We start from the raw sequence: 448341 nt of genomic DNA, 5'->3' as shown, positions 1-448341 counted from the left end.
CGCGACCCCGCTGCTAGCATGTGGTTCCGGTCCCCGCCCCGGCGCCCACGCCCATGTGCCTGTCGCCCTGCCCCATCGCCATCCGCTCCTACGGCGCCGACAGCACCGTCGACCGTCACGACTTCGCGCAACTCGTGCTGCCGCTGACGGGCGAACTGGCGATGGACATCGCCGGCCGCGAAGCGCGACTCGACCGCCACGTCGCTGCCTTCGTCGAAACCGGCGCGCGCCATGACCAGATGAGCCGCGTCGAGAACCGCTCGATCATTCTCGATCTGCACACCGGTGCGCTCGACGACGACGCGATGGAACGGTTGGCGCGCCGTCCCTACATCGCGATGTCGCCCGATGCGATCAGCCTGGTCTGCTACATGGGCCTGCAAGCGGCGCGCGGCGCGGTGCCCGAACACCGGACGCGGCTGTGGATGCCGCTGCTGGTCGATGCACTACTCGGCGACGCCGCCGGGCCGGTCTCGCGGCTCGCGCGCCTGCGGGCCATCGTCGAGGCGGAACCCGGTCAGGCCTGGACGGTGGCGTCGATGGCCGGCCGGATCGGCGTCAGCGCGAGCCGGCTGCACACGCTGTTCCAGCAGGAACTCGGACAGACGCCGCGGGCCTGGCTCGCCGATGTGCGTCTTGCACGCGCGCGTCATCTGCTCGCGCAGACCGCACTGCCGATCGCCGAACTCGCCGGCCTGTGCGGCTACGCCGACCAGAGCGCGCTGACCCGGGCGATGCGCCGTGCCAGCGGCACGACGCCGGCGCTGTGGCGGCGCCAGGCAAGAGCCAGGGCCTGAAACACGCGAGTCCCGGTCAAGACGGCGAACGGCGCGAGGCCTACGCTGCACCGGCATCGCGGAGGCCGGCATGTCGGGCACACACAACAACACCCTCGTTGGAATCGCCTGCGGCATCGGTGCGGGCGCGCTGTGGGGACTGGTGTTTCTCGCGCCGGAACTGGCACGCGATTTCGCACCGCTGCAGCTGGCGATCGGGCGCTACCTGTTCTACGGCCTGTTCTCGGCGCTGCTGCTCGCGCCGATCTGGCGCGGCCTGCGCATGCGACTCACACGCCGCGACGGATGGGTGCTGGTCTGGCTCGCGCTGAGCGGCAACGTCGTCTACTACGTGCTGCTGGCGAGCGCGGTGCAGTTGGGCGGCATCGCGATGACCTCGCTGGTGATCGGCTTCCTGCCGGTGGCGGTGACGATCATCGGCAGCCGCGACCGGGGCGCCGTGCCCTTGCGCCGGCTTGCACCCTCGTTGCTGCTGTGCGCCGCGGGCGCGCTGTGCATCGGCTGGCAGGCGATGTCGATGCCGGCCGATGGCGATGTCGGCCGGCATCTGCTCGGCCTGCTGTGCGGCATCGGCGCGCTCGCCTCGTGGACCTGCTTCGCCGTGACCAACAGCCGCTGGCTCGCGCGCCTGCCGCAGGTGTCGGTGCACGAGTGGAACCTGCTCACCGGCATCGTCACCTGCGCGCTGACGCTGCTGCTGGTGCCGCTCGCGCTGCTCTTGCATCGCGACGCGCACGCGCCGTCGGCATGGCTGTTGCTGCTCGGTGTTTCGGCCGGTGTTGCGCTGTTCGCATCGATGCTCGGCAACGCGCTGTGGAACCGCATGAGCCGGCTGCTGCCGCTGACCCTGGTCGGCCAGATGATCCTGTTCGAAACCCTGTTCGCGCTGGTTTACGCTTTTTTGTGGGAGCAACGCCTGCCGACGCTGCTGGAAACGATCGCCTTCGCGCTCGTCGTCGCCAGCGTTGCCAGCTGCCTTGCCGCCCACCGCAACCGGCCTGCGCCGATCGCCATCGGGAGCGTCTGAGCGCACGCGACGACATCGGATTCACTGCCGCGCTGGCATTGATCCGGTTCGGTCCGCATCCGCGGACACCGGATGGATATTCCCGATGGCACTGATCCACTCGATTCTGATGGGCGCCGTGGCCGGCATGCGCGCGATGACGCCGCTGGCCACGGTCGCCAACGCGGCCTGCAACGGCACCCTGCCCCGCGGCAATGGCGCACCGCGTCTGCTGTCGAACCGGCTCGCCTCGACCGGCGCCAAACTGCTCGCCGCCGGCGAACTCGCAGGCGACAAGATGGAAGACGCGCCGGACCGCATCGTGCCCGCCGGCATGCTGGCGCGCATCGTCACCGGCGCGATCGCCGGCATGGCGCTGGCGCCGCGCGAACAACGCCCGCTCGCGGCAGTGCTCGGCGCCGGCGCCGCGGTCGGCATGGCCTACGTCACGTTCAATCTGCGCGTCCGCGCGATGCGCCGGTTCGGGCAGAAAACAACCGGTGCGGTCGAAGACGCGATCACCGTCGGCAGCGCCACGCTGATCGCGCGCAGCGCGGCGCCGAAGCGCCGGGGTCTGCTGCGCCGCTGATCCACGCGAAGCGCGCCCCGACGCGCTTCCAGGTCACCACGTGTGCTTTGAAGCATCGCGGGATGCACTGTCAGCGCCTGCGCGTGCGCATGGGAATCCGCACTGCGCAAGTCTCAACATCCGCGAACGGGCGCCCCTACAATGCGCGCCCCCCGGTCGTGGTCGTCCCGCATGCACATCGTCGTTCTCGAAGAACTCAAGGCCTACATCGATCCGTTGACCACCGACGAGTACGAGGCGCTCGAGCGCAGTCTGCTCGCCGAAGGCTGTCGCGATGCGCTGGTGCTGTGGGGCGACGTGCTCGTCGACGGCCACAACCGCTATGGCATCTGCCAGAAGCACGACATCCCGTTCAACACCATCCAGAACACGCGCTTCCAGTCGATGGAGGACGTGCATCTGTGGATGATCGAGCAGCATCTCGGCCGCCGCAGCGTGTCCGACTACCAGCGCGGCGTGCTGGCCCTGCGCAAGCGCGACATCGTCGCCGCGCGGCAGCAGGCCCAGCGCATCGCTGCACTGGAGACCGTGCCGGCCACCGACGCCTCGGTCGAGGACACCGAGGATCGCCCGCCGTGGGACGACGCGCCCTCGCAGGTCAGCCGCGCCGAACTCGCGCGCGAAGCCAAGCTCAGCAGCAACCAGGTGGCGATGATCGAACGCATCCACGCCCAGGCCACGCCCGAGCTGGTCGAAGCGCTCAAGTCCGGCGCCATCTCGATGAGCGCGGCTGCGGCGGTCGCCAGCCTGCCCGAAGACGAGCAGCGCAGCGCCGCCCAGGCCGGAAAGGCCGAACTCAAGCAGGCCGCCAAGCGCGCCCGCGATGCGAAGAAGCGGCCGAAGCCCGGTAGCGATGGCGAGACGGCTGACGACGGCGGCTCGCCCGCACCCGATGCGAAGGCACTGCAACGCCGCGTCACCGAACTGGAACGCGAGAACGAAGACCTGCGCGGCCAGATCGAAACGCTGCAGAACCAGATCGTGCGACTGCGCGGCTGACGCGCCCTCGCCTTTCGACGGCCCACAGCACATTGCGCGGAGGGCCGTTCCCTATCCTGAATGGAGAAACTGGATGCGACCGCCTCCCGGATGAGACACTAGGCCGCTCAATCCAAGGGAGTTTCCGTGGCCAAGCCCAACTATTCGTTCGAAAAGCGTCAGCGCGAACTCGCCAAGAAGAAGAAGCAGGACGAGAAGGACGCGAAGAAGCGTGCCGAACGCGACGCTGCCAAGGGCACCGCAGAGCCGGAACCCGAGTCCGGTTCCGAGTCGGCCTGATCGCAGCGCCGGGCGGCACGCGCCGCCCGGTACGGCCTGCAGGCCGATACAACCGCGTTTGAGCGGCGGCGCACTCGCCCGCGCGCAGGTTTCCATCGACAATGCGCGGCGAATCGCCGGGACCGCACCGGCCGACGGACCGTTTCGACACGCATGCGAACTTTCGTACTCCGGGCACGCGCCGCGCCCACCGACAGCCAGGCATTGCTGGCCGCCGTCGGCCAGGACGCGCACACCGAGATCCTCGCGCACACGCTGATGAACGCCATGTTCGTCGCGCAGTCGCACAGGCCCGATGTCACGGTCTATCTGGTGCTGGAAAGCACCCGGGACTTCTCGCGCACGATCCGTTTTGAAGTCAACGCCATGCACGACATCGGCGGCTTCGACGAGCGCGCGTTGCTGGGCAAGATCGCCAACGCGCTGGATGCCTCGCGCGGCATGGGAAAGGACGAGACGCGCCCGGTGGAATCGGGTGTCGAAGTCCGCACCACGAGCTTCGAACGGCTGGTGCAGAAGCTTTCCGAAGACCATCAGCTGTTCCTGATGGACCGCAAGGGCACACCGATCCGTGAGCAGGCGTTCGCGGATAATCCGTGCTTCCTGCTGACCGACCACATCCCGATGCCGAAAAAGACGATTCCCGGCCTCGAACGCATGGGCGCGCAGAAGATTACGCTCGGCCCGAAGATGCTGTTCGCCTCGCAGTGCGTGGTGCTGATCCATTACGAGCTGGATCAGGGCTGAGGCAGGATTCGTCTTGTCCCGCTCTCCGGGCCACAGCGGGTGCCTGAGAGTGAATGAGAGTGCCTATTGGGCCGTTTCAGCAGAGCCCCGCCCTCACCCGACGCGTAAAACGCGTCGACCCCGGATCGAGTCCGGGGCAGGCTCTCTCCCGAAGGGAGAGGTGCTTGCTTCCTGCATAAAGAGAAACGTGCTCGTTTTCTCCAGATTGGCGGCATGACACGAGTCGGGTCTCACGAGACACGTGGTTCCGGGTCAGAGACCGCCGAATCAGCCGCCGCGCACCCGCATCGTCAGGCCCTTGAGGAAATTGCGCAGCAGCTGGTCGCCGCAGGGGCGGAAGTTGCGGTGTCCGGCCTGGCGGAACAGCGCCGACATCTCCGGCTTCGAAATCGGGAAGCCCGCGTCGGCGAAGATCTGGTGCATGTCGACGTCGGTCAGCTCGAATGCGACCCGCAGCTTCTTCAGCACGACGTTGTTGCTGATGCGCGATTCGACCGGCCGCGCGGCCTGGCGCTCGTCGCGGCCACGGCGGTGCACGATCAGGCCGTCGAGCACGTGCGCGAGCACGCTGTCGCTGCAGGCCACGTAGCCGGGTTCGTCTTCCTTCAACAGCAACGGACGCACGTCGTCCTTGTCGAGGGCGAAGTCGGGATCCACCAGCTTGGCGAGATCGACGACCTTCTGGTCGCTCAGGTCGAGCATGTAACGGATGCTGCGCAGGACATCGTTGGTGATCATCGATCCAACAGGGCGGTTCGGAAGAGGCGCAATTCTACCGCTGTCGGTCGGCGCGCCCCCGAACGCGGTGCACGCGCGCTCGCAATCGTCCGCACAGACGTTCAGGACGCAGCGGCTGCCGTACGTGCAGCAGCCGTTGTAACGCGGTCATTCAACGCACGCGATCGAACCGGAACGTGCGCATCACCGCCTTGCCATCGGCGCCGAAATGCACCGCCGTCTCGATCAGCTGGTCGCCATCCGGCGTGACCGCATAGATCCGCGTCGAGGCCGGCACACCCTGCTTCGCCAGTGCCATCGTCAGCACGTCGCCGGTGGGGCGCTTGACCGCGATCGCATCGGCTTCCAGCGTGTCGCCCTCGATCGGCACCGTGCTGCCATCGAGCGGCACGGTCGCCGTGGAGATACGCGCTGCGCCTTCGGCCGGCACGATCTCGACCCGTATCGTCAACGCGCCCGCCGCAGCCTCGTCGAGCGCCACCGTCACCCGCTGCGGCCGCGCCTCGGGCGGCATCGGCAACTGCGTCACGTCCACCGACCACAGGCCGAGCAGTCGCGCACCGTCGTCTGCCTGCGCCCATCCCGGCATTGCCAGCGCGATCACCGCCGCCATCCACACACCCGCCATCGTCTGTCGCATCGCCTGGCACTCCGGTCCGCAAAGGTTCGGGAATGACGCGGACCACATGGCCCGTCCGTCTTCGCCGCATCATCCACGCAATCGGCACGCTTGAGGCGCTGCGTCCGAAGAACGCGCCGACCGGCGACGCTCGCTACACTGCCCGCCCCGATTCCCGGCGCTACACGATGTCCGCCCCCGTCCGACTGGCCAAACGCGTCTCCGAACTCGCCCGCTGCTCGCGCAGCGAAGCCGAGCAGTACATCGAGGGCGGCTGGGTGTCGGTCGACGGTCGCGTCGTGGACATGCCGCAGCACATGGTGACCGACGAGGCCGTCGAACTCGACGCGGCCGCGCGGCTCGCCGTCGCCGAGCCGGCAACGATCCTGTTCCACAAGCCGGCAGGTCTGGATGCGTTCGCCACGTCCGATGCCGCTTTGGCCTACGTCGACGCGAGCACGCGCTGGAGCGAAGACCCGACCGAGGTGCGCCTGCTGCAGCGGCACTTCCATCGGCTGACACCGCTCGCGCCGTTGGAAGCCGAAGCCAGTGGCTTGATGGTGCTGAGCCAGGATGGTCGCGTGTGGCGGCGCCTGACCGAGGACCTCGATGGCATCGAGCAGGAGTTCGTCGTCGAGGTGACCGGCGAGATGCCGTTCTACGGCATGCAGCGGCTCAAGCACGGCCTGCAGTACGACGGCCACACGCTGCCGCCATGCAAGGTCAGCTGGCAGAACGAAGTGCGCCTGCGTTTCGCGATCAAGGGCGTGCGGCCGGGTCAGCTGCGTGACATGTGCGCGCAGGTCGGGCTGGGCGTGGTGTGGATCCGGCGCCTGCGCATCGGGCGCGTGTCGCTGGCGAAGATGCCGGTCGGCGCGTGGCGTTACCTGCCGGTCGAAGACCGCTTCTGAGCACAACGCGTTGCCGTGCGGTTGGCGGCCAGACCCGCACCGAAATCGGGTTTTCTGGTCGCCTGGCGCGGCACGACGTCCGCTTCCGGATGCGACCGCACGCACGCTTGCGACATGCGCCTGAATGCAGGCGCAGTCCGGCCCGCGACGCTTCACCCGCGCGCCCCCGGCTGCCGGTATCGTCACTCCTCCACGTCGATAGAAGCGCCGCCATGTCCAACCAGCACAAGAGTTCTCTGCGGCAGGCCAACGCGGCCATCGCGCGCGGCGACATCGACGGATTTCTGGCGTACTGCACCGACGACATCCAGTGGACGACCGTTGGCGAATCGACGCTCGACGGCAAGGATGCTGTGCGCGAGTGGATGACGGACGCCTATGTCGAGCCGCCGGTGTTCACCGTCGACCACCTCATCGCCGAAGAAGACTTCGTGATCGCGCTGGGCAGCATCACCGTCAAGGCGGCAGACGGCACCGAGACGCGCTATGCCTACTCGGATGCGTGGCGGTTCCACGACGGCAAGATGGCGGAACTGCGAGCCTTCGTGATCTGACGGCCCGGGATGTCCGCGACGCGTTCGCGGATGCAATCGATGTACAGAACGCCGCCGGTGATGGAGAGATCACCGGCGGCGTTTTCACGTGCGTCGAAATCTAAAGTCAGTCGTCGACCGTGCAGCCCAGCGACACGCGTGCATGCGGATAGCCGGTGTCCGGATCGACCCACACCTCCAGCACCGTGATGTCCTGGTCGGAGCGGCCCCAGCTGCGGTAGCACTGGTCGTCCGCGTCGCGCCAGGCGTTGTCGATCGCCTCTTCGCTGCTGCGGCCGTAGGACTCGCCGATCACATCGAAATGATGGCGCGCTGCGAATGCGGTCGTGCTGGCAGCCACTGTGGTCAACAACAACACGCCGGACAAGGCCCACTTCTTCATCGGAAACTCCACGCGTCTGGAAGGAACCCCGACCTTTCCACTGCGATGCGACCGTGGTGTTAAGCATCGGTAAGACGTGCGCGTTCAATCGCGGTGCGATGTCCGTTCCGTGACCGGGATTGCTTTGTGACCTGCCGGTGTCACCGTCGCATTGCGACTCAGCCTGCTGCAGGCACCTTCGTCGGCGTCTTTCGCCGCGCTGCCGGCTTCTTCGGCGTGGGCGTGTCGTTCGCGTCGGCTTCCACGTCGCCGTCCTCATCCTTCGCCGCCGCCATGGCCTCGGGTTCGAGTTCCTCGACGCTGCGGTTGAGTCGCAGGAACACGCCCCAACCGACCAGCAGCAGGGCCGCGGTCGCGCCGATCGCCGCGGCATAAGGCAACTGTTCCGGCGCTTCGTGCAGCAATCGGAACACCGCGACCAGAGTTTCGATCGACAGCGCCACCACCAGCACCACCATGAAGCGCGACAGGAACCGGCGCACGCGCGTCGGCCCGCTGATCTTGACCTCTCGCCGCACCTCTTCCTCGAACACCGTCTGCGCCAGTTCGAACGCAACCAGCGCGATGGTCACGATGCCGATCGCGTCGAGCACCGAGTCGAACCGTCCGCGCAGATCCAGTGATTCCGAGGGCACCAGCGCCTGCCACATCTCGATCGCCGCCAGCCCGATCAGCGCGGCACCGGCGAACAGGAACAGGGCGATTACGGCGAGATAGCCGGCGGCGAAAAGGCGTTCGATGAGGCGCGTCATGGGCGGCGACTCTCGCTGTTCGAGACCCGGGGCCGCGTGAAGATCATCCGCGACGTTCCGGACGATGTCGGCGCACCGCCGAGGTGGCGATGCCGGTCAACCGGAAGGCGTCGCATCCTGCGAGCGCTGCGGTGTGTCGACGAGCTTGTCGACCGGGTAATCCATCGCGCGCGCCTGGTCGATGAGCCGGCTGCGGATCTCCGGGTCGAGCTGCGGCTCGCGCGACAGGATCCACAGGTAGTCCTTGCCGGGCGAACCCACCATCGCCCAGCGGTACTCCGCTTCGTCGAGCGCGATCACCCAGTAATCGCCCCAGACCATCGGCAGCCACGACAGCCATTGCGGCGCGAACCGCACTTCCAGTGTCGAGGTCTTCCCGTCGACCACGCGCGCGATGCCGCGTGCCTCGTTGAAGCTGCCGTCCTTCGTGCGGCAGCGGTTCAACACACCGACCGTGCCATCCGGATTGACGCTGTACTGGGCGGTGGTGTCGGCGATGCATTTGCGCTGGAAGAACATCGGCAGATGCGCCTGCTCGTACCAGGTGCCGGCATAGCGTTCGAGATCGACGGCGGCGACCGGTTCGTTCGGCACGGGCGGCTGGCGCGCCGCGTTGGCAGTGGCGGGCGTGGACAGACCCGCGGCAATCAGCAGGGGAACAATCGGCAGACGCATGGGCCGCTCCGGGTGCAAAACGCGATTCTCCGGCGTCGTGGCGTGCGGGCGACGTGAGACGGCCCGATGCGGCGCGGCATTGCCTGAACAGCGCACGTGTACATCCGCAACTGTTTCGAAATGACATCCATTCGCATCTAATGCTCGCGCAGTTTCAGTCACGCCCGCGGAATGGGCGCGGTTCCGGACTCCAGGCGCGCCACGGCGCTGCCGCCGACGTCCGCATCCGACAACTCCGGTCGGACTTCGCCGGACTGCCCGTCCGGACCGTGTGCCGCGCCCCTGTCAGGGGCTGCCGGGTCCGTCTTGATTCATACGTTTTCGAAGGTCCAGATTTCCATGCTCCGTTCGCATGTCGTCGTATCGCGCTCCCTGTCTGTCCGCAAAACCTCCCCGCTCGCCATCGGCGTCGCGCTCGCGCTGTGCACCACCGCCGCGTTCGCCGAGCCGCAGAGCGCCGCGAATGCCTCCGATGCGAGCGCGACCGATCTCGACGCGATTCTCGTCGTCGCCCAGCGCGCGGGTCGCGTCAGCAACGGCGCGACCAACCTCGATCTCGACATCAAGGACACGCCGCAGTCGATCAGCGTCGTCAGCAGCGAGCAGATGCAGAAGTTCGGCGCCGACAGCCTCAACGAGGCGTTGCGTCTGGCGACCGGCATCCAGGTCGAGGAATGGGAAACCAACCGCAGCAACTACACCGCGCGCGGTTTTGACATCGCCAACACCCAGATCGACGGCGTCGGCCTGCCCAACGGCTGGGGCATCGTCACCGGCGCGATGGACACCTTCGGCTACGAGAAGCTGGAGGTGATCCGCGGTGCCAACGGTCTGCTGACCGGCGTGGGCAACGCCGCCGGCACGATCAACTACGTGCGCAAGCGCCCGACCAACCAGGCCGAAGGCTCGGCCGGTATCAGCTACGGGTCCTGGGGCACGACGCGCGGTGAGGTGGACTACTCCACGCCGTTCACCGAAGACGGGACCTGGGCCGGACGCATCGTCGCCGCGCACGAGGAAGGCGATTCCTGGCTGCGCGGCAAGGACGACCGCCGCGACTTCGTCTACGGCGTCGTCGACGGCCAGATCGGCGAGAACGGCACGCTGACGCTCGGCTATTCGTGGCAGGACGCGCGCACCAACGGCAACATGTGGGGCGCACTCGGCTTCATGTACAGCGACGGCACCCAGGCGCGCTGGGACCGCGGCGCCTCGACCACGCAGGACTGGACCTACTGGGACACCACCAGCCAGACCGCGTTCGCAGAGTACGTGCACCAGCTCGGCGCCGACTGGCAGCTCAAGCTGGCCTACAACCACCGCGACGTGCGCAACGACGACCGTCTGTTCTACGCGACCGATTTCAACGGCACCGGCCTCGAGCCGGGCACCAATCTGGGCCTGTACGGCTATCCGTGGGGCGGCGAGGACGAACTGAAAGCCGATCTGGTCTCGGCCACGCTCAACGGCCATTTCCAGATGTGGGGCCGTGACCAGGAAGTCATGCTCGGCGTGGGCTGGTCGAAGAGCGAGAACATCAATTCGGAATTCGCAGGTGCGCTGTGCAGCGGTGCGCCGTGCGGCTACGTGCCGATGCCCGGCTTCCCCTGGGCGGGCAACGTGGTGCCCGAACCGCTGTGGGGTGAGAGTTCGGTCTACAGCACGCTCGACGAACGCCTCAAGCGCGCTTACGGCGCCACGCGACTGTCGTTCACCGATCGTCTCAAGGCCGTCGTCGGATTCAACTACGCCGAATACCACCGCGACGGCACGAACTACGGCGTCGCGTTCGACCAGACCGAGAGCGAGACCAGCCCCTACGCCGGCCTGACCTACGATTTCAGCCCGAACGTGCTGGGTTACGTCAGCTACTCCGACATCTACCAGCCGCAGAGCCAGTCGGATGCCGACGGCCGCTATCTCGATCCGACCAAGGGCGCGAACTACGAGGTGGGCGTCAAGGCCGACTGGCTCGACAAGCGCCTGCTGACCACGCTGGCGGTGTTCCGCGCCGAGCAGAGTGGCCTGGCCACCGGCGCCGGCTACAACGATCGCGGCCAGTTCTATTACGAAGGCGTAGATGTCGAATCGAAAGGCGTGGAACTCGAAGCCACCGGCCGTCTGAGCGAACACGTGGATCTGGTCGTGGGCTACACCGCGCTCAAGCTCACCGGCGACGACGGCGACGACACCTACCGCTGGGTGCCGCGCCGCACCGCCAATCTCGTGCTCAGCGCGCGCGTGCCGAGCTACACCGCGCTGTCATTCGGCATCGGCGGGCGCTGGCAGAGCGACATTTCCAATGTCGAGAGCAACGGCTTCACCGTGCGCCAGGACAGCTACGCGGTGTTCAACGGCTTCGTCGGCTGGGACTTCCAGCCCAACGCCATGTTGCGCCTCAACGTCAACAACGTCGGCGACGAAACCTACATCAACACGCTGCGCTACAGCGGGTACTACGGCGCGCCGCGCAACTACACGCTGAGCCTGAATTACCGCTTCTGATCAGGATGTCCTGATCCGCCTGTCCCGCCTTTATCGACACCGCAGCCGCCATGTCCAACACCGCCATGTTTTCGTCCCCTGCCCCGCGCCTGCGGCTCGCCGCGCGCATCGGCGCCGCCGTGTTCGGCGGCTACGCGTTCACGTGGGGCTTCATCGCCGCCGGTGCCGCGCTGATGTTCAAGGCCGGCATGGATTTCCACGATGCCGAGTTCCTGTCGAGCGCGCTCGGCCTGCTGGTGTTCCTGACGGCATTCCTGTGGACGTTCGCCACGCGCCGGCTCGTGCTGGCGTGGGCGATGCTGGCCGGTGGTGGCGCGCTGCTGGCGGGCGTCGCCTCGCTGGTCCAGGCGAGCATCGTCTGATGGCGGCCCAGGGCATGGTGACGCAGAGCTTCCGCCAGGCGATGGCGTGGCTGCACACGTGGTTCGGGCTGGTGCTCGGCTTCGTGCTGATGGCCGCGTTCTTCTTCGGCGCGCTGTCGGTCTTCGATCGCGAGATCGACCGCTGGGCGATTCCGTCCACGCGCTTCGAGCCGCAGCCGATGCCGTCCTACGAGCAGATCCTGCGGCCGGCGTTCGAGCGCATGCAGCCCACGCAGCAGGCCATCGATGCGATGCGCCCGCGCGTCGACGGGCCGATGCCCGACCACTTCGACACCGTCGCCAACTGGAGCGCCTACACCACACACCGCGATCCGGTGCTGGCGCTGTTCGCCGGCTTCCAGGTGCCGGGCGCCAAGGATCCCGACGAAGCGATCTTCGCGCTCGGCACCATCGATCCGCGCGATGGCACCGCGCTGCCGGACGATCGTCTCAAGATCGGCAGCGGCTTCTTCTATCCGATGCATTACAGCCTGACGCTGGACTGGAAGAATCTCGGTTTCTGGATCGTCGGTTTCTCGGCGCTGGTGATGCTGGCCGCGCTGGTCAGCGGCGTGGTGATGCACCGCAAGTTCTTCCGCGAACTCTTCACCTTCCGCCCCGGCAAGGGCGGTCTGCGCAGCGTGCTGGATCTGCACAACCTCACCGGCGTGGTCGCATTGCCGTTCCACTTCTTCTTCGCGTTCACCGGTCTGGTGATCTTCTCGGCGACGTATTTCTTCCCGGTCGGCCACACCCAGCTGCACGACCTGCACGATCTGCATGCCGCGACCGAAGCAAACGAACTCGGCCTGCCGCACCAGCGCGCCGGTGTGCCCGCGGGCCTGGCGAACGTGGACGCAATGGTCGCCGAGGCGCAGCGCCGCTGGGCGGCGCGCGACATGGCCGGCGATGTGGGTTTTCTCGTGCTGCAACACGTCGGCGACGCCAACGGCTACGTCAGCGTGTACCGCGCGGGCACCGATCGCATCGCGCTGGTCGGCCAGGGCATCCACTTCAAAGCGTCCACCGGCGAACTGATCCGAGAGGATCCCGTGGCCACGCCGGTGGGCAAGGTCGCCGAATTCCTGACCGGTCTGCATCTGCAGCATTTCCGCCACTGGCTGCTGCGTTGGCTGTACGTGCTGGGCGGTCTGCTGGGCGCGGTGTGCATCGCCACCGGCTTCGTGTTCTTCGTCGAGAAGCGCAAGCGCCAGCATGCGAAACAGGGCAGCCAGGGCGCGCGCATCGTCGACGCACTGGCAGTGACGATGATCACCGGCATGGTCGCGGCCACGCTCGGCATTCTCGTCGCCAACCGCCTGCTGCCGGACGATCTGCCGGCGCGCGGCGACTGGGAGCGCTACGCGTTCTGGGGCACCTGGGTGCTGGCGCTGCTGCATGCGGGCCTGCGCAGCGCGCCGGTCGCGCGTGGTCTGGCGAACCCGGCCTGGCGCGAGCAGTGCGGTGCGATCGTCGTGCTGGCGATCGCTGCCGTCGCGCTGAACTGGATCACCACCGGCGACCATCTGTTGCGCACGCTCGGTACCGGTTACTGGCCGGTGGCGGGCCTCGATCTCGCGCTGCTGGCGACCGCGGCTGTTGCAGGCGCGACCGGCCTGCACCTGCGCCGTCGCGCGGCTGCAACCGCGGCCGTCGAGCACCCGCGCCGGGAGGCCGCCCATGCATGAGGCGTCGCACGCAGCCTGGCTGCTGACCGCGGCCCTGCTCGCCAGCATCGTCGGCATGGCATGGCTGGCACTGGCGATGCCGGCGCACGGCCAGCAGGTCTGGGGCGCGCCGGTCTCGCCTGCGCACGCGCGCGCGCTACGGGTGCTGGGCGCGGTTGCGCTCGCCGTGTCGCTGGCCCTGTGTCTGGCGAGCGATCACGCCTCGATGGCCGCACTGGTCTGGGTGATGTCCCTGGCCGGCGGCGCATTCGCGACAGCGATGGCGCTCGCCTGGCGTGCGCGCTGGCTGGCGCTGCTGGCGCCGTGGATCGGCGCCGCGGACACCGCCGCGACGCGCTGAGCCCGCGCACGCCGGCTTAACCGGTCCGGTGGCCTGCTGGATGCACCGTCCACGAGGGTCCCGGCCATGATTCCGAAGAACACGATCTGCCTGTGGTTCGACGGCACCGCGCTCGACGCGGCGACGTTCTACGCGGAGACGTTTCCCGACAGCGCGGTCCAGGCCGTGCACCACGCGCCGGGCGATTACCCCGACGGCAAGGCCGACGTCCCGATCACGGTCGAGTTCACCGTGTTCGGCATCCCCTGCCTCGGGCTCAACGGCGGCCCGCATTTCCCGCAGACCGAAGCGTTTTCGTTCCAGATCGCCACCGACGACCAGGCGGAAACCGATCGCCTGTGGAACGCGATCGTCGACAACGGCGGCGCCGAAAGCGAGTGCGGCTGGTGCAAAGATCGGTGGGGCGTGAACTGGCAGATCACCCCGCGCGTGCTCACCGAGGCCTACACGAGTCCCGATCGCGCAGCGGCGAGTCGCGCCTTCGACGCGATGATGACGATGAAGAAGATCGACGTCGCCGCGATCGAAGCTGCGGTCCGCGGCTGACCCGGCATTCCAACTCGATCGGCGCTCGCTGCGCTTTCCACGCAACGCGCGCCGATCGACGACTCAGGGCGTCGTCGCCTGCGCCCAGCCCCACGCGAACGCGTCGGCGAGTTCCGCCACCTGGCTGTCCTGCGACGAGCCGATGCCGTGGCCCTGTGTGGTGTCGACGCGCAGCAGAATCTCGCGCCGGTCGCCGAATTTCGCGCTGGCGCGCGCGGCGAACTTCGCGGCCATCCATGGCGCCACGCGACTGTCGTTCATGCCGACGGTGATCAGCGTATCGGGCAGATCGCGCGCGTCCTCGAGCATCACGTAGGCGTCCTGCGCGAGCAGCGCTTCGAATCCGGCCTGCGTGCGCGGGTCGCCCATCTCGGCGAACTGGTTCGGCCCGTTCGGAGCGGCTTCGAGGCGGCTCGCATTGAGCACGGCGACGCGCGGCATCAGGCCGGCGAACAGTTCGGGGTGTTTCATCGTGGTCGCCGGTGCCAGCAGACCGCCGGCACTGGTGCCCATGACCAGCGTGGTCGCCGGCGACGCGATGCCCATGGTCTGCGCCTGCTGTGCACACGCGGCAAGATCGTCATGTGCGTTCGGCTTGTTCGCTTCGCGTCCGGCTTCGTGCCAGGCGCGGCCGCGTTCGCCACCGCCACGCGTACCGCAGAACACGAAGGCGCCGTCGCGCTCGATCCAGGGCGACAGCAGCGGCGAACTCAGCGGCGATGTGGTCAGCACGCCGTAGCTGCCGTAGCCCTCGACGAACGTCGGCACCGGCGCATCCGCAGCGCCCGGCTTGCGCACCACGACCATCGGCACGCGCGTGCCGTCGCGACTCAAGGCTTCCGCGCGCGTCGCGACGAAGGCCTGCGTCGGCGCCCAGGTCGCAGAATCCAGACCGAGTGCTTCGATGCGTGCGCCGGTCGCGCGGAATGCGCGTGTAGTCGTGGTCCAGCCGCGCAGGCCGAACACCATTGATCCACCGTCGCCATCGGCCGCGGCATCCTGCAGTTCGCTTTCGAACGGCAACGCGATTGCCTGCGGCGCGCCTTTGCCACCGGCGAGATACAGCACCTGCGAGACGCCATCGCGCGTGCCCATCACATAGAGGCCGTCACGCGTGGCGACCAGGTCCGACAGGATCAGATCGCCTGCGGGCATCACGGTCTCGATCGCGCCGATCGCATCGGCGCCCAGCGTGCGCCGGTACAGCGCACCGTTCGATGCCTCGCGGGTGCTGACGAAGTAGTAGTCCGACTCGCCGACCAGTGCATCGGTGGAGAGCTGGTCGCTGTAGTCCGCCAGCGACCGCCACGCGGGCGTGCCCGCGCGCAGTGCGGCCAGCGAGGTCACCAGCGCACGCGCATCGGCGCGCGCACCGAGCCCGTAGCCGAACACCAGATCGCCATGGCCCGGCCCGATGATCGCCGGGAACTCTTCCGGAGCGAAGGTCGGTCCGCCTTCGAGGCGATTGCCCAGGCCGACGCGTTCTACCGGGCCCTGCGGCGTCAGCGCGACCACCATCGCCTGCGTGTCCAGCAGCGGATCGACACCGCTGTCGGGTGCATGCGTCATGCGCGTGTAGGCGACCAGATCCGGGGCGAGCCAGGACAGTTCGAAGTCGCCGAAGGTCATGCCGTCGAGACGGTAGCGCTCGCGTCCATCGGCGACATCGAGAATCGCGAAGCGCCCGAGTTCACCGCCGCCCTCGCCCACCATCACCGCCACCAGTGCGCCGTCGGGCGACGGCGCGAAACTGGCGATCGCCTGCGTCGCGCCTTCGCGGGTCGCGGTATCGAGCAGCACGCGCTCGCCAGCGTCATCGCGCACGACCAGTTTGGATACGGCCGCGCCCGGATCGCGCTGCCGGAAGAACAGGCGTCCGCCGGCGGATTTCGCCTCGTTGTAGGACACGCCCGCACGGGTCGCGGCCCGCAGCGTGGTCTCGAACGCCGCGCGCTCGGGCAGCGCATCGAGCCGCGCGCGTGTCGCCGCGCCGGCTTCGGTCATCCACGCCTGCAGCTTCGCCGCCTGCGCCGGGTCTTCCATCCAGCGATACGGATCGTCGATGTCATGCCCGAAGCGGTCTTCGACGAACGCTTCGGTCGGTGCCGGCGGCAGGGGCGCGGCGTGGGCAACAGCGGCGCCCAGCAGCAGCGGTAGGATCGAGTAGGCAACATTCACGCGTTGGACTCCTGCAGCGCCGCGATGGCGTGCTCGATTGGAGACAAACGTGGATTGCGGGCCGAGGCGGACATGGACCCGTCCGCGGCACTGACGGTTCCAGCGCCGACCGCGTGATGCGCGAGGCGCGCGTCCATGTGGCAGGTTCGGCGCGGTTTCTCCGTTATGGAGGAAGGCGTGTACCCCGCGCGCACGTCCTCACTACCGGAGCAACGCGTGTATCCACCCGATCGTCTGACCGCGTCCACCATCTCCGGCGCCGCGGCGCTGCCGCGCCACCGCACCGTGTTCTTCCCGGCGATGGCGCTGCTGCTGCTCGCCACCGTGCTCGCAGGCTTCTGGAATACGTTCTTCTTCCGCGACGCGGCCGAAGGACCGCTTGCCCTGCATCTGCACCTCCACGGTTTCGCAGTGACAGCCTGGTTCGTGCTGTTCGCGACGCAGAGCCTGCTGGTCGCCAACGGTCGCATCGCGCTGCACCGCCGGCTCGGTGTGCTGGGTGCAGTGATCGCGCTCTGCGTCGTCGTGACATCTTTGGTGACGCTCGCGCAGCTCGTGCACAGCTGGCGCGCGCAGGGTGTCGATGTCGACGCGCAACGCCCGCTGCTCAGCCTGATCATCTGGGGCGATTCCGGTGCGCTGACCGCCTACGTCGTGTTCCTCGTCCGTGGTCTGTTGCTGCGCCGGCGCGCCGACGCGCACCGGCGGCTGATGCTGCTGGCCTCGCTGGCGATCATCTCCCCCGCCCTGATCCGTCTCGCCGACCTGCCGGTATTCGGCGGTGTCGACGGCGTCCTGATCACGATCGGCGGCCTGCTGGCGCTGGCCATCGTGCTGGTGGTCTACGACCTCACGACCCTGCGCCGCATCCACCGCGAGACGCTGTGGGGCGCACCGTTCTTCCTCGTCGTGCACCTGGCGCCGGCGTTCTTGATGCCGGGCACCGCAGCGGATACATGGTTGATGGCGCTGCTCTGGTAGGCACTCCGCCGCTGGCTCGGCGCCGCGCAACGCATGACGACCAGCACTACCAACACCTTACGGTCGCGACGCTATGATCCGCCGACATGGCGGGCACTGTGCCCGGCCACGAACTGAAGGGAATTGCCATGGGTCTCGTACAGGCGGTGTCGGGTGCAGTCAGCGGCGTGCTGGCCGACCAGTGGAAGGACTTCCTGACGGTGCCGACCGGCCTGCCGTCGACGGCGGCGCTGTTCGCAGCAGTGCCGCAGGGCACGAACGCCGGACGCGGATCCAACACGCGCAGCTCGTCGAACATCATCAGCAACGGCTCGAAGATCGTCGTGCCCGAAGGCTACGGCCTGTTGCTGTTCCAGGACGGTGCGATCACCGGCTTCGTCGCCGAGCCGGGCGGGTACGAGTGGCGCTCGGACGACATCAACTCGCAGTCGATCTTCGCCGGCGACGGCATCGTCAGCCCGCTCATCAAGCAGAGCTGGGAGCGCTTCAAGTTCGGCGGCCAGCCGGGCGGCCAGCAGGCGGCGTTTTTTGTGTCGCTGAAGGAGCTGCCGGACAACCGCTTCGGCACGCAGTCGGAGATCTACTGGGACGATGGCTTCCTCGGCACGCAGGTCGGCGCGCTGACGCGCGGGTCCTACACGCTGAAGATCGTCGACCCGATCCTGTTCGTGAAGAACTTCGTGCCGGCGAGCTATCTCGCGCCGGGCCAGGTCTTCGACTTCACCGACATCGACAATGCGGCGGCCAGCCAGCTGTTCAACGAAGTCGTGAGCTCGCTCGCGCCGGCTTTCAGCCTGTACACGAACGATCCCGGCAAGGGCAATCGCATCACCAAGCTGCAGCAGGATTCGCTGGGGTTCGCGCAGAGCCTGTCGGCAGCCGTCGAACAGGGTTACCAGTGGAAGTCCGACCGTGGCCTCGCCATCGTCAAGACCGCTATCGTCTCGATCGAGTACGACGCGAATACCCGCGAACTGCTGAAGACCGTGCAGCGCGCCGACGCCCTCGCCGGCTCACGCGGCAATTCCAATCTGCAGGCGAGCGTCGCCCAAGGCATGCAGTCGGCCGGCGAACACAGCGGCGCGGCGGGTCTCGTGGGTCTGGGCATGGCGTCGGGCATGGCCGGTGGCATCGGCAGCCTGCAGCAGCCAGCCACGCCTGCCGCACCAGCCGCGCCTGCGGCGGACGATCCGGTGACGAAGCTCAAGAAGGCCAAGGAGATGCTCGACCTGGGCCTGATCACCCAGGACGACTACGACGCGCTCAAGGCCAAAGCGCTCGGCCTGTAAGCCGCCCGACGCACCGCGCCCATGTCCGATACCAAGTTGCCGCCGCCGTTGCCGGTTCGCCCCGTCGACGGCCCGGGTTCGCCGCGCGACGTGCCGCCGTTGCCGGGCACGTTGCCGGTCGATCCGGCCACGCTGCCCGGCCCGATCCGCGACGAGCTTGAAGCGCCCGATCCGCTGGCGATCGACACGTCCGCCGGCGAACTGAAGGACGGTCTCAACCGCTGTCCGAAATGCGGCGCGACCGACATCCGCCAGCGCGCAGGCACCGACATCCTCGTGTGCATGTACTGCCGCAACGAATGGCATGGCGAGCGCGTCGAGGAAGCCTTCGGCTTCGGCGAGGGCATCGCCGATCTGCGCGGCACCGTCATCGCGTCCGGCGCGCGCGACATCGAGGCCGATGCCGCGAGTCTGATGACCTTCAAGTGCGCCGGCTGCGGCGCGGAAGTGACGGTCAACACCGAAAGCACGATGACGGCGCGCTGCCACTGGTGCCGCCACGTGTTCGGCGTCAACGAGCAGATTGCCAACGGCGCGGTGCCCGATGCGGTGCTGCCGTTCTACATCCGCAAGGACGACGCGGTCGCGCGCATCCGCCAGTTCGTCGACAAGCGGCGGATGTTCGCGCTCAAAGCATTCAAGGACGAGTTCACGCCGGAGAATGTGGTCGGCGTCTACCTGCCCTACATGATCGTCGACGGCAGCGCGAGCGCGTCGGTGGCCGGCAAGGGCGAGATCAAGACACGCCAGTACACGCGTGGCACGAACAACAACAAGAAGACCTACTACGACGCCGACGTCTACCAGATCGAACGCCATGTCGAGTTCACCGTCGACGACCTGCCGCTGGAATCGTCCACCGAGCGCGGCAACCTGGACGTCAACGTCAACACCAACAACATCATCAATACGATCCTGCCGTTCGACACCAAGAACGCGGTGAAGTGGAACGCGTCCTACCTGTCGGGTTTCACCTCCGAGAAGCGCAACAGCAACGTGCAGCAGCTGCAGCCGCGCCTGGAAGACCAGCTGCTGTCGATCGCGCGTGCGCAGGTGGATGGCTCAACGCGTCGCTACGACCGCGGTGTGCGCTGGGAACAGGAACAACTCGATGTGCACGGCACGCGCTGGGCCTCGATGTACCTGCCGGTCTGGCTGTACTCCTATCACCAGCCCGGCAAGAACGGCGGCTTGCTGCACTACATCGCGGTCAACGGCCGCACGGGCGAAACCATGGGCAGCGTGCCCGTGCAGCAGTGGAAACTGCTGCTGGCCGCGCTGACTGTCGGCACCTTCCTCGAGGGCATCGCGATCATGATTCTGGTGGGCATGTCATGAGCGACGACAGTGGACTCTGGCTGCTGCTCGCCGGTCCAGCCGGCGCCACCGCGCTGTACTGGGCGCTATACCGGTTCTACCGCAACACCGACAAGTCGCACGCCTTCGAGCGCGAGACCAGCATCGACGCCAAGCCGGTAACCGGCAGCGATGCGAAGGTCGGCAACATCACTGGCACGCAGGCGACGCGCATCCAGGGCGACAATGTGGGTGCGTACCGCGCGCGCGTGCAGCGTGTGGCGAGCGAAGCCGGACGCGACGTGGACGACGGCGCGCCTGGCGGATAGCGCTCTGACTGTCCCGTGCGCGCACGCCACGGGCAGTGGATCTCCAGACCGGACGGCGGGAGCGTGGCATGGCGTATCGCATCAGACGCAAGGATTCGAAAGCACAGGCGTCGCTGCGCCGCATCACGCGCGAACAGGTGCAGGCGGCGATCCGCAGTCTCGACACGGCCGCGCTCGATACCGCGAGCGCCATCCATGACGTGCGCAAACGCCTCAAGAAGATCCGCGGTTTGCTGCGACTCGTGCGTCCGTTGTTCGACGTATACCGGCACGAGAACGCGGCCTTCCAGGCGATCGCGGCGCCGCTTGGGCCGAAGCGCGATGCCGATGTGCTGATCGAGACCTTCGATCGCGTGGTCGCGCATGCCGGGCCGGCAGACGCCGACACATTCGCGACTGTGCGACAGCAGCTCGTACAGCACGGCAAGGCGGTCGAAACCGCGCACGATCCCGATGCCCTGCTCCGCACGGCGCGATCGGCACTGCAGGAAGCGTTGCTGCGCATCGCGACCTGGCGGCTTGCCGATGACGGATTCGATGCGTTCGACACCGGATTGAAGTCCAGCTACCGGCGTGCCCGCAAGGCGATGCGCGCGGCCGGCGAGACCGGCGATGACGAGGCTTTCCACGACTGGCGCAAGCGCACCAAGGACCACGCCTTCCATCTGCGCCTGCTGCAACCGGTGTGGCCCGGCCCGATGCGCGCGATCCACGTCTGCGCTGCGGAACTGGGCGATACGCTCGGCCTGCATCACGATCTGGCTGTGCTGTCCGAATACCTGCACGCGATGACCGACGTGGATGCCGGCGTCGTCGTTGCGATGGAGACGCCCATCCGAACGCAACAGCGCGCGCTCGAGCGTCGTGCGCACGCGCTCGGCGCGCGGCTCTATGCGGAGTCGCCCAAGGCGCTGACGGACAGCTGGCGTCGGCGATACGTCGCCTGGCACAGCGGGTCATGAAATCGTCCGCGCCCGATGCGGGGTTTGGGGCCGACCGCATGCGTGCCCAAACGGCATGTTCACCGACGCGTCTTACGCTACCTAGGTTCGCGCGCCGGTAAGGCGCGGCGTATCGCAACCGGATTCCGGATCACTGTTACCCCGAGGAGATGTCCATGAAGCACGCGTATATCGTCGCCCTCGCCGGCTGTCTGCTGGCCATCAGCCCGCAGGCATTCGCTGAAGTCGTCAACCTGACCAACAGCGCCGATGGCGCTAATCGCGACGCCGGCATCGCCGCGGTCAAGCAGAAGCTCCAGGACGCCTGCACCGATCGCAAGGGCACGCCGGATACCGATTCGTTCGAGGTCGTGTTCGAGCGCACCAGTGAGAATCCCGACGTTCCGAAGCCCTACTACGTGGACGGGAAGATGAAGTGCGAGTTGCCTGCGGGCTGAGGCATCACACGCATCGGAGCATCAAAAAAAGCCCCGCAGTGCGGGGCTTTTCTTGTGCGGGTCGCGGTGGATCAACGTCGAGCCGCGAAGAAGTCCAGCAGATTGCGGAATGCACTCGCGAAGTACAGTTCGTAGCTCTTCTGCTCGACGTAGCCCAGGTGCGGGGTCGCGATCAAGGCGTCGTTGTGCAGCAGCGGCGAGGTGGCCGGCAGAGGCTCCTGCTCGAACACGTCCAGCGCCCAGAGTCCCGGTCGGCCGGCCTGCAGCGCGCGCTCGACTGCGCCGGCTTCGATGAGTTCCGCGCGGCTCGTATTGACCAGCAATGCGGTCGGTTTCATGCGCGCGAGGTCGTCGCCGGTGACGATGCCGCGGGTCGCATCGTCGAGACGCAGATGCAGCGACAGCACATCGGCCTGTTCGAAGAACGCCTCGCGCGATTCGGCCACGGTGCAGCCGTCAGCGACGGCCCGCTCCTGGCTGCCCGCCCGGCCCCACACCAGCACCTGCATGCCGAAAGCTTTGCCGTAGCCGGCGACACGTCGCCCGATCTTGCCGTAGCCCCAGATCCCGAGCACATCGCCGTGCAGCGTGCGGCCGATGCGCTCGTGTCCGGGCTGCGTCGTACTCGATTGCCACACGCCAGTCTGCAGCTGCGCGACGTACTGCGGCACGCGGCGATAGGCCGCCATCACCAGCGCCCATGTCAGTTCGGCCGGTGCGGTCGGATCGCCCTCGCCTTCGAGCACGGTGATGCCACGCGCCGCGGCCGCGGCGAGATCGATGTGCCGACCAGCCTTTCCGGTCTGCGAAATGACTTTCAGTGCGGGTAATCGCGCCAGCAGTGCAGCGGCGATGTGCGTGCGCTCGCGGATCAGCACCAGTGCGTCGAAGCCAGCCAGCGCGTCCGCCAGCGCATCGCCATCCAGCGTCTGGTTGAACACGGTGACGTCGTGGCCATCGAGCAGTTGGAAGCAGTCGAGCCGGCGCACGGCATCCTGGTAGTCGTCGAGGATCGCGACTCTCATCCGCGCGGCCCTGTGATCGGCACAGACATCGCAGATCTGCAGATCACGCGTACAGCGCCGCATAACCGGCGCGATCGACCTGGCTCAGCCCCAGCCGGTCGAACTGTTCCCACATGCCGTGCCAGCGTGCGGCATCGCGCTGCATCGGACCGACGAGACGCGGACATGTATCGGCGATGATCGCGTCCATCAGCGCGGTGGCTTCGGTCCCGCTGTAGGCGTACCAGAGCGCAGCGGCCTGCGCGGGATCGTCGCGGCACAGCGTCGCGCCCTGCCCGATCAGGCGTGTCACTGTCGCCACCACGTCGGCATGTTCGGCCAGGAACGCCTGTGCGGTGAAGAGTTCCAGCGCCGAGAAGTTGTGCAGGCCCACGTCATGCGTGGCGATGAAATGCGTGTCGAGACCTTCGAGCCGCGCTTCGACACCTTCGAAGTTGGCGAAGCACAGCCACGCACCATCGAAGCCTGCACGCAGGTTGGCGAGATGTTCGAAGCCCGCGCTCTCGATCACGATCTGCGACGCATCGAACGCCGCGCCCTGCTGCACACACCAGCGCGACAGGATCTCGACGGCGATCGCATCGGTGACGCCGCCGGCGACCGGCGACGCCAGCCGCACCGTGCCGCCTTCGAGCAGGCGCTGGCCTGCATCTCGTTGCAGCAGGATGCCGCCATCGGTTTCGAAGAAGCAGCCGAGCGCCTTCAGGCCCGGCCGGTCCGCATCGATCATGTGCAGCGGTTCGTTGCACGCGAACGCGACATTGCCGCTGACCGTCGCCGCCAGTCCGTCGTAATGGTCATCGGGCACCAGCAGTTCGAGTTCGAGGCCCGCCTCGCGATACCAGCCCAGCTGGATGCCCGCGATCAGCGGCAGGTGATCGGGGTTGAGGAACCACTCGAGGGACAGCTGGAGCTTCATCGTGACGACCCGGTTGGATGCAGGGCGCACAGACTAGTCGACGACGCGCGCACTGGCACCACGACGACGCGCGCTTAGTCGTCCTTCGCGAATCGAATCACCAGGCCCGCGCGATCGTCGGTCGCCCAGATCGCGCCATCGCTGGCGATTGCGAGTCCAACGGGTGAGCCCTGCGGGCGCACGCCGCGCTTCAGACCCCAGCCTGGCGTCAGGACCACCGGCGTGGCCGCAGGGCCGGCGCCGTAGGCGCGCATGCCCTGGCCGTAGACCGGAAACCGCGGGTTGGCATCAGCCGTCGGCACGCCGCGTGCGTCGACCGCGAAGCTCGCAATACGGCCGCCAACGGAACGATGCCCGTGCCAGGTCATCAACAGGCGCCCCTGCAGCGCGGGAAACATCGCGCCTTGGTACCAGAGCATGTCCAGCGGCGCGGCGTGCGGCGGCAACAACAGTGCGGGCGCGGTATGTGCGTCGGAGCGGCACCAGTCGGCCTTGTCGCGCCACGCGGGCGTGGCCTGCGCGGTGTCGGCGCAATAGGGCCAGCCGTAATGGCCACCGGCCTCGATGATGTTGAGCTCTTCGAACGGCGACCAGCGACTGTCGAAGTCGTAGCTGTTCTCGCCTTGCAGCACAGTGCCCGATGCGTGCACTGCCAGCGCCAGTGCATTGCGCAGTCCACGAGCGAAGACGGTGTAGTCGGGAGACCAGCGGCCGTCACCCTCGTAGCGATACCGGCGCAGGCTCGCGGCATCCTCGGCGCCTTCGCTCTGCGCGCACAGGCCAGCGCTGCTGCGTGCCTCGGCGCCGGCGCACTGGTCACTCGGCGCGCCGACATTGACCAGCAGATCGCCGCCCGGAAGAAACACGAACTTCGACAACGGATGGCGGTGATCGTGCAGACGGTTGTCGGGCAAGCCGCCGATCACGTTCTCGACCGTGTCAGCCGGCGTCTGCGCATCGGGATCGAAGCGGAAGATGCGGCTCATCTCGCCGACATACGCGCGGCCATCCGGGCCGCGCGCGATCGCGTGCGGCAGATGCAGGCCATCGAGCACAGGCTGCACCTCGACCGCGCCGTCCGCGCCGGTGCGCAACCGCCACACCATGCCGCGCGTGCCATCCCATGCGCCCAGATCGGTGACCAGCCAGGTGTCGGCGTCGAGCTGCAACAGCGAGCGCGGCAGGCGCAGCGTGCGCGACGGATCCGCCGTGGTCGGCCCGACCACCAGCCCCGCGCACATGCCGCGCATCGTCTCGATGGCGAGGCGCGGATAACCACCACATGCGTCACCTTCGACTGCATGGCGCTCGCGTGCAGCGCACGCCAGCACGGGCAACCCGCACAGCAACAGCAGCACGCAGACACGCAGGTTTCGCATGACATCGACTCTCGGCATCGTGGAGCCGAGCATTGTGGCCCACGCGATCGATGCCCGGCGCCCGGGGTCGACGCGCCGTCGCGCAGCACCGCCAGCAATCCATGTCGACGACGGGGCGCTCGCAGACCGTGTCTGGCTCAATCCGGGCCGAGGTTCCGGAACATCCCCTGTCGCCGCACAAGCATCAGCGCCATCCACAGCAATCCAACCAACAGCGCCAGCAGCATCAGCTCGAACACGCCCAAGGTATGGGGAACGATCCAGCGACGGTCGATCAACGCCAGCGCGTAGGCCGGATGCACCGGATCGATCCATGCCACTACGGGTGTTCCGTCCAGCCCGGCAACACGCGCATCCAGCCGTGCGCCGGTCGGGAAGAACCGGAAGTCCAGCGATTCGGCCTGCCCGGTGAAGACGACGCCGCCGGCCTGGTACCGCACGTGGCACTCGATCTGGCGGTGTCCTTTCACTGCGCCGACGCGGACGTGTGCGCAGTCCGCGAGCTGCGCCGGATGCGCGACGAGATCGGAGAATCCAAGCATCGACAGCTCGGTCCGCATCCGGCTCGACACGCCATAGACACACAGCAGCGCGGCAGCGAGCAACGCAGCCGACCACAGCACGAATCGTCTCACCGAGCCACGACGGTGTCTGATCGCGTTGATCGGCATGAGACGGTCGGTCCCCGGGTCCCGCACGTAATCGCGTCGACGATGCACCTTGTCGCGAGGCAGGCTGTAGACCGCGCAACCCACCAGCACACCCGCGCCTGTCAGCAGGAACACCCACAGGCCCGGCACGGCCAGCCAACGCGTATCGATGACCGTGGCGTCCAATGGGAAGCCCGGTGACACCAGGATCTCGCGCGTCGGTCGCGCACGCTGCCATGCCAGTTCGCGATGCAAAGACGCAGGTGTGGCGAACGGACTCGCGGTCGACCAGACATCCAATGCAATGCGATGCGAGTCGCCTTGCGCGTCGTACTGCACTGCGCACCGCACGGCATGTTGGCGATTCACGCCATCACGCACCAGTTCGCATGACTCGACCAACGCCACGACGCGATCCGGCTTGTCGAACACGACCTGCATCATCGAAAACGCGCGTGGCGAGAGCGTGCACACGACGATGAGCAGAAGCGCGGCGCCCGGGATGACGAAGTAGACGAGATTGGCCGCGAGCCTTCTAGCGAATCGCACGACGGACCACCGAGCGGACGCCGTCGTCATCGTGCGGTCCGGACAGCGCCGGGGCGGCGTCGTGCGGCGACCCATTCAATCCAACCACGATCTGGACCGTGCCCGGCATGGGACCGGTGCACGCACACGCCACATGCTGCCCTTGCAGCTGCCATGACCCGCTAGCGCTCCAGAATCTGCGCGAGCGCGCCGTCCTTGTCCTGCCAGACCGCGTTGATCCATTGCTGGAACCGGGCGCGTTTGGCGCGATCCTCACTGTCCCCGCTGCGCAGGATGTCGTAGGGCATCGGGCGCTTTCGCACCGCGACGTGGATCGCGGGAACGCGGCCGGCCAGCAGGTCGAGCAGCGTCGGGCGGCCGCCGGGATAGGCGATCGTGACGTCGATGATGCCGTGCAGCGCGTCGCCCATCGCATCGAGCACGTAGGCCACGCCGCCCGCCTTGGGCTTGAGCAGATGCCGGTAGGGCGAATCCTGGCGCGCGTGCTTCTCGGGCGTGAAGCGCGTGCCTTCGACGAAGTTCATCACCGAGACCGGAATGTCGCGGAACTTCTCGCAGGCCCGGCGCGTGGCCTGCATGTCGCGGCGGCCCAGTTCCGGGTTACGCGCGATCTGCGCCCGCGTGTGGCGGCCCATGAACGGAAAATCGAGCGCCCACCACGCCAGACCCAGCAGCGGCACCCAGAACAGCTGCCGCTTCAGGAAGAACCGCATCAGCGGAATGCGCCGGTTGAACACCTTCTGCAGCACGACGATGTCGACCCAGCTCTGGTGATTGGCCAGCACCAGATAGTGCCCATCGACCTGCAGCCCCTCCAGGCCGGTGATCTCGAAGTGCGTCCCGCTGTAGCGGTCCACCAGCCACGTGTTGACCGCGATCCAGCGTTCGGTCAGCCCGGTGAGGGCCGAATTGCATGCCAGACGCAGGCGCGCGGACGGCAGAGCCGCCTTGACCAGCGCGGCCGCGAGCAGCAACGGCACATGCACGACGGTGTTGGCCACGACGGCCAGGGAGATCAACGCAACGCGGAGCGATGTCATCGGGTGAGAGAGTTCGAATGAGAGGGGCAAAAATGCGGAAGGGCGGGAGACGTCGCGCGCGACCGCGATCGCGCTTCGAAACACCCCCGCAGGGCGATCAGCCGTAGTAATCCACGCCGATGATCTTGCAGATCTCTTCCTCGTTGTAACCGTGGAAGCGGCGGCCGCGCGTGGTGTGCGTGCGCGCGAACAGCTTGCCGTTGGCATCGGTACGCTCGCGTTTCTCGTTGAGCAGCCACTTGGCGTAATCGTGTGTCAGGTTCCGCTCCCGGGTCGGGTCGCGTTTCATTCGGGCCATCGTCCACATCCTCAGGTCTGATCCGCAGGCGCCCTGGCAGGCGCGTGCGGCGCACAGGATACGCGGCCGGCGCGCGCGAGGCGCTACGACCGGCCAGCACTGCGCATCCGGCACGTCCGGAACGCCGACGCCTGCACCACCTGTTGCGCCAGTCCGACCACCCGTCGCCGCGACTGTTTTCGCGACGCTCCGGTCCATCTACTGCCGCATGCACTCTGGCACTCTGTGCGCCGTTGCACTCCAGCCTCGCCGACCGCCCTGCGATGACCCCGACCCTGCCGCTGCCCGCCGAGATCCTGGACCTGCTGCCCGATGCGGTCTGCGTGGTCGATGCGGACGGACGCTATCTGTTCGTCAGCGCGGGCTTCGAACGCATTCTCGGCTACCGGCCGGACGAGGTGCTCGGTTGTCAGGCTTTCGACTTCATCCACCCCGACGACCGCGCCGACACCTTGCACCAGGCCACGCAGGTGATGGCGGGCGTGTTCCAGCGCCATTTCCGCAACCGGTATCTGCACCGGGACGGCCACGCGGTGGACATGCTGTGGTCGGCCAACTGGCATCCGGCGCATGGCGTGCGCATCGGGGTTGGGCGCGAGATCACCGAATTGCGGCGCGTCGAACGCGAACTGGAGCATCTCGCCGGCCACGATGCGCTGACCGGATTGCCGAACCGCTACCGGCTGCAGCAGACGCTCGAACGCGCGCTCGCCCAGGCCGGTGCATCCGGTGACGGCCTTGCCCTGCTCTACATCGACCTCGACGGCTTCAAGACCGTCAACGACGTGGGCGGACACGATGCGGGCGACCGCCTGCTGCAGGATGTCGCGGCGCGGCTGACCGAATCACTTCGACACGGTGACGTGGCCGCGCGTGTCGGCGGCGACGAGTTCGTGATCCTGCTGCCGGGCTGCCGCGACGCCAGCGCGGCTGCGCAGGTCGCCGAGACCCTGCGCGCCCAGCTGCGACTGGTCTATCGCTTGGCGGACCGTCCGTTCCAGCTCGATGCCAGCGTGGGCATCGCCTGTTTCCCCGGCGACGGCAGCGATGGGGCGACCCTGCTCGCCCACGCCGACCGCGAGATGTACGCCGTCAAACGCCGCGTACCGCGCGACAACGCGGCCTGATCCGCGACTGACACGTTCCCGTTCAACCCTCCGCGCACAGCGCGATGTCCGCTCCCTTGCGTGCAGGCCGCGCCAGCCGAATCGCGATCACCGCGACGCCCACGCCCGCCAGGGTCACCAGCGCCGCCGCCCAGCTGACATGCGTCAGTCCACCGGCGTGCACCAGCACCATGCCGCCCAGCCACGCGCCGAGCGCATTGCCGAGATTGAAGGCGCCGATGTTGAGACTCGACGCCAGCGTGCGACCCGCCGCGCCGGCCTTCTGCAGCACCCACAGCTGCATCGGCGACACCGTGGCGAACGCGGCGACACCGAGCAGGCCGGTGAACGCGATCATCGCGACGGGCGACCGCATCACCAGACCGATCGCCGCGAGCACCAACGCCAGCACGCCCAGCGTCACCACCAGCGAGCCTGCGGGCCGGCGATCGGCTAACCGCCCGCCGAGCAGATTGCCGATGATCATGCCCATGCCGAACACCAGCAGCACGCCGGACACCGCGGTTTCCGCGAGGCCCGTGACCTGCAGCAGGATCGGCTGGATGTAGGTGTAGACGGTGAACACGCCGGCGAAGCCCAGCACCGTCATCAGCAGGCCCAGCAGCACCTGCGGCTGCATCACCGCCGCGAGTTCGCGCTTGATCGGAATGGGCGTGCGCGCTTCGGCATCCTTCGGCACCAGCGTCGCGATGATCACCGTCGCCAGCACGCCGATCGCGGCGACCGCCCAGAACGTCGAGCGCCAGCCGTATTCCAGGCCCAGCCACGCGCCGGCGGGCACGCCCAGCAGGGTCGCCACGGTGAGGCCGGTGAACATCACCGAGATCGCCGAGGCCTTGCGGTCTTCCGCCACGAGGCTGGTGGCAACCACCGCGCCGACGCCGAAAAACGTGCCGTGCGCGAGCGAGGTGATCACGCGCGCCGCCATCAGCCAGCCGTAGTCCGGCGCCAGCGCGCAGGCCAGATTGCCCAGCGTGAACACCACCATCAGTCCGACCAGCACCGCCTTGCGCGGCAGGCGACCGGTGGCGATGGTCAGCAGCGGCGCGCCCACGAACACACCGAGCGCATAGCCGGAGATCAGCAGGCCTGCGGCCGCGATGCTGACCTGCAGATCGGCCGCGACCTGGGTCAGCAACCCCATGATCACGAACTCGGTCGTGCCGATGCCGAACGCGCCGGCGGTGAGTGCGTACAGCGCGAGCGGCATGCGCGTGGACGTCGAAGGTTTAGAGGACATGGACAGGGCCGGTAACGGGATGCCGGGCAGTCTGCGACCGCGCGAGGTGCTGGCACAGCGCTAAGATCGGCAATCACTCTCAACCTAATTTTGACAATCCATGGATCGCATCAGCGATGTGGCGTTGTTCCTGCGGGTCATCGACCTGGGCTCGATCAGCGCGGCCGCGCGCACGCTGGACCTCTCGGTCGCGACTGCCAGCCAGCGGCTCAAGCGCCTGGAGGCGGAGCTCGGCGTGCGCCTGCTGCACCGGACCACGCGGCGCCTGCACGCGACGCCCGAGGGCCTGCTGCTGGCCGAGCAGGGACGCCCGCTGCTCGACGAACTCGACAGCCTCACCGCCAACCTGCGCGAGACCGGCGGCGGCAGCGGCGTCGCGGGCACGTTGCGGCTGACGACGTCGGCCTCGTTCGGCCGCCAGTACATCTCGCCGCTGCTGCCGGAATTCCTGTCGCAGCATCCGCAACTGCGCGTCAGCCTCGATCTGGACGACCGGGTGACGGATCTCGTCGGCCGCGGCTACGACCTCGCGATCCGCATCGGCGAGCTCGCCGACTCCTCACTGATCGCGCGGCCCATCGCGCGCAACCTGCGCGTGCTGTGCGCCTCGCCCGACTATCTCGCGAGACGCGGCACACCGCGCACACCCGCCGATCTGGCCACGCACGACGGCGTGCTGCTGTTCGGCAGTCATGGCGTGCAGGACGTGTGGCAGCTCGTCGCGCCCGACGGCGTGACCCATCCCGCCCACATGCAGGCGCGATTCGAAAGCAACCTTGGCGAAGCCCTGCGCGACGCCGCCGTCGCCGGTCTCGGCATCGCGCTGCATTCGTTGTGGCACGTGCACGAGGATCTGCGCGAGGGGCGGCTGGTCGTCGTGCTGCCCGCCTACACCCTGCCCGCCAGCGCGATCTACGCCGTCATGCCCCAGCGCCGCATGGTACCGCCTCGCGTGCGCGCCCTCGTGGACTTCCTCGTCGCGCGGTTGGGTGAACCGCCGGTCTGGGAGCGCGCTCATGCCGGCTCCGTCCAGATTGTTCCGCCACGCGAGACGACGCAGGCAGACGCGCCGGCATCACCGCGCCCGGGCCGGCGCGCAGCAAAGGCGAAGACGCGCTCCTGATCCGCGCTCAGGGCTTCAGATAGCCGGTCACGTCTTCGGCCTCGCGCGCACCATCGATCGCGAGCAGATCCTTGAGGATCGCGGTGTGTCCCGCGCCGGCGATCACCAGCACGCGGTGACCGGGCGCCGCCGCTTTCTGCACGTTCGCGTACATGCGGAAGTTGCGGTGCCACCAGCTCGCCGATGCATCAGCGCCGACGAAGCCGCCGCCCGCGTCGACGGCATTGGTGAAGAGGTAGAGATCCTTGTTCTCGCGATCGCGTTCGGGATCGTTGGTCAGCCGCAGCAGCTCGTGCAGCGGCAGCGTGGTCTGCTCGCGGGTCGTCCGCTCCGAGAGTCCTTCGAATACGGCATCCATCGCGACCTTCTGCTCTGGCGCGTGCGCGGCCACGTATTCGAACAACGGTCCGCCATTCCAGTGCACGTTGCCCTCGTCGAAACAGGTCACGCCCGCGAGGCCCGCCGCCTTCGCGACGCGGAATCCGATCTGCTGCGTCTCGTCGACAGTCAGCGCCGCGTGTCCGTCACGCCACGCGGCATACGCGGCGTCCTGCTTCGGCTGCGCCGAGGGCTCGCACTCCACCAGCACATCGGTCGGACGGAACGCCGCGATACGCGTCGCCAGGCCCGTCAGATACGTCTGGTTGTCGTCGGTCGTGACGTCGACGACCTCCGACTTGACCACGTCCAGGCCGGGATTCTCGAAGTGGAATACGCCCAGCATCATCACCTTCGCCGGTTCGGGCGCGGGTTCCGCCGCTTGGGCGTCAGTGAACAATGCAGCGGTGGCGAGCAGGAGCGCGGCACAAGGCAGTCGGGATGACATCGGGGCAGCTCCGTTGGCGGCACCGGCCCGTCTGCACTATGCAAGCGGGTCCGGCGAGGTCTACAACGTACGGCGCGCGCCCGGACTGCGCACATGCCGGAAGTCGCGGGACCCAGGGGCATGGGACGACACGGTCACTCCGGACGGTCGATCGCATCTTCGGTCCGTCAGACGATCTCCCGTCGCCGCAGCTGACGAAGTCCTAGATGCAGCGCGATCACACCCATCACCGGCGACAGCAGCACCGCAAGCCGCTGTGCCTCGACAGTCTGCGCAATGATCGACACCGTCGGATAACTCCAGGGCACCCAGATCCAGAGCTTCGTCGCGGCGAGCTCCATGCCGACGAAGCTGGCGATCACGGCGATCGACAACGGCGGCACGAGCGTGCGGAAATGCCAGGCCAGTCCGTGCTGGATCGCCACCATCGGCAGCGCCGCCGCGGCAGGCGCCCATAGCACGCGCCACGAGCGCAGGTCGAACGCGCCGGTGAGGTCGTAGCCGAACAGCCCCAGCGCCCAGAGTGCGAGCACGATCGACACGAGCAGGATGACGTGGGCGCACAGCGTCAACGCGAGCGCGAGCAGCGCCTTGGCGATGTAGAGCGCGTCCACGCCGATCGGCAGACTGAGCATCAGCCGCCATGTCTGGTTGCGATGCTCGTTGCCATTGATGAGGCTTGTGGTGAGCGCGACGAACAGCGGCAGCATGAAGTACGCCCAGGTCGCCACGACATCCGTCCAGAACCGCGCCATGTCCGCGCCGGTCATCTCCGGCGGGTCCCACGCCCGCAGTGTCATCAGGAACATGAAACCCACGATCGCCAGCGGACAGATCAGCGTCATCACGAGCACCAGCGAGCGCCGGATCTTCAGCAGCTCGACCAGAAACAGCGGGCCGATCATGGCGCGTCGCCCTCGACGCCAGCGGTCTCCAGAAACCATTGCTCGAGGCTCGGTTTGCGGTGCACCGATTCGAACAGCGTGACGCCCGCGTCCACCAGCGTGCGATGGATCTGCCCAGCGGTGTCGCGGGTGACATCCGCAATGGCGACGCGCCCTGCCCCGTCCACCGTGGCGGCATGACCGCCCGCCTGCAACACACCTGCTGCGCGCGCAGGCGCATCGACATCCAGCGACAGCACGCTGGGCAAGGCCCGGGTGAGATCGCGTATCGACGCCTGCAACCGCACCGAGCCGGATCGCAGCACCGCCATATGCGTCGCGGTCTTCTCCACTTCGTCGAGCAGATGGCTGGAGAAGAAGATCGTGCAATCAGCCCGTTCGGGCAGCGTCGACAGCAGACGGCGGATGTCCTGCATGCCATCGGGATCGAGCCCGTTGGTCGGTTCGTCGAGCACCAGCAGACGCGGCTTGCCGACCAGCGCGAACGCGAGCGCGAGCCGCTGCTTCATGCCGAGCGAGAAATGCTCGATGCGCTGACGCCGGTCGACCTGCAGTGCAACCACTTCCAGCACGCGATCGATCTCGCTGGCCGGCAGACGTTTGAGGCGCGTCGCGATCGACAGGAATTCGTGGGCGGTGAGATTCGGGTACGCACTCGGCGCTTCGATCAGGCAGCCCATGTCGGCGAGGACCTGTTGCCGCTCGAGCCGGATATCGCGCCCCAGCACCTGCACGCTGCCGGCATCGGCATTCGCAAGGCCGGCGATCAACCGGATCGTCGTCGACTTGCCATGGCCGTTGTTGCCCAGAAACGCGAACACGCTGCGTTCGGGCACCTGCAGATCGAGCTGCCGCAGCACATGGTGGTGGCCGAAGAACTTGTCGACGGCACGCAGTTCGATCGCGAAACGCATGGAGGCACATCCTTCCGTGGACACAAAGATCAGACGCCTCACCTGAAACGAGGCAACAGATCAGACCGCCTGTGCACGGTTTGGTTCATCGCACGCGCAACAGTGGTGTCGCACACACGAAGCACATCCGCTGCTACGACGCAGATTCCTGGAAACACGCGACAAGCAGTTCCGTGAGCAGCTGTACCTTGCGCGCGGGATGCTGGCTCGGCGGACGCACCGCGTAGGTGCCCGTTGGTGGTGGCGGATCGGGTGTTTCGGGCGCGCCGTGCGCGTGCAGGCAGTCGGGGCTTGCGACGAGTTTTCCGTGCAGCGGCCCGACACCGACCCACGGCGTGTCGATCGGGCCTGTCATTCCCGCTTCAGCGCGCTTGCCTGTCCCGCTCAGCGATCGCCTTCACCGCTCCAGTCATAGGAGATCGACGTCGAGCCGTCCGCATTCGTCTGGACCTGCACGTCCTCGATGCCGTCCTTGCTTTCCAGCTGCTCGACGATCGCGTCGGCGAGTGCGGACTGCTCGCCTGCGGACATGTCCGCAGGCAGTGTCAGCTCGCCACGCTGGCCGAGGTTCTCGTGGTTCACAGCGGGATCGGTGCGGATCGCGAGATTCCAGAACTGCGTTTCATCGCCGGTGCTGGTGAAATACACCTCGCCGGTTTCGGTGTTGTAGAGCGTCTGCGACATGCCGATCTGGTTGTCGCCGTTCGCCGCGGAGTAGTAGCCGTCGATCTGTTCGAGTTGATCGCCCAGCGCGCCTCGATCGCCGGCGCCGTTGGTATACAGCGCGATCTCGCCGCCGAACGCCCCGCCCGCGCCGTAATCACCCTTCCACAGTTCCAGCCGGTACTCGACATCGCCGACGGTGAACGTCATGACGCTCTCGTCGAGATCCATGCCGAGGCCCTTGCCGGCCTGGTCGTAGATGTCGTGGAAGCCGCCATAACTCTGGATCGATGTTTCGTTGGTCGTGTAGATGTCGTTCTGCGCGTCGTACTCGAAGCCGAACGCCTGTCCCACCGGCCCCGCGATCCAGCGATTGCCCATGGCGATGTCCATCGCATTGCCGATCGCGCTCTGCAGGCCGGGAACCTGCGCCGTGATGTCGGACACCTTCGGCCCTTCCGGCCCCAGCAGCCAGTCGACGAAGCCGGCCGGATTCTGCTGCAGCTCGTTCTGGATGCGCACGGCCTCATCGCGACCGTGCAGAGCCAGATTCAAGGCCACCGCGCCGGGACCGCCGGCCTGGTGAACACCTGTCGCAACGTCCGCGATCGCCACGACTGCTGCAAGCTCAAGTTGAGGCTTGAGCGCGATCGCGTCGAAGGCATAGCCCAGAGGATCCGACGCCAGCGACTGCACACCGCTGACCACCGCGTCCTCCACCATCTGTCCGAAAGCCTCGCCCAGCGCATCGATCTTGGGCTGGACAGCGCTCTGATAAGTCTGGGCAGTCGTCTGGACGAAATCACGGACGGCATCGACGATCGCATTCATGGGAGCGGTCCAACGGGCGGGGACTCGCCGAGCGTAGCGCTGCGCGTGACGGCGCATCACTCGGGCGGACCCTAGACCGACAGTCCTTCCAGATTGCCGTTCCGATTGCCACCGCATGCGGCGAACCGCGCTGGTGTCGGCCCCGCGACCGAAGGTCGCATATGCACCCAAAAACTTGACGCATCGCCGATGCGACATTCCAATGTGTCCGCTCTGTTTTCTGTTCCGTCCCGCCGGTTTTCGCACCGCGCCTTCTGGAGACGCCATGCGCGAGACCAGCATCACTGCATATTCCGACCTGCGCGGCCGACTGCACGCCTTCATCGTCCATCCGCGTGTGCAGGCGGGCATCCTGGCGCTGATCATCGTCAACGCCGTGCTGCTGGGCCTGGAAACCTCGCCGGGGATCATGGCCGCGGCCGGCGACGTGATCCGCGCCGTCGACAGCGCGATCCTGACGGTCTTCGTCATCGAGATCGCGATCCGCCTGTACGTCCACCGCGCGCAGTTCTTCCGCGATCCGTGGAGCCTGTTCGACTTCGCCGTCGTCGCGATCGCACTCGTGCCAGCCACCGGCCCGTTCTCGGTGCTGCGTGCGTTGCGTGTGCTGCGCGTGTTGCGCGTGCTGACCATCGTGCCGTCGATGCGCCGCGTGGTCGGCGCGCTGCTCGGCGCTGTGCCGGGCCTGCTGTCAATCGGCGCGGTGCTGCTGATCATCTATTACGTGTGCGCGGTGATCGCGACCAACCTGTTCGGCGACGCGTATCCCGAACGCTTCGGCAATCTCGGCCGCTCGCTCTACTCACTGTTCGAAATCATGACGCTCGACAGCTGGTCCACCGGCACGACGCGCCCGATGATGGCCGAGTTCCCGTACGCCTGGGCGTTCTTCATTCCTTTCATCCTCGTCGCCAGCTTCACCATGCTCAACCTCTTCATCGGCGTCATCGTCGATGCAATGCAGACGGTGTCGAAGGCCGAGCACGACGACACCCTCGATGCGATCGACCGCACCCAGGACCACATCGAAGCCGAGTTGCAGACGGAGGTGCGCGCACTGCGTGGCGAGATCCGCGATCTGCGTGCGCTGCTGGAGACACGCGGATCGAACTAGTGCGTCGAGGGAATGTTAATGGCACGCGCGTGGACGCGGCCGCGTCGTCATCGGCGCCTTCGGCTACCCTGCCAGGCTCGTCCGCAACGCCGAATCCCATGACCCGTCGATCGCTTCGCCACATCGCCTGCCTGTCCGTCCTGCTGCTCGCCGCGTGCGGCAGCCCGCCGCCCTACACCGGTGGCGACGTGCCCGAACTGCAGCGCGTCGACGTGTCGGCGGGCGAAGGCGAAGCTGCTGCAACCGGCGACACGGTCACCGTGCACTACACGGGCTGGCTCTACGACCAGAACGCCACCGACAAGCGGGGCGCGCAGTTCGACAGTTCGCATGATCGCGGCCAGCCCTTCGTGTTCGAACTCGGCGCCGGTCGCGTCATTCGCGGCTGGGATGAAGGCGTTTCCGGGATGCGGCCGGGCGGTACGCGCGAACTGCACATTCCGGCGTGGCTGGGCTATGGCGACAGCGGCGCCGGTGGTGTGATTCCGCCGGGCGCGTCATTGGTGTTCGAGGTGGAACTGCTGGACGTCCGCAAGTAAGCGACGTGCGCATCCGCACGCGCCGCGACCGAGCGATCTTCAGCGCTTGCGGAACACCACCACGTGCTGCCACGGCAATGTGTCGGCGGTGCGCTCCCAGACCAGCGGATGCAGCGCCGCTTCCTTGCGGATCTGCGCTTCGCTCATCTTGTGCAGCGGCTTGATCGGCACGTCGTCGTCTTCGGCGCGGTACTCGACGAACACCAGTCGCCCGCCGGGCCGCAGTGCGCGCACCAGCGACTGGAGCACCTCATGCGGGTATTCCAGCTCGTGGTAGACGTCGACCATCAGCGCCAGATCGATCGACTCAGGCGCGAGTCCGGGATCAGTGGCGCTGGCCTGCACCGGCCCGAGATTGTCGAGTCCCGGCTGTGAGGCCAGCTGCGTGAGCATCGCCACCATCTGCGGCTGCACATCCACCGCGTAGACCTTGCCACCGGGCGCCACCATCGGCGCCATGCGACGCGCGTAGTAGCCGGTGCCTGCGCCGACATCCGCGACCGCCATGCCTGGCTGCAGCGCCAGTTCCTGCAACAGCAGACTGCCGCGCTCCTCGCGCTCGCGTTCCTCGCGCTCCAGCCACGCGGCGCCCTGCCAGCCCATGACGGCCGAGATTTCGCGCCCCTGATAGGTCTTGCCGATACCGTCCGCGCTGCGCCGCACGGAACCGTACGTCGGCGCGTTTTCGGCAACGGCTGCGGTGGCCGGTGTTGCGGTCGACTGCGCAGGCGGCGGCGCAGAGCACGCCGGCGCTGTGCACACCATCAGCGTGAGTAGCGCGAACGTCGGGATATGACGCATGGCAGGGTTCCGGTCAGCTGCGGCGATGCCGAGGATTCGAGCCTGCACCCGAGGCCGCCATCGCGCGGTGATGCCGTTTACGTCGCTCACATGCCGCTCGCCGCGCGAATCCACGCCGGCGCAGCACCGGCGGGACCGTCAGTCCTGCACTGCCAACGCCGGCGTCGCGAAACCAATGCCGGTTTCCACGCCGTCGTAGAACGCATCGCTGCCGACATGTGCGCCGCCGCCCGCCGCTGCGGCCGCAGCCTCGTCGCGGAACTCGCCGGCGATGCGGGTGATCTCGTCTTCGATTTCGAAGAAGGCATCAAGCACGGCCGGGTCGAAGGTCGCGCCGCGCAGGTCGCGCATCATCGCCATCGCCTGCGCGTGCGGGAACGGCGGCTTGTAGCAGCGGCGATTGACGAGGGCGTCGTAGACGTCGGCCACCGCCATGATGCGGCCCGACAGCGGAATCGCCGGCCCTTTAAGGCCGGCGGGATAGCCGGAGCCGTCCCACTTTTCGTGATGCGTCGCGGCGATCTCGGCCGCCACCGACAGGAAGTTGTCGCCCTCGATGTGGCGCGACGTGCTGAGAATGATGGTGCGGCCGAACTCGGCGTGCCGGCGCATTAGCACCCATTCGGCTTCGGTCAGGGGGCCCGGCTTGAGCAGGATGTGGTCCGGCACGCCGACCTTGCCGATGTCGTGCAGCGGCGCCGACAGGAACAGCAGGTCGATGTAGGCATCGGTCAGCACGTCGGCGTAGCGGCCTGTATCGCGCAGGCGCTGCGCGATGGCGCGCACATAATGCTGGGTGCGCTTGATGTGCGCGCCGGTCTCGGGGTCGCGCGTTTCGGCGACTGCCGACATCGATTCGATCGTGACCTGCCGCGCATTCTCGAGCTGCCGCCGCCAGCGTCGCGCATGACGTTGCTGCACCCAGAAGCGGATTGCGGACGCCGCGATCAGCACCGTCGACGCCACCAGCGCAGGCGCCGCGACCGGCAGTACGAACCCGACATATTCGAAGCCGGCGAACGCCAGCGCACCCAGACCGATCACGACGCCCAGCGTCACGACCGCCACCGTCAGCAGGCTACGCCCTGCAACCAGCAGACCGCCCTGCAACAACGCGATCAACAGTCCGAGTGCCAGCGCCGCGCCCGCGCCCCACTCCGGCGCCCGCAGCACGCGTCCGTCGAACATGTTCTGCATCAGTGCCGATTGCACTTTCGAGCCGGAGAACGCGCGACTCAATGCGGTGACGTGTCGATCGCCAAGGCCGACCGCCGACGAACCGATGACGACCACCTTGCCGCGCAGATCCTCCGGCGGGTGGCGCCCCGCCAGCACGTCCACGGCCGACACGCTGGCGTAGTCCATCGGCGGGCCGTCGAAGCGCAGCAGCGCATCGCCGCTGCGATCAATCGGCACCACGTGCGGTCCGATCACGAGCGAGGGGCCATCGCGACCGGTCACCACCTGGCCGGACGACACTCCCAGCGCCTGCATCGTCGTGGCCAGCGCCAGGCTCGGATGCAACACGCCGCGATACTCGATCAGCAACGGCAGGCGTCGCAGCACGCCGTCGCCATCGACCTGCATGTTCACGAAGCCGCTGACGCGTGTCTGCGCGCCGATCGCGCCGACGTTGTCGAGCAAGCCATGCGCGCTGTCGAGCGCCAGCGCATCCAACACCCCCTCGAACCCCACGCCGGGACGCGTGGGCGTGGTCTCGCCGGTGCCGTGATCGAAGTAGAAATAGCGCGCGCCGACCACGCCGGCGTCCGCCATCGCCTGGCCCAGGTAGCCATCGTTGTCGAGCAGGCCTTCGGGTACGCCGGTGATGGCGACATCGATGCCGAAATCGCGCTGGAAGGTCTTCTGGATGTCGGCCAGCGACACCCGGTCTGCCTCGGGCAACAGCACATCCAGCGCGATGGCAGATGGGCGCTCGGCGGCGATGCGCTCCACCAATGCCGCGAGCCGGTAGCGCGGCCATGGCCACTGGCCGACGGCCGACAGGCTGACGTCATCGATATCGACGACCACGGTGTCGGGCGACGACACACCGGTGGCAGTCGCACGCATCAGCGTGTCGAGCGCGGCGTTGTCGAGCCGCTCGATCGGTGCGACGCGCAGCAGTCCCGCCACGCCGATCGCCACGGCGATCAATACGCCGAGTACCAGCAACAGCAGGTCCTGCCGGCGACTCTGTCCGGCCGCGATGCCCGGCGGCTGGGCGCGCGCGTCTACGCGGCGCATCGCGCGAACTCCAGGCAGGTCTCTGGCCGGATGACCGCTTCCGTCACAGGATCAGGATCTCCGCGCGACGGTTGCGTGGCTCGGGCTTGCCGGGCGGCGTGGGCACCAGCGGTGACTTGTCGCCGAACCAGTCCAGCTGCATCGGCAGCTCCGGATCAATCTTGCGCAACAACGCCGCCACCGCGCGTGCACGCTCGGCCGAGAGCTGCAGGTTGTATGCGGGCGCGCCGGCGGAATCGGCATAGCCGAACACCGTGACCTCGGTCGGCAGGCGGTTGCGCACCGCGGCCAGCACCTCGGGCAGCTTCCGCCGGGACTCGGGCGTGAGCTCCATGCTGTCGAACAGGAAATTCAGCACGAAACTCAGCGGCGGCGTGGGCTGCGCATCGAGCAGGGCGCGGTGCTTCGCCTCGAAGGCCTCGCGCGTGTCGGCCTTGGCCTGCGCGGGTGCAGCCGACGTGCCGGCGTCGACGCGGCCGTAGGCCTGGTCGAGCCGCTGCTGTCCGTGCGCGTTGTGCACCACTACCGCGCCGACCTTGCCGTCCTGGTCGGGCAGCAGGGTCACGCGCGTCGGAGCGGCGGAACAGGCCGACAGCAACGTGGCCATCGACAGCAGCGCGAGTGCGCGCCAGACACGCGTCATCACGTCAGTCCGCCTCGATCAGGAAGCGCGTGCCGCGCACGCCCACCGTGGCCTGCGGCGTTTCCACCTTCACCGACTCCGGCGCCAGACGGCCGATCTTGCCGGACTCGTAGATCGCCGAGCCCTGCCCCATGTAGACCGAAAACGCGTAGCGGTTGGCCTTCGGCTCGAACACGTAGTCGCGCACGTGGACATCCGCACCACCGCCCAGCGTGAGCATGGTGCCGTCGCGGAACACGATCGATGCCGTCGCACCCGGCGCCGTCACGATGCGATCGGCCACCTGCAACTGCTTGCCCGCCTCCGCCGCGCGCGTGGCGCTGGCCTGCACGATGCTGACGCTGCCGGAGACGCCTTTCACCAGTCCCACGTGCTGATCCGTCGCAGAGACGGGCAAAGCGCTGCACGCCAGCCATGCGGCAGCCAGCAAAGCCAATACCTTCGACATCGGTGTTCCCCTGATTGTGTGTACACCCGGTCGGGCGGCAGCGCGCCGAGCGGTTCCGCGTGGCCCGTTCCCCGAAGCCACGCAACACCGTCTTGAAGTCATTAACGGCTGCGGAACCGGATGCTACAGAGGCTATTTGTGAGGATCATTTCACCGGAGGGTGCAATCGCGGAATCCCCTGTCCGGGACTCGGATTCGACCTACGCGTGGATAGCCGGCGCGCGCCTCGCACTCAGTCGCGGGTGTCGTTGTCCGGGTGCTGCGCATCGAACGTGTGCCGCGCCGCTTCGACCACCGCGCGGTTGGCGATCGCCCAGTCCCCGAGTGCCTGGACCGGTTCCAGCAGCGACCGCCCCAGATCGGTGAGCGCGTAATCCACCCTCGGCGGAATGGTCGGGGTCACCGTGCGCAGGATCAGACCGTCGCGCTCCAGCCCGCGCACCGTCAAGGTCAACATGCGTTGCGAGATGCCGGTGATCTCGCGCTTGAGCGCGTTGAAGCGCTGTGGCCCCTGCCCCAGCTTCGCGATGACGAGGATGCTCCACTTGCTGCCCACACGCGCCAGCACATCGCTGACATGCATGCAGCTTTCGATGGTGTGTTCGGGCGGGTCGGTCACACCCATGTGCCTCCGGTTACCGGCATGTGCCGTCTTGTGGAGGCTCCTCTTGTAGCGCACCGTCGCCCCGGGCACAAATCGTAACCGAGGCACACAATGAAACTACTGCATCTCGACAGCGCCATTACCGGCGACGCATCCGTCAGCCGCCGACTCACCGCCGACATCGTGTCGCGGCTCGAGGCCGCCGATCCCATGCTCGATATCACCTACCGCGACCTGGTCACCGATCCGCTCGACCATTTCACCCTGGCCGCCCCGCCCTCGCCCGACGACCCGAATTCCGCGCTGGCGCAGTTCCTGGCCGCCGATGTCGTGGTGATCGGTGCGCCGATGTACAACTTCGCGGTACCGAGCCAGCTCAAGGCCTGGATCGATCGCATCCTGGTGGCCGGCAGCACATTCCGTTACGGCGAAACCGGTGCGGTTGGACTGGCTGGCGACACGCGCGTCATCGTCGCGATCGCGCGTGGCAACCGCTATTCCGAAAACGCCCCCGCCGCGCATCAGGAGCACGCCGAAACCTGGCTGCGAACGATCTTCGGCTTCATCGGCATCACGCCCGAGTTCGTCATCGCCGAAGGCACGCTGCTCGGGCCGGACGTCAAGGAGGCGGCACTGGCAGATGCCCAGTCTTCGATCGACGCGCTGGCGGCTTGATGCAGGACGCGCAGCGGGAAGCGCATCGGAAGCTGGCGCGGTGACGAACGCATCGCATCGCACCAGCGCACTGCCGCTTACCGCATCCCGATGTCGCCCAGCCAGCGCAACGCATCCTGCGTCCACCGGTCGCTGTCCGTACCTTTCCGGCGCACGCCGAACGCGTGCCCGCCGGTCTCGTAGCGGATGAGCGTCACGTTCGCACCGGCCTCGCGCAACGCGTTGTCGTAGACCTCCGAATACTCGACAGGATCGACAGGATCGTCCTTGGCGTGGATCAGCAAGGTCGGCGGCACAGCCGCGGACACCACGATGTCGGTGTTGAGTGCCCGCGCCGCTGCCGAATCCTTCGGGCGCAAGTTGTGGTGCTCCATGGTCATGTGTCCGGCATACACCGGAATCGCGAAATCAGGCCGCAGGGGCACCGCGTCCGCGGCGTCGGCAGGCGCGTACGTGCGTGACGCGAACTTCGTGCTCGACAGCACGGCGAGATTGCCGCCGGCGGAGAAGCCCATCACACCGATGCGATCCGGATCGATGCCCCACTCTGCTGCGTTGTAGCGGACCAGAGACATCGCCCGCTGCGCATCCTGCAGCGCCATCGGAATGGCCGGCGACTCGTGCCGCTTCGTCACCGGGTTCCAGTTGCAGCCCGTGTTGGGCACGCGGTACTTCACGAGTACGCAGGTGATGCCGGCATCGGTCAGCCACTTGCAGACGTCGGAGCCGTACAGCCCCAAGTTGCTGTTCGGACCGATGCCCAGCGCCTTGTAACCACCGCCCGGAAAGACCAGAACCGCGGCGCTCGGCGCGCGCGCCACCGGCCGGTAAACCAGAATGCTCGGATGGGTGAGTGCCCAGTCCTCATGCGCGAGTGCTTCGATGCCCGCCTGCAGCACCGGCGAATCCTCCGGCCACAACGGAATCTCCCGCCAATACGCCATCGAAGGCACTGCCGCAGGCGTGAGGCTCGAAGGCCGCGTCTCGCCGCTGCGCGTCTCCGGCTCCGTTCGCGTAACGCAGGACACCGACCACACGCTCGACGGGAACAGCGCAGCGAACACCAGCAGAACGCACATCACGCAACGCATGCCTCCATCCTTCCGGCCTCTCTGGCCGCCGACTGACGAGCGGCCACACTAGCGTTGTCCGGCCTTGTCACCAAACACCGCGCCGGCAGCAAATGTCGAGCCGCCATCCCTGCGCGATAGAGGCTTAGAAGACGCCAGCGCTGGCCGGACACATGACGGCGCGGGTTCGCCGTTTCGAGTCAAGAAGGGAGATGGCGGACGTGACCCTCGCCAAGCGCCGGCCCGCGATATGTCCAGACCGCGCGATACGGGTCAGGACCGGGTCTTTTCGAGCCGCGCCTTCAGATCCGCGAACGGATTGGACATGGCCGCGGCAGTCGCGTCCTCTGCATTGCGTGCGCTGACACCGGTGTGATCGAGCTGGCGGGAATGCTCGTTGTCGTGGCAGTACACGCACAGCAACTCCCAGTTGCTGCCATCGGCCGGGTTGTCGTCGTGGTTGTGGTTGCGGTGATGCACCGTCAGTTCGCGAAGATTGACGCGCGTGAACTCGCGCGCGCAGCGGCCGCAGATCCACGGATACATCTTCAGCGCACGCTCGCGATAGCCGTTGTTGCGCTGCTCGGCACTGCGCCGGGCCTCGGCAACGATGCGGTCAAGCTTGGTATGGTCTGGCGTCGTCATGACGGGAGTCTAGCCCGGAGATCGCGTGGGACCGCATGGGACCGCACGCGGCACGCACGTTTCCAGAAACCGGATCAGGTTCGAGCGCGGTGCATCAAAGACGCTCCATGGGTCCCACCTCGTCACGCCCACATGCCGTTGCCGCGCGGAATACTCGCCGGCGCTGCACAAGCGCGCGACGCCCGCCGCACCTTCCTTCTGGAGCCACCATGTCCCGACGCATTCTCATCAGCGGTGCCAGCATCGCCGGCAACGCCACCGCCCTGACGCTGGCGCGCGCGGGATTCGACGTAACGGTCATCGAGCAGGCACCGGCCTTCCGCGACGGCGGGCAGAACGTCGACATCCGCGACGTCGGCCGGGACGTGCTGCGCCTCCTGGGGCTGGAACAGGCGGCGTTGGACCAGGGCACCGGCGAGGAAGGCACCGCGTGGATCAACGAAGACGGCGAGACCGTCGCCGAAATCATGACCGACGACGTCGAAGGCGACGGGCCGACGGCGGAGCTGGAAATCCTGCGCGGCGATCTCGCGCGGCTGCTCTTCGATGCGGCGCAAGACCGGGTTTCGTTCCGTTTCGGCGACACGATCGCCCGCCTGGTCGAGGACGACAGCGGCGTGGAGGTGCACTTCGACAGCGGCGCCCGCGAACGCTTCGAATGCGTGGTGGTGGCCGAGGGCGTGGGCTCGCGCACACGCGACCAGGTGTTTCCCGGCGAAAACGATCCGCGCTGGCTCGATCTCACCCTCGCCTACTTCACCATCCCGCGCACCGCGGACGACGACCGCCGCTGGCGCTGGTATCACGCCACCGAAGGACGCAGCATCCATCTGCGTCCTGACCGCCACGGCACGACGCGCGCGATGTTGTCGGTGCAAAAGGCGTCCGACGGCGAACAGGACTGGGATGTCGCGCGTCAGAAGCAGTACCTGCACGAACGCTTCGCCGATGCCGGCTGGCAGGCGCCGCGCGTGCTCGCGGGCATGGACGCCGCCGATGACTTCTACTTCGACGTGCTGCGCCAGGTGCGCATGAAGCGCTGGCACACGCAACGCGTCGTGCTCACCGGCGACGCGGCCTGGTGCGTCACCCCGATGGGCGGCATCGGCGCCACGCTCGCGGTTACCGGCGCGTACGTTCTGGCGGGCGAACTCGCCCTGCACCCGTCACCCGGCGACGCCTTCGCCGCGTACGAGGCCGCAATGCGGCCGATGGTCGATCAGGGACAGGGCGTGCCCAAGATCGTGCCGCGACTGATGAACCCGCAGAGCGAAACGGCGGTGCGCATCCTGCACGGCGTGCTCGGCCTGGCCACCAGCGCGCCTGTGCGATCGGCGACCGCGAAGCTCTCGGACCGTGATCTCAAAGGTCCGGATCTGTCGCGCTATGCCGCCCGCCTGGAAACCCGCGTGGATCGCTGAAAGAACGGGTGTGGTCATACGGACCGCGCTCACTCGCGACCTAGGGCCCGCCCGACTTGTGCAGGATGCGGGATTCTCCGATGGTCGTGCATCAACGGAAAAGCCGACATATGGAGATGAACTGCGATGGTCACGCTGAACGTCGGAACCCATATTCCCGATCTGCCGCTGTCGGCCCAGCCCCAAGCTCGCAACGCCCAATCGTCCGTGACCGCGCAAAGCCCGCCTGAGGCAACGCAGCCCACATCACCGCCCGCCACCACGCCACAGGCCAACGCCACCAACGACGCGGCTGCCGAGCACCGGACGGCATCCGGCGCACTCGATTCGATGCGGTTGCTCTCCGCGCAGGGTCACGGCTTCGCCCGTGCTGAGCTCAACGACGGCTACCTGCAGCAGAATGTGTCGAACGCCAGCGAGGCGCTCGAAACATCGATCGACGCCGAGATTGATGCGCTCATTTCAGCCGACCCAGGCCTGAGCGATGCCGACGCTGCTGCGCTGGTGTCTGCACGCTTCGAGGGATTCCCGGAGCTGCAGGCTGGCGTCGATGCAGCGATCGAGGGTGTGTTGCCCGCGAGGCAGTCGGATGCGCTCATCCAGAGTGTGCCCTCCGGCAGTGAACCTGGCGAGGCGCTGTACGCGCTCAATGAGGTGCTGCAGGGCGCCCCCATGGACCTGCGGCAGCGTGTGCTCGCCGATTCGCGCGTACAAACCTGGTTGACGGATGTCGCCGCACAAGTCACCACGCCACTGCAACCGTATCTCGAGGACCCCGGGCAGATCGGCGAGCGCAACTATCCGCAGGACATGCTCGATGGCATACGCGGCTTGGAGCAGATTGCCAACGAGCTCGACGACGATCTCGCCGCAGCACTGACCGAGGCAGCTCTGCCTGCATTCGAGCAGGTCAACGAAAGCGTCTTCGGCGGAAGCGGCATGTTTTCGGGAGGCGGCGCGATCTGGGCCGACGAAGGTCTTGCACGCATTGTGCAGATGTCCAGTCACATCAGCGGTGCCGAAGGCAGCCAGGCATTGACCAATCGCCTGATCGACCTGGCTGGTGGCACTAGCGCCGATTGGGGTCGCGCTGCCGACGCGGTGATTGCACATAACGGCATCCCGCCCAGGAGCATTGGCCCGGCGCTATTCGTGGAGCTTGAACGACAGGGTGTCGACGTCGGCCAAGGTTCGCCCGTGCTGGCATCGATGGATCCGATCCGCAACGGGATCGAGCTATCCATCCAGCCCGACGCCGCCGAGTTCTACGAACTGACCGAAACACTTCGCTTTGCCCAGGAGATGCGTCCGCTTTACGCCAGTGATACCGAGTTCGAAGCCGCGCTCGACGCACTGATGACCGAATCCCTCGGTGCCGACTGGCAAGCGCAGATCCAGGCGCAGCAGGACGTGATGGCAAGCCACGGGTCGCGACTTCTGAACCAGCTGGCGCAGTACACCGACCTGCCGGCCGATAATCCGTTGCGAAGCGACGTCGACACTTTCATCAGCGAAGTGCTGAACGACCCCGTGGCGCAGGCTGCGATCAGCATGGCCTTGCGCGCCGATCCGGCACTGGCGCAAGGCCCGCTGGGCGACTCGCTGCTGGATCTGTTCTCGATCGGCGAACTCGGCGCAGCGGGTCAGGGACTGGCGACCGAGTTTGCAAACCTCTACATCTCCACGCAGAGCGGTGCGGCTATTTCCGGCCTGGACGGCGGCAATCCCGCAACTATCGCCGCAGCTGATGCACAGCTGGCCAGCCTCGTCGATCCCCGCCTGGCGGAAGCGCTCGGCGTCGAACCGGCCGCGCTCGAAAGCGCGATCGGCGCCATGCGCGAAAGCCTGCCCGGACTCGCGGGCGACGACACGCAGAGAGAGGCGGCGCAGCGCGCCTTCAATACTGCTCTCAATGGCATCGAAGGATTCACCGCCGATGATGCGGCCGGCCAACTTCTGCGCGGCATGGCGGTAACGGCGTCAGCCAGCGCACTGATCAACGCACAGGGCCTCCAGCTCGACGATCCACGCGTGGAATCGCTACTCGACATCGCGATCGGCAACCTGGAGTTTCTCAAGAGCGCCAACTTCACCGGCAAGGCTCTGATCTCGCTCGCCGTCGGCGCTGAACTGATTTCAGCCACCGGCTTCATCGGGAAGTACGGCCTGAGCAACGCGCTCACTGGACGACTGTTCGCTGCAGCCGGCATTGCTGCCGACACCTGGAATGCGATCCAAGCCTTCCAAGACGGCGACGCGGGCGCCGGCACCCTACATGTCACCGCCGCTGGCGGTGTGCTGGCCGGCGTGCTGGGTGCTGGCACATGGCTGGGCCCGGTTGGCTGGACGGTTGCCGCACTGTCCTACATCGGACTGGGTGCCATCGACCGCGCCGCGCACAACAACCGGTTCGAGACCGACGACATGCGCAACTTCCTCGCCGCATCCGGGCTCAGCGACGCCGCCGCATCCGTGCTTTACGACACCACTGGCAACGCGGTGAGTCCGGTGCCGTTCCTGTTGCAGTACGCACAGAGCCACGGACTTTCGCCGGATCAGGCCATCGCTTGGTTTAATCAACTGGCAGAGACCGATCAGCTCAGTGGCGTGGTCCATATCGCCCATCAGACCATCGACGAAGCGGGCGGCAACGGCACCGACCTGCCTGGTACCCATGCGAGCGACAGCGAGGTCGCCGACACGCTCGACTTTACGCCGCACCACGCCGTCGCAATGGGTGCCCAGTCCATGGCGCAGTTCGACATGCTGCTTCAGACTTTCGACATCCCGCCTCCTGCCTGAGACCCGGTGGAGTGCGCAGTGAGGACGTCGCGTTCTTGAAGTCCCACTATGGGAAGCGAAGCGTGCGCTTTTACATGGCCGCTGGAAGTACGCATACGCCGAACGGCAGGGTCTTGGCCTCATACATCGCAGCATCCGCGGCGCGCAGGTAGTCGTCGCTCGTCACCAAGCGCGGGGTGCAATGCACCACGCCGATGCTCGCACTGCTTGTCAAGGTGTGTATGCCGATCCTGTAAGGAATCTCCAGCGCAGCAGCGATCTGCTGCGCCCGCTCGACCGCCTCGGCGGAATCGACAGACTCCAGCAGCACATTGAACTCGTCGCCACTCATGCGCGCGACCAGGTCGACCGCGCGCGCGCAGTTCTCCAACCGACGCGCGACCTGTTGCAGCAACTGGTCGCCGACGTGGTGGCCGTGGGTGTCGTTGACCGCCTTGAAACCGTCGAGGTCGAGCATCAGCACGGCGAACATCGTGGTGTGGTTTTGCGCGGGTGCGTCCTCGCCCGCCGCCAGCCCTTCGCGATGCAGTGCAATCGCGTGATCGAGGCGATCGCGAAACAGCGGCCGGCCCGGCAGGTTGGTCAGCGCGTCGTAGGAACTGCCGCGTTCGGCCAGATCGCTCAACGAGCCCGCCATGCGCACGGCGATGCCGTCCTCGAAGCGGGCGACACCGCGCCAGTTCACCCACACCAGGCGCCCCGAGCCGTGCCAGGCGCGGAAATCCACGGAGAAGTTCGGGCTGTCCCCGGCCAGATGCCGGCGGTACGCCGATTCCGCACGGGCGCGATCGTCGGGATCGATGCGCGACTGCAGGAAGTGCCAGCCGTCAGCGTGCACCGGCCCGGTCGCGTCCAGCCCAAGGATGCCGTTGAAGCGTCCGGACACGTGCAGCACGTCCGTACGCAGATCCCAGTCCCAGATGCCGTCGTTGGATCCGCGCGTGGCCAGCGCGTAGCGCTCGTCGGAGCGCAGCAGTTCTAGTTCGGCCTGCTTCTGCCGGGTCACGTCGATCATCAGGCCGATCATGCGGTTCGGGCGTTCCGCCTCGACCACCGTCCGGCACAGGTCGCGCACCCAGACCACCTCGCCGGAGCGCGTGATCAGGCGGTAACTCATCTCGTAGGCGTAGCTGTGCGTCGCATCGTAGGCGGCGTTGTCGATCGCCAAGGCCGCCTGCAGATCGTCGGGATGCACGCGCGAGCGCCAGAAGCCCGGATCGGCGCGCCACTGCTCCACCGTGAAGCCGAACAGGCGCTCGACCTGCGGACTCAGAAAGGTATTGCCCACGCCGCGCTCGGCTTCCCAGACCACGCCATCGATGGTCTCCAGCAACCGCAGGAAGCGCTGGCGCACTTCCACCAGCACCTGCTCGGTGACGTCGGCCACTTCGATCAGCACGCCCTGGCGACTGACCACCCGATCCGCCGCATCGGTCTCGGGCTGCAACTGCAGCCGCATCCATCGATACGCCCGGTCCGCGAACCGCAGCCGGAACACCGGCATGCCCGAACGCAGCGTCGGGTTGTCGTCGGGATGCACGAAATCCAGCAGCGATCGGCCCAGCGCATCGGCAACCGCGTGGCCCGTCAGCGTCTGCCAGGCGGGATTGAGATAGGTGACCGTCCAGCGCGCATCCGTCTGCACGACCACGTCGGGCAACAGGCGCAGCAGATGCGCGGACGGCGTGGGATCGGCAGGCATTGGGGCGCTATGGTCACCGAAGCGCGAGTCCGGTCCAGCAGCACGCGCACATGACCCGCAACGCCTGCGACCCACGCAACCCGGGTGATCCGTCCGCAGATCGCCTACCCGATCCGCAAGCGCGATCCGGTCAGGCGCGGGTCTTCTCGAGCCGCGCCTTCAGATCCGCGAACGGATTGGACGTTGCCGCGGCCGGCGCGTCCTCCGCGTTCCGTGCACTGACGCCGGTGTGGTCGAGCTGCCGTGAGTGCTCGTTGTCGTGGCAGTACACGCACAGCAACTCCCAGTTGCTGCCATCGGCCGGGTTGTCGTCGTGGTTGTGGTTGCGGTGATGCACCGTCAGTTCGCGCAGATTGACGCGCGTGAACTCGCGCGCGCAGCGGCCGCAGATCCACGGGTACATCTTCAGCGCCCGCTCGCGATAACCGTTGTTGCGCTGCTCGGCACTGCGCCGGGCTTCGGCCACGATGCGATCGAGCTTGCTCTGGTCTGGCGTCGTCATGGGTGGAGTCTAGCGCCACCCTGCAATGCCGCCGGGTTCATCAAACCGGCGACTTGTACTCACTCGTCCCGCTTCGCGCCCTCGCGACTATGCGCGAACTCCGGGAAGGTCTCCGCCATCGAGTCCTTGTCCGGCAGGATGTAGAACACACCGCCCTTCTCGAACGTCGAACGGACGACGTCCTCGTAGAACGTGGTCGCGACGTTGATGCAACCGTGGGTGACGCGGTTGTCGTCCGGCGTCGGCGATGCCAGGCGTTCCTCGCGTCGCTCGGCCGGCGTGCCGCTGGCGGTGGGGTGCAGCGAGACCGCCGAATCGTAGTCCACCCAGAGCACACGCCCGGCATCGATCGACGGGCCATAGCCACCCACGAAACGACCGGCCGGCGTGGTGCGATCCCGCCCCGGAATCTCGCGCAGCGCAAGACCTGCGATGCCGGGCGCCGCATGATCGCCGACTGCCGAACCAAACAGCCCGGGCGCTGCGCCTCGCAGCTTGCCGTCGCCGCCGAACACCAGCACCTGCGCGGCAGCCTTGTCCATCACCATGAACGGATAGCCGTGGTTGTCATCGGCGGCGATGACCCAGCCCGCAAGCTCGATCACCGTGTCGGAGACCTCTTGGCCGGGCGGAAGCTGGTTAGCCGAGGCGGCCTGTGGCGCCACGGTGTCCTCGGCCATGGCCACCCCGACGCTGGCGGATGACAACGCGAGCAACAGCGCCGTGTGGAAGACCCGCATCGCAGGATGTGTGGACGTGGCGATGGGACAACTCCTCGAAAAGACGGGTGACACACCGGGACCCGTGACCGCCAGGCCAACGGGTCCCGGTCCGATCAGATCAACCGCGCGGCGTGCGACGCGGCGCCGTTTCCAGCTGCTGGACGCGACGTTCCATCGTATCCAGGCGCTGATTGGCCTGCGTCGCCGACTGGTTGGCGGATTCCGCGCTCTGCGCCGCACCCTGCACCCGCGAGTCGAGGGTATCGAGGCGCGTATCGATGCGTGCGAAGTCGTCCTTGTACGTGGCACAGCCACCAAGCCCCACGGCCGCGACCAGCGCCACGCCGACCATTTGTGCCGTCTTCTTATGCTGTTGGATGAGCGACATTTCAGTTCTCCTGCTTCGGGGGAGTCCGGAATATAGCGGCGTTTTTGCCATGAATACCGTGCACCTTCAGGCGAGATTGGAATACATAAACGACATGTGAAATGTGCTGATTTACGCACCTAGGGCGTCCCCTAGATGTCGGAACGACCTGCTTATGTTGGGCCTTTCGGAGAAAGATAACGAAGCGATACCCACTTCACTGCCGTGAACCATGCTCCTCCTGGCGGGTAATCTTTCAACTGTCTGAACGCATTCCAGTCATCATATTGATCAACGCTCTCAGGCCAGATGGTAGGTGGCGATTCGCCACGTAGTAGAGACAAAGCCCTGGATACGCGGGACACCAATCTTCCAGAAGGCGTTTAAGTCGGCCGTCGTTGAGCGCATTGACTGCGAGATGATCGGGCACGAAGGCGATGCCTATGCCATCGATTGATGCCTCCACCATCAGCGGTTGATCGGTCAATGTGAGAGAGCCGGAAGGATTGATCCTTTCGACCACGCCCTGGCGCTCAAACTCCCACCGGTAGATTGCACCGCTCTCGAAGCGGAAGCGGATGCAATTATGGTCATACAGATCTTGCGGCACCCTTGGATGCCCGTGCTGCTCTAGATACCCGGGCGACGCCAATGCCGCAAAGCGGACCTCCCCCATAACCGGGATGGCCACCATATCCTTTGGTACTGCTTCCGCTAACCGGATACCAGCATCGAAACCATCGGCAACAATATCGCCGAGCCTGCCATCAGTGAATATGTCGATATGGACGCGTGGATACTCACGCAAAAAGCGTGCAAGCACTGGCCACAGTGTCAACCGGATAGCGCCCTCGCTGGCATTGATTCGCACGGTACCGCTGGGCACATGCTCATCGACCTCCAACTCCTGAACGGCCTCTTCGATTGAGGCCATTGCCGGCCTAAGTTTTAGGGCGAGACGTTCACCCGCCTCAGTCAAGGAGACGCTTCGAGTCGTTCGGTTGAATAGACGGACATTCAACCGTTGTTCGAGCACCTTGATCGAATGGCTGATCGCCGACGGCGTCATGTTGAGTTCGCTTGCGGCGCTGCGGAAACTCCGATGGGCCGCGACTGCCAGGAAAGCGGCAAAGGCCGCCAGATCGTTGCCCTTAGATTGGTGAATTGATTTCATCTTGGCATCAAATATTGAGCAGATTGTCGCGACAGTCTACGGCTCATAGACTCGAATCAGGGTGCAGCATCGCCGGTTCCAAGCCAGCTTGGTGTCGCTGTACGCCGCTAGATCGCAGCCCACAGACCACCTGATAGAGAGGAAACGGCGATGAAGATGAAGGCAGTTGTGATGACCGGGGCCAACAAGCCTTGGGAAGTTCATGAGGTCCCCGTGCCCAAGGCAGAGCCAGGGTTGGTCCTGGTGAAAGTTCACGCTTCTGGCATGTGCTACACGGACGTTTGGGCCACCCAGGGGGCTGGCGGCGACATTTATCCGCAGACTCCTGGCCACGAGGTGGTTGGTGAGATTGTCGAAGTCGGCGCGGGCGTCCGCACACGCAAGGTGGGAGACCGAATCGGCACCACATGGGTGCAGTCCTCGTGCGGTCGATGCCCTTACTGCCGCCAGAACCGTCCGTTGACCGGCCAGACGGCCATGAACTGCGTTTCGCCCAGAACGACGGGCTTCGCGTCGCAGGGCGGGCACGCACAGTACATCGCGATCTCTGCGGAAGGCACTGTATTGCTGCCCGATGGGCTGGACTACGAGGACGCTGCGCCGATGATGTGCGCGGGCTACACCACCTGGAGTGGCATGCGCGATGCGGACCCGAAACCGGGTGACAGGGTCGCGGTGCTCGGTATTGGTGGACTTGGCCACGTCGCCCTCCAGTTCTCCAAGGCCTGCGGATTCGAGACCATTGCGATCACGCATTCGCCGGACAAGCACAAGCTTGCGAAAGATCTTGGTGCAGACATCGTCGTCGCGAACGGCCAGGAGCTGTTGGCGGCTGGCGGCGCAGATGTTCTTCTGGTCACGACCAACGACTTCGACACCGCCGAAAAAGCGATGGCGGGAGTCAAGCCCGACGGGCGCATCGTCCTGTGCGGACTCGACTTCAGCAAGCCGTTCTCGATCCCGTCCGACGGTAAGCCCTTCCATATGATGCGCCAGCGCGTGGTGGGCTCCACCCATGGCGGACAACATTACCTCGCCGAGATTCTTGAACTTGCCGCGAAGGGAAAGGTCAAGCCAATCGTCGAAACCTTCTCGCTCGACCAAGCGACCGAAGCATACGACCGCCTGTCCTCCGGGAAGATGCGGTTCCGTGGCGTGTTCCTGCCTCACGGCGAATAAGGTTCATTTCCAGAGCAGTTACGACGACGGGGTGGTCGCCGGAGCGCCTTCTTGTTGTTCGACAAGCAAACGTTCCGGTGTGCTGTCGACTTTCATTGCTTGGCAAAAGCGTTGCGCACGGCAGAACTAACCCACTCCGCGATGCGGTCTGAGCATGTGTGTGCGGCGTAACAGCATCCCCTGCGGCAGCTGGATCGGCTTCGATCCCGGCAATGCACGAACAGTCGGCATGCCGACGGCTCAAAAGGACAGCAGCGTCAGTTGCAGGATCCGGCCATGCCCGACCCGCACGCACAGGCGGCGCATTGGCCGGAGTCATTACCTCGAAAGCGAAATGCAACCCGCAGCACGCATCAGCGCCGCTGCGGGTTGCGTTGGGCTCAGTGCTAGTGGGCGCGGTGTTCGCCCTGCGGCTTGGCAGTTGCAGTCACGTGAACGTTGTACAGCGGCGGCGTCTCCCGCACCCGCGGTCGCGCGGCCGGCCGATCAGTGAGGTACTGCGAAATCACCTGCCGGTGGAGTGCCTGCAGCACCTGCGCACTATCGAAGATGGACGCGCCAGCGATTGCAATCGTGTTGTCCGTGAATTCGGTGCCCGAAGTGCCGCTCAAGTGCAGCAGATCGCCTTGGGCAACCAGCATGTCGAGCAGGTTGGTCGCTTCATCGATCTGACGCAGCGTCATGCCGACCAGATACTTCGCCCCACCCGGTTCCGTCGCGACTGCCTCTTCGACATCGTCCGAGGCATCCACATCCACATCCTCAGCTTCGTCTTCGTCGCTGTCGTCGTCGTCGTGGTCGTCGTGGTCGTCGTCGGCCTCGTCCTGGTCATCGCCCCGCTTGCCCTTCGCCTGAAGGCGTGCCGGCCAAGCCACCGCATCGAGCACCAGTTGCACCTGCTCGGCCAGCAGGTCCATGCAGCCGGCCAACGCGGGGTGGTCGATTTCAGGCCCGTCCTCTTCCTCGTCCACGCGCGGCTCTGCCAGGCGTGACAGGAACTCGATGTGCTGGTGCAGCTTGCGCAACCGGGACTGGCCGTCCTCGCTCAGGAAATAGCCCAGCGCGCCGCGATCTTCCGTCTCGAACTTCGACATCGTCATCTCCTCGATCCATGAAGTGCCCGTCCGCCAGACGGAGGACGGAGGTGCTTAAGGCCGCAGTGACGTCTTGCGTTGAACGCAGCTCGAGCCGCGTGGCAGAACTCGCGACACCATCACAGAATCCTTCAGCAAGCGAGAATTTTTACCACTAGGGAAGACCGATCCCCTACACCCGCGTTGGAAGCCTCCATAGCGTGAGGCACCACCAACTGCCATGGATGCACAGGGGGTTTCATGGACCACACAGGGACGTCGCAGTGGCTCGTATCCGGCATGCAGCCGGGCGAATGCTTCATCAGCCTGATTGGCGGCGCGTCTATTTTCCAGGGCGAGTCGCGGTACATGTGCGTGTGCTTCTGCGAGCAGAACAAGGCGTTCGTGGTCGAGGCTTTACCGGCATCGCTGGCCGAAATCGGCGCCGTCGGCGGCTTCGAGCTGATCATCGATCTGGTCAACAGCTATGGCGGCAAGCGCATCTATCTTCCAACGCGCGCCGCGCGCTTTTTCGACATGACCGGCCTGGACGTGCCGTCGGTGGTCTACCAGCACTGGCGCGACATCGCCGACGTCAACGGCCAGTTGGACATTCCCAGCTCCTGGGGCCTGTTCCTGTCGCTGCGCCGGGCGGCCATCCGTGTCGCCGTCGCCAGGAAGTGGCCCCCCGAAATGCTCCACGCCACCTTCGGCGTGTCCAGGCGTCAGCTGAAGGCCTACCGGAACTAGACGCCACCCCGCGGCGAAGCGACGCCATGTCGCGCACGCCCGACCCACTCGACATTTCATCCGGAGACGCACCATGCCATCCACCATCCCGTACGACCCCGCCCTTGCCCTCGGTAACCTGGTCAGCAGAGAACGACTCGAAGTGCTCGAGCAGATCGCCGCGGCACAGGCACCCGCCGACGCCGCCGAGGACTCGCTCAACTCCCTGCTCGCAACCAAGCGCTCACTGGACATGACGTCCCAGGAGCTCGCCGGCATGGGCATCGACACCAAGGAACTGGACGCCGAGCGCGCCGAGTTCGGCCAGTCGGTGTCCACGGCCGCCGAGGCCTATGCCAAGGCGAAGATCCAGGCTATCCGGGCCTCGCAACCGCTGCGCGCAAAGCTTCCGGGCATCAGCGAGTCGATCGAATCCCCCATCGACTACAACCGCAGCCAGATCAAGCAGATGCCGCTGTCGGCCGACGGCCTGCGGATGAACATCCAGTATTTCAGCCGGGACGAAAACACCCAGGACTCAGGCAGTCACGCCTCCGATGTCGCCCAGTTCATCAGCGGCCAGGTCGGGTATCTGGGCAGTTCGTTCGCGTCCCAGGCCTCGCGCTCGTCGGCCAGCCAGGTGCACAGCCAGACGCAGAACCACAGCATCAGCGGCACGCTGGTGATCGCCATTACCTGCACCCACAAGGACGCCGTATTGCTCGCGCCCTTGATTCTCGATGTGGACAAGGGCGTCCGGGCGTTCAACGCCTTTTTCCCGGACGACATGATCAAGACCGATTCGCCGGCCAGCATCCAGGACATCGCCGCCCGCGCCGACACCAAAGACGAAAAAGCACTCACGATCCTCTCCGGCGCCACCATGGGCTCCTGCTTCATCGGCATGGTGCACATCCTCAACACCACCGATACACGAAGCAGCGAGGCGATGGTGAGCATCGCCTCCTCGCTGCAGACACAGATGAAGGTCGGCAGCTGGTTCCAGAGTGCGTCCGGCGGCTTCGGCATCAGCCGGACCTTCAGTGACGATGCCAAATCCTTGCTGTCCTCGCAGAACATCACCTCCCATTGCACCCTGACCACCATCGGCTCCATCCCGTCGATCAAGTCCAACCAGGTGAAGATGGGCGTGCGCGAATTTGCCGACAACGATGGATCGGCGTCGATGACCGCCTTGCTCAAACTCCAAGGGGTGACCCAGACCGAGCGGGATTCTGTCGCATCGTCCGCCACCGCCGCGCGCACAGGGCAAGGCCTGGTGGCCATGAAGTCCGGACAGATGGAAAGCGCGCTCTCCGCGCTGAAGGACATCGACGACGGCGCCAACAAGATCATCGACATCAATTCCATGATGGATGCGCTCGACGATTACGTGCAGAAGTGCCTGGACGGCAAGATCGGCGCGCCGATCACCTACTACCTCAAGCGGATCACCGCCTCGCAGCTGGCGCAGGGCTGGATGGCCAAGTACTACCCCGGCAAATACCTCGCGGTTTCGATCGACGACTCCAGCCCGGCAACTCCCGGCACAGGAGGCAAGGACGCCGATCCGCCGCCTGCTGACGCCGGCGGTGGCGGCTGACGCCAACACCGACGGCAAGGAGCCGCGCCCTCATGCATTCCGCCACCCGATTCGTGCGGGCGCTGGCCAGCCTGCCGGAGACCGACCGCGCCTGGCTGCGCGCCGTGCTGGCCGCCTGCGCGGACGGCCCCATCGCGCTCAGCGAGGCATGGCAACGGGCGTGGTTTTCACCGCGCCCCGGGACCGGGCTGATCCTCCAGCCGGACGCCGGGGCCGCCTACCTCTACGTCGAGGCCGCGCAGGCGGGCGAACGCGACAGACTGGCGGCGGAGACCCTGTCCGCCGCCGTGCTGCTCGCCGACATGGCGCGCTGCGGTATCGCCACCACGCACCCTGTCGCGCACGCCACACCCGGCGCCTTCCGCTGCATCGGCAACATCTTCGATAAGCCGCGCGTCGCCATGGAGCACGGCACGCCGCGCATCGTGCTCAATGCGGCGGGCGACTACACCGAGGATCCCTCCGAGATCCGCAGCGCCGGCGGCGACGTGCGGTATGTCGGGCATCCCTTCGGCCCCGAAGCCTCCGCACTGCTGCTGCAGTTCACCAGCGGCGTAATGGCAATCCGGGCCGACGCGAGGACCACCGCGCTTCGCGATTCGCTCGCGCCCGAGCGCACCCGTCCCACGCGCGTCGAGGCGGAGGGGGCACCGGAGCCCACGGACGCGGATGCGGCATCGCCAGACTTGGCGCACGAGGCCCCACCCCACACGGCGTGGGATGCGGCGGCATGGCCGGGCAATGCGCCTTCAGCATCGGCATCGCGCCCGACGCGTCGGCGCCGCGCGCATCGCTGCCCCAGGTGGGTGGCCGCCCTCGTCGCCTGCAAGCTCTGCGTGGCGTTCGGCGTCGCCATCGGCGTGTATGTGGACGATGTCGCCGAACTCCTGGCGGTGTCGCAGGACATCAGCGCCGATGCGCATCCCGGCCCCCTCCCACCCTCCCAAAGCCCCACCGCATCCGTGCCACCGCCGGCAATACCGGAGACGTGGCCCACGCCTCTGCGCGAGGACCACGACCTGGATCCGCATGATGCGACCGCAGACATACCGCAGCCCGCGCCATCCCCCCTGCTCGGCACCGACATCTCCCAGTGGTCCGGCCACGGCGCGCGGGGCGCCAGCGCGGTGTTCGATGCCGTGCCGGACCTACATTTCGCCTTCGTCCGGGTGGCCTATGGCCGGCGCCTGGACCACGAGTTCCACAGCAACTGGCAACTGATGGCCGAACGCGACATCTATCGGGGCGCCTACGTGTTTCTCAGGCTCGACGAGGACCCCATCGCCCAGGTCGACAACGCCGTCGACGCCCTGGGGCCGGCCACGTCCCGGGATCTCTGCCTGGCCATCGACTTCGAGGAACTCAGTTTCACTCCGCGCGGCCCGCCCCACGACACACAAGACGTTGCGCGCATCGTGCTGGCCGCGCTCGAGCGCGCACGGCACCGCCTGGGCTGCATGCCGCTGCTCTACACCAACTGGAGCATGGGCAGCACCTACCTGCACGATCCGCAGTTCGCGCAATACCCGCTCTGGATTGCCGACTGGACCGACGCCCCCGCCCCGCGCCTGCCGCCGGCATGGACCACCTTCGCGTTCTGGCAGCGCTCCGATCGGCTGCCGGCAAGCCCCAGCGCCGCGGACCTCGACCTCTTCCCCGGCACGCCGGCAGACCTGGCGCGCTTGCTCCGCCACTGACTTCCGTTCGCGGCGCATCGACGCTGACTGACGTCGGCCGCACGGGCGGATTGCAGCTGGGCTGCTGCGCGGCTGCCGCGAGAGCCCTGTCACTGCGCATGCAGGCGATGCATCTCACGGCGCTACCTGCGGCGTGGCGCGGCGTTCGCTGACGGCGTGCGGCGGCACAGAACCGGGGAACGTCGTTCCCCTACCGGAGCACCGCCTGGGCTCCTACGGTGGGCATGCAGCACTCGATCGCCTCGCAATGAAACAGGTCAAGCGCACCAACGCCCCCCTGTTCCCTCAGCCACCCGCCGGAGAATTACCGCCATGCCTTTCACGCCTGCACAGCTCGCCACCCAGATGGCGCATCCACAACTCGCGACATGGGCCAGTTCCAGCCCGCAGAACCAAGGGCCATACCTCCAGCCGTACATCGCGTACTTCAACGGAATCCAGGCATGGATCGACGTCCATGGCGGCAACGGCGCGCCGTTCGGCTACGACAACGTCGTAGGAATGGAGGTCAACGGCGTCCAAGTCCAGCTGCTCGGCCCCCAGCAGAACGCGCCTTTCAACGATGCTTTCAACGACGTTCGCGCGCACCTGGGTCAGGACGGCTTCCGGCTCTTCCAGGCAGCGGAGGCGAGCCAGCGGCTGATCGGCGTACTCAACAGGATGTAACGGCACACCGCCGTCCACCACGAGACCCGACAAGGAGAGACACCATGACATGCACATCCGGCTCGGTTGAATCCGTCGCCGACAAGACGGTCGCCGCCAAGGCACAGATCGACAAACTGACGGTATTGCTAAAGGACGACGACGAGAAAACGCGGAAGTACTTCATCGACGCGATCGGCGTCCATCTCAGGGATGCCAAGGTCACCGATGCACGCGAGCTCTCGTTCAACTCGGACACCAAGATCGAGTACACGAGCGAGTTCAGCCTGGACAAGATCGCGGCGGTCGTCACGTCAGCGCTCAAGGCGGTGGCCGCCGCACAGGATCCAACCTCGCCTTCGCCCGCTATGAGCGAACAGGCCATCGCCGCCTACTCGGACGTGGTCAACACGGTCGCGGAGGCGGCCAAGTCGTCTTCTACGTCGGCCGCCAGCCTGGCGTTCAGCATGACCCGGCTGTCGCCCGGACTGTTCTCGTTCCTGTATGCCACCTCGGTGAACATCAAAGACGTGGACACCTTCGGCGCCGAGGCCGTGACGGCGACAGCGATCTACTACCGTTTCATGCAGAGCATCGACGACGTCAAGAACGAGTCCGCGTTCGGCAACGCCCTCATCGATGCCCAGAACCTCAGGCGTATGAAGCAGCTGCAGGCCGGCCTGACGGAGGACCTGGCGAAGGACACGCTCGACATCGACGAATGGGCCAAGAAGGACAGCGCATACGACCTGGCGGTGAAGAAAATCCAGCAACGCCTCAAGGAAGCAAGCTTTGATGTCACGAAACCGGTGGTTCTGCAGAGGGCGCACGGCTTTGGACCCGCCGTCGAGCATTCGTTCACAGCGGGCTCCCTGGTGACCCAGCAGATCGTGCGCGCGTCGATCAAGGCACTGGCTTCGAGGGGCAACGCCTACCAGGCCGCCGTGAGTGCCTCTGAAGCACGCCTGGCCGACAACTACTACTAGCGCGCCGGCACGCGCGCGCCGATAACCCCCATCAACGCAGTGGCTGCCCTGCAGACCACGTAAGGAAACGCAATGCCAATCCAACTCTATCGAGGCGATACCCGCACTCCCGAACAGATCCAAGCGGCGAACGGGTTCGCCGCCCGGGCGCCCCTCACACCAGCCACCGCAATCGCGCTGATCAACCGATGCATGGGTCAGGCGGGCCCCTACGCCGCAGTTGCGCTGCCTCCGCCGGCGAATACGACACCGCTGCAGACCGCCCTGAACAGCGCGAATCGCATCAACCTGCTGGCGCTGATGACGGAGATCAAGAAGGGGAAGAGTCAGGACACGGTGCACATCTCGACCGATGTCACCCCGGACGCTGGCGGTTACGGCACCAGCTATGTGTACCGCATGACGTTCACGCTCAACTACCAAGTCAACGGACAGGGCGCGGTCATCCCCGTGGGCAACAATTCCGACGTGCTCGCATCAGCGGTTGGCACCCGACTCGTCTTCGAGGGCGCAAACCTGGCCACGTCGCAACTCATCGCGCTGACCGGCGTCGGCGCCGTGGGTCTCACAGAGGTGGCCTTCCTCACGTCCATCCCGTACGCGCACATCACCCACTACCAGGAGCCCGGCACCACCGCCTGGGTCGCCATGCCCTGACGCACGGAACGCACGCTGTCCCGAGGCGGCGTGCACAGAACCCCGACAAGAGCGGGATGGCCGCTGTCTCAAACAGAATGCGTGCCCCCGACTCCACGCCCCCAAAGAAAAGGCCCGCCAATGGCGGGCCTTGTTGTGATGTGTTGCCGTTCAAACAACGGTGTCCACGTAGGTCAACCCCGCCCAGGGCTGCTGGCACGCCGGGCAGTTCGTGTTCGGCGCCTCCATCGTATGCGTCACAGGAGAAAACCCGGGAAGCACACCAGGGGCGGCCGGGTTGACGCGGATCTGCCCGGCAAGCCAGCTGTCGATGCAACCGGAGTGGAAGCGGGCCGCGCACGTGCTTCCGTGTCGCCGGGCCGTGTCACCCGCGTTGAAGGTCTCTTGGCATATCGGGCACATCTCGCCCGCGTTCGTCACCATCTGCGTACTCCTCGAGATAAAGGTCAGGGATTCGTCTGCGCAGACGGCTACGGCCGTGCTGCCTGTCCAACCTATGACCCCGGCAAGTGGCCGCGTAAGAGGAACCGCAATCCCTACTTCTCCGATTGCGCCGCAGCAGTTCAGTAACCGAAGGCGACGGATGCGCGGCCAGGTCGCGCGCGACCCGCGAGTGGAAGAGAACACAGCGGCGCTCGCCGTCCCTCGACCCGAGACGCCACCCGCAGCACGCACCAACGCGGCTGCGGGTGGCGTTGGGCTCAGTGCAGCTCTGCGCGGTGCTGAGCCTTCGGCTCAGTGGCCGCGACGGCGTGCACGCCATACGCCGGCGGCATTTCACGCACACGCCGGGGCTTGGCACGCGGGTCGTCGTCGTCGAGGATCTGCGTTTCGACCTGGTCGATGATGGCGTCCACGGCCTCGGCGCCATCGAAGATGGCCGAGCCCGTCACGATGATGGTCTCCTTGGCGACATTGCCTTCGCCGGTGGCCATCATCAGATCGCCCTGGGCGCGCAGCAGATCGAGCAGGCGGTGCAGCTCGTCCAGCTGATCCATCGTCATGCCGAAATCGTAGTTATCGTCAGCGGAAGCTGCCACGGGCGCAGCGTCGCCATCGGCCTCATCCGCGTCCTCGGCTTCGTCATCGTCGGCCTGCGGCCCTACCTTCAGCGGCTTGCCCTTCGCCTGCAGGCGCGCCGGCCAGGCCACCGTATCCAGCACCAACTGCACTTGCTCGGCCAGCAGGTCCATGCAGCCGGCCAGCGCGGGGTGGTCGATTTCAGGCCCGTCCTCTTCCTCGTCCACGCGCGGCTCTGCCAGGCGTGACAGGAACACAATGTGCTGGTGCAGATTGCGCAGCCGGGACTGGCCGTCCTCGGTCAGGAAATAGCCCAGCGCGCCGCGATCTTCCGTATCGAACTTCGACATCGTCATCTCCTCGATCCATGAAGTGCCCGTCCGCCAGACGGAGGACGGGAAGTCGGGAGGTTCGAAACCGCACGTAGCCGGCGGGCGTATTTCCCCGAAGGGTGTTGTATTAGCCGCCCTCCCGACGCAGACATCGCGTCGGTCCATGCCCGCAAGCGCACGGGCACAAAAAACCCACCAGATTGACGGAGGTGGGGACCGCTACGTGAGGAGTTTCGACGCTCCTTGGGATCGAGTCTGCTACGGGTCAAGCGGTACCGTCAAGACCACGCAACAACGTGAGACGTGTGCCGCTGATGAGGCGGCGAGAGGCGGTCGAAACGTGGGAGCAGGCCAATCTCCAGCAGCGCTTTGTTGTGTCTACCCTATAGCGTCGATCAAGACGCGCACATCGGCAACGACCTTGAGCCTGCCAATACCAGTCTCGCCGTCGCCGAACCGTGTCCTTCGGTCACGCCATTGATTGCGACATCCAATGCCGCCTTGCCTACGATGCCTACCGCCGGCATCCCGTTTATCCGATATGGTTAGCTTTGTTCAGTGCATCGCGCCTAAGCCCACGCTTATCTCTACTAGAGTTGCCTTGTCCAACTGTCCAAGCGCAGGACGCGGGCTCTAGCGGGTGGCTCGCTGGGGGGACACGGTGCTACTGACACCGAGGCGTTATGAGGCGCACACCCCGGGCTCGTTACCTAGGGTCGAAAAACTTGAAACATAAGGGGTTAGCTTGCTATGACATATCTCAGCGAGTTCCAACAGGCAGTCGCCTACTCCCAGCAGCTCGGTGTAAAGCCCGACATGACTTTCGCGCAAGAGCGACTTCTGGTGCCCAAAAACCTAGAGGCAATCCCTTATATGGTGCGTGATGTGCTCGGAGAGCTAACTCCTGCCGACCTTGTTGCACAATGCTTAAGCATCCACCTCCGCCTAGTTCCCGTGCTCGAGAAAGTGTTCGGCGTGCAGCCAGCTTTCACGATCGGCTACATCAAATCGGGCAGCACTTTTCGATTCAAGACTCTCGATAACTACTTTTCGGAACTGGCCGCCAACGGGCTTGGCACACGTACGTTTGAAGCCCATGCGTGGCTTACGCTTCCAAGCATGGAGATACTTGATTTTTCTCTTCCAACCAGCATGGCTTTGATAAACGGCTGGACGGAGGGGGAAGGCATGGTCTTGTCGGGACACGCCGATGAGCTCAAGCATAACCTTTCCTACCATCCTCAGCTTGTGGGCGCTGAGTTCATCAATAAACTCGGGCTAATCTGGACCACAAGCTAACCACTCGCCCAAGCGGACAGGAGGCTCTTCTCTATTTTTTGGAGATAATCATGAGTTCAGAAAAACACACTCTTGGTAAGGCGATCGACATCTTGCTCGCAGCCCTGGAGCCTCTAGATGAGGCATCGAGGGAGACCGCGATAATCGCAGTCTGTCGGCAGCTAAACCTAGCCCCAGTGTCCGGCGCGCTCTTTGTGAGCGATCCCCTACCGCACGAAACCCCCGCCCCGCAGCTGAGCTTGGAGCAGCCAATCGAGCGCAGGTCGCGGGTGGATATCCGCTCGTTCAAGGAGCAGAAGAAGCCTCGAACCGCGCGAGAAATGGCGTGCGTAACAGCCTTCTACTTACAAGAGCTTGCAGGTGATGAGGAACGCAAGGACAGCATCTCCACAACGGACCTCGAAAAGTACTTTAAGCAAGCGGGGTACAAGCTCCCAACGAGAATGGCGCAGTTGCTTGTCGACGCGAAAGCTGCCGGATACTTTGAGTCGACCGGTCGAGGCGAGTACAAGTTGAACGCGGTTGGGTACAACTTGGTGGAACACAACCTGCCTGGCGAAGGCTAATGCCATCCCACGTGACAGCATTGTTGGCTCAGATTGAAGCCGAAAGAAAGTTGCTCAACTCAGTTGCAGGCCCCCAGGTTCAGTCAAAGGTATCGCGCGAGCGAATTCGTAATCTTATCGAGGGGTACTTTGCCGACGTCCGACCAATGATCGAAGACAACACAGGTGATGGCACCCACGTCGCAGAGGTCGACCGCATGATGCAGCTGCTTTTGCAACTAACGCACAAGGCATCATCTACAAGCAAGTACAAGGAGCTTTTTAGATCGCTGAAGAAGCACTTAGTGCTTTTAGATACGAAGTTAGTTGCAGCCCCAGTCCGGACCAACGTAATCGAACTAAGCGCTGCGGATGGCCGCCTAGTGGCAACGCTTCGGTCGTTACTGCCCACGGCGGCGATGTCATATGAACAAGCACTCATCGATCTCCGCACCGAGAATCGATTGTCTTGGCGCGGACCGGCGACAGACTTGAGAGAAGCGCTACGGAAGGTGCTTGACCAGCTCGCGCCCGATGAAGATGTGAAAGTTGCGCCTGGCTTTAAAATGGAGCCAGACGCACGCGGCCCTACCATGAAACAGAAAGTACGCTATGTCCTGAAGAACAGGCGTGTTTCCAAGAGCATTAGCGAACCAACTGAGAATGCTGCGACCGCAGTAGAAGAGGCATTGGGGACATTTGTTCGATCCGTATATACTCGGTCAAGTGTCTCTACCCACACCAGTACCTCCAGAGATGAGGCTCTCCGGGTCCTAGATCTAGTGCGAGTAGTGTTGTGCGAGCTATTGGAAGTGAGGTGACCGCCGGAGCCCTTCCAACGGGAAATAGGGTTGGAAACCACATTGGCGCCGGTGTGTCGGCCCTGTGCTTGCGCCGTCCTGTCGCGATGGGCATGCACCTCTACGCAGGAGCATTCATATCGCGCTCGGCTTCCGCCGCGACCTCGATTCACATCGCTAAGGCCCAGGCATGGAAGACAGCCTCACCCATTAAGGCGCTCTCTCCAACCGATCCCACCGCCCCCCCCCCCCTGTCAGCGCATCCTCTCGACGCTGAGCCCCCCGCTTCAATCCCTGTCGCATGCCGTCCCCCTGACTGGCCTACGTCACCCCTCGCGCAGCGTCATCCTAGATAAGTGAACCTGGAGCATGCACTCTGCGCTGGGTTACCAATCGCCCCATCAATACGAAAAGCAGTTCAATCGCCTAAGGTATGTGCCTTAGGTTCATTGTCCGAGAAACCAGGGGTACTCCAAACCGACCCCGTTATTCGCGTTAGGCAGGACTACGCAAGTTAATGGGCGATCGGTCTACATATCTACACTTGTGACAAGCTGTGGCTCCGAAGCTAGAAAGACAGACAACGTAGCTGCAAACCCAGCGATCGCCTCGGCCTCGTTGCAACAAATGACATCGAATATTTCGCGCTCCGACAAAACGCGCTGTCGCATCATTTCCGAAAATAAGACTTTCGGTCTAGCGTGGTCAAATGACGCATCCAGACGAGGCTCGAAGGCGGAGTCTTGATAATACCGATGAAGCGCTTTCTCGACACTATCCACCGGAATGCAGAGGGTATTCCGGCTGCGCCCCGCGCGTGTGTCGCGCTGGTCACCGTCCAACACCGAAATCACAGCCGCAGCATCGCTAAGAAAACCCTCGACCGCGTTTCGCCTCATGAGATCGATAACGTTTTGACTGCCACCAATATAGATAACCTTGCACGAGAAAAAGCTGGGGCCACAGAACCTTGAAATCACATACTCGATAAACCTCTGCAGCACATCGTCCTCAGTAAGGATATATCTATCCCACCCGCGGAACCCGAACAAGATAGTTTTTATGAAGCTGTAGGAGAGGGGAATCAGTACGACTTCGTCCCCTTGTTGCTCCATGTACCGCAGTTCGCCAGGGAGCACAGTCTTTAGCATCGCTAAAGAGTGCGTAGTGAACAGCACGTTTCGAGAATAGCGGGAGCACATCCTGCGTAGTTCACCAACGAGTCGCACTTGCGCAGCAGGGTCTAGAGAAATATCGATCTCATCAATAGCAATCAGCCTGCACTCACTTCGCAAACGCTTGTAGAGACTTATAAGGAAATACTCGCCGGAGCTAAAGTAATCTTCCCTGATATACCTCCCGCCTCCTAAAAGCGTGCAAAAGTACTGATTTCTACCTAGCGTCACTTGCACGACGCGTTCGAACTTGCCCGTACCGTATATCGCCTCAAGAAACGAAATCAACTCATTGGGTACGGTGTACTCACCGAGCACAATGGCACGCCGGATAGAGAGATCGGCATCACTGATGGAGCGGAAGTAGTTGAAGCGCTCCCCGTGCGGGACAGGCAACTCCGCGACCACCAGTCCGCGCAGAGAGTCCGGAATTTGCATGCGGCAATCGAGGGTGCGGAGCGAGGGATCGTAAACAAAATCGAACTGCTCATTATTCCAGTTATACGAAATTCGACTTTCTTCATTGAAGATAGTTGGAGCGGAGGTGCGCATAAAGGTATCCGCAGAGGCGATATTCTTCAGCGCTTTTATGAGAGTCGTCTTCCCTGCCCCATTCTTGCCGGCAACGCATATTATTCCGTTTTTCGATAGATCGAGTTCAACGGTGAGATTCGAGATATGTTGAACATTCTCAATATGGACGCGAAAAACGGTCACAGAATAGTCTTGTGCAGGAGACTGTCAACTATTGTCACTCCAAACTTTCGACGAAGTTTCCCCAGATACTCCTGATCCACAGTATTTACGTAGCTAACCAGACCCGCGAGATGCTCTAACCCGCCAGCACGGTCATTCTTTACCAGTGCGAGAAAGCGCTCTTGATCGACTCGATAGAAATGGATAAGCACCTCAATTCGATCTTTAGTCCTTTGGTCAACAGTGATTCGTCCATTCGGCAGAATTACCATACCAAGAATCTTTACCTTACGACCAATGCTCGTCAGCTTCGTTTTTTCAGCATTGAGCTGCAGCTTGCCGTCGAATTCGTGCAGCAAGACCTCCTCCACAATCGCCTTAGCGGAGCGTGTCAATTCGAGGTCACCCGAAGAAATAATGAGGTCATCTGCGTATCGAGTGAAATGCAACCCAGCCGTCTGACACCTCTCTCGGAGTGCGCGGTCGAACTTGTATAGGCATGCGTTACTCAACACCGGGGATGTCGAGAATCCCATTGGAAGCGACCCGTTGAGAAGCACTAAACTTCGTACTCGCGCCGTATATTTTTCAACATCTTCGATCGGCGACCGCTCTTTATGTTCATCAATAACATTGGCGACCACGCCTGAATCAAGACTGCCAAAAAAGCTCGTGATGTCCGCCTGAAAAAAGTGGCGGCTTCGAGCATGAGGAGAGACAGCGTCATAGGCACTGGAACCCTTCCTGTATCCAAACGCAACCTCGGATTCCACAGGGAAGTAGTCAAAGAGGAACAAGGTCAGAAAGGAGTGGTATGCCCTTAAGCGCTTATCGGGGCTATACATAGTTCTTTCGTTAAGCTGAAATGCGGTCGCGCGCGCAGTCACATCGCAACTCATAAAGTCTGCGAACTGATGTTTTCCGTGATACATCGCATCAAAGAGATCGCGCAATGGCTGCTTATTCATAGTTGCCCACTCCAATCAGTTGCGCACACCGAAGGATACGACGTCATATCGCTCGTTTGCACTAAAGATCAATGATGCGGGGCCGCCGCAGACACATAAGTAGGCTGTTGTTTTACAGTTCGCGCGGCCTGCCAAATGCAGACCGCGCAAATGTAAAGTTAATTAAACGGCCTAGAGGTCAGACTGGTGACCGGAGATGCTCCTGGTCGCTGACATGACCCGATGGTACCGCAAAACCAGCTTCAGAGCGGGCTCCCACCAAAGCCAGGCTGCGGTATTACATGTTGCGCCGATACTCCCCACCCACGTCGTACAACGCGTGGCTGATCTGCCCCAGGCTATGCGTCTTCACCGCCTCCATCAGCGCCTCGAACACATTGCGCCGTTCGCGCGCCGCGTTCTGAAGATACGCGAGGTTCTCGGTTTCTGATGCATCGGCGCGAAGAGCGCCCTCACCCCGGCCCTCTCCCTGAGGGAGAGGGGGAAGTACAACCGCATTGCGACCTTCCTGCCAGTTGCGGACGTTCTCGATCTGCTGGCCCTTCTCTTCTTCGGTGCTGCGGATCAGCTCGATCTCGGTGGCGATCTCGCCGGCGTGTTCCTTGGGCAGGAACATGTTCACGCCCACCAGGGGCAACGAGCCGTCGTGCTTCTTGTGCTCGTAGTACATGGACTCTTCCTGGATCTTGCCGCGCTGGTACATGGTGTCCATGGCGCCCAGCACGCCGCCGCGCTCGCTGATGGCTTCGAACTCCTTGTAGACGGCCTCTTCGACGATGTCGGTGAGGTAGTCGACGGCGAAGCTTCCTTGCCAGGGGTTCTCGATGAAGTTGAGCCCCATTTCCTTGTTGATGATCATCTGGATGGCCACCGCTCTGCGCACGCTTTCTTCCGTGGGCGTTGTGATGGCTTCGTCGTAGGCGTTGGTGTGCAGGCTGTTGCAGTTGTCGAACAGGGCGTAGAGCGCCTGCAGCGTGGTGCGGATGTCGTTGAACTGGATCTCCTGCGCGTGCAGGGACCGGCCGCTGGTCTGGATGTGGTACTTCATCATCTGGCTGCGCTCGTTGGCGCCGTAGCGCTCGCGCATGGCGCGTGCCCAGATGCGGCGGGCGACGCGGCCGATGACGGTGTACTCGGGGTCCATGCCGTTGGAGAAAAAGAACGACAGGTTGGGCGCGAAGTCGTCCACGCGCATGCCGCGCGCAAGGTAGTACTCGACGATGGTGAAGCCGTTGCTCAGGGTGAAGGCGAGCTGGCTGATCGGGTTCGCGCCGGCTTCGGCGATGTGATAGCCGGAAATGGAAACCGAATAGAAGTTGCGGACCTTGCGATCCACGAAGTACTGCTGGATGTCGCCCATCATCCGCAGCGCGAACTCGGTGCTGAAGATGCAGGTGTTCTGGGCCTGGTCCTCTTTCAGGATGTCGGCCTGCACGGTGCCGCGCACGGTGGCGAGGGTGCGGGCCTTGATGTCGGCATAGGTGTCGGCGTCCACCATCTGGTCGCCGGAGACGCCCAGCAGGCTCAGGCCGAGGCCGTCGTTGGTGGGCGGCAGTTCGCCGTGGTAGCGCGGGCGTTCGCGGCCTTCGAAGAGTTTGGCGAGTTTAGCTTCCGCATCCTGCCAGCGGGCCTCGTCTGCCTTGAGGTACTTCTCGATCTGCTGGTCGATGGCGCAGTTCATGAACATCGCCAGGATCATTGGCGCGGGGCCGTTGATCGTCATCGACACCGACGTGGTGGGCGCGCACAGGTCGAAGCCGGAATAGAGCTTCTTCATGTCGTCGAGCGTGGGGATGTTGACGCCCGAGTTGCCGATCTTGCCGTAGATGTCCGGGCGCGGCGCCGGGTCTTCGCCGTACAGGGTGACGCTGTCGAAGGCGGTGGACAGGCGCGCGGCCGGCTGACCGACGGACAGGTAATGGAAGCGGCGGTTGGTGCGCTCGGGCGTGCCTTCGCCCGCGAACATGCGGATCGGGTCTTCGCCGGTGCGGCGGTACGGATACACGCCGCCGGTGTAGGGATAGCTGCCCGGCAGGTTTTCCTTGCCCAGGAAGGTCAGCAGCTCGCCCCAGCTCTTGTAGGTGGGCGCAGCGATCTTGGGGATCTTCTGGTGGCTCAGCGAGTCGCGGTAGTTGTCGACCTTGATCGACTTGTCGCGCACCTGGTACTCGGTGAATTCGTCGGTGATCGACTTCAGACGCTGCGGCCATTCGCGCAGGAGCTTCAGCGATTCGCTGCTGAGCGCCTGGATGGCGTCGTTGTAGCGCTGGCGCAGGGTGAGGAGGGAGCGGTCGACTGCGACGGCCCCGCCCTCACCCGCACCTGCGGTGCGACCTCTCCCGGAGGGAGAGGTGCTGAGTTCGCGCGCAGTGTTGGGGTCAAGCGCGGTGCCGGCCTGGACGGGGTCGGCGGGGACTGCGGGGGATGGGCTGTCGACGACCACGGCACCCTCACCCGCAGCTGCGCTGCGACCGCTCCCGGAGGGAGAGGTGTTGGGATCGCGGGCGGGCTGCAGATCATCGGAGTGATAGAGGTCGAGCGCCTTGGGCAGTTGAGCGTCGCCCAGTTCCTGCAACGCCTGCCACATGGCCTGGGCGCGGTCGGCGGCTTCGGCCTGGCGCTCGATGTCGCTGTTGATGCGGCGACCGGATTCGGCGATCTCGGCCAGATAGCGCACGCGCGCGCCGGGGATCAGCACGGTGGCGCGCGGTTCCTTGAGCGAGGTGTCGAGGCCGGGCTGGAAGCTGCACTGGCCCGCATTGCCGGCGCCGGTCTTCTCGCGCAGCAGGCGGCACAGGTTGTCGAACATCCAGGTCACGCCGGGATCGTTGAACTGGCTGGCGATGGTGGGATACACCGGTACGTCGGCATCGGCGGTCTGGAACGCGACGCGGTTGCGCTTCCACTGCTTGCGGATGTCGCGCAGCGCGTCCTCGGCGCCGCGCTTGTCGTACTTGTTGAGCACGATCAGCTCGGCGTAATCGATCATGTCGATCTTCTCGAGCTGGCTGGCCGCGCCGTAGTCGCTGGTCATGACGTACATCGGGAAGTCGACGAGATCGACGATCTCCGAATCCGACTGGCCGATACCGGCGGTTTCGACGATGACGAGGTCGTAGGCGAGGCTCTTGAGGAAACCAATGCAGTCCTTGAGCACCGCATTGGTGGCGACGTTCTGGCGACGCGTGGCCATCGAGCGCATGTAGACGCGATGGCTGCGCAGCGAGTTCATGCGGATGCGGTCGCCGAGCAAGGCGCCACCGCTACGGCGACGCGTGGGATCGACCGAGATCACCGCGATGCGCATCTGCGGGAAGCTGGCGAGGAAGCGGTTGAGCAGTTCATCGGTGACCGAGGACTTGCCCGCGCCGCCGGTGCCGGTGATGCCGATGACCGGCGTCTTGCCGCCGGCCAGCTGCCAGGTCTTGCGCAGTTTCGCAAGTTCGTTCTCGCTGATGCTGCCGTCTTCGAGCGAGGAGAGCACGCGGCCCAGGCCGATCTCGTCGTCGATGTCGGGCGCGTGGCTGGAATCGTCGCGGACGGCGGCATCGCGCGCGGTGGCGGCGCGGTTGACGACGTCCTCGATCATTTCGACGAGGCCCATCTTCATGCCGTCGTTCGGGTGATAGATGCGCTCGACGCCGTAGCCCTGCAGCTCGCGGATTTCCTCGGGCGTGATCGTGCCGCCACCGCCGCCGAACACGCGGATATGGCCGGCGCCGCGTTCTTTCAGCATGTCGACCATGTACTTGAAGTACTCGACATGCCCGCCTTGGTAGCTCGACAGCGCGATGCCGTCGGCGTCTTCCTGCAACGCTGCGCGCACCACGTCCTCGACGCTGCGGTTGTGGCCCAGATGGATGACCTCCGCGCCCTGCGACTGGATGAGGCGCCGCATGATGTTGATGGCCGCGTCGTGCCCGTCGAACAGGCTGGCGGCGGTGACGAAGCGCAGCGGGGAAGACTCGGGCTGACGGTCGGGAAGCTGGTTGGCCGGCGTGCTCATGGCGCGCTCCTGCGGGGACAAAAGATGCGTCGATTGTAGCGGCGGGCGGGGAGCTGTTTCGGCTGAAAATATGCTGCGGTGCGGCATTTTTCGAGGTGTGTCGGTCTTCGGTTGGTCGGGCTGGAGAGCAGAGTCGCTGGGCCCCGGCGTGCGCCGGGGCGACAGGTGGTTGGGTTGTCTGGGCGTTGCGAGTGGTGGCCGCATAGCTGCATGCGGATGCTGTGAAGCAGCACTTACAAAAGCTCTCACGAGCGCTCGCGCGTTCCATGGTCGCGGCGTATCGGAGCCCGGGACTTGAAGATCAAAATGGGCCCCAGCGTGCGCTGGGGCGACGGTCGAGGAGATTTCTTCTTCTGTCATCCCAGCGCACGCTGGGATCCATTTTGATTTTTCGCGGAGCCGGACGGTCCGGTAGAGCCTCACTGCGCCGAGCCCGTCGCCCCGGCGCACGCCGGGGCCCAGCGACTTCCACACGGACATGGAGCGCCGCCGCCCTTGCCTGCCCTCGACAGCATCGGGCGCAGCATCCAGATCCCACTCCCGGAGCGCCACCATGACCCCACTCGACAAACCTCTCAAGCGCGAAGTCCGCATCGGCGAAGACGCCTATTCGCTGACCATCGATCCCGACGGGCTGAAGCTCGTCCCCAAAGGCAAGCGCAAGGGCCTCGAACTGCGCTGGACGGATCTGGTCAGCGGCGATGCCGCATTGGCGACCGCGTTGCAGGCGTCCCTCGACACGCCCTGAGTCGCAAGCCTCAGAACAATCCCGCCTGCGTCGGCGGATAGACGAGATCCGCGCCGGCTGGACGCGCATCAGGGTGCATCACGTGCGGCTGCATTTTGCCGATATCGAGAATGTGGCAGACCTCGACGCCGCGATGGGTCAACAGATCGGCGACCAGACGCCGATGACACCCCCACCACAACGCCTCGGCGCACATCAATGCGGTGCGGCGTTTCGCGGCGACGGCGAGCGTCTGAGACAGGCCGTCCGCGAATTCGTCGCTGGTCATGTGATCGGCATAGCCCTGGAACGCGTTGCTGCGCCACGCGCCATTCGGTGAGCCCGGCTGCGCGCGCCGACGGCCGCCAAGATGCGGCAGCCAGTGGTAGTCGATGCGGGATGCCGCCAACTGTTCGGCCATCGTTTCGCTGGCGAACCATGGATAGCGGCGCGAGCCGGGAAACCGCCGCACGTCGACGATGGCCTCGATGCGCCAGTGGATGAGCAGTGCGAGGAAGTCGTCCCAGGACCGCGTCGAGTGACCGATGGTCCAGAGGGTGTCGATGCTGGGAACTGGATCGGGACTGGGCACGGCGAGGGATATCTGCGGCGGGTGTGCCATTGGAATCGGCAGCATGTCAGGCGGGCGTCAGTCGAGTGATGTGCACCGGACGGTGGGGCGTCAGTGGAACCAGTGACGGCAATCAGTCCGTAACGCATGCGCGGCGTTCTGAAGCGTCTGCGGTGGATCAAAACACGAGGATCAAAATGAGCCCCAGCGTGCGCTGGGGCGACGGCAAGAAAGGATTCGTTTTGATTCCCGCGTGCGCTGGGGCGCGGGGCGGCGAAGCGGCGAACGCAGTAAAAGCTCTGACGCTTTATGTCGTCATCCCAGCGAACGCTGGAAGCGTCTTTCAACAGCCGAACGGCTGGTCATCCATTTTGACGTTCGCGCAATGGTGGAGCTCCCATAGCACGAGACTCTCGAACCCGTCGCCCAGGCGCACACGGGGTCCAGCGACTTGTGCACCGGGTCAGACAGACCGAATCACCCCCGCCCCACCGGCTCCAATGCCTCGCTCAACCGCGCCCGGCAATCCGCCAGCCCCGATTCCGACCGGTGAATCCGCACCGGCGCCGTGGTGCTGCGCTCGCCCAGAATCCTGTACAGCGTAGCCTGCAGCGTCGCGCTGTCATCGTCGAAGCCGCCGTGGCTCGTCGCTGCGCTGCCATCCGCCGCATGCGTGGGATCGCCCTGCACCGGGGCTTGGATCCAGTCGAGCTTGCCGGTCGCCAGCAGGTCGCGGATCGCGCCGTTGGATTCGATGAAGCGCGCCATGCCCAGCAGCGGTGTGCCGTTGCGGTACTCGCGGCGCACCCAGCTGCGGGCGCGTTCTTCGAAGGCGTGGGCGACGAGGTACAGCAGCGACTTGTTGTAGACGCGGGCGCAGTGGTCGTCCTGTTCGGCGCGGTCGCTCAGGGTGAAGAGGCCGGCGTGCGCGATCTTCCCCGCTGCGAGCGCGGGCGCGAAGCTCTGTTCGAACAGCGCCATCGTCATCGCCGGTGCCCACAGGTTGAGGCTGGCGATGCGTTGGCCGATGCCCTGCATGCTCGCGGCCGGGCCCGTGGAGACGAGACCGTCGGCGGTGAGCAGTTGCGCCAGCGGCGCGAGCAGGATCGAACCGGCGCTGTGGCCGACGAGATGCAGTTCGACGTTGGGATCGGCCTGCATCCACTCGCCCAGCAGGCGCGCCACCTGCGCGGCGCCGCCGGCTTCGGTGAGTTGATCACTGTTGCGGATGACGGCCGTCGTCGCGAGCAGCGCGTTCTCCTTCATCTCGTTCCACATCGCCTTGCCGCCGAGCGCGCGTGCCAGCGGTTCGATGGTGTCGTCGACGCGGTCCAGCAGCACGCCCTTGGCCTTGTCCATCAGGCCCTCGCTGCGCGGGCGCACGGCGTCGCGCAGGACATTGCCGAGCGTGCTCCAGAAGTCGGTCTTCCAGACGAAGCACAGCGGGTAGATCTGCTGCGGCAGCATCAGCTCGCGCAGGTCGGCGACGCGCTGGATCGCGGCCTGTTCGGGCACGAGGCCGCCGTGCGCGTAGAGCATCACCCGCTTCTTCTGCCAATTCTTCGTGATGCGCGGCAGATCCTCGCGGATGAGATTGCGCACCGCGTCCTGGCTGGTGCCGAAGCGGCCGCTGGTCCGCAGGCGACCGTCGTTGCCGAGGCTCACGATGTGCGGGCGCAGATCGGCCTGCGAGTAGCCGTTCGACTGCCGCGCCAGCGCGGAGTTGCTGGCGGCCACGCCCTGCACGCGCTGCAGGCGCACCGGCACCGCGAGGCGCGCGACCCAGACATCGGTGCCGCGCTGCAGCCATTCGTCGTAGCTGATCCAGCCGAAGCCGCGCTTGCCCCAGCCGGTGCCCCAGGAATTCTGGATCCAGAAGCCGTCGCGGTCGTAGCCGACGATCGCGAACGCGTGGTAGCCGGCGATCGGCTGTTCGGACCATTCGATGACGCCGGACGCCGGCGGCATCATCCAGTCGGCATGCACGGCGGCCGAGGCGTAGAGCACGCCCACTTCCGCGAACGCGGCGTGCATCGCCACGAGGTCCTTGTGGTTGACGCGGTAGTAGGCCCCGAGCGGATGTTCCTGCGCGGCGCGCGCGCGTTCTTCGGTGTAGACCTCGTGCAGCGGGCCAACGGGCGTATCCGGCCAGCAGTCCTCGGCGCAGACGCCGTGGCGGTGCCAGCCTTTCATCGCGCCGCGGCAGCTGGAGCCGTCGTAGTCCTCGCCTTCCCACTCGTCGTAGCGGCGGGCCATGTCGTAGAGCATGCGCGTGCTCATGCGCAGCGTGACCGGGTCGGGCCGCCGGCGACGCAACAGCGTATGCGCGACCGTCGCCAGGCCGTAGGCGGTGCAGGCGCCCTCCTCGCCCTGGTCGAGCACCGGCACGCGCAACGCGGCGAAGCGCGACAGCGGCATCTCGCTGGGCACATCGACCAGCGTGGGTTCGAACATGCGGTCGCGGAAGTCCGCGGTGTCGGGGCGTGCATCGAGCAGCCGCGGGGTCGTCGCCTTGCGCGACGCGCTGCGCGTGGTCTTCTTCGTCGCCATGAAGCCTCCGTGGTTCGCAGATATCGAACGCGCCCGGGTCTGCCGGGCGGACAGCGACGGATCCCCCGCCGCAGTGTGCAACGGATCGATGACGGTCGCGATGTGGTCGAGGCTGCACCGGCGCGGTCGCAGCCGTCGCGACCGGCCGTGCGAAGACGCGCAGGCGGCGCATCTGCGATGCTTGTCCGGATGACCTCGAGCCCCCGTACATGAAGAAGCGCGTCAAGAAGCTGATCGGCTGGGGACTTTTCACCTTGCTGGTGATGGCCGTGAGCAGCATATTCGTGGCCGATCGGCTGCTGCCGCCGGCCACGGGCAAGCCGAGCCAGACGCTGCCGCTGTCGGACAACGCCACCGCGCTGGACCGAGAACTGGCGCCGCTGCTGGCGCGCCACGACGGCAAGACCGGCGCGATCATGCTGCCCGACGGCGTGGACGCCTACGCCGCACGCGCGATTTCCGCGCGCCAGGCCGGACGCAGTCTGGATCTGCAGTACTACATCTGGCACGACGACCTGACCGGCCGGATGCTCGCCAACGAAGCCTGGAAAGCCGCCGAGCGCGGCGTGCGCGTGCGCATTCTGCTCGACGACATGGGCATCGGGAAAATGGACGCCACGCTGCTGGCGATGGACTCGCACGACAACATCGAACTGCGCGTCTACAACCCGTTCCGCAACCGCACCGGCGTGATGCGCCTGCTGGAAATGGTGCAGCGCGCCTGGGGCGTGAACCACCGCATGCACAACAAGGCGTGGATCGCCGATGGCCGCGTGGCCGTGGTCGGCGGGCGCAACGTGGGCGTCGAATATTTCAGCGCGGCCGAGGAATTCAATTTCCATGACCTCGACATGGTGCTGTTCGGCCCGGCCGTCGCCGATGCCAGCGCGATTTTCGACGACTTCTGGAACAGCGAGGCGGCGATTCCGATCGAGGCGCTGAACCGCAAGTCGAAGTCGACCATCCGCGCGGTGCTGGCGCAGATCCAGGAAGAAGCAGGCAGCGAGGAAGCGCGCCGGTATCTGGACGCGATGGAACTGTCGCCGAGCGTGCGCGGGTATTTCTCGCAGGGGCTCACGCCGATCTGGAGCGAGCACATCCAGATCCTCTCCGATCCGCCGATCAAATGGCGCGGCGACGATCGCGAGGATTGGCTGGTCGAGCGCCTGGTCGGTGACATCGTCGAGGCGGACCGCTCCGCACTGTTGATCTCGCCCTACTTCGTGCCCGGCGTGCAGGGCACCCAGGGACTCGTCCACCTTGCCCAGCGCGGCGTGCATGTGTCGGTGGTGACGAACTCGCTGGCGGCGAACGACGTGGTCGCCGTGCACGGCGGCTACGTGCGCTATCGCACGACGCTGCTCGAAGGTGGCGTGCATCTGTTCGAAGCCCGCAGTCAGGCGGAAGCGAAAGCCGCCAGCAGCCTGTTCGGCAGCAGCGGCGCCAGCCTGCACACCAAGGCGATCCTGGTCGACGGTCGACGCGGTTTCGTCGGCTCGTTCAATCTCGACCCGCGTTCGGCCAACCTCAACACCGAGATGGGCGTGTTGTTCGACGACCCTGCGTTGGGCGCCGCCCTGTTCGAGGAGTACCGGCACCTGACCGCGCCGGGCATGAGTTACTGGGTCTACCTCAATGGCGACGGCGACACGCGATGGCTCGACCGCGCCGAAGACCCGCCCGCGCCCTTGAAGCTGGAACCCGACAGCACCCGCCTGCAACGCGTGAGCGCGAATGTGGTGCGGTGGTTGCCGATCGAGTCGCAGCTTTGAAGCCGACCCCGGACGACGCTCCGGGCACTGTATGACCGACGCATCGTTCGATTTGCGCGATTCGCTTCAGCACGTCATTCCCGCGAAGGCGGGAATCCATGGACTTTGAGCTTCAGCTCTACGCGACGCCGCAGACTGCAGCGGATGCGGCGACCCGGCACGGAGCCTGTAACGCTTGCATCCTGCACGGACGTCCATGGATCCCCGCCTTCGCGGGGATGACGAGATCACGCTTACTGTGCATCTTCGCTCGGAGCGCGTAAGTCGTTGGATGACCAGCGTCACGCGTTGTAGATAAGCTCCGGCCTCGCCAACGCGACGACCGGAGCGCGTAGCCGACCATGAAGTCGAGCTAGTTCAGGAGTGGCGGGCCGGACCCCGACACAGGTTGCCATCGCCGAATCCCCGCAACCACTTGATCCTGAAGCCCTTCCGACCCGGCAGTTGCACCTTCAACCAATTGCCCGGACAGGGGCGTAAAATGCCGCGGTCACTCACACCCTGCGGCCCTGCCGGACCCATCCGGTCGCCTAGACCGACCCGCACAGCCCCCACGCCGCCTCCTGCCACCAGACGTCGGGCCCAACGCCCGTGACGGAGTTTTGAATGATTTTCGAGCACCTCGACACCTACGGCCACGAGCAGGTCGTGTTCTGCCACAACAAGGACGTGGGTCTGAAGGCGATCATCGCGATCCACAACACTGTGCTGGGTCCGGCGCTGGGCGGCACCCGCATGTGGCCGTACGACTCCGAGCAGGACGCGCTCAACGACGTGCTGCGCCTGTCGCGCGGCATGACGTACAAGAACGCGGTCGCGGGTCTGAACCTCGGCGGCGGCAAGGCCGTGATCATCGGTGACCCGGCCGCCGACAAGTCGGAAGGCCTGTTCCGCGCGTTCGGCCAGTTCGTCGAGTCGCTGGGCGGCCGTTACATCACCGCCGAGGACGTCGGCATCGACGTCAACGACATGGAACTCGTCTATCGCGAGACCCAGTTCGTCACCGGCGTGCACCAGGTCCACGGTGGTTCGGGTGACCCGTCGCCGTTCACCGCCTACGGCACGATGCAGGGCCTGCTGGCCTCGCTCAACCGCAAGTTCGGCAACGAAGACGTCGGCAACTACAGCTACGCCGTGCAGGGCCTGGGCCATGTCGGCATCGAGTTCGTGAAGTTGCTGTCCGAGCGCGGCGCGAAAGTGTTCGTCACCGACATCAACAAGGATCGCGTTGCACGTGCGGTCGGCGAATACGGCGCCGAAGCCGTGGGCCTGGACGAGATCTACGACGTCGACGCCGATGTCTACTCGCCGTGCGCGCTGGGCGGCACGGTCAACGAGAAGACGCTGCCGCGCCTGAAGGCCAAGATCATCTGCGGCGCGGCGAACAACCAGCTCGCCAACAATGCGATCGGCGATGAAGTGGAAAAGCGCGGCATCCTCTACGCGCCCGACTACGCGGTCAACGCGGGCGGCGTGATGAACATCTCGCTGGAAATCGACGGCTACAACCGCGAACGCGCGATGCGCATGATGCGCACGATCTATCACAACCTCACGCGCATCTTCGAGATCTCCGAGCGCGACGGCGTACCGACCTACATGGCCGCCGACCGCCTCGCCGAGGAGCGTATCGAGACCATGGGCAAGCTGAAGCTGCCGCTGGGCCGCGCCCAGCCCCGCTTCCAGGGCCGCGTGCGCGGCGGCTGATCCGGCCGTCCCGCAGCTGTCACAAAAACGCCACCTTCGGGTGGCGTTTTTCGTTTCGAGAACGGCGTGTTTGCGGGATTTGGCGGCGTCTACGGCTGTGACTTTCACACCGGAACTGCAGGTGTAGGCTGCGGCATCGGCGTCACCGGTCGCCATCCCTTGGAGAGTTCGATGCTGCGTTCGTCCCGTTCCCGCGTGCTCGTCGTCGCCGTGGCGGCGTTGCTCGCCCCCACGTTCGTGTCCGCTCAGCAGTACGACTACGAGCGTCAGGAAAAGTGGCAGTACCCCGCGTCGCTGGGCCAGTCGCCGATCGACATCCAGCGCACCGCCGCATCCGAAGGCGACATGGAAGAAGCCCAGGCGATTGAGTTGCGGGACACCGAAGCCGCGCTGCGCGTCGTCGACAACGGTCATTCGGTCGAAGTGGAAGCGCACGGCCCGGACGCGCTGATCCGCGGACGCCATTTCGAACTGATGCAGTTCCACTTCCACGCCGCCAGCGAACACACGATCGACGGCGAATCGTTTCCGCTCGAAGGTCACTTCGTGTTCAAGGCGAAGGACGGCCGTCTCGCTGTGGTCGGCGTGATGTACCGCGAAGGCGACGCCAACAAACTCGCCGGCGAAGTGCTCGAAGCGCTCGGCGATGCACGCGAAGGCGAGATCGAGCGCGAAGACATCGCGATCATGCTGCCGCGCGACAAGAGCTACCACCACTACCTCGGCTCGCTCACCACCCCGCCGCTGACCGAAAACGTCGAGTGGTATGTGCTGGACACGCCTGTGACCCTGTCGGCCACCCAAATCGCCGGCTTCAATGCCCGCTACAGCCACAACAACCGCAAGGTCCAGCCGCTCAACGAGCGCCCGTTAATCCATTACGCGGCGCATTGAGTGCTGGCGCGCTCGCGCGCGGCCTCGCCTCTTCTACTCTGCACCTCTCCTTCTGGGAGAGGTCGACGCGTAAGGCGCGTCGGGTGAGGGCCGAACCTTGGACGCGCTACAGGTTCGCTGGCACCTCTCCCTCCGGGAGAGGTCGACGCGCAAGGCGCGTCGGGTGAGGGCCCGAGACGGATAAAGAATGCGCGGGTTGCGCCTCCGATAGATCGTGAAAGCTGGATCGGCAAGATCGCCAGCGAAGTCACGATGCTGGTGGCTCGCTTTCCCTCACCCGACACGCGGCGCGAGTCGACCTCTCCCAGAGGGAGAGGTGTTACAGAACTTCCATCTCGCTGCAGAACTTCCGTCTCGCTGCAGAACTTCCGTCTTTCTGTACAGCCTCCGCATCGCCGCACTCGCAAAGAAAAGGCCACCCGTAGGTGGCCTTTTTCTACGGCGCAATCGGAACTAGAACCCGACCGCAACCCGCATCGACGCCATCCGATCACTGCCTCGCGGACCGAAGCGCTGATCGACGCCGAGTAACATCCGCGCGCGTGGCGTCAGCCAGGATTCGAAGCCGACACCGACCAGCCCACCCGAACGCGCCGGCGCGAATCCGGCGATCGGCGCCCACGCTTCGATGCCGGTGAAGCTCGCCTGCAGATCAAATCCGCTCGACGACAACGTCTGCTGCCATTCGCCGTATCCGTGCAGCGAGAACCCGGGCGCATCCCAGCGCGCGCGCAGACCCGCGATCGCCTGGCTGCGCTCGACATCCCAGCCCGCACTGCGCAAGCCGAAACCATCTCCGCCGCGCTCGTCGAACCCGTCGCTACGCAGCCGCACCTGCTCGGCGCCGACATAGGGACCGAATGCGGTCGAACCGAGCCGCCACTGGTGCCCCGCCTCGACCGCCGCCTGCGTGTAGCTGCCGGCGTAGCGCGTCGACACGCCCTGCCAGTCGGCGCCCGCGAACAGCTGCCGCTGCATGTCGCGATCGAAACGACCGCTGCCGAGCTGCGCCATGACGTAGCTGTCGCCAAAGCTGCGCGCCAGATACGCCTGCGCCTGCGTCTGCCGATCGCGATTGCGATCGCCACGTGCGGCGGCAATGCCGTCGCCGCGCAGCTCGCCGAACGCGAAGCCGGCCACCAGTCCGTTGCCGAGCAGATGATCGCGCCCGATGCTCCAGCCGTCGACGCTGAAACCATCGCGTGCAAAACCGCCGCTGCCGCCCTGCCCCAACGATTCCTTCCACACGCCCGCCGTCGCATCGCGCGCCGCCAATGCGCCCACGCGCGACGCGATCGCACGTCGGCCCATGTCGACGTTGTCGAACGTTGCCGTCAACGCTGCCGCATGCTGCGCGCCGGACATGCTGTCGAGCGCGGCGAGCGCCGCCGCCTCGCTCTGGATGCCCTGGAATGCACCGGCCGCGCGGATGAAGCCATCGGCGATCGGACCATCGCCCACCGACGACTGACCATCGATCTGCGAGAACGCACCTTCGACACGCTCGGCAGCGCCGAGCGACTGCGCGGTGATACTCGAGAACGACGCGGCCGCGGCCGTGACGTTGAGCCGGATGACATCGATCCAGGCGAGGTTCGTGTCGTAGCGCAGATTGCCTTCCAGGAAGACGCCCGGGCCGCTGGTGAGACTGCCGAAAACGCCGGTTACGCCACCCGCGGCTTCGACGACGTTCTCGCGTCGCTGCGTCGTATACCCGCTGACGACGCCGGTCACCTGCAGCTCGCCCGCGAGGCTTGCCGTTCCGGTCACCTGCAGCGGCGCGCCGATCTGCCAGGCGAGGCGACCGCTCGATCCCTGCTGGAAATTGCCAGCGATCGCGCGTGCGCGCGTATTGCCCGTGACCGCGAACGTGCCGTTGTTGACGAGGTTGCCGCCGACCCGCGCGCCGCCGAATTGCAGCGCCGCGCCGGATGCGACGGTCGCCGCGCCCGGAATCGAGGAGGATTCGAACGCCAGCGTGCCGCCTTCGGCCCGGGTTGCGCCGCCGTATCCGGCCACACCACTGAGCTTCAACGTGCCGCCGCCACGCTTGATCAAACCACCCGCGCCGCTGATGTCGTTGGCCCAGGTCGATGTGCCGCTGCTGAAGTTGGCCGTGACATCGCCCCAGTCGAACTTCGCCGGACCACGGACGGCCTTGCCGACGTTGAGCGCGCCGTAGCCGAACACCGGATCCACGCCCGGCGCGCCGATGTCGGTCGCGGTGCCGAGGATGGTCTGCCGCACGAGATCGTTGTCGAAGTACGGGAATGCTTCCCATACGAGCGCGGCCGCGCCCGACACCAGTGGCGCGGCCAGCGACGTGCCGCTGTAGCGGAAATATGTCGGCGCGTTGGGCGCGTCCGTGGTGCCGGTGACGATCACCGTGCCGGGTGCCACCAGACAGTAGCGCATCGCAACACCGCAGGCGTTCGAGTAACTCGCCAGCTGCGTGGTGCTGTTTTCCGCGAGGGCCGACACCGCGAGCCAACCGCGCTCGAGGTCCGCTGCAGGCGTGGTGCCATTGGTGCCAGCTTTACTCGGCAGCGCCGCAGTGTCGGAGGGATTGGCAAACCCCGAGTTACCCGAGGCGAATACCACCAACCCACCGTGGTTGATGATGAAGGGCCGATACTCGGCCGCGATCTGCGGGGTCACACCTAGATTAGTCCAGTACAACCCGCCCCACGAGTTGTTCATCACCTTGACGTTGCGATCGATCAGGTCACGGTGGATCGCGGTCAGACCGAGGGGACCATCGATCTCGTTGCCACCACCTGTCCCGTCGTCGACGGGTGGCTTGTCACTGATGATGCGGGCCGACACGATTTCTGCGTTCTGCGCCACGCCACCCGGCCATGTGCCGAAGGGACGACCGGTCGCGGTCTGCGCGACAGCGGTGCCGTGACCGACGACATCGTCCACCGACAGGTTGTTGCCCGACGATCCGATGTACGTCAGGTTTGCGACCACACGGTCGCGCAACGCCGGATGGTTGCGATTGATGCCGCTGTCGAGAAAACCGATGCGCACCCCGCGCCCCGTGAACCCGGCATCGTGCGCGGCGTAGGTATTCGTATCGGCCAGATGCCCGCTGTACGCCGGATTCGGCGGTTGCACAACCGTGGGCGGTGGCGTGGTCGGCGGTGGCGCCAATGGCGGCGGCGGTGTCGGCATCACGAGGCCGCCGCCCGATCCTCCCCCTCCGCACGCCGCGAGCACTGTCCCCAGCGCACAGGCCAACAATGTCCTCTGTGTTCCCTGCGCACCACTGCGCGCCTTCATCGCATTCGGCATCTGTCTGCTCTCGTCCCGCGCGGATGCGTCGCACCCGCCAACACCCCTGTTGCGGCATCTATACCCGCAATCCCGGATCGACGCTATCGGGGCTCGCCGCAAGGGCTGGCGACGGCGCAGCGCGCCGGGTGCGATAATCGGCGGACCATGCAGTTCACCTATTGGAGTCACCTCCCCCATGACTGACATCGTCATCGTCGGCGCCAAGCGCACCGCCATCGGTTCCATGCTCGGCCAGTTCACCGGCGTTCCCACGACGACCCTCGGCGCGACCGCGATCACCGCCGCGCTCGAACACGCCGGCGTGTCGCCCGATCTCATCGACGAAGCCATCATCGGCTGCGTGTTGCCGGCCGGTCTGGGCCAGGCACCGGCGCGCCAGGCATCGCGCGCGGCAGGCATTCCGGACAAGGCTGGCTGCGTGACCATCAACAAGGTCTGCGGCTCGGGCATGCAGGCGGTGATGTTCGGCCACGATCTGATCAAGGCCGGCACCGCGAAGTTCGTCGTCGCCGGCGGCATGGAGTCGATGACCAACGCGCCGCACCTGCTCAACGGCTCGCGCACCGGCATCCGCTACGGCAGCACCGAGATGCTCGACCACATGGCGTGGGACGGCCTGACCAATCCCTACGACGGCAAGTCGATGGGCGTGTTCGGCGATGTCGCCAGCCACAAGTACGGCTTCAGCCGCGAGGATCTCGACGCCTACGCGATCGAAAGCGCGAACCGCGCCAAGCACGCGATCGAATCGGGCGCGTTCAAGGACGAAATCGTTCCGGTGACCGTGGCCTCGCGCAAGGGCGACGTGTCCTTTGATACCGACGAACAGCCGGGGCGCATCCAGACCGACAAGATCCCGACCCTGCGCGCCGCATTCGGCAAGGATGGCGTGCTGACCGCCGCCAGCTCGTCGAGCATTTCCGACGGTGCCGCGGCGCTGGTGCTGACCTCGTCCGACGAAGCCGCCGCGCACGGCCTCGAGCCGCTCGCGCGCATCGTCGCCCACGCCCGCCACTCGCAGGAGCCTGAGTGGTTCACCACCGCGCCGGTCACCGCGATCCGCAACGTGCTCGAGAAGGCCGGCTGGTCGATCGAAGACGTCGACTTGTTCGAGGTCAACGAAGCATTCGCCAACGTCGCGATGGCGCCGATGAAAGATCTCGGCATCCCGCATGACCGTCTCAACGTGAATGGAGGCGCACTGGCGCTCGGTCATCCGATCGGCGCGAGCGGTGCGCGCCTGATCGTCACGCTGATCCACGCACTCAAGGCGCGTGGCCTAAATCGCGGTGTGGCCACGCTTTGTATTGGTGGCGGCGAAGCGACGGCAATTGCCGTGCAATTGGCGTGAACTTCGGATAACGTGTTTTTTACGAAAATACCACGCACGTCCCGCTTGACAGCCGTCAGAGGCTTGTCATCATGTCGGCGGCGCGCATTAAGCGCGTTGCCCAAACTTTCAGACGAGGAAGACACAATGACGATCAACAAGGCTCTGCTTGCCCTGGCACTGGGTATGGCTCTGGCTGCTTGCAGCAATGCCGACCAGGCCAACAGCTCGGCTGAAGGCGCTGCTGACGCAGCTGCCGACGCGCAGGCTGCTGCCAACCAGACGCAGGACCCGGCCGTTGCCGACACCGCGCAGGTTGCTGCTGACGACGCCGCTGCTGCTGCTGACGCCGCTGCCGACGCTGCTGCCCAGGCTGCCGCTGCCGGTACCGACACCGCTGCCGAGCACGCTGCCGACGCCGCTGACCACGCAGAGACCAAGGCCGAAGAAGCCAAGGACGCTGCTGAGGAAGTCGCGCCGTAATTTGCTTCGATGGCCTCGTGCCATCGGTAGTGGATTCGAAGACCGCCGGGATTTCCCGGCGGTCTTTTTTTTGCGTGACGTTCCGCCCCGCCACTGAAGAACGGCAGTTCAGCGGAGCGTCGGCCACGGTGGCCGGCGTTTGCACGGCCCTCACACCAGCGCATTCAATCTGCGCGCCGTCCGATACCTCACAGGAGACACGCCATGCATTTCAAGCCGATGACCGCGATTGCCGCCGCCACGATTTCGCTGGCCCTCGCCGCCTGCAGCAACTCCAACGACGCCGATCGCGAGCGCGCAGAAGCCGCTGCGGCAACCGAGAACGCCGGCCAGGCGATTTCCGACGCAGCGTCCGCCACGGCCGATGCCGCGCGTGCCACCGCTGACGCGGCTGCCCAGCACACCCGTGATGCCGCGCAGGAAGCGGAAGTCGCTGCGCAGGACGCTGCGCGTCGCGCTGACGCTGCCGCCGACGAAGCCGCCCGCGCAACGGGCCAGGCGACGCAGGAGGCAGGCCAGGCGATCGAGAACGCTGGTGAGCGTGTGGAAGAACGCGCCGATCGTTGATCTGCTTCCGCTGATATTTCTGGAAAGCCCGCCTGATGGCGGGCTTTCTTTTTGACGGGATTGCGAGGATCGAGCGAGACCTGACGTTCGTGCGCTGGCGCTGCACTGCGTGTTCTCAGTTGCTCAGGCAGCCGTATACGTCTATCGCCAGTCTCGCGCCGCGCGCACACAGTAGTGAGTATCCCGACTGCGGTAGAGCGCACGCGTCCTGCCCGAACACTCTACGCGACACGCTGATCTCCTATCTGCCTGACGCTTCGACGCGAACGCCTGAAGCGCGATCACTTCGACCAGCAGCCCGCGCGTTCTTTTCAAACGTCTTGCGACCCTCGCCGTTGCGAGCCGTGCGGCGAAGAATTACGGCGCCCGATCTGCTGCGAGCACCCTCGCTCCGCACACCATCAGCCCCCCTCAATCCAGCCCAGACCACATCTCGCGTAACGCTTCTTGAACATGCGGCAAGTCCTTGCCGTGTCTCGAATCCGCTCCGCCGGTCACAGTTGGCTGTCTTCGATTGCGTGCTAAGGTCGGTGTCCGCGTTTGCCCACCGCGGCGGCGTGGAATTCCCCTGTTCGAGCGGTCCTTTTCCGCTCTCCTGTCCATTTCCGAGGTAACGCGCGACATGGCCATTTTCCAGCAGTCCGGCACCGTCAAGAAGGATTCCCCCGCTTTCGGCACAGACGCTCCGCCGCCGCCCGCGCCGGCCCGCGAGACGCCGCCACCCGCCGTGGCGGATTTCCAGACCGCGACACCGCCTGCGCCGCCCGCCACCACGCCTGCACCAGCCGCAGCGCCGACGCCCGCGCCGCGTGCTGCAGCGCCGGTGAGCAAGGAATCGATCATCGCCGCCGACCTCACCATCGAGGGCAAGATCGAAGGTACGGGCGATGTGCGCATCGCCGGCCGCTTCAAGGGCGACGTCAACGTGCAGGGCAACCTGACCATCGAACACGGCGCCAAGCTCAACGGCGGCGTGCGTGCCCAGCAGGTGCTGGTGTCGGGCGAACTGGAAGGCAACATCGAATCGGCGTCGCTGGTCGAGCTGCGTGATTCGGCGGTGCTGACCGGTGACCTCAAGGCAGGCTCGCTGACGGTGGCGTCGGGCTCCAAGATCCGTGGCCACATCGAGTGCGGCTGGGGCGACGTCAAGCCCGGTCCGACGCCGACCGGCAACGCCAAGGACAAGGCCGCCAACGACAAGTCCAGCGACTGACCGTGAGCAGTCGCCCGGGCGCGGCAGGTGCCACGCGCACCTGCCCGCACTGCAAGACCGTGATCCTGGAGAGCGCGTCGCGCTGTCCAGCGTGCCAGCATTTCCTGAAGCTCGACGCGGCCCCGGGTTCGCCAATCGTGGCCCGCAACACCGTGCAGCGCGAGGAAACCACGACCGCGCTGCAGGTCGAGGGCCGCATCCGGCATCCATCGGAAGGCGGTGCCTGGGAATACTCGGTCGTGCTGGTGATCCGCGACGAGGACGGCAAGGAGCTCAACCGCCAGGTCGTCGGTGTCGGCGCATTGCTGGTGGGCGACGAACGCACCTTCAGCCTCGCGGTTGAAGTCACGCCGACCAGCGACGTCCGCCGTCCCACACGTTCGCCTTTGAGCCGGGGACGCCACTAGCGTCTCCGGATCGACACCGCGCAATGACGCGCGCCGCGCCGGCAAGGATGTCCGATGCGTTTTGCTGCCCGCTCCATTTCTTCCGCATGCCTGCTCGCGGCTGCGTCCGCACTTGCCGCCTGCGCGCCTTCTGCGCCGTCGACCGACGCATCGATCGAGTCATCGGCCAGTGCAGACCGTCCCGCGTCGACCAGGACTGCCGAATCGTCGTCGACCGGATCGACTGCCGGCCCCACGTATGACGCACCGTGCGCGCCTCTCGAAGACGGCACCACGCGCTCTGCAGACACGCCGCCCCGCTCGCATGCATTCGCGTTGCGCACGGACATCCGCGCCTGCGTGCACCTGCGCGCGCAATCGGAGGGCGGTCGCCGCAGCGCGGTCTTCGATCACTACCGGCCCAGCGTCCGCTTCATCGGTAACGATGGCGAGGTCGTCGCGACGCCGCTGTGTGCATTGCGCTTCGATACGGAAGGCGCCATCGAACCTGGCAGCACGGTCGTTGCGCATCTGAAATGCGAGGCGCCGGTTGCACTCGAAGACGGGAGCGCGTTCGTGCTTGTCGAGGGAGGTCGCAATGTCGGCGGCGGCACGGTGGTGGTGCCGCCTGTTTGAAATCCCAGCGAACCGCTCAGCGTTGGGCCGGACCGCAGCTGTCGCAGCCTCCGCATGTATTCGCCGCGATCGGCACCGGTGCGATGCGCCGACCCACGGCGCGCATCCACGCCGGCCGACCATCACGCATCAGCGGCAACGCGAGCGCGATGCGCAGCCGTCGCGCCGCATTCGGCGCCTGCTTCTTCAGCGCGACCCACGCGCTGAGCAGCACGGCCAGTGCCACGACGACGTACTGCAGGACCAGCCCGGCGGTCATCATCGCGATGCTCAGCCTGCGCCCAGCGCGCGGGCGACCTGGTAGGTCAGCAGCGACGCGAGGTACGCCAGCGCGAACAGATAGCCGGCGTTGAGCGCCATCAGTTTCCACGAACCGGTTTCGCGTTTGATCGTCGCCCACGTCGACAGACACTGCGGCGCATAGATGAACCACACCAGCAGCGACAGGCCGGTGGCCAGCGACCAGCCGTCGGTGATGATCGGCGTGAGCGCCTGCGCAGCTGCGGCGTCATCGGCGGTCGACAGCGCGTACACCGTCGCCAGCGACGCGACCGCGACTTCTCGCGCAGCGAGGCCCGGAATCAGCGCGATGCAGATCTGCCAGTTGAAGCCCAGCGGCGCGAACAGCACCGCGAGCGCATGACCGATGCGGCCGCCGAAGCTGTACTCGATCGCCGCGCCGGTCGCGCCGTCCGGTGGCGCCGGGAACGACAGCAGAAACCACAGCAGCACCGTCAGCGCGAGGATGATCCCGCCGACGCGCTTGAGGAAGATCATCGCGCGTTCCTTGAGCCCGATCGCGAGATCGCGCGGATGCGGCAGGCGGTACGAGGGCAGCTCGAGCAGCAAGGCATGCTCGCTCTTGTCGCGCCGCCATTTCTTCATGACGTACGACACCGCGAGCGCGCTGAGGATGCCGGCCAGATACAACGCGAACAGCACCAAGCCCTGCAGGTTCAGCACGCCCCAGACAGTGCGCTGCGGAATGAACGCGCCGATCAGCAGCGCGTAGACCGGCAGCCGCGCCGAGCAGGTCATCAGCGGCGCGACCATGATCGTCGCGAGCCGGTCGCGCGGATCCTGGATCGAACGCGTCGCCATGATCCCGGGGATCGCGCACGCGAAACTCGACAGCAGCGGAATGAAGGAGCGTCCCGACAGCCCCGCGCCCTTCATCGCCCGGTCGAGCAGGAAGGCGGCGCGCGGCAGATAGCCGGATTCTTCGAGCGCGAGGATGAAGAGGAACAGGATCAGGATCTGCGGCAGGAACACGATCACGCCGCCGAGGCCGGCGATGATGCCGTCGGCGAGCAGGCTGGTCAGCGGCCCGGGCGGAAATGTCGTCGACACCCACGCGCCGAGCGCGGACGTGCCGGCGTCGATCAGATCCATCATCGGCGTCGCCCACGCGTACACCGCCTGGAAGATCAGGAACATGATCGTCGCCAGCGCCACCAGGCCGAACACCGGATGCAGCAGCCAGCGGTCGAGCGCGTCGTCGATGCGCGCGGTGCGTCGCGGCATCGTCACTGCAGCCGCGAGCAACGCACGCGTTTCGGCATGCAGATCGCCGCTGTCATCCGCCGCCGGCGGCGGCTTCGGATGCGCGGCGACTTCGGCCAGTCGCGCCAGCAAGGCCTGCGCGCCATCGCGGCGGATCGCGACGGTCTCGACGACCGGTACGCCGAGTTTCGCTTCCAGCGCCGCGCGGTCGATACCGATGCCGCGGCGTTGCGCGGCGTCGGCCATGTTCAGTGCCACGATCATCGGCACGCCCAGCGTGCGCAGCTCCAGCACGAAGCGCAGATGCAGGCGCAGGTTGGTCGCGTCGACCACGCACACCAGCACGTCGGGCGCGGGCTCGCCGGGATAGAAGCCGCGGCACAGGTCGCGGGTGATCGCCTCGTCCAGACTCGCCGGCTGCAGGCTGTAGGCGCCCGGCAGATCGAGCAACGCCCAGCCCTCCCCGTTCGGCCCGTGCATGCGGCCTTCCTTGCGCTCGACGGTCACGCCGGCGTAGTTGGCCACCTTCTGGCGGCTGCCGGTCAGCAGATTGAACAGCGCGGTCTTGCCGGCATTGGGATTGCCGACCAGGGCGAAGCGCGGTGCCGCGAGCGCGGTACTCATGCCGCCGGTGCCACGCGCACACGCACCCGCGCGGCTTCGCTGCGACGCAGGGCGAAGCGGGTGTAGCCGACCTGCACCAGCAGCGGATCGCCGCCGAACGGCCCGGCCGCCATGACCTCGACCGGCTCGCCCGGCACGAAGCCGAGTTCGCCGAGCCGGCGCGCGATGGGGTCGACGGCGCCGACGGTGTCGATGTCTTCGACGAGTGCAGGCGTGCGGCGCGGCAGCTGGCAGAGGTTCACGGGGCGATCTGGTATCGAGAATGGTTCGCGATTCTACGCCCGGGCCCGGCGCCGGGTGCGGGGTCATGGCGGGTCGTTGCGGATCCAGTCCGTTTCGCTATCGGAATGCTGCCTCTGTCGCCGATGCACGTTCGAAGATGTCGAGCGCCAACCGGCATGGCCGATCGTCCCCGGATCGCCCGTTTCCCTTGCACGACATGGATCACGACGCCTTCCTGCCGGACACCACGCTCGTCCCGGACGGGCCGGTGGACGTCTGGACGCCGTCGCGCGGCGGCGCTACAACGCTTCTTGTCTCCTCCGCATCCGGAATGGCCCTGGCGCCGCGCACATGACGCACCGATCGGGCACGGGACATACCGGACTGCTGGAGCGCAAGGCGCACGCGCTGGCCCTGCCCGATGCGCTGTCGCTGGCAGCCGACGATCCCGACCTGCCCGACGACGTCCGCGCTCTGCTCGCCCGCGCACGCGACGGCCTCGCGACTGCATGCGCCGAGGCCGATGCGGCGGCGCTGCGTTACCACGCACTCTTCGATGCGGTGCCCGATCCGGTCAGCATCCTCGACGCCGACGGCATCGTGCTCGACCTCAACCGCGCCGGCGAACAGGCCTATGGCCGGCCGCGGTCCGACATCGTCGGCCAACCGATCGAAGTGCTGAATCCGGACCTGCCGCGCGACCATCTCGCACCGGTCTGGGATGCCGTGCATCGCGGCCGCACCTACGTCATCGAAGTCACCAACATGCGCGGTGACGGCTCGCGGTTTCCGGTCGAGGTGCACACCGCGGGCTTCGAACACGACGGTCTGCCGTGCCTGGTCGCGGTGGCGCGCGATCTCAGCGAGCGCCGCGAGGCCGAGGTGCGTTACCGCGAACTGATGGACGTCATGGACCGCGGCATCGCGATCCACGATGTGTCCGGCCGTTTCGTCTACGGCAATGCCGCGGCGCTGCGCCTGCTCGGCATCCGCCAGGGCACCTCGCTCGGCGACATGTCCAACCTCGGCGAGTGGGTTGCGATCGCGCCCGACGGCGACGAGATGCCCTGGGACGCGCTGCCGCCGGTGCGGGCCTTGCGCGACGGCCGCATCGTCGAGAGCACGCTGGTCGGCCTGTATCACTGCATGCGCCGCGAGCTGTATTGGTTGATGGTCACCGCCGTGCCGCAGTACCCGCCGGGCGGCGACCGGCCGCACCAGGTGCTGTCGCTGTTCTCCGATGTCAGCGCGCTCAAGCGCGACAGCGCGATGTTCGATCGTGTGCAGGCGCTGGCGCACATCGGCGGCTGGGAACTCGATTGCGGCACCGACCGGCTGTATCTCACCGCCGAAGCCGCGCAGATCCTCGATCCCCGGCAGCCACCGCCGACGATGGAAGCGCTGGTCGGCCTGCTGCAGCTGCCAGACCGCACCCGGCTGCGCGATGCGCTCGGCGCGGCGATGCTTGATGCCGCCGGATTCGACATCGAATTGCAGGGCCTGCGCAGCGACGGCAGCGCGTTTTGGGTACGCGCGATCGGCGGACCGCGCCAGGGCGATCCGGCGACCTCGCGGCTGACCGGCACGCTGCAGGACATCGCGCGCGACAAGCACGACGAGGCGATCCTGCGGGCGCAGGCGCGCACCGATCCGCTGACCGGCCTGCTCAATCGCGACGCGATTTTGTGCGAGCTCGAGGCGCGCATGGCCGATCCCGCACGCGCCGGCGTGGCCGTGCTCTACATCGATCTCGACCGCTTCAAGTTCGTCAACGATGCGCTCGGCCATGCGGCCGGCGACGAGCTGCTGATCGCCGCCGCGCATCGCATCGGTCAGGCCGTCGGCGCGTCGGGCAGCATCGCCCGTTTCGGTGGCGACGAGTTCCTCGTGGTCTGCGATGCCGGCGCGGGCGCCAGTCATGCCGAGCGGGTCGCCAACGCGATCCTCGATGCCTTCGGCGACGGCTTCCGTTTCGACAAGGAAGAGTTCTCGATCACCGCGAGCATCGGCATCGCATGCGCGCCCGAAGACGGCGACCGGCCGCAGACGCTGATCCAGAACGCCGACGCGGCGATGTACGAGAGCAAGCGGCGCATCCGCAACGGCTGGCAGCTGTTCACGCCTGCGCTCGCGCAGACACAGCAGGACCGGTTGCGCGTGGAAACGCACCTGCGCCGCGCGATCGACAACGACGAATTCCATCTCGTCTACCAGCCGCAGGTCGACCTGCGCAGCCGGCGCGTGATCTCGGCCGAAGCGCTGATCCGCTGGCGCAACCGGCAGCTGGGCGAAATGCGGCCCGACCATTTCATCGACCACGCCGAGAGCACCGGTGACATCGTCCGCATCGGCGCCTGGGTGCTGCGCGAGGCCTGCCGGCAGATCGCGTCGTGGCGCGATGCCGGGCTCGGCATGGTGCGCGTCGCGGTGAACGTGTCCTACCGGCAGTTCCTCGGCGACGATCTCGCCGTGCACGTGCGCGACGTGCTCGCGGAATTCGCGTTGCCGGGCAGCGCGCTGGAACTCGAATTCACCGAGCGCGTGCTGATCGAGGACGCGCCCGACACGCTGCGCACGTTCGCCGCGCTGCGCGACATGGGCGTGCAGCTGAGCATCGACGATTTCGGCGAGGGCTACAGCGGCCTGAACTATCTGCGCCGGCTGCCGATCCACGGGCTCAAGCTCAGCCAGCTGTTCGTCGGCGGCGTGCCGGGCGACCGCTCGGACGTCGCCGTGTGCCAGGCGGTCGCCGGCATCGCGCGCAGTCTCGGCCTGGGTCTCGTCGCCGAGGGCATCGAGTCCGAAGCGCAGCGGCGGTTCCTGCTGGATCTCGGCGTCACGGTCGGCCAGGGCTTCCTGTTCGCGCCGGGGCTGTCGCCGGACGAATTCGCCCGGCGCCTGCATGGCGCGCCCGGCGCGTCCATCTGAACAGGCCGACCGGCGCATGCGGCCGGCCGGTTAAACTGTGGGTTTTCCGTCCAAGGATCCGCACATGACGCCCGATTCCGTCCGCGCCCTCATCACCGGTGGCGTCTCCGGCCTCGGCCTCGCCGTGGCCCGCCACCTCGTCGCCGGCGGCGGCAAGGTCGTGCTGTTCGACGTCAACGACGACAAGGGTGCCGAAGCGGTGGCCGCACTCGGCGACGCCAATGCGCGCTATCTGCGCACCGACGTGACCGACGAAGGCGGCGTGGTCGCGAACGTCGCCGCCGCGCGCGAATTCCTCGGCGGGCTCAACGTCGCCGTGAACTGCGCCGGCATCCTCGGCGCCGGCCGCGTGCTCGGCCGCGAAGCGCCGATGCCGCTGGAGACCTTCAGCCGCACGGTCATGGTGAATCTCGTCGGCAGCTTCAATGTGGCCAAGGCCGCGGCGGCCGCGATGCAGGGCAACGAGCCGGGCGAAGACGGCGAGCGTGGCGTGATCGTCAACACCGCATCGGTCGCGGCGTACGAAGGCCAGATCGGCCAGGCGGCGTACTCGGCGTCCAAGGGCGGCGTGGTCGCGATGACCCTGCCAATGGCACGCGAACTTTCGCGCTTCGGCATCCGCGTCAACACGATCGCACCGGGCATCTTCTGGACGCCGATGGTCGACGGCATGCCGGACGAGGTGCAGCAGTCGCTGTCGGCCTCGATCCCGTTCCCGTCGCGTCTGGGTCGCCCGGAAGAATTCGCCGAACTCGTCGCCTACATCGTCGGCAGCCGCTACATCAACGGCGAAACCATCCGCCTCGACGGTGCCGTGCGTCTCGCGCCGAAGTGATGCGCCGCTCCGTCCCGACATCGTGGATCGCGTGTGGACTGGCTGCACTGCTGTGCAGCCTCCCGGTGACCGCACGCGAAGCAGCGCCGACGGCGCTCGCCGCCGCGCTGACGCCGGCGGGCTACACCGCGGTGCCCATGACGCGGCACGGCGATTCGCATCTGACCGTCGACGTGCGCGTCAATGGCGTGGCCGGTACTTTCATTCTCGACACCGGCGCAGGCCGCACCGTCATCGACCGCGCGGCGCAGTCGCGCTTCGATGAGGGCCGAGACGTGGTGGCCGGCGGCCAGGCGACCGGTGCCGGCGGCACGGGCATGGCGATCAGCGCCCTGCCCGGCAACCGCCTGCGTATCGGCGATTACCGCGACGATGCGTTCACCGTGCACATCCTGGCGCTCGACCATGTCAACGCCGCGTTCTCGCAGCGTGGCGAGGCGCCGGTCGACGGCGTGATCGGTGCCGACATCCTCGAACGCGGCGGCGCCGTGATCGACTATCCCAACCTGCGGCTCTATCTCCGCAACCCGGCTGCCGCGGACGCGGCGGCGTCCTCTCCATCCAGCAGCGAACAACGATGAAAGCCTACGACGTCAAGAAAGGAAACGTGATCGAACACAACGGCACCGTCTATCAGGTGCGTGATATCGAGCGCAGCGCGCCGCAGGGTCGCGGCGGCGGACTCAAGATGCGTTTCACGCTCTACAGCGTGCCGGGCGGCAACAAGTTCGACCTCAACATCGGCGGCGACGACGATCTGAAGGAAGTCGAACTGCAGCGCCGGCAGGCGACGTTCTCGTACAAAGACGGCGACGCGTTCGTGTTCATGGATGACGAGGACTACACGCCTTACACGCTCGACGCCGACGTCGTGGGCGACGCCAGCGGCTACATCACCGATGCGTTGTCGGGCTGCTACGTGCAGATCATCGACGAACAACCGGTCGGATTGCAGCTGCCGCCGAACGTGGTTCTGGAAGTGATCGAGACGCCGCCCGAACTGAAGGGCGGGACAGCGACCAAGCGCCCGAAACCGGCAAAGCTCAACACCGGCATCGAAATCCAGGTCCCGGAATACATCACCAACGGTGAGAGGATCCTGGTCAGCACCAGTACCGGCGAATTTGGCGGTCGCGCGGACTGATCGACGCGGAACGGGCACATTCGTTGTCCGTTCCAAAATGCAACTGCGGATGTAGGAGCGCGCTCGCGCGCGACCAGGCATTGCGGCGCGCGCTTTATCGCGCGCGAGCGCGCTCCTACACGGCTCGGCTCAATCCAGCTGCAGCCCACCCGCCTCTCGATGCAGCGCGCGCAGCCGCGCACCCAGCGCATCCACGTTCCGGTCCAGCGCCGAGATTCGCGCCTGTGCCTCGGGCGCCAATGCCGCGCGCGCTTCATTCTCAAGCTGTCCACGCAGTCCGCGCAGCCCTTGCGCACGCGTTTCCACATCGTCCTGTAGCACCGCGAGTTCGGCCGGCTGAGGCAAGCCGTAGCCGGTCCCCAGCAGCTGCGCCGGCCGACTGAGGCTGTTTCCCGCCGCCAGCAATGCGCGCAGGGTCGCGATGGCCGGCGCCGCATCCGCCGCGTGCCGCGGATCGGGCAACTGACGCTTGAGTACATCGCGCAGCCGCAGTTCCTCCCGTCGCCGCGCCGCATGCTCCAACACCAGCAGCGCCGCGCCATCGCGCAGCTGCGCGTCCGCGAGCCAGGGCGCGCGCGCATCCGGCGGTAGTTTCAGCCAGTCATCGACCCGCGCAACCGGCAACGGCTGCACCGCGCGAGCGATGTCCAGCAGCGCCTGGTACTCCGCATCCGCAGACGGAAAGTAGTAACCGGCACGCACCGCATCCTCGCGGTCGAGCACGCTCTGATCCGCATCGCCACTGCGCACGAGTTTCCGCAGCAAGCCGGTCGGCGTGATGCTGCGCAGCCGTGCGTCGGCCAGACGCGGCACGCCGGTCTTCAGCAGCTTCCAGGTCTCGACCGCGCAGTTGTTGCCGACGAAGTAGTAACGCCCGTCGTAGCTCCAGTGCAGGTTCGCGGCCTGCGTCAGCAACGAGGCGATTTCGTCCGGCGACAGCTGCAGCGGAATCGACTGCAAGCCGCGCAACTCGATGCGCGTGTACTCGTCGATCACCTGGTCGAGCGGCAACACGAACAAGCGCGAGGGATAGCGTCCTGTCAGTCCGCGCAGGCTGGAGATCTGTACATCGTCGACGAAGGCGCGGAACGACAGCGCGCGGTGATGCGCGAGATCGAGGCGGCAGTCAGGCCCCGGCGCGCGGCCGGGTGCGCAGATCACCAGCCGCAGCATGCTGTGGCCCCAGCGGCTCATCGGCCGGGCGTTGCCCTCTGCAAGCAGGTAGTCGACGGCGTAGACGCGCGCCGGATCCAGCGCGAGCAACGGCGCGACGTCGGCACCCGGCTCGGCCTCGACGAACGGCAGATCCTGCGTGCAATCCGCCTGCGGCGGCGCCCAGTCAAAGTGCGTCGCGAAGTAGGCGTGCAGCGCTGGGCGCCGACAGGCGTACTCGGCGTCGAGCAGAAAGTGTTCGAGATTGACCGCGACGAACTCGGCCGGCGATGCGAGCTCGTAGGCATCGGGACTGCGATCGCGCATCGCGTTGTCGCGCACGCGCAAGCCGAAGCGCAGTGGGCGCTGGGGCCAGCCTGCGAGATCAAGCAATCGTGGATCGCGCGACAGACTGCCATGAGTCGAGCGGTCGTAGCGATGGGCGAATTCGTGCAGCAATGCAGCCTGCAGGGGCTGCGCTGCCGCGTCATCGGTCAACAGCGCACGTTGCAGACGCAGATGGGCGCCGAAGGTGCGACCGTGTACGGCGTCAGGCAGATCCTCGCGCCAGTCGATGACGACATCGAGCCCCGGCGCGTCACGCCAGTTCGGTGGCAATCGCGCCTGGGCGTCGGCGATCGCGGCGTCGGCACGCGCCGACTCGGCGGCCGTCAGCGGCGCGCCGGCTGCCTGTTGTGCGACCGACCAGCCGGCCGCCGACGCGACGGGCGCCAGCAGCACTGCAACAACGAACAGGGCGGCGCGCAGTTGCACACGCGCCTGCCGGATCAACGCGCCAGGATCGCCTGAGCGAGTGCGAGATCGGACGCGTCGCGCGCGGCGCTCTGCGTCTCGCGCAGATGACGCAATGCCGCCTCCAGTCGCGCGCCGCGGATGCGGCCGTCACTGGCAACGAAGCCGGCGGCGTCTTCGCGCGCCTGCAGCACCACCTTGTCATCGCCGGACGTGCTGCCCGACGACGCTGACGACCCGCCGGACGAGGCGCCCGCGCTGGTGCCGGCGAAACTGCCGGCGAACGCCGACGCGGACAGACCGGTCAGCAGAAGAACGAGTGCGGTACGGACCATCATGCGGGGCATCTCCGAACGGGAACGGCAGCCGACACTCTAGCGTCGGCGTGTTGCAGCGGCCTGAACCGCACGCTCAATCGAACAGCTTGCCGGGATTGAGGATACCGGCCGGGTCCAGTGCCTGGCGGATGCCGCGCATCACCGCGATCTCCGCCGGACTGCGCGTCGAACCCAGATACGGCTTCTTGACCAGGCCGATGCCGTGCTCGGCCGAGATGCTGCCGCCGTGCTCGGCCAGCGTCGCCGCCAGCAGCTTGGTCACGCGCTCGCATTCGACGACGAAATCCGCATTCGCCATGTCGGCCGGCTTGAGCACGTTGATGTGCAGATTGCCGTCGCCGATATGGCCGAACCAGACCACGTCGAACTGCGGGTACTCGGCGGTGAGCAGCGCCTGGGTGCGGGCGAGTAAGGCCGGCATCGCCGAGATCCGCACCGACACGTCGTTCTTGTAGGGCACGTGCGGCGCGAGACTTTCGGTGATGCCCTCGCGCAGGCGCCACAGCGCCGCGGCCTGGGTGTCGCCGTGGCTGATCACGCCGTCCTCGACCCAGCCCTGCTCCATGCAGTACTCGAACGCCGACAGCACCTGCACCTCGCCGCCCTCGCCCTCGCAGGCGAACTCGGCGACGACGTAGTACGGATACACCGACTCGAACGGCGGCTGCGCGCCATGCGCAACGACGTGGTGCAAGGCGCGATCGGTGAAGAACTCGAAGGCTTCCAGCGGCAGGCGCGCGCGCAGCGCCTGGAAGACTTCTATCAGCACTTCGAACGAGGGCAGCGCCAGCAGCATCACCCGCGTCTCCGGCGGCGGCGCGGCCAGCCGCAGCGTCGCCTCAACGATGATGCCGAGCGTGCCTTCCGATGAAACGACCAGATGCCGCAGGTCGTAGCCGCTGGAGTTCTTGACCAGGCCGCGATTGAGATCGAGCAACTCGCCGGTCGCGGTCACCAGCTTGACGCCGGCCACCCACTCGCGCGTGTTGCCGTAGCGCACCACGCGGATGCCGCCGGCATTCGTCGCGATGTTGCCGCCGATCGAACACGAACCGCGTGCCGCAAAATCCACCGGGTATTGGAGATCATGCGAACGGGCCGCTTCGTGCACCGCTTCCAGCGCGATGCCGGCTTCGACGGTCAACAGGCGATCGGCCGGCTCGAACCCGAGCACCTTGTTCATGCGCTGCAGGCTCAGCACCAGTTCGCCGTTGGCCGCGACCGCGCCGCCCGACAGACCGGTGCGACCACCGGATGGCACCACCGCCACGCCTTCCGCATGCGCCCAGCGCATCGTCGCCTGCACTTCTTCGACATTGGCCGGCAGCGCGATCGCCAGCGGCGCCGGCGTCCAGCGGCGGGTCCAGTCGACGCCGTAATGCGCGAGGTCCGCAGGCTCGGTCAGCAGCCGCAGGGTCGGCACGGCGGCCTGGAGACTGGAAACGCGGGAGTCGGACATCGTCGGGCGCCGGTCGAACGGGACGCCAGCGTGCCAGCGTGCTTTGGGCGCGTCCAGCGCTGCGGCGCAACACGCCCGGCGCGATTCTGGCACCATGGCCCGCGCTGTCCCCCACGCGCGAATCCAACCCGATGAAGACCTCGTTTCCCCGGCAGGACATCCGCGTCCTGCTGCTCGAAGGCGTCAGCCAGAGCGCTGTCGACACCTTCCACGCCGCCGGCTACTCGCAGGTCGAGATCTATCCCAAATCGCTGCCCGAAGACGAGCTGCGGGCGAAGATCGCCGACGCGCACATCGTGGGCATTCGCTCGCGCACGCATCTAAGCGCTGAAGTGCTGGCCGATGCGCGCCGACTGATGGCGATCGGCTGCTTCTGCATCGGCACCAACCAGGTGGACGTGGAAGCGGCGGAACTGGCCGGCATTCCGGTGTTCAACGCGCCCTACTCCAATACGCGCTCGGTGGCCGAACTCGTCGTCGCCGAGGCGATCATGCTGCTGCGCGGGATTCCACAGAAGAACGCGGAGTGCCACCGCGGCGGCTGGAGCAAGTCCGCGCTCGGCAGCCACGAAGCACGCGGCAAGACGCTGGGCATCGTGGGCTACGGGCACATCGGCACCCAGGTCGGCGTGCTGGCCGAATCGCTGGGCATGCAGGTGCTCTTCCACGACATCGAAACCAAGCTGTCGCTGGGCAACGCGCGCAGCGCGACGAGCCTGGAAGACCTGCTCGCGCGCAGCGACCTGGTCACCCTGCACGTGCCGGAAACGCCGTCGACGAAGCTGATGTTCGGCGCAGCCGAGATCAACGCGATGAAGCCCGGCGCGCATCTGATCAACGCCTCGCGCGGCACCGTGGTCGACATCGACGCACTCGATGCCGCGCTGCGCAGCGGCCAGGTCGGCGGCGCTGCGATCGACGTGTTCCCGATCGAGCCCAAGGGCAACGACGACGCGTTCGAATCGCCGCTGCTCGGTCACGACAATGTGCTGCTGACCCCGCATGTCGGCGGCAGCACGCTCGAAGCGCAGGACAACATCGGCATCGAGGTCGCGGCGAAACTCGTGCGCTACAGCGACAACGGCAGCACGCTGTCGGCGGTCAACTTCCCCGAAGTCACCCTGCCCGAGCACATCGGCAGCCACCGCCTGCTGCACCTGCACCGCAACGTGCCCGGCGTGCTGTCGAAGATCAACGAAGTGTTCTCGCGCGAAGCGATCAACATCGACGGCCAGTACCTGCGCACGAATGCGAACGTGGGTTACGTGGTCATCGATGTCGCCGCAACCGAAGAACAGGCCGCGCATCTGCGCAGCGAGCTGCAGAAGATCGACGGGACGATGCGAACGCGCGTGCTGTATTGATCGGCCGGTACGCGCAGTGACAGCTGTTGCTGCGCGCATCCCATCCTGCGGACACGATGCTCAGCCCGCCGGCATTTCCAGCCAGCGACGTGCCATGCGGCGCAGCGAGGCGTCATAGACCTCGCCGTCCGCGACATCGCGCAGCGGCACCCAGGCCAGCGCGTGCGATTCCTCGCTGACCGCGAAGGTCTCATCCGTGCCCGCACGCACGACATAGCGCACGTCGTAGTGCCAATGCCCGGGCACACCCTTGTGCTCGGGAATCCAGTGCCGGTCGAGATCGAAGATGCCGGGCTGCACCGTCACGCCGACCAGTCCGGTTTCCTCTTCGGTCTCGCGCAAGGCCACACGCGCCAGATCGCGGTCGCCATCGGCGTGCCCGCCGGGCTGCAGCCACATGCCGAGCTTGCGGTGATGGGTCAGCAGCGTGCGCGTGCCGTCGCCGCTGACCACCAGCGCCGAGGCGGTGAAATGACCGGCCAGTCGCGCGCGCTCGAACGGGTCTTCGGCATCGCCGAGCAGATCGATGAAGTCCCCGGCGAGCGCCTGCTGGTCAGGCTGCAACACACCGAAATCGGCGAATGCGCGGGCCAGCGCCTGCACCGCTGGGGGCAGGACGGACAGGCGTTCGAAATCGGGCATGGACGGGTTCGACATCGGCGGATTTGCTGCAGCGCGGCGTGACGGGAGCGGCAGCATCGGCGTTCCCGTGCGTGCGCACAAGCGGCGGTTGTGTTGCTTGTGCCGGAACGCAGCGTTTGGCATGGTACGGCGATTGCCGCGTGGCCGCGGGGGACTCGACGGCACGTCCGTCAGCCGTCGCGGACCGCACCGAACGACCAACCGGGGACACCGATGTTCAAGAACCTGATGATTACCAAGCCGATCGCGGCGCAACCGCATGTCGATGCGGGCGAGCCGGTCGAAGGCAGCCTCGGCGGCGAAGTCGGCTTCAAGCGCACGCTGACCGCCAAGCATCTGGTCATGCTGGGCCTGGGCGCGGTCATCGGCGCCGGCATCTTCGTCATCACCGGTACCGCGGCGGCCAACCACGCCGGCCCGGCGATCATGCTGAGCTTCGTCATCGCCGGCTTCGCCTGTGCAATGGCGGGCCTGTGTTACGCGGAGTTCGCGGCGATGATCCCGGCCTCGGGCAGCGCCTACAGCTACACCTACGCGACGCTGGGCGAAGCGCTGGCCTGGTTCGTCGGCTGGAGTCTGGTGCTCGAATATCTGTTCGCGGCGTCCACCGTCGCGGTGGGCTGGTCGGGCTACACGGTCAGCTTCCTCGACAGTCTCGGCGTGCATCTGCCCGCAGCGCTGACGCAGGCACCGATCAACTTCTGCACGCACGAGGCGGCCGTGGCCGGCGCGTGCGAATTCGGCAAGTTCGTCACCACCGGCGCGCTGTTCAACCTGCCTGCGGTGCTGATCATCGGCGCGGTCGGCATCCTCTGCTACGTGGGCATCACCCAGTCGGCCACGGCCAATGCGATCATCGTGTCGATCAAGGTGCTGGTGATCCTGCTGCTGCTGGCCTTCGGCGCGCAGTACGTGAATGCCGAAAACTGGCTTCCCTTCATTCCTGAAAACCAGGGCGGCGACCGCTTCGGCTGGGAAGGCGTGCTGCGCGGCGCGTCGATCGTGTTCTTCGCCTACATCGGCTTCGACGCGGTCTCGACCGCAGCGCAGGAGGTCAAGAACCCGCAGCGCGACATGCCGATCGGCATCCTCGGTTCGCTGTTCCTGTGCACGCTGATCTACATCGCGGTGTCCGCGGTGCTCACCGGCATGGTCCCCTACACCACGCTCGGCACGGCCAAGCCGGTGGCGACCGCGCTCGAAGCCTATCCGGCGCTGGCATGGCTGAAGACACTGGTCGAGATCGGCGCGATCGCCGGCCTGACCACGGTGATCCTGGTGATGCTGATGGGCCAGCCGCGCATCTTCTTCTCGATGGCGCAGGACGGCCTGCTGCCGCGCTTCTTCGGCGCGATCCACAAGCGCTACCGCACGCCGCACAAGGGCACCGTGCTGGTCGCGCTGGTCGCCGCGGTGATGGCGGCGTTCCTGCCGATCCAGCTGCTCGGCGACGTGGTGTCGATGGGCACCCTGGTCGCGTTCGCAACCGTGTGTCTGGGCGTGATGGTGTTGCGTCGCACGCAGCCCAACCTGCATCGCCCGTTCCGCGTGCCGGCCGTGTTCCTCGTCGGCACCCTCGGCGTGCTGGCCTGTCTCGGTCTGGTCGCGACGATGCCGCTGCTGAACTGGACCGTGCTGCTGGTGTGGACGATCATCGGCTTCACCATCTACTTCCTCTACGGCTACAAGCACAGCAAGCTCCGGCAGCAACTGCCGCCGCGCTGATCCGATCCAACCGCACGGCCCGCCTAACGCGGGCCGTGTGTCCATAGAGCCTCCCGACCTGCGGCCGCTCGCGCCGCCTTCCACGCGGATCGCACGATGTCCACGACTTCCACGGCCAAGAAGATCGGCCCGGTGCTGGCGACCTTCATGGTCGCCAACAACATGATCGGTTCCGGCTTCTTCCTGCTGCCGGCCACGCTCGCGCGCTCGGGCGCGGTGACGGTGTTCTCGTGGCTGATTGGCACCCTGCTCGCGGTCGCGCTGGGCGGCGCATTCGCGCGGCTCGCCCGGCAGTACCCGGATCTCAATTCGCCGGACGACTACATCCGCCCGAGTCTGGGCCGCGACATGGGCTTTCTGGCGACGACGTTGTACTGGCTGTCCTCGTGGGTCGGCAACAACGCGATCGCGGTCGCCGCGGTCGGCTATCTGGTGATCCTGCTGCCGGTCAACGAAACCCCGGGCGTGCAGCTCGTCGGCCAGGTGCTGCTGATCTGGTCGATGTTCGCGCTGAACCTGCTCGGCCCGCGCAACATCGCGCGCTTCCAGTCGTTCTGCGTGGTGTTCGGTCTGTTGCCGGTCGCCGCGATCCTGATCGCCGGCTGGGCCTACTTCGATCCCGACATCTATCGCGCCGGCTGGAACGTCAGCGGCCAGTCGGACGCGGCCGTGGCGATCGGTTCGCTGGCGACGGTGTTCTGGGCCTTCATCGGCCTGGAAACCGGCGCCATGGTCGCCGGCGTCGTCCGCAATCCCGAGCGCAATGTGCCGATCGCGACGCTCGGCGGCATCCTGCTCGCCGGCGTGATCTACATGGTCTCGTCGGTGTTGATGATGGGCATCGTGCCGGTCGAAGAACTCGCGACGTCGAGCGCACCGTTCGCCCTCGTCGCCGGGCAGATGTTCGGCGTCTGGGCGATCCCGGTGATCGCCGCGGCCGCCGCGCTCAAGGCCACCGGCACGCTCGGCGGCTGGATGCTGGTCACCGGCGAATCCGGCGCGCGCGCCGCGCAGCGCGGGTTCCTGCCGGCGATCTTTGGACGCCTGCTCAAGAACGGCGCCGCCGGCCCTGGCCTGCTGATCGTCGTGTCGTCAATGACGCTGATCGCGTTCATCACCGTGACCGATACCGTCGGCAGCCAGTTCGAAACCATCATCAACATGGCGGTGACGCTCGTGGTCATGGCCTACGCCGCTGCCGGCCTGAGCCTGATGCTCGGCAACCGCCAGCATCCGGCCGGGCGACGCGAGCGCCTGCTCGGCATGGGCGCGCTGATCGCCTGCGGCCTGCTGGTCTGGTCAACGCCAATTGACACGCTGATGGGCGCGGCGATCATCGCGCTGCTGGCCTGGGCCGCGTATCGCGGCTTCTCCTCGCGCCGCCGCGAAGCACCGCCCGCGCCATGAGCGAGCGGCACGACGACTACTGGTTTCCGGCGAAGACCTTTGGCTACGGCTGGGGCCTGCCGCGGCGCTGGCAGGGCTGGGTGGTGCTGGCGGTGTATCTGGGCGCACTCGCGGTCAGCGCATGGCGGCTGCCGCCTTCGGCACACCCGACAGCGTTCGGCATCTGTGTACTGGTGGCGACGGCGCTGCTGATCGCAGTCTGCGCACTGAAAGGCGAACCGCCCCGCTGGGGCTCGACACGCTGACGCAACGGCGGCGCGCTAGAATTCGCGCCATGTCCGATACGCCCACGCCCTACGACATCCACCGCCTGCGCGAGCTCGCCGGCGAGCTGATCGTCAACATCCGCGAACTCGCCCAGTCCGGCTGGACGCCCGCCACCAGCAGCAACTTTTCGCGCCGCCTCGATGACCGCCACGCGGCGATCACGGTCTCCGGCCGCGACAAGGGCAAGCTGAAGGAAGACGACATCATGGTCGTCGACTTCAATGGTCTCGCCGTCGGCAGCGACCACCGCCCGTCGGCCGAAACCCTGCTGCACACGCAGCTGTATCGCCGGTTCCCGGAGATCGGCTGCATCCTGCACACGCATTCGCCGACCCAGACCATCGCCTCGCGCCTGTTTGCCGACGCGGGCCACGTACGTCTGGAAGGCTACGAACTGCTGAAGGCGTTCGCCGGCAACAGCACGCACGAGATGGCGGTCCACGTGCCCGTGCTGCCCAACAGTCAGGACATGCAGGTGCTGTCGGCGCAGGTCGAGTCGCTGCTCGACGCCGGTCCGATGTGGGGCTATCTGATCGACGGCCACGGCCTCTACGCCTGGGGCCGCGACATGGCAGAAGCGCGCCGCCATCTGGAAGCCTTCGAGTTCCTGCTGCACTGCGAACTAGAACTGCGCCGCCTGCGCGCGCAGCACTGACGCCCCCGGCGTCACCAGCGGTGGAACGACGGCGTTCCGCCGCGGTCAACGTTGCGGACATGCGGCTTTGCTAGGCTGGACGGCCCGCCACGCGCCGAGCCAGACCGCCATGAGCCGCCTCCGCATTTTCGATGCCACCGCCCCCGACACGCCGCTGTTCGACAGCCGCGACGGCGACGCGATCGCCCGCGAACTGCAGACGATCGGCGTCACGTTCGAACGCTGGCAGGCCGCCCAGCCGGTGGGCGCCGGCGCCTCGCAGGACGAGGTCATCGCCGCGTACAAGGCCGACATCGACCGCATCAGCGCCGAGCGCGGCTTCAAGTCGGTCGACGTGATCAGCATCGCGCCCGACAACCCGAAGCGCGAAGAACTGCGCGCCAAATTCCTCGACGAACACTTCCACAAGGAAGACGAGGTGCGCTTCTTCGTCGACGGCTCGGGCCTGTTCACCCTGCACGTCGACGGCAAGGTCTACGAGATCGAATGCGTCAAGGACGATCTGATCGGCGTGCCCGACGGCGTGACCCACTGGTTCGACATGGGCAGCGAACCGCGCTTCGTCGCGATCCGCTTCTTCGAACAACCGGACGGCTGGATCGGGCACTTCACCGGCTCGGACATCGCGCAGAAGTTTCCGCGGTACGAGCCGGGTTCGCGCTGAGGATTATTCCGGCAATCTGACTGCAAGTGCGTTGGCGCACGAGCGGTGCGGAATCTCAGCTCACTATCAACCGTCATTCCCGCGCAGGCGGGAATCCAGTGCCTTTCGCGCAAACGGCGGCTGCCTTGGCCTCAGTTCTAGACAGGGTGTGCTACGAACGCACGGATCGAGTGCGCTTTCCACTCATTGAACGCAAAGGCGCTGGATTCCCGCCTGCGCGGGAATGACGGGTTTCAAGTGCGTCGCGTGTTGCCCGACGGAGTGATGGCAGACGTGCTGCTCGGACCAGCTGAGTTTTTAGACCGAACCGCCATGCAAACCAGCCGGCCACCCGACGCCTTTCACTTCAACGCCCCGACCACCGGCTTCGTGTGGACGACCCTGACCGTTGTCGAAGGCGCCGGAAAGATCGTGCTTTCCGATGACGCGCCCTGTCCAAGCGAGTACTTTTCGAAGCTGCTAAGGCGTATCGATTGATGCAAGGATTCACGGCATACACGACCTCGAGCGACGCGATACTCAGCGTGGCTTGCTTGCTGCTGGGCCTTGCTCTGGGCCATGTCGTGGCGTTTTGCCAACTGAAAGATCGCACCGATATCCTTCACCGCCGGCTTCTACCTGCGTCGATCGCCGGCATGGCTGCCGCTGCGACATGCGTCGTCCTATTCGATGCTTTCGTCATTTACGCCTATTGGGTTTACTCGGCAGGTCTCGTGCTGACAGTGATCATCGCGAGCGCGGGGTCGAGAGGTTGGGGCAAGTCCATCGCAGCTGGAGCGGCAACGCTTTTGATCATGTTCGCGCTGGGCTTCGTCGCAATGCTCGCTTCGTTCGTTGCCAGATAAAAAGCCTTTCAGAAGTCACCGGTTCATTACGTTTCGGTTCTCGGTCACTACGGCCCAAGCGACCGGACACCCGACGCCTTACACTTCAACGCCCCGACCACCGGCTGACGCGCGGATGATCCTGACCGACATCGAAGGCACCACCAGCAGCATCTCGTTCGTCAAGGACGTGCTGTTTCCCTATGCGCGCCGCGCCCTGCCCGGCTTCGTCGCTGCGCATCGCGATGATCCCGAAGTGCGCCGCTGGCTCGACTTGGTCGCGACCGAACACGGTGCGATCTGCGACGACAAGGTGATTGTAGAGACGCTGCAGGGCTGGATCGACGCCGACCGCAAGCACACCGCGCTCAAGGCGCTGCAGGGCATGATCTGGTCGGCGGGTTACCAAGACACCGATTTCACCGCGCACATCTATCCCGACGCCGCCGAAGCGCTGCGGCGCTGGCATGCGGATGGCGAAACGCTGGCGGTGTATTCCTCGGGCTCGGTGCCGGCGCAGAAGTTGTTCTTCGGCCATAGCGACGCGGGCGATCTCACCGGGCTGGTGTCGAACTGGTTCGACACCGAGGTCGGTGGCAAGCGCGAGGCCGAGAGCTATGCGCGCATCGCCGATGCGCTCGACGCGGCGCCGGCGGAAATCCTGTTCCTGTCGGACGTGGTCGAGGAACTCGACGCCGCGCGTGATGCCGGCATGCGCACGGTGCTGATCGACCGACTCGACGATTATCCGCAGCCGCGCGACGCGACTGCCGCGAATGGTCATACGCGCGTGACCACGTTCGACCAGATCGACGCGATCCGCTGACATGCGGCCGGCGTCCGGTCGGCACATGCTTCGACACTGGATACAGACGACGGCTTTGCTGTGCCTGCTTGTCTGCGCGCCGCTGCAGGCGACCGAACCGCTGGCGACGCGCGACCAGGCGCTGATCGATGCCGCGGTCGCGGCGATGCCGTACGGCGCAGGCGATGCGCCGGCGCTGTACGTCGTCGGGGTCGCCGGCGATGCCGCAGAGGACGTGTTCCGCAACGAGGTGCGTTTTCTCGCCGAACGGGTGGCGCCGCGTCTCGGCGCAGATGCGCGTGCACTCGCGCTGGTCAACCACATCGACAGTCTCAAGGGCGCAGGCACGCCGCTTGCGACCGAGTCGAACCTGCAGCATGCGCTTGCCGCGTTGGGCGCACACATGGACCGCGAGCGGGACGTGCTGCTCCTGTATCTGACGATGCACGGCTCACCCGATCACGCGCTCGGCCTGGCGCTGCCCGACGGCAGCGAGGACACGATCACGCCCGATGCGCTGCGCGCGGCGCTCGACGCCTCCGGCATCGTGAATCGCGTGGTCGTGATCTCGGCCTGTTACTCCGGCGGCTTCGTGCCCGCGCTCAAGGATCCCGACACGCTGGTGCTGACCGCGGCGCGTCCCGATCGGCCGTCGTTCGGTTGCGGCAGCGAATCGACGATCACGTTCTTCGGGCACGCCTGGCTGCTCGACGGCCTCAACGCCGATCGCGATTTCGCGAACGCCTATCGCTCGGCGGCACGCGCGATCAAGCAGCGCGAACGCAAGCTCGGCTACGAACGCTCCGGTCCGCAGATCGCCGCCGGCGCGCGCATCGGCGAAACGTTGTCGCGCTGGCAGGCCACGCTGCCGGCAGAGCCGCCACCTGCGGTGTACCCGTACCCGATCGCGCCCTGAGCAAAAGTACCAGAGCCATGCAGAGCCGACTTCAAGCGCAATTTCTGCCGGTAGGAATGCGCTGGCGCGAGATGGGACTGCCCCGGCAACGCGCCACCACGGGCAAGCGCGCGCTGACGTCCGAATCAATCCGCGAAGAACCGCCCTGCCGAGAGTGATTCTCGTTTCGTCATGACCCTGCGGTGCGTCGATAGAATCGCACCGCGCCGCACGCCAGCCATCGCCAGCAAGCGACGCGCACGACCCGCCCGCCAGCCTTCGCGCGCCAGCCGGTCATCTCCGAAGAACCCGCCAAGTGCGGTTTTTTTGTGGCTGCCATCCATGGCAGCCACTCGCTGGGCCGCCGCGTCGCGACGTGAAAAACCCCTCAAGGCGACTTTTTTTTTCGCTGCTTGCGATCCGGCGGATCAGCCGTGCAGACGCTCGCCACGCGCGAGCATGTCCGCCAGTGCCTGCGCCCGGCGCACGCGTCCGGCCGCAGTCTTCAACGTCGCGACCCGGAAGCACACCGCATAGCGATTGGTCCGGTCGAGGGCGTCGAATGCGGCCTGCGCGCCGGGCGTCGCCGCGAGCGCTGCCTGTAGTTCGTCCGGTGCCGCCATCGACGCTGCGCCGGCATAAGCGGCGTCCCAGCGACCATCCGCCTTCGCCGCATCGATTTCGCGTTGCCCGGCCGGGCCGATGCGCCCGGCCGCGTGCAGACGTCCGACATGCGCGACGTTGCGCTCAGACCAGAGACTGCGTGCGCGGCGCGGCGTGAAGCGCTGCAGGAACCACGTGTCGTCGAAGCCGCGTTTCTGGCCGTCGATCCAGCCGTGGCACAACGCGACATCGAGCGCCTGCGCATAAGTCAGCGACGGCGTCGCATTGCCCTGCTTGGCGATCTTCAACCACACCCCCGCGGCATCCGCGTGCGCGAGCAACCACGCTTCCCACGCCGCCTCGTCGGCAAATGCCTGCACCGGCAGACCGTCGGGCGGTGCCGCACTCATGGTCTGGAACCAGCGCTTTCGAAACGGTCGAGGCGATACGTGGTGCGCGCACGCTGTTCGCCCTGCCAGGCGTCGAACACGCGCACTTCGACGACGTGTTCGCCGACCGCGCGATCGGTCGGCAGCGCGCCACGCCACAGATGCATCGACGGCGTCGCTTCGGGCGAACGGTCCAGGCCGCGCAGCGCATCGGCGAGATCGTCGCGTGCGTTCTCCAGCAGCAGGCGCGGATCGGCGCGCTCGACACGACGCATCGGCACCCACGCGCCATCGCCGACGCGGAACTCGACGCGCGTGTCGGCCTGGCCCATGTAGACGTTGGCGTAGACGCCCCAGGCCGGATACGCGCCCTGCCGCAGTACGCGCGGCGCATGCAGGCCCATCGCCTGCGTGGTCGCCGGATCGTCGGACGTGCGCGCCGGATGCCAGGCGAGGCGATAGGCGCCATCGGCTTCGATGTGCAGTGTCGCAAAGCCGTTCGGCGTGCCGTCGGCCATGGTCGCGTCGGGAACTCCGTCGGCATCGGGGGCGCCGCTCCAAAACGCGCCGCTGACCGCGCCGACGTTGTATTCGTGCAGCGGCCTCTCGCCGTGCCAGCCGGTTGCCGCGTCGTGCCACACATGCTGCTGGGTGTGACGATGACCGGTGAGCAGCAGTACGCGCGGATGCCGTTGCAGCGCCGCGAACAGCCGCGCGCGATCCGCGCTGCGCATCGTCTCGGGTGCGCCGGCGGATGCGGTGTCGAACCACGGCACATGCGCGGCGACCACCAGCAGGCGATCGACCGGCACCGCGGCAAGATACGCCTCGACGAATGCGAACTGGTCTTCGCGCAGACCGCCGACGTAGGCCGGACGCGCGCCCGGCTGGTAGATCACGTTGTCGAGCACGAGCACGTTCGCCTGCGGCGTTTCCCAGGCGTAGGTCTCCGGGCCGTACGCGGCGCGGAACGAGGCTGTCGAACCCGCATCGTCCGTCGCGTCGAAATCCAGATCGTGATTGCCCGGCGCATGCAGCCACGGCGTGTCGAGGCGCGCGGTCGCACGATCGATCAGCGGATATAGCGCGGGTTCGTCATTGGTGACGTCGCCGAGCATCAGGCCCAGCCCGAACGGGCCGACGGCGCGCGCAGCCTCGACCACGGCGCGGTCGTAGTAGCCCACCTCGTCTGCGGTGCCGGTCTGCGGATCGGCGAACACCGCGACATCGAGCGTGCCTGCCGCTTCCCCCGCCTGCAGCGTGAACGTGCAGGCATCGCCACGGCTGCCGGCCGCGCGCCAGAACGCGGGATTCGCGCCCTCGCGCGGCAGCGTCCAGCCAGCAGGCTTGATCACGAACACCGGCGCATCGCGACCGGAGAGACCCTCGAACCGTCCATCCGCACCGGTTTCGACGATGCGGCGGCCATCCGACACACGGACGCCCGCAATGCCTGCGCTGGCGCCATCGACCTGCGTGCCGACCACGCGCCCCGCATCGCAGGCGGACGCGGCGCCCGCCGACAGGATCAGGGATACGAGCGCGACCGGCAGCAACGGGCGACGGTGAATGGGCGACATCGGCAGCACCTGTGTTGCAGGGAATCGCCGGATTATGCCGCCGGATGCTTTCGGCCGGCCGCTGGTCTACGCTTCCCGCGTTCGGAGGCCATGGATGCGGCCGATGCGGAGATGCATGGAACACGGGGGCGAAGGGATGACGCTGATCGGCAGGACAGTGCAGGCGTGGCGATGCTGGCTGCTGCTGGCGTGTCTGTGCTGTCCGCTGCTGGCACCGGCGCTGGAACGCGCGGACGTCGTACTCGAGCCCGGCACCGAGCGTTTCGTGCTGGCGCCGCAGCTCGGCCACTACCACGACCGCGAAGACGTCGACGATCTCGCCGCCGCCTGGCGCCGCGTCGACGCGGACGGCATGGCCCCGCTGCCCGGTGGCGCCGATGCATTCGGGTTCCAGCGCGGCACGTTCTGGTTCCATGCGCGCGTGGTCAACCACGAGCCGCACGAACCGCGCTGGATGCTGGTCCAGGAGTATCCGCTCAGCGACGAAGTCGATCTGCATGTGCGGTATGCCGACGGTCGCGTGCTGCACTTCGCCGGCGGCGACCACCGCCCGTTCGCCTCGCGCAGCGTGCGTTACCGGCACCCGAATTTCAGCTTCGAACTGCCGCTGGGCGAGCCGGTCGATCTGCTGGTGCGCGTGCGCAGCCAGAGTTCGATGCAGGTGCCGTTGCAGCTCTACACGCCGAAGGCGTTCACCGAAGTCTCGCGCGACGCGCAACTGGCGATCGGCCTGTACTACGGGATCATGCTGGCGCTGTTCTTCTACAACCTGGTGCTGTGGCTGTCGCTGCGCGACGCAAGTTACTTCTGGTATCTGTGCCACGTCACCGCATTCGGCCTGGTGCTGTTCACGCTCAACGGCCTGGGCTTCGAATACCTGTGGCCAGGCTCGTCGTGGATGGCGGACCACATGGTGCCGATCTCGATCTGCCTGGCCCTGATCGCGATGCTGCAGTTCTCACGCACCTTCCTCGAACTGCCGCGGCGCTGGCCACGTGGCAACGTGCTGCTGCTCGCGCTGATGGCGTTCTTCGTGCTGTTCGGCATCGCCTCGATCTGGCTGCCGCTGCGCATCTCGACGCCCGTCGCCTCGCGCGCGGTGCTGCTGGGCGTGGTCGGCATCGTCATCGCGACGATCGTCGTGCTGCGTCGCGGCTATGCGCCGGCGTGGTTGCTGCTGCTCGCGTGGTCGATGTTCCTGCTCGGCACCGCGGTGTTCACCCTGCTGGCGTTCGGCCTGCTGCCGAAGAATTTCGCCACCGAGTACGGCGTGCAGATCGGTTCTGCGCTGGAGATGCTGCTGCTGTCGATCGCGCTGGGCCATCGCTACGCGGCGCTGCGCCACGAGAACCTGCGCATTACCGCCGAGGCCAACCAGAAACTCGAACGCAAGGTCGCCCAGCGCACCCAGGAAGTGCGCAGCACCCTGCTGCAGCTGGAAGAGGCACACGCGCGACTGCGCGATTCGAGCCGGCGCGACGGCCTGACCGGGCTCTACAACCGCACCTGGTTCCACGAGGCCTTCCGCGATCTCGCCCAGCAGGCGAAACAGACCGGCACGCCGCTCGCGGTGCTGATGATCGACCTCGATCACTTCAAGTCGATCAACGACCGCCACGGCCATCTCGCCGGCGACGACTGCCTGCGCTGGTCCGCGCGTCGCATCGGCCGCATCCTGCGCCCGCACGACGCCCTGCTCGCCCGCTTCGGCGGCGAGGAATTCGTGGCTGCGATTCCCGGCTGCGATCTGGCCGCCGCCGGCGCCATCGCCGAAGCGATCCGTCATGCGCTCGGCGATGAGCCCTTCGCCAGTGGGGATATGCGTATCCGGGTCACCGCGAGCCTCGGTGTGCACGTGGTCGATCCGGCATCGGCGATCGGCGTCGACGATGCCCTCGGCAGCGCGGACCGTGCGCTGTACGCCGCCAAGGCCAACGGCCGCGACTGCGTGGAACTGGCCACCGGCCCCTGCTGACGCTCGCCGTCGCTGTCCCGGCCGGCGCCGCGGTTTCGTGGCGCTAGGGCAGTCCGGTATCCTGTACGGCTTCACGGCCCCGTAGCTCAGCTGGATAGAGCGTCCCCCTCCTAAGGGGAAGGTCGCCCGTTCGAATCGGGCCGGGGTCACCAACCGCGACTTCCCCCGCCGGCCTTGCGCCGCGTCGCGCCGCTTCCCACCGTACGTCCGTCGATGGCCACATCGGCGGCGTCCGCTCACAAGGAGTTCTGTCCATGACCCATTCCGTCCTCACCGCGCTCGGCCTGTCCGGCACCGAATCGGGCACCTATCTGGGCAACGGCGAGTGGTCGAAGACCCGCGATGCCGGTGTCATCGAACCCGTCAACCCGACCGATGGCGAAGTACTCGCCCGCGTGCAGGCCAGCTCGCAGGCCGACTATGACCTGATCGTCGAGCGCGCCCAGGCGGCGTTCAAGATCTGGCGCAAGACCCCCGCCCCGCGCCGCGGCGAAGCCGTGCGCCTGTGCGCCGACGCACTGCGCACGCACAAGGACGCGTTGGGTTCGCTGGTCGCGCTGGAAATGGGCAAGTCGAAGCCGGAAGGCGACGGCGAAGTCCAGGAAATGATCGACATCGGCGAATTCGCCGTCGGCCTGTCGCGCCAGCTCTACGGCCTGACGATGCACTCCGAGCGTCCCGGCCACCGCATGTACGAGCAGTGGCACCCGATGGGCGTGGTCGGCATCATCAGCGCGTTCAACTTCCCGGTCGCGGTGTGGGCCTGGAATGCGCTGGTCGCGGCGGTCTGCGGCAACATCTCGATCTGGAAGCCGTCGCCGAAGACGCCGCTCTCCGCCATCGCGTCGATGAAGATCTGCAACGAGGCGCTGAACAAGGCCGGCTTCCCGGACATCTTCTTCCTGTTCAACGATGCCGGCAGCGATCTCGCGCAGGCCTTCGTCGACGACAAGCGCGTCGCGCTGGTCAGCTTCACCGGTTCGACCAAGATCGGCCGCCAGGTCGGTGAGCGCGTCGCCAAGCGCATGGGTCGCTCGCTGCTGGAACTGGGCGGCAACAACGCGATCATCGTCGACCCGACCGCCGACCTGAAGCTGGCGATCCCGGCGATCGTGTTCGGCGCCGTCGGCACGGCCGGCCAGCGCTGCACGACGACGCGCCGCCTGTTCGTGCATGAGTCGATCTATGACGACGTGCTGACCAAGCTGAAGACCGCCTACGGCCAGGTCGAGAAGAAGATCGGCGATCCGACCGACGCCGCCAACCTGATGGGCCCGCTCAACAGCCGTGATGGTGTGCAGGCGTATCTCGATGCGGTCGCCAAGGCCAAGGCCAGCGGCGGCACGATCGAGAGCGGCGGCCGCGCGCTGGACGACCGCAAGGGCAATTTCGTGCTGCCGGCGCTGATCAGCGGTCTGACCAACGATGCCGAGGTTGTGCAGACCGAAACCTTCGCCCCGATCCTCTACGTGATGAAGTACAGCGATCTGGAAGAAGCGATCGACCTGCAGAACGACGTGCCACAGGGCCTGTCGTCGTCGCTGTTCACCACCGACCTGCGCGCGTCCGAGCAGTTCCTCGCCGCCTGGGGTTCGGATTGCGGCATCGCCAACGTCAACATCGGCACCAGCGGCGCGGAAATCGGCGGCGCCTTCGGTGGCGAGAAGGAAACCGGCGGTGGTCGCGAATCGGGTTCGGACGCGTGGCGCGCCTATATGCGCCGCCAGACCAACACGATCAACTACTCCGACTCCATGCCGCTCGCCCAGGGCATCAAGTTCGACCTCTGAGGTCGATCACGGGCGTCGCGGATTCGATCCGCGGCGCCTGTGTGCTTGCGCGCGACGCCCTAGTGTCTGAATAATCGTGTCTTCCCCCGCTTTCCCTGGACCGCCGCCGATGGCGCCGCGAATTCCGGCCTGCATGCCCGCCGCGACGCGCAACCGCGTGTCTGCTTCGCCTGTGTCCGATCCGGTACGAGGTCCACACGCATGAATGCTCCCGTCGCCTTCCGCCAGACCAGTGCGATGGCGATCGTCAGTCTCGTTGCGGGCCTGCTCGGCTGGTCGCTGCTGCCGGTCATCGGCAGCGTCGTGGCGATCGTCACCGGGCATCTGGCCCGCGGCGAAATCCGCCGTCGCCCGGAAGCGCTCGAAGGCGATGGCCTCGCGGTCGCGGGTCTGGTGCTCGGTTATCTGATGGTCGCGATGGCGGTCGTCGGGTTCCTTTTCATCTTCCTGTTCTTCGGCGGCCTGCTGGCCTTCATCGCGGCGGCGTCCTGATGTACGCAAGCGCCCGTCCGCTGCTGTTCCGGCTCGACCCCGAGCGCGCGCACGGGCTCACCCTGACGGCGATGGACGCGCTGCATCGCGTGGGCCTGTCGTCGCTGATCGCGACACCGCCGCAACCGCTGCCCACCGAAGCCTTCGGTCTGCAGTTCCCGAATCCGGTCGGTCTCGCCGCCGGGCTCGACAAGAACGGCGATCACATCGATGCACTGTTCGCGCTGGGTTTCGGTTTCGTCGAAATCGGCACGATCACGCCGAAGCCGCAGGACGGCAATCCGAAACCGCGCATGTTCCGGTTGCCGCGCCACCGCGCGCTGATCAACCGTCTGGGGTTCAACAACCAGGGCGTCGATGCGCTGGTCGCCAACGTGAACCGCGCGAAGCGCGCCGGCATCCTCGGCATCAACATCGGCAAGAACAAGGACACGCCGAACGAATCGGCGGCCGACGACTATCTGTTCTGCCTCGAGCGTGTGTATCCGCTGGCGGACTACATCACCGTCAATATCTCCTCGCCCAACACGGCCGGCCTGCGCGAACTGCAGGAAGAGCAGGCACTGCGCCGGCTGATCGGCACACTGCGCGACGCGCAGGAGCGCCTGGCCTCGCAACACGGCAAGCGCGTGCCGCTGCTGGTCAAGGTGGCGCCCGATCTGAGCGACGACGACATCGAGGCCGCGGCCCGGGTGCTGTCGGATCTGCATGTCGACGGCGTCATCGCCACCAACACCACGATCTCGCGCATCAGCGTGCAGGACGACCGCCGCGCCGACGAGGCCGGCGGGCTGTCCGGCGAGCCGCTGATGAACAAGGCGACCACCGTGCTGCGGATGATGCGCACGCGCCTCGCCAGCGAGATTCCGCTGGTCGGCGTGGGCGGTATCCTGTCGGGCGCCGATGCGGTCAAGAAGATGGCCGCCGGTGCGGCGCTGGTGCAGGTGTATTCGGGTCTGATCTATCGCGGCCCGGCGCTGATCGGCGACTGCGTCGAAGCGATCCGCCGACGTCGCGAAGCCCCGAGCCGCGGCAACCTGCCCAGCCTCTGATCACAGCAATGTCCGACTCCTTCCGTCTGCTGCAGCCGGCCGATCTGGGCCCGCGCAACACCTTCGGCGTGGCCGCGCATGCGCGCCGGCTGATCGAGGTGCTCGATGCCGCGGCCGTGCCGCAGGCGCTGGCCGCGCTCGACGGCGATATGCGCCCGCTGGTCATCGGCGGCGGCAGCAATCTGCTGTTCGCGGGCGATGCCATAGATGCGCTCGCGATCATCGATGCGCGACGCAGCGTGGTCTCCGACGATGGCGAGCGCGTCGTCGTTCGCGCTGCTGCCGGCGCCGACTGGCACGGCTTCGTGCTGTGGACGCTGGCGCAGGAGCTCGGCGGCATGGAGAACCTGGCGCTGATTCCGGGCACGGTCGGCGCCGCGCCGATCCAGAACATCGGCGCGTACGGCGTCGAGGTCGGTGAGCATGTGGTCGCGGTCGAGGCCTTCGACCAGGACACGCGCAACTTCGTGCGGCTCGATCGCGATGCCTGTCGCTTCGGCTATCGCGACAGCATCTTCAAGCAACTGCCGGATCGCTGGATCGTCACCGCCGTCGAGTTCGCCCTGCACCGCTTCGCCGAACCGGTGCTCGATTACGCGGGCCTGCGCGATGTACTGGCCGCGCGCGGCATCACCGCGCCGCGCCCGCTCGACGTCGCCGAGGCCGTCATCGACATCCGACGCAGCAAGTTGCCGGACCCTGCGGTGATCGGCAACGCCGGCAGCTTCTTCAAGAATCCGATCGTGCCGGCCGCGCAGGCCGCCGCACTGGTCGCCGCGCATGCGGGCATTCCGGTGTTCGCAGTCGACGAAGGCCTGCGCAAACTTTCGGCCGCGTGGCTGATCGATCGCTGCGGCTGGAAGGGCCATCGCGATGGCGACGCCGGTGTGGCGCCCGGCCACGCGCTGGTGCTGGTCAATCACGGCAACGCACAGGGCACAGAACTGCTGGGGCTGGCGCGACGCATCGCGGCCTCGGTGCAGATGCGCTTCGGCGTGGCGCTGGAACCCGAACCGAAAATCGTCGGCGCGGCGTGGTGAGCGCGCGCGCCCTGCTCCGCTGGCGACCCGCGACCGTGCAGGGGCAGGCCGCGTTGCTGATGCTCGGCAGCACCTCGGCCTTCGCGCTGATGGCGATCGCGATCCGCTACGCATCGGCGACCGTTCCGACCACCGAGGTCGCGTTCTTCCGCAACTTCTTCGGCCTGCTCGCCCTGCTGACGATCATCCTGCGCAGCGGCGCCGGCCTGCCGCGCACGCGCAATCTGGGCCGCTATGTGATCCGCACCGTGGTCGGTCTCGGCTCGATGCTGTGCGCGTTCTGGGCGATCGGCCATCTGCCGTTGTCGCAGGCGATCTCGCTGTCGTATGCGGCGCCGCTGTTCGCGACGATCGCAGCGGTGATCTGGCTCGGCGAGATTGTACGTGTCCGGCGCTGGATGGCGGTGTCCGCCGGTTTTCTCGGCGTGCTGGTGATCCTGCGACCGGGCGTGGCGTTCACCGCCGCGATGCTGGTGCCGGTGGTCGGTGCGCTGCTCGCCGCGCTGGTCGCGATCCAGATGAAGCAGCTCTCGAAGCTGGATCCGCCGGACACGATCGTGTTCTACACCTACCTGCTGTGGGTGCCGCTGTCGCTGATACCGGCCCTGTTCCAGTGGGTCTGGCCGAGTCCGACGGTGTGGCTGTGGCTGATCGCGACCGGCGTGCTCGGCACGTTGGGCCAATGGCTGTGGACGCGGGCGCTGCGCCTGGGCGAAGTATCCGCGCTGCAACCGATCAGCTTCGTGCAGTTGCCGATCGTCGTGCTGTTCGGCTGGCTGCTGTTCGGCGAAGTCATCGACATGTGGACCGCGATCGGCGCCGGCATCGTGTTCGGTGCGAACGGGTACATCGCGCACCGCGAAGCGGTGCTGTCGCGCCGGGCCGCGACACAGCGGCCGACTGAAGCAGCGAAGCCGAGCGAATAGGTCCTGCAGGCGCAGCAGCCGCTGCGCCCGACCTCAGACGTCGTCCTTCGCGACCTCGCGCAGCTTGCCCTGATGCAGCTCCATGACCCGGTCGAGCTTGCGCGCGAGTCGGCGGTCATGCGTCACCAGCACGAGGCTGGTGTGCTGCGCGCGGTTGAGTTCGAGCATCAGCTCGAACACCGTGGCCGCAGTGCGCTCGTCGAGATTGCCGGTCGGCTCGTCACCGAGCACGCAGGCCGGCTTGTTGACCAGCGCACGCGCGACCGCAGCGCGCTGACGCTCGCCACCCGATAGTTCGCCCGGCTTGTGGGCGAGTCGATGGCCGAGGCCGACGGTCTCCAGCAGATCGCGCGACCGCTTCGTGGCGTCGGCATCGCTGGCACCGTTGAGCAGCGCCGGCAGCATCACGTTCTCAAGCGCCGTGAACTCGGGCAGCAGATGATGGAACTGGTAGACGAAGCCCAGCGAGCGGTTGCGCAGCGTGCCGCGCGCCGCGTTCGACAGCGCGCTCATCTTCTGGCCGGACACGTACACCTCGCCTGCCGTCGGCGTATCCAGCCCGCCGAGCAGATGCAGCAGCGTGCTCTTGCCGGCGCCGGACGCACCGAGGATCGCGACGGTTTCGCCCGCGCGCACCGCGAAATCCAGGCCGTCGAACACCGGCGTATTCAACGTGCCTTCGGCGTAGGTCTTGCCCAGGCCTTCGGCCGCGAGCACGACGGTGTCGGGCGCGGAGGCGGGTGCAGTCGTGGTCGTGTCACTCATAGCGCAGCGCCTCCGCCGGAGCCGTGCGCGCGGCGCGCAGTGCCGGATAGATCGTCGCGACGAAGGCCATCACCAACGCGACGCTGGCGATCATCACCACGTCGCTGACCTGCAGATCGATCGGCAGACCGGTCACGTAATAAACGTCCTCGGGCATCAGCACGACGCTGAACAGGCGTTCGATCGCACCGAGGATGTGTTCGAGATTGAAGGTCAGCAGCAGGCCGCCGGTGATGCCGAGAATCGTGCCGATCACGCCGATCATCGTGCCCTGCACCATGAACACCTGCATGACCCCGCCGGGCGTGAGCCCCAGCGTGCGCAGGATGGCGATGTCGGCCTGTTTGTCGGTCACCAGGCTCACCTGCGACGCGACGAGATTGAACGAGCCCATGACGATGATCAGCGACAGCAGAATGCCGATCATCGTCTTCTCGAGTTTCAACGCGCGGAACATGTTCGCGTTCTCGATGCTCCAGTCGCTCACCCGGTACACGCCGCCGAGCTTGTGCACGAGGTCGCGCGTGACCTGCTGCGCGCGGTCCATGTCGTGCAGTTTCAGGCGCACGCCGGTGACGCCGTCGCCAATGCGCAACAGCCGCTGCGCATCGCTGAGATTGACCACCGCGAGGCGCCGGTCGAAATCCTGGTAGCCGGCCTCGAAAATGCCGCTGACAGTGAAGCGTTTGAGCTGCGGCACCGCGCCCATTGGCGTGACCTGGAAATCCGTGGTCACGATGACGCTGTCGCCGACGCCGACACCGAGCCACAGCGCGAGTTCGCGTCCGAGCACGATGTTGAACGTGCCCGGCTGCAGATCCTCGAGCTTGCCGATGACCATCGACGTGGTGAGGTCGGACACCTGCGCTTCGTCCTCGGGCACGATCGCGCGCACCGCAGCCGGCTCGTTGCGACGGCCGCGCAGCAGCGCCTGCGTGTCGACGTAGGGCGCGGCGCCGGCGACGCGGGGATCCTCGCGCGCGACATCGACCGCGCGTTGCCAGTTCGACAGCGTGTCGCCGTCGGCGCTGATCGTCGCGTGCGCGACCATGCCGAGCATGCGGTCGCGGATTTCCTTCTGAAAGCCGCTCATCACCGCGAGCGTCGTGATCAGTACGGTCACGCCGATGGCGATGCCGAGGATCGAGGCCAGCGAGATGAAGGAGATGAAGCCGTTGCGCCGCTTGGCCCTGAGATAACGCAGGCCGATGGCGGCAGGAATGGGTCTGAGCATGGACGTCCGGTCATGGGGGCCGCGGCGTCCGCGGCCGCCGGGCCGGTGCGCCGCCCGCCCGGGGCGCCGCTATGGTGCCATCGAATCCGGTGTCGGTCGCGTCACGAGCGCGGAAGCGGCCAGACGGAGTTCACGTCGCGCGGGGGGCGGCAGCGTGTCGGGCCACCACAGCAGTCGACGCACGCGGCGACCGTCACGCCAACACAGGATCGCCAGCGGGCCGCGCCATTCGAGTTGCGGCGTGTCGAGGACGACGCCATCGAGGTGGGCGGCACCTGCGGCATCGATGACGAGTGCGCGCACCGGTGCACGTCGCTCAAGGGCGATGCGATGCAGGGTCGCAGCGACGACCAATGGCATCGCGCAGACGGTGGCGATCATCGGCAGTTCGGACAACCACAGCGCGATGCACGCACAGAATCCGATCGCCGCGAGCGCACCCTGCAGCAGGATCGAAGGTCGCCACGCCAGCCGCAGCGGCAACGGCTCAGCCGGGCGAGAGCTGCCGGATCGACTGGACGAGGGTGTCGAGCTGCGCATCGTCGGAACGCTCATGGCCGAGGAACCACTTCCAGAGCCTATCGTCCTCGCAATCCAGCAGCCGTCGGAAAACCTCGCGCTCGGCTTCGGTGGATGTCGCCCAGCAGCGGTCGAGCCAGCGCTCGAACAAGCGGTCGAGCTCGCGCATGCCACGCCGGCTGCGCCAGCGCAGGCGACGGAGTTCGGTGGCGTCGTCGTAGGTCATGCGTTTTCTGATCCCTGACAGGCGACGCTCGAGCCCGTCATTCCGGCGAACGCCGGAATCCAGTGTCTCTGCTTCGCGATAACGGTATCCGGGAACGCCCAAGACGCGGGATTCCGGCGTTCGCCGGAATGACGGACAGGTATTCCGACAGAAACTGGCGGCGCCTCACGCCCGATCGATACATCGCATCGACCAGGCGCCTGCCGATCAGCCGCGACGCGCCAGCATCAGCTGCTTGATCTCGCCGATCGCCTTGGCCGGGTTCAGACCCTTCGGGCAGGTCCGGGCGCAGTTCATGATCGTGTGGCAGCGATAGAGCTTGAACGGATCTTCCAGATCGTCCAGACGCGCACCGGTGTCTTCGTCGCGGCTGTCGATGATCCAGCGGTAGGCCTGCAGCAGCACGGCCGGGCCGAGATACCGCTCACCGTTCCACCAGTAGCTCGGGCAGCTGGTCGAGCAGCAGGCGCACAGGATGCACTCGTACAGACCGTCGAGCTTGGCGCGGTCTTCCTTGGACTGCAGACGCTCGCGATCCGGCGGCGCCGCGCTCTGCGTGCGGATCCACGGCTGGATCGACGCGTACTGCGCGTAGAAGTGGGTCAGGTCGGGCACCAGATCCTTGACCACTTCCATGTGCGGCAGCGGGTAGATCGGCACCTCGGCCTTCTTGCAGTCCTCGATCGCGCGAGTACAGGCCAGCGTGTTCGTGCCGTCGATGTTCATCGCGCACGAACCGCAGATGCCCTCGCGGCACGAACGGCGGAAGGTCAGCGTCGGATCGATCTCGTTCTTGATCTTGATCAGTGCGTCGAGAACCATCGGCCCGCACTTGTCGAGATCGACCTCGTAGGTATCCGTCGACGGATTGCGACCGTCATCGGGATTCCAACGATAGACCTTGAAGGTGCGCGTACGCGTGGCGCCCGTGGCCGGGAAATGCCGGCCCTGCTGCACCTTGGAATTCTTCGGAAGCGAAAATTCTGCCATTTTGATTCCCCGGCTCAGTAAACGCGTGCTTTCGGCGGCACGACTTCGACTTCGTCGTCGAGCGTGTACATGTGCACCGGGCGGTAATCGATCTGCGTGTTGCCGGCATTGTCGGCCCAGCACAGGGTGTGCTTGTGCCAGTTCTCGTCGTCGCGGTCCGGGAAGTCCTCATGCGCATGCGCGCCGCGGGATTCCTTGCGGTTCTCGGCCGAAACGATGGTGACCAGCGCCTGGCCCAGCAGGTTCTGCAGTTCCATGGTCTCGATCAGATCCGAGTTCCAGACCATCGAGCGGTCGCTGACCTTGACGTCGGCGAACGAGGCATGGATCTCGCGGATCTTGTCGACGCCTTCGGCCAGCGTTTTGCTGGTGCGGAACACGGCAGCGTCGTTCTGCATCGTGCGCTGCATGTTGTCGCGGATCACCGAGGTCGGCGTGCCGCCAGTGGCGTGACGCAGCGCGTCGAGGTTCGACAGCGACTTGTCGCAGGCATCCTTGGCGAGCGGCTTGTGGCGCGCGCCCGGCGTGAGCGTCTCGGCGCAGCGGTTGGCCACCGCGCGACCGAACACCACCAGATCGAGCAGCGAGTTCGAGCCCAGACGGTTCGCGCCGTGCACCGACACGCAGGCAGCTTCGCCGATCGCGTACAGGCCCGGGACCACCGCATCCGGATTGCCGTCCTTCAACTGCACGACTTCGCCGTGGTAGTTGGTCGGAATGCCGCCCATGTTGTAGTGCACGGTCGGAATCACCGGGATCGGCTGCTTCTCGACGTCGACGCCGGCGAAAATCCGCGCGCTCTCGGCGATGCCGGGCAGCTTCTCGTGGATTTCCTTCGGGTCGAGATGGGTCAGATCCAGATGGATGTGATCCTTGTGCTCGCCGACGCCGCGGCCTTCGAGGATTTCCATCGTCATCGAACGCGAGACGACGTCACGCGAGGCGAGATCCTTGGCGTTCGGTGCGTAGCGCTCCATGAAGCGCTCGCCGCTGGCGTTGCGCAGAATGCCGCCTTCGCCGCGCACGCCTTCGGTGATCAGACAACCCGCGCCGTAGATACCGGTCGGGTGGAACTGCACGAACTCCATGTCCTGCAGACCCAGGCCGGCGCGCAGCGCCATGCCGCCACCGTCGCCGGTGCAGGTGTGCGCGGAGGTCGCGGAGAAGTACGCGCGGCCGTAGCCACCGGTCGCCAGCACCACGCCCTGGGCGCGGAACAGATGCAACGTGCCCTCGGCCATGTCGAGTGCGAGCACGCCGCGGCAGGCGCCGTCCTCGTCCATGATCAGGTCGAGCGCGAAGTACTCGATGAAGAAGCGCGCGTCATGCGCCAGCGACTGCTGGTAGAGCGTGTGCAGGATCGCGTGGCCGGTGCGGTCGGCCGCGGCGCAGGTGCGCTGGGCGATGCCCTTGCCATATTCGGTGGTCATGCCGCCGAACGGACGCTGGTAGATCTTGCCTTCTTCGGTACGCGAGAACGGCACGCCCTGGTGCTCGAGCTCGATGATCGCGGGGATGGCCTCACGGCACATGTACTGGATGGCGTCCTGGTCGCCCAGCCAGTCGGAGCCCTTGATCGTGTCGTAGAAGTGATAGCGCCAGTCGTCGTCGCCCATGTTGCCGAGGGCTGCAGAGATGCCGCCCTGCGCTGCGACGGTGTGCGAGCGCGTCGGGAAGACTTTGGTCAGACATGCAGTCTGCAGGCCCTTGTGGGCCAGGCCGAAGGTCGCGCGCAGGCCGGCGCCGCCGGCGCCAACGACGATCATGTCGTAGGTGTGTTCGGTGATCTTGTAAGCGTTGGTCATGTGGTTCTCAGCCCAGCAGTGCGATGCGCGCAATCGCGTACAGCGATGCGAGCGCGCCAGCGGCGCAGGCGAATGTGACGAGGAGCTGGAGGCTGACCTCCAGCGCGCGCTGGTGGATGTAATCCTCGATCACCACCTGCAGGCCGAGCTTGGCGTGCCAGAACATCGCAATGGCGAACAGCGCGAAGGCGATCGCGTTGAACGGACGCGCGATGACGGTCTGCACGGTGACGAGATCGGCGCCGGCCAGCGACACCAGGGTGCCGATGAACCACGCGACCAGCGGCACCAGCGCCACGGCGGTGACACGCTGCCACCAGAAATGACCGGTACCGGTCTTGCCCGAACCCAGGCCGCGTGCGCGACCGACGGGCGTACGGAAATCGGGCCGCTGCACGGCCTGGTCCGGCGTCTTGGACTCGCTCATGCGCCACCCCGCAATGCAATGAACCAGATCACGGCGGTCAACACGACGGCCAGGGTGATCACGGTGTACCCGGAGCGATAGACCTCCGGCAGTTCGAAGCCCATGCCCGCATCCCACATCAGGTGGCGGATGCCGTTGAGCAGGTGGTAGACCAGCGCGAACGAGAACGCGATGAGCGCGATCGTGCCGAGCGGCGAACCGAGGCAGGCCGAAGCGCTCACGTAGGCGTCGCCGCCCTTGGCGACCGCCAGCAACCACCAGGCGAGGCCGAATGCACCGACCGAGGCGATGATGCCGGTGACCCGGTGCATCAGGGACATCACCGATGTGATCTGCAGGCGATAGAGCGTGCCGAGCATGAACGGTGACAGGGGGCGGTTACGGTGTGCCATCGTTGTACTGCTCTCCTCGCTGGCGGCGTCTCGCCGCGTGGCTGGTACTGCGGATCTGCCCGCCAGACACGACGTGACGGATCAAAAATCGATGCAACGACCGTTCTTTTCCCAGTCGCCATACCGCGTGGGATCGAGACCGTTGCGGCCTCCGATCTCTTCTGCGGGCGGCGATGCCGGAACAGGCATTTCCGCAGGCGACGACGACGGTGTGTCCGTGTCCTCGCCTATGATGTCCGGATTGGTCATTCGTTCAATTTTAGTTCCCACGGGCATGTCAGACAAGCTGCAATCCACTTCCGATGCTGCATTCGCGCTTCCGGACATCGCATCGTTGACGCTTCGCGGACGCGATTGCATCGCATTCGCGCAAGCGCAGTTCATGAGCGATATCGCGACGCTCGGTGACGGACAGTGGCAGTGGAGCGGTTGGTTGACCCCGAAGGGACGTGTGATCGCCCTGTTCGCCGTGCTTCGGCACAGCGCCGAACGGCTCGATCTGGTCGTACTCGATGCCGATGTCGACGCATTGGCGACATCGCTGAGACGCTACGTCTTCCGCAGCAAGGTCTCGATCGAGGTGCACAGCGACATTTATGCGACGGGACGGTTCGCACCACCGTCGATTGCGCAGAACGCGACCGCGGCAATCGATGCCGCCGGAATCGAACTGGACTTTGGCTCGCCCGCCGAACCGCGCACGCTGGTGATGCGTGAGGTCGATACCGACATCGCACACGATGCCGACGCGCAGCTGCGCTGGCGCGCGTTCGACATCGCCCACGGCCTGCCCCGCCTCGACGTGGACCAGCGCGAGCAGTGGACGCCGCAGCAGCTGTCTCTCGAACGTTTGCGCGCCTTCAGCGTCGCCAAGGGCTGCTATCCCGGACAGGAAATCGTCGCGCGCACGCACTTCCTCGGCCAGGCAAAACGCGGCTTGGCCGTTCTGCGCAGCGCAGCCGATGCCGCAGCTGGCGAAGACGTGCGGACCGGCGAACAGGTGCTGGGCAAGGTCGTATCCATCGCCGGCGATCTCGCGCTGGCGGTGCTGCCGCTCGAACGGCCTGACGCGCCGCTGCAGATCGGCGGGATCGATGTCGTCGACACACCGCTGCTGGACGGCTTCGCCCGCTGATCCCACGGGCGTTCCCGGCCCGCCCTGATCGCCATCCGACTGTCGTGATCCGGCTGCTATGCTCGGCCGCGACAGGGGGCGCACGCGCCCAGGGGAATGTCGAAGCCGTCGCTGCACGGGTTATCGCCTGCGGCGACATGGATCAGGGGAACCATCCAAGGGGTCGTCATGAAACACAGTTCGCTGTCCGCGGCGTTTGCCGCGTCCGTTGTCACGTGTGTGCTCGCCGCGTGCGCCAGCTCGGCGCCGGTGCAGGAATCCGCGGTACCGCCGCCACCCGAACCGACCGCGTTCGTCGAACAACTCGATGCCGACGGCCTGTTCGCGTTCGGCAAGGCCGACATCCGCGACATCAGCCCGGCCGGACGCGCTGCACTCGATGCCCTCGCCGGCCGCCTGTCGGGCCGCACGCTCGACGTCGTCCACGTCATCGGCCATAGCGACCGCATCGGCAACCGCCAAGGCAACCTGCGCCTGTCGAACCGCCGCGCCGAAGCCGTGCGCGGGTATCTGGTCGAACACGGCGTGCCGTCGGACCGCATCACCGCGGTAGGTCGCGGGGATGTCGAGCCGGTGAGCGAATGCAAATCCGAGCGTGGTCAGGCGCTGATTACGTGCCTGGCGCCGAACCGGCGCGTGGAAGTGCGGGTGCGCTTGGCGGAATGACGCAGATCGCGACGTCGATCGGTGATGGCCCTTCCCCCTCTGGGGGAAGGTGCCCGGAGGGCGGATGAGGGCGCTTTTCGGAGATGCTCCTATAGCGGCCCTCCCTCACCCGACGCGCTGCGCGCGTCGACCTCTCCCAAAGGGAGATGTCGTCATTATTCCTATCGGCTGACAAGACGCGTCCCCGGCGCCAACAGCGCCTCACACCATCGTCAGCGCCGCCGCGACGATGTCCGCCTGCGACGGAATCACCAGGAATGCCGCGCTCGCCAGCGGGGTGAACGTATCGGCGCCCACTACGCGCCGCAGCGGCATGTCGCCGAAACCCGCCTCCGCGATCGCGGTGACGATGCCCTCGCCTACGCCCGCGCTGCGACGCCCCTCGTCGACCACCACCACGCGTGCGCATTCGCCGACATGGCGGGCGATCTCGCCTTCGTTGAGCGGCAGCAGCCAGCGCAGATCGACCACACGTACCTTCCAGCCGCGCTCGGCTTGGATCGCGCGCGCTGCACGCAGACTCATCGGCACGCCGTTGCCGAAGGTCAGCACGACCAGATCGGTGGCGTTTGCATCGTAGACACGCGCTTCGCCGAACGGCATCGCCTGGTCCGGCGGCGGATAGGCCGTCGACCAGCCGCCGTCGCCGGCCGCGTACATATCTTTGGCCATGTACAGCGCGATCGGCTCGAGGAACAGGCACACGCGACCATCGACCTTGGCCATCGCGGTGAGCGTGCGCAGCATCGTCGCCGCGTCGTCGCCGCGCGAGGGACAGCCGACGACGATGCCGGGAATGTCGCGCAGCGCCGCGATCGAATTATCGTTGTGGAAATGCCCACCGAAACCGCGCTGATAACCCAGCGACGCGATGCGCACGACCATCGGATTGCGGTACTGGCCGTTGCTGAAGAACTGCAGGCTCGCAGCCTCGCCGCGGATCTGGTCAGCGGCATTGTGGAAGTACGCGAGGTACTGGATTTCGGGCAGCGGGAGCATGCCCATATTCGCGAAACCCTGGGCCAGACCGAGAATCGTCGTTTCGTCGAGCAGCGTATTGAACACGCGCCGCCCGCCGAAGGTCTTCTGCAGGCCCTTGGTGACGGTATAGACACCGCCCTTCTGCGCGACGTCCTCGCCGAACAGCAACGCTTCGGGATACTTCGCGAACAGGTCGTGCAGCGCCTGGTTGATCTGCACCGCCAGATGCTTCGGCGGCTGGCGTTCGGGCAACGCAGCCTCGCTGCCGAAGACCGCGATGCGCGCATCGGCATCGGGCACGCGCGTTGCCTCGACGTGGACCTGTTCCGGCGAGTACGGCGCGAGGGGTGCCATCACATCGTCCAGCCGGGTCAGGCGCGGACGGCTGTCGGCGTCTTCCGCGGCGGCGAAACAGCGCACCCGCATGGCCTCGTAGAGCTCCAGCAATTCGCTTTTCGACAGCAGTCCCGATTCGAGCGCGATTGCCGCGCTGCGCAGCAAGGGATCGCTGGCCTCGACCGCGCACAGTTCTGCCAGCGCGCGCCACTCGATCTCGAAATCGGTGCCGGCGTGGCCCATGAGCCGGGTCGTGCGCAAGTGCAGGAAAGTCGGCCGCCGCGTGCGTCGGCAGTGTGCGACCGCGCGCTCGACATCGCCGTAACCGGAAGCAAGATCCAGTCCGTCGGCAGCGAAATAGTCGAGATCGGGCCGGTGGGCGAAGTTGCGCGCGATCCAGCCATCCGGCGTCTTCACCGAAATGCCGATGCCGTTGTCCTCGCAGACGAACAGCACCGGCGCCGGCAGCTTCTGGTACGCGCTGTAAGCGGCAGCGTTGAACGCGGTCTGCGCGGTCGCGTGGTTGCTCGACGCATCGCCGAACGAGCACACGACAATGCTGTCGACCGGCACCGGCAACGCGTGGCCGATGCGACGCGCGTGCTCGATCGCGATCGCGGTGCCCAGCGCCTTGGGCAGGTGCGAGGCGATCGTCGAGGTCTGCGGCAAGACCCACAGCGGCTTGCTGCCCCAGACCTTGTGCCGGCCGCCACTGGCCGGATCGTCCGCGCTCGCGGCGAACGACAGCGCCGAATCCATCACCGGATCCATGCCCGGCACCTTGCGGAAACGCTCGGCCATGAAGCCGCCGCTGCGGTAATGCAGGAACGCCGGATCGGTATGCCGCGTGGCACGCGCGACCATCGCATTGCCTTCGTGGCCGCTCGAACCGATCGTGTAGAAGACTTTGTTCTGCACCCGCAGCACGCGCGCCATCAGATCGAGATGGCGACTGATCAGCTGCGACTCGAACAGTTCGCGAAACCCTCGCGCATCCAGCGCGCTGCCGTCGACGATCATCTCGTGATCGGCAGGTACGGCATCGCGCTGGCCGTCCCACTCGCGGACGAACTGCTGGAAATTCGCGTCGCAGATCTCGGCGCGGTTGAGGCCCTTCATGCGGGCCGGGATCGGATCGGGAACGACTGCAAACATCGAGTCACCTTCAGTCCGTGGCCGCGAGCCTCGCGGCGTTGACCGGCGCGGGCGCCGGCATGTCGATAAAACCCGGCGTGCCGCGTACGCGCGCGAGCCAGTCGCGCAGCGCCGGATACGGGGCCAGGTCGAAGCCGCCGTCAGGCGCGACGGCCGTGTAAGCGAACAGCGCGATATCGGCCACGCCGTAGGCGTTGCCGGAAAACCACGCGGCGCCGGCAGACAGATGCCCGTCCATCACCACCAGCGCACGATGGCCACGCGCCTGCAGCGCAGGCAGTTCCGCGCGGCGCGGTGAGTCGGCTTCGGTCCAGCCGCGGATGAAACGCGCGACTGCGATCGCGGGCTCGTGGCTGTACTGCTCGAAGAACATCCAGCGCAGCGCCTGCGCGTGCTGCCAAGGATCGCTCGGCAGCAGCGGCGTGCCGGCGGCGAGAAAACACAGGATCGCGTTCGACTCGACCAGTACGCGGCCGTCATCGAGTTCCAGCATCGGCACCTGGCCGTTCGGATTCTTCGCGAGGTAACCCGGCGTACGCGTCTCGCCGCGACTGCTGTCGGTCTCGATCCACGTATACGGCCGGTCCATCTGCTCGAGCAGCAGACGCACCTTGTGGCAGTTGCCGGACGGCGAATAGCCGTAGACCGCGGTCATGCGCGGGTCGCCCCGGCCGCCTGCCACTGCGCGCGGGTTTGGCCACGGAGTTCAACCGCGATCTCGTGCGCCCGCGGCGGCAGGCGCACCGGGCCGCTAGATTTCCCGATCAGGGACAACATCGCGACGCCCTGCACCGCCCACGCGCCCGACATCCGCAGGTATTCAAGCCATGCCGCGCTACGCGGCAGATGGCCGCCGACAGAACGCAAGGCCACCTCGTCGGCCCTAGGCTCCGCATAACGCACGCAATCCTCGAGCCGCGGCAGGCGCAGGATCAGCCGTTCGGTCTCGCGGACAGGGGCAGGCGCGTTTTGCATCGTCGGTGGTCCTTCAAATACTGCCGGCTCTTTCGATCACGAGGATGCGCGCCGCACCGACCGGATGTGCCACGTGGGCATCTCCTACGTCGGCGTGGAACAGGTCACCGGCTTCCAATGCGACGACATGTTCCCCGCTATCGTCGCGATAGTGCATGTCCACGCGCCCATCCAGCACCACGAAGATCTCTTCGCCGTCGTTGACATGCCATTTGTACGGTTGGTCGGTCCAGTGCAGCCTCACGCTCGCGCCTTCGATCACGGCGATATCCAAGGCATCCCAGGCCTTGTCTGCGGTGAACGTGCGTGAGCGGATCGTACGCATGTTCAAAACGCGTTGATGCCGGTCAGCTCACGTCCGACCACCAGCTGATGCACAGTTTCGGTGCCCTCGTAGGTAATCACCGACTCGAGATTGAGCGCGTGGCGGATCGGGCTGTGTTCGGTGGTGATACCGGCGCCGCCGAGCAGGTCACGCGCTTCGCGCGCGATGTCGATCGCCATGCGGCAGTTGTTCCACTTCGCCAGCGACACCTGCGTGGGCTGCATGTTGCCGGCGTCCTTGAGGCGTCCGAGCTGCAGCGACAGCAGCTGCGCGCTGGTGATGCGACGCGCCCAGTCGGCCATCTTGATCTGCGCGCTCTGCGTCGCCGCGACCGGGCGCTCGAACAGGATGCGTTCCTTGGAGTAATTGAGCGCCTCGTCGAGACAGGCGATGGCGGCGCCGATCGGCCCCCAGGTAATGCCGTAACGCGCCTGCGTCAGACAGCCCAGCGGGCCTTTCAATCCCTTGACGTTCGGCAGGCGGTTCGCCTCCGGAACGCGCACGCCATCGAAGTACAACGCGCTGGTCACCGAGGCACGCAGGCTCATCTTGTGTTTGATTTCCTGCGCGGTGAAGCCGGCGAACTCCCGCTCGACGAGAAAACCCTGGATGCCGTCATCGGTCTGCGCCCAGACGATCGCGACGTGGGCCAGATTGCCGTTGGTGATCCACATCTTCGAGCCGTTGAGCACCCAGTCGTCGCCATCGCGTTTCGCATGGGTCTTCATGTTCGCCGGATCCGAGCCGCCGTGCGCTTCGGTCAACCCGAAGCACCCGATGACTTCACCTTTGGCCATATCCGGCAACCAGCGCCGGCGCTGTTCCTCGCTGCCGTAGGCGAAGATCGGATACATGCACAGCGAGGACTGCACGCTGGCGAAGCTGCGCAGTCCCGAATCGCCGCGCTCCAGTTCCTGGCAGATCAAGCCGTAGCTGACCGAGTTGAGGCCGGCGCAGCCGTACTCTTCCGGGAGTGTCGCGCCGAGCAGGCCAAGGCTGGCCATTTCAGGCACCAGTTCGTGCGGGAAGCGCGCCTGGTCGAAGCAGTCGCCGATGATCGGCAGCACGCGCTCATCGGTGAAACGCGCCACCGCGTCCTGCACCGCCCGCTCCTCGTCGGACAACAGCGAACGCACGTCGTACAGATCGTAGGGATGCAGGGCCATGGCGGATCGTCCCGGAGGGTGATCGGCCGATTGTATCGGTGGCAACGATCGCGTGCCGGGCGGACCCCGGACATGCGAAGGGCCGGCATTGGCCGGCCCCTCGGGTCATGCGAACAGACGCTGGGGCGTTACTGGCGGGCCGCCGACGACGTATCGGCCGACGTGTCGAGTGCAGCCGTCATGATGCGGCCGTTGATCACCGGCAGACGCTCTTCCGGGCGCTCGTCCATGCGGATCGTGCGCTCGGTGCCGTCGTAGACGTAGGTCACGTCGTAGCCGACCGTGCGCTCTTCGTCGCCCAGCAGGATGCGGTTGCCGGGCTTGGCGTCGGTGCGCATCGAACCGGTGGTGCCGTCCGGATTGCGGTAGCTGACGTTGTAGGCGACCACACGAGAGGACTGCGAGGAGTCCTGCACGGTGCGGCACTGGCGGTCGACGCGTTCGGTCACGCGGCCACCGACGTGGTTGCGGTCGACGCGGTTGCCGACGAAGCCACCGGCGGTCGCGCCGGCTGCGGTCGCCAGCTTGCGGCCGTTGCCGCTGCCGATCTGGTTGCCGACCAGCCCACCGACCAGCGCACCGACGACGGTGCCGCCAACGTTGCCGTCGCGCTCGGGCAGACGCTCCTGCACCACGACGTCCTCGCAGACTTCGCGCGGCGAGTTGCTGGTCATGGTCTCGCGGATCGGCTCGCTGCCGAGCACCGTGGCGTAGAGCTGTCCGGTCTCGGTAACCGGGCGGACATCGACGACATCCGCGTACTCCAGCGCAGCGCGTGTTTCGCCGACGGGTTCGCCGGTCTTCGCGTCGATGGCGCCAGCGACGTCCGCACCTGCGATCGGGTCGGCCGCGTCGCGGCTGTTGTGATACGCACCGACGGCCACGCCACCCACGAGCAGGGATGCCAATGCAATCGCGATCGTGTTGCTCTTCATCGCTCTCTCCTTTCGACCTGGACGGCCTGTTTCGTTCTTGGTGCCGATTGCAGCATCCGGATGCTGAACAGCCGCCGGAAATTGGCCCTCCAGGCTGACGACCCGCTAAACCGGGGTTGCGGAATGGCGTGCTAGCGTCCATCTGCCCTCTGTATTCCGCCGTTGGAGCCTGCCGTGCGCAAAGTACTGTCCGCCCCGCTCATCGCCTGGCTGTCGCGGCTGAGCTACCCGCGCATCTTCATGGTGACCGCCGTGCTGTTCGGCGTGAACCTGCTGATTCCCGACCCGATCATCCTGATCGACGAGGTCCTGCTTGGCCTGGCGACCGTGGTGCTGGCCAAACGCAAGCGCACGCCCAAGCCGGGCGACGACGCGCCGCGGCCGCCGTTCGATGGCGAGGCGCGTCGTTCCTGAGCACCGCGATGCTGGTCGACAGCCATTGCCATCTCGATGCACCGGAGTTCGATCCCGATCGCGACGCCGTCGTCGAACGTGCGCGGCAGGCCGGGATTGCGCATCAGGTGATCCCGGCGACACATGCGCAGGCCTGGCCGAAGCTGCGTGAGGTCTGCGCGGCCGCGGCCGGCCTGCACGCGACCTACGGGCTGCATCCGACTTTCCTCGCCCATCATCGGCCCGAGCATCTCGACGCACTCGCCGAATGGGTCGAACGCGAACGGCCGGTCGCGATCGGCGAGTGCGGGCTCGATCATTTCGTCGAAGGCCTCGACGCCGACGCGCAGTTGCATTACTTCGAAGGCCAGTTGCGGCTCGCGCATGCGCACGACCTGCCGGTGATCGTGCATGCACGACGCGCGGTGGAGGAGACCATCGGTCTGCTGCGCCGCTTCGACGGCCTGCGCGGCGTGGTCCACAGCTTCAGCGGCAGCCCGGAGCAGGCGGCGCAGCTGTGGAAGATCGGATTTCTGATCGGACTCGGCGGGCCGCTGACCTATGACCGCGCGAAGCGTCTGCATCGCGTGGTCGCGGACATGCCGCTTGAACAACTGCTGCTCGAGACCGACGCACCCGACCAGCCCGATGCCGACCATCGCGGCCAGCGCAACGAGCCCGCGCGACTCACACGTATCCGCGACGTGGTGGCGCAGCTGCGCGGCATCACGCCCGATGAAGTCGCCGCGCAGACCTCGCGCAATGCGCTGGCGCTGTTCCGGATCGAAGCGGCCTGAAACGCCCGCTCAGAACCTGTCCACGATCTTGCTGCGCTTGCCGGATGGCGCGCGTGCGGTGCTCGAAATGCTCATGTACCCGCACGTACACTGCGCTTTCTGCGCTCCGCCACGCGCCATCCGGCTGCGCTCGCGACAGATCGTGAACAGTTTCTCAGGCCGCAGCGTCGGCCGAGGGCTTGAGCAGCAGCTCGATCGCGCGGCCCACGGCCGCGAACGCAAAGGCGCCGGTGATATGCGTCGCCGCGCCCAGCCCGCTGCCGCAATCGAGGTTCAATGCCGCGTCCGGGCCCAACTGCGGGCGGATGCCACAGACCGTGCCGTCCGCCTGCGGATAGCGCACGTTCTCCAGCGAGTAGATCGCCGAGACGCCGAAGTAGCGTTTCGCCGTCTTCGGAAAATTGAACTCCGCGCGCAGCTTTTTGCGGATCAACGCGAGCATCGCGTCGTGCTCGGTGCGCGACAGATCGCGCACGCGGACCAGGGTCGGATCGATGCGACCACCGGCGGCGCCGACGGTGATCACCGGCAACTTGCGGCGACGGCACCAGGCGATCAGTTCGACCTTGCTGCGGAAGCTGTCGCAGGCATCGATGACGAGATCGAACCCGCCGCCCAGCATTTCTTCCAGATTGGTCGGCGTCACGAAGGCCTGCACGGCGTGCAGCTCCATCGAAGGATTGATCGCGAGGCAGCGCTCGGCCATCGCCTCGGCCTTGTTGCGACCGTATTGCCCCGCGAGCGCTGGCAGCTGGCGATTGGTGTTGGACACGCAGATATCGTCGGCATCGATCAGTGTCAGCGCGCCGACCCCGGTCCGCGCGAGCGCTTCGGCGACCCACGAGCCGACACCGCCCAAACCGACGACCGCGACATGCCGCTGCAGCAGGCGCGTGACGCTGCCCTGCCCGTACAGCCGTTCGATGCCGGAAAATCGTGTGCGTGCGTCTTCGTCCATGCGCACAGTTTAACGGCGGCGGGCGGCGCACGGCCGCGTGCTAAGGTCGCGCCGCCCAGCGCCCCGCCAGGAATCCGCGATGTCCACCACACCTCCGACCGCCACCCTGCCGCCCCGCTCGCCGTCCTCGGCGGCAGGCTATCTGGTGGTGTTCGCGATCGGCCTGCTGGTCGGCGTCGTGCTGATCGTGGTGATGCTGCGCACCTTCGATGCCCGCAAGACCTGGCAGGACCGGTATCCCGCCGCGCTGATGCAGCTCTACCGGGCGCAGATGGCGCAACTGTCGGGCGATCTGGATTCAAACCGCTGCGCACTCAGTGACGCCCTTCCTCATCTGCAAACGATGCGTGCCCTGTCAACCGATCTCGAACCCGCCTTCCCCGACCTGCGTGACCATCGCGGCTTCGTCGCGCACGCCGCCAACGCGCGTCGCACCCTCGACGCTGCGCTGGCGACGCCGCCTGCGGACTGCGCCAGCCTGCGCATAACGATCGACGCGATCGGTGAGACATGCGGCGCCTGTCATCAAGACATGCGCGGCTGAAGCCAACGGCGTGATTCGACTGAACGGGCGCTGCATGTTTCCGGCTCACGCGTCGGAATTGCTGCGGCATTCACGCGGAACTGCCTAGCGTTGCCCCGTCGGGTTGATCAAGCCCGCGCTCCCTACAGAATCCTGCGCAAGCAACCGGAGGTTAGCCCCATGAAGACTGGTCTGATCGGAACCGCCTCACTGGCCGCATCCATCGCCCTCGCCGGCTGCGCGACCTCGCCCGGATACGGCAACGGCTACGGCAACAGCGGTTATGGCAACAGCGGCTATGGCCGTCCCGCGAACTGCTACGACTGCGGCACCGTCACACGCATCGAAACCGTCCGCGGCAACAGCAATCCCAATATCGCCGGTCCACTGATCGGTGGCGTTGTCGGTGCAGTCGCCGCGAAGGAACTCGCACGTCGCAACACCGACAGCGAAGGTCGTCGCAACGTCGCGATCGGCGCTGGCGCGATCGGTGGTGCTGTCGCCGGCAACGCGATCCAGAACCGCACCGAGGGCGGCGGCGCACACTACAACGTCCACGTCCGCATGCAGGACGGCCGCACGACGGTGCTGTCGCAGAGCGACGTCGGTGGACTGCGCGAAGGTTCGAATGTGCGCGTGCAGAACGGTCAGGCCTACGCCTACTGATCTGCGCCACGCACGGACAAGAAAAAACCCGGCGCAGGCCGGGTTTTTTCTGGCTCGAATCCGTCCGAATCAGAGCGGATTGACAGCGTCCGCCTGCAGACCCTTCTGACCCTGCACCACTTCGAACGAAACCTTCTGACCTTCCTGCAACGACTTGAAGCCGGTGCCCTGGATGGCGCGGAAATGCACGAATACGTCTTCACCACTTTCGCGGCTGATGAAGCCGAAGCCCTTGGCGTCGTTGAACCACTTGACGGTGCCTTCTTCGCGAGTTGCCATGCTGCAGTCTCTCCCTGAAACGTTTCGATAGTTGATCGATGGAACGCCTGATGCGGCGGCTGGTTGCAAGGAGAACACGGGTGCGACGATGCAGCGGACCGGGTGGGACGAGCCAACACGAATCTACTTCACGCAGGGTCACGGTTCACGGTGACCTTGACAAACACAGCGATCGCAAAGTACCCCGCTGTTTATGAAAATGCAATCCGGGCTCACCCCATCTTTTCGCGACCGCCGGAACCGGGTTGCGACGCCGTTTCGAGGAGCTGCAACGTGGACCTGAGTGCCCTGTTCTATGTGCTCGCGGCACTGCTCGTTTTGGTCGGTCTGGCCGGTGTCGTACTGCCTGCATTGCCGGGCGTGCCCTTGATGTTCGCCGGCATGCTGCTCGCCGCGTGGGCGGATGGCTTCGAGCGCATCGGCGTCTGGTCGCTGGTCACGCTGGGCGTGCTGACGGCGGTGTCGTTCGTGGTCGACTTCTGGGCGACGGCGGTCGGGGCGAAACGTGTCGGTGCGAGCCGGCTCGCACTGGTCGGCACGATCGTCGGCACCTTCGTTGGTCTGTTCTTCGGATTGCCGGGCCTGTTCGCTGGCCCCTTCGTCGGCGCCGTGATCGGCGAACTGATCAGCCGCCGCGATCTTCGGCCGGGTGGCCTGGGCCAGGCGACGCGCGTCGGCGTCGGCACGTGGATCGGCATCGCGATCGGCGTGGCGCTCAAGCTCGCGCTCGCGGTGCTGATGCTCGCGGTCTTCGCATTCGCCTGGTGGTGGTGAGTGCACTATCGTCGCGCTTCAGCCCACGACGACCGCCCGCCACATGCCCGACACCGCTTCGCTTTACCCTGCGCGACCGCGCCTGACCGCCGTATTCGCGGGCGCACTGCTCGCCGTGCTGGCATGTGCGTTCGCCACACCGACCCATGCCGCGCCGGCCGCGGCACCCTCTGCTGCCGCGCGGACCGCACCGGCAGATCCTGACGCCGCAGCCGCGAATGCAGCCGCGCCGGTCGCGGTCGTCCAGGACGTGGATGTGCGCACCCGTGTCGACCAGGTCTACGACGAGGCCGAAGCGCGCGTGCTGCGCCTGGTCGCGAACCTGCCATTGCTGCTCGCCGCCGCGCTGATCGTCTTCATCGCCTCGTGGATCGGCGGCTTTGTTTCGCGACGCCTGCACTGGCTGCGTCTGCGCACGCGCAATCCCTATCTTGATGGTCTGATCCGGCGCGCGGTGCGCACGGTGATCCTGCTGATCGGCATCCTGATCGCGCTGGACCTGCTCAATGCCACCGCGCTGGTCGGCGCGATGCTCGGCTCGGCCGGCGTGCTGGGTCTGGCCCTGGGTTTCGCGTTCAAGGACATCGCCGAGAACTACATTGCCGGCATCCTGCTGAGCCTGCGTCGCCCGTTCGAACCCGGCGAGATGGTCAAGATCGACAGCTTCGAAGGAAAGGTCGCTTCGCTCAGCGCGCGCACCATGACGCTGATCACGCTCGACGGCAACGAACTGCGTCTGCCCAATGCGCTTGTATTCAAAGCGGTGGTTCTCAACTACACCAGCAACCCGAAACGGCGCTTCGATTTCACCTTCAACATCGATGCCAGCCAGTCGATCCGCAAGGCCCATGCGGTCGCGATGGCGGAGATTGCCAGCATCGAAGGCGTGCTCACCGATCCCGGCCCGTCGTGGACGGTGGTCGAGTTCGGCGCGAACGGTGTGGTGCTGCGTTTCTTCGGCTGGGTGGACCAGCGCCACAGCGATCTGGGCAAGACCCGCAGCGAGGCGATCCGCCTTGTGAAGGGCGCGTTCTGGCGCGACGGGATACAAGGGCCGAAGACCACGACACATGTGGTGCTGGCCAGGGAAGAGGAAACCGCCACACCGGCGGCAGTCGACCACGAGCCGGCCACCAGCGCCGGCGTCGATACCTCGGTCAACCGGGATATCGACCGCCAGGTCGCCGAGGTGCAGAGTACCGACGAAAGCAACCTCCTCACGCTCAAGGACGCGACCTGATCATGCGACCCGCTTATCTCCTTCCTGCCGCTCTGGCCGCAGCCACCGGCCTGGCCCACGCGCAGACGCCCGAGGTGCCGACCGCCGCGCCGAACGCGCCCGCGACCATGGAAGCCTGTGTCGCGCTCGAGCAGGACGCCCAGCGTCTGGCCTGCTTCGACTCGATGACCGGCCGCGGCGCACGTACCCCGCAGCAGGCCGACACCGAGGCTGCCGTGGCGCGCGAACTGCGCAGCAATCCCGCGGTGCGCGCCGACGCGCTCGCCGAGGGCACCGCCTCGCGCAGCCTCTATGCCCACGATGGCGGCGACCGGCTGACCGATGCGATCGCCAACGCCGGCCAGGGTTCGCTGCTCGACAGCCGCTGGGAACTGGCCAAGGATTCCAAGCTCGGCATCTTCAATCTGCGGGCCTACAAGCCGGTCTATCTGCTGCCGGCCTTCTGGACGTCGGACGTCAACCAGACGCCGTCCTCGCCCAATCCCGAGAACACGGTGACCACCTCGCAGGGTCTCGACAGCCTGGAAGCGAAGTTCCAGCTGAGCTTCAAGACCAAGGCGGTGGAAAACCTGTTCGGTACCAATGGCGACATCTGGATGGGCTACACCCAGAGCTCGCGCTGGCAGGTCTACAACACCGAGGAATCGCGCCCGTTCCGCGAGACCAACTACGAACCCGAAGTGCTGATGGTGTTCCGCAACGGCTACAGCCTGCCCGGCGGCTGGCATGGCCGCATGGCTGCGATCGGCGTCAACCACCAGTCCAACGGCCGCGGCGATCCGCTGTCGCGCAGCTGGAACCGGGTGATGTTCAATTTCGGATTCGACCGCGAAGACTGGGCGCTGGTCGTGCGCCCGTGGGTGCGTATCTCGGACGGCAGCGAGGACGACAACCCGGACATCGAGGACTACATGGGGCGTGGCGACATGACGCTCACCCACGTCCGCGGTGGTCACGTGTACACGCTGATGGGCCGGCACACGCTGCGCGGCGGCGAACGCTCGCGCGGTGCGCTGCAGTTCGACTGGGGCTTCCCGATTCACCGCAATTTCCGTGGCCACCTGCAGGTGTTCAACGGCTACGGCGAAAGCCTGATCGACTACAACCACAAGGCCACCTACGTCGGCCTGGGCATCTCGCTGCTCGACTGGTTCTGAGGCACGTCCCCTGCGGCCTGACGCCGTCGTCGTCCCACCCGGGCGGCGGCGGCGCGTTCTGTCCTATGCTCGGCAGCGTCTCCCGTCGCCCGGTTCACGCATGGACGCTGTCGCTCCCCGCCCCCGCCGTTCGTTCTTCGCCTACGCATCGGCCCTGCTGGGTCTGCTCAGCGTGTTCGGTGTGGTGTGCTTCCACTTTCCCGAACTGCTGACCAGCCGCGAGTTCCGCGCGGTCTACAACGAAGGTTTCGCCCGGCACCTGCTGCTGGTCGGTCTGGTCGCGGCTTTCATCCTCGGCACGCTGGCGATCCTGCGCGACCGCAACCGCCGCATCGCGACGGTCGGCGTGGGCAGCGCGACGCTCGCGGTGCTGCTCGGCGGCACCAACGTGCAATTCGACAGCATCGGCGCGACGCCCTACTCGCTGGGGCTCGACTGGTTCGTGATCTCGCTGTTCTTCTCGGCGCTGGTGTTCGTGCCGCTGGAGCGCTACCTCGGCAAGCGACGCATGTCGCCGCTGCGCCGCGGCTGGCGCACCGACATCGCCTACTTCTTCATGAGCCACGTGCTCGTGCAGTTCATCCTGATCCTGGTGACCGCGTCGACCTCGACGATCGCCGGACTCGCGGTGTTCCCCGCGCTCAAGGATGCGATCCAGTCGCTACCGGTCTGGGCGCAGTTCCTGATCGCGGTGTTCGTCGCTGATCTCGCCCAGGCCCTGCTGCACCGCGCGTACCACAACGTGCCGTGGCTCTGGCGCTTCCACGCCGTGCACCACTCCAGCCGCGAGATGGACTGGCTGGCCGGCTCGCGCATCCATTTCGTCGAGATCGTGCTGACGCGCAGTTTCGTGCTGCTGCCGCTGCTGGTGCTGGGGTTCTCGACGCCGGCGGTCAATGCCTACGTGATTCTGGTCGGTCTGCAGGCGGTGATCGCCCACGCCAACATCGGCGTGCGTTTCGGCTGGCTCGAATACCTGCTGGTGCTGCCGCGCTATCATCACTGGCACCACGCCCGGCAGCAGGACTACATCGACGTCAACTACGCGATCCATCTGCCGCTGATCGACATGCTGATGGGCACGTTCAAGCTGCCGCGCGACCAGGCGCAGTGGCCGGAAGAATACGGCGTCATGAAGCTGGAGACCGTGCCGCAGGGCATTGTCGAACAGCATCTGATGCCGTTCCGCGGCAAGAAGACGTTCGACGACTACGTCGATTGACGGTTGTGCCCGCGACGACGGGTCACGTCCGCAGAACCGCGGTGCGACTCTCGCTCAGGTCCAGTCGGTAATGCCTTCGCGCCGATAGGTCTCGTGGAACGACGGCAGGGCTTTCATCAGACCTGCGTGGCGGGCCAGTTCCGGCCAGCTGTCCGCGGGGCGAGGCATATTGCGCGACCAGCGCATCAGCATCGTCAGCAGGAAGTCGGCCGCCGAACGCTGCGCGCCCAGCAGATAGGGGCCTTCAGTGCGCAGATGATCCGCCACCTGCTGCCAGGCCTGTTCGATCTTCGCGCGCGCCTGTTCCTGGGCGGCGTCCACATGCGTCTCTCCGGCAGGTTCGCCGGGATAGAACCAGTCGCGATAGGCCGGCTGCAGGGTATTGGCGCAGAAGAACATCCAGCGGTAGTACTGCGCACGCACGGGGCTGCCCAGCGGCGGCGCCAGGCCCGCTTCGGGATGCAAATCGGCGAGCTGCAGGACGATCGCGGCGGCTTCGGTGATCGCCTCACCATCCACGACCAGCGTCGGCACACGGCCCGCCGGATTGAGCGCCAGGTATGCATTCGACTTCTGCTCGCGCCTGTCGAAATCCAGCAGGTGCAACGCGTGCGACACGTCGAGTTCGATCAGCAGCCAGTGGACCACCAGCGACGCGGTGCTCGGGGCACCGTAGAGCACGACGGACATGACGACCTCCGGTCTGGAACTGGAATGCACCGCCGGCGATGTGGCCGGCGGTGCGCATGGATCAGGCGATCTCGACCACCGGAATGCCGCCGATGCGTGCCTTCCACTCTTTTGGACCGGTCTCGTGCACCGAGGTGCCGGCCGAATCGACAGCGACGGTCACCGGCATGTCCTGCACTTCGAACTCGTAGATCGCTTCCATGCCGAGGTCTTCAAATGCGAGCACCTTCGCCGCCTTGATCGCCTTCGACACCAGATACGCGGAGCCGCCGACCGCCATCAGGTACACCGACTGGTGCTTCTTGATCGCCTCGATCGCGGTCGGGCCACGCTCGGCCTTGCCGACCATGCCCAGCAGACCGGTCTGTTCGAGGATCTGGTCGGTGAACTTGTCCATGCGCGTCGCGGTGGTCGGGCCCGCGGGACCGACAACTTCATCGCGCACCGGATCGACCGGGCCGACGTAATAGATGAAGCGGCCCTTGAGATCGACCGGCAGCGTCTCGCCGCGGTTGAGCATCTCGACCATGCGCTTGTGCGCGGCGTCGCGGCCGGTCAGCAGCTTGCCGTTGAGCAGCAGCACCTCGCCCGGCTTGAAGGTCGTGACCTCTTCCGGGGTGATCGTGTCGAGATCGACGCGGCGCGCGCCGGTCGGGTTGTAGGTCAGCTCCGGCCAGTCGGCGAGCGACGGCGGATCGAGTATCACCGGGCCGCTGCCGTCGAGGGTGAAGTGCGCATGGCGCGTGGCCGCGCAGTTCGGGATCAGCGCAACCGGCAGGTTGGCTGCGTGGGTCGGGAAATCCTTGACCTTGATGTCGAGCACCGTGGTCAGGCCGCCCAAGCCCTGCGCGCCGATGCCGAGCGCGTTGACCTTGTCGTAGAGCTCCAGCCGCAGTTCTTCGGCGCGATTCGACGCGCCACGGGCCTGCAGCTCGACGATGTCGATCGGCTCCATCAGCGCTTCCTTGGCCAGCAGCATCGCCTTCTCGGCAGTGCCGCCAATGCCGATGCCGAGCATGCCCGGCGGACACCAGCCAGCGCCCATCGTCGGCACGGTCTTGAGCACCCAGTCGACGATCGAGTCGGACGGATTGAGCATCGCGAACTTCGACTTCGCTTCCGAACCGCCGCCCTTGGCCGCAACGATCACGTCGACGGTGTTGCCCGGCACGATCTTGACGTTGACCACGCCCGGCGTGTTGTCCTTGGTGTTGATGCGCTTGCCGGCGGGATCGGCCAACACGGAGGCGCGCAGCTTGTTGTCCGGATGGTTGTACGCGCGGCGCACGCCTTCGTGGACCATGTCCTCGACGCCCATCGTCGCGTCGTCCCAGCGCACCGACATGCCGACTTCGAGGAACACGGTGACGATGCCGGTGTCCTGGCAGATCGGCCGGTGGCCCTCGGCGCACATACGCGAATTGATCAGGATCTGCGCGATCGCGTCCTTCGCGGCCGGTGACGCCTCGCGCTCGTAGGCGGCGGCGAGGTTCTTGATGTAGTCGACCGGGTGGTAGTAGCTGATGTACTGCAGGGCGTCGGCGACGGACTGGATGAAATCGTCCTGGCGGATCGACACGGGTGTCGACGACACCGGAGATGCGGAATGGCTGGCGGTCACGGCTGGCTCGAAGGCTGGCGGAAAACCTGCCCATTCTAGGCCATCGGCCCGCGAGCACGCCCCGACCGGGGCTGCAGGCTCAGCGCGCGCCGCGCACACTGTGCGCATGGACATCCTCGTACTCGTGCTGGATCTGGTCGGCACCTTCGTCTTCGCCCTCAGTGGCGCGATGCTCGGCGTGCGCCGCCGCCTGGATCTGTTCGGCGTGCTGGTGCTGGCGTTCGCCGCCGCGACCGCCGGCGGCATGACCCGCGACGTGCTGATCGGTGCGACGCCGGTCGCCGCGCTGAGCGACTGGCGCTATCCGGCGGTCACACTGGCCGCCGGCCTGATCACCTTCGTCTGGGCGCCGCTGATCGAACGGCTGCAGCAGCCGGTGCGGATGTTCGATGCGATGGGTCTGGCGCTGTTCGCGGTCGTCGGCGCGCAGAAGGCGCTCGATTTCGGCATCGCCCCGCCGATGGCCGCCGCGCTGGGCATGTTGACCGGCATCGGTGGCGGCATCGCCCGCGACGTGCTGATGGCGCAGGTGCCGCTGGTGCTGCGCGCCGAACTCTATGCGGTCGCGGCGCTGGCCGGCGCGGCCGTGGTCGCCATCGGACACTGGCTGCACTGGCCGCCCGCGCCCTGCGCGATCGCGGGCGCCCTGCTGTGTTTCGGCCTGCGGATGATGGCGCTGCGCTTCGGCTGGCAACTGCCGGTCGCGCTGCAGTCCGGCGGTGAAGGCGAACCGCCCGACGCGATGCGCTGACCGTCGCAGCGGCCTGCCCCGCGCGCGCATACGATATCGCCCATGTCGACACCCACCCCCAGGCGCGCCGCCGCGAGCGCGCAACGCCCCAGCCTGCGCGAACGCTTCGATGCGATGCGCAATCTGCGGCCATTCCTGAAACTGATCTGGCAGACCAGCCCCGGCCTGACGCTGACCAGCCTGGGCCTGCGCCTGATCCGCGCGTTCCTGCCGGTTGTGATGCTCTACATCGGCAAGCTGATCATCGACGAGGCGATCCGCCTCGTCGGCGCGGGCGTGGCCTTCGACGATCTCGCCACCGCCTGGCACGGCGGCGCGCTGGATCATCTCGCCTGGCTGCTCGCGCTGGAATTCGCCCTGGCGATCGGCTCCGACCTGCTCGGGCGCATGGTCAGCTACGCCGACAATCTGCTGTCGGAGCTGTTCACCAACGCGACCAGCGTGCGCCTGATGGAGCATGCGGCGACGCTCGATCTCGAAGACTTCGAAGATCCCGAGCTGCAGGACAAGCTCGACCGCGCGCGCCGGCAGACGATGGGCCGCATGAACCTGATGGGCCAGTTGTTCGGCCAGGTGCAGGACGCGATCACCGTGGTGAGTTTCGCGATCGGCCTGATGGTCTACGCGCCGTGGCTGATCCTGCTGCTGGCGATCGCACTGATCCCGGCCTTCATCGGCGAATCGCACTTCAACGCGCTCGGCTACACGCTCAACTTCCAGTGGACGCCCGAGCGTCGCCAGCTCGAATACGTGCGCCAGACCGGCGCGAGTCTGGAGACCGCGAAAGAGGTCAAGATCTTCGGCCTGCACCGGTTCCTGATCGACCGTTACCGCACGCTCGCCGACGGCTTCTTCCTGGCCAACCGCTCGCTGGCGAGACGCCGCGCGATCTGGGGCACGCTGCTGGCCGCGCTCGGCACGCTGGGTTACTACGTCGCTTACGCCTACATCGCCTGGCGCACGGTGCGCGGCGATTTCACGATCGGTGACCTGACCTTCCTCGCCGGCAGCTTCCGCCGCCTGCGCCAGTTGCTGGAAAGCCTGCTGGTCGGCTTCTCGCAGGTCGCCGGGCAAGCGCTGTATCTCGACGACCTGTTCTCGTTCTTCGCGATCGAACCGGAGATCATTTCCCCGGCCGATCCGGTGCCGTTCCCGCAACCGATCCGCGAAGGCTTCGTGTTCGAGAACGTCGGCTTCCGCTATCCCGGCGCCGAACGCTGGGCGGTGCGGCATCTCGACTTCACCCTGCAGGCGGGTGAGGTGCTGGCGCTGGTCGGCGAGAACGGCGCGGGCAAGACCACGCTGGTCAAACTGCTGGCGCGTCTCTACGACCCGGACGAAGGCCGCATCCTGCTCGACGGGCGCGACCTGCGCGACTACGACCTCGATGCGTTGCGTGCCAACACCGGCGTGATCTTCCAGGACTTCGTGCGCTACCACCTGACCGCCGGCGAGAACATCGGCGTCGGTCGTATCGAAGCGATGGGCGACGACGCGCGCATCCAGGACGCCGCGCGCCGTTCGATGGCCGACGAGTTGATCGCCGGTCTGCCGGGTGGCTATGACCAGCTGATCGGCCGGCGTTTCAAGACCGGTGTCGACCTGTCGGGCGGCCAGTGGCAGAAGATCGCGATCGCCCGCGCCTACATGCGCGAGGCACAGGTGATGATCCTCGACGAACCCACCGCGGCGCTGGACGCGCGCAGCGAGTTCGAAGTGTTCCGCCGCTTCAAGGAATTGTCGGAAGACCGCACCGCCGTGCTGATCTCGCACCGCTTCTCCAGCGTGCGCATGGCCGATCGCATCCTCGTGCTCGAACAGGGCCGCATCGAAGCCAGCGGCACGCATGCCGAATTGATGACCCAGGGCGGGCGCTACGCCGAACTGTTCGAACTGCAGGCAGCGGGCTACCGCTGATTCGCCTCTGCTGGCGCGTTGCCGGAAATCCGCCTTCGCGCGCAAGCGTGCGCTCGGAGAATCCGCAGCCGTGAGTCAGCGTTGACGGCCGCTTGCGTACGCTGCCGGTGACCAATGGAGTGCACCGAATGACCGACACCAGCCGCGCGCTTGCGCGTCATGCGCAGATCCTGCGATTCCTGATGAAGTATCGCAGCGCGGGGGTGTTGTCCGGTTTCGAATTCGATCCGGCCACGGCCGATGCAGCGCTCGAAGGCGAGCCCGGCAAGCCGGAGGCCTTCGTCGACGATCTCGAAGCGCTCGGCCCGACCTTCATCAAGATCGGCCAGGCGCTGTCGACGCGGCCGGACATGGTGCCGCCCGCCTATCTCGCCGCGCTGGAGCGCATGCAGGACGATGTGGCGCCGCTGCCGTTCGACGTGATCCACGACGCGGTCGAGGACGCGCTCGGCGTGCGCATCAGCAAGATCTTCGAAAGCTTCGACGAGACGCCGATCGGCGCCGCGTCGCTGGCGCAGGTGCATCGCGCAACGCTGCGCGACGGACGCAAGGTCGCGGTGAAGGTGCAGCGTCCCGGCATCACCGAACAGATCCGCGACGATCTCGACACCCTCGCCCGCCTCGCCGGCGGCGTGGATCGCGTCACCGAAGTCGGGCGCCGCATCCGTTTCGCCGACTGGGTGCACGAGTTCCGGCGCACGCTGCTGGCCGAGCTCGACTACCGCATCGAAGCGGAGAACCTCGACCGGTTCGACGCGCATTTCGTCGCCTATCCCGCGCTGTTCGTGCCCAAGCCGATCTGGGATCTGACCCGCGCGCGCGTGCTGACGATGGAGCTGGTCGAAGGCACCAAGGTCACCGACATCACCGGCCTGCAGCGCACCGAGCGCGACATGGCCCCGCTGGCGACCGAACTGCTGCACGGCTATCTCGACCAGGTGTTCGTGCACGGCGAGATCCACGCCGATCCGCATCCGGGCAATCTGCTGTTCACCCGCGACGGGCGCCTGGCGCTGCTCGACCTGGGCATGGTGGCGCACGTGCCGCCGCGCACCCGCGAGCGCCTGCTAAAACTGCTGTTCGCGGCCGTCGACGGCCGCGGCGAACAGGTCGCCGCCGAAGGCATCGCGATGGGCACGCGGCTGGAGGATTTTGACGAGGCGCGCTACTACCGTGATGTCGGCCAGCTGGTCGCGCGCTACGCCGCGCAGTCCGGCGCGACGGGCCAGACCGAGGGCCGCTTGATGCTCGACCTCGTGCGTCTGGCGACATCCTGCGGCCTGCGCACGGCGCCGGAGATGAGCCTGCTCGGCAAGACGCTGCTGCATCTCGAATCGGTGGTGCAGGCGCTCGATCCGGATCTCGACATGAAGCGCGTCGTCGAGGACCACCTCAACAACATGATGCGCCAGCGCCTGCGCAAGTCCTTGTCGCCGGCCAATCTCGCCAGCGAGCTGATGGACATGCAGGAGCTGGTGCGCGATGCACCGCGCAAGGTGTCGAACGTGCTGTCGCTGCTGTCGGAGAACCGACTGCGCGTGCGGCTGACCGGGCTCGAAGAATCACACCTGCTCGAAAGCCTGCACAAGATCGCCAACCGCATCGCGGCCGGCATCGTCACTGCGGCGCTGATCCTCGCCTCGGCGATGATGATGGACAACCCGGGCGGCCCGCGGCTGTTCGGCTATCCGGCAATCGCGCTGCTGCTGTTCCTGACCGGCGCCGGACTCGGCATCGCGATCGTGCTCAGCGCGTTGCTCGGCGACAAGCGCGCCAAACCCAACGAGGAGCGAGGGCCGAACTAGGCCCGCCTGGCGGCTAGCACCTGCGCGTGCGGCGCAGGTGGAACGCCATGTCCGGCGCGATCATCGCCGGCAAAATGAGAACCGGTCTCATCGCTGGTATCATGCCCGGCTTTCCCGCGTCGCTTCTTTCGCATATGTCAGCCGCCTTTGGCACCGAAACGGTGCTGGATGTCCGTCACTGGACGGACGCCTACTTCAGCTTCACCACCACCCGCGACGATGGCTTTCGCTTCGAGAACGGCCAGTTCGTGATGATCGGGCTGGAAACGGAAGGCAAGCCGATCCTGCGCGCGTATTCGATCGCCAGCGCGAACTGGGAAGAGCAGCTGGAGTTCTTCAGCATCAAGGTCGACAACGGCCCGCTGACCTCGCGCTTGCAGCACATCCAGCCGGGCGACAAGGTGCTGATCGGCCGCAAGCCGACCGGCACCCTGCTGATCCACGATCTGCATCCGGGCCGGAACCTGTATCTGCTGGGGACCGGCACCGGCTTTGCGCCGTGGCTGTCGGTGATCAAGGATCCCGAGACCTACGAGCGCTTCGACAAGGTCATCGTGACCCACGGCGTGCGCACCCCGCAGGACCTCGCCTACCGCGACTACATCGTCAACGAACTGCCGCACCACGAGTTTCTCGGCGAGCAGATGGCGAAGCAGCTGCTGTACTACCCGGCGGTCACCCGTGAGGACTTCGACTTCAACGGCCGCAGCCACCGCGGCCGTCTAACCGAGCTCCTCGACAGCGGCCGCATGGCCGCCGATCTCGGCCTGCCGCCGCTCGACCCCGAACACGACCGCGCGATGATCTGCGGCAGCCCGCAGATGCTCTCCGACTTCCGCCAGCTGCTCGACGCCCGCGGCTTCGAAGCCGCCCCGCGTATCGGCACACCCGGCCAGTACGTCTTCGAGCGCGCGTTCGTCGAGAAGTGATCCGGTAAGCCATCGCAGCTTAAGCTCGCGACGACTCTGAACACCTCTCCCTCCGGGAGAGGTCGACGCGCGAAGCGCGTCGGGTGAGGGCCGGATTCAAAACGCCTTCAAAAGCGCCCTCATCCGCCCTTCGGGCACCTTCCCCCGGAGGGGGAAGGAACAAAAGCAGCTCTCGACGGGCTGGTGGCCCTCACGACGACTTTCACCGCCGGCGATGGGATTCGCTGAAACTCCACCCATCCCACGAACCGCTCACCCCAGTGCCGCCTCGATCGGCCTGCGCAGACTCTCCGGCTTGGCCGACGGCGCGAACCGGTCGATGACCTGCCCGTCGCGGCCCACCAGGAACTTGGTGAAATTCCACTTGATCGCGCGTGTGCCGAGCACGCCGCGCTTTTGTGCCTGCAGCCACGTCCACAGCGGATGCGCGTCCTCGCCGTTGACGTCGATCTTGGTCGACATCGGAAAATCGACCGCGTAGTTGAGCGCGCAGAAATCGCGGATGTCGGCCGCCGCGCCCGGTTCCTGGTGCCCGAACTGGTCGCAGGGAAAACCCAGCACCACCAGGCCCTGGTCGCGGTAATCGCGCCACAGCTGCTGCAGACCGGTGTACTGCGGGGTGAAACCGCACTTCGACGCGACGTTGACGATCAGCAGCACGCGGTCGGCGTAATCGGACAGCGGCTGCGGCGAACCGTCGAGGCTGGTGGCCTGGAAATCGAATGCGCTGGTCATCGCGGCTCCGGCATGGAAAACGGATCGCCAGTCTGACCGACCGCTTCGCGTCGCGCGACACATCCTTCGCAATGCGGCGCAGGTTGCGCGCGTAAGCCCTTGTCGCGCGGTGGAATCCCGCGTCCGGACTTCCGGCATGGGCCACGTCCACACCCGATCGGCTAGCCTAGTGGGTCATGTCACCGGGAGAATCCCCTTGCTGAAGCACCCGCTCGCCGTCGCCCTGTGCGCGGCCCTCGCCGTGTCCGCCCTGCCCGTCTTCGCGCAGTCCACCGGCACCGCCACGCCTGCCACGCCCGCCGCGAGCGCCCAGCGCACCGCCGACAATCCGCTGTTCGTCGAGAGCACGCTCGATCTGCGCTACCCGCACTTCGACCAGATCAAGGACGAGCACTTCGGTCCCGCGTTCGACGCCGGCATGGCCGAGAACCTGCGCGAGATCGAAGCGATCGCCAACAATCCGGAAGCGCCGACGTTCGACAACACGATCATCGCGCTGGAGAAGTCCGGTGAAGTGCTGTCGCGCGCCCGCGGCATCTTCGGCAGCCTCAACGGCACCGACACCAACGATGCACGCAAGAAGATCGACGCCGATTACGCGCCGAAGTTCGCAGCGCACCGCGATGCGGTGATGCTCAACCCGAAGCTGTTCGCACGCGTCGATACGCTGTTCAAGAACGTTGACTCGCTGAGCCTCGACGCCGAAGGCAAGCGCCTCGTCGAGCGGTATCACACGATGTTCGTCCGCGCCGGTGCCAACCTCACCGAAGCGCAGAAGCAGGAGATGCGCCGCATCAATGCCGAGTCGGCGAAGCTCGGCACGACCTTCAGCCAGAACGTGCTCAACGAAGTCAACGATTCGGCCGTCGTCGTCGACACCGTCGAGGAACTCGACGGCATGAGCGAGGCGCAGATCGCCGCTGCAGCCGACGAAGCGAAGACCCGCGGCCTCGAAGGCAAGTACGTCATCACCCTGCTCAACACCACCGGCCAGCCGCCGCTGCCGCAGATCAACAACCGCGAACTGCGCGAGCGCGTGCACAAGGCGTCGGTCGCGCGCGGCAGCCGCGGTAACCAGTACGACAACACCGAGGTCATCTCGCAGATCCTCAAGCTGCGCGCCGAACGCGCGAACCTGATGGGCTATCCGAACCAGGCCGCCTTCATCCTCGAGGATTCGACCGCCGGCACCGTCGAGGCCGTCAACGACATGCTGGGCCAGCTGGCACCGGCCGCCGTCGCGAATGCCAAGATCGAAGCCGCCGAACTGCAGGCGATGATCGACCGCGAACAGGCCGCCAAGGGCGAGCCGACGTTCCAGCTCGAGCCGTGGGACTGGGCCTACTACTCGGAGAAGGTCCGCCAGGACAAGTACAGCTTCGACGACGCGCAGCTCAAGCCCTACTTCGAGATGAAGAACGTGCTGGAAAACGGCGTGTTCTTCGCCGCGACCAAGCTCTACGGCATCACTATGAAGGAGCGCACGGACCTGCCGAAGTACCACCCCGACACCTGGACCTATGACGTCTTCAACGAAGACGGCACCCAGCTCGCGATCTTCATCTTCGACCCCTATGCGCGTGCGTCGAAGCGCGGCGGTGCATGGATGAACTCGTACGTGTCGCAGTCGGAACTCGAAGGCACGCTGACCGTCACCGCGAACCACCAGAACATCCCGAAGCCGCAGGCCGGCCAGCCGACGCTGCTGACCTGGGACGAAGTGACGACGATGTTCCACGAGTTCGGCCACTCGCTGCACGGCATGTTCTCGGACGTGAAGTACCCGTTCTTCAGCGGTACCAGCGTGCCGCGCGACTTCGTCGAGTTCCCGTCGCAGGTCAACGAGATGTGGGCCGACTGGCCGGAAATCCTCGCCAACTACGCCAAGCACTACCAGACCGGCGCGCCGATGCCGGCCGAACTGCTGGCCAAGGTGCAGGCCGCGGCGAAGTTCAACCAGGGCTTCGCGACGACCGAGTACCTGGGTTCGGCGATGCTCGACCAGTACCTGCACCAGTTGCCGGCCGACCAGCTGCCCGACGGTTCGCAGGTCATGGCGACCGAAGCCGCCGCGCTCAAGGCCGCCGGCATCGACTACGCGCCGGTGCCGCCGCGTTACCGCACGCCGTACTTCAGCCACATCAACGGCGGCTACGCGGCCGGCTACTACGCCTACATCTGGTCGGAAGTGCTGGACGCGAACACCGTCCAGTGGATCGAGCAGAACGGCGGCCTGACCCGCGAGAACGGCGACCGCTTCCGCAGCACGCTGTTGTCGCGCGGCGGCAGCAAGGATGCCAAGCAGCTGTTTCTCGACTTCACCGGCCACGAGCCGCAGATCGAACCGCTGCTGATCAAGCGTGGTCTCGCGCCGGATCCGAAGGCCGCGGCGAACTGATCCTTCCCCGCACCGTGTGACCCGAAACGCCCGGCCTCGTGCCGGGCGTTTCGTTTTGGCGTCTTCGGACGCGCGCACTCCACAGCACACACGTCCGCCGCACACCCGGCCTGTAGCATGGCCGCATGTCCGCGATCGTCCTCGATACACCCGATGCCACCACGCAGTTGCGCGACTGGCTGGCCGGCTTCCAGCGTGTGTTCGTGCTCACCGGCGCGGGCATCAGTACCGGCTCCGGCATTCCCGATTACCGCGACGCCAACGGCGACTGGAAACGCGCCGCGCCGGTGACCTGGCAGGCCTTCACTGGCGATCCTGCCGTGTACCGCCGCTACTGGGCACGGAGTTTCGTCGGCTGGCCCAAGTTCTCGGTCGCGCAGCCGAACGCTGCGCACCGCGCGCTGGCGATGCTCGAACACGATGGGCCGGTCACCACGCTGTTGACCCAAAACGTGGACGGCTTGCATCAGCGCGCCGGCAGCCAGCGCGTCATCGATCTGCACGGGCGGCTCGACCAGGTGACCTGCCTGTCCTGCGGCCACCTCACGCCACGCGACGTCCTGCAGCCAAGGCTCGTCGCCGACAATCCGCACTGGCATCCCGGCGACGCGGCGATGGCGCCTGACGGCGATGCCGACATCGCGGCCGAGGCCGAGAAGATCTTCGTGCCACCGCATTGCCTGCTGTGCGGCGGCATGCTGAAACCGGACGTCGTGTTCTTCGGCGAGAACGTGCCGCGCGCCCGCGTGCAGGATGCACAGGCGGCATTGGGCGCGAGCGACGCGATGCTCGTCGTCGGCTCGTCGCTGATGGTCTATTCGGGATTCCGCTTCGCCAAGATGGCGGCCGATGCCGGCCTGCCACTGGCGATCCTCAACGGTGGTACGACGCGCGCCGACGCCCTCGCGACGCTACGGCTGGACGCGGAGATCGGCGCGACGCTGGGCGCGCTCGCGCCCTAACTCAGGCCTGGACGAACAGGTCGCGGTAGGCCGGCGCTACATGCGGCAACAGCACGGCGGCCGGCACATCGACCGTCTGCACACCGTCCGAGTACGGCCCGACCTGATAGGGCGGGAACACGAAACGCAGGCCCGACAGCTTGCCGCCGGGGCCAGGAATCGGCTCGAACTGCTGGTAATTGGCGACGTCCGGACCCGAGCCCTCGTCGATCATCTTGCCGGCCGAGCGCATCTGACGGCTGCGCTCTTCGGGCTCGAGTTCGTCGGCGTCGATCCGCTGCGACAGCGCGGCATGCAACTGCTCGCGCACGTAGCCGGAAATCGCCTTCCAGTCGCCTTCACCGGCCAGCAGCGCCTCGGCGGTCAGCAGCTTCTGCTCGCGCACCAGCCAGATGAAGCGCTCGATCAGCGGATTGTCGTGCGCACCGCCGGTGTAGCTGCTGCCATCGGCCGCGATCGCCAGCATGTCCGGCGAGTCGACCAGGGTGCTGAAGTTGAGCGACAGGTCGTACATCGTGCCCGGCTGCAGTTCAGCGCCGCCAACCGCTTCCATCAGCTCGTCGCGCGCGGCCTGCGCGTAGCGGTGCAATTCCGCCGCGAGTCCGGGGTACTTGTTGGCCTCGGGCGAATAGCTGATGCCGACGATGAACTTCGGGTCCATCTCGACGACGTCCTTCAACTCGGACGGCGTTTCTTCCAGCGGCTGCACGGCCTCGGCAGGCGGCGGCGTGTCCCCGGCCGCGGACTGCGCGGGCGCCGGCACGTCGCGTTGGCACGCGGACAGGGCCAGAGCGAGCAGTGGCAGGCAATACAGGGACCGGATCGGTGCGGACATCGTCGCTCCAGAGGACGTGGCGAAACGGAAAACTAACGGGTGCGCTGTGCGACTGTCGTGACGGCATGCGCCTGCGGATCGCACATACGAAAAGCCCCGGACGTTTCCGTCCGGGGCCAGGTCTCTCGCGCAAGCGCAGAGACTTACTCGGGCTGCACTTCGTCAGCCTGCAGGCCCTTCTGGCCCTGGACGACCTTGAAGGTCACCTTCTGGCCTTCCTGCAGCGACTTGAAGCCGGTGCCCTGGATCGAACGGAAATGGACGAACAGGTCCTGGCCGCTTTCCGGGGTGATGAAGCCGAAGCCCTTGGCATCATTGAACCACTTGACGGTGCCGCTCTGACGATCGCTCATGGTGTTACTCCTTGAATCAGTGTTTATTGGGAACACGACACCCGCCAACGCTGTGGTCCGGATGCCGCGACTGTCGAGCAAGGGGTAACGCGAAGCGATGGAGCGGATCGTCCCGACCGGCGAACCGGGCGTCAACATGGATCTACCGCATCGGAGTCACGATGTACCGTGATCCCGCCTTGAACAGTTCGCGCACGATACCGCAATTGAAAAAGAAAAGGTGAATGCGGGAATGGCCTTTAGTGGCCCCCTTTTTCGCCTGTCCCGGCGTCCTCTTTGGCGGCCAGATGACGGGTCGCATACCAGCACTCCGAGGCGACTTTCAGGCCGGCATGGGCCGCATGTTTGACGGCGGCATCGACCAGCGCGGCGCCATATCCGCGTCCACCCAGCGCGCTCGGCACGAGGGTGTGGAGAATGGTGAGCACGCCCTGTTTTTCGCGATATTCGAGATGCGCGACGTGGCCGTCGACGTTGATCTCGAACAGGTGACGGACCGCGTCCAGACGGATCGGTGGATTCGACATGGGTCGATATTCCTACTTCAGGATCGGAAATTTCCGACCCCATGCTGACACGTTGGGCGCAGGCCGAACGCGCAGACCTGCGCGGCGGGCATGACGCGGCGCGTCACGGCTTTGCGCCGAACACGTCAGTCCGGGTGACGCCAACGGTCAGACCGGAGGACGCGTGGTGTCGGTGGAGTTGGCACGGGACGTGCTGCTTCGCAGGCAGACAGGGGAACGCGCAGCCATGGACACACGACGTACCGATTTGCGGGAAGCCATCGAACGGCTGTACGAAATGACCACGCTCGAGCAGACCGACTCCAGCGAGTTCGAGCAGCTGGACCATTTCATCCAGCAGCGTCTGCTGGACACTTACGCGGACGTCCCTGACGTCGCCTTGCGCGTCGTGGCCTGAGCCACACGCAGTCCGAGCGCGCCCCCGTTCCGGAGCGCGCGCCCTGCCCGATCAATCGTTGCGGTGGTCGCGCTTGCCCTGGTTGCGGCGGTCGCGCGTGCTGATGCTGCCGTTGATCGATGCCTGACGGGTCTCGGCTTCGTGCAGCGCCAGCGCCTTCGAACGCGCCTGCGGTGACTGGTAGCCGGGGGCGTCGACGGCGGCGCCTTCGTTGCCGATGGTTTCCCAGTGCTTGCTGGCCTTGGCCTCGGCTTCGTGCTGTTCGAGCAGCTTGCGGGTGTTCTCGAGCGCCTGTTCCGGCGTGATGCCGCGCTTGGCGCGACCGCTGGGCTTTCTGGTCTTTTCTGCAGGCGCTTTGACCTTCGCCGCCTTCGCCGCAGTGCGACCCGTGGGCTTCGCCGCTGCCGCCGGCTTTACCGGTTTCGCAGTCGCCGACGTTTTTCCAGCAGACTTCTTCGCAGCCGGCTTCTTCGCAGCTGGCTTCTTGGCAGCCTTCGGAGAGGCCGCTGCTGCAGTGGCCTTGCCCGACACCTTCTTCGCTGTCTTCGTAGCGGCGGCCTTCTTCGCGACCTTTTTCGTGGCCTTCGCTGCGGACGCAGGCGTTGCGGCCTTCTTCGCAGCCGTCGCCTTCTTCGCGGGCTTCGCGAGCTTCGTGGGTGCCGACTTCGTGGCCTTCTTCGTGGTCTTGCCGGTGGCCTTCGCGGCCTTTGCAGGTGCGCGCTTCGGCGCGGCCGTCTTCGCCGGCTTGGACTTCGCGGCGGTCTTCGCGGCCTTGGCGGCGTCGCGCTGACGGGTTTCGAGACGCGACAGGATGTCGGCCAGCAATTCGGCCTTTTCACCCGTACGTGCATTGGCCAGACCGGTGCGGCCCGACTTGCTGCCGCTGGTCTTGCGCGACGCGAGGCGCTGACGCTTCTCCAGATCACGCGCGCGATCGCGCGCCGTGCGTGCACGTGAGACCAGCTGCGTCAGACGCGCGTCGCTGTGATCGCGCAAGGCATTCGCACGACTGTCGTCGTAGAGGCCCATTTCCGTCTTGTTGAGCAGGGCGGTGGCTTTCGCTCGCGTAACTGCCATAAGTCGCACTCCGTGGTTGGACGTGCGGCCAGAATTATCACGCGTTACATGCAGATGCGGTGAGCAGTCATCAAAGAAAGTGTTGTCAGAACGAAGGCGACATCAATCGATCGAGGAACACGCCGATGATCCGCGGCTCCATGATCACGGTGAACAACATGCCGTAACCCGCGCCCCACAGATGCGCGCTGTGATTGATGTTGTCGCCGCCGCGCTTGTCCATCCAGATGCTGTAGCCGATGTAACAGATGCCGAAAATGATCGCCGGCATCGGAATGAAGAGCACCAGCAGCAGTTGCCAGGGATTGATCAGGATCGACGCGAACAGCACAGCGGACACAGCGCCGGATGCGCCGAGACTGCGGTAGTTCGGATCGTGCCGGTGGCGCAGATACGTCGGCAGGATCGCGACCAGAATCGCCGACACATAGAACAGCAGGAATCCGACCGGACCGATGTACGGCGCGAACGCGCGCTCGATACCGGCGCCGAAGAAGAACAGCGTGATCATGTTGAAGATCAGGTGCTGCCAGTCGGCGTGGATGAAGCCGTGCCCGATCAGCCGGTCGTACTGCTTGTGGCGATCGATCGCCGGCGGCCACAGGATCAGGCGACCCAGGAGCTTCGGCTTCTCAAAGGCCTGCCACGAGACCAGCACGGTCACGGCGATCAGGAAGAGTGTGACGGGTCCAAAATTCATCGAAAGTCCTCCGCGTCAGGCGACGCGGTAGTTGTCCTGCATGGGATAGCGGCGCGCGTAGAGTCCGAACGCCAAGGCCGCGACGAATGCGAACGCGGCGAAGAAGAACATCAGAAAAGCGTTCTCGCTCATCCCGGTCGACGCGATGTACGCCGTCACCGCGTCGTTGCGCACACCTGCGTTGGTCAGCAGCACCCACAGGCTGCCGAAGGTGCTGGTGAGATACCAGAGCGCCATGATCACGCCCTTCATCGCCTGCGGCGCCTGGCTGTAGGCGAATTCCAGCGCGGTCGCCGACACCAGCACTTCGCCGAAGGTCAGCAGCAGATACGGCACCGACTGCCAGGCGAGCGACACTTCCTGGCCGCCGTCGAGCCACAGCTGCAGGCCACCGGCGACGATCCACGAGGTGCCGGAAATCGCGATGCCCCAGCCCATGCGACGCAGCGCGGTCGGCTCGAAGCCGAGCTTGCGCAGCGCGGGATACAGCACGAGGTTGTTGAACGGGATCAGCAGCATCACCAGCAGCGGATTGAGCGCCTGCATCTGCGCCGCGTCCTGGATCAGCCAGCTCGGCCACCATGCCGATGCGTGCGGGATCACCATCTCGCGGCCCTGGATGATCCAGGTCGACGCCTTCTGGTCGAACAGCGACCAGAACGGCGTGACCAGCGCGAACACGATCAGGATGCGCAGCACCGCGCGCACGCCGTCGACGGCCGCATCGGGATGCAGGCCGCGCGCGCGTTCGAGCTGCAGCGATGCGCCCCAGCCGCCCAGCGCGATGATCACGCCGAGCGCTAGACACGCAGTGATGACGAAACCGAAGTCGGTCGGCCACCACGACAGCGACACCGTCGCCGACAGCAGCCACAGCAGCAACATCACGACGGCCGACACCACGCCGACCATCGCCACCGCCAGACCCGGACGGCCTTCGCCTGCGAGACGCGCGCGCAGCGCGGTCTTGACCACTTCGAAGAACGCGTGCGGATCGCGGCGCGTCGGCGGCACGTTGACGTATTCCTTGCGGCCCAGCCAGAACACGAACGTCGCGATGAACATCAGGATGCCCGGGATGCCGAACGCGACGGCGGGCCCGTAGTGGCGCAGGAACAACGGCGCCAGCAGCGAAGCGAAGAACGAGCCGAAGTTGATGATCCAGTAGAAGGCGTCGAAGACGACTTTCGCCTTGCTCTTGTTGGTCTGGTCGAACTGGTCGCCGCAGAACGACACCACCAGCGGTTTGATGCCACCCGAGCCGAGCGCGATCAGGAACAGACCGGTGTAGAAACCGGTCGCATTGTTCTCGAATGCGGCTAGGCACGCATGACCGGCGCAGTAGATCAGCGAGAACCACAGGATCGTGTGGTACTTGCCGAAGAAGCGGTCGGCCAGCCAGCCGCCGAGCAGCGGGAAGAAGTACACGCCGATGACGAAGGTATGGAAGATGTCCTTCGCCGCCGCGTCCCGGTCCGCACCCTGCGGCAGATAGCCCAGCAGCACCGAACTGATCAGGAACGGCACCAGGATGTTGCGCATGCCGTAGAAGCTGAAGCGCTCGCAGGCTTCGTTGCCGATGATGTAGCCGATCTGGCGGGGCATCGGCCCACTGGTGGTCTGCGGTGTCGTCATCGGTGCGTCGCGGGTGTCTGGAAGCCGCACAGACTACCCGATCGAGACTCGCCGCCAGCCGCTTGCACGCACGTCCGGCACCGGCTAGTGCCGGGCGTCCGCACCCCACGCACTTGGGCCTGCGCGCGCCGGGCGGCATCATGGCGGATCGCCTGACCGGACTCCGCCATGCCGTCGCCCCGCCTGCCGCTCGCTCTCGCCCTGCTGCTGTCCGCCCTGCCCGCCGCGGCGGCCGACGATCCGCGCATCACCATCGCCGAGCGCAGCGGCTTCGTTGAAACCGGCCGCTACGACGAAGTAATCGCGCTCTGCGACACCTTCGCGCGGCTGCATCCCGATGCGGTGCGCTGCATCCGCTTCGGCACTTCGCCAGAAGGCCGGCCGATGCAGGCGCTGGTCGCCAGCCTCAGCGGCGCGCTGGATCCCGAAGCCGCGCACGCGGCCGGCGTGCCCGTCGTGCTGGTGCAGGGTGGTATCCACGCCGGCGAGATCGACGGCAAGGACGCGGGCTTTCTCGCACTGCGCGAGCTGCTCGACGGCAGCGCCGCGCCGGGCGCGCTCGACGATGCGGTGCTGGTGTTCGTGCCGGTGTTCAGCGTCGACGGCCACGAGCGTTTCGGCGCGTGGAACCGGCCCAACCAGCGCGGCCCGCGTGAAATGGGCTGGCGCACGACCGCGCAGAACCTCAACCTCAACCGCGATTACGCCAAGGCCGACGCGCCCGAAATGCAGGCGATGCTGGCGCTGGTCGAGGCCTGGGATCCGATCGCCTACGTCGATCTGCACGCCACCAACGGCGCGCAGTTCGAGCACGACATCTCGATCCAGGTCGAACCGGTGCACGCGGGCGATGCCGCGCTGCGCGAGGTCGGGCGCACGTTCCGCGATGCGGTGAGGGCCGATCTTGCCGAGCAGGGCTCGCTGCCGCTGCCCTACTACCCCTCGTTCGTCGAACACGACAATCCGGCATCGGGTTTCGAGGACGGCGTGTCGCCGCCGCGGTTCTCGACCGGCTATCTCCTGCTGCGCAACCGGATCGGCATGCTGGTCGAAACGCACTCGTGGAAAGAATATCCGGTGCGCGTGCGCATCACCCGCAACACCGTTGTCTCGGTGGTCGAGCAGGTCGCGCGCCACGGCCGTGACTGGATGCGTACCGCGCGCGAAGCCGATGCCCGCGCCGCCGCGCTCGGCGGCACGCGCGCGCCGCTGGCGTGGAAGGCCACCGACGCCAGCCACACCGTCGACTTCCGCGGCTACGCGTATACGCGCACGCCGTCCGAAGTCTCGGGCGCGCTGATGACCCGCTACGACGAGGCCACGCCGCAACTGTGGCGCGTGCCGATGCGCGACACGCTGCTGCCGTCGGTCGAGGTCGCGCTGCCGCGCGGGGGCTATCTGGTGCCGGCCGCGCATGCAGCCTGGGTCGGCGGGAAACTCCGCCAGCATGGCATCGCCTTCCACACGCTCGCCGCGGCGCAGCCCGCCGGCGCGGTCGAGGTGTTCCGCGCGACGACCGCATCGCCCGCGGCCGCATCGGTCGAAGGCCATCAGCGCCTCGATCTGCAGGGCACGTGGACGGTCGAGCAGCACGCCATCGGTGCCGGTGCGTTGTTCGTGCCGATCGCGCAGCCGAAAGCCCGTCTGGTCGCCGCGCTGCTGGAGCCGCAGGCGCCGGACTCGCTCGCGGCCTGGGGCCGGTTCAATACGCACTTCGAGCGCAAGGAATACATGGAGGATTACGTCGCCGAACAGGTGGCGCGCGAGATGCTGGCGCGCGATCCGGCGCTGCAGGCCGAGTTCGAGACGAAGCTTCGCGACGACGCCGCATTCGCGGCCAGCCCCGAGGCACGCCTCGACTTCTTCTATCGCCGCCACAGCGCCTGGGACGACCGCTACAACCTCTATCCCGTGCTGCGTACCGACACCGTGCCGGCCACCGGAAACACCACGCCATGAAACGCCTGCTCGCCGCCCTGCTCGTCCTCTCGCTGGCCGCCTGCGCGTCCACGTCGCCGCGCGCCACCGCCGCAGCGCCCGAGCTGCGGGTTGCCACCTTCAACATCTATCACGACAAGGCCGAGTGGCCGAAGCGCCTCCCGTTGATCGTCGACCAGCTGCGCGCGCTCGATGCCGACGTCATCGCGCTGCAGGAAGTGCTGCAGACCGCGGACCTGCCGAACCAGGCACAGACGCTGGGCGACGCGCTGGGCTACTCGGTGCAGTTCGTCTCGACCGATCCCGAAGGACAGCCACATCGCTACGGCAACGCGCTGCTCACGCGGTTGCCAGTGCAGTCGCGCGACTGGACGGCGCTGGAGCCCCGCGCGGACTCGCGCACGATGGGGCATGCGCGGCTGCAGTTCGCCGGCCGTCCGATCGATGTCTATTTCACCCACCTGCATCACACGCCCGAGGGCGAGGCACTCCGCCGACGCCAGCTTCAGGACGGTCGCACGTTCATGGGCCGTCACGACGACGGCGCGCCCGCGCTGGTGCTGGGTGATTTCAACGCGGCCGCCAGTGCGCCGGAACTCGATGCGCTGGACGGCTTCGTCGACGTCTACGGCGCGCTGCACCCCGACGCCGATGCATGCGGCGTGACCACGCTCAACCCGCACTTCTTCGACGAACGCCGCCGCATCGATCACGTGTTCGCCGAGGCCGGCAGATTCGAACTCGTCGAGGCCCGCGTCGCGCTCGACACGCCCGGCGCGGACGGCACCTGGCCGTCGGATCACTTCGGCACCTTCGTCGTGCTGCGCCCGACCGGGCGTTGACCCGGCGTTCCACCGCGCCGGCGCATGCTCTTCCGCGACGCCCACCTCCAGAAAGCCAGACCATGTCCCGTGCCCTGCTCCGCCTTGCCGCGCTGCCGCTGTGCGCCTCTGCATTGCTCGCTGCCTGCCAGACCGCGCCGCCCCCGACCGCTTCCGGAACCGCACCGATGACCGAATCCACCGAGAGCGTGCGCATCCAGGGCGAGGCGATGTATTTCGAGAAGATCCTGCTGCCCGAAGGCGCGCGACTGCGCGTGCAGGTACTCGACAACCAGCTCGCCGACACGCAGCAGGCAGTGCTCGCCGAACAGGTGACGACGGTCGGCCCCGGCCCTTACGAATTCGCGATCGACGTGCCGCGCGCCAAATTGCGCGCCAACGGCCAGTACGGTCTGCACGCATCGGTGTCAATGCCGGACGGCAGCCTGCGCTTCGTCACCGACACGCGCGTGCCGGTGACCATCGCCGCCGATACGGTCGATGTGCATGTCGGGCGTATTCGCCTGACACACGTACAGCCGTAAAGCGAAACGTCAGTCGTTGACGAAGCGCACGCGGCGGGTGATGCCGCAGGTCAGCGCGTAGGAGATCGTGCCCGCGGCTTCGGCCACGGTCTCGACCGGCAGGGCATCGCCCCACAGCACGACCGGATCGCCGGCGCGTGCCTCGGGCTGTCCACGCAGATCGATGGTCATCAGATCCATCGACACGCGGCCAACCACACGGGCCATGCGGCCGTTGACCAGCACCGGCGTGCCGGCAGGCGCGAGCCGCGGATAGCCATCGCCGTAACCGACTGCCGCAATGCCGACCGGCATGTCCTCCGGGGCTTCCCAGGTGGCGGAATAGCCGATGCGCTCGCCCTTGGCCACGCGATTGACCGCGAGCAGACGCGTCTCGAACGTCATCGCCGGCCGCAGGCCGAACGAGGCGCCGCTGCGGCCGGCGACGACCGACATGCCATAGAGCGCGCCGCCCGGACGGATCCAGTCGCCATAGGCATCTGGCCAGCCGAGCACGGCAGCGGAATTGGCCAGCGAGCGCGGGCCATCGAGGCCTTCGGTCGCCGCGACGAATGCGCGCATCTGCGCCGGCGTCTGCAGCCCGTTCGGTGCGTGCGCGTCGAATTCGTCGGAGCTGGCGAAGTGCGTCATCAGCACGATGTCGCCGGCGACGCCGCGCGCGGCGCGCAGTCGCGCATGCGCCTCGCGCACCTGATCGGGTGCGAAGCCGAGCCGGTGCATGCCGGTGTCGACCTTGAGCCAGACGCGGATCGGCGCGCCGTCGGTGCGTTCGAGCAGATCGAGCTGCGCCGCGTGATGCACGATCGCTTCGGCGCCCAAAGCGCGCAGCTGGTCGAGATCGTCGGGATTGTCGAAACCCGACAGCACCAGGATCGGCTGTTCGAGCCCAGCGGCGCGGATGCGCGCGGCATCCTCGATCGCGGCGACGCCGAACGCGTCGGCCTCGCGCAGCGCAAGCGCCGCGGTTTCCAGCCCGTGTCCGTAGCCATCGGCCTTGACCATCGCCATCAGCCGCCGTCCCTGCGCCCGCGCGCGCATCGCGCCCAGGTTGTGGCGCAATGCGTCGGTATGGATGGTGGCGGTGATCGGGCGGGCCATGCGAAGCGCAGCGAATGTGAGGCCGTCTATTGTGCCCTCGCCGCGGCGCGTCCGCTGGACGCGCAGGTGAACCGCGGCGTTACTCGAAGCTGCCGATCGAATCGTGCGAGAGGTTGTCGAAACGCGTGTATTCGCCGAAGAACTTGAGCTTCACCGAACCGGTCGGGCCGCTACGCTGCTTGCCGATGATGATTTCGGCCAAGCCCTTGTCCGGCGAGGTTTCCTTGTTGTAGTAGTCGTCGCGGTAGATGAAGATGATGATGTCGGCGTCCTGCTCGATGGCGCCCGACTCGCGCAGATCGGCCATCACCGGACGCTTGTCCGCGCGGGTTTCCAGCGAGCGGTTGAGCTGCGACAACGCCATCACCGGCACGTTGAGTTCCTTGGCCAGACCCTTGAGCGAACGCGAGATCTCCGAGATCTCGGTCGCGCGGTTCTCGCTGTTGCCCGGCACCGACATCAGCTGCAGGTAGTCGATGACGATCAGGCCCAGATCGTGTTCGCGCTTGAGGCGGCGGCACTTCGCGCGCAACACGTCGGGGCCGAGGCCGGGCGTGTCGTCGATGAAGATCTTGGTTTCCTTGAGCATGCGGATCGCGCTGCTGACGCGGCTCCAGTCCTCGTCCTCGAGCTGACCGGTGCGCAGACGCGTGGCGTTGATGCGTCCGTTGGAGGAAATCAGGCGCAGCGCGAGCTGGCTGGCCGACATTTCCATCGAGAACACGCCGACCGCCTTCTTGGTCTTGATCGCGGCGTACTCGGCAATGTTCAGCGCGAACGTCGTCTTGCCCATCGCCGGACGCGCCGCGAGGATGATCAGATCGGTCGGCTGCAGGCCGGCGGTCATCTCGTCGAATTCGGTGTAGCCGGTCGGCAGGCCGGTGACGCCGCCACCATTGGCGTAACGGGTCTGCAGCACGTCGAAGGCGTCGGCCATCGCCTTGTTGATCGCGGTGAAGTCGGTGCGCCCCTGCGCGCCGGCCTCGGCGATCTTGAACACCTGCTGCTCGGCCTTGGCGAGGATCTCGCTGCTGTCGCGGCCTTCGGGCTGGAAACCGTCGTTGACGATCTCGGTGCCCACTTCGATCAGCTGTCGCAGGATCGCCTTGTCGCGGACGATCTCGGCGTACGCGCGGATATTGGCCGCCGACGGCGTCGTGCTGGCGAGCTCGCCGAGATACGCGCCGCCGGCGACGAGTTCCGACAGGCCGTTGGACTCGAACCATTCGCCGAGCGTGACCGCATCGTAGGGCTTGCTCTTCTCTGCCAGCTCCTGGATCGCGGCGTAGATCTTCTGATGGTCGCGGCGATAGAAGTCGTCCGGCACCAGCAGATCGGCGATGCGATCGAACGCATCGGGCACCAGCATCAAGCCACCGAGGACCGCCTGCTCGGCCTCGATCGACTGCGGCGGCACGCGCAGCTGTTCGACGCGCGGGTCGCTGCGCTCGTGGCGGTCGCGATCGCGATCGTTGTTGCGGAAGTCGTTGCGTGCGGCCATGGGTACCGGTTTCGGAAGAACGGAATGCTGCAACTGGATGCTAGGCCGTGCGCCTGTGGACACGCGACCCCACAACCTGTGGATAAGATTTCTGCAGGTGCCAAGGGACACCTTCATTCAGAATGATCTCGCCAACTGCGAATCGTGCGACGCAGCACTTCGGAGACAGCGCGCTCCCTGCCAGGGATTGCTCCTCGGCTCGGTCATCCATCCCTGGATGACTCGCCGCCGCGGGCCATCCGTGGCCCGCTCTACGCAATCCCCGGCAGGAAGCGCGCCTCGGTGCGGCTAGACCCGCACTTCGTTGCGCATACACCTCTGGCTCCGGGCCGAATTTCCGATCGCGACGTTCGCAAGCAGCGGACTGCAGGGCGGTCCCCTCGCCAAGCGCGCCAGGGATGGCGCGCGCCCGAGTCAGGGCAGGCGCCCTACCGAGGGAGACGCGAATGCAGCGCGGCAGGCCGCTGCACGTTTCCGGACTCAGCAGAAGCTCTGAAGCCCAAACGAAAACGGGCGCCTCACGGCGCCCGTTTCAGGTCAACCCGATCCGATGGATCAGGCGACCTCACCTTCGATGACGACCTTGACGGTGGTCTCGGCGTCGGCGTGCAGATGCACCACGACGTCGAACTCGCCGGTGTTGCGGAACGCGCCTTCACCCAGCACGACTTCCGACTTGTTGACCGGCGTGACCGCCTTGGTCAGCGCGTCGGCGATTTCGCGCGGGCCGACCGAGCCGTACAGCTTGCCTTCGGTCGAAGCGTTGGCGTAGATCGTGACGCTGGCGCCTTCGAGCTTGGCCAGACGCTGCTGCGCCTCGTCGAGCTGCGACTGGGCCTTGGCCTCGTACTCGGCGCGACGCGCTTCGAACTCGGCGATGCTCTTCGTGGTGGCCGGCACGGCCTTGCCCTGCGGCACCAGGAAGTTGCGGCCGTAGCCCGGCTTCACGTTGACCTTGTCGCCAAGGTTGCCGAGGTTGGTGACCTTCTGCAGAAGAATCAGTTGCATGGTGTTGCTCCGTATTCGTTAGCGGCGCCGGAGCGCCGCAACGGTTGCTGTCCGAATCGGACGAAAACGCGTGAACCCGGACGGGATCAGACGTTGTGGTTGTCGGTGTACGGGATCAGCGCGAGGAAACGTGCGCGCTTGACGGCCGTGGCCAGCTGGCGCTGGTAGCGCGACTTCGTACCGGTGATGCGGCTCGGGACGATCTTGCCGTTCTCGGTGAGGTTCTGGCGCAGGGCGTTGAGATCCTTGTAATCGATCTCCTTGACACCTTCAGCGGTGAACTTGCAGAACTTGCGGCGGCGGAAGAACTTGGACATGTGCGTGATCCTCAGGCGGCTTCGGCGGAGTTGTCGGACTTGTCGGCGTCGGCATCGTTGCCGCCCACCGAGTCACCGTCGTCGTCACGGCGACGACGCTCGCCACGCTCGGGCTTGTCGCCCTTCTCGTCCTTGTTCTTCATGATCAGGGACTGCTCGGTGTCCGCCTCGTCGCGGCGCACCACCAGGTGACGCAGCACGGCGTCGTTGAAGCGGAACGCTTCGACGAGCTCATCGAGACCGGCCTGGCCGACTTCGATGTTGAACATCACGTAGTGGGCCTTGACCAGGTTGTTGATCGGGTAGGCCAGCTGGCGGCGGCCCCAATCTTCAAGGCGGTGGATCTTGCCTTCGGCACCTTCGATCAGCGACTTGTAGCGCTCGATCATCGCGGGCACCTGCTCGCTCTGGTCCGGATGGACCAGGAACACGACTTCATAATGACGCATGTGGGTTTCCTTTCGGATATCGACCGCGCGTTCGCAGCGGCCTGGATAGCCCCCCGGCGCGGCGACGCCGCATGGTGGGGCAAGGGTCTCCCGACGACGGAGGCCGCAGGGAGCCGGGCATTCTCACAGAAGCGGCCCGTCCGGGCAAGCAGACCCATTTCGTAGCGCAAAAAAAAGGGGTGCGTAGGCGCTGCGACATTCGGTCGCAGTCTCACGGACCCACGCGACGTGGTGAAATGCACGTGCCGGGGCGCGGACCTTTGATCGCGTCAACCGGCCGGATCCACACCTTGATCAAGACGCGCGCCGCCGATGCGGCGCCGAGGACCGTTCCCAGTGCAAGTGTCCCGCCTTCGCATCACGCACGCCCCCCGTGGGGCGACGTGCGTGTGCGCGACGCGGCGGCGGTCAGCGCACCGTTTCGAGCGTGCGGCTGAAGGCCAGCGCGGCCAGCGTTACCACCGCGCCCGACAGCAGGTAGTAGCCCACGTACTCGAGACCGAACTTGCTGCACAGGCCCAGGGCCACCAGCGGCGCGAAGCCGGCGCCGACCAGCCACGCGATATCGGACGTCACCGCGGCGCCGGTGTAGCGGTAGATGCTTTCGAAGCGCGAGGCGATGGCGTTGCTCGCCTGACCCAGCGACAGACCCAGCAGCGCGAAGCCGACGATCACGTAGGTGGTACGGCCGCCGGTGGTGTCGCTGCCCAGCAGCGGCGCGGCGAAGAAGCTGAAGATCGCGATCAGTACGGCGGCGATCGCCAGCTGTCCGCGACGGCCCACGCGGTCGGCGAGGATGCCCGACAGCATGATGCCCAGCCCGCCGACCACCGAACCCAGGAACAGGCTGCCGAGGAAATCGGCCGCGTTGTGATCGGTGTAGAGCGTGGTCCAGCTCAGCGGGAAGATCGTCACCAGGTGGAACATCGCGTAGGTGGCCAGCGGAATCAGCGCACCGACGAACACCTGACGGGGATGCGTGCGGATGGTTTCGATCACGCGCCGCGGCTGCAGCTCCTTCTCGTCGAACAGACGCTTGAACTCCGGCGTGACCACCAGACGCAGACGCGCGAACAGCGCGACCACGTTGAGCGCCAGCGCGACGAAGAACGGGAAGCGCCAGCCCCAGGACATGAAGTCTTCCTGGCTCAGCACGCGCGTGAACACATAGAACATGCCGCAGGCGAGCATGAAACCGAGCGCGGCGCCGAGCTGCGGCACCATCGCGTACCAGCCGCGACGGTTGGCCGGGGCGCTCAGCGACAGCAGCGACGGCAGGCCGTCCCAGGCGCCGCCCCAGCCCAGGCCCTGACCGAAGCGGAACACTGCCAGCAGGATCGGCGCGAGCATGCCGGCCTGCGCGTAGCTGGGCAGAAAAGCAATCGCCATCGTGGAACCGCACAACAGGAACAGTGCGCCGATCAGCTTGGCTGCGCGGCTGAAATTTCGGTCGATGGCCATGAAGATGATCGAGCCGATCGGCCGTGCGATGAACGCCAGCGAGAACACAGCGAACGATTTGAGCGTCGCCTGCACCGGATCACTGTCGGGAAAAAAGAGATACGGAAACACCAGCACCGCGGCGATGCCGTAGACGAAGAAGTCGAAGAACTCCGACGTCCGCCCCATGACGACGGGAAACGCGATCTTGCCTGGCGAGATGTCCAGGTCGTCGGATTCCGGAGCGTCGTCGAGGCCGGTGGTGGCTTGCTGTGCGTGTTCGCTCATATGCGCGCTCTCTCCGGTCGTTATGGGGGATAATGCACCGCATTGTGAACCCGAAACGGGCCCGCCAGGCAAGGTGCGCAGCAGCAAGGTCCGGTGCCCCGCTACACCCCCACGCTAACGGCCGCGCCGTAGCGTCTCCGTCAAGTCGTTTTCCTCTCCCGTTGTCGTCGATCCCCCCAATGAAATCCATTCTTCGAGTCTCCGCGCTGCTCCTGGCAGCCATGCTGCTGTCGAGTTGCGACTGGGTCGTGATGTCGCCGGCCGGCGATATCGCCGTCCAGCAGCGCGATCTGATCGTGCTGTCCACGATCCTGATGCTGCTGATCATCGTGCCGGTGATCTTCCTGACGTTCTTCTTCGCCTGGAAATACCGGGAGTCGAACAAGGACGCGGAGTACGCGCCCGAGTGGCACCACTCCACCCGTCTGGAACTGGTGATCTGGTCGGCGCCGCTGGCGATCATCCTCGTGCTCGGCACGGTGACCTGGATCGCGACGCACAAGCTCGATCCGTATCGCCCGCTCGACCGCATCGATGCGAACACGCCGATGCCCGAAGGCGTCGAGCCACTGGTCGTGGAAGTGGTCGCAATCGACTGGAAGTGGCTGTTCTTCTATCCCGAACAGGGCATCGCCACGATCAATGAACTGGCTGCGCCGGTGAACACGCCGATCCAGTTCAAGCTCACGTCGTCGTCGATCATGAACTCGTTCTTCGTGCCGGCGCTCGCGGGCCAGATCTACGCGATGCCGGGCATGCAGACCAACCTCAACGCCGTCATCAACAAGGAAGGCGTCTACAAGGGCTTCTCCGGCAACTTCAGCGGCGACGGCTTCTCGCACATGCACTTCAACTTCCATGGCCTGAGCCAGGACGGCTTCGATGCTTGGGTGGAGAAGGCGCGCGCCGAAGGCGTGGCCCTGGGCCGCGAGGAATACCTGGTGCTCGAGCGTCCGTCCGAGCGCGAGCCGGTGCGCTACTTCAACGATGTCGATCCGGCGCTGTACGAGGCGATCCTCAACATGTGCGTCGCGCCGGGTTCGATGTGCGTGCACGAGATGGCGCACATCGACCGCAGCGGCGGCGGTGGCGTCGACAGCCAGGCCAACTACGATCGCCTGCGCTACGACAACCGCCATGCCGACGAACCGTCCGCAGCGCCTGCAGCGACGTTCCCGGAAGCGGGCCGCGAGGCCCGTGGCGACGAGCCGCAGGGCCACCAGCCGCGCGCCGTGTCGCCGGAAGAAGAGACGCCGGTCCCGACGCCGACCAACGAGGACGACGACGAAGGCGTGAAGCCGATCCCGCCGGGCCAGGCGCCGCAGCAGGAAGGCGCGCCCGGCAAGCCGGACAACGACGGCGGCCAGACCGGCCGCTGATCGTCCGCACCGCACAAACGTAATCAAGTACCAGGCAGGAACCCCATGTCCGCACCCCAGGACCAGATCAACTCACCGTGGATCGGGCGACTCTCGCTCGATGCACTGCCGTTTCTCCATGACCCCGTCGTGGGCGTCACCTTCGTCGGCGTCGTGCTGGGCGGTATCGCCCTGCTCTTCCTGCTGACCAAGTACCGCCTGTGGGGGTACCTGTGGAAGGAATGGTTCACCAGCATCGACCACAAGAAGATCGGCATCATGTATTGCATCCTCGCAATCGTGATGCTGCTGCGCGGCTTCTCCGATGCGGTGCTGATGCGCGCGCACCAGGCGATGGCGGCGAGCGGCAGCGAGGGCTTCCTGCCCCCGCACCACTACGATCAGATCTTCACCGCGCACGGCGTGATCATGATCTTCTTCGTGGCCATGCCGCTGGTGACGGGCCTGATGAACTACGTGGTGCCGCTGCAGATCGGCGCGCGTGACGTCTCGTTCCCGTTCCTCAACAACTTCAGCTTCTGGATGACCACTGCGGGCGCGGTGCTGATCATGATCTCGCTGTTCGTCGGCGAGTTCGCGCGCACCGGCTGGCTGGCGTATCCGCCGCTGTCGGGCGCCGATTACAGTCCGGGCACGGGCATGGACTACTACCTGTGGGGTCTACAGGTCGCGGGTGTCGGTACCACGCTGTCGGGCATCAACCTGATCGTGACCATCGTCAAGATGCGTGCGCCGGGCATGAAGCTCATGCGCATGCCGATCTTCACCTGGACCTCGCTCTGCACCAACATCCTGATCGTCGCCTCGTTCCCGATCCTGACGGCGACGCTCGCGCTGCTGACGATGGACCGGTACGTGGGCACGAACTTCTTCACGAACGATCTCGGCGGCAATCCGATGATGTACGTGAATCTGATCTGGATCTGGGGTCACCCGGAAGTCTATATCCTGATCCTGCCGGCTTTCGGCATCTTCTCCGAGGTCGTCGCGACGTACTGCGGCAAGCGTCTGTTCGGCTACACGTCGATGGTCTACGCGACCGCGGTGATCACGATCCTGTCGTACCTGGTGTGGCTGCACCACTTCTTCACCATGGGCTCGGGCGCGAGCGTCAACGCGTTCTTCGGCATCACGACGATGATCATCTCGATCCCGACGGGCGCGAAGATCTTCAATTGGCTCTTCACGATGTACAAGGGCCGCATCCGCTTCGACGTGCCGATGCTGTGGACGGTCGGTTTCATGTTCACCTTCGTCATTGGTGGCATGACCGGCGTGCTGCTGGCGGTGCCGCCGGCGGACTTCGTGCTGCACAACAGCCTGTTCCTGGTCGCGCACTTCCATAACGTCATCATCGGCGGCGTGGTCTTCGGCCTGTTCGCCGGCATGGTGTACTGGTTCCCGAAGGCCTTCGGTTTCAAGCTCGACGAGTTCTGGGGCAAGGTCTCGTTCTGGTGCTGGCTGGTCGGTTTCTGGCTCGCGTTCACTCCGCTGTACATCATGGGTCTGATGGGCATCACCCGCCGTCTGAGCCAGTTCGAGGACACCTCGCTGTCGCTGTTCTTCATCATCGCGGCGGTCGGCGCGGCGCTGGTGGGCATCGGCATCCTGGCCTTCCTGATGTCGATCGCGGTCGCGGTGAAGAACCGCAAGAAGCTGGTCGACACCACGGGCGATCCGTGGAACGGCCGCACCTTGGAATGGGCGACATCTTCGCCGCCGCCGAGCTACAACTTCGCGTTCACGCCGGTCATCCACGAGATCGATGCGTGGCATGACATGAAGAAGCACGGCTACCAGCGTCCGACGACCGGCTTCGTGCCGATCCACATGCCCAAGAACACGGGCGCGGGCGTGGTGCTGTCGGCGATCAGTGTGGTCCTGGCCTTCGGCCTGGTGTGGCACATCTGGTGGCTGGCCGGCGTGTCGTTCGTGGGTCTGATCGTCGCGGCGATCTGGCACACCTTCAACTACGACCGCGAGTTCTACATCCCGGCCCAGGAAGTGACGGACACCGAGGACCAACGGACGCGCGAACTCGCGCAGCAGGCGCTCTGAACATGGCACACACGATTCAAACCGAGAGCGGGACCACCGAACGCGTCTATCACGTGATCGAGGATCCGCACGCCCACGACGACGGGCACGAGCACCATCCGGAAACCGGCACCAACCTCGGTTTCTGGATGTACCTGATGAGCGACTGCCTCATCTTCGCGATCCTGTTCGCCGTCCACGCCGTGCTCGGCCGCAACTACGCGGCCGGCCCGTCGCCGGCCGACCTGTTCGACCTGAAGCTGATCCTGGTCGCGACATTCATGCTGCTGTTCTCGTCGATCACCTACGGGTTCGCGATGCTGAACTCGTACAAGCAGAACGTGCGCGGAACGATCATGTGGCTGCTGGTCACGGGCCTGTTCGGCCTGGCGTTCCTGTGCATCGAACTCTACGAGTTCCATCACCTGGCGCACCTGGGCGCGACCCCGCAGCGCAGCGCGTTCCTGTCGTCGTTCTTCACCCTGGTCGGCACGCACGGCCTGCACGTGACGTTCGGCCTGATCTGGCTGGTGACGCTGGTGTTCCAGCTGAAGAAGCACGGCCTCAATGCCGCCAACAACCGCCGTCTGATGTGCCTGTCGATGTTCTGGCACTTCCTCGACGTGATCTGGATCGGCGTGTTCTCGTATGTGTACCTGATGGGAGTCGTGGGATGAGCACCGAGACCAATACCCCGGCGCAGCACCACGCGGCCCACGAGTCGGCGCACGACGCGCACGGCCACGGCAGCATGCGCGACTACGTGATCGGCTTCGTGCTGTCGGTCATCCTCACCGTGATCCCGTTCTGGCTGGTCATGGGCGACGTGCTGGAAAGCCGCATCTGGACGGTCGCGCTGATCATGTTCTTCGGCGCCATCCAGATCGTCGTGCACATGGTCTACTTCCTGCACATGAACCGGAAATCGGAAGGCGGCTGGATCCTGATGTCGCTGCTGTTCACCGGCATCATCATCGTCATCGCGCTGGTGGGTTCGCTGTGGGTCATGCACCACCTCGACGCCAACATGATGCCGATGTCGCCCGAGCAGATGCGCGTCGCGCCCTGACACGCATCCTGTCGTGAGCGAGTCACCCCGCGCCACCGCACGCCCGGTCATCCGCTGGGCGCTGCTGGTCTTCCTGATCGCCGCCACCGTGGGCTTCATCGCCCTCGGTGTGTGGCAGGTGGAACGCCTGCAATGGAAGCGCGATCTGATCGCACGGGTCGATGCACGCGTGCACGCGACGCCGGCGCAATTGCCGGCGTCGTCGTTCCGGTCGGCACTCGATCCTGCCGAAGACGAATACCGCCGCGTCGCAGCCACCGGTCGCCTGCTGCACACGCAGGAAGTCGCGGTGTACGCGACGACCGAACGCGGCCCCGGCTACTGGATCATGACCCCGCTGGTGACCGCTGACGGCACCGTCTGGATCAATCGCGGCTACGTCGACAACGCGCATCGCGCCCGCGAAACACGCGCAAGGCATGACGAATCGGAGACGGTCAGCGTCATCGGTCTGCTGCGTGTGCCCGAGCAGCACGGTGTGTTCCTGCGCGCGAATGTGCCGGACGAAGACCGCTGGTACACCCGCGCGCCGGCGGAGTTCTCATCCGCGCGCAATGTCGATGGTACGACCGCGGCATTTTTCATCGACGCACAGGACCGTATCGACACCGGCAACTGGCCGGTGCCGGGTCTGACGATGGTGCAGTTCCGCAACAACCACCTCAGCTATGCGCTGACCTGGTTTGGCATGGCGTTGCTGGGACTGCTGGCGACGGAGTTCGTGTTGCGGAGCGAGTTCCGGCGAAAGCGGTAGATCTTCGGTTTTTCCGAAGATGCGCGTCGCGTGATTCTGTATCGGTGCGATCGTCGGCCCTCACCCCAACCCCTCTCCCGGAGGGAGAGGGGTTCGAGACGGTTCGCCTGCTGGATGCACCTGCGCAAGTTTCTCGCCACTCGTAGGAGTGCGCATACAGATGCCGTACTTCGCGTCCGCACGCCCAGAACTCGTCGCGTCCGAAACACCGCAGAGATCCGAGCCCCTCTCCCCCCGGGAGAGGGGTTGGGGTGAGGGCAACAGGTAGACGCGGACCCTCCGCCCACACTTTCAAACCAATACGTGAACGCACGCGCGAGACGCAAGCACCGCCCTACCCCGCCCCAAATTTCCCGGGCAGCCGGTTTCGCTTTCAAAGAAAAATGCGGCCGCGCGCCCGCCTCAACAGCAGCCGATTATTTCGTCGGATCCGTCGTGAAACTCTCGCCACACCCACACGCCGCAGCGGCATTCGGATTGCGGAACACGAATTCCTGGTTCAACCCCTTCTGCGCGAAGTCGATCTCGGTGCCGTCGACGATCGGCTGGCTCTGTGCGTCGACATAGATGCGCACGCCGTCGTGCTCGCTGATCGCATCGCCCGGCTGTTCCTCACGGGCGATGTCGACGACGTAACCCCAGCCGGAGCAGCCGGTCTTGGTGACGCCGAAGCGCAGACCAAGTGCGTCGGGGCTGGCCGCCAGGAAGCGGCGGGCGCGTTCGAGCGCGGCGGGGGCGAGTGCGATAGCCATGACGTGATTGTACTCCCGTGGACCCGAACGCCCGCTGGCGCCCGGAGGCGCCGGCGCGCAGGCCGGCTCCGGTAGACTGTGCTGCCGCGTGTTATCGGACCGGATTACCAGGATTCAAGGCATGACCACGATCAGCGTCCAACAGGCCCTTGCCGGGCACATTCCAGAAGGCGGCGAAGTCACCGTCCGTGGCTGGGTCCGTACCCGCCGTGATTCGAAGGCGGGGCTGAGCTTCGTCAACGTCAGCGACGGTTCGTGCTTCGCGCCGATCCAGGTCGTCGCGCCGGACGCGCTGGGCAATTACGAATCCGAGATCAAGCGCCTGACCGCCGGTTGTTCGGTCATCGCCACCGGCACGCTGGTGAAGTCGCAGGGCCAGGGCCAGAGCTTCGAGATCCAGGCGGAATCGCTGGAAATCGTCGGCTGGGTCGAGGATCCGGAAACCTATCCGATCCAGCCCAAGGCGCACTCGCTGGAATTCCTGCGCGAGGTCGCGCATCTGCGCCCGCGCACCAACCTGTTCGGCGCGGTCACGCGCATCCGCCATTGCCTGGCGCAGGCAGCGCACCGGTATTTCCACGAGAACGGCTACTACTGGATCAACACGCCGATCGTGACCACGTCCGACGCCGAAGGCGCGGGCCAGATGTTCCGCATCTCGACGCTGGATCTGGCGAATCTGCCGATGCGCGAGGGCAAGGTCGACTTCAGCCGCGACTTCTTCGGCAAGGAAGCGTTCCTCACCGTGTCCGGCCAGCTCAACGTCGAGGCCTACTGCCTGGCGATGAGCAAGGTCTACACCTTCGGCCCGACCTTCCGCGCCGAGAACAGCCACACCACGCGTCATCTGGCCGAGTTCTGGATGATCGAGCCGGAGATCGCGTTCGCCGATCTCGCCGAGAACGCGCGCATTTCCGAAGAGTTCCTCAAGTATCTGTTCCGCGCAGTGCTCGACGAGCGCGCCGACGACATGGCCTTCATTGCCGAGCGCGTGCAGAAGGACGCGATTACGCGCCTGGAAGCCTTCGTCAATGCGCCGTTCGAGCGCATCGAATACACCGACGCGGTCGAACTGCTGCGCAAGTCTGGGCACAAGTTCGAGTTCCCGGTCGAATGGGGCCTGGACCTGCAGACCGAGCACGAGCGCTGGCTGACCGAGCAGCACGTCGGTCGCCCGGTCGTGGTGACCAACTATCCCGAGCATATCAAGGCGTTCTACATGCGCCTCAACGACGACGGCAAGACCGTCGCGGCGATGGACGTGCTGGCGCCGGGCATCGGCGAGATCATCGGCGGCGCACAGCGCGAGGAACGTCTCGACGTGCTCGATGCGCGCATGGACCAGTTCGGTCTCGATCGCGAGCACTACAGCTGGTACCGCGATTTCCGTCGCTACGGCACCGTGCCGCACGCCGGCTTCGGCCTCGGCTTCGAACGCCTGATCGTCTACATCTGCGGCCTGTCGAACATCCGCGACGCGATTCCGTATCCGCGTGCGCCGGGGCAGGCGGAGTACTGAGGATTCAGGAGACGGGAATGGCGATTCTTAGAAGCAGTTCGTTGCACGGCCCGCGCACGTGCCGCGTACGCGGTCGACGCGCGTGCTCGCGAATCGCGAACTCCGCTGCTCAACGGACGCATGTCCGGTCCCATCGAATCCCGTTGTTCGAATGACCCTCTTCCTCGCCCTGTGTTTCTTCGGCGTCGCGATCGGCGGATTCACCGCCTTCGTGATTTTCTGGCCGCTGTCGCTGGTGCATCTGCGCGACCGCCACCCGCAGGTGCGCGGTCGCTTCGGCGAGAACGCGTTCGCGCAGCCGGCCGCGTTGCGCTGGTTGCTCGGCGGCGGTTACTACGAAGTGCACGACCGGCAGTTCACCGGCCTGGCGACGCCGGCCCGCATTTCCCTGATGGTGATCCTCGGCGCGCTGGCCGCTTCGGCTGTGCTGTGGCTGTGGTCGATCGCCCCCTGACCCGGAGTTCCGTTTCATGACCCACGCCCACACGTCCCATGACCAGTGGTGGCTTGCGTCCATTGCCCGCACCGTGATCTGGGCGCGCCTGCGCGTGCTCGATGCCGGCGTCGCCGAAGTGCTCGACAGCGACGGCAACACCCTCGTCTACGACAGCGAGGACACCGCGCGCGGCATGCTGCTCGATGCCGAATTCGTCGAATGGGACGGCCTCGATCCCGAAGACGCGCTCGAGCGCGGATTCGCGATCGACGAGATCGCGCCGCCGCAGGCCGACGACGATGCGCAGCTGCGCGATCGTATGGTGCAGTCGCTCGGCAAGCGCGCCTGATACGCAGCCGACGATGTACACGCCCCGCGCGTTTGCCGTCGATGACCTGCAATCGCTGGACGCGCTGTTCGCGCGCGATGCCTTCGTCACGCTGGTGACGACCGGCCCCGATGGCGCGCCGCTCGCCAGCCAATTGCCGGTGCTCTACCGGCGCGAAGCCGACATGCTGCACGTCGAAGGTCATTGGGCGCGACCGAATCCGCAGGCCACGCACGACGGTCCGGCGCTGATGATCGTCCACGGACCGCACGCCTACGTGTCGCCGGGCTGGTACCCGGACAAGGTCGAAGCCTCGCGCGTGCCGACCTGGAACTACGCCACCGCGCATCTGTGCGGCCGGCTCGAACGCTTCGACGACGAGGCCGCACTGGCCGATCTGGTCGCGCGCACCAGCGATGTCTTCGAGGCCCGCGTCGGTGGTGACTGGCGTTTCGAGCCCGAGGACGATCGCCAGCGCCGGCAACTGCGCGGCATCGTCGGCTTCCGCTTCCGTGTCGACGCCGTCGAGATCAAATACAAGCTCAGCCAGAACCATCCGGCCGCCAATCGCAGCGCGGTCGCCGATGCGCTGTCGGCCGGTGACACGAATGCCCGCGAGATCGCCGCGATGATGCGCGCGATCGCATCCTGATTCCGCACCGGAGCCCTGCATGGACCTCGATCTCACCGGCCGCCACGCCCTCGTCTGCGGCGCCTCCGAAGGCATCGGCCGCGCCACCGCGCATGAACTCGCCCAGCTCGGCGCCAGCGTGACCGTGCTCGCGCGCCGCGCGGATGCGCTGCAGGCGGTGGTCGACGCCTTGCCTACGACGCAGGGCCAGACGCATCACGCGCTCGCCGTCGACATGGACGACTCCGCCGCGTTGCAGGCCGCCATTGCCGCGCACGTGGCCGCGCATCCGGTGCAGATCCTGGTCAACAACACCGGCGGTCCGGCGGGCGGCACCGCGCACGAAGCGCCCCTCGATGCATTCGAAGCCGCATTCCGTCGTCATCTGATCGGCGGCCAGGTACTGGTGCAGGCCGTGCTGCCCGCGATGCGTGCCGCGAAGTGGGGCCGCATCGTCAACGTGGTCTCGACCTCGGTGCGCGAACCCATCGCGGGCCTGGGCGTGTCGAACACCGTGCGCGGCGCGGTCGCCAGCTGGGCCAAGACGCTGTCGCGCGAACTCGCGCCCGACGGCATCACCGTCAACAACGTACTGCCTGGCTACACGCGCACCGGCCGCATCGACCAGGTGGTCGCGGACCGCATCCGCCGCACCGGTCAGGACGAAGATGCCGTGCTCGCATCGATGCGGGCCAGCGTGCCCGCCGGCCGCTTCGCGGAACCCTCGGAAACCGCCGGCGTCATCGCGTTCCTGTGCGCGCCGGCCGCGGCCTACGTCACCGGCGTGAGCCTGCCGGTCGACGGGGGACGGATGGCGTCGATCTGATCGGCGCACGCGCGTCGCGAATGTCACGACGCCGCGACGCGTCCATTGCTTCGATGCGTCGATGCCCGAAGGCCCCGAAACCCACGCACTCGCCGATCGCCTGTCGACCCTGCTCGTAGACGAGACACTGACGCATGTGCGCTTCATAGATCCCACGCTGCAGCGCCGGCGCGGCCTGCTCGAAGGCCAGCGCGTGCTCGCAGTGGAGGCACGCGGCAAGGCACTGCTGACCGCCGTCGAAGGCGGCTGGACGCTGTACACCCACAGCCACCTGTTCGGCTTCTGGCGTTTCGTCGAAGACCTCGATGCCCTCCCCGACGGCGCGCCGCCGCGGCTGGTGCTGGCGACCGTGCGCGGTGTCGCGGCGCTGTACGCCGCGCCGTCGATCTCGCTGTGGCGTACCGATGACCTCGGCGCGCAGCCGTACCTGTCGAAGCTCGGTCCGGACGTGCTCGATCCCGCGGTCGACGCGAAGGCGTTGCTCGCGCACATGCGCACACCCCGTTTCGCCCGGCGCACGCTGGCCATGCTGCTGCTCGATCAGGCATTCGCGGCCGGCATGGGCAACTACCTTCGCTCGGAGGTGCTCTTCAAGGCGAAGCTCGCGCCGTACCGGCTGCTGCAGGACCTCACGACCGGCGAGCGGCGCCGCCTCGCCAACGCGCTGCTCGACGTGCCGCGGCGCGCGTATCGCGCCAAGCACGACGACGCGCTGCCGCCCGGCAAGGACTACCTCGCGAAGACCCGTGCGCAGTTCGGCTTCGAGGTGTTCGAGCGCAAGGGCGATCCCTGCCCGCGCGGCGATGGTCGCATCGTCGAGGAACGTCTGGCCGGACGCCGTCTGTACTGGTGCAAGAGCTGCCAGACCTGAGCCGCCTTGACGCCTCGGGTAAGCTGGCGACATGCAACGGCTGACGCACTGGATCGATGGCGCTGCGCGCGCACCCGGCCGGGATCACTGGCTGCCGGTGCACGAGCCGGCGAGCGGCCGCATCTATGCCGAAGTCGCCGCCGGCGACGCCGCCGATATCGAGGCCGCGATCACCGCCGCCGCCGGCGCTGCGCCCGCCTGGGCCGCATTGCCGAACAGCGCGCGCTCGGCATGGCTCGAAACGCTCGCCGCGGCGCTCGAAGCCCGGATCGACGAATTCGCCCATGCCGAGGCCCGCGATGGCGGCAAGCCGTTCGTCCTTGCCCGCGATGCCGAAATCCCGCGCGCGGTCGCCAACCTGCGCTTCTTCGCGCATGCGGCCACGCAGTTCTCCAGCGAGTCGCATCACGGCGAGGCCGGCCTGAATTACACGCTGCGCGCGCCACTGGGCGTGGTCGCGGCGATCTCGCCGTGGAACCTGCCGCTGTATCTGTTCACCTGGAAGATCGCGCCCGCCCTCGCGGCCGGCAATACGGTAGTCGCCAAACCTTCGGAACTCACCCCGGCCAGCGCGTCGCTGCTGGCGACGCTGTCGGGCGAGATCGGGCTGCCGCCGGGCGTGCTCAATGTCGTGCACGGCGTCGGCGCCGAGGTTGGCGATGCGTTGATCGACGATCCGCGCGTGCGCGCGGTGTCGTTCACCGGCAGCACCGCGGTCGGCCGTCGCATCGGCGCGCGCACCGGTGCGCAGCTGAAGAAGGCCTCGCTGGAACTCGGCGGCAAGAACGCGACGCTGGTCTTCGCCGACAGCGACTGGGAATCACAACTCTCCACGCTGGTGCGCTCGGCATTCCAGAACGCCGGGCAGATCTGCCTGTGCGGCTCGCGGATCCTCGTCGAACGCGGCATCTATGCATCCTTCCGCGAGCGCTTCGTGGCCGAGGTGCTCGCGCTGCAGGTCGGCGATCCGATGGATCCCGACGCGCGCATGGGCCCGCTGGTCTCGCAGGCGCAGTTCGACAAGGTGCTCACGGCCATCGCTCGGGCGCGCGACGAAGGCGGCCGCGTGTTGTGCGGCGGCCACGCGCTGGAGCGGCCGGGCTGGTTCATCGCCCCGACCGTCATCGACGGTCTCGGGCCGGACTGCGCGACCAACCGCGAGGAGATCTTCGGGCCGGTGGTCACACTGCAACTCTTCGACGACGATGCACACGCACTCGCGCTGGCGAACGCCGGCGACTACGGCCTGTCGGCCTCCATCTGGACACGCGACCTGACTCGCGCGCACCGCCTCGCTGCGGCGCTGCATGTGGGCATGGTCTGGATCAACACCTGGCTGATGCGCGACCTGCGCACGCCCTTCGGCGGTACCGGCGCGTCCGGTCTCGGCCGCGAGGGCGGCATGGAAGCCATGCGTTTCTTCACCGAGCCGAAGAACGTCGGCCTGTCTCTGGGATAATCGCAACATGGGCGAACTCGACAATCTTCTGCAGAACAACCGTGACTGGGCCGAGCGCGCTGTGCGCGAGGACCCGGATTACTTCCACCGTCTGGAAAACCAGCAGATCCCGCGCTACCTGTGGATCGGCTGTTCCGACTCGCGCGTGCCGGCGAACCAGATCCTCGGGCTCGACCCGGGCGAGGTCTTCGTCCACCGCAACATCGCCAACGTGCTGTCACACGGCGATCTCAATGCGCTGTCGGTGATCCAGTTCGCCGTCGACGTGCTCAAGGTCGAGCACATCCTGCTGGTCGGCCATTACGGCTGCGGCGGCGTGCATGCGGCGATGACCGGCGCGCGTGTGGGTCTGGCGGACAACTGGCTGCGTCATGTCGCCGACGTCAACCACAAGCATGCGTCGATGCTGGCGACGGTCGAGGACACCAGCCTGCGCCACGCGCGGCTGTGCGAACTCAACGCGGTCGAGCAGGCGCTCAACATCTGCCAGACCACCGTCGTCCGCGATGCCTGGGCGCGTGGACAGAAGCTCGCCGTGCATGGCTGGGTTTACGCGCTCGGCGATGGCCGCGTGCGCGAACTCGGCATGGACGTGACCTCGCACGATGACATCGGCCCGGCCTACGAGGCCGCCGTCGCCGACATCGCGCGCGTCGCAGCCCAGGGCCGGCGCGATGGCTGAGGCCATCCAGGCCGGCGCAGCGCCGCGGCCGGTCGGTCGCTACCCGCATGCGCGCCGCGCCGGTGGGCTGCTGTTCCTGTCGGGCATCGGACCGCGCGATCCTGCGACCGATTCGGTCCCGGGCAACGTGCTCGATGACGGAGGCCACGTGATCGGCCACGACATCGCTGCGCAGACGCATGCGGTGTTCGCCAACGTGCGCGCGGTGCTCGACGCCAGCGGCGCACGCTGGGAAGACCTCGTCGACGTGACCGTGTACCTCACCGACATGGCCGGCGATTTCGCCGGCTACAACGCGGTCTGGGCCGAGTATTTCCCCGATCCCGCCACCGCACCCTGCCGCACGACGCTGGGCATCGATGCGTTGCCGACGCCAATTGCAATTGAACTCAAGTGCGTCGCCGAGCCGAAGGAGTGAACCGATGATCCCCGGACCGCTGAACTTCCAGAAGTGGATCGACGAGCACCGCCATCTGCTCAAGCCCCCGGTCGGCAACAAATGTATCTACGACGGCGACTTCATCGTCATGGTCGTCGGCGGGCCGAATGCACGCACCGATTACCACTGGGAAGAAGGCCCCGAGTGGTTCCACCAGCTCGAAGGCGAGATGGTGCTGCGCATCCAGGAAGACGGCCGGGTCCGCGACATTCCTATCCGCGCCGGCGAGACCTTCCTGCTGCCGCCGAAGGTGCCGCATTCGCCGCAGCGCGGTCCGGATTCGATCGGCCTGGTCATCGAACGCAAGCGCCTGCCGCACGAACAGGACGGGCTGCTGTGGTTCTGCGAACGCTGCAACCACACGCTGTTCGAGCAGTACTTCCACCTGCACGATATCGAGCAGGATTTTCCGCCCGTGTTCGACCGCTTCTACGGCTCGATCGAACACCGCACCTGCGAAGCCTGCGGGCATCTCAACCCGCGCCCTGCCCGCTACGATCCAGATCCGGACACGCTGGCTGACATCACCTGATTTCCGCGCATCCAAGGAATGGAGACCGCCATGAGAACGCCTCTGCTGATTCTGTTGCTGTCCTGCCTGCTGGCGGCAATTACGCCAGTCCATGCGCAGAACACGGACAACGCCGAACTGGCTGCGCTGTACGACGACGACCAGAAAGCGCGTGCGGATGGCATGAACATTGACTGGTCGCTGGTGTACCGCGAGGACGCCGAACGTCGGGCGCGCGTTCTCGCGTTGATGCGTGAGGGCGCGATGCGCACCGCAGCTGACCATTACCACGCGGCGATGGTCTTCCAGCACGGCAACGGTCTGGACGACATCCGCATCGCCCACGCACTTTCGACGCTGGCATCGACTTTGGCACCCGATGAAATCCACTACCGCTGGCTCGTCGCCGCGTCCTGGGATCGCATCATGGCCACCCAGCTGCAGCCGCAGTGGTACGGCACCCAGTTCCAGGGCAGCGACGCCGGTCTGTTCCTGTATCCGATCGCCGACGGCGCGATCGACGATGCCGAGCGTGCGCGCATGGGCGTGCCGTCGCTGGCGCAATCGCAGGCCAGGGTCGGCGAGATGGCGGCGTCGATGGGCCAGCAGGCGCGCCCCCAGCCGCCGACGATCGAACAGCTACGGCAGGAACGCCGTTTGGGCGAGACCGACGCGCCCTGAACCCGCTGTGCGCCTGCGGCGTGATCGCCGCGGGCCGGTCGTCTACGATGACGGCCATGCTGAAGATCGACATCCACGCCCACTACCTGCCGCGCGACTGGCCGGATCTGGCATCGAAGTACGGCGAACCGCGGTTTCCGGTCATCCACCACACCGACGACGGCCGCCACCGCATCTACAAGGACGGGCGCTTCTTCCGCGAGATCTGGTCCAAGACCTGGGACGCGCAGGAACGCATCGACGACTACGCGCGCTTTGGCGTGCAGGTGCAGGTGATCAGCACGGTGCCGGTGATGTTCAGTTACTGGGCGAAGCCGGCGCACGCGCTGGAACTGCACCAGTCGCTCAACGACCACATGGCCGCGACAGTCGCCGCGCATCCGCGCCATTACGCCGGCATCGGCACGGTGCCGATGCAGTCGCCGCGGCTGGCGATCCAGGAACTCGAGCGCTGCGTCGACCAGCTCGGCCTGCAGGGCGTGCAGATCGGCAGCCACATCGGCGACTGGAATCTCGACGCGCCGGAACTGTTTCCGTTCTTCGAAGCCGCGGCCGATCTGGGCGCGGCGGTACTCGTGCATCCCTGGGACATGATGGGCAGCGAGTCGATGCCCAAGTACTGGCTGCCTTGGCTGGTCGGCATGCCGGCCGAGCAGTCGCGCGCGGCGTGTTGCCTGGTGTTCGGCGGCGTGCTGCAGCGGCTGCCGAAACTCAAGATCTGCATGGCACATGGCGGCGGCAGTTTTCCGTACACGATCGGCCGCATCGAACACGGCTTCAACATGCGCCCCGACCTCGTCGCGACCGACAATCCGCACAATCCGCGCGGCTATCTCAAGCAGCTGTATTTCGATTCCTGGGTGGCCGATCCGCGGGCGCTGCAGTACCTGCTCGACACCTGCGGCGCGGACCGCGTGATGCTCGGCACCGACTATCCGTTCCCGCTCGGCGAACAGGTGCCCGGCGCCGGCATCGAGGAAATCCCGCTCGACGAAGATTCGCGGGCGCGGCTCTATCACGGCACCGCGCTCGAATGGCTGGGCCTGCCCGCCAGCCGCTTCCTCTGACGACAAGACCCCCATGCCCCATCTGATCCTCCACCACACCGCGAACATCGACGGCTTCGATCCCCGCGCCGCGCTGGCTGCCGCCAATCGCGCGCTCGTCGACAGCGGCCATTTCGAAGACGTCGCGATCAAGAGCCGCGCGCTCGCGCTCGACCAGTACCGCGTCGGCAGCGCGGACAACGGCCATGGCTTCGTCCACGCCACGCTGAAGGTCATGCCCGGCCGTCCGGAAGACGTGCGGGCGGCCCTGGCGCGCGATGTGCACGATGCCCTCGCGTCCTGCCTGCCCGCACTCGACCTGCACTGCCAGCTGTGTGTCGAGGTGGTTGAACTGCAGGCAGCCACCTATATCAAGAGCACGCACACGCGCAGCGTGGTGCCGGAGACCCACGCATGAGCGATTTCTTCACAGACGACTACGCCGCGACTGCCGACGCCGCCGATCCTCTGCAGCGCTTCCGCGCGCAGTTCCATCTGCCGCGTTTCGGCGATGTGGAGCAGGCGTACTTCGTCGGCAACTCGCTCGGGCTGCAGCCGCGCGGCGCGCGCGCGCAGGTCGAAGACGTGCTCGACAAGTGGGCGATGGAAGCGGTCGAAGGCCACTTCCGCGGCAGCTCGCAGTGGATGACCTACCACGGCCTGGTCGGTGCACAGCTGGCGGAGATCGTTGGCGCGCAGCCCGAGGAAGTGGTCGCGATGAACTCGCTGACCGCGAACCTGCATTTCCTGATGGTCGGCTTCTACCGCCCGACCGCCGAGCGTCCGGCGATCCTGATGGAGGCCGGCGCGTTTCCGTCCGATCGCTACGCACTCGAATCGCAGGTGCGCTTCCACGGTTTCGACCCCGACACCGATCTGATCGAAGTGCAGCCCGGCGCGGACGGCCTGTTCGGCACGGACGCGATCGCTGCCGCCCTGGAACAACACGGTCACCGCGTTGCACTGGTGCTGTGGCCGGGCGTGCAGTACCGCACCGGCGAAGCCTTCGATCTGGCGGAGATCGTGCGGCTGGGTCATGCCGCAGGCGCGGTCGTCGGTTTCGATCTCGCGCATGCCGCCGGCAACCTGCCGCTGCAGCTGCACGACAGCAATGCCGACTTCGCCGTGTGGTGCCACTACAAGTACCTCAACAGCGGGCCGGGCGCGGTGGCCGGCGCATTCGTGCACGCGCGTCATGCGCAGACCGACCGCCCGCGCTTTGCCGGCTGGTGGGGGCACGACGCGGCGACGCGTTTCCGCATGGGGCCGGATTTCCAGCCCACGCCGGGCGCCGAAGGCTGGCAGCTCAGCAATCCGCCGATCCTCGGCCTCGCACCGCTGCGCGCGTCACTGGACCTGTTCACTGAAGCCGGCATGCCGGCGCTGCGTGCGAAGTCGGAAACGCTGACCGGCTATCTGGAAACGTTGATCCGCAGCCAGCTCGACGACGTGCTCGATATCGCCACGCCGCGTGACGTCGCACGTCGCGGCGCCCAGCTGTCGCTGCGCGTGCGCGGCGGTCGCGAGCAGGGCCGCGCGTTGTTCGAATACCTGTCCGACAACGGCGTGCTCGGCGACTGGCGCGAGCCCGACGTGATCCGCATTTCGCCCGCGCCGCTCTACAACACCCACGCCGACGTGCTGCGCTTCGTGCGCACCGTGGCGCGGTGGCGCGACGCGTGACGGCACCCGCACGCCATCTGACGATCATCGGTGCAGGCCTGGCCGGCGCCCTGCTCGGCATCCTGCTGCGGCGACGTGGCTGGGACGTGGATCTCTACGAGAAGCGCGGCGATCCGCGCGTGCAGGGCTACGGCGGCGGCCGCTCGATAAATCTGGCGCTGGCGGAACGCGGCCGGCACGCGCTGCGCGCCGCCGATGCGGATGATGCGGTGATGCACCACGCGATCATGATGCGCGGCCGCATGGTCCACGTCGGCGACACCGAGCCGGTGCTGCAGCGCTACGGCCGCGACGACGACGAAGTCATCTGGTCGGTGCATCGCGGCGATCTCAACATCGTGCTGCTGGATCTGGCGGAGGCCGCCGGCGCGCGGCTGCATTTCGATGCCGGCCTGGACGCGGTGAACTTCGATTCGCGGCGTGCAGTGTTCCGCGATCCGCGCCACGACAGCACGCGCGAAGTCCAGTTCGAAGCGCTGATCGGCGCCGACGGCGCGGGCTCGGCACTGCGCGGCGCGATGCATCGCGTGCGCGATCTCGGCCAGCGCAGCGATTTCCTCGATCACGGCTACAAGGAACTCGAGATTCCGCCGACCGCCGACGGCGGCTTCCGCATCGAGCCCAACGCGCTGCACATCTGGCCGCGCGGGCACTACATGTGCATCGCGCTGCCCAACGACGAGAAGACCTTCACCGTCACCCTGTTCCTGCCGCATCACGCGGGCGAGGACGGCGGGCCTGCGTTCGATCAGCTGGACGACGTCGCCGCGGCGCGCGCGTTCTTCGAGCGCGACTTTCCGTCCGCGCTGGCACTGATCCCCGAGTTCGACCGTGACTGGAGCGGCAACCCGGTCGGCCAGCTGGCCACGCTGTATCTCGACCGCTGGCATCTCGACGGCCGCGCGGTGCTGCTGGGCGACGCCGCGCACGCGATGGTGCCCTTCCACGGCCAGGGCATGAACTGTGCGTTCGAGGACTGCGTGGCACTGGCCCGGCAGCTGGATGCGCACGACGATCTCGCGACCGCGTTCGCCGCCTTCGAAATCGAGCGCAAACCCGATGCTGCCGCGATCCAGCGCATGGCACTCGACAACTATCTGGAAATGCGCAACCGCGTCGACGATGCCGATTATCTGCTCCAGCGCGAGCTGGAACTCGCGCTGCAGGACCGCCACCCCGGCCGCTTCGTGCCGCACTACGCGATGGTCACCTTCATGCGCATCCCCTACTCGCTGGCGATGACGCGCACCGACCTCCAGCGCGGCATCCTCGAACGCGCGACAGCGGGGCATGCCTCGCTGGCGACGCTGGACTGGGACGCGATCGACGCCGAAGTGCGCGAGCTGCTGACGCCGCTGGAGGATGTGCCGGCGTGAGCGACCGCTTTCTTTTCGATGACTGCGCCTCGACACGGGCGCCGCGCCCGACCGGAATGATGCCGTCGCAACTGCTTGCAGAAACGAGGCGCCAGCAGCGCTGCTTATGAACGACAGTTTTCTCTTCTACGATCTCGAAACCTTCGGTTCCGATCCGCGCCGCACGCGCATCGCCCAGTTCGCCGCGATCCGCACCGATGCCGAACTCAACGAGATCGACGACCCGATCGACTTCTTCGTCAGGCCTGCCGACGACCTGCTGCCCTCGCCCATCGCAACGCTGATCACCGGCATCACCCCGCAGCACGCGCTGGCCGCAGGCATGCCCGAGGCCGACGCGTTCGCGCGGATCCACGAGGAAATGGCGCGGCCGAAGACCTGCACGCTGGGCTACAACTCGCTGCGCTTCGACGACGAGTTCGTGCGCTTCGGCCTGTACCGCAATTTCCACGACCCCTACGAGCGCGAATGGCGCAGCGGCAATTCGCGCTGGGACCTGCTCGACGTGATGCGCCTGTGGCATGCGCTGCGCCCCGAAGGACTTGTCTGGCCGACACGCGAGGACGGCGCGACTTCGTTCAAGCTCGAGCATCTGGCGACGGCCAATGACGTACGCACCGGTGACGCGCACGAAGCGTTGTCGGACGTGCGCGCGTTGATCGGTCTTGCGCGCCTCTTCCGCAATGCGCAGCCGCGGTTGTGGGACTACGCGGCGAAGCTGCGCGACAAGCGCCATGCGGCATCGATGCTCGACACCATCGCGATGACGCCGGTGCTGCACGTCTCGCAACGCTACCCGGCCGCGCGCCTGTGCGCGGCGCCGGTGCTGCCGATCGCGCGGCATCCACGCATCGACAGCCGCGTCGTGGTGTTCGACCTCGACGGCGATCCGGACTGGCTGCTCGACCTCGATGCCGATGCCATCGCCGCGCGCGTCTTCGTGCGCCGCGAGGATCTGCCAGAAGGCGTCGCGCGCATTCCGCTCAAGGAAGTCCACAGCAACCGCTGCCCTGCGCTGGTGGCCTGGAGTCATTTGCGCGAGGCGGATTTCGAGCGGCTGTCGATCGATCCGGCAGACATCGAGCGGCGCGCGGCGCGCCTGCGCAGCGCAGGCCCCGCACTGGCCGAGAAGATCCGCCAGGTGTTCGCCGTCGAGCGCGAGTTCGGACCGTCCGATCCCGACGGCGCGCTCTACGACGGCTTCGCCGGCGACGGCGACAAGCGACGCATGGCCCAGGTCCGCGCGACGCCGCCGACGCTGCTGGGCGCGCGCGATTTCGGATTCGAGGATCCGCGTCTCGATGCCCTGTTGCTCCGCTACCGCGCACGTAACTGGCCGGACACGCTCAATCCCGACGAACAGCTGCGCTGGGACGACTACCGGCGTGAGCGCCTGGCGCCCGGCACTACGCAGGCCGAACAGGATTTCGCCAGCTACTTCACGCAGATCGACGCCCTGCGCGCCGAAAATCCCGACGACGCACGGCGCCTGCCGCTGCTCGATGCCCTCAGCGACTGGGGCCAGAGCCTGCAGACGCGCTTGCATCCGTCCCCCACGCTGCCTATCCATTCCGCATGACCACGTACTTCAGCGACAAGAGCTTCAAGTTCCTGCGCGCGCTCGCGCGCCACAACGAGAAGCCGTGGTTCGAGGAACACCGCAAGGACTACGACGCGCATGTGCGCCAGCCGTTCCTGCGCCTGATCGGTGATCTGCAGCCGGATGTCGCCGCGGTCAGCGCCCATTTCCGCGCCGACACGCGCACCGTCGGCGGCTCGCTGTTCCGCATCCATCGCGATGCACGCTTCTCCAACGACAAGTCGCCGTACAAGACCTGGCAGGGCGCGCGGCTGTTCCATGAGCGCCGTCGCGAAACCGCAGCGCCGTCGTTCTACGTGCACCTGCAACCCGGCGGCAGCTTCGTCGGCGCCGGCCTGTGGCATCCCGAATCCGATACCCAGCGGAAGGTCCGGCAGTTCATCGTCGACAACCCGGAAAGCTGGAAGGCCGCCGCGCACGCAAAGAAGCTGCGCAAGCAGTTCGAATTCGAAACCAGCGAGATGCTGGTCCGCCCGCCGCGTGGCTTCGATCCGCAGTTCGAATTCATCGACGATCTCAAGCATCGCAACTGGGTGTTCTGGCGCACGCTCGACGACGACGCGATGACCGGTCCGAAGCTGCGGCAGACGATCGCCGCCGACCTGGTCACGTTGTCCCCGTTCGTCGACTACCTGTGCGCGTCGCTGGATCTGGAGTTCTGATCACGCGCGCACCGGGGGCGCGATCGCGTCGTCGTTCAGCACGCACTGCGCCACCGTCTCCGACAATCGCGGCGTCCCCTTCGATGCGATCCCGATGAAGCGACTCGGCTGGCTCACCCTCGCGGTTCTCGTCCTGCTGCTCGGCTACGTAGCCGCTGGGCCTTATCTGACCGTCAACGCGATCCGCGAGGCCGTGCGCAACGAGGATTCGCGGGCGCTGTCGAAGCAGGTGGATTTTCCGGCGCTGCGCGAAAGCCTTCGGCTGCAGCTGGCCGACGCGATCGTGCGCGAGGCCGGACCGGATCTGCAATCGAACCTGCTTGGTGCGATCGGTCTGCGGCTTGCCGGCAGTGCGGCCGGGACTGGCGTCGACATGATGGTGACGCCGGTCGGCCTGAGCGCCCTGATGCGTGGCCAACGGCTGTGGAATCTCGCCGGCGGCGCATCGGCGACCCAGGTGCGCCCGGACGCCGAACGCGAGCCGCCGCTCCAGGATGCGCGCTACCGCTACAACTCGACCTCGCGCTTCACCGCCACGGTGCGCGACGACCGCGGCCGCCCGATCGAATTCGTACTCACGCGCAAGGGCCTGACCTGGAAGCTGTCGGACATCCGGTTACCCATCTAAACGCGTCACCCGCAAGCGGGTGACACACGCGCCCCTCTCCTTTTGGAAGAGGGGAGGACCGATTGCGAAGCAATTGGTGGGGTGAGGGCAGCGCGGAGTCCGAAAAGGCAGCGCTTCGGCCATCAGCGTACTCCCAGCGCCGCGCAGCGATGGGTTTCGCTCCGCTCTACCCATCCTACGAAGAGCGCCACAGATCGGAGCGGCAAGCCCCGCATCCTACGGCCGGTCCAACGCCCTTTGCCCGAACCGCGGCCGGTGATACATCACCAGATACACCCCCACCACCCACGCCGACGCCGCAGCCCAGCCGGCCAGAATGTCCGACGGGTAATGCACGCCCAGATACACACGCGACAGGCCGACCATCGGCACGAACACGGCCATCGCGGCGATGACCCACCAGCGCGCGCGGGTCGGCCAGGCCAGCAGGATCAGCACCGCGGCCAGCGTCATCGACCCCATCGCATGACCGCTGGGAAAACTGTAAGTCGCCTCGGGCGCGATCGAGTCCCAAAGACTGGGGCGGTCGCGCGCGAACAGGCGCTTGGTCGCGAGATTCAACAACGCCGAGCCGCCGGTCGCGACCGCGACGAACAGGCCATCGCGCCAGCGCTTCATCGCCAGCAGGATCAACACCAGCGCGATGTCGACCGGCACGACGCCCTTGGCGTAACCGATCTCGGAGAAGAACAGGAATACGCGGGTGAAGCCTTCGCGCGCGACGTCCTGCGCGAACAGCAGGATCGGCTCGTCGAACGGAATCGCTTCCGATTCGTGGACTTCGTCGGCGAGTTCCATGAAGCCCCACATCGGCAGCAGCACGCCGACGAACAGCAACAGGAATTTCAGGCCGTGACGGCGCAGCAGGCCGCCGGTTTCGCGTGAGCCCTCGGCGACGACGTCCGCGCCGTCAGACGGCATCGACGCGGCGGCCGTAGTTGCGGTGCACATAGTCGTCGACCAGCGCGACGAACTCGTGCGCGATGTTCTCGCCGCGCAGCGTCAACGCCTTCTCGCCGTCGATGAAGACCGGCGCAGAGGGCGCCTCGCCAGTGCCCGGCAGCGAAATGCCGATGTTGGCGTGGCGCGATTCGCCGGGGCCGTTGACCACGCAGCCCATCACCGCGAGCGTCATGTTCTCCGCGCCCGGGTGGGTGATCTTCCACTCCGGCATCTTGTCGCGCACGTGGTCCTGGACCACGCCGGCCAGCTCCTGGAAGAACTCCGACGTGGTGCGGCCGCAGCCGGGACACGCGGTGACCATCGGCGTGAACGCGCGCAGGCCCATCGTCTGCAGCAGTTCCTGCGCGACGACGACTTCCTTGGTGCGCGACGCGCCGGGCTCGGGGGTGAGCGAAATGCGGATCGTGTCGCCGATGCCTTCCTGCATCAGGATCGCCAGCGCAGCGCTGGACGCGACCATGCCCTTGCTGCCGATGCCGGCTTCGGTGAGGCCCAGATGTAGCGCGAAATCGCTGCGCGCCGCCAGATCGCGATACACGGCGACCAGTTCCTGCACGCCGCTGACCTTGGCACTGAGCACGATGCGATCGCGACCGAGACCGAATTCGACGGCGCGCTCTGCCGAATCGACGGCGGAGCGGATCAGTGCCTCGCGCAGCACGCGACCGGCGTCCCAGGGCACGGCGCGCTTGGCGTTCTCGTCCATCAGCGCGGCGGCGAGCGACTGGTCGAGCGAGCCCCAGTTCGCGCCGATGCGCACCGGCTTGTCGTAGCGCATCGCGAATTCGATCAGCTGACCGAACTGCAGATCCTTCTTCTTGCCGAAGCCGACATTGCCCGGGTTGATCCGGTACTTCGCCAGCGCTTCCGCACAGGCAGGTTCGCCGGTCAGCAGCTGGTGTCCGTTGTAGTGGAAGTCGCCGATGATCGGCACTTCGATGCCCTGCATCGCCAGCCGCTCGACGATCCGCGGCACCGCGGCGGCAGATTCGGGATTGTTGACCGTGATGCGCACGAGTTCCGAACCGGCGCGCCACAACTCGCCGATCTGCTTGGCGGTGGAGGCGATATCGGCGGTGTCGGTATTGGTCATCGACTGCACGACCACCGGCGCATCGCCACCGACGGCGATGCCGCCGACAAGGACCTGACGCGTGCCGCGGCGCGCGGCGGCGCCGAAGGCCGGCAACGCCACGGGTTCGGACAGGCAGGCTTCCGGCGCGTGCGCGCTGGTTGGAACAGGCTGGGCGGACATGCGCGCATTTTAGCGGGTCGCGCCGGTCTTTTCGGTGACGCCTGGCCTAACCGCCTGTGTGCCTGCCCGCGGGTGCGACCGAAGGCCGCAGGGCGGCCCGCGGCCCCCTGCACTACGATGGCCGGCGATGCAGCCGCAACCGCCCGCCACCGCCCTGCTCCGCACCCTGTACAGCCTGCGCTGGTTCGCGGTGGGCGGGCAGTCGTTGACGATCCTCTGGGCGACGCACAGCTTCGACATGGCGCTGCCGCGCTGGCCGCTGTGGGGTCCGGTGCTGATGCTGGCGGCGTTCAACGTCGTCGTGCACCTGCGCCTTGCGCACAGCCGCGACGCCGCGCCGGCCGAGGCCTTCGCGCACGTGCTGGTCGATACCGCCGTGCTGGCCTGGCTGGTGGCCTGGACCGGCGGCATCGCCAATCCCTTCGCATCGCTGTTCCTGCTGCCGATCGCACTGACCGCGATGGCGCTGCCGCAGGCCTGGGCGATCGCCGCCGCGCTGGCCTGCGTGACCGGCTACATGCTGGCGGTCAACTTCGGCCAGCCGCTGCCGCACCTGCACGACCATTTCGACCTGCATCTGGCCGGCATGGCGGTGAACTTCTTCCTGTCGATGGCGCTTGTCTCGTACTTCCTGCTGCGCCTCGCCGCCGCACGCGACCGCCGCGAGCAGGAACTGGCGAGCTTGCGCGAACGCTTCGTGCGCAACGAGGGCATCCTCGCGCTGGCCACGCACGCGGCCTCGGTCGCGCATGAACTCAATACGCCGCTCGGCACGATGACCCTGCTGCTCGACGATCTCGATACCAGCGCCATGGGCCGCGACGGCGCCGAGGACGTGGCCACGCTGCGCCGGCTGGTCGATACCTGTCGCGACCGCGTGCGTTCGCTGGCCGATCCTGCCGATCCCGCGGCGAGCACGCGCGTCGACATCGGCCGCGTGCTCGAACACTGGCAACTGGTGCGACCGGCGATCGTGCTCGAACGCAGCGGCAACGTGGACATGCACGAACGCGTGGACCGCACGATCGGCCATCTGCTGCTCGCCCTGCTCAACAACGCCGCCGACGCCAGCGAAGGCAACGGCAGCACCCGCGTCGACCTGCGCCTGCAGATCGAGGACGGCGTGCTCGATGGCGCAATCCGCGACTACGGCACCGGCTTCGATGCGCAGGCGCCGTTCCTGCCGGTGCTGTTTCGCAGCGGCAAGCCCGACGGCCTCGGCGTGGGCCTAGCTCTGTCGCATGCGGCGATCGAACAACTGGGCGGCGAACTGGACATGGAGGAAGCCGACGGCGGCGGCGCACGCGTGCATTTCCGCGTGCCGGTCGGCGCCGGCGACAGCCACCGCGACACGGAGACGATGCGATGAAGGGCCTGCTGGTCGACGACGACATCCTGTACCTGGACGCGCTGCGACGCGCGTTGACGCGGCGTGGCATCGAATGCGAGATCGCCGCCGATCCCGCCACCGCGCTGGCGGTCGCCACGCGCATCGCGCCCGATTTCGCACTGGTCGATCTCAAGCTCGGGGATGCCTCGGGCCTGTCGCTGATCGAACCGCTGCGCGCGATCCGCGCCGACATGCGCATCCTGCTGGTCACCGGCTACGCGAGCATCGCGACCGCGGTGGAAGCGATCAAGCGCGGCGCCGACGACTACCTGCCCAAACCGGTCTCGGCCGACACGCTGCAGCGCATCCTGCTCGATACCGAGACCGACACCGCGCCGGGCGCCCCGCTGCCCGAACGCGACGAGGACGACACCCTCGAAAGCCCGACGATGATTCCGCTGCACCGACTGGAGTGGGAACACATCCAGCAGGCGCTGGCGGAAACCGGCGGCAACATCTCCGCGACCGCGCGCCTGCTCGGCATGCACCGCCGCTCGCTGCAGCGCAAGCTCGCCAAGCGTCCCGGGCCGGAACGCCGTCCGCCGACCGACGGCTGAAAGCCCTACGTAGGATGGGTAGAGCGCAGCGAAACCCATCGTTGCAGTCCTGATGGGCGCGGTGGCGACTGGTAAAGCCGAGCTAGCCATCGCGGTCGCAGTCGATTGCCGTTTGCGCACGCTATAGGACGCGGACCTCGCCAGTTGTCCCGGCGAACCGACGCATGGCAATGATGGGTTTCGCTGCGCTCTACCCATCCTGCGAATGCGCTCCGTCGATCAGTGGCCGGTGTGATCGGCCGCAGGCGCATCGCCTGCGAGCGGACGCACTTCGAAGGTCACGGCCTGTTCCGGCGCATTGGCGAAGCGCAGCTTGGCCTCGATCGACTGGCCGGCGCGCACCGGCTCGACCGGATCGATGAACATCAGATGGTTGCCACCGGGCTTCAGCGTGACCTCGGCGCCCGCGGGTAGTTCGACACCGTCGGCCAGTTCGCGCATGCGCATCATGCCGCCCTCGTGCGACATCTCGTGGATCTCGACGCTGGCCGCCGCCGGCGTGTCGACCGAGAGCAACCGGTCGGCTGCACTGCTGCGCAGCGTGAGGTAGCCACCGGCGACGGCGGCGTTCGGTGGCGTCTCGCGGATCCACGCCTCGCTGACGACGATGCCGGCGCTGGCATCGGCAGCATTCGCGGCCGGCGTCTGCGACGTCGCTGACGACGCAACCGGCGCGGCGGGCTGGCAACCCGCGAGCGCCAGGATCAGACCGGCGGCGATGGGACCGATGGCGAGGGAAAACGGACGGCGTGCGGACATCGCGGTGCTCCTTGAGTCGACAGGTGGGCCGGAATCGCGCCCGATGGCGTGCAGTATCGCAGCGCGCGATATCCGGCCGTCGCGCGACACGAGCGACCGCCATGCTGGCCGCGTGGAGGCGGCGATGCCAATGCGACCGGGTGTCGCAGTGAGGTTGCGCTGCCCTACCCACGTCCAGATCGCTTCATCAATCTGTGCCGTCATCCCGGCGACGGCCGGGATCCAGCGACTTCCTGGGCAGCGCACGTTGAACAACTGTGCGCTCAAGCATCTACGGCATTGCTGCGGACCGCTGGAGGGTTACAAGGCGCTGGATCCCGGCTTTTGCCGGGATGACGATGCAGAGAGCACCACGCACGCCGGGCTCCAGTCCAAGCGCGCGCCAGCTCGCATTTACATCCGACCGGTATCCTGTCCCCATGCAAGACAGCCCCCCGTCCGACGTTCTCACCCCCACCCAGCTCAACACGCTGGCGCGTGGTCTGCTCGAAGACACGTTTCCGAACGTCGTCGTCGAAGGCGAACTCGGCAATCTGTCGCGGCCGGCGTCGGGGCATCTGTATTTCACGCTCAAGGATGCTCGCGCGCAGGTGCGCTGCGCGCTGTTCCGCTCGCGCAGCCAGGGCCTGCGCTTCGTGCCGCGCGAAGGCCTGCTGGTTCGCGCGCGCGGTCGGGTGACGCTGTACGAGGCACGCGGCGACTACCAGCTGATTCTCGATTCGCTGGAGGAAGCCGGCGAAGGCGCACTGCGTCGCGCGTTCGACGTGCTGAAGGCCCGGTTGCAGGCCGAAGGCCTGTTCGATGCCGAGCGCAAACGCGCCCTGCCCGCATTTCCGCGGCGGATCGGCGTCATCACCTCGCCCTCCGGCGCAGCGGTGCGCGACGTGTTGAGCGTGCTCGCACGGCGCCTGCCGCTGGTCGAGGTCGACGTGCTGCCGGTGCCGGTCCAGGGCACCGATGCACCGCCGAAGATCCGCGCGATGCTCGAGCGCGCCGGTGCCAGCGGCCGTTACGACGTGATCCTGCTGGCGCGTGGCGGCGGTTCGCTGGAAGACCTGTGGGCGTTCAACGACGAGGCGCTTGCGCGTGCCGTCGCCGCTTCGCCCGTGCCCGTGGTGTCGGCGATCGGCCATGAGACCGACTTCAGCCTGACCGACTTCGCCGCCGATCTGCGCGCGCCGACACCCTCGGTGGCCGCGGAGTTGCTGGTCCCGGACCGCAACGAACTCGCGACGCGTGTGCGTCGCCTGCAACGTCATGTCGACGACACGCATCTGCGTGCGATGCAGCAGCGGTTCCAGCGTCTGGACCGCGCAGCACTTCGGCTGCAGGCCCAGCGCCCGCAGGCGCGTCTGGATGCGCTGCGCCTGCGTCAGGACGAAGCGCTGCGGCGGCTGTCGATGGCGATGCGTCAGCAACTGCAGCAGCGCGGCGCACGGCTGCGCCACGCGGAAGCGGTATTGCGCGCGGGCACTCCGAAGCGTCGTCTGCAGCAACTGCGTGAGCGCCTCGCTGCGCTCGGCCCGCGACCGCGTGCGGCACTTGCCCGTCATCTCGAACGCGATCAACTGCGTCTGCGCGGACTTGCCCGTTCGCTGGAAGCGGTGAGCCCATTGGCCACGATCGCCCGCGGCTACAGCATCCTGCAGCGCGAAGACGGCGGCGTCGTTCGCAGCGTCTTCGATGCCTCGCCGGGCGAGCCGCTGCAGGCGCGGCTGGTGGATGGCAGCCTGCGCGTGCGGGTGGAGTCATCGGAGTCCTGATCCGGGCGCTGTCCTGACCGGGCATCACGTGCCTGCGCGGCCGCAGCGACCCGGCTGGCCTTGCATGCGGACCGGACGCAGCGTTCCGCCCCATCTCGCCCGCCGCTCACGCCGCCGCTGTCATGCTGGGCGCCCACGTCACGACGGAGTTCCCGCACGATGACCAAGGCGTCCGATCTGTTCGTCCAGGCGCTCGAAGCCGAGGGCGTGACCCACGTCTTCGGCATTCCCGGCGAGGAAAACCTCGACCTGCTCGAATCCCTGCGCGCGTCCGACATCGCGCTCGTCCTCACCCGTCACGAGCAGGCCGCCGGCTTCATGGCCGCGACCTACGGGCGCCTGACCGGTCAGGCCGGCGTGTGCCTGTCGACGCTCGGCCCCGGCGCGACCAATCTCGTCACGCCGGCCGCCTATGCGCAGCTCGGCGCGATGCCGATGCTGATGATCACCGGGCAGAAGCCGATCCGCACCAGCAAGCAGGGCCATTTCCAGATCGTCGACGTCGTCGACATGATGCGGCCGCTGACCAAGTCGACGCATCAGCTGGTGTCCGCCGATGCCATTCCGGCGCGCGTACGCGATGCGTTCCAGCGTGCGGAAGAAGAACGTCCCGGCGCGACCCATCTCGAACTGCCACAGGACATCGCCGGCGACGATACCGATGCGCGTCTCCTGCCCGCGCCCTATACGCGCCGACCACTGGCCGAGCACAAGGCGATCGCCCACGCGGCGGAAGCCATCAGCAATGCCAAGCATCCGCTGCTGATGATCGGCGCGGGCGCCAACCGCAAGACCACGGCGAAGATGCTGCGCGCCTTCGTCGACCGGCTCGGCATCCCGTTCTTCAGCACGCAGATGGGCAAGGGCGTGCTCGACGAAACGCATCCGCTGTGGCTCGGTACCGCCGCGCTGTCGGACAAGGATTTCGTGCACCGCGCGATCGACGCGGCCGACTGCATCGTCAACATCGGTCACGACGTCATCGAGAAGCCGCCGTTCTTCATGCGCAGCGGCCGGCGCACGGTGATCCACGTGAACTACGAGAGCGCCGTCGTCGACCAGGTGTATTTCCCGCAGATCGAGGTCGTTGGCGACATCGCCAACACGGTCTGGCAGCTCGCCGAAGCGCTGGATGCACCGCAGGCGCATTGGGACTTCGCGTTCTTCGATCGGGTGCGCACGGCGCTGTGCGAGAACATCGCCGCGCTTGCCGCCGACGACCGCTTTCCCGTGCACGGCCCGCATCTGGTCAAGACGCTGCGCGACGCGCTCGATCCGCATGACATCGTCTGTCTCGACAACGGCCTCTACAAGCTGTGGTTCGCGCGCAATGACCGCTGCCGTGCGCCGAACACCCTGCTGCTCGACAACGCGCTGGCGACGATGGGCGCAGGCTTGCCGTCAGCAATCGCCGCGAAGCTGGTGCATGAGGACCGCAAGATCGTCGCGGTCTGCGGCGACGGCGGTTTCATGATGAATTCGCAGGAGCTCGAAACCGCAGTGCGTCTGAAGCTTGATCTCGTGGTCATCGTGCTGCGCGACGATGCCTACGGCATGATCAAGTGGAAGCAGCAGCACGAGGATTACCCCGTCTACGGCATGGACTATGGCAACCCTGATTTCGTGCGCTACGCAGAGAGCTACGGCGCGCGCGGCCATCGTCCGGACAGCGCCGCGGCCTTCGCCGACGTCCTGCGCACCGCGCTGGACACACCGGGCGTGGATCTGATCGATCTCGCCATCGACTACGGCGACGACGACGCCCTGCTCAACACCGAAATTCCCGAGCGCAGCGCCGCGATCGACTGATCCGCGCCGCGTTTTTCCTTTCGTCCGATTCCGGAGCGCCCCATGGCCACGAAGAAGACCGCCCGCAAGCCCACCGGCCTTGCCCGCAGCTACCCCTACTACCTCGCCAACGCCGCAGTTGCCGCGAACACCGATCTCGAGGTGCGCGACAAGTACAGCGGTAAGGTTGCCACGCGCGTCGCGATGGGCGACGCCGCTGCGATCCGCAAGGCGATCGTCGCCGCACACAAGGCGCGCGGACCGATGGCCGACTTCCCGCCGGACAAGCGTCGCGACGTGCTCGAACACTGCGTGCGCCGCTTCGAGGAACGTTTCGACGAACTCGCGCTCGCGCTGTGCATCGAGGCCGGCAAGCCGATCAAGGATGCGCGCGGTGAAGTCACGCGCCTGATCGACACCTTCCGCATCGCGGCCGGCGAAGCCACCCGCAGCGAAGGCGAGTTCATCGAGCTGCAGATCTCGGAACGCACGCGTGGCTATCGCGGCATGGTCAAGCGCGTGCCGATCGGCGTGTGCAGCTTCATCACGCCGTTCAACTTCCCCTTGAACCTGGTCGCGCACAAGGTCGCACCGGCGATCGCGGCGGGTTGTCCGTTCGTGCTCAAGCCGGCAGCGAAGACGCCGGTCGGCGCGCTGATCATCGGCGAGATCCTGGCCGAGACCGATCTGCCCAAGGGCGCGTTCTCGGTGATCCCGTGCAGCAATGAAGATGCAGCGGCGCTGACCGAGGACGAGCGCATCGCGCTGCTGAGCTTCACCGGCGGCCTGATCGGCTGGGACCTCAAGGCGCGCGCAGGCAAGAAGAAAGTCGTACTGGAACTCGGCGGCAACGCGGCCTGCATCGTCGACGAGGATCCCGGCCTGCCGCTGGACAAGGTGGTCGAACGTCTGGTGTTCGGCGCCTATTACCAGTCTGGCCAGAGTTGCATTGGCGTCCAGCGCATCTACGCGCATCGCACGGTGCACGAGGCGCTGCGTCGCAAGCTCAAGAAGGCGATCAGCGCGCTGCGCAGTGGCGATCCGCGCGACGAGAACACGTTCGTCGGCCCGGTGATCGACAGCGACGCGGCCGACCGCATCGAGTCCTGGATCGACGCCGCACGCAAGGCCGGCGCCAAGGTCATTGCCGGCGGCAAGCGCGAGGGCAACATCATTCCCGCGACGCTGCTGGAGAAGGTCCCGCGCGACGCCGACCTGGAGCGCAAGGAAGTATTCGGCCCGGTCGCGTTGCTTGAACCGGTCGACAGTTTCGACGAGGCGATCGCGCGGGTGAACGACAGCGACTTCGGCCTGCAGGCCGGCGTGTTCACCGGCAACCTGTCCCACGCGATGCGCGCGTGGGACAGGATCGAAGCCGGCGGCGTAGTGGTCGGCGACGTGCCGAGCTTCCGCGTCGACAACATGCCCTACGGCGGCATCAAGGATTCGGGCTGCGGCCGCGAAGGCGTGAAGTACGCGATCCGCGACATGACCGAGGAACGCCTGCTGGTGATCCGCGACCCGGCCTGAGGCCGGCGATCCGTCGCGCGATCAGGCAATCGCGCGGCGGGGCGGCACGTCCGCCAACGTGACCGGCTCGCGCACGATCTCGCGCAGCAGTTCGATCGTCTCCACCACCGCGTTCGCATCGTCGATGCCGGGCGCGTACACACGCACCTGCCGGCGCCCGCCACGCTTGGCGGCGTACATCGCCTGGTCGGCGTGACTGAGCAACGTCGCCAGCGCATAGCCGCCCTGCCGGGTTTCCGCGACACCGAAACTCGCCGCGAGCCGGAAGCCGTAACCCGCCGCGGCGGTATCGATCGCAGCGAAGCGTGCCTGCGCATCGCCCGCCAGACGCACGGCCGCCGATGCGTCCAGCCCCGGCAGCAGCATCGCGAACTCTTCGCCGCCGAGCCGCCCGAACGCGTCCATTCCGCGACACAGCGGCTGCACGGCTTCGGCGATCTGGCGCAGTGCCCAGTCGCCGGCGGCATGGCCGTGCCGGTCGTTAACCTGTTTGAAGTGGTCAAGATCGAACATCACCAGCGTCGCCGGCAGGCCGTCGCGCTCGCATTGCAGCAGCGCCGCGGTCGCACGTTCGGCAAAATGCTGCCGGTTGAAGATGCCGGTCAGCGCATCGGTCTCGGTCATGCGCTTGAGCCTGAGCTGCATGCGCTTGGTCTTGTAGGCCCAGTAGCCCACGGAGGCGACCAGTCCGACCAGCACCAGCGCGAGCAGCAGCCAGCTGCGCGCACGCTGCTCGGTGACGTTCTGCTGCAGCACCAGCAGCTGGTTCTTCTGGTGCAGCAGTTCGATCTGCTGCGCCTGCTGCAGCGACTGGTGACGCACGACCTGGTAGGCCATCTCGCGCGATTTGATGTCGTTGAAATGGGCGCGCTCGGCATCGGTGTAGAGCCGATAGGCGGCCAGCGCAGCGACCGGATCGTGATCCGCCATCGCGAGTTCGTACTGGACGCGGTGCGCGGTGACGCGCGCCTCGGTGGCGTTGGCGTCGTGGCTGTTCGCGAGCGCGGCCTCGGCATGCATGCGTGCGGCCGTCCGTCGTCCCGCGTGTTGCGCGAGCGCTGCGAGCGCGGCGCGGGTCTGCGCGATCAGGAAGGGGTACCCGGTGCGTTCGACATCGGCCAGGCCGCCACTGAGCATCGGCAACGCTTCCGCCTGCCGGTCCTGCGTTTCCCACTGGCGCGCGATATGCAGACGGACGAAGCCGGAGAAGATCGGCTCGCCCTGCGATTCGCAGCGCGCCAGCGATTCCTGGCCGAACCCGTCGGTGAAATGCTGGCCGATCCCGTTCATGGCCTCCAGGATCACGCCGCCCGCCGCGCAGGCATTGCGGCCTGCGGGATCGTCGCGCAGCACCCGCTCGGCGTACTGGCGCGCGAGGCGGAACTCACCGACCTGGTTGTAGACGATGGCCGCGACCATGAGCCCGCGGTGGCGAAGCTGGGTATCGCCGACCTGCTCGGCGATCGGCAGCATCGTCTCGAGCATGCGCAGCGAATCCTCGAACCGCCGCTGCACCGCGTACACGTTCGCCAGCATCGACGCGGTCTCGAAACGCGCGACCGGATCGGTCGTCGAGGACAGCAGGTCCGTCAGCTCTTCGATCGCGCGCGCGGACTGGCCGCTCGTCATCATCCGGTGCGCGCGCAGGATGCGGACCTGGTCGCGCTGGCTTGTCGTGGCGCCGGCCAGCATGCCGGACATCTGGTCGAGCAAAGCGTCGACACGCTTCGGGTCCGACGTCCGCAGGGTCGTCGCCTCGTCGATCAATGCATCGAGCGCCTCGCTCGCGAACACATGCGTCGGACATACGAGCCCCAGCAGCAGCACGCAGCTGAGCCAGCGCGCGCGCGATCGTCGGGATCGCGCAACGCCAGGCCGCACGTCAGACGGTGCGTTCGCCCGGCGCATCCCTGTCCTGCCCATCCTGATCGCCACCGTCATCGTCCTGATCGGGTTCGTCCTGCGCCGGCTCGCTCTGCCCGTCGTCGGGGGTCATGATCATGCAGGCGACGACCGTGGGCACGTCGGCTCCTTCGGCCAGAAACGCCTGCACCGCATCGGCCACGTTGGCGTCCACACGGTCGAAAGCCGTGCCCGCGCCCGCCGATTCCAGCAACGCCACAACGTCCAGCATGCAGTTCCCCTGCGTTCTGTTTCAGTCGTCCGCTTGCGGAACACGGGCCGGACGCACCGGCTCGCATTCCATCCCCACTTCCCGCTCCATCGCCCGAGCCGGCGGCACCACCAGCGTGGTGTGCTGGTGCAGCCTGGCATCCACGAGTTCCCCGAGCGGCAGCCGCTCGACGCGCGGCCGCACGGTGGGAAGCGTAGCAGCTTCGTAGAGCGTCACAACATGTTCAGGCGGGTAATCCCGGCCGAGCCGGTGGACGAGCATGGCCCGCTCCTCCCGTGTGTTCTGGAAACGGCCTGTGTCACGGATTCCGGCCACGCCGACCTGCCACAACACCAGCCAGGCGGACGGATCGATGATCCGGCGATAGAACAGGAACTGGCTCGCCTCGTAGTGCTGGCAGCCGACATCTCCGGGATCCACACCCAGATCCGCGTAGAGACAGTCCTCTGCCGAAATCCCCGGCTCCATGACGGCCTCGAAGCCCTCGGCCCGGGCGGCGGCAATCGCCTGGTGCGGCACCCGGGCGAAGACGCCCGGATGGCCGTAGAACGCGCCGCAGACGTCGTGGCCGGCGCGCACCTCGGCCATTATCGCGGCGACCATGTCGGCGTAGCTGCGGTGCCGGGAGCGGCCTGCACGGTAGAACGGCTGCAGGCTGCGGACAGCGGGGTTCATGCGCTGCACCCACAGTTCGACCAGCGGATCGGACACGGCGACGAACACGACGTCGGCCGTTTCGATGTGGCGCCGTGCGCGCGGACCCAGATGCGCGCCGAGCATCATCCCGACCCCGACACATGCCAGCCGGCCCTTGCTCTCCATCGCGATTTCCCCTGTGCGAGCGCGGAATCTAGTCGGCGGGCGGTGCGTCCACAAGCGCGCGCCAGGTCCGGCGATCGAGGCGCCAACGCTGCCAGCCATCGGCGGGCGCTTCCGGCACGAAGCCCAGGCGCTGCATCAGACCCATTGCCGCCGCATGGCCGACGCGATGCCGGGTCCACAGCGCATCGAATGCGCCGACGCGGAGCACGGCATCGCACAGATGACCGAGCGCGGTGGTGGCCACGCCCTGCGCCTGCATTGCCGGGGGCAGCAGCAGGCCGGTCTCTGCGGCGCGGCCATCAGCGTCGGGCACGAGGGACAGCAGCCCTCGCGCGCCTGAAACGGTGTCGAGCCGCCAGTAACGCGCGACCGACGGGGCGGCCTGCATCTGCCGCCGCGCCGCTGCGAACGCCCGGGTCGCGGCGTGATGATCGAGCACGGGCGCGACATGTCGCATCGTCCCGGGATCGGCGTACAGGGCGACGAACAGATCCGCATCCCCGTCGGACAGCATCGTGGCGCGTACATCGGTGGCGTGGAAATCCGCGGGCCAGCCGTGTGGCGAAGTCGCGCTTGCGGTGTCGGCGGTCATGGCCGGATCGCAGCTAGCACCGACCGAACGCCGGCAATCGCGGCACACGGTGCGTTCCGATGGGGCGTCAGGACAACGGGGTGGTCGGTGGGCACGGGCGCCGTCATCGAAGACACGAATCCCGCGATGATGCGCCCCGCCCGCCCTCAGCTGCCCCGCGCCGTCAGCACCCGCTCGACATCGGCCAGCGACAGGCCGCGCGCGCGCAGCAGCACGATCAGGTGATACAGCAGGTCCGCGCCCTCGCCCAGCAGCTCGTCGTCGGTCTGCACCAGCGCGGCAAGTGCGGTTTCGACGCCCTCCTCGCCGACCTTCTGCGCGATGCGGCGCACGCCGCCTTCGAACAGGCGGGTCGTGTAGCTGCCTTCGGGGCGTTCGCGCTCGCGGGTCTCGATCAGCGCGTCGAGTCCGGCGAGGACGCCGGCCGGCGCGGTCGGAAAACAACTCGGGCGCTGCAGATGGCAGGTCGGACCGCGCGGCGAGGCCAGCACCAGCAGCGTGTCGGCATCGCAATCGGCTTCCATCGAGACGAGCTCGAGCGTGTGCCCGGACTGTTCGCCCTTGGTCCACAGGCGGTTCTTGCTGCGGCTGAAGAAGGTGACCTCACCGCGGCGCAGGGTTTCGGCGAAAGCGGCGCGATCCATGTAGCCGAGCATCAGCACGCGCAGCGTGGCGGCGTCCTGCACGACGGCGGGGAGCAGACCGTCGCCCTTGGACCAGTCGAGCGTGTCGACGTCGGGGGCGATGGCGATGGCGGGGGTGTCGTCCTGCGGTTCGGTCATTGGAGTCTGATGTCGATGGCCTGATCGGCCAGTTCGCGCTTGAGCGCGGGGATGGCGATGCGGCCGCTGTGGAACACGCTGGCCGCGAGCGCGCCGTCGACATCGGCATCGATGAAGGCAGCGGCGAAGTGTACGGATGCACCCGCCCCTCCGGATGCAATCAGCGGCACCGGACACACCGCGCGCGCGGCCTGCAGCTGGGCGATGTCGTAGCCGGTGCGCACGCCGTCGTTGTCCATGCAGTTGAGGACGACCTCGCCTGCGCCCAGGCGCACGGCCTCGGCGATCCAGTCGAGCGTGCGGATCGGCAGTTCGCGGGTGCGGTCGGGATCACCGGTGTAGCTGCGCACGCGCCATTCGCCGTCGGTTTCGCGGATCGAATCGATGCCGACGACCACGCACTGCACGCCGAAGGCTTCGGCGAGCTCGGAGATCAGCGCGGGACGCTCCAGCGCAGGTGTATTGATCGAAATCTTGTCGGCGCCGGCGTGCAGCACCGCGCGTGCGGTGTCGACGTCGCGGATGCCGCCGGCGACGCAGAACGGAATGTCGATCAGCCGCGACACGCGCTCCACCCAGCCGCGATCGACCGAGCGGCCCTGCGGGCTGGCCGAGATGTCGTAGAACACAAGTTCGTCGGCGCCCTCGTCGCGATAGCGCAGCGCGAGATCGACGATGTCGCCCATGTCGACGTGATCGCGGAAACGCACGCCCTTGACCACGCGCCCCTCGCGCACGTCGAGACAGGGAATGATGCGGCGGCTCAGCATGCGAGCGCCTCGGCGACGCCCAGACGACCTTCGAGCAGCGCACGGCCGAGCACGATGCCGCCGCAACCCTGGGCCTTGGCCGCGCGCACATCGGCGAGCTCGCGCACACCACCGGAGGCCTGCACGTCGAGCGTGGGCACCAGCGCCTTGAGGTGCGCATAGAGATCGAGATTGGGACCCGACAGCATGCCGTCGCGGGCGATGTCGGTGCTCAGCAGATGGCGCAGGCCGCCCTGCGCATAGCGCACCGCGAGCACGTCGAGCGTGGCATCGGCGGTCTCGGTCCAGCCGTGTACCGGCAGATGCCAGACGCCATCGCGGCCCTGGCGGGTGTCGAGCGCGACGGTGATGCGCTCGGCGCCAAAGGTCTCGATCCACTCCAGCACCTGCGCCGGCTCGCGTACCGCCAGCGAGCCGACCACGACACGTTCGGCGCCTGCATCCAGGATGCGGCGCACGTCGTCTTCGGTGCGCACGCCACCGCCGGTCTGCACGCGCAGGCCGGTATCGGCGCGGATGCGCGCCAGTAGCGGCGCCAGCGTGTAACCACCTTCGCGCGCGGCATCGAGATCGACCAGATGCAGCCACTCCGCACCGGCGTCGGCATAGGCCTCGATCTGCACCAGCGGATCGTCGCCATAGCGGGTCTCCTGCGCGTAATCGCCTTGCGCCAGGCGCACGACGCGGCCGTGTCGGATGTCGATCGCGGGATAGACGGTGAATGCCATGACTCAGGCCTCGAACGCAGGGGACAGGAAATTGCGCAGCACGCGCGCGCCGACAGCGGCGGAGCGCTCGGGATGGAACTGGGTGCCGGCGATGTGGCCGCGACGCACGGCGGCCGCGAACGCCTGGCCGTGATCGCCAACCAGCACGCAGTCGTCGGTGACCGGCGCGGCGAAGCTGTGCACGAAGTAGGCCTGCGCGCCATCGACACCTTCGACCAGCGCATCGGGCCGCGTTGCGTGCAATGTGCTCCAGCCCATATGCGGCACGCGCAGTCCCGGACCGCCGCGCAGGCGCGACACGCGGCCCGGCAGCAGACCGAGACCGGCGACCTCGCCCTCTTCCGACGCATCGAACAGCAGCTGCATGCCAACACAGATGCCGAGCAGCGGACGGTCCAGCGTGCGCAGCACGTCGACCAGATCGAGCTGCTGCAGCCGCGCCATGACCTGCGCCGCCGTGCCGACACCGGGCAGGATCACCCGGTCTGCGGCTCGGATGCTGTCGGCATCGGTGACCAGAGCCGCGTCGATGTCGAGACGCTCGAAGGCGTAGCGCACGGAACCGGTGTTGGCGCCGCCGGCGTCGACAATTACGACGCGCATGGGTTTTCCTTCGAAGGTCGGCGATCTTTCGCGCGCAGCTCAACTACCGTCATTCCCGCGAAGGCGGGAATCCAGGGACTTTGCTGTCGGTTCATTAAGAACATCGCGCACAGCGACTTCCTGAAAGGAAGGCGCTGGATTCCCGCCTTCGCGGGAATGACGACCTCAAGCTTCGTCGCGTCCAACCCCATCACAACGTCCCCTTGGTACTCGGCAGCGCATCGCCACTGCGGCGCACGGCCTGACCGAGCGCGCGGGCGAAGGCCTTGAAGCAGGCTTCGACCTTGTGGTGATCGTTGTCGCCCTCGACCTTGAGGTTGAGGTTCAGCGCCGCCGAATCACAGATCGACCGGAAGAAATGCTCGACGAGCTCGGTCGGCATGTCGCCGACGCGTTCGCGCACGAAGCTGCCGTTGAAGACGAGATACGGCCGGCCGCCGAAGTCGAGCGCGGCGCTCGCCAACGTCTCGTCCATCGGCAACGTGAATCCGTAGCGCGCGATGCCGCGCTTGTCGCCGAGTGCTTCGCGCAAAGCCTGACCCAGCGCGATGCCGGTGTCTTCTATCGTGTGGTGTTCGTCGATCTGCAGATCGCCTTCGGCCTGCACCACCAGCGAAATGCCGGCGTGCTTGCCGATCTGGTCGAGCATGTGGTCGAAGAACGGCAGGCCGGTCGACACGCGCGCATCGGCAGCGGCATCGAGATCGAGTTCGATGCGGATGCGGGTTTCTTTGGTGTTGCGGACCACGGTCGCGCGGCGCGGCGCATCGCACAGTTCATGCGCGATGCCGGCCCAGTCCCACTCGCCGCCGAATTGCGCGGTGCGCAGCTTGAAGCCGCGGATGCCCAGGTTCTGCGCGAACTGGATGTCGGTATCGCGGTCGCCGATCATCGCCGAGCGGTCGAGATCGATGCCGCGATCGCGCAGGTAGTGCATCACCAGACCGAGCGCCGGCTTGCGGGTCAGTGCGTTGTCGGCCGGCCAGCTGCGGTCGACCAGCACTTCGCGGAACACGATGCCCTGGCTCTCGAAGATGCCGAGTATCAGATCGTTCGGGCCGTCGAACGTGGCCTGCGGATAGCCCTCGGTACCGAGGCCATCCTGGTTGGTGACGATGACGAACTCGAAGCCCGCATCGCGCAGGCGCAGCATCGCCGGAATCACGCCGGGCACGAAGCGCAGCTTCTCGAACGCGTCGATCTGGAAATCCTCGGGCTCCTGGATCAGGGTGCCATCGCGGTCGACGAACAGAATCTTCTTGCCGCGTGCACTCATGCCGCGATCTCCAAAGCTTGCAGGGCGGACAGCACGCGGGCGTTCTGCGCGGGCGTGCCGAGACTGATGCGCAATGCGTCGCCGAGCTGCGGCGCAGCGCGCTGGTCGCGCACGACGATGCCGGCCGACAGCAGCGCGGCGAAGGCGCGATCGGCATCGACGAAGCGCACCAGCAGGTAGTTGCCGGCCGACGGATACACCTGGCGCACGCCCGGCGCGGTCGCCAATGCAGCGGCCAACGCATCGCGCTCGGCGATGGCCTCGGCCACGCGTGCCTGCGTGACCTCCAGCGCCGCGGGCGACAGGCCGGCCAGCGCGAGATCGGCGCACGGCGTCGGAACCGGGTACGGCGCTTGGCAGCGTCGCAGCACCGCGATCAGGTCGGCATGGGCGATCGCCACGCCGATGCGCGCGGCGGCCAGCGCATGCGCCTTCGACAGCGTGCGCAGCACGACGATGTTGTCGTACGCGGCGAGTACGGTCGTGGCCGAGTCCGCGCCGGCGAATTCGATGTAGGCCTCGTCGACGACGACGACCGCCCTGCCCGCCAGCGCCTCGGCGAGGCTGGCGACATCGGACAATGGCACCAGGCCGCCCGTTGGATTCGACGGCGAACACAGGAAAACAAGCCGGGCCGAACGCGTGAGCGCCGCAGCGCGGACCGCCTCGACATCAACTGCGAATCCATCGGCGCCATCGACCAGCGGCACTTCGACGAAGTCGGCGCCCTGCAACCGCGCGCTGACCGCGTACATGCCGAACACCGGCGGCGTCGCCAGCACGGCATCGCGGCCGGGTACGCACAGGGCACGCACCAGCAGATCGATCGCCTCGTCGCTGCCCCGCCCGATCAGCAGCTGCCCGACATCGACGCCATACAGCTCGGCCAGCCGCGCCTGCAGTTCGGGCGGCTGCGGCGACGGATACCGCCGGCAGCGGCCGTCGGCATCGCCCGGATTCGACAGCGGCGCCTCGTTGGCGTTGAGCCAGACGTCGCCTTCGAGCCGCTGCGTGCGCGCGGACGCGTAGCCGGCGAAATCGCGCAGGTCTTCGCGGACCAGATCGCGCACGCCGCTCATGCCGACGCCTTCGTGATGCGCAGCGCGACCGCGTTCGCATGCGCGTCCAGACCCTCGGCGCGCGCCATGGTCACCGCGTCAGGGCCGATCGCACGGATGCCGGCAGCGTTCGCCGACTGCACGCTGACCGTGTTCTGGAAGCTCGACACGCTCACCCCGCTCCACGCGCGCGCCGCGCCGCCGGTGGGCAGCACGTGGTTGGTGCCGCTGCAGTAGTCGCCGAGCGCTTCGGGTGTCCAGTCGCCGAGAAACACCGAGCCGGCGACCTCGACCTTGTCGAGCCAGTTGCGCGGTGAACGCAGCGCCAGAATCAGGTGTTCGGGCGCGTAGCGGTTGCTGATGCCGAACGCGGCGTCGAGCGTTTCCACCAGCAGCAGACGCGAACGCGCCATCGCCTGGCGAGCGATCGCCGCGCGCGGCAAGGCCGCCAGTTGTGTGGAGAGTTCTGCGCGCACTTTCTCCAGCAGTGCATCGTCGTCGGACAGCAGCAGCACCTGCGAGTCCGGACCGTGTTCGGCTTGCGACAGCAGATCGGCGGCGACGAAGGCGGCGTCCGCACCGGCATCGGCGATCACCAGCACTTCCGAAGGGCCGGCCGGCATGTCGATCGCGACCGTGCCCGACTGCGCGACCTGCTGCTTGGCCTCGGTGACGAAGCTGTTGCCGGGCCCGAACAGCTTGTCGCAGGCAGGCACGCGCGCAGTGCCGAAAGCCATCGCGGCGATCGCCTGCGCGCCGCCGAGCTTGAACACGCGGTGCACGCCGGTGAGTTTCGCAGCCACAAGCACCGCCGGATCGGCACTGCCATCCGGACGCGGCGGCGTGCACAGCACCACTTCCCGGCACCCGGCCAGGCGCGAGGGCACGCCGAGCATCAATGCAGTGGAAGGCAGTGGCGCGGTGCCGGCGGGAACGTACAGGCCGACGCGCGGAATCGGGCGCACGATGCGCGCGCAGTTGACGCCGTCCGCGGTGTCGACGTTGTAGCCGGCGGTCATACCCGCAGCGTGGAAGCGCTCGATGCGCGCCGCGGCATTGACCATCGCCTGACGAAGTTCCGCGGGCACGGCAGCCTCGGCGACTGCGAATTCTTCGGCATCGACTTCGAAGTCTTCGAGGACGACGCGATCGAAACGTTCGGTCAGTTCGCGCAGGGCGTCATCGCCGCGAGTGCGCACATCGTCGAGCACATCGGCGACCGCGCTGCGCGTCTGCGCGGCCACGGCCTGCGTGGGCCGGCGCAGCAGTTCGGTGCGCGCGTCGGCATCGGCGGCGTCCCAGTCGACGATCACGGGAATCGCGCTGTCGATGGACGAAGTTCTGGTGGCGCTCATGCCAGCATCCGCTCCACCGGCAGCACCATCAGACCGGCGGCGCCGGCCTGCTTCAGCGCTTCGAGACGCGGCCAGGTCATCTCGCCGTGGCAGAGCACCTGCAACGCGACCTTGTCGCTACCGTCCACCTGCAGCAGCGTCGGCGCTTCGGCATCGGGCAACAGCTTGAGCAGCGCGTCCACACCGTCGCGGCGCGACTGGAACATCACCAGCCGGCTGTCACGCAGTCGGAGCACGCCGTCGAGACGGCGCAGCAACAGCGACGCGAGCTCGCCACGCACATCGGCGAACGGCGTGACCGGGCCGGCCAGCACGGCTTCGCTGGTCATCAGCGTGACCGCGGGCTTGAGCTGGTTCGCGGTCAGCGTGGCGCCGCTGGAGACCAGATCGCAGATGAAGTCGGCCTGGCCCAGACGCGGCGCGATCTCGACCGAACCCGAGAGATTGACGATCGTCGCCTGCACGCCCTGCGTGTCCAACCATTGCTGCAGCAGGCCCGGATAGCTGGTCGCGATGCGACTGCCCTGGAGCTGCGCCGGCCCGGTCCATTCGGTGGACTCGGGAATCGCGATATCGAGCCGGCAGCCACCGAAACCGAGACCGCGCACCGCTTTCGACACCTGCGGCAGGCCACGCAGCGCGCGATCCGCGCCGACCTCGTCGAGCACGTTGCGCCCGACGATGCCGTAATCGCAGACGCCATCGGCGAGCAGGCCCGGGATGTCGTCATCGCGCACCAGCAGCAGATCGACCGGCAGCGTTTCGCCGTAGCAGAACAGCTTGTCGCGGCTCTCGCGCCAGGACAGACCGCAGGACGCCAGCAGCGCACGCGCCGGCTCGCTCAGCCGACCGGACTTCTGGATGGCGATGCGCAGGCGATCGCGCGTGGCGCCGCCGTTCACAGGACTCATGGGGATGACCTCAGTGGGATTCGGGTGTGCGCGCCACACGGCGCGCCGCGATCGCATAGCCGCCGGCGCCACGATCGAGCGTGCGCGCGACGCGGCCGACGGTCGTCACGCTGACGCCGGTGCGCTCGTGGATTTCGCGATACGGCACGCCCTGCTGCAGCAGCGGCACCACGCGCCAGCGATCGACCAGTGCTTCCAGCTCGGCCGGCGTGCACAGATCGTCGAGAAACCGCGCGACCTCGTCGGCCGTCTTCAAGCCCGCAAACGCGCGTGCCAGCGCCTTCAGCGAGGCACTGGCTTCATGGTCCGGCAGGGGTTCGGGGCGTTGCTTCACGGGCGTGATTGTTTGTATCAATGTAATAGCGTGCTAGTACATTACGCCGATTCCGATCGAAGTCAACTGGCGGGTCGATGCCGTACAGCGTCCGTTGCCACGCGCCCGAGCGATACGCGGGCGTTCTGAGGGCTGCGTCCGCAGGGCACCGGCTGGACTGCAGCGTTCCACCGCGCTCGCGCGCGATCAGCGAGAATCCTGCGTCGATCTTCCGGACACAGGTGATCCATGCGCGAACGATTGCAGGCGCTGCTCGATGCCGGGCGCGACGATGCGCTGCTGCGCTTCGGGCTGGGCAATGCCTGTCTGCAGGCTGGCGACCTGGACGCAGCGGCGACGCATCTGGCGGCCGCGACGCAGCTTGATCCGGATTACTCGGCCGCGTGGAAACTGCTCGGCAAGACGCTACTGGCGTTGGAAAGAGAAAACGAAGCCGAAGCGGCTTGGCGCGCGGGGCTGGAGGCAGCGGCTCGGCGCGGGGACGTGCAGTCGTCGAAGGAGATGACGGTGTTCCTGCGGCGGATCGAGCGCGGGCGGCAGGCGGGTGCTGATCGCGGGTAGCGCCCTGCACTACAACGATGGATTCGATGCGCGCGCCTGGCCTTTGGGATCGCCGGCCAGGGCTGTGGAAGCAGGCTAGCGCGCGATCGGCTCGCGCCGGAAGGCCTCATCGCGCGAAAGCGCACGCCCACACCAGTCGGCGGTCTTTCAGTCGACGCGCTTGCGCATGTGCATCGCCATCCATGCCAACGCGACGCCCGTCAGTGCGCCGGCCGACGACATGAACACCCGGGCGGCGAGGAAGTTCGGGTCGTGGATCTTCTGCAGTGCGATGCGCGCGTAGACCGGCGATTCGAGCCGCACCACGCCCATGTAGAACAGGTGCCAGGCGTCGATGCCGGTCGCGATTGCCAGGGCGACGAGGCTGCCCCATCCGATCGCGTGTCCGTGCGTCCAGCGGCTGCGCGCGCCGAGCCAATGGAACACGAGGTAACAGACCGCGCCGACCACGAGCGCGATCAGCGCCGCCTCCAGCACGCCCAGCCAGCCGAAGTGCAGCGCGAGGTTCAAGCGGCCGGGCCGGAAGACTGCACGCGCCAGCGCGGCAGCACGCCGAGCAGCGCGCCATCGGACACCAGCTTCACCGCGGCAGCGACTTCACCGTCGAGCGCGCGGTCGCGGTCAAGGAACGGGATCGACTCGCGCACGATGGCGTGCGCCGCGGCGACGATCTCACCGGGGTGGAAGGGCTCGCAGGCGGCGAGCTCCGCGCGCAGCGCTTCGACCTCGTCGACGAAGGCACCCCGGGTCGGACGATCCGATGCGGGACCGCCCTGCACCTTCGCGGCCAGCGCTTCCGCATCACCGCGCCGCGCGAGATCGCGCGCCGCGTTGATCATGTCCACGCGCAGATCGAGCGCCTGCGCGGCGGTGTAAATCTCCAGCGCCAGCACCTTGCCCAGATCCTCGGCCATCGACAGCACGTGGCGCGCTTCGTTGGTGCCCATCGACACATGGTCTTCGGCGTTGGCGCTGGTCGGGATCGAGTAGACGCTGGCCGGATGCGCACGCGTGGCGAGATCGTTGACGATCGCCGCCGCGGTGTACTGCACGATCATGTAGCCCGACTCGGTCGCGTCCTCGTTGCCGATCAGGAAGCCCGGCAGGCCGTCGTTCGTCGCCGGATCGACCAGCTTGTTGAGACGACGTTCGGAGATCGACGCGAGCACCGGAATCGCCGCCTTGACGTAGCTCATCGCCAGCGCGAGCGGCATGCCGTGGAAATGGCCGGCGGAGATGACCTTCTCTTCGACGTGCTCGGCCTCGCGGTCGGGGAACACCAGCGGATTGTCGGTGACCGCATTGAGTTCGATCTCGAACACGCGCTTGCCCTGCTCGATCGCATCGCGCACGGCGCCGTGCACCTGCGGAATGCAGCGCAGCGAATAGCTGTCCTGCGGCTGGTGCTTCTTGCCGCCGCGGAACGGACGGAAGCGCGTGTAGAACTTCTCGCGGCCGTGGCGCTGGTCGCTCGGCACCCAGTCCCAGCCGATGTCGAAGCGCAGCGCTTGCGCATCGGTGGTGTCCCAGCTGGTCGGCAGCCACGGGCGGAAGCGCGGCACGAGGTGATAGGGAATGTCGGCGAGCGTGGAGCCGGCGAGCAGTTCGCGCAGATGCGCGGCGACCTCGACCTGGCCCGGATGCGGTCGCAATGCATGCACGTCCGCATCGAACGCGCCCAGACGACCCGCGAAGGCGTCGATCGTCATCGCCGCGGCGAGATCGGCGGTGTCGAGCAGCGCGTCGAGCTTCTGCAGCGCGAGCACGCCGGTGGCGAGCATCTGCGCGGTGCCGTTGTTGAGCGCCAGACCTTCCTTGTACGAGAGCGTGACCGGCTCGAGACCGGCGCGCTTCAGCGCCTCGGCACCCGGCATCCGTTCGCCGTCGACGAAGGCCTCGCCCCCGCCCAGCAGCACGATCGCCAGATGCGACAGCGGCGCGAGATCGCCCGACGCACCGACCGACCCCAGCGCCGGCACCACCGGCACGATGCCGGAATTGAGCAGCGCGGCCAGCGCCTGCAGCGTCTGCACGCGGATGCCCGAATGACCCTTGAGCAGCGTGTTGATGCGGATGCACAGCATCGCGCGCACCACGTCCGCGGACAGCGGTTCACCGACGCAGACCGCATGGGTCACGATCAGATTGACCTGCAGTTCCTCGTGCAGCGAGCGGCCCGAGGGCGTCGCGCCCGGCAGATCGTCGCGCAGCGGACGCGCACCGAGCAGTCGGTCGGCATTGCTGCCGAAGCCGGTCGACACGCCGTAGATCGGTTCCTCTCGGCGCACCTGTTCGGCAAGGAAATCGGCGGCGCGGGCAACGCCGGTCAGTGCATCGTCATCGAGCGCGACCGGCGCGCCGTGCGCGACCATGACCAGCTGTGCGCGCGTCAGCGAACGGCCGTCGATGCGGATGGATTTCATCGTTCGTCTCCCTCCCGGAGCACAGAGGCGGCGCGATGCGCCGCCGACAACATCAGGGCATCGACCGCGCCTGCTCGCGCTCGACCAGCAGCGTGCGCGGCAGGTCGTCGTCGGCGACCTCGAACTGTTCGCCGCGGCGCAGATCCTTGACCGCGACCACGCCCTTGGCAGCTTCGTCCTCGCCGCGGATAACAACGAAGCGGATGCCGGCGCGGTCGGCGTACTGCATCTGCTTGGCGAGCTTGCGCGGTTCGAGCTGGGTTTCGACGTTGAGACCGCTGCTGCGCAGGCGCTGCGACAGCGCGAGCGCATCGGGCAGCGAGGCGTCGTCGAGCAGCGTCACCAGCACGTCGACAGAACTGTCGGCGGTCGCGATCAGACCGGCTTCGCGCAGCTGCCAGAACAGGCGCGTCAGACCGATCGAGATGCCGACGCCCGGCAGCTTCGACTTGGTGTAGTGGCTGGCGAGATTGTCGTAGCGGCCGCCCGAACAGATCGAACCGATCTGCGGATGCGCATCGAGGATCGTCTCGTAGACCATGCCGGTGTAGTAATCGAGGCCGCGCGCGATCGACAGATTCAATGCGTAGCGCGATTCCGGCACGCCGAGCGCGCGCAGCTGGTTGAGCAGGTCGCGCAGTTCAGTGCGGCCCTCTTCGAACAGCCCGGTGCCGGCGCCGAGCGCATCCAGCTTCTCCAGCGCATCGTCGTGGCCGGTCGAGCGCACGCGCGAGAATGCGAGCAGGCGCTCGGCGACCTCGTCGGACAGGCCGAAGTCTTCGCCGGTCAGCGTGGCGCGCACCGCGTCCTCGCCCCGCTTGTCGAGCTTGTCGATCTCGCGCAGCACGCTCATCTGCCGCGTGTCGTCGATACCCTGCCCTTCGAAATAGCCGCGCAGCAGCTTGCGGTGGTTGAGCTGGATCGTGAACTCGCCGATGTCGAGCGCAGCGAACACCGCGCTGATCACCGCCGGCACTTCGGCGTCGTAACGCGGCGACAGCGCATCCTTGCCGATCACGTCGATGTCGCACTGGTAGAACTCGCGGAAGCGGCCGCGCTGTGCGCGTTCGCCGCGATACACGCGCTGCATCTGGTAACGGCGGAACGGGAATGCGAGGTCGTGCTCGTGCTCGGCGACATAGCGCGCCAGCGGCACGGTGAGGTCGAAACGCAGGGCCAGTTCCGGCAGGCCTTCTGCCGCTTTCTCGAGCGCTCCGGTGGACTGCACGAAGTACACCTGCCGCTCGGTCTCGCCGCCCGATTTGGTCAGCAGCGTGTCCGACAGTTCGAACACCGGCGTCTCGATCGGCAGGAACCCGAAGCCCTCGAACGTGCGGCGGATCGTGTCCAGCATGCGCTGGAAGGCGATCTGGTCGCGCGGCAACAGTTCCATGACGCCGGGCGGGGTCCGGGGCTTGATCATGCGGGCAGGCTCTTCGGTGATGCGGATGGAGACCGACATTCTAGTGCCCTGCCCGGGGGCTGTCCTGCCGCGCGCTGAAGCGTCCGGCGAAGCGGACAGCGGTCGTGGGACGGGGTGCGCGCAGCGAAACCCGTCATTGCCATGCGCCTGTCCGCGATCAAAACGATCGGAACCGCGACCCCTGGCAAGCAGTGGATGCATCAGGCGCAGGGTCCCTCGATGGGTTTCGCCGCGCTCTACACATCCTGTGCAAGCGACGACGGGCGCTGGTCGTGCAGGCGTCCATCGCGCAGCCACAGATGCCGGTCGACGAGACCATCCGGCAGCACGCCGTGGGTGATCAGCAGCAGGCTGCGCCCGGCCAGCAGTTCCGGCAGGTCGCGCAGCAGGGCATCGGCAGTGTCGTGGTCGAGGCCTTCGGTCGGCTCGTCGAGCACCACCAGCGGTGCATCGCGCAGCAAGGCGCGCGCGAGTGCAAGGCGCCGGGCCTGACCGGCAGACATCGTGACGCCGGCCTCGCCGACCCAGGCATCGAGCCCGCCGATCCGCTCGGCCCAGCCATCGAGCCGCACCTGCGCGAGCATCGCCCACAGCGTGGCGTCGTCGGCATCGGGCGCGCCGAAGACCAGGTTGTCGCGCACGCGACCGGCGAACACCGGCGCGTTCTGCGGCAGCCATGCGATGCGCGCATACCAGTGCGCCTGCACCATCGCGCGCAGGTCGATGCCCGCCCAGGTGACCTGCCCGGTCTGGGCTTCGGCGCTGCGCAGCAGCAGCGCGGTCAACGTGGATTTGCCGGCGCCGCTGTCACCGCTGATCGCAATGCGCTCACCGGGCGCGACGGTCAGATCCAGGCCCTGCAGCACTGGGCGTGCATCCGGGGTCCAGGCGAAGCCGACGTTCTCGAAGCGCAATGCGCCATGCGTCGGCACTGCGACGGGTTCCGCGGGATCGCCCACCGCGGGCGACGCGCCGGCCACCGCATCGAGTCGTGCGATCGAAGCGCGCGCAGCCAGCAGCGCCTGCCAGGCGAGGCCGGCGGCCGCCCAGGCCTCGAACAGACCGATCGCGAGAAACAGGATCGCCGCGGCATGCGCCGCCGGCAACGCCCCGGCGGTGAAGCCGGTGGCGACACTCCACAGCAGGCCGAGCAATCCGACCCCGGCGATCCCGCCGTGCAGCGCCTGCGCATCGGCGAGGCGGCGACGACGCGTGCGTTCGAGGGTGGCGACATCGTCTGCGTCGGCGTCCACGCGCGCCAGCCAGCCCGATGTCGCATCGAGCGCGGCGAGATCGGCGCGGCCTTCATAGAGTTCGTGCAGGCGCGCACGCAGCGCCGCGCGTCGTTGCGCCCGCAGGGTCTCCTCGGCCGCACGCCCCCAGGCGACGCGAGCCGGCACCACGATCGCGAGCAGCACGGCGATCGACGCCAGCCAGACTGCGCTGGGCGGATGCAGCCAGGCGACGATGCCGAGGCCGAACACGCCGATGCCGAGCAGGGCCAGCAAAGGCCCGGTCGCGCGCAGCAACAGACCGTCGACGGCGTCGATGTCGTCGAGCAGCCGCGCGAGCAGATCGCCGGTACGCAGACGTCCGAGCTGCGCCGGGCTCAGACGCAGCGCGCGCGCGAAGAACCAGCTGCGCAGATCGCGCGCGATGCGCAGCATCGTGTCGTGGCCGAGCAGTTTTTCGAGATAGCGCGACACGATGCGCGCCAGCGTCAGTCCGCGGATGCCGGCCGAAGGCGTGAAGAAATTGAAGCTGCCGAGCACCCCGAAGGTCAGCGCCGCGCCGGTCAGGAAAGCGCCGGAAACGCCGAGCAGGCCGACGCCTGCCACCAGCGTCAGCAGCATCAGCGCGACCGCGAGCAGCACGCCGCGGCGATGACCACGCAACAGCGCGCGGGTCGACTGGATACGTGCCGGGTCCTGAGCGCTCACGGCGCGACCTCCGAGGGCGCCGGCACCTGCCACTGCGCGCCGGCCCATGCGATCACCGCATCGCTGTGGGTGGCGACGATGACGGTGCAGCCGCCCAGATGCGCATCCAGCGCGGCGAGCAGATCGGCCTCGGTGTCGGGGTCGAGGAATGCGGTCGGTTCGTCGAGCAGCAACAGCTGCGGCCGCAGCAGCAGCGCGCGTGCCAGCGCGACGCGACGCGCTTCGCCGCCGGACAGGCCGAACCCGCGTTCGCCGATCACCGTGTCCATGCCGTCGGGCAGTTGCGATGCGAACCGCGTGACCTGCGCGACGCGCGCGGCCTCGGCGAGTTCGGCATCGCTGGCGTGCGGCGCGCCGATGCGCAGGTTGTCGGCGATGCTGCCGTGGAACAGCCACGGCCGCTGGCCGGCCAGCGCGATGCGCGTGCCAGCGGCGATGTCGATGCGTCCGGCGTCGGGTGTCAGCCAGCCGGCCATTGCATCGAGCAGCGTGCTCTTGCCGGAACCGCTGGGGCCAACGAGGGCGAGACGCGCGCCCGGCTGGATTTCCAGAGAGATGTTCTGCAGTGCGGGCGTGCGGGCTTCGGGGTGGCGCAGCGTGAGGTCGGAGATGCGGACGAGTGCCAGAGCTGGTGGTTCGCCAGTTGCGCCCCCTCCTCCGCGCGCGGGGGAGGACTGGGGTGGGGGCGATGTCTGAGCGGCCGTGGTGTTCGTCGGCCCGCACGGTTTGCCCCCATCCCGACCTTCTACCCCGAGGGCACGTCGCCTCGCATGCGGGGGAAGGCGCCGATCAACTGCGAGCTCGGGCAATCCATCGAACGCCGCTTCGATTTCCGCCACCGCTGCCAGCGCATTCGCGCGGTCGTGATAGTGCGCGGCCAGGCGCCGCATCGGCGCGTAGAACTCAGGCGCCAGCAGCAGGCAGAACAGGCCGGTCGACAGCGGCAGCGTTTCGCCGCGCAGGTCGAGCATGCCCAGATACGTGAAACCGAAGTACACCGCGACCAGCGCCACGCTGACCGACGCGAAGAACTCCAGCACCGCCGACGACAGGAACGCGATCCGCAGCACGCGCATGCTGCGCACGCGGATGGTTTCGGTCGCCTCGCCGACCTGCGCGAGTTCTGCGTCGCCACGGCCATAGACGCGGATCAGATCCAGTCCGCGCAGGCGATCGGTGAAGTGCGCACCCGCGCGCGCGAGTGCGGCGAGCTGGCGGCGACCGGCGGTTTCGGCACCCTTGCCGATCAGCATCATGAAGAGCGGCGCGAGCGGCGCGGTCAGCAACAGCACCAGACCGACGATCCAGTCGACGGCGAATACCGCGACCAGAATCGCCACCGGTACCAGCATGATGTCCGCGCGCGCGACGAGATAACCGCCGTAGTAGCCGGCGGTCGCATCGACATGACCGGTCGACAGCGCGACCAGCGCACCGCTGCGTCGGCTGCGCAGCCACACCGGGCCGCGCGCGGCGATGGCGCCTGCCAGTCCGGTGCGCAGATGTGCGATCACCGATTCGACGACATCCGCCTGCAACCGCTGCCCCGCCCACACCAGCGCGGTGCGCGCGAGCAGCGTGGCGGCAAGCAGCATCAGCGGCGCATGCAGCGCATCGAGCCCGGCGCGCGCGAACAGCAGTGCATCGAGTGCCCAGGCGATCGCTGCGGCCTGCGGAATCCACAGCCAGCCGGCCAGCACCTGGCAGGCGCACGCGCGGCGGTGGCGGTCCCGCCAGGGCGCGAGCTGCGCATCGAGCCAACCGGTCCGCCGACGCCGCGCATCGGCCGTGGATTCCAGCGAAGGCGCACTCATGCGGCTGTGGTCATGCGGATGCGGACATGCGGGTTCCGGAACGCGGACACCGCACACCGGTATCGCGAGCCGGTATTATCGCAGCCCGCCGCGTCCGGGACGTGGCCGACATCGCTCCCGAAGCGCGGCTGCAAATTCCCTTCACGAAGTGCTTGCCCTCCCCGAGGGTGCATCAGTAGAATGCGCGGCTCACCTTCGGGGTGTAGCTCAGTCTGGTAGAGCGCTACGTTCGGGACGTAGAGGTCGCAGGTTCGAATCCTGTCTCCCCGACCATCCGCAGCAGTGCGGTAGGTGATATCGAAAACCGGCCCTCGCGCCGGTTTTTTCGTTTTTCCGGCCGTGCCCGGTTCGCGGCGATGGATGGTTCCCCCGCCGCCATGACTTCGCGTTCCCCCGCGCATTCCGCGTCCCGTCTGCTGCCCGCACTCGTGCTGGCCGGCATCGCCCTGTCCGCGTTCAACCTGCGCACCGCGGTGACCTCGCTCACGCCGCTGCTGGACGTGCTCGGCGACGTCTTCGGATTCGGTTCCACCACCGCCGGCCTGCTCGGCATGCTGCCGACGGCCGCGTTCGCGGTGTTCGGCGTCGCGACGCCAGCGCTGACGCGCCGCATCGGTCTGGAACGCACCGCGCTGCTGGCGATGTCGCTGGCGGGCGGTGGACTGGTACTGCGTTCGCTGGCCGACGGTGTCGGCGTGCTCGGCCTCGGCGCGACGATCGCGCTGGCCGGCATGGGCATCGGCAACGTGGTGCTGCCGCCGCTGGTCAAACGCTGGTTCCCGAACCGCGTCGGCGCGATCAGCACGCTCTACATCACCGTGTTGCAGCTCGGCACGATGCTGCCCGCGCTGCTGGCGGTGCCGGTCGCCGATGCCGCGGGCTGGCGCTGGGCGCTGGGCATCTGGTCGCTGACCGCATTCGCGGCCGCGTTGCCATGGCTCTGGTTGCTGCTGCGCCATCGCGAATCGCTCGCCCCGCCGGCGCCCATCGTCGATGCGAACGCCGTCGCCCCCGCGGCCGGCCGCATCTGGCGCTCGCCGATCGCCTGGGGCATGGCCCTGATGTTCGGCATGACCTCGTTGATCACCTACGCGATGTTCACCTGGCTGCCGCTGCTGCTGACCGAAGCCGGCGCGTCGCCCGCGTTCGGCGGCACGATGGTCGCGCTGTTCTCCACGCTCGGCCTGATCGGCGCACTGGGCATGCCGTCGATCGCGGTGCGCATGCGCAACCCGTTCGTGATCGTGCTGCTGTGCGCGGGCTGCCATCTGGGCGCGTACGCGGGCCTGCTGTTCGCGCCGATGGCCGCGCCGGTGCTGTGGGTGATCCTGCTCGGCCTCGGCCCCAGCACCTTCCCGCTGGCCCTCACGCTGATCAACCTGCGCACGCGCACGCCGGCTGGCTCGGCCGCGCTGTCGGGCTTCATGCAGGGCACGGGCTATGCGCTCAGCTGCGCCGGACCGCTGCTGTTCGGCGTGCTGCATGCCGCGACGGGCGGCTGGCGTTGGCCGTTCGCGATGCTGCTGGTGGCGGTCGCGGTGCTCGTCATCGGCGGCTGGCTGGCATGCAAGCCGCGCTGGCTCGAGGACACCTGATAGCCGGAAGTACCCGGGCTTCTCCAAGGCGTCCTCGCGCCTGTACAGGTTCCGTTGAGAATTTTCGTATGGCGCTGAACAGGTTCAGCCACAACCCTGTTCAGTCGCTATCTTCACGCGAACGTGCTTCAAAACTGCATCCAATTCGCCGGCATTTCGCCCGATTGCGTGACGCGCTCCTCACTTTGTAACCGCCAGCATCCCGCCGCCGCTGCACCTCCCGTGCAGCTTCCAGCCCAAGCGAGATGCCGTGCCAGTCCGTTCGCGCCGTTCCGGTCACCCCCATTCACCTGAATTGCGTCCGCGCGTTCTGTGCCAGGCACTGGTCTTCGCCTGCCTTGTTGTGCCGCTGTCGAATGCGCTCGCGGCGTCGGATCCGGAAGTCCGCAGCCAGGCGGAGCAGCTGCGCGGAGAGGACCGCCCCGCCGAAGCGCTGCTGATCGTCGAGCGCCGACTCGCGGCAGCGCCCGATGATGACGATGCGTTCCGCCTGCGGGTGCTGATCCTCACCGATCTCGGCAGCTCGCGACTTGCGGTGGAGGCGATGCGCCAGCGCCCGCAGCTGTTCGCAGATCACGAGCGCGAGCGCGAGCGCATCGAAGGCGACGCGGTCGCGCGGGCGATCGGCTGGGGGCGGGTCGAACCGGAAACACCGGAAGCGCGACTCGCCGAATCACGCGCCGCGCTGGCCGAACTCGAAGAGCTGCAGCGCGATGCACCCCGCCAGACCAACTGGGAAGCCACCCGCCTGCGTGTCGACGCGCTGTCGGCGCTGAACCACCTGCAGCAGCACGAAGCCGTCGTCACCGGCTACCAGGCGCTGCTCGACGACGGCATCGAAGTGCCCGCCTACATCCTCGGCACCGTCGGCGATTCGCTGCTCGCCCTGCGGCGGCCGGCCGAGGCCATTCCGGTACTGGAAAGCGCGATCGCGCACACGCCGCATGACGTCAACGCCCGCATCCTGCTCGGCTACGCCTTCATCGAGACCGAGCGCTTCGATCGCGCCCTGCCGCTGTTCGAAGCGCTGGCCGCATCACAGGAGGCCTGGCCACGCCAGGCGGGCGCGCGCAGCGGTTACGAGAACTGGGACCGCTACAGCGCCGACCTCAACCACGCGCTCGCGCATTCCTATGCCAACGACAACGCACGCGCGGACACGATGCTGCAGGCGCAGGCCGGCGTCGGCCCGAACAATCCGGGTCTGCAGGCCGCCTACGGTGCGGTGCAGTCGCGCCGGCTGCGCCCGTCTGCCGCGCTGGAACGCTACGAGATGGCGCTGACGATGGCGCCACAGGACCGCGACGCTCTCGCCGGCCGCGTCGGCGCCCTGACCGCGCTCGATCGCATCGACGAGGCGCGCGACGCACTGACCGCCTTGCAGCAGGCGCATCCGGACGATCCACGCCTGGACCGCGTCGAACGCGATCTCGAACGCCACCGCGGCGTGCAAGCCACGCTGTCGGCGAATCGCGGCCGCAGCCGACAGCGCGACGGGGCCGGCACCTCGATCTCGCCGTTCGGCAGTCGCGATGGTGGCTGGGCGCTCGAAGTGCGGTCGCCTCTGATCGACGACCGCTGGCGCGTCGGCGTGTTTGCGCACGAGGACTGGGCCGATTTCATCGACGGCCGCACGCGCCATCGCGCGGCCGGCGTCGGCACCTGGTACCGGCAAGACCGGCTCGGCGCCTGGGCGACGCTGGGCGCAGCTGGCGGTGCATCGAGCGGCGCGACCTGGACGCTCGGCGCCGACTGGCGCTTCAACGATGCCTGGCGCGCCGGCGTGGAACTCGCACGCAATGCACAGGACACCTCGTTGCAGGCGCGGCGCCTCGGCATCGACGCCGACAGCGCGACGCTCACCGCGTCGTATGTGCCCAGCGACACCTTCGCACTGCAAGGCCGACTGTCGCGACTGCGCTACGACGACGGCAATACGCGCGACCAGCTCGGTGTCGATGCGACGCAGCGTCTGCTGACGCGTCCGCACCTGATGATCGACGGCCTGCTGTCGGCGTACACCAGTCGCGGCTCGCGCGGCGACACGGTCGGCTACTTCAATCCCGAGCGCGATGCGTCGGCGAACGTCGGTTTGCGCTTCGACCACATCACGTGGCGGCGCTACGAGACCGCGTTCCAGCAGCGTGTCGAACTGATGGCCGGTCCGTACTGGCAGCGCGACGCGGGCACGCACTGGGTGCCGTCGCTGGGCTATCGCCACCTGTGGCGGCGCGACGGCCACGAACTCGAATACGGCGTGGCCTGGTCGCGTCCGGTCTACGACGGTCTGCGCGAGCAGCGCGTCGCCTTCGATGTCGAACTGCGCTGGGGAGGTGCCCGATGATCGCGTCCACACGCACCTGGGTCGCCGCCGCGCTGCTTGCGCTGCTGTCGGTGCTGTCGCCCGCACACGCATCGCTGCTGGTACTCAGCTACCACGACATCCGCGACGACGTAGCGCCGAAGGGCGATCCCGATCCCTACGCGGTGTCGACGACCAACTTCGCCCAGCACCTCGACTGGCTGCGCGCCCACGGCTACCAGGCCGTCAGCGTGCAGGCCGTCATCGACGCGCGCGCCGGTCGCGGCACGCTGCCGGACAAAGCCGTGCTGCTGACCTTCGACGATGGCCTGCGCAGCGCCTATACGCATGTGTTCCCGTTGCTGCGCGCCTACAACTGGCCCGCGCTGGTCGCACCGGTCACGAGCTGGGTAGAACTGCCGGCAGATCAGGTGGTGCCCTATGGTCCGCGCGATTTCACCGGGGATGATTTCCTGACCTGGGCGCAGCTGCGCGAGATGCACGACAGCGGTCTGATCGAGATCGGATCCCACAGCCACGATCTGCATCGCGGCCTGCCCGGCAATCCCTTCGGCAACCAGACGCCGGCCGCGGTCACCCGCATCTGGAGCGAGGGCAGCGGCTATGAAAGCGAAACCGCGTGGCGCGCACGAATCGAAGCCGACCTGCAGGCCAGCCGCGCACTGATCGAACGCAACATCGGCCAGGCGCCACGCGTGATCGTGTGGCCCTACGCCGCCTACAACGATGTCGCCAACGGCATCGCCACCGCGCTCGGCATGACGCTGTCGTTCGACCTCGAAGGTCGCGCGCAGGAAACCGACCTCGGCCTGCAGGGGGAGGAACGCGCAGATCAGGCCTCGCTCGCGAGCCTCGCGCGCCTGCTGATGCACCGCAATCCGGACGTGCGTGATCTCGCCGGTGAACTGCGGCGCGATCTGTCACTCGATGGCGTGCGCGCGATCCAGGTCGATCTCGATTACGTCTATGACGAAGACCCCGCGCAGCTCGAGCGCAATGTCGACGCGCTGGTGCAGCGCATGCAGGACATCGGCCCGAGCCACGTCTGGCTGCAGGCCTTCGCCGATCCGGACGGCGACGGCGCCGCCGAGGCGGTCTACTTCCCGAGCCAACACATGCCGGTGCGCGCCGACCTGTTCAATCGCGTCGCCTGGCAGCTGCGCACGCGCGCGCAGGTGCGGGTGTATGCGTGGATGCCGGTGCTCGGCTTCAAGCTGGCCGATGCGGAGCTGCAGCGCGAACTGCAGATCGTGGCGACCGGCGAGAACGAGATTCCGCGTCTAGATCCCGGTGACCCGCGCACGCTCGCGATCGTCTCCGACATCTATGCCGAACTCGCCGCGAACAGCCATTTCGACGGCCTGCTGTTCCATGACGATGCCTATCTGCGCGACGACGAGATTTCCGCCTACGGCGGCGGCGTGCCCGCGGCGCGTACGCAGGGTTTGATCGATTTCACGATGGCGCTCAAGACCGCGGCCCAGCGCTGGCGGCCGAAGCTCACGACCGCGCGCAACCTGTTCGCGCGGCCGGTGCTGGAACCGGCGTCGGAAGCCTGGTTTGCGCAGCGGCTCGAACCCTTCCTCGCGGCCTACGACTACACCGCGCTGATGGCGATGCCGCACATGGAAAATGCAGACGACCCGCAAGCCTGGCTGCGCACGCTCGCCGATGCGGTGCGCGCGACGCCCAAGGGCGTGGAGCGCACGTTGTTCGAACTGCAGACCGTCGACTGGCGCGTGCCCGCGCCGCTGCCGGGCGACACGCTGCGCGCGCAGTCGCGACTGCTGCAGGCGGCGGGCATCCGCCATCTGGGCTACTACCCCGACGACTTCATCGGCAATCAGCCAACGCTCGAGGACGCGCGCGATGCGATGTCCGCGCGCGCTTTCCCCTACCTGGAGCGCTGAGCCGATGGACTGGTCTTCGATTGCCTGGACGCGCTGGCTGTTCAACTTCGCGTTCTTCTATCCGATCGTCATGGCGTTCTTCTGGATGACCGGGGGCGTCTACTACTACATGCGTCGCGAGCGCAAAGCGCCGAAGCCCGACGCGCCGCCGCCGATGCGGCATACGCCGTTCGTGTCGGTGCTCGTGCCCTGCTTCAACGAGGAAGACCACATCGTCTCGACGATCACCGCGCTATCGGCGCAGGTGTATCCCGACTTCGAGATCATCGCGATCGACGACGGCAGCAGTGATCGCACGCCTGAACTGCTCGACGCACTGGTCGCAGATCATCCGCGCCTGCGTGTGGTGCATCTGGCCGAAAACCAGGGCAAAGCGAATGCACTGCGCATGGGCACGCTGGCGGCGACGTCCGACTACCTCGTCTGCGTGGATTCCGATGCCACGCTCGACCCGCATGCGGTGCGCTGGATGGTCGGGCATCTGATCGATGGCCCGCGCGTCGGCGCTGTGACCGGCAACCCGCGCATCCGCAACCGCACCACGCTGATGGGGCGCATGCAGATCGGCGAGTTCTCCGCGATCATCGGCCTGATCAAGCGCGCGCAACGCACGTATGGCCGGTTGTTCACGGTGTCGGGCGTGATCTGCGCCTTCCGTCGTACCGCGCTGCACGATGTCGGCTACTGGTCGGACCAGATGGTCACCGAGGACATCGACATTTCCTGGCGCCTGCAGATGGCCGGCTGGGACATCCGCTACGAGCCCAATGCGCTGTGCTGGATCCTGATGCCGGAAACCCTGCGCGGCCTGTGGTCGCAACGCCTGCGCTGGGCCTGCGGCGGTGTCGAGGTGCTGCTGAGCCACGGTCGCCATGTGCTCGCGTGGAAGAAGCGCCGCATGTGGGGCGTGCTGCTCGAATACATGCTGAGCCTGGCCTGGGCCTACGTGATGCTGACGATCATCACGCTGTGGCTGGTCGGCCTGTTCGTGACCCTGCCGCCGGCCTGGCACGTGGACACCATCCTGCCGCGCTGGCACGGCGTGGTGCTGGCCTTCGTCTGCATGCTGCAGTTCGGCACCAGCCTGCTGATCGAACGCCGGTACGAAACGAAGATGGCCCGGCATTTCTATTGGGTGATCTGGTATCCGATCGCCTTCTGGATGCTGGGCATGTTCACCGCCGTCGTCGCATTCCCGCGCACCCTGCTGCGCCGCCGTCGCCGCGCGGTGTGGATCAGTCCCGACCGAGGAGCCGCCGCATGACCCCGCCGATCATCGACCACACGCCCGCACGCGGGCCGCGCAAGCGCCTCGCCTCGGGCGCGCTCACTGCCGCGGCCTGGACGGTCTACGCCTGGCTCTGGGTGCCGCTGATCACCGCGGTCGCCTGGTTCATCGGCGTGCGCACCGCGTATCTGCGGCTGTATCTCAACGAGAACGAGATCGACGCGTTCCTGCTGCTGTCGCTGCCGGTGATCGCGCTGATCTGCGGCGCATTGCTGATCGGCTGGGCGGAATACAACCGCGTGCGCTTCTCCAAGGCCGACCGCCGCAAGCGCCGGGTCAAAACCGACGAAGAACAGGTCCGCATCGCACTCGGCGCGAGCCCGTTGCTGGCGGCGAAGCTGCGCGATGGCCGCATCGTGCGACTCGCACTCGACGACGATGCGCGCCCGGTCGCGGCGACCAGCGGCAGCTGATCAGACCGCGGCCGCGTTTTCCGCGTGCCGCACCTGCCCCGCCCCGTCGACGACGAAGCGTTCGACGGTCAGCGCTTCCAGACCCATCGGGCCGTAGGCATGCAGGCGCGTCGTCGAGATGCCGATCTCCGCGCCCAGGCCGAGTTCGCCGCCATCGCTGAACCGCGACGACGCGTTGACCATGACGACGGCCGAACGCAGCGAAGCGACGAAGCGACGCGCATTCGCCTCATCGCGCGTGGCGATGACCTCGGTATGGTCGGAGCCGAAACGCCGGATGTGCGCGAGCGCGGCGTCGAGCGAATCGACGACGCGCGCGGCGATGACCAGATCGAGAAACTCGGCCGCGTCATCGTCCTCGCCGATCGGCATGACGCCATCGGCGCGTGAGGCGATGCCGGCATCGCCGCGCACCTCCACACCGCGCGCCTGCAACGCGGCGATCGCGCGCGGCACGAACGCATCGGCGATATCGGCATGCACCAGCAGCGTCTCCAGCGCGTTGCAAGCGCTGGGTCGGCCCGTCTTGCCATCGAGCAGCAGGCGCAATGCGAGATCGGGATCGGCGCTGGCATCGACGAACAGATGGCAGACACCCTTGTAGTGTTTGATCACCGGCACGCGTGCGTGCTCGGCGACGAAGCGGATCAGGCCTTCGCCGCCGCGCGGAATCGCCAGATCGACGATGTCGCTGAGCTGCAGCAGCTCGAGCATGGTCTCGCGGCGCAGATCGGTGACCAGGGTCAGCACATCGGCGCCGATGCCCTGCGCTTCGATCGCGCCGCGCAACGCATCGGCGATCGCGGTATTGGACTCGATCGCCTCACTGCCGCCGCGCAGGATCACGCCATTGCCGGCCTTGATGCACAACGCTGCGGCGTCGGCGGTCACGTTCGGCCGCGCCTCGTAGATCATCGCGATCACGCCCAGCGGCACCCGCACCTTGCGCACGCGGATGCCGTTCGGACGCACGTCGTCGCGGGTGACCTGGCCGACCGGATCCGGCAGATCGGCGACTTCGCGCACCGCGGCGGAGACACCGGCGAGTCGTGAAGCGTCCAGACGCAGACGATCGAGCAGCGCACCGGCCGTGCCGCGCGCTTGCGCGGCTTCGATGTCGCGTGCGTTCGCGGCGAGGATCGAACCGGCGTCTGCATCGAGCGCATCGGCCATCGCGTGCAGCAGCGCGTTGCGCGCCTCGGTATCGAGCATCGCCAGCTGCGCGGCCGCATCGCGGCAAGCCAGGGCGGCGGTTCGGATCTCGCTCATGGGACGTGGGTGTGGTGTGGGGAGCGACAACTTAGCGCGATGCGAAGATGGGCGCGATGCTTGCGGTGGCAACTGCCCGCGCCCATCCAATCAGCGCACGCGTCAACAACTACCGTCATTCCGGCGGCTTTCAACAGACGAATGTCTGGTCAAGCCGGAATCCAGTGTCTTGGCTTATGCGCTGCCAGTTACCGTCAAGCGGATAGAAAGTCGCTGGATTCCGGCCTTCGCCGGAATGACGGTGACAAGGGACTGGATAAAACCCCTTTACACCAGCACCAGATCATCCCGATGCACGATGGTCTCGCCGTAGCTGTAGCCCAGCGTCGCCTCGATGTCCCGCGAATGCCGCCGCGCGAGCCGGCGGATGTCGTCGGCGGAGTACTGCGTCACGCCTCGCGCGATCGGCTCGCGCGCTTCGCCGTCGCGCAGCACCACCGACACCAGATCGCCGCGCCGGAACTGTCCTTCCGCGGCGAGCACGCCGCCCGGCAGCAGCGAGGCGCCCTTCTCGACCATCGCGTTCGCAGCGCCGCTGTCGACGAGGATTGCGCCGGGCTCCGCCGGCGCGTTCTGCAACCAGTGCTTGCGCGCCGCCATGCGCGTGCGCAGCGGATGGATGCGGGTGCCGCGCAGGCGATCGTGCGCGAGTCCGTCGAGCACATCGGCGCGGCGGCCGTTGAACAGCACCGTCGCAACGCCGGCCGATGCGGCGCGCTGCGCGGCTTCGAGCTTGGTGCGCATGCCGCCGGTGCCGACGCTGCTGCCGGCGCCGCCGGCGACTGCCAGCAGCGAGGCACTCATCTTCGCGACGACCGGCATCGGCCGCGCGTGCGGTTCGATGCGCGGGTCCGCGTCATAGAGGCCATTGATGTCGGTGGCGATGAACAGCACATCCGCATCCACCAGTGCGGCGACGATCGCGGCGAGGTTGTCGTTGTCGCCGAGCTTCAGTTCGTCGACCGAGACCGTGTCGTTCTCGTTGACCACCGGCAGCGCACCGTGGCGCAGCAGCGCGGTCAGCGTCGCGCGTGCGTTGAGATAGCGGCGGCGGTTGCGCAGGTCATCGTGGGTCAGCAGCACCTGCGCGACTGGGCGTTCGAAGAAGCCCTGCCAGAAGCCGGTCAGCCGCGCCTGGCCCAGTGCGGCCAACGCCTGGCGCTCGGCCATCGGCGCGCCGGGCGCGGGATTGGCATGCAGGATCGCGCGGCCCGCCGCGACAGCGCCCGACGACACCACGACGATCTCGCGCCCCGCGGCGTGGCTCGCGCGCACGAAACCGGCGAGCGCCTCGGCGTGTTGCGCCGACAGTCCGCCGCCATCGGCCGCCAGCAGACTGCTGCCGACCTTGAGCACCGCGCGCCGCCAAGGCGGTAAGGGTTGCTCGGGAAACGCATCGGTGTCGGGCACGTGCATCGGTCGGCTGCGCTCAGCGGGTGTTCCACTCGTGGACGACGAGGTCGCTCGTATTCTGCAGTGCCAACGGGTCGGCCGCGACGATCGCCTGCGCTTCATCCAGTGTCGCGATTCCGCTCAGCAGATACGCGCCGCCCGTGCCGTCTGCGAAGCCGCCGGTCATGTCCAGCAGGCCGCGCGCGCGAAGATCGTCGAGGAAGGCCTGATGCGGCGCGACGACGGACACATCGAAGTCCGGGCGGCGCATCGCGATGACGAGGAAGCGTTTCATGTCGTCAGTGCTCTAGTCAGAGACCACGCATCACGCCAGCGCATCCCAGCGCGCGCGCAGCGTGTCAAGGCGCAGATCTGCGGCGCCGCCCGGCGAGGTGCGCGCGGCGAGACTGCCTTCCGGCGTGCGGCCCTGCCCAGCCGTGTCGGCGCTCTGCGCGGCGGCCTTGTAGGCCTCGCGGAACGGCACGCCGGCGATCGCGGCCTCGACTGCGGCATCGGTCGCGTACATGCCCGAATCGACCGCGGCGCGCAGGCGGTCTTCGCGCCACTCCAGATTCGCCAGCAGCGCCGGCAACAGCTCCAGCGCGGCGAGTCCACGACCGAAACCGTGGAAGATCGCGCCCTTGGAACTCTGCAGGTCGCGGTGGTAGCCCGACGGCAGCGACAGCAGATGCTCGATCTCGGTCCGCGCCGCGGCGACGCTGGCGTGCGTGGCGCGCATCAGTTCGACGACGTCGGGATTGCGCTTGTTCGGCATGATCGAGCTGCCGGTCGTGTACTGCGCCGGCAGAGCGACGAAGCCGTACTCGGCGCTGGTGAACTGCGAGAGATCCCAGGCCAGGCGACGCAGATCCAGCGTCGCGCTGCCCAGGGCTTCGAGCGCGGCGAGTTCGAACTTGCCGCGCGAAAGCTGCGCGTAGACCGGCGAGACCTGCAGCCGCGCAAAACCGAGTGCGGCGGTCGTGTGGTCGCGATCGAGCGCGAGATTCACGCCATAGCCGGCCGCGGTGCCGAGCGGATTGCAATCGATCAGCGCGAGCGTGTCCTGCGCGCGCACCGCGTCGTCGATGAAGGCCTCGGCCCAGCCCGACCACCACATGCCGCCCGACGAGAGCACGGCGCGCTGGATGTGGGTGTAGCCGGGAATCGGCAGCTCGCACTCGGCTTCGGCGCGATCGAGCGCGACCTTGGCGATCTCGCGCGACAACGCAGCCAGACGCGCGAGCTTCTCCTTCAACCACAGGCGCGTGGCGACCAGCACCTGGTCGTTGCGGCTGCGGCCGGTGTGGATGCGGCGACCGGCATCGCCGAGGCGTTCGGTCAGCCGGTCTTCGATCGCGGAATGACCATCTTCGAAGCGTTCGTCGAGTACGAAGGCGCCGCTGCGGAAATCGTCGGCCAGTGTGGCGAGTTCACGCTTCAGCCCGTCGAGCTCGTCGATCGAGAGGATGCCGACGCGCTGCAGGCCTTCGGCATGGGCGGTGCTCGCGGCGATGTCGTGCAGGAAGAACTCGCGGTCGAGGATCACGTCGTCACCGGCGAGAAACGCCTGGATCTGCGTGTCGACGGCGACGCCAGGCTTCTGCCAGAGGAGAGTGCTCATGTCGGTGTCCTTGCGGGATCTGGAGGAGCGCGCTCGCGCGCGATGCAGCTTTACTGGTAGCGGGCGGTCGTACGCGCCGCCCGGGAATCAATGCGGGATCGACGTCAGCTCGTCGAAGCCCAGCGCGAGGTTGAGGTTCTGCATCGCCTGTGTCGCCGCGCCCTTGAGCAGGTTGTCGAGCGTCGCCACGACGACGACGCGACCATTGCCCGGCGCCATCGTGAACGCACCTATCTGCGCGCCGTGGCGGCCGGCGATATGGCTGACCCAGGGCGCGTCGTCGATGACTTCGACCAGCGGCGCGTCGGCGTAGCGCGCATCGAACAGCGCCTTGACCGCGTCGCGCGACATCGGCGCTGAGAGCCACAGGTTGACCGTCATCGTGATGCCGCGGAAATGCGGCGCGACGTGCGGCATGAACTCGACCGGCAACGACAGCTGCTTCGACACCTCGCGCTCGTGCACGTGGTTGGTCAGCGCGTAGGGCATCAGGTTGTCGGCCAGCAGCGCGGTGTCGTTCTTGTCCGACGGCATAGTGCCCGCACCCGAGTAGCCCGACACGCCGAAGCACTGCGGCGGGCCGGCGAGATGCTCGGCAAGCGGCGCGATCGCCAGCTGCATCGCGGTCGCGTAGCAGCCGGGATTGCTGATCCGGCGCTGGCCGGCGTACCGCGCACGCGTCAGCTCCGGCAACCCGTAATACCAGCCGGCCTCGAAGCGGTAATCGGCCGACAGATCGACGATCAGCGTGTCCGGCTTCGCGGCGTCGATCGCGGCGACGAACGGCGCGGCCTTGCCGTTGGGCAGCGCGAGAATCACCGCATCGACACCCTTCGCGGCGACCGCATCGGCATCGAGGCTTTCGAAGCGCAGCTCGCCCGCGAAGCCGTCGGTGTGATCGGCGACGCGCTGGCCGTCGAGCTCACGCGAGGACACGAACGCGAGTTCGAGGCCCGGATGCGCGGCGACGAGGCGGATCAGTTCCTGGCCGGTATGGCCGCGCGCGCCGACGATGCCGAGGCGGAAGGGAGATGTGCTCATGGAGGGCTGTCCGGCTTGAACGTGTCGAGTTTGAATCGCAGATGGCGACGCACCGCCGGCCATTCCGCGTCGATCACCGAAAACACCACGGTGTCGCGCAGAGAGCCGTCGGCATGCCGCTTGTGATGGCGCAGCACGCCATCCTGTTTCGCGCCCAGGCGCGCGATGGCCGCGCGTGAGGTGTGATTGAACCAGCTGGTCTCGAACGCTACCGACGCGCAACCGAGCACATCGAAGGCGTGCGTGAACAGCAGCAGCTTGGCTTCGGTGTTGAGAGCGGTGCGCTGCACGCGCGGTGCGTACCAGGTGTAGCCGATCTTGAGGTTGGGCACCGCGGCGTCGAGATCATAGAAGCGCGTACTGCCGACGACGCTGCCGTCGGCGTCCAGCACCGCGAACGCGAGCGCCTCGCCGGCCGCCTGCGCCTCGAGCGCCTTGTCGATGTAGCGCGGCACGTCGTCCGGCGCGGGCACGTTCGTGTACCACGCCGTGTGCAGACCGCTGTCGCGCGTGACGTTCGCGAGCGCGTCCGCATGCGCGGGCGCAAGCGTTACCAGCGAGACGTGACGACCGGTCAGGGTCGGCGTCCGTGTCCACGCAGCGTCGGCGGCGCGTTCGCCCACTCAGCCCACCAGCGTCGGCGGACGCGTCGCACAATGCGCGACGCAGCGCTGGATCTGCTCGAAGCCGTCGAGGCCGTACCAGAACACCTTCCACTTCTCCTGCTTGATGCAGCCGTCGGACTCGGCGTAATAGAAGATGTTGACCTGGTTGTGGTGGCGCGAGCGCCAGAACAGCTGCGGCGTCTCGTCGCGCATCACGTTCCACACCGCGCGGCCGAGACCCTCGCCCTGCGCGTCGTCGAGCACGGCGAACTTGTCCAGATACACCGTGCCCTCGCCTTCGGTCAGGATCACCGCGGCGCGGTAGTTCTCGCTGACGTAGGCGCGCAGCAGCGGCGTGCGTTCGAAATAGTCTGGGGCGAGTTCACGGCCGAAGCTCGATTCGATCAGCGACTTCAGCCGTTCGAGATCGAGTTCCGACCAGTCGGTCACGCGCAGCACCTGCTCGCCGCGACGCACCAGCGTGCCGGATCCCTTGTGCGTGAACAGTTCCTTGGCCAGATCGGCCGGCCGCGTGATCGACACCGACGAGGCCATCGGCAGACCTTCGAGCAGCGCCTTGATCTGCTCGATCTTGACCTTCATGCCGCCGTGGATCCACGGCTGCTGGATCAGGTGGTCGTACTCGGTCGACAGGTTGATCGAATCGATGACCTTGCCGTCGGCATCGAGCAGACCGCCGGTGCCGGTGAGGAAGATGATCTTGTAGGGCTGCAGTTCGCGCACCAGTTCGTTGGCGGCGAAGTCTGCGTTGATGTTGAGGATCTGCCCCGCGGCGGTTTCGCCCAGGCTCGTGATCACCGGGATCGAGCCGGCCTGCAGGCTGGCTTCGATCGGCGCGAGATTCACGGCGCTCACTTCACCGACCAGGCCATACGTGCTCTGGTCGAGATACGTCGCCTCGAACACGCCGCCGGTGATCGACGTCGCACGCGCGCCGTTGCGCTGCAGGGCTTCGACCAGGCGCAGGTTCGCGGCCTGGAACACGCGGCGCACGATGGCCAGCGCCTCTGGCGTGGTGACCCGCAGACCGCCGACGGTCTGCTTCTCGATGCCGGCGGCGGCGAGCTCGGCGTCGAGCTGCGGACCGGCGCCATGCAGCACGATCGGCGTCAGGCCGACCTCCTGCAGGAACGACAGCGAGGACGTCAGATCGTCGAGTTCGTCGCGCAGCACCGCGCCGCCGACCTTGACCACGGCGAAGCGCTTGGCATCGAGCTGCGAAAAGCGCTTGAGGTACTGGCTGATTTCCTTCGCGCTGGCCATGCTCGAAAGCAGGCGCACGATGGTCTGACGGGTCTGGACATGGGTCGCGGGAATGTTCACGGGCTGCAATCGGTTGGGCGTGGGATGACGCGTGAAAAGCGGGCGATGCGGAAGTTGCTCAGCGATAGCCGTTGATGATCCGGTGCACTGAATCGGCGTAACGCTGCAGTTGTTCGAGCGTCACGAACTCGTCGCCGGTGTGCGCCTGGGCGATGTCGCCCGGGCCGTAGACCAGCGCGGTGTAACCACCGGCGGAGAACAACGAGGCCTCGGTCCAGAAATCGACGGCGTTGCCGATCGGCAGGTCGAAGGCATCTGCGATGTCGCGCGCGGCGAGACGGCGGTCTTCGGCGCGGTCGATATCACCCGACGGCAGGCTCGGTCCGCGGAAGGTTTCCTCGAAATGCGCCGCATCGGGCTGCGCAAATCCGGAGAACGTCTGCAGCAGGTCGTCTATGTCCATCGACGGCAACGGCCGGAAGCCGAAGCGCAGCTCGGCGGCCGGCGCGATCATGTTGGCCTTGATGCCGCCTTCCACCCGGCCGATGTTGAAGCGCAGACCGGTCAGGCCACCGAAGCGCGCGTGCGCCAAGGATTCGACATGATCGAGGGCACGGCCGCCCCAGCGCATCGCCTGGTGCAATGCGCTCGCCGCCGGATCCTGCTTGCCCGAAGCGTGTCCCGCGGTTCCGGCGAAGCGCATCAGCACCGAGCTGATGCCGCGATGCGCGAGCACCGCTTCGCACTGCGTCGGCTCGGCAACCAGCACGGCTTCGAACTGCAGACCGCGCGCGAGGAACGCGGCGATGCACCGCGGATCGTTGGCTTCCTCATCCGAGGAAAACAGGAACGCCGCGTCGCCGTCGCCGGCATTGGCCGCTGCGATCAGCGCTGCCGCCGCGCCCTTGATGTCGCAGACGCCGAGGCCGACCACGCGATCGTCGAGCCGCCGCATCACATGCGGATCGGCGCTCCAGTCGGGCGAATCGGGCACCGTGTCCAGATGCACGTTGAACAGCACCGTCGGCGTACCGCGCACCGCGAACAGGCTCACCGCGCCGTCGCCGTGATCGATCACTTCGACATCGAAGCCCGGCAGCCGGCTGCGGATGTAATCGAAGATCCCGCCCTCGGCCTGGATCGCACGTGGCGGATTGCGGGTGTCGAAGGACACCAGCTGTTCGAGATGATCGAGGGTTTGGGCGAGAAGATCGTTCATGGCGTCATGAAGCTCTGTACGAATGAATCCTTCTCCCTGTGGGACAACGTGCCCTCGGGGGTAGAAGGTGCCCCAAAGGGGCGGATGAGGGACGGAACCTCGCAAGATGCAACCGGATTGCGCGGCCCTCACCCCAACCCCTCTCCCCGAGGGAGAGGGGCTCGACATTCAGCGATTGACCTGCGCGTACAGCGTCGAGCTCATGCCGAACAGCTTGATGAAACCCTCGGCCTCCTCGACGCCCCAGTCCGCGGACTGCGCGTAGGTCGCGCCCTTGGCGTTGAGGATGTGCGGCGAGGTCACCGCCACCGCGTCGACGCGGCCGCCGCGGGTTTCCAGCACCACTTCACCGGTCACCTTGGCCTGCGAGGATGCGAGGAAGGCTTCGATGTCGGCCTTGAGCGGATCGTGGAAGAAGCCTTCGTAGACCAGCTCGGTCCACTTGCGCGCGACTTCCGGCTTGAAGCGGTTCTGCTGCTTGGTCAGCACGGTGTCTTCGAGCGCGCGATGCGCGGCGAGCAGCGAGATCAGGCCCGGCGCTTCATACACGATGCGGCCCTTGAGACCGATCACGGTGTCGCCGGTGTAGACGCCGCGGCCCACACCGTAGGGTGCGAACAGGGCGTTGAGCTTCGCCAGGATCTGGGCGCCCGGCAGCGTTTCGCCATCGAGCGCGACCGCCGTGCCCTGCTCGAACCGGACCTTGACCTGCAGCGGCGCTTCCGGCCATTCGGCACGCGGCGCACACCAGCCACGGGCACCCTCGCCCGGCGCTTCCCAGCGGTCGATCTCGCCGCCGGACATCGTCAGGCCCAGCAGGTTCTCGTTGATCGTGTAGGCCTGCTGCTTGGCGCGCACGCCGAAGCCGCGCTCTTCCAGATACGCCTGCTCGTAGGCACGCGTCTGCGTGTGTTCCTTCTGGATTTCGCGGATCGGCGCCACGATGCGGTACTCGCCCTGCGCCTTCACCGCCAAGTCGAACCGCACCTGGTCATTGCCCATGCCGGTGCAGCCGTGCGCGATCGCGTTGGTGCCGAGTTCGGCGGCGCGCGCGAGCGCGGCATCGACGATCAGATAACGGTCCGACACCAGCAGCGGGTACTGGCCCTGATAAGCCTCGCCGGCCCAGACGAACGGCTTGACGAAACCGTCCCAGATCGCGGGGCCGCCATCGACGGTGACGTGGCTGGCGACGCCGAGTTCGGCCGCACGCTGTTCGATAAAGGCACGCTCTTCGGCATCGACGCCGCCGGTGTCGGCGAACACAGTGTGGACGGTCCAGCCCTGTTCCTTCAGATAAGGCACGCAGAAACTGGTGTCGAGGCCGCCGGAGAAGGCGAGGACGATGTCGCGGGAAGTGTGGGCGCTGGTCATGGAGTTGTCCGTGGAGATGCGGAAAAGAATTCGGATGAAGTGCGGCGCGCGTCAGCGCATCAGGGTCGCCATGACCGCCTTCTGCACGTGCAGGCGGTTCTCGGCTTCGTCGATGGCGATGCAGTTGGGCGAATCCATCACCGCGTCGGTCGCCTTGACGTTGCGGCGCAGCGGCAAGCAGTGCGAGAACACGCCGTTGTTGGTCAGCGCCATCTTCCGCTCGTCGACGATGAAGTGCTGGTACTGGTCGCGGATCGGCTTTTCGGGCGCCCAGTTGCCGAAGAACGGCAGCGCGCCCCAGCTCTTGGCATAGACCACGTCGGCGCCGGCGTAGGCGCTGTCGATGTCGTGGCTGACAGCGAGCGAGCCGCCACTCTCGGCGACGTTCTGCGCCGCCCAGTCCATGTAGCGCTGGTCAAGCACATAGTCCGGCGTCGGGCACAGCAGGGTCACGTCCATGCCCATGCGCGTGGCGATGGTCAGCGCGGAATTCGCGACCGCGGTGTTGAGCGGCTTTGGGTGATAGGTCCAGGTCAGCACGTACTTCTTGCCGCGCAGATCCGCAGTGCCGAAGTGCTCCTGCAGCGCCAGCGCGTGGGCCAGCTCCTGGCAGGGATGGGTGATGGTCTCCATGTTGATGACCGGCACCGGCGAGTACTGCGCGAATGCCCTGAGCACCTTGTCTTCGCGATCGACCGACCAGTCGACGAACTTCGGGAACGCGCGCACGCCGATCATGTCGACGTAGCGGCCGAGCACGCGCGCGACCTCGGCCACGTGCTCCTCGGTGTCGCCGTCCATCACCGTGCCCAGATCGAATTCGATCGGCCACGCGTCCTTGCCCGGCTGCAACACGATGGCGTGACCGCCGAGCTGGAAGGCGCCGAGCTCGAAGCTGGTGCGCGTGCGCATCGACGGATTGAAGAACACCAGCGCGATCGACCGGCCCTTGAGCGCGTCGCCGAGCTTCTCGCGCTTGAATTGCGCGGCATCGGCCAGCAGGGCGTCGAGGTCGGGACGGGACCAGTCCTGCGTGTTGAGGAAGTGTCGGATCGCGGTCATCGGTGGAAATCTCGTGGAGGCGATGGAGGTAAGGATCGGATGGATCGATGAAACCGGTGTTTCGGAAACGAAAAAACCCGGCATCGGCCGGGTTTTCTGCAGAACAGCACGCATACGCGAACGACGTTCCGACTAGCCCGGGAGGATGTGGGCTTCCGGTCGGCGGGCACGCGAGGTCATCCCCGACGCCATACGGGCGGAGGTAAGGATGTCGGCGTTGGCGCGCAGGGCGTTCATGAGGCGCGAATCCTCGCACGCGAAGCGCTGCACTGCAACAGCGGCTGACGCGATGTTCAACGCTCGCCGGCCGGCGGCACGATCGGCGTCACCGACACGCGCACGCGCAAGCGGTTGCCCGGGTCGTATGGCAGCCGCGAGCGGTACTTGACGCCCTTGTGCACGTAGTCGACGTCGTAGGCGATCGGCCGGCGGAACTCGCGCTCGATAGGCACCATCCGACAGTCGCCGCCGGCGGAGCGGTCGGTCTCATCGACCCGGTCGTCCTCGGAACGCAGCACGTCCTTCACCGCGCCGACCCAGCGCGCGACACCGCGCCGCTGTTCCTCCGCGACCGGCGTGGCGGCTTCGCAACGCTCGACCATGCTGGTCGCGCGCAGGGTCTGGTAGACAGGCTCGGCCCGCAGCACCTGCGCGTACTCGAGGCGCGCGTTCTCGGGCGCCGGCGGCGGGCTCTGTGCGAACGCCGGACACGCACAGACGAACAGCACCGCCAGGACAGGCAGCGCGGGATTCGCACGAGGGTGGCTTCGGAGCGCGATCGACACCGATGCAGTGTAGGCCGCGCCCACCCGCGGGGGCTGAATCGATGCTGTCGTGAACACGCGTCGGGCCCGCTGCGATGCGGCTCGCGGGCCGCGCAGTGCCTGGGGCAGCAAGACGCGGCGAGCGCCGTTAGAATCGTCCGGTTATTCCGGCGAGCCCGCCATGTCCCTGCATCTCTACAACAGCCTGACCCGCCGCCTCGAACCGTTCGCGCCCCTCGATCCCGCGTGCCCGACGATGTACGTCTGCGGCCCGACGGTCTACAACTACGTCCACATCGGCAATGCCCGTGGTCCGGTGGTGTTCGGCGTACTGGCCGACCTGCTGCGGCGCCGTTTCGGTGCGTTGAAGTACGCGCGCAACATCACCGACGTCGACGACAAGATCAACGCCGCCGCGCGCGACCAGGGCGTGCCGATTTCGACGATCACGGACCGCTTTGCCGCCGCCTATCGCGAGGACATGGCCGCGCTGGGCATCGCCCCGCCGGACATCGAACCGGCCGCGACCGCGCACATCGGCGAGATCATCGCAATGATCGAGCGCCTGATCGACAGCGGCCACGCCTATGCGGCGGAAGGTCACGTGCTGTTCGCGGTCGGCAGCTTCGACGGCTACGGCAAGCTTTCGCGCCGCGACACCGACGACATGATCGCCGGTGCCCGCATCGAGGTCGCACCGTACAAGCGCGATGCCGGCGATTTCGTGCTGTGGAAGCCGTCGACGGATGATCTCCCCGGTTGGGAGTCACCGTGGGGCGTCGGCCGGCCCGGCTGGCACATCGAATGTTCGGCGATGGCCGCCGCGCATCTCGGCGAGACGATCGACATCCACGCCGGCGGCGTCGACCTGCAGTTCCCGCATCACGAGAACGAGATCGCGCAGAGCGAGTGCGCCCATGGCGGTGCGCCGTTCGCGAACGTCTGGCTGCACAACGGCATGCTGACTTTCGCCGGCAGCAAGATGTCCAAGTCGATCGGCAATATCGAGCGCGTGCACGACCTGGTGCAGACGCATGCACCCGAGGCACTGCGCTATGCCCTGCTCTCGGCGCACTACCGTCAGCCGCTCGACTGGTCGGATGCGCTGATCGAACAATCGGTACGCACGCTGGATCGGCTGTACGGCACCCTGCGTGATCTAGCGGATGTCGAAGCAGAGGCGCGGATCCCCGACAGCATCGAAGCCGTGCTGGACGAGGATCTCAACACGCCGGCCGCGCTGGCCGAGGTCGCGCGCATCGCCGGTGATGCACGCAAGGCCACCGACGACGCCACGCGCGCGACGCTCAAGGCGGACCTGCTCGGCGCCGGCCTCGCGCTGGGCCTGCTGCAGCAGGCGCCAGCCGACTGGTTCGCCCGCGGCGCCAGCGACGACGACGACACGCGCATCCAGGCGCTGATCGACGAACGCATCGCCGCCAAGCGGGCCCGCGACTTCGCCCGCGCCGATGCGATCCGCGACCAGCTCGCCGCCGAGCAAATCGTGCTCGAAGACACGCCCCAGGGTGTGCGGTGGAAGCGGGGCTGAGCGAGCGCGACCTGCCTTACCGTCGTCCCCCCAGCGCACGCTGGGGCCCATTTTGATCTTCGCGAAAACTGATCGTTGATCGGACTGCTCGCTTCAGTGCGATGCGCGTGCAGCAGAAGCAAAAATCAAAATGGGTCCCAGCGTGACCAGGCATTTCGTGTGCTGAAAGCCGCTGGAACGATGGAAAAGCAGACTCGGCCGACTCACCGCTACCCACCAAAAAAGGCCCGCTTGCGCGGGCCTTTTTCTTCTCGCCGATCCAACGTCGCCGTCAGACTTTGCGGAACACCAGCGTGCCGTTGGTGCCGCCGAAGCCGAACGAGTTCGACATGACGTATTCGACCTGGTGCTCGCGCGCGGTGAGCGGCACATAGTCGAGATCGCAGCCTTCGCCCGGCGTGTGCAGGTTGATCGTCGGCGGGATGATGCCGGTGTGCAGCGCCATCGCCGAGAACACGGCCTCGATGCCGCCGGCCGCGCCCAGCAGGTGGCCGGTCATCGACTTCGTCGAGCTGACCATCACCTTCGACGCATGCGCGCCGAGCACGCCCTTGATGCCCATCGTCTCGGCGACATCGCCGGCCGGCGTCGAAGTGCCGTGCGCGTTGATGTAGCCGATCTGCGAGGGATCGATGCCGGCGTCGTCGATCGCGGCGCGCATGCAGCGACCGCCGCCCTCGCCGTTCTCGCTGGGCGAGGTCATGTGGAACGCGTCGCCGCTCATGCCGAAGCCCGCGAGCTCGGCATAGATGCGCGCGCCACGTGCCTTCGCGCGCTCGTATTCCTCGAGCACCAGCACGCCTGCGCCGTCGCCCATGACGAAGCCGTCGCGCTCGATGTCCCACGGACGCGAGGCGCCGGTCGGATCGTCGTTGCGGGTCGACATCGCTTTCATCGAGCAGAAGCCACCGACCGAGGTCGGCGTGGTCGCGAACTCGGCGCCGCCGGCGATCATCACGTCCGCGTCGCCGTACTGGATCATGCGCATCGCCAGACCGATGTTGTGCGTGCCGGTGGTGCACGCGGTCACTGCCGCGATGTTCGGGCCCTTGGCGCCGGTCATGATCGAGACCTGGCCGGAGATCATGTTGATGATCGTGCTGGGCACGTAGAACGGCGATATCTTGCGCGGGCCGCCCTCGGCATACTTGATCGCGGTCTCTTCGATGCCCTTGAGGCCACCGATGCCCGCGCCGATCGCCACGCCGATGCGCTCGGCGTCGGATTCACGCACGTCGATGCCCGCGTCGGCGATCGCCATCAGGCCGCCGGCGACGCCGTAGTGCACGAAGGGATCCATCTTCTTGACGTCTTTCGGCGCGATCCACTGGGTCGCGTCGAAGCCCTTCACCTCGCCCGCGATGCGCGTGGCGAAATGGGTCGGGTCGAAATGGGTGATCGGGCCGATGCCCGACCGGCCGTTGACGATGCCGTCCCAGCTCGAAGCCAGATCGTTGCCCAGCGGCGAGAGAATGCCGATGCCCGTGATGACGACGCGGCGCTTGGCCATTGTTCAACTCCTGAGAAGTCGGTGGCGGCGCGGTTGGTCGCCGCCAATACGCACGAGGCCGCAACGCGGCCTCGTGCTGGAACCTGTCTGCCCGGCCGCATCGCGGCCGGACCAGTCACACGCCCATCGGATCGAACCGTGGGCGCGGACGCGGGCATCAGCCCTTGGCGTGCGTCTTGACGTAGTCGATCGCCTGCTGCACCGAGGTGATCTTCTCGGCTTCTTCGTCCGGAATCTCGCACTCGAACTCTTCTTCCAGCGCCATCACCAGCTCGACGGTGTCGAGGGAATCGGCACCGAGGTCGTCGACGAAGGAAGCGCTGTTGCTGACTTCTTCTTCCTTGACGCCCAGCTGCTCGATGACAATCTTCTTGACGCGCTCTTCGATGTTGCTCATGGGTAGTCTGCTCCGGGGAGGCGATTTTCGGTGGATAGTGTAAGGGAAAGCCGGGCGATGGGCGCACCACCATCAAAGCCCTTGCCATTCAACGGCTTGCCCTCGGAATTGAAGTGTCGACGCCGCCCCTCTCAGGGCATGTACATGCCGCCGTTGACGTGCAGGGTTTCGCCGGTGATGTAAGCCGCCGACGGACCGGCGAGGAAGGCCACCGCTTGCGCGATGTCGTCCGGCTCGCCGAGACGGCCGAGCGCGATGCGTTCGGTCAATGCGGCCTTGGATTCTTCCGGCAGATCGCGGGTCATGTCGGTGGCGATGAAGCCGGGCGCGACCACGTTGACGGTGACGCCGCGCGAGCCGATTTCCTTCGCCAGCGATTTGCTGAAAGCAATGATGCCGGCTTTGGCCGCGGCGTAGTTCGCCTGGCCCGCATTACCGGTCACGCCTATCACCGATGCGATGTTGATGATGCGACCCTTCCGCGCCTTCATCATGCCGCGCATCACCGCCTTCGAGCTGCGGTACACGCTGGTCAGATTGGTGTCGAGGATGGCCTGCCAGTCCTCGTCCTTCATGCGCATCAGCAGATTGTCGCGAGTGATGCCGGCATTGTTGACGAGGATCGAGATCGCGCCGAACTCGGTGGTGATCGATTCAACCAGTGCTTCGATCGTGCCCGGCTGCGAGACATCCAGCACGCGGCCATGGCCGCCGTGCGCGGACAGGCGCTCGCCGATCTTCGCTGCGCCGGCGTCGCTGGTCGCAGTCCCGATCACGGTCGCGCCCTGCGCGGCCAGCGTGTCGGCAATCGCGGCACCGATGCCGCGGCTTGCGCCGGTGACGAGAACGATCTCGCCGGAAAGAGGTGCGCTCATGAGAACTCCATAGGGGCGTGTGTGACGGCGAAGATCGAACGACGCAGGCATCGGCCGCAACCACTGCCTGCAGTGTGCGCCGATCCGCGTCCTTTCGCCGGGTTCAGACCTTCCAGTCTGCCAGCGCGGCGTCGAAATCGTCCGGCGCGGCGAGCGCGCGGGCCTCGATAGACTTGTCGATGCGCTTGACCAGACCGGTCAGCACCTTGCCAGGGCCGCACTCGGTGATGCGCGTCACGCCGCGTGCCGACAGCGCTTCGACGCAACGCGTCCACTGCACCGGCAGATACAGCTGGCGCACCAGCGCATCGCGAATTGAATCGACACTCTCGTGCACCGTCGCATCGACGTTCTGCACCACCGGCAGCGACGGCGTGTGCCAGGCGACCGCGCCCATCGATTCCGCCAGCCGATCCGCAGCCTCGCGCATCAGCGGCGTGTGCGAAGGCACGCTGACCGCCAGCTTCACGACCTTGCGCACGCCACGTTCGCCGAGCAGTGCGATCGCACGATCCACCGCCGCGGCATGCCCGCCGATGACGATCTGGCCGGGCGAATTGAAATTGGCCGGCACGACGACGCTGCCGTCTTGAGACGCATCGCGGCAGACTTCGCTGACCAGCGCATCTTCGGCGCCGATGACCGCGGCCATCGCACCGGTGCCCGCCGGCGCGGCGCTCTGCATCAGCTGGCCACGCAGACGCACCAGCTTCGCGGCATCACCCAGCGAGAGCGCGCCGGCCGCGACCAGCGCGGTGTATTCGCCGAGACTGTGACCGGCCAGCGCGGCCGGCGCAGCGCCGTCGTGCTGCTGCCACGCGCGCCACACGGCGACACCGGCGGCCAGCAATGCGGGCTGGGTGAACTCGGTCTGGTTGAGCTGGGCCTCGGGGCCCTGCTGCGACAGCGCCCACAGATCGACGCCCGCGCCTTCGGAGGCTTCGGCGAATGCCTCGACGACCACCGGATGGCGCGCGGCGAGATCGCCGAGCATGCCCAGCGACTGCGAGCCCTGCCCCGGGAAGACGAATGCGAGTTGCGATGCAGTCACGCGTATTTCCAGCCTCAAAACCGGAGGCGATGATAAGTGCGAAGCCGCGACATTGTCTGTACCGGGGCGTATGCGGGCGATGCGCGGCGGCCGCTCAGAACATCATCCGCAGCAGTTCGATCTCGCCATCGTCGAGCCAGTCCCACAGCACGGCGACGACGAGCAGCATCGGCAGCAGCGTCGCCGCGCGCACGACGAGGATCGAATGCGCGACGTGGCGCGCGGACCGCCCGAGCCAGCCGATGCGCTGCGCGAAGCCCTTCAGGCGCCCCACGCGGCCCGCGTGCGCGGCGACTTCCGGCTCGCGCTGCATCACCCGCGAGAGCATGTCGGCGAGCGTATCGGTGCGGCCGTCGTAGTACTTCGCCATGCCGAACGCGAACATCAGCCAGTCGCGGGCCTGCGCCTGCGGCAACGACATCACTTCGAGCGGGTCTTCCTCGAAATCGATGAAGCCCACGCGGCCACTGTCGTCGAGCGTGATGTTGCGCGGCAGCGGTTGCCCGAAATACGCACCACGCGCATGCGCATCGGCGATCGCGTCGATCACCGCCGTCGTCAATGCATCGATGCGCGCGACATCGCCATCGGCAGCGCGCAGTTGCGCGGCGAAGGTATCGCCCAGATTGCTCAGCAGCAGCGTGGAGGCGCCTTCGCCGAGCACGCGTGGCACGCGCACGCCTTGCGCGTCGAGTTCGGCCAGGCGGCGTGCTTCGATCTGCTTGGCTTCGCCGCCACCGGGATGCGGCGGCGGACGCAGCGCGTCGATGTCGAGCCCGCGCGCGATCGCATCGAGGATGCCGAGGCCGAACTTGCGGCTGTCGCCGTCGGCATATGCCTTGAGCCAGGCGTCACGCCCGGCCACGACGATGGATTCGACGCCCATGCGGGAGCCTCCGTGTCGTGCGGACGCGAAGTCCGCGAAATGGAATCAGCTGCGGGGCCGACCGCCCCCGCACGCGGGACTCAATAGCGCAGCAGCGCCGAACCCCAGGTAAAGCCGCCGCCGAAGGCTTCGAGCAGCAGCAATTGGCCGCGCTGCACGCGACCGGAACGCACGGCCTCGTCGAGTGCCAGCGGCACCGAACCGGACGAGGTGTTGCCGTGCTTGTCGACCGTGACCACGACGCGATCCATCGGCATGTCCAGGCGCTTGGCCGTGGCTTCGATGATGCGCAGGTTGGCTTGGTGCGGAATCAGCCAGTCGATGTCGTGGCGATCGAGACCATTCGCCAGCAGCGTTTCCTCGACCACCGAATCCAGCGCCTTGACCGCGTACTTGAAGACGTCGCTGCCGGCCATCTGGATGCGCACGCCCGCATTGGGCTGGTCGTCGCGGAAGCCGGCGGACACGCCGACCGGATTCCACAGCAGTTCCTTCTTGGCGCCGTCGGCGTGCAGATGGGTGCTGAGGATGCCGGTCTCGGTATCGGCCTTGAGCACGACGGCGCCGGCGCCGTCGCCGAACAGCACGGCGGTGGTGCGCTCGCTCCAGTTGACCATGCGGGTCAGCGTCTCGGCGCCGACCACCAGCACGGTCTTCGCATCGCCCGACTTGATGAACTTGTCGGCGATCGAGAACGCGTAGAGAAAGCCCGAACATGCCGCGTTGACGTCGAACGCGCCGCAGCCGTTGGCGCCCAGCCGCGCCTGCAACAGGCAGGCCGTGGACGGAAAAATGATGTCCGGCGTGGTGGTGCCGACGATGATCAGATCGATCTCGGACGCCGATACGCCCGCGGCTTCCATTGCGCGCGTGGCGGCATGGAAGGCCAGATCGCTGGTCGTCTCGCCTTCGGCGGCGATGTGTCGCTCGCGGATGCCGGTGCGGGACGCGATCCATTCGTCGCTGGTGTCGACGAACTTCGCGAGGTCGTCGTTGGTCAGCACTTTCTCGGGCAGGTAACTGCCGGTGCCGGCAATGCGGGAATAGATGCGTTCGCTGGTCATCTGCGGAGCGGCCCTCGCGCTGAGCGCGTCATCGGAAAGCGGCATCCCTGCCGACGGCAGACGCAGCCGCCCGTCAGGGACGGAGGCTGCGCCCGGTGCATCGTGCGCCCGCCGTCAACCTGGCGGGCAGCGAGGATCAATCTTCCTCGACGACGCGCGTCTTCGGCTGGATCACCTGCTTGCCACGGTAGTAACCGTCGGCGGTGATGTGATGACGAATATGGGTCTCACCCGTCGTCTGGTCGGTCGACAGCAGCTTGGCGCTCAGCTTGTCGTGCGCGCGACGCATGCCACGACGGGACGGGGTGACGCGGGATTTCTGCACAGCCATGGGAATTGCTCCAACAGGTTCTAGTTGTTTCGATCTTTCTTCAAACCCGCCAACGCCGAAAACGGGTTGACGCGTGTCTCTTCTTCGGGCGACACCGGCCAGTCGCGATCGATCGCTTCGGAGCCGGGTGCGACCGGAATCGCGGGTATTGCCAGAATCATTTCGTCCTCGACCAGCGCGACCGGCGACAGCGAACCGTCACCTTCCAGCAGCAGCGCCTCGTAATCAGGCAGCAGGCCGGCCTCGTCCGCCTCATCGCGGATCAGACCCAACCGCTGCTCGATCTCGAGCGGCCACACGAAGCGCTTGAGCGTCCGCTGGCACACCAGCGGCAACCCGGCTTGGATGCGCAGCAGCGCGAACGGCTGCTGCAGCGCATCGCGACCGAACTCGATCGAGCAGATCACGTCATCGCCTTCGGCATCGGCCAAGAGGTCACGCAGGCGCGTCAACGACGCCAAGGGCAGGCGCCCGTCGAGGCGCATGCTGCCTGCGACCATGCGCCAAGCGTCTACCAACTCGGGCATTTGCGCGGACATAGCCGCCGAATGTTAAAGATGCAATCCCGGGCTGTCAAACCGGCATCCATGGCGGCCGGACCAGTCGGCACGCGGATTTGCCGGCATCGCGACCCGCCGGGCAGACTGGCCCGCCGCGCTACAGGACTTCCTGCGTGCAGCCGATCCCCAGCCTGCTGCTGGCCACCCTGATTGCGACCGCCATTGTACTGGCGTGGCGCCACCGCGTCCGGCGCCGGCACCGCGCGTATGCGCGCGTACTGGACGCTGCCGACACCTTCGAAGCGCGGCTGCGGATCGCGCGTGCCCAGATCGGCCAGGACGGCGGCGATCCAGTGCGCGACGCGCTGCAGGAGATGCTGCGGCAGCGACTGTGGCTGCAACAGCACGGCGCCAGCGCGGATGTCACGGCGCTGGAGGCGATGCGAGAATCGATCGAACAGGCGCAGGCCCGCATCGACCGGCAACTGGCCCAGCTGGCGCTGGTCCGCGCCGGAGGCAGTGCATGAACCCGCCGCTGATCCTCGGCTCGACATCGGTTTATCGCCGCGGGCTTCTGGAGCGCCTGCGGCTGCCGTTCACCTGCGAGCGGCCGGACGTCGACGAGACGCCCGGGCGCGGCGAAGCCCCTGATGCGCTCGCGATCCGGCTCGCACAGGCCAAGGCCGAAGAGGTTGCCGCGCGGATGCCCAGCGCCTGGGTCGTCGGCTCGGACCAGGTTGCCGCGCTCGATGGTCGTCCGCTCGGCAAACCGGGCGGCCGCGACGCGGCGATCGCGCAGCTGATGGCGATGTCCGGTCGCAGTGTGGTCTTCCACACCGTACTGGCGCTGGCGCGATCGGGAGAGTCGACATTGCAGGCGCAGGACCGCACCGAAGTCGTGTTCCGCACGCTGCAGTTCGACGAGATCGCGCGTTACGTCGATGCAGAACAACCGTTCGACTGCGCCGGCAGCTTCAATTGCGAAGGACTCGGCATCGTACTGTTCGAGGCGATCCGCAGCGATGATCCGACCGCGCTGGTCGGACTGCCGCTGATCGCGACCGCGCGCCTGCTGCGCGCGGCGGGCTACGCCCTGCCCTGAGAGGCGCGCCTCAGCGCGCGGGCGCGACCTGGATCGGCTGTTCGGCCCAGCGTTCGACCGAGCCGTCGTGGCCGGTGATTTCGAGTCCGAGCCAATGGCGGCCGGGCGTGAGCGTCGCCGGATCGATCGTCGCGCTGAAACCGATATTGACGCCCGCGGGATCGCGGGAATCGCCAGCCAGGAACCGCTCGACGATCCATGGATTCGGCGCGCCGTACTGCGCCTGCACGACCGGCACGCCATCGAGCGTGATCGCGACCGATGCGACGCCGCTGCCGTCCTTGACCGCCCAGCCGCGCACTTCGAACGGCGCATCGACGCGCGCGCCCGCCAGCGGCGTATCGACATACGCGAGGGCCGGCGTGACGCAATCGCCGGCGCCTGCCTTCGCATCCGCATCGAAGCGCGACAGGATGAAACGCTGCGCGCCGCGGTCCGCATTGACGACGCGCGATACCGGCAATGCCCCCATACGCGCACAGATCGTCTGGTAGCGCTGCAGCAGTGCACTGAACTTCACGTCGTTGGCGCCGGTGACGAGCAGCACCGGGCGTCCGGCCAGTTCGGCGCGATCGTCGAGCTGTAGATGCCAGAGCTGCAACTGCGGCGCGCGACCGTGATGGCGATTGAGTGGATGGTCGAGCACGCGGATGCGCGGATCGCCGAGTGCGAAACCGAGCTCGGCGCCGATCTTGAAGTTGTCGGCCACGAGCACCGTGTCGGCCGGCATGGCCGCGAGCTCTTCGCGTACCGCATCGGCCAACGTGTCCCAACCTGCGAAGTTCGATGGATACCACTTCAGTCCCGCGCTGCGCTCGCGCACTTCAGGCGCGGACACCGCGGCGTAGTAACCGACCACACCGATGAAGCCGAGCGCCAGCGTTACCCACGTGGCAATGCGCAGCCAGCGTGGCCACGTCATCAGCACGAAACCGACCAGCGGCAGCAGTGCGAGATAGCCCGGCAGTGGCCAGTGAAAACTCGCGCGTTCGGTGTCGGCGACGAAGCCGAGCGCGAAGAAGCCCAGCACCATCAGCCCGCCGGACATCGCGAGAAAGCGCGCCGCGTCGTCCGGCGCCCGGCGCAGGCGCCACGCCGCGATCAGCAGCGCGGCGAACAGCAGCGGCGTCACCATCACCGCCTGGATCACGATGAACTGCCAGCCGTCGGCATGCAGCGCCCACGGATGCCGATCGACCATCTGGAAGCGCAGTCCGGCTTCTGCGTTGTCGACATTCCACACCAGCAGCGGAATCCACGCCGCGGCGCCGGTCGCGATCGCGATCCACACGCGCGGGTCGCGCAGCGCTTCGCGGCCCTTGGCGATCGTCAGCAGCGCGACGATGCCGACGCCGATCACCGCGATGAAGCGGTAGTGACTCAGCGCGCCGAGCGACAAACCAAGCGCGAGCAGCAACGCACCGCCGTGAGTCACGCCGCGCAGCAGGCGCACGCCCGCATCCAGACACAGCACGGTCGCCAGCGCGAGCATCGCGTCCGGCAGTGCCATCACGCCGAGCGAGCCGAGCAGCGGCAGCAGCAATGCCGCGCAGCCGGACAGCCACGCGGACTGTGGATCGAACTCGCGCGCGGTCAGGCGCACCACCAGCCACGGCACCAGCGCGGAGATCGCGATGAAGGGCAGACGCACCGCGAGCAGACCATCGCCGAAGACTTCGGTGCCGATGCGGATCAGCCACGCGGTCAGGCCCGGCAGATCGGAATAGGCGAACGCGGGATGCTGGCCTTCGAGCCAGTAGAACGCCTCGTCGACGAACAGCGGCAGCCGCGCGGCGATGGCCAGTTTCAGCAGCACGATCGTCGTCCACAGCACGACGAACACCGTGCGCATTTCCATCCGCCGCATTGAACTCGACCTCGCTACACTCGGGGGGACCGCCGCAGGAGCACATGCATGCCCGACCCGACGACGCCCGCCATGCTAACCGACACCCAGCGTGAAGCCCTGTCGTCATCGCTGGCCCAGGTGAACCGGCTGGTGCTCGGCAAGGAGACGGCAGTGACGATGAGCTTCGTCGCGCTGCTCGCCGATGGCCACATCCTGATCGAGGATCTGCCCGGCCTCGGCAAGACGACACTGGCGCATGCGATCGCCGCAACCGTGGGCCTGGATTTCCAGCGCGTGCAGTTCACCTCGGATCTGTTGCCGTCGGACGTCGTCGGCGTGTCGGTCTACGAGGGCAGCGCGCGTCGCTTCGAGTTCCATGGCGGCCCGGTCTTCACCAACGTGTTGCTGGCCGACGAGATCAATCGCGCACCGCCGCGCACGCAGAGCGCGCTGCTCGAGGCCATGGCCGAACAACAGGTCACCGTCGACGGCACCACGCATCGCCTGCCCGATCCGTTCTTCGTCATCGCCACGCAGAACCCGGTGGATCTGTCGGGCACGTATCCGCTGCCCGATTCGCAGCTCGACCGCTTCCTGCTGCGGCTCACGCTCGGCTACCCCGATCGAGACGCAGAACGCGCGCTGCTGTCGGGCAGCGACCGCCGCACGCTGATTGCCGAGACGCTGCCCCGACTCGGCGCCGACGATCTGCGCGCCTTGCGCCAGGCGGTCACGACGATCCATGCGAGTCCGGCGCTGATCGATTACGTACAGGCGCTGATGGCACGCAGCCGTCAGCATCCGGGCGTGCGCGTGGGCCTGTCGCCGCGCGCCGGTCTCGCGTTGCTGCGCGCGGCCCGTGCATTCGCCTTGTTGCAGGGCCGCGGTCACGCACTCCCCGACGACGTGCAGACTCTGTTCCCGTTGATTGCCAGCCACCGCCTGGTCGCAGAGGCCGATGCGGCCGGCGACGGACTGGCGGCGTCGATCCTGCAGGCCGTGCCGGTCGACTGATGCCCGCGTTCGCCGACCTGCGCCGTCGTGTCGAAAGCTGGGCGCGTCCGCGTCGGCCGGAAGTATTGCCGGCGCGCCTCGACCGCAGACGCATCTACATCCTGCCGACGGGCTTCGGTGCCTTCGTCACCGCGCTGTTGGCGACGATGGCGATCGGTGCGCTCAACTACAACAACAATCCGGCGTTGCTGCTGTGTCTGCTACTGGTCGGCGCGGCACTGGCCAGTCTGCTGTGGACGCAGCTGCAGCTCAGCGGGCTCGAGATTCGTGCAGTGCACGGCGAACCGGTCGCGGCCGGCACGCCGATGCCGCTGCATGTGCATGTCGAAGCAGCGCCCGGCCGCGAGCGTCGCGGTCTGCGCGTGGTGATCGGCGACAGCGCGGCGCTGCTGTCGCTAGGCGAATCCGGCGGCGAAGCAACCGTGGCCTTGCCGACGGTTCGGCGCGGCTGGTTGACATCACCGAGGCTGCGCATCAGCACCACACGCCCGCTGGGTCTGGCGCGTGCGTGGTCGTGGGTCTGGCCGACGACACGCTTTCTGGTCTACCCCACGCCGGAGGCATCCGGTCCGCCGTTGCCGGAGGGTGGCGGCGACGAAGCGCAGGCCCGGCTCAATCCGGCGGGCGAGGAGTTGCATCATCTGCGCGACTGGCGCTCGGGCGATGCGCCGCGGACCATCGCGTGGAAGGCCTCGGCGCGGCGCAATACGTTGATCGTGCGCGAGTTCGAGCGCCCGCAGGGCGATGACCTGACGCTGGACTGGCAGCGTCTCGGCGCTCTCGACCCGGAATCGAAAATCCGCCGGCTGGCGCGTTGGGTCGACGAGGCCGAGCGCGAGGCCGTGCGCTATCGACTGCAGCTTCCCGGCCAACCGGTGATCGGTCCCGATCGCGGCGCCGCGCATCGCCACGCCTGCCTGCGCGCGCTCGCGTTGCTGCCGGACGCCGGCTGATGGCGCGCACCGCACTCGCGCTCGATACCGCCGGCCGTCGCTGGTCGCTGATCGCGGCGGCCGTCTGCCTGCTGCCGCTGTTGCTGCAGTTGCCGATGCCGTTGCCGCTGGTCATCGCTGGCGCAGGCGCGATCGCTGCGGGCATGGCGTCGCGGCGCGCGGCACCGGGCTGGCTGCGCACTGTGCTGGCGCTCGCCGTGTTCGGGCTCGTGCTCGCGCAGGGCGGGATGAATTTCGGCCGCGACACCGGCTGCGCGCTGCTCGCCGGCATGCTCGCGATCAAACCGTCCGAACTGCGCACCGTGCGCGATGCCCGCAGCCTGCTCGGCTTCGCCCTGTTCGCGCCGTTCGCGACCTTCCTGCTCGACCAGGGGCCGCTGTCGCTTGTGCTCGGTCTCGTCGGCGCGGTGCTGGTCCTTGCGGCACTCGCGCGAGTGTCGGAACAGGAATCGGGACTGCCCGCGGCCGGCGTGCGCCATGCCACCCGCATCGGCATCGTCGCGCGTCTGATCGCGATCGGCCTGCCGTTGGCACTCGCTGCGTTCTGGCTGTTCCCGCGTCTCGCGACGCCGCTATGGGGCATCCCGGATCTGTCGACCGCGCGGCCCGGCCTGTCGGACGAAATGTCGCCCGGCGACTGGATCGATCTCATCGCCGACGACACGCCTGCGATGCGCGTGACCTTCCGCGGCGCCGAGCCTTCCACCCGCGGGATGTACTGGCGCGGCCCGACGCTGACGCAATACGACGGCCGCACCTGGACCGCGTCGCAATGGCTGCGCAGCCTGCCGCCAGCGACGGTCGAGCACGGCGCGCCGACCTGGGACTACGAGATCGCGCTGGAGCCGACCGAGCGCAATCTGCTGGTCGCATTGGAGATGCCGCTCGCATTTCCCGACGGCATGCGCGCTGCGCACGAGTACACGCTGACCAGCGAGCGCCGCCTCGACCGCGTGACCCGCTGGCAATTGCGCTCCGCGCCACCGACCCGCTTCGAAGCGGATCTGCCCGATTCGCTGCGCCGTCTGGCATTACAGCTGCCCGAGGATTTCAATCCACGCACGCGGGCGCTGGCGCAGCGGTGGCGCGCCGAGACGGCCGACGACGGCGCGCTCGTCGACCGCGCGCTCGCCTGGATCCGCAGCGATTTCGCCTACACGCTCGACACGCCGCTGCCTGGCCGTCATGCGGTCGACGAATTCTTGTTCGACTATCGCGCCGGCTTCTGCGAACACTTCAGCTCCGCGTTCGCCGTGCTGATGCGCGAGGCCGGCATTCCGTCGCGTGTCGTTACCGGCTACACCGGCGGCACCCGCAACCGCTTCGGCAACTACTGGATCGTCCGGCGCATGGACGCCCACGCCTGGAACGAAGTCTGGCTCGAAGGCCGCGGCTGGGTACGCGTCGATCCGACCGCCGCTGTGGCGCCCGAGCGCATCTACGACACGCTGGAAGACCGGCTCGGCGCCGACGCCGGCGGCGGCGCGCTGCCGATGGCCGACCTCGGCGACTGGGCGCGGCGCGCGTGGAACGATTTCGTGCTCGGTTTCGACGCCGCGCGCCAGCAGCGCATGCTCCAGCGCATCGGCTTCGAGAACATCGACACTGGCGGCCTCGCTGCGCTGTTCTCGCTGTGCGCGGCGCTCGCGCTGGGCTGGATGCTGTGGCTGGTCGCGCGGACCGAACGCGAGCGCGATCCGCTGCTGCGTGCCTGGCATCGACTGGGACACCAGTATGCGCGCCTCGGTCTGGCCCGCGAACGGCACGAGCCCGCGATCGCCTGGGCGGAACGCGTCAGGGCCGCGCGTCCGCACGAAGCTGCGCTCGTCGCCCTCACCCACCGTTTCGTCGCGGCCCGCTACGCTCCATCGGCGTCCGATGCGACGCTGGTGCGGGCACTGCGCGCGCACCGTCCATCACGGGAGACCGCTCGATGACCGCCCTTCGCCTGCTGCCCGTTGTCGCCGGCGCCCTGCTGCTCGGCGCGTGCGCGTCCCAACCGAAACCGCTGCAGGGCGGCTACGTTGAAGCGCTGACACCGCACGCTGCCGTGCAAGGCGAGCACACCGGCGCGATGGTGCGCTGGGGCGGCCGCATCGTGCAGGTGGAACCGCGCACCGACGCCACCTGTTTCGAGATGATCGCCACGCGGCTGACCGCGACCGGCCGCCCGTACTGGGCCAGCGACGACACCAACGGCCGCTTCATCGCCTGCCGCGCCGGCTTCTACGATCCGGCGGTGTTCGAGGTGAATCGCGAGGTCACCTTCACAGGCCGCATCGCCGGCTACGACTCGCGCCGTGTCGGCGAATACGACTATCGCTTTCCGCGCGTCGAGGCTGATGTGGTCTATCTGTGGCCGAAGCGCGAGCGCGTCGACGTGATCACGCGCCCGGCGCCATGGCCGTGGTGGGGTTACTGGTGATCGTCGTTCTGTAGGAGCGCGCGGTTGCGGATCACGTTGCAGTGCCGAAGCGCCCCAGAGGTGCGCCAGCCAGCAGATGCAGATGGATCTGGAACACCGTCTGGCCACCGTGCGCGTTGCAGTTCATGACGATGCGATAGCCGTCTTCGGCGAACCCCTGCTCTTTCGCATACCGCGCGGCCGCAACCGCCAGCCGCCCGATGATCTCGGGCGCGTCCACCGGCACATCATTAAGCGTGGCGAAGTCCTGTTTCGGCACGAACAGCACATGCACCGGCGCCTGCGGCGCGATGTCGCGGAACGCGATGACGTGGTCGTCTTCGAAGACGATGTCGGCCGGAATCTCGCGCTGGATGATCTTGTGGAAGATGGTCGTCATGGGCTTCTGGAATCGAGAGCGAGGGTTCCAAAAAGCATACGTCACCGCTCACGGCACACGCCCTTCATTCCACGTGCGAACGCCGATCCTCAGGCGACTTCGCTGCGACTGCCGAACGCATGCGACAGCGTGCCGCGATCCACGTACTCCAGCTCGCCGCCGAGCGGCAGACCATGCGCGGGCCGACTCGGCCGCACGCCATGCTGACGCGCGATCTGCGCCAGATAATGCGACGTGGCCTCGCCTTCGACGGTCGGGTTGGTCGCGATGATCAGTTCCTGCACTTCGCCTTCGGCCAGGCGCGCGCCGAGCAGATCGAGCCCGAGTTCATGCGGGCCGATGCCGTCGAGCGGACTCAGCCGGCCCTGCAGCACGAAATAGAACCCGCGAAATCCCGTGGCCTGCTCGATCGCGAGCCGGTCGGCGGGCGTCTCGACCACGCACAGCGTCTGCGCATCGCGCGCCGCGCTGCTGCAGGTCGGGCAGACCGGCGTTTCGCTGAAATCACGGCACCGCTGGCAGTGGCCGATCTTCTCGACCGCTTCGGCCAGTGCCGTCGCCAAGCGCGCGCCTCCCTCGCGCCCGCGTTCGAGCACGTGATAGGCCATGCGCTGCGCGGACTTCTGCCCGACACCGGGCAGCACGCGCAACGCATCGATCAACTGTTCGAGCAGGGAGGACATGCGATTGCTGATTCGTCAGAGGTGATTCGTGATGACTGACAGCTGGCAGCACGCGTAGCCTGTCGCCTCGGATCCCGAATCACCGCCCCTCAGAACGGCAGCTTCATGCCGGGCGGCAGCGGCATGCCGGCGGTAGCACCGGACATGCGGCTCTTCGACTCTTCATCGACCTTGTTCGACGCGTCGTTGAACGCAGCGGCGATCAGGTCCTCGGCCATCTCCGGGTCCGACAGTACGCTCGGATCGATGCGCACCTTGCGGCATTCCTTGTTGCCGGTCAGCGTGATGGCGACCATGCCGCCGCCGGCGCTGCCCTCGACTTCCAGACTGGCGAGTTCCTGCTGCACGCGCTGCATGTTTTCCTGCATCTTCTGCGCCTGCTGCATCAACTGGGCAATGTTTCCACGCATCACTGAAATCCTCGTTCTTCAAAAGGGCGTATCGAATCGGGCACCACTTTGGCGCCCTGCTGCGACATCAGCCGCTGCACGTCCGGATCGGACATGAAACTGGTTTCGGCGTTCGACTGCCGCGCGTCGCGCTCGCGCGCATTGCGTTCGTGCAGCGTCACGGTTTCGCTGGCGGCCGCGGTCTCGAAGCGGATCTGCGGCGCGCCGCCGAGCGGGCCAGCGAGCGCCTCGCAGAGCTGGTGGACCATGATCGGCGCTTTCAGATGTTCGTCCGCCTCGGGCAGCGCGAGCCTGAGCACGGCGCCGTCCAGCGAGACGAAGGCAGCGCTCGCGGCAAGTTCGCGCACCGGACCGCGCAGCGGCAGATCGGCGACGAGATCGAGCCACTGGTGCGCATCGAGCGTGCGCAGCTTCGCAGTGACAGCCGGCGCCGGTGCTTCGGCGCGCGGCGCGTCGACCGTCGGCTGATCGACGGACGGCGCAACGCGCACAGGCTCAGGTGCCAGACGCGCAGGTGGCGTTTCCACGACCACGCGTGGTGGTGTCGGCGTGGGAACGGCTCGCGGCGACGGCGACGCCGCGCGCGGTGCAGGCGCGGACTCGGGCGCCGCCTGTGCAGCCAACGCAGCACGCGCCGCGGCCGGACCGCTCGCACGGTTACCGCTTCCCGCGGCAGGCGCAGCAGCGCCGCCTTCTGCAGGACGGAACGCCAGCATGCGCAGCACGGTCATCTCGAAACCGGCGCGCGGGCTCGGCGCCAGGCCGACATCGCGGCGTCCGTTGAGCGCCATCTGGTACCAGAGCTGCACGACTTCCGGACGCACCGCCGATGCGATCGCATCGACATCCACGCCGTCACTCTCGACGATGACTTCCGGCACCAGCTGCCGCACCTGGATGCGATGCAGTGCTTCGGACACCGCATCGAGCACCCCGCCCCAGTCGGGCGAGAATTCGGCCAGCGTCGCGACCTCGGCAAGCAGCGCCGCACCATCGCCATCGGCCAAGGCAGACAGCAGCGCACCGACGCGCGTGCGATCGACACTGCCGAGCATCGTCGCCACCGCCGCGTCGCCGAGCGCACCGCCCTCACCGCCCGCACCGGTGTAGGCGATGGCCTGGTCGAGCAGCGACAGACCGTCGCGCAGACTGCCGTCGGCGGCCTTCGACAACTGGCGGATCGCACCAGCCTCGACCGCGATGCCCTCGGCTTCGAGGATCCGGGTCATCTGCCCCTGGATCTGCTGCTCGTCGAGCCGCTTGAGGTTGAACTGCAGGCAGCGCGACAACACGGTGACCGGCAACTTCTGCGGATCGGTCGTGGCCAGCAGGAACTTCACGTGCCCCGGCGGTTCTTCCAGCGTCTTGAGCAGCGCGTTGAACGCCGACTTCGACAGCATGTGCACTTCGTCGATCAGGTAGACCTTCACCCGGCCGCGCGAAGGCATGTACTGCGCGTTGTCGATCAGCTCGCGCACATCGTCGACGCCGGTATTGCTGGCGGCGTCGATCTCGAGCAGATCGATGTAGCGGCCCGCGTCGATCGCGCGGCAGGTCTCGCACTCGCCGCAGGGATCGGACGACGTACCCGTCTCGCAGTTCAGGCTCTTGGCGAAGATGCGCGCGATCGTGGTCTTGCCGACGCCACGGGTGCCGGTAAACAGGAAGGCGTGATGCACGCGGCCGGTTTCCAGCGCATTGGTCAGCGCACGGACCACGTGCTCCTGGCCGACGAGCTCGGCGAACCGCTTCGGACGCCACTTCCGGGCGAGGACGAGATAAGACATCCCCGTATTCTGCCACGCCCCCAACGGTTCCTTGTGACCGCAGGCGCCGACGGATAGAATGGCCGGCCCGCGGCGTCCCAACGCCGTTGCGCAGCGCCCAAGCGCTCCGCGAAGGGCCAGTTCTGGAGAGGTGTCCGAGCGGTTGAAGGAGCACGCCTGGAAAGTGTGTAAGCGTCTAAACCGCGCTTCGGGGGTTCGAATCCCCCTCTCTCCGCCAGTCTAAGATAAGCCCTTGATTTTCAAGGGCTTTTTCTTTGGATTCGGAATTCTTGACGGGACACCGGCTGGGACACAGCCGATGCGAATCCCTCACTACCTCATTAGAAATGCGTCAGGCTGCTTCGTCTTTCGCCTGCGCGTGCCGAGCCGTCTCCAAGCCCTCCTTGGCCGCAAAGTCATCAAGCATGCTCTGCGCACGCAGTGCGTCCGCGCAGCCCAGCAGCACGCGCTGATCTTGGCCGAGCGGTATGCTCGGGCCTTCGAACATTTCGGGTGGCATCGGATGCCGCGGGGACCAAGCGTTGAGGACATCTTGGCGAATGTGGCCGAGGGTGGCCTGTCGCGATATGAAATCGATCTCGCCTCAGGCCGCGTCCAGGCTTCCGATGCTGAAGATCACCGCCGCGCGATGGAAGCGCTGGCGCTGATAGGCCGGATTGACCATCTGCGCCAGCCGAGTGCCGCCCCGCCAGCCTCCACCGTGCTTCCGCCCGCAGCTGTAGCCCCAACCGCACCAGCGGTGGCCGAGCCGCTGACGATGAAGCAGGCGAAGATCGCATGGCTGCGCTCGATCGAGGCCAGCACTACCAAGAAGACGCTGAGCATCAAGACCGCGGCGGTCGAGGATCTGGTGCGCTTCATCGGTGAGAAGCGCCAGCTCCACGCGCTCGGGCGCCCCGATCTCGCCAAGTGGTATCAGTTCCTCCGGGACGACGGGATCGCGACCCCGACTCTCACCAACAAGCAAAGCTACATCGGCGGCAAACACGGCTTCTTTTCATGGGCAATGGCCTCGGGCCACTACCCGCCCGGCGACAACCCCGCGAAGGGGCACGTGTCCTACACCGCGAACGAGAAACGCAAGCGCAAAAAATTCGGATTTAAGGCCTTCACGCGCGAGGAGATCGCCCTCCTGTTCGCCCCCGAGAACTTCGAGACGCTGCCCCTCCACACCCGCTGGGCGTGTCTGATTGGTCTTTACACGGGCGCGCGGGTTTCCGAGGTCGGGCAGCTCCGCGTTCTCGATGTCATCGAGCTCGAAGGCGTGCCATGCCTGAGCTTTTCGGACGAGGGGGAGCACCAGAGCCTCAAGAGCGAATCGAGCCGCCGCGTCGTGCCGATCCACCCGCGCCTTCTGAAGCTTGGGCTCCTCGACTATGTCAAAACCCAGGTCCGCAGGAACGCACGCGACCTGTTCCCCAACGGAAAAGAAGATGCCGTCAACGGCCGGGGCAGTTGGATCACCAAGGCCATGGGGAACTACCTCGCCAAAATTGGATCGAGCTGGCCAAAGGCCAAGCGCGGCTTCCACTCGTTCCGAAAGAGCGTGATCCAAGAGCTGCAAGGGGCCGGCGTTGCATCTGAAATGCGCGCGCAGCTGGTGGGCCATGAACTCGATGACGAGCATCATGCGGTTTATTCCCGTGAGTTCACGCCGCGCGAAAAACTGACTGGCGTGCGCTCAGCGCAGTTCTCCTCGCCTGGACTAAGCGCGCTGGCGTTCGACATCAACGTCGATGCGGTAATCAGGCCCGTCAACACGTAGCGCTCGAATGAGCGCTCACCTGAGCCGCCGCCCCGGAGCTTGAAAGCCCTCGCTTAAAGCTTAGGGACTCGGAGCTCCCCCCAAGTGGTTTGCGCGACTCGCGATGCGCGCTTCAATGAGTTCGATACGTGCCCGCTGACGCTCAACAAATGCATTCCCCTTGCTCAGCCGATTCAAAATTCCGAGTGGGTAGATCGCGCAGGCATAGAGCGACATGCCCAAAACCGCGACAAAGGGAAGCACGTACCGCCCGCCGTTCTCAATAACGGCCATAGGCGCATAGACGATGCTGATGCCCAAGATCGCAAAACAGATCAGCGCCTGACGCCCCAAAAGAACACCAACGCCAGATGGATTGCGCTTGAGTTCAAGGACACAGTCAAGCTCGCCACGCAAGATCCGCAAACTTATCCGATCGTTGAACATGCCGACACGCAGACGCACCCACCCAAAAGCCCAAGACAGGCTCGCCACGAAGATACCGGCCAGCACAGTGTTCAGAACATCCTTGAAATCAAAGCCGAAGTTGTCCACGGAGTAGGTCCTGTCGGTGAGGTCAATGCGCCAACTGACGCCAATGCAATTCAAGTAGTCTGCGGTCTCAGCAAGCGAGACACGGACGTGATCGATGTCGCAATCTCATCAATCCAGCCGCCAAAGCGCACGCCGCCACGCGTTTGAATTCCGAGAGCTAAGGTCATGACAATGACAGCGCCGCAAGATGCATCCGTCGCTGTTCTTGTCGACTGCGACAACGTTCCACCCGACATCGTGGACCATGCCCTGCTCATGGGTGCACAGTTCGGACGTGTTGTGCTGCGGCGGGGCTACGGGAACAGCGGCACCCTCGCCCACCGCTGGCAAGACGTGCTCGTGCGCCAGGCGTTTACGCCCTGCCTCCAATATCAATATGCCTCCGGCAAGAACACCGCCGACATCGCACTTGCTCTTGATGCCCTCGAAGCGCTTTTCGACGAGCGCGTTGAGGTCTTTTGCCTTGTAACCAGCGACTCGGACTTCGCCTACCTCTGCCGAAAGCTGAGAGAGCGCGGTGCGACTGTCTGCATAATTGGCGAACCCAAAACGCCCGACGCGCTGCGAAACGCTTGCGATCAGTTCTTTGAATGGATGCCTCAGGTTCGGGCTGAGGAGGCGCTCTATACAGCCGCCGATGCCGCCAACACGAACGCGTCGCAGCCGACCCCTTCGCTTCCACTTCCCAAGCGCCGCCCCCGGTTCGTCATCGAAGCGGTTTCCCTCCTTGCGGACGACGCGTCAAGCGGCGCGGTGTCGCTCAGCGCCCTTGGCACTTACCTGCGCCGCGCGGACCCCGCGTTTTCTCCCAATGCCTACGGCCACTCAGGACTCCTCAACATGATTAAGACTTACGATCTGCTGGAACTTCGTCAGGAAGGCCAGCACTGGTTCGTGAGTCCTGCAGCGGCCCAAGACTGAGTGGGTGCTACGCCCGCCCAGTGCGCTAAATCTCCACGCATCACGAAAGCCTGAGCGACGAACCTGGAGCGCCTCGGGGCGCAACGCGCCAATCCAAGGGCGCCGCATTCTGAAGAAGGTGGCGCACGTTGCCTTGCGTTGGGAAGTCGGTCTCGATCACCCGCTGCGCCTCCAGCATCGCGGCCTTTGCAATGCGGACTCGCTCGTCTTGGCCGTAGCGGGCGCCGCTCGTCGTCAGAGCCTTGGCCTTGGTCAGCTCCTGCCGCACTGCCTTCACCTTCGGATCCCGCCCGTCGAGCCCCGACAGGGCGAGCAGCTCAGAGCGCGCGATATCGACGCGCCGAGCTGCTTCAAACGGTACTTTATAGGCGGCTGCATATTCTGCGATTGCCGCTGCGAGCTCCTCGGCGCTTTCAAAGAAGTATCGACTCGACGCGTGCGCCTCTACGCGGCGAACGCTCGCGCAGGCCATAGCCGAGCGCAGCACAGGCTCAATCTGCGCGCCTGGCACAGCTCCGATACCGATTACAGCATTGCGGGCGATCTCATTGAGGTTCTCAAGCCATGCTTCGATCATCTCAGCCTCGGCGTTGAGCACCTCGGCGCCATTGCCATTCGCACGCATCAGGCGCGCGACGCGGGAGAGGTGCAGCGCGGTTGGGCTTGGCACCTGGTTAAGCGCGCCGCGGCCGCTTCCACGTGGATGTAGTGATCCCAGCGGCTCGATGCGCTCGGAGCTTTTGTACACCTCTGAAGCTGCTGTTATGGCCGGCGAATGCTCGCGCTGGTGATCTGCAAGCGCGGACGCATGACTGTGCCCAGCGCTTGGCGGAACGAAAGTGCCCGACTGAGCCGCGAGCTCGACGGCCTGATCGAAGGTTGTCGCCGGAAGCTGGACGGCCGGGTGGCGGAACACCCGCGGGTCGACGCCCTTTCGAAGCATCGCCGTGATCGCCTTGCCTCGGTAGCGCGTCGGAGGACGGTTGAGCGCTGCGGCGCGTTCGAAATCTCCAGCCGCCGCCGCCGCCCGCGACTGATCCACTAAGCTTCGATGGTCCACAGTTTCAAAGCGCCCGGCGGCCGCGAGATGAGTGTTGACGATGCCCGACACCACTTCGCGCACAGCCTTCACCTCATCCGCCCCAGCGCCGCCTCGCGCATCGAACGCGGCGCCCGCCCGAGCGCCGAGGGCACCGGGCCCGACCTGACGAGCGGACATCAGCAGATGCGTGTGGAAGTTGCGCTGATCCCCCCGCTCACTCGGCGCATGGATGGCGACCAGCACGGCGCAGCTGTAGCGATCCACAAGCATCTGGCCGAGCGCAAGCGCCAGCGCCTCGCGCGCCCCAGGCGAAAGCTCGCTCGGGAGCGATACCTCAAGTTCTCGCCCAACGCGCGCGTTCGCCCGTGACTCGGCTGCCTCATTCGCCTGCCAGAACCGGTGGATGTCGAGGCACCATTCGGGCGCACCCTTAGGTGCGAGCATCCGAAACGACACCACCCCGCGGCGCAGTGAGTAGCGATGAATCTCGCGAGTTTGTGTGTCCACGAGGTCAACGCCCGTCCGGTAAGCCGCGGCAGCCATGGACGACTCGCCCTTACCGCGGGAGAAATTTTTGATGTTCGCGTGATAGATCGCCATGCAGATCTCCTGAATGGCGAATAGAGATAGGGCGAAGCGGAAGCTTGTAAAGCGCCGCAGGCCGCACGGTTTCCATGAATATGGAAACCATAGGTGCGCTCTTGCTTCACCCGATTCTGCGTCTTTCAGGCTGGTATCCAGACACAACTCAAATTCTCGGTGCAGTCCGTTCACGGCGACCGCCGGCTACGAACACCGCGCGGCCCAAGAGTGAGCACGAGCGCAGTTGATTCTTTTGCCCTCGCTAGCTGCAAGCAGCGGGATGCGTCGAGACGCGGCGAAGCAACACCTTGCGCAGTGACCGCTGGAAAAAATAGCCTAGACCCAGCGCAGACAGCTCACTGCGCGCCGCCGCTTTCAGCCGAGCGTGGCGCAGTCACTCGTCAGATCTTGACGCACTCGCACTTCGCCTTAGCGTTTTTCAGATCAATTGGATGACGAAGAGCGCTGCGTCTAATCCTTCGGTTGGTCCATCCAGCGCAAGGTAGTCAGCAGCAACACACCACTCCAGCTCCGCAGCAGCGAAGGCTAGCTGGTCATGAGATACGACGGCGCTCTCACCTTGATCACGGGCTGGCAACTATTGGTCCAGATGGCCTATGCGCACGAGCAGTCCGTCGAAGCCGCCGTTCGCCTCGCCGTTAAAGATGCGACGCACAGCGAAGCGATACGCGCCTGGGCAGCGAGCGGCGGCGCCACCGCGCTTCCGCGCGCGCTCGATCAGGAGATTAATCTGCGCGTTGCGCGAATTGCGCGCGGCGAGCAGGCTGTGCTTACAGAAGGCAAGCGACTTGCGCGCTCATTGCGCGCGAGTGGACCGACGTGGCCGCCGACGTCTTCGCTCGGATTAGCGGCCAGAATCGACAGACGCTCGACAGTGAAACGGCTAGCAGGCTCTTGGCTTCAGGATCGACTGTGCGACTGTAGCGGCGCGTGTCCAGACGCGCTTGCCCCATTATCTGGTCCGCAGTCCCTCCGGCCGCTTCGTCTTTCGCCTGCGCGTGCCTGCGCGCTTTCACGCCGCCTTGGGCCGCATGGTCAACTGGGCACTTGATTGCCGGCGCCCCAAGCGCGAGCGCGTCTGAGGGCGCCTGCGCGGTAGAGATCGATGCTCGGGTGCGCGCGGGGAAGGAGAAGTTAGCCGAGCGGCACCTGCCCCACCGGGGACCCCTGCACTGATCAGCAACCCAGCATTGGTTAAACTTGATTGAAAAAGCCAGCGTCTCAGTCCGCGCGACAACCCGCTGTAAACTAAGCGCGCAAGTCGCACCGACTAGATCATGCACCCACCTCTTTTAAGGTCGGCATTCGCCATGGCTCAGGATCGCTCCGCGGTTGTCCGGACGTTTTTCAATCTCCCCAACGAATACAGCGACGATCCGGAGAGGGCTGAGTTCCTCACTGGTTTCACGGATCGCGGCAAGGTCGACTGGCCCACGCTCCTCGAGTCCGATCGCGCCCTCATCGTGTCCGAAGCGGGCATGGGCAAGACCTACGAATGTCAGCGGATGCAAGAGCAGCTCTGGGATGAAGGTCATCCCGCTTTTTTCGTCGAACTTGCCGCTCTTGGCGATGCCTCGATCGAAGACGGCTTCGACCCGGATGAGCGGGCGCGTTTCGATGCCTGGAAATCTGCGCATACCGAGCGCGCCATCTTCTTTCTCGACTCGATCGACGAAGCGAAGCTCTCGCCGAGGGCGTTCGAGCGCGCCGTGCGCTCTATCGCGCGCTCATTGCACGGCCATCTCGACCGCGCGACGATAGTCATCACCACGCGTCCGATCGCGATCGACCGGCAGATCATCGAGAAGTATCTGCCTGTCTCCTCATCCGAAACCGTCGTGGATGCCGAAGCCGAGTTCGCCAACTTCGCGATGCGCGTAGAGACGCGAAAGCGCGAGGAGCCGAAGCGCGCGCAGTGGCTCGAGATCGCCCTGTCGCCGCTTCGGAGGGAGCAGATGCGCGCTTTGGCGAAGGAGGCCAAGGTTGAAGATGTCGATGCACTTTTCGAAGCGATTGACGCCCGAAACGCGCACGACTTCGCGCGGCGCCCCCTCGATTTCCTGGCACTCTGCGGCGACTGGAAGGAGCACGGTGCCATCCAGTGCCATCGAGATCAGATCAGCTCAGCGATCGATATCAGGCTCAGGAAGAACCCCAAGCGCGAGGAACGCACGACTGTAAGCCCTGCGCGCGCGCGCGAGGGCGCTTCGCGCCTCGCATTTGCCGTTTTGATGCGGCGTCGATTTGCGCTCTGGTCTGGCGATGACGCCGACCGCGCGTCCGGGGACGGATCGGTCGAGCCTTCGAAGGTACTCGGAGACTTCACGGGGGACGAGATCGATACGCTGTTGCAGCGAGCACTGTTCGGCTTCGCCAACTACGGTCGCGTGCGCTTTTATCACCGATCCGTGATTGAGTTTTTGGCCGCGAAGCACATCCAAGGCTTCGTCGACAGGGGCATGTCGCACCGTTCGCTCGGGCATCTGCTGTTTGCCGCGCTGCCCGACGGTGAACGCGTGGTGCGCCCGGCGATGCGCTCTGTCGCGGCGTGGCTTGCCGCTGAAATTGCGTATGTGCGCCAAGAGGTGTTGAAGCACGAGCCTGCGCTTCTGCTTCACTATGGCGATCCCGAGTCGCTCGACCTCCCGCTGCGCCAATCTGCACTGGCCGCCTATGTCGAACAACAGGGCAAGGGAACATGGAGGGGGCAGGCCGTGTCGGATGTGCAGGTCGAGCGCTTCGCCTCGAAGGAGCTGACTGCGGATGTCGCTCGGCTCTGGTCGACCGGCATCGAAAATCCCGAGGTCAGAGACACGCTGCTCGGCTTGATCGGTGCCGGGGGCATGGCGGACAACGCAGGCATCGCCTACGCAGTCGCGATCGACCCGAAGGAACAGCCGCCCACCCGCGTCAGCGCGCTGATCGCCCTGGCGCGCGTGTCTGATCCGCGACTCCCGTTGCTTCTGGACGAGATGGCAACGCGCGATAAGAAGTGGCCGATGCCACTCCGTCAGCGCGCCATCTTGGAGTTCTTCCCGCGGACGATGACCGTTCGGCAGTTGGCAGGCATTCTGAAAGCCCTGCCTGTCGAGAAGGAGTCCGTCTATGGGCAGGCCGCGCATCTGGCCAATGTCGCCGAGCATCCAGACCTCCCCCAGGATCAAGTCGATCTTCTCGATCAAGAGCTGTCGAATCTTGTCGCTTCCGGAGTCCACTGGCACAACGAGCTATACCGACTTCGCACGAAACGGCAGAATTTGGTCCCGGCCCTGCTCGCCAGTAGTGTGCGGCGCCTTCGGAGTGGTTGCGCTGACCCCGCGCTCATGCGCGACATTGCGATGTCGCTTCTCCTCGCCCGCGGCGACTACGACTCAGACGAGGACGCCAAGACGCTCCACGCAGCCCTTGGCGATGCAAAGCCCGAGGTCCGCGCAGGCGTCTACTGGGCACAGGACGCTATGGCGCACCGGCACCACCCCAAAGGCGAGCGGGATGCGCGAGCGCGCCTGATTCGCGTCCATAGCGACGGCGGACTCCGGCTCGATCCTGTCAAGGATGAGCCGTGGGTGCTGTCGGCCATCTCTGACCCCGCGCGCAGCGAGGCGGAGCGTGCGCTTGCGTTCGAGACTGCGAAGTCCTTCACGCATACGAAGTCGGATCGAGCCGCGTGGGCGCGCGAGTTGCAATCGGCCGCCAAGGGCAGTGCGGATTTGGAAGCAGAGGCGGACTTTTTCGCCAAGCTTATTTCAGAGCCCCAAGTAGAACCTGCCTGGGTGAGAGAGAGCGCCAAGCGACAAGAGGAAAATCGCCGCAAGCATGCGCGCAGGTTCTCCGACTGGCGCCTGCGCTTTCGTGAAATCACGGAACGCCCCGACGACGTGTTCGCTCCGCCGCGGGTTGAGAACACGCTCTGGGACATCTGGCGCACGACGGATACCGACCGAGGCGCCAATGAGCACGCGGGTTGGAACCGCGGCTATCTCGAACGGATGTTCGGAAAAGAGATCGCTGATCGCTTCCGGCTGGCGTTCTCGGCCGACTGGCGCACTAGGACGCCAACTGTTCGCTCAGAGCGTTCGAAAGAGGCGAAGAACAGCGGTCTGGTCATCTGGCGGATGGGCCTTGCTGGCGTCTACGCCGAAGCGGAAAACCCTCTCTGGGCTGACAATCTCACCGCGGACGAAGCGAAGCTGGCCTGTCGATATGCGCTGATCGAATTGAACCGCCTGCCGCGGTGGGTGGAGCAGTTGGCGGTGCGGCACCCGAAAGCTGTCGATGAAATCATCGGCGGCGAGCTGGACGACGCGCTGCGAAGCGGCGACGATCTTCACGGGATGCTTCTGGAACATATTCAGCGCAGCGCCACGGCAGTGGCGTCGCTCCTGCTGCCCCGCGTCCAGGCCTGGACCTACACTGCCCTGACGGCAGGCCCACTCTCCAAGTCTGACCAGAAGACGATGGGGCATGCCGCGTCCTATCTGTTCGAGTTCGGCACGGCCAGCGATGCAGCGATGCTCGAAGCTGCTGCACTTGCGGCAATCAACAACGGCGCCAGCGAGCCTACGCTTGGCCTCTGGCTGCCTATCCTTGCCCGCGTCAACCTCACCGTGCTCACCGACGCATTGGAGCGCCTCGGCAACTTGGTTGAGCCCGCCAAGACGTCAGAGATGGTCCGGTGGATCGGCGCGCTCTTTGGCCATCACGCCGCAATCGATATCGCCAAGCTCAGCGAGCAGCCCGAACTACTTCTGCGATTTGTTCGCCTTGCTAATCGCCACGTGCGTAGCGAGCACGATGATCCTCGGCAGGGCGTTCGAGCGCGCGGGTTTCGCGACGATGCTGAATATGCGCGAAGTATGCTCTCCAATGCGTTCATGGATGCTCCGGGCACCGTGGCCTGGAAGTTGAAGCTCAGTCTGGCCGATGATCACGATGTGGCGCGCTATCGCGACCGGTTGATTGCGATTGGACGCGAGAAGCTCGCGCAGGAGCTAGACGCCGAGCCGATGACTGAGCAGGACGTGATCGCGTTCGAAGCGAACTTCGAGGTCGCACCCCGAAGCAGGCGTCAGATGGCGCGGCTCGTTGCGTCTCGACTTGACGATATCGACGATTTTCTACGCCAAGACGAGTCCCCTCGCGAATTCTGGGGAACTACGTCTGTGGAAAAGCTTTTGCGCCGTGAACTCGCGTCGCAGCTCCGTCAGCGGTCGCTGAACTCCTACACCACCACGCAGGAGTCGGCTACGGCCGAGGAGAAAGAGACGGACATCCGACTGATCTCGACCGCACCTGGAAATCTGCAGGCCTCGATTGAACTGAAGATCGGCGAGAGCTGGACTTACAAAGATCTGAGCGACGCGCTGCGAGTCCAGTTGGTTGGTCAGTATATGGCGCCAGAGTATCGGAGGGTGGGCATTCTCTGGATCTCCTGGCGGGGGGTTAAGACCTGGGAGGATCCTGACACCGGGGCCACGATGACCTTCGATGAAGTGATCAGCCGCCTCAACGTAGAGGCTGAGGCGCTCATGGCCGGCCTCGGTGCGGACGCGCTCTTGACGGTCCGCGGTCTCTACCTCGGCGGCGCAAAGCTCGGCGACAAGCCCAAGAGAGTGCGCAAGGCCGCGAAAAAGAAGCACGGCTGATGCCGGGGCTCCGATCAGTTCTAGCACGTCAAGCGTGCTTCTTACCTTCGGGCCGTGGTTGCGCATCGAATTGCCCGCGGACATAGCGCGGCATCGATACCGGCGACTTGAACTTATCCAAGGCATCGAGCTGGTCCTATCGGTGTGCCAGCGTCGAGAAGTGCATGTACATGTAGTGCGCATGCAAGACCGGGTATTCTTTCTTGCCGCTGCGGTGGCCGGTGATGCTGGTGATCAGGGCAACGAGGACGCCATGGAGGCCGAGGGCCGTGCTCAGCGTGTGGCGAAAGCCATGGAACACCGAGCCCACTTTCGACTTCGGGCAGCGCCACTCGCGATAGTATCGACGTTGGCGACAGCTTGCTGCGTGCTTGTCTCGCTACACATGCCTGGCAGCTAAAAAATCCCGGAAAACGTACAGCAAGGCTCCCAAGTCGCCATCTGCGCCAGCAACACGCTGATGCTCCACAGGACAAATCCAGCCGCCGCCACGAAAGGGGTCCACCTCTTCTGATTTCCTTCAACCATTGCGATACTGGACGAGGCAATTAGAAAGCCGAGCCGCCGATCTCCCTGCAGATGTCTTCGCGCCTCTGTGCGAAGACGACCGAGACGTACTTGACCGCGGAACGTGTGGCGCGTCCCTAGGTGTCGCGCCTCCCGCGCGGCTCTGACGCCGAAGCGCATAGCTCAGGGGCCCCAAACCTGCTGCGCCGGAAGCGGACAGAAAAGCAGCGACGCGCATCACACTACGACGAACGTAGTTTCAAAGAGTGACGAAAAACTGTCACCACCCTCTTGCGCTCTATATTTTTTCTGTTTCGATGCGCGCCCTTTCGAAACGGAGTCGCTATGAAAACACGTAATAAACTCGGTAGTCAGATCTACCGGGACCTCATCAAATCCGATCCTGACGGCGCGCTGCGAAATCCAATGCGCCACGCCCATCGCGCTCTGCTGCTTGCAGACGCGTTCTTCTTGTGTGCGAACGCGTCCGAGCCACCCAGCGCGTGTGAGAGCGCGCCTGATCAGCAGGCCGCGCCACACGTCAGCGCTGCCCTCTCGGTGTCAATCGGCGCATCCGTGCTTCCCGCTTCGCCGCGTCAGCGCAGGCACTGAGCCAACCTGCCGGAGGATCGCGCCAATGACGCGGGGGCCCCTCCCAGCGAAGACATCCCACGCCACCTGCAAGCGTCACCAGCCGCATGCTTTCGCCAAGGCACGTCCCCATTGGTGCGCCACGTGACTCGAAGCCCGCGCCCCACCCACATTGGGCTGGTTCGCCACCAGACCGAATACAACCATGACGCTTTTGGAGCTCCTCCGCGCCGCGAACGCCGAACCATTTCGAATTACGCACAGCCACCCCAGCTTTCACGACGTGGTTGACCTGCTTCACGGGCAAGCCAGCGGCGCGCTGGATGGACAGATCACCACCATGTGGACTCCAGAGGACGGCGTTATCCCTGTTCCCGCTCGGGAAGATGCCCAAGGCTTAACCCTGCACGGCCGAACCATGTTGGAGTCGCCCGAGAAGATCGCACGCTAACGCTGGTATCGCTTGTCGGCGCGTGGTTAAGCGCGGTGCATCAGCTTGCAGGCGAAGTGGTCACGCCCAGGCTGGTTGCGCGGGCGACCGAGCCGGATGAGGTGATGCATCAAGTGCACTGTCGTCACAGGGGCCTGCGCAGCTCCGAAAACAGACGAGGCCCTGTCAGGGCCTCGGTCGTCGGCGCTTGGTTGGAAGTTCTGGCTTCCGTCCCTCGCAGGGCGCGAGTGAAGTGGCCTGGACGACGCTGCCATTGTCCCTTTAGCAGAAACGCAGCGGCGTAAGTGTTCCCTGAAGCACAGTCTGGAAATCTGCCGATCGCGTCATCGGAGGGGGCCTCGATCAAAGCTCGGCGACTGCATCATCCGCGTCAACGCGCCTGACTTGTTCGATCAGCGCAACGGCTTCGTAGTCCTCGCGCGAAAGTCCAAAGTCCGCGGCTGCCTGGTGCACCCCAGCTTCGCTCGGCAGGAAAAAATCGTAGTTGATCGCACCGTTGACGCGGAGCGTGAATCCAATGATGCGAGACATGGCAGGAAATCGTCGGCGTTGGCGTTATCGTTATCGTTATCGTAAGGCATCGCTTGGCTATACGCAGCGCCAAGCTCATCACCGTTGAAGGGCAGAGCAGGATTGGAACAAACCTCTCGCGCAGCCTGCACAATCAGGCCCCCTTGCACTCATAACGCCCGATAGCCGCGCTGTCGCAGTGAAGGGACGCTGCCTGCACAATGAGGGGCCACTGCTCTGACCACGCCAGCCGCTCCTGCTCGAGCCGCAAGCCTGCAAACTCCCCACCGCCGAGTAGACTCTGATAGGTCGCACACTCCGCCTCGGTAAGACGCAGGAGTTCGGCGCGTCGCTGCTTGGGGTCGGGCACGCAAAGCGCGCGATTGGCCGTGAGCGTCGCTTCATCCATCCCAAAAGATGCGGCGTGCGGCAGTTCGCTTCGAACAGCGCTAAGGATCTCAAATCCCGCTGTGTCGATGTCGCCCCAGTAGAGGATTGGCAGATCACTCAGCCACGAAATCCGCGACAGGCCGCGCGCACCAAATCCCTGTCCGAAAAAGAGCGCGACACCGGGAATATCGTCAAACGCCAAAAAGGTTTGGAGGTTCTCCACGACAACTGCGCATCGCACGGGGAGCTTGAGCGCACTGATCGACGCGATCGGCGCGGATATGTCGTCGAGACCTCCCACTGCGTCGCGCAAGCGCGGATCGAGAAAGCGCAGTCGAACGCGCGGGCGGTCCTGCCTAAACGCGCTAGCGCCTGCTTCATCCGCGCCGAAGAGGCTCTTCAGTAGCTCAAGTGAGACCGCGCCATTCCGTTCAGTCCATTTGGTGTCGATGCCCACCACAGGCACCTGCCGAACGAAGAGATCAGCCTCGGGGTTTTCCCTGAGCCAGCCAACGAGCGCCTGCATTCGCGCTACGTCTCCTTCACTCGCGTCAATCAGCCATCGCAGGGCCCGCCCGCTCGCCCGGCTGTCAGGCCAATGCGCCTGCCAAGCCGCGAGGCGCGCCTGGCCCCTTCGCCATGCAGTCAATCGCCCGGGCCCAAGAAACGCCGCAAGCGCCTCGGGCGTCTCGAACGATGCGTGCGCTGGCAGCGACTGCGCGCCGCCAAGACTCGGCCACGCCCGGCTGACGATAGACAGCGTCGCACCACTGTCCAGCCACCCGTCTCGCCACGCCACAAAGCGCGCCCAGTCTGAAAGTGCCTCACGCTGCGAGGGCGGCCCGAGAGAGACCGTCAGTGGCCACGCGCCCTCGCCCGAGAGCCACAGGAGCCACTTTTTATCCCACACCCGCCCCAGCTGCACACGCGCCTCTTGGGCCGACTTCACTCGGCAAGCTCCACAGCGCGCCGCGCGCCCTCTGGAAGCCGAAGGCGCTGCGCATCCGCGTCGTAGGCGATATGCAAAAGACTCGATACCTTGCGATCCTTGATCGACACATAGGTGGCCCCGCCCACGAACTCCTCGAGCGTCATCACTGACTTCATGGGCGTTGCGACGATCATCTGAAAGCCCATGCCGGTAAAGATGCGCATGCAAGTCGCGGTGAACTCGTTATCGGTCTTGGTGAACGCCTCATCGAGCACTACGGCCGCATACGACGGCACGCCGCCGTCCGACCCACCTAGCTTGAACCGAAGCGCTGCCGCAAGGCAGGTCGCGGTCAGCTTTTGCCGCTGTCCGCCCGACTTGCCGCCCGCCCCGCTGTAGTTCTCGACGGCAACCCCAGTGGTACGGTCGCACTCATCGGCAATGAACTCGACGTGCTTACGCACGTCCAGCACCAGGTCTCGCCACTGCCTCCCGGCCGCGTCATCCGCGCGCAGGTCCTGAATGAGGGAATGCAGGCCTTCAAACTGCGTCTCGGCGGTTTCCTCCGTCAGCTCCCCCCGCTGCGCGAACAGCGACCCGAGACGCCTTCGGAACTCGCGCGGCTCATCGAGTCCCCGGTCAACGGTGCGGATATAGAGGTAGGTGTCCGGGTTGTAAGGGACCGGACGCAGCGCGCGGTTGACATCGTCCATGCCGCTCTCGATGTCCGCGCGCGCCTCATGAAGGTGCTGGGAGAGCTCGGCAAGGCGCTGCATGCTTTGCTTTCGCAGAAGCTCCTGAAAACGCGCTTCGTGCTTGGGGAGACCATCCGTTTCTAGCCGATCGAGCTTGGCGAAAAAATCCGTCGCGCTTGGAAGGCTGGGTTGGAGACTGCCTCGCTCCTCAGGCCAGCGGTGCAAAAACGCCTGAAAACGCTGCAAGATCGCCTGAACGTACGCGCTGATCGCCTCGGTGATCGCATCCTTTTCGCGGTCAAGCACTTCTCGCACGCGCGCAAGTTCACTATGAATTGTCTTCAGATTCGGCGCCCAATCGCCGCAACGCGCGCTCAGGCCTGCACCGGCCTCAGGTGGCAAGCCGAGCGCGCCGGCGGATGCCATCTTGAGCTCACCCGCGTTCTCGGCGCGCTGGCGCTCCAACGCTTCGATATCGAGGGTAAGGCGGGTTGCGTCCGCAAAGGCGCGTTTGGCTTCTTCCTGTTTCTGGACCAGCTGGCCTTGCAGATCGATGAGCCCCGGCGTGCGCTCTAAAAGAGCGCGCTGCGCCTCTTGGTTCTCCTCGATCCTGCGCAGAGCACCCCTCAGATCGATACTCGGCCACTCGACTTCCACAAGATGCGCCGACGCCTGCGCGCGCAGGCGGATGCTGTCTGCGCTTTGCACCGCTTCGCTGCGCCGCTGGGAAATCGTTGCAAGCGCGCCGGCAGTTTCGGCCGCGTTGCGCCCGAGGCGATCGAGCTTGGCCCGGTTGTCGCCGAGCACCCAGCGACTCTCGTCATCCACGCGAAACCGGTCGTCCTTCTGGTGGAGACCGCCGTTAAAGCGAATCTGCCCTGCTCGGGTGATGCGGCGCTGACCCTTCATCAGGTCCGCCGACTTCTCCACGCACTCGAAGTCGGCCAAGTGCCAAAGCTCCTTCCAGACCCAGTGCCGGTAGGGACTTTCAGTTACGTCCAGGCAGTTCAGCAGGAGACCCGGTCGCCGCTCACGATTGCCGGTGCTCAGCGTGGGTTCGACTTGGTAGTAGCTCCAGCGGCTGCGTAGATGGTTCTTATCGACCCAAGCGGCGACTTGGCGGTAGTCGTTAATTTCGACGAGTAGGGATGTGCCAAATCCCCATAGCAGGCGGTTAGCCGCGCCCTCCCAGTCCTTGCTCTCGGGTTTGACGGAGATCAGTTCACCTGCGAAGGGAACGCGCGACTTCGGGATCCCCAGATCGCGGCACATCCATGTGCGGATATCTTGCTTATCGCTCGGGATGCTCGACGTGCTGCCTTCAAGCGTCTCGATCTCTTTGCGGAGCAGGGAGAGCTCGCCTTTCAGACGCGACTCGTCCACGAGCAGCGTGTCTCGCTCACCTTCCGCACTCGCAAGGCGCTCCTCCGCCCGAGCCTGCTCCGATCGCGCCACATGGAGCTGCGATGCAAACGTGGCCTGGTCATCCGCCAGCGTCAGTCCGAGCGCGCCTGCCCAGCCCCCAGCTGATGCCTGCCGTCGTTCCACCCGTTCCTTATCCAGGAGGAGCTGCGCGCGCGCAGCTTCGAGCTGCGCCAGATCCCCTCCGCCGCCCGCGTCTGCTGCACGGCGAAGTGTTTCCAGTGCTTCGCTCAATGCGTGCTGGTGCCGATGCGCCTCTTCCGACTCGATACGCGTGGCGGCGATCGCGCTCAGAAGGCGCACGTCTTCGTCCCGCCGAAGCCGCGCCGTCTCCTTGGCTTGAAACTGCGGCAGACACGCGATCAGGCTTCTGACGTGCTGGACCTGCGCCTCGGCCGCTTCGCGCTCGCGGTAGGCATCGCGAGACGGGGCAAGCACATCGATCTGCTCACGCGCCACCACCACCGCTCGATGCGCCTCATCCAGATCCACGAACTCACTCACCAAGCTGTCGGCGATCTCAAAGGTCTTTGCCTCGGCGAGCATGTAGTCGCGCAGAAAGGCGTTCAGATCACTCAGGTTCTTGGTCGACTGGGTCTGGTGAAGAAGGTTGAGTGCGTTCGGCTCGACAATCCCAACCACTCGGCACCAGTGCTCGGAAAAGGCGGTGAAGCTCTCGTGCGAGCGATAGGGAGGATCTGAAAAAAGCTTCGTCAGCGTCTTACGCTCGCCTGTGAACTCGCCGATTTCCGAGAGATCAAACGGCGCGTCGACAACAAGGAAGTGGCTCTCCACCTTCGCAGTTGACCCGGCGCCGCGCACCCAAAGCACGCGCACAATCGACACCACGCGCCCGAGCGCATTGGCGTATTCGAGCGCCACGGCTGACCAGGTCGCGTTCGTGCGCAGATACTGCTTGGCAAGCGAGCGCGCGCTCTCGTCATCCGCGCGCTCTGCCCAAGCCCCGCGCACATACGACGTCAAGGTGCGATCCGGGTCGCGCTTTCCGCTCTCATCGGCCGCCGCGTTAAAGCGCACCGTGCGCGGAGACACCGTGAGGGCGGAGATCACGTCGAGCAGCGTTGACTTGCCCGCTCCGCTTGGGCCGATGATCAGGGTGCCTTCGGGGGACACTGGCATGCGGTGGAGGCCTGTGAACGTCCCCCAGTTGAGGACGCTGAGCTGGCGCATCCGAAACTGCTCATCACGAGGGTCAGGCAGGTCCGACAAGCGTAAAACTTCGGCTGAACTACTCATCCTGCCCATCCTCATCCATGTCTTCGGGCGCCGCGCCCGTCTGCGCTGACGATGCGTAGAGCTTTCCAAGCGCCTCGACGTCCTCGGCCGTGAACAAAAGGCGCAGAACCGGCGAGATTTCAAAGCTTCGCTCACCACCTTTGAGTAATTGCAGGATGCCAGCTGTCCTGAGCTTCTCGATGGCAGAGTTGACCTTCTTAGCAGCGCCGACCGTATCGGACACGCCCTGCTCCAAGTGAAATTCTCCCTCGCTCGCTGCTTCGCTGATTCTTTCTTTTTCCTGCCCATTTCAATCTCCCGCAAGCTCAATACTTGAGGAAAAGCATGGGCAAATCTTCGCAAGTTCTAAAGGGTAGGCGGTTACACCTTACTGGCAGCGCCATACTCGACAGTTGCGTGCGCGATGATTGAGCGGTCAATCTCAGATTCGATCATGCGGTGGCACGCTTCCACCAACGCCTGCCAAGAGCGCGCCTCCTCTGTCCGCTGCCAGCGCAGGCGAAGCGCCGCGCTTGGCCGAAGCCAGGCGACGTCAAAATCCTCACTTGGCAGGGCGTCAAGGTCGGGCGCTGCGCGCTGTGGAAGCCAGGCGCAGTGGCCAACTACCTCAGTCGTCGAGCGTGTTCGCAAGAGCAGGAACGGCGCGCGCCCAATGATAATTGCTTCGGCAAAGTGCCGGCCCATGTTGGTGCGAGACCGCTGCATCACCGCTGCTGCCTCGATCATAAGCCAAGCATCGCCCCAGACGCCGACCTCGCCTTTGGTGGCGACCTTCTCATTCGTCTTCGATTTTTTGAAGGGACTCGGCGGATTTCGCGCCTCGCGCCGACGCGCCCCCGTCTGCTTGGAAATATCGAGCCAAAGATCCGCGACGCCTGCGCGAAATAGCGTCGCATCAGGGCGCGCATCCAGCGCAATGCGCAGGGCGTCAAACGGGAGATAGGGCGCCGAGACTTCGATACTGGCCGCGCGCCGGGCATGCTCGATGTTCTGACGGTGATACTCAAGCTTTGAGTCAGCCATTCCCCGGTCCCGCAAGCGGTTTCGACATTAACCAGTCTACCGTCACATGGCAACACAAAAGCTTGACACGCGATGGCGCGCAACAGACGCTTCGCATATGAATTTCGATCTGTCCACATTCGACGCGCGACAACTTCACTCGCTCGTTCTCGCTGCTGAGAAGCGCAAGAGTCAGCTAGCAAAGCGCCGACCCATCGCAGTCGTCCGCGCGGAGCTGACCGCGACGGCAGCGGAGTTTGGTTATGCGATCGACGAGCTCTTCGGCGTCAGTGCTCCCCAGTTGAAGGCTGCGAAGTCCAAGACCCGCCGCCCGAAGGGCAAGGTCGCCGTGAAGTATCGTGATCCCGAGAACAGAAAGAACACCTGGTCAGGTCGTGGAAGCCAGCCGCTCTGGCTCAGAGAGAAGGTGAGGCGGGGCCTGTCCCCCTCGGACTTCTTGGTCGATGGCCTCGCAAGGCCAACAGCAAACACGAAGTCGATCGGGAAGCGCACGGTCTTCAAACAAGCTTGATGTGAGCCCCCGACATACGCGATGCCTCGCTTATGGATTGCGATTGAGCTGACCAAGTCGCTTTACAGGGACCCCGAACGCCTTATCGGTAGCGACAATTACCGGAGGCGTTATGGAAGACATTGGCATCAATCTTCGAAATCTCGGCCGCGCCAGGGGCGACTCGGTCATCGAGGTCGCAGCCCACCTCGCGGGGATCGATCTCTTCGACGTCCGCACCAACCGATTGCACCGGGGCTCCCGCGCGGATGGCATCCTCAGTAGCCGTATGCTCGCGCCGGCAGACGCTCCGCGCTCTGCGCTGGATGTCGAGAGCTTCTGGATTGCCAGCGAGCACTTCGAGCCGCGCGCCAATGCACGGCTCGGCCGCCTGATCTCCCTTCCCCTCGCCCGCCACCTGAGCCTGGTTGGACAAAGTGAGCTGGCAAGCCAGATTGGCGAGATGCTTGTGGCCCGCTACAGCGCAGTCATCCTCGCCGCAGTGCATAAGCTGTCCAGCGCCGGTATCGAAGCGCATTTCTTGCTCTCCGCACGCCAAGTCAGACAATCAGGCTTCGGCTCCCGCGCCGGCGCGATGTTTGACGCAGGCTCCGGCAGCGGTGCAAAAGAAATCGCAGCGCTCACCGAGCTCGTCAACGCGATCATCAGGTCCTATCAAGAGGGCGGCGGTAGCGCGCCGCCGCAGGCCCAGGCAGACGCCTCGCTGATACCGAGACCCGACTTTCGGGTGCCTCGCCGTCCCCTGACGCCACTGGACGCGGCCCAGATCGAGATGCAACTCGCTCTAGCGCGGGCGGATGCACGCGGCGTTCTCGTTCCCACATCCCCAGGCCATTCGCATGCCGCGGCGTTTGCTGATCGCATCTACGCACGCCGCGCGGCTCCGCCTCCGGCAGCTCTGCTCGTGCGCGAGTCGGGGCCACCCGCCAGCTGGATGGCGCGGAACCTCGGCCGGCTCGCCCGTAAGGCGCGCAACGGCCAGGACTCTTGGGCACGCTTGTTAGGAAGTGAATCCGAACTCTTAGGTCGCTGGCGCGACTCAATCTTGACAGCTGGCAGCAAAGCGCGTTCGGCAGCGATGATCAGTCCGGGCACTCAGCTCGATCAAGGGTTCCTGCAGGCCCTCGCCGCGCTCGAAGTTGACCGGGCACCTATCTATGGCATGCGTCCTTTCTTCTTTCTCGACATCGAAGCGCTTTCAAGCACCGTTACCACTTACGCAGCTGCGCTCCGCGCGCCGCACGATGACATGGAGCGCGTCATGCGTGCACGCGTCCAGCTCACCCAGGCCATCAATCCCGCAGAGCGCGCGTCATCCGCAGCCATCCGCGCTGCGCGCGAAGCGTTTGACATAGCGCGCGCCCAGACGACCGACGCCGCCAAGACGCGGGGGCAGTCGCAACTTCGTGAGGCGAGGCGCGAGATGCGCGAGGCGCGCGAACACGTCGAGCACCACTACCACATCACGCAGGCCGTTCTGATCGATCCCGATCCGTTCGCGGCCTTCGATGAACCGCCGGATGGCGGCGCGCGAAGCAGCGACTCGCATCAGCGCCAGTTGCGGCCGACGTCTTCGACCGGTCCGGGACGCTAAACTGCCCAATCCTCTTGAAACAGCGACTCACGAGGAAACCAAGGGGCGTGCACCACGCTCTCTCCTCCTCAACAAGTGCCGCAGCGCACCGCGAGACGGGAGGGAGTGCCAACACGTCTGGGCAGATAGCCTGACGCAAAATCTGCGGCTGATGCACGAAAGTTTTCGTTCGAGAACTCATGCAGTACCGTTCAATGCGCGTCGCGCCAGCGATGTGTTTTGAAACCTTTATGTGCCGACGGATCAGCTTGTCCGAGGGAGCGAAATTGCAAATCGCGTGACGCCGTCAGCCGACGTCGCGTTAACTGCCCCACCATGCGCGGCGGCGATCTCTCGAACCAAGTAGAGCCCTAAGCCGAGACTCAAGCGTTCGTCCTTCGAGGCATCCGCAGATCCGCGCCTGAGCGGATCGAAAAGAGACTGTAATGCAGCTTCGGTCAGTGGCGCGCCAGAGTTGGAGACCGTGATCCTGACCTCCTCTGCATTGCTTGCGACCTCAACGCCTACATCGGTGCCGGCCTGCCCGTATTTGGCTGCGTTGGTGCCCAAGTTGTGAACGGCCTCACGGATCCGAGAAGCGTCGAAGCTTCCATCGGTGTGTTCGCTCGACTTAAAGCGGAAAGAGGTATCAGGGTGGGCCGCTCGCAAAAGCTCCACCTCCTCGCCTATCAGCGGGCCGAGTTCGCACTGCTCGCGATTGATCTCCATACCAGCGCCAAGCTTGCTCTTGCAGTATCCAAGCAGATCGTCAAGAAGACGCGTCATCCGCAAACCGCCACTTGAAATGCGCTCTGCTTGCCGCGCGAACGGCGTGCCCCGAGTTTTCTCAACGAGCACATCGGCAGTGAACACGACAGCTGTCAAAGGCCCGCGCAAATCATGGCCTAGTGCCCCAAGAAAGATCTGACGCCAGGACTCTACTTCGGCGGAATACTCTGCTAAGGACTCTGCAACCGCTTGATCAATCGCCTCGTTGAAACGGACGATGTCGTCGATCGACGCAGCGGAAAAAGCTTCATGCTTTGACCAGCGCCGCAGCACCGACGCGCGGAGCGCGCGATACTCGGCAACCATCTGGTTGATGCCAAAGCCAGCTCTCGCGCGTGTTCTACCGTGAAAGCTAGCGGCAGTCTCAGGGCCATCGAGATCAGGTGCGTGACCTTCCGATTTGGCCAACTGCACCCTTCCATGGTGGCCGGCGTTGAGCTTCTTTGCGCTTTTTTCATTGTCTTCTCCCGTTCGCCGCGGGCATCGCGCGCTGGGGTGAAGCCTCCAGAGGTGAACACTCCTGCTCTAGGGAGCTGGTTACGGCAGAATCGGCGCAATGAAGTCCGCTTGATGCGCAATAGCCCCGCAGTTGACATGGCTGGGATTGAGAACTTGATGCCAGCCTAGCTCATCCGATGGCAGCCACCCACGCTCTCCTGCCATTCCTGCGTATCCTTTAGATCTTGCATGGAGGCGCATGAGCGCTTCGGCAGGCCTAAGCCACTACACATCGAGATCCTGCGTTGGCGCGACTGCCAAGCGCCGGTCGACGCGAGCTGCCAGCCAAACGCGGTGTCCAACAACTTCGTCTCCGTTCGGATTATGTCCGCAAAGCCCAGGCGCGCAGGATCACTCCTAGTAGCCCCCAAAAGAGGGCCACAGGGAGTGACGTTCAAATCGTGAGACCAGGGTGGTCGCCACTTAGCGCGCGGCGGCTGCGATAAAAGCTACGCGCCCATTACGATTACTTGGGAAAGATCAGCCCAAGCAGGAAGCGTGCTGCGTCGTTAGGGTCAAATGCGCTCGCCCATGGAACGTGGGCGCCAACGTCTGCATCGAAATTTGCCATGAGCAGCGAGAGATCTTGTTCCATGATTAACTAACTCCTTTCTTACGGTGGTTGATGCGCGCTCCGTGCGCGATGGGCCTCTTCCAGTGAGTTCATTAGATCTTGCTCGTTATGGACCTCGCGCGATGCGAGTACGGCCGTCACGACCGCAAGATCCGAGTCCGATTGGATCTCGAAAAGATGCTGGGGAAAAGTCTTCTTCGAGTAACAGATGATATTGATGCTGACTGACACTTCGTCTGGCGCATGCTGCGCGTGGATGTCGCATCCCGCACTGAGAAATAGAACCGTGCCTGGCGCAAGCTGAAATCGTCCGTGCCGATTTATGGAAACAGTCTCTCGCTCACTGAGAGACTGACCATTCCCCTGATAGCTGTACAGATCAGTCAGGTATCCGCATCCCGTATAGCCCACGGTCATTAAATCAAAATTGTGGTCATGCGCGCCTTCATAAAGAAACGCCTCGTCTTCAACGCCTGTCGTCGGCCTCCAAACCACGAGTCGTATCAGATATCGCTCCGTCTGATGCAGGACGAAGACGTGCGCGTTATCGACCAGCATTTTTTTTGGATCGATCGACAATCCCAGGACCGCGCTCGGGATGCAATCGCGATCTTGAGCGACGCGCGCGAGCAGCATCGCCGTCTCGTCCAGGCGACTACCCAACGCAGCCCCCGCTAATGAGTCCAGATGATCAATCAGCGAACTGATCTGGAGAGGTGCACTTTTGGCGTCACCAGCTGCCTGCCAGATGCGTGGCACTACGCGACCTCGACCGCGGACATCGCGGCTCGAAGACCGGGCAGCGAACGCTGAGCCAGACGGCTGATTTCGGCAGACCCGTGGGCAGCTTCATGCTCCAAGCACTCGATACCGCGCGCAGGATCAATGGCGACCAGTGTCCGAAGCGCCATCCACTGGACATGGGGAGACGCCGCATTCCGAGCAATGACCTCCACGCCTACAGCGGCGCCTTTCGCCCTTAACTGACCGGCAAGCAAAAGTGCATTCACTTGAGCCGTGTCGCGTGAACGCGACGAAGCGATGTGAGTTCTCGCCAGCGTAGAGGTGTCGTAGAACTGCTGATACGGCAGCTTGGGAGCACTTCCAAATCTGAGCGCCCACCCTCCTTGCCCGCCATCGATATGAAGTGCTCCAGATCCCCCAAGCTGCGCGACTGCGCAGCCCACGCCGAAATCGTGATCTGAGATGAGCGCGAGCGTGGCGCCCTCCCCCACGCTCCGATAGCGCATCACACGCAGATCGAGACCACTGACATTAGCAACGATCTGATCGCACGCATCTACGACCAACCATCGACTCACAGACGCGGCCGGAAACCTCTGCAGCGTCAGAGAAAATGCCTCACCGCTGTAAAGATTGATCTGCCCCGCATGCACCGCGATCGACGCTCCCGTGGAGGCAGCTTGCCGCTGTCTTCCGCTTAGCAGTAGCGCGGCAAGTGCGGAGACCTCGTCACTACGCGCCCAGATCTCCATCCGAGCACGCTGCGCGTCCAAGTCCCCTTCGAACGCCAAGAGATCATAAGTCGCCGCGAACATTGCTCGCGAGAGCGGCGATGCGTCGAGAGACAATCCGCTCCCCTCCATGATCATTCTGCTCAATGCGCGCCCTCCCCAGAGATCGCGACGAAGAAGCGAGCAGCGGCCATGGATTCACTTATGCCAGAAAGAACAAACGTCATCAGCAGAGTGGAATACACCATCTTCACCGAACACCCAATCATTAGAGTTGGAAGATTTATGCAGCCACGAAACATCATGGAGATCTACTTCTAGGGTCCGCCCCTTACGCTGTCAACACACATAAAGAGTGGACTACACGTCGTTGCGAACGCCATCGATCGCGCTTTGACCCTTGCTTTTAGATGTTTTTTTGGCTCGACTATTAATTGCTCAGGATTTCTCTTACACGTCGTAGTGGTGTAAGCCGACACGCAGCTCGGCAACCTGGGAAGGCTTTCGAGAACATAGGCTGGACGTCCTGCAGACCTGCGCCCCAGGCCCTGCGGTTGGGTGCCCCAACCTTTAAAATCTGTTGGACATCTCCGATTCCGGCATGTCCAGCTCTGCTCGCCCAACTTCCACATCAAGATGTTATGCAACTGCTAGGGCTTTTTCAGTTTCTAGACACTGAGCATGCCTGCGCAGCATCAGCTGGCCGTGCATCTCGACGCGCTGGAACGCTGCGATGCGCTAGATGCGTTCATGAATCGCACGATTCAAAGTCGACTTAAAGGTCGTGTTGCTCTCTACTCCGCCTGAACGCCAGGAATACGTGTCGCGTCGCGATCAACACCGCGCTCATCGGCTATCGTGCGGCCTTCTTTCCCACGCTTCGCGTCAGTTTAGAAGTGGCTTGCTATGCGCAGGAGATCGAAGCAGATGCTTCGCTTGGCAGCGTGGACCATCATCGAGACGAAGTTGCGCGAAAGGCTTGCCGGAACGCTTTTTGGGGATGCGGTATCGAAAATCTGCAAGCGCCTAGGCTCCCTGAGTCCAGCTAACTCTAGGCTCGTAATCGACATGTACAACTCGATGATTGATGACGGTGTTCATCCTAATGTCCGATCAATTCTGCCAGGACTTCTGATGACAGAGACCGAGCATCATCACGAACTTGCGGTTGGCCTAGTGGTGCCTCAGGCGGTTGAGATCTCTCTGTTCTGATGCTTTGAGATCGCGCTTCTCACCTCTTGGCTCCTTGGGAACCTGACAGATCCAGGTCTCGCGTTCTGGGGGAAGCGTCCCGGCTCAATGAGATCAAGAACGTGTGGAACGACGAGTTATTGGCATCACGGGAGGCTCGATAGTGCGCAGAGTCAGGCAACAAAAGACGCCCCTACCGAGTGCTTCGGACGTATCGCCGGACTTTCAGATCAGGGCGTCAGCGCCAGTTCCGCGCGATGAGACACCGGCCCAATCTCGACGTGCAGAAGCAGACCGTCATGTATCTATGCATCGAATTCTGTAGGAAGCACAGAATCACCCTGCTTTCTGCACACCGCTACTCGGTTGGCCCTTGATAGCTTCCCGAGCGTGAGGCCGCCTGCACAACGAGAGGCCAGTGCTTTGAACGCGCAAGTTTCTCTTGCCGGAGCCGCAAACTTGCAAACTCGCGATCGCCCAGAAGCCGCTGATACGTTCCGCGCTCAGCAGCGGTGAAATGCAGCAGCTAAGCGTGCCGCAACTTCGGGCCGGGCTCGAAGAGTGCGGGATTGGGTTGGAGCGTCGCCTTATGCATCCCAAACCAAGCGGCGGCCCTGACGTGCCGCTACGAGAAAATTTGCCTCAGAGGGCGCGCGATCAGGGCACCGAAGACGTCTGCTGAGGGTTAGGCGCGATGAGAAAATATGTGAGAAGCGCGCCAAGATATGCAACGTTCTTGTTTTGCTGCCGCTACGCCGAGCCTTCACTAATAGCAGGCTCGCTAAGGGCATTTGTGGCCCGGATAAAACTCTTCACGAAGCGCTGCGCTAGTTGACTCAATCTGATCAACAAACTTGATCTTACTCGAAGCTGGAACGCTCCTGACTGCAACAAGCGCGCGCTCCTCCATTGAATCCTTCGCCAAGTACTCGAGTGAAACTGCAGTAATCCCTTCTAGCTTGAGCGATCTTTCGGGCGCCCGCCCGCTGACCAACCAATCCATACCGACACCCGAAACAACAGTGATGAGAACGAGTTTCTCAAGTGATGGGTTGCAACCGCCAGGTCGTTCCCATTGCGCTACTGCAGATCGGTGAACTCCAACTCGCTCAGCAAACCGCGTTTGAGACAAACCTGTTGATCGACGCGCGCTGCGAATTCTCTCAGACATCAATGTCAAAAAATCCATTTACCCCCCTGCACCACTCGATGCTAGCAGCACACACATTTAACTGCAAAGACGCAGCAACAACTTGAAGCGAGCGCGCGCGGAAATCGAGACGCATCGCCAAGAGCGAGCTTGCCTAACCCTCCTTCGAAGCTGCTCTCATCCCCATTTAAGCGCAGCACAGACACGAGCCTAAGGGCTGCGGCACCAAGAACCAACACAGGCCTGACGACTTTCGATCCAAGTGCGATGTCACGCGCTACTACTCCCCGGCAGCGAACAATTAGGCTCCTCCGTCCTCGCAGTCAACAGCGCTGCATGATGCAGTGCCAAGCGGGCGTCGCTATTCCAACGGCCACTCCTAGGCCTTGTAGCGAGATTCGTGTAGGAAAATTCCGCGAGCTTGAGTAAGGCATCCCAGCAGTCATTCGAATCCTGTGCGCTGCTGCTCAGCGGACACTGTGTAGTTGCGCTAAGCATCGCTCCGTCAGCGGCGCTTTCGATGCGGTATCAAGTTCCAAAAGCACGAGTCGCTGACGCAGAATCCTTGAGATGGCACCACTTGATGACTCATCTTATTTGTAGCAAAAGAGCGGAGTCGCAGCTTCAACAGCGACACGTGCGACTCCTGCGAGTCGTGTCTGGAAGATCCGATCTACGAAACAAGGAAGATTCAATGAAACAGATTGATATCGCGAGCGTTCCGTCATTGGAATTTGATGTCGGAATGGGAGGCACTTCAAAAATCGATTCAGTTATCGAGCCTGTGACCATTACGGTCATGGTCATCATCATGGTGGTCTGAAAATGGAGCTGAAAATGATCGATGCGAACACTCTTCCAGCTCTATCTTTTGACGTAGCTATTGTCGGCGCGGGCGGATTTGAGGACGCAGGAGCTCATGCCTGCTTCGCGCTGGGCGTCATTGCTGGCATCATGATCAATAAGCAGCTGGACAGATAAAATTTTGAACTGGCGCAGGGCTGGCCCTGCGCCAGTTTTTTCAGCCCAGGGGATAAGTATGCGCGACCCGGCGAGAACACTGCATATCTGCGATGACATTGATAATCTTAATTGTTTTTATAAATTTTCCAGTGACGAGGCGCAATTAGGTGGGCGCTTAAAGTCCAGGGGATTTGAAGCGCGCCTTAAGGAAATATCGAGCCGCCTTGCGGGAGTACATGATGCCCGACATGTAGAAGAACTTCTGACAAAAGCGTCGCGAGTGATGTCGCTTTCGGATATCGAGACACTTGTCAATGAGGAGCTGAGCCGATTCACGCAGTCGCCCATCTACTCAGCTGCGGTCAGGACAGTCGACACCGACGTATTTAATGGGTTCGTACTTTATGACGATGAAGAAATTCGCGTTTCCTTAGTCACGGTCGGAGCAATCGCTCTGCGCGTCAAGAAGAACAAGAGAGATCAAAACACGGTCTACGGAACGACTATGCAGGGAACGGACTCTCTGATCAGATTCGTCAAGTCTGGCAACGCAGTGCTCAACCTTTGGAAATCGGAGGCGTTCGGGCGTAATGAGGCGCTGACCACACGCTTCATGAAGCCGGTTCCGGACGCAGCGCTCAGCGACGACGATGTCTTGTTCATGGAGGGCGGCGTTGATGGCATGTCAATCGCGAGTCTCGATTCGTCAGTCCTTTTTATTCTCGTTGTGAGAAACCGCGCGAGAATACCGGTAAACGCGCATTACAGCTCGGATGGGCAGCTTCACTCGTGCACCGCCTCGGATATGAAATCTTCCCGGATTCAGCTCTTGGCAACTTTAATTCGCGAGCTCGATTGGAAAGCTGGTTCAGAACATCTATCCAACCTCTCTGACCACCCCGACCATTTTGTCCGATGGCATCTGATGCGGGAACTGGTTGCGCTTGATCAGCCAGTAGCGCGGGTCAGGATCGAACGAGCAGCGACGGAAGATCCGCATCCCCAGGTCAGGGAAGCCGCGATCAAGACAATTCAGATTCTCAACGAGGTGTAATTCCATGCCATTGACAATCGCGTGCGATGAAACTAAGGCGGCCGACCTAGACGAAGTCGTTGAGTACATGTTCGAGAACAAAATATCGCCGGAGGATCAGGCGTCGCTTATGGAAGCTGCGCCGATGCTACGGCGCTTGGCGAACAACAAGTCATTTCTCGCAGAGATGGTTTGCGAAGAGTTAAAGAGCTACGACACGCTCCAGTCATCGAACAACTACTCTGCTCAAGTTTTCATGCTTTATAGGCCTCAACGAAAGGGTCAATCTTTCTTCATGCGCGCATGCTTCTGGCCTTCGAATGCGGACCAAGTTGTGAAGACGAGCGGGACGGATCCGTTCTTCTATAATAAACCGCACGATCACAACTTCAATTTCCTCACCGTGGGATATCACGGCCCTGGCTACTGGAGTGACTACTTCGAATACGACTACGACCAGTGCGATGGCGTGCGAGGGGAGTCGGTACCGCTCCGATTTATTGAGCAATCAAAGCTCGACACTGGCAAGGTCCTGCTCTATCGTGCATTTACCGACATCCACAACCAGCTTCCTGCAGACTCATTCTCAGTCTCACTGAACATTATGGAAAATTCAATGAGAGCATCCATGATGGATCAGTACGCGTTCGATCTTCAAGCGAGCAAGATCTCTGATCTCATCAATCGCACCACGTCTATTTCACTCTTCAACGCTGCTGCAGCTCTCGGAAACGATGAGCAGAAAGATGTGCTCAGGTTTATCGCCCAGCAGCACAGCATCGATCGCATCCGACTCTCTGCGCTGGATGCTCTTGCTCATTCGTCAACAGACCAGGATGAGGCGATCAAGGTGTGGGCGTCAGTGAAAGACAGCGATACAGCGTTCCTGCGAGGCTGGCGCAAAGTGCGGACCACTGAGATCGAGACTTTCGCCACCGCTCAATTGAGGGCTTAGAATTGCTAGAGCTGGAATCAATCCAAAAATCCTTTGGAGATGTATCGGCGGTCAGCGACGTTTCCTTCAAGGTGCCTCCCGGCGCAGTCAGCGCATTAATCGGTCCCAATGGCGCCGGGAAATCGACGACATTCCGCATTATCTGCGGCCTAGCTCGTCAAGACTCGGGGGCACTCAAATGGCTCGACCGGCCCTTACACAGTTCTTTGCCAAAGGAGAAGATCTCGTTTCTCCCAGAAGAGCGAGGTTTATATCAGGATGTTGAAGTTCAGGACTTGCTTCGCTATTGGGCGAAGCTTCGTGCCGTGAAGTCCTCTTCCGTTGATACCCTGGTGAGTCAATGGCTAACACGCTTTGATCTCAATCATAAGCGCACAGAGAAGGTGAGGTCGCTTTCCAAGGGAAATCAGCAGAAGCTACAACTCGCTGTCTGCCTCATTCACTCACCCCACCTGCTGATCTTAGACGAGCCGTTTTCGGGCTTGGATCCACTCAATCAAGATCTTGTGTCAGACGTTATTCTGGAGCAGGCCGCCCGGGGCGCCTCAGTGTTGATTTCAGCGCATCAGTTGTCGATTGTTGAGAAAATCGCGACTAACGTCATCATGATCAACGCCGGACGCGCCTCTGAAATCGTTAACTTTCGGCGTCGAGAGGATGACGGTCGCAACGCGGTGCAGAGGCGCGTTCTTGTATATGTCGCTCCCGGCGCGAACCCTCAGTTTGACGAGATTCCCGCGCACTCTGCAGAACGTGTTTCCGACGATTGCTTGCTTCTGACATTCGGCGCAAGCTCTCTAAGAGATTTTACGAGCGCCCTTAGTCGCATAGCGTCAGACGAATCTGTCATCGACATTGAGACCAGTCGACCTGGCCTGCATGAGGCATATGTCGAATCGATCAACTCAAGCAAGGCCGGGATCTGAAATGGACTCAAGAACTCTGGATATCGCGCGATTCGAGTTTCGCAGATTTTTTGATCTCAAAGGCGAAATCATCAGTATTGCTATACTGATCTTGATCGCAGCCGTACGCTTTGGAGGCGACGCCTTGATGGCGGTATCGACTTCGAAGGACATTAGAATTTCTGTAGAAACAGAGTTGTCGCAACTTCCAGTCGAGGCGAGCGATCGTTTTTTGTTCACAGCCGTGCCGCCTAGTGCGCGCGCCAGCTCTTTGGATGAACTAAATGCGGGCCGCATAGATGGCTTGATCCACGAGGTTTCGAAGGGCAACTATCAGCTTCAGACCAAAGACCGTGTGCTATGGCACGAAGCACTCGTCTCGGATTTTACCCCCATCCATCAGAAGTTGAGTTCTCAGCGTTTTGGCGTGAGTAGCGCAGATTTCATGGTACTCACAACTCCACCAACGATTGAACCGATCGCGATTAACGCAGCGAGCACTAGTTCAAATTCCATTGGCTACGGCGCCTCTATCGCAATCCTTGTTCTCACGATCCTCTCCATTGTTTCGGTGTTGACACTTATCTTGCAAGGAATTGCGGGAGAGAAGTTCGGAAAGATCAGCGAGATCGTCCTATCCGCAATCCCGCCATCAGTCTGGATAGACGGAAAGGTGATTGCCGCTCTACTCCATGGGCTCAAGACGATTTTCAGCTACGCGATCTATGGCTTGGCGGCAGCGCTGCTCTTGGGTTTCTTGACGCCGCAGCAGATGCTCGAGTCCGCACACACTGCGCCAATGATTCTTCTGGCGGCCTTGCTGAGCGCGCTGGGTCTGCTCTTCTGGGTAATGGTGTTCGCTCTCGTTGCTGCGCTGCTTCCGAGCGCACAATCGCCAATCCGCAATACGCTTGTTCTCGCCCCAATGACGTGTTTGCTGCTGTGCCTCGGCGGTGCAAAGGAGCCCGACAACTCGTTTTTTGTCGCGCTGTCGTTCTTCCCCCCAACCATGCCGTTCTCAATGCCGCTGCGGATTGTTTCCGACACGGTGGCTGGTTGGGAGATCGCGGTGGCGATCTTACTCCTTGTGGCAACCGCGCTCTTGTTGCGGAAGCTCTTAATCAAGGTCTTTTCTGACAGCGTGCTCAATACGGATGAGAGTCGAGCCTGGGCGCCGCTGAAGAACTTCAAGTGGCGGCCTAACGCGAAGAAGAGCGAGTGCGTGAACTAACGTGCAAGCATTTGTTGTATAGCTCTAGTGCTCTTGGTTTCTTCTTCATGGATTGACGATGCTTCTGCACGCTATTTTTGTTGTACGCGCGAGCCGATCGGCTCTTTGGGTTTGGCTTGAGGCAGGTTTGTGAGGCAGGTGGATTTGCTGAGAGAACTCCGCATCGACCGCAGCGCGCCACCCCGGCCGCCGCGTCGCGGGCTGTGGATCGGCTTGGCCATCGCCGCGTTGCTGCCGGTACTGCTGGTGATCCGCTTCTCGGTGCTGGGCGAGCGCTCCGTTGAGGTCGAGACCACGGTGGTCGTCGCACCGAGCGCCGCGGGCGTTGCCGGGGGATCGGTGCTCGATGCCAGCGGCTACGTCGTCGCGCGGCGCATGGCGACGGTCTCGGCCAAGATCACCGGGCGCGTGCGCGAGGTGCGGATCGAGGAGGGCCAGCGTGTCGAGGAAGGCGAGATCCTCGCGACACTGGACCCGATCGACGCCGATGCGCGCCGCGACCTCTCGGCCGCGCAGCTCGAAGCCGCGCGCAGCCAAGTGGCCGGCGTGCAGGCGCAGCTGACCGAAGCGGCCGCGAATGCCGGACGGATGCAGGCGCTGGTCGGTCAGCAGCTGGTGTCGAAAGCGCAATACGAGCAGGCGGTCGCCCAGCGCGACGCACTGTATGCGCAGCTCACCACCGCGCGTCGCAACGCGACCGTCGCCACGGAACAGTTGCGCATTTCCGGCATCGGTGTCGACGACACGCTCGTGCGCGCGCCGTTTTCCGGCGTTGTGGTGGCGAAAGCCGCCCAGCCGGGAGAGATCGTGTCGCCGCTGTCAGCCGGTGGTGGCTTCACCCGCACCGGCATCGGCACCCTGGTCGATATGGATTCGCTGGAAGTCGAGGTCGACGTGGGCGAGTCTTACATCGGTCGGGTTAAGCCAGGCATGCCGGTCGAGACCACGCTCAACGCCTATCAGGACTGGAAGATTCCGGGCAGCGTGATCGCAATTGTGCCCGCCGCCGACCGTGGCAAAGCGACGGTCAAGGTGCGCATCGCACTCGATTCCAAGGACGGCCGTATCGTGCCAGACATGGGCGCGACGGTGAGCTTCCTTGAGCACGCACCCCCTGCGCAGGACGCCGATACATCGCGCCTGCTGCGCGTGCCCGCGACGGCGCTGTCCGAGCGTGACGGCGCGCAGGTGGTGTTTGTCGTCGATGGCGACGTGGTGCGTCAGCGTTCTGTCGAAGTAGGCGAACGCGTTGGCGGCAATGTCGAGATCACCACGGGCGTCGCGCCAGACGAAGAGCTGGTGGCGAATGCGCCCGACGCGCTCGCTGACGGCAGCCGCGTGCATATCAAGAAATAAGGGACCGCGGGCACCCGCCCGCGCAATCGCTGTGCTTCTGCAACATAGATAGGGGAATGACGATGGCATTGGTGTCGATCCGCAACCTCACCAAGACCTACCAGCGCGGACCGGAGAAGGTCGAGGTGCTGCACGGGGTAAACCTCGATATCGCCGAGGGCGATTTCGTTGCGTTGATGGGCCCGTCGGGCTCGGGCAAGACCACGCTGCTCAACCTGATCGGCGGGCTCGACACGCCCAGCGGCGGCGAGATCTCCGTCAGCGGCGAGCGCATCGACAACATGGGCGCCGGGCAGCTCTCAGGCTGGCGCAGCCGCAACGTCGGTTACGTTTTCCAGTTCTACAACCTGATGCCGGCACTGACGGCGCAGAAGAACGTCGAACTGCCACTGCTGCTGACCAGGCTCTCAGGTGCGCAGCGCAAGCGCAACGCCGAGATCGCCCTGACGTTGGTCGGGCTTGCAGACCGCACGAAGCACAAGCCAAACGAACTCTCGGGCGGCCAGCAGCAGCGCGTCGCGATCGCCCGGGCGATCGTGTCTGACCCAACATTGCTGATCTGCGATGAACCGACCGGCGATCTGGACCGGCAGTCGGCCGAGGACATCCTGGGGCTGCTGCAGACGCTCAACCGCGAACACGGCAAGACCATCGTGATGGTTACGCACGACCCAAAGGCCGCCGAATACGCAAGTCACACGCTGCATCTGGATAAGGGCACGCTGGTCGGCGAGCACGCGCAAGCAGCGTAGCGCTGCCGGTCTAGAGGTTGCTCGAGATATTCACTCGGCGCGCCTTCCAACCACTTTGAAGGCTCCGCTTAGCCTCTCTGGAAGCCGGTACTCGCAGGGACAACGCATGAAGTATCTACATCTAATCTGGTCAGCACTCATCCGTCGCAAGACAAGGACGCTGCTTACAGTCGCATCGATCATTGCCGCCTTCTTGCTGTTTGGCCTGTTAGATGGAATTCGAGTTGCGTTCGTCCAACTCGGCCAAAACTCAGACGGGGCTCAGCGCCTGCAGACGTCCTCCCGATTATCGATGATGGAGATGCTGCCGCAAGCGCTGAGCAAGCGCATCGAGCTGGTCGACAACATCGAAGCGGTGACCTACGCCAACTGGTTTGGCGGCACGTATCAAGGGCCGCGCAACCAACTGTTCACCTTCGCGGTCGCGCCGAACTATCTTAATCTCTACCCCGAGATCGTTGTCGACAAAGCCGAGCGCGATGCCTTCGCGCGCACGCGCACCGGGGTGCTGGTCGGGGAGAAGCTGATGCAGCGCTTCGACTGGAAGGTCGGCGACCGCATCCCGCTGCAGTCTCCTATCTACCCCAATAGCGACGGATCCATGGACTGGTCATTCGAGATTGCGGGCGTCATACGCAATCGAGGCGGCAAAGCTGGAGGTTTTAATGATCAGCTGCTGTTGATGCACTGGAGCTATTTCGCGGAGTCCACACCGAACGTGGACAACACCGTGGGTTGGTACATCAGCCGCGTCTCGGACGTGCGTCGCGCCGATCGAGCGGCCAAAGCAATCGATGCGCTGTCCGCAAACTCTCCCCATGAGACCCGTACGATGACTGAGGGCGCTGCGATGGCGTCGCAGCTTAAACAGATGGCCGATATCGGAATGATCGTCGGTGCAATCATGGGAGCGGTCTTCTTCACTCTGCTGCTGTTAACCGGTAACACGATGGCGCAAGCAGTGCGTGAGCGCACTGGTGAACTAGCTGTGTTGAAAACAATTGGCTTCTCCAGCGCTAGCGTCCTCGCTCTGGTGCTAGCAGAGTCCGTGTTCTTGGTCTTGTTCGGAGGCGTGATTGGCCTAGGACTTTCGGCCTTAGTGAGCGCAGCAGTCAACTTGGCTGCAGGCGACATTATTAGGCTTCCTGGCATTGAGTGGCAAAGCTGGCTGCTCGGGTTCGGTTTGATGCTTGCCATTGGCCTAGTCGTCGGCGCGTTGCCGGCCTTGCGCGCAATGCGCCTAAACATCGTCGACGCCCTCGCAGGCCGCTGAGGAGACCGCCATGCATCCTTTCCTGAAATCTGTACTGCAGAACGCCGGCCTCGTCTTCGCGCTGACCGTCGCGCTGATCGTCTGGATACTCGCGCCTTGGTATGTGCTGCTCGCACTCGCGGTGGTCGCCGGGCTGTGGATGCTGCTAAGCCACGGCGGTCGCCAGGCCGCCTCGGTCAGCCACGTCGGCATCAGCACGCTGGGTCAGCGTCTGGGCGCCTCGTCGGTGATCGTGATCGGTATCGCCGGCGTGGTCGCGGTGCTGGTCGCGTTGCTGTCGATGGCCGAGGGCTATCGCCACACCGTCGGCAGCACTGGCAGCCCGTCAACGGCCATTGTGCTGCGCGGCGGCTCTGCAGCCGAAGTGATGTCGACACTTGACCGCTCGCTGATCAACACCGTCGTACAAGCGCCTGAGATCGCGCGCGACGCCGAGGGGCGTCCGCTCGCCTCGCCAGAACTCTTGGTCGCCGCGAACCTCCCGCTGCGGGGCGGTGCGCCCGATGAAGACGGCAGCGTGCAGTTTCGCGGTGTCGGCGAGATGGCATTCCAAGTACGACCGGAGCTTCGCATCGTCGAAGGCCGCATGTTTGAGACCGGGCGTCGCGAACTGATCGTCGGCAAGGGCGCGCGTCGCCAGTTCGCCGGTCTCGAGCCGGGCGGCACCGTGCGTCTGGGCAGCGATACCTGGGAGGTCGTCGGCGCGTTCGAATCCAACGATGCGACCGATTCGGAGATCTGGGCCGATGCCGAAGTCGTGTCGATGACCTATCGGCGCGGTTCGAGCCGCGCGTCAATCACCGCGCGGCTGACGAGCCCCGGCGCGTTCAAGGCCTTTAAGGCGACGCTGGACGCCGACCCACGCACGCAGGTCGAGGTCAGCACGACGCTGGAGTACTTCGCCAAGCAGTCGGAGGGCATGAGCAAGGTGCTACGCATCATCGGCAGCGTGGTGGGCACAATCATGGCGGTCGGCGCGGTGTTCGGCGCGCTTAACACGATGTTTGCGACCGTCGCCGCACGTGCGCGCGAAATCGCAACGCTCCGCGCGATCGGTTTCAGTGGTCTGCCGGTGGTTGTGGCGGTGATGCTGGAGACGATGCTGCTCGCCCTGCTGGGCGGGGTGCTCGGCGGCTTCGTCGCTTGGTTGGTGTTCGATGGCTACGGTGCATCGACCATTGCAGGCGGCGTGGGGCAGATGACCTTCGATTTCTTGGTGACCCCTACGCTGCTGTGGAGCGGCCTGAAGTGGGCGCTGGCGATCGGCTTCGTGGGCGGCCTTTTCCCAGCAGTGCGCGCGGCGCAGCTCCCTGTTACGACCGCATTGCGAGCGGCTTAAAGGGCCGGTCGCTAGCGTTCGCACGCGCATGCGCCCAGCGACGATGACAGCGGCGCTGCTAGCTCGCGGCTCGCATCGACTTCACGACTAGAGATATTCTGCGGCGAAGGAATTTCGACGGGGCGGGTCTTCCAACTACGATCTCGATATCCGGGTTTAAGTCAGCTCGGTGGATTGAGTGCAGTGCTAGCGCCGAGGCGGTGAGCGAGGATCTAACAACCAGGCAGGATGGGAACGACCGTGTTCTTCTAAGCCAGCTTCGGGCATGAACCCATCAAGCTTGGCTCGAACAATACGTCTGGAATTGGATTAACGGCAGTATTTTAAAGGCCGGGATCAACTTGGAAGCGCCACATGAGCAGTAAACCTTTAGTCACCACCGGCATCGCAAGCATGTTCGCGGGCGACATTTTTTTCATGGGGCCAAACACTACGAATGGCCTTGTTCCTCTGCCGGCAGCATTTGCGCTGTGGCTAGCTTTCGGAATCGCAACTGCGTTTGCGGGCGACACGGCCTACAACCGCTGGAACTCGCCAAGCCGCACCCCGACGCATCGCCTCGTTGTGCTATGGACAATCATCTTCACGATTTTACTCAGCGTCTTCGTCCTGTCTAAGATCGGATTTTTTATCGCCAGATCGATTGCGTAGAACATCCGTCGTCAGATATACGAGCATTACGCCGGAAAGTATCCAATAGGCTATCTGCGCAGCATTCATCTAATAAGTCCGATTCTAAAAATCCTTTTTAATGCCAAATGTTCTTGAGTCAAGCCGACCAAGGCTAACTTTCTCGCATGGGATTTCTGCTTCGCGATGGCGCACGAGTAGCTAGCTTCCCGTTCGGATCAGCCTATCTCGAGAGAAGGCCATTTATCGCTTGGCAGTCAATGTGCCTCACACGACGCTCGGCACATGAAATTTGACCTCACTTCCTTCGATGTGCCCGAACTTGGCGCGCTCATCACTGCTGCCCGAAAGCACAAAACTGCCCTCTGTCGCTGTCGCCGTCGCCCGATCGTCATCGTCCGACAAGAGCTCACCGCGATCGCAGCCGAGCATGGCTATACCATCCAGGCGCTTTTCGGAGACGAAGCTTCCGAGCCATCAGCCCGAAAGCCTCGCAGACGCAAGGCCGGCAAGGTAGCAGTGAAATATAGGGATCCGGATAACAAGCGAAACACTTGGACGGGGCGCGGCAGCCAGCCGAGATGGCTCAGGGACGAAGTCAAGCGCGGCCTGAGCGCCTCAGACTTCTTGCTTCCTTGCCTTGCGAAACCGACCGCAAATTCCAAAGCAATTGGTCAACGCTCGGTGTTCAAGGCGGGCTGAGCGCTAACGGCCGCTCCGTCTCGATCGCCTGTCTCTTCTCTCGGAGTCAACCGCGCCGAACGCAGTGCGACGGCGCCGGTGAAGAAGGCAATCAGGAATCTGCCAGCGCGCGAAGCGGCCATCCTGACGCTCATCACTGCTCCCAAGGTATGCATTTTTCCTGCGCGAGGTCCGCAGCGGCACAAACATACGGCAGGGTGTGGGATGGCCGAATCAGGCGCTTGCTAGACATCCGGTCAGAAAATTCTGACCACGCGCATGCACGGCAAAGATCATGTCGCTGATTCAGCAGTGGGCGGCGCCGTGTAAGGGAGCGTGCCCAGAACCAAGTAGTAGCTCCTGTCGCAATCGGAACATGTCCAAGATAAGCCAGGCACTAGCTCGTCAGGGAACTTGCAGTGCTTGCCTCCGCAATTCTCGGTAGGGCATGGAAATTCTTCCCACCGCGCGCGCCAGATCACTTCGCCGTCTTCTTGAAGCGTGTTGACATGCGGCGCCTTGCATTCAGGGCAGTGGGCGACGATTTGATCAACCTGATCCGCAACGCGCTTGTGCACGGGATGTCCGCAGCGAAGGCAATTGAACGTGTAGGTCGGACTTATCGTGAAGTTCCAAATTTTAGACGCGAGTGATTTGGACACGGCTTCTGCGGTCGCTTCAATGCGTTCGCGCATGCGCGTCTCGTCGACAACCGCCGCCTCACTCGCCTGCTGCATGCTCGGCATGTGGAGATAAGATCCGAGTGCGTGATAGTGCCGCTTGATCTCACTTAGGCCAAACACGACGTCTTCGCCAAGATCCGTCATGTTCTCAGGTGCGACACCTAGCGCCGGCTCCTTGCCTATGCTCACTCGATAGCTCGTTCCCGCATGAGGATCGATCTCCAGCAGAGCATCCATCACCTGTCTAGGTTGCCACTTGGTCCTCGCCTCGGCCGGTAGCTCCCTCTCATACGCAAGCGCCCGGTCGTAGGTGAGCGCCTCGATCGCCATCCTGAGTTCAAGCGCCGCGTAGCGCAGGTTGCCTGACGCCATTTGATCGCGGGCGCGTGCAAGCGCTTTGTGAGCGCGGTTGCGGAACTGCGGTTTCAGGACGACTACTCCCATCAAAAGTTCGCGCTGCGCATAGCCAAGCGTCTACTCGTCTTGCTTGTCCTTGGCATCCACTACGCCTAGGCGCCTCTGGATCTCTGAATACTGCTGAGGCCCGGAGATCTCACGGCATAGCCGGAGCACGGCATCGAGCTTTGCCGCGCTCATTTTTTCGAGATGGCCGTTCACCTCGGCGACTCGATCGTCCCCCGTGCAGAGTGCAGCGAGTGGCACCCCCAGGACCTCAGCAAGCTCCTGAGCGGTCTCAAAGTTCGGCAAGTGCCGCTCGTTCTCGTAGCGATTGATCTTGCTCGACGCCACCTCAGGTGCCCATCCCATCCGCCTGCCAACTTCTGACTGAGAGATGCCCAGCGCATTCCGCGCCGCCCGGATACGGGCAGCCAAAACGGCGTTGATGGGCAACTTGGACATGGCAAAACGGTTCTGGGAGCCGTTCAGCATGCCTTCAACGTGGAATACGTGATACTTCGTTCAACGAAGAGATGCAACCGTCCACGGAAGAAGAAGAATGGAATGAAGACTTTGGGTGCAGTCGTTGTCTCGGTTTTGGGGTTTGGCGTGCTGCTCTATGCGCTGCGGGAATACATGCCGGGCGCAATGCTGACCCTTGGTGCAGTGGCCGCCATCGTCGCGATGGTTGCGCGATCGATCAAAGCAGACCCGCAACGCGGTTGGCCAACACTCGCGGCCTTCGCGGGTGCGGGCTTCCTTCTGACGGGCTTCCTCACAATGGCTGGCGGTGTCCTAGCTGCGCGGCTCGGCTGGCTCCTGCCCGTTGGCGCGCTCTTTTCTTTGGGGCTCGCCGTCTACTCGGCGGTCAAGTGGGCTCGCCTTGGACGAAACGCGAGCCGCTCGGGGAGCGGTGGCAGGAAGTTCGACACGCTTGCCCAGGCGCACGAGCAGTCCCGCGCTGCAGAGCTTGACCGCCGCCGCTCCGAAGCCCGCGGAAAGATGCTCCAAGCGCAGGAGGAGGCGCACCAAGCGCAGCAGAAGGTCCGCGAACTTGAATCGGCTAACGCCACCCTGCGCCAGAAGGTTGCTGCGCTTGAGAACGATCTCGACGCCGCAGTGAACGACCCGTGCTTCGACCAAGCGAGTCATCCGCTTTACAAGCACGCCACCTGAGGAGACCCACATGCGCATCTACATGTTTGCTGCCGCGATCGCGTTGTCGCCTGGGCTGGCGCTTGCCTGCAGCACAGGCGAAACAGAAGTCTTCTCGTGCACAACAACGAGCGGGAAGACCGTTCAGGTGTGCCAGGCGCCTGAGAGCATCCGCTACTCGTTCGGCCGCCCGGATGCAGCGCCTGAGATGACAGTCCGGGTCCCGAACAAGCGCTTCGTGTGGCACTCGGACGGCGGCTCGGCAATGGACATCATCGAATTGAACTTCGACAACAGCAGCACACGCTACGTGGTCTCAGCCACGCGGTTCTGGCGCGGCGACGTCGATCTCGATGCTGAAATCCGTGTCAAGCAAGGCGAGCGGCAGCTGGCGATGCTCCACTGCGACGTCGCGACGGTGCGTCTGGATGAGAAGGCCATTACGGCGGCGAAGACGCCCTACTAGGGCGGGTCAGAGACGCTTGCGAATCGGCAGCGCGTCACTTGCAGCCTGAGGGGTCGTATCGCGCAGCCTGCTCGCCTCAACCTCGCTCAGCAACTCATCCGAAATTTCTGGCCGCAATTGTCCATAGTGCGCTGAGGCGGCAGCTGCGAACGCGCGGATCTCTTCGCTCGACTGCGGAGCACCTAACACGCGCCCCCACTGCGCGATCAGGCAGACATTGGTCCACGACTGTCCGTAGTCCTGCGCGAACGTAACCTGGGCGAGTATTTCATCGTCTGCCTCGACGGAGTAAAGGCGCGCGGCGGTCGCGCAGTCCGCGTCGGGATCTTCCCTGTCCAATCCGGAAATATCGATGTCCCTCGCCTTGCCCACCGCGTCATCGAGCGAATCGGCTTCGATCTCCACGACGCTTTGCGCTTGGAGGTAGCGCTCAAACCGCAGTGAAAACTTAGGCATGCGCATCTCTCAGTCGAGGGCCATCAATCATCCGCAATCACACCAGCGCCGTCCACATGGATAATCAATTGGCGCCATGGATTTTGATCCGGAGCTTTCGATATGCGGCGCGGCCGAAAATTACGCGCCGCGAATTCCTACCGCCTTCGCGTCCGCGCGCGCCTGCGCGTATTTCGGGACCGCCTCGCGCATAGCGTTCTCAAGCGCTTGACGCTGGGCAACGGCGACATGCCTCATCTGTTGAAGCTCCGCTCTACCGGCCTGGAGTTCCTTGATGATTTCAGCGCGGCGGGTAGCGATGCTGCGATCAAGGTCAGCGACGAGCCGGGGGTCGACGCCTCCGCTCGCGTTGAAGCGAAATCTCGCTTCAAGGCCACGCCGCCACTTCAAGAGCCTCTCCGTAAGCGCCGGTCCAAAACCGGGCACATTCATGACGCCGTGCTTGGTTACGTCGGCTGCCGTCTCGATGCCAAATGACTCGAGCATCGCCTTCTTCGCGGCGCCGATCCCGGAGATCGACGCACTCTCGATTTCGAACTGATCCAGATATGCACGCAGCGCATGCGTTTGGCGATCCTGGACGAGGCGGCTGTAGCGCGCATCTCGCTTTTGCTGCAGCTGACCAAGCTCCCCTTTGAACGCGTCCAGTGCTTGGCGTTTGGCGCGAAACTGAGCATCGAGGCGATCTTCCCGCCAGCGGACGCAAAGCCCCTCAAAATGACTCTTGGCCTGACGAAAGCGATTTTCAATCGGCGATACGTCGCTGCGGCCGCGCGCGTTGATCCATACGCCAAGCCCCGCTCCCAAGAGCCCCCACAAGAGGATCAGATCAACACTGACGAGCACGCCGAGGAACATGATACTGAGCGCAACCGCCCATGCAGTGCCTAGCCAAACGCTTTTGCGTTTTCCGAGTGCTGCGATTGCGGGCGATGGAACCGCAGCGGGCACCTGCGGCGGCGCGGGCCAAGTCGGGATCGCGATTGACACGATATCCCGCCAGATCGCGTCGACATTCGCAGGGCCGCTCTGCACGGGCGGCGTCGCGCCCAGGGGCATTCCAAACAGTGCGATGCCTGCCCGCTCGATCGGGCACCAAGGGCATGCGCTGAGCGCGCCGAAGTAGTAATGCGCCGGATGCGCGGAGCACCGAACGAACTTTGACTCAACCGCCTCGAGGGCTTTGATCCAATCCTGCGCGGATGGACGCGCGCCCGGTGCGGTGGACGCCTGCCCAAACGCACGCTCCCATAGCTGTGCCACTTGCGTGGAGGCAGCCGTTGCGGGCGCACTAAAGGGGGGCGGCTGCATGCCCAGCGTCGCGCCATTGGCCGCATAGGCATAGCGAAATCCAGGGATCGCCTTCTCGATCGGCATATCGCCAGGGCCGCTGTAGCGCCCCGCGAATGGATGGCGCCCGTTAAGCAGCATCTGAAAGATCAGAACCGCCAGACCAAAGTTGTCGTGGTTTGGAGTGCGCGTGATTGACGCGAAGGCTTTTCCTTGCAGCTCAGGCGGCGTGAAGTCTTGAACGCCGACTTCGCATCGAAACACGCGGCCCTGATGCGACACCTGAAAGCTGTCGGTGTCGATCAACCGCACGGTCGCGTCGGGCGCGACGCGAACCCCGCCGTGATTGACGTCCCCCACGAGGTGCCCGGCTTGGTGGAGCGCTGCAAATGCGCGAGCCGTATTGAGCGCGGCGCGCACCACCATGCGCCAGTCGGCGCTTGGAAAATCCGCCAGCCGGCTCTTGGGGCTGTAAAGCTTGTGGATGTCCTTGGAGCCGCGCAGGTTCTCCATCAAAAACCCGCGCACCTTCCCGTCCGGCTGGCGGAGGATATCGATGGGCCACGCAGTGAGCTGACTGATCACCGGTGTGCGCAAGCTCGGCATCACCGCAAGCTTTTCGCTCCGCTCAGCACTCGCGGGCGCAAGGTAGATCTTGGCAGCAAGCTCAGGGCGCCCGCTGACTTCGTAGACCGCGCCCTCACCACCCTTTCCAAGAAGTGCGCCGAGGGCCACCCGGCCCGCGCTACCGCGGACGTCGGGCGTGGTCACTCAGGGGGCCTCGGGCAGCGCAGGCGTCTGTGCCGGCAAACGACTCGCCAAAAGAAGCGTCTTGTCATCATCCGTCCGCTCGCAGACGACGGGCGACGACAGATACCGATCGAGCTTCTCGGACAGCCCGTGGTCGAACCCGTCCGACGGCAACGCCCTCACCGCTTGGATCATCTGGTCGAAGAACGGACCATGGACGGTCTGGGAGGCGTAGTGCAGCACTAACGCTTCGATGCCGTCGGTGAACACTGCAATTTCATCGACGGGACCTGCTTGAGACGAGAACTCAACGCTATCGACCGCGGCCGCGTCAGTTACGAAAACGGTTTGATTGATGAACTCGCCATGCTGCGGCCAGAAGATGTAGGCCCAGTCATCACCGCGCGGACGCACCACCATCGCGCCGTCGCCAACCTGCAAGAAGCACGCATGGTCTGGGGATATGATCGCCGCAAGCAGCGTGCAGGCGTATTCGCGAACGGAGCACCCGTCCACCTCGGCACGGTGGCTGATCCTCGCCACCACATTGCCAAGCCAGCCCTGCGCAGTTTCACGCGTGATTTCTTCCAGAGTGCGGCCATCTGCGAAGAAGCCGCGCACCGAGTCGAGAAGCTCCGCCGCGGCAAGCTGCGCGCCACTGTCAGAGTAGCGGGCGCTGCCGGCGCCATCCGCGGCCACCAGCACCAAGATAGGATCCTCACCGATGAGCGCCCAGCCGTGTGCGTCCTGACAGGGCGCCCCCGTCTTGGCATGCGACGTTCCGAGCGCGGATGCGGCAGCGAGCCGCCACGCCTGGAGGTCCATTAAACCGTCGCCCATCCCTCTGGAACAGCCGGATTTTGCAAGGGCACGGCGTCGCCAGGTGTGGAGCGCGAGACCGCGCTCATGGAGTTGGATAGCCAGCTAAAGAGCTCGCGGAACTGCAGACCGCGCAGACTCAGTGGCGCGCGAACGGATATCTGACGCAGAGTTTCCATATCTGCGCCCTGCACTCCCACGGCAAAGAACTGGAAGTTCTTGGTGGCCTCGCCCTCTCGCACGAGCTCGGCTGCGCGCTTCCAATTATCGGTCGGCGCGCCGTCGGTGATTAGAAAGACCCACGGTCGGTAGTAAGACACGCCGTTGGCCTTGTAGATCTCTTTGCGCTGGCGCAGCATCTCGAGCCCCTGCTCGATCGCAGCGCCCATCGGCGTATCCCCAGTGCACGCTAGTGTTGGCGGGTAGAAGCTGTCGGCTGTTACGAACTCCGTCATGGTCTGCACGGGGCCGAAAGTCACGATTCCCACCTCAACGCGCTTGGCGGCAAGCGAGTCAGCGGTGAGCTCTTCGCGAAACTGCAACAGCCCTTCGTTGAGCTGCTGGATTGCCGGGCCGTTCATCGACATAGAGGTGTCGAGGAGCAAGAGGCACGCGCACCGGTTTTCCGGGTTCTCCGCGAAGGTGTCTGCGCCAAAGGGCATCTGCTCAAATTCGTTCGTCATAACGGATCTCCCTGTCCTAGGCGATATGTTAGTCGCAAACCTTGGCGCCTGAGCGGGGCGGGCTTAGCATCCCAGCATGTCGATCGTGCCTCCCTTCGCCGCCGCTTCTTGGGCACCCCGCAGCATTGCCGACTGGGCGCCACTTTTCGTCTCGGGCGTGGTGATCGTTGGGCTGTTGCTCGCGCTCGCGGTCGGCGATAGCACATTTACAGCGCCGCAAGCGTCCGTCCCGGTCGCGCGAGAGGCCCCCCGGGCCCCGGCCGAAGCGCGCCCGCTTCGCGCGGCACCTCCGCGCGTGCAGAGCGGCAACCAGGGCTCCATCCGGCTCGTTGGAACGCGGGCGCTCCCAAAGCAGAACAGCCAGTTGGCGTCTGCAAGCGGTTGTTCGAGAGAGCAGCCCGGGGCACCGTCGTCCTCTGCAGCCGCTGCAATACAGGCGGGCTGGCACGTCGGCGCGGACCTCTATCAGTCCGGCTACCACGTCGTCCTTGTGGACGCCGGTGTTGAGCGCCGAGGCGAGCGCTGCGTGCCGATCGGCGCTTCGGTACTCGTGTTCATTGAGTCGGGCTTGGTTGCGATCGCTTATGACCGGACCGGGCTGCCTGCTTCGCGCTTGGCAGCGATCGAAGTCGCCGAACCTGATGGGGTGAAAATGATGGGCGGCAAAGCCACACTCGCGCATCTCGCGCTGGGCGATCAACTACTTCTTCGCTAGGCGCGCTGCGGGGCTCAACAGATCGCTTGGGTTTCCACGATCTGCTTGAAATCGGATTCGCGTAGCACGCGGATTGCATGCCCCTCGGCGATGAGCGCTTCCGTTTTCAAATGCTTGGTGCTCTTGGTCTTCCCACCGAGCTTACGCGCGTCCTGATCCCCAACGATCAGAAGCGTCGTCTTCTTGCTGACGCTCGCTGCGACGTCGCAGCCTGCCTTCGCCGCAAGATCTGCGGCATGGCGCCGGGGGATCTCCAAGGACCCAGTGAACACCGCGATTTGCCCATAGAGCGGCCCCTCGCAGTCGCCAAGGCGCGTTACGTGCCCCTCGGTGCTCAGATCGATCGGGCGCCGCACGCGACCCTGCCAGTCGGCGAGCGTCAGCCCTGTCGCCTCGCTCGCGCGGCAGAGCACCTCCCCAGCTGCGCGCGCGTCTTCGAGCGCGTCGTGGTGCTTGAAGCGAATGCCGAGAAACGCAGATACCGGGCGCAATCCATATCCACGCGCGCCAAAACGATCTGGCCATGCCCGCCGCACGACGCGCGCGGTATCGAGCCACTGCCAGACGGGAAGGCTCACGTCATAGCGCTCACAAGCTCGGCGGACAGCACCTTGGTCAAACGGGGTATGACAGGCAATGATGCTCTCGTCGAGGCGCTGCCTGAGTGCTCCGACGATCTGCGGCCATGTGGGCGCGCCGCGAACATCAGCTTCGGTGATCCCGTGGATGTCGACATTGAAAGAATCGAACTCGTCCTCTGGATCGACGAGCGTCGAGTAAGAGTCGACATGTCGCCCATCACGGAAAAACGCCACGCCGACTTGGCAGATGCTTCCCAGGTCAGCGTTGGCCGTCTCGACATCGAGCGCCGCAAAATCCATTTCGTCCCCGGTGATATCACGCGAGATCTGCGAGTTGGGGACGCAGCATGGTCGTTAGGCGACACCGCATCCTGCGCGCTTATGCTTTGAGCGAACTACTTGCTTGGCTTGTGCTTGTGCGGCTTGAGAGAGGGCGTGTTTCCAGGTGTGTCTTTGTTGTCCCGCCGCCTTTTATCGGGCTCACCGGTGGACGGTGCGATCGGCTTGGGACCGGGCTTGATTGCCATGCATAACCTCCCTTTCGACTGATGAAGAATGAGTGCTTGCGGTGTCGCCTAACGCAATTTTTCAAAGTTCTTCTGGGCTGGCTTTCCGACTTGATCAGGCAACCGGCTCCCGCGTGATTCAGCTCGCGCCACAGGTCTGCGAAACCAGGCGCTCAAGCCCTCGTTTATCAGTAATGCCAAAGGTTTGCAACCGAGGTTCGAGTGGAGGCCGGTAAGAGCCCAATCTTCGCCTACAGCAACGAAGACAGAGAACAGAGACTGCTAGATCACTACGCTTTCACCACGCGCGACAGCATCTGGAGCTGGGTCGCAAACGCAGCAGCTACGCCGGGCTTGGACACGTGAAGGAGCTCGTTGAGCCCCGTTGCGCTCGCAATGCCGAGGCGATCGTATGCGCAGATCGGGATCTGATGATTGTTCTTGAACCGCTTGTCAGGTCCGCCGCGCTTGTTTACAAACCGCCACGTGTAGCCAGTAATTGTTGCGTCAGAAGGCACGCCCTCGTCTTCGATGAAGCTGGTAGGGCCCGCCTCGAGGCGCAGGGATCCAAATGACACGCCGCCCACGCCGGAACTGTCGTAGATCAACACGCGGTCGGGGAAAAAGTGGAGGGTTTGAGCACCGATTTCGATGGCGACCGTTTCGATGTTGGTCTTGACATATGGCGGCGCCGCGCGGGAGACGCGCGTTCTTTTACGCTTGATCAGGCCGCTGGCGCCCGCGTGATACTTCGTGTCGTGCACATGAGCGCGCGCAGAGATATGCCACACACGAGCGGCCGCCGCGATGCCGTCGGCTGCCCTGTGGAACGCGTCGAGTGCCCGTTCGACATCACTGTCGAGTTCGTAGAGAAGCACCACAGATTTTCTGAGAAGGTCTGTGTAGCAGGCCCAGGCAGTAACGATCCCCCCGGCAAAGACGGCGCCCCAAAGTGCCCAGTCCGGAGCACCTCGTATGAGCAGGATCAGCAAGGCGGCGAGCGACGCCGCCAAGGCCCAAGGCCACCTACGAACGCGCTTTTGCTTCGCGCTCAGTTCTTCCAGAAGTTCGGCTGACGACGAATCGACAATCGTCGTCGCGAGCGCGGAGTCGATCGCCACCATGGGCCCGTGTGTGCCTGCCGGCACGTCGACCCAGTCGAGCGAGGGTGATCGCGGCGCGGGCGGACGTTGAGGTCCGCGCTGCGCTGAAAGCGCCGGAAGCGTCGCGCGGTAGTAAACGCCGCCTCGCCCCATATGGACATAGTTGCCCCTAGGCCCCGCACCGAGGCGCAGGCCCTTGATGCCGACTGAGACGCCCACCCCTCCCTTAGACAGATTGAAGCGAAACGGCCCGACTCGAACGCTCTTGCGTAGAAAGATACCCATCGATCAAGTTCCTTTTGCACGCGCTTTTCCGTTTAAGGTCGAGGTTGACGCGTTCGCCTCCGTGTCCCGCGCAGATGTTGACAGAAGTCGCCTCGCCAGCGCCGGTCCCGCAAGCATTGGAGCTTTAGAAAAGACTTGGTCTCGTGCTTTGGCTACGTTAGGGTGTCGGGACACTCTCTGGGACACATTCCGGCTGGTGGCTTGTCAAGGAATTCAGCGGGTTAGGCAGGATCTCTAGAGGATCCCCCTCTCTCCGCCAGAAACGCAAACGCCCCCTCGTGGGGCGTTTTGCGTTTCTGGCGGAGAGAGGGGGGTGAAAGAACCCGCGCGGGTTCGACGGATTCGCCCGGAGCGAATCCGGACAGCCGCACGGCTGGCCCCGCAGGCGCATCGCGCCGGAGGGGCGAGACCCATGGATGGGCCGAGCCTCGGATTCGCCGGGAGCGAATCCGGACAGCCGAATGGCTGGCCCCGCAGGCGCACTGCGCCGGAGGAGTGAGGCCCAGGGATGGGCCGAGCAATCCGCTCGTTGCACAGATCGTTCGCCCCATCTCCGACCGTAGCGAAGATCAAAATGGATCCCAGCGTCCACTGGGATGACGGCTTGCGTACTCACACGTTCGGTCGGAGACACGTACGGCTATTCCTTTGAAGAATTCACGGACGCCTCCCCTCCAACAACATGTTCACGCATCAAGAGGTATCGCTGCACGACCGAAGGGCCCGCGCTCCCAGTCCGCATCCGGCGCACGCCCGCATCGCATCCCACCCGGAGATCCGCCATGCTGACCCGCCGTCTCGTCGCCCCGCTGCTGATGTCCATCGCACTGCCGCTGTCCACATTCGCCATGGCCCAAACTGCACCCCCGACCCCGCAGGACACGCCCGCGACCACTGCAACCGCGGCGACACCCGCGCCCGTCGAAGGCAGCTGGCGACTCGTGTCCTACGAAGTCGAGGTCAAGGAAGGCGGCGAGACCTTTCCGCCGATGGGCGATCAGCCGACCGGCTACGTGATGTTCTCGCCTGAAGGCCGCGTGTGGTTCGTGCTGACCGGCGAAGGCCGCGAGCCGGGCGAGAGTGCGCAGGAGAAGGCGCGTCTGCTGGAAACCGTGATCGCCTATACCGGCCGTTACCGGATTGAAGGTGACACCTGGATCACCGCGGTCGATGTGGCCTGGAACCCGGCATGGGTCGGCACCGAACAGCGTCGCCAGTTCAAGCTCGACGGCGATCGTCTGCAGGTGCTGACCCCGTGGCGGGTCATGCCGAACTGGGCCGACAAAGGCGAGACGCGCAGCATCATCACCTTCGAGCGTGCTCGCGAAACGCGCTGAGCATCGACATGGCGGATCGGTTCATGTCGATCCGCCGCAGCGCAGACGTGCAGAACGAAGCAAACCGTCGCTGGCGTGTACCACAAAAGGTGATGGCCCCGCCGACTGACCTCGGCGCCCGCATCGACCGATACCGTTGCTGCCTTCCGGCCCTGGCGGGATTTTCGATCTAGCGTCGCGAGGGGCCGACGGGGCCACCATGGAGACACGCGCCGGGCTTTGCGCCCGACCCCGCCATGACGACGGGACGCGGAGTCTAGCAGGCCCGCGGCGACTCGCCTATCCGCTTCGAGGCATCACGGCGCACCGATGCGCTCGACCTCGGGCGTGCCGGCCTGCTGGCTGAATCGGAACGCATAGGACAGGCGGACGGCGGTCGGGGTTTCGATGACATCGTCCGCTTGGCAGGCATCGGTGCCTTCGAACGTCGCGGGCGCCACGCACAGAAATGCTGGCGCGTAGGTCCACTGGCCGATTGCGGCCAGCGCTGCATCGATGAATGCCGGGATTTCGATATCCGCTGGCGGCGCGCAATCTGCGTCGGTCCGCGGCGCAGCTGCGGATACCGCGCCCGTCGCGTCGATGGCCGCATCGATGCACACCACGACCGGCGCGAGACGCAGCGGCAACTGGTCCGCTGGATAGACCGGCATTGCCGCGGGAATGTCGAGATTGGGATGGATGAAACGACGGTTGCGCTGCAGGTCCATGCGCGGCGTGTCCGCCGCCGGCTCGATCAACGATGCACCAACCGCGCCCTGCGGTGGCGGATCCGGCGGCTGAACCGGTGCGATCGACGGCGCTGAGGAACAGCCTGCGAGGCCTGCGATGCAGACCAGCACGCCGGCACCTCGGATCAAGGCGCGACCTCGCCCGGCACCAGCGCCAGCGCATCGGGTTCGCGCCCGGTCGTCCAGTATTCGAGAACCTGCCAATCGCGCGTATCGATCACTGCAATCCGGTCGGCACCGCTGATCGCCACATATGCGCGCGGCGCGTCGGGATCCACGATCGCACCGATCGGCAACGGCCCGTTGCCGAGCAGCGTCGTCTGCAGCGCGGCATCCGACGGCGCCAGTGCGACCGACGCCACCGCGCGGCGCGATGCGACGTCGAACACCGACAGCGTCGCGGCAGTCGCGTTGGTGACCAGCGCATGCCGGCCATCGGGCGTGAACACAACGCGGATCGGGAATCCCGCACTCGGCAGCGTCGCGACGATGTCGAGCGACTCGGGGTCATGCACGGTCACGGTGTCGTCGGCGCGATTGGTGACCCACACGCGCCCGTCGGGCGCGACCGCGATGCCTTCCGCGCCGGCGCCCGCTGGCCGCTCCGCGGTCGCACGCATGGTCGCCAGATCCACACGCACCACGGTGCCCGCGCGGATCTTGCTGACGTACGCGAACGCGCCGTCCTTCGAGATCGCGACCATATGACCGATGCCATCGCCAACCTCTGCGACGCCTGCCACCACGCCGCGCGCGATGTCGACGCGCAGCAGCGCACCGCTGCTTTCGGTCGTGACCAGCGCATCGCCATTTGCAAGCAATTGCAGTCCGTGCGGCCGCCCGTGCGTGCCGAGGTGGATCGTGCGCGTGCCGACATCGACGAGATCGATCACGGACAGCGCGTGGTGCGCGTCCTGGTGACCGTAGGTGGTAACGACAGCGGTACGGCCATCGCGCGAGACTGCGATCTCGTGTGGCGCGGGGCCGGTCGCGTATTCCGCGAGACGTGCGCCCGTCGCGCGATCGAGCGCCCAGACGGTATCGGCCGACTTGTTGCCGACCAGCAGCCGCGGCGCGGCGTGCGCGCTGCACATGGCCGCGACCAGCACCGCGGCGAGCACGAACCGCCTCATGCATCACCGCCGCGGGTCGATTCGGGATGCAGCCAGCCGGCGTCGCCATCGGCATACCGCTCGTGTTTCCAGATCGGAACCCGGTCCTTGATCTCGTCGATGATGTAGCGGCAGGCGTCGAACGCCGCGCCGCGATGCGCGGCGGTCACGCCAACCCACACGGCCATGTCGCCGATCGCCAGGTCGCCGATGCGGTGCACGCACAGCGCCGCGCACAGGTCGAACCGTTCGCGCGCCTCGGCGACGACCTTCGCGCCTTCGGCCTCGGCGAGCGCCACGTAGGACTCGTAACGCAGGCCGAGCACAGGGCGCCCGTCGTTGTGGTCGCGCACCCAGCCTTCGAAGCTCGCGAACGCGCCTGCACGATCGTGCTGCACGCGGCGGCGCAGCGGCGCCAGATCGACCGGCGCATCCGCCAGCCAGAATTCACGACTGTCCATGCTCAGCCTCCGCTGACCGGTGGAATGAAGGCAATCTCGCTGCCGGCCTGCAGCGCATCGTCCCAGCGCGCGAACGTGCCATCGACAGCGACGCGCAGACGCTCGACCGGCAACACAAAGCCGTGCCGCGCACGCAGTTCCGCGTACAGCGTGCGCAAGTCGGCCGCGTCTGTGGTCCAGGTTTCCTCGCCCTGCCCCGCGGCATCGCGCAGGCTGGCGAAATACAGCACGCGCACGTCGCTCATCGCGCACCGCCCGCGATCGATCCGACATCGCGCTTGCCGCCCCGCTTGCCGACCAGTTTTGCCGGGCCCAGCACGATCGCGTGCGACAGCGCCTTGCACATGTCGTAGACGGTGAGCGCCGCAATCGTCGCGCCGGTCAGCGCCTCCATCTCTACGCCTGTGCGGTGCGTGGTCTTCACCGTGCATTCGATGCGCAGCTCGCGTTCGCCTTGCCAGTCGATGGCGATGGCGATGCCGTCGATCGGCAGCGGGTGACAGAACGGAATCAGCTCGTGTGTGCGCTTGACCGCCATCGTGCCGGCGATGATCGCGGTGTCGACGATGCCGCCCTTCGCGCTCTTCAACCCATTGGCGTGCAACTGCGCGGCGACATCCGCGGGAAAGCGCACGCGGCATTCGGCGCTGGCGACGCGCGCGGTGGTCGCTTTCGCGGACACGTCGACCATCGTCGGACGGCCGGCGGCATCGATATGGGTCAGCGCTGCGGGCGCTTTGGGTTTCGTGCGGGCCATGCGCCTGCGTCGTGACTGCGGAAAGCGGATGTTACCGGGGCCGGTCTGAAGTGGCTCGCGACACTTGGAGTTCGATGACGAAAATCCGATTCGAAACATGCACGGATCGAGTACCGGAAATCCGGAAGGCTAGACGGCAGCCCTGAAGGTCTTCCCGTCATTCCGGCGAAAACCGGAATCCAGCGACTTGCCTACCCTCGCTCAGTCTGGCCGCACTCGGCGAGACCCGCGTAGAGGCTCTGGATTCCGGCTTCCGCCGGAATGACGATCAAGGCTGAAGTGGAGATGTTTGCGCCCCTGACAGAACAAGCTCAGCCGCCGACCAGAAACATCTCGACGTGCTTGCGCGGCGCACGCACGCTGCCGCGCAGTTCGCTGTAGCGGTCAGCGCGGCGCGACCACAGGTCGGCAAGCCGCGAGGAGAACGCCGCCTCGCCATCGCCGAGCCAGCTGCGCATCGGCTGGCCGCTGCCGGAGAACAGGCAGGTGTAGAGGCTGCCGTCGGCCGAGACGCGGGCACGCTGGCAATCGCCGCAGAACGGCGCGGTGACCGAACTGATGAAGCCGATCTCGCCGGCGCCGTCGATGAAGGCGTGCCGCTCGGCCACTTCGCCGCGGTAGTTCGCATCCAGCGCGCGCAGCGGCCAGCGGGCGTCGATGCGGGCATGCAGCTCACGCGACGGCACCACCCGCGCGCGATCCCAGCCGTTGCAGGTGCCCACGTCCATATACTCGATGAAACGCAGCACATGGCCGCTGCCGCGGAAATGCGCGGCCATGCGTTCGACTTCGTGGTCGTTGACGCCGCGCTGGACGACGCAGTTGAACTTGATCGCCGGGAATCCCGCGCGCTCGGCGGCAGCGATGCCGGCGAGCACGTCGCCGATCTCGCCGCGTCCGCCCGACAGCGTGCGGAACAGATCCGGATCGAGCGCGTCGAGACTGATGGTCAGCCGCTGCAGGCCGGCATCACGCAGGGCCTGCGCATGGCGCGCCAGCAGCGACGCGTTCGTCGTCATCGCCAGGTCGGTGATGCCCGGCACCTTGGCCAGGCGTTCGACCAGCGCCGGCAGGTTCTTGCGCAGCAGCGGCTCGCCGCCGGTCAGGCGCAGCTTGTGCATGCCCAGTCGCGCGAAGCCGCGCACCAGAGTTTCGATCTCGTCGAAGGACAGCCGCCCGGCCTGGTCGAAGCCGTAATCATCGGGCACGCGATCGGCCGGCATGCAGTATCCGCAACGGAAATTGCAGGCTTCGATCACCGACAGACGCAGGTCGTGCAGCGGACGTCCAAGCCGGTCGAGGGGCGCCTGGGGCAGATGTGGCAGGGCGCTCATACGAGTGGAGCCTGCGCCACGCGCGGTGGACGCAGCGCGAAACGGGCGCCAGGGCGGGCGATCCGCTGCCCGCGCGCTTCCAGCGCCGCGCCGTCGGCTTCGGACGCGTAGTGATACAGCACGCAGCGCGCCAGCAGGTCGCGCGGATACTCGCGCTCCAGATCGTCGATGCCGCTGTGCGAAGGGTTGCCGTACAGGCCGCAGTCGTGGGCGACGAGCTCGTCGCGATCGGCAAAGCGCGCCAGCATCTCGGGAATCGGCCGCGTGTCGCCGCTCCACACCAGGCTGCCCGGCAGACGCAGGCCGTACGCGGTTTCCGGCCAGTGGTGGCGCACCGGGAACACCTCCAAACGCACACCGTCGTGCCAGAACGCATCACCGACCGGAATCAGCTGGAAGGCATCCCAGAAGTTCGCGCCGCCTTCGGCCAGCACGTTCGGATAGTCGCCCACCCGCTTGTGCAGCAGCGGCACCACCGGCGCCGGCACGTAGATCGGCAGGCGGCCGCGGCGCGCGGGATCGAAGTAGCGGTCAACGAACAGACGCTCGAAGCCGGCGACATGATCCAGGTGCACGTGGGTGACGAACAGCGCGCGCGGCGCTTCGCCGTAGTGATCGAGATACGCGGTCAGGCCTTCGGCGCCGCAGTCGATCGTCAGCCAGGGCGCGCCGTCGCATTCGATCGTGGCCATCGGCGAGCCGAGCGCCACCGCCGACGCGTTGCCCACGCCCTGGAACCGCAGCGCCCAGTCGTCACCGCCCACCATCAGGTGCCCCGGCTCCACAGCGCGTCGTAGGAGCGGCGCAGCCGCGCGAAATCCTGTTCGACGTCCGCCTCCGGTCGCGCGCCACGCAGCTTTAGCAATGAGCGCTTGAGGCGCGCAAGATTCTGTTCGCGCCAGCGGGTTTCGGGAATGCGCAGCGCGCCGCGGTCGAGATCGATCAACCAGCCCTTGCCGACGCCGTCGAACAGGATGTTGTGCGCGTTGAGATCGGCATGGTCCAGACCGGCACGATGGAAGCGTGCGATCAGACGCCCGGTCTGTTCCAGCGGCGCATCTGCGGGTAAGTCGGCCATTTGATCGGCCAGCGAGCGCACGTCGGGGATCCGCTCCATCAGGATCCAGGCGCGATAGGAAAGTCCACGCCTCAGATAGCTCGCGGCGATCGGCTGCGGCACCGGCAGATCGCGTCGCAGCAGTTCACGCAGCAGACGGAATTCCACGAAGCTGCGCACGTGCTGCGTGCCGCGCCACAGATGCTGGTCGCGGTTGAAACGCCCGACCATGCCGCCGCGCAGGTACTGCCGCAGCACGCAAGGCCCGTGCGAGGCATCGATGAACCAGGCACCGCCGCGGCCACTGCCGTCGACGCGCTGCGCGCGCTCGCCCCAAGCCTCGGGATCGAACCAGCGCGGGTCGGCTTGCCGCAGCTGCGTGCCGTCGAACAGAATGGCTCCGCACGTGCCCGCCTGTCCGCTCGCGCGATCGCCCGCCGGTATCGGCGTCAGGCTTTCGGCGGGATCGAATCTGCTCATCAAAGCGAGTCTATCAAGCCTTGACGCCTGCCCTGCCCGGTTCCGACTCCTCGACAATGACCTCCAGCTCGCTCGCGCGGCCGCGTTCGATCTGCCTGTTGCGCCTCTCCGCGCTGGGCGACGTCACCCACGTGCTGCCGCTGATCCGCACCCTGCGCGCGGCCTGGCCGGACGTCGCGCTGACCTGGGTGATCGGCAAGGGCGAACACCGGCTGCTCGAAGGCCTGGCGGGCGTCGACTTCGTGGTCTACGACAAGAAGACCGGCATCGCCGGCATGCGCGCGCTGCGCCGCGAGTTGAAAGCGCGCCTGGGCCCGGCTGGACGTTTCGATGCCCTGCTGCAGATGCAGGTCGCCGCGCGCGCGAACCTGCTGTCGGCGTTCATTCCCGCGCGCGTCCGCGTGGGCTATGACGCTGCGCGCTCCAAGGATCTGCATGGGCTCTTCATCAACACACGCATTGCCGATCGCCAGGGCATCCATGTGCTCGACGCGCTGGGCAGTTTCTGCGAACCGCTCGGGCTCCGGCAGGACGACGTGGACTGGCGCGACATGCCGGTGCCAGCCGACGCCTTCGATTGGGCGCGCGCGCAGTGGCCGGACGATGGCCGCCCGGTGCTGATGATCTCGCCGTGCTCCAGCCATGTGCGTCGTAACTGGTACCCGGATCGCTACGCCGCGCTCGCCGATCACGCCGCCGATGCCGGCTGGCGCATCGTGTTGTGCGGGGGTCGCAGCGATCTGGAGCGGAAGACCACCGACGCCATCATCGCGGCGATGCGCAATGACGCCCTCGATCTGGTCGGCAAGGACACGCTCAAGCAGTTGCCTGCCCTGCTGTCGCGCGCTCAGCTGCTGGTCACGCCCGACTCCGGTCCGATGCACATCGCCAATGCGATGGGCACCAAGGTGCTGGGCCTGCACGCGGCCAGCAATCCCGAACGCAGCGGCCCGTACTCCGACCGCCGCTTCTGCGTGGATCGCTATGACGACGCCGCCCGCAAGTTCCTCGGCAAGCCGGCCGCGGATCTCAAGTGGGGCACGAAGATCGAATTCGACGACGTGATGGCGCTGGTCACCGTGGACGACGCGATCGACGCTTTCGAATGCCGCCGCGCCGACCTGGAGCGCACCTGATGGATCCCATCGTCGCCGGCCTGCTCGCCACCCTCGTCGGCGCGATCGTCGGCGGCGGGGTCAGTTTCCTGCTCAACCGGCAGTTGCACGCGCAGCAGCTCGAACGTCTGCGCACCGAACACAAGACCGAATTCGCGGCCGAGGACACCGCCCGGCATTTCCTCGGCCATCGCGGCTACACCGATCGCTCCTTCGACGTGCTGCGCAAGCATCTGGGCGGCTTCGAGGACGACGAACTGCGGCGCATCCTGGTGCGCGCCGGCGCGGTGCGCACCTATCGCGACGACGGCAGCGAATGGTGGCGGCTGCTCAGCCGCATGGACGAATACATCGAACAGAAGGCGCGGCGCGCGGACGTGGCGGCCGCCGACTGAGCCTCAGGGCGCGGTCTTGCCAGCCCGGTAGTCGGCGTAGGACTTCTCTTCGACGTAGGCCGAACCCAGCGCGAGATTGATCGCCTTCTTGATCCGCGCGCGCTCGTCGTTCTCGAGATACACGCTGCGCGCCAGCTGTACGAAATCGTCGCCGAACTCGCCGGCCCGCTCCTTGACCCGCACCGCGTCCTCGATGTCCCACAAGCGCTCGTTGACCGCCTTGAGGTCCGCGCGCAGCCGCACGATGTCGTGGCCCGCGGCCGGGTGCGCCATCCACGTCTGTTCCAGCGCACTCAGCTCGGTGCGCACGTTGGCAAGCTTCGCGGGATCGTCCATCCGCTCGGACTTGATCTGCAGGATCGAGAGCTTGTCGAGGAGTTCGCCGAACGAGACGGGGACGGTGATTTCGGACATGGACAGCGCCGTGGAGGTGAACGGGCCGGCCAGTGTAACGCCACGCTTGTCGCCCACGCGGAGCGCCCGTATGATTGCGCCCCCGGACGCCGCGAGGCGCTCGGGGACCATCTGGAGAGGTGGCAGAGCGGTTGAATGTACCTGACTCGAAATCAGGCAGGCGTTTATAGCGCCTCGGGGGTTCGAATCCCCCCCTCTCCGCCAGATTCGCAACGCCCCGGAAGGGGCGTTTTGCGTTTCTGGCGCAGAGCGGCGGATGAGAACCCCCCGCGGATTCGACGGATCGGCAGGATTGCCGATCCGGACAGCCGCAGACTTCCCCCGAAGGGACGAGGCCCATGGATGGGCCGAGTCGATCCCCCGGTAGACGAGCGCGCAACAACTGACAGACGCGAAGCGCCGCTTCATCGGAGCGCCCGAACATCCGCGCAACCTCGCGCATCATCGATTCGATAGCCGAGATCAAAATGGCCGACCCGCCATCCGACTGCTGAGAGGCGCCTCCAACGTCCGCTGGGATGGCGTCTCTGACTCGACGCGCATCGATCACCCCACGCAATGCACCACGTGCACGACGCTTGCCCTATGCTCCCGAACGGGTCCACCGTCACAATACCGAATGCGCCTCTCCTCCCCGTTCCGGACGCTCCGTATCGTGTCTCGCGCCATCTGCCGACCCGTCTTGGCCGCACCCGGGGAACCGTCGCGTTGTCGGCTACAGACACCCCGTTCCGGCTTCGCCAGGGGACACGCATGATCGAGTTCGGCCACCTGACGCATGTGGGCCTGCGGCGTGACCTCAACGAGGACACCTATTACGGCGACAGCGAGCTCGGGCTGTGGCTGATCGCCGATGGCATGGGCGGTCACGAGTACGGCGAAGTCGCCAGCGCGCTCGCCCGCGAGACCATCGTCCGCGAGATCCGTCAGGGCACCGCGTTGCCGCAGGCGATCCGCATCGCCGACGAGGAGATCATCCGTGCCTCGCGCCGACGCAACGACAGCCTGCCGATGGGCACCACGGTCGTAGCCGCGCGGGTGACCGGCAATCGATTCGAGGTAGCGTGGGTCGGCGACAGCCGGGTCTATCTGTGGCGCGACAACAAGCTCGCGCAGCTGTCGCAGGACCACAGCTACGTGCAGGAGCTCATCGCCCAGGGCGCGATCAGCATCGACCAGGCGCGCAGCCATCCGCATCGCAATGTGGTGACCCAAGCGCTGGGCGTCACCGATCCGCAGACGCTCAACGTCGAGACCCTGTCAGGCGAGCTGAGCCCCGGCACCCAGCTGCTGCTGTGCAGCGATGGCCTGACCGAGGAAGTCGACGACCGCGCGATCTCGCGCGTGCTGGCGCATCTGGAATGCAGCGCGCAGGAATGCGTCGATGGACTGGTGGCCGCTGCACTCGATGGCGGCGGCTCTGACAACGTCACCGTGATCCTGATCCGCCGGCACTGAGCGCCGGCGCTGATTTCAGGCCGGTTCCAGTTCTGCCGGCACGCCCACGGGTTCCCACAGGCATACGCCCGCCTTCTTGCGGATCGATTCAATCCGCGCTGCATGCGCGGCGAGCTCCTCGGCCTGCACCCTCAGCACCGGCCGCGCGCCGGCAGGCTGCGAGAGCACGATGTGGCGCGTGTTGCGCTCGGGCTCGACCGCTGCGCCGAAACCGATCTCGTGCTGCCCTGCGGTGAGTGCGAGATACACCTCGGCCAACAACTGGGCATCGAGCAGCGCGCCGTGCAACTGACGATGCGCGTTGTCGACGCCGAGGCGACGGCACAGCGCATCGAGCGAATTGCGCTGCCCCGGGTAGCGCTGGCGCGCGAGCAGCAGCGAATCCTCCACCGTCACCCGCTGGCGCAGATTTCCGTAGTCCGGGCCCAGCAGCGAGAGTTCGTTGTCGAGGAAGCCGACGTCGAAGGCCGCGTTGTGGATGATCAGTTCGGCGCCTTCGATGAACTCCAGAAACGCGTCAGCGATGTCGGCGAACGGCGGCTTGTCGGCGAGGAACTCCAGACTCAGGCCGGTGACCTCGGCCGCGCCCTGTTCGAAGTCGCGGTCGGGCTTGATGTACTGGTGATAGGTGCGACCGGTCGGGCGGCGCTCGACCAGTTCCACGCAGCCGATTTCGACGACGCGGTTGCCTTTCTTCCATTCCAGGCCGGTGGTTTCGGTGTCGAGCACGATCTGGCGCATGCGTGTCCTCTTCTCAGGCTGCGGCGGTGCGCTGTTCGCGCGCGGCGGCACTGGCGAGCGCATCGACGCGCTCGTTCTCGGGATGGCCGGAATGGCCCTTCACCCAGCGCCAGTCGATCTGGTGGCGCTCGCAGGCGACCTGCAGCCGCTGCCACAGATCCTGGTTCTTGACCGCGCCGCCGCCGGCGGTTTTCCAGCCCCGCTTGATCCAGTTGCGCATCCACTCGGTGATGCCCTGGCGCACGTACTGGGAATCGGTGTGCAGCACGATCTCGCAGGGCTCGCTCAGCGCTTCGAGCGCGGCGATCGCGCCCATCAGTTCCATGCGGTTGTTGGTGGTCTGCGGCTCGCCACCCGACAACTCGCGCTCGGTGGCCTTGTAGCGCAGCAACGCGCCCCAGCCGCCGGGGCCGGGATTGCCGAGGCACGCGCCATCGGTGTAGATCTCGATCGACTTCATCGGTGTTCCGCAAAAAAAATGAGGATCAGGCCGCCGGAGCGGCCAACGGCATCGGCATCGCGCGGCGGCTGCGCATCGGCGTCAGCGGCAGATGCCGCTTCTGCCCGCGCAATGCGTAGGCCGCGCGCAGACCCGGGCCGTTCTGGGATTCAGTAGCGGCCTCGGTGCGCCAGCTCGGGCCCATGCCGTTCGACACCGCGTCCGGCGCGAGGCCGGCATCGCGCATGCGACGACGCCAGGTCAGCGGTTCGGCACTGGCGATGCCCGTCCCGCGCCACCGCCAGCGGTAAGGCGTGAGCGGATTGAGGACCAGCAGCCACAAGTGTCCGCCTGGCGCGAGGACGCGCGCGGCCTCGGCGAGCAGGCCGAGCGCGTCGCCACGGCCGCCGACCACATGCTGCAGCACGACCGCACCGAAGGCTTCACTCGGCAGTGGCAGGGGCACGCCGCAGCGCACCGGGCCATGCAGACCATCGCCCTGCCGCACCAGACACAGGCCGCGGCCTTCCACCTGCAGCTCGGGCACGGTCGGAGTCAACCACAGCCACGGAAGACCCGGATGCGAGCCCAGCGCGTCGGTGACAAGCGTGTGCTCGCTGTCGAGAATCGCGCGGCCGGCCGGAGTCTCGAACCAGTTGCGGGCGCTGCCGGGTTGACCGGCCGGGGAGATCGCGGGCATGGTCGGCATTGTAATGGCTTCCAGCCGCCGCCGAGCCGAACCGATGCGACTGCAGCCCTTGCCCGCCTTCGAGGACAACTACATCTGGACGCTGTCGGACGCGTCCGGACGCGCCATCGTGGTCGATCCGGGCGAAGCCGGGCCGGTACTCGCCGCGGCCGAAAACGGGCTGACGCCCATCGCGCTGCTGCTGACCCACCACCATGCGGACCACATCGGCGGCGTGGATGCGCTGCTGGCGCGCTGGCCGGATCTACCCGTGTACGCGCCCGACGATCCGCGGATTCCGCAGGCGACGGTCCGGGTAGGCGATGGCGACACCGTCGAAATCGCCGACTGGCGCTTCGATGTGCTCACGGTGTCGGGCCATACCAGCAGCCATATCGCCTTCCACGGACACGGCCATCTGTTCAGCGGGGACACCCTGTTCAGCCTCGGCTGTGGGCGCATGTTCGAAGGTACCGCGGCCCAGATGCTGACCTCGCTCGACCGGCTGGCCGCCCTGCCTGCCGATACACTGGTCTGCTGTGGTCACGAATACAGCCGGTCCAACGCAGCCTTCGCGCGCGTGGTCGACCCGGACAACGCAGCGCTGCGGCGCCGTGAACAGGAGATCCTCGACATGCGCAGCGTTCCGCGCCCCACCCTGCCCGTCGCGCTCGCCAGCGAGCTCGCCTGCAACCCCTTCCTCCGCGTCGACACCGACGCCGTCCGCGCCGCCGCCTCGCGTCAGGCGGGCACGGCGCTGACCGACCGGGTCGATGTCTTCGCCGCATTGCGGCGCTGGAAAGACGGCTTCCGCGCATGAGGCGGGGGCGCGTGACCCGGCTGGCCGCGGCGCTGCTCGTATTCGCAGCGCCGGCAGCGACCAGCTTCGCGAACAACGCCGCTTCCAACGCATCTGCCGCGGTCCTGGTCCCGGCCACGCTTGCCGCCTCCGGCACTTCGACGCCGGTGGTCACGCGCAATGGCCAGGAGGTCTATCGTCGTTTTCTCGACGGCCTGTCCGAGCCTGAGTGCGCCGCGGATGCGACCGAGCGCTGGCGCTCCCACTTCGGCCATGTGCCACGTCAGCTGGCCTCGCTCGGCAACGATGTGCTGCCGCTGTTCGCCTACGTGGTCGAAGAGGTGCGCGCCCAGCATCTGCCGACCGAGTTCGCCCTGATTCCCTTCGTCGAGAGCGGTTACCGGCCCGGCGCCCGCAGCGCATCTGGTCCCGCGGGCCTGTGGCAGTTCATCGCGGTGACCGCGCGCAACCACGAGATTCCGATCCGGCCCGGCTACGACGGCCGCCTGTCGCCCGCTGATTCCACCCGCGCCGCGGTGCGCTATCTGAAGACCCTGCACGGCATGTTCGCCGGCGACTGGCGTCTGGCGGTGATGGCCTACAACGCCGGTGAGTACCGTGTGTTCGGTGCGCTCAAGCGCGCCGGCCAGGAGGCCCGCGACGCGACACCCGACACGCTGCCGATGCCGCAGACCACCCAGGCCTATGTGCGCAAGCTGCACGCGCTGTCGTGCCTGATCAAGGAAGCCGGCGAGCGCGAGACCTGGATGGCCTCGATGGACCGCGAAGTGCCGGCGCTGACCGCGATCGCAGTGCCGGACGGCGTTCGCGATCTCGACACCTTGGCGAGTCGCCACGAGACCGACGCCGCGCGCCTCAAGCGCCTGAATCCCGCGCACGTCGACGGCCGCCTCGCGCAGATCGGCCAGCCGGTCACGCTGCTGGTGCCGCAGGCTGCGGCCGCGCCACCGGTGTTCATGGCCGAGGCGCCGCCAGAGGTCGACATCCCGCAGGCCGCCAGCGAAGCCGCCACCGCCGCACGACGCATGCATACGGTCGTCCGCGGCGATTCGCCGTGGTCCATCGCCAAGCGCTATGGCCTGCGGACGCAGGAATTGCTGACCCGCAACGCGCTCGATGCACGCAGCGTGCTGCGGCCGGGCATGGAACTGCTGATCGACGAGCGCTGATCGGGCGCGACGCGCGTGCGGATACACCTTTCCGCACACCGCACCCCATAAAAAAAGCCCGGCGCGAGCCGGGCTTTTTCGTGGTCCGTGCAAAGCGCCGTTACAGGCGCGCTTCGTTGACCGTGATCTTCATCTCGCGGCGCAGGCTGCGCTGCATGATTTCCGCATCCTCGCTGCCCAGCAGGCTGCCGAGCTGCTGACGCAGCATCCTCTGCTCCTGCTCGCTCGCGTCCTCGGGCTTGCCCGGCTCGACCTTGGTCACGGCGAAGACCACCGAACTGCCATCGGCCAGCATCACCTTGCCCGGCGTCGGCGTATCACCGGTCGGCGGCGCCGCGCGGAAATAGGCCTGGCTGGCGCTCGCGTCCGGCACCGGTGCACCGCGCGGAATGCCCGGCACGTCCTGCGCCTGCAGCTGGCGTTCGCCGGCCAGCGCCTGCAGGGTCTTGCCGCCCTTGATCTCGGCGACCATCGCATCGGCAGCCTGCTCGGCCTGCTTGCGCGCACGGTCGGCGCGGACCTCGGCGATCACGCGCTCACTCACCTGCGCCAGCGGCTGCGCGCGCTCGGGCGTGTGGCTGGTGACGCGGATGAATACCGTCTGGTTCGGGCCGATCTCGATCGGATCGCTGACCGTGCCGTCCTGGGTCAGCGCTTCGGAGAACGCCGCCTGCACGACGGCGTTGTTGGCCGCGATGCCGCTGCCGGCGCCACGCGCGAACGGCGCGATGGTCTGGATCTGCACGCCACCGGCGGCCGCTGCGGGTTCCAGCGACATCGGGTTCTTGTTGATCTCGTCGACGAAGCGACCAACCTGCTCGTTGTAGACACGCGAGCTGTCGCCCTCGCTGACTTCCTTTTCCATCTGCTCGCGCACGTCTTCGAACGCGACCGGCTTGCCGGCGTCCACTTCGCGCAGCTGCAGCACGTGCCAGCCGAAGTCGGTGCGCACCGGCGCGCTGACCGCATTGGGCTGCATCGCGAACAGCGCATCTTCGAACGCGCCGGCCATCATGCCTTTCTCGACCCAGCCCAGATCGCCGCCGCCGTCCTTGGAACCCGGATCGTCCGAATTCTCGCGTGCGAGCGCGGCGAAATCGGCGCCCGGCGCCTGCGCCTTGGCGGCGATATCGGCGGCCTTCTTCTGCGCAGCCTGCTGCGTGGCCTCGTCGGCACCGGCCGGCACTTCGACGAGAATGTGCGAGGCCCGACGACGCTCGGCAGTCGCGAAGCGCGACTTCACCTGCTCGAAGTGGGCGCGCGCTTCGGCTTCGTCGACCGTCGCGTTCTCTGCACCGGCGTCGGCCGCGGCCTTCAATTCGACGTATTCCAGCGCAACCTTCTCCGGCTCGCGGTATCGCGCGGCGTGCGACTCGTACCAGGCTTGCTGGTCGGCCTGCGACACTTCAGCCGCGTCGACGGCCAGCGGCGGCACGACGACGAAGCTGACATCGCGACGTTCGCCGAGCAGACGCATCAGACGCGTGGACTCGCCCGTCGTGACAAACGCGGTTTCGGCGATCGACTGCGGCACCAGTGCGCGCTGCAGATCGATGCGGATGCCTTCCTGGAACTCGCGCGGCGTGCGCGGCGGCTGCGTGGACTGCAGCGCCATCTGATAACGCTGCGGATCGAAGCGGCCTTCGACCTGGAATGCCGGGATCGACTGGATGATCTCCTGCACCTGCGCATCGCCGACGACGATGTTGGCGCGATCGGCCGCGAGGCCGAGCACCGCACGGTCGATCAGCTGCTCGAGCACTTCACGCTTGCTCTCCATCGTCTCGAACGCGCGCGCGTCGAACGCTTCGCCTTCCTGCTGACGACGCTGCTCACGCATGCTGTCGAAGGTCTGGCGGAATTCTTCGGCACTGACTTCGGCCGAGGACCACGCGAACTTGCGCACCAGCCACCAGTCCGGCGCGGACTGCCACCATTTCGGCGGCGCCTCGACCTTGGCGGCATAGTCGGCATTGTTCTGGAACAGATACTGCTCCATGCCGAAGAACGCGAAGGGGACCGCGAGTACCGCCACGATGGCGATGGCGATCCAACCACTGGTCTTATCTCGAAGCGCTTGCAGCATGGGTCAGGACACAGGATGGCGAGCCGCCCAGTGTACCCGCAAGCCCGCGGCCGCGCAGGCGCAAGGCCCGTCCACGCCGCGCCGCGAGCGCGCTCGCACCTGTTCAGTCGCGATCCGGAATCCGGTCGTAATCGCCTAGGGGATCGCGTAACATGCGCGCCTGACCGGAATCCCCGTCCGGACCAGCAGCGCACAGCGCGGCCGGCCGGATGCTCCAGACGTACGACACGTCGATATCTCAAGAAGAAGAGGAATTCACAGATGGCAAACCTCACCAAGTCCGACATCATCGCTTCGGTTGCCGAGAAGTCCGGCCTGTCGCGCGCCGACGCTGGCCGCGCTGTCGACGGCCTGCTCGACACGATCACCGAGGCGCTGAAGAACGGCGACGCGGCCAACTTCGTCGGCTTCGGTTCGTTCGTTGCCCGTCCGCGTGCTGCGCGCACCGGCCTGAACCCGCAGACCAAGGAGCCGATCCAGATCGCCGCTTCGACCGTGCCTGCTTTCAAGGCTGGCAAGGCGCTGAAGGATGCAGTAAAGTAAGCGGCTCGATTGTTCCGCATGGGTGCTTAGCTCAGCGGTAGAGCGTCTCCTTTACACGGAGAGGGTCGGGGGTTCGAAACCCTCAGCACCCACCAAGAGTTTCAAAGCGCGGAGCGGTAGTTCAGTTGGTTAGAATGCTGGCCTGTCACGCCGGAGGTCGCGGGTTCGAGTCCCGTCCGCTCCGCCAATTTACAAGCAAAAAACCCTGCAGAGATGCGGGGTTTTTTGTGTCCTGCGTTTTTCGGAGGCGCGCAGTGCGAAGCGGGCTTTTCGATTGCAAGCATCGACATGGCAGGCACGCTCGCAGGATCGGTGTTCCGATTGCGCCTTTCCGGAGAAATCGTGCGCGCTGGTTTCCGCATTAGATGATCAACGCGAACTTCCTGAGTTTGGCGGGCGCGTCGACATCGAACGGCGCACGATCAGCAGCCACGATGATCGAGTCATTCCACCCAAAGTCTGCATCCTCGCGTCTGCGAATCGCGTGTGATCCGAGCGTCCGCAGGCATCGCCCCGCATGCAGCAGAACGTGTTGCGTGCAACGACAACCAGCACGCTGGAGCGCAATCGCCGACCATTATCGGCGGCTGATTCGATGCCACGTCGAACACCGCGAAAAAAAGTGCGCGCAGCCTCTTCCCAAGCCCGAAGTTTCATGTAGAATCTCGCGCCTTGGAGCGGTAGTTCAGTTGGTTAGAATGCTGGCCTGTCACGCCGGAGGTCGCGGGTTCGAGTCCCGTCCGCTCCGCCATTTGCAAGCGAAAACCCCTGCAGAAATGCAGGGGTTTTTCGTTTGTGTCGATCTCGATTCCTGGGGTGCGGAGCTACCGGCAATCGCTTTCGCGTACGAATGCGAGATCTTCGAAGTCGTAGCTGAAATCCGCGTCCGGATCGACTTTGGCCATGTGCAGCGCGGTCGCGCTGCCCTGCGCCGGCGATGCGATGAGCCACGCGTCGACATCGACATCGGTGTCCCGCCAGCGCACCTGCAGCCGGCCATCGACCGCGACGACATCGCCGTGCAGTTTTGGCGAACGCTCGGAGACGAAGCTCAGTCCATCTCCTTGAGGACACACGTCGACGCTGCCGAACCACGGATCGCGCCAGCGCCCGACGACGTTCGCAGTCTCCGCCGCGGTCGGCGCGCGCGCCGGACCTCGCGCACCGGATCCGGACGCGTCACTGTCGGCACGCTCTGCTGCGAGCAAACCGGCGTAATACGCGACATCGTGCGAGCCAGCTGCACCGGTGAACTGCTTGACCAGCGCCTGCATCAACACCGTGCGCGCCTCGTCCGCATCGCCGTTGATCAACACGACGATGCCCACGCCGCGCTCGGGCAACAGCGTCAGCGCGGAATACATGCCCTTGAGCGTGCCGGTGTGCGAGACCTTCGACGTGCCATCGACATCGGTCAGCCGCCAGCCGTAGCCATAGGCCGAGAAGTGGCTGCGATCCCACGCGCGCATGCGCGGGCTGAGCGGAATCGGCATGTGCGCCGTCCACGCGGCATCGCGCTGCGCCTGCGACAACCACGCCTGCTCAGAATCGTCACCGCTGGCATCGAGCCAGACCTGCGCCCAGCGCAGCATGTCGTCGAGGCTGCAGCGGAGTCCGCCGGCGGCCATCATCGGCTCGTCCGGAATCGTCGTGTCATCGGCGCGCACCACGACGGTGCGACCGTCGATGCGCGCATGCGGCTGGGCGACGTTGCCGACCGCGTCGCGCGACCAGCTGCCGGCCTGGCAGCGCGTCATGGCGAGCGGTTCGAAGATTTCGCGCCGCACCAGCACATCGAACGGCACGCCGGCCACGGCGGCCGCCACTTCGCCGGCAACGATGTAGAGCGTGTTGTCGTAGGCGTAACGGGAACGGAAACTCCAGCGTGGCTGCAGATGGCGCAGGCCGTGGATGACGTCCGAGCGCGTGAAGCGGTTCGGCGACGGCCACAGCATCAGATCGCCAGCGCCGGGGCCGAGTCCGCTGTTGTGAATCAGCAGATCGCGGACCTGGATCTCGCGCGTGACCCAGTCGTCGGCCATGCGGAAATCGGGCAGATGCCGCACCACCGGATCATCCCAGCGCAGCAGACCGGCATCGACCTGGCGGGCCAGCACCGCCGCGGTCATGGCCTTGCTGTTGGATGCGATTTTGAACAGCGTGGCCGCGTCGACCGGCTCGCCCTGCCCCGCGCGCAGTTCGCCGCGCATGTGGCGCAGCACCACCTCGCCATCGACGACGACGCCCACCGCGATCCCGGGCAGTGCGTAGCGGGCGACCGCGTCGTCGACCAGTGACGCGAGCCGTGCAGGATCGATCTGCGCCTCGCGTGCACCCGCCTGCCCCGCGACAGCGAGGCAGGCGATCAGCATCCAGCGCGCGACGCGCGTCGGCACGGCTGTCAGAAGTCGAAGGTGATATTGGCGAACACCTGGCGCCCGATCGCGCTGTAGCTGCTGGCGAAATACGGCCACGCGGTATGCGAATCGTCGCGCGGCGGCATTTCATCGAGCAAGTTGAGCACGCTGATGCCCAGCGTCACGTCGTCGGTGATGCGACGCGACACATCCGCGTTCCAGATCACGTAGCCCGACGTGCGGCCCGGCAGCACGTTGCCGTTGTAGTTCGGCCGGCTGCCGTAGCGGTAGCCGTAGAGGCTGGTGTTCCAGGCATCGTTCGACCAGCTGGCGCGCCAGTTCGCGCGACTGCGCTGGCTGTTGTATTCGACGGTGCTGCGCACATCGCGCGGCGCTTCGTCGCCGAACTGCGCGACCTCGAATTCGAGCACGTGGGTGTAGCCGGCCTGCAGGTTCAGATCGCCCCAGCGGCCAAGCTCGAGACCGTAGCGCAGCGATGCGTCGAGACCTTCGGTGCGCATCAGCGAGGCATTGATCGGATAGGTCGCGAAGCGGGTGATGCGGCCGTCCGGATTGAGGTCGGACACCACGCGCTGCACGGCGCCGGCGTAGAACTGGCAGGCCTGCGAGTTCGTGTCGACTGCGCCGCCGTTGCGATCCTGGCCGAGCCGGCAGTTCGCTTCCTGCTCGAGGTAGTAGCTGTTCGACAGCGTCTGCACCCGGCCTTCGAGTTCGATGCGATACCAGTCGACGCTCGCCGACAGGTTCGGCAGCACATCCCAGACCACACCCAGCGTCGTCGATTTGCCCTTCTCTTCTTCGAGCAGCGGGTTCGACGACTGGGTCATGTAGGTCTGGTAGTTGAACGCCGCAGTGCAGGCGGGCGTTTCGGGGGCGATGCCGTTGAGCCGGCACAGGTACTCGTCGTCGACGATCGGGTTGGAACCCGTGGTGCCGGCATAGATCCACAGCAGGTCGGGCGCGCGGAAGCTGGTCGCATGCGCGCCGCGCAGCAGCAGGTTGCGGAACGGGCGCCATTCAAGGCCCGCCTGCCAGGTCACCGCGTCGTCGACGGACGTGATGTCGTCGTACTTGTCGTAGCGACCGGCGAGCGTGGCTTCGAGACTCGAGAACACCGGCACGCGGAATTCGAGACCGAGTGCGAAGCGGTCGCGCGGGCCACCGCCCGGCGTGCTGGTCAGGTTGTAGACGCGGTCGGGGCCGGTGTAGTCGACGGTCGTGCGCGGATCGGGCGTTAGCGAATACTCCTGCTTCGCGGCTTCGAGCACCGCGGCCATTTGCAGCGGGCCGGCCGGCAGATCGAACAGCGGACCACTGAACACGAACTGCGCCTGGTCGGACTTCGACACGCCGTCGCTGACCACCGTGGTGGTGAGCTGGTCGTACAGCGCAGCAGAGCCGGGCGCGAACAAGCGATCGGTGTAGAACTCGCGGATCTCGTTGCCGTCAGGCGCGATGCCCAGCACCGGACCCATGTAGTAATCGCGCACGGCGCGGGTGAGGAAGCGCGGACGTGTGGTGGTGATCTCGAAGCGGGACGAGGTCAGGCTCACGTCCCAGTCGAAGCGACCGTCGACCAGCGTGCCGCGCAGACCGGCGTTGATCGACCACGCGCGTTCGTCGTACTCGATGTACTTGGTGCCGCCCACTTCATCGGGCAGGAAGATGCGCTGGGCAGTGACGAGACCGCGCACGGGATCGCGCACGGTGAACGGACCTTCGCCGATGTAGTAATGCGTCTGGCTGGAGCTCTTGTCGTTGGAATCGCTGCCGAGCAGCTGCGCATAGCCGGTCACGGTGTCACTGAAGTCGAAGCTGCCCGACACATAGGCCGAGGTCTTGCCGTAGGCGTTCTGGATCGAACGCGCGTTGTAGTAGTCGAGCGCGCCGCAGCGGTTGGGCACCGCGACGGTCGTCGCAGAATGGAAAGGTACGAAATCAGGATTGGTCGCATCGCAGGCGTCCAGCAGCGCCTGGTAGGACGGCGACAGCGCGCCCGCATCGTTCCGCCACAAATAGTTCTGGCCCGCGCGGTAGTACACGCCGCTGATCGATGCGGTCGGACGCTCGGGATTCGTGCGGTATTGCGGATGTGCCAGGTACGTGAGATCGCGCTGCGAGGCGACGATCTCCTCGCGGTCGAGCCGCTCGATCGCGTAGGTCAGGCTCCAGCGATCACCGGTGCGCCCGCCCGTCCACTGGAACAGGCCGGTGTCGCCGCCGCCCTGCGTGGTGGTACCGCCGCGCAGGCGGATCGTGTCGCCGCTGAAGTTTTCCTTGGTGATGATGTTGACGACGCCGGCGACCGCGTCCGATCCATAGATCGCCGAGGCGCCGCCGCTCATGACTTCGATTCGTTCGATCGCTGCCGCCGGAATGCTGCCCAGGCTCACCGCGGTGCCGTTGGAGCCATAGGGCTGCGGGTAGTCGGCCAGGCGCTGGCCGTTGAGCAGGATCAGCTGGTAGCCCGGCCCCAGCCCGCGCAGATTCATGAACTGCCCGTTGGGCGAATTGCCGGTCTGGTCGGATTCGTTGAGCGTGTTGCCGGTGAACTGGGTCAGCGTGCCCAGCGATTCCCAGACCGTGCTGAAGCCCTGCTTCTGGATGTCTTCGGCGGTGATCACCGTGACCGGCGCCGGACCCTCGATTTCGGTGCGCGCGATGCGCGAGCCGGTGACCTGCACCTGGTCGAGCGTGCTGACGCGTTCCTCGGCAGTGGACGTCTGCGCATGGACGATCGCGGGCGTGGCCAGCGCCAACAGCAGCGCGGCGCTCAGGCGACGAAGGACGGGCGGGTGCGAAGCGGGCTGGCAGGACATGCGGAACGGACTCCCCAGGTGGCGTGGCGACACGGCGCACGCAACCGGCAGGTCATACCGGTGCGGCCGAGATCGGTAGCAACCCGGCCGCCCCGGAGGGCCCCTTACCGGACGGGTATGACCATGTGATTAACACCCGTCATGAATTGATGTCAATTAATTATTCCGCCTTGTCCTGACGCGGAAAACAAATATTCTCGAACGCTCGACCGCAGACCGGCGCGCACCTGCGTGCGCACCGACCGCAGGAGCCGCGATGCGTTTCAACCGACTGTCCCCGTTCGCCATGCGTTGCACGCTCGCTACGCTGCTGACGCTCGCCGCACTGCTGCCGGCGCCCGGCGCGACGCATGCCGCGTCGCCGGCGATTCCGGGCCTGACCGCGCCGATGCTGTCGCCGGCGTACTGGATCGCGCGACTCGACGCACCTGATGCGGTGGTCCTCGATGCCGCCTCGATCGACGCGCAGAACACCGTGATGCGTCGCGACGATGTGTCGATCCAGGATCCACTCGCCCTGCATGATCGACTCGATCGGCGTACCGTCGCCGGTTGGATCGAAGCGCTGTCGAAGCGCCCCACGGCGCCACGCTTCACTGTCGATGGCCCGGTCGATGCCGCGACGCTCGATGGCTGGATCGACGCGCTGGCGCTCGACGCCGTGCCCGCGCACGTGACGCCGCGTTTCGGTCTCGTGGTGCGCCGTGCAGACCTGCGCGCATTCCCGACCGCGACCCGCGTCTTCAGCCGCCCCGGCGACACCGACATCGACCGCTTCCAGGAAGATGCCCTGTTCCCGGGCGCACCGGTCGCGGTGCTGCATGCCAGCCGCGACGGCGACTGGCTGTTCGTGGTCAGCGAGCGCTATCGCGCCTGGGTCGAGACCACGCACATCGCGATTGGCACGCGTGATGCGGTTGCCGGGTACGCGGCGCGTGCGGCTGATGGCGTCGTCGTCACCGGCGCCACCGCGCGCACGGTGTTCACGCCCGAAGCGCCAGCGGTCTCGGACGTGCAGCTGGAGATGGGCGTGCGTGTGCCGCGTGCCGATCGGGATGCGACGCGTGTGCTGCACGGCCAGGTGCCGGCATTCGGCCACATCGTCGAGCTGCCGGTGCGCGGTGACGACGGTGCACTGTCGTTTTCGCCGGCGCTGCTGCCGGCCTCCGCCGATGTCGCCGACGACGTGCTGCCCTACACGCGCGCAGCGCTGATCCGCCAGGCGTTCAAGTTCCTCGGCGAACGCTACGGCTGGGGGCACTCGTACAACGCGCGCGATTGCAGCGGTTTCGTATCGGAGATCTACCGCAGCGTCGGCATCCTGCTGCCGCGCAACACCAGCGCGCAGGCGACGAGTCCCGCACTGAATCGCATCGAGGTCACGGCCGATATGCCGCACGCGCAGCGCCTGCAGCTGCTGCGCGACGCCGGCGTCGGCGACATGGTGTTCATTCCGGGCCACGTGATGATGGTCATCGGCCACATCGACGGCGAGCCCTGGGTGATCCACGACACCGCCGGCATGAGCCTGCGCGACGCCGACGGTGCCATCGCGCGCCTGCCACTCAACGGCGTCGTGGTCACGCCGGTCACGCCGATGCTGTCGGGCGAGGACGGCACCACCATTGACCGCATCACAAGCATCCAGCGCGTGCGCTGACGCGCGACTCACCGGACACCCATGAAGATCACCGACATCCAGCTGGGCATGGTGCGCGTGCCGCTGAAGACGCCGTTCAAGACCGCGCTGCGCACCGTGGAGAGCGTCGACGACATCATCGTGTCGATCCACACCGACACCGGCCACATCGGCTACGGCGAAGCCGCGGCGACCGCGGTGATCACCGGGGATACCCACGGCTCGATCGTCGCGGCGATCTCGACCGTCATCGCGCCACGACTGGTCGGCCGCGAGATCGCAGATTTCAACGCGCTGACGCGGCTCGTGCAGACCGCGCTCGAGCGCAACACCAGCGCCAAGGCCGCGGTCGAGATCGCGCTCTACGATCTGTTCGCACAACTGCATGGCGCGCCGCTGTACCGCATCCTCGGCGGCGGTGATCCGGTGATCAGCACCGACATCACGATCAGCGTCGACTACATCGACAAGATGGTCGCCGATGCGCTATCGGCCGTGGACCGCGGCTTCGGCGCGCTGAAGATCAAGGTCGGCAAGGATCTGGGCGTCGATCTAGAACGCATCCGCGCGATCCATGCCGCGGTCGACGGCCGTGCACTGCTGCGCCTCGACGCCAACCAGGGCTGGACGCCGAAGCAGGCCGTGCATGCGATGCGCCAGCTCGAAGACGCCGGCATCGAACCGGAGCTGCTGGAGCAGCCGGTCAAGGCCCATGATCTTGCCGGCCTGAAGTACGTCACCGATCGCGTGCACGTGCCGGTGATGGCGGACGAAAGCGTGTTCGGCCCGGTCGAACTGATCGAACTGATCCGCATGCGCGCGGCCGACATCGTCAACATCAAGCTGATGAAGACCGGCGGGTTGTCGAACGCGATCAAGCTCGCCGACATCGCTGGCCTGCACGGCGTGGATTGCATGATCGGCTGCATGATCGAAACCAGCATCAGCGTCGCTGCGGCAGCGCATCTGGCCGTCGCCAAGTCCGATGTCATCACCAAGATCGATCTCGACGGGCCGTCGCTGTGCGCGTGGAATCCGGTCGAAGGCGGCGTCTCGTTCGACGATGCCGAGATCTCGATCGGCGACGCGCCGGGGCTCGGGATCGTGTCGATACGCGGCGTGCAGCCCATCGCCTGCTGACGTGCAGATGGCCTCGCCGCTGCTGAAGATCCGCGCCGAACGCGACCGGCTGTCGGCGATCGAGCGCCGCATCGGAGACTTCGTGCTGGAGAACGCGCACCTGCTGCGCGATTACTCCTCGCAACAGCTCGCCGGTGCGCTCGGCATCAGCCAGTCGAGCGTGGTGAAGTTCAGCCAGAAGCTCGGCTTCCGCGGCTATCCGGATCTGAAGTTCTCGGTGGGCGAATCGGTCGCGCGCGAACGCGAGCCGGCGACCATCACGACCGCCGCGACGGTCGAGCTGCCCGCGGTTGCGGACGCGCTGTGGCAGGGCAAGAGCCAGGCCGAAGCCGCGACGCGTTCGATCAATCCCCAACCCGGTCTCCAGACGATCGCGGCCGCGCTGCACGTGGCGGGACGCGTGGTCGTGGTCGGCTCGGGCGAGGACAATCTCGCCGCACGCGCGTTCGCGATGCGGCTGTCGCTGCTCGGTGTCCCTGCGGCCTATCACCCGGATCCCACACTTGCCGCTGCGCAGGTCGCCGGCCTCGGCGAAGGCGACCTGCTGGCGCTGTTCTCCGAGCAGGGCCAGCAGCCGGCGTTGTTGCAACTCGCCAGGCTCGCGCACGAGCGCGGCGCACGTGTGCTGTCGGCGACGCGGCATTCCAGCAATCCGCTGCGCACCCGCGCCGATCATGCGCTGCTGGTCTCGGCGCACGACGCGCAGCCGCATGTCGCGATGCTGCTCTATCACAGCGCCCTGCAGCAGCTTCTCGATATCCTGATTGTGCAGCTGTGCGCGATGCCCGGCCGGCAGGCGCGACTCGCCGATCACCAGGCGCGCATGCGCCGCCTGCTCGATCCATGACTTCCAAGGACGCTTCCATGCCCCGATTCCCTCGACGCGCCGCGAGCGCCGCGCTGCTGCTGACCACACTGCTGCTCGCCGCCTGCGGCACCACCCGAACGCCGGCTGCAGCACCACTGACCGGTGCGCAGCAGCTCGTCGTCGTGACTTCGGCCGACTGGGACGCTTCGGAGGCGCGCATGCAGCGCTTTGAACGCGATGGCAACGGCGCCTGGCGCGCGGTCGGCGATGCGGTACCAGTGATGCTGGGCCGCAACGGCAGCGGCTGGGGCATCGGCCTGCATCCTGCGCAGGCAGGCGAACCGCAGAAACGCGAAGGCGACGGCCGCGCACCTGCCGGCGTGTTCGCGATCGGCGAAGCCTTCGGCTACGCACCCACCGGCATCGGCGCCCTGCCCTACCTGCCGATGCAGGCCTCGCATTACTGCATCGACGTGCCGGCCTCGCCGCTCTACAACCGCATCGTCGACGAGAAGGACGTCGGTGCGGCCGCGGTGGAGGGTTCCAGCGAGCGCATGCGTCTCGACCTGCACAACGATGGCGACGTGCGCTATCGCCAGGGCTTCGTCATCGAACACAACGCACAAGGCGAGGCCGGCCGCGGCAGCTGCATCTTCGCCCACCTGCTACGCCGCCCCGATGAGACCACGGCCGGCTGCACCGCGATGAGCGATGCGGCGATGGACGCTCTGCTCGGCTGGCTGGACCCGGCGCGCACACCGCGCTTCGTGCTGCTGCCCGACGCCGAATACGCGCGTCTGCAGACCGCCTGGCAGCTGCCGGCGCTGCCGCGATGAGCGCCGCGACGCCTCTGGTTTCGCGCATCGCCACACTCGACGATCTGCCCGCTGTGCTGGCGATGATGCGGGCCTTCTACAGCGAGGACCGCCTGAACTTCGACGAGGTCGCCACGCCGCGCGCGGTGTCGGCGCTGCTGTCCGATCCCGGCTGCGGCGCGCTGCTGCTGCTCGGCGCCGACGGTACCGACGGATATATGGCGCTGACCCGCGGCTTCAGCCTCGAACAGGGCGGCCACCATGCCCTGCTCGACGAGCTCTACATCGCGCCGGCCGCGCGCGGTCGTGGACTCGGCGCGCAGGCGCTCGAGATCGCCAGCACGCAGGCGCGCGTCTGGGGCGTCGCCGTGCTGCGTCTGGAAGTGCATCACCACAATCCGCGCGCGAAGGCGCTGTACCTGCGCGCGGATTTCGTCGACGGCCACCGCGACATGCTCGCGCTCGATCTGGGCACACGCCCCTGATGCATCGACGACCGCGCGGCCGCCACGCTGCATGGCATGCTGCTGCGGTCCGTCGAACCGGCCGAGCTCCATGACCGAAGCTGTTCCCGCACGTCGCACCCTTCCCGCCTCGGTCCGCGTGCTGCTGGCGTTGCTGGCCGGCGCGGTCGTCGGTCTCTCGCTCGCGGCCTGGAACGCCGACACCGCGTTGCGCGTCGCCGAGTTCGCGCAACCGATCGGCAAGCTCTGGCTTAACGCGCTGCAGATGACCGTGGTGCCACTGGTCGCGGCGCTGGTCGTGGTCGGCATCAACGGCGCCGCTGATGCGGCAGCGTCCGGACGCAACGCGCGCATGGCGATGGCGACGTTCGCGGTACTGCTGGCGATCTGCGGCACCTTCGCCGCGATCGCCGCGCCGGCGTTGCTGTCGCTGGTGCCGCGCGACGACGCCCTGGTCGGTGCGTTCCGCGCTGCGATCCAGGCGCCCGAAGTCCTGCCGCAGGCGCCGAGCTTCGGCCTGTGGATCACCAGCGTGATTCCGAGCAATGCGATCGCCGCGGCGGCCGCCAGCGCGATGCTGCCGCTGGTCGTGTTCTCGATGTTCTTCGGCTTCGCGCTGACCCGGCTCGAACCCGAGCGACGTGAGCGGATGCTCGATCTGGTGCGCACGATCGGCGACGCGATGATCGTCGTCGTGCGCTGGGTGCTATGGGCGGCGCCGGTGGGTGTGTTCGCGCTGGTGCTCGCGGTCTGCGCGCACGTCGGCCTCGGTGTGCTGACCGCGCTGGGTTACTACATCGCGCTGCAGTGCGTGCTGTACGTGGCGATCACGCTGCTGATGTACGTGGTCGCGGTGACGGTCGCCGGCGAGCGCCTGCCTCGCTTCGCCGCCGCACTGCTGCCGGTGCAGGCCATCGCCGCGAGCACGCAGTCCTCGCTCGCATCGCTGCCGGTGATGATCGACAGCGCACGCAACCGTCTGGGCTATCCGCTGGCGGTGACCTCGCTGGTGCTGCCGATGGCGGTGTCGCTGTTCCGCATCGCCAGCCCCACGCAGTATCTGAGCGTCGTGGTGTTCATCGCCTGGATGTACGGCGCGGATCTGGGGCCGGCGCAGCTCGCGATCGCGGTCGGCCTGAGCATCGTCATCAGCATGGGTTCGGTCGGCCTGCCGGGCCAGGTGAGCTTCATGACCAACAACCTGCCGGTGACGCAGGCGATGGGCCTGCCGATCGAACCGCTGGGCGTGCTGCTCGCGGTCGACACGCTGCCCGACGCCTTCGCCACCGTCGCCAACACCACCGCCGACGTCACCGCGACCGCCGTCGTCGCCCGCCACAGCGGTACGTCAGCCACTGCGGATCTTCCACCGACATGACCGACACCTGGACCCTGCTGCACAACCCGCGCTGCACGAAATCGCGCGCTGCGCTCGAACTGCTGCAATCGCGCGGCATCGACGCCGACGTCGTGCGCTATCTCGACACACCGCTCGATGCGGAAGCACTCCGCACGCTGCTGCGGCGCCTCGACATCTCACCGCGGGGTCTGCTGCGCACCGGCGAGGATGCGTATCGCGAACTCGGACTCGCCGATGCAGCGCTCGATGACGATGCGATCGTCGAGGCGATGGTCCGGCATCCCGAATTGATCGAACGTCCGATCCTGGTGCACGGGGAGCGTGCAGTGATCGGCAGACCAACGGAACGGTTGCTGGCACTGCTGGACTGAGAAGAACCAGAAACAGGTCATTCCCGCGCAGGGGGGAATCCAAGGACGTTGTGGTCGGTCGACCCCTCAAGCATTTCGACAGCGCTTGTCGTGACTAGAGGACGTGGACGACTCAAGAGGAGAGTCCATGGATTCCCGCCTGCGCGGGAATGACGGCGAGACACAGCAATGCGCCTTGAAGAAAGAAGGCCGCATCCGGCTTGTTCTGCAGGATGCAGAACGCTGCAACGCGCTAGTGCGTCCGCTTCGCCACGTGCATCGCCGATGCCCGCGCCGGCGGCGCGAAGCTGTCGGCGCGCGCGCTCGGCCAGAAGGTCTTGAACACCGCGTGCTCGGGCACGCCGGTCAACAGCTCTCCCGGCTCGAGGAAGCGATACAGCGCCGCCAGTGAACGCACTTCGGTCGGCGAAACGCGACGCAGGATGTGCTCGGGGCCGATCTGCATCGGGTGTTCCAGTCCTGCAGCGCCGATCATGTCGCGCAGTGCCTTCAGCGTGTTCTGGTGGAAATGGAACACGCGGTTGGCCTTGTCCGGCACGTCGAGCAGGCGCCAGCGCGCCGGATCCTGCGTGGCCACGCCCGTGGGGCACTGGTCGGTATGGCAGGTGCGCGACTGGATGCAGCCGAGCGAGAACATGAAACCACGGCCTGCGTTGCACCAGTCCGCGCCCATCGCCAGCGTGCGCGCGATGTCGAAGCCGCTGGTGATCTTGCCGGCCGCGGCGACGCGGATGCGGTCGCGCAAGCCGATGCCGACCAGGGTGTTGTGCACCAGCATCAGCGCCTCCTGTAGCGGCAGGCCGACATGGTTGATGAACTCCGACGGCGCCGCGCCGGTGCCGCCCTCGGCGCCATCGACGACGATGAAGTCCGGCAGGATGCCGCTGTCGAGCATCGCGCGCGCGATGCCGAACCATTCCCAGGGATGTCCGATCGCGAGTTTGAATCCCGCCGGCTTGCCGCCCGACAGCGTGCGCATGCGGTCGACGAATTCCAGCAGGCCGAGCGGCGTCGAGAACGTGGTGTGCGCGGCCGGCGATTCGCAGTCCTGGCCGACCGGAATGCCCCGCGTTTCCGCGATTTCCGGCGTGACCTTGGCGCCGGGCAGCATGCCGCCATGACCGGGCTTGGCGCCTTGAGAGAGTTTCAGTTCGACCATGCGCACCTGCGGCTCGGCCGCATGGCGTGCGAACAGGTCTTCATCGAATCGGCCCTTGGCATCGCGACAGCCGAAGTACCCCGAGCCGACCTCCCAGACCAGATCGCCGCCATGCTCGCGGTGGTAATCCGAGATCGCGCCTTCGCCGGTGTCGTGGAAGAAGTTGCCGCGCTTCGCGCCGAGATTCAGCGCGCGGATCGCGTTCGCCGACAGCGAGCCGAAACTCATGGCCGAGATGTTGAAGATGCTCGCGGTGTACGGCTGCGCGCGTTCGTCGCCGACCGGCACGCGGAAGTCGTGCGACGCGGCATGCGCAGGCACCAGCGAATGGTTGATCCACTCGTACTGCGTGCCGTACATCGGCAACTCGCTGCCGAACGGCACTACGTCGCTGACGTTCTTCGCCCGCTGGTAAACCAGGGCGCGCTGCTGGCGCGAGAACGGCACTTCGTCCTGGTCGTCCTCGATGAAGTACTGGCGGATCTCGGGACGGAACGCTTCGAGGCCGTAGCGGAAGTGCGCGGTCAGCGGATAGCTGCGGCGCAGCGTCGCGCGCGTCTGCAACAGATCGACCGTGCCCAGCACCGACAGCGCCAGCAACGGCACCGCGGCGAGCGCCCACCCCATCGACTGGTGCAGCGACGCCATGGCGATCGAGACCAGCGCCAAGACGACGCACAGAGCGAATGTGAGATAGCGGGTCATCGGGTTCCCTTTCAAGACCGCCGGCAGATGACGCCCGGCGCGCCATCCTCCCCGGACGACGGTGAAATCCAGTTGCAGGCCGTTCCGGCCCATGCTGCGCGTTGTACGCATGGTAGGTAGCGAACTGTCACGGGGCCACCCGAAACTGAATGTTCCGTTGTGCACCCGTCTGCTTCACGGGGGTTTGGCGGGGCGCTGCCTACTGTCGAATCGAACCCCACCCATGCCCGAACGTCCATGTCGCAACTTGCCTACAACCCGGTGGTCCTCGCGGAAATGACGCGCGCCGTGCACGCGGACCGTCCCGACGCGGACTGGCATGAACTCGAACCGGTGCTGCGCGCGCAGTGGGAACAGATGCCGCGCGCGATCGCCTGGGACACGGCACGTGAGGCTGCCGCCGCGCATTTCCGCAGCATGCGCGGCCTGCCGGATGCAGCGCCGGTCGTCGGACTGGAGCAGCTCACCTCGCAGGGCACAGCCTCATGATCTCGCCGCGGACGATCTGGCGCCTGCTCGTACTGCCCACCTACATCCTGATCACGGGCGCGGTATTCGCACTCGCCTTGCGCAATACGGCCGGTTCGATTCTGTCGCCACTCGTGGGACTCGCGCCCTGGGTCATCGTCATGGCGGCCGGGCTCGGGATGCTGTCGATCCTCGGCGCCGCGTTGCGCTGGCGGCGCAGACTCTCTGCAGTCCGCCGCGTACGCGCTGCACGCGACGGCACCGTGCAGCGCGATTGGGAAGACGACAATGCAAGCGGCGTCGCGCATCACGCCGGCCCCGGCTGATCGGCGAGTCGCTCAGAGCGGCTCGGCGATGTGGATCGCATTGCCACCCGCGCGCTTGGCCTGATACAGCGACGCGTCCGCGCGTGCGAACCAGTCCTGCCAGTCGCGCTCCGCCGACAGCATCGCGCCGCCCACTGCGACGGTGATCCGTCCGCCAGGCCCGACAAGTCGCGTCGCCACCGCATCACGCACGCGCTCGGCCGCGCGTGTCAGCGCCTGCTCCGACAGCACCGGCAACAGCATCACGAATTCCTCGCCGCCGAAGCGATAGACCGAATCGCCCTGCCGCAGCTCTTCGCGCAGCAGCACGGCCAGATCGATCAGCACCGCGTCGCCGGCCGCATGGCCGAAGGTGTCGTTGACGGTCTTGAAGCGATCGATGTCGAGCACCAGCAGACCTGCGCGACCGGTCTGGCCAGTGGCGATTGCATGCCGCAGATCGGCTTCGAGCATGCCGCGGTTGGGGATGCGCGTCAGTGGATCGACGCTCGCCATCAGTTCCAGCGAATCGCTGTGCGTACGCAGCCGTCGCGCGAACACCAGTGAGAAGCCATAGACCAGCGACCACGTCACCAGCGTGCTGATGTGGTACGGCCCGACGTCGCGCCACAGCAGCGTCGCCGACGCGACCAGCAGCACTGCCCCGCTCCACGTCGCCACGCGCAGCGGCGCCAGATAGAAGTTGGTCATCAGCGCGACGTAGACCCAGCCGCTTGCCGCCGGGCCGAGGGTCAGGCACGCAAGAATCGCGAAACCGGAATTGAGCACCACCATCCACGCGCCTGCGCGTTCGGTGCGCCCCTCGCGCCACGCCAGTCGTACGATCGCGACCATCGTGACGACGACGGCTGCATCCAGCATCGCGACGCCCCAGTCGCCGCGCGCGACTCGCCACACCAGAAAACTGCCGAGCACGACCGCAGTCACCAGCCCGAGCAGGGTGATGATGGCCAGTTGGAAATTGTTCCGGAGTCTCGAAATCATCGTGGTGGCGCCCGTCCCGGGGCACGCCGGCGGCGTACCCGTCCCTCTCGCCGACCAGCCCTGCATCCGCTGTGGTCGAACCCTGAACCGATCGCGCGCATGTGCCCGTGAAGACACGCGTCGAACTGTGGGGAATGCGTGGGAACTGCGAAGTCGGTCTGCAGAAGCAGCGGCCGACGATGGTGCCCGGAGCCGGAATCGAACCGGCACGACCTTGCGGCCAACGGATTTTAAGTCCGGTGCGTCTACCAGTTTCGCCATCCGGGCAGGCGGTCGACAGCGTGCCCCAGCGCGCCGTCGATTGGAACCGCCGCGTCAATCGCGCGACGCCAGATACGAAAAAGCCCTGCATCTGCAGGGCCTTTCGAACTGGAGCGGGAAAAGGGGCTCGAACCCTCGACCTCAACCTTGGCAAGGTTGCGCTCTACCAACTGAGCTATTCCCGCTTGGAACCGAATTGTAACCCGCCTGCGACCTGTGTGGTGCGCCGGCTGGAGGCCTGGGTCGGAATCGAACCGGCGTACACGGATTTGCAATCCGCTGCATAACCACTCTGCCACCAGGCCGGTGACGCCGTGCAGGACTTTGGGTCCTGTCGACAAAACGAAACCCCGCGTACAACCGGGGCTTCGTCTTCGAAACTGGAGCGGGAAAAGGGGCTCGAACCCTCGACCTCAACCTTGGCAAGGTTGCGCTCTACCAACTGAGCTATTCCCGCTTGGGAGGCGAAATTCTACCCATCGCCACCGGGGTGTCAATACTTGTTCTTTTCCGCAGCGCGCATGATCGGCCACGCGGCACGCAGATACAGCAGCCCCGACCACAACGTCAGGATCGCTGCAATCGCCAGCAACCAGTCGCCGATGATGAAGATCTCGCGGCCGAGCCACGGCAGCGGACGCGGCGGCTGGTCGGGCGTCACCGAGTACAGCAGGCACAGCAGCGCGACCATCTGCGCGATCGTCTTGATCTTGCCGATCGCCGCGACGCGCACGGTCGCACGCTGGCCGAGTTCGGCCATCCATTCGCGCAGCGCGGACACCGCGATCTCGCGACCCACGATCACCGCCGCCCAGAACGCCATCCACGGCGTCGGGTGACCCTGCACGATCAGGAACAGCGCGACCGCGACCATCAGCTTGTCGGCCACCGGATCGAGGAATGCGCCGAATGCGGAGTACTGGTGGTATTTGCGCGCGATCCAGCCGTCAAGCCAGTCGGTGATCGACGCGAATGCGAACACGATCGCGGTCGCGAAGTTGGTCCACTGGAACGGCAAATAGAACACCAGCACCAGCACCGGGATCAGCATGATCCGCATCAGCGTGATCCAGGTGGGAATCGTGAATTTCATCGGACGCCTGTGGGGGATTCAGTCGTGTCCGGCGCCAGGGCCGGGGTCGAGCCCGTGTAGGGTCGCATAGATGCGTTGCGCGAGCGCTGCGTTGACGCCTTCCACCTGGGCGATCTGCTCGGCGCCGGCGGCCTTGAGCCCGCCCAGGCCGCCGAAATGCTTCAGCAGGCTGGCGCGGCGGCGCGGGCCGATGCCGGGAATGTCCTCGAGGCGGCTGGTGGTGCGCGCCTTCTGGCGGCGTCCACGATGACCGGTGATCGCAAAGCGGTGCGCTTCGTCGCGCACCTGCTGCACCAGTTGCAGGCCGGGCGAGGCTGCGCCGGGCTTGAGCGCGCGACCGTCCGGCAGCAGCAGGGTCTCGTCGCCCGGCTTGCGCGCCTCGCCCTTGGCCACGCCGACCAGACAGATGCCGGTGATGCCCAGCGCGTCGAGCACGGCGCGCGCCTGCGCGACCTGACCCGTACCGCCATCGATCAGCAGCACGTCGGGCAGGATGCCCGCTGCTTCCGCGGCCACAGGTACCTGCGTGCCCGCCTCCACCGCTGCGACTTCTGCCGCGCGCGCGTCAGCCGCCTTGCGGAAGCGCCGTGTCAACGCCTGGTGCATCGCCGCGTAATCGTCGCCCGGCTCGATGCCGGCGATGTTGTAGCGCCGGTACTGGCCGCGCACCGGGCCCGCGGCATCGAACACCACGCACGAGGCGACCGTCGCCTCGCCCATGGTGTGGCTGATGTCGAAACACTCGATGCGTTGCGCGAGCGTGGCGAGGCCGAGCATCTCGCGCAGCGATTCGGCGCGCGCGTTCTGCGCGGCCTGGCTGCTCATTTCCGTCGCCAGCGAGATCTCGGCGTTGCGACGCGCGAGATCCACATAGCGCGCACGATCGCCGCGCACGCTGGTCTTGATCTGCACACGGCGGCCGGTGGACTCGCTGAAGGCCTGTTCGAGCAGCGCGATGTCCTCGATCGCGCGGTCGAGCACGATCTCGCGCGGCGGCGTCTGCTCGGCGTAATGCTGGGACACGAACGCGGCCAGCACTTCGGCCGGATCGTCGCTGCCGTTGGTGCGCGGATGGAACGCGCGCGTGCCGAGATTGCGGCCGTCGCGGAACGCCAGCAGCAGCACGCAGGCCTGACTGCCCTGCATCGCGCAGGCGAGTACGTCGAGTTCGGCGACCTTGCCGTCGACGTACTGGCGCGCCTGCATGCTGCGCATGTTGCCGAGCAGATCGCGCAGGCGCGCGGCGTCTTCGAAGTCGAGCTTATCGGCCGCCGCTTCCATGTCGCGCGTGACTTCCTGCGTGAGTTCGTCGCTGCGACCGTCAAGGAACAGCGACGCGCGGCGCACGGCATCACCGTAGTCCTGCGCGGAGATCATGCCGACACAGGGCGCGGTGCAGCGGCCGATCTGGTGCTGCAGGCACGGCCGCGAGCGGTTGCGGAATACGCTGTCCTCGCAGTTGCGCAGCTTGAACAGCTTCTGCATCAGATTCAGCGTCTCGCGCACCGCGGTCACGCCCGGATACGGGCCGAAGTAACGGCCGGGCACGTTGCGTGGCCCACGATGCACGGCGATGCGCGGCCAGTCGTCGCTGGTCACCAGCACGTACGGATAACTCTTGTCGTCGCGCAGCGAGACGTTGTAGCGCGGCTTGAGAGACTTGATGAGCTGGTTTTCCAGCAGCAGCGCTTCGGCTTCGCTGCGGGTCACCGTGGTTTCCATGCGCGCGATCTGCGCGATCATCGCCATCGTCCGCGTGACCTTGGGCGAGGCGTTGAAGTAGCTCGCCACGCGCTTGCGCAGGTCCGCGGCCTTGCCCACGTACAGCACGGCGTCGTCCGCCGCATACATGCGGTAGACGCCCGGTGCGGTGCTGAGCCCAGCGACGAACGCCTTGCCGTCGAACATCACGCCGCCGCCGCTTGTCTTGCGCGGCCCGGTCATTCGCCTATCGGAACGTGCCGCACGGCGCCGCTGACGGGGTCGAGCCGCAGCACGGCGTGCGCATCGGTATCGGCGATCCACACCGCATCGCTGCCGATCGCCAGACCGCCGGGCGCATGCAGGCGCTGCGGCAGATCGAAAGAAGTCAGTTCGCCGCCGCCCAGCCGCAGACGACGCAGGCTGTCGTTGCCGGCATCGGCGATCCACAGCACCGGCGCATCGGGTTCGAGCGCGAGCGCCTGCGGATGCTGCATGCGGGCGTCGGTACGCGGACCGTCGACGCGGCCGAACTGCCAGGGATCCTGGCCCACCAGCGTCGAGACCGCACCGGTGCGCGTGTGCACGCTGCGGATCGCGGAGCCGCTGGCATCGCAGACGTAGAGCGTCTGCTGCACGCAGGCCAGCGATACCGGTTCACCGAACGAGGCCATCGACCCGCTGCCATCCATCACCGCGAGCTTGCCGTTGCCGGCCAGCAGTTCGATCGTCGAACGGCCGAGATCGAGCCGCCAGATGCGGTTGTCGCCGGCGCAGGCGATGTAGAGCTTGTCGCCGGCCAGCACGATGTCGCGCGGCTGGTCGAGCGCGACGGCGCGCGGATCGCTCAGCGCGCCCTCGGCGGTAATGCCGGGACGGCCCGCACCACAGATCGTCGAGATGTCACCGCTGCGCAGTTCGATGCGCCGCACCGCGTGATTGCCGGTGTCGGCGACATAGAGCACATCGCGTTCGACATAGATGCCGTGCGGCCGGGTGAACGCAGCCAGTTCCATCGGCCCGTCGATGAAACCGGGACTGCCGCTGCCGAACTGCCGCAGCACGCGGCCGCTGGTGTCGCATTCGAGCACGCGGTGATGGCCGCTGTCGGCGACATAGAGAAAATTGCCCGACAGCGCGAGGCCGACCGGAAAGCGCAACGGCAACGGCGGTTCGCCGCTGCGACGCATGCGGATCGGATCGCCGTTGACCGCGTGCGGGGTGAGTTCGGCCGCCAGCGCGCTGACGCGTGCATCGAGTTCGCGGATGCCGCCTTCGCCGACGATGCGTTCGCGCACCCGGCCCTCGCCATCGATCAGCACGACCGTCGGCCAGGCTTCGATGCCGTAGTGCTGCCACAGCGTCCAGTCCGGATCGTGGGCGACCGGAAACTCGACGTGCTGGCGATGCGCGCGTTTGCTGCTGCGGCGTGATTCGCGCTCGGCATCGAACCGCGGTACGTGCACCGCGACGACATTGAGCCGTTCGCGATGCCGCGCACGCAGATGACCCAGATCCGCCAGACGCTGCTGCGACCAGGCCGAGGCGAGATTCACGAACGCGAGCGCACACACCTTTCCCCGCAGCTGCGACATGCGCAGCGGGTCGGTCAGGTTCAGCCACTCCAGGCTGGCCGGGAACTCGGGTGCGGTCACGGCGTCGGTCATGGCCGGATTATGCGCGAACGGCCGGGGCGCCGCGTCGATGCCGCGCGACGACCGCTTCGGCCGCCGCATCGACCATTTGCCAGACCGATTCGAAGCCCGCCGCGTCGCCCGTGTACGGGTCCGGCACGTCACCGCTGCCCTGCCCGGCCCAGTCGAGCAACAGGGCGATTTCGCCGGTGGCATCGGCCGGCTGGCGCTCGTGCACGATGCGCAGGGTGCTGGCGTCGGCGCACAGCAGCACGTCGAAGTCGCGGTAATCCGCGTCGTCGAGCCTGCGGGCACGCAGGCCGGCGATGTCGACGCCGTGCGCGGCGGCGCTGCGGATCGCGCGCGGGTCCGGCGGATCGCCGACATGCCAGTCGCCAGTGCCGCAGGAATCGACCTCGATGACATCGCGCAGGCCCGCCGCCTCGATCCGCGCGCGCAACGCACCTTCGGCCACCGGCGAGCGGCAGATGTTGCCGAGGCACACCACCAGCAGGCGGGTCATCCGCCAGCCGCCAGACGCGCTTCGGCGCGGGCGAGGTCTTCGGGCGTATCGACGCCCGGCGGGAACGACTCGGCCGCGATGCCGACCGCCACGCGGTGCCCGGCCTCGAGCACGCGCAGTTGTTCGAGCATTTCGATCTGTTCCAGCCGCCCCGGCGGCATCGCCGCGAACTGCTTCAGGAAGCCGACGCGATAGCCGTAGATGCCGATGTGCCGCCACCAGTCGCCCTCGGGCATCACATCGCGGCTGCGCGCGAACGCATCGCGCGGCCACGGCACCGGCGCGCGACTGAAGTACAGCGCATCGCCCTGCGCGCCGCGCACGACCTTGACGGCATTGGGATCGAGCAACGTCTCGACATCCTCGACCGGCACGCACAGCGTCGCGAGATCCACGCCTTGTTGCGATGCAAGCTCGGCGACTGCCTGGATGCCCGAGACCGGCGCGAACGGCTCATCGCCCTGCAGGTTCACGACCACGCGCGTGTCGTCCCAACCGGCGAGCGCGGCGCACTCGGCCAGACGATCGGTGCCGGACGGATGATCGGGCGACGTCATCGCCACCTGCACCGCGGTGCCGGCCAGTGCGTCGCGCACGCGGGTGTCGTCGGTCGCGACCCAGACCTCGCCTGCCCCGGCCGCCAGCGCACGCCGCGCGACATGCAGCACCAGCGGTTCGCCGCCGAGCAGTTGCAGGGGCTTGCCCGGCAAGCGTGTGGACGCGTAACGCGCGGGAATGGCGACGACGAAACCGGTGGATGTGCTCATGCGGGGATTGTCACAGATCGCGGTGCGCGGGGCTGTGGGGCGCCTCGCGACGCGAGCGCGAAGGCCAACTCGGCGGATCGCAGAGTGGGTGGAGCGAAGCGAAACCGATCGCATGGACGGCGATGCAGGTACGGCATCTCGCGAGCGTCTGCCCTCACCCCAACCCCTCTCCCAGGGGGAGAGGGGCTCGAAGCGAACCTGGTCGGTCGGCGCGTTGTCCGTAGGATGGGTAGAGCGCAGCGAAACCCATCGCGTAAAAAGCGGCGCGCAGATATGACATATCGCGAGCGTCTTCCTCACCCCAACCCTTCTCCCGAGGGAGAGGGGTTCAAGTCGAGCCTCCTCGCCCCCTGATCAGCGCAGGTTGGACAACCGGTCCAACAGCGCGATCCAGAACGCCTCGGGCAATTCCCCCGACACCGGCACGCTGTAATGCCGTTCGCCGGCGAAGCGCATGCACTTCACCGCGTCCTTCTCGGTCATCAGCACCGGCAGATCGCTGCCGAAACGCAAGTCTTCGGCGGTGTAGCGGTGATGGTCGGCGAAAGCATGCGGGACGATCGCGATGCCGTGACTGCGCAGCGTCGCGAAGAAGCGTTCGGGATCACCGATGCCGGCGACCGCGTGCACGCGTTGGCCGGAGAAACGCGACAGCGGCAATGCGCGCCCACCGGCCAGCGGCAGCGCTTGGCCGGTCACCAGGCGCATCGGCCACTCGCCGAATTCGGCTTTGACATCGGTCGCGCTGCCGGTATTGAGCACGCGGAAATCGACATCGGCGCTGCGCGTCGCCAGTTCACGCATCGGGCCAGCCGGAATCAGCAAGCCGTTGCCGTAGCGACGCAGCCCGTCGATCACTTCGATCTCGACATCGCGGCGCAGCCGGTAATGCTGCAGACCGTCGTCGCAGACCACGATGTCGCAGCCGGCGGCGATCAAGGCCTTGGCAGCCGCGACGCGATCGGCATCCACGCGCACCTTCGCGCCGGTGCGCGCGGCGATCAGCACGGGCTCGTCGCCGGCGAGTTTTGGATCGGTCACCGACTCGACCCAGCGCGGTGTGCCAGCCTCGTCACGGCCGTAGCCACGGCTCGCCACGCCCGGTGTCCAGCCCGCAGCCTGCAGACGCGCGACGATCGCGATCGCAAGCGGCGTCTTGCCGCTACCGCCGGCGATCAGGTTGCCGATCACCAGCACGGGCTTCGACACCTTGCGCGGCCGCACGAACTTCAGCCGCAATCGCGACGCCGCGCCGTAGACACGGGCGAGCGCGCGCGCATGCAGCGGCGGACGGCTGCCGTCGAACCAGTACCGCGGCGCTTTCATCCAGCGTCGCCCTCGCGAAACTGCATGCGATGCAGGCGGGCGTACAGACCGTCACGTTCGAGCAGCTGCTGGTGCGTGCCGTGTTCGACGAGTCGGCCGTGATCGAGCACCAGCACTTGGTCGGCGTGTTCGATCGTCGACAGGCGATGCGCGATGACCAGCGTAGTGCGATCGGGCATCAGATGTTCGAGCGCGTCCTGCACGAGACGTTCGGACTCGGTGTCGAGCGCAGCCGTGGCTTCGTCGAGGATCAGGATCGGCGCATCCTTGAGCATCGCGCGGGCGATCGCCAGGCGCTGGCGCTGGCCGCCCGACAGGCGACCGCCGCGACTGCCGATGCCGCTTTCGAGTTGCTTGGGCAGCTTCTCGATGAACTCCATCGCGTTCGCGCCGCGGATTGCCGCGTCCAGCGCTTCGGGCGACACGCCGGCCATCTCGCCGTAGGCGATGTTCGCGGCCACGGTGTCGTCGAACAGCATCACCTGCTGGCCGACCAGCGCGATCTGCCGGCGCACGTCGGACAGTTTGTAATCGTCGATCGGATGGCCGTCGAGCAGGATCTCGCCTTCGGCCTGCGCGTAGAAGCGCGGAATCAGTTTGATCAGCGTCGATTTTCCGCTGCCCGAGCGACCGACGATCGCGGTCACCGTGCCCGGCTTCGCGGTGAAGCTGACCCCCTCCAGCGCCGGCGAATTCTGGCCCGGATAGCGCGCGCCGACGTTGCGGAACTCGATCTCGCCGCGCGCACGCGCCAGCGGCCGCGAACCGGTGTCGCGCTCGTCGTCAGAATCGAGGATCTCGAACAGGCGCTCGGCCGAGGCCACGCCCCGCTGCAGCATGTTCTGCACGTTCGTCAGCTGCTTGAGCGCGGGAATGATCGCCATCATCGCGATCATCAGCGCGACGAAACCGCCGGCAGTCAGACGTCCCTGCGAGGCTTCGTAACCCGCGATGACGATCAGCAGCGCCAGACCCACCGAGCCCATCAGCTGCACGACCGCCGAGGAGATCGCACGCGTGGCCTCGACCTTGAGGTTCAGCCGCATGTGCACATCGGCGACTGCGCGATAGCGCGCGTTCTCGGCCGCCTGCGCGCCATAGATCTTCACTTCCTGCTGGTTGCTCAGCGACTGGTCGGCCGCCTGCAGCAGCAGCGCCGAACTGTCCTGGATGTTGTGGCTGACGCGGCGGTAGCGCCGCGCGACCTTGCCCATGATCCAAGACAGCGGCGGCGCGATCACGAGGATCGTCAGCGTCACCTGCCAGCTGGTCCACAGCATCACGATCAGCGAGGCGATGATCTGCAGCGACTGCTGGATCATCACCTTGGCCGCGTCCACGGCAGCCTGCGAGACCTGGTCGGAATCCGAGCCCAGACGCACCAGCATCGACGGCACCGGCTCGGCATCGAAACGCATGCCCGGCAGACGCAGATACTTGCCCAGCACCAGCACGCGCAGATCGCGGGCGATGCCGCGGCCGGCCTTGGCCATGTTGTAGTCGGCCAGATAACCGGCAATGCCGCGCATGACGAACAGGCCGATAATCGCCGCCGGCAACCACAGGTTCACGCCCGAGTTCTCGCCGACGAAGGTCTCGTCGATGATCGGCTCCATCATCTTGGTGAAAGCGCCGCCGGCGGCCGCTTCGATCAGCATGCCGATCAGCGCGACCGACAACAGGCCGCGATAGTCGGTGGCGAACTTCAGCAGCCTGCGGTAGACCGGCCACGCGCGATCGGCGCGCGCGGGTCCCGGCGTCGGCGCGTCATCCTGCGCCTTGTCCACAACGGTACTCATGTCATTCCTCTTGCGTGGCGGCAGATGGCACTGCGGCCGTCTGCGGCGCGGTCGCATTCGCGATGCGCTTGAAACCGAGCTGGCCCAGCGCGTCGTAGGCGGTCACGACGGCCTGCCACGGGGTGCGCGCGTCGGCGCGCAGCAGCACGGTGCGTTCGCGGTCGTCGCCCGCGACCTCGGCGATCGTGCGCTTGAGCGATTCGACATCGGTGCGCAGCGCCTCGCGGTCGTCGACGAAGTAACGGCCGTCGGCATTGATCAGCAGGCTCAGCGTGCCGTCCTGCGCATCGTTGCGCTCGCCGTTGGCCTGCGGCAGTTCGAGCTTGAGCACCGAGCGCGCATCGAAGGTGGTCGTGATCACGAAGAAGATGATCAGCACCAGGATCACGTCGATGAGCGGCACGAGGTTGAGTTCCGGATTGTCCTCGGCGCGGCGGTCGCGGATGCGCATGCGTCAGCCCTGCACCGGTGCCTGCACCTGCGCGCCGCGGCGGTTGCGCGGATCGATGACATCCATCAGCGCGATCGCCTCGTGTTCCATCTGCACGATGTAACCGTCGATGCGCGCGCGGAAATGGCGATGGAACATCAACGCCGGCACCGCGACGATCATGCCCGCGGCTGCACACACCAGCGCCTTGCCGATGCCGCCGGCGAGCTGGTTCACATCGCCCACGCCGTGGTCCATGACGCCCATGAACATCTGGATCATGCCGACCACCGTGCCGAATAGGCCTAGCAGCGGACCGGCAGCAGCGATCGTGCCCAGCGCATTGAGATAGCGCTCCATGCGGAACGCGACATGCCGGCCGACATCCTCGACCCGCTCGCGGATCTCCTCGCGCGGCCGGTTGCGCACGTCCAGCGCGGCGGCCAGCAGCGCGCCCAATGGCGCAGTGCCGCGTAGCGATTCGATGTGTGCGGGATCGAGCGTGCCGCGCGCGGCCCAGGCACGGACTTCCTCGCCCAGACCCGGCGGCAACACCGCCTTGCGGCGCAGCGCCCAGAACCGCTCGACGATGATCGCCAGCGCGAATGCCGACAGCAGCAGCAAGGGCAGCATCGGCCAGCCGCCAGCCTTCACCAGTTCGAGCACGCCAACCCCTTCGGCCGATGGCCGGTTCAATCCGGGGAATAGGATAGCCCAGCCTGCCCGGCCGCCCCGGCCCGCGCCTCGGCCTGCAGCGCGGCATCCCACAAGCGCGGCCGGCGCACGCGTTCCTGCGTGACCACCAGTCCACCGGCCTGCAGCCGGAACCGGGTCGCCCCGCCGCCCGCGGTGCTGCCCACCGCAGTCTCCGCCTTCGACCAGCGCTCGACGACTTCCTCATGCGGATGCCCGAAGCGATTGCCGTGACCGGCCGACATCATCGCGACCGCGGCGCCGGACGCGCGCACGAATGCGGGATCGGACGAACTGCGGCTGCCGTGGTGCGCGGCGATCACGACATCGGCTGCGAGCGAGGCGGCATCGCGCCGGACCAGCAGCCGTTCGACCAGATCGTCGATGTCGCCCGGCAGCAGTGCCGCGCCATGTGCGGTCTCGACCCGCAGCACACAGCTCGACGGATTGCGGAACGCCGGGAAGTGCAGGTCGGGATGCAGGAAGCGGAACGTCACGCCGTCCATCCGCCAGGCACTCCCCATCAGGCATGGCGATGCGCCCGGCACACGATCCCATTGCGGCGCGAAGACCACCGGCGCGGCAAAGCGTCGCTGCACGGCACCGAATCCGCCCGCATGGTCGGCATCGCCATGGCTGACGACGATCGCGTCCAGTCGCCGCACGCCCAGCGCGTGCAGCGCCGGCACCACGACGCGTTCGCCAGCGTCATAGGCCTCCGGTATCGCCGGGCCGGTGTCGTAGAGCACCGCGTGATGCGCGGTGCGGATCAGCACCGACAGGCCCTGCCCCACATCGAAAACAACCAGCTCGGCTTCGCCCTCGCGGGGCAGCTGTCGATCCGGCCACAGCAGCGGCAACCACAGCAGGGTCGCCAGCCATTTCCCCAGCACCCCGCGCGGCAACAGCATCCAGAACGCGGCCAGCAGTGCGAACGGCAGCGCCAGCCAGTGCGGCTCGGGCAGCCACCACAGCGAAATCGGACTCGCGGCGAGCCAGTCGAACAGCGGCCAACTCAGATCGAACGCCCACGCCGCGCTGCGCCAGGCCCAGTCGCCGGCGCCGCTGTGGATCGCCTCCAGCCCGGTGCCGACAAGCGCCAGCGGCACCACGACCAGACTCCACCACGGAATCGCGACGAGATTGGCGATCGGCCCGGCCAGCGAGGCTTGCCCGAACAGGATCACGGTCAGTGGCAACAGGCCGATGGTCGCGACCCATTGCGAGGCCAGCAGGCCGCGCAGCTTCGACAACTCACGCGCATCGGGCAGGCACCAGACCAGCCACGCGACGCCGGTGAAGCTCAGCCGGAAGCCCGCCGACAGCACCGACATCGGATCGACCAGCACGACAGCGATGGCGGCATAGGCCAGCGAATCGGCGATGCGCAGATGCCGTCGCGCCAACCGCGCGATCACGACCACGCCGATCATCAGCACCGTGCGCACGGTGGGCAGCTCCCATCCGGCAACCGCCGCGTAGACCGTGCTCGCCAGCAACGCGACGATCGCCGCCGCCTGCGGTCTTGGCAGCCAGCGGCCGAGCCATGGCAGGCACCACCACATACCGGTGGCGACCAGCGCGAAGAAACCACCGACCATGCCGACGTGGAAACCGGAAATCGCGATCAGATGCGTCAGCCCGGTCGCGCGCAATGCCTCCCAGTCCAGATCGCCGAGCCCGCGCGTATCACCGATCGCGAGCGCCCGCACATAGCGCGCACTGTCGCGCTCGACGACCGCATCGATCCGCGTCGCGACCCGCTCGCGCCACCGGTCCACGCCGCCGCCCGTATCGAGACGCGTGACCGGTTCGGCACTGCGCACATAGCCCACCGCCGTGACCCGCTGCGCCATCGCCCGTTTCTCGCCATCGAACCAACCCGGATTGCGCAGCCCGCGCGGCGCACGCAGCCGCGCGGTGAGTGTCCAGTCGCTGCCGGCGTGCAGCGCATGCCGCCGAAGATCTGTTCCCTCGCGCCGATCGTCGTACCAGGACAGACGCAGCAGCCGACCGCGCAAGGGTTTCGGCACCGGGTCGTCATCGGCAACGCGAAACAGAAATGCCGTGCGCTGCGGCTCATGCACCGGCAACCCGGCGATCTGCCCGCTCACCACGAAATCGCCCCGCTCCATCGACGCCGGCAACTGGATGGACAAGGCGTATGCCGCGTGCAGCCCGCACAGCGCGGCACCGAACAGAAACGCGCCAACCGCGCGTCCGACACCGCGCTGCCAAATCCATGCCGCAAACCCGATCGCAAGCCCAAGTGCCATCACCCACCGGGGCGGCAATACGGGTAGTTGCAGACAGGCGATCGCACCCAGTACCAGCGCGGCGGCGATGCCGAGTCCCACACCCGGGATCCGCGCAGCTGTCATGCCGCTGGCAGCCGGTCCAACGGACTGCGAACCCCCAACCCGCCCCGATTGAGTACATGGGTGTAGATCTGTGTCGTCGACAGATCCTTGTGGCCCAGCAGGGCCTGGATCGTCCGGATGTCCTGACCCGCTTCCAGCAGATGCGTCGCGAACGAGTGCCGCAGCGTATGGCAACTCGCAGGTTTCAGGATGCCAGCGCGCAGCCGTGCGCTACGCACAGCACGCTGCAGCACCGATTCGTCGAGATGATGGCGGCGGATCATGCCGTCGCGTGGATCACGCGACAGCCGCTGCGCAGGAAACACGTACTGCCAGCCACGCTCACGCGCCGCCCCGGGATACTTGCGTGCCAGGGCGTACGGCAGCCAGACCGCGCCATGACCGGCCTCGAGATCACCCGCGTGCACATGTCCCGCACGTGCGATCTCGTCGCGCAGACTAGGCGCCAGACGCTCGGGCAGCGGCACATGGCGATCCTTTCCGCCCTTTCCCTCACGCACCACGATCTGCCGCTGCGCGAAATCGACATCTTTCACCCGCAGCCGCAGCGCCTCCATCAGGCGCATCCCCGTGCCGTACAGCAGACCGGCCAGCAGCGCGGTGCGTCCCTCCATCGCCAGCAACAGGCGCTGCACCTCATCCACGGACAGCACCACCGGCACTCGCCGTGGCCGTTTTGCCCGGATGACCGCATCCATCCACGGCAATTCGACGCCCAGCACGTCCCGATACAGAAACAGCAGCGCCGCCAGCGCCTGGTTCTGCGTACCCGCCGCAACCCGATGCCTCGTGGCCAGCACCGTGAGGAACGCCGAGACATCATGCCCGTCCATGTCCCGCGGATGCCGCTTGCCGTTGGCCAGAATGAAACGTCGGATCCAACCGACATATGCCTGTTCGGTGCGCAGACTCAGATGCCGTACCCGACAACACGCACGGACTTGATCCAGCAAGCGGGGCGCAGCGACCACCCCTGTTACCACCTCACTTTCGTCGGATAACACGTCGCGCCTCACTGCGCCGGATAACGCAGGCAGGCTAGACCGGGCTACAGCCTGGAGGATTGCGACAAGCCATTGATCTCAAGTCGGAAATCCCCGCTTGGCGAACGAGCCGACTGCAACGCATACTCGGTACAACACCCCACATCCGCGGTCGAATACTAGTTAGGTGTCAAATGCAGAGTCTGTCGAGGCTTCGGAGATGGATAAACCGCGATGACGGGCGTTTCTGCCAGATCGACAACGGGCCAATTGGGGCTTGGACAACGTTGGGAGCGCTCGCTCTTGTGGCTGGCTTAGTCCTTTGGCAACTTCACACCCATATTGGTATCAGCAAATTGGGGGCCATCGCCGCCTCAGTCGCGGGACTAATCTTTCTCTGCATAGGCGCTCGTTCTGGCATCAATGCCAATGACACCTAACAATTCATTCAAGCCGATTCCGCTTCGCGGCACGGCTTAACTCAGGCGTTAGCCGTCAATGATCTTTCCCAAACTACTCAGTCTCTCTAGCTCCGATCTTGCTCCCGGAGAGCTTCCTCCGGATCCAAGGCATTGCTTTGTCCAAGTGCTAGCTAAGATTGGGCCTAGCTCCGGTAAGGCCGGAGATGACTTCTCTTTTGCTGTTGCCACACCAAGTGCTTTGGCAGAGTCGAAGATGTTTGGCTGGGGACGCGGCACACTCGTGGTTGACTCTTTCTCTTGGCTTCAGGTAGAGCGTGCGGTCGATCGTCTGCTTGCGCACGCTTCCCGTCCGAGTTGGCAGGAGGTTGCCCAAGTTCTCAATCACGAGTTGCTGTGGGAGTTTGACGGGTACCGTCCGAGTTGACGGCTAACAATTCATTCAAGCCGAACCCGCTTCGCGGGTCGGCTTAATTCTGGTGTTAGGCGACAAATGCAGCCAATCGAAGCTCTGAAAGAAGATTTCGCCCAGACACTTGGATTCATCGACAAGTGCGATGACCACATCTTCAAGATCAAGAACTGGGCACTTCTTACGTCATCGGCTGTCATCGCTTTCTCTGTGTCGCAAGGCCAAGACCTGATTGCACTCTCCAACTTGGCTTTGCTTGTTGCCTTCATCTACTTAGAACTCATCTACAAGTCGTTTCAAGACACGGCGATTCAACACACCACAGATATCTCCGCGCGCATCGACAGGTACTTGGCCGACTCAGCAGCACCAGATCTACTTTCTGGCTACCACCACAGTTTTGGTCGCAAGCTCCAGTATCCGTCGGTGCCTCGTGTCTTCTCTATTCTCGGCAATCGCAATCGGTGGCACATTCTTAACTTCTACGGTTTGCTGGCAGCCTTCTCAGTCGGCGCGTTCGTAGTTGCAAGGTTTGTCGCCTAACAATTCATTCAAGCCGATGCCGCTTCGCGGCACGGCTTAATTCAGGCGTTAGCCCGCTCATGACTAAGCACGCCGCCGTCTTCTTAATCGCTTCGTTCTTGTCCTCCTGCACGGTCATGGGTCAGGGCAAGGCGCGGAACGATGGATTCTTCGTCCATAATGCTGTGCTAGCAGATCCAGATTATCTTTCTGAACTGGGCGTGCGACCCGAGAATGTAGCTGCACTAGACCGCTCCGAGATGGGGTTATTTGCTCATAGGCTGTCATCTGGACAAGGCACGGTTGTTGCTCACCGCTTCTATTCCCCAGGTGGGGCGCTTACGGTGGACGATGAAGTGTTTGAGAAGTTGACGATCTGGTTCAAGAACTCAGGGCCAGACCCAGGTGCTATTGCCATTGACGATTCGGTGGTCGTGGTGCACACAAAAGGTAGCTCAGCATGGCCGCATGCTGCCTGCTCCGGCACCATCGAACGCGGCCAGATCAACATCACCCAAAAAGGCAGTGCCCTTCAGGTAGTAGTTACTGGAAACATAGTTCATAGCGGCAATCGCCACCCAGCGCGGTGCACACAGGACAACATCAATGTCTCTTTCACAGCGTCAGAAAGACCATTGTCATCACTTACACCGTGGCTCGGTACAGCCGGAGATCATCCTTATGAGGAAAGCTATCCCCGGTAGCGCGCCGCGGGCTAACAATTCATTCAAGCCGACGTCGCTTCGCGGCGCGGCTTAATTCAGGCGTTAGGGCGCATTCGCGATCTTGGAGACCAAATGCTGAGCATCGTCGCAGAACAGTCGGGAGATGTGGTTTACCTGCACGCAGACTTGGCCGGCCTCGAAGCCCTTGAGAAAGCGATCTCTTCTTTGCGTCAGCGCGTCGAAAAAGGCGAGTGTGAAGACAGCCATCTCTTTAGCGAGTCATGGGGTGGCGCGGAGCTTACAGAGTCAATGTTGCTGCAAGAGCAGTCTTCCGGCTGCAGGCAGGTCCATCACCTGAAGCTCTATGGTTGGACTCAAGATTGGGCGCATAAGCACGGCTTATCCAAGGATGCGCCCTAACAATTCATTCAAGCCGACGCCACTTCGTGGCGCGGCTTAATTCAGGCGTTAGGCGCGCGAATGATTGATCTCGAACATCGACAGATGCATCGCTCCAACGGCCTCATCGATGACTTTGTGGTGCGTGGTAGTCCGTCTGACTACGAGTCATTCGCCCGACAGTTGCGATCAGCCATCAGCAGCGGAGAGCCAGAAATGCTTCAGACGTCTTCGCGCATCGGCATTGAGATCACAAAAGATCCTAACCAACCGGAGCTCTTCACCTCGCTTCAGAACCAGGATGATTCCTATCCAACAATGATTGATTGGACGCAGCGAAGTATTCTCAGGATGCGCGGTAGTGCGGAGGTTCTGGAGGCCTTCTGCGCGTTCTTGCTTGATCTTTCGCAGCGCGGCCATGGCTACAGTTACATCTCTGAGTACTCAAATCAGCTCGGCTACGCTGAGTGTTCGCCTGAGTGGAGACTGCATGTCCAACTTCCTTGACGCTGCTTGGCAAGAAGCGTCGGGATTTGACGTCTGCAGGCGCGCGTCTAACAACTCATTCAAGCCGATGCCGCTTCGCGGCACGGCTTAACTCAATCGTTAGGCCCCCGGGAAAGCACTATGGCAACTCCTGACAGCGAATACTTCCACGAGCTTCCCCCACTCACGTCAGGCATCGTTGCCGAGCTTGGCGCCGGCCAAGAACTTACGCTGTTCCTCTTGGAGTACGTTTCTTCAGGCGGCGGTGTCATCTTTCCAGTTCAGTACATTCACCGGGAGCTTGTGTACCGCACTCCGGGTCAGAAAGATGCAGTCGCACTTGGTACTGCAAGGCTCATTGACGGCGGAGAATTCCGGGACGCACGTATTCTGTTCTCCCGTCCAAACCAGACTGCAACTCTCCGCGGTCCTACTCTAGAGGGGCAGGTCAAGGTTGCTCGGCCGGGGCCTAACAATTCATTCAAGCCGACGCCGCTTCGCGGCGCGGCTTAACTCAGGCGTTAGGGCGCAGATGAAGCTTGTTCGGTTCTTCATTGTCCAATCGGCACTACTTGGGTCATGCGCTTTCGCGGCTTGGGCGCTGCTCTTTTTTCCTGGCACATGGCCGTTTAGACCTTCGCTAGACACGTTGGGTGCTGCGGTGGTCGGCATTGTTCTCACCGCGATGTTTTTGTTCGCCGTTGCGGTGCCTTTCCAACTCGCGTTGCGTGGCAACCGTTCGTTGGCGGTTCGCCTTCTTGTTGGGGCCGTATCCGGCCCAGTTGGGGTTTGGCTCGGGCTCTTCGTGCTCTCCAACTACCCCATCAACTGGGAGTGGTACTGTTCACGGGCATGGGGGCTGCACCTTGTTTTCGCCAGCGTTGGCGTGTGCTTTTCCTTGGCGTGGCATCGTCGCCTGCGCCCTAACAATTCATTCAAGCCGATGCCGCTTCGCGGCACGGCTTAATTCAAGCGTTAGGCCGCAGGGGAGCAACATGGCCAGTCCAACAAACAAGCTTCTGGTATTCGGCGGCGCCCTCAGCGGCCTCGCTGCGCTGATGCATTTAGCGTGCCTGGTGGTGGGCGCTCCGCTGTTTCGGCTCTTGGGGGCCGGAGAGCAAATGGCGCAGCTGCACTTGGCCGGTCACTGGTACCCCACCGTCGTTACCCTAATCATTGCCAGCGTTCTCACTGGGTGGAGCGCCTACGCTCTCTCCGGCGCCGGTCTGATTCGCAAGTTACCGTTGCGGCGTACCGCTCTCTCCGTGATCACCGCCATCTACATTGTTCGTGGCATCGCATTCGCGCCGGCCATGGCTTACTTCCCCGGGAACAGCATGACGTTCTGGGCCGTGAGTTCTTCAATCTGCCTATTGATTGGCATCGTCCATCTTATGGGGCTTCGGCAGTCTTGGGTCAGGCTTTCTGGCGGCGCGGTCTAACAATGCGTTCAAGCTGAAGCCGCCTCGTTCCGCAAAGCACATGGAAGGTACAGCTTGCTATGCGCTTCGCTCCACTACGCGTCTCGGCTTAACTTAGGCGTCAGGCCGCACAATTATCCACGGACTCTCACATGCCCGAAGAACCTTACTGGAACCCTCTCGTACCCGAACTCACGGTGGACCGGATTGAAACCTCACTTCGCTTCTACACAACTGCCGGCTTTTCTGTTCGATTTCAGCGAGACGAACCCCCATTTGCCTACCTCGAACTCGGGCAAGCTCAGCTGATGCTTGAACAACAACACGAGCGCGGATGGAATGTCACCCCTCTTGATCGCCCGCTTGGGCGAGGCGTTAACTTCCAGATCGGAGTCGTGGATGCCGATGCAGTCCGATCTGCCTTGCTGGCTTCCGGCGTGACCATCTTTCGAGAAGTCAAGGACACGTGGTACTCGGCCGCATCCAATTTAAAAAAGGGCAGCGCGAGTTCCTCGTCCAGGACCCGGATGGCTACCTGATTCGTTTCGCGCAACATCTCGGTAGTCGCGATACGCCCTATTAATTAATTCGAGCCGAATTCGCTTCGCGGGTACGCTTAATTCTTGCGTTAGGGGCAGTGACAGTTATGGATTGGGACCACACTCTCTTTGCCGCGGAACAAGGTATTCCCGGACTCATCGCGCTCACCGCTATCCTCCCGGTTTCGCTCTCACTGCGACGCCGAACCGTAAGCTCAAGGCGTCAGCCGCAGGCCTTTCTGCTTTCTTTCTCTTTGCGGCCTCATATTTTGTGGCAGGCATCCCCGGCATTGAATCATCGCAACTCGCCAGGTACTTCCACTGGCTGGACTCATCGTCACGGTCGCCCTAGTTGCCCCTTCGGTCTTGGCCCTTCGGTGGCGCTGGATCGGCGCGCTGCCCCTGCTTACTGTCACAGCAGCCGCGTACCTGTGGTTCGTCGGCAGCCTGGCAATCAGCCACGACGCCACGTAGGCTGCCCCTCTAACAATTTATTCAAGCCGACGCCGCTTTGCGGCACGGCTTAATTCAGCCGTCAGGCACACGGAGAGAGATTCATCGTGACTCGGGTTTTCGGGATCATCGCGATCTTGCTGTCTCTGATCTCCGGTAGCGCCCGAGCATCTCATTCGCTCTACTTCGGAGACGGAAACGGCTACTCCATCGATATCGGCATCGGGACATGTGAGCATCCACCTCGCCGGCAACCTGAAACGTGTGTCACCATAGTTCGTGCCGAAACACCGGGCTCGAACGAATGGGTGCATGTCAATGCCGGGTTGACGGTAGAAGCTTTCAGGTTTCAAAGAAGCATGGTCCTTCGATACGACGGCCGCGATCCGCGAATGCCTGCGTTCTATCTGATCGTTCGCGGGAAACGAGCTTCGCTGCACATGGGTAGCTATGTAAGCCACACACACTTCAGTTGGTTCATGTGAGCTTAGTTGCTGCTCGCAGGTGGACTAGCTGGTGCCTAACGAGTCGTTGCAGCCGACGTTGCATCGGTCTGCGGCCCAGACGGCAGGTAGAGCTTGCCACCTCGTCCCCATCCCGCTACAACGCCGCTGAACTCTAGTGTTAGTGCGAACATGAAACAATCTCGGTCGTTTGTGGCACTTATCGCCGCCATCTCGCTCCTTGGTTGCGATATGAAGCAAACATATAAGGACACCTCTGGAACCCCTAAGTACCGCGACCTTATCGGGGACACATGTGAGTTGCTTGTAGCCATTCGTGCCCATGGGGTTGCAACGAAGCTTGAGAAAGACAAGAAGACGGACTACGTGTCTATCTGGAATCCAGGATTCAGCGGTCCGGAAAGGACGTTTCTCCTCCCACTCGCGGCCGGCACTCGCCTGCGAGTTCTGGCTGCTCGGGAATGTACTAACTGCCTATTCGACACTCTAGCTGAGTACCAAGTAGCAGTTATCCCTGAGCCGCTCGAGTTTGAGGGCAAGCCAGCTTTCGTGAGGCTTGAGTCTTTTACACCGCAACATGCACGGTGCGGCAGTGCGCGCTAACAATTCATTCAAGCCGACGCCGCTTCGCAGCACGCCTTAATTCAGGCGTTAGGCCTCACAGGAGCATTCTCGGCTTATGAGTAACAGCCAAAAACTTTCACCACGTCGCTCGCTACTGGTGTACGTGCTCGCGCTAGCGGGCGCCATCGTCGGAATCATCGCTGCGCCGCGCCTGATCGCAGCAGCAGAAGGCTCCCCGCCATGGCTCTTGCCTGCAGTTGTCATGTCCGCGGTGGCACTTGGCTTGTTAGTGGCATGCGCCGTATTCCGTGCGGCCGTCAATCGCTCAAGCCGCAAGCCTCGGGCCTGCCGGAGTGAGGCCTAACAGTTCGTCAAAGCCGACGCCGCTTCGCAGCGCGGCTTAACTCAGGCGTTGGACCGATGAGACTCGCCTTCAGAAAACTTCTCTCAGCTTTCGCGGCCATGGTGCTGTCAGTTTTGGCACTGAGGCACATGCACTCGGACGTCTTTTTCTTCACATTCATTGCCGCGATGATTTTGGCAATCATGTACTGGCTCGATGTCGGTGCCGAGTTGCGCGCGGCTGAAGACCCGAGTCCAGCATTACGCATACTGGGCATCTTGTTGGGTGTTCCGCAGGCTCTCCTGGGCTTCACGTGCTTGATCGCTGGGACAGCGGTCGTCCTATGGGTGCTGTACAACTTGGTGGTTGAAAGGCAGCCAGGGTTCCCCTCGCTTATTCTTGGTTTCGGCGTCGGGCCAAGCCTGATTACGTTCGGATTTGGGTGGTTGATCTACGCGTTCCGACGCCAACCATTGCCACCATCGGAGTCTCGCGACGCCTAGCCGCGCACTGCAGCTTTGCTCACCTTCTAGCGCTGTGATGTGTTCTCCGGCGCGATGATGTGCGCCGAGATCGTTCCCGGCGGCCAGGGGTGCTGTGCGCACTTAGTTCGTTCAGACGCGCGCTTGCGTCACCCGATCTTTCCGAGTCAAGCCGAGGCTTACGCCGGATGCGCGACCCGCCTGCTTCGACAGCGATGCATCTGGATCACCGTTACGATGGCCGCGCTTTGCGGGGAGTCGTGCGTGCGACAGCATTCTGTTCTTGGAGATCGTGCGGGCATGGTCTTGTATTGCGGCTGCTGTGGACGGTTGGCCGGATGACCGGATCCTTGATCCGCAGCTTTGCGCCGGTGGCCAACGACCGTGCTCGTGTGCTGGTACTCGGCAGCATGCCGGGCGTGGCGTCGCTTGATGCAGATCGCTACTACGCCCATCCGCGGAATCTGTTCTGGCCGATTGTCGGAACGCTGTTCGGATTCGATCCGGCGCTGTCGTATGACGCGCGGCTTGCGCGGCTGACAGCGTGTGGCGTGGCGCTGTGGGACGTGGCTGGGGAATGCGTGCGTCCCGGAAGCCTTGATGCGCGCATCGAGGCGGGCAGCGTAGTGCCGAACGATATCGGTGGACTGCTGGCGCGCTATCCGGGCATCGAGCGTATCCGGTTCAACGGCGCGGCCGCGGAGTCGCTGTTCCGGCGGCATGTGCTGCCGACGCTGGACGTCGTGCCCGATCTTTTGCGACTGCCGTCGACGAGTCCGGCACATGCAGCGCTTGGGTTCGAGGCGAAGCTGGCGGCCTGGCGTGTGGGGCTGGTTGGTCCGTGAGTCACTGAAGAGCCACCCGCGCGGAGTGGTCCCTCACCCGACACGCTTCGCGCGTCGACCTCTCCCATAGGGAGAGGTGCCAGGACCGAACGAATCGACGCTCTGCCTCAGCTCGTGCAGCACAGCCATTGCCGACTCCTCCAACCGACGCTCACCCGCTGCCAGCCGCAACGGATCGTCCCGCTGACCATAGGCCGCGCAGGCGATGCCACTGGCATGCTGGCGCCCTGCCCTCGCCGCCGTCGGAGCCGCGCCATGACCTTGTTGATCAATCCACGTACCCACGATCTCGGAGGGTTCGAGGTGCGCCGCGCGGTGCCGACGCTGCAGGCGCGCAGCGTGGGGCCGTTCGTGTTCGTCGACCACATGGGCCCTGCGATTTTCGAGAAGGGCGCCGGCGTGGACGTGCGGCCGCATCCGCATATCGGCCTGGCGACGGTGACGTTCCTGTGGTCGGGCACGATCCATCACGCCGATACGCTCGGCTACTCGCAGGACATCACCGCGGGCGACGTGAACTGGATGACGGCCGGTCGAGGCATCGCGCATGCCGAGCGCACGCCGCAATCGCTGCGCGAAGGCGAGCACCCGCTGCACGGTATGCAGACCTGGGTCGCACTGCCGAAGACGTACGAGGAAACCGCGCCGGAGTTCCATCACCATGCCGCGTCGACGCTGCCGCAGTTCCGCCGCGATGGCGCGTGGGTGCGAGTGATCGCGGGTCGTGGTTTCGGCGAGGAATCGCCGGTGCGCGTGTTCGCCGACACGCTCAACGTGGCGCTGGATCTCGAGCCGGACGCCGAAATTTTGATCCCCCCTTCGCATGCCGAGCGCGCGCTCTACGTGCTCGAAGGCGAGGCGCAACTCGACGGTGCGGACATTCCGCCGCGCCATCTTGCTGTGCTGGATGCAGGCGCGGTCGCCAAGCTGCGCGCGAAGACGCCGCTCAAGGCGATGCTGTTCGGCGGCGAACCGCTCGATGGACCGCGTCACCTGTGGTGGAACTTCGTGTCGTCTTCGAAAGACCGGATCGAGCAGGCCAAGGACGATTGGCGTGCGGGTCGCTTCGGCACGGTGCCGGGCGATCCGGAGTTCATTCCGCTTCCGGAACGGTGACGGTTGTCACAATCGCTGCCGCGCCGCAGCACGGATGCAGGCGTATGGTCGAAGGCTGAGTCACAGGGGACCATGACGATGCTTTCGATCCGACCGCTTGCGCTGTTGGGCGCGCTGCTCTGTGCGGGGACGGCACAGGCGCAGACCGCCACCGAATGCCCGCAACTGCCGCCCGAGGCCACAGTGCGCTGGGAAGTACAGCCCGGGCCCGACTTCGTGTTCTGCCGGGCGATGGACATCGCCAGTGGTCAACAGGCCTTCGCGGTGACCGTGGGGCGCAACGCGACCTTCAAGCCGCGCCGCAACGATCGCGTGGGTGATCGCGTGACCATCGACGGCACCCGCACGTGGTGGCACGCGCCGGACAACGAACTGACCGGCGCGATGGTGCGCGAGACGCTGCTGGAACTGCCGTCAGGCGACTACGCGCACATCATCGTGCGCGCGCGGGACGAGGCCGGCCTGACGCGCTCGTTGCACGATGCCGAGTCGCTGCATTTTTCGGATGTGCGGCTCGGCAGCAAGTAGGACTTGCATCGCCTAACGGCAACTGCCTCGACTCCTAAGTGTCAGCTGTCGTCGTGGCGAAAGCACGAGCTGCGCCACAGCAACGTGCGGCTATCCAGTGACGTCGCATACGTAAGCTGATATCCGACAGTTCCGCAGCGCGTTCACTGCTTCGGGCGTCCAAGGCGCTGGATGACCAGCGCGATCCTCTGTTATGAAGCACCTCCGGCGTCGGTCGGAGTGACGGTGATGACTTCATTGGCCCGCCGTCGACGATCGCGTCAGAGTACGGCGCGCATCAGAACCGGCCCTGCTCGAAATCAACGAACGCCTGCATCAGTTCTTCGCGGGTGTTCATGACGAACGGTCCATGACGGGCGACCGGCTCACGCAGCGGCCGACCTGCGACGAGGATCAATCGCGCACCTGTATCGCCGGCTTCCAGAATCAACTGCGCGCCGCCGCCGAGCACGGCGAGTTCCTGCGACGACAGCGGACGCGCGTCGTTGCCCTCGCCCACGCGCGCATCGCCTTCGAAGGCGTAAGCGAATGCGTTGTGGCCTTCGGGCAGCGCGTAACGCCAGGCGGCACCGGGAGCGAGCGTGATGTCGAGATAGAGCGGATCGGTCGCGGGCTGCGCGATCGGTCCGCTGACGCCGTCGACGACACCGGCGATCACCTTCACCGACACACCTTCACCTGCCTGCACAACTGGAATGCGCTCGGGTGCGAATTCCTGGTACTTCGGCGCGGTCATCTTGTCCTTCGCCGGCAGGTTCACCCACAGCTGGAAGCCGCGCATGCGGCCTGCCTCCTGTTCGGGCATCTCCGAATGCACGAGGCCGCGACCGGCGGTCATCCACTGCACGCTGCCCGGCACCAGCAGGCCCTCGTTACCGTGGTTGTCCTTGTGGCGCATCCGGCCGTCGAGCATGTAGGTGACGGTTTCGAAGCCGCGGTGCGGATGTTCGGGGAAGCCGGCGAGGTAATCCTCAGCGCGGTCGGTGCCGAACTCGTCGAGCATCAGGAACGGATCGAGATCGGGCAGCTGCGGGCTGCCGATCACGCGCGTGAGCTTCACCCCGGCACCGTCGCTGGCGGGCATGCCGCGCAGGTGGCGGATGATGCGGACGGCATCGGTGGTGGTCATCGGGCGGCTCCTGTCGGGTGTGCTGACACGATGCGGGCGCGATGGGTGGTTTCTACGCGCGCGGGTGGAACGGAGGTTTCTGTGGGGACAGGACGACGGTGGGAGCAGCGCGGACGGTCGAATGTCGATAAAGCTTACGCGCGCGGAGAGCGACCGTTGCAACCCGCTTGGCCTCACCCCAACCCCTCTCCCAAGGGGAGAGGGGCTCGAATCAGCCCGGAACGTGGCGGCCCGAGCCGACGCTTCAGCGCGCGGTGATGCGCCAGGCGCGGTGGATGCGCGGGTTGCGTTCGAAGTCCTGCGGAATCGTCGCCGGGCTGATGTCATCGACGTGCGCGAAAGCGGCGACAGCTTCGGTGTCGAGCTTGAAACGGCGGAAGTTGTTGGAGAAATACAGCACGCCGCCCGGCGCGAGCCGCGCGACCGCGGCTTCCAGCAGGCGCACGTGTTCGCGCTGGATGTCGAAATCCTTGGCACGCGCCGAGTTCGAGAACGTCGGCGGGTCGCAGAAAATCAGATCGTACTGCGCCGTCTCGGCTTCCAGCCACTGCAGCGCATCGGCCTGCACCAGGCGATGCTTCGCGCCGCCGTAGCCGTTCGCGCCGAGGTTGTCGGCGCACCACTGCAGGTATGTGCCCGACAGATCGACTGTGGTCGTGGTGCGCGCGCCGCCGCCGGCCGCATGCACGGTGGCCGCGCCGGTGTAGCCGAACAGGTTGAGGAAGCGGGTGTCGGCGGCTTCGTCGGCAATGCGCAGACGCATCGGCCGGTGATCGAGGAACAGGCCGGTGTCGAGATAGTCGAACAGGTTCACGCGCAGGTGCACGCGGCCTTCGTCGACCAGCAGGAATTCGTGGCGCGCATCGAACCGGCCGTACTTGCTGCCGCCCTTGCCCTTCGAACGTGTCTTGACCGCGATGCGCTCGCGCGGAATGCGGAACACGTCACGCGCAGCGGCGAGCACATCGCCGAAGCGGCGCCGCGTCACGTCCTCCGGAATCTCGGCCGGCGCTGCGTATTCCTGGATGTGCAGCCACAGTGGCGTGCCTTCGGCGCTGACATCCGCTTCGGACTGGATGTAGACGTCGATCGCGGCCGCGTATTCCGGCAGATCGGCGTCGTAGACGCGGTAGCAGGTCACGCCCTCTCTCTCGCGCCAGGTCTTGAACTTGCGCAGGTTCTTGCGCAGACGGTTGGCGACCATCGTCGCGCCTTCGCCGAGCTCTTCCGCTGTCTCGCTGACGGCGCGCTGCGGCAGCCGTACCGGATCGCAGACGATCAGGCTGCACTCGATAGCGCCGTTGAACACCTGGTACTTCTTCTTCGCGCGCAGGCCGGTGGCGTGTGCGAGTTCGGGGTCGCCGCACAGCAGGCTCGCGCGCCACTCGGGCACCGCGCGTCCCAGCGCATTGCCGAGCGTGCGATACAGCGCCGGGTCGGCGGCAAGGCGCGCGTCGTAGGGCGGATTGCAGACCGCGAGGCCGCGCTTCACCGATTCCGCCAGCGTGGCGTCCTCCTGCGAGGCCGGCGGCACCGGTGCCTGCAGGGTGGCGATGTCGCCGATCTGCCACTCGATCGCCTCGCGCAGACCGGCGGCCGTCGCGTTCTCGCGCGCGGCGTGGATCGCGTGCGGGTCGAGATCGCGGCCGAAGAACACGGCGCGCAGGCGCTGACGGCCGGTCCGTTCGCGCGCGAGGGCGTCTTCGCACAGCGTTTCCCAGTGCGCGACGTCGAACCCGCGCCAGCGGCTCGGCGCACGGCCAGCCGTCGCCGCACCGCCATCACGCGCCAGGCCCGGTGCGACATCGGCGGCCATCAGCGCGCCTTCGATCAGCAGCGTGCCGCTGCCGCACATCGGATCCAGCAGCGCGCCACCTTCGGTGTAGAGCGCCGGCCATCCGCCGCGCATCAGCACTGCAGCCGCGAGGTTTTCCTTCAACGGCGCCTCGCCCTGTGCACGACGCCAGCCGCGACGATGCAGCGGGCCACCGCCGAGATCGACCGACAGGATCGCGCGGCCCTTGCGCACCACCAGGCTCAGGCGCAGATCCGGCGATTCGACATCGACGTCCGGCCGCGCACCGGTCGCTTCGCGCAAGCCGTCGACGATCGCGTCCTTGACCCGCTGCGCGGCGTAGCGCGCGTGGGTGATCGCGCTGCCCGAGACATGCGGATCGATCGCCAGCGTCATGGTCGCGTCGAGATGCGCGGTCCAGTCGATCGCGCGCGCGCCGGCGTAGAGCGCGTCCTCGTCCTCGCAGGCGTAGTCGGCGATCGGCCACAGCACGCGGCTGGCCAGGCGCGACCACAGCACCGCGCGTTGCGCGTCATGCAGGGTGCCCTCGACATTGGCGCCGGCGGTCGTCGCTGTGGCGTGCGCGCATCCGAGTGCGAGCAGCTCGTCGACGAGCAGATATTCGAGGCCCTTGGGGCAGCTGGCGAAAAATTTCATGGGGACCTGGGTCGTACGTTTGAAGGCCGACGTGTCGACTCCCTCATTCCCGCGCGGGCGGGAATCGAGTGTCTTGACGTGCTGGCCGAGCGATGTGTGCCGATCAAGGCACTGGATTCCCGCCTACGCCGGAATGACGAAAATGGTTCTGGAAGACGTGGATGCGGACATCAGCTTTTCGCGCTTCAGATCGACCGCAGCAAGGCCGCGAATGCATCCGCCGACGCGTCCACATGCGCGGTCAGACGGTGATTGTCGTCGACCAGCAGCAGCCGACCACGGCGGGCGCAGGTCCAGCCGACGACATCGGCGGCGGGAATCAGTTCGTCGTCCCAGCCGTGCACGACCGACAGCGGCACCTCGGCCGCCTGCAGCGGATGCGCGGCGTCGAGGCGCACGGGCGGCGCCATCAGGAACAGGCCGGCGACCGGCACCTGCAGCGAGACATGCCCCGCGATCCACGCACCGAGACTGGAACCGGCCAGCACCACCGGTCCGCGCGCGGCGGCATCGAGGGTCAGCCGCAGCAGCCGTTCGATGCGCGCGGCGACATCCCCGAGCGGGCTGACGTCGCGCTTGCCGTCGAGATCGGTGAAGTCCGGGCGCTCGTGGCTCCAGCCCAGGCGTTCCGCGGCCTCGGCGAGCGCGGTGACCTTGGAGGCATCGGGGCCGCTTTCGAACCCGTGCGAGAGGATGCAGTGGCCGCGCGTACTCATGCGTCCACCCATTCGACCGCGTCACCGATCTTCAGCGCGCCACCCTCGATCACGCGCGCGCATAGGCCGCCCATGCCGCGGATCGCGTTGTAACCGCCGGGGCCGAGCGCCGCCTCCATCTTCGAACACGGATCGCAGGGCGCGGTGCCTTCGAGCAGCACATCGCCGACGCGGAAACGCCGCCCCTTGAGCGCGATCAGCGGAATGCCCGAGACCACGAGGTTGCGGCGCAGCGTCACCGGCGTGACCTCGGCATGGCCGCTCAGCGCGGCGATTGCCGGCAGATGCTCGGCCTGGATCAGGGTCACGCCGCGCTTGCCGCTGCCGCCGGTGTAACGATCGCCTTCGAGACCGATGCCGGTCACCGCGACAGCGCTGTCGACCGCGCGGATCGGCACCTCACGGGCCGGCCGCAAGCCGATCCAGTCCACGCGTCCGACGCGCGGAAACTGCGTCATCAGGGCGTGCAGGTCGGAGTCTGGCGGCGGATTTCTCATGTGTGAATGCTAGCATCCGGGCCATGTCCGACCCCACGTCCGCGCCCCGGATCGCGCTGCAACCGCTGCCCTATGTGGACCTGCTGGCGCCGCGCGCGGCATCGGACATCACCCTGGTGGTCATCCACTGCACCGAGCTGCCCGACCTCGCCACGGCGCGTGTCTACGGCGAGCGCGTGCTCTACGACAGCGGGACCGGCGCCAGCGGCCACTGGTACATCGACCGCGACGGCCGCATCGCCGAATACGTGCCGGCGACCCGAGTCGCCCATCATGTGCGCGGCCACAACGCGCAGTCGCTTGGCATCGAACTGGTCAACACCGGCCGTTTCCCAGACTGGTACGACAGCCGCCACCAGGCGATGGGCGAGGCCTACACACCGGCGCAGATCGACGCGCTCGTCGCCCTGCTCGCGCATCTGTGCGCCACGCTGCCGAACCTGCGCGACATTGCCGGCCACGAGGATCTGGACACCGATCGCGTCGCCGCCAGCGACGATCCGGCCCTGACCGTCGCCCGCAAGCGTGACCCCGGCCCGCTCTTCCCGTGGAAGGACGTGCTGGCGAGCGTCCCGCTGACCCGCATCGGCGTCTGAACGCCTGCGTCAGGGCCGCGACCCGCCCCCACCTATAATCGTCGGCCGGCACGCGTCCGCGTTGCCGCCCCCACCGTGCACGGCCCCGCGATGACCCCGCCCGTTTCCGAACTGATCGACCTGCTCTCGCTCGAGCGCCTCGAAGACAACCTGTTCCGCGGCCAGAGCCGCGACATCGGCACCAAGTACGTGTTCGGTGGTCAGGTACTGGGCCAGGCGCTGTCGGCCGCGCAGGCCACGATGACCAGCCCGCGCCCGGCGCATTCGCTGCACGCGTATTTCCTGCGCGCTGGCGATGTGGACGCGCCGATCGTCTACGACGTCGACCGCACCCGCGATGGCGGCAGCTTCTCGGTGCGTCGCGTGACCGCGATCCAGCACGGCAAGGTGATCTTCTTCTGCGCCGCTTCGTTCCAGGAAGAAGAGTCCGGCGCCGAGCACCAGCCGGTGATGCCGGACGTGCCCGCGCCCGAGGACATCGCACCGCAGGATCCGCTGCCGGCCGAAGTGCTGGCGAAACTGCCGGTCAAGGTGCAGCGCTGGCTCGATCGCAGCGGCCCGTTCGAATTCCGCCACGTCATCGCGCCCGGCGAAACCCGCCGCGACGAACTGCACCCGCGCAAGCGTCCGCCGTTCCAGCAGATGTGGTTCCGACTGACCGGCCCGGTCGGCGATGCGCCCGCGCTGCATCGCGCGTTGCTGGCGTACGCGTCCGATTTCCAGCTGCTGGGCACTGCCACGTTCCCGCACGGCATCAGCTACTACCAGCCGAACGTGCAGATGGCCTCGCTCGACCACGCGCTGTGGTTCCACCGCCCGTTCCGCGTCGACGACTGGCTGCTCTATTCGCTCGACAGCCCCAGCGCGCAGGGTGCACGCGGGCTCGCGCGCGGTCAGATCTTCGACCGCGCAGGACGCCTGGTCGCCAGCACCGCGCAGGAAGGCATGATCCGCGTGCTGCCGGGCGACGACGCCGCGGCGAAGGCGGGCTGAGATGCGTCAGGTCTTCTCCAGTCCCCGCCTCGAGAACGTCGAACGTGTCGCCGCCCTGCTGCGCGATGCCGGCATCGAAGTGCAGATCCTCAACGGCCGCTCCTACAAGGGCAACCGCCGCAGCAACTTCAGTTATCGCGAGGATGCCGGCGGCCCGAGGCCGGCGGTGTGGGTCACCCGCTCCGACGAACAGCCGCGCGCGCGCGAACTGCTGCGCGAGGCCGGACTGCTGCAGAGCCAGCCGTCGGCCCGCAACTATCTGCAGCAGGCCGACGTGGTGTTCGCGCCGGCGGCCGAGGCGCGCAAGGGCATGTCGCGTGCGTCCAAGGTGCGCTACACGCTGATCGGCGGCGCGGTGCTGGTGATCGCGCTGTCGTGGTGGAGCCGGCCGTCGACGGAGACGCCTCTGGAGTCACCTGTCGCCGCAGCCCCGGAGACGGTGCTCGACATGGTGCCGCCGACCGTCGAAGCCACCGAGTACCGCGCACCGGTGCCGCGCGCGCTCGCGACGGCCGTGCTGGCCGATGCGCTGGCTTCGCGGGCAGGTCCGGTCTGCGTGGCGATCGACGGCGATGCGCCTGCCGCGCCACTGCTGGCCGAACTCGAAGCCGGTTATCCCGACGTGCGCCCGTCTTCTGCCTGTGGTGGCGGAGACGGACAGGCCTCGTCGCTGGACATTACCAACTACCGCACCGACGGCTCCGGCCAGGGCACGGTGGATCTGGTCCGCGGCGGCAGCGATGCCGCGCAGGGCCTGATCACGCGCACGCTGGACGTTCGCCGCGACGGTCGCGACTGGCAGTTCGACGCCGCCGACTGATCGCAGCCGCGCGCGTCCGCGGGCATCATCGAGCGCGCCGGTCACATCCGGCGCCCGGGTCGCGTCCTTGAAAGCGACCTGACCTGCAAGGATCGCCATGAACGCCATCGCCGCCGACCTGGGCCTCGAAGACCGGATCCATCTGGAACTGCCCGCCGCGCGCGGTGGCGACCAGGCCGCGTACGGCCGCATCGTGCAGATGAGCCAGAACGCGACCACCGCGATCGCGCTGGCGATCACCCGTGACGTACAGGCCAGCCAGGACATCGCGCAGGAGGCCTATCTCAAGGCCTGGCAGCAGTTGGGCAGGCTGCAGAACACGACGAGTTTTCTGCCGTGGCTGCGACAGATCACCCGCAACCTCGCCCGCGACCATCTGCGCGCGCGCCGCGAACGGATTGTGGCTGGCGAGGCTGCCGACATCGCCATTGCACAGGCGGCCGATCCCGATGCCTGTCCGATGCAGCAGATCATCGATGACGAAACCGGCCGCGTCGCCGCGGACCTGATTTCCGATCTGCCCGACGAAAGCCGTGAAGTGCTGTTGCTGTACTACCGCGAAGGCGGCAACTCGAAGCAGGTTGCCGCCCTGCTCGGCCTGTCCGATGCCGCGGTGCGCAAGCGTCTGTCGCGCGCGCGCCGCAGCCTGCGCGAGGATCTGATGGCGCGTTTCCAGGAGTTCGCGGCGAGCTCGGCGCCGGGCACGGCGTTCACACTACTGGTGACGGGCGGACTGGCTGCGTTCGCGAAACCTGCCGCGGCGGGCACGGTCGCAGGGGTCGCGGCCGGCGGCGCATTCGGCGCAGGTGTCGCCGGCAAGGCCGCGCTGGGCAGTGCGAGTGCACTCGGCGCTGCCGGTGTATCGCTGGTGTTCGGCGGGCTGACGATGTGGCTGTGCCGGAAGATGGTCGCGCGTTACGCCGATACCGAGGCCGAGCGCCGCGCGATCCTGAAACTCTACGACCGCTGGTTCGTCTGGGGATCGCTGGCGGGTGGTGTCGTCGGGGCGGGCCTGGGCTTCATGGTGGGCAGCCGTGACATGTCGGGAACTTGGATGTCGATGGCGGTCGCGATCGCGTTGTTCCTCTACAACTATCCGCTGCTGACCAGCATGCCGCGCCTGATGAATCCGTTGATCGCGCGCGACATCGCGCGTGATCCCAAGGGCGGTACCCGCCGCGCACTCGGCTATCGCCTGATGTTCGGAACGAGTGGACTGATCCTGACCAACTTGGGCCTGGTGGGCGTGCTGCTGATCCTGTGGCTCAAGACCGCCTGAGCCGTGTTTCCGACGGTGGCGCGCAGAAGATCGCGCACGCGAATCCCGTCTTCCATTGCGTCCTGCTGTCGCGAATCATGCCCCCGGCGACGCTTCGCCTCGAGGTGCTTGGCGTGCATCCAAAAAAAAGGCCGCGCAGTGCGCGGCCTTTCCGTTGACGTATCGCCGGCGACTCAGCGCTGCGGACGTTCCGGGCGCAGCTCCTCGCGGCTCAGGAAGCCGTCGCGGTTCTCGTCGAGCCACGCGAAGCGCTCGGCCAGGCGCGGCATCTTCTCCGAGACCTCGACGCGGCTCAGCTTGCCGTCGCCATTGAGATCGGCTTCGCGGAACTTCGCATCGAAGCGACGCTCGCCCTCGGCGCGACGCTCGGCGGACTTCGCCGTGTGCCAGGTGCGCAGTTCGCTGCGGGTGAGATAGCCGTCGCGGTTGGTGTCGATCGCATCGAAGTTCGTGACCAGATCGAAACCGCCGCCCTTCTGCGAACGCGGGCCGCCCGGAGCACGCTGCGGACGCTCGCCACGTGCATCGGCGCTGCGTGCGCTCTCGCGGCGCGGGCCGTCGGCACGCGGAGATTCGCCACGCGCAGCGCGTTCCGCGCGATGTGCGTCGCGACGTGCCTGCATCGCCTGCTGGCCGGCCTGCGCTTCGGCGCGGCTGATACGGCCGTCGTTGTCGGTGTCGAGCCGTGCGAGGGCGTCGACACGATCGCCGCCGTAACCGCGCGGGCCGTGTCCGCGATGCCGTTCGCCATCGGGCTTGGCCGCCTGTGTGCCGGCAACCGGCGCCTGCGCGGCGGCCGTGCCGATCGTGGTGATGGACAGCGCCGCGAGCAGCGCGGTGGTGATGAGCCTCGTCTTCATGGATGTGTTCCCGTTGCCGCGGCACCGTGCCGCTGTGCAGGGATCAACGCCCGCACCGCGCGCTGCGTTGACCGGACGCCTGCACGGTTCAGCCTGCGGTCGGCGAACCGGTCGCGCCGCCTGCGACGCCGGTGCGTATCCTGCGGACATGCAGACGCCGTCGCGCCCCGCACCAGAACCGGATGCCGGCACAGGCGAGTTGCGCCTGTTCCACACCGCGCCGCATGCCTGCGGCTACTGGCCGGATCGCGAAGCGCGCGACCTGGTGCTCGATCCGCGCGATCCGCGTCTGGGCACCGTCTACCCGCAGGCACTGCGCTGGGGCTTCCGCCGCTCGGGTGACATCGTCTATCGCCCGCATTGCGGCGACTGTCGCGCGTGCACGGCGGTGCGCATTCCTGTCGACGCCTTCGTGCCCAACCGCAGCCAGCGCCGCACGCTGGCGCGCAACGCCGATATCGACGCGCGCGTGGTGCCGGCCGAGCGCAACGACGAGCGGCTTGCGCTATACCGGAAATATCTGGTGTCTCGCCATCCCGCCGGCGGCATGGACGACCACGGCGCGCATGAATTCGACCAGTTCCTGATCGGCAGCTGGAACGAAGGCCGGCTGCTGGAACTGCGCCTGCACGGACAACTGGTGGCGGTCGCAGTGACGGATCTGATCGAAGATGCGTTGTCGGCCGTCTACACTTTCTACGACCCTGACTTCGTGTCACGCGGACTCGGCACACTGGCGATCCTGCGACAGATCGCCTGGGCGCAGCGCGACCGCCGGCGCTATCTCTATCTCGGCTACTGGATCGATGGACACCGCAAGATGGCTTACAAACGCAATTTCCAGCCGCTCGAAGGCTTCGATGGACGCCAGTGGCGTCCGCTGACGGACGCCGCGCCATGACCCGCACATGGCTGATCGCCATGATCGCCTGTGCGGCCCTCGTACTGCTCGCCGCCTGCGTGCGCGTCAATACGCACGGCGACGCGCCGCGCACCGCCGACGCGGCGTCGCCCGGCACGCTGCGCATCGCGACCTACAACACCTCGCTCAACAGCGACGAAACCGGCGGCCTGCTCGAGCGCCTGCAGGGTGACGACGCCGGTGCGCGCAAGGTCGCCGCGGTGTTGCAGCAGGTGCGACCCGACATCGTGCTGCTCAACGAGTTCGACTACGTTGCCGACGGCAGCGCTGCCGAGCTGTTCCAGAAGCGCTGGCTCGAACGCCCGCAGCCAGGCGGCGGCGAACCGCTGCGCTATCCGTACCGCTATCTCGCACCGGTCAATACCGGCGTGCAGAGCGGTCTGGATCTCGACAACAACGGCACCATCGGTGGAGACGGTCGTGATCGCGGCAACGATGCCTGGGGCTACGGGCTGCATCCCGGCCAGTACGGCATGCTGCTGCTGTCGCGCTATCCGATCGATGCCACTACGGCGCGTACGTTCCAGCTGTTGAAGTGGGATGCGATGCCCGACGCGCGGCGTCCGCGCCATCCCGATGGTCGCTCCTTCCATCCCGACGCCACGTGGTCGCAGTTGCGGCTGTCGTCGAAGTCGCACTGGGACGTGCAGGTGCGCGCGCCGGGCGGCGTGATCCACGTGTTGGCCTCGCATCCGACACCGCCCGCGTTCGACGGGCCGGAGAAGCGCAACGTCGCGCGCAATCACGACGAGATCCGCTTCTGGACCGATTACCTGTCGCCGGGCGCGCACGACTGGCTGTGCGACGACGCCGGCCGCTGCGGTGGACTCGATCAGGATGCGCGCTTCGTGATCCTCGGTGATCTCAACAACGATCCTGTCGACGGCGCCGGCGATCACACCGCGATCGTCGAGCTGCTCGAACACCCGCGTGTGATCCGCATGGCCACGCCGCGCAGCGAAGGCGCGATCGAGGCCGCTGAAACCGATGGCGGCGCGAATGCGCAGCATCGCGGTTCGGCCGCGCACGACACCGGCAGCTTCGGCCCGCGCGTGGGCAACCTGCGTCTCGATTACGCGCTGCCGTCGGTGGGCCACGCGCTCGTCGGCAACGGCGTGTTCTGGCCGCGCAGCGATGCGGCGCATGCCGACATCGTCGACGGCACCGACCATCGCCTCGTGTGGGTGGATGTGACGCAGTAAGCGTACTTCAGGCGACGCGGCAGGATGCCGCGTCGCAAACTTATGGATGAGGCCGGCGCGCTACATGCCGTCATCCGATCGACGACGTGTCCAGCGAACGGTCCGCCTCAGCCGACCGTCGACCCCAGGCCGCGCAATGCGGCCGCGACCGTCTGCCGCCGCACCGCATCGCGGTCGCCGTCGAACTGGAACAGTTCCGCGCGTGCGTAGCCGCCACGCCGCTTCCAGCCGATCCAGACCGTGCCGACCGGCTTGTCCTCACTGCCGCCGCCAGGCCCTGCAATGCCGGTGACCGCGACCGCGACGCTCGCGCCGGAATTCACCAGCGCGCCGGAGACCATTTCGATCACGGTCTCGCGACTCACCGCGCCGTGGGTTTCCAGCGTGTGCGGATTGACGCCCAGCAGCGCCTGCTTGGCCTCGTAGCTGTAAGCCGCCATGCCGCAGTCGAACCAGTCGGAGCAGCCGGCGATATCGGTCACGGCCTTGGCGATCCAGCCGCCGGTGCAGCTCTCTGCGGTGACCAGGCGATGGTGGCGCGCGCGCAGCAGCGCGCCGGTCTCCTCGGCGAGCGTGTGCAGCGCGGCATCGGAATGGGTGTCGTGCATGGGCGCTCCCGCGATCGAAGTCGCCGTTGTACCGCATCGTGCCGCGCGCGTCGCCCCGGCGCCTGGAACGCCGCGTTTCCGCGCGCCTGAAACGCGAACGGCCGACCCTCCCGGGCCGGCCGTCGCGTCGACGCGGTGGATCAATAGCGCATGCGCAGCGTCACGCCATAGGTGCGCGGAGCACCGAGGAAGGCATTGAACGAGCCCGTCTGGATTGGCGCATCGATGCCAACCTGCTTGTAGGTCTCGTCGGTCAGGTTCTGGCCCCAGAACTCCAGCATCCAGCGCTGGTCCTGACGCCCGAAGCCGAGGCGTGCATTGAGCACGGTGTAGGCGTCCTGCATCTTCTGCGGCTTGAGATCCGAGCCGGTGTTGTACTCGGACATGTACTTGGCGCCGATGTTGAAGCGGCCCTGCAGCGCCGAGCCGATGTCCCATTGGTAGGTGGCCGACGCGTTGCCCGACCACTTCGGCGCGAAGCTCATCTGGTTGCCCGGCAGCAGCGGCAGATCCGGCACGATGTCGTCGCCGTACTCGGTTTCCGCGTACGTCACGCCACCCTGCAGCATCAGGCCCGGCATGCGGGTCTGCCACAGCACTTCGGCGTCGATACCCATCGAGGTCACTTCCGGGATCGAACGCACGACGAACGCGGTGCCGAGGAAGCTGTTGAGCTGGAAGTCCTCGTAGGTCTGGTGGAACAGCGCCGCGTTGAACAGCAGGTTGCCGTCGGCCCAATTGGTCTTCAGACCCAGCTCGTAGCTGTCGACGAACTCGCCGTCGAACGCGGTGTCGTCCACCGGCGTGATACCGACCTGCACGCGGTCGAGATTGAAGCCGCCGGCCTTGTAGCCGCGCGACGCCGACACGTAGGTCATCACGTCATCCGACCAGTCGTAGGCGACCTTCAGCGTGCCCGACCATTCCTTCTCGGTGCGCTCCTGGAAGGTGCTGCGGCCGTTGTGCGCGATGTTCGCCCACGGCAGACACATGAAGCCCGCAACCTGCGGCGCGACGGCCGGCACCAGACCCGCCAGCAACTGCTGCTGCAACGCGGGCGGCAGGCTGCCGAAGCCGTTGATGCGTTGCGCCAGCGCGCCACCGACGCGCGCCGCCGGATTGGCCAGCGTCGCCGCGCAGCCCTGCGCACCGTTGGGATTGGTGTAGTCGGACTGCAGCGTCTTCTTCTCGCGGGTGTAGCGCAGGCCCAGGGTGACGTCGAGCGCATCGGTCACGTGGAAGGTGTTGTTGGTGAAGATCGCCGCGCTCTTGGCGTTCTGCTCGTAGCGGTCGAGCGCGCCCTGCCCGGTGAAGTTGGTGCCGAACGGACGACCGCTGACCTGCGACAGGAACGTCGCCGGATTCGCGGTGTTGACGGTCAGGCCCAGCGGCGCGAGCTGCGCCGCGATCGCCGGCAGCACCTGCGAGGCGACCGCGGTCGACAGGTACGGCTCGTAGGCGGCGCCGAAATAGTAGGAATCGTTGCGGCCCAGATCCTCGTCGGAATAGAACAGGCCGACCATCCAGTCGATGCGATCGCTGGACCCGGTCAGGCGCAGCTCCTGGCTGAAGTTCTCGAACTTCACCAGCGAGCCGTCCGGATTCGGCGGGCGATACAGGATGTCCGCGCCGCTGTAGTCGAAGTCGATGCTGGTGATCGCTTCCCAGTCGCGGAACGCGGTGATCGAGGTCAGCACGGCATCGTTGGCCCACGGCGTGGTCCAGTTGACCTCGGCCGAGACGCCCTTGTCCTTGAGGTCCTGCTCGGTGGTGCGGTTGGCGTAGGCGAGACGGCGGTCGAGATCGACGACCGGAATGATGCCCTCGCCGCCCGGCGTCAACGCATCGATGATCGCCGCGGTCGGCCCGCGGAACGTGGTCATCGAGACGCAGCAGTTCTCTTCGCGACTGGTGTAGTCGGCGATGAAGTTGATGTTGAGGTTCGACGTGGGCTCGAGCAGCAGCTGGCCGCGCAGCGAGTGATAGTTCTGGTCGCCATCGTCGGTCTCCTGGCGGGGACCGCCCGAGGTGTCGACGTTGTCGACGCCGTCGCGCTTGCGCTTGGTGGCGAAGATGCGGAACGCGGCGTTGTCGCTGAGCGCGTCGTTGTAGGACCCCGATACGCCGAGCAGACCGTAGTTGCCCACGGTGACTTCGCCTTCGACCGCCTGCGTGTAGCTCGGGCGCCGGGTGATCACGTTGATGACGCCGGCCGAGGTGTTCTTGCCGAATACGGTGCCCTGCGGGCCCTTGAGCACTTCGATGCGCTCCATCTCGCCCAGATCGCCGAAGCCCACGCTGTTGCGCGCGCGGTAGACGCCGTCGATGACGATGCCGACCGAGGATTCCAGACCGGGGTTGTCACCCACCGTGCCGATGCCGCGGATGCGCGCCGTGGTCTGCGCCGCGGACTGCGTGCTGGTGACGGTGAGGCCGGGGACCAGGACCTGCATGTCCTTGATGTCACGCACGCCGGTGTCCTGCAGCAACTGCTCGGGCAGCACGTTGATGACGATCGGCACGTCCTGCAGCGCTTCTTCGCGCTTCTGCGCGGTGACGGTGATCGCCGACAGCGTGGTCGGTGCTTCGTTCTCGGTGCTGGTCGACTGCGCCAGCGCCGGACCTGCGATGGTGGCGGCCAGCGCGACGACGACAGCGTGACTGAGCAGGCTGCGCTGCAACTTACGTGAATCCATGTTGTCCCCCGAATGACGTGGTGTGGTTCTTCCGAAAACCGACCCCCGACGGCATTGCGCCATCGGGATTCCCCGCCGCTCCGGTCATCGTGGGGGACAGACCGGAACGTCCGGCAGTCGCCTGCCGTGAACGGAAACCTAACACAGCTTCCACACGCGTGCGCATGGACCTTGCGCGCGATGTGCGGGCCGCAGGCGAGGCCACTGCGGACCGCGGAAAACGCCGGTTTCGGGCAGACTATGCGGCCGGCCAAACGAGCGATTGGATGTCTTCGCCCCAGCACACGCCATTGATGCAGCAGTTCTTCGCCGCCAAGGCCGATCACCCCGACGTGCTGCTTTTCTTCCGCATGGGCGATTTCTACGAGCTGTTCTACGACGACGCCCGCAAGGCGGCGCGACTGCTCGACATCACCCTGACCCAGCGCGGCAATTCGGCCGGCGCGCCGATTCCGATGGCGGGCGTGCCGCATCACGCGGCCGAGGGTTATCTGGCGCGACTGGTCGCACTCGGCGAATCGGTAGCGATCTGCGAGCAGATCGGCGATCCCGCGGCGAGCAAGGGTCTGGTCGAGCGCAAGGTGGTGCGCATCGTCACGCCGGGCACGGTGACGGACGAGGCGCTGCTGCAGGAACGTCGCGACACCCTGTTGATGGCGGTGGCGCGCAATCGCGCCGGCCAGTACGGCATCGCCTGGGCGGATCTCGCGGGTGGTCGTTTTCTGGTCTGCGAGTGCGCGACCGAAGACATGCTCGAAGCGGAAATCGCCCGGCTCGATCCGGCCGAGTTGCTGGTGCCGGACGAGGACGGCTGGCCGGGCTTCCTGTCCGAACGCACCGGTGCGCGCCGTCGCCCGCCGTGGCTGTTCGATGCGGATTCCGGCCGTCGCCAGCTGCTGCAGTTCTTCGGCCTGCACGACCTCACCGGTTTCGGCATCGACGACAAACCGCTGGCCGTGGCCTCTGCTGGCGCACTGCTGGGCTACGTCGAGGAAACCCAGAAGCAGCGCCTGCCGCATCTGACTTCGATTTCGGTCGAAAGCGGCGACGGCGCGATCGCGATGAACCCCGCGACGCGCCGCCATCTCGAACTCGACACGCGTGTCGACGGCGACACCCGCAACACACTGCTCGGCGTCCTCGATTCCACCGTCACACCGATGGGCGGTCGTCTGCTGCGGCGCTGGCTGCACCGGCCGCTGCGCGACCGCACCGTGCTGGGCGAACGCCTGCATGCAGTGCAGACACTGATCGATTCCGGCGGCGACGACACCCTGCGCGAGCGCTTCCGCGCGCTCGGTGACATGGAACGTGTGCTCACGCGTATCGCATTGCGTTCGGCGCGCCCGCGCGACCTGTCCACGCTGCGCGATGGTCTGGCGATGCTGCCGGATCTGCGCGGCGTCCTCGGCACACTCGATTCACCGCGACTGCGCGCACTGCACGACAGCCTCGGCGAGCACGCAGGCGAAGCGCATCTGCTGTCCACCGCGCTGGTCGAACAACCGCCGGTACTCGCGCGCGATGGCGGCGTGTTCGCCGATGGCCACGATGCCGAGCTGGCCGAGCTGCGCCGCCTGAGCAATCACGCCGACCAGTTCCTCGTCGATCTCGAAGCACGCGAGCGCGAGGCCAGCGGCATCTCCACGCTGAAGGTCGGCTACAACCGCGTCCACGGCTATTACATCGAAGTCTCCAAGGCGCATTCGGCGAAGGCACCCGCGCACTACACGCGCCGGCAGACGCTGACCAATGCCGAGCGCTACATCACCGAAGAACTCAAGACCTTCGAGGACAAGGTGCTCTCGGCGCGCGAACGGTCACTGGCCCGCGAGCGGTTGCTGTACGAACAGCTGCTCGACGCACTGAACGACCGCATCGAGGCACTCAAGCACTGCGCCGGCGCGCTCAGCGAACTCGACGTGCTGGCCTGCTTCGCCGAACGCGGACAGGCGCTGGACTGGTCGCGACCGCAGCTCGACGACGCGCCTGGCATCCGTATCGAACGCGGCCGCCATCCGGTGGTCGAGGCGGTGCGCCGCGAACCGTTCGAGCCGAACGATCTGGTGCTCGGTGACGGCGCGGAATTCGATGCGCGCCGCATGCTGGTCATCACCGGTCCGAACATGGGCGGCAAGAGCACCTACATGCGCCAGAACGCGCTGATCGTGCTGCTCGCGCACATCGGCAGTTTCGTGCCGGCCTCGCGTGCGGTGATCGGCCCGATCGACCGCATCCTGACCCGCATCGGCGCCGGCGACGATCTTGCGAAAGGCCAGTCGACCTTCATGGTCGAAATGGCGGAGACGAGCTACATCCTGCATCACGCCACCGACCAGTCGCTGGTACTGATGGACGAGATCGGCCGTGGCACGTCGACCTACGACGGCCTCGCGCTGGCCGACGCCTGCGCACGCCATCTGGCAGCCGCGAACCGCAGCTACACGCTGTTCGCGACGCACTACTTCGAACTCACCGCGCTCGCACAGCCGGGCAGCGGCATCGCCAACGTGCATCTCGACGCGGTCGAGCATCGCGACAAGCAGGGCGGCGAGACGCTGGTCTTCATGCACGCGGTCAAGGCTGGTCCGGCCGACCGCAGCTTCGGCCTGCAGGTCGCCGCGCTGGCCGGCCTGCCGAAGGCGGTCGTCCGCGACGCGCGTGCGCGCCTGGCCGAACTCGAACAGCGACGCCACGACAGTCCCACGCCTGCGCCGATGTCGCCCGTCACGCTCGACAGTCCGCAACAGATTGGTCTGTTCGCCCCGGCTTCCGCGGCGCTCGAAGCGCTGGCCGGACTCGATCCCGATGAGCTGACGCCCAAGCAGGCGCTGGAAGCCTTGTACCGGGTGCGGGCGTTGCTCTGAGGCGTGCGGCTCGGCTGAAAGGGCGCGGCTCGCCGACTTCCAGGGTCGCGTCTTGAGGACCGTCGTCCCAGCGCACGCTGGGACCCTTTTTGATCTTGGTGTTCCAAGCGGAAATCACGAAAACGACGGCAATCCGGCCAGTTGAGGCCGAGCCTCGCCAACATCGGCAAGCCTCGCATCGAAGCCGCTTGCGGAACGAGCACGCGCCCGTCTACGCGATCGCGCGGCCCTGTTTCGATAGCCCACCCCTATCGAATAGACGCGAACAATCGATTTCCCTCCCGCCAGTGACTGCGCCTACCCTGAACATCCAGTACGGGAGGCCGCCAGCCATGCGCCAGCACATCGATTCCCCTCCACCGCGACCGCGCTGCCGCGCGTTGCCTTCCATCGCGGATTGACCACGCGCGGGCACTGCCGCGTGCACGCCTTCTGTCATCCATTTTTTGCAGACTCGATTTCCGATGCCCGCCGGCTCACAGCCGACGTGACATCGCCGAACGACCACACGGGAGAACTCCAGCCATGTCGACCGACGCCAAGTGCCCCTTCCACCAGACCGCCGGTGGCGGCACCAGCAACCGCGACTGGTGGCCGAACCAGCTGCGCCTGGATCTGCTCAACCAGCATTCCGCGAAGTCCGACCCGATGGGCGGGGATTTCGATTACGCCGCCGAATTCGCAAAGCTCGACTACGCCGGCCTCAAGCGCGATCTCGCCGCGTTGATGACCGATTCGCAGGACTGGTGGCCGGCCGATTTCGGTCATTACGGCGGCCTGTTCGTGCGCATGGCCTGGCACAGCGCCGGCACCTACCGCATCGGCGACGGTCGCGGCGGCGGCGGTCGTGGGCAGCAGCGCTTCGCCCCGCTCAACAGCTGGCCGGACAACGTCAGCCTCGACAAGGCGCGCCGCCTGCTGTGGCCGATCAAGCAGAAGTACGGCCGTGCGATTTCGTGGGCGGACCTGATGATCCTCACCGGCAACGTCGCGCTGGAGACGATGGGCTTCAGGACCTTCGGCTTCGCCGGCGGCCGCGACGACACCTGGGAGCCGGACCTCGACGTGTACTGGGGCCGCGAGACCACCTGGCTCGGCGGCGATGTGCGCTATGCGCATGGCTCGCACGGCGTGCCGAAGGACGGCGACGACGGCGTGCTGGTGTCGGATGACGACGCCGACGGCGACGTGCATTCGCGCAAGCTCGAGAATCCGCTCGCCGCGGTGCAGATGGGCCTGATCTATGTGAATCCGGAAGGCCCCGACGGCAATCCCGATCCACTGCTCGCCGCCGCAGACATCCGCGACACCTTCGGCCGCATGGCGATGGACGACGAGGAAACCGTCGCGCTGATCGCCGGCGGCCACAGCTTCGGCAAGACCCATGGCGCGGCGCCGTCCGAACACGTCGGCGAAGAGCCCGAGGCACACACGCTCGAAGCGCAGGGCTTCGGCTGGCACAACAGCTTCGGCAGCGGCAAGGGCGCCGACACCATCACCAGCGGCCTCGAAGTCACCTGGACGAAGACGCCGGCGCAGTGGAGCAACGATTTCTTCGAACACCTGTTCGGTTTCGAATGGGAACTGTCGAAGAGTCCGGCAGGCGCACAGCAGTGGGTGGCGAAGAACGCGGAGGCGACGATTCCGCACGCCTATGACGCGTCGAAGAAGCAGCTGCCGACAATGCTCACGACCGATCTCGCGTTGCGCTTCGACCCGGCCTACGAACATATCTCGCGCCGCTTCCTCGAAAGCCCGGACCAGTTCGCCGACGCGTTCGCGCGTGCGTGGTTCAAGCTCACCCATCGCGACATGGGCCCGCGCGCGCGTTATCTCGGCCCGGAAGTGCCGGACGAAGTGCTGATCTGGCAGGATCCGGTGCCGGCGGTCGAACATGCGCTGATCGATGACGCCGATGTGGCGTCGTTGAAGCGGGCAATTCTTGCCAGCGGCCTGTCGGTGTCCAAACTGGTGTCCACCGCGTGGGCGTCGGCGTCGACATTCCGCGGCGGCGACAAGCGCGGCGGCGCGAACGGTGCGCGCATCCGGCTCGCACCGCAGAAGGACTGGGCGGTCAACAATCCGCCGCAGCTGGCGAAGGTGCTCGCCGCGCTCGAACAGGTGCAGGCCGATTTCAACGGCAAGGCTGCGGGCGGCAAGCAGGTGTCGCTGGCGGATTTGATCGTGCTCGGCGGCGCCGCGGCGGTCGAGAAGGCCGCGCAGGACGCGGGCGTCTCGGTGAGCGTGCCGTTCTCGCCCGGTCGCAGCGACGCCTCGCAGGACCAGACCGATGTCGAATCCTTCGACGCGCTGGAACCTTGGGCCGACGGCTTCCGCAATTACGCAAAGGGCCATTCGGTCGTGCCGCTGGAGCATCTGCTGATCGACCGCGCACAGTTGCTGACGCTGACCGCGCCGGAGACGACCGTGCTGGTCGGCGGCCTGCGTGTGCTCGGTGCGAACCACGACGGCGGCCAGCAAGGCGTGCTGACCGATCGCCCGGGCGTGCTGTCGAACGACTTCTTCCGCCATCTGCTCGACATGGGCACCGAGTGGGCGCCGTCGGGCCGCACGACGTTCGAAGGGCGCGCGCGCGGTACCGGCGCGAAGAAGTGGAGCGGCACCCGCGTCGATCTCGTCTTCGGTTCGAACGCGATCCTGCGTGCACTGGCCGAGGTCTACGCCAGCGACGATGCGCAGGAGAAGTTCGTGCGCGACTTCGTCGCCGCGTGGACCAAGGTCATGGATCTGGACCGCTACGACCTGCGCTGATCGCTGCGCGATATCGCTCTCGGGCGATGGGATGACCGGACGCCGATGCTGATGCATCGGCGTTCGCGTGTCCGGCCATTGCATCTCCGTGATGTCGCCACGCGACCGTCCTACACTCGACGCCCCGAACCGTCACAGACCCGACGACCGATGCATCTCGATCAACGCAGGCGCCGCCTGCTGCAGGCCGGCGCGCTGGCCACACTGGCAACTGCCCTGCCCGGCTTCGCGCGCACGCCAGATCTCGATGCGACGAGCACCGCCGAAGATGCGACAGCCGGCCTCGACCTGCGCGGCCGGACCATCGTCGTCACTGGCTGCACGTCCGGCATCGGCCAGGAAACCATGCGTGTGCTCGCGCTGCGCGGCGCGCACGTGATCGGCACCGCGCGGTCGCGTGCCACCGGCGAAGCCGCCTGCGCCGGGATCGAAGGCCGCGCGACGCCGGTGGTATTGGATCTCGCCGATTTCGATTCCGTCGTTGCCGCAAGCGATGCGATCCGCGCGCTCGACCTGCCGGTCGATGCGCTGGTCTGCAATGCCGGCGTCGTGCTGGACGATCTGGAGCAGGTCCGCGGCATCGAAAAGACCTTCGTCGTGAATCATCTCGGCCATTACCTGCTCGTGCGTCGCCTGCTCGATCGCGTGACGGTCGCGCCGCAGGGACGCGTGGTCGTGCTCGGCAGCGGCGACGAACGCAATGCCCCGCCGGGCGGCATCCAGTTCGACGATCTCTCCGGCGCAAGCTGGGACGCGCGCTATGCGCATTCCAAACTGGCGAACGGCCTGTTCTCGCTGGAACTCTCGCGGCGCCTGGCGGGCACGCGGGCCGCGTCCAACTGCGTGTCGCCCGGTCACACGCGCAGCAACATCCTGCGCAACGTCGGCAACCGCTACCGCGATGACGCGCGCAGCGTGCAACAGGGCGCGGCGACACCGTGCTGGCTGGCGGCGTCGTCTGCGGCATCCGGCATCAATGGCGGTTTCTATCGCGACTTTGCGCCTGCGCAACAAAGCGATATGCAGCGCGACACCATGATGGCTGCGCGCCTGTGGTCGGTGTCGGAGTCGCTGGTACGCGGGTGGCTGCCCGCATAAGACACGCGCCTCAGAGCGCGTCGATATCGCCGAGTGCGCGAATCAGTTTCCGCGCGCGCTTGTCGGGCTTGTGCTCGGGCGCCTGGTAGCCGGCACGCGCAGCGCGCGCCTCCGCCAGCCGCGCCATGCGCGCTTCGCGCGAGGCTTCGGTTTCGCTGTACAGCGTCTGCGCGACGCTCGCCGGCCCACGCGTGTCCGACAGTCCGGCGACCGCGATGTCGAATACTTCCTCGCCGCGCGCCACGCGCAGCGCATCGCCGATGCGGACCGCACGCGCGGGCTTCGCACGCTGACCGCCGACATCGACCTTGCCGGTCTCGATCGCCTGCTTGGCCAGCGCGCGCGTCTTGAAGAAACGCGCGGCCCACAGCCAGAGGTCGAGGCGGACTGTGTCGGCTGTATTTGGAACCTGCGCTTCGCTCATGCGCCCGATATCGGTGCGCCGGCCGGCAAATCAAGCAGCACGCGGAATCCGCCCGGCAGGTTCTCGAGTACCAGCCGGCCGTCGTAACCGGCTGCGATGCCGTCGACGATCGACAGACCCAGGCCATGCCCGGGCATCCGGCTGTCGAGGCGCACACCGCGCTGCAACGCCTGCTCCAGTGCATCTGGCTGCATGCCGGGGCCGTCGTCGTCGACCGCGATCCGCACGCGTCCGTCGGCGACGCTCGCGTGGATGCGCACCTGCGCGCGCGCCCACTTCACCGCGTTGTCGACGAGGTTGCCGAGCATCTCTTCCAGATCCTCGCGCGCGCCGGCGAACACCAGATCCGGGGCGACCTCGCAGTGCAGCGTCACGCGATCGCCCGCGGTCTGCGCGAACAGCCCGCCTAGCGCCTCGGCCACCGGCGCGACCGGTGTGCGCTGCCGTGCATCGACCGCGAAGCCGCCTGCGAGCCTGCGTTCCACCTCGCCGCGCATGCGCTGCACCTGGGCCGACACCACATCGGCGATGTCGTCGCCCGGGCGCTGCGCTTCGGCCGAGAGCACGGCGAGTGGCGTCTTCAGTGCATGCGCGAGATCCTCGGCAGCATGCCGCGCGCGTGCGACGCGGCGTGCGTGTTCGTCGAGCAGATCGTCGATCTGTTCCGCCAGCGGCGCCGCTTCGGCGGGCCAGCGCTCGGCGCCGAAGCGTACGTCGTCGCCATTGCGCACACGTTGCAGGATGCCGCGCATGCGCCGCAACGGACGCAGGCCCCATTCGATCTGCCAGGCCAGCAGCGCCAGCAGCGCCGCCGCCGCACCCGCGAAAGCCAGCATCGCCGCCTGCCGGAACCCGCGCGTCTCGGCGATGACATCGCCGCGATCGCCAGCGACATGCACGGGAATGGGATTGGCGACACCCGGCAGCCGCAACAACTGCGCGCGCATGCGCAGCTGCTGGCCGCGCGGGCCTTCGACTGTCGACCACACGGCCGTAGTCCCGGGCACATCGTCGGCGACGAGTTCGTCGTCCCACAGCGAGCGCGAACGCACCGCGTCCGTGCCCTCGCCGATGCGCCAGTACCAGCCGGAAAACACCCGCGCCCAGCGTTCGTCGGCCGGCGGCCTGCGCAATTGCCAGCCACCATCCGCACGCGCTTCGAGCAAGCCGGCAAGCGTCGCGAAATCGTCGTCGAGTCGGCTGTCGAGCGCGCGTTGCCCGGAGCGTTCGAACATCGCGCCGAGCAGACCACCGGCGATCAACGCCGAGATCGCCACGCCCAGCGCGCCGGCCAGCCACAGGCGCCAGCGCAGCGACAGTGCGCGACGCGCGTTCATGGCGTCTCCGACAGCCGGAAGCCCTGCCCGCGCACCGTGTGCAGCAGCGCGACGCCGAGCTTGCGGCGGATGCGCCCGATCAGCACGTCGAGAGCATTGGAATCGGGATCAAAGCCGTTGTCGTAGACGTGTTCGCCGAGCTCGCCGCGACTGACCACGCGGCCGGCGTGATGGATCAGATACGCGAGGATGCGGTGCTCCTGCGCGGTCAACGCGAGCGGATCGCCGTCGAGTGCGAAGCGGCCCGCATTCGCGTCGAATTCCAGCGGTCCGCAGCGCAGACGCGGCGACGCATGGCCGGCGCTGCGCCGGATCAAGGCCTGCAGCCGCAACACGAGTTCCTCGATCTGGAACGGCTTGGTGAGGTAATCGTCCGCACCGGCGTTGAAGCCGGCCAGCTTGTCGTGCCAGCGGCTGCGCGCGGTGAGCACCAGCACCGGCAAGGTCAGGCCGGCCTCGCGCCAGCGGTGCAGCACCGAGACGCCATCGAGATTCGGCAGACCGAGATCGAGTACGACCGCGTCATAGGCTTCGGTCTGGCCGCGGAACTCGGCATCCGCGCCGTCCTCCGCACGATCGACCGCAAAGCCTGCGGCGCCGAGCGCAGCGGCAACGCGCGTCGCGAGTTCGACGTCGTCTTCGGCCAGCAGGATGCGCATCAGTCGTCGATCTCGACCTTGAGCAGGCGCCCGGAGCGCGCATCGTACTTCAGCTCCACCACGCGGCCGTCGCGCATCAGGATTTCGATTTCGTACTCGTCGTCGTCCTGGTCGAGTTCCACCTCGATCACGCGCCCTGGATAGCGGCGTTCGGCATCGACGAGCAGCCGTTCGAGCCGCACGAATTCGCCACTGCGCACGCCATCACGCGCGTAATCGGCGTTGCCTTGTGGATCCTGCGCATCGGCGTGCAACGGAACAGCGAGCGGCCCTGCACACAGGGCCGCAGCGAGGACGAGCGGAGCAATGAGAGTACGCATGGCGCCAGTGTGGCGACGCGGATTAACAGAACCGTGAACGGCTCGATCAGAACCGCGTTAAGCGCGATGGGGAGACTGGCGTCAACCGGTTGCAGACCGGTGCTCTCCATCCCACACCGAGGAATCGCCATGACCCGTACCGCCTTTGCCAGCCTGATCGCCGCCGCCGCTTTCGCCGTCGCTGCACCGCTCGCCTTCGCCCAGGACCGCGACGATCGCCGCGGCGACGACGACCGCGTGCACGCCGCGGCCGCCGCCCAGGCCGACCCGCGCTTCCGCGCCAACAGCGCCTCGCTCGACAGCATCCTCGCCGATGCACAGCGTCGTCATCCGGGCCGCGTCATCGACGTGTCGTACGACGATGGCGAGTACGACATCGATATCCGCCAGAACGATGGCCGCATCGTCGAGCTGGAATACTCGGCGCGCACCGGTCGCATGCTCGAGGCTGATTACGACTGATTGATCGACAACAGATTGTCGGTACGAAGGGCGCTGGATTGATCCAGCGCCTTTTTTCGTGCGGTGGCGGAATTGTTTGCGGCAGTGGGTGGCAGCAAATCGCGTGCGCAAGACCACGGCAGCACGCTGAAAACCCCCACAAACGCAAACGGCCGCCTTTCGGCGGCCGTCGGGCGACTCGGAACGTCCGATTACTCGGCAGCGGCAGCCGGTGCAGCAGCAGCTGCGGCCTTGTCGGCGCGCGCCTTTTCGTTCTTCGCCTTCGCCGAAGCGGACAGGTCTTCCTTGATGCGCGCCTTCTTGCCTTCCAGGCCACGCAGGTAGTACAGCTTGCCGGCGCGGACGGCGCCACGGCGCTTCACTTCCAGCGAATCGATGATCGAGCTGTGGGTCTGGAACACGCGCTCGACGCCGAAGCCGTGCGAGATCTTGCGAACGGTGAACGCAGAGTTCAGACCGGCGTTCTTCTTGCCGATGACCACACCTTCATAGGCCTGCAGACGCTCGCGGTTGCCTTCCTTGACCTTCACGTTGACGACAACGGTGTCGCCCGGGCCGAACTCGGGGAGTTCGCGGGTGGTCTGGGCACTTTCGAAGTTCTGCAGCAGGGTGTGCAAAGAGGGCTTGTTGGTCATGGTCTTGGCCTGTTGGTGTCGTTATAGGCGTGGTGCACGTGGACGCACGCTCTGGCTCGGCGAGCTCTTGGGCTCGGGGTGAAACGGGTTAGCCGCGCATTATAGACGGGGTCCCGGGGCGAATGCCAGCACCCGGCCGGACCGGATCAACCGCCCGACCCACCGGTCGTATTTCCGCCCTGTTCGGCCCGCCAGGCCGCCAGCAGCCGGCGATCGGCCTTGCCTAGCGCGGTCTCGTCGATCAGGTCCGGTCGTCGCTCCAATGTGCGCACCAGCGACTGCTGGCGCCGCCACTTGGCAATCTCGGCATGGTTGCCCGACAGCAGCACGTCCGGTACCCGGCCCATGTCGTGTTCGACAGGCCGCGTGTAATGCGGGCAATCGAGCAGGCCATCGCCTTCGAAGCTGTCCTGCACCGCAGACTCCGCGTCGCCCAGCGCGCCGTCCTGCAGCCGCGCGACGGCGTCCACGACCACTGCCGCGGCCAGTTCGCCACCCGACAGGACGTAGTCGCCGATCGACAGCTCCTCGTCGATCTCGGCCTGCAGGAAGCGTTCGTCGACGCCCTCGTAGCGGCCACACAGCAGCAGCAACCGCGGCAGAGCCGCGAGCTCGCGCACCTTGGCCTGGGTCAGCGGGCGTCCCTGCGGACTCATGTAGATCACGCGCACCGGCGCCGGATCTGCCGCACGTGCGGCGGCGAGTGCAGCGCGCAGAGGCTCGATCAGCATCACCATGCCGGGGCCGCCGCCGAAGGGACGATCGTCGACACGGCGGTAATTGCCTTCGGCGTAATCGCGCGGATTCCAGCCCTGCATCGTCAACAGCCCGCGCTCGCGCGCACGACCGACGACACCGACGGCTGCGGCCTGGTCGATGAAATCGGGAAACAGACTGACGACGTCGATGCGGATGGCGCGTGCATCGGCGGACGCGCGCGCTGCATCTGCGGACGCGGTGTCGTCTGGATTCGGAATGATGTCGGACGTCATGGCATGTCCCCTGCGGTCGCATCGCGCAGCGCGTCAGGTGCCTGCAGACGCAGCGGTGTATCGACGGCCACAGCGGCCGTTTCGAAGGCGCGGCGCGCCGTCCTAGAAATCGGGATCCCAGTCCACCGTCACCAGCGACGTGTCGAAATCGATCGACACGATGTAGTCCGGCACGACGAAGGGAACCATGCGCTCGCGATCGCCCTGCGCGACCAGCACGTCATTGGCACCGGTCGAGAACAGATGCGAAACGACACCGAAATCGACACCTTCGACGTTGCGCACGCGCAGGCCTTCAAGGTCGACCCAGTAGTACTCGCCGGGTTTGGGCGGCGGCAGCGCATCGCGCGGCACGAAGACTTCGAGTCCACGTGTCGCTTCGGCACCGTCACGATCCTCGACGCCGGGCAGCGTCGCGACGACACCCTTCGGCGTCTCGCGACCCTTCGCGCCTTCGCACTCGCGCTCGATGCCGCGCGGATCGCGCAGCACCCAGGGCTGATAACGGAAGATCGCACTGCGCGGCTCGGTGAAGGATTCGAGTTTCACTTCGCCACGCACACCGAACGCGCCATGCACCTTGCCCACCTGGATCATCCGGCGGGGAGGTTGGCGCGTCGGGTCGTTCATGTCGACAATGGCCGCGCCCGAAAGGCGCGGCCCGTCAATCAGGCAGCGGCGGTCGCAGCAGCGACCTTGCCGGCGTCCTTGTACAGCGCGCGGACCTTGTCGGTCATCTGCGCACCCTTGGACACCCAATGGTCGACGCGCGCGGTATCGAGAACGATACGCTGCTCGCCACCGGTGGCGACCGGGTTGTAGTAACCCACGCGCTCGATGTTGCGGCCGTCGCGCGCACTGCGCGAGTCGGTCACGATGATGTGGTAGAACGGACGCTTCTTGGCGCCACCGCGCGTCAGACGAATCTTGACCATTTGCTTTGCTTCCTGTGTTGCCCAGTCGCCAGAGTGGCGAGGTAAGCCGGCGATTATAGCGGAAACCCCCGCCTGCTCGGCAAGCCGGGGCCGCTCAGGCCTCCAGCGCTTCCCACGGCACGGCCGCCAGAACGGTCTGCAACGCCTGCGGAACGACCGGATCTTCCGCGAATGCCCGCCCGTCGATCGACGCCAGCGGCCACAGGCCGCTGCTGTTGCAGGCGAATGCCGCCTGGAAGCTGATGCAGTCCGCCAGCCGGACCGGTGCGATGCGCTGGGCCAGATCCGCGGCGTCCAGACCTGCACGCAATATGCCTTCGGTAACGCCCCGCAGGGCATCACCTTGCGGCCAGACGATGCCGCCCTCGGCATCGACGAGGCCGATGTTCCACAACGCGCCTTCAAGCACACGGCCCACGTCATCGACCAGCAGCGCATCGTCGAAGCCTGCGGCGCGCGCAGTACGTCGTGCATGCAGCAGCGGCAATGTTGCAAGGTGCTTCAAATGCGCCAGCGGACGCTGGTGTCGGCAGCTCTGCAGACGTTGCGGATTCACAGGCGCGGCGCGCGGCGGCGACAGCGCAATGAGCAGCGTCACATCCACGGCATCGCCCCGGTCGACCGCCGCAACATCCAACGCGCCGACGGAGACCCGGAGCGTGGCGTCGTCGACTGCGGCAGCGTGAAGCGCCGATGCGAGTTCGTGCTGGATGCGCGCAGCGCATAAAGCACTGCCGAACAGTTCGGCATTGGCCGATTGCAGGCGCGTCAGATGACGGCCGAATCCCTGCACCGCCCCGCCGCGCACCTGCATCGTCGACAGGTGGCCGTAGTTGGTCTGCAGCGCGGTCAGCGTGGCGGCATCGGCAGGCCGGCCATCGATCCAGAGGCTGGTGGCCGATGCGATCCGTTTCACAGCAATGCGTCGGCGGTGCGCCACCAATCGGCGACAAGCTCGGCCGCAGGCCGCGCCTGCGCAGACGCGGCCGACTGGCCGGCCCAGGCCTGCATCGCATCGATCCGGTTATCGCGCGCCGCGGCCGCGCGCATCGGCGCCGTCAATGCGCGCTGCACGGGATAGGGCTGCGGCAGTGGTGCGTTTCCGGATGCGGCCGCGCGCACGTACTCCGTCGCCAGCGCGCGGCCGAGCCGGCCGCTGAAGGCGCGTGTCGGCCAGGCCTGCTCGGGCTCCGACGATGCCAGCTCCTCGGCCCAGGCCGGTGCGATGCCGGCCTCCGGCGTGCGCAGGAATGCGGTGCCGATCTGCACTGCGCTCGCGCCCAACGTCAGCGCCGCCGAGATGCCGCGACCATCGGCGATGCCACCCGCAGCGATCACCGGCACGCGCAGCGCATCGGCGAGTCGCGGGATCAGCGAGAACAGGCCGACGAGTTGCGTATCGGCCTTCGCCGCATCGAAAGCGCCGCGATGCCCGCCCGCTTCGACACCCTGCGCGACGATCGCGTCTGCCCCGGCGGCTTCGGCCGCGAGTGCTTCGTCCAGCGTCGTCGCGCAGGCGAACCAGGCGATGCCGGCGTCTTTCAGCCGCGCGACGAACGGCGCCGGAAACACGCCCATGATCGACGAGGCTACCGCGGGCTTCGCGGCCAGCAGCGCATCGCATTGCGCATCGAAATCGGCCGGTGTCGCATCGCCAGCCTCGACCGGCACGGCGGGGCCCCACTGCGCGAGAAACCCACGTGTCGCCGCTTCTGCCGCGGCATCACGCACCGGCGCGGGATCGGGAATCCACAGATTGATCTGCGCCGGCCCGTCGCATGCGGCGCGCAGGCCGTGCATCCAGGTGCCGATGTCGTCGGGCTGCGACAGCACCGCGCCCATCGCGCCCATGCCGCCGGCCTCGATCACCGCGCGCGACAGCGCGACGGGGCATGCACCCGCCATCGGTGACAGCAACACCGGCAGGCGCAGTCCGAAGCGCGAACAGAAGGCGTCACTGCGCTGGCGGGCCGCGGATGTCATGCGATCAACGGAACGGCATGCGGCCGCCCATGCCGCCCATCATCCCCTGCAGGCCGCGCATCATCCCCTTCATGCCGCCGCGGGCCATCTTGCCCATCATCTTTTCCATCTGCATGTACTGCTTCATCAGCTTGTTGACGTCGGACGGCGTGGTGCCGGAACCGGCGGCGATGCGCGCGCGGCGCGAGCCGTTGAGCAGGTTCGGATTGCGGCGTTCCTTCTTCGTCATCGAACCGATGATCGCGATCATCCGCGGCACTTCCTTGCCCTGGCTGACCTGCTGCTTGAGATGCTCGGGCACCTGGCCCAGACCCGGCAGCTTCTCCATCAGGCTGCCGATGCCGCCCATGTTCTGCATCTGCTCGAGCTGGTCGCGCATGTCGTTGAGGTCGAACTTCTTGCCCTTGGCGACCTTCTCGGCGAGCTTCTGCGCCTTGTCCTTGTCGACCTGGCCTTCGACCTGCTCGACCAGCGACAGCACGTCGCCCATGTCGAGGATGCGGCTGGCGACACGCTCGGGATGGAAGACATCGAGGCCGTCGACCTTCTCGCCGGTACCGACGAACTTGATCGGCTTGCCGGTGATGTAACGCACGGACAGCGCCGCGCCGCCGCGGGCATCGCCGTCGGTCTTGGTCAGCACCACACCGGTCAGCGGCAGCGCTTCGCCGAAGGCCTTGGCGGTATTGGCGGCATCCTGGCCGGTCATCGAGTCGACGACGAACAGCGTCTCGACCGGATTGACCGCGGCGTGCAGCGCCTTGATCTCGTCCATCATCGCTTCGTCGATCGCGAGGCGGCCGGCGGTGTCGACCAGCAGCACATCGATGAAGGACTTCTTCGCCGCGGCGATCGCCGCGCGCACGATGTCGACCGGCTGCTGCGACGATTCGGACGGGAAGAACTGCACGTCGACCTGTTCGGCCAGCGTCTTCAACTGCTCGATCGCGGCCGGACGGTACACGTCGGCCGAGACCACCATGACCTTCTTCTTGCGCTTTTCCTTGAGCAGCTTGGCGAGCTTGCCGACCGTGGTGGTCTTGCCCGCGCCCTGCAGGCCGGCCATCAGGATCACCGCCGGCGCTGGCACGTTGAGGTTGAGCTCGGTCGCCTGCGCACCCATGACCGCGGTCAGCTCGTCGCGGACGACCTTGATCAGCGCCTGGCCCGGGGTCAGCGACTTCAGCACTTCCTGGCCGACCGCTCGCACCTTGATGCGCTCGATCAGCGCCTGCACCACCGGCAGCGCGACGTCGGCTTCCAGCAGCGCGATGCGCACTTCGCGCGTGGCCTCGCGGATGTTCTCTTCGGTCAGACGACCGCGGCCGCGCAGGCGCTCCATGGTGCCGGACAGGCGCTGGGTCAGGGACTCGAACATGCGGGACTCGATACGGCGGAATACGGCCGGCGATTATAGCCCGCCGCCCTGCGCGCCCCGTGGTCCACGCACCGCGATGCGCCCTCCGGAAGCGCCCGGCATGAGACACTCGCGCGATGACAATCGTTCTCATCGCAGCCCTGCTCTATCTGCTGGCGGCCGCGGCGCTCGTGCGCGGCGTCGCCCGCGAGCCGGCGCCGGGCAGGCTCTGGTGGGCAGCGCCTGCGCTCGGCGCAATCGCATTGCACGTGGCGGCACACGTGCTGGTGTGGCGCGAGGTCGGCGCCGAACTGCATTTCTTCGCGGCGCTGTCGCTGGTCGGCCTCGGCATGGCCGCGCTGACGGTGCTCTATGACGTGCGTGGTCGCATGGCAGCGCTGGGCGTGATCGTGTTTCCGATCACCGCCTTGACGCTGCTCGGCTACGGCCAGGCCGCGCATCCCTCGTCCAACACGCTCGACTGGCGCCTGCAGATGCATGCCTGGTTCGCGCTGCTGGCCTACGCCGCGCTCGCCGTTGCCGCCTTGCTCGCACTGCTCCTGTGGGCGCAGGAACGCGCGCTGCGCCGACGCGAATTCCATCGTTGGCTGCGCGCGCTGCCGCCGCTGACCGAACTCGAATCGCTGCTGTTCCGCACGATCTGGGTCGGATTCGCTCTGCTCACCGCCACGCTCGTCACCGGCGTGCTGTTCGTCGACGATTTCTTCGCCCAGCACCTGATGCACAAGACCGTGCTCAGCGTGCTGTCGTGGCTGGCCTTCGGCGCCCTGCTGTTCGGCCGCTGGCGCCACGGCTGGCGCGGCGCCCGCGCCGTCGGCTGGACCCTAGCCGCGATGGCCCTGCTGGTGCTGGCGTTCTTCGGCAGCAAGTTCGTGCTGGAGCTGGTGCTGCGGCGGACCGTCTGACGTCGCGCATCACCAGTCCAGACGCACGCCCAGCGTGCCCTCCAGCACCCGCCGACGCTCACCGCCAAGATTGCGCGTGACATCGCCGACCGCGAACACGCTGACGCCGTCGCTGATCCGCGACACCACGCCACCACCGATCTCGAGCGCCGTGCCCCGACGCTCGCTGGCCAACACATCGCCGCCCAGAACGACACAGTCGGTGCTGCTGATGTCGTGCCAGAGGCTGGCCTTCAGGTAGGGCCGTACGATGCCCACCGCGGTGTCGTAGCTGCCATGCAGCCGCGCACCGACCCGCGCGGTTACCGCGTCGCCTGCATCGAACCCGACGGTGGAAAACCGATCTGCGACATCGTCGAACGACACGCGTTGCCAGATCAGCTGCGCCTGCGGCTCTAATACCCAGCGCTGACCGAGCGCGACCGGCCAGCCGCCTTCCAGCGAAGCACTGAGACCGTCGCCGTCGAGCTGTACGCCCAGATTCCGGCTCGATCGGGTATCGCCATCCAGCCGGGACGCCATCACGACCGCGTCGATGTAGCTCCCGCCCGGTGCGATACGCGACCAGCTCAAGCCGACGTGGTCGCCGTCGAGCCGCAGGTCGCCCACGGTGAGGTTGTCCCAGCCGAGCGCAAAACCACGCACGTCGCCGCGCAACCGGGCCTGGCCGGCAAACACGCCAATGCGATGTCGTGCCTCACCGCCTTGCCCGGAGGCATACACGTAGAGTCCGGCCTGCACGCCGTTCAATCCGCCATCTAAAGCAGGGCCTGCTGTGCCGCGCCACGCCTGCTCTCGCCGCTGTCCCAGCACGCGCACCCAACCTGCGGACAGCGCGCCCTCCGACTGCAGCAGACCCTGCTCGCCCTGGCGTTCGTGGAACATGCCGAGCATCGCGATGCCCATCTCGTAGGCCGCCGGCGGCACGACCGCATAGGCAGGCGTCTCGATGCGGAACAAGGGCACTACATCATCGATTCGTGGTGTGGCGCCCGGGGTCGGCGGTTCCGGTGGCGGAGGCACTGGTTCGCCCGGCAACACAGGTGAAGGCGGCGACGGGGGCTGGATCGGAGGTGCGGGTTCGGGAACGCCTGGATCGGGCGCAACGGGCGGCACCGGCGCAGGTTGCGGCGGAGGCGGCGGGTCGGGATTCCCGGGTGACGGCACCGGCGCCGCCACGAGGGTATTGCGTAGATACCAATTGTCCGCGGTGCCTGCGCTGATGCCGCCCCGGAACAGCAGATATTCGTAGGCGCCTGCGGCCACGGGTGCGTTGAGTGCGAAAGCGTCACCGTCCGTGCCCGCGCCGTTGATCGTCTGGACCAGCAAGATGCCGTCCGTGCGCGTCTGTGCCCCGGCGCCACCTGCATTGACGACGTCCAAGCCGGTCAAACCACTGGCACGGCCGCCGGCGATGACGAAACGGTCCGATGCCGAATCGTCGTCGCCGAGCACCGTGTCCAGGCGGAGCGAACCGCCCGCGCCGATGTAATCGCCGACGATCGTCAGCCGGTCGCCCGCACCGGACGCGCCATTGGTGAAGTCGATCAGGCCGGCATTGACCAGTGTGGCAGTGCGCCCGGACACGAACGGCGCGACCGCCGCATTTGCGCCGGCACCCACGAGAAGCTGGCTGGTCGAATCGATCTCGAACCGGCCCGTCGCGGAGCCGGCATCGCCGAGCACGAAATCGCTGTCGAGCGTCAGCGCCGATGCGTTCGTCAACGCCACCAGCTCCCATCGCGTGTAGCGCGCAGCGCCGGCGGATGTCGTGCCGTCGAAGGTCAGCCGATCGATGGCGTTGCCCGTCGTGACGTCGGCACCGGTACCGCCATCGATCAACCGGTCTGTGGCCGCACTCGCTGTCAGCAACGTGTCGTCAAGACCGCGCAGAGTCGCCTGGTCATCCCCCGCGCCCAGCGCGACATCACCGCCGATGCTGCCGGCGCCAGTCCATTCGAAGCGGTCGCTGCCCTGCCCCGTCGTGATGCCACCGCCGATGGCGCCACCGCTGACCTGCACGAGATTGTTGCCGTGCAATTGCACGCTCGCACTGCCCGGATTGAACAGCAGCACGTCACCAGCAATGCGGCCGCCGGACACGATCACCGTGTCGTTGCCGTTGTTGAACGTCACGCCGCCACCGATCGCGCCGCCCGTCAGTACCAGCAGGTCATTGCCCTGCGCCGCGCGCACGTTGCCATCAATGCTGCCGCCGGACATGCGCATCTCGTTGTTCGCCTGCTCGAGATCCACTTCGCCGACGCGGCCGCCGGTCATCGTGAAGAAATCGCCGGCGAAGAACAGACCGACAATTCGTCCGCCGCGGACTTCTGCGTAGTCGAGTTCGCTGCCCTGGTTCAACGACCCGATCGTGCCGCCGGTCATCAGGAAGCGATCGACACCCGTGCCCTGGTTGACCGCGCCCAGCACCACACCGTCGCTGATCTCGAGCACGTCGTTGCCGCCGCCCTGGCTGACGCTGCCGATGCTGCCGCCGGTGACTGCAAGCGTGTCGATGCCACCGCCCGTCGTCAGTGCGCCGGCGATCTCGCCACCGCCGACCAGCGCGACGTTGCTGCCTTCTCCCTGATCCAGATCACCGCCGATGCGACCGCCCGAAACCTCGGCGCGATCGTTGCCGTCACCCTGCAGGACCGCATCGTCGATCGTGCCGCCGGCGAGCACGAACAGATCGTCGACGGCGCCCTGATTCAAGCCGCCCGCGACCGCGCCGCCGCGCATGTCGAACACGTCGACACCGCTGCCGGTCAGCACGTAGCCGCCGATGCGGCCGCCACTGATCCGCACCGTGTTGGCGCCGTTGCCGAAGTTCACCGTGCCGCCGATGTCGCCAGCGGACAGTTCCAGCAGATCGTTGTTCTGCGCGGCACTGACGTTGCCGTCGATGTTGCCGCCCGACATGCGCATCTCGTTGTTGCCCTGCTCGAGGTTGACTTCGCCGATCCGGCCGCCGGTCATCGTGAAGAAGTCGCCGGCGAAGAACAGGCCGATGATCCGCCCGCCATGGACTTCCGCGAAATCGAGCTGGCTGCCCTGGTTGAGCGAGCCGATGGTGCCGCCGGTCATCACGAAACGGTCGACGCCCTCGCCCTGGCTCACCGCGCCTGCGACCGTTCCATCGGCGATCACGAAGCTGTCGTTGCCGGCGCCCTGGGTGACGTTGCCGGTGATGGCACCCGACTGCATGTCGATTCGGTCCGCACCTGCGCCGAACACCACGTTGCCATCGATGACCCCGCTGCCGCCGGCCGGGAAGGTGAGACTGTTGCTGCCGCCGGTGTCGACGAGATCGCCGGTGTACACGTCGCTGCTGCAGACATGGGCATCGTTGCCCGTCGTGGGTACGGGTACACAGTCTGCATTCGCGTTGGCCGACACGATCGACAGGGATGCGGCGATCGCACCCGCCAGCGCCGAGCGGGACACGCGGCGCATGCGCCGGTTCGTGATCATCATCAATGGACCTCCCGCGGCTTACGCCGCTTCGGCGCCGTGTCGTGCCTCGACGGCGTCCGCGCAACCCCTGCCCGGCGATCTGACACCGGCCGTGCGTGAGACACGCGTGAACCCTGAAGTCCAATCGCGGCCAGGTACAACCGGCGTGCGCAGCTGGCCGCGTTGGCCGCGCATCGCGATCTCCTTGTCGGATGGTGCGACAGCGCGACTGGCGCGGACGCGCATGTTCTGACAATTTCCCGTTTTCTTGATCCGGAAGCCCGCATGCGCACATGGACGTCCAACGCTGTTCTCGCATCTGCACTCGCGTGCCTCTCGTCAGCGGGCGCGCCTGCAGCTGCCAGTGCGGAACCGTCTTCACCGATCCACGGCCACATCGAATTTCTGTGGGAGGCTCCCGCACCCGGCTCGGAAGCGCGGCCGGTTGCGCTGGGACTGCTGACCCGGCCCGAGGTCCCGCACCTCGCCTGCTGGAAATCGGCCGCGTTTCCGCAGCGCACGGTCGAGGTCCGGCTGGAGATCGATGATGCGCAAGGGCGGCACGCGCTGTGGGTCGGCGCCGAAACCGGCACACGGTCGCAGGTCGTCCGCTGCCGCGACATCGATCTGGCCGCGCTCGGCGTCGCACCGGGCATGCGCCGCGTAATCCTGCGTTTCGACGGGCAAGTTGCCGCGGAGGCGACGATCGAAGTCGCCGACAGTCTCGACACCGCCGCCTTCCATCGCGGCGACCGCACCTTCGTCAATGGCCGCACGCGCTACCTGACCGACATCGCGCCGGCGGACTACAGCGGCCGCTTCGTCTGGGTCCTGACTTTTGGGCCGGACGGCCGGGTAATCGCGGTGGAGACTGAAGTCGCCGAAGGCCTGGCCGCGACCCGGCTGCGCGCGGCTGGCGACGCCGCAGCGTGGCTGTACCGGATCGGCGCGGATCCCGACCAGCCCGAGCGCAAGTTGCGCCAGCCCTATGACCTCGTGCCCGGCGGCTGAGCTCGGATTCCTGATCTGAATGGCGGCAAACCCGCTGCCCGGAATCCGCTTGCGGCAACAATACTTGCCTTGACAACAATTGCACAGGCGAGGAATATGCGGGCCCATGGACACCACCCGCGCCTGCGCCTCCGCCAGCGGTTCTTCGCTGGGCCTGCTGTTCCGGCAGGTCCGCGACGCCATGTGGGCGCGGATGGCCGATGAACTGTCGAACGCCGGCCACGATCTGAGTTTCAGCCAGTACATCACGCTGAAGAAGCTTGCCCTCGGCACCACGGGCGCGACCGATCTGGCGCGCGCAGCCGAACTCAATCCCGGTGCGATGACGCGGTTGATCGACAAGCTGATCGAACGCGGCCTGGTCGAGCGGCACGCCGATCCCGGCGACCGGCGCGTGGTGCGCATCCAGCTCAGCGATCAAGGCCAGGCGATCTGGCGCGACATCGACCAGTGCGGCAACCGTGTGCGCGAGCGCGCGATGTCGGGCATGGACGAGGCCGAGCGCCTGCAGTTCATCCGCGTCCTCGAACAGGTCCGCGACAACCTCTCCTTCCCCGGACAGTGACCATGTCTTCTTCCACGACACGCGCCCCGCGCCGGGCGCGGGCTGCCGCATTGCCGATCGTTGCTGTGCTCGCATCTGCGCTGCTGCTTGCCGGCTGTGCCAGCAGCCGCGGGCTCGCGCCGCAACTGACCGCCACCGATGCCGACACGCTCGCCACCGCGCGCAGTCTTGGCGGTGACTCGCTGAGCGCGGCCGATTTCCCGCAGGCCGACTGGTGGACGGCGTTCGCCGATCCGCAGCTCGACGCGCTGATCGACGAAGCCCTGCGCGACAGCCCGTCGCTGGCCGCGGCCGATGCCCGCGCCCGCAGCGCGCGTGCGCAGGCCGGACTCGCCGACGCGCAGCGCAACCCGACACTCGTTGCCAGCGCACGCGTGAGTGGCGTGCAACTGCCCGCGACCATCGCGCCCGAACCGCTCGGCGGCGACTTCAAAGCCAGCAACGTGCTGACGTTGAATTTCGCGTGGGCGCCCGATCTGTGGGGCGGCCAGCGCGCCACGTTCGAAGCCGCCGCCGGCCAGGCACGCGCCGCGGAAGTGGATGTGCAGGCAGCGCGGCTCACTCTGTCGGCCAATGTCGCGCGCACCTACATCGCGCTGGCGCAGGCCTTCGACACGCAGGATGTCGCCGCGCGCGAACAGGCGCGTGCGAGCCGCCTGCGCGATCTCGCCGCGCAGCGCGTCGACGCCGGTCTCGACAACCAGCTGCAGTTGCGCAACGCAGACGCTTCGATCGGCATCGCGCGCCAGCAGGCACAGGCCGCGCAGCAGCAGATCGATGGACTGCGCAATGCGCTGGCCGCGTTGCTGGGCAAAGGCCCGGACCGCGGCCTCGACATCGCACGTCCGCAATTGCTGCAGGCCGCCGCGCCGAACGTGCCAGCCGTGCTGCCGAGCGAACTGCTGGGCCATCGCGCCGACGTCGTCGCTGCGCGCTGGCGGGTGGAAGCCGCATCGCGCGGCGTGGATGCGGCGCAGGCAGCGTTCAAGCCGAGCGTCAATCTCAGCGCGCTGGTCGGCCTCGCCGCCGGCAATCTGTCGGACCTGTTCGGCAGCGACGCGGTGCTCGGCCTCGGCGGACCGGCGATCAGCCTGCCGATCTTCGATGGCGGCCGTCTGCGCGCGGGCCTGTCGCAACGCGATGCCGATTACGACCTCGCCGTCGCCAGTTACAACCAGACGCTGGTGACGAGCCTGCGCGAAGTGACCGACGCGCTGCAGTCAGCGCGCGCATTCGATGCGCAGATCGCGACAGTCAGTGAGGCCACCGAAGCCGCACGCCAGGCCTTCGCACTCGCGGATACGCGCTACCAGGCGGGCCTCGGCAACCAGCTCGATGTGCTCGCCGCGCAACGTCCGCTGTTCCAACTCGAACAGCAACTCGCTGCATTGCGCGCGCAGCGTCTCGGCGCATCGGTCGATCTCGACCGCGCGCTCGGCGGCGGCCTCGTGCCGACCGCACCCACCTCTTCCATGCAGACCCACGCCGGGACGATCACGCCATGACTTCCGAATCCACATCCGCTGCTGCTGCCGCCGCGCCACAGAAGAACGGCAAGCGCCGCCGCGCGCTTCTGATCCTCGCCGCTGTGACCATCATTGCCGGCATCGGCTGGGCCGCGTGGTATCTGCTGGTCGCGCGCTGGCACCAGGACACCGACGATGCCTATGTGCAGGGCAACGTCGTCAGCATCGTGCCGCAGACGATGGGCACGGTCGTGTCGATCGATGCCGACGAAGGGATGCGCGTCGAAGCCGGCCAGGCGCTGGTGCATCTGGATCCCAACGACGCGCAGGTCGCCTACGACCAGTCCGTCGCGAATCTTGCCGGCACCGTGCGTCAGGTGCGCGGGCTCTACAGCAGCGTCGAATCCGGCCAGGCCGATCTCGCCGCGCGTCAGGTCGCCGTGCGCCAGGCGCGCGAGGACGTGAAGCGTCGCGAGGGGCTCGTCGCCAGCGGCGCGGTCTCGCGCGAGGAACTCGCGCATGCACGCGACATTCTGGCCGGCGCCGAAGCGGCGTTGTCGGGTTCGCAGGGCCAGCTGTCGCGCAGTCGCGCGCTGGTGGATGCGACCGAAATCGCCAGCCAGCCGCAGGTGCAGGCCGCCGCCGGCCAGCTGCGCCAGGCGTGGCTCAACCTGCAGCGCATGGCGATCGTCGCGCCGGTGTCGGGCCATGTCGCCAAGCGCGACGTGCAGCTCGGCCAGCGCGTGGCGCCGGGCAATACGCTGATGACGATCGTGCCGCTGGAACAGGTGTGGATCGAAGCGAACTTCAAGGAAACCCAGCTCACCAGAATGCGCATCGGCCAGCCGGTCGAAGTGCACGCCGATCTCTACGGCAGCGACGTGCGCTACGACGGTCGCGTCGCGAGTCTCGGCATGGGCACGGGCAGCGCGTTCTCGCTGCTGCCGGCGCAGAACGCTAGCGGCAACTGGATCAAGATCGTGCAGCGTGTGCCGGTGCGGATCGAACTCGATCCCAAGCAGGTCGTCGAGCATCCGTTGCGACTCGGCCTGTCGATGCACGTCGATGTCGCCATCCGCGACCAGGATGGCGCCGTGCTCGCCTCGGTTGATGCGCCGCGCAACACGCCGCTGCTGTCGACCGATGCCTACGCCGAACAGCTGGCGCAGGCCGATGCCCTGATCGAACGCACCATCGCGCAGAACCTGCCGGCCACCACCGTCGCCCGTCGCTGATCCGCCGCCCGCCGAGTCCGCCATGTCCACGACCACTGCCGACGCGCCGGGCGCCCCTGCCGCGCCAACCGCGTTCCGTCCGCCGAATCTCGCGCTGACGACGATCGGCCTCGCGCTGGCGTCGTTCATGCAGGTGCTCGACATCACGATCGCCAACGTGTCGCTGCCGACGATCGCCGGCAACCTCGGCGCGAGTTCCAACCAGGCGACGTGGGTGATCACTTCGTTCGCGGTCAGCAACGCGATCGCGCTGCCGCTGACCGGCTACATGGTCCGACGCTTCGGAGAGCGCAAGCTGTTCGTGTGGGCGACGTTCGCGTTCGTGCTCGCGTCACTGCTGTGCGGTCTTGCGTCGAGCATGGGGTTTCTGGTCGCCGCGCGCGCGATCCAGGGCTTCGTCGCCGGCCCGATGTATCCGGTCACCCAGGCGCTGCTGATCTCGATCTATCCACCGGCCAAACGCGGTCAGGCCATTGCATTGCTCGCGATGGTCACCGTGGTCGCGCCGATCTGCGGACCGATCCTCGGCGGCTGGATCACCGACAACTACAGCTGGGAATGGATCTTCTTCATCAACGTGCCGATCGGCATCTTCGCCAGCGTCGTCGTCGCCAACCAGCTGCGCGGCCGGCCCGAAAAGCTCGAAACGCCGAAGATGGATTACGTCGGGCTGATCACGCTGATCATCGGCGTTGGTGCGCTGCAGACGCTGCTCGACCTCGGCAACGAGGAAGACTGGTTCGAGTCGACCAAGATCGTCTGGCTCGGCATCACCGCGGTGATCGGCCTGGCGGTATTCCTGATCTGGGAACTCACCGAGAAGGATCCGATCGTCAATCTGCGCCTGTTCCGGCACCGCAATTTCGCCTTCGGCACGATCGCGATGGTGCTCGGCTACGCGGCGTTCTTCGCGGTCGGCCTGCTGGTGCCGCTATGGCTGCAGCGCAACCTCGGCTACACGCCGATCTGGGCCGGCTTCGCGACCGCGCCGATCGGCATTCTGCCGGTACTGCTCACGCCACTGGTCGGCAAGTACGCGACGCGTTTCGACCTGCGCGTGCTCGCCAGCTTCGCCTTCATGGTCATGGCGTTCACCAGCTTCCTGCGCTCGGGCTTCAATCTCGACGTCGACTTCCAGCACATCGCGACGGTGCAGCTGTGGCAGGGCCTCGGCGTCGCGCTGTTCTTCATGCCGGTGCTGACGATCCTGCTGTCGGATCTGGAGCCGCACGAGATCGCCGCAGGCTCGGGCCTGGCGACGTTCTGCCGCACGCTCGGCGGCAGCTTCGCCGCGTCATTGACGACGTGGGGCTGGAACCAGCGCACCACGGTGCATCACGCGCAGCTGATCGAACACATCCCCGCACACGACCCGACGCTGCAGCAGACCGTCACCGCACTCGGCAACGGCGACGTGCAACGCGGCGCGATGATGCTCGACCAGATGATCGCGCAGCAGGCTGCGCAGCTCGGCTTCAACGACATCTTCCACCTGCTCGGCATCCTGTTCCTGGTGGTGATCGCGTTCGTGTGGATGGCGAAGCCGCCGTTCGTGGCGAAGCTCGGCGGCTCGGCGTCGGGCGGACACTGAGTCGAACTCAAGAACCTGTGGGAGCGCGCTTGCGCGCGATGGCTTTGCTGGGACAGCCACATCGCGCGCAAGCGCGCTCCCACAGAATCGTCAGGCGGCTGCCAGCAGGACCACGCCGGTGACCAGACCCAGCGCCGTGCCGCCGAGCACCTCCGGCACCGTGTGCCGCGCCATCCGCAATCGCGCCCAGCCCAGCAATGGCAACGCAGCCAGCGCGACGATCGATGCCGCAGGCCACAGTGGCCACGCAGCCACGCCCGCGAACGACAGGCTCGCCATGTGCAGCGACAGCTTGATCCAGCGGTTGGCGATGCCGGCGACGCACAGCATCGCGACCGCCGCCAGTACGCCGTTCGACGTCGCCGACGCGCGGCCGCCCATCCATATCCAGTAAGCACCCGCGACAAGCAACGCCAGCGCGTACAGCAGCGGTCGCTCCTGCCGCCGTGAGGCATCGACGGTCTGCCAGTGGCCGCCGCGGCGCCGCTGCCAGATGAAGACCGACACGATCGCGATCGCGACGCCGATACCGAGCGCGGTGCGCGACAGCGATGCGGGATCGACGCGCCACGCCGCCAGCAGCGCGAGCGCTGCAAGCACGAGAAAGGGATGCAGGACGATGGAAACGACGCGCGCAGCGGTCGTCGAGATGGACGTTGGGGACATCGCCCGATGTTAGCCGGCGCGCCGCGTCAGATGTGTTCCAGCGCCTCGGCCAGACGTTCGACGCCGATCACTTCCATGCCCTTGAAGCTGCCGGTCTTCGGCGCGTTCGCTTTCGCGACGATCGCGCGCTTGAAGCCGTGTGTCGCCGCTTCGCGCAGGCGCTCTTCACCATTGGGCACGGGGCGGATCTCGCCGCTCAAGCCGACTTCGCCGAACGCGATGGTCTTGTCCGGCAACGGCGCGTCGCGCAGCGACGACAGGACCGACAGCAGCACCGGCAGGTCGGCTGCGGTTTCCTGCACGCGGATGCCGCCGACGACGTTGACGAAGACGTCCTGGTCGCCGGTCATGATGCCGCCGTGGCGATGCAGCACCGCCAGCAGCATCGCCAACCGGTTGCCTTCCATGCCCACCGCGACGCGGCGCGGATTCGACAGCGGCGACGCATCGACCAGCGCCTGCACCTCGACCAGCAACGGCCGCGTGCCTTCGCGCGTGACCATCACGCAACTGCCGGGCTGCGGCGTGCTGCCGCCGGACAGGAAGATCGCCGACGGGTTCGGCACTTCCTTGAGACCCTTGTCGCCCATCGCGAACACGCCGAGTTCGTTGACCGCGCCGAAGCGATTCTTGAACGCGCGCATGACCCGGAACCGGCTGCCGCTGTCGCCTTCGAAATACAGCACCGCATCGACCATGTGCTCCAGCACGCGCGGACCGGCGATGCCGCCTTCCTTGGTCACGTGGCCGACGAGGAACACGGCGGTGCCGGTTTCCTTGGCGTAGCGCACCAGACGCGCGGCGGATTCGCGGACCTGGCTCACCGAGCCCGGGGCTGCGGTCAGCGATTCGGTCCACAGCGTCTGGATCGAGTCGGCGATGATCAGCTTCGGTCGCAGTTCCGATGCGTGCTGCAGGATTCGCTCGATGCCGGTCTCGGCCAGCGCATGCAGGCCATCGAGCGACAGCCCGAGCCGCACCGCGCGACCCGCGACCTGAGCCAGCGATTCCTCACCGGTGACGTATAGACCTGGCAGCGTGCCGGCCATCTGCGCCAGCGCCTGGAGCAGCAGCGTCGACTTGCCGATACCCGGATCGCCGCCGACCAGCACCACCGCGCCTTCCACCAGACCACCGCCGAGCACGCGATCGAACTCGCCGATGCCGGTCGATACGCGCACGTCTTCGCCCTGCTGCACGTCCTTGAGCGCCATGACCTTGGGCGCGTCGATCTTTCCGGCCCAGCCGCTGCGACGCGACGCCGGCGAACTGGCCGCGGCCGCGCTTTCGAGCACGATCTCGGAAATCGAATCCCAGGCGCCGCAGGCACTGCACTGGCCCTGCCACTTGTTGAAATCAGCGCCGCACTCGTTGCAGACGAAGGCGGTACGGGCTTTGGAAGCGGTCTTGGCCACGGCGTGTTTGCGAAAACGGGAATGGCCGCAGCATAGCGGAGCCCCGTCGCAGCATCGGAGACCCGACATCCGTGTGCGGCCATTTCCGACCACCGCCGCGCATGGGCCGAAGGTCATGCCGACTGCGGCGCACGTCACGAAACCCGCCGCGCACCTTCAGGTTCGCTCTACAATTTCCGCGCACGCCCCACGACTACGCGAGTCCGCACGCTGGTGCCTTACTACGACGACATCGCCGATCGCTCGCGCACGCCTGCGCTGCGCTTCGTGACCCGCATCCATCGCATGCGCATGCTCGGCACCCTGCTCTGCGCCGTGCCGATCGCATCGGTTCTGCACGAAACCGGCGCGCCGGGATGGACCTGGGCGGCGCTGCTCTTCAACGCACTGGTCTGGCCGCATATCGCCTGGCTGCTCGCGCGCCGTGCGCGCGATCCCGCGGCCGTCGAATACCGCAGCCTGGTCGTCGACGCCGCAGCCGGTGGCGTGTGGATCGCGGTCATGGGCGTCAACCTGTTGCCGTCGGCGGTACTGCTGACCGTGCTCAGTGCCGACCGGTTCGCTGCCGGTGGCTGGCGCCTGCTGTCGCGCGCGCTGCCCGCAATGCTCGCGGGTTTCGCACTGGTCTGGCTGCTGCTGGGCCAGCCGTTCGCGCCGGACACGTCGCTGCGCACCGTGCTCGCCTGTCTGCCGTTGATGTTCGTCTACCAGTTCGCACTGAGCGTGGTGACCTGGCGGCTGGGCCGCACGATCGCGCGCCAGAACCGCGAACTCGAACGCGCCACGCGCACCGATGCCGCCAGCGACTTGCCCAACCGCCGCCACTTCGACGCGCGCGCCGCGCACGCGTTCAAGCTCTACCAGCGCAGCGGGCGACAGGCGGCGCTGTTGCTGATCGACATCGACCAGTTCAAGACCACCAACGACCGCTACGGCCACGGCATGGGCGACGTGGTGGTGCGACGCGTGGGCGATGTGCTGCGCGACATCGCGACCGGCGACGACGTACCCGCGCGCTTCGGCGGCGACGAATTCGCGCTGCTGCTGACCTCCGCCGACCGCGAACTCGCGATCTCGATCGCCGAGCGCGTGCGTATCGGCGTCTCCGGCCTGACGTTCGAGGCCGAGCCCGGCATGGCATGCACGGTCAGCGTGGGCCTGGCCGAAACGCGCAGTGGACACACGACGCTCGCCGACTGGATCCGCGATGCCGACGCCGCGCTGTACCGCGCCAAGGCGGCGGGCCGCGATCGCGTGGAGATCGGCTGAGCACCCGGGCAACCCGAAGCGCACATGAAAAAGGCGACCCGGAGGTCGCCTTTTTCTTGAACCTGGTGCCGGAAATAGGAATCGAACCTACGACCTACGCATTACGAATGCGCCGCTCTACCAACTGAGCTATTCCGGCTTGGGACGCGAATTCTAGGGAGCGCGGCGCCTGCGGTCAATCGACCAGTTGCAGGCGCAGTTCCTTGGGCAGGGCGAAGACCATGTTCTCCGGCTCGCCCGACAGCTCGCGCAGTCCGTCCGCGCCGAGTTCGCGCAGGCGGTCGAGCACGCCCTGGACGAGGATGTCCGGCGCCGACGCGCCTGCGGTGACGCCGATATGGCGGCGGCCTTCGACCCAGCGCGGGTCGATTTCCTCGGCGCCGTCGATCAGGTATGCCTCCACGCCATCGCGTTCGGCCAGCTCGCGCAGCCGGTTGGAATTCGAGCTGTTCGGCGAGCCGACAACGAGTACCAGATCGCACTCGCGCGCGAGGTCGCGCACGGCGTCCTGGCGGTTCTGCGTGGCATAGCAGATGTCGTCGTTCTTCGGCCCCTGCAGCACCGGAAACTTCTCGCGCAGCGCCGCGATGACGCCGCGGGTGTCGTCGACCGACAGCGTGGTCTGCGTGGTGTAGGCGAGGTTTTCGGGCTGGTTGACGACCAGCGCGGCGACGTCGGACTCGTCCTCGACCAGATAGATCGAACCGGTGCCCGCCTCGGCGCGCCACTGGCCCATCGTGCCTTCGACTTCCGGGTGGCCTTCATGACCGATCAGCACCACGTCGCGGCCGGCGCGGCAGTGGCGCGCGACCTCGAAGTGCACCTTGGTCACCAGCGGGCACGTCGCATCGAACACCTTGAGACCGCGACGCGTGGCTTCCTCGCGGACGGCCTGCGAGACGCCATGCGCGCTGAAGATCACGGTGACGCCGTCGGGCACCTCGTCGAGCTCCTCGACGAAGATCGCGCCTCGACGCTTGAGATCTTCGACGACGAACCGGTTGTGCACGACTTCATGGCGCACATAGATCGGCGCGCCGAGCGTCTCGATCGCACGCTTGACGATCTCGATCGCGCGATCGACGCCGGCGCAGAAGCCGCGGGGGTTGGCGAGGACGATGTCCATAGAACCCAAGTTTACCGGAGCCTGTGGCGCCGAAACGAAACAGAAGCACGACGGAGCGTCTCCCGCACGGCACATACGCCCCTCTCCCCTTGGGAGAGGGGAACGGGGTGAGGGCGACGCCGCGGAAATGCTGCCTTTGAACCCCGAAAATCGCTGATGTGCGGGGTCATACGGATAAACGCGAAAGCACGACCCTCACCCGACGCGCTCTGCGCGTCGATCCCGGATCGAGTCCGAGGCAGGCTCTCTCCCTGAGGGAGAGGTGCCGGATCGCTCAGACCCCCGACGAAGCGACTACTTCGCCTTCTTCGCCGGAAAAAACCCGAACAACGCGATCCCGATCGCGCCACCGACGATCGCCGCATCCGCCAGGTTGAAGGCCGGCCAGTAGTGCTCCTGCCAGTGCCACTGGATGAAATCGACGACGTGGCCATGGATCTGCCGGTCGATCACATTGCCCAGGGCGCCGCCGATCACCAGCGCGAACGGCAGCGCGGTGCGCCAATCGCGGCGCGGGGTTTTGGCCAGCCACCAGCCGAGCGTGCCGCAGATCACGATCGCGAGGATCGTGAAGAACCACTTCTGCCAGCCGCCCGCATTGGCCAGGAAGCTGAACGCCGCGCCGGTGTTGTAGGTGCGATACCAGTTCCAGAAACCGTCGATGACCGGGATCGCGGTGTACTCGGGCAGCGAGGTCAGCACCCAGTATTTGGTCAGCTGGTCGAGCAGGATCACCACGACTGAGAGCACCAGCCACGGCAGGGCGTTGGGCTTCACCTTGGCCATCAGAACCACCTCCGCAGCTCGCCCTGCCCGTCGCGACCATCGGTCGCGATGTTCTCCACGCAGCGGCCGCACAACTCCGCGTGCTCGGCATGCGCGCCGACATCGCTGCGACGCTGCCAGCAGCGCACGCACTTGGCCTTGGTCGTTGCACGCGCGGTCACGCCGATCGCCGTCGCGCTGGCGTCATCGACGATCGTTACGTCACCGCTGATCAGCAGGAAGCGGAGTTCGTCGACCACCGGCGACAGCCAGTTCACGTCCGACACGCCGCAGCGCAGTTCGATCTCGGCATCGAGCGCCGCACCGATCTCACCGCTGGCGCGCATCGGTTCGAGCACCTTGGAGACGCGCTCGCGCAGTTCCAGCACGCGGTCGAAATCCTGCGCCGACCAGTCGGCATCGCTGCCGAGCCCAGTCAGGCCGGTGTACCAGGTCGCGAACTGCACGTTGGCTTCGCGGGTGCCGCCTACCGGCGCCGGCAGATGACTCCACAGCTCTTCCGCGGTGAAGCTCAGCACCGGCGCGATCCAGCGCGTGAACGCTTCGGCGATGTGGTACATCGCGGTCTGCGCGCTGCGACGGCCGACCGAATGCTCGGGCATCGTGTAGAGACGATCCTTGGTGACGTCGAGATACAGGGAACCCAGATCGACGCTGCAGAAATTCGACAGCGTCTGCACGATTTCGGCGAAGTCGTAGCGCGCGTAGGCATCTTCGATGCGCGCCTGCAGCTGGGCCGCGCGATGCACGATCCAGCGGTCCAGCGCGACCATGTCCTGTGGCGCGACGAGATCACGCGCCGGCTCGAAGCCGGCCAGATTGCCGAGCAGGAAGCGCGCGGTGTTGCGGATGCGGCGGTAGGCGTCGGCGGTGCGCTTGAGGATTTCCTGCGACAGCGACATCTCGTTGCTGTAGTCGGCCGAGGCGATCCACAGACGCAGGATGTCGGCGCCCAGCGTCTTCATGATGTCCTGCGGCTCGATGCCGTTGCCGAGCGACTTCGACATCTTGCGACCGTGTTCGTCGACGGTGAAACCGTGCGTCAGGCACTGCCGGTACGGCGCGGCCTTGTCGATTGCGACGCCGGTCAGCAGCGAAGACTGGAACCAGCCGCGATGCTGGTCCGAGCCTTCGAGATAGAGGTCGGCCGGCTTCTGGTAGCCACGCGCGAGCAGCACGCCTTCGTGGGTGACGCCGGAGTCGAACCAGACATCGAGGATGTCGGTGATCCGGTCGTAGTCCGCGGCCTCGTCGCCGAGCAGTTCGCTGGCGTCGAGCGTGTACCAGATGTCGACGCCGTGTTCTTCGACGCGATCGGCGACCAGACGCATCAGCTCGGTGCTGCGCGGATGCGGTTCACCGGTTTCGCGATGCACGAACAGCGCGATCGGCACGCCCCAGGTGCGCTGGCGCGAGATCGTCCAGTCCGGGCGTCCTTCGACCATGCCGGCGATGCGCGCCTGGCCCCACTCGGGATACCAGGTGACGTCCTTGATCGCGGCCAGCGCATCGTTGCGCAGGTTGGCCTGCGACATCGAGATGAACCACTGCGGCGTCGCGCGGAACGCGATCGGCGTCTTGTGGCGCCAGCAATGCGGATAGCTGTGCTCGATCTTCGCGAACGCGAGCAGGCTGCCCTGCGCACGCAACGCATCGACGATGACGTCGTTGGCCTTCCAGATGTGCAGACCCGCGAGCACGGTGTCGCCGATCGGCGGCGTCGACGGCAGATACACGCCGCGGCCATCGACCGGATTGAGCTGGGCCGCGGTGTAGCGGTCGAGCAGGCCGTAGACCTTGCCGACGACGTAGTCCTCCTGGCCGTGACCGGGCGCGGTATGCACGGCGCCGGTACCGTCTTCGGCCGACACGTGGTCGCCGAGGATCACCGGGATATCGCGCTCTGCGTAGAACGGATGCGCGAGCACCAGATGCTCGAGCGCGCTGCCGGCAACGCGGCCGTGCACGACGACATCGCCTTCGACGCCGTAGCGACGCAGTGCGCGTTCGGCCAGTGCATCGGCCAGCACCAGCCAGTGGCGACGGCCGTCCTGCGCGACCGGCCCCTCGACCAGCGCGTATTCGAGATCGGCGCCCAGCGACACGGCGAGCGATGCGGGCAGCGTCCACGGCGTGGTGGTCCAGATGGGCAGCGCGACATCGACGTCAGCCGGCAACGTCGCGCCGAACGCATGTGCGAACGCGGCGGAATCGCGCGCGACGTAGGCAACGTCGACCGCAGGCGAGACCTTGTCGGCATATTCGATCTCGGCTTCGGCCAGGGCCGAACCGCAGTCGAAGCACCAGTGCACCGGCTTCACGCCGCGGGTCAGATGGCCGTTGTCGACGACCTTGGCCAGCGCGCGCATCTCGTCGGCTTCGAAGCGGAAATCGAGCGTGCGATACGGGTTGTCCCAGTCACCGAGCACGCCGAGGCGCTTGAAGTCGCGGCGCTGGATGTCGATCTGCTCGTTGGCGTATTCGCGGCATTTCTGCCGGAACTCCACCGCATCGAGCTTGACGCCGACCTTGCCCCACTTCTTCTCGATCGCGATCTCGATCGGCAGGCCGTGGCAATCCCAGCCGGGGATGTAGGGCGCATCGAAACCCGCCATGCCCTTGGACTTGACGATGATGTCCTTGAGGATCTTGTTGACCGCATGGCCGAGATGGATCGAGCCGTTCGCATACGGCGGGCCGTCGTGCAGCACAAACTGCGGGCGTCCCTGCGCGTGCGCGCGCAGCTGCGCGTACAGGCCTTCCTCTTCCCAGCGCGCCAGCATCGCCGGCTCGCGCTTGGGCAGATCGCCACGCATCGGGAAGTCGGTCGCCGGCAGATGGATCGTCGACTTGTAGGGATTGGAGTTGCTGGCGTCTGCGCTCACGCGAAGTCCTGTCGTTGCGTTTCGTGTCGTGGGGAATGCGGTGCAGCGAGGACGGCGCGCGCCTGTGCGGCGTCGAGATCCATCTGCGCGACCAGACTCGGCAGGTCGTCGAACTTTTCCTCGTCGCGCAGACGCGCGACGAATTCGACTTCGATGCGGCGGCCATAGAGATCGCCGTCGAAATCGAACAGATGCGCTTCGAGCAGCGGTTCGACACCGCCGACCGTCGGCCGCGTGCCGAAGCTCGACACCGACGGCCAGGGTGCGTCGCCGATGCCGTGCACGCGCGTGGCGTAGATGCCGCGCAGCGCCGGCACCTTGCCGCCGAAGCGCAGGTTCGCGGTCGGATAGCCCAGCGTGCGGCCGAGCTGCTTGCCGCGCACCACGCGCCCGGAGACCGCATACGGCCGTCCGAGCAGGCGCGCGGCGTGTTCGAAATCACCGGCCACCAGCGCGTTGCGGATGTGGGTGCTGGACACGCGCTCGCCATCGACGACCAGCGGCTCGATCTCGCCGGCGATGAAGCCCGCTTCTCGGCCCAGGGCCTGCAGCGTCGCCAGATCGCCGGCGCGCTTGTGGCCGAAGCGGAAACCCGGGCCGACCCAGACTTCGCGCGCACGCAGGCGCTGCACCAGCACCGCATCGACAAAGGCTTCGGGCGACATCGCGGCCATGCGCGCATCGAAACGCAGCAGGCCGACAACGTCCGCGCCGAGACCGCGCAGCCCTTCGAACTTCGCGCGTACCGGTCCCAGACGCGGAGGCGGCGATGCAGCGGCGAAGAACTCGCGCGGCAGCGGCTCGAAACTCAGTGCGGCAGCGTCGACGCCCAGCACCTGCGCACGCGCGACCGCGTGCCGCACCAGCGCCTGGTGCCCGAGATGCAGCCCGTCGAACGCGCCGATGCAGACCACGCTGCCGTCGGCACAGAGGGGCCCGCCGGCGATGTCGCGGAACAGCCTGCTCATGTGGGTCCGTTGCGGCGGGCGCACCAGTGCACGCCCGCGGGAAAAAGTGACCGGCAAGTATAGCCGCCACCCGGCCTGACCCGGGTTCAGCCGCCACGCGCGCAAGCGCCGGTCAGTGGCGCAGGTGCCGCGGCCGCAACCCCAGCGCGACCATCGCGATCGCATAGGTCGCCCCGCCCGCCCCGATCACCAGCACCAGCCAGCCGATGCGGTGGAGCGCGCCGTGGATATCGGTCCAGGCACCGATCCAGAACCGCAGGCCCAGCACTACTACCGCCATCGCCACGCACGCGCAGGTCAGGCGCAGCGCGTAGGTCGCCCAACCGGGCTCGGGGGTGAAGATCCCGCGCTGGCGGAGATACCGCCACAGCAGCGCTGCATTGACCACGCCCGCCAGCGCGGTGGCCAGCGCGATGCCGCCATGCGCACCGGGCACGTCGTAGAGCCACAAGGGTGTGGTCAGCGCGATCGTCAGCAGCACGTTCGCCGCAACCGTCCAGATCGCCGCGCGCATCGGGGTCTTGGTGTCCTGCCGCGCGTAGAACGCGGGCGCCAGCACCTTGCTGAGCATGAAGGCCGGCACGCCGAGGCTCATCGCGGTGAGGCTGATCGCCGCCATGCGCGTGTCGTCGGCGCCGAATGCACCGTAGTTGTAGACCGTCGCGGTGATCGGCTCGGCCAGCAGCAGCAGGCCCAGGCCCGCCGGCACACCGGCCAGCAGCGCCATGCGCAGACCCCAGTCCAGCGACTGGTTGTAGCCCTTCGCATCCTCGGCCGCGTGCCGGCGCGACAGATGCGGCAGGATCACCGTACCCAGCGCCACGCCGAACAGGCCCAGCGGAAACTCGATCAGACGGTCCGAGTAATACAGCCAGTCCACGCTGCCTGCCGCCAGCAGCGACGCGAACGCGGTGCCCACGAGCAGATTGACCTGGGCGACCGACGAGGAGAACAGCGTGGGCAGCATCAGCCTGCCCACCTTGCGTACCTCCGGATGCTTGAATCCGGGCCGGAAACGCGGGCGCAGCCCGAGGCGACCGAGCGCCGGCCACAGCAGCGCGAGCTGCAGGAAACCCGCGATCAGTACGCCCCACGCCAGGCCCTCCGGCGGCAGCGCGAACCGCGGCGCCAGCCACAGCATCGCGGCGATCATCGTCAGGTTGTGCAGCACCGGGGTGAATGCCGGAAGCGCAAATTTTCCGTGGCTGTTGAGGATCGAAGCCGACAGCGACATCAACGAGATGAAGAGCAGATACGGGAACGTGATGCGCAACATCAGCGCGGTCTGGCCCAGCAGCTCCGGCTGGTCCGCCCAGCCCGGCGCGAACAGCCGTGCGATGAACGGCGCCAGCAACATGCCCGTCGCGCAGACCACGAGCACGACCGCGCACAGCGCGCCGGCCATGTGGTCGATGAAGGACTTCAGCGCTGCGCGGTCCCCACGCTCCTTGATCTCGTTGAGCACCGGCACGAAGGCCATCGCCATCGAGCCTTCGGCGAACACGCGGCGCAGGAAATTCGGGATGCGATAGGCGACAATGAACGCACTCATCGCCGGATTGGTCGCACCGGTGCCGAACAGCGTGGCCTGCAGCATGTCGCGGGCGAAGCCGGCGATCCGCGAGATCAGGGTCATCGCGCTGAACACCGCGCTCGAACGCAGCAGTCCGCCGCGCTTCTTCGGGGCCGGGCTGGCGGCCGCCGGATCGGGGGCCGTCACCAGATCGCGCCGTTCAGGCCGGGCCGGTTGACGCAAGTATCTGAAAGACCCATAATTTCCTGCTCAAATTTCCAGTTCGTCCGGCCAAGCCGGATTTTCACACGTCCAGCTTCCAGGAATCCATCGTGGCAAACATCAAGTCCGCCAAGAAGCGCGCCAAGCAGACCGTTGTGCGCAATGCGCGCAACTCCGCCCAGCGCTCGCAGCTCCGCACCGCCGTCAAGAAAGTGCTCAAGGCGCTCGAGTCCAACGACGCCACCGGCGCACAGGAGGCGTTCAACGTCGCCCAGCCGATCCTCGATCGTTTCAGCTCGCGCGGCCTGATCCACAAGAACAAGGCAGCTCGTCACAAGAGCCGTCTGACCGCACGCATCAAGGCGATCAAGGCTGCTGCCTGATCCCTGCCCGACCGCTTCGGCGGTCGATGCGAGAAGAACCCGGCCTTCGGCCGGGTTTTTTGTTGGGTCGGATCGTGTGATCCGGCATTGCGTGGAACGCGAAAGCGGTCTCGCGTGATCACGGGCAGGTGTGCGTTGCCGAGACTCGGCGAGGATCATCGCCGCGCTCACGTGCGCCAGTGCGACCGAGTTCGTCGCGCGCGATCTGCCTCACTGCAGCGTCTACCCGAGTTCTGCGCAGATCCGCGCGAACTCATATCGCGCGCACCCTCACCTGACGCGTCAGCGCAGGCGCGAGTCGTTCAGCGGAAACGTCGGCAGCGACGACGACGTGCAGAATTTCATCCAGACGCCGAAGCGCAACCGCGCCGGCATGGCCGAAGCGCGCCCTTCTCGGGTGACCGGATCGACCACCGCATCCAGCGCGATCGAACGCGCACCGCACTGACACCGTCTGCGTGCGCACTGCGCCGCGCACAGATGCGCGACGCGATCAGGATCGGTGTCGTGAGACCGGGCAGCGCATTCTCGCTGCCCCACTCGCCTCAGACGGCGTCCGCCGCCTCGCGTTCTTCGCGATCCATGTCGTCGAGCGTGGCCTGCACTTTCAGCATGACCTCGCGGGTGCCGTCATGGGCGAGTCCCGAGATCAGGAACCACGGTGCGGTCCAGCCGAGGGCTTCGATGATGCGCGCGGCTTCGGCTTCGGCCTCTTCCGGCAGCAGGGTGTCGGCCTTGTTGATCAGCAGCCAGCGCGGCTTGTCGAGCAGCGCGGCGTCGAACTTCTCGAGCTCGCGCTCGATCGCGCGCACCTGGTCCACGGCATCGGTGCCGTCGAGCGGCGCGATCTCCACCAGATGCAGCAGCACGCGCGTGCGCTGGATGTGGCGCAGAAACAGCGCGCCGAGGCCAGCGCCATCGGCCGCACCTTCGATCAGGCCGGGAATGTCGGCGATCACGAAGCTGCGTGCAGGTTCGACGCTGACGACGCCGAGATTCGGATACAGCGTGGTGAAGGGATAGTCCGCAACCTTCGGCGTCGCCGCCGACACCGCGCGGATCAGCGTGCTCTTGCCGGCGTTCGGGAAGCCCAGCAGGCCGATGTCGGCGAGCAGCTTGAGCTCCAGGCGCAGCGTGCGCTCTTCGCCAGGCTCACCCGTCGTCGACTGCCGCGGCGAGCGGTTGGTCGAGCTCTTGAAGTGCATGTTGCCGAGACCGCCCTGCCCGCCGCGTGCGACCAGCAGGCTCTGGCCGTGCTCGGTCAGATCGCCGATGACTTCGTCGGTCATGACGTTGTGCACGACCGTGCCGACCGGCACGACGATGACCTTGTCGTCGCCGCCCTTGCCGTACATCTGCCGACCCATGCCGTTCTCGCCACGACCGGCGCGGAACATCGTCTGGTGACGGAAGTCGACCAGCGTGTTGAGGTTCTCGTCGGTGACGATCAGCACGCTGCCGCCATTGCCGCCGTCGCCGCCGTCCGGGCCACCAAGCGGAATGAACTTCTCGCGCCGGAATCCGACGCAGCCATTGCCGCCATTGCCGGCGGTGACAGTGATTTCGACTTCGTCGACGAGCTTCATGACAGGCAACCGGAAAAGCGGAACGGAAAAAGGAATGCGGGCTCGGGACACGCGGCAGATACCACGCGCATCGCCGGCCAGCTTACCCGAGGCGCCGGATCGCGATGCATCGCATCACGGGTGCACGGGCGGAAAACAGACGGTCGCCGCGTGGCGGCCATCAACGAAAAACCCCGCCGAAGCGGGGCTTTCCGGTGTCACGCGTCGCGGGAGGCTCAGGCCTCGGCGAGCACGCTGACGGTGCGGCGGTTCTTCGGACCCTTGGTCGCGAAGTTGACCTTGCCGTCGACCAGCGCGAACAGCGTGTGGTCACGACCGAGGCCGACGCCTGCGCCCGGATGGAACTGGGTGCCGCGCTGACGCACGATGATGTTGCCGGCTTCGATGGCCTGGCCACCGTAGATCTTGACGCCGAGATACTTCGGGTTGGAGTCGCGGCCGTTGCGCGAAGAACCTACGCCCTTTTTATGTGCCATGCCTGCTGCTCCTTACTTGCTACCACCGGCGATGCCGGTGATCTCGATTTCGGTGTAGTACTGACGATGTCCCTGCTGCTTCATGGAGTGCTTGCGGCGACGGAACTTGATGATGCGGATCTTGTCGGCGCGGCCGTGCGACTTGATCGTCGCGGCAACCGTCGCGCCCTTCAGCGCGTCGCCCAGCTTCACGCCATCACCGTCACCCAGCAGCAGGATGTTGTCGAACTTGATCTCGCTACCAACGTCGCCTTCGAGCTTCTCGACGCGAAGGGTTTCACCTGCCATCACGCGGTACTGCTTACCGCCCGTGACGAGGACTGCATAACTCATGACCAGACTTCCTCTGTAGTTATTGTGGTCTCACTGCCGCCATCGAGGGCGGACAGGGGCGGGATTTTAATGGGATCAGTGACTTGCGGTCAAGTCGACCCCCGGCTCTGCCGCGCAGCCGGGCCGCTGACGCCCGGACGGGCCACTTCCCGCCGCCGGCCCGCCTTCCCCGATGAACGGACGCCATTCGCAGATCCTGCGACGGCCCGTCTGCAGACTGGTCCATCCGGAGTTTGCCCCCATCTGTCGGGCTCGCTAGTCTGATCGATTGCCCCGCGCCGCGCGCCACAGGTGCCGCAGTGCGGGTCCGGACCGCCCTCCCCCCGTTCCACAACCGGATTCCCAAGCCGATGGCGATGGATACCATCCGCATTCGCGGTGCACGTACCCACAATCTCAAGAACATCGACCTCGACCTGCCGCGCGACAAGCTGATCGTCATCACCGGTCTGTCGGGCTCGGGCAAGTCGTCGCTCGCGTTCGACACGATCTATGCCGAAGGCCAGCGCCGCTACGTCGAGTCGCTGTCGTCGTATGCACGCCAGTTCCTCAGCGTGATGGAAAAGCCCGACATCGACCACATCGAAGGTCTGTCGCCGGCGATCTCCATCGAGCAGAAGTCGACCTCGCACAATCCGCGGTCGACGGTCGGCACGATCACCGAGATCTACGACTACCTGCGCCTGCTCTATGCGCGCGTCGGCAGTCCGCGTTGCCCGGACCACGGCTACCCGCTGGAAGCGCAGACGGTCAGCCAGATGGTCGACCACGTGCTGACCCTCGATCCCGAGCAGCGCTGGATGCTGCTTGCGCCGGTCGTGCGCGAGCGCAAGGGCGAACACGCCCAGGTGTTCGAGCAGCTGCGCGCGCAAGGCTATGTGCGCGTACGTGTCGACGGCGAGCTCTACGAGATCGACGGTCTGCCCACGCTCGCCTTGCGCCAGAAGCACACGATCGAAGCCGTGATCGACCGCTTCAAGGTGCGTGACGACATGAAGCAGCGCCTGGCCGAATCCTTCGAGACCGCGCTCAAGCTCGGCGAAGGCATGGTCTCGGTGCAGGCGATCGACGACGCATCGATCGCGCCGCACCTGTTCTCGTCCAAGTACAGCTGTCCGGTCTGCGATTACGCGCTGCCGGAGCTCGAGCCGCGCCTGTTCTCGTTCAACTCGCCGATCGGCGCCTGCCAGACCTGCGACGGCCTGGGCGTCAGCGAGTTCTTCGATCCCGACCGCGTGGTCGTGCATCCGGAATTGTCGCTGGCCGCGGGCGCCGTGCGCGGCTGGGATCGCCGCAACGCGTACTACTTCCAGCTGCTGCAGTCGCTGGCCAAGCACTACGGCTTCGACGTCGACACGCCGTGGCAGGAACTGCCGCAGGCCTCGCGTGATGCCGTGCTGTTCGGCAGCAGCACCGAGACGATCAACTTCACCTACATCACCGATTCGGGCGCGCGCACCCAGCGCAAGCACCGCTTCGAAGGGATCGTGCCGAACCTCGAGCGTCGCTATCGCGAGACGGAGTCGTCCGCGGTGCGCGAGGAGCTGGGCAAGTACATCAGCGAGCGGCCGTGTCCCGATTGCGGCGGCGCGCGCCTCAACCGTTCGGCGCGCAACGTGTTCGTCGCCGACCGGCCGATGCAGTCGCTGGTCGTGCTGCCGATCGACGAAGCGCTGACGTTCTTCAACACGATGGAGCTGCCGGGCTGGCGCGGCGAGATCGCGGCCAAGATCGTCAAGGAAATCGGCGAACGCCTGAGCTTCCTCGTCGACGTGGGTCTCGACTACCTCACCCTGGAGCGCAAGGCCGACACGCTGTCGGGCGGCGAAGCGCAGCGCATCCGCCTGGCGTCGCAGATCGGCGCGGGTCTTGTCGGCGTGATGTACGTGCTCGACGAGCCGTCGATCGGCCTGCACCAACGCGACAACGAGCGCTTGCTCGGCACGCTGACGCGGCTGCGCGATCTTGGCAATACGGTCATCGTCGTCGAGCACGACGAGGATGCGATCCGTCTCGCCGATCACATCGTCGACATCGGTCCCGGCGCCGGCGTGCATGGCGGCGAAGTCGTCGCGCAGGGCACATACGAAGACGTACTCAAAGCACCGCGTTCGTTGACCGGCCAGTACCTCAGCGGCCGCAAGCGCATCGAGATTCCAGCCAAGCGTCACAAGCCGAATCCGAAGATGCAGCTCAGGCTGCTCGGCGCGTCCGGCCACAACCTCAAGAACGTCGATCTGACGATCCATTCGGGCCTGTTCACCGCCATCACTGGCGTGTCCGGCTCGGGCAAGTCGACGCTGATCAACGACACCCTGCATTCGCTGGCGGCGAACGAGATCAACGGCGCGTCGCACAAGGCGGCGCCGTATCGCGAGATCGAAGGACTGGACCTGTTCGACAAGGTCGTCGACATCGACCAGTCGCCGATCGGTCGTACGCCGCGCTCGAATCCGGCCACTTACACCGGTCTGTTCACGCCGCTGCGCGAGCTGTTCGCGCAGGTGCCGGAAGCGCGGTCGCGCGGTTACGCGGCCGGACGTTTCAGCTTCAACGTGCGCGGCGGGCGCTGCGAAGCCTGCCAGGGCGACGGGCTGCTGAAGGTGGAGATGCACTTCCTGCCCGACGTCTACGTGCCCTGCGACGTCTGCCACGGCAAGCGCTACAACCGCGAAACGCTGGAGATCCTCTACAAGGGCCATAGCATCCACGACGTGCTGGACATGACGGTCGAGGACGCGCTGGGCCTGTTCGAAAATCTGCCGCCGATCGCGCGCAAACTCGAGACGCTGGTCGACGTGGGTCTGTCCTACGTCAAGCTCGGCCAGAGCGCGACCACGCTGTCGGGCGGCGAGGCGCAGCGCGTCAAGCTGTCGAAGGAACTCTCGCGTCGCGATACCGGACGCACGCTCTACATCCTCGACGAACCGACGACCGGCCTGCACTTCCACGACATCGAGCATCTGCTCGCCGTGCTGCACAAGCTGCGCGACGACGGCAATACGGTGGTGGTGATCGAGCACAACCTTGACGTGATCAAGACCGCGGACTGGGTCATCGATCTCGGCCCGGAGGGTGGTCATCGCGGCGGCCAGATCATCGCCGAGGGCACGCCCGAGCAGGTCGCCGCGATGCCGCAGTCGCACACCGGCCACTTCCTCGCGCGTCTGCTCGAGACCAAGCTGCCTGAGCCTGCGGCGCCGAAGCCGGAACGCAAGATGGCGCGCAAGTCGACGACGCACCTGCCCAAGCCGTTGCCGCGCAAGGGCGCGTCCACGAAGGCCGCCGAAGCCGATGCGAAAGTGCGCGCGGAACTGATGAAGGCCGGCTCGAAGCAGGCGGATCCTGAAGCGGTCGAAGCGACGCCGTCGAGTGCGAAGAAAGCCGCCGCGAAGCAGGCGCCGAAGAAGAGGGGAGCCAAGGCATGAGTGAATCGAAGGTGCTGATCCCGATGCCGATCGAGCTGCGCTGGCGCGATCTCGATGCGTTCAACCACGTCAACAATTCCAACTTCATGACCTACCTCGAAGAAGCGCGCATCCGCTGGTTCGACACGGTGGGCGAGCCCTGGGTCACCGACGAGACTGCGCCGCTGCTCGCGGCGGTGCAGATGAACTACAAGGTGCCGATCCCGTATCCGTCGAAAATCGTCGTCGAGCTGCTGGCCGATCGGCTCGGCAACTCCAGCGTGACCATCGGCCATCGCATCGTGTCCGACGACGGCGCCACACTGCATGCCGACGGCCACGTGGTGATGGTGTGGATCGACCGCGCGACCGGGCGTCCGGTCGCATTGCCGGAATCGGTGCGCGCGAAGGCGCTCGCGGCCGGCTGATTCAACGCGGCGCCTGTGACCTGCAGGCGCTGCGTTTCCAGCACCGGGCCACGGCCCGGACATCGCGCTGCCGCTACCATGCGGATTCTCCTCGCATGGACCCGACGCGATGACTGCATTGATCGAGACCCAAGACCACGGCCCGATCCGCGAGCTCAAGCTCGCACGCCCGCCGGCGAACGCGCTCGATCCGGCGCTGTGCCTCGCGCTGCGCGATGCGATCGAAACCGCGGCCGCGGATGGCGTCGGCGGCGTCGTGCTCGCCGGTGGCCCGAAGGTGTTTTCCGGCGGCCTCGACGTGCCGCATCTGTTGTCGCTGCCGGACACCGCGTCGCTGCGCGATGCCTGGGATGCGTTCTTCGCTGGCGCGCGTGCTCTCGCCGGTGCGCCGATGCCGGTCGTCGCCGCGATCGCAGGACATGCGCCCGCCGGTGGCTGCGTGCTGGCGCTGTGTTGCGACTACCGCGTCATGGCCTCGGGCGCGTACCGCATTGGCCTCAACGAAACGCAGGTCGGCCTGGTCGCACCGGACGGCATCCAGCGCCTGATGCGCCGGACGATCGGCGCGCGCCAGGCCGAGCGGTTATTGGTCGGTGGTCTGCTGGTGGATGCCGACGAAGCGCTGCGCGTTGGCCTGGTCGACGAGCTCGCCGGTATCGATGAAGTGCCGCTGCGGGCACGCATCTGGCTCGAATCCCTGCTCGCCCTGCCCCGCGCCCCGATGCTCGAAACCCGCGCAATCGCGCGTGCGGATCTGGTGGAAGCGCTGTCTGAGCAGAACATCGAACTGGATCGCTTCGTCGATGCGTGGAACGCGCCGGATACGCAGGCGGGGTTGCGGGCGCTGGTGGCGCGGTTGGGGCGTTGAGCGTCAGCCACCAAGCTGTTTCGACGCGCGGATTCCGACCGTCACCAGAGCAGAGTCGCTGGACCCCGGCCTTCGCCGGGGCGACGTAAAAAAATCCCGTCATCCCGGCAAAGGCCGGGATCCAGCGCCTTTCAGCAACGTCCAGGGCACAACTTGGACGCGATCCGCCCGCTAGGCTTCAGCGACCGCAACCTCACGCGCGGGATCAGCGACACACCCGCTCCACGAAGGCGCGTACAAACTGGCGCCATCGCGTCCCGCATGCGCCATCGCCAGCAGGTGATGGCACGCGGTGACGCCCGAGCCGCACATCACCGCCACATCGGTCGGGGCATGTCCGTCGAGCACGGCATCGAATTCCGCCGCGAGCACATCCGCCGGCTTGAACCGCCCCGCTTCGAGGTTGTCGGCATACGGCCGGTTGCGCGCGCCCGGCACATGGCCGGCGCGTGGATCCAGCGGTTCCATTTCGCCGCGGAAACGCGCGCCTGCGCGCGCATCGAGCAGCAGACCGCCCGCATCGAGATGACGCTGCACGGCATCGGCATCACGCAGCAGCCGCGTTTCGTCGAAGTTGCCGGCGATCGTTGGCGCAGCTTCGACGTGTGGCACCGTCGTTTCGACCGGCAGTTCGAGCGCACGCCACGCCGCCCAACCGCCATCCAGTACTGCGACGTTCCGGTGACCGAAGCTGCGCAGCAGCCACCACAGGCGCGCGGCGAATGCGCCGTCGCTGTCGTCGTAGGCGACGACCTGCATGCCCGGCGCGATGCCCAGACGCGACAGCGTCGCCGCGAACGCGTCAGCTGTCGGCCAGGGATGACGACCGAGGCCCGGTCCTTTCGGACCCGACAGATCGCGTTCGAGATGCGCGTAGATCGCGCCCGGGATGTGCGCGTCGCGCCATGCCGATTCGCCGGCGCCATCCGACGCACCGGCGACTGCCAGCGTGAAGCGGCAATCGAGGATGCGCAGGCCCGGATCGCCGAGCAATGCCGCCAGCGTCGACGCATCGACCAGCGTGGTCCATCGCGCGCTCATGCGCGCTCCAGGCGATCGCGCAGGTTGAGCAGGATCGACGCCGTCGCGCCCCAGATGCGATGCGTGGGCGCAGCGGCGAGGGTCTCGTACTCGAGCACGTGGCGCATGCGGCCTCGAAATTCGATGTCGACGTGGCGCAGGCTGTCCGGCGCCATCAGGAATGCGAGCGGCGCTTCGAAGACCTCGGCCACCTCGCCGGGTTCGGGCACCGCTTCGAAATCGGGATCGAGCAGCGCGACGACCGGCGTGACGCGATAGCCGGTGATCGTCGCCAGCGGATCGAGATAGCCGAGCGGCTGCACCTGCGATGCGTTGAGGCCGATTTCCTCGCAGGCTTCGCGCAGTGCGGCCTGCAGCGGCCCGCCATCGCCTGGCTCTTCGCGACCGCCCGGAAAGCTGACCTGCCCCGCGTGGTGGCGCAGCGTGTCGGTGCGGCGCGTCAGCACCGCCTGCAGGCCATCGGCGCGGCGCACGAGGCCGACCAGCACCGCCGCTTCGCGCAGCACCGCGGTGCCATCCAACAGGCCGTCGAGTTCATCGACATTCCAGCCACGCGCCGACGGCGGCGCATCCAGCGGATGCAGCGCGTGCGCAAGGCTGTCGGTATCGAATGCGGTGTCGAACATGGCGCTCATCCGCGCGCAGCCTCACGCGCAGGCAGTTCGACATCCATCAGCCACTGGCGCTGGGCGTCGCTCATCTGCAGCCAGCCGCCGATCTCCGCCAGGCTGCGCAGGCAGCCGTGGCAGGTGCCGTGTTCGTCGAGGGTGCAGACGCCGGTGCAGGGCGTGAGCACGGCGCGGGGGCGTTCGTCCATGTGCCGATTCTACCGGCGCACCGTCGCAGGCGCCGCGCACGCGAGAACGTATTCGCATTGCACGCATCCCACATACGACGACGCCGACGTGCTTGCACGTCGGCGTCGGGTATCGCGTATCGCAGTGCGGATCAGCGGGTGCTGAGCAGCTTCACCATCACGCCGACCGGCTGGCGTGCGATTTCCTGCGTGCCTTCACCGGTAACGAACTTGCCCGGCGGGAACACCACTTCGTACACCGCGTTGAGCGGCATCAGCGGCAGCACTTCGCGCAGACCGGCGATCGGGGCTTCCGACACGCGGAACGGCGGGGTCTTGTCTTCCTGGCTCAGACCGATGCCGGCCGGCACGATCAGGGCCTGGTAGGCGACTTCGACGGTGCTGCTGGTCGTCGGCTTGGCACCGGCGCCGGCTTCGACGACGCGGTACATCACGCCGCTCGGCAGCGAGACCACGCCTTCGCGAGCCTTGTACTCGTTGATGAACGTGGTGGCCTGACCTTCGTTCTGGGTCAGCGCCGCGCGACGCTCGGTGACGATCTTCGCCTGCATGCGCTGCTGGAACGCGTTGTAGGCCGTGCCCATCTGCTCAGGCGTATAGGTCGGGTCCTTGCGACCGTGACCGTCCTGCAGGCCCTTGATGATCGTGTTGACGTCGACCGACTCACCGGTCTCCGCCAGACGATTGCCAAGATCGAAACCCAACGCATAGCTGAGCGTGGTGCGATCGTTCGCGTTAGCCGCGGGGGCTGCCGCCTGCTGCGCGAACGCCGCGCCGCTGAACGTGATGGCCGCGACGGCGGCCGCAATAAAACGCAACTTCATTCCGTGGATCTCCGCTAGGTCAGATTTCAATATCGCCTGTCGCGCGAAGGGGCGGTCGAACCGCCCCCTATGGACGCGCTAGGATAACGGTCGAAGGGCTTAACCGCCACTGACGACCCCCAACTAGACCGCGGCCGCCCCGACAAGTTCCACGGGCGGCGCTTTTGCGCCTGGAGTCTCCATGTCCGAATCCCCGCTGCTGATCGAAGACCAGGGCGCCGTGCGCGTCATCACCGTCAACCGGCCCGACAAGCTGAATGCCTTGAACTCGGCGACGCTCGACGCGCTGCACCGCGCGTTCGACGATGCCGCGGCAGATGACGCGGTGCGCGTCGTGGTGCTGACCGGCGCCGGCCCCAAGGCGTTCGTCGCCGGTGCGGACATCGCCGAAATTGCCGACCTGCGCCCCGTCGAAGGCCGCGATTTCGCATTGCGCGGCCAGGCGATGATGCGCCGGGTCGAAACCCTGCCCAAGCCGGTGATCGCGATGGTCAACGGCTTCGCGCTGGGCGGCGGACTGGAGCTGGCGATGTGCTGCCATCTGCGGATCGCCAGCGATACCGCCAAGGTCGGCCAGCCGGAAGTGAATCTCGGCCTGATTCCGGGCTTCGGCGGCACCCAGCGCCTGCTGCGTCTGGCCGGCCGCGCGGCCACGCTGGAGCTGTGCCTGACCGGCGCGCCGGTCAACGCCGAGCGTGCGCTTGCGCTCGGCATCGTCAACCGCGTTGCGCCGGCCGCTGAGCTGCAGGCGCAGACGATGGCGCTTGCAGAACAGCTGGCGAACGCCGCCCCGCTCGCATTGCGCGGCGTGCTCGACTGCATCAATACCGGTGGCGAAAGTGCGATCGGCGAAGGGCTGGCGTTCGAAGCGGCGCAGTTCGGCCTGATGTTCGCCACCGAGGACATGCGCGAAGGCACGCGCGCCTTCCTCGAACGCCGCAAGCCCGAGTTCCAGAACCGCTGAGTCGCCCGCACGCCATGCCGCACCGCCAGCCCGACGCCAGCACCCCATCCCCCGACACACTCGAACGTCTCGCCGCGTTGCTGCGCGACGACGATATCGATGCCGCGATCGATGTCGGCCTGATGGGGGCGTGGCCGGACACATGCGCCGACGCGCTCGATGCCAATGCGCGCACATTGCTGCTCGCGACGCGTGCACGGCTGCGTACCGCGTGGGACGCACGTGCGCGCTTCGACGCACGCAACGCGCGACTCGCCCGCCGCGCCGAGGAACGCGACGCCGCGCGACGTGTCGCCGCCCCGCCGCAGGCAGTTGCCGACACCGTACCGGCGCGTCCGGCGCTGCCATCGAATGCTGCGGCGATTCTTGCCCGTGCCAAGGCACGCGCGGCAGGCGGCACGCCGTGAGCACCTCGATGCACACCGCTGCGCCGAAACGGCGCGGCCCGACGATGACGCGCGCGGAGATCCATGAATTTCTGTCGCGGCTGCGCGAGATCGATCCCGAGCCCACGACCGAACTCGAATACACCACGCCGTTCGAACTGCTGATCGCAGTGATCCTGTCGGCGCAGGCGACCGACGTCGGCGTCAACAAGGCCACCCGCCGGCTGTATCCGGTCACGAACACGCCGCAGGCGATCCTCGATCTCGGCGAGGACGCACTCAAGCGCCACATTTCGACGATCGGCCTGTTCAACGCGAAGGCCAAAAATGTCATCGCGGCCTGCCGCATCCTCGTCGAGCAGCACGGCGGCGTGGTGCCGAACGATCGCGCCGCACTCGAAGCGCTGCCGGGCGTCGGCCGCAAGACCGCGAACGTGGTGCTCAACACCGTGTTCGGCGAACCGGCGATCGCGGTGGACACGCATATCTTCCGCGTGTCGAACCGCACCGGTCTCGCGCCAGGCAAGGACGTGCGCGCGGTCGAGGACCGGCTGATGCGGGTGATTCCGGAGGAATTCCTGCTCGGCGCGCACCATTGGCTGATCCTGCACGGGCGCTACACGTGCAAGGCGCGCAAGCCGGATTGCCCGAAGTGCGTGGTGCGGGATCTGTGCCGGTTCAAGGAGAAGACGGTGGGAACTGTCTGATCCCAGTCTCAGCGATTGCTAGGCTCGTCATCCCAGCGGCTTTCAACAGACGCATGTCTGGTCACGCTGGGATCCATCTTCGCTGTAAAGCTTCAGATCAAAATGGGCCCCAGCGTTTGCTGGGGCGACGGTAGAAGGTTTGGCTACAACTGTGCGCCACGGACCAAACCGTCGCGCACCCCATCACTCATCCCGCTCGCTAAACGGCTTCCGCGGCAGGCGCTCATCGCGCATCGCCGCGTGGTACGCGAACGAGGCGATGATCGCCGCGGCCTGCTTCAGGTCGTCCGGCACCACATGGTCATAGGTGTCGAGATGCGTGTGGTGGACGTGGCTGAAATAGTCGGCCGGGTCCTGCACGAACTGGAAACCCGGCAGGCCGACGCGGTCGAACGAGATGTGGTCGGTGCTGCCGGTGTTGCGCGTCGTCACGACTGTCGCGCCGAGATCGGCGAACGGTTCCAGCCAGGCGCGGAACACCGGCACCGCCGCGTGGTTTTCCTGCGCGTAGATGCCGCGGATGCGGCCGGTGCCGTTGTCGAAGTTGAAGTAGGTCGAGAAACGGTCGTAACCGGCGCGGCGCTGCAGCGGGCCGGTGCCGCGCTGGAACGCGCGCGGCAGTGCGATCTGCTCGGGATCGGTCGGCGCCGGCCAGTCGGCCAGGTATTTCGCGACGTAGCCGGCCGAGCCGTGCAGGCCCTGCTCTTCGCCGCCCCACAGCGCGATGCGGATCGTGCGCTTCGGGCGCGCATCGATCGCTTTCAGAATGCGCATCGCCTCCATCATCACGACCACGCCCGCGCCGTTGTCGGCTGCGCCGGTGCCGGTATGCCAGGAGTCGAGATGCGCGCCGATGATCACCGTCTCGTTCGCCTTCGAGCTGCCGCGCAGTTCGGCGAAGGTGTTGGTCGCAGGCAGATCGGCATCGCTGGTGAAACGTGCCTGCACGTCGACGCGCAGACGCGGTGCCTGCTTGTTGTCGACGGCGCGCACCAGCTGGTTGTAGTGCTCGGCCGCGACCACGAGATCGGGCACGCCTTCGGGATCGCCGGCCTTGCGGCCACCGCCGCCCATCACCCGGACGATGCCGTTGTCCCAGGAGCTGATCGACAGCGTCGCCAGCACGCCCTCCTCGGCGAAGAAGGTGTTGAGCGCGCGCACCAGTTCCTGGCGCTTGCGGTACTCGTCGAGGCGCTTGTTCTGCGCGTCGGGATCGCGGTCCTGCGGCACCGGGAAGGTCTGCAGCTCGCCGAGGTCTTCCTCGGTGTGGCGGCGGAAGTCGGGCTTGTCGGCGGGCTTGTAGGCGCGCGCTTCATCGAGCAGCACGATCTTGCCGGCGAGCTTGCCGCGCTGCTTCTCGATGTCCTCGATGGTCTTGAACGAGGCGCGCACCAGCTCGCCTTCGACCGGACCATCGGTGCCCGGCGTCCACGCCTTGGGCAGCGCGTGGATCGGCAGTTCGCGCGGCGCGAGCAGTTCGACGCGCGAGGCGCGGAATTCCCAGCCGCGGCCGAAGGCCGGGTCGTAGACCTCGTCGCGCACATCGGTCAGGCCGTAACCGGTCAGCTTGCCACGCGCCCATTCGCTGGACCGCACGTAGGCCGGCGAATTGGTCAGGCGCGGGCCGATGGTTTCGGTCAGTTCCTTGAGATTGGCCGCGACCTGCGAGCGGTTGAACGCTTCGTGGCGGATCTGCGCGACCACATCGAGATCGACCGGCTCGACCGTCTGCGCGAAGGCCAGGCACGGCACGAGGGCGACGGTGGCCATGGCCGCCTGCAGCAGACGGATACGGTTGGATTGCGGCTTGCTCACGGAACTCCCCGGAAAAATCGGAACGATGGCCCGCGATGCACGGAGGACCGGTGTCGGCACCGCCTCCCGCGACGCGGCCGCCCATGCTACCCGCCTCCCGCGCCGCGGGAGTGGCGCACGACGGCACTTGACCGTGCGGCACGGGCATGTCGCCAGTCCGTCGACGCATGCACCGCGGCCGCGCGGGATGCGACCATCGGCACGGACCCATCACCGACGCGCCCGCATGAAACCACTGCTGTCCGGTCTCGCCCTCGCCCTGTCGCTCGCCTGCGCGCCCGCGCTGGCCGACGACACCGTCTCCGCCGAAGCACGCGCCCTGCACGAACGCATCCTCACCCTCGACAGTCATCTCGACACGCCGAGTTTCTTCGGCCGCGACGGCTGGGACATCCTGCAGCGCAACGACACCCCGCCGACCGCCAGTCAGGTCGATCTGCCGAAGATGATCGAAGGCGGCCTCGACGGCGGCCTGTGGGTGATCTACACCGGTCAGCGCGGACGCACGCCCGAAGACGATCGCGCGGCGCGTGACGCGAGCCTGGTGCGGCTGGTCGAGATCCGCGAGCTGCTGGCCGCGCATCCCGACAGCTTCGAGCTCGCCCTGACCGCGGACGACGCCGCGCGCATCCGCGATGCCGGCAAGCGCGTGGTCTACATCAGTATCGAGAACGCGTCGCCGCTGAGCGCCGACCCGTCGCTGCTCGCGCTGTATCACCGCCTCGGCGTGCGTGTGCTCGGCCTGGTGCACACCTCGAACAACGACTTCGCCGATTCGGCGAGCACGCCGCCCGAATGGAACGGGCTCAGCGACAAGGGCCGCGCACTCGTCGCCGAGGCCAACCGGCTGGGCATCGTGCTCGACCATTCACACGCGTCTGATGCCGTGTTCGACCAGCTGATCGCGCTGTCGAAGGCGCCGATCATCCTCAGCCACACCGGCGCGGACGCGATCCACGAACACCCGCGCAACATCGACGATGCACGCATCCGCACGCTGGCCGAGCACGGAGGCGTGATCCTGGTGAACTCGCTGGGCAGCTATCTGATCGACACCGGCGCGACGCCGGCATACCAGAGCGATCTGCGCGCGTTGTACGAGCGCTTCGGCGGCCGCGCGAATCTGAGCGAAGCCAACTACGACGAGTTCGATCGCCTGCGTGGCGAGCTGGATGCGAAGCACGGCCTGAAGAAGGCCACGCTGGACGATTATTTCGCCCACATCCTGCACATCATCGAAGTCGCCGGGCCCGAGCATGTCGGCTTCGGTGCGGACTGGGACGGCGGCGGTGGCGTGGTCGGTCTGGAAGACGTGTCGGATCTGCCGAAGATCACTGAGCGGCTGCTCGAGGCCGGCTACACCGAAGCACAGATCGAAGCGATGTGGAGCGGGAATCTGTTGCGCGTCATCCGGGAAGCGCAGGCGGTGGCGGTGGCGGATGCATCGGCGACGCGGTGAACGCTTGAGGACTTCATGACACGCCTTCTCCCTCCGGTAGAAGGTGCCGAAAGAGAATGCCGAGGCTTTCAACAGCCGAACTGCGGGTCAGGCGGGGACGGACGACAACGCTCTGGAATCATCTAGGAAAGCCCCGCCCTCACCCGATGCGCAACGCGCATCGACCTCTCCCGGAGGGAGAGGTGCATCGAAGAAGAGCGCGGACGACATGATGTCCGTACAAAAGGAAAGGCCCGCAACTTGCGCCGCGGGCCTTCCGGTCAAACGTGCCGCTTCGATCAGAACGAGAACTGCGTACGCAGTGCGTACTGGCCGGTCTCGTCACCGGTGAAGGTGTTGTCGCCCTTCGTGTAGTTGAACATGAAGCGCAGGTTCGGATTGACGTAGTAGTTCATGCCGACGATCCAGCTGCTGACATCCATGTTGCGGATGTCCTTGTTTTCGACCGTGTCATAGCGCGCGGTGAGTTCCCACAGACCCGTGTCGGCCACCTTGGGCGACGCGAAGATGCCGTTGGCCGGCTTGTAGGCCTTGTGGCCGCCGTTGAGCAGCCAGCTGCCCTGCACGTACCACGTGGCAACGTCCTGGTCGGCGCCCAGCGGACGGCCGTAGGTGGCGTTGGCGTACTCGGCCTGGAAGAACAGCGGACCGAACGAGCCGGCGGCTTCGACGCCAACTGCAGTGACCTGGTTGCGGCTGCCCGCGGTGGTGGTGGCGATCGTCTGCGCCGGGCCGCGACGGCCTGCGTAGTTGGCCGCGAAGGTCAGGTCAGTCGAACCCTGGTTGACGTTTTCCTGGCTGGCCCAGCCGCCGAAGTGCAGCGTGCTGTCTTCGGTGTTGATCGGCGCGAACGTAAAGCGGCCGGCAGCGCCGACGCCTTCGTTGCGGGAGCCGGAGGCGCTGCGCAGATTGAACACCGACAGGCCGGCGGTGTAGTTGCCATCGGCGCGCATGTAACCCACGCCCTGCTGGAACTGGCGGCCGTTGAACAGGCCGGTCGCCGATGCGAACGGACGCTCCATCATCAGGATTTCGTTGGAGCTGGTCAGCTCTTCCATCGAGCGGTAGGGCTTGAAGTGACCGATGGTGAACTTGCCGCCCAGCGCCGACTTGGCGATGTAGACGTCGCGGAAGCCGTCGAGGCCGCTGCCGGCCGCGAAGTCCTGTTCGAACTTGTAATCCCAGCCGTAGGCCTTGCCCTGCAGCGTGATGCGCGCGCGGCGGAATTCGGTGGTGCCGGTGGTCGCGGCTTCGTCGCGGTCGAAGGCGTAGGCATCGAAGTGGATGCGGCCACCCGCCGAGAACTCGAACTTCTTGTCGGCCGAGGTGACCTTCAGGCCGCCCTTGGTGTCGACGACCGGCATCGTGGTCGCCATCTTGTCCAGGCTCTCCTGCGTGCCGATGTTGATGTCGGACTGCGCGTCGGTGCGGACTTCGAGCGCGTCGATCTTGGCCTGCATTTCGGCCAGCTGCGCTCGCAGCAGGGCGACTTCGGACTCCCGGTTCTGGCTCTGGGCGGCGGCGGAGAACGAGACGGACGCGACGGCGAGTGCGACGGACGCGGCCAGGATGGAATGACGCATGGTGGATTCCCGAGGAGAGTGAGGTTTGGATCGCCCGCCGCATGCAGGCCACGTCGGCTCCGACCGTCGTGGCGTTAAGCGCTCGTTAGCGACGGTGCGCAGACTGCGCAGGTTTGCTGACACTGCGATGGCATCCACATGACAGTCCGATGACATCCCTGTCGGGCCCAGCGGGAATGCGTGATTGCACACGTCATCGGGCGGTCATCGGCCTGTCGCGGAAATGTCATGCGCGCTGCGTTGAATACGCCTCGCGGCGACACAGGCCGTCCAACACTCCAGGGAACCCCATGTACGCACTGCTCAAGAACCGTGTCGCGGCTGTCGCGCTGTCGACCACGCTGCTGGCGACCACGTTCGCCGCTCCCGCCATGGCCAACGACGTGACCGGCGCAGGCGCATCGTTCGTCTATCCGGCCATGACCCGCTGGTCGGCCGACTACCGCACCGCCACCAGCAAGCAGATCAACTACCAGTCGATCGGATCGGGCGGCGGCATCGCCCAGATCAAGGCCGGCACCGTGGACTTCGGCTCGTCCGACGCCCCGCTGCCGCCGGAAGATCTCGCCAAGTCCGGCCTCATCCAGTTCCCGTCGGTCATCGGCGGTGTGGTGCCGATCCTCAACGTCGAAGGCGTGGCCGCCGGCGCGATGAAGCTCGATGGCGCGACGCTGGCCAACATCTTCCTCGGCAAGATCACCCGCTGGAACGACCCGGCGATCGTCGCGCTCAACGGCGGCATCACCCTGCCCGACGCGCGTATCACCGTCGTGCATCGTTCGGACGGCTCGGGCACCACCTTCAACTTCGTCAACTACCTGTCCAAGGTGAGTCCGGACTGGAAGAACGGCGTCGGCGAAGGCACGACGGTCAAGTGGCCGGTGGGCATCGGCGGCAAGGGCAACGAAGGCGTCGCCGCCTACGTGAAGCAGATCAAGGGCGGCATCGGCTACGTCGAACTGTCGTACGCGGTGCAGAACCGCCTCGCCTATTCGCGTCTGCAGAACGCCGCCGGCAACTTCGTCAATCCGAGCGAAGAAACGTTCTCGGCCGCCGCCGCCAGCGCCAACTGGGGTGCGAGCCGCGATTTCTACCTGGTCATGACGAACGCACCGGGCGAGAACTCCTGGCCGATCACCGCGACCAACTTCATCCTGATGCACCGCCAGCCGCGCAACCGCGCCGGCGCCAAGAACGCCCAGGACTTTTTCCGCTGGGTGTACGCCAACGGCGGCGAGCAGGCACGCGCACTGGGCTACGTCCCGCTGCCCGCTCCGCTGGTGCAGCAGATCGAGCGCTACTGGGCCGAGAACGCCCGCTACTGATCCAGGCCACCGGCGCGTCCAACGACGCGCCGGTCGGACGTGATGCCAGAACAGATCTCTCTCCCAATTTTCCTCCGCGGGCCTTCGGGCCCGTTTTTTTTTGGTTTCCGGCGGAAACGGGGGTTTGGGTGAGGGTGCGCTTGCGGGGAAGCACGGGGTGCTTCTGTGTCGGCCACTTCGCGCTTCCCTACCCATACCCAGCGCGCGAGACATCGGCCCTCACCCGACGCGCGATGCGCGTCGACCCCGGATCAAGTCCGGGGCCGGCTTTCTCCCGGAGTGAGAGGTGCCTACTTGCGAATAGTTCGGCGCGCGCGGATGAAGCCCCTCTCCCCCGGGGAGAGGGGTTGGGGTGAGGGCCGACGCTCGCGAAATTCCTGATCTCCTTTTGACCGGACCCCGCGCAGCTGAAATGACGGGAAGGCCTCGAGTGAAGGCCTGCGTCCGAGTCAACTATCAGCGCGTCATCTCAGCCCTCACCCGCCGCGCTTCGCGCGGCGACCTCTCCCGAAGGGAGAGGTGCTGTTCGTCTGCGATCTTCGACCCGCCGCAATTCCCATCTCCGTGAATCTCGCGGATCGCACGCCCCCAACGTCAAACCCCCGTGAGCCCACGATGTCCATCCAGCGACATCCCGGCACCCCATCGCATTCCGCCCAGCCGGTGCAGCTGTCATTCATCGAGATGGCACGCGTCATACGGCTGTAACAAAAACATCATTTCATGTGCGGACCGAGGCGACGCTATGCGTTGCCGCACTCAATTGGAGCCACGCATGTCCCGTCAGACGATCCGGATCGGTGCCCTCGCGCTGTCCTCGCTCATCTTCCTCGCCGCCTGTGGCGGCAACAGCGCGGACGCGCCGGCCGGTCAGGCTGCCGAAGGCGCTCCGGGCGCCGCACAGCCGGCTGGCGACCGCGTCGCTGCCGAGATCTCGGGCGCCGGTGCGTCGTTCATCTTCCCGCTGGTGTCGAAGTGGTCGGCCGACTACAACGCCGCCACCGGCAACAAGGTCAATTACCAGTCGATCGGTTCGGGCGGCGGTATCGCGCAGATCAAGGCGGGCACGGTGGACTTCGGTTCGTCCGACAAGCCGCTCGACAGCGCCGAGCTGCAGGCCGCGGGCCTGGGCCAGTTCCCGTCGGCGATCGGCGGCGTGGTGCCGGTGCTCAACGTCGACGGCCTGCAGCCGGGCCAGCTGAAGCTGACCGGTTCGCTGCTGGCGGACATCTTCCTCGGCAAGGTCGCCACCTGGAACGACCCGGCGATCGCCGCCCTCAACCCCGGCGTGACCCTGCCGGCCGGCAAGATCAGCATCGTCCACCGCTCGGACGGTTCGGGCACCACGTTCAACTTCTCCAACTACCTGTCGAAGGTCAGCGAGTCGTGGAAGTCGACCGTCGGCGAAGGCACTTCGGTGCAGTGGCCGTCGGGCGTGGGTGGCAAGGGCAACGAAGGCGTCGCCTCGTACGTGCAGCAGATCAAGGGGTCGATCGGCTACGTCGAATTGGCCTACGCGCTGCAGAACAACATGCCTTACGCCTCGCTGCAGAACGCGGCCGGCAACTGGGTGCAGCCGAGCGAGGAAAGCTTCGCCGCGGCCGCCGCAACCGCCGACTGGGCGAGCGCGCAGGACTTCAACCTGGTCATCACCAACGCGCCCGGTCCGGACGCGTGGCCGATCACCGCGACCAACTTCATGCTGATGCACAAGCAGCCGAAGGACGCCGCACGCAGCCAGGCCGCGCGCGACTTCTTCAAGTGGGCGTTCGAGTCGGGCCAGGCGCAGGCCAGCGAGCTGCACTACGTGCCGCTGCCGGCCGAGCTGGTGCAGCAGATCGAGGCCTACTGGGCAGCCGAGTTCAAGTGACGCAACGTCCCGCGCGCGCAGCGCGCGGCTGACGTTGCGTCATCCCCGCGAAAGCGGGGATCCAGCGACTTCCGATCTGATCGCGACGATCACGAACGTCCCTGAATCCCCGCCTACGCGGAAATGACGGAACAAGGTCATTCCGGCTCCCGCCGGAATGACGGATCCACACCGCTTCGCGGCTCTCCTCCTCCGGACTCCCCATGAACGCCGCCACCCTCCACGCCGCGCCACCGGCTCCGAGCAAACGCGATATCCGCGATGCGCGCGCCGATCGTCTGTTCAAGATCGTCCTGACTGCCACCGTCGTCTTCGTGATGCTGGCGCTCGCCGGCGCCGCGTTGTCGATGCTCTGGGGCGGCCGCGATGCACTCTCGTCGCAGGGTCTGTCGTTCTTCACCACCGCTGACTGGAATCCGGTCGAGAACCGCTACGGCGCACTCGCACCGATCGTCGGCACCATCGTCACCGCGCTGATCGCGATGGTGATCGCCGTGCCGGTGAGCTTCGGCATCGCCTTCTTCCTGACCGAGGTCGCGCCGCGCTGGCTGCGCGGGCCGGTCGGCACCGCGATCGAACTGCTCGCGGGCATTCCCTCGATCATCTACGGCATGTGGGGCCTGTTCGTGCTCGTGCCGGTGATGACCACCTACATCACCCCGTGGCTCAACGACACGCTCGGCGAAGTGCCGTATCTGGGCGTGCTGTTCCGCGGCCCGCCGCTGGGCATCGGCACGCTGACCGCCGGCTTCGTGCTCGCGATCATGGTCATCCCCTTCATCTCGGCGGTCATGCGCGAAGTTTTCCTGACCGTGCCCACGCGTCTGAAGGAATCGGCCTACGCGCTCGGCGCGACCAAGTGGGAAGTCAGCTGGGACATCGTGCTGCCCTACACGCGCTCGGCCGTGATCGGCGGCGTGTTCCTCGGTCTCGGCCGCGCACTGGGCGAGACGATGGCGGTCGCATTCGTGATCGGCAATTCGGTGCGCCTGACGCCGTCGCTGCTCGAACCCGGCACCACGATCGCCGCGCTGATCGCCAACGACTTCGGTGAAGCCACCGAGACCTACCGCTCGGCGCTGCTGCTGCTCGGTTTCGTGCTCTTCATCGTGACCTTCGTCGTGCTGGCCATCGCCCGCCTGATGCTGATGCAGCTGGCCCGCAAGGAGGGCAAGTAATGGCCGTCGCCACCGTCACCGAACGCGAGCGCCAGATCGCCGACCGTCTGTATGCGCGTCGTCGCATCCAGAACGGCGTCGCCGTCGCGATGGGCTGCCTCACCGCCGCGTTCGGTCTGTTCTTCCTCGGCTGGATCCTGTGGACGCTGATCTCCAAGGCCGCCGGCGGCGTCAATCCGGCGCTGTTCACCCAGATGACCCCACCTCCGATGGTCGAAGGCGGTCTGCTCAACGCCTTCTTCGGCAGCGCGGTGATGTGCGGCCTGGCGATCGCGATCGGCACGCCGCTCGGCGTCGCCGCCGGCACCTGGCTTTCCGAGTTCGGTCGCGCCCGCAAGGCCGGCGTGGTCGTGCGCTTCATCAACGACATCCTGCTGTCGGCACCGTCGATCGTGCTGGGCCTGTTCGTCTACACCGCATTCGTGATGACGACCGGCGGCCGCTTCTCGGCGCTGGCCGGCGCGATCGCACTGGCCTTCATCGTGTTGCCGGTGGTCGTGCGCACGACCGACGAAATGCTGCAGCTGGTGCCCACGCAGATGCGCGAGGCCGCGCTGTCGCTCGGCGTACCGCAGTGGAAAGTCGTCGTGCAGGTGCTCTATCGCAGCGCATCGGCCGGCATCGTCACCGGCGTGCTGCTCGCGCTGGCGCGCATCTCCGGCGAAACCGCACCACTGCTGTTCACCGCGTTCGGCAACCAGTACTGGAACAACAACATCATGCAGCCGATGGCGAGCGTGCCGGTGGTGATGTACCAGTACGCCGGCAGCCCGTACGAGTCCTGGCAGCAGCTGGCCTGGGCCGGCGCGCTGGTGCTCACCTGTTTCGTGTTGCTGGTCAGCCTGGGCGCCCGCGCCATCCTGCTGCGCAACAAGATCTCCCATGACTAATCTCAGCCTGGACCCGTCCATGAACGATCTCCACACCGCTCCGTCGCAGCGCATCCAGCTCGCGACGCATGCGCGCACGCAACTGGCGCCGACGCCGGTCAAGATCGCCGCGCGCGGGCTGAACTTCCACTACGGCGATTTCCACGCGCTCAAGAACATCGAGCTCGAGATTCCCGAAAAGCGCGTGACCGCACTGATCGGCCCGTCGGGCTGCGGCAAGTCGACGCTGCTGCGCATTTTCAACCGCATCTACGCGCTGTATCCGAAGATGACCGCGAGCGGCGAACTGCTGCTCGACGGCGAGAACATCCTCGCGCCGAAGTACCCGATGAACCGTCTGCGTTCGAAGGTCGGCATGGTGTTCCAGAAGCCGGTGCCGTTCCCGATGACGATCTTCGAGAACGTCGCCTACGCGATCCGCCACCACGAGAAGCTGTCGAAGGCCGAGCTCAACGTGCGCGTCGAGCAGGCACTGACCCAGGCCGCGCTGTGGACCGAGGTCAAGGACAAGCTCAACCAGAACGCACTGGGTCTTTCCGGTGGCCAGCAGCAGCGCCTGTGCATCGCACGCGCCGTCGCCCTGCGCCCGGACGTGCTGCTGCTCGACGAACCGACATCGGCGCTCGATCCGATCTCCACCAGCCGCATCGAGCAGCTGGTCGAGGAACTCAAGGTCGACTACACGATCGTCATCGTGACCCACAACATGCAGCAGGCGGCGCGCGTCTCGGACTTCACCGCCTTCATGTATCTGGGCGACCTGATCGAACACGACACCACCGAGACGATCTTCTCCAATCCCTCGAAGCAGCAGACCGAGGACTACATCACCGGTCGCTTCGGCTGAGGCAGGCCGGCTTGCGCGGCATTGCCGCGCGGCCTGCCGAACGCCACGCGCGCTGCGCGTGGCCGGACGGGCGCAATCTGCCGGTTCGCAGTTGACCAAGCTCCCAGTCGCACATCGTCGCCACTCTTCCAGGTTCCCCGCCATGCCCAACCAACTGAACGACCACATCGTCAAGAGCTACGACGAAGAGCGCAGCCGTCTGACCAACGAGATCCTGCGCATGGGCGAGATGGCCGCCGCGCAGCTGGAGTCGGCACTGGACGTCGTGGAACGCCGCGATGACAAGGCCGCCGAGCGCATCATCGCCAACGACGAAGCGATCGACGCGCTCGAGCACGAGGTCAGCCAGGACGTCATGAAGCTGGCGCTGCGTGGCCCGATGGCGCGTGACCTGCGCGAGATCCTCTCGGCCCTGCGCATTGCCGCGGACATCGAACGCGTCGGCGACTACGCCGCGAACGTCGCCAAGCGCTCGACCGCGCTCAACCTCGCGCCGCCCCTGCCCTACACCCGTGGCCTGACGGTGCTCGGCGAACTGGCGGTGCGGCAGATGCGCGAAGTGCTGGTCGCGTTCCGCGACAACGATCCGGTCGCCGCCCAGCGCGTGCGCGCGCAGGACGCCGAGATCGACACGGTCTACACCGGCCTGTTCCGCGAGCTGCTGACGTACATGATGGAAGACCCGCGCGCGATCACGCCCTGCACGCACTTGTTGTTCATGGCCAAGAACATCGAACGCATCGGCGACCACGCGACCAACATCGCCGAGAACATCTGGTTCATGGTCAAGGGCGACGAGCCCCTGCCCCCGCGCGACAAGCGGGATTTCACCAATACGGTGACCTGATCCAGACGTATTGCATCGGCTCGTCTGCAAGCGGATAGATGGCGTGCGCCGTCTGGCGGATGGGCTCTAAAGAGCGCATTTTGCTTGCATTTGGGAACGGCCGACCTGCTGCCTTTTTTGGCGACTGGGCAGGTGCGTGCGTTGGTACCCTCACCCGACGCGCAGTGCGCTTAGACCCCGGATCAAGTCCGGGGCAGGCTCTCTCCCGGAGGGAGAGGTGCTGACCTCCACGACCGTCAGCACCGCGCACGGAATGAGCCCGTCGTCCCGCCCATACTCCGCGCGGACCGAGCCCCTCTCCCTCTGGGAGAGGGGTTGGGGTGAGGGCAAACGCCCGCGTGGCGGCCTGCCTCAAAGCACGTTGCCGAGAGGTGCCGCATAGAGCCCTGCCCAGGCTCTTCTCCAAAGAAACGCGGCGCATCCCGCACGATCCAAGCGCACCGCCAACCCAGCCACCTCACCCGGCTCTGCTAGGCTTGCACGCATGAGTGAAGCCGCAGTACCCGCCCCCGCATCGATCGACGATGCCGCGTCGCCCCATCTCCCCATGTCCCGCCGGTTCCGCGGCTTTCTGCCAGTGGTCGTCGACGTCGAAACCGGTGGTTTCGAGTCCCGCCGCCATGCGTTGCTGGAGATCGCGGCGATCCCTCTGAACATCGACGAGGACGGCAATCTCGTACCGGGTGCGTCCGCGCATACGCATGTCGAACCGGCCGACGGCACGCACATCGATCCGCAGTCGCTCGAAGTGACCGGCATCGACATCCACCATCCGTTCCGGTTCGCGAAGCCCGAGCGCGAAGCGCTGGAGCACATCTTCAATCACGTCCGCAACGCGGTGCGGCACCACGAATGCCAGCGCGCGATCCTGGTCGGCCACAACGCGCATTTCGATCTGGGCTTCATCAATGCCGCAGTCGCGCGCACCCAGCACAAGCGCAACCCCTTCCATCCCTTCAGCGTGTTCGACACGGTCACGCTCGCCGGCGTCGCCTACGGACAGACGGTCCTGGCGCGCGCGGTGCAGGCCGCAGGCCTGCAGTGGGACCAGACGCAGGCACATTCCGCGCTCTACGACACCACGCTGACCGCGCAGCTGTTCTGCCGTATCGCCAACGCCTGGCCGAAGATGGCGGCGCCGGCAGCGACCGCCGACTGAATCCGCGCGGCGCTCAGCCGTCCGCGCGGCGCAGCGTGATCACCGCGATCTCGGACGGCACGCCGATCCGGGTCGCGAAACCCGGCCACAGACCGGCGCCGTTGCTGACATAGAGCTGCATGCCGTCGACCGGGTACAGACCGGACACGAAGCCGCCATTCGCGCGCGCCACCAGCCGGTCCATGCCGATGATGTGGCCGCCGTGCGTATGGCCCGACAGCTGCAGCACGACGCCACGCTTCGCGTTCTCGCGTGCTTCGACCGGGCGGTGGTCGAGCAGGATGATCGGCGCCTGAGGATCGGCGCCCGCGATCGCGGCATCGATGTCCGGCAGCGCCTGCCCGTAGCGCTCGGCGACCGGATCGGTGACACCGGCGATCGTCAACGCCGCGCCGTCGCGTTCGACACGGACGTGCGCGTTTTCCAGCACCTCCATGCCCATCGCGCGGAACGCGTTCATCCAGCCGCGGTACTCGCCGTAGTACTCGTGATTGCCGGTGATCGCGATGACACCATCCGGCGCACGCAGATCCGCGAGCGGGCGCACGTCGTTCGCACGCGCAGTCACGCTGCCGTCGACGAGATCACCGGTGATGACGATCAGATCCGCCTGCTGCGCATTGGATGCGGCGACCACGCCGGCGACCCAGTCGCCGGTCAGCAGACGGCTGGCGTGGATGTCGGTCAGCTGCAGCACGCGATAGCCGTCGAAGGCCTGCGGCAGGCCCGCGATCGACACCTCGATCTGCCGCACCTGCGGCACCACCATCGCCTGCCACGTGCCGTAGGCCGACAGCAGCAACGCGAGCGCTGCAGCACCGGGCCGCAGCCACGGGCCGCGCATTGTCGCGAGCGCATCGCGGCGACGCAGCGCCCAGAGCAGCAGCGTCACCACGTCGAGCAGCAGCACGAACAGTGCGGTCAGCAGCAGCGCGATGAAGCCCGTGCCGAGCGCGGCGATGACGAGCTTCGGCAGTTCCGGCGACGCCATGCTGCCGGCGAAGCGCGCGACGATGCGGTGGTGCAGCGCCAATCCGTAGACCAGCACCGCCAGTCCCGCACGCACCGGCCAGGGCAGACGCAAGGGAAACACCACACGCAGCACCAGATAGGACGCAAGAACGATCGCAACGACACTCAGCACAGGCTTTCCCGGGACAGTGAGAAGCAGTCCGTGCGCGACGGACCGACGTGGGGCCGGCCATGGTCGGCGATGCCGATGACGCGCGCCAGCGCTCTCCTGAACCAGCGTCCAGATTCGTCGCGGAATGGTGAGCGCAGGCGTCCAGAGTGAGAGCGCACTGCGCGCCGCTGTCGCAGCGCGCGCCTCGCAGCATCAGCTCGCGAGCTTCAATCCAATGATGCCGGCGATGATCAAGCCGAGACTGATCAGCCGCCCCGGACTCGCCGCATCGCCCATCAGCACCATGCCGAGAATCACCGTGCCGACCGCACCGATCCCGACCCAGATCGCATAAGCCGTTCCGACCGGCAGATCGCGCATCGCGACGCCCAGCAAGCCGACACTGATCACCATCGCGGTGACCGTGCCGACGGTCGGCCAGAGTTTCGTGAAACCTTCGGTGTACTTCAGACCGATCGCCCAGCCGATTTCGAACAGGCCGGCGAGCACGAGAATGATCCAGGACATAGGAGTGCCTCCATCTTTGCGATGGGGCCGTCCCCTTGTGTGGATTGGAGTGGCGGGGTCGTCCCCGCTTCCTGGTGTGGGGTTATTATCGTTGGTGGATGCGGGGTTCGGATTACCGGGGTGTAACCCGCGGTGCGGGGCGTTTTCGAATGGGAAAGCCTGGCCATATTTTTCCGGACAGGCGCAGTGGATGCTCAAGCAAGTGCAAAGCTTCCGCGCTGTTGCGCGGCTTACTTTTGTCTTGGCAAAAGTAAGCAAAACCATTTTCGCCGGACGCGATCCGCCGCGATACAGCCGCGGCGATCCCCTGCGCTTCTCGGACGACGGGGCACGCAGCCCACACTCGCTGCGCTCAGACATGGGCAGCTCTCCGACCCCGCCGTCCTGCGATGCTCGGCTCGCTCTACTGCTCGATTCGAGAGCAAGAGCTACCGCAACAGCAACAGCAACAGCAACAGCAACAGCAGCAAGAGCGGGCAGAAACGAGCCGCAGCCGCAACAATCAAAGCGAGCAGCAATGTCCATGGATGCCCGCCTTCGCGGGCATGACGAGATCGGCTTTTCTTGGATGCGCGTGTGCGTGACGGCGCGCTTCTACGGAAACTCAACCGTGCGTGACCGCAACACGCCACCACTCAAATGCGAGGTGTTCGCTCGCCTGCTGACCACCTTGCGTGACGGCGTGCCACTTTGCTTCAGCTTCTTCGCTTCGGCTTGGCTTGGCTTGGCCCGACGCTACAGGCTCTCGCTCTTCTTCGGCTTCGGCTTCTGCTTCTGCTTCGGCTTCGGCTTCGGCTTCCAGCGTTTGACTTGAATCGAGCCGTAGAGCGAGCCGAGCACCGGAGCCTGGCGTGGCCGAAGAGCAGCCCATGTCTGAGCGCAGCGAGTTTGGGCTGCGTGCCGCGTCAGGCGAGGAGCGGAGAGAACCGACGCGGCTTCATCGCGTCGGCTCGCGTCCGGCGAAGGGACCTTTTGGTTCCTTTTGGGTCCATCCAAAAGGGACTCGCACGCGCAGCGGGCGAAAGCCCTGCACTTCAGCGCATCTCGCGCCCCAGCGGAACGCGAAGATATTCCCCGCCGCGCCTCAGCGCCCGTCGACTGGACTGATTACCTGGATGAAAGACCAGAGCGCATCCGCCCCCGCGCCCCCAACGTCCTGACAATCCCGAACAAGCTGATCGCAATCCACGCCAACTGCATGATCAACACCGGCATGCTGAAAGCGCCATACAACGACACAGCCAGACCAATCGCACCGAACAGGTTCAGCAGCAGATACGGCAGGCCCGCGCCCGAGAAACGGGTGACCTGCAACAGGAAATACGCGAGCACGACGAGAAACGCACCGACGATGCCGCACCACTGGTGCCATTGCAGATCCATCGCGTACTCCACGGGACGAGGTTCGGCGCATCTTCCGCCGATGCCCCGGCCGCGGCAAGCCGCGGGTTCAGGCCAGGCGCTGGCGCACGGCCTCGAACAGGGTCACGCCGGCGGCGACCGAGACGTTGAGGCTCTCGACACCGCCCAGTGCATCGCCGCCCGGCATCGGAATCGTCACCAGGCCGTCGCAGTGCTCGCGGGTCAGGCGACGCAGGCCATCGGCCTCGCCGCCCAGCACCAGCGCGACGTTGCCGCGCAGGTCGGTCGCATACAGCGTCGCGGTGGCTTCGCCGGCCAGGCCATAGATCCACACGCCCAGCTTCTGCAGATCGCGCAGCGTGCGCGACAGGTTGGTCACACGCACCACCGGGATGCTGTCCGCCGCGCCGGCCGACGTCTTGCGCACGGTCGCGTTGACCTGCACGGCCTTGTCCTTGGGGATCACCACGGCGGTGACACCTGCGGCGGCCGCACTGCGCAGGCAGGCGCCGAGATTGTGCGGGTCCTGCACGCCGTCGAGTACCAGCAGCAGCGCCTTGCCCTCTGCGGCCTCGACCAGGCCTTCGAGTTCGTTCTCGTCCCAGGTCTTCGCGGCGGCGTAGCGCGCGACCGCGCCCTGATGCCGCAGGCCACCGGCGACGCCGTCGAGTGCCTGCTGGTTGACCCGGCGCACCTCGATGTCGCGGCGGCGCGCGGCCGATTCGATCTCGACGACGCGCGGATTCTTCGCGCCCGCTTCCAGCAGCACCTCGCGCACGTTCTCGGCGTCGTGTTCGACGGCCGCGGCCACGGCATTGATGCCGACGATCCACTGGTTCTGCTTGTTGGTCATGGTGCTGGGAATTCGAAGAAAGGAATGCGGGTGTCTGGACACATCGACGGGGCCGGCACCTGCGCGCCGGCCCCGCGAATAACGGCCATTCTAGCGAAACGGCCTGCTCAGTAAGGCTTCTTCTCGCGCTTGGCTGGCTTGCCGCGCGGCGGCAGCGGCTTCGGGCCGCCCTGCACCGTCGAGTCCGGATCGACCAGACGGAAGTCGATCTTTCGGTCTTCCAGGCTGGCCTTGAGCACGATGATCCGCACCCGGTCGCCGAGGCGGTACTGCCGCCCGGCACGCTGGCCGTTGAGCATCCGCCGGATCGGATCGAAGCTGTAGAAGTCGTTCGGCAGCTGGGTCACGTGGACCAGACCGTTGACCTTCGACTGGTCGAGTTCTACGAACAGACCGAAGCTGGTCACACCACTGATCACGCCGTCGAACTGGCCGCCGACGTGCTGCTCCATCCACGCAGCGCGATAGCGCTCGTCGACTTCGCGCTCGGCTTCATCGGCGCGTCGCGAACGCTCCGAACACTGCAGCGAGAGGCTTTCCATGAGGCGCGGCGTGTACATGAACTTCGCCAACGGCTGGCCCGACAGCACGTGCTTGATCGCGCGGTGTACCAGCAGATCGGGGTAGCGGCGGATCGGCGAGGTGAAATGCGCGTACGACGCCAGTGCCAGACCGAAGTGGCCGATGTTCTCGGGCGTGTAGACCGCCTGGCTCTGGCTGCGCAGCAGCACCGATTCGAGCAGCGTCGCGTCGGGACGCTCGCGGATCTTCTTCAGCAGGACGGTGAAGTCCTTCGGCTGCACTTTCGCCCACGGCGGCAGACGCAGCGAGAATTCCTTGAGGAATTCCAGCAGGTCGGCGTACTTCGCTTCCGGCGGCTTGTCGTGCACGCGGTACGGCGCGGAAATGCCGGCTTCGAGCAGGAAGCGTGCGGCCTCCACGTTCGCCGCGATCATGCATTCCTCGATCAGCTTGTGCGCATCGTTGCGCTGGAGCATGCCGGCCTGGGTGACCTCACCGGTGTTGTCGAGCACGAAGCGCACTTCGGACGATTCGAACTCGATCGCGCCGCGCTTCGCACGTGCCTTGGCCAGTACCGCGTAGAGCTGGTGCAGGCGTTCGACCTGCGGCAGCACCGGCTTGATCGCGTCGCGCGTCTCTTCGTCGAGTTCGCCGACCGCCTTCCACACCTGGGTGTAGGTCAAACGCGCGTGCGAATGCATCACCGCTTCGTAGAACTTCGATTCCGACACCGTGCCGTCGCGCAGCACCTGCATGTCGCAGACGAAGCACATGCGGTCGACCTTCGGCTTCAGCGAGCAGATGCCGTTGGACAGCGTCTCGGGCAGCATCGGCACGACGAAGCCCGGGAAGTACACGCTGGTCGCGCGCAGCTGGGCTTCGTCGTCGAGCGGCGTGCCGGGACGCACATAGTTCGACACGTCGGCGATCGCGACCACGAGGCGGAAGCCGTCGCGGTTGGGCTCGCAGTAGACGGCGTCGTCGAAATCCTTGGCGTCCTCGCCGTCGATCGTCACAAGGGGGAGCGTGCGCAGATCGACGCGGCCGCCGACCATGCGTTCTTCCACGTCCACCGGCACCGCGGCGGCTTCGTCGAGCACCTCCTGCGAGAACTCGTGCGGCAGGTTGTGGCCGTGGATCGCGGCCTCGACCACCAGCGACGGCTTGAGCACATCGCCGAGCACGGTCAGCACGCGGCCGATCGGCGGACGGTGCGAATCGCCCGGCGCGGTGATTTCGCAGACGACCAGCTGGCCGTGCTGCGCGTCCTGGCGGGCGTCCACCGGGATCTGGATGTTGCGCTGGATGCGGCGATCGTCAGGCACGACGTAGCTGATGCCGTGCTCGACCGAGAAGCGCCCCATCAGGCGCGTCGTGCGGCGCTCGAGCACTTCGACGACGACACCGGCGCGGCGGCCGCGCGCGTCGACATTGGTCAGGCTGGCCAGCACGCGATCGCCGTGCATGACCTTGCGCATCTCGGTCGGCGGCAGGAACAGGTCTTCGCCCGCGCCCGAATCCGGCCGCAGGAAACCGAAGCCTTCCGGATTGGCGATCACCGTGCCCGGGATCAGATCCATGCGCTTGGCCGGCACCAGACCGCCGCGGCGGTTCTGCAGCAGCTGGCCTTCGCGCAGCATCGCCGCGACGCGCTTGCCGAGGGCATCGGCGCGATCGGGTTCGGTGAGCGCGAGCTTGAGCGCGAGCTCGTCGAACGTCATCGGGCCGTCGGCGTCGACGAGTGTCTGCAGGATCGCCTCGCGGCTCGCGATCGGATTCGCGTAGCGCGCCGCCTCGCGGTTGGCGTGCGGATCTTCGAAACGCCCGCCGCGCGCTGCGGGCGGACGGTCCTGGGATGCAGACTTCGTGGGTCCGCCGGTCCGCAGCGCGCGCTGCAGGCCCGGATCGGGCATCCACGGCGGCAATGCGTCCTTGCGGTCGCTGTGCGATTTGGGGCGGGCCGGACCAGAGGTGCCGCGCTTGCCGGCCCCCTGTGACGCGGGCCCGGGCGTTCCGCGGCTGCTGCCGCGCTTGCTTGGAGGTTTAGCCATTGCCGCGATGGTACAGGCTCGCCCGCGAGGCTGGCGTCGAAGCGCGGCAGACGGCCTTTCAAAATCCCGTTGACAAGCGCCGGAGGCATCGACAACATACGCGCCCTGACCTGCCCGGGTGGCGGAATTGGTAGACGCACTAGCTTCAGGTGCTAGCGGGGGCAACTCCGTGGAGGTTCGAGTCCTCTCCCGGGCACCAAGGTCATCACAGCCTTACCAGCCGTGAACATCAAACCCGCAATCGCGGGTTTTTTTGTGCCTGCTGTTTGCTGCCGGGCACCCCGATCGCTGCACGGGCGCTTTCGGAGATCACATCCGACTACGCTGCGTGCGGGCCATCCAGCCGAAGTGGCCGGACCGGACCTCCGGAGCGTTGCGTGGACTACCTGACGCTCAAGCTGCTCCACTTCATGGCCGCGGCGACGTGGCTCACCGGCATGGTCGGCAGTGGCATCGCTATCGCCCTCCACGACGTGCTGGCCTCGCCCACGGGGCGCTCGCTGCTCGCGAACCTGCGCAGCTGGAACCGCTGGGTCACGTCGCCGGCAATGCTGGCGACACTGGGCGCGGGTCTCACCATCGCGCTGCAGGCCGGCTGGCTGGCGATGTCCTGGCTGCGGATCAAACTCGCGCTCGTTTGCGCGCTGGTGATCCTGCACGGCTGGCTGAGCCGCACGTTGCACCAGATGGCACGCGTCGAGCCGCCGCCGACGCCGCCTGGCCTGTTGCGGTTCTCCGCGCCACTGGTCTTCGTGATCGGCCTCGCCATCGTGTTGCTGGCGCTCACCAAACCGTTCTGACGCACACAACGAAGCGGTGGCGGCATCGGCACGCATCGCATTGACAGCCGGCGGGCCGCGCCCCAGAATTGTCGACCTGACCTGCCCGGGTGGCGGAATTGGTAGACGCACTAGCTTCAGGTGCTAGCGGGGGCAACTCCGTGGAGGTTCGAGTCCTCTCCCGGGCACCAGGGTCATCACAGCCTTACCAGCCGTGAACATCAAACCCGCAATCGCGGGTTTTTTTGTGCCCGTCGTTTGCTGCGTCAACTGACGGACTGTCGCTCCGCCGCGCCGGCATCACCCGGTTTTCTGCGCAACGGCGCGTCCGAACTGGGCACGCTAGAGGCGCAGCGCAGCGACTGCCGCATCAGTCGCGCTTGCGGTTGCCGGGATTGTCAGGCGTGCCCTCGCCGCTGCGCCGTGTCGGGTTGCCTTCGAGCGCACCCGGCATCGATTCCGGATCGTTGCGCTGGTCCTGGTCTCGCTTCTCGGACGATTCGCCAGGCGTTTTCGGGCCATCCGGCGTCCGCTTTTCTTCCAGCGGGCCGCGCGTGGTGTCGGTGGTGTGTGCCTGGGTCATCGTCATCGCTCCGCGGGTGATGGCGACAGTGTGCGCAGCCGATGCGCGGTCGCATGTGATGCCACGTGGGCAGCCGTTACACCGCTGGGCCGAGCGGAACGGTCGCTCCACCGTGGCAATTGCAGCGCCCGAAGATCCCACGCTCGACGGCCGCGAGGAGGATCCGGGTGCGCCGCGACCGCATTGCGCCAGTCGCGCAGGCCGGCAACGCAGCACCTGCGACCACCACCCGCTAAAATCCAGGTTCCACCGTAGATGCTGTCCCGATGACCGAGTCCGTCCGCACCCCCTTCCATGGCTTCGAGCAGCTGCCGCTGCGCGAGTTCGCCGAGCGCGCCTACCTCGACTACTCGATGTACGTGGTCCTCGACCGCGCGCTGCCGTTCATCGGCGACGGCCTCAAGCCGGTGCAGCGCCGCATCATCTACGCGATGAGCGAGCTGGGCCTGGGCGCGGCGGCGAAGCCGAAGAAGTCCGCGCGCACCGTCGGCGACGTGATCGGCAAATACCATCCCCATGGCGACAGCGCGTGCTACGAGGCGCTGGTGCTGATGGCGCAGCCGTTCTCGTACCGCTATCCGTTGATCGACGGCCAGGGCAACTTCGGTTCCAGCGACGATCCGAAATCCTTCGCGGCGATGCGTTACACCGAATCGAAGATGACGCCGATCGCGGAGATGCTGCTGGCCGAACTCGGCCACGGCACCGTCGACTGGACCGACAACTTCGACGGCACGATGCAGGAGCCGACGTGGCTGCCGGCGCGCCTGCCGCACCTGCTGCTCAATGGCACCACCGGCATCGCGGTCGGCATGGCCACCGACGTGCCGCCGCACAACGTCAATGAGATCGTCAGCGCTTGCCTGCGCCTGCTCGACGATCCCGACGCGACCGTGCGCGACCTGTGCGAACACGTGCGCGGTCCGGACTATCCGACCAGCGCCGAGATCATTACGCCGTCCGCCGATCTGTTGCACATGTACGAAACCGGCCACGGCAGCGTGCGCGCGCGTGCGACCTTCGAGAAAGAACACACCAACATCGTCATCACCGCACTGCCGCACCAGGTCAGTCCGAGCAAGGTGATCGAACAGATCGCAGCCCAGATGCGCGCCAAGAAGCTGCCGTGGCTGGAAGACATCCGCGACGAGTCCGACCATGCCAATCCGGTGCGCGTGGTGCTGATTCCGCGCTCCAACCGCGTCGACGCCGAGCAGCTGATGGGCCATCTGTTCGCCACCACCGATCTCGAGAAGAGCTACCGCGTCAATCTCAACGTCATCGGGCTCGACGGGCGTCCGCAGGTCAAGAACCTGAAGATGCTGCTGTCGGAGTGGCTGCAGTTCCGCACCACCACCGTGACACGCCGCCTGACCCATCGTCTGGAGAAGGTCGAGCGTCGCCTGCACCTGCTCGATGGACTGCTGGTCGCGTTCCTGAATCTCGACGAGGTGATCCACATCATCCGTACCGAGGACGAGCCGCGTGCCGTGCTGCAGGCGCGGTTCGAACTCAGCGACGACCAGGTCGACTACATCCTCGAAACGCGCCTGCGCCAGCTCGCGCGCCTGGAAGAGATGAAGATCCGCGGCGAACAGGCCGAGCTGGAAAGCGAGCGCGATCGCCTGATCACCACGCTCGAGAGCAAGACCAAGCTGAAGAAGCTGATCAAGGACGAATTGCAGGCCGATGCGAAGAAGTACGGCGATGCGCGTCGTTCGCCACTGGTCGCACGCGGCGCCGCGCAGGCGCTCGACGAGAGCGATCTGGTGCCGAGCGAGCCGGTGACGATCGTCGTCAGCGAGAAGGGCTGGGTGCGCGCGGCCAAGGGCCACGACGTGGATCCGGCCGGCATGAACTATCGCGACGGCGACAGCCTGCTCGCGTTCGCGCGCGGCCGCACGACGCAGCAGGTCGCGTTCCTCGATTCGACTGGCCGCAGCTATTCCACTGTCGCGCATTCGTTGCCATCGGCGCGCGGCAACGGCGAACCGCTGACCGGCCGCTTCTCGCCGGCTGCGGGCGCGTCGTTCCAGGCGGTCGTGGCCGGTGAATCGGACGCGCGCTTCGTCGTTGCGTCTTCGCATGGCTACGGCTTCGTGACCCGCTTCGAGAACCTCACCGGCCGGCAGAAGGCGGGCAAGGCGATGCTGTCGTTGTCGCCGGGTTCGACGGTGCTGCAACCGGCCGCGGTGCGCGCTGTCGATGCCGACCGTCTGGTCGTGGTGACCAGCGCCGGTCATCTTCTGGTGTTCCCGGTCGCCGAGCTGCCGGAACTCGACAAGGGCAAAGGCAACAAGATCATCGAGATTCCGAAGGCCAAGCGCGGCACCGAACAGGTGGTCGCGCTCGCCGTCGTCGCGCCGGGGAGTTCGCTGTTGGTGCGCTCGGGTGCACGCACGATGACGCTGTCGTTCAAGGAACTCGACGCCTACATCGGCGCGCGCGCATCGCGTGGTGGCCTGCTGCCGCGCGGCTGGCAGAAGGTCGAAGGGCTCGACGTCGAATGACGCCGGCACGGGTGCGTCGCGGCGATCCAACGCCGCGCGCACCTGATCGTCGCGATAACGAAACTGTTCGAATCCTGGAGCCGTCATGCACCCCGAGTTCTGGCACGAACGCTGGTCCCACGATCTCATCGGTTTCCACCGCGACGCCCCGCTGCCGCTGCTGTTGAAACACTGGCCCGCGCTCGATCTTGCACCGGATACCCGCGTCTTCGTACCGCTGTGCGGCAAATCGCTCGACATGGTCTGGCTGGCCGAACACGGCCATCGCGTGCTCGGTGTCGAACTGTCGGAAATGGCGGTGCGCCAGTTCTTCGAAGAGCGCGACCTGCTGCCGGCGATCCGTGAAACAGCTGCGGGCCGCCACTTTGTTGCCGGTGCATACGAACTGATCGTCGGCGATGCGTTCGCGCTGGACGCCGACGTGCTCGCGGACTGCGCCGCTGTCTACGACCGTGCGGCGCTGATCGCACTGCCGCCCGAGCTGCGCCGCACGTACGCGGCCACGGCATGGCATCGGTTGCCGGCGGCATCCCGCGGGCTGCTGGTCACGCTGGAGTATCCGCAGGCGGAGAAAGCGGGGCCGCCATTTTCGGTCGCGGCGGCCGAGGTGCACGCGTTGTTGGATCGCGACTGGCGGGTCGATGCAGTGGAGCGGCGCGACATTCTTGCGGACGAGCCGGGATTCGTGGCGGATGGGGTTACTGCGTTGTCGACGGCCGTGTATCGGGTGGTGCGTCGGGGGTGATGCGGGTTTGGGGCGGCGCGCGGTTCGAGGTTTTTCTTCGGCGGCAGCCCTCACCCCAACCCCTCTCCCGGAGGGAGAGGGGCTCGAATCCCGCGAGCGTCTGCCTTAAAGCCCCTCCCCTCTGGGAAAGGGGTTGGGGTGAGGGCAAACGCCTCATTCGAATCGGATGGAGCAGCGGCGTCTCACCCGCCAGAAACAAGAACGCCCACAACAAGCGCAGGCGTTTCCAGACTCACGACAACGCGGCGAACCCGCCGCGCTTCCTCACCCCACGCCGGCGTGCGTGCCTTCCGCTTCGCCCATGCGGCTCTGCTGGTAGCGCTCCAGGCCGATCATGCCGATCAGGCGCAGCTGCTTCTCCAGCCAGTAGGTGTGATCTTCCTCGGTGTCGGCGAGCTGGGTCACCAGCACTTCGCGACTGACGAAGTCGTTGTGCTGCTCGCACAACACGATGCCCTTAGCGAGGTTGTCGCGCACGAGGTATTCGAGGTCGAGATCCTTGCGCAGCATTTCCTCGACGGTGACGCCCGGCTCGAACGCGTCGGGACGCATATCCGGCACGCCTTCCAGGAACAGGATGCGCTTGAGCAGCGCGTCGGCGTGCTGGGTTTCCTCTTCCATCTCATGATTGATGCGCGCGTAGAGCTGGTGCAGGCCCAGGTCCTCGTAGCGGCGCGAATGCAGGAAGTACTGGTCGCGCGCCGCCAGCTCGCCGCGGAGCAGGAACTTCAGGTAATCGACGACTTCGGGATGTCCTTTCATGGCAGCGCTCGCAACACGTGGAATGCGCGCAGTATGCCGGGCCGCCGCGAAGCATGATCGGATGGGAATGGATGCATTTCGCATTCTCAAGCGCGTCGCGCCGGCGTTGAGGAGACCGCACAGGCCGTTGCAAGCGGCGTGACGCGCATCGGCGTAGACTCCCGCGCCTTCCGCCTGTCGCACCCCCAAAATGAAGATCGGCATCGACTTCGGTACCAGCTATTCCGCCGCCGCTGCGCGCATCGGCGACCGGCTGGTGCACATCCAGTTCGACGGACAGCCGCAGTTCCGCACCGCGGTGTTCTTCCCGACTACCCTGCCCGATCTCGATGCGTTCGAGCTCGACGGGGCGATGGAGGCCGAGGTGGAATCGTTGATGCGCGGCTTGCGCAGCGACCAGACCCGCGCCGGCGGCACGCCTCGTCCGTCCGCGCAGCTGCGCCGCGACGCGATCCGCATCGTGCGGCGCCAATGGCTGGAGGCGCGCATGCGCGATGCGGAGTCCTCGGCCGCCGATCTGCAGCACGCGGTGTTCGGCGAGGCGGCGATCGAGAGCTACCTGCTCGAAGGCAGCGGCAATCTGGTGCAGTCGCCGAAGTCGATGCTCGG

Annotated in this window: 428 protein-coding genes, 14 tRNA genes, 1 other RNA gene and 4 pseudogenes (1 of these 447 cut by a window edge); 222 read left to right on the top strand and 225 right to left on the bottom strand. The window is 66.3% G+C overall.

Translation table 11 applies throughout. The features are described 5' to 3' along the window. Positions 1–53 precede the first annotated feature (53 nt). The 6 genes from LU699_RS16910 to trmY all read left to right on the top strand — a co-directional run bounded on the left by LU699_RS16910 (position 54) and on the right by trmY (position 4417). Complete coding sequence (locus LU699_RS16910; RefSeq protein WP_232149709.1) at positions 54–797, top strand: AraC family transcriptional regulator; 744 nt, start codon at positions 54–56, stop codon at positions 795–797. Between the two features lie 70 nt (positions 798–867). Further along, positions 868–1824 (top strand): DMT family transporter, encoded by a 957-nt coding sequence (locus LU699_RS16905; RefSeq protein WP_232135627.1) that lies wholly within the window; start codon positions 868–870, stop codon positions 1822–1824. 85 nt (positions 1825–1909) lie between these two features. Beyond that, positions 1910–2392: a DUF4126 family protein gene (locus LU699_RS16900; RefSeq protein WP_232135630.1), complete on the top strand. Its 483-nt coding sequence runs from the start codon at positions 1910–1912 to the stop codon at positions 2390–2392. Between the two features lie 171 nt (positions 2393–2563). Beyond that, positions 2564–3391, top strand: a complete 828-nt coding sequence (locus LU699_RS16895) for a plasmid replication/partition related protein (protein WP_232135632.1) — start codon at positions 2564–2566, stop codon at positions 3389–3391. A gap of 126 nt (positions 3392–3517) precedes the next feature. Continuing rightward, the gene (locus tag LU699_RS16890; protein WP_232135634.1) at positions 3518–3670 is read left to right on the top strand and encodes a hypothetical protein; all 153 of its coding nucleotides are present in this window, start codon (positions 3518–3520) and stop codon (positions 3668–3670) included. A 153-nt stretch (positions 3671–3823) separates the two neighbouring features. Beyond that, positions 3824–4417 (top strand): tRNA (pseudouridine(54)-N(1))-methyltransferase TrmY, encoded by a 594-nt coding sequence (gene trmY, locus LU699_RS16885; RefSeq protein WP_232135636.1) that lies wholly within the window; start codon positions 3824–3826, stop codon positions 4415–4417. A gap of 267 nt (positions 4418–4684) precedes the next feature. On the opposite strand, the gene LU699_RS16880 is transcribed toward trmY, so the two are convergent. Together LU699_RS16880 and LU699_RS16875 are read right to left on the bottom strand one after the other, a co-directional pair. Continuing rightward, the gene (locus LU699_RS16880; RefSeq protein ID WP_232135638.1) at positions 4685–5155 is read right to left on the bottom strand and encodes a YehS family protein; all 471 of its coding nucleotides are present in this window, start codon (positions 5153–5155) and stop codon (positions 4685–4687) included. Positions 5156–5306: 151 nt separating this feature from the next. Beyond that, positions 5307–5795 carry a hypothetical protein gene (locus tag LU699_RS16875; protein ID WP_232135640.1) on the bottom strand — a complete coding sequence of 163 codons (489 nt, stop codon included), beginning with the start codon at positions 5793–5795 and terminating at the stop codon, positions 5307–5309. Positions 5796–5962: 167 nt separating this feature from the next. Between LU699_RS16875 and LU699_RS16870 the strand changes: the two genes are divergently transcribed. Together LU699_RS16870 and LU699_RS16865 are read left to right on the top strand one after the other, a co-directional pair. Next, the gene (locus tag LU699_RS16870) at positions 5963–6685 is read left to right on the top strand and encodes an rRNA pseudouridine synthase (RefSeq protein ID WP_232135642.1); all 723 of its coding nucleotides are present in this window, start codon (positions 5963–5965) and stop codon (positions 6683–6685) included. 212 nt (positions 6686–6897) lie between these two features. Beyond that, the gene (locus LU699_RS16865) at positions 6898–7239 is read left to right on the top strand and encodes a nuclear transport factor 2 family protein (protein WP_232135644.1); all 342 of its coding nucleotides are present in this window, start codon (positions 6898–6900) and stop codon (positions 7237–7239) included. A 106-nt stretch (positions 7240–7345) separates the two neighbouring features. Here LU699_RS16865 and LU699_RS16860 read toward each other — a convergent pair whose 3' ends face one another. The 3 genes from LU699_RS16860 to LU699_RS16850 form a co-directional block, all read right to left on the bottom strand. After that, entirely contained in the window at positions 7346–7621 is a 276-nt protein-coding gene (locus LU699_RS16860) for a hypothetical protein (protein ID WP_232135646.1), read from the bottom strand. A 158-nt stretch (positions 7622–7779) separates the two neighbouring features. Then, positions 7780–8373 (bottom strand): hypothetical protein, encoded by a 594-nt coding sequence (locus LU699_RS16855; RefSeq protein WP_232135649.1) that lies wholly within the window; start codon positions 8371–8373, stop codon positions 7780–7782. 96 nt (positions 8374–8469) lie between these two features. Continuing rightward, positions 8470–9048, bottom strand: a complete 579-nt coding sequence (locus tag LU699_RS16850) for a lipocalin family protein (RefSeq protein ID WP_232135651.1) — start codon at positions 9046–9048, stop codon at positions 8470–8472. A 339-nt stretch (positions 9049–9387) separates the two neighbouring features. Between LU699_RS16850 and LU699_RS16845 the strand changes: the two genes are divergently transcribed. The 5 genes from LU699_RS16845 to LU699_RS16825 all read left to right on the top strand — a co-directional run bounded on the left by LU699_RS16845 (position 9388) and on the right by LU699_RS16825 (position 14489). Then, a complete protein-coding gene (locus tag LU699_RS16845; RefSeq protein ID WP_232135653.1) occupies positions 9388–11553 on the top strand; it encodes a TonB-dependent siderophore receptor in 2166 nt (721 codons plus the stop codon). Positions 11554–11603: 50 nt separating this feature from the next. Then, positions 11604–11915 carry an iron uptake protein gene (locus tag LU699_RS16840; protein ID WP_232135655.1) on the top strand — a complete coding sequence of 104 codons (312 nt, stop codon included), beginning with the start codon at positions 11604–11606 and terminating at the stop codon, positions 11913–11915. Then, positions 11915–13603: a PepSY-associated TM helix domain-containing protein gene (locus LU699_RS16835; protein WP_232135656.1), complete on the top strand. Its 1689-nt coding sequence runs from the start codon at positions 11915–11917 to the stop codon at positions 13601–13603. Before LU699_RS16840 ends, LU699_RS16835 begins: the two co-directional genes overlap by 1 nt. Beyond that, the gene (locus LU699_RS16830) at positions 13596–13943 is read left to right on the top strand and encodes a DUF3325 domain-containing protein (RefSeq protein WP_232135658.1); all 348 of its coding nucleotides are present in this window, start codon (positions 13596–13598) and stop codon (positions 13941–13943) included. The genes LU699_RS16835 and LU699_RS16830 overlap by 8 nt, the downstream gene beginning before the upstream one ends. 66 nt (positions 13944–14009) lie before the next feature. After that, the gene (locus tag LU699_RS16825) at positions 14010–14489 is read left to right on the top strand and encodes a VOC family protein (RefSeq protein ID WP_232135660.1); all 480 of its coding nucleotides are present in this window, start codon (positions 14010–14012) and stop codon (positions 14487–14489) included. Positions 14490–14552: 63 nt separating this feature from the next. On the opposite strand, the gene LU699_RS16820 is transcribed toward LU699_RS16825, so the two are convergent. Together LU699_RS16820 and LU699_RS16815 are read right to left on the bottom strand one after the other, a co-directional pair. After that, positions 14553–16667, bottom strand: a complete 2115-nt coding sequence (locus tag LU699_RS16820; protein WP_232580302.1) for a prolyl oligopeptidase family serine peptidase — start codon at positions 16665–16667, stop codon at positions 14553–14555. Beyond that, positions 16664–16804: a hypothetical protein gene (locus tag LU699_RS16815; protein ID WP_232135662.1), complete on the bottom strand. Its 141-nt coding sequence runs from the start codon at positions 16802–16804 to the stop codon at positions 16664–16666. The genes LU699_RS16820 and LU699_RS16815 overlap by 4 nt, the downstream gene beginning before the upstream one ends. Before the next feature lie 79 nt (positions 16805–16883). Here LU699_RS16815 and LU699_RS16810 point away from each other — a divergent pair, with 79 nt between their 5' ends. From LU699_RS16810 to LU699_RS16785, 6 genes are all read left to right on the top strand, one after another. Further along, positions 16884–17648 carry a hypothetical protein gene (locus LU699_RS16810; RefSeq protein ID WP_232135663.1) on the top strand — a complete coding sequence of 255 codons (765 nt, stop codon included), beginning with the start codon at positions 16884–16886 and terminating at the stop codon, positions 17646–17648. A 128-nt stretch (positions 17649–17776) separates the two neighbouring features. Continuing rightward, positions 17777–18937: an SPFH domain-containing protein gene (locus LU699_RS16805; protein WP_232135664.1), complete on the top strand. Its 1161-nt coding sequence runs from the start codon at positions 17777–17779 to the stop codon at positions 18935–18937. A gap of 21 nt (positions 18938–18958) precedes the next feature. Then, positions 18959–20275 (top strand): TFIIB-type zinc ribbon-containing protein, encoded by a 1317-nt coding sequence (locus LU699_RS16800; RefSeq protein ID WP_232135665.1) that lies wholly within the window; start codon positions 18959–18961, stop codon positions 20273–20275. Continuing rightward, positions 20272–20562: a hypothetical protein gene (locus LU699_RS16795; RefSeq protein WP_232135666.1), complete on the top strand. Its 291-nt coding sequence runs from the start codon at positions 20272–20274 to the stop codon at positions 20560–20562. The genes LU699_RS16800 and LU699_RS16795 overlap by 4 nt, the downstream gene beginning before the upstream one ends. A gap of 68 nt (positions 20563–20630) precedes the next feature. Then, on the top strand, positions 20631–21524 hold the full coding sequence (locus LU699_RS16790) for a CHAD domain-containing protein (RefSeq protein ID WP_232135667.1): 894 nt from the start codon (positions 20631–20633) through the stop codon (positions 21522–21524). Between the two features lie 155 nt (positions 21525–21679). After that, the gene (locus LU699_RS16785; RefSeq protein WP_232135668.1) at positions 21680–21961 is read left to right on the top strand and encodes a hypothetical protein; all 282 of its coding nucleotides are present in this window, start codon (positions 21680–21682) and stop codon (positions 21959–21961) included. A 71-nt stretch (positions 21962–22032) separates the two neighbouring features. Here LU699_RS16785 and LU699_RS16780 read toward each other — a convergent pair whose 3' ends face one another. The 6 genes from LU699_RS16780 to LU699_RS16755 form a co-directional block, all read right to left on the bottom strand. Then, positions 22033–22986, bottom strand: a complete 954-nt coding sequence (locus tag LU699_RS16780; RefSeq protein ID WP_232135669.1) for a D-2-hydroxyacid dehydrogenase family protein — start codon at positions 22984–22986, stop codon at positions 22033–22035. A gap of 43 nt (positions 22987–23029) precedes the next feature. Then, on the bottom strand, positions 23030–23905 hold the full coding sequence (locus tag LU699_RS16775; protein ID WP_232135670.1) for an ABC transporter substrate-binding protein: 876 nt from the start codon (positions 23903–23905) through the stop codon (positions 23030–23032). Between the two features lie 74 nt (positions 23906–23979). Next, positions 23980–25284, bottom strand: coding sequence for a PQQ-dependent sugar dehydrogenase (locus tag LU699_RS16770; RefSeq protein WP_232135671.1), 1305 nt, complete (start codon positions 25282–25284; stop codon positions 23980–23982). A 137-nt stretch (positions 25285–25421) separates the two neighbouring features. Beyond that, entirely contained in the window at positions 25422–26513 is a 1092-nt protein-coding gene (locus LU699_RS16765; RefSeq protein WP_232135672.1) for a hypothetical protein, read from the bottom strand. A 131-nt stretch (positions 26514–26644) separates the two neighbouring features. Next, the gene (locus LU699_RS16760; RefSeq protein WP_232135673.1) at positions 26645–27523 is read right to left on the bottom strand and encodes an acyltransferase; all 879 of its coding nucleotides are present in this window, start codon (positions 27521–27523) and stop codon (positions 26645–26647) included. A 97-nt stretch (positions 27524–27620) separates the two neighbouring features. After that, on the bottom strand, positions 27621–27821 hold the full coding sequence (locus LU699_RS16755) for a hypothetical protein (protein WP_232135674.1): 201 nt from the start codon (positions 27819–27821) through the stop codon (positions 27621–27623). Between the two features lie 263 nt (positions 27822–28084). Here LU699_RS16755 and LU699_RS16750 point away from each other — a divergent pair, with 263 nt between their 5' ends. After that, the gene (locus LU699_RS16750; RefSeq protein WP_232135675.1) at positions 28085–28948 is read left to right on the top strand and encodes a sensor domain-containing diguanylate cyclase; all 864 of its coding nucleotides are present in this window, start codon (positions 28085–28087) and stop codon (positions 28946–28948) included. 22 nt (positions 28949–28970) lie between these two features. Here LU699_RS16750 and LU699_RS16745 read toward each other — a convergent pair whose 3' ends face one another. Further along, positions 28971–30188, bottom strand: a complete 1218-nt coding sequence (locus LU699_RS16745; protein WP_232135676.1) for an MFS transporter — start codon at positions 30186–30188, stop codon at positions 28971–28973. Positions 30189–30288: 100 nt separating this feature from the next. On the opposite strand from LU699_RS16745, the gene LU699_RS16740 reads away from it, so the two are divergent. Continuing rightward, positions 30289–31311, top strand: coding sequence for a LysR family transcriptional regulator (locus tag LU699_RS16740; RefSeq protein ID WP_232135678.1), 1023 nt, complete (start codon positions 30289–30291; stop codon positions 31309–31311). A 7-nt stretch (positions 31312–31318) separates the two neighbouring features. On the opposite strand, the gene LU699_RS16735 is transcribed toward LU699_RS16740, so the two are convergent. The 5 genes from LU699_RS16735 to LU699_RS16715 form a co-directional block, all read right to left on the bottom strand. Next, positions 31319–32137 carry a DUF5694 domain-containing protein gene (locus LU699_RS16735; protein WP_232135680.1) on the bottom strand — a complete coding sequence of 273 codons (819 nt, stop codon included), beginning with the start codon at positions 32135–32137 and terminating at the stop codon, positions 31319–31321. A 167-nt stretch (positions 32138–32304) separates the two neighbouring features. Further along, positions 32305–33042: an ABC transporter permease gene (locus LU699_RS16730; protein ID WP_232135681.1), complete on the bottom strand. Its 738-nt coding sequence runs from the start codon at positions 33040–33042 to the stop codon at positions 32305–32307. Further along, positions 33039–33956 carry an ATP-binding cassette domain-containing protein gene (locus LU699_RS16725; RefSeq protein ID WP_232135682.1) on the bottom strand — a complete coding sequence of 306 codons (918 nt, stop codon included), beginning with the start codon at positions 33954–33956 and terminating at the stop codon, positions 33039–33041. Before LU699_RS16725 ends, LU699_RS16730 begins: the two co-directional genes overlap by 4 nt. 133 nt (positions 33957–34089) lie before the next feature. Further along, on the bottom strand, positions 34090–34311 hold the full coding sequence (locus LU699_RS16720) for a hypothetical protein (RefSeq protein WP_232135683.1): 222 nt from the start codon (positions 34309–34311) through the stop codon (positions 34090–34092). Between the two features lie 29 nt (positions 34312–34340). Further along, positions 34341–35450 (bottom strand): DUF4474 domain-containing protein, encoded by a 1110-nt coding sequence (locus LU699_RS16715; RefSeq protein WP_232135684.1) that lies wholly within the window; start codon positions 35448–35450, stop codon positions 34341–34343. Positions 35451–35715: 265 nt separating this feature from the next. Here LU699_RS16715 and LU699_RS16710 point away from each other — a divergent pair, with 265 nt between their 5' ends. Next, on the top strand, positions 35716–36564 hold the full coding sequence (locus tag LU699_RS16710; protein WP_232135685.1) for an ion transporter: 849 nt from the start codon (positions 35716–35718) through the stop codon (positions 36562–36564). 98 nt (positions 36565–36662) lie between these two features. Next, positions 36663–37103, top strand: coding sequence for an FKBP-type peptidyl-prolyl cis-trans isomerase (locus LU699_RS16705; protein ID WP_232135686.1), 441 nt, complete (start codon positions 36663–36665; stop codon positions 37101–37103). A gap of 39 nt (positions 37104–37142) precedes the next feature. Here the strand turns inward: LU699_RS16705 and LU699_RS16700 are convergent, their stop codons facing one another. From LU699_RS16700 to LU699_RS16680, 5 genes are all read right to left on the bottom strand, one after another. After that, the gene (locus LU699_RS16700; RefSeq protein ID WP_232135687.1) at positions 37143–37904 is read right to left on the bottom strand and encodes a class I SAM-dependent methyltransferase; all 762 of its coding nucleotides are present in this window, start codon (positions 37902–37904) and stop codon (positions 37143–37145) included. A 138-nt stretch (positions 37905–38042) separates the two neighbouring features. Further along, the gene (locus LU699_RS16695) at positions 38043–40151 is read right to left on the bottom strand and encodes a CHASE2 domain-containing protein (RefSeq protein ID WP_232580301.1); all 2109 of its coding nucleotides are present in this window, start codon (positions 40149–40151) and stop codon (positions 38043–38045) included. A 43-nt stretch (positions 40152–40194) separates the two neighbouring features. Then, complete coding sequence (locus LU699_RS16690; RefSeq protein ID WP_232135689.1) at positions 40195–40794, bottom strand: OmpA family protein; 600 nt, start codon at positions 40792–40794, stop codon at positions 40195–40197. A gap of 4 nt (positions 40795–40798) precedes the next feature. After that, positions 40799–41164: a FecR family protein gene (locus LU699_RS16685; RefSeq protein ID WP_232580300.1), complete on the bottom strand. Its 366-nt coding sequence runs from the start codon at positions 41162–41164 to the stop codon at positions 40799–40801. Positions 41165–41474: 310 nt separating this feature from the next. After that, on the bottom strand, positions 41475–41867 hold the full coding sequence (locus LU699_RS16680) for a winged helix-turn-helix transcriptional regulator (protein WP_232135691.1): 393 nt from the start codon (positions 41865–41867) through the stop codon (positions 41475–41477). A 90-nt stretch (positions 41868–41957) separates the two neighbouring features. Between LU699_RS16680 and LU699_RS16675 the strand changes: the two genes are divergently transcribed. Then, the gene (locus LU699_RS16675; RefSeq protein WP_232135692.1) at positions 41958–42521 is read left to right on the top strand and encodes an FMN-dependent NADH-azoreductase; all 564 of its coding nucleotides are present in this window, start codon (positions 41958–41960) and stop codon (positions 42519–42521) included. A 77-nt stretch (positions 42522–42598) separates the two neighbouring features. Here the strand turns inward: LU699_RS16675 and LU699_RS16670 are convergent, their stop codons facing one another. Both LU699_RS16670 and LU699_RS16665 read right to left on the bottom strand, forming a co-directional pair. Continuing rightward, a complete protein-coding gene (locus tag LU699_RS16670; protein WP_232135693.1) occupies positions 42599–43465 on the bottom strand; it encodes an alpha/beta hydrolase in 867 nt (288 codons plus the stop codon). 399 nt (positions 43466–43864) lie between these two features. After that, positions 43865–44236: a YajD family HNH nuclease gene (locus LU699_RS16665; protein ID WP_232135694.1), complete on the bottom strand. Its 372-nt coding sequence runs from the start codon at positions 44234–44236 to the stop codon at positions 43865–43867. 209 nt (positions 44237–44445) lie between these two features. Between LU699_RS16665 and LU699_RS16660 the strand changes: the two genes are divergently transcribed. Further along, positions 44446–45657: an FAD-dependent monooxygenase gene (locus LU699_RS16660; protein WP_232149722.1), complete on the top strand. Its 1212-nt coding sequence runs from the start codon at positions 44446–44448 to the stop codon at positions 45655–45657. Between the two features lie 126 nt (positions 45658–45783). After that, on the top strand, positions 45784–48459 hold the full coding sequence (locus LU699_RS16655; protein ID WP_232149724.1) for a hypothetical protein: 2676 nt from the start codon (positions 45784–45786) through the stop codon (positions 48457–48459). Positions 48460–48529: 70 nt separating this feature from the next. On the opposite strand, the gene LU699_RS16650 is transcribed toward LU699_RS16655, so the two are convergent. The 5 genes from LU699_RS16650 to LU699_RS16630 all read right to left on the bottom strand — a co-directional run bounded on the left by LU699_RS16650 (position 48530) and on the right by LU699_RS16630 (position 52926). Then, complete coding sequence (locus LU699_RS16650; protein WP_232135697.1) at positions 48530–50161, bottom strand: sensor domain-containing diguanylate cyclase; 1632 nt, start codon at positions 50159–50161, stop codon at positions 48530–48532. 130 nt (positions 50162–50291) lie between these two features. Further along, positions 50292–50663: a YajD family HNH nuclease gene (locus tag LU699_RS16645; protein WP_232135698.1), complete on the bottom strand. Its 372-nt coding sequence runs from the start codon at positions 50661–50663 to the stop codon at positions 50292–50294. 59 nt (positions 50664–50722) lie between these two features. Then, positions 50723–51403 (bottom strand): hypothetical protein, encoded by a 681-nt coding sequence (locus LU699_RS16640; protein WP_232149728.1) that lies wholly within the window; start codon positions 51401–51403, stop codon positions 50723–50725. Between the two features lie 100 nt (positions 51404–51503). Further along, positions 51504–51773, bottom strand: coding sequence for a hemolysin XhlA family protein (locus LU699_RS16635; protein ID WP_232135700.1), 270 nt, complete (start codon positions 51771–51773; stop codon positions 51504–51506). Positions 51774–52008: 235 nt separating this feature from the next. Next, positions 52009–52926 carry a LysR family transcriptional regulator gene (locus LU699_RS16630; RefSeq protein ID WP_232135701.1) on the bottom strand — a complete coding sequence of 306 codons (918 nt, stop codon included), beginning with the start codon at positions 52924–52926 and terminating at the stop codon, positions 52009–52011. 150 nt (positions 52927–53076) lie between these two features. On the opposite strand from LU699_RS16630, the gene LU699_RS16625 reads away from it, so the two are divergent. After that, positions 53077–54105: an alcohol dehydrogenase catalytic domain-containing protein gene (locus tag LU699_RS16625; RefSeq protein WP_232135703.1), complete on the top strand. Its 1029-nt coding sequence runs from the start codon at positions 53077–53079 to the stop codon at positions 54103–54105. 386 nt (positions 54106–54491) lie between these two features. Here the strand turns inward: LU699_RS16625 and LU699_RS16620 are convergent, their stop codons facing one another. Continuing rightward, positions 54492–55199 (bottom strand): XAC0095 family protein, encoded by a 708-nt coding sequence (locus LU699_RS16620; protein ID WP_232580299.1) that lies wholly within the window; start codon positions 55197–55199, stop codon positions 54492–54494. Between the two features lie 279 nt (positions 55200–55478). On the opposite strand from LU699_RS16620, the gene LU699_RS16615 reads away from it, so the two are divergent. The 6 genes from LU699_RS16615 (at position 55479) to LU699_RS16590 (ending at position 61495) form a co-directional block, all read left to right on the top strand. Continuing rightward, positions 55479–55928: a hypothetical protein gene (locus tag LU699_RS16615; protein WP_232135707.1), complete on the top strand. Its 450-nt coding sequence runs from the start codon at positions 55479–55481 to the stop codon at positions 55926–55928. 73 nt (positions 55929–56001) lie between these two features. Then, entirely contained in the window at positions 56002–57510 is a 1509-nt protein-coding gene (locus LU699_RS16610) for a hypothetical protein (RefSeq protein WP_232135708.1), read from the top strand. Positions 57511–57542: 32 nt separating this feature from the next. Next, a complete protein-coding gene (locus LU699_RS16605) occupies positions 57543–59207 on the top strand; it encodes a GH25 family lysozyme (RefSeq protein WP_232149730.1) in 1665 nt (554 codons plus the stop codon). 312 nt (positions 59208–59519) lie between these two features. Continuing rightward, positions 59520–59873, top strand: a complete 354-nt coding sequence (locus tag LU699_RS16600) for a hypothetical protein (protein WP_232135711.1) — start codon at positions 59520–59522, stop codon at positions 59871–59873. Positions 59874–59917: 44 nt separating this feature from the next. Beyond that, positions 59918–60838, top strand: a complete 921-nt coding sequence (locus tag LU699_RS16595; protein WP_232149731.1) for a hypothetical protein — start codon at positions 59918–59920, stop codon at positions 60836–60838. Between the two features lie 72 nt (positions 60839–60910). After that, complete coding sequence (locus tag LU699_RS16590) at positions 60911–61495, top strand: hypothetical protein (RefSeq protein WP_232135713.1); 585 nt, start codon at positions 60911–60913, stop codon at positions 61493–61495. Between the two features lie 150 nt (positions 61496–61645). On the opposite strand, the gene LU699_RS16585 is transcribed toward LU699_RS16590, so the two are convergent. Both LU699_RS16585 and LU699_RS16580 read right to left on the bottom strand, forming a co-directional pair. Then, complete coding sequence (locus tag LU699_RS16585) at positions 61646–61918, bottom strand: RING finger domain-containing protein (RefSeq protein WP_232149733.1); 273 nt, start codon at positions 61916–61918, stop codon at positions 61646–61648. 278 nt (positions 61919–62196) lie between these two features. Then, entirely contained in the window at positions 62197–62865 is a 669-nt protein-coding gene (locus LU699_RS16580) for an XAC0095 family protein (RefSeq protein ID WP_232135714.1), read from the bottom strand. A gap of 732 nt (positions 62866–63597) precedes the next feature. Here LU699_RS16580 and LU699_RS16575 point away from each other — a divergent pair. The 3 genes from LU699_RS16575 (at position 63598) to LU699_RS16565 (ending at position 65512) form a co-directional block, all read left to right on the top strand. Then, positions 63598–64146 carry a hypothetical protein gene (locus tag LU699_RS16575; RefSeq protein ID WP_232580298.1) on the top strand — a complete coding sequence of 183 codons (549 nt, stop codon included), beginning with the start codon at positions 63598–63600 and terminating at the stop codon, positions 64144–64146. Positions 64147–64196: 50 nt separating this feature from the next. Next, a complete protein-coding gene (locus LU699_RS16570; protein WP_232580297.1) occupies positions 64197–64712 on the top strand; it encodes a hypothetical protein in 516 nt (171 codons plus the stop codon). Between the two features lie 146 nt (positions 64713–64858). Next, entirely contained in the window at positions 64859–65512 is a 654-nt protein-coding gene (locus LU699_RS16565) for a pPIWI-associating nuclease domain-containing protein (RefSeq protein ID WP_232580296.1), read from the top strand. A gap of 509 nt (positions 65513–66021) precedes the next feature. Here the strand turns inward: LU699_RS16565 and LU699_RS16560 are convergent. The 3 genes from LU699_RS16560 to LU699_RS16550 all read right to left on the bottom strand — a co-directional run bounded on the left by LU699_RS16560 (position 66022) and on the right by LU699_RS16550 (position 72336). After that, entirely contained in the window at positions 66022–67383 is a 1362-nt protein-coding gene (locus LU699_RS16560; RefSeq protein WP_232580295.1) for an AAA family ATPase, read from the bottom strand. Continuing rightward, complete coding sequence (locus LU699_RS16555) at positions 67380–68330, bottom strand: reverse transcriptase family protein (RefSeq protein WP_232580294.1); 951 nt, start codon at positions 68328–68330, stop codon at positions 67380–67382. The genes LU699_RS16560 and LU699_RS16555 overlap by 4 nt, the downstream gene beginning before the upstream one ends. A gap of 277 nt (positions 68331–68607) precedes the next feature. Further along, positions 68608–72336, bottom strand: a complete 3729-nt coding sequence (locus LU699_RS16550; RefSeq protein WP_232580293.1) for a methylmalonyl-CoA mutase family protein — start codon at positions 72334–72336, stop codon at positions 68608–68610. Positions 72337–72889: 553 nt separating this feature from the next. On the opposite strand from LU699_RS16550, the gene LU699_RS16545 reads away from it, so the two are divergent. Beyond that, entirely contained in the window at positions 72890–73084 is a 195-nt protein-coding gene (locus LU699_RS16545; protein WP_232135723.1) for a hypothetical protein, read from the top strand. Between the two features lie 10 nt (positions 73085–73094). Here the strand turns inward: LU699_RS16545 and LU699_RS16540 are convergent, their stop codons facing one another. After that, positions 73095–73655, bottom strand: coding sequence for a DUF488 domain-containing protein (locus tag LU699_RS16540; protein ID WP_327058885.1), 561 nt, complete (start codon positions 73653–73655; stop codon positions 73095–73097). A 456-nt stretch (positions 73656–74111) separates the two neighbouring features. Next, the gene (locus LU699_RS16535) at positions 74112–76184 is read right to left on the bottom strand and encodes a C1 family peptidase (protein WP_232580292.1); all 2073 of its coding nucleotides are present in this window, start codon (positions 76182–76184) and stop codon (positions 74112–74114) included. Positions 76185–76393: 209 nt separating this feature from the next. On the opposite strand from LU699_RS16535, the gene LU699_RS16530 reads away from it, so the two are divergent. The 3 genes from LU699_RS16530 to LU699_RS16520 all read left to right on the top strand — a co-directional run bounded on the left by LU699_RS16530 (position 76394) and on the right by LU699_RS16520 (position 80557). Further along, positions 76394–77956 carry a phospholipase D family protein gene (locus tag LU699_RS16530; RefSeq protein ID WP_232135725.1) on the top strand — a complete coding sequence of 521 codons (1563 nt, stop codon included), beginning with the start codon at positions 76394–76396 and terminating at the stop codon, positions 77954–77956. 606 nt (positions 77957–78562) lie between these two features. After that, positions 78563–79663 carry a Glu/Leu/Phe/Val dehydrogenase dimerization domain-containing protein gene (locus tag LU699_RS16525; RefSeq protein ID WP_232135726.1) on the top strand — a complete coding sequence of 367 codons (1101 nt, stop codon included), beginning with the start codon at positions 78563–78565 and terminating at the stop codon, positions 79661–79663. A 171-nt stretch (positions 79664–79834) separates the two neighbouring features. Next, the gene (locus tag LU699_RS16520) at positions 79835–80557 is read left to right on the top strand and encodes a carbonic anhydrase family protein (RefSeq protein ID WP_232135727.1); all 723 of its coding nucleotides are present in this window, start codon (positions 79835–79837) and stop codon (positions 80555–80557) included. 453 nt (positions 80558–81010) lie between these two features. Here LU699_RS16520 and LU699_RS16515 read toward each other — a convergent pair whose 3' ends face one another. Next, complete coding sequence (locus LU699_RS16515) at positions 81011–83854, bottom strand: S8 family serine peptidase (protein ID WP_232580291.1); 2844 nt, start codon at positions 83852–83854, stop codon at positions 81011–81013. A 178-nt stretch (positions 83855–84032) separates the two neighbouring features. Between LU699_RS16515 and LU699_RS16510 the strand changes: the two genes are divergently transcribed. The 6 genes from LU699_RS16510 to LU699_RS16485 all read left to right on the top strand — a co-directional run bounded on the left by LU699_RS16510 (position 84033) and on the right by LU699_RS16485 (position 88472). Further along, a complete protein-coding gene (locus tag LU699_RS16510; protein WP_232135728.1) occupies positions 84033–85208 on the top strand; it encodes a thiolase family protein in 1176 nt (391 codons plus the stop codon). Positions 85209–85334: 126 nt separating this feature from the next. Then, complete coding sequence (locus LU699_RS16505; protein ID WP_232135729.1) at positions 85335–85670, top strand: hypothetical protein; 336 nt, start codon at positions 85335–85337, stop codon at positions 85668–85670. 204 nt (positions 85671–85874) lie between these two features. Further along, positions 85875–86237, top strand: coding sequence for a hypothetical protein (locus tag LU699_RS16500; protein WP_232135730.1), 363 nt, complete (start codon positions 85875–85877; stop codon positions 86235–86237). A 622-nt stretch (positions 86238–86859) separates the two neighbouring features. Further along, positions 86860–87450: a bactofilin family protein gene (locus LU699_RS16495; RefSeq protein WP_232135731.1), complete on the top strand. Its 591-nt coding sequence runs from the start codon at positions 86860–86862 to the stop codon at positions 87448–87450. 2 nt (positions 87451–87452) lie between these two features. Further along, complete coding sequence (locus LU699_RS16490) at positions 87453–87857, top strand: hypothetical protein (RefSeq protein WP_425491123.1); 405 nt, start codon at positions 87453–87455, stop codon at positions 87855–87857. Between the two features lie 315 nt (positions 87858–88172). After that, complete coding sequence (locus LU699_RS16485) at positions 88173–88472, top strand: EF-Tu C-terminal domain-related protein (protein WP_232135732.1); 300 nt, start codon at positions 88173–88175, stop codon at positions 88470–88472. A 16-nt stretch (positions 88473–88488) separates the two neighbouring features. Here LU699_RS16485 and LU699_RS16480 read toward each other — a convergent pair whose 3' ends face one another. From LU699_RS16480 to LU699_RS16470, 3 genes are read right to left on the bottom strand one after another with little or no spacing between them, the layout of a single operon-like run. Further along, the gene (locus LU699_RS16480; RefSeq protein ID WP_232580290.1) at positions 88489–88731 is read right to left on the bottom strand and encodes a DUF6587 family protein; all 243 of its coding nucleotides are present in this window, start codon (positions 88729–88731) and stop codon (positions 88489–88491) included. Positions 88732–88742: 11 nt separating this feature from the next. Continuing rightward, positions 88743–90599 (bottom strand): ferrous iron transporter B, encoded by a 1857-nt coding sequence (gene feoB, locus LU699_RS16475; RefSeq protein WP_232135734.1) that lies wholly within the window; start codon positions 90597–90599, stop codon positions 88743–88745. After that, positions 90596–90841 (bottom strand): FeoA family protein, encoded by a 246-nt coding sequence (locus LU699_RS16470; RefSeq protein ID WP_232135735.1) that lies wholly within the window; start codon positions 90839–90841, stop codon positions 90596–90598. Before LU699_RS16470 ends, feoB begins: the two co-directional genes overlap by 4 nt. Before the next feature lie 197 nt (positions 90842–91038). On the opposite strand from LU699_RS16470, the gene LU699_RS16465 reads away from it, so the two are divergent. The 5 genes from LU699_RS16465 to efpL all read left to right on the top strand — a co-directional run bounded on the left by LU699_RS16465 (position 91039) and on the right by efpL (position 95728). Beyond that, positions 91039–91176: a hypothetical protein gene (locus LU699_RS16465; protein WP_232135736.1), complete on the top strand. Its 138-nt coding sequence runs from the start codon at positions 91039–91041 to the stop codon at positions 91174–91176. Then, positions 91173–93749 (top strand): sensor domain-containing protein, encoded by a 2577-nt coding sequence (locus LU699_RS16460; protein ID WP_232580289.1) that lies wholly within the window; start codon positions 91173–91175, stop codon positions 93747–93749. The genes LU699_RS16465 and LU699_RS16460 overlap by 4 nt, the downstream gene beginning before the upstream one ends. A 64-nt stretch (positions 93750–93813) precedes the next feature. Next, positions 93814–94584, top strand: a complete 771-nt coding sequence (locus tag LU699_RS16455; protein ID WP_232135739.1) for an SDR family oxidoreductase — start codon at positions 93814–93816, stop codon at positions 94582–94584. After that, a complete protein-coding gene (locus tag LU699_RS16450; RefSeq protein WP_232580288.1) occupies positions 94584–95165 on the top strand; it encodes a retropepsin-like aspartic protease in 582 nt (193 codons plus the stop codon). Before LU699_RS16455 ends, LU699_RS16450 begins: the two co-directional genes overlap by 1 nt. Then, positions 95162–95728, top strand: coding sequence for an elongation factor P-like protein EfpL (gene efpL / locus LU699_RS16445; protein WP_232135741.1), 567 nt, complete (start codon positions 95162–95164; stop codon positions 95726–95728). The genes LU699_RS16450 and efpL overlap by 4 nt, the downstream gene beginning before the upstream one ends. A 129-nt stretch (positions 95729–95857) precedes the next feature. On the opposite strand, the gene LU699_RS16440 is transcribed toward efpL, so the two are convergent. From LU699_RS16440 to LU699_RS16430, 3 genes are all read right to left on the bottom strand, one after another. Further along, the gene (locus tag LU699_RS16440; protein ID WP_425491661.1) at positions 95858–97669 is read right to left on the bottom strand and encodes a DUF7844 domain-containing protein; all 1812 of its coding nucleotides are present in this window, start codon (positions 97667–97669) and stop codon (positions 95858–95860) included. Further along, the gene (locus LU699_RS16435) at positions 97669–97968 is read right to left on the bottom strand and encodes a DUF2388 domain-containing protein (RefSeq protein ID WP_232136169.1); all 300 of its coding nucleotides are present in this window, start codon (positions 97966–97968) and stop codon (positions 97669–97671) included. The genes LU699_RS16440 and LU699_RS16435 overlap by 1 nt, the downstream gene beginning before the upstream one ends. A 76-nt stretch (positions 97969–98044) precedes the next feature. After that, positions 98045–99430: an FAD-binding oxidoreductase gene (locus LU699_RS16430; protein ID WP_232135743.1), complete on the bottom strand. Its 1386-nt coding sequence runs from the start codon at positions 99428–99430 to the stop codon at positions 98045–98047. A gap of 131 nt (positions 99431–99561) precedes the next feature. Between LU699_RS16430 and serA the strand changes: the two genes are divergently transcribed. Beyond that, the gene (gene serA / locus LU699_RS16425) at positions 99562–100794 is read left to right on the top strand and encodes a phosphoglycerate dehydrogenase (RefSeq protein ID WP_232135744.1); all 1233 of its coding nucleotides are present in this window, start codon (positions 99562–99564) and stop codon (positions 100792–100794) included. Positions 100795–100854: 60 nt separating this feature from the next. Here the strand turns inward: serA and LU699_RS16420 are convergent, their stop codons facing one another. Next, positions 100855–101451, bottom strand: a complete 597-nt coding sequence (locus tag LU699_RS16420) for an NUDIX hydrolase (RefSeq protein ID WP_232135745.1) — start codon at positions 101449–101451, stop codon at positions 100855–100857. A gap of 198 nt (positions 101452–101649) precedes the next feature. Here LU699_RS16420 and LU699_RS16415 point away from each other — a divergent pair, with 198 nt between their 5' ends. From LU699_RS16415 to LU699_RS16375, 9 genes are all read left to right on the top strand, one after another. After that, positions 101650–103161 (top strand): amino acid permease, encoded by a 1512-nt coding sequence (locus LU699_RS16415; protein ID WP_232135746.1) that lies wholly within the window; start codon positions 101650–101652, stop codon positions 103159–103161. Positions 103162–103257: 96 nt separating this feature from the next. Continuing rightward, positions 103258–104568 carry an amino acid permease gene (locus LU699_RS16410; protein ID WP_232135747.1) on the top strand — a complete coding sequence of 437 codons (1311 nt, stop codon included), beginning with the start codon at positions 103258–103260 and terminating at the stop codon, positions 104566–104568. After that, a complete protein-coding gene (locus tag LU699_RS16405) occupies positions 104565–104813 on the top strand; it encodes a hypothetical protein (RefSeq protein ID WP_232135749.1) in 249 nt (82 codons plus the stop codon). The genes LU699_RS16410 and LU699_RS16405 overlap by 4 nt, the downstream gene beginning before the upstream one ends. 29 nt (positions 104814–104842) lie before the next feature. Continuing rightward, positions 104843–105490, top strand: a complete 648-nt coding sequence (locus LU699_RS16400; protein ID WP_232135751.1) for a methylthioribulose 1-phosphate dehydratase — start codon at positions 104843–104845, stop codon at positions 105488–105490. Between the two features lie 109 nt (positions 105491–105599). After that, complete coding sequence (locus LU699_RS16395; protein ID WP_232135752.1) at positions 105600–106154, top strand: 1,2-dihydroxy-3-keto-5-methylthiopentene dioxygenase; 555 nt, start codon at positions 105600–105602, stop codon at positions 106152–106154. Positions 106155–106418: 264 nt separating this feature from the next. Next, a complete protein-coding gene (locus LU699_RS16390) occupies positions 106419–106631 on the top strand; it encodes a hypothetical protein (RefSeq protein ID WP_232135753.1) in 213 nt (70 codons plus the stop codon). Beyond that, entirely contained in the window at positions 106631–106999 is a 369-nt protein-coding gene (locus LU699_RS16385) for a hypothetical protein (RefSeq protein WP_232135754.1), read from the top strand. Before LU699_RS16390 ends, LU699_RS16385 begins: the two co-directional genes overlap by 1 nt. A 115-nt stretch (positions 107000–107114) precedes the next feature. Next, positions 107115–107804, top strand: coding sequence for an acireductone synthase (gene mtnC / locus LU699_RS16380; RefSeq protein ID WP_232135755.1), 690 nt, complete (start codon positions 107115–107117; stop codon positions 107802–107804). Positions 107805–107829: 25 nt separating this feature from the next. Then, a complete protein-coding gene (locus LU699_RS16375) occupies positions 107830–108699 on the top strand; it encodes a C13 family peptidase (RefSeq protein WP_232135756.1) in 870 nt (289 codons plus the stop codon). A 125-nt stretch (positions 108700–108824) separates the two neighbouring features. Here LU699_RS16375 and LU699_RS16370 read toward each other — a convergent pair whose 3' ends face one another. The 3 genes from LU699_RS16370 to LU699_RS16360 form a co-directional block, all read right to left on the bottom strand. After that, a complete protein-coding gene (locus LU699_RS16370; RefSeq protein ID WP_232135757.1) occupies positions 108825–109022 on the bottom strand; it encodes a hypothetical protein in 198 nt (65 codons plus the stop codon). Between the two features lie 84 nt (positions 109023–109106). Next, the gene (locus LU699_RS16365) at positions 109107–109691 is read right to left on the bottom strand and encodes a YdeI/OmpD-associated family protein (protein ID WP_232135758.1); all 585 of its coding nucleotides are present in this window, start codon (positions 109689–109691) and stop codon (positions 109107–109109) included. Continuing rightward, on the bottom strand, positions 109688–111250 hold the full coding sequence (locus LU699_RS16360) for a calcineurin-like phosphoesterase C-terminal domain-containing protein (RefSeq protein WP_232150130.1): 1563 nt from the start codon (positions 111248–111250) through the stop codon (positions 109688–109690). The genes LU699_RS16365 and LU699_RS16360 overlap by 4 nt, the downstream gene beginning before the upstream one ends. Positions 111251–111365: 115 nt before the next feature. Between LU699_RS16360 and LU699_RS16355 the strand changes: the two genes are divergently transcribed. From LU699_RS16355 to LU699_RS16325, 7 genes are all read left to right on the top strand, one after another. Continuing rightward, a complete protein-coding gene (locus LU699_RS16355; RefSeq protein WP_232135761.1) occupies positions 111366–113225 on the top strand; it encodes a sensor domain-containing diguanylate cyclase in 1860 nt (619 codons plus the stop codon). Between the two features lie 75 nt (positions 113226–113300). Further along, a tRNA-Arg gene (locus LU699_RS16350) sits at positions 113301–113377 on the top strand. A gap of 102 nt (positions 113378–113479) precedes the next feature. Then, the gene (amaB, locus tag LU699_RS16345) at positions 113480–115015 is read left to right on the top strand and encodes an L-piperidine-6-carboxylate dehydrogenase (RefSeq protein WP_232135762.1); all 1536 of its coding nucleotides are present in this window, start codon (positions 113480–113482) and stop codon (positions 115013–115015) included. Between the two features lie 201 nt (positions 115016–115216). After that, positions 115217–115507 (top strand): DUF4190 domain-containing protein, encoded by a 291-nt coding sequence (locus LU699_RS16340; RefSeq protein WP_232135763.1) that lies wholly within the window; start codon positions 115217–115219, stop codon positions 115505–115507. After that, positions 115507–116559 carry a quinone-dependent dihydroorotate dehydrogenase gene (locus tag LU699_RS16335; protein WP_232135764.1) on the top strand — a complete coding sequence of 351 codons (1053 nt, stop codon included), beginning with the start codon at positions 115507–115509 and terminating at the stop codon, positions 116557–116559. The genes LU699_RS16340 and LU699_RS16335 overlap by 1 nt, the downstream gene beginning before the upstream one ends. After that, a complete protein-coding gene (gene murB / locus LU699_RS16330; RefSeq protein ID WP_425491126.1) occupies positions 116556–117599 on the top strand; it encodes a UDP-N-acetylmuramate dehydrogenase in 1044 nt (347 codons plus the stop codon). Before LU699_RS16335 ends, murB begins: the two co-directional genes overlap by 4 nt. A gap of 59 nt (positions 117600–117658) precedes the next feature. Next, positions 117659–118525, top strand: coding sequence for a DMT family transporter (locus LU699_RS16325; protein ID WP_232136170.1), 867 nt, complete (start codon positions 117659–117661; stop codon positions 118523–118525). Between the two features lie 33 nt (positions 118526–118558). On the opposite strand, the gene lolD is transcribed toward LU699_RS16325, so the two are convergent. The 9 genes from lolD to LU699_RS16280 form a co-directional block, all read right to left on the bottom strand. Further along, a complete protein-coding gene (lolD, locus tag LU699_RS16320) occupies positions 118559–119290 on the bottom strand; it encodes a lipoprotein-releasing ABC transporter ATP-binding protein LolD (protein ID WP_232135766.1) in 732 nt (243 codons plus the stop codon). Then, the gene (locus LU699_RS16315; protein WP_232135767.1) at positions 119283–120524 is read right to left on the bottom strand and encodes a lipoprotein-releasing ABC transporter permease subunit; all 1242 of its coding nucleotides are present in this window, start codon (positions 120522–120524) and stop codon (positions 119283–119285) included. Before LU699_RS16315 ends, lolD begins: the two co-directional genes overlap by 8 nt. 69 nt (positions 120525–120593) lie before the next feature. After that, positions 120594–121007 (bottom strand): hypothetical protein, encoded by a 414-nt coding sequence (locus LU699_RS16310; protein WP_232135768.1) that lies wholly within the window; start codon positions 121005–121007, stop codon positions 120594–120596. Positions 121008–121011: 4 nt separating this feature from the next. After that, positions 121012–121269 carry an FAD assembly factor SdhE gene (locus LU699_RS16305; protein WP_232135769.1) on the bottom strand — a complete coding sequence of 86 codons (258 nt, stop codon included), beginning with the start codon at positions 121267–121269 and terminating at the stop codon, positions 121012–121014. Between the two features lie 207 nt (positions 121270–121476). Next, positions 121477–122259 carry a succinate dehydrogenase iron-sulfur subunit gene (locus LU699_RS16300; protein ID WP_232135770.1) on the bottom strand — a complete coding sequence of 261 codons (783 nt, stop codon included), beginning with the start codon at positions 122257–122259 and terminating at the stop codon, positions 121477–121479. A gap of 14 nt (positions 122260–122273) precedes the next feature. Beyond that, positions 122274–124064 carry a succinate dehydrogenase flavoprotein subunit gene (gene sdhA, locus LU699_RS16295; RefSeq protein ID WP_232135771.1) on the bottom strand — a complete coding sequence of 597 codons (1791 nt, stop codon included), beginning with the start codon at positions 124062–124064 and terminating at the stop codon, positions 122274–122276. 7 nt (positions 124065–124071) lie between these two features. Next, positions 124072–124491, bottom strand: coding sequence for a succinate dehydrogenase, hydrophobic membrane anchor protein (sdhD, locus tag LU699_RS16290; protein ID WP_232135772.1), 420 nt, complete (start codon positions 124489–124491; stop codon positions 124072–124074). After that, positions 124488–124883 carry a succinate dehydrogenase, cytochrome b556 subunit gene (gene sdhC, locus LU699_RS16285; RefSeq protein WP_232135773.1) on the bottom strand — a complete coding sequence of 132 codons (396 nt, stop codon included), beginning with the start codon at positions 124881–124883 and terminating at the stop codon, positions 124488–124490. Before sdhC ends, sdhD begins: the two co-directional genes overlap by 4 nt. 81 nt (positions 124884–124964) lie before the next feature. After that, positions 124965–125132, bottom strand: coding sequence for a DUF1674 domain-containing protein (locus tag LU699_RS16280; RefSeq protein WP_232580286.1), 168 nt, complete (start codon positions 125130–125132; stop codon positions 124965–124967). A gap of 25 nt (positions 125133–125157) precedes the next feature. Between LU699_RS16280 and ygfZ the strand changes: the two genes are divergently transcribed. Continuing rightward, entirely contained in the window at positions 125158–126018 is an 861-nt protein-coding gene (gene ygfZ / locus LU699_RS16275; protein ID WP_425491122.1) for a CAF17-like 4Fe-4S cluster assembly/insertion protein YgfZ, read from the top strand. 168 nt (positions 126019–126186) lie between these two features. Further along, on the top strand, positions 126187–126684 hold the full coding sequence (locus LU699_RS16270; protein WP_232135775.1) for an OmpA family protein: 498 nt from the start codon (positions 126187–126189) through the stop codon (positions 126682–126684). 201 nt (positions 126685–126885) lie between these two features. Here LU699_RS16270 and LU699_RS16265 read toward each other — a convergent pair whose 3' ends face one another. From LU699_RS16265 to LU699_RS16240, 6 genes are all read right to left on the bottom strand, one after another. Continuing rightward, a complete protein-coding gene (locus tag LU699_RS16265; RefSeq protein WP_232150121.1) occupies positions 126886–129156 on the bottom strand; it encodes a thiamine pyrophosphate-dependent enzyme in 2271 nt (756 codons plus the stop codon). A gap of 10 nt (positions 129157–129166) precedes the next feature. Continuing rightward, entirely contained in the window at positions 129167–129811 is a 645-nt protein-coding gene (locus LU699_RS16260; protein ID WP_232135778.1) for a glutathione S-transferase family protein, read from the bottom strand. Then, on the bottom strand, positions 129808–130131 hold the full coding sequence (locus LU699_RS16255; RefSeq protein ID WP_232135779.1) for a GNAT family N-acetyltransferase: 324 nt from the start codon (positions 130129–130131) through the stop codon (positions 129808–129810). Before LU699_RS16255 ends, LU699_RS16260 begins: the two co-directional genes overlap by 4 nt. Before the next feature lie 13 nt (positions 130132–130144). Then, positions 130145–130456, bottom strand: coding sequence for a cupin domain-containing protein (locus LU699_RS16250; protein WP_232135780.1), 312 nt, complete (start codon positions 130454–130456; stop codon positions 130145–130147). Positions 130457–130458: 2 nt separating this feature from the next. Continuing rightward, a complete protein-coding gene (locus tag LU699_RS16245; RefSeq protein WP_232135781.1) occupies positions 130459–131622 on the bottom strand; it encodes an acyl-CoA dehydrogenase family protein in 1164 nt (387 codons plus the stop codon). Positions 131623–131750: 128 nt separating this feature from the next. Further along, on the bottom strand, positions 131751–132557 hold the full coding sequence (locus LU699_RS16240) for a glycine zipper 2TM domain-containing protein (protein ID WP_232580284.1): 807 nt from the start codon (positions 132555–132557) through the stop codon (positions 131751–131753). Positions 132558–132731: 174 nt separating this feature from the next. Between LU699_RS16240 and LU699_RS16235 the strand changes: the two genes are divergently transcribed. Both LU699_RS16235 and LU699_RS16230 read left to right on the top strand, forming a co-directional pair. Next, on the top strand, positions 132732–132971 hold the full coding sequence (locus LU699_RS16235) for a DUF6116 family protein (protein WP_232135783.1): 240 nt from the start codon (positions 132732–132734) through the stop codon (positions 132969–132971). Between the two features lie 8 nt (positions 132972–132979). Next, on the top strand, positions 132980–133747 hold the full coding sequence (locus tag LU699_RS16230) for a TatD family hydrolase (protein ID WP_232135784.1): 768 nt from the start codon (positions 132980–132982) through the stop codon (positions 133745–133747). Positions 133748–133901: 154 nt separating this feature from the next. On the opposite strand, the gene LU699_RS16225 is transcribed toward LU699_RS16230, so the two are convergent. Beyond that, complete coding sequence (locus LU699_RS16225; RefSeq protein WP_232135785.1) at positions 133902–134705, bottom strand: tRNA threonylcarbamoyladenosine dehydratase; 804 nt, start codon at positions 134703–134705, stop codon at positions 133902–133904. Positions 134706–134784: 79 nt separating this feature from the next. On the opposite strand from LU699_RS16225, the gene LU699_RS16220 reads away from it, so the two are divergent. Further along, a complete protein-coding gene (locus LU699_RS16220; protein WP_232135786.1) occupies positions 134785–135249 on the top strand; it encodes a hypothetical protein in 465 nt (154 codons plus the stop codon). Between the two features lie 159 nt (positions 135250–135408). Continuing rightward, positions 135409–135894 carry a peptidoglycan-associated outer membrane lipoprotein precursor gene (locus LU699_RS16215; RefSeq protein ID WP_232135788.1) on the top strand — a complete coding sequence of 162 codons (486 nt, stop codon included), beginning with the start codon at positions 135409–135411 and terminating at the stop codon, positions 135892–135894. Between the two features lie 69 nt (positions 135895–135963). On the opposite strand, the gene LU699_RS16210 is transcribed toward LU699_RS16215, so the two are convergent. Then, positions 135964–136173, bottom strand: a complete 210-nt coding sequence (locus LU699_RS16210; RefSeq protein WP_232135790.1) for a cold-shock protein — start codon at positions 136171–136173, stop codon at positions 135964–135966. Positions 136174–136446: 273 nt separating this feature from the next. On the opposite strand from LU699_RS16210, the gene LU699_RS16205 reads away from it, so the two are divergent. The 4 genes from LU699_RS16205 (at position 136447) to LU699_RS16190 (ending at position 140566) form a co-directional block, all read left to right on the top strand. Next, the gene (locus LU699_RS16205; RefSeq protein WP_232580283.1) at positions 136447–136947 is read left to right on the top strand and encodes a DUF456 domain-containing protein; all 501 of its coding nucleotides are present in this window, start codon (positions 136447–136449) and stop codon (positions 136945–136947) included. A 43-nt stretch (positions 136948–136990) separates the two neighbouring features. Then, positions 136991–138187 carry a mechanosensitive ion channel family protein gene (locus tag LU699_RS16200; protein ID WP_232135794.1) on the top strand — a complete coding sequence of 399 codons (1197 nt, stop codon included), beginning with the start codon at positions 136991–136993 and terminating at the stop codon, positions 138185–138187. 2 nt (positions 138188–138189) lie between these two features. Continuing rightward, positions 138190–139344: a phospholipase A gene (locus LU699_RS16195; protein WP_232135795.1), complete on the top strand. Its 1155-nt coding sequence runs from the start codon at positions 138190–138192 to the stop codon at positions 139342–139344. Between the two features lie 100 nt (positions 139345–139444). After that, positions 139445–140566, top strand: coding sequence for a sterol desaturase family protein (locus LU699_RS16190; protein WP_232135796.1), 1122 nt, complete (start codon positions 139445–139447; stop codon positions 140564–140566). Between the two features lie 54 nt (positions 140567–140620). Here LU699_RS16190 and LU699_RS16185 read toward each other — a convergent pair whose 3' ends face one another. Then, on the bottom strand, positions 140621–141256 hold the full coding sequence (locus LU699_RS16185; protein WP_232135797.1) for a glutathione S-transferase family protein: 636 nt from the start codon (positions 141254–141256) through the stop codon (positions 140621–140623). 61 nt (positions 141257–141317) lie between these two features. Beyond that, positions 141318–142835, bottom strand: a complete 1518-nt coding sequence (locus LU699_RS16180; RefSeq protein WP_232136171.1) for a fumarate hydratase — start codon at positions 142833–142835, stop codon at positions 141318–141320. 148 nt (positions 142836–142983) lie between these two features. Here LU699_RS16180 and LU699_RS16175 point away from each other — a divergent pair, with 148 nt between their 5' ends. The 4 genes from LU699_RS16175 (at position 142984) to LU699_RS16160 (ending at position 148279) form a co-directional block, all read left to right on the top strand. Then, complete coding sequence (locus LU699_RS16175; RefSeq protein WP_232135798.1) at positions 142984–143628, top strand: trimeric intracellular cation channel family protein; 645 nt, start codon at positions 142984–142986, stop codon at positions 143626–143628. Between the two features lie 42 nt (positions 143629–143670). Next, the gene (locus LU699_RS16170) at positions 143671–145545 is read left to right on the top strand and encodes an ABC transporter ATP-binding protein (protein ID WP_232135799.1); all 1875 of its coding nucleotides are present in this window, start codon (positions 143671–143673) and stop codon (positions 145543–145545) included. A 128-nt stretch (positions 145546–145673) separates the two neighbouring features. After that, positions 145674–147350: an ABC1 kinase family protein gene (locus LU699_RS16165; protein ID WP_232135800.1), complete on the top strand. Its 1677-nt coding sequence runs from the start codon at positions 145674–145676 to the stop codon at positions 147348–147350. Positions 147351–147484: 134 nt separating this feature from the next. Next, the gene (locus LU699_RS16160; RefSeq protein ID WP_232135801.1) at positions 147485–148279 is read left to right on the top strand and encodes a ferredoxin--NADP reductase; all 795 of its coding nucleotides are present in this window, start codon (positions 147485–147487) and stop codon (positions 148277–148279) included. A gap of 252 nt (positions 148280–148531) precedes the next feature. On the opposite strand, the gene LU699_RS16155 is transcribed toward LU699_RS16160, so the two are convergent. Beyond that, positions 148532–149014: a glutathione peroxidase gene (locus LU699_RS16155; protein WP_232135803.1), complete on the bottom strand. Its 483-nt coding sequence runs from the start codon at positions 149012–149014 to the stop codon at positions 148532–148534. A 199-nt stretch (positions 149015–149213) separates the two neighbouring features. On the opposite strand from LU699_RS16155, the gene LU699_RS16150 reads away from it, so the two are divergent. Together LU699_RS16150 and LU699_RS16145 are read left to right on the top strand one after the other, a co-directional pair. After that, the gene (locus LU699_RS16150) at positions 149214–151412 is read left to right on the top strand and encodes a M3 family metallopeptidase (RefSeq protein WP_232136173.1); all 2199 of its coding nucleotides are present in this window, start codon (positions 149214–149216) and stop codon (positions 151410–151412) included. 125 nt (positions 151413–151537) lie between these two features. Continuing rightward, complete coding sequence (locus LU699_RS16145; protein ID WP_232135804.1) at positions 151538–152374, top strand: NAD-dependent protein deacetylase; 837 nt, start codon at positions 151538–151540, stop codon at positions 152372–152374. A 1-nt stretch (position 152375) separates the two neighbouring features. Here LU699_RS16145 and LU699_RS16140 read toward each other — a convergent pair whose 3' ends face one another. The 3 genes from LU699_RS16140 to LU699_RS16130 form a co-directional block, all read right to left on the bottom strand. Further along, positions 152376–153209 (bottom strand): RsiV family protein, encoded by an 834-nt coding sequence (locus LU699_RS16140; RefSeq protein WP_232135805.1) that lies wholly within the window; start codon positions 153207–153209, stop codon positions 152376–152378. Between the two features lie 143 nt (positions 153210–153352). Next, positions 153353–153562, bottom strand: coding sequence for a cold-shock protein (locus tag LU699_RS16135; RefSeq protein WP_101927090.1), 210 nt, complete (start codon positions 153560–153562; stop codon positions 153353–153355). Between the two features lie 239 nt (positions 153563–153801). Further along, on the bottom strand, positions 153802–154089 hold the full coding sequence (locus LU699_RS16130; protein ID WP_232135806.1) for a GNAT family N-acetyltransferase: 288 nt from the start codon (positions 154087–154089) through the stop codon (positions 153802–153804). Between the two features lie 226 nt (positions 154090–154315). On the opposite strand from LU699_RS16130, the gene LU699_RS16125 reads away from it, so the two are divergent. Then, entirely contained in the window at positions 154316–154486 is a 171-nt protein-coding gene (locus tag LU699_RS16125; RefSeq protein ID WP_232135807.1) for a hypothetical protein, read from the top strand. A gap of 51 nt (positions 154487–154537) precedes the next feature. Here LU699_RS16125 and LU699_RS16120 read toward each other — a convergent pair whose 3' ends face one another. The 3 genes from LU699_RS16120 to LU699_RS16110 form a co-directional block, all read right to left on the bottom strand. After that, positions 154538–155563, bottom strand: coding sequence for a hypothetical protein (locus LU699_RS16120; protein WP_232135808.1), 1026 nt, complete (start codon positions 155561–155563; stop codon positions 154538–154540). 85 nt (positions 155564–155648) lie between these two features. Beyond that, positions 155649–156263 (bottom strand): rhomboid family intramembrane serine protease, encoded by a 615-nt coding sequence (locus LU699_RS16115; RefSeq protein WP_232135809.1) that lies wholly within the window; start codon positions 156261–156263, stop codon positions 155649–155651. Between the two features lie 15 nt (positions 156264–156278). Continuing rightward, entirely contained in the window at positions 156279–157898 is a 1620-nt protein-coding gene (locus tag LU699_RS16110; RefSeq protein ID WP_232580282.1) for a POT-type proton-dependent oligopeptide transporter, read from the bottom strand. 168 nt (positions 157899–158066) lie between these two features. Here LU699_RS16110 and LU699_RS16105 point away from each other — a divergent pair, with 168 nt between their 5' ends. The 3 genes from LU699_RS16105 (at position 158067) to LU699_RS16095 (ending at position 161202) form a co-directional block, all read left to right on the top strand. Beyond that, positions 158067–159857: a M14 family metallopeptidase gene (locus LU699_RS16105; RefSeq protein WP_232135811.1), complete on the top strand. Its 1791-nt coding sequence runs from the start codon at positions 158067–158069 to the stop codon at positions 159855–159857. Beyond that, entirely contained in the window at positions 159854–160678 is an 825-nt protein-coding gene (locus LU699_RS16100; RefSeq protein ID WP_232580281.1) for an endonuclease/exonuclease/phosphatase family protein, read from the top strand. The genes LU699_RS16105 and LU699_RS16100 overlap by 4 nt, the downstream gene beginning before the upstream one ends. 167 nt (positions 160679–160845) lie before the next feature. Continuing rightward, positions 160846–161202, top strand: a complete 357-nt coding sequence (locus LU699_RS16095; protein ID WP_232135815.1) for a YbaY family lipoprotein — start codon at positions 160846–160848, stop codon at positions 161200–161202. Positions 161203–161211: 9 nt separating this feature from the next. Here the strand turns inward: LU699_RS16095 and alr are convergent, their stop codons facing one another. The 6 genes from alr to LU699_RS16065 all read right to left on the bottom strand — a co-directional run bounded on the left by alr (position 161212) and on the right by LU699_RS16065 (position 167303). Beyond that, positions 161212–162300: an alanine racemase gene (gene alr / locus LU699_RS16090; RefSeq protein ID WP_232135817.1), complete on the bottom strand. Its 1089-nt coding sequence runs from the start codon at positions 162298–162300 to the stop codon at positions 161212–161214. A 79-nt stretch (positions 162301–162379) separates the two neighbouring features. Continuing rightward, positions 162380–163801, bottom strand: coding sequence for a replicative DNA helicase (locus tag LU699_RS16085; protein ID WP_232135819.1), 1422 nt, complete (start codon positions 163799–163801; stop codon positions 162380–162382). Positions 163802–164356: 555 nt separating this feature from the next. Then, the gene (rplI, locus tag LU699_RS16080; RefSeq protein ID WP_232135820.1) at positions 164357–164809 is read right to left on the bottom strand and encodes a 50S ribosomal protein L9; all 453 of its coding nucleotides are present in this window, start codon (positions 164807–164809) and stop codon (positions 164357–164359) included. Positions 164810–164895: 86 nt separating this feature from the next. Further along, the gene (gene rpsR / locus LU699_RS16075; protein WP_232580280.1) at positions 164896–165126 is read right to left on the bottom strand and encodes a 30S ribosomal protein S18; all 231 of its coding nucleotides are present in this window, start codon (positions 165124–165126) and stop codon (positions 164896–164898) included. An 11-nt stretch (positions 165127–165137) separates the two neighbouring features. Continuing rightward, positions 165138–165575, bottom strand: a complete 438-nt coding sequence (gene rpsF, locus LU699_RS16070; RefSeq protein ID WP_232135821.1) for a 30S ribosomal protein S6 — start codon at positions 165573–165575, stop codon at positions 165138–165140. 408 nt (positions 165576–165983) lie between these two features. After that, the gene (locus tag LU699_RS16065) at positions 165984–167303 is read right to left on the bottom strand and encodes an MFS transporter (protein WP_232135822.1); all 1320 of its coding nucleotides are present in this window, start codon (positions 167301–167303) and stop codon (positions 165984–165986) included. Between the two features lie 179 nt (positions 167304–167482). Here LU699_RS16065 and cyoA point away from each other — a divergent pair, with 179 nt between their 5' ends. From cyoA to LU699_RS16040, 5 genes are read left to right on the top strand one after another with little or no spacing between them, the layout of a single operon-like run. Next, positions 167483–168682, top strand: coding sequence for a ubiquinol oxidase subunit II (cyoA, locus tag LU699_RS16060; RefSeq protein ID WP_232135823.1), 1200 nt, complete (start codon positions 167483–167485; stop codon positions 168680–168682). Between the two features lie 45 nt (positions 168683–168727). Further along, positions 168728–170740, top strand: coding sequence for a cytochrome o ubiquinol oxidase subunit I (cyoB, locus tag LU699_RS16055; protein WP_232135824.1), 2013 nt, complete (start codon positions 168728–168730; stop codon positions 170738–170740). A gap of 2 nt (positions 170741–170742) precedes the next feature. After that, positions 170743–171396, top strand: coding sequence for a cytochrome o ubiquinol oxidase subunit III (gene cyoC / locus LU699_RS16050; protein WP_268738787.1), 654 nt, complete (start codon positions 170743–170745; stop codon positions 171394–171396). Next, positions 171393–171788: a cytochrome o ubiquinol oxidase subunit IV gene (gene cyoD, locus LU699_RS16045; protein WP_232135825.1), complete on the top strand. Its 396-nt coding sequence runs from the start codon at positions 171393–171395 to the stop codon at positions 171786–171788. The genes cyoC and cyoD overlap by 4 nt, the downstream gene beginning before the upstream one ends. A 13-nt stretch (positions 171789–171801) precedes the next feature. Next, complete coding sequence (locus LU699_RS16040; RefSeq protein WP_232135826.1) at positions 171802–172542, top strand: SURF1 family protein; 741 nt, start codon at positions 171802–171804, stop codon at positions 172540–172542. A gap of 416 nt (positions 172543–172958) precedes the next feature. Here LU699_RS16040 and LU699_RS16035 read toward each other — a convergent pair whose 3' ends face one another. Further along, a complete protein-coding gene (locus LU699_RS16035) occupies positions 172959–173294 on the bottom strand; it encodes a HesB/IscA family protein (RefSeq protein WP_232135827.1) in 336 nt (111 codons plus the stop codon). Between the two features lie 121 nt (positions 173295–173415). Here LU699_RS16035 and asnS point away from each other — a divergent pair, with 121 nt between their 5' ends. From asnS to LU699_RS15945, 18 genes are all read left to right on the top strand, one after another. After that, a complete protein-coding gene (gene asnS / locus LU699_RS16030; protein ID WP_232135828.1) occupies positions 173416–174813 on the top strand; it encodes an asparagine--tRNA ligase in 1398 nt (465 codons plus the stop codon). Between the two features lie 151 nt (positions 174814–174964). Then, entirely contained in the window at positions 174965–175267 is a 303-nt protein-coding gene (locus LU699_RS16025; RefSeq protein ID WP_232135829.1) for a hypothetical protein, read from the top strand. Positions 175268–175283: 16 nt separating this feature from the next. Further along, positions 175284–175598: a hypothetical protein gene (locus tag LU699_RS16020; protein ID WP_232135830.1), complete on the top strand. Its 315-nt coding sequence runs from the start codon at positions 175284–175286 to the stop codon at positions 175596–175598. Between the two features lie 13 nt (positions 175599–175611). Next, positions 175612–176229 (top strand): FMN-binding negative transcriptional regulator, encoded by a 618-nt coding sequence (locus LU699_RS16015; protein ID WP_232135831.1) that lies wholly within the window; start codon positions 175612–175614, stop codon positions 176227–176229. Between the two features lie 19 nt (positions 176230–176248). Next, a complete protein-coding gene (locus LU699_RS16010; protein WP_232135832.1) occupies positions 176249–177034 on the top strand; it encodes an SDR family NAD(P)-dependent oxidoreductase in 786 nt (261 codons plus the stop codon). A 61-nt stretch (positions 177035–177095) separates the two neighbouring features. Beyond that, positions 177096–177905 (top strand): DNA-formamidopyrimidine glycosylase family protein, encoded by an 810-nt coding sequence (locus LU699_RS16005; protein ID WP_232135833.1) that lies wholly within the window; start codon positions 177096–177098, stop codon positions 177903–177905. A 31-nt stretch (positions 177906–177936) separates the two neighbouring features. Beyond that, complete coding sequence (locus LU699_RS16000; protein WP_232580279.1) at positions 177937–179364, top strand: aldehyde dehydrogenase; 1428 nt, start codon at positions 177937–177939, stop codon at positions 179362–179364. 7 nt (positions 179365–179371) lie between these two features. Continuing rightward, on the top strand, positions 179372–180046 hold the full coding sequence (gene can / locus LU699_RS15995; protein ID WP_232135835.1) for a carbonate dehydratase: 675 nt from the start codon (positions 179372–179374) through the stop codon (positions 180044–180046). After that, a complete protein-coding gene (locus LU699_RS15990; protein ID WP_232135837.1) occupies positions 180039–180464 on the top strand; it encodes a RidA family protein in 426 nt (141 codons plus the stop codon). The genes can and LU699_RS15990 overlap by 8 nt, the downstream gene beginning before the upstream one ends. 4 nt (positions 180465–180468) lie before the next feature. After that, the gene (locus LU699_RS15985) at positions 180469–181017 is read left to right on the top strand and encodes a 3-hydroxyanthranilate 3,4-dioxygenase (protein ID WP_232135838.1); all 549 of its coding nucleotides are present in this window, start codon (positions 180469–180471) and stop codon (positions 181015–181017) included. Between the two features lie 30 nt (positions 181018–181047). Continuing rightward, positions 181048–181677, top strand: coding sequence for a hypothetical protein (locus LU699_RS15980; protein ID WP_232135839.1), 630 nt, complete (start codon positions 181048–181050; stop codon positions 181675–181677). A 56-nt stretch (positions 181678–181733) separates the two neighbouring features. Next, entirely contained in the window at positions 181734–182744 is a 1011-nt protein-coding gene (locus LU699_RS15975) for an amidohydrolase family protein (RefSeq protein ID WP_232135840.1), read from the top strand. 13 nt (positions 182745–182757) lie between these two features. Then, positions 182758–183141, top strand: a complete 384-nt coding sequence (locus LU699_RS15970) for a 5-carboxymethyl-2-hydroxymuconate Delta-isomerase (protein WP_232135841.1) — start codon at positions 182758–182760, stop codon at positions 183139–183141. Next, the gene (kynU, locus tag LU699_RS15965) at positions 183138–184406 is read left to right on the top strand and encodes a kynureninase (RefSeq protein WP_232135842.1); all 1269 of its coding nucleotides are present in this window, start codon (positions 183138–183140) and stop codon (positions 184404–184406) included. Before LU699_RS15970 ends, kynU begins: the two co-directional genes overlap by 4 nt. Further along, positions 184403–185782: an FAD-dependent oxidoreductase gene (locus LU699_RS15960; protein WP_232135843.1), complete on the top strand. Its 1380-nt coding sequence runs from the start codon at positions 184403–184405 to the stop codon at positions 185780–185782. The genes kynU and LU699_RS15960 overlap by 4 nt, the downstream gene beginning before the upstream one ends. A gap of 106 nt (positions 185783–185888) precedes the next feature. Continuing rightward, positions 185889–187361, top strand: a complete 1473-nt coding sequence (sbcB, locus tag LU699_RS15955) for an exodeoxyribonuclease I (protein WP_232135844.1) — start codon at positions 185889–185891, stop codon at positions 187359–187361. After that, positions 187358–188044 carry a DUF2461 domain-containing protein gene (locus LU699_RS15950; protein ID WP_232135845.1) on the top strand — a complete coding sequence of 229 codons (687 nt, stop codon included), beginning with the start codon at positions 187358–187360 and terminating at the stop codon, positions 188042–188044. Before sbcB ends, LU699_RS15950 begins: the two co-directional genes overlap by 4 nt. 94 nt (positions 188045–188138) lie before the next feature. Further along, on the top strand, positions 188139–188672 hold the full coding sequence (locus tag LU699_RS15945) for a DUF2939 domain-containing protein (protein ID WP_232135847.1): 534 nt from the start codon (positions 188139–188141) through the stop codon (positions 188670–188672). Between the two features lie 216 nt (positions 188673–188888). On the opposite strand, the gene LU699_RS15940 is transcribed toward LU699_RS15945, so the two are convergent. Together LU699_RS15940 and ispG are read right to left on the bottom strand one after the other, a co-directional pair. Continuing rightward, positions 188889–189593: a phosphatase PAP2 family protein gene (locus LU699_RS15940; RefSeq protein WP_425491121.1), complete on the bottom strand. Its 705-nt coding sequence runs from the start codon at positions 189591–189593 to the stop codon at positions 188889–188891. Next, complete coding sequence (ispG, locus tag LU699_RS15935) at positions 189583–190890, bottom strand: flavodoxin-dependent (E)-4-hydroxy-3-methylbut-2-enyl-diphosphate synthase (protein ID WP_232135849.1); 1308 nt, start codon at positions 190888–190890, stop codon at positions 189583–189585. The genes LU699_RS15940 and ispG overlap by 11 nt, the downstream gene beginning before the upstream one ends. Before the next feature lie 127 nt (positions 190891–191017). On the opposite strand from ispG, the gene LU699_RS15930 reads away from it, so the two are divergent. Both LU699_RS15930 and LU699_RS15925 read left to right on the top strand, forming a co-directional pair. Then, on the top strand, positions 191018–192259 hold the full coding sequence (locus LU699_RS15930; protein WP_232135850.1) for an ATP-binding protein: 1242 nt from the start codon (positions 191018–191020) through the stop codon (positions 192257–192259). Beyond that, positions 192256–192837 carry a response regulator transcription factor gene (locus tag LU699_RS15925; RefSeq protein ID WP_232135853.1) on the top strand — a complete coding sequence of 194 codons (582 nt, stop codon included), beginning with the start codon at positions 192256–192258 and terminating at the stop codon, positions 192835–192837. Before LU699_RS15930 ends, LU699_RS15925 begins: the two co-directional genes overlap by 4 nt. A 219-nt stretch (positions 192838–193056) precedes the next feature. On the opposite strand, the gene LU699_RS15920 is transcribed toward LU699_RS15925, so the two are convergent. Beyond that, positions 193057–193596 carry a copper chaperone PCu(A)C gene (locus LU699_RS15920; protein ID WP_232135855.1) on the bottom strand — a complete coding sequence of 180 codons (540 nt, stop codon included), beginning with the start codon at positions 193594–193596 and terminating at the stop codon, positions 193057–193059. A 419-nt stretch (positions 193597–194015) separates the two neighbouring features. On the opposite strand from LU699_RS15920, the gene xseA reads away from it, so the two are divergent. From xseA to LU699_RS15905, 3 genes are all read left to right on the top strand, one after another. Beyond that, complete coding sequence (xseA, locus tag LU699_RS15915) at positions 194016–195359, top strand: exodeoxyribonuclease VII large subunit (protein WP_232135856.1); 1344 nt, start codon at positions 194016–194018, stop codon at positions 195357–195359. Positions 195360–195518: 159 nt separating this feature from the next. Continuing rightward, a complete protein-coding gene (locus LU699_RS15910; protein ID WP_232135857.1) occupies positions 195519–197168 on the top strand; it encodes an acetolactate synthase large subunit in 1650 nt (549 codons plus the stop codon). 42 nt (positions 197169–197210) lie between these two features. Beyond that, on the top strand, positions 197211–198677 hold the full coding sequence (locus tag LU699_RS15905; RefSeq protein ID WP_232580278.1) for an aldehyde dehydrogenase family protein: 1467 nt from the start codon (positions 197211–197213) through the stop codon (positions 198675–198677). Between the two features lie 21 nt (positions 198678–198698). Here LU699_RS15905 and LU699_RS15900 read toward each other — a convergent pair whose 3' ends face one another. The 13 genes from LU699_RS15900 to LU699_RS15840 form a co-directional block, all read right to left on the bottom strand. Next, entirely contained in the window at positions 198699–200504 is a 1806-nt protein-coding gene (locus LU699_RS15900) for a sensor domain-containing diguanylate cyclase (RefSeq protein ID WP_232135859.1), read from the bottom strand. A gap of 55 nt (positions 200505–200559) precedes the next feature. Further along, on the bottom strand, positions 200560–200811 hold the full coding sequence (locus LU699_RS15895) for a hypothetical protein (protein ID WP_232135860.1): 252 nt from the start codon (positions 200809–200811) through the stop codon (positions 200560–200562). 21 nt (positions 200812–200832) lie between these two features. After that, positions 200833–201633 (bottom strand): SAM-dependent methyltransferase, encoded by an 801-nt coding sequence (locus tag LU699_RS15890; protein ID WP_232580277.1) that lies wholly within the window; start codon positions 201631–201633, stop codon positions 200833–200835. 28 nt (positions 201634–201661) lie between these two features. Beyond that, a complete protein-coding gene (locus LU699_RS15885) occupies positions 201662–202225 on the bottom strand; it encodes a GNAT family N-acetyltransferase (protein WP_232135862.1) in 564 nt (187 codons plus the stop codon). Between the two features lie 146 nt (positions 202226–202371). Further along, positions 202372–203007, bottom strand: a complete 636-nt coding sequence (gene hisIE, locus LU699_RS15880; RefSeq protein ID WP_232135863.1) for a bifunctional phosphoribosyl-AMP cyclohydrolase/phosphoribosyl-ATP diphosphatase HisIE — start codon at positions 203005–203007, stop codon at positions 202372–202374. After that, a complete protein-coding gene (hisF, locus tag LU699_RS15875) occupies positions 203004–203777 on the bottom strand; it encodes an imidazole glycerol phosphate synthase subunit HisF (RefSeq protein ID WP_232580276.1) in 774 nt (257 codons plus the stop codon). The genes hisIE and hisF overlap by 4 nt, the downstream gene beginning before the upstream one ends. Next, on the bottom strand, positions 203771–204505 hold the full coding sequence (gene hisA / locus LU699_RS15870; RefSeq protein ID WP_232135867.1) for a 1-(5-phosphoribosyl)-5-[(5-phosphoribosylamino)methylideneamino]imidazole-4-carboxamide isomerase: 735 nt from the start codon (positions 204503–204505) through the stop codon (positions 203771–203773). Before hisA ends, hisF begins: the two co-directional genes overlap by 7 nt. Before the next feature lie 3 nt (positions 204506–204508). Next, positions 204509–205108 (bottom strand): imidazole glycerol phosphate synthase subunit HisH, encoded by a 600-nt coding sequence (hisH, locus tag LU699_RS15865; RefSeq protein ID WP_232135869.1) that lies wholly within the window; start codon positions 205106–205108, stop codon positions 204509–204511. A gap of 190 nt (positions 205109–205298) precedes the next feature. After that, positions 205299–206384 (bottom strand): bifunctional histidinol-phosphatase/imidazoleglycerol-phosphate dehydratase HisB, encoded by a 1086-nt coding sequence (hisB, locus tag LU699_RS15860; protein ID WP_232135871.1) that lies wholly within the window; start codon positions 206382–206384, stop codon positions 205299–205301. Further along, positions 206381–207463: a histidinol-phosphate transaminase gene (gene hisC, locus LU699_RS15855; protein WP_232135872.1), complete on the bottom strand. Its 1083-nt coding sequence runs from the start codon at positions 207461–207463 to the stop codon at positions 206381–206383. Before hisC ends, hisB begins: the two co-directional genes overlap by 4 nt. Next, on the bottom strand, positions 207460–208797 hold the full coding sequence (gene hisD, locus LU699_RS15850; protein ID WP_232135874.1) for a histidinol dehydrogenase: 1338 nt from the start codon (positions 208795–208797) through the stop codon (positions 207460–207462). Before hisD ends, hisC begins: the two co-directional genes overlap by 4 nt. Continuing rightward, positions 208794–209708, bottom strand: coding sequence for an ATP phosphoribosyltransferase (hisG, locus tag LU699_RS15845; RefSeq protein ID WP_232135876.1), 915 nt, complete (start codon positions 209706–209708; stop codon positions 208794–208796). The genes hisD and hisG overlap by 4 nt, the downstream gene beginning before the upstream one ends. Positions 209709–209718: 10 nt before the next feature. Further along, positions 209719–210042, bottom strand: coding sequence for a YerC/YecD family TrpR-related protein (locus LU699_RS15840; protein WP_232135877.1), 324 nt, complete (start codon positions 210040–210042; stop codon positions 209719–209721). A gap of 228 nt (positions 210043–210270) precedes the next feature. On the opposite strand from LU699_RS15840, the gene LU699_RS15835 reads away from it, so the two are divergent. Continuing rightward, positions 210271–210603: a tetratricopeptide repeat protein gene (locus LU699_RS15835; protein ID WP_232580275.1), complete on the top strand. Its 333-nt coding sequence runs from the start codon at positions 210271–210273 to the stop codon at positions 210601–210603. Between the two features lie 147 nt (positions 210604–210750). Here LU699_RS15835 and LU699_RS15830 read toward each other — a convergent pair whose 3' ends face one another. The 5 genes from LU699_RS15830 to cydD form a co-directional block, all read right to left on the bottom strand. Next, positions 210751–211113, bottom strand: coding sequence for a hypothetical protein (locus LU699_RS15830; RefSeq protein ID WP_232135879.1), 363 nt, complete (start codon positions 211111–211113; stop codon positions 210751–210753). Continuing rightward, positions 211110–213026 carry an HAL/PAL/TAL family ammonia-lyase gene (locus tag LU699_RS15825; RefSeq protein WP_232135880.1) on the bottom strand — a complete coding sequence of 639 codons (1917 nt, stop codon included), beginning with the start codon at positions 213024–213026 and terminating at the stop codon, positions 211110–211112. The genes LU699_RS15830 and LU699_RS15825 overlap by 4 nt, the downstream gene beginning before the upstream one ends. A gap of 52 nt (positions 213027–213078) precedes the next feature. Then, the gene (gene hisS, locus LU699_RS15820; RefSeq protein WP_232135881.1) at positions 213079–214449 is read right to left on the bottom strand and encodes a histidine--tRNA ligase; all 1371 of its coding nucleotides are present in this window, start codon (positions 214447–214449) and stop codon (positions 213079–213081) included. Between the two features lie 236 nt (positions 214450–214685). Then, positions 214686–216389: a thiol reductant ABC exporter subunit CydC gene (gene cydC / locus LU699_RS15815; protein ID WP_425491120.1), complete on the bottom strand. Its 1704-nt coding sequence runs from the start codon at positions 216387–216389 to the stop codon at positions 214686–214688. Next, positions 216386–218203, bottom strand: a complete 1818-nt coding sequence (gene cydD / locus LU699_RS15810) for a thiol reductant ABC exporter subunit CydD (RefSeq protein WP_232135882.1) — start codon at positions 218201–218203, stop codon at positions 216386–216388. The genes cydC and cydD overlap by 4 nt, the downstream gene beginning before the upstream one ends. Positions 218204–218399: 196 nt before the next feature. Between cydD and LU699_RS15805 the strand changes: the two genes are divergently transcribed. The 6 genes from LU699_RS15805 to pgaD all read left to right on the top strand — a co-directional run bounded on the left by LU699_RS15805 (position 218400) and on the right by pgaD (position 225732). Then, positions 218400–218476 (top strand) — tRNA-Pro (locus LU699_RS15805). Positions 218477–218580: 104 nt separating this feature from the next. Beyond that, positions 218581–219798, top strand: a complete 1218-nt coding sequence (locus tag LU699_RS15800; protein ID WP_232135883.1) for a CynX/NimT family MFS transporter — start codon at positions 218581–218583, stop codon at positions 219796–219798. Between the two features lie 295 nt (positions 219799–220093). Then, positions 220094–222142: a poly-beta-1,6 N-acetyl-D-glucosamine export porin PgaA gene (pgaA, locus tag LU699_RS15795; RefSeq protein ID WP_232135884.1), complete on the top strand. Its 2049-nt coding sequence runs from the start codon at positions 220094–220096 to the stop codon at positions 222140–222142. After that, entirely contained in the window at positions 222139–224031 is a 1893-nt protein-coding gene (gene pgaB, locus LU699_RS15790; protein WP_232135885.1) for a poly-beta-1,6-N-acetyl-D-glucosamine N-deacetylase PgaB, read from the top strand. The genes pgaA and pgaB overlap by 4 nt, the downstream gene beginning before the upstream one ends. 4 nt (positions 224032–224035) lie before the next feature. After that, on the top strand, positions 224036–225295 hold the full coding sequence (gene pgaC / locus LU699_RS15785; RefSeq protein ID WP_232135886.1) for a poly-beta-1,6-N-acetyl-D-glucosamine synthase: 1260 nt from the start codon (positions 224036–224038) through the stop codon (positions 225293–225295). Then, entirely contained in the window at positions 225292–225732 is a 441-nt protein-coding gene (pgaD, locus tag LU699_RS15780) for a poly-beta-1,6-N-acetyl-D-glucosamine biosynthesis protein PgaD (protein WP_232135889.1), read from the top strand. The genes pgaC and pgaD overlap by 4 nt, the downstream gene beginning before the upstream one ends. On the opposite strand, the gene LU699_RS15775 is transcribed toward pgaD, so the two are convergent. The 11 genes from LU699_RS15775 to LU699_RS15725 all read right to left on the bottom strand — a co-directional run bounded on the left by LU699_RS15775 (position 225733) and on the right by LU699_RS15725 (position 237384). Continuing rightward, positions 225733–227001 carry a glutamate-5-semialdehyde dehydrogenase gene (locus LU699_RS15775; RefSeq protein WP_232135890.1) on the bottom strand — a complete coding sequence of 423 codons (1269 nt, stop codon included), beginning with the start codon at positions 226999–227001 and terminating at the stop codon, positions 225733–225735. A gap of 267 nt (positions 227002–227268) precedes the next feature. Further along, positions 227269–228417, bottom strand: a complete 1149-nt coding sequence (gene proB / locus LU699_RS15770) for a glutamate 5-kinase (protein ID WP_232135892.1) — start codon at positions 228415–228417, stop codon at positions 227269–227271. A gap of 13 nt (positions 228418–228430) precedes the next feature. Further along, on the bottom strand, positions 228431–228688 hold the full coding sequence (locus LU699_RS15765) for a YciI family protein (protein WP_232135894.1): 258 nt from the start codon (positions 228686–228688) through the stop codon (positions 228431–228433). A gap of 30 nt (positions 228689–228718) precedes the next feature. Further along, positions 228719–230014: an argininosuccinate lyase gene (gene argH, locus LU699_RS15760; protein ID WP_232135896.1), complete on the bottom strand. Its 1296-nt coding sequence runs from the start codon at positions 230012–230014 to the stop codon at positions 228719–228721. An 87-nt stretch (positions 230015–230101) separates the two neighbouring features. Next, on the bottom strand, positions 230102–231055 hold the full coding sequence (gene argC / locus LU699_RS15755) for an N-acetyl-gamma-glutamyl-phosphate reductase (RefSeq protein WP_232135897.1): 954 nt from the start codon (positions 231053–231055) through the stop codon (positions 230102–230104). Beyond that, positions 231052–231678, bottom strand: a complete 627-nt coding sequence (locus LU699_RS15750; RefSeq protein ID WP_232580274.1) for a GNAT family N-acetyltransferase — start codon at positions 231676–231678, stop codon at positions 231052–231054. Before LU699_RS15750 ends, argC begins: the two co-directional genes overlap by 4 nt. Continuing rightward, positions 231679–233004 carry an acetylglutamate kinase gene (locus LU699_RS15745; RefSeq protein WP_269781293.1) on the bottom strand — a complete coding sequence of 442 codons (1326 nt, stop codon included), beginning with the start codon at positions 233002–233004 and terminating at the stop codon, positions 231679–231681. 58 nt (positions 233005–233062) lie between these two features. Further along, positions 233063–234163, bottom strand: a complete 1101-nt coding sequence (locus tag LU699_RS15740; RefSeq protein ID WP_232135899.1) for an acetylornithine deacetylase — start codon at positions 234161–234163, stop codon at positions 233063–233065. A 168-nt stretch (positions 234164–234331) separates the two neighbouring features. Then, entirely contained in the window at positions 234332–235537 is a 1206-nt protein-coding gene (locus tag LU699_RS15735; protein WP_232135900.1) for an argininosuccinate synthase, read from the bottom strand. Positions 235538–235588: 51 nt separating this feature from the next. Continuing rightward, a complete protein-coding gene (locus LU699_RS15730; protein WP_232135901.1) occupies positions 235589–236599 on the bottom strand; it encodes an N-acetylornithine carbamoyltransferase in 1011 nt (336 codons plus the stop codon). 293 nt (positions 236600–236892) lie between these two features. Then, the gene (locus LU699_RS15725; RefSeq protein WP_232135902.1) at positions 236893–237384 is read right to left on the bottom strand and encodes a hypothetical protein; all 492 of its coding nucleotides are present in this window, start codon (positions 237382–237384) and stop codon (positions 236893–236895) included. 160 nt (positions 237385–237544) lie between these two features. Between LU699_RS15725 and cysS the strand changes: the two genes are divergently transcribed. Then, positions 237545–238912, top strand: coding sequence for a cysteine--tRNA ligase (gene cysS, locus LU699_RS15720; RefSeq protein ID WP_232135903.1), 1368 nt, complete (start codon positions 237545–237547; stop codon positions 238910–238912). Positions 238913–239183: 271 nt separating this feature from the next. Here the strand turns inward: cysS and fabF are convergent, their stop codons facing one another. The 8 genes from fabF to LU699_RS15680 form a co-directional block, all read right to left on the bottom strand. Continuing rightward, complete coding sequence (gene fabF, locus LU699_RS15715) at positions 239184–240422, bottom strand: beta-ketoacyl-ACP synthase II (protein ID WP_232135905.1); 1239 nt, start codon at positions 240420–240422, stop codon at positions 239184–239186. A 157-nt stretch (positions 240423–240579) separates the two neighbouring features. Next, positions 240580–240819: an acyl carrier protein gene (gene acpP, locus LU699_RS15710; protein WP_232135906.1), complete on the bottom strand. Its 240-nt coding sequence runs from the start codon at positions 240817–240819 to the stop codon at positions 240580–240582. A gap of 131 nt (positions 240820–240950) precedes the next feature. Further along, entirely contained in the window at positions 240951–241694 is a 744-nt protein-coding gene (gene fabG / locus LU699_RS15705) for a 3-oxoacyl-ACP reductase FabG (RefSeq protein WP_232135907.1), read from the bottom strand. Positions 241695–241797: 103 nt separating this feature from the next. After that, positions 241798–242745, bottom strand: a complete 948-nt coding sequence (gene fabD, locus LU699_RS15700) for an ACP S-malonyltransferase (protein WP_232135908.1) — start codon at positions 242743–242745, stop codon at positions 241798–241800. A 94-nt stretch (positions 242746–242839) separates the two neighbouring features. Further along, positions 242840–243631, bottom strand: coding sequence for a BUD32 family EKC/KEOPS complex subunit (locus tag LU699_RS15695; protein WP_232135909.1), 792 nt, complete (start codon positions 243629–243631; stop codon positions 242840–242842). Between the two features lie 80 nt (positions 243632–243711). After that, a complete protein-coding gene (locus tag LU699_RS15690; protein ID WP_232135910.1) occupies positions 243712–244695 on the bottom strand; it encodes a beta-ketoacyl-ACP synthase III in 984 nt (327 codons plus the stop codon). 136 nt (positions 244696–244831) lie between these two features. Then, complete coding sequence (gene rpmF, locus LU699_RS15685; protein ID WP_159679179.1) at positions 244832–245026, bottom strand: 50S ribosomal protein L32; 195 nt, start codon at positions 245024–245026, stop codon at positions 244832–244834. A gap of 20 nt (positions 245027–245046) precedes the next feature. After that, positions 245047–245565, bottom strand: a complete 519-nt coding sequence (locus LU699_RS15680) for a YceD family protein (RefSeq protein ID WP_232135911.1) — start codon at positions 245563–245565, stop codon at positions 245047–245049. Between the two features lie 134 nt (positions 245566–245699). Here LU699_RS15680 and LU699_RS15675 point away from each other — a divergent pair, with 134 nt between their 5' ends. Both LU699_RS15675 and LU699_RS15670 read left to right on the top strand, forming a co-directional pair. After that, complete coding sequence (locus LU699_RS15675; RefSeq protein ID WP_232135912.1) at positions 245700–246053, top strand: hypothetical protein; 354 nt, start codon at positions 245700–245702, stop codon at positions 246051–246053. Next, complete coding sequence (locus LU699_RS15670; protein ID WP_232135913.1) at positions 246050–246628, top strand: Maf family protein; 579 nt, start codon at positions 246050–246052, stop codon at positions 246626–246628. The genes LU699_RS15675 and LU699_RS15670 overlap by 4 nt, the downstream gene beginning before the upstream one ends. Positions 246629–246638: 10 nt before the next feature. On the opposite strand, the gene LU699_RS15665 is transcribed toward LU699_RS15670, so the two are convergent. Further along, positions 246639–248486, bottom strand: coding sequence for an ArnT family glycosyltransferase (locus LU699_RS15665; RefSeq protein ID WP_232135914.1), 1848 nt, complete (start codon positions 248484–248486; stop codon positions 246639–246641). Between the two features lie 57 nt (positions 248487–248543). Between LU699_RS15665 and LU699_RS15660 the strand changes: the two genes are divergently transcribed. Genes LU699_RS15660 through LU699_RS15645 form a run of 4 tightly spaced genes read left to right on the top strand, consistent with a single transcriptional unit; the run spans position 248544 to position 252869 of the window. Further along, positions 248544–249491, top strand: coding sequence for an AAA family ATPase (locus LU699_RS15660; protein ID WP_232135915.1), 948 nt, complete (start codon positions 248544–248546; stop codon positions 249489–249491). Continuing rightward, positions 249491–250444, top strand: a complete 954-nt coding sequence (locus tag LU699_RS15655; protein ID WP_232135916.1) for a DUF58 domain-containing protein — start codon at positions 249491–249493, stop codon at positions 250442–250444. Before LU699_RS15660 ends, LU699_RS15655 begins: the two co-directional genes overlap by 1 nt. Continuing rightward, positions 250444–252381 carry a transglutaminase TgpA family protein gene (locus tag LU699_RS15650; protein WP_232135917.1) on the top strand — a complete coding sequence of 646 codons (1938 nt, stop codon included), beginning with the start codon at positions 250444–250446 and terminating at the stop codon, positions 252379–252381. Before LU699_RS15655 ends, LU699_RS15650 begins: the two co-directional genes overlap by 1 nt. Next, positions 252378–252869: a Slp family lipoprotein gene (locus LU699_RS15645; RefSeq protein ID WP_232135918.1), complete on the top strand. Its 492-nt coding sequence runs from the start codon at positions 252378–252380 to the stop codon at positions 252867–252869. The genes LU699_RS15650 and LU699_RS15645 overlap by 4 nt, the downstream gene beginning before the upstream one ends. Positions 252870–252900: 31 nt before the next feature. Here the strand turns inward: LU699_RS15645 and LU699_RS15640 are convergent, their stop codons facing one another. From LU699_RS15640 to dnaX, 4 genes are all read right to left on the bottom strand, one after another. Beyond that, complete coding sequence (locus LU699_RS15640) at positions 252901–253248, bottom strand: histidine triad nucleotide-binding protein (protein ID WP_232135919.1); 348 nt, start codon at positions 253246–253248, stop codon at positions 252901–252903. Positions 253249–253337: 89 nt separating this feature from the next. After that, the gene (recR, locus tag LU699_RS15635) at positions 253338–253931 is read right to left on the bottom strand and encodes a recombination mediator RecR (RefSeq protein WP_232135920.1); all 594 of its coding nucleotides are present in this window, start codon (positions 253929–253931) and stop codon (positions 253338–253340) included. Positions 253932–254020: 89 nt separating this feature from the next. Next, entirely contained in the window at positions 254021–254341 is a 321-nt protein-coding gene (locus LU699_RS15630) for a YbaB/EbfC family nucleoid-associated protein (protein WP_232135921.1), read from the bottom strand. Beyond that, entirely contained in the window at positions 254341–256128 is a 1788-nt protein-coding gene (dnaX, locus tag LU699_RS15625) for a DNA polymerase III subunit gamma/tau (RefSeq protein WP_232135923.1), read from the bottom strand. Before dnaX ends, LU699_RS15630 begins: the two co-directional genes overlap by 1 nt. A gap of 124 nt (positions 256129–256252) precedes the next feature. Here dnaX and LU699_RS15620 point away from each other — a divergent pair. Next, positions 256253–256345, top strand: a tRNA-Ser gene (locus LU699_RS15620). Positions 256346–256426: 81 nt separating this feature from the next. Then, positions 256427–257893 carry a site-specific integrase gene (locus LU699_RS15615; protein WP_232580273.1) on the top strand — a complete coding sequence of 489 codons (1467 nt, stop codon included), beginning with the start codon at positions 256427–256429 and terminating at the stop codon, positions 257891–257893. A gap of 60 nt (positions 257894–257953) precedes the next feature. On the opposite strand, the gene LU699_RS15610 is transcribed toward LU699_RS15615, so the two are convergent. Continuing rightward, positions 257954–258427 (bottom strand): hypothetical protein, encoded by a 474-nt coding sequence (locus tag LU699_RS15610; RefSeq protein ID WP_232580271.1) that lies wholly within the window; start codon positions 258425–258427, stop codon positions 257954–257956. A 165-nt stretch (positions 258428–258592) separates the two neighbouring features. Here LU699_RS15610 and LU699_RS15605 point away from each other — a divergent pair, with 165 nt between their 5' ends. Next, positions 258593–259348: an NYN domain-containing protein gene (locus LU699_RS15605; protein ID WP_425491642.1), complete on the top strand. Its 756-nt coding sequence runs from the start codon at positions 258593–258595 to the stop codon at positions 259346–259348. A 40-nt stretch (positions 259349–259388) separates the two neighbouring features. On the opposite strand, the gene LU699_RS15600 is transcribed toward LU699_RS15605, so the two are convergent. Beyond that, positions 259389–260990, bottom strand: coding sequence for a MobA/MobL family protein (locus LU699_RS15600; RefSeq protein ID WP_232580270.1), 1602 nt, complete (start codon positions 260988–260990; stop codon positions 259389–259391). Positions 260991–262303: 1313 nt separating this feature from the next. On the opposite strand from LU699_RS15600, the gene LU699_RS15595 reads away from it, so the two are divergent. Together LU699_RS15595 and LU699_RS15590 are read left to right on the top strand one after the other, a co-directional pair. Continuing rightward, positions 262304–266638, top strand: a complete 4335-nt coding sequence (locus LU699_RS15595; RefSeq protein ID WP_232580269.1) for an NACHT domain-containing protein — start codon at positions 262304–262306, stop codon at positions 266636–266638. 1303 nt (positions 266639–267941) lie between these two features. Next, complete coding sequence (locus LU699_RS15590) at positions 267942–268187, top strand: hypothetical protein (RefSeq protein ID WP_232580267.1); 246 nt, start codon at positions 267942–267944, stop codon at positions 268185–268187. A gap of 342 nt (positions 268188–268529) precedes the next feature. Here LU699_RS15590 and LU699_RS15585 read toward each other — a convergent pair whose 3' ends face one another. The 5 genes from LU699_RS15585 to LU699_RS15565 all read right to left on the bottom strand — a co-directional run bounded on the left by LU699_RS15585 (position 268530) and on the right by LU699_RS15565 (position 274415). Then, a complete protein-coding gene (locus LU699_RS15585; RefSeq protein WP_232580265.1) occupies positions 268530–268718 on the bottom strand; it encodes a hypothetical protein in 189 nt (62 codons plus the stop codon). 133 nt (positions 268719–268851) lie between these two features. Next, a complete protein-coding gene (locus tag LU699_RS15580; protein ID WP_269781363.1) occupies positions 268852–270012 on the bottom strand; it encodes a Wadjet anti-phage system protein JetD domain-containing protein in 1161 nt (386 codons plus the stop codon). Positions 270013–270032: 20 nt separating this feature from the next. Continuing rightward, positions 270033–273326 carry an ATP-binding protein gene (locus LU699_RS15575; protein ID WP_232580263.1) on the bottom strand — a complete coding sequence of 1098 codons (3294 nt, stop codon included), beginning with the start codon at positions 273324–273326 and terminating at the stop codon, positions 270033–270035. 58 nt (positions 273327–273384) lie between these two features. Beyond that, entirely contained in the window at positions 273385–273615 is a 231-nt protein-coding gene (locus LU699_RS15570) for a DUF4194 domain-containing protein (RefSeq protein WP_232580261.1), read from the bottom strand. Positions 273616–273752: 137 nt separating this feature from the next. Continuing rightward, a complete protein-coding gene (locus LU699_RS15565) occupies positions 273753–274415 on the bottom strand; it encodes a hypothetical protein (RefSeq protein WP_232580260.1) in 663 nt (220 codons plus the stop codon). A 97-nt stretch (positions 274416–274512) separates the two neighbouring features. Here LU699_RS15565 and LU699_RS15560 point away from each other — a divergent pair, with 97 nt between their 5' ends. Together LU699_RS15560 and LU699_RS15555 are read left to right on the top strand one after the other, a co-directional pair. Continuing rightward, positions 274513–274926 (top strand): H-NS histone family protein, encoded by a 414-nt coding sequence (locus tag LU699_RS15560; RefSeq protein WP_232580258.1) that lies wholly within the window; start codon positions 274513–274515, stop codon positions 274924–274926. Between the two features lie 112 nt (positions 274927–275038). After that, positions 275039–276520 (top strand): MobA/MobL family protein, encoded by a 1482-nt coding sequence (locus LU699_RS15555; RefSeq protein WP_232580257.1) that lies wholly within the window; start codon positions 275039–275041, stop codon positions 276518–276520. Positions 276521–276763: 243 nt separating this feature from the next. Here LU699_RS15555 and LU699_RS15550 read toward each other — a convergent pair whose 3' ends face one another. The 5 genes from LU699_RS15550 to LU699_RS18465 form a co-directional block, all read right to left on the bottom strand. Beyond that, positions 276764–277702, bottom strand: coding sequence for a sensor histidine kinase (locus LU699_RS15550; RefSeq protein WP_484497510.1), 939 nt, complete (start codon positions 277700–277702; stop codon positions 276764–276766). Between the two features lie 550 nt (positions 277703–278252). Further along, the gene (locus tag LU699_RS18360; protein ID WP_269781292.1) at positions 278253–278381 is read right to left on the bottom strand and encodes a hypothetical protein; all 129 of its coding nucleotides are present in this window, start codon (positions 278379–278381) and stop codon (positions 278253–278255) included. A gap of 18 nt (positions 278382–278399) precedes the next feature. Continuing rightward, positions 278400–279119, bottom strand: coding sequence for a cupin domain-containing protein (locus LU699_RS15545; RefSeq protein ID WP_232580255.1), 720 nt, complete (start codon positions 279117–279119; stop codon positions 278400–278402). Continuing rightward, positions 279119–279982 carry a hypothetical protein gene (locus LU699_RS15540; RefSeq protein WP_232580254.1) on the bottom strand — a complete coding sequence of 288 codons (864 nt, stop codon included), beginning with the start codon at positions 279980–279982 and terminating at the stop codon, positions 279119–279121. The genes LU699_RS15545 and LU699_RS15540 overlap by 1 nt, the downstream gene beginning before the upstream one ends. Positions 279983–281807: 1825 nt before the next feature. Next, on the bottom strand, positions 281808–282197 hold the full coding sequence (locus tag LU699_RS18465; RefSeq protein ID WP_425491660.1) for a helix-turn-helix domain-containing protein: 390 nt from the start codon (positions 282195–282197) through the stop codon (positions 281808–281810). Between the two features lie 673 nt (positions 282198–282870). On the opposite strand from LU699_RS18465, the gene LU699_RS18355 reads away from it, so the two are divergent. The 12 genes from LU699_RS18355 to LU699_RS15485 all read left to right on the top strand — a co-directional run bounded on the left by LU699_RS18355 (position 282871) and on the right by LU699_RS15485 (position 293315). Then, positions 282871–282999: a hypothetical protein gene (locus tag LU699_RS18355; protein ID WP_269781291.1), complete on the top strand. Its 129-nt coding sequence runs from the start codon at positions 282871–282873 to the stop codon at positions 282997–282999. A gap of 2 nt (positions 283000–283001) precedes the next feature. Then, a complete protein-coding gene (locus LU699_RS15535; protein ID WP_232580253.1) occupies positions 283002–283157 on the top strand; it encodes a hypothetical protein in 156 nt (51 codons plus the stop codon). 58 nt (positions 283158–283215) lie between these two features. Continuing rightward, positions 283216–284193: a hypothetical protein gene (locus LU699_RS15530; protein WP_232580252.1), complete on the top strand. Its 978-nt coding sequence runs from the start codon at positions 283216–283218 to the stop codon at positions 284191–284193. A gap of 4 nt (positions 284194–284197) precedes the next feature. Beyond that, positions 284198–285127, top strand: coding sequence for a transposase (locus tag LU699_RS15525; RefSeq protein ID WP_232580250.1), 930 nt, complete (start codon positions 284198–284200; stop codon positions 285125–285127). 2 nt (positions 285128–285129) lie between these two features. Then, the gene (locus LU699_RS15520) at positions 285130–286053 is read left to right on the top strand and encodes an ABC transporter ATP-binding protein (protein WP_232580249.1); all 924 of its coding nucleotides are present in this window, start codon (positions 285130–285132) and stop codon (positions 286051–286053) included. A 1-nt stretch (position 286054) separates the two neighbouring features. Beyond that, complete coding sequence (locus tag LU699_RS15515) at positions 286055–287263, top strand: ABC transporter permease (protein WP_232580248.1); 1209 nt, start codon at positions 286055–286057, stop codon at positions 287261–287263. A gap of 138 nt (positions 287264–287401) precedes the next feature. Then, entirely contained in the window at positions 287402–288619 is a 1218-nt protein-coding gene (locus tag LU699_RS15510; RefSeq protein WP_232580247.1) for an efflux RND transporter periplasmic adaptor subunit, read from the top strand. Positions 288620–288681: 62 nt separating this feature from the next. Then, positions 288682–289371, top strand: a complete 690-nt coding sequence (locus LU699_RS15505) for an ABC transporter ATP-binding protein (protein ID WP_425491641.1) — start codon at positions 288682–288684, stop codon at positions 289369–289371. Between the two features lie 106 nt (positions 289372–289477). Next, positions 289478–290644 (top strand): ABC transporter permease, encoded by a 1167-nt coding sequence (locus LU699_RS15500; RefSeq protein ID WP_232580245.1) that lies wholly within the window; start codon positions 289478–289480, stop codon positions 290642–290644. A gap of 10 nt (positions 290645–290654) precedes the next feature. Continuing rightward, entirely contained in the window at positions 290655–291983 is a 1329-nt protein-coding gene (locus LU699_RS15495) for an ABC transporter permease (RefSeq protein WP_232580244.1), read from the top strand. Positions 291984–292337: 354 nt separating this feature from the next. Next, the gene (locus tag LU699_RS15490) at positions 292338–292634 is read left to right on the top strand and encodes a hypothetical protein (RefSeq protein WP_232580243.1); all 297 of its coding nucleotides are present in this window, start codon (positions 292338–292340) and stop codon (positions 292632–292634) included. Between the two features lie 264 nt (positions 292635–292898). Then, entirely contained in the window at positions 292899–293315 is a 417-nt protein-coding gene (locus tag LU699_RS15485) for an H-NS histone family protein (protein ID WP_232580242.1), read from the top strand. 272 nt (positions 293316–293587) lie between these two features. On the opposite strand, the gene LU699_RS15480 is transcribed toward LU699_RS15485, so the two are convergent. Both LU699_RS15480 and LU699_RS15475 read right to left on the bottom strand, forming a co-directional pair. Continuing rightward, on the bottom strand, positions 293588–294421 hold the full coding sequence (locus LU699_RS15480; protein ID WP_232580241.1) for a hypothetical protein: 834 nt from the start codon (positions 294419–294421) through the stop codon (positions 293588–293590). Between the two features lie 30 nt (positions 294422–294451). Then, complete coding sequence (locus LU699_RS15475) at positions 294452–294868, bottom strand: helix-turn-helix domain-containing protein (protein ID WP_232580240.1); 417 nt, start codon at positions 294866–294868, stop codon at positions 294452–294454. Between the two features lie 72 nt (positions 294869–294940). Between LU699_RS15475 and LU699_RS15470 the strand changes: the two genes are divergently transcribed. Together LU699_RS15470 and LU699_RS15465 are read left to right on the top strand one after the other, a co-directional pair. After that, on the top strand, positions 294941–295552 hold the full coding sequence (locus LU699_RS15470) for a hypothetical protein (protein ID WP_232580239.1): 612 nt from the start codon (positions 294941–294943) through the stop codon (positions 295550–295552). Between the two features lie 10 nt (positions 295553–295562). Further along, a complete protein-coding gene (locus LU699_RS15465) occupies positions 295563–295997 on the top strand; it encodes a hypothetical protein (protein WP_232580238.1) in 435 nt (144 codons plus the stop codon). Positions 295998–296003: 6 nt separating this feature from the next. Here LU699_RS15465 and LU699_RS15460 read toward each other — a convergent pair whose 3' ends face one another. From LU699_RS15460 to LU699_RS15445, 4 genes are all read right to left on the bottom strand, one after another. Continuing rightward, the gene (locus LU699_RS15460) at positions 296004–296453 is read right to left on the bottom strand and encodes a hypothetical protein (RefSeq protein WP_232580237.1); all 450 of its coding nucleotides are present in this window, start codon (positions 296451–296453) and stop codon (positions 296004–296006) included. A 120-nt stretch (positions 296454–296573) separates the two neighbouring features. Next, entirely contained in the window at positions 296574–298514 is a 1941-nt protein-coding gene (locus LU699_RS15455; RefSeq protein WP_232580236.1) for a helix-hairpin-helix domain-containing protein, read from the bottom strand. Beyond that, positions 298515–299318: a PP2C family serine/threonine-protein phosphatase gene (locus LU699_RS15450; RefSeq protein ID WP_232580235.1), complete on the bottom strand. Its 804-nt coding sequence runs from the start codon at positions 299316–299318 to the stop codon at positions 298515–298517. It lies immediately after the preceding gene. Next, positions 299318–299995, bottom strand: coding sequence for a vWA domain-containing protein (locus tag LU699_RS15445; protein ID WP_232580234.1), 678 nt, complete (start codon positions 299993–299995; stop codon positions 299318–299320). Before LU699_RS15445 ends, LU699_RS15450 begins: the two co-directional genes overlap by 1 nt. 76 nt (positions 299996–300071) lie before the next feature. Here LU699_RS15445 and LU699_RS15440 point away from each other — a divergent pair, with 76 nt between their 5' ends. After that, positions 300072–300710: a hypothetical protein gene (locus tag LU699_RS15440; protein WP_232580233.1), complete on the top strand. Its 639-nt coding sequence runs from the start codon at positions 300072–300074 to the stop codon at positions 300708–300710. A 14-nt stretch (positions 300711–300724) separates the two neighbouring features. On the opposite strand, the gene LU699_RS15435 is transcribed toward LU699_RS15440, so the two are convergent. From LU699_RS15435 to LU699_RS15425, 3 genes and pseudogenes are all read right to left on the bottom strand, one after another. Beyond that, positions 300725–301591, bottom strand: a complete 867-nt coding sequence (locus LU699_RS15435) for an exonuclease domain-containing protein (protein WP_232580232.1) — start codon at positions 301589–301591, stop codon at positions 300725–300727. A 496-nt stretch (positions 301592–302087) separates the two neighbouring features. Next, positions 302088–302921 carry a hypothetical protein gene (locus LU699_RS15430; RefSeq protein WP_232580565.1) on the bottom strand — a complete coding sequence of 278 codons (834 nt, stop codon included), beginning with the start codon at positions 302919–302921 and terminating at the stop codon, positions 302088–302090. A 117-nt stretch (positions 302922–303038) separates the two neighbouring features. After that, positions 303039–303185 (bottom strand): annotated as a pseudogene (locus tag LU699_RS15425) (DUF4236 domain-containing protein); the annotation flags it as partial. Between the two features lie 782 nt (positions 303186–303967). Between LU699_RS15425 and LU699_RS15420 the strand changes: the two are divergent. After that, on the top strand, positions 303968–304522 hold the full coding sequence (locus tag LU699_RS15420; RefSeq protein ID WP_232135924.1) for a lipocalin-like domain-containing protein: 555 nt from the start codon (positions 303968–303970) through the stop codon (positions 304520–304522). A 95-nt stretch (positions 304523–304617) separates the two neighbouring features. On the opposite strand, the gene ffs is transcribed toward LU699_RS15420, so the two are convergent. From ffs to LU699_RS15375, 9 genes are all read right to left on the bottom strand, one after another. Then, positions 304618–304714, bottom strand: an RNA gene (ffs, locus tag LU699_RS15415) — signal recognition particle sRNA small type. 104 nt (positions 304715–304818) lie between these two features. Next, complete coding sequence (locus LU699_RS15410; RefSeq protein ID WP_232135927.1) at positions 304819–305382, bottom strand: hypothetical protein; 564 nt, start codon at positions 305380–305382, stop codon at positions 304819–304821. Continuing rightward, entirely contained in the window at positions 305379–306386 is a 1008-nt protein-coding gene (locus LU699_RS15405) for a YVTN family beta-propeller repeat protein (RefSeq protein ID WP_232135928.1), read from the bottom strand. Before LU699_RS15405 ends, LU699_RS15410 begins: the two co-directional genes overlap by 4 nt. Further along, positions 306383–306826, bottom strand: coding sequence for a molybdenum cofactor biosynthesis protein MoaE (locus tag LU699_RS15400; RefSeq protein ID WP_232135929.1), 444 nt, complete (start codon positions 306824–306826; stop codon positions 306383–306385). Before LU699_RS15400 ends, LU699_RS15405 begins: the two co-directional genes overlap by 4 nt. Before the next feature lie 2 nt (positions 306827–306828). Further along, positions 306829–307071, bottom strand: coding sequence for a MoaD/ThiS family protein (locus LU699_RS15395; protein WP_232135930.1), 243 nt, complete (start codon positions 307069–307071; stop codon positions 306829–306831). After that, complete coding sequence (moaC, locus tag LU699_RS15390) at positions 307068–307583, bottom strand: cyclic pyranopterin monophosphate synthase MoaC (RefSeq protein ID WP_232135931.1); 516 nt, start codon at positions 307581–307583, stop codon at positions 307068–307070. Before moaC ends, LU699_RS15395 begins: the two co-directional genes overlap by 4 nt. A 311-nt stretch (positions 307584–307894) precedes the next feature. Then, on the bottom strand, positions 307895–308917 hold the full coding sequence (gene moaA / locus LU699_RS15385) for a GTP 3',8-cyclase MoaA (protein WP_232580231.1): 1023 nt from the start codon (positions 308915–308917) through the stop codon (positions 307895–307897). After that, on the bottom strand, positions 308914–309684 hold the full coding sequence (locus tag LU699_RS15380) for an MBL fold metallo-hydrolase (RefSeq protein ID WP_232135933.1): 771 nt from the start codon (positions 309682–309684) through the stop codon (positions 308914–308916). Before LU699_RS15380 ends, moaA begins: the two co-directional genes overlap by 4 nt. Beyond that, positions 309684–310454 carry a 3-deoxy-D-manno-octulosonic acid kinase gene (locus LU699_RS15375; RefSeq protein WP_232135934.1) on the bottom strand — a complete coding sequence of 257 codons (771 nt, stop codon included), beginning with the start codon at positions 310452–310454 and terminating at the stop codon, positions 309684–309686. The genes LU699_RS15380 and LU699_RS15375 overlap by 1 nt, the downstream gene beginning before the upstream one ends. Positions 310455–310510: 56 nt before the next feature. On the opposite strand from LU699_RS15375, the gene LU699_RS15370 reads away from it, so the two are divergent. Next, positions 310511–311590: a glycosyltransferase family 9 protein gene (locus LU699_RS15370; protein WP_232135935.1), complete on the top strand. Its 1080-nt coding sequence runs from the start codon at positions 310511–310513 to the stop codon at positions 311588–311590. Continuing rightward, positions 311590–311964: a hypothetical protein gene (locus LU699_RS15365; RefSeq protein ID WP_232135936.1), complete on the top strand. Its 375-nt coding sequence runs from the start codon at positions 311590–311592 to the stop codon at positions 311962–311964. Before LU699_RS15370 ends, LU699_RS15365 begins: the two co-directional genes overlap by 1 nt. Positions 311965–311967: 3 nt before the next feature. On the opposite strand, the gene LU699_RS15360 is transcribed toward LU699_RS15365, so the two are convergent. Beyond that, a complete protein-coding gene (locus LU699_RS15360; RefSeq protein ID WP_232135937.1) occupies positions 311968–312378 on the bottom strand; it encodes a DUF6165 family protein in 411 nt (136 codons plus the stop codon). A 113-nt stretch (positions 312379–312491) separates the two neighbouring features. On the opposite strand from LU699_RS15360, the gene LU699_RS15355 reads away from it, so the two are divergent. Next, positions 312492–312582: transfer RNA gene (locus LU699_RS15355), tRNA-Ser, on the top strand. Between the two features lie 549 nt (positions 312583–313131). After that, a complete protein-coding gene (locus LU699_RS15350; RefSeq protein WP_232117634.1) occupies positions 313132–313836 on the top strand; it encodes a PP2C family protein-serine/threonine phosphatase in 705 nt (234 codons plus the stop codon). A gap of 15 nt (positions 313837–313851) precedes the next feature. Here the strand turns inward: LU699_RS15350 and dnaQ are convergent, their stop codons facing one another. The 3 genes from dnaQ to LU699_RS15335 are packed head-to-tail and all read right to left on the bottom strand — an operon-like array spanning position 313852 to position 315716. Next, the gene (dnaQ, locus tag LU699_RS15345; protein WP_232135939.1) at positions 313852–314577 is read right to left on the bottom strand and encodes a DNA polymerase III subunit epsilon; all 726 of its coding nucleotides are present in this window, start codon (positions 314575–314577) and stop codon (positions 313852–313854) included. Positions 314578–314590: 13 nt separating this feature from the next. Then, on the bottom strand, positions 314591–315037 hold the full coding sequence (gene rnhA, locus LU699_RS15340; protein ID WP_232135940.1) for a ribonuclease HI: 447 nt from the start codon (positions 315035–315037) through the stop codon (positions 314591–314593). Between the two features lie 25 nt (positions 315038–315062). Continuing rightward, positions 315063–315716 carry a methyltransferase domain-containing protein gene (locus LU699_RS15335; protein ID WP_232135941.1) on the bottom strand — a complete coding sequence of 218 codons (654 nt, stop codon included), beginning with the start codon at positions 315714–315716 and terminating at the stop codon, positions 315063–315065. 43 nt (positions 315717–315759) lie between these two features. Here LU699_RS15335 and gloB point away from each other — a divergent pair, with 43 nt between their 5' ends. Next, positions 315760–316524 (top strand): hydroxyacylglutathione hydrolase, encoded by a 765-nt coding sequence (gene gloB, locus LU699_RS15330; RefSeq protein ID WP_232135942.1) that lies wholly within the window; start codon positions 315760–315762, stop codon positions 316522–316524. Then, complete coding sequence (locus LU699_RS15325) at positions 316521–317693, top strand: lytic transglycosylase domain-containing protein (RefSeq protein WP_425491639.1); 1173 nt, start codon at positions 316521–316523, stop codon at positions 317691–317693. The genes gloB and LU699_RS15325 overlap by 4 nt, the downstream gene beginning before the upstream one ends. A gap of 100 nt (positions 317694–317793) precedes the next feature. On the opposite strand, the gene LU699_RS15320 is transcribed toward LU699_RS15325, so the two are convergent. Continuing rightward, entirely contained in the window at positions 317794–319779 is a 1986-nt protein-coding gene (locus tag LU699_RS15320) for a SurA N-terminal domain-containing protein (protein WP_232135944.1), read from the bottom strand. 261 nt (positions 319780–320040) lie between these two features. On the opposite strand from LU699_RS15320, the gene LU699_RS15315 reads away from it, so the two are divergent. From LU699_RS15315 to LU699_RS15300, 4 genes are all read left to right on the top strand, one after another. Then, positions 320041–320322 carry an HU family DNA-binding protein gene (locus tag LU699_RS15315; RefSeq protein ID WP_159679230.1) on the top strand — a complete coding sequence of 94 codons (282 nt, stop codon included), beginning with the start codon at positions 320041–320043 and terminating at the stop codon, positions 320320–320322. A gap of 20 nt (positions 320323–320342) precedes the next feature. Continuing rightward, positions 320343–320417 (top strand) — tRNA-Val (locus tag LU699_RS15310). A 15-nt stretch (positions 320418–320432) separates the two neighbouring features. Further along, positions 320433–320509: transfer RNA gene (locus LU699_RS15305), tRNA-Asp, on the top strand. A gap of 487 nt (positions 320510–320996) precedes the next feature. Continuing rightward, positions 320997–321073 (top strand) — tRNA-Asp (locus LU699_RS15300). Between the two features lie 73 nt (positions 321074–321146). On the opposite strand, the gene LU699_RS15295 is transcribed toward LU699_RS15300, so the two are convergent. Next, positions 321147–322718 carry a serine hydrolase gene (locus tag LU699_RS15295; protein ID WP_232135945.1) on the bottom strand — a complete coding sequence of 524 codons (1572 nt, stop codon included), beginning with the start codon at positions 322716–322718 and terminating at the stop codon, positions 321147–321149. Positions 322719–322723: 5 nt separating this feature from the next. Further along, entirely contained in the window at positions 322724–325519 is a 2796-nt protein-coding gene (locus tag LU699_RS15290; RefSeq protein ID WP_232135946.1) for a TonB-dependent receptor plug domain-containing protein, read from the bottom strand. Between the two features lie 256 nt (positions 325520–325775). On the opposite strand from LU699_RS15290, the gene LU699_RS15285 reads away from it, so the two are divergent. The 7 genes from LU699_RS15285 (at position 325776) to arsC (ending at position 332116) form a co-directional block, all read left to right on the top strand. After that, positions 325776–327179, top strand: a complete 1404-nt coding sequence (locus tag LU699_RS15285) for a C40 family peptidase (RefSeq protein WP_232135947.1) — start codon at positions 325776–325778, stop codon at positions 327177–327179. A gap of 21 nt (positions 327180–327200) precedes the next feature. Then, positions 327201–328298 (top strand): dipeptide epimerase, encoded by a 1098-nt coding sequence (locus LU699_RS15280; RefSeq protein ID WP_232135948.1) that lies wholly within the window; start codon positions 327201–327203, stop codon positions 328296–328298. Positions 328299–328305: 7 nt separating this feature from the next. After that, a complete protein-coding gene (locus LU699_RS15275; RefSeq protein ID WP_232135949.1) occupies positions 328306–329145 on the top strand; it encodes a MurR/RpiR family transcriptional regulator in 840 nt (279 codons plus the stop codon). 17 nt (positions 329146–329162) lie between these two features. Next, positions 329163–329942, top strand: a complete 780-nt coding sequence (locus LU699_RS15270; RefSeq protein WP_232135950.1) for a L,D-transpeptidase family protein — start codon at positions 329163–329165, stop codon at positions 329940–329942. Beyond that, complete coding sequence (locus tag LU699_RS15265; protein ID WP_232149998.1) at positions 329939–330406, top strand: GNAT family N-acetyltransferase; 468 nt, start codon at positions 329939–329941, stop codon at positions 330404–330406. Before LU699_RS15270 ends, LU699_RS15265 begins: the two co-directional genes overlap by 4 nt. Before the next feature lie 70 nt (positions 330407–330476). Next, the gene (locus LU699_RS15260) at positions 330477–331763 is read left to right on the top strand and encodes a dicarboxylate/amino acid:cation symporter (RefSeq protein ID WP_232135952.1); all 1287 of its coding nucleotides are present in this window, start codon (positions 330477–330479) and stop codon (positions 331761–331763) included. Beyond that, on the top strand, positions 331760–332116 hold the full coding sequence (gene arsC / locus LU699_RS15255; protein ID WP_232135953.1) for an arsenate reductase (glutaredoxin): 357 nt from the start codon (positions 331760–331762) through the stop codon (positions 332114–332116). Before LU699_RS15260 ends, arsC begins: the two co-directional genes overlap by 4 nt. 232 nt (positions 332117–332348) lie before the next feature. Here arsC and LU699_RS15250 read toward each other — a convergent pair whose 3' ends face one another. Next, complete coding sequence (locus LU699_RS15250) at positions 332349–333923, bottom strand: FMN-binding glutamate synthase family protein (RefSeq protein WP_425491125.1); 1575 nt, start codon at positions 333921–333923, stop codon at positions 332349–332351. A 294-nt stretch (positions 333924–334217) separates the two neighbouring features. Between LU699_RS15250 and LU699_RS15245 the strand changes: the two genes are divergently transcribed. Together LU699_RS15245 and LU699_RS15240 are read left to right on the top strand one after the other, a co-directional pair. Beyond that, entirely contained in the window at positions 334218–334469 is a 252-nt protein-coding gene (locus tag LU699_RS15245) for a hypothetical protein (RefSeq protein WP_232135955.1), read from the top strand. Then, complete coding sequence (locus LU699_RS15240; RefSeq protein WP_232580229.1) at positions 334466–334774, top strand: hypothetical protein; 309 nt, start codon at positions 334466–334468, stop codon at positions 334772–334774. Before LU699_RS15245 ends, LU699_RS15240 begins: the two co-directional genes overlap by 4 nt. A gap of 12 nt (positions 334775–334786) precedes the next feature. On the opposite strand, the gene LU699_RS15235 is transcribed toward LU699_RS15240, so the two are convergent. The 16 genes and pseudogenes from LU699_RS15235 to LU699_RS15160 form a co-directional block, all read right to left on the bottom strand. Beyond that, on the bottom strand, positions 334787–335758 hold the full coding sequence (locus tag LU699_RS15235; RefSeq protein ID WP_232135958.1) for a GGDEF domain-containing protein: 972 nt from the start codon (positions 335756–335758) through the stop codon (positions 334787–334789). 180 nt (positions 335759–335938) lie between these two features. Then, positions 335939–336025: transfer RNA gene (locus LU699_RS15230), tRNA-Leu, on the bottom strand. Positions 336026–336128: 103 nt separating this feature from the next. Next, positions 336129–336204: transfer RNA gene (locus LU699_RS15225), tRNA-Gly, on the bottom strand. A 46-nt stretch (positions 336205–336250) separates the two neighbouring features. Next, a tRNA-Cys gene (locus tag LU699_RS15220) sits at positions 336251–336324 on the bottom strand. A 76-nt stretch (positions 336325–336400) separates the two neighbouring features. Beyond that, positions 336401–336476, bottom strand: a tRNA-Gly gene (locus LU699_RS15215). Between the two features lie 36 nt (positions 336477–336512). Beyond that, a complete protein-coding gene (pgsA, locus tag LU699_RS15210; RefSeq protein ID WP_232136035.1) occupies positions 336513–337112 on the bottom strand; it encodes a CDP-diacylglycerol--glycerol-3-phosphate 3-phosphatidyltransferase in 600 nt (199 codons plus the stop codon). Positions 337113–337130: 18 nt separating this feature from the next. Then, a complete protein-coding gene (gene uvrC, locus LU699_RS15205) occupies positions 337131–339020 on the bottom strand; it encodes an excinuclease ABC subunit UvrC (RefSeq protein WP_232136181.1) in 1890 nt (629 codons plus the stop codon). A 32-nt stretch (positions 339021–339052) separates the two neighbouring features. Beyond that, complete coding sequence (locus LU699_RS15200; RefSeq protein WP_232136036.1) at positions 339053–340480, bottom strand: thioredoxin-like domain-containing protein; 1428 nt, start codon at positions 340478–340480, stop codon at positions 339053–339055. Positions 340481–340487: 7 nt separating this feature from the next. Beyond that, positions 340488–340970: a low molecular weight protein-tyrosine-phosphatase gene (locus LU699_RS15195; RefSeq protein WP_232136037.1), complete on the bottom strand. Its 483-nt coding sequence runs from the start codon at positions 340968–340970 to the stop codon at positions 340488–340490. After that, positions 340967–341737, bottom strand: a complete 771-nt coding sequence (gene kdsB / locus LU699_RS15190) for a 3-deoxy-manno-octulosonate cytidylyltransferase (RefSeq protein ID WP_232136038.1) — start codon at positions 341735–341737, stop codon at positions 340967–340969. The genes LU699_RS15195 and kdsB overlap by 4 nt, the downstream gene beginning before the upstream one ends. Positions 341738–342091: 354 nt before the next feature. Beyond that, positions 342092–343063: a tetraacyldisaccharide 4'-kinase gene (gene lpxK, locus LU699_RS15185; RefSeq protein WP_232136039.1), complete on the bottom strand. Its 972-nt coding sequence runs from the start codon at positions 343061–343063 to the stop codon at positions 342092–342094. Continuing rightward, positions 343060–344862 carry a lipid A export permease/ATP-binding protein MsbA gene (msbA, locus tag LU699_RS15180; protein ID WP_232136040.1) on the bottom strand — a complete coding sequence of 601 codons (1803 nt, stop codon included), beginning with the start codon at positions 344860–344862 and terminating at the stop codon, positions 343060–343062. The genes lpxK and msbA overlap by 4 nt, the downstream gene beginning before the upstream one ends. A 1-nt stretch (position 344863) precedes the next feature. Next, complete coding sequence (locus LU699_RS15175; RefSeq protein WP_232136041.1) at positions 344864–345313, bottom strand: ExbD/TolR family protein; 450 nt, start codon at positions 345311–345313, stop codon at positions 344864–344866. A gap of 3 nt (positions 345314–345316) precedes the next feature. Beyond that, a complete protein-coding gene (locus LU699_RS15170) occupies positions 345317–345958 on the bottom strand; it encodes a MotA/TolQ/ExbB proton channel family protein (protein ID WP_232136182.1) in 642 nt (213 codons plus the stop codon). Then, positions 345852–348366 (bottom strand): annotated as a pseudogene (locus tag LU699_RS15165) (DNA internalization-related competence protein ComEC/Rec2); the annotation flags it as partial. The pseudogene LU699_RS15165 and the gene LU699_RS15170, both read right to left, overlap by 107 nt. Continuing rightward, on the bottom strand, positions 348363–349370 hold the full coding sequence (locus LU699_RS15160; protein ID WP_269781287.1) for an integron integrase: 1008 nt from the start codon (positions 349368–349370) through the stop codon (positions 348363–348365). The pseudogene LU699_RS15165 and the gene LU699_RS15160, both read right to left, overlap by 4 nt. Before the next feature lie 477 nt (positions 349371–349847). Between LU699_RS15160 and LU699_RS18460 the strand changes: the two genes are divergently transcribed. From LU699_RS18460 to LU699_RS15110, 11 genes are all read left to right on the top strand, one after another. Next, positions 349848–350195: an Imm8 family immunity protein gene (locus tag LU699_RS18460; RefSeq protein ID WP_425491210.1), complete on the top strand. Its 348-nt coding sequence runs from the start codon at positions 349848–349850 to the stop codon at positions 350193–350195. 66 nt (positions 350196–350261) lie between these two features. Further along, the gene (locus LU699_RS15155) at positions 350262–350723 is read left to right on the top strand and encodes a hypothetical protein (RefSeq protein WP_232136047.1); all 462 of its coding nucleotides are present in this window, start codon (positions 350262–350264) and stop codon (positions 350721–350723) included. A gap of 59 nt (positions 350724–350782) precedes the next feature. Continuing rightward, positions 350783–351406 (top strand): DUF4240 domain-containing protein, encoded by a 624-nt coding sequence (locus tag LU699_RS15150; RefSeq protein WP_232136048.1) that lies wholly within the window; start codon positions 350783–350785, stop codon positions 351404–351406. 93 nt (positions 351407–351499) lie between these two features. Then, positions 351500–351787, top strand: coding sequence for an Imm32 family immunity protein (locus tag LU699_RS15145; RefSeq protein ID WP_232136049.1), 288 nt, complete (start codon positions 351500–351502; stop codon positions 351785–351787). Between the two features lie 60 nt (positions 351788–351847). Then, positions 351848–352273, top strand: coding sequence for a hypothetical protein (locus LU699_RS15140; protein WP_232136050.1), 426 nt, complete (start codon positions 351848–351850; stop codon positions 352271–352273). Between the two features lie 974 nt (positions 352274–353247). Beyond that, entirely contained in the window at positions 353248–353694 is a 447-nt protein-coding gene (locus tag LU699_RS15135; RefSeq protein ID WP_232136051.1) for a hypothetical protein, read from the top strand. A gap of 131 nt (positions 353695–353825) precedes the next feature. Continuing rightward, on the top strand, positions 353826–354212 hold the full coding sequence (locus LU699_RS15130; RefSeq protein WP_232580227.1) for a VOC family protein: 387 nt from the start codon (positions 353826–353828) through the stop codon (positions 354210–354212). A 1901-nt stretch (positions 354213–356113) separates the two neighbouring features. Then, entirely contained in the window at positions 356114–356539 is a 426-nt protein-coding gene (locus tag LU699_RS15125) for a hypothetical protein (RefSeq protein WP_232136053.1), read from the top strand. 317 nt (positions 356540–356856) lie between these two features. Further along, entirely contained in the window at positions 356857–357363 is a 507-nt protein-coding gene (locus LU699_RS15120; protein ID WP_232136054.1) for a DNA-deoxyinosine glycosylase, read from the top strand. Positions 357364–357618: 255 nt separating this feature from the next. Further along, positions 357619–358479, top strand: a complete 861-nt coding sequence (locus tag LU699_RS15115; protein ID WP_232136055.1) for a pirin family protein — start codon at positions 357619–357621, stop codon at positions 358477–358479. A 78-nt stretch (positions 358480–358557) separates the two neighbouring features. Further along, positions 358558–359007 (top strand): hypothetical protein, encoded by a 450-nt coding sequence (locus LU699_RS15110; RefSeq protein WP_232136056.1) that lies wholly within the window; start codon positions 358558–358560, stop codon positions 359005–359007. A 277-nt stretch (positions 359008–359284) separates the two neighbouring features. Here the strand turns inward: LU699_RS15110 and LU699_RS15105 are convergent, their stop codons facing one another. The 4 genes from LU699_RS15105 to LU699_RS15090 form a co-directional block, all read right to left on the bottom strand. Beyond that, positions 359285–360136 (bottom strand): pirin family protein, encoded by an 852-nt coding sequence (locus tag LU699_RS15105; protein WP_232136058.1) that lies wholly within the window; start codon positions 360134–360136, stop codon positions 359285–359287. Positions 360137–360380: 244 nt separating this feature from the next. Continuing rightward, positions 360381–362588: a bifunctional 23S rRNA (guanine(2069)-N(7))-methyltransferase RlmK/23S rRNA (guanine(2445)-N(2))-methyltransferase RlmL gene (rlmKL, locus tag LU699_RS15100; RefSeq protein ID WP_232149971.1), complete on the bottom strand. Its 2208-nt coding sequence runs from the start codon at positions 362586–362588 to the stop codon at positions 360381–360383. Positions 362589–362773: 185 nt separating this feature from the next. Then, complete coding sequence (locus LU699_RS15095; protein ID WP_232136062.1) at positions 362774–363304, bottom strand: alpha/beta hydrolase; 531 nt, start codon at positions 363302–363304, stop codon at positions 362774–362776. Further along, positions 363301–363801: an MOSC domain-containing protein gene (locus tag LU699_RS15090; RefSeq protein ID WP_232136064.1), complete on the bottom strand. Its 501-nt coding sequence runs from the start codon at positions 363799–363801 to the stop codon at positions 363301–363303. The genes LU699_RS15095 and LU699_RS15090 overlap by 4 nt, the downstream gene beginning before the upstream one ends. Before the next feature lie 23 nt (positions 363802–363824). On the opposite strand from LU699_RS15090, the gene LU699_RS15085 reads away from it, so the two are divergent. From LU699_RS15085 to LU699_RS15070, 4 genes are all read left to right on the top strand, one after another. Beyond that, complete coding sequence (locus LU699_RS15085) at positions 363825–364397, top strand: N-acetylmuramoyl-L-alanine amidase (RefSeq protein WP_232136066.1); 573 nt, start codon at positions 363825–363827, stop codon at positions 364395–364397. Positions 364398–364487: 90 nt separating this feature from the next. Then, positions 364488–365390, top strand: a complete 903-nt coding sequence (locus tag LU699_RS15080; RefSeq protein ID WP_232136068.1) for an acyl-CoA thioesterase — start codon at positions 364488–364490, stop codon at positions 365388–365390. 1 nt (position 365391) lies between these two features. Further along, positions 365392–366210 (top strand): putative signal transducing protein, encoded by an 819-nt coding sequence (locus LU699_RS15075; protein ID WP_232136070.1) that lies wholly within the window; start codon positions 365392–365394, stop codon positions 366208–366210. Positions 366211–366307: 97 nt separating this feature from the next. Continuing rightward, positions 366308–367489: an RNA polymerase sigma factor gene (locus tag LU699_RS15070; protein ID WP_232136072.1), complete on the top strand. Its 1182-nt coding sequence runs from the start codon at positions 366308–366310 to the stop codon at positions 367487–367489. Positions 367490–367662: 173 nt separating this feature from the next. Here the strand turns inward: LU699_RS15070 and LU699_RS15065 are convergent, their stop codons facing one another. Continuing rightward, a complete protein-coding gene (locus LU699_RS15065; protein ID WP_232136073.1) occupies positions 367663–368349 on the bottom strand; it encodes an EF-hand domain-containing protein in 687 nt (228 codons plus the stop codon). Between the two features lie 148 nt (positions 368350–368497). On the opposite strand from LU699_RS15065, the gene LU699_RS15060 reads away from it, so the two are divergent. Beyond that, positions 368498–369250 (top strand): arginyltransferase, encoded by a 753-nt coding sequence (locus tag LU699_RS15060; RefSeq protein ID WP_232136074.1) that lies wholly within the window; start codon positions 368498–368500, stop codon positions 369248–369250. Further along, positions 369247–370473: an endonuclease/exonuclease/phosphatase family protein gene (locus LU699_RS15055; RefSeq protein WP_232136075.1), complete on the top strand. Its 1227-nt coding sequence runs from the start codon at positions 369247–369249 to the stop codon at positions 370471–370473. The genes LU699_RS15060 and LU699_RS15055 overlap by 4 nt, the downstream gene beginning before the upstream one ends. Positions 370474–370580: 107 nt before the next feature. Here LU699_RS15055 and LU699_RS15050 read toward each other — a convergent pair whose 3' ends face one another. Next, entirely contained in the window at positions 370581–371081 is a 501-nt protein-coding gene (locus LU699_RS15050; RefSeq protein WP_268739044.1) for a CinA family protein, read from the bottom strand. A 140-nt stretch (positions 371082–371221) separates the two neighbouring features. Beyond that, positions 371222–373777, bottom strand: a complete 2556-nt coding sequence (locus LU699_RS15045) for a TonB-dependent receptor (RefSeq protein WP_232136076.1) — start codon at positions 373775–373777, stop codon at positions 371222–371224. A 266-nt stretch (positions 373778–374043) separates the two neighbouring features. Between LU699_RS15045 and mutS the strand changes: the two genes are divergently transcribed. The 3 genes from mutS (at position 374044) to LU699_RS15030 (ending at position 380514) form a co-directional block, all read left to right on the top strand. After that, the gene (gene mutS / locus LU699_RS15040; RefSeq protein WP_232136077.1) at positions 374044–376644 is read left to right on the top strand and encodes a DNA mismatch repair protein MutS; all 2601 of its coding nucleotides are present in this window, start codon (positions 374044–374046) and stop codon (positions 376642–376644) included. 525 nt (positions 376645–377169) lie between these two features. Then, a complete protein-coding gene (gene katG / locus LU699_RS15035) occupies positions 377170–379416 on the top strand; it encodes a catalase/peroxidase HPI (RefSeq protein ID WP_232136078.1) in 2247 nt (748 codons plus the stop codon). Positions 379417–379566: 150 nt separating this feature from the next. After that, entirely contained in the window at positions 379567–380514 is a 948-nt protein-coding gene (locus tag LU699_RS15030; RefSeq protein WP_232136079.1) for an SDR family NAD(P)-dependent oxidoreductase, read from the top strand. A 10-nt stretch (positions 380515–380524) separates the two neighbouring features. Here the strand turns inward: LU699_RS15030 and LU699_RS15025 are convergent, their stop codons facing one another. The 4 genes from LU699_RS15025 to LU699_RS15010 are packed head-to-tail and all read right to left on the bottom strand — an operon-like array spanning position 380525 to position 383254. Then, positions 380525–380938, bottom strand: coding sequence for an RNA-binding S4 domain-containing protein (locus LU699_RS15025; RefSeq protein WP_232136081.1), 414 nt, complete (start codon positions 380936–380938; stop codon positions 380525–380527). Then, on the bottom strand, positions 380935–382275 hold the full coding sequence (locus tag LU699_RS15020; RefSeq protein WP_232136082.1) for a sensor histidine kinase: 1341 nt from the start codon (positions 382273–382275) through the stop codon (positions 380935–380937). Before LU699_RS15020 ends, LU699_RS15025 begins: the two co-directional genes overlap by 4 nt. Further along, entirely contained in the window at positions 382272–382934 is a 663-nt protein-coding gene (locus tag LU699_RS15015; RefSeq protein WP_232136084.1) for a response regulator transcription factor, read from the bottom strand. Before LU699_RS15015 ends, LU699_RS15020 begins: the two co-directional genes overlap by 4 nt. Further along, positions 382934–383254, bottom strand: coding sequence for a PepSY domain-containing protein (locus LU699_RS15010; protein WP_232136086.1), 321 nt, complete (start codon positions 383252–383254; stop codon positions 382934–382936). Before LU699_RS15010 ends, LU699_RS15015 begins: the two co-directional genes overlap by 1 nt. A gap of 129 nt (positions 383255–383383) precedes the next feature. On the opposite strand from LU699_RS15010, the gene LU699_RS15005 reads away from it, so the two are divergent. After that, positions 383384–383716, top strand: a complete 333-nt coding sequence (locus tag LU699_RS15005; RefSeq protein WP_232136087.1) for a PepSY domain-containing protein — start codon at positions 383384–383386, stop codon at positions 383714–383716. Positions 383717–383907: 191 nt separating this feature from the next. Here LU699_RS15005 and rplS read toward each other — a convergent pair whose 3' ends face one another. The 7 genes from rplS to ffh all read right to left on the bottom strand — a co-directional run bounded on the left by rplS (position 383908) and on the right by ffh (position 389639). Further along, positions 383908–384351 carry a 50S ribosomal protein L19 gene (gene rplS, locus LU699_RS15000; protein WP_232136089.1) on the bottom strand — a complete coding sequence of 148 codons (444 nt, stop codon included), beginning with the start codon at positions 384349–384351 and terminating at the stop codon, positions 383908–383910. Between the two features lie 146 nt (positions 384352–384497). After that, positions 384498–385265 (bottom strand): tRNA (guanosine(37)-N1)-methyltransferase TrmD, encoded by a 768-nt coding sequence (gene trmD / locus LU699_RS14995; protein WP_232136184.1) that lies wholly within the window; start codon positions 385263–385265, stop codon positions 384498–384500. A 180-nt stretch (positions 385266–385445) separates the two neighbouring features. Then, on the bottom strand, positions 385446–385973 hold the full coding sequence (gene rimM / locus LU699_RS14990) for a ribosome maturation factor RimM (protein ID WP_232136090.1): 528 nt from the start codon (positions 385971–385973) through the stop codon (positions 385446–385448). A gap of 38 nt (positions 385974–386011) precedes the next feature. After that, complete coding sequence (gene rpsP / locus LU699_RS14985) at positions 386012–386278, bottom strand: 30S ribosomal protein S16 (protein WP_232116211.1); 267 nt, start codon at positions 386276–386278, stop codon at positions 386012–386014. 94 nt (positions 386279–386372) lie between these two features. Further along, positions 386373–387194, bottom strand: coding sequence for an aminotransferase class IV (locus tag LU699_RS14980; RefSeq protein WP_232580226.1), 822 nt, complete (start codon positions 387192–387194; stop codon positions 386373–386375). Beyond that, positions 387191–388261 carry an NAD(P)H-dependent flavin oxidoreductase gene (locus tag LU699_RS14975; RefSeq protein ID WP_232136092.1) on the bottom strand — a complete coding sequence of 357 codons (1071 nt, stop codon included), beginning with the start codon at positions 388259–388261 and terminating at the stop codon, positions 387191–387193. Before LU699_RS14975 ends, LU699_RS14980 begins: the two co-directional genes overlap by 4 nt. A 4-nt stretch (positions 388262–388265) precedes the next feature. Continuing rightward, the gene (gene ffh / locus LU699_RS14970) at positions 388266–389639 is read right to left on the bottom strand and encodes a signal recognition particle protein (protein WP_232136093.1); all 1374 of its coding nucleotides are present in this window, start codon (positions 389637–389639) and stop codon (positions 388266–388268) included. A gap of 116 nt (positions 389640–389755) precedes the next feature. Here ffh and LU699_RS14965 point away from each other — a divergent pair, with 116 nt between their 5' ends. After that, entirely contained in the window at positions 389756–390544 is a 789-nt protein-coding gene (locus LU699_RS14965) for a cytochrome C assembly family protein (protein WP_232136094.1), read from the top strand. 9 nt (positions 390545–390553) lie between these two features. On the opposite strand, the gene LU699_RS14960 is transcribed toward LU699_RS14965, so the two are convergent. Further along, the gene (locus LU699_RS14960) at positions 390554–394003 is read right to left on the bottom strand and encodes an autotransporter family protein (protein ID WP_232580225.1); all 3450 of its coding nucleotides are present in this window, start codon (positions 394001–394003) and stop codon (positions 390554–390556) included. 285 nt (positions 394004–394288) lie between these two features. Between LU699_RS14960 and LU699_RS14955 the strand changes: the two genes are divergently transcribed. The 5 genes from LU699_RS14955 to LU699_RS14935 all read left to right on the top strand — a co-directional run bounded on the left by LU699_RS14955 (position 394289) and on the right by LU699_RS14935 (position 399871). Further along, positions 394289–395014, top strand: a complete 726-nt coding sequence (locus LU699_RS14955) for a hypothetical protein (protein ID WP_232136096.1) — start codon at positions 394289–394291, stop codon at positions 395012–395014. Between the two features lie 106 nt (positions 395015–395120). Further along, positions 395121–395579: a MarR family winged helix-turn-helix transcriptional regulator gene (locus LU699_RS14950; RefSeq protein WP_232136097.1), complete on the top strand. Its 459-nt coding sequence runs from the start codon at positions 395121–395123 to the stop codon at positions 395577–395579. 2 nt (positions 395580–395581) lie between these two features. Beyond that, positions 395582–397084, top strand: a complete 1503-nt coding sequence (locus LU699_RS14945) for an efflux transporter outer membrane subunit (RefSeq protein WP_232136098.1) — start codon at positions 395582–395584, stop codon at positions 397082–397084. After that, on the top strand, positions 397081–398280 hold the full coding sequence (locus tag LU699_RS14940) for an HlyD/EmrA/EmrK family protein (protein ID WP_232136099.1): 1200 nt from the start codon (positions 397081–397083) through the stop codon (positions 398278–398280). The genes LU699_RS14945 and LU699_RS14940 overlap by 4 nt, the downstream gene beginning before the upstream one ends. Before the next feature lie 22 nt (positions 398281–398302). Further along, on the top strand, positions 398303–399871 hold the full coding sequence (locus LU699_RS14935; RefSeq protein WP_232136100.1) for a DHA2 family efflux MFS transporter permease subunit: 1569 nt from the start codon (positions 398303–398305) through the stop codon (positions 399869–399871). A gap of 90 nt (positions 399872–399961) precedes the next feature. On the opposite strand, the gene LU699_RS14930 is transcribed toward LU699_RS14935, so the two are convergent. Both LU699_RS14930 and radA read right to left on the bottom strand, forming a co-directional pair. Beyond that, a complete protein-coding gene (locus tag LU699_RS14930) occupies positions 399962–400537 on the bottom strand; it encodes a hypothetical protein (RefSeq protein WP_232136101.1) in 576 nt (191 codons plus the stop codon). Between the two features lie 26 nt (positions 400538–400563). After that, positions 400564–401952: a DNA repair protein RadA gene (gene radA / locus LU699_RS14925; RefSeq protein WP_232136102.1), complete on the bottom strand. Its 1389-nt coding sequence runs from the start codon at positions 401950–401952 to the stop codon at positions 400564–400566. Between the two features lie 213 nt (positions 401953–402165). On the opposite strand from radA, the gene LU699_RS14920 reads away from it, so the two are divergent. Further along, positions 402166–403221, top strand: coding sequence for a diguanylate cyclase (locus tag LU699_RS14920; RefSeq protein ID WP_232136103.1), 1056 nt, complete (start codon positions 402166–402168; stop codon positions 403219–403221). A 63-nt stretch (positions 403222–403284) separates the two neighbouring features. On the opposite strand, the gene LU699_RS14915 is transcribed toward LU699_RS14920, so the two are convergent. The 6 genes from LU699_RS14915 to murJ form a co-directional block, all read right to left on the bottom strand. Next, positions 403285–403360: transfer RNA gene (locus LU699_RS14915), tRNA-Thr, on the bottom strand. Positions 403361–403396: 36 nt separating this feature from the next. Then, positions 403397–404347 (bottom strand): 4-hydroxy-3-methylbut-2-enyl diphosphate reductase, encoded by a 951-nt coding sequence (gene ispH, locus LU699_RS14910; protein ID WP_232136104.1) that lies wholly within the window; start codon positions 404345–404347, stop codon positions 403397–403399. Positions 404348–404641: 294 nt separating this feature from the next. After that, positions 404642–405133 carry a signal peptidase II gene (gene lspA, locus LU699_RS14905; protein WP_232136105.1) on the bottom strand — a complete coding sequence of 164 codons (492 nt, stop codon included), beginning with the start codon at positions 405131–405133 and terminating at the stop codon, positions 404642–404644. Next, a complete protein-coding gene (gene ileS, locus LU699_RS14900) occupies positions 405133–407949 on the bottom strand; it encodes an isoleucine--tRNA ligase (RefSeq protein ID WP_232136185.1) in 2817 nt (938 codons plus the stop codon). Before ileS ends, lspA begins: the two co-directional genes overlap by 1 nt. Before the next feature lie 65 nt (positions 407950–408014). Continuing rightward, positions 408015–408986: a bifunctional riboflavin kinase/FAD synthetase gene (locus tag LU699_RS14895; RefSeq protein WP_232136106.1), complete on the bottom strand. Its 972-nt coding sequence runs from the start codon at positions 408984–408986 to the stop codon at positions 408015–408017. 112 nt (positions 408987–409098) lie between these two features. Continuing rightward, positions 409099–410652, bottom strand: coding sequence for a murein biosynthesis integral membrane protein MurJ (gene murJ, locus LU699_RS14890; RefSeq protein WP_268739075.1), 1554 nt, complete (start codon positions 410650–410652; stop codon positions 409099–409101). A gap of 179 nt (positions 410653–410831) precedes the next feature. Here murJ and rpsT point away from each other — a divergent pair, with 179 nt between their 5' ends. Next, a complete protein-coding gene (gene rpsT / locus LU699_RS14885; protein ID WP_232136107.1) occupies positions 410832–411104 on the top strand; it encodes a 30S ribosomal protein S20 in 273 nt (90 codons plus the stop codon). A gap of 282 nt (positions 411105–411386) precedes the next feature. Here the strand turns inward: rpsT and LU699_RS18350 are convergent, their stop codons facing one another. The 4 genes from LU699_RS18350 to rplU form a co-directional block, all read right to left on the bottom strand. Next, positions 411387–411518 carry a hypothetical protein gene (locus LU699_RS18350; RefSeq protein ID WP_268739047.1) on the bottom strand — a complete coding sequence of 44 codons (132 nt, stop codon included), beginning with the start codon at positions 411516–411518 and terminating at the stop codon, positions 411387–411389. Between the two features lie 131 nt (positions 411519–411649). Beyond that, entirely contained in the window at positions 411650–412690 is a 1041-nt protein-coding gene (gene cgtA, locus LU699_RS14880; protein ID WP_232136108.1) for an Obg family GTPase CgtA, read from the bottom strand. A 215-nt stretch (positions 412691–412905) separates the two neighbouring features. Then, entirely contained in the window at positions 412906–413166 is a 261-nt protein-coding gene (gene rpmA / locus LU699_RS14875; RefSeq protein WP_159679374.1) for a 50S ribosomal protein L27, read from the bottom strand. Between the two features lie 12 nt (positions 413167–413178). Next, on the bottom strand, positions 413179–413499 hold the full coding sequence (gene rplU / locus LU699_RS14870; protein ID WP_232136109.1) for a 50S ribosomal protein L21: 321 nt from the start codon (positions 413497–413499) through the stop codon (positions 413179–413181). Positions 413500–413849: 350 nt separating this feature from the next. Here rplU and uvrA point away from each other — a divergent pair. The 3 genes and pseudogenes from uvrA to LU699_RS14855 all read left to right on the top strand — a co-directional run. Next, positions 413850–416709, top strand: a pseudogene (gene uvrA, locus LU699_RS14865) (excinuclease ABC subunit UvrA); the annotation flags it as partial. A gap of 214 nt (positions 416710–416923) precedes the next feature. Beyond that, a complete protein-coding gene (locus LU699_RS14860; RefSeq protein ID WP_232136111.1) occupies positions 416924–417334 on the top strand; it encodes an acyl-CoA thioesterase in 411 nt (136 codons plus the stop codon). Positions 417335–417443: 109 nt separating this feature from the next. Beyond that, positions 417444–418202 carry an enoyl-CoA hydratase/isomerase family protein gene (locus tag LU699_RS14855; RefSeq protein ID WP_232136112.1) on the top strand — a complete coding sequence of 253 codons (759 nt, stop codon included), beginning with the start codon at positions 417444–417446 and terminating at the stop codon, positions 418200–418202. Positions 418203–418373: 171 nt separating this feature from the next. Here LU699_RS14855 and LU699_RS14850 read toward each other — a convergent pair whose 3' ends face one another. The 3 genes and pseudogenes from LU699_RS14850 to LU699_RS14840 form a co-directional block, all read right to left on the bottom strand. Beyond that, positions 418374–419243 (bottom strand): sulfurtransferase, encoded by an 870-nt coding sequence (locus tag LU699_RS14850; RefSeq protein WP_232136113.1) that lies wholly within the window; start codon positions 419241–419243, stop codon positions 418374–418376. Continuing rightward, positions 419240–420060 (bottom strand): annotated as a pseudogene (locus LU699_RS14845) (CoA pyrophosphatase). Before LU699_RS14845 ends, LU699_RS14850 begins: the two are co-directional and overlap by 4 nt. A gap of 131 nt (positions 420061–420191) precedes the next feature. Continuing rightward, a complete protein-coding gene (locus LU699_RS14840) occupies positions 420192–420884 on the bottom strand; it encodes an FKBP-type peptidyl-prolyl cis-trans isomerase N-terminal domain-containing protein (protein ID WP_232136114.1) in 693 nt (230 codons plus the stop codon). A 181-nt stretch (positions 420885–421065) separates the two neighbouring features. Between LU699_RS14840 and LU699_RS14835 the strand changes: the two genes are divergently transcribed. From LU699_RS14835 to nth, 3 genes are read left to right on the top strand one after another with little or no spacing between them, the layout of a single operon-like run. Then, entirely contained in the window at positions 421066–421848 is a 783-nt protein-coding gene (locus LU699_RS14835) for an enoyl-CoA hydratase-related protein (protein ID WP_232136115.1), read from the top strand. A gap of 14 nt (positions 421849–421862) precedes the next feature. After that, positions 421863–422255, top strand: coding sequence for a hypothetical protein (locus LU699_RS14830; protein WP_232136117.1), 393 nt, complete (start codon positions 421863–421865; stop codon positions 422253–422255). A gap of 8 nt (positions 422256–422263) precedes the next feature. Then, positions 422264–422941: an endonuclease III gene (nth, locus tag LU699_RS14825; protein WP_232136187.1), complete on the top strand. Its 678-nt coding sequence runs from the start codon at positions 422264–422266 to the stop codon at positions 422939–422941. A gap of 183 nt (positions 422942–423124) precedes the next feature. On the opposite strand, the gene LU699_RS14820 is transcribed toward nth, so the two are convergent. After that, positions 423125–424711 carry a M28 family metallopeptidase gene (locus LU699_RS14820; RefSeq protein ID WP_232136189.1) on the bottom strand — a complete coding sequence of 529 codons (1587 nt, stop codon included), beginning with the start codon at positions 424709–424711 and terminating at the stop codon, positions 423125–423127. Positions 424712–424982: 271 nt separating this feature from the next. Between LU699_RS14820 and LU699_RS14815 the strand changes: the two genes are divergently transcribed. Then, positions 424983–426215: a dipeptidase gene (locus LU699_RS14815; RefSeq protein ID WP_232580224.1), complete on the top strand. Its 1233-nt coding sequence runs from the start codon at positions 424983–424985 to the stop codon at positions 426213–426215. A 278-nt stretch (positions 426216–426493) separates the two neighbouring features. Here LU699_RS14815 and LU699_RS14810 read toward each other — a convergent pair whose 3' ends face one another. Further along, positions 426494–427798 (bottom strand): OprO/OprP family phosphate-selective porin, encoded by a 1305-nt coding sequence (locus tag LU699_RS14810; RefSeq protein WP_232136119.1) that lies wholly within the window; start codon positions 427796–427798, stop codon positions 426494–426496. A gap of 290 nt (positions 427799–428088) precedes the next feature. On the opposite strand from LU699_RS14810, the gene pstS (LU699_RS14805) reads away from it, so the two are divergent. The 7 genes from pstS (LU699_RS14805) (at position 428089) to rnt (ending at position 435914) form a co-directional block, all read left to right on the top strand. Then, positions 428089–429123: a phosphate ABC transporter substrate-binding protein PstS gene (gene pstS, locus LU699_RS14805; RefSeq protein WP_232136120.1), complete on the top strand. Its 1035-nt coding sequence runs from the start codon at positions 428089–428091 to the stop codon at positions 429121–429123. A gap of 775 nt (positions 429124–429898) precedes the next feature. Continuing rightward, positions 429899–430993: a phosphate ABC transporter substrate-binding protein PstS gene (gene pstS, locus LU699_RS14800; RefSeq protein ID WP_232136121.1), complete on the top strand. Its 1095-nt coding sequence runs from the start codon at positions 429899–429901 to the stop codon at positions 430991–430993. A gap of 203 nt (positions 430994–431196) precedes the next feature. After that, the gene (pstC, locus tag LU699_RS14795; protein ID WP_232136122.1) at positions 431197–432171 is read left to right on the top strand and encodes a phosphate ABC transporter permease subunit PstC; all 975 of its coding nucleotides are present in this window, start codon (positions 431197–431199) and stop codon (positions 432169–432171) included. After that, positions 432171–433061 (top strand): phosphate ABC transporter permease PstA, encoded by an 891-nt coding sequence (pstA, locus tag LU699_RS14790; protein WP_232136123.1) that lies wholly within the window; start codon positions 432171–432173, stop codon positions 433059–433061. Before pstC ends, pstA begins: the two co-directional genes overlap by 1 nt. Continuing rightward, positions 433054–433908: a phosphate ABC transporter ATP-binding protein PstB gene (pstB, locus tag LU699_RS14785; protein WP_232136124.1), complete on the top strand. Its 855-nt coding sequence runs from the start codon at positions 433054–433056 to the stop codon at positions 433906–433908. The genes pstA and pstB overlap by 8 nt, the downstream gene beginning before the upstream one ends. Before the next feature lie 142 nt (positions 433909–434050). Next, positions 434051–434755: a phosphate signaling complex protein PhoU gene (gene phoU / locus LU699_RS14780; RefSeq protein ID WP_232136125.1), complete on the top strand. Its 705-nt coding sequence runs from the start codon at positions 434051–434053 to the stop codon at positions 434753–434755. A gap of 547 nt (positions 434756–435302) precedes the next feature. Next, positions 435303–435914, top strand: coding sequence for a ribonuclease T (gene rnt, locus LU699_RS14775; protein ID WP_425491116.1), 612 nt, complete (start codon positions 435303–435305; stop codon positions 435912–435914). Between the two features lie 13 nt (positions 435915–435927). Here the strand turns inward: rnt and LU699_RS14770 are convergent, their stop codons facing one another. Both LU699_RS14770 and sugE read right to left on the bottom strand, forming a co-directional pair. After that, positions 435928–437058, bottom strand: a complete 1131-nt coding sequence (locus LU699_RS14770; RefSeq protein WP_232136127.1) for a metallophosphoesterase — start codon at positions 437056–437058, stop codon at positions 435928–435930. 192 nt (positions 437059–437250) lie between these two features. Continuing rightward, complete coding sequence (sugE, locus tag LU699_RS14765; protein ID WP_232136128.1) at positions 437251–437565, bottom strand: quaternary ammonium compound efflux SMR transporter SugE; 315 nt, start codon at positions 437563–437565, stop codon at positions 437251–437253. A gap of 190 nt (positions 437566–437755) precedes the next feature. On the opposite strand from sugE, the gene LU699_RS14760 reads away from it, so the two are divergent. After that, positions 437756–438379, top strand: a complete 624-nt coding sequence (locus LU699_RS14760; protein WP_232580223.1) for a hypothetical protein — start codon at positions 437756–437758, stop codon at positions 438377–438379. 293 nt (positions 438380–438672) lie between these two features. Here LU699_RS14760 and LU699_RS14755 read toward each other — a convergent pair whose 3' ends face one another. From LU699_RS14755 to rnr, 3 genes are all read right to left on the bottom strand, one after another. Continuing rightward, positions 438673–438948 (bottom strand): CBU_0592 family membrane protein, encoded by a 276-nt coding sequence (locus LU699_RS14755; protein WP_232136130.1) that lies wholly within the window; start codon positions 438946–438948, stop codon positions 438673–438675. Between the two features lie 67 nt (positions 438949–439015). Beyond that, positions 439016–439780 carry a 23S rRNA (guanosine(2251)-2'-O)-methyltransferase RlmB gene (rlmB, locus tag LU699_RS14750; RefSeq protein WP_232136131.1) on the bottom strand — a complete coding sequence of 255 codons (765 nt, stop codon included), beginning with the start codon at positions 439778–439780 and terminating at the stop codon, positions 439016–439018. 107 nt (positions 439781–439887) lie between these two features. Continuing rightward, positions 439888–442353, bottom strand: coding sequence for a ribonuclease R (gene rnr, locus LU699_RS14745; RefSeq protein ID WP_232136132.1), 2466 nt, complete (start codon positions 442351–442353; stop codon positions 439888–439890). A 112-nt stretch (positions 442354–442465) separates the two neighbouring features. Here rnr and LU699_RS14740 point away from each other — a divergent pair. From LU699_RS14740 to LU699_RS14730, 3 genes are all read left to right on the top strand, one after another. Continuing rightward, positions 442466–442552: transfer RNA gene (locus LU699_RS14740), tRNA-Leu, on the top strand. Between the two features lie 178 nt (positions 442553–442730). After that, the gene (locus tag LU699_RS14735) at positions 442731–443153 is read left to right on the top strand and encodes a CopD family protein (RefSeq protein WP_232136134.1); all 423 of its coding nucleotides are present in this window, start codon (positions 442731–442733) and stop codon (positions 443151–443153) included. An 83-nt stretch (positions 443154–443236) separates the two neighbouring features. After that, positions 443237–443323 (top strand) — tRNA-Leu (locus LU699_RS14730). Between the two features lie 179 nt (positions 443324–443502). Here the strand turns inward: LU699_RS14730 and LU699_RS14725 are convergent. Further along, on the bottom strand, positions 443503–443715 hold the full coding sequence (locus LU699_RS14725) for a hypothetical protein (RefSeq protein ID WP_232136135.1): 213 nt from the start codon (positions 443713–443715) through the stop codon (positions 443503–443505). A gap of 266 nt (positions 443716–443981) precedes the next feature. On the opposite strand from LU699_RS14725, the gene parC reads away from it, so the two are divergent. Further along, on the top strand, positions 443982–446225 hold the full coding sequence (parC, locus tag LU699_RS14720; protein WP_232149928.1) for a DNA topoisomerase IV subunit A: 2244 nt from the start codon (positions 443982–443984) through the stop codon (positions 446223–446225). 85 nt (positions 446226–446310) lie between these two features. Continuing rightward, positions 446311–446970, top strand: coding sequence for a thiopurine S-methyltransferase (locus tag LU699_RS14715; protein ID WP_232136137.1), 660 nt, complete (start codon positions 446311–446313; stop codon positions 446968–446970). 264 nt (positions 446971–447234) lie between these two features. Here the strand turns inward: LU699_RS14715 and bfr are convergent, their stop codons facing one another. Continuing rightward, positions 447235–447732, bottom strand: a complete 498-nt coding sequence (bfr, locus tag LU699_RS14710) for a bacterioferritin (RefSeq protein ID WP_232136138.1) — start codon at positions 447730–447732, stop codon at positions 447235–447237. Between the two features lie 190 nt (positions 447733–447922). Between bfr and LU699_RS14705 the strand changes: the two genes are divergently transcribed. After that, on the top strand, positions 447923–448341 hold the beginning of the coding sequence (locus LU699_RS14705) for an Hsp70 family protein (RefSeq protein WP_232136139.1). 940 nt of this gene lie beyond the right edge of the window; 419 of the gene's 1359 nt are visible here — the first part of the coding sequence; the start codon lies at positions 447923–447925; its stop codon lies beyond the right edge, outside the window.

The sequence above is a fragment of the Luteimonas fraxinea genome, assembly GCF_021233355.1.
GTDB lineage: Bacteria > Pseudomonadota > Gammaproteobacteria > Xanthomonadales > Xanthomonadaceae > Luteimonas > Luteimonas fraxinea.
This window is presented reverse-complemented; position numbering and strand designations above follow the sequence as displayed.

Excerpts from the sequence above, each read along its gene's own strand:
- LU699_RS16910 (WP_232149709.1), top strand. The coding sequence starts at position 54 with ATGTGCCTGTCGCCCTGCCCCATCGCCATCCGCTCCTACGGCGCCGAC.
- LU699_RS16905 (WP_232135627.1), top strand. The coding sequence starts at position 868 with ATGTCGGGCACACACAACAACACCCTCGTTGGAATCGCCTGCGGCATC.
- LU699_RS16900 (WP_232135630.1), top strand. The coding sequence starts at position 1,910 with ATGGCACTGATCCACTCGATTCTGATGGGCGCCGTGGCCGGCATGCGC.
- LU699_RS16895 (WP_232135632.1), top strand. The coding sequence starts at position 2,564 with ATGCACATCGTCGTTCTCGAAGAACTCAAGGCCTACATCGATCCGTTG.
- trmY (WP_232135636.1), top strand. The coding sequence starts at position 3,824 with ATGCGAACTTTCGTACTCCGGGCACGCGCCGCGCCCACCGACAGCCAG.
- LU699_RS16880 (WP_232135638.1), bottom strand. The coding sequence starts at position 5,155 with ATGATCACCAACGATGTCCTGCGCAGCATCCGTTACATGCTCGACCTG.
- LU699_RS16875 (WP_232135640.1), bottom strand. The coding sequence starts at position 5,795 with ATGCGACAGACGATGGCGGGTGTGTGGATGGCGGCGGTGATCGCGCTG.
- LU699_RS16870 (WP_232135642.1), top strand. The coding sequence starts at position 5,963 with ATGTCCGCCCCCGTCCGACTGGCCAAACGCGTCTCCGAACTCGCCCGC.
- LU699_RS16865 (WP_232135644.1), top strand. The coding sequence starts at position 6,898 with ATGTCCAACCAGCACAAGAGTTCTCTGCGGCAGGCCAACGCGGCCATC.
- LU699_RS16860 (WP_232135646.1), bottom strand. The coding sequence starts at position 7,621 with ATGAAGAAGTGGGCCTTGTCCGGCGTGTTGTTGTTGACCACAGTGGCT.
- LU699_RS16855 (WP_232135649.1), bottom strand. The coding sequence starts at position 8,373 with ATGACGCGCCTCATCGAACGCCTTTTCGCCGCCGGCTATCTCGCCGTA.
- LU699_RS16850 (WP_232135651.1), bottom strand. The coding sequence starts at position 9,048 with ATGCGTCTGCCGATTGTTCCCCTGCTGATTGCCGCGGGTCTGTCCACG.
- LU699_RS16845 (WP_232135653.1), top strand. The coding sequence starts at position 9,388 with ATGCTCCGTTCGCATGTCGTCGTATCGCGCTCCCTGTCTGTCCGCAAA.
- LU699_RS16840 (WP_232135655.1), top strand. The coding sequence starts at position 11,604 with ATGTCCAACACCGCCATGTTTTCGTCCCCTGCCCCGCGCCTGCGGCTC.
- LU699_RS16835 (WP_232135656.1), top strand. The coding sequence starts at position 11,915 with ATGGCGGCCCAGGGCATGGTGACGCAGAGCTTCCGCCAGGCGATGGCG.
- LU699_RS16830 (WP_232135658.1), top strand. The coding sequence starts at position 13,596 with ATGCATGAGGCGTCGCACGCAGCCTGGCTGCTGACCGCGGCCCTGCTC.
- LU699_RS16825 (WP_232135660.1), top strand. The coding sequence starts at position 14,010 with ATGATTCCGAAGAACACGATCTGCCTGTGGTTCGACGGCACCGCGCTC.
- LU699_RS16815 (WP_232135662.1), bottom strand. The coding sequence starts at position 16,804 with ATGGACGCGCGCCTCGCGCATCACGCGGTCGGCGCTGGAACCGTCAGT.
- LU699_RS16805 (WP_232135664.1), top strand. The coding sequence starts at position 17,777 with ATGGGTCTCGTACAGGCGGTGTCGGGTGCAGTCAGCGGCGTGCTGGCC.
- LU699_RS16800 (WP_232135665.1), top strand. The coding sequence starts at position 18,959 with ATGTCCGATACCAAGTTGCCGCCGCCGTTGCCGGTTCGCCCCGTCGAC.
- LU699_RS16795 (WP_232135666.1), top strand. The coding sequence starts at position 20,272 with ATGAGCGACGACAGTGGACTCTGGCTGCTGCTCGCCGGTCCAGCCGGC.
- LU699_RS16790 (WP_232135667.1), top strand. The coding sequence starts at position 20,631 with ATGGCGTATCGCATCAGACGCAAGGATTCGAAAGCACAGGCGTCGCTG.
- LU699_RS16785 (WP_232135668.1), top strand. The coding sequence starts at position 21,680 with ATGAAGCACGCGTATATCGTCGCCCTCGCCGGCTGTCTGCTGGCCATC.
- LU699_RS16780 (WP_232135669.1), bottom strand. The coding sequence starts at position 22,986 with ATGAGAGTCGCGATCCTCGACGACTACCAGGATGCCGTGCGCCGGCTC.
- LU699_RS16775 (WP_232135670.1), bottom strand. The coding sequence starts at position 23,905 with ATGAAGCTCCAGCTGTCCCTCGAGTGGTTCCTCAACCCCGATCACCTG.
- LU699_RS16770 (WP_232135671.1), bottom strand. The coding sequence starts at position 25,284 with ATGCGAAACCTGCGTGTCTGCGTGCTGCTGTTGCTGTGCGGGTTGCCC.
- LU699_RS16765 (WP_232135672.1), bottom strand. The coding sequence starts at position 26,513 with ATGACGACGGCGTCCGCTCGGTGGTCCGTCGTGCGATTCGCTAGAAGG.
- LU699_RS16760 (WP_232135673.1), bottom strand. The coding sequence starts at position 27,523 with ATGACATCGCTCCGCGTTGCGTTGATCTCCCTGGCCGTCGTGGCCAAC.
- LU699_RS16755 (WP_232135674.1), bottom strand. The coding sequence starts at position 27,821 with ATGGCCCGAATGAAACGCGACCCGACCCGGGAGCGGAACCTGACACAC.
- LU699_RS16750 (WP_232135675.1), top strand. The coding sequence starts at position 28,085 with ATGACCCCGACCCTGCCGCTGCCCGCCGAGATCCTGGACCTGCTGCCC.
- LU699_RS16745 (WP_232135676.1), bottom strand. The coding sequence starts at position 30,188 with ATGTCCTCTAAACCTTCGACGTCCACGCGCATGCCGCTCGCGCTGTAC.
- LU699_RS16740 (WP_232135678.1), top strand. The coding sequence starts at position 30,289 with ATGGATCGCATCAGCGATGTGGCGTTGTTCCTGCGGGTCATCGACCTG.
- LU699_RS16735 (WP_232135680.1), bottom strand. The coding sequence starts at position 32,137 with ATGTCATCCCGACTGCCTTGTGCCGCGCTCCTGCTCGCCACCGCTGCA.
- LU699_RS16730 (WP_232135681.1), bottom strand. The coding sequence starts at position 33,042 with ATGATCGGCCCGCTGTTTCTGGTCGAGCTGCTGAAGATCCGGCGCTCG.
- LU699_RS16725 (WP_232135682.1), bottom strand. The coding sequence starts at position 33,956 with ATGCGTTTCGCGATCGAACTGCGTGCCGTCGACAAGTTCTTCGGCCAC.
- LU699_RS16720 (WP_232135683.1), bottom strand. The coding sequence starts at position 34,311 with ATGACAGGCCCGATCGACACGCCGTGGGTCGGTGTCGGGCCGCTGCAC.
- LU699_RS16715 (WP_232135684.1), bottom strand. The coding sequence starts at position 35,450 with ATGAATGCGATCGTCGATGCCGTCCGTGATTTCGTCCAGACGACTGCC.
- LU699_RS16710 (WP_232135685.1), top strand. The coding sequence starts at position 35,716 with ATGCGCGAGACCAGCATCACTGCATATTCCGACCTGCGCGGCCGACTG.
- LU699_RS16705 (WP_232135686.1), top strand. The coding sequence starts at position 36,663 with ATGACCCGTCGATCGCTTCGCCACATCGCCTGCCTGTCCGTCCTGCTG.
- LU699_RS16700 (WP_232135687.1), bottom strand. The coding sequence starts at position 37,904 with ATGCGTCATATCCCGACGTTCGCGCTACTCACGCTGATGGTGTGCACA.
- LU699_RS16695 (WP_232580301.1), bottom strand. The coding sequence starts at position 40,151 with ATGCGCCGCGTAGACGCGCGCGCCCAGCCGCCGGGCATCGCGGCCGGA.
- LU699_RS16690 (WP_232135689.1), bottom strand. The coding sequence starts at position 40,794 with ATGACGCGTGTCTGGCGCGCACTCGCGCTGCTGTCGATGGCCACGTTG.
- LU699_RS16680 (WP_232135691.1), bottom strand. The coding sequence starts at position 41,867 with ATGGGTGTGACCGACCCGCCCGAACACACCATCGAAAGCTGCATGCAT.
- LU699_RS16675 (WP_232135692.1), top strand. The coding sequence starts at position 41,958 with ATGAAACTACTGCATCTCGACAGCGCCATTACCGGCGACGCATCCGTC.
- LU699_RS16670 (WP_232135693.1), bottom strand. The coding sequence starts at position 43,465 with ATGGCGTATTGGCGGGAGATTCCGTTGTGGCCGGAGGATTCGCCGGTG.
- LU699_RS16665 (WP_232135694.1), bottom strand. The coding sequence starts at position 44,236 with ATGACGACGCCAGACCATACCAAGCTTGACCGCATCGTTGCCGAGGCC.
- LU699_RS16660 (WP_232149722.1), top strand. The coding sequence starts at position 44,446 with ATGTCCCGACGCATTCTCATCAGCGGTGCCAGCATCGCCGGCAACGCC.
- LU699_RS16655 (WP_232149724.1), top strand. The coding sequence starts at position 45,784 with ATGGTCACGCTGAACGTCGGAACCCATATTCCCGATCTGCCGCTGTCG.
- LU699_RS16650 (WP_232135697.1), bottom strand. The coding sequence starts at position 50,161 with ATGCCTGCCGATCCCACGCCGTCCGCGCATCTGCTGCGCCTGTTGCCC.
- LU699_RS16645 (WP_232135698.1), bottom strand. The coding sequence starts at position 50,663 with ATGACGACGCCAGACCAGAGCAAGCTCGATCGCATCGTGGCCGAAGCC.
- LU699_RS16640 (WP_232149728.1), bottom strand. The coding sequence starts at position 51,403 with ATGCGGGTCTTCCACACGGCGCTGTTGCTCGCGTTGTCATCCGCCAGC.
- LU699_RS16635 (WP_232135700.1), bottom strand. The coding sequence starts at position 51,773 with ATGTCGCTCATCCAACAGCATAAGAAGACGGCACAAATGGTCGGCGTG.
- LU699_RS16630 (WP_232135701.1), bottom strand. The coding sequence starts at position 52,926 with ATGAAATCAATTCACCAATCTAAGGGCAACGATCTGGCGGCCTTTGCC.
- LU699_RS16625 (WP_232135703.1), top strand. The coding sequence starts at position 53,077 with ATGAAGATGAAGGCAGTTGTGATGACCGGGGCCAACAAGCCTTGGGAA.
- LU699_RS16620 (WP_232580299.1), bottom strand. The coding sequence starts at position 55,199 with ATGTCGAAGTTCGAGACGGAAGATCGCGGCGCGCTGGGCTATTTCCTG.
- LU699_RS16615 (WP_232135707.1), top strand. The coding sequence starts at position 55,479 with ATGCAGCCGGGCGAATGCTTCATCAGCCTGATTGGCGGCGCGTCTATT.
- LU699_RS16610 (WP_232135708.1), top strand. The coding sequence starts at position 56,002 with ATGCCATCCACCATCCCGTACGACCCCGCCCTTGCCCTCGGTAACCTG.
- LU699_RS16605 (WP_232149730.1), top strand. The coding sequence starts at position 57,543 with ATGCATTCCGCCACCCGATTCGTGCGGGCGCTGGCCAGCCTGCCGGAG.
- LU699_RS16600 (WP_232135711.1), top strand. The coding sequence starts at position 59,520 with ATGCCTTTCACGCCTGCACAGCTCGCCACCCAGATGGCGCATCCACAA.
- LU699_RS16595 (WP_232149731.1), top strand. The coding sequence starts at position 59,918 with ATGACATGCACATCCGGCTCGGTTGAATCCGTCGCCGACAAGACGGTC.
- LU699_RS16590 (WP_232135713.1), top strand. The coding sequence starts at position 60,911 with ATGCCAATCCAACTCTATCGAGGCGATACCCGCACTCCCGAACAGATC.
- LU699_RS16585 (WP_232149733.1), bottom strand. The coding sequence starts at position 61,918 with ATGGTGACGAACGCGGGCGAGATGTGCCCGATATGCCAAGAGACCTTC.
- LU699_RS16580 (WP_232135714.1), bottom strand. The coding sequence starts at position 62,865 with ATGTCGAAGTTCGATACGGAAGATCGCGGCGCGCTGGGCTATTTCCTG.
- LU699_RS16575 (WP_232580298.1), top strand. The coding sequence starts at position 63,598 with ATGACATATCTCAGCGAGTTCCAACAGGCAGTCGCCTACTCCCAGCAG.
- LU699_RS16570 (WP_232580297.1), top strand. The coding sequence starts at position 64,197 with ATGAGTTCAGAAAAACACACTCTTGGTAAGGCGATCGACATCTTGCTC.
- LU699_RS16565 (WP_232580296.1), top strand. The coding sequence starts at position 64,859 with ATGATCGAAGACAACACAGGTGATGGCACCCACGTCGCAGAGGTCGAC.
- LU699_RS16555 (WP_232580294.1), bottom strand. The coding sequence starts at position 68,330 with ATGAATAAGCAGCCATTGCGCGATCTCTTTGATGCGATGTATCACGGA.
- LU699_RS16550 (WP_232580293.1), bottom strand. The coding sequence starts at position 72,336 with ATGAGCACGCCGGCCAACCAGCTTCCCGACCGTCAGCCCGAGTCTTCC.
- LU699_RS16545 (WP_232135723.1), top strand. The coding sequence starts at position 72,890 with ATGACCCCACTCGACAAACCTCTCAAGCGCGAAGTCCGCATCGGCGAA.
- LU699_RS16535 (WP_232580292.1), bottom strand. The coding sequence starts at position 76,184 with ATGGCGACGAAGAAGACCACGCGCAGCGCGTCGCGCAAGGCGACGACC.
- LU699_RS16530 (WP_232135725.1), top strand. The coding sequence starts at position 76,394 with ATGAAGAAGCGCGTCAAGAAGCTGATCGGCTGGGGACTTTTCACCTTG.
- LU699_RS16525 (WP_232135726.1), top strand. The coding sequence starts at position 78,563 with ATGATTTTCGAGCACCTCGACACCTACGGCCACGAGCAGGTCGTGTTC.
- LU699_RS16520 (WP_232135727.1), top strand. The coding sequence starts at position 79,835 with ATGCTGCGTTCGTCCCGTTCCCGCGTGCTCGTCGTCGCCGTGGCGGCG.
- LU699_RS16515 (WP_232580291.1), bottom strand. The coding sequence starts at position 83,854 with ATGCCGAATGCGATGAAGGCGCGCAGTGGTGCGCAGGGAACACAGAGG.
- LU699_RS16510 (WP_232135728.1), top strand. The coding sequence starts at position 84,033 with ATGACTGACATCGTCATCGTCGGCGCCAAGCGCACCGCCATCGGTTCC.
- LU699_RS16505 (WP_232135729.1), top strand. The coding sequence starts at position 85,335 with ATGACGATCAACAAGGCTCTGCTTGCCCTGGCACTGGGTATGGCTCTG.
- LU699_RS16500 (WP_232135730.1), top strand. The coding sequence starts at position 85,875 with ATGCATTTCAAGCCGATGACCGCGATTGCCGCCGCCACGATTTCGCTG.
- LU699_RS16495 (WP_232135731.1), top strand. The coding sequence starts at position 86,860 with ATGGCCATTTTCCAGCAGTCCGGCACCGTCAAGAAGGATTCCCCCGCT.
- LU699_RS16480 (WP_232580290.1), bottom strand. The coding sequence starts at position 88,731 with ATGACCGCCGGGCTGGTCCTGCAGTACGTCGTCGTGGCACTGGCCGTG.
- feoB (WP_232135734.1), bottom strand. The coding sequence starts at position 90,599 with ATGAGTACCGCGCTCGCGGCACCGCGCTTCGCCCTGGTCGGCAATCCC.
- LU699_RS16465 (WP_232135736.1), top strand. The coding sequence starts at position 91,039 with ATGGATCACGACGCCTTCCTGCCGGACACCACGCTCGTCCCGGACGGG.
- LU699_RS16460 (WP_232580289.1), top strand. The coding sequence starts at position 91,173 with ATGACGCACCGATCGGGCACGGGACATACCGGACTGCTGGAGCGCAAG.
- LU699_RS16455 (WP_232135739.1), top strand. The coding sequence starts at position 93,814 with ATGACGCCCGATTCCGTCCGCGCCCTCATCACCGGTGGCGTCTCCGGC.
- LU699_RS16450 (WP_232580288.1), top strand. The coding sequence starts at position 94,584 with ATGCGCCGCTCCGTCCCGACATCGTGGATCGCGTGTGGACTGGCTGCA.
- efpL (WP_232135741.1), top strand. The coding sequence starts at position 95,162 with ATGAAAGCCTACGACGTCAAGAAAGGAAACGTGATCGAACACAACGGC.
- LU699_RS16435 (WP_232136169.1), bottom strand. The coding sequence starts at position 97,968 with ATGGTCCGTACCGCACTCGTTCTTCTGCTGACCGGTCTGTCCGCGTCG.
- LU699_RS16430 (WP_232135743.1), bottom strand. The coding sequence starts at position 99,430 with ATGTCCGACTCCCGCGTTTCCAGTCTCCAGGCCGCCGTGCCGACCCTG.
- serA (WP_232135744.1), top strand. The coding sequence starts at position 99,562 with ATGAAGACCTCGTTTCCCCGGCAGGACATCCGCGTCCTGCTGCTCGAA.
- LU699_RS16420 (WP_232135745.1), bottom strand. The coding sequence starts at position 101,451 with ATGTCGAACCCGTCCATGCCCGATTTCGAACGCCTGTCCGTCCTGCCC.
- LU699_RS16415 (WP_232135746.1), top strand. The coding sequence starts at position 101,650 with ATGTTCAAGAACCTGATGATTACCAAGCCGATCGCGGCGCAACCGCAT.
- LU699_RS16410 (WP_232135747.1), top strand. The coding sequence starts at position 103,258 with ATGTCCACGACTTCCACGGCCAAGAAGATCGGCCCGGTGCTGGCGACC.
- LU699_RS16405 (WP_232135749.1), top strand. The coding sequence starts at position 104,565 with ATGAGCGAGCGGCACGACGACTACTGGTTTCCGGCGAAGACCTTTGGC.
- LU699_RS16400 (WP_232135751.1), top strand. The coding sequence starts at position 104,843 with ATGTCCGATACGCCCACGCCCTACGACATCCACCGCCTGCGCGAGCTC.
- LU699_RS16395 (WP_232135752.1), top strand. The coding sequence starts at position 105,600 with ATGAGCCGCCTCCGCATTTTCGATGCCACCGCCCCCGACACGCCGCTG.
- LU699_RS16390 (WP_232135753.1), top strand. The coding sequence starts at position 106,419 with ATGGCAGACGTGCTGCTCGGACCAGCTGAGTTTTTAGACCGAACCGCC.
- LU699_RS16385 (WP_232135754.1), top strand. The coding sequence starts at position 106,631 with ATGCAAGGATTCACGGCATACACGACCTCGAGCGACGCGATACTCAGC.
- mtnC (WP_232135755.1), top strand. The coding sequence starts at position 107,115 with ATGATCCTGACCGACATCGAAGGCACCACCAGCAGCATCTCGTTCGTC.
- LU699_RS16375 (WP_232135756.1), top strand. The coding sequence starts at position 107,830 with ATGCTTCGACACTGGATACAGACGACGGCTTTGCTGTGCCTGCTTGTC.
- LU699_RS16370 (WP_232135757.1), bottom strand. The coding sequence starts at position 109,022 with ATGGATGGCAGCCACAAAAAAACCGCACTTGGCGGGTTCTTCGGAGAT.
- LU699_RS16365 (WP_232135758.1), bottom strand. The coding sequence starts at position 109,691 with ATGAGTGCGGCACCGCCCGACGGTCTGCCGGTGCAGGCATTTGCCGAC.
- LU699_RS16360 (WP_232150130.1), bottom strand. The coding sequence starts at position 111,250 with ATGTCGCCCATTCACCGTCGCCCGTTGCTGCCGGTCGCGCTCGTATCC.
- LU699_RS16355 (WP_232135761.1), top strand. The coding sequence starts at position 111,366 with ATGGAACACGGGGGCGAAGGGATGACGCTGATCGGCAGGACAGTGCAG.
- amaB (WP_232135762.1), top strand. The coding sequence starts at position 113,480 with ATGACCCATTCCGTCCTCACCGCGCTCGGCCTGTCCGGCACCGAATCG.
- LU699_RS16340 (WP_232135763.1), top strand. The coding sequence starts at position 115,217 with ATGAATGCTCCCGTCGCCTTCCGCCAGACCAGTGCGATGGCGATCGTC.
- LU699_RS16335 (WP_232135764.1), top strand. The coding sequence starts at position 115,507 with ATGTACGCAAGCGCCCGTCCGCTGCTGTTCCGGCTCGACCCCGAGCGC.
- LU699_RS16325 (WP_232136170.1), top strand. The coding sequence starts at position 117,659 with ATGCTCGGCAGCACCTCGGCCTTCGCGCTGATGGCGATCGCGATCCGC.
- lolD (WP_232135766.1), bottom strand. The coding sequence starts at position 119,290 with ATGAGTGACACGACCACGACTGCACCCGCCTCCGCGCCCGACACCGTC.
- LU699_RS16315 (WP_232135767.1), bottom strand. The coding sequence starts at position 120,524 with ATGCTCAGACCCATTCCTGCCGCCATCGGCCTGCGTTATCTCAGGGCC.
- LU699_RS16305 (WP_232135769.1), bottom strand. The coding sequence starts at position 121,269 with ATGACCTACGACGACGCCACCGAACTCCGTCGCCTGCGCTGGCGCAGC.
- LU699_RS16300 (WP_232135770.1), bottom strand. The coding sequence starts at position 122,259 with ATGGCAGAATTTTCGCTTCCGAAGAATTCCAAGGTGCAGCAGGGCCGG.
- sdhA (WP_232135771.1), bottom strand. The coding sequence starts at position 124,064 with ATGACCAACGCTTACAAGATCACCGAACACACCTACGACATGATCGTC.
- sdhD (WP_232135772.1), bottom strand. The coding sequence starts at position 124,491 with ATGAGCGAGTCCAAGACGCCGGACCAGGCCGTGCAGCGGCCCGATTTC.
- sdhC (WP_232135773.1), bottom strand. The coding sequence starts at position 124,883 with ATGGCACACCGTAACCGCCCCCTGTCACCGTTCATGCTCGGCACGCTC.
- LU699_RS16280 (WP_232580286.1), bottom strand. The coding sequence starts at position 125,132 with ATGACCAATCCGGACATCATAGGCGAGGACACGGACACACCGTCGTCG.
- ygfZ (WP_425491122.1), top strand. The coding sequence starts at position 125,158 with ATGTCAGACAAGCTGCAATCCACTTCCGATGCTGCATTCGCGCTTCCG.
- LU699_RS16270 (WP_232135775.1), top strand. The coding sequence starts at position 126,187 with ATGAAACACAGTTCGCTGTCCGCGGCGTTTGCCGCGTCCGTTGTCACG.
- LU699_RS16265 (WP_232150121.1), bottom strand. The coding sequence starts at position 129,156 with ATGTTTGCAGTCGTTCCCGATCCGATCCCGGCCCGCATGAAGGGCCTC.
- LU699_RS16260 (WP_232135778.1), bottom strand. The coding sequence starts at position 129,811 with ATGACCGCGGTCTACGGCTATTCGCCGTCCGGCAACTGCCACAAGGTG.
- LU699_RS16255 (WP_232135779.1), bottom strand. The coding sequence starts at position 130,131 with ATGCAAAACGCGCCTGCCCCTGTCCGCGAGACCGAACGGCTGATCCTG.
- LU699_RS16250 (WP_232135780.1), bottom strand. The coding sequence starts at position 130,456 with ATGCGTACGATCCGCTCACGCACGTTCACCGCAGACAAGGCCTGGGAT.
- LU699_RS16245 (WP_232135781.1), bottom strand. The coding sequence starts at position 131,622 with ATGGCCCTGCATCCCTACGATCTGTACGACGTGCGTTCGCTGTTGTCC.
- LU699_RS16240 (WP_232580284.1), bottom strand. The coding sequence starts at position 132,557 with ATGAAGAGCAACACGATCGCGATTGCATTGGCATCCCTGCTCGTGGGT.
- LU699_RS16230 (WP_232135784.1), top strand. The coding sequence starts at position 132,980 with ATGCTGGTCGACAGCCATTGCCATCTCGATGCACCGGAGTTCGATCCC.
- LU699_RS16225 (WP_232135785.1), bottom strand. The coding sequence starts at position 134,705 with ATGGACGAAGACGCACGCACACGATTTTCCGGCATCGAACGGCTGTAC.
- LU699_RS16220 (WP_232135786.1), top strand. The coding sequence starts at position 134,785 with ATGTCCACCACACCTCCGACCGCCACCCTGCCGCCCCGCTCGCCGTCC.
- LU699_RS16215 (WP_232135788.1), top strand. The coding sequence starts at position 135,409 with ATGAAGACTGGTCTGATCGGAACCGCCTCACTGGCCGCATCCATCGCC.
- LU699_RS16210 (WP_232135790.1), bottom strand. The coding sequence starts at position 136,173 with ATGGCAACTCGCGAAGAAGGCACCGTCAAGTGGTTCAACGACGCCAAG.
- LU699_RS16200 (WP_232135794.1), top strand. The coding sequence starts at position 136,991 with ATGCCCGACACCGCTTCGCTTTACCCTGCGCGACCGCGCCTGACCGCC.
- LU699_RS16195 (WP_232135795.1), top strand. The coding sequence starts at position 138,190 with ATGCGACCCGCTTATCTCCTTCCTGCCGCTCTGGCCGCAGCCACCGGC.
- LU699_RS16190 (WP_232135796.1), top strand. The coding sequence starts at position 139,445 with ATGGACGCTGTCGCTCCCCGCCCCCGCCGTTCGTTCTTCGCCTACGCA.
- LU699_RS16185 (WP_232135797.1), bottom strand. The coding sequence starts at position 141,256 with ATGTCCGTCGTGCTCTACGGTGCCCCGAGCACCGCGTCGCTGGTGGTC.
- LU699_RS16175 (WP_232135798.1), top strand. The coding sequence starts at position 142,984 with ATGGACATCCTCGTACTCGTGCTGGATCTGGTCGGCACCTTCGTCTTC.
- LU699_RS16170 (WP_232135799.1), top strand. The coding sequence starts at position 143,671 with ATGTCGACACCCACCCCCAGGCGCGCCGCCGCGAGCGCGCAACGCCCC.
- LU699_RS16165 (WP_232135800.1), top strand. The coding sequence starts at position 145,674 with ATGACCGACACCAGCCGCGCGCTTGCGCGTCATGCGCAGATCCTGCGA.
- LU699_RS16160 (WP_232135801.1), top strand. The coding sequence starts at position 147,485 with ATGTCAGCCGCCTTTGGCACCGAAACGGTGCTGGATGTCCGTCACTGG.
- LU699_RS16155 (WP_232135803.1), bottom strand. The coding sequence starts at position 149,014 with ATGACCAGCGCATTCGATTTCCAGGCCACCAGCCTCGACGGTTCGCCG.
- LU699_RS16145 (WP_232135804.1), top strand. The coding sequence starts at position 151,538 with ATGTCCGCGATCGTCCTCGATACACCCGATGCCACCACGCAGTTGCGC.
- LU699_RS16140 (WP_232135805.1), bottom strand. The coding sequence starts at position 153,209 with ATGTCCGCACCGATCCGGTCCCTGTATTGCCTGCCACTGCTCGCTCTG.
- LU699_RS16135 (WP_101927090.1), bottom strand. The coding sequence starts at position 153,562 with ATGAGCGATCGTCAGAGCGGCACCGTCAAGTGGTTCAATGATGCCAAG.
- LU699_RS16130 (WP_232135806.1), bottom strand. The coding sequence starts at position 154,089 with ATGTCGAATCCACCGATCCGTCTGGACGCGGTCCGTCACCTGTTCGAG.
- LU699_RS16125 (WP_232135807.1), top strand. The coding sequence starts at position 154,316 with ATGGACACACGACGTACCGATTTGCGGGAAGCCATCGAACGGCTGTAC.
- LU699_RS16120 (WP_232135808.1), bottom strand. The coding sequence starts at position 155,563 with ATGGCAGTTACGCGAGCGAAAGCCACCGCCCTGCTCAACAAGACGGAA.
- LU699_RS16115 (WP_232135809.1), bottom strand. The coding sequence starts at position 156,263 with ATGAATTTTGGACCCGTCACACTCTTCCTGATCGCCGTGACCGTGCTG.
- LU699_RS16110 (WP_232580282.1), bottom strand. The coding sequence starts at position 157,898 with ATGACGACACCGCAGACCACCAGTGGGCCGATGCCCCGCCAGATCGGC.
- LU699_RS16105 (WP_232135811.1), top strand. The coding sequence starts at position 158,067 with ATGCCGTCGCCCCGCCTGCCGCTCGCTCTCGCCCTGCTGCTGTCCGCC.
- LU699_RS16100 (WP_232580281.1), top strand. The coding sequence starts at position 159,854 with ATGAAACGCCTGCTCGCCGCCCTGCTCGTCCTCTCGCTGGCCGCCTGC.
- LU699_RS16095 (WP_232135815.1), top strand. The coding sequence starts at position 160,846 with ATGACCGAATCCACCGAGAGCGTGCGCATCCAGGGCGAGGCGATGTAT.
- alr (WP_232135817.1), bottom strand. The coding sequence starts at position 162,300 with ATGGCCCGCCCGATCACCGCCACCATCCATACCGACGCATTGCGCCAC.
- LU699_RS16085 (WP_232135819.1), bottom strand. The coding sequence starts at position 163,801 with ATGGCCGCACGCAACGACTTCCGCAACAACGATCGCGATCGCGACCGC.
- rplI (WP_232135820.1), bottom strand. The coding sequence starts at position 164,809 with ATGCAACTGATTCTTCTGCAGAAGGTCACCAACCTCGGCAACCTTGGC.
- rpsR (WP_232580280.1), bottom strand. The coding sequence starts at position 165,126 with ATGTCCAAGTTCTTCCGCCGCCGCAAGTTCTGCAAGTTCACCGCTGAA.
- rpsF (WP_232135821.1), bottom strand. The coding sequence starts at position 165,575 with ATGCGTCATTATGAAGTCGTGTTCCTGGTCCATCCGGACCAGAGCGAG.
- LU699_RS16065 (WP_232135822.1), bottom strand. The coding sequence starts at position 167,303 with ATGAGCGAACACGCACAGCAAGCCACCACCGGCCTCGACGACGCTCCG.
- cyoA (WP_232135823.1), top strand. The coding sequence starts at position 167,483 with ATGAAATCCATTCTTCGAGTCTCCGCGCTGCTCCTGGCAGCCATGCTG.
- cyoB (WP_232135824.1), top strand. The coding sequence starts at position 168,728 with ATGTCCGCACCCCAGGACCAGATCAACTCACCGTGGATCGGGCGACTC.
- cyoC (WP_268738787.1), top strand. The coding sequence starts at position 170,743 with ATGGCACACACGATTCAAACCGAGAGCGGGACCACCGAACGCGTCTAT.
- cyoD (WP_232135825.1), top strand. The coding sequence starts at position 171,393 with ATGAGCACCGAGACCAATACCCCGGCGCAGCACCACGCGGCCCACGAG.
- LU699_RS16035 (WP_232135827.1), bottom strand. The coding sequence starts at position 173,294 with ATGGCTATCGCACTCGCCCCCGCCGCGCTCGAACGCGCCCGCCGCTTC.
- asnS (WP_232135828.1), top strand. The coding sequence starts at position 173,416 with ATGACCACGATCAGCGTCCAACAGGCCCTTGCCGGGCACATTCCAGAA.
- LU699_RS16025 (WP_232135829.1), top strand. The coding sequence starts at position 174,965 with ATGACCCTCTTCCTCGCCCTGTGTTTCTTCGGCGTCGCGATCGGCGGA.
- LU699_RS16020 (WP_232135830.1), top strand. The coding sequence starts at position 175,284 with ATGACCCACGCCCACACGTCCCATGACCAGTGGTGGCTTGCGTCCATT.
- LU699_RS16015 (WP_232135831.1), top strand. The coding sequence starts at position 175,612 with ATGTACACGCCCCGCGCGTTTGCCGTCGATGACCTGCAATCGCTGGAC.
- LU699_RS16010 (WP_232135832.1), top strand. The coding sequence starts at position 176,249 with ATGGACCTCGATCTCACCGGCCGCCACGCCCTCGTCTGCGGCGCCTCC.
- LU699_RS16005 (WP_232135833.1), top strand. The coding sequence starts at position 177,096 with ATGCCCGAAGGCCCCGAAACCCACGCACTCGCCGATCGCCTGTCGACC.
- LU699_RS16000 (WP_232580279.1), top strand. The coding sequence starts at position 177,937 with ATGCAACGGCTGACGCACTGGATCGATGGCGCTGCGCGCGCACCCGGC.
- can (WP_232135835.1), top strand. The coding sequence starts at position 179,372 with ATGGGCGAACTCGACAATCTTCTGCAGAACAACCGTGACTGGGCCGAG.
- LU699_RS15990 (WP_232135837.1), top strand. The coding sequence starts at position 180,039 with ATGGCTGAGGCCATCCAGGCCGGCGCAGCGCCGCGGCCGGTCGGTCGC.
- LU699_RS15985 (WP_232135838.1), top strand. The coding sequence starts at position 180,469 with ATGATCCCCGGACCGCTGAACTTCCAGAAGTGGATCGACGAGCACCGC.
- LU699_RS15980 (WP_232135839.1), top strand. The coding sequence starts at position 181,048 with ATGAGAACGCCTCTGCTGATTCTGTTGCTGTCCTGCCTGCTGGCGGCA.
- LU699_RS15975 (WP_232135840.1), top strand. The coding sequence starts at position 181,734 with ATGCTGAAGATCGACATCCACGCCCACTACCTGCCGCGCGACTGGCCG.
- LU699_RS15970 (WP_232135841.1), top strand. The coding sequence starts at position 182,758 with ATGCCCCATCTGATCCTCCACCACACCGCGAACATCGACGGCTTCGAT.
- kynU (WP_232135842.1), top strand. The coding sequence starts at position 183,138 with ATGAGCGATTTCTTCACAGACGACTACGCCGCGACTGCCGACGCCGCC.
- sbcB (WP_232135844.1), top strand. The coding sequence starts at position 185,889 with ATGAACGACAGTTTTCTCTTCTACGATCTCGAAACCTTCGGTTCCGAT.
- LU699_RS15950 (WP_232135845.1), top strand. The coding sequence starts at position 187,358 with ATGACCACGTACTTCAGCGACAAGAGCTTCAAGTTCCTGCGCGCGCTC.
- LU699_RS15945 (WP_232135847.1), top strand. The coding sequence starts at position 188,139 with ATGAAGCGACTCGGCTGGCTCACCCTCGCGGTTCTCGTCCTGCTGCTC.
- LU699_RS15940 (WP_425491121.1), bottom strand. The coding sequence starts at position 189,593 with ATGCCGTCTGACGGCGCGGACGTCGTCGCCGAGGGCTCACGCGAAACC.
- ispG (WP_232135849.1), bottom strand. The coding sequence starts at position 190,890 with ATGTCCGCCCAGCCTGTTCCAACCAGCGCGCACGCGCCGGAAGCCTGC.
- LU699_RS15930 (WP_232135850.1), top strand. The coding sequence starts at position 191,018 with ATGCAGCCGCAACCGCCCGCCACCGCCCTGCTCCGCACCCTGTACAGC.
- LU699_RS15925 (WP_232135853.1), top strand. The coding sequence starts at position 192,256 with ATGAAGGGCCTGCTGGTCGACGACGACATCCTGTACCTGGACGCGCTG.
- LU699_RS15920 (WP_232135855.1), bottom strand. The coding sequence starts at position 193,596 with ATGTCCGCACGCCGTCCGTTTTCCCTCGCCATCGGTCCCATCGCCGCC.
- xseA (WP_232135856.1), top strand. The coding sequence starts at position 194,016 with ATGCAAGACAGCCCCCCGTCCGACGTTCTCACCCCCACCCAGCTCAAC.
- LU699_RS15910 (WP_232135857.1), top strand. The coding sequence starts at position 195,519 with ATGACCAAGGCGTCCGATCTGTTCGTCCAGGCGCTCGAAGCCGAGGGC.
- LU699_RS15905 (WP_232580278.1), top strand. The coding sequence starts at position 197,211 with ATGGCCACGAAGAAGACCGCCCGCAAGCCCACCGGCCTTGCCCGCAGC.
- LU699_RS15895 (WP_232135860.1), bottom strand. The coding sequence starts at position 200,811 with ATGCTGGACGTTGTGGCGTTGCTGGAATCGGCGGGCGCGGGCACGGCT.
- LU699_RS15890 (WP_232580277.1), bottom strand. The coding sequence starts at position 201,633 with ATGGAGAGCAAGGGCCGGCTGGCATGTGTCGGGGTCGGGATGATGCTC.
- LU699_RS15885 (WP_232135862.1), bottom strand. The coding sequence starts at position 202,225 with ATGACCGCCGACACCGCAAGCGCGACTTCGCCACACGGCTGGCCCGCG.
- hisIE (WP_232135863.1), bottom strand. The coding sequence starts at position 203,007 with ATGACCGAACCGCAGGACGACACCCCCGCCATCGCCATCGCCCCCGAC.
- hisF (WP_232580276.1), bottom strand. The coding sequence starts at position 203,777 with ATGCTGAGCCGCCGCATCATTCCCTGTCTCGACGTGCGCGAGGGGCGC.
- hisA (WP_232135867.1), bottom strand. The coding sequence starts at position 204,505 with ATGGCATTCACCGTCTATCCCGCGATCGACATCCGACACGGCCGCGTC.
- hisH (WP_232135869.1), bottom strand. The coding sequence starts at position 205,108 with ATGCGCGTCGTAATTGTCGACGCCGGCGGCGCCAACACCGGTTCCGTG.
- hisB (WP_232135871.1), bottom strand. The coding sequence starts at position 206,384 with ATGAGTGCACGCGGCAAGAAGATTCTGTTCGTCGACCGCGATGGCACC.
- hisC (WP_232135872.1), bottom strand. The coding sequence starts at position 207,463 with ATGAGCGGCGTGCGCGATCTGGTCCGCGAAGACCTGCGCGATTTCGCC.
- hisD (WP_232135874.1), bottom strand. The coding sequence starts at position 208,797 with ATGAGCGCCACCAGAACTTCGTCCATCGACAGCGCGATTCCCGTGATC.
- hisG (WP_232135876.1), bottom strand. The coding sequence starts at position 209,708 with ATGAGTCCTGTGAACGGCGGCGCCACGCGCGATCGCCTGCGCATCGCC.
- LU699_RS15835 (WP_232580275.1), top strand. The coding sequence starts at position 210,271 with ATGCGCGAACGATTGCAGGCGCTGCTCGATGCCGGGCGCGACGATGCG.
- LU699_RS15825 (WP_232135880.1), bottom strand. The coding sequence starts at position 213,026 with ATGAAATCCATCCGCATCGACGGCCGTTCGCTGACGCGCGCACAGCTG.
- hisS (WP_232135881.1), bottom strand. The coding sequence starts at position 214,449 with ATGATCAAGCCCCGGACCCCGCCCGGCGTCATGGAACTGTTGCCGCGC.
- cydD (WP_232135882.1), bottom strand. The coding sequence starts at position 218,203 with ATGAGTGCGCCTTCGCTGGAATCCACGGCCGATGCGCGGCGTCGGCGG.
- LU699_RS15800 (WP_232135883.1), top strand. The coding sequence starts at position 218,581 with ATGACTTCGCGTTCCCCCGCGCATTCCGCGTCCCGTCTGCTGCCCGCA.
- pgaB (WP_232135885.1), top strand. The coding sequence starts at position 222,139 with ATGATCGCGTCCACACGCACCTGGGTCGCCGCCGCGCTGCTTGCGCTG.
- pgaC (WP_232135886.1), top strand. The coding sequence starts at position 224,036 with ATGGACTGGTCTTCGATTGCCTGGACGCGCTGGCTGTTCAACTTCGCG.
- pgaD (WP_232135889.1), top strand. The coding sequence starts at position 225,292 with ATGACCCCGCCGATCATCGACCACACGCCCGCACGCGGGCCGCGCAAG.
- LU699_RS15775 (WP_232135890.1), bottom strand. The coding sequence starts at position 227,001 with ATGAGCGAGATCCGAACCGCCGCCCTGGCTTGCCGCGATGCGGCCGCG.
- proB (WP_232135892.1), bottom strand. The coding sequence starts at position 228,417 with ATGCACGTGCCCGACACCGATGCGTTTCCCGAGCAACCCTTACCGCCT.
- LU699_RS15765 (WP_232135894.1), bottom strand. The coding sequence starts at position 228,688 with ATGAAACGCTTCCTCGTCATCGCGATGCGCCGCCCGGACTTCGATGTG.
- argH (WP_232135896.1), bottom strand. The coding sequence starts at position 230,014 with ATGAGCACTCTCCTCTGGCAGAAGCCTGGCGTCGCCGTCGACACGCAG.
- argC (WP_232135897.1), bottom strand. The coding sequence starts at position 231,055 with ATGAGCACATCTCCCTTCCGCCTCGGCATCGTCGGCGCGCGCGGCCAT.
- LU699_RS15740 (WP_232135899.1), bottom strand. The coding sequence starts at position 234,163 with ATGAACGATCTTCTCGCCCAAACCCTCGATCATCTCGAACAGCTGGTG.
- LU699_RS15735 (WP_232135900.1), bottom strand. The coding sequence starts at position 235,537 with ATGACCAGCGCCCACACTTCCCGCGACATCGTCCTCGCCTTCTCCGGC.
- LU699_RS15730 (WP_232135901.1), bottom strand. The coding sequence starts at position 236,599 with ATGACCGCGATCCGACACTTCCTCAACACGCAGGACTGGTCCCGTCCC.
- cysS (WP_232135903.1), top strand. The coding sequence starts at position 237,545 with ATGTCCCTGCATCTCTACAACAGCCTGACCCGCCGCCTCGAACCGTTC.
- fabF (WP_232135905.1), bottom strand. The coding sequence starts at position 240,422 with ATGGCCAAGCGCCGCGTCGTCATCACGGGCATCGGCATTCTCTCGCCG.
- acpP (WP_232135906.1), bottom strand. The coding sequence starts at position 240,819 with ATGAGCAACATCGAAGAGCGCGTCAAGAAGATTGTCATCGAGCAGCTG.
- fabG (WP_232135907.1), bottom strand. The coding sequence starts at position 241,694 with ATGAGCGCACCTCTTTCCGGCGAGATCGTTCTCGTCACCGGCGCAAGC.
- LU699_RS15695 (WP_232135909.1), bottom strand. The coding sequence starts at position 243,631 with ATGGGCGTCGAATCCATCGTCGTGGCCGGGCGTGACGCCTGGCTCAAG.
- LU699_RS15690 (WP_232135910.1), bottom strand. The coding sequence starts at position 244,695 with ATGACCAGCGAACGCATCTATTCCCGCATTGCCGGCACCGGCAGTTAC.
- rpmF (WP_159679179.1), bottom strand. The coding sequence starts at position 245,026 with ATGGCTGTGCAGAAATCCCGCGTCACCCCGTCCCGTCGTGGCATGCGT.
- LU699_RS15680 (WP_232135911.1), bottom strand. The coding sequence starts at position 245,565 with ATGTCCGCGCAAATGCCCGAGTTGGTAGACGCTTGGCGCATGGTCGCA.
- LU699_RS15670 (WP_232135913.1), top strand. The coding sequence starts at position 246,050 with ATGAACCCGCCGCTGATCCTCGGCTCGACATCGGTTTATCGCCGCGGG.
- LU699_RS15665 (WP_232135914.1), bottom strand. The coding sequence starts at position 248,486 with ATGGAAATGCGCACGGTGTTCGTCGTGCTGTGGACGACGATCGTGCTG.
- LU699_RS15660 (WP_232135915.1), top strand. The coding sequence starts at position 248,544 with ATGCCCGACCCGACGACGCCCGCCATGCTAACCGACACCCAGCGTGAA.
- LU699_RS15655 (WP_232135916.1), top strand. The coding sequence starts at position 249,491 with ATGCCCGCGTTCGCCGACCTGCGCCGTCGTGTCGAAAGCTGGGCGCGT.
- LU699_RS15650 (WP_232135917.1), top strand. The coding sequence starts at position 250,444 with ATGGCGCGCACCGCACTCGCGCTCGATACCGCCGGCCGTCGCTGGTCG.
- LU699_RS15645 (WP_232135918.1), top strand. The coding sequence starts at position 252,378 with ATGACCGCCCTTCGCCTGCTGCCCGTTGTCGCCGGCGCCCTGCTGCTC.
- LU699_RS15640 (WP_232135919.1), bottom strand. The coding sequence starts at position 253,248 with ATGACGACCATCTTCCACAAGATCATCCAGCGCGAGATTCCGGCCGAC.
- recR (WP_232135920.1), bottom strand. The coding sequence starts at position 253,931 with ATGTCCTCCCTGCTCGAACAGTTGATCGATGCGTTGCGCGTGCTGCCC.
- LU699_RS15630 (WP_232135921.1), bottom strand. The coding sequence starts at position 254,341 with ATGCGTGGAAACATTGCCCAGTTGATGCAGCAGGCGCAGAAGATGCAG.
- dnaX (WP_232135923.1), bottom strand. The coding sequence starts at position 256,128 with ATGTCTTATCTCGTCCTCGCCCGGAAGTGGCGTCCGAAGCGGTTCGCC.
- LU699_RS15615 (WP_232580273.1), top strand. The coding sequence starts at position 256,427 with ATGCGAATCCCTCACTACCTCATTAGAAATGCGTCAGGCTGCTTCGTC.
- LU699_RS15605 (WP_425491642.1), top strand. The coding sequence starts at position 258,593 with ATGACAATGACAGCGCCGCAAGATGCATCCGTCGCTGTTCTTGTCGAC.
- LU699_RS15600 (WP_232580270.1), bottom strand. The coding sequence starts at position 260,990 with ATGGCGATCTATCACGCGAACATCAAAAATTTCTCCCGCGGTAAGGGC.
- LU699_RS15595 (WP_232580269.1), top strand. The coding sequence starts at position 262,304 with ATGGCTCAGGATCGCTCCGCGGTTGTCCGGACGTTTTTCAATCTCCCC.
- LU699_RS15590 (WP_232580267.1), top strand. The coding sequence starts at position 267,942 with ATGACGCTTTTGGAGCTCCTCCGCGCCGCGAACGCCGAACCATTTCGA.
- LU699_RS15585 (WP_232580265.1), bottom strand. The coding sequence starts at position 268,718 with ATGTCTCGCATCATTGGATTCACGCTCCGCGTCAACGGTGCGATCAAC.
- LU699_RS15575 (WP_232580263.1), bottom strand. The coding sequence starts at position 273,326 with ATGCGCCAGCTCAGCGTCCTCAACTGGGGGACGTTCACAGGCCTCCAC.
- LU699_RS15565 (WP_232580260.1), bottom strand. The coding sequence starts at position 274,415 with ATGGCTGACTCAAAGCTTGAGTATCACCGTCAGAACATCGAGCATGCC.
- LU699_RS15560 (WP_232580258.1), top strand. The coding sequence starts at position 274,513 with ATGAATTTCGATCTGTCCACATTCGACGCGCGACAACTTCACTCGCTC.
- LU699_RS15555 (WP_232580257.1), top strand. The coding sequence starts at position 275,039 with ATGGAAGACATTGGCATCAATCTTCGAAATCTCGGCCGCGCCAGGGGC.
- LU699_RS18360 (WP_269781292.1), bottom strand. The coding sequence starts at position 278,381 with ATGGAACAAGATCTCTCGCTGCTCATGGCAAATTTCGATGCAGACGTT.
- LU699_RS18465 (WP_425491660.1), bottom strand. The coding sequence starts at position 282,197 with ATGTCTGAGAGAATTCGCAGCGCGCGTCGATCAACAGGTTTGTCTCAA.
- LU699_RS18355 (WP_269781291.1), top strand. The coding sequence starts at position 282,871 with ATGAAACAGATTGATATCGCGAGCGTTCCGTCATTGGAATTTGATGTC.
- LU699_RS15535 (WP_232580253.1), top strand. The coding sequence starts at position 283,002 with ATGGAGCTGAAAATGATCGATGCGAACACTCTTCCAGCTCTATCTTTT.
- LU699_RS15530 (WP_232580252.1), top strand. The coding sequence starts at position 283,216 with ATGCGCGACCCGGCGAGAACACTGCATATCTGCGATGACATTGATAAT.
- LU699_RS15525 (WP_232580250.1), top strand. The coding sequence starts at position 284,198 with ATGCCATTGACAATCGCGTGCGATGAAACTAAGGCGGCCGACCTAGAC.
- LU699_RS15515 (WP_232580248.1), top strand. The coding sequence starts at position 286,055 with ATGGACTCAAGAACTCTGGATATCGCGCGATTCGAGTTTCGCAGATTT.
- LU699_RS15505 (WP_425491641.1), top strand. The coding sequence starts at position 288,682 with ATGGCATTGGTGTCGATCCGCAACCTCACCAAGACCTACCAGCGCGGA.
- LU699_RS15500 (WP_232580245.1), top strand. The coding sequence starts at position 289,478 with ATGAAGTATCTACATCTAATCTGGTCAGCACTCATCCGTCGCAAGACA.
- LU699_RS15495 (WP_232580244.1), top strand. The coding sequence starts at position 290,655 with ATGCATCCTTTCCTGAAATCTGTACTGCAGAACGCCGGCCTCGTCTTC.
- LU699_RS15490 (WP_232580243.1), top strand. The coding sequence starts at position 292,338 with ATGAGCAGTAAACCTTTAGTCACCACCGGCATCGCAAGCATGTTCGCG.
- LU699_RS15485 (WP_232580242.1), top strand. The coding sequence starts at position 292,899 with ATGAAATTTGACCTCACTTCCTTCGATGTGCCCGAACTTGGCGCGCTC.
- LU699_RS15480 (WP_232580241.1), bottom strand. The coding sequence starts at position 294,421 with ATGGGAGTAGTCGTCCTGAAACCGCAGTTCCGCAACCGCGCTCACAAA.
- LU699_RS15475 (WP_232580240.1), bottom strand. The coding sequence starts at position 294,868 with ATGCTGAACGGCTCCCAGAACCGTTTTGCCATGTCCAAGTTGCCCATC.
- LU699_RS15470 (WP_232580239.1), top strand. The coding sequence starts at position 294,941 with ATGAAGACTTTGGGTGCAGTCGTTGTCTCGGTTTTGGGGTTTGGCGTG.
- LU699_RS15465 (WP_232580238.1), top strand. The coding sequence starts at position 295,563 with ATGCGCATCTACATGTTTGCTGCCGCGATCGCGTTGTCGCCTGGGCTG.
- LU699_RS15460 (WP_232580237.1), bottom strand. The coding sequence starts at position 296,453 with ATGCCTAAGTTTTCACTGCGGTTTGAGCGCTACCTCCAAGCGCAAAGC.
- LU699_RS15450 (WP_232580235.1), bottom strand. The coding sequence starts at position 299,318 with ATGGACCTCCAGGCGTGGCGGCTCGCTGCCGCATCCGCGCTCGGAACG.
- LU699_RS15445 (WP_232580234.1), bottom strand. The coding sequence starts at position 299,995 with ATGACGAACGAATTTGAGCAGATGCCCTTTGGCGCAGACACCTTCGCG.
- LU699_RS15440 (WP_232580233.1), top strand. The coding sequence starts at position 300,072 with ATGTCGATCGTGCCTCCCTTCGCCGCCGCTTCTTGGGCACCCCGCAGC.
- LU699_RS15435 (WP_232580232.1), bottom strand. The coding sequence starts at position 301,591 with ATGGATTTTGCGGCGCTCGATGTCGAGACGGCCAACGCTGACCTGGGA.
- LU699_RS15430 (WP_232580565.1), bottom strand. The coding sequence starts at position 302,921 with ATGGTGGCGATCGACTCCGCGCTCGCGACGACGATTGTCGATTCGTCG.
- LU699_RS15420 (WP_232135924.1), top strand. The coding sequence starts at position 303,968 with ATGCTGACCCGCCGTCTCGTCGCCCCGCTGCTGATGTCCATCGCACTG.
- LU699_RS15405 (WP_232135928.1), bottom strand. The coding sequence starts at position 306,386 with ATGAGGCGGTTCGTGCTCGCCGCGGTGCTGGTCGCGGCCATGTGCAGC.
- LU699_RS15400 (WP_232135929.1), bottom strand. The coding sequence starts at position 306,826 with ATGGACAGTCGTGAATTCTGGCTGGCGGATGCGCCGGTCGATCTGGCG.
- LU699_RS15395 (WP_232135930.1), bottom strand. The coding sequence starts at position 307,071 with ATGAGCGACGTGCGCGTGCTGTATTTCGCCAGCCTGCGCGATGCCGCG.
- moaC (WP_232135931.1), bottom strand. The coding sequence starts at position 307,583 with ATGGCCCGCACGAAACCCAAAGCGCCCGCAGCGCTGACCCATATCGAT.
- moaA (WP_232580231.1), bottom strand. The coding sequence starts at position 308,917 with ATGAGCGCCCTGCCACATCTGCCCCAGGCGCCCCTCGACCGGCTTGGA.
- LU699_RS15380 (WP_232135933.1), bottom strand. The coding sequence starts at position 309,684 with ATGGTGGGCGGTGACGACTGGGCGCTGCGGTTCCAGGGCGTGGGCAAC.
- LU699_RS15375 (WP_232135934.1), bottom strand. The coding sequence starts at position 310,454 with ATGAGCAGATTCGATCCCGCCGAAAGCCTGACGCCGATACCGGCGGGC.
- LU699_RS15370 (WP_232135935.1), top strand. The coding sequence starts at position 310,511 with ATGACCTCCAGCTCGCTCGCGCGGCCGCGTTCGATCTGCCTGTTGCGC.
- LU699_RS15365 (WP_232135936.1), top strand. The coding sequence starts at position 311,590 with ATGGATCCCATCGTCGCCGGCCTGCTCGCCACCCTCGTCGGCGCGATC.
- LU699_RS15360 (WP_232135937.1), bottom strand. The coding sequence starts at position 312,378 with ATGTCCGAAATCACCGTCCCCGTCTCGTTCGGCGAACTCCTCGACAAG.
- LU699_RS15350 (WP_232117634.1), top strand. The coding sequence starts at position 313,132 with ATGATCGAGTTCGGCCACCTGACGCATGTGGGCCTGCGGCGTGACCTC.
- dnaQ (WP_232135939.1), bottom strand. The coding sequence starts at position 314,577 with ATGCGCCAGATCGTGCTCGACACCGAAACCACCGGCCTGGAATGGAAG.
- rnhA (WP_232135940.1), bottom strand. The coding sequence starts at position 315,037 with ATGAAGTCGATCGAGATCTACACCGATGGCGCGTGCCTCGGCAATCCC.
- LU699_RS15335 (WP_232135941.1), bottom strand. The coding sequence starts at position 315,716 with ATGCCCGCGATCTCCCCGGCCGGTCAACCCGGCAGCGCCCGCAACTGG.
- gloB (WP_232135942.1), top strand. The coding sequence starts at position 315,760 with ATGCGACTGCAGCCCTTGCCCGCCTTCGAGGACAACTACATCTGGACG.
- LU699_RS15325 (WP_425491639.1), top strand. The coding sequence starts at position 316,521 with ATGAGGCGGGGGCGCGTGACCCGGCTGGCCGCGGCGCTGCTCGTATTC.
- LU699_RS15320 (WP_232135944.1), bottom strand. The coding sequence starts at position 319,779 with ATGCTGCAAGCGCTTCGAGATAAGACCAGTGGTTGGATCGCCATCGCC.
- LU699_RS15315 (WP_159679230.1), top strand. The coding sequence starts at position 320,041 with ATGGCAAACCTCACCAAGTCCGACATCATCGCTTCGGTTGCCGAGAAG.
- LU699_RS15290 (WP_232135946.1), bottom strand. The coding sequence starts at position 325,519 with ATGTCCTGCCAGCCCGCTTCGCACCCGCCCGTCCTTCGTCGCCTGAGC.
- LU699_RS15285 (WP_232135947.1), top strand. The coding sequence starts at position 325,776 with ATGCGTTTCAACCGACTGTCCCCGTTCGCCATGCGTTGCACGCTCGCT.
- LU699_RS15280 (WP_232135948.1), top strand. The coding sequence starts at position 327,201 with ATGAAGATCACCGACATCCAGCTGGGCATGGTGCGCGTGCCGCTGAAG.
- LU699_RS15275 (WP_232135949.1), top strand. The coding sequence starts at position 328,306 with ATGGCCTCGCCGCTGCTGAAGATCCGCGCCGAACGCGACCGGCTGTCG.
- LU699_RS15270 (WP_232135950.1), top strand. The coding sequence starts at position 329,163 with ATGCCCCGATTCCCTCGACGCGCCGCGAGCGCCGCGCTGCTGCTGACC.
- LU699_RS15265 (WP_232149998.1), top strand. The coding sequence starts at position 329,939 with ATGAGCGCCGCGACGCCTCTGGTTTCGCGCATCGCCACACTCGACGAT.
- LU699_RS15260 (WP_232135952.1), top strand. The coding sequence starts at position 330,477 with ATGACCGAAGCTGTTCCCGCACGTCGCACCCTTCCCGCCTCGGTCCGC.
- arsC (WP_232135953.1), top strand. The coding sequence starts at position 331,760 with ATGACCGACACCTGGACCCTGCTGCACAACCCGCGCTGCACGAAATCG.
- LU699_RS15250 (WP_425491125.1), bottom strand. The coding sequence starts at position 333,923 with ATGGCGTCGCTGCACCAGTCGATGGGGTGGGCGCTCGCCGCGGTGCCG.
- LU699_RS15245 (WP_232135955.1), top strand. The coding sequence starts at position 334,218 with ATGTCGCAACTTGCCTACAACCCGGTGGTCCTCGCGGAAATGACGCGC.
- LU699_RS15240 (WP_232580229.1), top strand. The coding sequence starts at position 334,466 with ATGATCTCGCCGCGGACGATCTGGCGCCTGCTCGTACTGCCCACCTAC.
- LU699_RS15235 (WP_232135958.1), bottom strand. The coding sequence starts at position 335,758 with ATGATTTCGAGACTCCGGAACAATTTCCAACTGGCCATCATCACCCTG.
- pgsA (WP_232136035.1), bottom strand. The coding sequence starts at position 337,112 with ATGAAATTCACGATTCCCACCTGGATCACGCTGATGCGGATCATGCTG.
- uvrC (WP_232136181.1), bottom strand. The coding sequence starts at position 339,020 with ATGTTCGACGGCAAGGCGTTCGTCGCTGGGCTCAGCACCGCACCGGGC.
- LU699_RS15200 (WP_232136036.1), bottom strand. The coding sequence starts at position 340,480 with ATGACCGACGCCGTGACCGCACCCGAGTTCCCGGCCAGCCTGGAGTGG.
- LU699_RS15195 (WP_232136037.1), bottom strand. The coding sequence starts at position 340,970 with ATGACCCGCCTGCTGGTGGTGTGCCTCGGCAACATCTGCCGCTCGCCG.
- kdsB (WP_232136038.1), bottom strand. The coding sequence starts at position 341,737 with ATGAGCACATCCACCGGTTTCGTCGTCGCCATTCCCGCGCGTTACGCG.
- lpxK (WP_232136039.1), bottom strand. The coding sequence starts at position 343,063 with ATGAAAGCGCCGCGGTACTGGTTCGACGGCAGCCGTCCGCCGCTGCAT.
- msbA (WP_232136040.1), bottom strand. The coding sequence starts at position 344,862 with ATGAGTACCGTTGTGGACAAGGCGCAGGATGACGCGCCGACGCCGGGA.
- LU699_RS15175 (WP_232136041.1), bottom strand. The coding sequence starts at position 345,313 with ATGCGCATCCGCGACCGCCGCGCCGAGGACAATCCGGAACTCAACCTC.
- LU699_RS18460 (WP_425491210.1), top strand. The coding sequence starts at position 349,848 with ATGATCTTTCCCAAACTACTCAGTCTCTCTAGCTCCGATCTTGCTCCC.
- LU699_RS15155 (WP_232136047.1), top strand. The coding sequence starts at position 350,262 with ATGCAGCCAATCGAAGCTCTGAAAGAAGATTTCGCCCAGACACTTGGA.
- LU699_RS15150 (WP_232136048.1), top strand. The coding sequence starts at position 350,783 with ATGACTAAGCACGCCGCCGTCTTCTTAATCGCTTCGTTCTTGTCCTCC.
- LU699_RS15145 (WP_232136049.1), top strand. The coding sequence starts at position 351,500 with ATGCTGAGCATCGTCGCAGAACAGTCGGGAGATGTGGTTTACCTGCAC.
- LU699_RS15140 (WP_232136050.1), top strand. The coding sequence starts at position 351,848 with ATGATTGATCTCGAACATCGACAGATGCATCGCTCCAACGGCCTCATC.
- LU699_RS15135 (WP_232136051.1), top strand. The coding sequence starts at position 353,248 with ATGGCCAGTCCAACAAACAAGCTTCTGGTATTCGGCGGCGCCCTCAGC.
- LU699_RS15130 (WP_232580227.1), top strand. The coding sequence starts at position 353,826 with ATGCCCGAAGAACCTTACTGGAACCCTCTCGTACCCGAACTCACGGTG.
- LU699_RS15125 (WP_232136053.1), top strand. The coding sequence starts at position 356,114 with ATGAGACTCGCCTTCAGAAAACTTCTCTCAGCTTTCGCGGCCATGGTG.
- LU699_RS15120 (WP_232136054.1), top strand. The coding sequence starts at position 356,857 with ATGACCGGATCCTTGATCCGCAGCTTTGCGCCGGTGGCCAACGACCGT.
- LU699_RS15115 (WP_232136055.1), top strand. The coding sequence starts at position 357,619 with ATGACCTTGTTGATCAATCCACGTACCCACGATCTCGGAGGGTTCGAG.
- LU699_RS15110 (WP_232136056.1), top strand. The coding sequence starts at position 358,558 with ATGCTTTCGATCCGACCGCTTGCGCTGTTGGGCGCGCTGCTCTGTGCG.
- LU699_RS15105 (WP_232136058.1), bottom strand. The coding sequence starts at position 360,136 with ATGACCACCACCGATGCCGTCCGCATCATCCGCCACCTGCGCGGCATG.
- rlmKL (WP_232149971.1), bottom strand. The coding sequence starts at position 362,588 with ATGAAATTTTTCGCCAGCTGCCCCAAGGGCCTCGAATATCTGCTCGTC.
- LU699_RS15095 (WP_232136062.1), bottom strand. The coding sequence starts at position 363,304 with ATGAGTACGCGCGGCCACTGCATCCTCTCGCACGGGTTCGAAAGCGGC.
- LU699_RS15090 (WP_232136064.1), bottom strand. The coding sequence starts at position 363,801 with ATGAGAAATCCGCCGCCAGACTCCGACCTGCACGCCCTGATGACGCAG.
- LU699_RS15085 (WP_232136066.1), top strand. The coding sequence starts at position 363,825 with ATGTCCGACCCCACGTCCGCGCCCCGGATCGCGCTGCAACCGCTGCCC.
- LU699_RS15080 (WP_232136068.1), top strand. The coding sequence starts at position 364,488 with ATGACCCCGCCCGTTTCCGAACTGATCGACCTGCTCTCGCTCGAGCGC.
- LU699_RS15075 (WP_232136070.1), top strand. The coding sequence starts at position 365,392 with ATGCGTCAGGTCTTCTCCAGTCCCCGCCTCGAGAACGTCGAACGTGTC.
- LU699_RS15070 (WP_232136072.1), top strand. The coding sequence starts at position 366,308 with ATGAACGCCATCGCCGCCGACCTGGGCCTCGAAGACCGGATCCATCTG.
- LU699_RS15065 (WP_232136073.1), bottom strand. The coding sequence starts at position 368,349 with ATGAAGACGAGGCTCATCACCACCGCGCTGCTCGCGGCGCTGTCCATC.
- LU699_RS15060 (WP_232136074.1), top strand. The coding sequence starts at position 368,498 with ATGCAGACGCCGTCGCGCCCCGCACCAGAACCGGATGCCGGCACAGGC.
- LU699_RS15055 (WP_232136075.1), top strand. The coding sequence starts at position 369,247 with ATGACCCGCACATGGCTGATCGCCATGATCGCCTGTGCGGCCCTCGTA.
- LU699_RS15050 (WP_268739044.1), bottom strand. The coding sequence starts at position 371,081 with ATGCACGACACCCATTCCGATGCCGCGCTGCACACGCTCGCCGAGGAG.
- LU699_RS15045 (WP_232136076.1), bottom strand. The coding sequence starts at position 373,777 with ATGGATTCACGTAAGTTGCAGCGCAGCCTGCTCAGTCACGCTGTCGTC.
- mutS (WP_232136077.1), top strand. The coding sequence starts at position 374,044 with ATGTCTTCGCCCCAGCACACGCCATTGATGCAGCAGTTCTTCGCCGCC.
- katG (WP_232136078.1), top strand. The coding sequence starts at position 377,170 with ATGTCGACCGACGCCAAGTGCCCCTTCCACCAGACCGCCGGTGGCGGC.
- LU699_RS15030 (WP_232136079.1), top strand. The coding sequence starts at position 379,567 with ATGCATCTCGATCAACGCAGGCGCCGCCTGCTGCAGGCCGGCGCGCTG.
- LU699_RS15025 (WP_232136081.1), bottom strand. The coding sequence starts at position 380,938 with ATGAGCGAAGCGCAGGTTCCAAATACAGCCGACACAGTCCGCCTCGAC.
- LU699_RS15020 (WP_232136082.1), bottom strand. The coding sequence starts at position 382,275 with ATGAACGCGCGTCGCGCACTGTCGCTGCGCTGGCGCCTGTGGCTGGCC.
- LU699_RS15015 (WP_232136084.1), bottom strand. The coding sequence starts at position 382,934 with ATGCGCATCCTGCTGGCCGAAGACGACGTCGAACTCGCGACGCGCGTT.
- LU699_RS15010 (WP_232136086.1), bottom strand. The coding sequence starts at position 383,254 with ATGCGTACTCTCATTGCTCCGCTCGTCCTCGCTGCGGCCCTGTGTGCA.
- LU699_RS15005 (WP_232136087.1), top strand. The coding sequence starts at position 383,384 with ATGACCCGTACCGCCTTTGCCAGCCTGATCGCCGCCGCCGCTTTCGCC.
- rplS (WP_232136089.1), bottom strand. The coding sequence starts at position 384,351 with ATGACCAACAAGCCCTCTTTGCACACCCTGCTGCAGAACTTCGAAAGT.
- rimM (WP_232136090.1), bottom strand. The coding sequence starts at position 385,973 with ATGAACGACCCGACGCGCCAACCTCCCCGCCGGATGATCCAGGTGGGC.
- rpsP (WP_232116211.1), bottom strand. The coding sequence starts at position 386,278 with ATGGTCAAGATTCGTCTGACGCGCGGTGGCGCCAAGAAGCGTCCGTTC.
- LU699_RS14975 (WP_232136092.1), bottom strand. The coding sequence starts at position 388,261 with ATGACATCCGCGGCCCGCCAGCGCAGTGACGCCTTCTGTTCGCGCTTC.
- ffh (WP_232136093.1), bottom strand. The coding sequence starts at position 389,639 with ATGTTCGAGTCCCTGACCCAGCGCCTGTCCGGCACCATGGAGCGCCTG.
- LU699_RS14965 (WP_232136094.1), top strand. The coding sequence starts at position 389,756 with ATGACAATCGTTCTCATCGCAGCCCTGCTCTATCTGCTGGCGGCCGCG.
- LU699_RS14960 (WP_232580225.1), bottom strand. The coding sequence starts at position 394,003 with ATGCGCCGCGTGTCCCGCTCGGCGCTGGCGGGTGCGATCGCCGCATCC.
- LU699_RS14955 (WP_232136096.1), top strand. The coding sequence starts at position 394,289 with ATGCGCACATGGACGTCCAACGCTGTTCTCGCATCTGCACTCGCGTGC.
- LU699_RS14950 (WP_232136097.1), top strand. The coding sequence starts at position 395,121 with ATGGACACCACCCGCGCCTGCGCCTCCGCCAGCGGTTCTTCGCTGGGC.
- LU699_RS14945 (WP_232136098.1), top strand. The coding sequence starts at position 395,582 with ATGTCTTCTTCCACGACACGCGCCCCGCGCCGGGCGCGGGCTGCCGCA.
- LU699_RS14940 (WP_232136099.1), top strand. The coding sequence starts at position 397,081 with ATGACTTCCGAATCCACATCCGCTGCTGCTGCCGCCGCGCCACAGAAG.
- LU699_RS14935 (WP_232136100.1), top strand. The coding sequence starts at position 398,303 with ATGTCCACGACCACTGCCGACGCGCCGGGCGCCCCTGCCGCGCCAACC.
- LU699_RS14930 (WP_232136101.1), bottom strand. The coding sequence starts at position 400,537 with ATGTCCCCAACGTCCATCTCGACGACCGCTGCGCGCGTCGTTTCCATC.
- ispH (WP_232136104.1), bottom strand. The coding sequence starts at position 404,347 with ATGGACATCGTCCTCGCCAACCCCCGCGGCTTCTGCGCCGGCGTCGAT.
- lspA (WP_232136105.1), bottom strand. The coding sequence starts at position 405,133 with ATGGCCAAGGTGAAGCCCAACGCCCTGCCGTGGCTGGTGCTCTCAGTC.
- ileS (WP_232136185.1), bottom strand. The coding sequence starts at position 407,949 with ATGCGTGGCGATCTGCCCAAGCGCGAGCCGGCGATGCTGGCGCGCTGG.
- LU699_RS14895 (WP_232136106.1), bottom strand. The coding sequence starts at position 408,986 with ATGAGCAGGCTGTTCCGCGACATCGCCGGCGGGCCCCTCTGTGCCGAC.
- cgtA (WP_232136108.1), bottom strand. The coding sequence starts at position 412,690 with ATGAAGCTCGTCGACGAAGTCGAAATCACTGTCACCGCCGGCAATGGC.
- rpmA (WP_159679374.1), bottom strand. The coding sequence starts at position 413,166 with ATGGCACATAAAAAGGGCGTAGGTTCTTCGCGCAACGGCCGCGACTCC.
- rplU (WP_232136109.1), bottom strand. The coding sequence starts at position 413,499 with ATGAGTTATGCAGTCCTCGTCACGGGCGGTAAGCAGTACCGCGTGATG.
- LU699_RS14860 (WP_232136111.1), top strand. The coding sequence starts at position 416,924 with ATGAGTGAATCGAAGGTGCTGATCCCGATGCCGATCGAGCTGCGCTGG.
- LU699_RS14855 (WP_232136112.1), top strand. The coding sequence starts at position 417,444 with ATGACTGCATTGATCGAGACCCAAGACCACGGCCCGATCCGCGAGCTC.
- LU699_RS14850 (WP_232136113.1), bottom strand. The coding sequence starts at position 419,243 with ATGAGCGCGCGATGGACCACGCTGGTCGATGCGTCGACGCTGGCGGCA.
- LU699_RS14840 (WP_232136114.1), bottom strand. The coding sequence starts at position 420,884 with ATGAAGTTGCGTTTTATTGCGGCCGCCGTCGCGGCCATCACGTTCAGC.
- LU699_RS14835 (WP_232136115.1), top strand. The coding sequence starts at position 421,066 with ATGTCCGAATCCCCGCTGCTGATCGAAGACCAGGGCGCCGTGCGCGTC.
- LU699_RS14830 (WP_232136117.1), top strand. The coding sequence starts at position 421,863 with ATGCCGCACCGCCAGCCCGACGCCAGCACCCCATCCCCCGACACACTC.
- nth (WP_232136187.1), top strand. The coding sequence starts at position 422,264 with ATGCACACCGCTGCGCCGAAACGGCGCGGCCCGACGATGACGCGCGCG.
- LU699_RS14820 (WP_232136189.1), bottom strand. The coding sequence starts at position 424,711 with ATGGCCACCGTCGCCCTCGTGCCGTGCCTGGCCTTCGCGCAGACGGTC.
- LU699_RS14815 (WP_232580224.1), top strand. The coding sequence starts at position 424,983 with ATGAAACCACTGCTGTCCGGTCTCGCCCTCGCCCTGTCGCTCGCCTGC.
- LU699_RS14810 (WP_232136119.1), bottom strand. The coding sequence starts at position 427,798 with ATGCGTCATTCCATCCTGGCCGCGTCCGTCGCACTCGCCGTCGCGTCC.
- pstS (WP_232136120.1), top strand. The coding sequence starts at position 428,089 with ATGTACGCACTGCTCAAGAACCGTGTCGCGGCTGTCGCGCTGTCGACC.
- pstS (WP_232136121.1), top strand. The coding sequence starts at position 429,899 with ATGTCCCGTCAGACGATCCGGATCGGTGCCCTCGCGCTGTCCTCGCTC.
- pstC (WP_232136122.1), top strand. The coding sequence starts at position 431,197 with ATGAACGCCGCCACCCTCCACGCCGCGCCACCGGCTCCGAGCAAACGC.
- pstA (WP_232136123.1), top strand. The coding sequence starts at position 432,171 with ATGGCCGTCGCCACCGTCACCGAACGCGAGCGCCAGATCGCCGACCGT.
- pstB (WP_232136124.1), top strand. The coding sequence starts at position 433,054 with ATGACTAATCTCAGCCTGGACCCGTCCATGAACGATCTCCACACCGCT.
- phoU (WP_232136125.1), top strand. The coding sequence starts at position 434,051 with ATGCCCAACCAACTGAACGACCACATCGTCAAGAGCTACGACGAAGAG.
- rnt (WP_425491116.1), top strand. The coding sequence starts at position 435,303 with ATGTCCCGCCGGTTCCGCGGCTTTCTGCCAGTGGTCGTCGACGTCGAA.
- sugE (WP_232136128.1), bottom strand. The coding sequence starts at position 437,565 with ATGTCCTGGATCATTCTCGTGCTCGCCGGCCTGTTCGAAATCGGCTGG.
- LU699_RS14760 (WP_232580223.1), top strand. The coding sequence starts at position 437,756 with ATGCTCAAGCAAGTGCAAAGCTTCCGCGCTGTTGCGCGGCTTACTTTT.
- LU699_RS14755 (WP_232136130.1), bottom strand. The coding sequence starts at position 438,948 with ATGGATCTGCAATGGCACCAGTGGTGCGGCATCGTCGGTGCGTTTCTC.
- rlmB (WP_232136131.1), bottom strand. The coding sequence starts at position 439,780 with ATGACCAACAAGCAGAACCAGTGGATCGTCGGCATCAATGCCGTGGCC.
- rnr (WP_232136132.1), bottom strand. The coding sequence starts at position 442,353 with ATGGCTAAACCTCCAAGCAAGCGCGGCAGCAGCCGCGGAACGCCCGGG.
- LU699_RS14725 (WP_232136135.1), bottom strand. The coding sequence starts at position 443,715 with ATGACCCAGGCACACACCACCGACACCACGCGCGGCCCGCTGGAAGAA.
- parC (WP_232149928.1), top strand. The coding sequence starts at position 443,982 with ATGACCGAGTCCGTCCGCACCCCCTTCCATGGCTTCGAGCAGCTGCCG.
- LU699_RS14715 (WP_232136137.1), top strand. The coding sequence starts at position 446,311 with ATGCACCCCGAGTTCTGGCACGAACGCTGGTCCCACGATCTCATCGGT.
- bfr (WP_232136138.1), bottom strand. The coding sequence starts at position 447,732 with ATGAAAGGACATCCCGAAGTCGTCGATTACCTGAAGTTCCTGCTCCGC.